General features: G+C 70.5%; 347 protein-coding genes, 2 tRNA genes and 29 pseudogenes. 223 read left to right on the top strand and 155 right to left on the bottom strand.

Annotated elements, in window-relative coordinates; translation table 11 throughout:
- Window positions 1-139: 139 nt before the first annotated feature.
- Window positions 140-271, bottom strand: a complete 132-nt coding sequence (locus KWI83_RS40235; protein ID WP_256362127.1) for an AbfB domain-containing protein — start codon at window positions 269-271, stop codon at window positions 140-142.
- Window positions 272-1,271: 1,000 nt separating this feature from the next.
- Here KWI83_RS40235 and KWI83_RS11455 point away from each other — a divergent pair.
- Complete coding sequence (locus tag KWI83_RS11455) at window positions 1,272-3,326, top strand: M14 family metallopeptidase (RefSeq protein WP_256362075.1); 2,055 nt, start codon at window positions 1,272-1,274, stop codon at window positions 3,324-3,326.
- On the top strand, window positions 3,326-6,805 hold the full coding sequence (locus KWI83_RS11450; RefSeq protein WP_218514182.1) for a S8 family serine peptidase: 3,480 nt from the start codon (window positions 3,326-3,328) through the stop codon (window positions 6,803-6,805). Before KWI83_RS11455 ends, KWI83_RS11450 begins: the two co-directional genes overlap by 1 nt.
- Window positions 6,806-6,986: 181 nt before the next feature.
- On the opposite strand, the gene KWI83_RS11445 is transcribed toward KWI83_RS11450, so the two are convergent.
- The gene (locus KWI83_RS11445; protein ID WP_374106292.1) at window positions 6,987-7,574 is read right to left on the bottom strand and encodes a glycosyltransferase family 2 protein; all 588 of its coding nucleotides are present in this window, start codon (window positions 7,572-7,574) and stop codon (window positions 6,987-6,989) included.
- Between the two features lie 460 nt (window positions 7,575-8,034).
- On the opposite strand from KWI83_RS11445, the gene KWI83_RS11440 reads away from it, so the two are divergent.
- Window positions 8,035-8,220: a hypothetical protein gene (locus KWI83_RS11440; protein WP_256362074.1), complete on the top strand. Its 186-nt coding sequence runs from the start codon at window positions 8,035-8,037 to the stop codon at window positions 8,218-8,220.
- Window positions 8,221-8,800: 580 nt separating this feature from the next.
- On the opposite strand, the gene KWI83_RS11435 is transcribed toward KWI83_RS11440, so the two are convergent.
- On the bottom strand, window positions 8,801-9,499 hold the full coding sequence (locus tag KWI83_RS11435; RefSeq protein ID WP_218514181.1) for a helix-turn-helix domain-containing protein: 699 nt from the start codon (window positions 9,497-9,499) through the stop codon (window positions 8,801-8,803).
- 118 nt (window positions 9,500-9,617) lie between these two features.
- Between KWI83_RS11435 and KWI83_RS11430 the strand changes: the two genes are divergently transcribed.
- Entirely contained in the window at window positions 9,618-10,988 is a 1,371-nt protein-coding gene (locus tag KWI83_RS11430) for an FAD-binding oxidoreductase (RefSeq protein WP_218514180.1), read from the top strand.
- Window positions 10,989-11,396: 408 nt separating this feature from the next.
- Here KWI83_RS11430 and KWI83_RS39940 read toward each other — a convergent pair whose 3' ends face one another.
- The 4 genes and pseudogenes from KWI83_RS39940 to KWI83_RS11415 form a co-directional block, all read right to left on the bottom strand.
- Complete coding sequence (locus tag KWI83_RS39940; protein ID WP_308122026.1) at window positions 11,397-11,813, bottom strand: hypothetical protein; 417 nt, start codon at window positions 11,811-11,813, stop codon at window positions 11,397-11,399.
- 38 nt (window positions 11,814-11,851) lie between these two features.
- Window positions 11,852-11,926: pseudogene (locus KWI83_RS39935) on the bottom strand (hypothetical protein); the annotation flags it as partial.
- 379 nt (window positions 11,927-12,305) lie between these two features.
- Window positions 12,306-13,235 (bottom strand): M48 family metalloprotease, encoded by a 930-nt coding sequence (locus KWI83_RS11420; protein WP_218514179.1) that lies wholly within the window; start codon window positions 13,233-13,235, stop codon window positions 12,306-12,308.
- Window positions 13,232-13,603 (bottom strand): BlaI/MecI/CopY family transcriptional regulator, encoded by a 372-nt coding sequence (locus KWI83_RS11415; protein WP_171109839.1) that lies wholly within the window; start codon window positions 13,601-13,603, stop codon window positions 13,232-13,234. Before KWI83_RS11415 ends, KWI83_RS11420 begins: the two co-directional genes overlap by 4 nt.
- A 115-nt stretch (window positions 13,604-13,718) precedes the next feature.
- Here KWI83_RS11415 and KWI83_RS11410 point away from each other — a divergent pair, with 115 nt between their 5' ends.
- The 4 genes and pseudogenes from KWI83_RS11410 to KWI83_RS38400 form a co-directional block, all read left to right on the top strand.
- Entirely contained in the window at window positions 13,719-14,408 is a 690-nt protein-coding gene (locus KWI83_RS11410) for a DedA family protein (RefSeq protein WP_256362073.1), read from the top strand.
- Window positions 14,409-14,416: 8 nt separating this feature from the next.
- Window positions 14,417-15,031: a phosphatase PAP2 family protein gene (locus KWI83_RS11405; RefSeq protein WP_218514178.1), complete on the top strand. Its 615-nt coding sequence runs from the start codon at window positions 14,417-14,419 to the stop codon at window positions 15,029-15,031.
- Complete coding sequence (locus KWI83_RS11400) at window positions 15,028-15,804, top strand: phosphatase PAP2 family protein (RefSeq protein ID WP_218514177.1); 777 nt, start codon at window positions 15,028-15,030, stop codon at window positions 15,802-15,804. Before KWI83_RS11405 ends, KWI83_RS11400 begins: the two co-directional genes overlap by 4 nt.
- Window positions 15,758-15,959 (top strand): annotated as a pseudogene (locus KWI83_RS38400) (DNA-binding response regulator); the annotation flags it as partial. The gene KWI83_RS11400 and the pseudogene KWI83_RS38400, both read left to right, overlap by 47 nt.
- Window positions 15,960-16,125: 166 nt before the next feature.
- Here KWI83_RS38400 and KWI83_RS38395 read toward each other — a convergent pair.
- The 5 genes from KWI83_RS38395 to KWI83_RS11380 all read right to left on the bottom strand — a co-directional run bounded on the left by KWI83_RS38395 (window position 16,126) and on the right by KWI83_RS11380 (window position 19,408).
- Window positions 16,126-16,527, bottom strand: coding sequence for an alpha/beta fold hydrolase (locus KWI83_RS38395; protein ID WP_256362072.1), 402 nt, complete (start codon window positions 16,525-16,527; stop codon window positions 16,126-16,128).
- Between the two features lie 50 nt (window positions 16,528-16,577).
- Complete coding sequence (locus tag KWI83_RS38390) at window positions 16,578-16,826, bottom strand: alpha/beta fold hydrolase (RefSeq protein ID WP_256362071.1); 249 nt, start codon at window positions 16,824-16,826, stop codon at window positions 16,578-16,580.
- A gap of 469 nt (window positions 16,827-17,295) precedes the next feature.
- Complete coding sequence (locus tag KWI83_RS11390) at window positions 17,296-17,505, bottom strand: hypothetical protein (RefSeq protein WP_218514176.1); 210 nt, start codon at window positions 17,503-17,505, stop codon at window positions 17,296-17,298.
- Between the two features lie 669 nt (window positions 17,506-18,174).
- Window positions 18,175-18,660 carry an MSMEG_6728 family protein gene (locus KWI83_RS11385; protein WP_218514175.1) on the bottom strand — a complete coding sequence of 162 codons (486 nt, stop codon included), beginning with the start codon at window positions 18,658-18,660 and terminating at the stop codon, window positions 18,175-18,177.
- A 64-nt stretch (window positions 18,661-18,724) separates the two neighbouring features.
- The gene (locus KWI83_RS11380; RefSeq protein ID WP_308122025.1) at window positions 18,725-19,408 is read right to left on the bottom strand and encodes a DUF4383 domain-containing protein; all 684 of its coding nucleotides are present in this window, start codon (window positions 19,406-19,408) and stop codon (window positions 18,725-18,727) included.
- A 236-nt stretch (window positions 19,409-19,644) separates the two neighbouring features.
- Here KWI83_RS11380 and KWI83_RS11375 point away from each other — a divergent pair, with 236 nt between their 5' ends.
- On the top strand, window positions 19,645-19,920 hold the full coding sequence (locus tag KWI83_RS11375) for a hypothetical protein (RefSeq protein ID WP_218514174.1): 276 nt from the start codon (window positions 19,645-19,647) through the stop codon (window positions 19,918-19,920).
- A gap of 165 nt (window positions 19,921-20,085) precedes the next feature.
- Here KWI83_RS11375 and KWI83_RS38385 read toward each other — a convergent pair.
- The 3 genes and pseudogenes from KWI83_RS38385 to KWI83_RS11365 form a co-directional block, all read right to left on the bottom strand.
- Window positions 20,086-20,211: pseudogene (locus KWI83_RS38385) on the bottom strand (aspartate ammonia-lyase); the annotation flags it as partial.
- A 217-nt stretch (window positions 20,212-20,428) separates the two neighbouring features.
- The gene (locus KWI83_RS11370) at window positions 20,429-21,313 is read right to left on the bottom strand and encodes an SgcJ/EcaC family oxidoreductase (RefSeq protein ID WP_218514173.1); all 885 of its coding nucleotides are present in this window, start codon (window positions 21,311-21,313) and stop codon (window positions 20,429-20,431) included.
- Window positions 21,314-21,318: 5 nt separating this feature from the next.
- Window positions 21,319-21,909, bottom strand: a complete 591-nt coding sequence (locus tag KWI83_RS11365) for a hypothetical protein (RefSeq protein ID WP_256362070.1) — start codon at window positions 21,907-21,909, stop codon at window positions 21,319-21,321.
- 975 nt (window positions 21,910-22,884) lie between these two features.
- On the opposite strand from KWI83_RS11365, the gene KWI83_RS11360 reads away from it, so the two are divergent.
- Both KWI83_RS11360 and KWI83_RS11355 read left to right on the top strand, forming a co-directional pair.
- Window positions 22,885-25,860: a GH59 galactosidase gene (locus KWI83_RS11360; RefSeq protein WP_218514171.1), complete on the top strand. Its 2,976-nt coding sequence runs from the start codon at window positions 22,885-22,887 to the stop codon at window positions 25,858-25,860.
- A 246-nt stretch (window positions 25,861-26,106) separates the two neighbouring features.
- On the top strand, window positions 26,107-27,606 hold the full coding sequence (locus KWI83_RS11355) for an alginate lyase family protein (protein WP_256362069.1): 1,500 nt from the start codon (window positions 26,107-26,109) through the stop codon (window positions 27,604-27,606).
- Window positions 27,607-27,756: 150 nt separating this feature from the next.
- On the opposite strand, the pseudogene KWI83_RS38380 reads toward KWI83_RS11355, so the two are convergent.
- The 4 genes and pseudogenes from KWI83_RS38380 to KWI83_RS11335 all read right to left on the bottom strand — a co-directional run.
- Window positions 27,757-27,888 (bottom strand): annotated as a pseudogene (locus KWI83_RS38380) (nuclear transport factor 2 family protein); the annotation flags it as partial.
- Window positions 27,869-28,261 (bottom strand): annotated as a pseudogene (locus KWI83_RS11345) (MBL fold metallo-hydrolase); the annotation flags it as partial. The pseudogenes KWI83_RS11345 and KWI83_RS38380, both read right to left, overlap by 20 nt.
- A 27-nt stretch (window positions 28,262-28,288) precedes the next feature.
- Window positions 28,289-28,423, bottom strand: coding sequence for a hypothetical protein (locus KWI83_RS11340; protein WP_256362068.1), 135 nt, complete (start codon window positions 28,421-28,423; stop codon window positions 28,289-28,291).
- A 337-nt stretch (window positions 28,424-28,760) separates the two neighbouring features.
- Window positions 28,761-29,732, bottom strand: a complete 972-nt coding sequence (locus tag KWI83_RS11335; RefSeq protein WP_308122024.1) for an extracellular solute-binding protein — start codon at window positions 29,730-29,732, stop codon at window positions 28,761-28,763.
- 101 nt (window positions 29,733-29,833) lie between these two features.
- On the opposite strand from KWI83_RS11335, the gene KWI83_RS39930 reads away from it, so the two are divergent.
- The 5 genes from KWI83_RS39930 to KWI83_RS11315 all read left to right on the top strand — a co-directional run bounded on the left by KWI83_RS39930 (window position 29,834) and on the right by KWI83_RS11315 (window position 34,307).
- The gene (locus KWI83_RS39930; RefSeq protein WP_308122023.1) at window positions 29,834-30,049 is read left to right on the top strand and encodes a TerD family protein; all 216 of its coding nucleotides are present in this window, start codon (window positions 29,834-29,836) and stop codon (window positions 30,047-30,049) included.
- Between the two features lie 433 nt (window positions 30,050-30,482).
- Window positions 30,483-31,805, top strand: a complete 1,323-nt coding sequence (gene nhaA, locus KWI83_RS11325; protein WP_218514170.1) for a Na+/H+ antiporter NhaA — start codon at window positions 30,483-30,485, stop codon at window positions 31,803-31,805.
- Between the two features lie 38 nt (window positions 31,806-31,843).
- Window positions 31,844-32,119, top strand: coding sequence for a hypothetical protein (locus KWI83_RS38375; protein ID WP_256362066.1), 276 nt, complete (start codon window positions 31,844-31,846; stop codon window positions 32,117-32,119).
- 13 nt (window positions 32,120-32,132) lie between these two features.
- Window positions 32,133-32,291: a hypothetical protein gene (locus KWI83_RS38370; protein ID WP_256362065.1), complete on the top strand. Its 159-nt coding sequence runs from the start codon at window positions 32,133-32,135 to the stop codon at window positions 32,289-32,291.
- A gap of 297 nt (window positions 32,292-32,588) precedes the next feature.
- Entirely contained in the window at window positions 32,589-34,307 is a 1,719-nt protein-coding gene (locus KWI83_RS11315) for a SpoIIE family protein phosphatase (protein WP_218514169.1), read from the top strand.
- A gap of 33 nt (window positions 34,308-34,340) precedes the next feature.
- Here the strand turns inward: KWI83_RS11315 and KWI83_RS11310 are convergent, their stop codons facing one another.
- A complete protein-coding gene (locus KWI83_RS11310) occupies window positions 34,341-35,108 on the bottom strand; it encodes a hypothetical protein (protein WP_256362064.1) in 768 nt (255 codons plus the stop codon).
- A 503-nt stretch (window positions 35,109-35,611) separates the two neighbouring features.
- Between KWI83_RS11310 and KWI83_RS11305 the strand changes: the two genes are divergently transcribed.
- From KWI83_RS11305 to KWI83_RS11285, 6 genes and pseudogenes are all read left to right on the top strand, one after another.
- Entirely contained in the window at window positions 35,612-35,914 is a 303-nt protein-coding gene (locus KWI83_RS11305) for a hypothetical protein (protein WP_218514209.1), read from the top strand.
- 34 nt (window positions 35,915-35,948) lie between these two features.
- Window positions 35,949-36,296, top strand: coding sequence for a hypothetical protein (locus KWI83_RS39925; protein ID WP_308122022.1), 348 nt, complete (start codon window positions 35,949-35,951; stop codon window positions 36,294-36,296).
- Between the two features lie 60 nt (window positions 36,297-36,356).
- Window positions 36,357-36,943, top strand: a pseudogene (locus tag KWI83_RS40230) (DUF5994 family protein).
- A gap of 146 nt (window positions 36,944-37,089) precedes the next feature.
- Window positions 37,090-37,236 (top strand): annotated as a pseudogene (locus tag KWI83_RS38360) (acyl-CoA desaturase); the annotation flags it as partial.
- A 39-nt stretch (window positions 37,237-37,275) separates the two neighbouring features.
- The gene (locus KWI83_RS11290) at window positions 37,276-37,683 is read left to right on the top strand and encodes a DUF5994 family protein (RefSeq protein ID WP_218514167.1); all 408 of its coding nucleotides are present in this window, start codon (window positions 37,276-37,278) and stop codon (window positions 37,681-37,683) included.
- Between the two features lie 53 nt (window positions 37,684-37,736).
- Window positions 37,737-38,258: a DUF5994 family protein gene (locus KWI83_RS11285; protein ID WP_218514166.1), complete on the top strand. Its 522-nt coding sequence runs from the start codon at window positions 37,737-37,739 to the stop codon at window positions 38,256-38,258.
- 667 nt (window positions 38,259-38,925) lie between these two features.
- Here KWI83_RS11285 and KWI83_RS11280 read toward each other — a convergent pair.
- The 4 genes from KWI83_RS11280 to KWI83_RS11265 form a co-directional block, all read right to left on the bottom strand.
- On the bottom strand, window positions 38,926-39,336 hold the full coding sequence (locus tag KWI83_RS11280; protein ID WP_218514165.1) for a PIN domain-containing protein: 411 nt from the start codon (window positions 39,334-39,336) through the stop codon (window positions 38,926-38,928).
- On the bottom strand, window positions 39,333-39,554 hold the full coding sequence (locus KWI83_RS11275; RefSeq protein WP_172629543.1) for a type II toxin-antitoxin system VapB family antitoxin: 222 nt from the start codon (window positions 39,552-39,554) through the stop codon (window positions 39,333-39,335). Before KWI83_RS11275 ends, KWI83_RS11280 begins: the two co-directional genes overlap by 4 nt.
- Before the next feature lie 288 nt (window positions 39,555-39,842).
- The gene (locus KWI83_RS11270) at window positions 39,843-40,013 is read right to left on the bottom strand and encodes a hypothetical protein (protein ID WP_218514164.1); all 171 of its coding nucleotides are present in this window, start codon (window positions 40,011-40,013) and stop codon (window positions 39,843-39,845) included.
- A 382-nt stretch (window positions 40,014-40,395) separates the two neighbouring features.
- Complete coding sequence (locus KWI83_RS11265; protein WP_218514163.1) at window positions 40,396-40,752, bottom strand: hypothetical protein; 357 nt, start codon at window positions 40,750-40,752, stop codon at window positions 40,396-40,398.
- A gap of 865 nt (window positions 40,753-41,617) precedes the next feature.
- Between KWI83_RS11265 and KWI83_RS11260 the strand changes: the two genes are divergently transcribed.
- The 3 genes from KWI83_RS11260 to KWI83_RS11250 all read left to right on the top strand — a co-directional run bounded on the left by KWI83_RS11260 (window position 41,618) and on the right by KWI83_RS11250 (window position 45,952).
- The gene (locus tag KWI83_RS11260) at window positions 41,618-43,654 is read left to right on the top strand and encodes a SpoIIE family protein phosphatase (protein WP_218514207.1); all 2,037 of its coding nucleotides are present in this window, start codon (window positions 41,618-41,620) and stop codon (window positions 43,652-43,654) included.
- Window positions 43,655-43,811: 157 nt separating this feature from the next.
- On the top strand, window positions 43,812-44,924 hold the full coding sequence (locus KWI83_RS11255; RefSeq protein ID WP_218514162.1) for a sugar ABC transporter substrate-binding protein: 1,113 nt from the start codon (window positions 43,812-43,814) through the stop codon (window positions 44,922-44,924).
- A 314-nt stretch (window positions 44,925-45,238) separates the two neighbouring features.
- Window positions 45,239-45,952 carry a hypothetical protein gene (locus KWI83_RS11250; RefSeq protein WP_218514161.1) on the top strand — a complete coding sequence of 238 codons (714 nt, stop codon included), beginning with the start codon at window positions 45,239-45,241 and terminating at the stop codon, window positions 45,950-45,952.
- Here the strand turns inward: KWI83_RS11250 and KWI83_RS38350 are convergent.
- A pseudogene (locus tag KWI83_RS38350) lies at window positions 45,929-46,201 on the bottom strand (TerD family protein); the annotation flags it as partial. The gene KWI83_RS11250 and the pseudogene KWI83_RS38350 overlap by 24 nt on opposite strands.
- Before the next feature lie 128 nt (window positions 46,202-46,329).
- Between KWI83_RS38350 and KWI83_RS38345 the strand changes: the two are divergent.
- Window positions 46,330-46,416 (top strand): annotated as a pseudogene (locus KWI83_RS38345) (VapC toxin family PIN domain ribonuclease); the annotation flags it as partial.
- A gap of 168 nt (window positions 46,417-46,584) precedes the next feature.
- Here the strand turns inward: KWI83_RS38345 and KWI83_RS11245 are convergent.
- Both KWI83_RS11245 and KWI83_RS11240 read right to left on the bottom strand, forming a co-directional pair.
- Entirely contained in the window at window positions 46,585-46,953 is a 369-nt protein-coding gene (locus KWI83_RS11245; protein WP_256362123.1) for a FadR/GntR family transcriptional regulator, read from the bottom strand.
- A 113-nt stretch (window positions 46,954-47,066) separates the two neighbouring features.
- Window positions 47,067-47,867, bottom strand: a pseudogene (locus KWI83_RS11240) (ATP-binding cassette domain-containing protein); the annotation flags it as partial.
- A gap of 762 nt (window positions 47,868-48,629) precedes the next feature.
- On the opposite strand from KWI83_RS11240, the gene KWI83_RS11235 reads away from it, so the two are divergent.
- The 7 genes and pseudogenes from KWI83_RS11235 to KWI83_RS11205 form a co-directional block, all read left to right on the top strand.
- Window positions 48,630-49,481 (top strand): fumarylacetoacetate hydrolase family protein, encoded by an 852-nt coding sequence (locus KWI83_RS11235; protein WP_218514160.1) that lies wholly within the window; start codon window positions 48,630-48,632, stop codon window positions 49,479-49,481.
- Between the two features lie 11 nt (window positions 49,482-49,492).
- Window positions 49,493-50,911 (top strand): L-fuconate dehydratase, encoded by a 1,419-nt coding sequence (locus KWI83_RS11230; RefSeq protein WP_218514159.1) that lies wholly within the window; start codon window positions 49,493-49,495, stop codon window positions 50,909-50,911.
- Window positions 50,908-51,684 carry an SDR family NAD(P)-dependent oxidoreductase gene (locus KWI83_RS11225; RefSeq protein ID WP_218514158.1) on the top strand — a complete coding sequence of 259 codons (777 nt, stop codon included), beginning with the start codon at window positions 50,908-50,910 and terminating at the stop codon, window positions 51,682-51,684. The genes KWI83_RS11230 and KWI83_RS11225 overlap by 4 nt, the downstream gene beginning before the upstream one ends.
- A complete protein-coding gene (locus KWI83_RS11220) occupies window positions 51,681-52,709 on the top strand; it encodes an aldo/keto reductase (RefSeq protein WP_218514157.1) in 1,029 nt (342 codons plus the stop codon). The genes KWI83_RS11225 and KWI83_RS11220 overlap by 4 nt, the downstream gene beginning before the upstream one ends.
- The gene (locus KWI83_RS11215; RefSeq protein ID WP_218514156.1) at window positions 52,706-53,017 is read left to right on the top strand and encodes an L-rhamnose mutarotase; all 312 of its coding nucleotides are present in this window, start codon (window positions 52,706-52,708) and stop codon (window positions 53,015-53,017) included. Before KWI83_RS11220 ends, KWI83_RS11215 begins: the two co-directional genes overlap by 4 nt.
- The gene (locus KWI83_RS11210) at window positions 53,014-53,922 is read left to right on the top strand and encodes an amidohydrolase (protein WP_218514155.1); all 909 of its coding nucleotides are present in this window, start codon (window positions 53,014-53,016) and stop codon (window positions 53,920-53,922) included. The genes KWI83_RS11215 and KWI83_RS11210 overlap by 4 nt, the downstream gene beginning before the upstream one ends.
- Window positions 53,913-54,050 (top strand): annotated as a pseudogene (locus KWI83_RS11205) (heterodisulfide reductase-related iron-sulfur binding cluster); the annotation flags it as partial. The gene KWI83_RS11210 and the pseudogene KWI83_RS11205, both read left to right, overlap by 10 nt.
- On the opposite strand, the pseudogene KWI83_RS11200 reads toward KWI83_RS11205, so the two are convergent.
- The 15 genes and pseudogenes from KWI83_RS11200 to KWI83_RS11130 all read right to left on the bottom strand — a co-directional run.
- Window positions 54,041-54,406 (bottom strand): annotated as a pseudogene (locus KWI83_RS11200) (arabinofuranosidase); the annotation flags it as partial. The pseudogenes KWI83_RS11205 and KWI83_RS11200 overlap by 10 nt on opposite strands.
- A 222-nt stretch (window positions 54,407-54,628) precedes the next feature.
- Entirely contained in the window at window positions 54,629-55,357 is a 729-nt protein-coding gene (gene fabG / locus KWI83_RS11195) for a 3-oxoacyl-ACP reductase FabG (RefSeq protein WP_218514154.1), read from the bottom strand.
- A gap of 1 nt (window position 55,358) precedes the next feature.
- Window positions 55,359-56,918: an MFS transporter gene (locus KWI83_RS11190; protein ID WP_218514153.1), complete on the bottom strand. Its 1,560-nt coding sequence runs from the start codon at window positions 56,916-56,918 to the stop codon at window positions 55,359-55,361.
- Window positions 56,915-58,366, bottom strand: a complete 1,452-nt coding sequence (locus KWI83_RS11185; protein ID WP_218514152.1) for an adenylosuccinate lyase family protein — start codon at window positions 58,364-58,366, stop codon at window positions 56,915-56,917. The genes KWI83_RS11190 and KWI83_RS11185 overlap by 4 nt, the downstream gene beginning before the upstream one ends.
- 281 nt (window positions 58,367-58,647) lie before the next feature.
- A pseudogene (locus KWI83_RS11180) lies at window positions 58,648-59,187 on the bottom strand (FAD/NAD(P)-binding protein); the annotation flags it as partial.
- Complete coding sequence (locus KWI83_RS11175) at window positions 59,184-60,098, bottom strand: NAD(P)-dependent oxidoreductase (protein WP_218514150.1); 915 nt, start codon at window positions 60,096-60,098, stop codon at window positions 59,184-59,186. The gene KWI83_RS11175 and the pseudogene KWI83_RS11180, both read right to left, overlap by 4 nt.
- 3 nt (window positions 60,099-60,101) lie before the next feature.
- A complete protein-coding gene (locus KWI83_RS11170; protein ID WP_218514149.1) occupies window positions 60,102-60,659 on the bottom strand; it encodes a hypothetical protein in 558 nt (185 codons plus the stop codon).
- Window positions 60,656-62,323 (bottom strand): class I adenylate-forming enzyme family protein, encoded by a 1,668-nt coding sequence (locus KWI83_RS11165; RefSeq protein ID WP_218514148.1) that lies wholly within the window; start codon window positions 62,321-62,323, stop codon window positions 60,656-60,658. Before KWI83_RS11165 ends, KWI83_RS11170 begins: the two co-directional genes overlap by 4 nt.
- Complete coding sequence (locus KWI83_RS11160; RefSeq protein WP_218514147.1) at window positions 62,310-63,200, bottom strand: hypothetical protein; 891 nt, start codon at window positions 63,198-63,200, stop codon at window positions 62,310-62,312. The genes KWI83_RS11165 and KWI83_RS11160 overlap by 14 nt, the downstream gene beginning before the upstream one ends.
- Entirely contained in the window at window positions 63,197-64,435 is a 1,239-nt protein-coding gene (locus KWI83_RS11155; RefSeq protein ID WP_218514146.1) for a beta-ketoacyl synthase, read from the bottom strand. The genes KWI83_RS11160 and KWI83_RS11155 overlap by 4 nt, the downstream gene beginning before the upstream one ends.
- Window positions 64,432-64,689 (bottom strand): acyl carrier protein, encoded by a 258-nt coding sequence (locus KWI83_RS11150; RefSeq protein ID WP_218514145.1) that lies wholly within the window; start codon window positions 64,687-64,689, stop codon window positions 64,432-64,434. The genes KWI83_RS11155 and KWI83_RS11150 overlap by 4 nt, the downstream gene beginning before the upstream one ends.
- Window positions 64,686-64,961, bottom strand: a complete 276-nt coding sequence (locus tag KWI83_RS11145; RefSeq protein ID WP_218514144.1) for an acyl carrier protein — start codon at window positions 64,959-64,961, stop codon at window positions 64,686-64,688. The genes KWI83_RS11150 and KWI83_RS11145 overlap by 4 nt, the downstream gene beginning before the upstream one ends.
- 103 nt (window positions 64,962-65,064) lie before the next feature.
- Window positions 65,065-66,495 (bottom strand): class I adenylate-forming enzyme family protein, encoded by a 1,431-nt coding sequence (locus KWI83_RS11140; RefSeq protein WP_218514143.1) that lies wholly within the window; start codon window positions 66,493-66,495, stop codon window positions 65,065-65,067.
- Between the two features lie 5 nt (window positions 66,496-66,500).
- Window positions 66,501-67,694: a 3-dehydroquinate synthase II family protein gene (locus KWI83_RS11135; RefSeq protein ID WP_218514142.1), complete on the bottom strand. Its 1,194-nt coding sequence runs from the start codon at window positions 67,692-67,694 to the stop codon at window positions 66,501-66,503.
- Entirely contained in the window at window positions 67,691-68,527 is an 837-nt protein-coding gene (locus KWI83_RS11130) for a 2-amino-3,7-dideoxy-D-threo-hept-6-ulosonate synthase (RefSeq protein WP_218514141.1), read from the bottom strand. The genes KWI83_RS11135 and KWI83_RS11130 overlap by 4 nt, the downstream gene beginning before the upstream one ends.
- A gap of 423 nt (window positions 68,528-68,950) precedes the next feature.
- On the opposite strand from KWI83_RS11130, the gene KWI83_RS11125 reads away from it, so the two are divergent.
- Window positions 68,951-70,333 (top strand): MFS transporter, encoded by a 1,383-nt coding sequence (locus KWI83_RS11125; RefSeq protein ID WP_218514140.1) that lies wholly within the window; start codon window positions 68,951-68,953, stop codon window positions 70,331-70,333.
- Between the two features lie 31 nt (window positions 70,334-70,364).
- Entirely contained in the window at window positions 70,365-70,553 is a 189-nt protein-coding gene (locus KWI83_RS38340) for a MarR family winged helix-turn-helix transcriptional regulator (protein ID WP_256362062.1), read from the top strand.
- Window positions 70,554-70,762: 209 nt separating this feature from the next.
- Here KWI83_RS38340 and KWI83_RS11115 read toward each other — a convergent pair whose 3' ends face one another.
- Both KWI83_RS11115 and KWI83_RS11110 read right to left on the bottom strand, forming a co-directional pair.
- A complete protein-coding gene (locus KWI83_RS11115) occupies window positions 70,763-71,029 on the bottom strand; it encodes a hypothetical protein (RefSeq protein WP_218514139.1) in 267 nt (88 codons plus the stop codon).
- Window positions 71,026-72,183 carry an NAD(P)-dependent oxidoreductase gene (locus KWI83_RS11110; RefSeq protein WP_218514138.1) on the bottom strand — a complete coding sequence of 386 codons (1,158 nt, stop codon included), beginning with the start codon at window positions 72,181-72,183 and terminating at the stop codon, window positions 71,026-71,028. The genes KWI83_RS11115 and KWI83_RS11110 overlap by 4 nt, the downstream gene beginning before the upstream one ends.
- Before the next feature lie 624 nt (window positions 72,184-72,807).
- On the opposite strand from KWI83_RS11110, the gene KWI83_RS11105 reads away from it, so the two are divergent.
- On the top strand, window positions 72,808-73,995 hold the full coding sequence (locus KWI83_RS11105; RefSeq protein WP_218514137.1) for a type III polyketide synthase: 1,188 nt from the start codon (window positions 72,808-72,810) through the stop codon (window positions 73,993-73,995).
- A 135-nt stretch (window positions 73,996-74,130) separates the two neighbouring features.
- On the opposite strand, the gene KWI83_RS11100 is transcribed toward KWI83_RS11105, so the two are convergent.
- Window positions 74,131-76,293: a SpoIIE family protein phosphatase gene (locus tag KWI83_RS11100; protein WP_218514136.1), complete on the bottom strand. Its 2,163-nt coding sequence runs from the start codon at window positions 76,291-76,293 to the stop codon at window positions 74,131-74,133.
- A gap of 905 nt (window positions 76,294-77,198) precedes the next feature.
- Here KWI83_RS11100 and KWI83_RS11095 point away from each other — a divergent pair.
- Window positions 77,199-77,855 (top strand): DUF1326 domain-containing protein, encoded by a 657-nt coding sequence (locus tag KWI83_RS11095; RefSeq protein ID WP_218514135.1) that lies wholly within the window; start codon window positions 77,199-77,201, stop codon window positions 77,853-77,855.
- 35 nt (window positions 77,856-77,890) lie between these two features.
- Here the strand turns inward: KWI83_RS11095 and KWI83_RS11090 are convergent, their stop codons facing one another.
- A complete protein-coding gene (locus KWI83_RS11090; RefSeq protein ID WP_218514134.1) occupies window positions 77,891-78,727 on the bottom strand; it encodes a DUF2182 domain-containing protein in 837 nt (278 codons plus the stop codon).
- Window positions 78,728-79,278: 551 nt separating this feature from the next.
- On the opposite strand from KWI83_RS11090, the gene KWI83_RS11085 reads away from it, so the two are divergent.
- The 6 genes from KWI83_RS11085 to KWI83_RS11060 all read left to right on the top strand — a co-directional run bounded on the left by KWI83_RS11085 (window position 79,279) and on the right by KWI83_RS11060 (window position 83,015).
- Window positions 79,279-79,629, top strand: coding sequence for a MerR family transcriptional regulator (locus KWI83_RS11085; protein ID WP_218514133.1), 351 nt, complete (start codon window positions 79,279-79,281; stop codon window positions 79,627-79,629).
- A gap of 243 nt (window positions 79,630-79,872) precedes the next feature.
- Window positions 79,873-80,076: a cold-shock protein gene (locus KWI83_RS11080; protein WP_007383480.1), complete on the top strand. Its 204-nt coding sequence runs from the start codon at window positions 79,873-79,875 to the stop codon at window positions 80,074-80,076.
- Window positions 80,077-80,238: 162 nt separating this feature from the next.
- Window positions 80,239-81,732, top strand: coding sequence for a DEAD/DEAH box helicase (locus KWI83_RS11075; RefSeq protein WP_218514132.1), 1,494 nt, complete (start codon window positions 80,239-80,241; stop codon window positions 81,730-81,732).
- Between the two features lie 78 nt (window positions 81,733-81,810).
- The gene (locus KWI83_RS11070; protein ID WP_218514131.1) at window positions 81,811-82,236 is read left to right on the top strand and encodes a CBS domain-containing protein; all 426 of its coding nucleotides are present in this window, start codon (window positions 81,811-81,813) and stop codon (window positions 82,234-82,236) included.
- 56 nt (window positions 82,237-82,292) lie between these two features.
- Window positions 82,293-82,580: an SCO5918 family protein gene (locus KWI83_RS11065; protein ID WP_218514130.1), complete on the top strand. Its 288-nt coding sequence runs from the start codon at window positions 82,293-82,295 to the stop codon at window positions 82,578-82,580.
- A gap of 54 nt (window positions 82,581-82,634) precedes the next feature.
- Window positions 82,635-83,015, top strand: coding sequence for a hypothetical protein (locus KWI83_RS11060; protein ID WP_218514129.1), 381 nt, complete (start codon window positions 82,635-82,637; stop codon window positions 83,013-83,015).
- A 28-nt stretch (window positions 83,016-83,043) separates the two neighbouring features.
- On the opposite strand, the gene KWI83_RS11055 is transcribed toward KWI83_RS11060, so the two are convergent.
- The 4 genes from KWI83_RS11055 to KWI83_RS11040 all read right to left on the bottom strand — a co-directional run bounded on the left by KWI83_RS11055 (window position 83,044) and on the right by KWI83_RS11040 (window position 89,216).
- Complete coding sequence (locus KWI83_RS11055) at window positions 83,044-84,231, bottom strand: NAD(P)/FAD-dependent oxidoreductase (RefSeq protein WP_218514128.1); 1,188 nt, start codon at window positions 84,229-84,231, stop codon at window positions 83,044-83,046.
- Window positions 84,232-84,324: 93 nt separating this feature from the next.
- Window positions 84,325-85,269 carry an RNA polymerase sigma-70 factor gene (locus KWI83_RS11050; protein ID WP_218514127.1) on the bottom strand — a complete coding sequence of 315 codons (945 nt, stop codon included), beginning with the start codon at window positions 85,267-85,269 and terminating at the stop codon, window positions 84,325-84,327.
- A 94-nt stretch (window positions 85,270-85,363) separates the two neighbouring features.
- Complete coding sequence (locus tag KWI83_RS11045; RefSeq protein ID WP_218514126.1) at window positions 85,364-86,740, bottom strand: FAD-binding oxidoreductase; 1,377 nt, start codon at window positions 86,738-86,740, stop codon at window positions 85,364-85,366.
- A 193-nt stretch (window positions 86,741-86,933) separates the two neighbouring features.
- Window positions 86,934-89,216, bottom strand: coding sequence for a (Fe-S)-binding protein (locus KWI83_RS11040; RefSeq protein WP_218514125.1), 2,283 nt, complete (start codon window positions 89,214-89,216; stop codon window positions 86,934-86,936).
- Between the two features lie 206 nt (window positions 89,217-89,422).
- Between KWI83_RS11040 and KWI83_RS11035 the strand changes: the two genes are divergently transcribed.
- From KWI83_RS11035 to KWI83_RS11005, 7 genes are all read left to right on the top strand, one after another.
- The gene (locus KWI83_RS11035) at window positions 89,423-90,451 is read left to right on the top strand and encodes an MraY family glycosyltransferase (RefSeq protein WP_218514124.1); all 1,029 of its coding nucleotides are present in this window, start codon (window positions 89,423-89,425) and stop codon (window positions 90,449-90,451) included.
- A gap of 94 nt (window positions 90,452-90,545) precedes the next feature.
- Window positions 90,546-92,396: a molecular chaperone DnaK gene (gene dnaK / locus KWI83_RS11030; protein WP_218514123.1), complete on the top strand. Its 1,851-nt coding sequence runs from the start codon at window positions 90,546-90,548 to the stop codon at window positions 92,394-92,396.
- Window positions 92,393-93,043, top strand: coding sequence for a nucleotide exchange factor GrpE (gene grpE / locus KWI83_RS11025; RefSeq protein ID WP_218514122.1), 651 nt, complete (start codon window positions 92,393-92,395; stop codon window positions 93,041-93,043). Before dnaK ends, grpE begins: the two co-directional genes overlap by 4 nt.
- A 33-nt stretch (window positions 93,044-93,076) precedes the next feature.
- A complete protein-coding gene (gene dnaJ, locus KWI83_RS11020; RefSeq protein WP_218514121.1) occupies window positions 93,077-94,255 on the top strand; it encodes a molecular chaperone DnaJ in 1,179 nt (392 codons plus the stop codon).
- 8 nt (window positions 94,256-94,263) lie between these two features.
- Window positions 94,264-94,722: a heat shock protein transcriptional repressor HspR gene (locus KWI83_RS11015; protein WP_218514205.1), complete on the top strand. Its 459-nt coding sequence runs from the start codon at window positions 94,264-94,266 to the stop codon at window positions 94,720-94,722.
- Between the two features lie 372 nt (window positions 94,723-95,094).
- Window positions 95,095-96,204: a sugar ABC transporter substrate-binding protein gene (locus KWI83_RS11010; RefSeq protein ID WP_218514120.1), complete on the top strand. Its 1,110-nt coding sequence runs from the start codon at window positions 95,095-95,097 to the stop codon at window positions 96,202-96,204.
- Between the two features lie 270 nt (window positions 96,205-96,474).
- Complete coding sequence (locus KWI83_RS11005; protein WP_218514119.1) at window positions 96,475-97,509, top strand: LuxR C-terminal-related transcriptional regulator; 1,035 nt, start codon at window positions 96,475-96,477, stop codon at window positions 97,507-97,509.
- On the opposite strand, the gene KWI83_RS11000 is transcribed toward KWI83_RS11005, so the two are convergent.
- Both KWI83_RS11000 and KWI83_RS10995 read right to left on the bottom strand, forming a co-directional pair.
- The gene (locus KWI83_RS11000; protein ID WP_374106290.1) at window positions 97,472-98,446 is read right to left on the bottom strand and encodes a LuxR C-terminal-related transcriptional regulator; all 975 of its coding nucleotides are present in this window, start codon (window positions 98,444-98,446) and stop codon (window positions 97,472-97,474) included. The genes KWI83_RS11005 and KWI83_RS11000 overlap by 38 nt on opposite strands.
- A 23-nt stretch (window positions 98,447-98,469) precedes the next feature.
- Window positions 98,470-99,480, bottom strand: coding sequence for a helix-turn-helix transcriptional regulator (locus KWI83_RS10995; RefSeq protein ID WP_218514118.1), 1,011 nt, complete (start codon window positions 99,478-99,480; stop codon window positions 98,470-98,472).
- A gap of 303 nt (window positions 99,481-99,783) precedes the next feature.
- On the opposite strand from KWI83_RS10995, the gene KWI83_RS10990 reads away from it, so the two are divergent.
- The 3 genes from KWI83_RS10990 (at window position 99,784) to KWI83_RS10980 (ending at window position 103,685) form a co-directional block, all read left to right on the top strand.
- On the top strand, window positions 99,784-100,119 hold the full coding sequence (locus tag KWI83_RS10990) for a hypothetical protein (protein ID WP_218514117.1): 336 nt from the start codon (window positions 99,784-99,786) through the stop codon (window positions 100,117-100,119).
- 266 nt (window positions 100,120-100,385) lie between these two features.
- Window positions 100,386-102,986 carry an ATP-dependent chaperone ClpB gene (clpB, locus tag KWI83_RS10985; RefSeq protein WP_218514116.1) on the top strand — a complete coding sequence of 867 codons (2,601 nt, stop codon included), beginning with the start codon at window positions 100,386-100,388 and terminating at the stop codon, window positions 102,984-102,986.
- A gap of 171 nt (window positions 102,987-103,157) precedes the next feature.
- Window positions 103,158-103,685 (top strand): YbjN domain-containing protein, encoded by a 528-nt coding sequence (locus KWI83_RS10980; protein ID WP_218514115.1) that lies wholly within the window; start codon window positions 103,158-103,160, stop codon window positions 103,683-103,685.
- Window positions 103,686-103,796: 111 nt separating this feature from the next.
- On the opposite strand, the gene KWI83_RS10975 is transcribed toward KWI83_RS10980, so the two are convergent.
- Entirely contained in the window at window positions 103,797-104,987 is a 1,191-nt protein-coding gene (locus KWI83_RS10975) for a pyridoxal phosphate-dependent aminotransferase (protein ID WP_218514114.1), read from the bottom strand.
- 130 nt (window positions 104,988-105,117) lie between these two features.
- On the opposite strand from KWI83_RS10975, the gene KWI83_RS10970 reads away from it, so the two are divergent.
- From KWI83_RS10970 to kynU, 11 genes are all read left to right on the top strand, one after another.
- On the top strand, window positions 105,118-105,366 hold the full coding sequence (locus KWI83_RS10970) for a hypothetical protein (RefSeq protein ID WP_218514113.1): 249 nt from the start codon (window positions 105,118-105,120) through the stop codon (window positions 105,364-105,366).
- Window positions 105,367-105,756: 390 nt separating this feature from the next.
- Window positions 105,757-106,305: a DUF2617 family protein gene (locus tag KWI83_RS10965; protein WP_218514112.1), complete on the top strand. Its 549-nt coding sequence runs from the start codon at window positions 105,757-105,759 to the stop codon at window positions 106,303-106,305.
- A 146-nt stretch (window positions 106,306-106,451) separates the two neighbouring features.
- Window positions 106,452-108,029 (top strand): polyamine aminopropyltransferase, encoded by a 1,578-nt coding sequence (locus KWI83_RS10960; protein WP_218514111.1) that lies wholly within the window; start codon window positions 106,452-106,454, stop codon window positions 108,027-108,029.
- A gap of 193 nt (window positions 108,030-108,222) precedes the next feature.
- On the top strand, window positions 108,223-109,023 hold the full coding sequence (locus tag KWI83_RS10955) for an SRPBCC family protein (protein WP_218514110.1): 801 nt from the start codon (window positions 108,223-108,225) through the stop codon (window positions 109,021-109,023).
- A gap of 219 nt (window positions 109,024-109,242) precedes the next feature.
- Window positions 109,243-110,031, top strand: a complete 789-nt coding sequence (locus KWI83_RS10950) for an aldose 1-epimerase (RefSeq protein ID WP_218514109.1) — start codon at window positions 109,243-109,245, stop codon at window positions 110,029-110,031.
- A 10-nt stretch (window positions 110,032-110,041) separates the two neighbouring features.
- On the top strand, window positions 110,042-110,590 hold the full coding sequence (pyrE, locus tag KWI83_RS10945) for an orotate phosphoribosyltransferase (protein WP_218514108.1): 549 nt from the start codon (window positions 110,042-110,044) through the stop codon (window positions 110,588-110,590).
- Between the two features lie 122 nt (window positions 110,591-110,712).
- On the top strand, window positions 110,713-111,744 hold the full coding sequence (gene fbaA / locus KWI83_RS10940) for a class II fructose-bisphosphate aldolase (RefSeq protein WP_218514107.1): 1,032 nt from the start codon (window positions 110,713-110,715) through the stop codon (window positions 111,742-111,744).
- A gap of 92 nt (window positions 111,745-111,836) precedes the next feature.
- Window positions 111,837-113,303 (top strand): MFS transporter, encoded by a 1,467-nt coding sequence (locus KWI83_RS10935; protein WP_218514106.1) that lies wholly within the window; start codon window positions 111,837-111,839, stop codon window positions 113,301-113,303.
- Window positions 113,304-113,414: 111 nt separating this feature from the next.
- Window positions 113,415-113,828 (top strand): DUF3151 domain-containing protein, encoded by a 414-nt coding sequence (locus KWI83_RS10930; RefSeq protein ID WP_218514105.1) that lies wholly within the window; start codon window positions 113,415-113,417, stop codon window positions 113,826-113,828.
- A 145-nt stretch (window positions 113,829-113,973) separates the two neighbouring features.
- Complete coding sequence (locus KWI83_RS10925) at window positions 113,974-114,813, top strand: tryptophan 2,3-dioxygenase family protein (RefSeq protein WP_218514104.1); 840 nt, start codon at window positions 113,974-113,976, stop codon at window positions 114,811-114,813.
- Window positions 114,806-115,993, top strand: a complete 1,188-nt coding sequence (gene kynU, locus KWI83_RS10920) for a kynureninase (protein WP_218514103.1) — start codon at window positions 114,806-114,808, stop codon at window positions 115,991-115,993. Before KWI83_RS10925 ends, kynU begins: the two co-directional genes overlap by 8 nt.
- A gap of 35 nt (window positions 115,994-116,028) precedes the next feature.
- Here kynU and KWI83_RS10915 read toward each other — a convergent pair whose 3' ends face one another.
- A complete protein-coding gene (locus KWI83_RS10915; RefSeq protein WP_218514102.1) occupies window positions 116,029-116,637 on the bottom strand; it encodes a TetR/AcrR family transcriptional regulator in 609 nt (202 codons plus the stop codon).
- Window positions 116,638-116,828: 191 nt separating this feature from the next.
- Between KWI83_RS10915 and KWI83_RS10910 the strand changes: the two genes are divergently transcribed.
- The 5 genes and pseudogenes from KWI83_RS10910 (at window position 116,829) to KWI83_RS10890 (ending at window position 121,323) form a co-directional block, all read left to right on the top strand.
- Complete coding sequence (locus KWI83_RS10910) at window positions 116,829-117,764, top strand: alpha/beta hydrolase (protein WP_218514101.1); 936 nt, start codon at window positions 116,829-116,831, stop codon at window positions 117,762-117,764.
- A gap of 157 nt (window positions 117,765-117,921) precedes the next feature.
- Complete coding sequence (locus tag KWI83_RS10905) at window positions 117,922-118,947, top strand: alpha/beta hydrolase (RefSeq protein WP_218514100.1); 1,026 nt, start codon at window positions 117,922-117,924, stop codon at window positions 118,945-118,947.
- A 17-nt stretch (window positions 118,948-118,964) separates the two neighbouring features.
- Window positions 118,965-119,216 (top strand): annotated as a pseudogene (locus tag KWI83_RS10900) (response regulator transcription factor); the annotation flags it as partial.
- Window positions 119,217-119,311: 95 nt separating this feature from the next.
- Window positions 119,312-120,661, top strand: coding sequence for a histidine kinase (locus KWI83_RS10895; protein ID WP_218514099.1), 1,350 nt, complete (start codon window positions 119,312-119,314; stop codon window positions 120,659-120,661).
- Window positions 120,658-121,323, top strand: coding sequence for a response regulator transcription factor (locus KWI83_RS10890; protein ID WP_218514098.1), 666 nt, complete (start codon window positions 120,658-120,660; stop codon window positions 121,321-121,323). The genes KWI83_RS10895 and KWI83_RS10890 overlap by 4 nt, the downstream gene beginning before the upstream one ends.
- Window positions 121,324-121,450: 127 nt before the next feature.
- Here KWI83_RS10890 and KWI83_RS10885 read toward each other — a convergent pair whose 3' ends face one another.
- From KWI83_RS10885 to KWI83_RS10875, 3 genes are all read right to left on the bottom strand, one after another.
- Window positions 121,451-122,119, bottom strand: a complete 669-nt coding sequence (locus KWI83_RS10885; protein WP_218514097.1) for a class I SAM-dependent methyltransferase — start codon at window positions 122,117-122,119, stop codon at window positions 121,451-121,453.
- A 78-nt stretch (window positions 122,120-122,197) separates the two neighbouring features.
- The gene (locus KWI83_RS10880; protein ID WP_218514096.1) at window positions 122,198-122,662 is read right to left on the bottom strand and encodes a hypothetical protein; all 465 of its coding nucleotides are present in this window, start codon (window positions 122,660-122,662) and stop codon (window positions 122,198-122,200) included.
- A 329-nt stretch (window positions 122,663-122,991) separates the two neighbouring features.
- Window positions 122,992-123,474, bottom strand: a complete 483-nt coding sequence (locus KWI83_RS10875) for a hypothetical protein (protein WP_218514095.1) — start codon at window positions 123,472-123,474, stop codon at window positions 122,992-122,994.
- A gap of 223 nt (window positions 123,475-123,697) precedes the next feature.
- Here KWI83_RS10875 and KWI83_RS10870 point away from each other — a divergent pair.
- The 4 genes and pseudogenes from KWI83_RS10870 to KWI83_RS10855 all read left to right on the top strand — a co-directional run bounded on the left by KWI83_RS10870 (window position 123,698) and on the right by KWI83_RS10855 (window position 127,300).
- Window positions 123,698-124,449 (top strand): annotated as a pseudogene (locus KWI83_RS10870) (DUF6879 family protein).
- 12 nt (window positions 124,450-124,461) lie between these two features.
- Entirely contained in the window at window positions 124,462-125,313 is an 852-nt protein-coding gene (locus KWI83_RS10865; RefSeq protein WP_218514094.1) for a helix-turn-helix transcriptional regulator, read from the top strand.
- 112 nt (window positions 125,314-125,425) lie between these two features.
- On the top strand, window positions 125,426-126,631 hold the full coding sequence (locus KWI83_RS10860; protein WP_218514093.1) for a cytochrome P450: 1,206 nt from the start codon (window positions 125,426-125,428) through the stop codon (window positions 126,629-126,631).
- A gap of 108 nt (window positions 126,632-126,739) precedes the next feature.
- On the top strand, window positions 126,740-127,300 hold the full coding sequence (locus KWI83_RS10855) for a Uma2 family endonuclease (RefSeq protein ID WP_218514092.1): 561 nt from the start codon (window positions 126,740-126,742) through the stop codon (window positions 127,298-127,300).
- Between the two features lie 9 nt (window positions 127,301-127,309).
- Here the strand turns inward: KWI83_RS10855 and KWI83_RS10850 are convergent, their stop codons facing one another.
- Together KWI83_RS10850 and KWI83_RS10845 are read right to left on the bottom strand one after the other, a co-directional pair.
- Window positions 127,310-128,917: an ABC transporter permease gene (locus tag KWI83_RS10850; protein WP_218514091.1), complete on the bottom strand. Its 1,608-nt coding sequence runs from the start codon at window positions 128,915-128,917 to the stop codon at window positions 127,310-127,312.
- A complete protein-coding gene (locus tag KWI83_RS10845; protein WP_218514090.1) occupies window positions 128,914-129,828 on the bottom strand; it encodes an ABC transporter ATP-binding protein in 915 nt (304 codons plus the stop codon). The genes KWI83_RS10850 and KWI83_RS10845 overlap by 4 nt, the downstream gene beginning before the upstream one ends.
- Window positions 129,829-129,931: 103 nt before the next feature.
- Between KWI83_RS10845 and KWI83_RS10840 the strand changes: the two genes are divergently transcribed.
- Window positions 129,932-130,486, top strand: a complete 555-nt coding sequence (locus KWI83_RS10840; protein WP_218514089.1) for a GbsR/MarR family transcriptional regulator — start codon at window positions 129,932-129,934, stop codon at window positions 130,484-130,486.
- Between the two features lie 532 nt (window positions 130,487-131,018).
- On the opposite strand, the gene KWI83_RS10835 is transcribed toward KWI83_RS10840, so the two are convergent.
- Window positions 131,019-131,867: a diacylglycerol kinase gene (locus tag KWI83_RS10835; protein WP_218514088.1), complete on the bottom strand. Its 849-nt coding sequence runs from the start codon at window positions 131,865-131,867 to the stop codon at window positions 131,019-131,021.
- A 186-nt stretch (window positions 131,868-132,053) separates the two neighbouring features.
- Between KWI83_RS10835 and KWI83_RS10830 the strand changes: the two genes are divergently transcribed.
- The 5 genes from KWI83_RS10830 to KWI83_RS10810 all read left to right on the top strand — a co-directional run bounded on the left by KWI83_RS10830 (window position 132,054) and on the right by KWI83_RS10810 (window position 135,427).
- Window positions 132,054-133,337 (top strand): adenylosuccinate synthase, encoded by a 1,284-nt coding sequence (locus KWI83_RS10830; protein ID WP_218514087.1) that lies wholly within the window; start codon window positions 132,054-132,056, stop codon window positions 133,335-133,337.
- A gap of 239 nt (window positions 133,338-133,576) precedes the next feature.
- Window positions 133,577-134,206 carry a hypothetical protein gene (locus tag KWI83_RS10825; protein WP_218514086.1) on the top strand — a complete coding sequence of 210 codons (630 nt, stop codon included), beginning with the start codon at window positions 133,577-133,579 and terminating at the stop codon, window positions 134,204-134,206.
- 115 nt (window positions 134,207-134,321) lie between these two features.
- Window positions 134,322-134,585, top strand: a complete 264-nt coding sequence (locus tag KWI83_RS10820; RefSeq protein WP_256362058.1) for a hypothetical protein — start codon at window positions 134,322-134,324, stop codon at window positions 134,583-134,585.
- Window positions 134,582-134,995, top strand: a complete 414-nt coding sequence (locus KWI83_RS10815) for a hypothetical protein (RefSeq protein ID WP_374106289.1) — start codon at window positions 134,582-134,584, stop codon at window positions 134,993-134,995. Before KWI83_RS10820 ends, KWI83_RS10815 begins: the two co-directional genes overlap by 4 nt.
- Before the next feature lie 141 nt (window positions 134,996-135,136).
- On the top strand, window positions 135,137-135,427 hold the full coding sequence (locus KWI83_RS10810; RefSeq protein WP_218514084.1) for a DUF3303 family protein: 291 nt from the start codon (window positions 135,137-135,139) through the stop codon (window positions 135,425-135,427).
- Between the two features lie 7 nt (window positions 135,428-135,434).
- Here KWI83_RS10810 and KWI83_RS10805 read toward each other — a convergent pair whose 3' ends face one another.
- The 3 genes from KWI83_RS10805 to KWI83_RS10795 form a co-directional block, all read right to left on the bottom strand.
- Window positions 135,435-136,085 carry a hypothetical protein gene (locus KWI83_RS10805; protein WP_218514083.1) on the bottom strand — a complete coding sequence of 217 codons (651 nt, stop codon included), beginning with the start codon at window positions 136,083-136,085 and terminating at the stop codon, window positions 135,435-135,437.
- Between the two features lie 123 nt (window positions 136,086-136,208).
- Complete coding sequence (locus KWI83_RS10800; protein WP_218514082.1) at window positions 136,209-136,919, bottom strand: GntR family transcriptional regulator; 711 nt, start codon at window positions 136,917-136,919, stop codon at window positions 136,209-136,211.
- 105 nt (window positions 136,920-137,024) lie between these two features.
- Window positions 137,025-138,380, bottom strand: a complete 1,356-nt coding sequence (locus tag KWI83_RS10795; protein WP_218514081.1) for an aspartate aminotransferase family protein — start codon at window positions 138,378-138,380, stop codon at window positions 137,025-137,027.
- A gap of 185 nt (window positions 138,381-138,565) precedes the next feature.
- On the opposite strand from KWI83_RS10795, the gene KWI83_RS10790 reads away from it, so the two are divergent.
- The 4 genes from KWI83_RS10790 (at window position 138,566) to KWI83_RS10775 (ending at window position 143,337) form a co-directional block, all read left to right on the top strand.
- Window positions 138,566-139,177, top strand: coding sequence for a type 1 glutamine amidotransferase family protein (locus KWI83_RS10790; protein ID WP_218514080.1), 612 nt, complete (start codon window positions 138,566-138,568; stop codon window positions 139,175-139,177).
- A complete protein-coding gene (locus KWI83_RS10785) occupies window positions 139,174-139,638 on the top strand; it encodes a MarR family winged helix-turn-helix transcriptional regulator (protein WP_218514079.1) in 465 nt (154 codons plus the stop codon). The genes KWI83_RS10790 and KWI83_RS10785 overlap by 4 nt, the downstream gene beginning before the upstream one ends.
- A 116-nt stretch (window positions 139,639-139,754) precedes the next feature.
- The gene (locus KWI83_RS10780) at window positions 139,755-141,662 is read left to right on the top strand and encodes a serine/threonine-protein kinase (protein WP_218514078.1); all 1,908 of its coding nucleotides are present in this window, start codon (window positions 139,755-139,757) and stop codon (window positions 141,660-141,662) included.
- Between the two features lie 145 nt (window positions 141,663-141,807).
- Window positions 141,808-143,337 (top strand): substrate-binding domain-containing protein, encoded by a 1,530-nt coding sequence (locus tag KWI83_RS10775; protein ID WP_308122021.1) that lies wholly within the window; start codon window positions 141,808-141,810, stop codon window positions 143,335-143,337.
- A gap of 313 nt (window positions 143,338-143,650) precedes the next feature.
- On the opposite strand, the gene KWI83_RS10770 is transcribed toward KWI83_RS10775, so the two are convergent.
- Complete coding sequence (locus KWI83_RS10770; RefSeq protein WP_218514077.1) at window positions 143,651-144,400, bottom strand: SLATT domain-containing protein; 750 nt, start codon at window positions 144,398-144,400, stop codon at window positions 143,651-143,653.
- Between the two features lie 311 nt (window positions 144,401-144,711).
- Between KWI83_RS10770 and KWI83_RS10765 the strand changes: the two genes are divergently transcribed.
- The 5 genes from KWI83_RS10765 (at window position 144,712) to KWI83_RS10745 (ending at window position 147,935) form a co-directional block, all read left to right on the top strand.
- Window positions 144,712-145,053: a YbaB/EbfC family nucleoid-associated protein gene (locus tag KWI83_RS10765; RefSeq protein WP_141310988.1), complete on the top strand. Its 342-nt coding sequence runs from the start codon at window positions 144,712-144,714 to the stop codon at window positions 145,051-145,053.
- Window positions 145,054-145,112: 59 nt separating this feature from the next.
- Entirely contained in the window at window positions 145,113-145,712 is a 600-nt protein-coding gene (recR, locus tag KWI83_RS10760; protein ID WP_189695777.1) for a recombination mediator RecR, read from the top strand.
- On the top strand, window positions 145,705-146,361 hold the full coding sequence (locus KWI83_RS10755) for a DUF5063 domain-containing protein (RefSeq protein ID WP_218514076.1): 657 nt from the start codon (window positions 145,705-145,707) through the stop codon (window positions 146,359-146,361). The genes recR and KWI83_RS10755 overlap by 8 nt, the downstream gene beginning before the upstream one ends.
- A 431-nt stretch (window positions 146,362-146,792) precedes the next feature.
- Complete coding sequence (locus KWI83_RS10750) at window positions 146,793-147,236, top strand: hypothetical protein (RefSeq protein ID WP_218514075.1); 444 nt, start codon at window positions 146,793-146,795, stop codon at window positions 147,234-147,236.
- A 195-nt stretch (window positions 147,237-147,431) separates the two neighbouring features.
- The gene (locus tag KWI83_RS10745) at window positions 147,432-147,935 is read left to right on the top strand and encodes an SgcJ/EcaC family oxidoreductase (RefSeq protein ID WP_218514074.1); all 504 of its coding nucleotides are present in this window, start codon (window positions 147,432-147,434) and stop codon (window positions 147,933-147,935) included.
- Here the strand turns inward: KWI83_RS10745 and KWI83_RS10740 are convergent.
- Both KWI83_RS10740 and KWI83_RS10735 read right to left on the bottom strand, forming a co-directional pair.
- Window positions 147,901-149,274 (bottom strand): HAMP domain-containing sensor histidine kinase, encoded by a 1,374-nt coding sequence (locus KWI83_RS10740; protein ID WP_218514073.1) that lies wholly within the window; start codon window positions 149,272-149,274, stop codon window positions 147,901-147,903. The genes KWI83_RS10745 and KWI83_RS10740 overlap by 35 nt on opposite strands.
- Window positions 149,271-150,047: a response regulator transcription factor gene (locus tag KWI83_RS10735; RefSeq protein ID WP_218514072.1), complete on the bottom strand. Its 777-nt coding sequence runs from the start codon at window positions 150,045-150,047 to the stop codon at window positions 149,271-149,273. The genes KWI83_RS10740 and KWI83_RS10735 overlap by 4 nt, the downstream gene beginning before the upstream one ends.
- Window positions 150,048-150,257: 210 nt before the next feature.
- Here KWI83_RS10735 and KWI83_RS10730 point away from each other — a divergent pair, with 210 nt between their 5' ends.
- The 4 genes from KWI83_RS10730 (at window position 150,258) to KWI83_RS10715 (ending at window position 154,746) form a co-directional block, all read left to right on the top strand.
- On the top strand, window positions 150,258-151,535 hold the full coding sequence (locus tag KWI83_RS10730) for an aspartate kinase (protein WP_218514071.1): 1,278 nt from the start codon (window positions 150,258-150,260) through the stop codon (window positions 151,533-151,535).
- Window positions 151,532-152,584 (top strand): aspartate-semialdehyde dehydrogenase, encoded by a 1,053-nt coding sequence (locus tag KWI83_RS10725; RefSeq protein ID WP_218514070.1) that lies wholly within the window; start codon window positions 151,532-151,534, stop codon window positions 152,582-152,584. Before KWI83_RS10730 ends, KWI83_RS10725 begins: the two co-directional genes overlap by 4 nt.
- 399 nt (window positions 152,585-152,983) lie before the next feature.
- Window positions 152,984-153,559 (top strand): SigE family RNA polymerase sigma factor, encoded by a 576-nt coding sequence (locus KWI83_RS10720; RefSeq protein ID WP_218514201.1) that lies wholly within the window; start codon window positions 152,984-152,986, stop codon window positions 153,557-153,559.
- Window positions 153,556-154,746, top strand: coding sequence for a hypothetical protein (locus KWI83_RS10715; RefSeq protein ID WP_256362056.1), 1,191 nt, complete (start codon window positions 153,556-153,558; stop codon window positions 154,744-154,746). The genes KWI83_RS10720 and KWI83_RS10715 overlap by 4 nt, the downstream gene beginning before the upstream one ends.
- Here the strand turns inward: KWI83_RS10715 and KWI83_RS10710 are convergent.
- Entirely contained in the window at window positions 154,716-155,519 is an 804-nt protein-coding gene (locus KWI83_RS10710) for an SURF1 family protein (RefSeq protein WP_308122020.1), read from the bottom strand. The two genes, KWI83_RS10715 and KWI83_RS10710, sit on opposite strands and share 31 nt — an antisense overlap.
- A 70-nt stretch (window positions 155,520-155,589) precedes the next feature.
- On the opposite strand from KWI83_RS10710, the gene KWI83_RS10705 reads away from it, so the two are divergent.
- On the top strand, window positions 155,590-157,425 hold the full coding sequence (locus KWI83_RS10705; protein ID WP_218514068.1) for a prolyl oligopeptidase family serine peptidase: 1,836 nt from the start codon (window positions 155,590-155,592) through the stop codon (window positions 157,423-157,425).
- Window positions 157,426-157,530: 105 nt separating this feature from the next.
- Here KWI83_RS10705 and KWI83_RS10700 read toward each other — a convergent pair whose 3' ends face one another.
- Window positions 157,531-159,462, bottom strand: coding sequence for an NAD-binding protein (locus KWI83_RS10700; RefSeq protein ID WP_218514199.1), 1,932 nt, complete (start codon window positions 159,460-159,462; stop codon window positions 157,531-157,533).
- Window positions 159,463-159,621: 159 nt separating this feature from the next.
- On the opposite strand from KWI83_RS10700, the gene KWI83_RS10695 reads away from it, so the two are divergent.
- From KWI83_RS10695 to KWI83_RS10670, 6 genes are all read left to right on the top strand, one after another.
- Window positions 159,622-160,635, top strand: coding sequence for a permease (locus KWI83_RS10695; RefSeq protein WP_218514067.1), 1,014 nt, complete (start codon window positions 159,622-159,624; stop codon window positions 160,633-160,635).
- The gene (locus KWI83_RS10690) at window positions 160,632-161,333 is read left to right on the top strand and encodes a TIGR03943 family protein (RefSeq protein ID WP_218514066.1); all 702 of its coding nucleotides are present in this window, start codon (window positions 160,632-160,634) and stop codon (window positions 161,331-161,333) included. Before KWI83_RS10695 ends, KWI83_RS10690 begins: the two co-directional genes overlap by 4 nt.
- Before the next feature lie 110 nt (window positions 161,334-161,443).
- Window positions 161,444-161,932, top strand: coding sequence for a hypothetical protein (locus KWI83_RS10685; protein WP_218514065.1), 489 nt, complete (start codon window positions 161,444-161,446; stop codon window positions 161,930-161,932).
- Between the two features lie 84 nt (window positions 161,933-162,016).
- Window positions 162,017-162,205, top strand: coding sequence for a ferredoxin (locus KWI83_RS10680; RefSeq protein WP_218514064.1), 189 nt, complete (start codon window positions 162,017-162,019; stop codon window positions 162,203-162,205).
- An 18-nt stretch (window positions 162,206-162,223) separates the two neighbouring features.
- The gene (locus KWI83_RS10675; RefSeq protein WP_308122019.1) at window positions 162,224-163,156 is read left to right on the top strand and encodes an FkbM family methyltransferase; all 933 of its coding nucleotides are present in this window, start codon (window positions 162,224-162,226) and stop codon (window positions 163,154-163,156) included.
- A 44-nt stretch (window positions 163,157-163,200) separates the two neighbouring features.
- The gene (locus KWI83_RS10670) at window positions 163,201-163,572 is read left to right on the top strand and encodes a VOC family protein (RefSeq protein ID WP_218514063.1); all 372 of its coding nucleotides are present in this window, start codon (window positions 163,201-163,203) and stop codon (window positions 163,570-163,572) included.
- Between the two features lie 43 nt (window positions 163,573-163,615).
- Here KWI83_RS10670 and KWI83_RS10665 read toward each other — a convergent pair whose 3' ends face one another.
- From KWI83_RS10665 to KWI83_RS10655, 3 genes are all read right to left on the bottom strand, one after another.
- Window positions 163,616-164,407 (bottom strand): glycosyltransferase, encoded by a 792-nt coding sequence (locus tag KWI83_RS10665; RefSeq protein WP_218514062.1) that lies wholly within the window; start codon window positions 164,405-164,407, stop codon window positions 163,616-163,618.
- A complete protein-coding gene (locus KWI83_RS10660) occupies window positions 164,389-165,177 on the bottom strand; it encodes a GntR family transcriptional regulator (RefSeq protein WP_218514061.1) in 789 nt (262 codons plus the stop codon). The genes KWI83_RS10665 and KWI83_RS10660 overlap by 19 nt, the downstream gene beginning before the upstream one ends.
- Before the next feature lie 286 nt (window positions 165,178-165,463).
- The gene (locus KWI83_RS10655; protein ID WP_218514060.1) at window positions 165,464-169,429 is read right to left on the bottom strand and encodes an AAA family ATPase; all 3,966 of its coding nucleotides are present in this window, start codon (window positions 169,427-169,429) and stop codon (window positions 165,464-165,466) included.
- A 517-nt stretch (window positions 169,430-169,946) separates the two neighbouring features.
- On the opposite strand from KWI83_RS10655, the gene KWI83_RS10650 reads away from it, so the two are divergent.
- The 6 genes and pseudogenes from KWI83_RS10650 to KWI83_RS10625 all read left to right on the top strand — a co-directional run bounded on the left by KWI83_RS10650 (window position 169,947) and on the right by KWI83_RS10625 (window position 176,101).
- Window positions 169,947-172,673, top strand: coding sequence for a YfhO family protein (locus KWI83_RS10650; RefSeq protein WP_218514059.1), 2,727 nt, complete (start codon window positions 169,947-169,949; stop codon window positions 172,671-172,673).
- Between the two features lie 37 nt (window positions 172,674-172,710).
- On the top strand, window positions 172,711-173,700 hold the full coding sequence (locus tag KWI83_RS10645; RefSeq protein WP_218514058.1) for a glycosyltransferase family 2 protein: 990 nt from the start codon (window positions 172,711-172,713) through the stop codon (window positions 173,698-173,700).
- Window positions 173,700-174,125: a GtrA family protein gene (locus tag KWI83_RS10640; RefSeq protein WP_218514057.1), complete on the top strand. Its 426-nt coding sequence runs from the start codon at window positions 173,700-173,702 to the stop codon at window positions 174,123-174,125. Before KWI83_RS10645 ends, KWI83_RS10640 begins: the two co-directional genes overlap by 1 nt.
- 259 nt (window positions 174,126-174,384) lie before the next feature.
- Entirely contained in the window at window positions 174,385-174,756 is a 372-nt protein-coding gene (locus tag KWI83_RS10635; RefSeq protein ID WP_256362054.1) for an ATP-binding protein, read from the top strand.
- 17 nt (window positions 174,757-174,773) lie between these two features.
- Window positions 174,774-174,955: pseudogene (locus tag KWI83_RS10630) on the top strand (response regulator transcription factor); the annotation flags it as partial.
- A gap of 522 nt (window positions 174,956-175,477) precedes the next feature.
- Window positions 175,478-176,101, top strand: a complete 624-nt coding sequence (locus KWI83_RS10625; RefSeq protein WP_218514056.1) for a superoxide dismutase family protein — start codon at window positions 175,478-175,480, stop codon at window positions 176,099-176,101.
- 120 nt (window positions 176,102-176,221) lie between these two features.
- Here KWI83_RS10625 and KWI83_RS10620 read toward each other — a convergent pair whose 3' ends face one another.
- The 3 genes from KWI83_RS10620 to KWI83_RS10610 all read right to left on the bottom strand — a co-directional run bounded on the left by KWI83_RS10620 (window position 176,222) and on the right by KWI83_RS10610 (window position 177,816).
- Window positions 176,222-177,115: a phosphorothioated DNA-binding restriction endonuclease gene (locus tag KWI83_RS10620; protein WP_218514055.1), complete on the bottom strand. Its 894-nt coding sequence runs from the start codon at window positions 177,113-177,115 to the stop codon at window positions 176,222-176,224.
- Window positions 177,116-177,250: 135 nt separating this feature from the next.
- Window positions 177,251-177,421, bottom strand: coding sequence for a hypothetical protein (locus tag KWI83_RS10615; RefSeq protein ID WP_218514054.1), 171 nt, complete (start codon window positions 177,419-177,421; stop codon window positions 177,251-177,253).
- A gap of 38 nt (window positions 177,422-177,459) precedes the next feature.
- Window positions 177,460-177,816: a PRC-barrel domain-containing protein gene (locus KWI83_RS10610; protein WP_218514053.1), complete on the bottom strand. Its 357-nt coding sequence runs from the start codon at window positions 177,814-177,816 to the stop codon at window positions 177,460-177,462.
- A gap of 221 nt (window positions 177,817-178,037) precedes the next feature.
- On the opposite strand from KWI83_RS10610, the gene KWI83_RS10605 reads away from it, so the two are divergent.
- The 7 genes and pseudogenes from KWI83_RS10605 (at window position 178,038) to KWI83_RS38325 (ending at window position 181,140) form a co-directional block, all read left to right on the top strand.
- Window positions 178,038-178,505 (top strand): hypothetical protein, encoded by a 468-nt coding sequence (locus KWI83_RS10605; RefSeq protein WP_256362053.1) that lies wholly within the window; start codon window positions 178,038-178,040, stop codon window positions 178,503-178,505.
- Window positions 178,506-179,082: 577 nt separating this feature from the next.
- Window positions 179,083-179,370, top strand: coding sequence for a hypothetical protein (locus KWI83_RS10600; protein WP_218514052.1), 288 nt, complete (start codon window positions 179,083-179,085; stop codon window positions 179,368-179,370).
- A gap of 83 nt (window positions 179,371-179,453) precedes the next feature.
- Window positions 179,454-179,663: pseudogene (locus KWI83_RS39920) on the top strand (hypothetical protein); the annotation flags it as partial.
- A 124-nt stretch (window positions 179,664-179,787) separates the two neighbouring features.
- Window positions 179,788-180,143 (top strand): annotated as a pseudogene (locus tag KWI83_RS10590) (PRC-barrel domain-containing protein).
- An 89-nt stretch (window positions 180,144-180,232) separates the two neighbouring features.
- Window positions 180,233-180,544 (top strand): ANTAR domain-containing protein, encoded by a 312-nt coding sequence (locus KWI83_RS10585; RefSeq protein WP_308122027.1) that lies wholly within the window; start codon window positions 180,233-180,235, stop codon window positions 180,542-180,544.
- A gap of 225 nt (window positions 180,545-180,769) precedes the next feature.
- Window positions 180,770-180,919, top strand: a complete 150-nt coding sequence (locus KWI83_RS10580) for a sigma factor-like helix-turn-helix DNA-binding protein (RefSeq protein WP_374106291.1) — start codon at window positions 180,770-180,772, stop codon at window positions 180,917-180,919.
- Window positions 180,920-181,008: 89 nt separating this feature from the next.
- Window positions 181,009-181,140 (top strand): hypothetical protein, encoded by a 132-nt coding sequence (locus tag KWI83_RS38325; RefSeq protein WP_256362052.1) that lies wholly within the window; start codon window positions 181,009-181,011, stop codon window positions 181,138-181,140.
- A 45-nt stretch (window positions 181,141-181,185) separates the two neighbouring features.
- On the opposite strand, the gene KWI83_RS10575 is transcribed toward KWI83_RS38325, so the two are convergent.
- The 9 genes from KWI83_RS10575 to KWI83_RS10535 all read right to left on the bottom strand — a co-directional run bounded on the left by KWI83_RS10575 (window position 181,186) and on the right by KWI83_RS10535 (window position 186,296).
- Window positions 181,186-181,902, bottom strand: a complete 717-nt coding sequence (locus tag KWI83_RS10575; protein ID WP_218514049.1) for a GAF and ANTAR domain-containing protein — start codon at window positions 181,900-181,902, stop codon at window positions 181,186-181,188.
- A 79-nt stretch (window positions 181,903-181,981) separates the two neighbouring features.
- Window positions 181,982-182,671 (bottom strand): ANTAR domain-containing protein, encoded by a 690-nt coding sequence (locus KWI83_RS10570; RefSeq protein ID WP_308122018.1) that lies wholly within the window; start codon window positions 182,669-182,671, stop codon window positions 181,982-181,984.
- Between the two features lie 61 nt (window positions 182,672-182,732).
- Complete coding sequence (locus KWI83_RS10565; protein ID WP_256362051.1) at window positions 182,733-183,404, bottom strand: hypothetical protein; 672 nt, start codon at window positions 183,402-183,404, stop codon at window positions 182,733-182,735.
- Window positions 183,401-183,826 (bottom strand): STAS domain-containing protein, encoded by a 426-nt coding sequence (locus tag KWI83_RS10560; RefSeq protein ID WP_218514047.1) that lies wholly within the window; start codon window positions 183,824-183,826, stop codon window positions 183,401-183,403. Before KWI83_RS10560 ends, KWI83_RS10565 begins: the two co-directional genes overlap by 4 nt.
- A gap of 642 nt (window positions 183,827-184,468) precedes the next feature.
- Entirely contained in the window at window positions 184,469-184,714 is a 246-nt protein-coding gene (locus KWI83_RS10555) for a hypothetical protein (protein ID WP_308122017.1), read from the bottom strand.
- Between the two features lie 43 nt (window positions 184,715-184,757).
- Window positions 184,758-185,006, bottom strand: a complete 249-nt coding sequence (locus KWI83_RS10550; RefSeq protein WP_218514046.1) for a hypothetical protein — start codon at window positions 185,004-185,006, stop codon at window positions 184,758-184,760.
- A gap of 10 nt (window positions 185,007-185,016) precedes the next feature.
- A complete protein-coding gene (locus KWI83_RS10545) occupies window positions 185,017-185,721 on the bottom strand; it encodes a DUF5994 family protein (RefSeq protein ID WP_218514045.1) in 705 nt (234 codons plus the stop codon).
- A gap of 39 nt (window positions 185,722-185,760) precedes the next feature.
- Window positions 185,761-186,108, bottom strand: a complete 348-nt coding sequence (locus tag KWI83_RS10540; RefSeq protein ID WP_218514044.1) for a hypothetical protein — start codon at window positions 186,106-186,108, stop codon at window positions 185,761-185,763.
- Window positions 186,105-186,296 (bottom strand): CsbD family protein, encoded by a 192-nt coding sequence (locus KWI83_RS10535; protein WP_218514043.1) that lies wholly within the window; start codon window positions 186,294-186,296, stop codon window positions 186,105-186,107. Before KWI83_RS10535 ends, KWI83_RS10540 begins: the two co-directional genes overlap by 4 nt.
- 315 nt (window positions 186,297-186,611) lie before the next feature.
- On the opposite strand from KWI83_RS10535, the gene KWI83_RS10530 reads away from it, so the two are divergent.
- Window positions 186,612-187,613 (top strand): acyl-CoA desaturase, encoded by a 1,002-nt coding sequence (locus tag KWI83_RS10530; protein WP_218514042.1) that lies wholly within the window; start codon window positions 186,612-186,614, stop codon window positions 187,611-187,613.
- A gap of 134 nt (window positions 187,614-187,747) precedes the next feature.
- Here the strand turns inward: KWI83_RS10530 and KWI83_RS10525 are convergent.
- The 4 genes and pseudogenes from KWI83_RS10525 to KWI83_RS10515 form a co-directional block, all read right to left on the bottom strand.
- A pseudogene (locus tag KWI83_RS10525) lies at window positions 187,748-188,137 on the bottom strand (Asp23/Gls24 family envelope stress response protein); the annotation flags it as partial.
- A 209-nt stretch (window positions 188,138-188,346) separates the two neighbouring features.
- A complete protein-coding gene (locus tag KWI83_RS10520; protein ID WP_218514041.1) occupies window positions 188,347-188,619 on the bottom strand; it encodes a hypothetical protein in 273 nt (90 codons plus the stop codon).
- An 84-nt stretch (window positions 188,620-188,703) separates the two neighbouring features.
- Window positions 188,704-188,964, bottom strand: a pseudogene (locus KWI83_RS38320) (hypothetical protein).
- A gap of 359 nt (window positions 188,965-189,323) precedes the next feature.
- The gene (locus tag KWI83_RS10515; protein WP_218514196.1) at window positions 189,324-189,884 is read right to left on the bottom strand and encodes a DUF5994 family protein; all 561 of its coding nucleotides are present in this window, start codon (window positions 189,882-189,884) and stop codon (window positions 189,324-189,326) included.
- 279 nt (window positions 189,885-190,163) lie between these two features.
- On the opposite strand from KWI83_RS10515, the pseudogene KWI83_RS38315 reads away from it, so the two are divergent.
- Window positions 190,164-190,692, top strand: a pseudogene (locus tag KWI83_RS38315) (DUF5994 family protein).
- Window positions 190,693-191,154: 462 nt separating this feature from the next.
- Here the strand turns inward: KWI83_RS38315 and KWI83_RS10510 are convergent.
- Genes KWI83_RS10510 through KWI83_RS10500 form a run of 3 tightly spaced genes read right to left on the bottom strand, consistent with a single transcriptional unit; the run spans window position 191,155 to window position 200,125 of the window.
- Window positions 191,155-193,950, bottom strand: a complete 2,796-nt coding sequence (locus KWI83_RS10510) for an ATP-binding protein (protein WP_218514040.1) — start codon at window positions 193,948-193,950, stop codon at window positions 191,155-191,157.
- Window positions 193,951-193,991: 41 nt separating this feature from the next.
- Window positions 193,992-196,676, bottom strand: coding sequence for a DUF1156 domain-containing protein (locus tag KWI83_RS10505; RefSeq protein WP_218514039.1), 2,685 nt, complete (start codon window positions 196,674-196,676; stop codon window positions 193,992-193,994).
- Entirely contained in the window at window positions 196,673-200,125 is a 3,453-nt protein-coding gene (locus KWI83_RS10500; protein ID WP_218514038.1) for a helicase-related protein, read from the bottom strand. The genes KWI83_RS10505 and KWI83_RS10500 overlap by 4 nt, the downstream gene beginning before the upstream one ends.
- Window positions 200,126-200,327: 202 nt before the next feature.
- On the opposite strand from KWI83_RS10500, the gene KWI83_RS10495 reads away from it, so the two are divergent.
- Genes KWI83_RS10495 through KWI83_RS10485 form a run of 3 tightly spaced genes read left to right on the top strand, consistent with a single transcriptional unit; the run spans window position 200,328 to window position 203,030 of the window.
- Window positions 200,328-201,638 (top strand): helix-turn-helix domain-containing protein, encoded by a 1,311-nt coding sequence (locus KWI83_RS10495; protein WP_218514037.1) that lies wholly within the window; start codon window positions 200,328-200,330, stop codon window positions 201,636-201,638.
- Window positions 201,608-201,784: a hypothetical protein gene (locus KWI83_RS10490; protein WP_218514036.1), complete on the top strand. Its 177-nt coding sequence runs from the start codon at window positions 201,608-201,610 to the stop codon at window positions 201,782-201,784. The genes KWI83_RS10495 and KWI83_RS10490 overlap by 31 nt, the downstream gene beginning before the upstream one ends.
- A 52-nt stretch (window positions 201,785-201,836) precedes the next feature.
- On the top strand, window positions 201,837-203,030 hold the full coding sequence (locus KWI83_RS10485; protein WP_218514035.1) for a hypothetical protein: 1,194 nt from the start codon (window positions 201,837-201,839) through the stop codon (window positions 203,028-203,030).
- Window positions 203,031-204,062: 1,032 nt separating this feature from the next.
- Here the strand turns inward: KWI83_RS10485 and KWI83_RS10480 are convergent.
- The gene (locus KWI83_RS10480) at window positions 204,063-204,320 is read right to left on the bottom strand and encodes a DUF397 domain-containing protein (protein WP_308122016.1); all 258 of its coding nucleotides are present in this window, start codon (window positions 204,318-204,320) and stop codon (window positions 204,063-204,065) included.
- Window positions 204,317-205,198, bottom strand: a complete 882-nt coding sequence (locus tag KWI83_RS10475; RefSeq protein ID WP_218514034.1) for a helix-turn-helix transcriptional regulator — start codon at window positions 205,196-205,198, stop codon at window positions 204,317-204,319. The genes KWI83_RS10480 and KWI83_RS10475 overlap by 4 nt, the downstream gene beginning before the upstream one ends.
- 221 nt (window positions 205,199-205,419) lie before the next feature.
- Here KWI83_RS10475 and KWI83_RS10470 point away from each other — a divergent pair, with 221 nt between their 5' ends.
- Both KWI83_RS10470 and KWI83_RS10465 read left to right on the top strand, forming a co-directional pair.
- Window positions 205,420-206,760 (top strand): hypothetical protein, encoded by a 1,341-nt coding sequence (locus tag KWI83_RS10470; RefSeq protein ID WP_218514033.1) that lies wholly within the window; start codon window positions 205,420-205,422, stop codon window positions 206,758-206,760.
- Between the two features lie 55 nt (window positions 206,761-206,815).
- Window positions 206,816-207,520 carry a 2'-5' RNA ligase family protein gene (locus KWI83_RS10465; RefSeq protein WP_218514032.1) on the top strand — a complete coding sequence of 235 codons (705 nt, stop codon included), beginning with the start codon at window positions 206,816-206,818 and terminating at the stop codon, window positions 207,518-207,520.
- Here KWI83_RS10465 and KWI83_RS40225 read toward each other — a convergent pair.
- A complete protein-coding gene (locus KWI83_RS40225; RefSeq protein WP_374106288.1) occupies window positions 207,401-207,961 on the bottom strand; it encodes an ATP-binding protein in 561 nt (186 codons plus the stop codon). The genes KWI83_RS10465 and KWI83_RS40225 overlap by 120 nt on opposite strands.
- 211 nt (window positions 207,962-208,172) lie before the next feature.
- On the opposite strand from KWI83_RS40225, the gene KWI83_RS10460 reads away from it, so the two are divergent.
- The 7 genes and pseudogenes from KWI83_RS10460 (at window position 208,173) to KWI83_RS10440 (ending at window position 212,570) form a co-directional block, all read left to right on the top strand.
- The gene (locus tag KWI83_RS10460) at window positions 208,173-208,580 is read left to right on the top strand and encodes a hypothetical protein (RefSeq protein ID WP_256362049.1); all 408 of its coding nucleotides are present in this window, start codon (window positions 208,173-208,175) and stop codon (window positions 208,578-208,580) included.
- An 8-nt stretch (window positions 208,581-208,588) separates the two neighbouring features.
- Window positions 208,589-208,756 (top strand): hypothetical protein, encoded by a 168-nt coding sequence (locus KWI83_RS10455; RefSeq protein WP_218514214.1) that lies wholly within the window; start codon window positions 208,589-208,591, stop codon window positions 208,754-208,756.
- A 185-nt stretch (window positions 208,757-208,941) separates the two neighbouring features.
- Window positions 208,942-209,145, top strand: a complete 204-nt coding sequence (fxlA, locus tag KWI83_RS10450; protein ID WP_218514031.1) for an FxLD family lanthipeptide — start codon at window positions 208,942-208,944, stop codon at window positions 209,143-209,145.
- Window positions 209,146-209,218: 73 nt separating this feature from the next.
- Window positions 209,219-209,467 (top strand): annotated as a pseudogene (locus KWI83_RS38305) (hypothetical protein); the annotation flags it as partial.
- The gene (locus tag KWI83_RS38300) at window positions 209,370-210,428 is read left to right on the top strand and encodes a lantibiotic dehydratase family protein (RefSeq protein ID WP_308122015.1); all 1,059 of its coding nucleotides are present in this window, start codon (window positions 209,370-209,372) and stop codon (window positions 210,426-210,428) included. The pseudogene KWI83_RS38305 and the gene KWI83_RS38300, both read left to right, overlap by 98 nt.
- Window positions 210,394-212,205, top strand: coding sequence for a lantibiotic dehydratase (locus KWI83_RS38295; protein ID WP_256362048.1), 1,812 nt, complete (start codon window positions 210,394-210,396; stop codon window positions 212,203-212,205). Before KWI83_RS38300 ends, KWI83_RS38295 begins: the two co-directional genes overlap by 35 nt.
- Before the next feature lie 47 nt (window positions 212,206-212,252).
- A complete protein-coding gene (locus KWI83_RS10440; protein WP_218514030.1) occupies window positions 212,253-212,570 on the top strand; it encodes a hypothetical protein in 318 nt (105 codons plus the stop codon).
- A gap of 473 nt (window positions 212,571-213,043) precedes the next feature.
- On the opposite strand, the gene haaN is transcribed toward KWI83_RS10440, so the two are convergent.
- The 7 genes from haaN to KWI83_RS10400 all read right to left on the bottom strand — a co-directional run bounded on the left by haaN (window position 213,044) and on the right by KWI83_RS10400 (window position 221,919).
- Window positions 213,044-213,523 carry a cyclophane-containing RiPP N-acetyltransferase HaaN gene (gene haaN, locus KWI83_RS10435; protein WP_218514029.1) on the bottom strand — a complete coding sequence of 160 codons (480 nt, stop codon included), beginning with the start codon at window positions 213,521-213,523 and terminating at the stop codon, window positions 213,044-213,046.
- A gap of 91 nt (window positions 213,524-213,614) precedes the next feature.
- Window positions 213,615-214,775, bottom strand: coding sequence for an FxsB family cyclophane-forming radical SAM/SPASM peptide maturase (locus tag KWI83_RS10430; RefSeq protein WP_218514028.1), 1,161 nt, complete (start codon window positions 214,773-214,775; stop codon window positions 213,615-213,617).
- Between the two features lie 13 nt (window positions 214,776-214,788).
- The gene (haaA, locus tag KWI83_RS10425) at window positions 214,789-214,992 is read right to left on the bottom strand and encodes a HaaA family cyclophane-containing RiPP peptide (protein WP_218514027.1); all 204 of its coding nucleotides are present in this window, start codon (window positions 214,990-214,992) and stop codon (window positions 214,789-214,791) included.
- Between the two features lie 139 nt (window positions 214,993-215,131).
- Window positions 215,132-217,885 (bottom strand): cyclophane-containing RiPP biosynthesis TPR protein HaaT, encoded by a 2,754-nt coding sequence (haaT, locus tag KWI83_RS10420; protein ID WP_218514026.1) that lies wholly within the window; start codon window positions 217,883-217,885, stop codon window positions 215,132-215,134.
- Window positions 217,886-218,197: 312 nt separating this feature from the next.
- Complete coding sequence (locus KWI83_RS10415; protein WP_218514025.1) at window positions 218,198-219,946, bottom strand: hypothetical protein; 1,749 nt, start codon at window positions 219,944-219,946, stop codon at window positions 218,198-218,200.
- Window positions 219,947-220,126: 180 nt separating this feature from the next.
- The gene (locus tag KWI83_RS38290; RefSeq protein WP_256362102.1) at window positions 220,127-220,981 is read right to left on the bottom strand and encodes a hypothetical protein; all 855 of its coding nucleotides are present in this window, start codon (window positions 220,979-220,981) and stop codon (window positions 220,127-220,129) included.
- Window positions 220,978-221,919, bottom strand: a complete 942-nt coding sequence (locus tag KWI83_RS10400; RefSeq protein ID WP_218514024.1) for a hypothetical protein — start codon at window positions 221,917-221,919, stop codon at window positions 220,978-220,980. The genes KWI83_RS38290 and KWI83_RS10400 overlap by 4 nt, the downstream gene beginning before the upstream one ends.
- 502 nt (window positions 221,920-222,421) lie before the next feature.
- Here KWI83_RS10400 and KWI83_RS38285 point away from each other — a divergent pair.
- The 7 genes and pseudogenes from KWI83_RS38285 to KWI83_RS38270 all read left to right on the top strand — a co-directional run bounded on the left by KWI83_RS38285 (window position 222,422) and on the right by KWI83_RS38270 (window position 227,182).
- A pseudogene (locus KWI83_RS38285) lies at window positions 222,422-222,680 on the top strand (helix-turn-helix domain-containing protein).
- A gap of 74 nt (window positions 222,681-222,754) precedes the next feature.
- Entirely contained in the window at window positions 222,755-223,132 is a 378-nt protein-coding gene (locus tag KWI83_RS38280; protein WP_256362101.1) for a helix-turn-helix domain-containing protein, read from the top strand.
- 39 nt (window positions 223,133-223,171) lie between these two features.
- A pseudogene (locus KWI83_RS10395) lies at window positions 223,172-224,688 on the top strand (LacI family DNA-binding transcriptional regulator).
- 119 nt (window positions 224,689-224,807) lie between these two features.
- On the top strand, window positions 224,808-225,449 hold the full coding sequence (locus tag KWI83_RS10390) for a DUF433 domain-containing protein (RefSeq protein WP_218514023.1): 642 nt from the start codon (window positions 224,808-224,810) through the stop codon (window positions 225,447-225,449).
- Window positions 225,446-225,898 carry a DUF5615 family PIN-like protein gene (locus KWI83_RS10385; protein WP_218514022.1) on the top strand — a complete coding sequence of 151 codons (453 nt, stop codon included), beginning with the start codon at window positions 225,446-225,448 and terminating at the stop codon, window positions 225,896-225,898. The genes KWI83_RS10390 and KWI83_RS10385 overlap by 4 nt, the downstream gene beginning before the upstream one ends.
- A 125-nt stretch (window positions 225,899-226,023) precedes the next feature.
- Entirely contained in the window at window positions 226,024-226,404 is a 381-nt protein-coding gene (locus KWI83_RS38275; protein WP_256362047.1) for a hypothetical protein, read from the top strand.
- A gap of 100 nt (window positions 226,405-226,504) precedes the next feature.
- Entirely contained in the window at window positions 226,505-227,182 is a 678-nt protein-coding gene (locus tag KWI83_RS38270; protein ID WP_256362046.1) for a hypothetical protein, read from the top strand.
- A 286-nt stretch (window positions 227,183-227,468) separates the two neighbouring features.
- Here the strand turns inward: KWI83_RS38270 and KWI83_RS10375 are convergent, their stop codons facing one another.
- From KWI83_RS10375 to KWI83_RS10350, 6 genes are all read right to left on the bottom strand, one after another.
- Window positions 227,469-228,065 (bottom strand): hypothetical protein, encoded by a 597-nt coding sequence (locus KWI83_RS10375; protein ID WP_218514021.1) that lies wholly within the window; start codon window positions 228,063-228,065, stop codon window positions 227,469-227,471.
- A gap of 149 nt (window positions 228,066-228,214) precedes the next feature.
- Complete coding sequence (locus tag KWI83_RS10370; RefSeq protein WP_218514020.1) at window positions 228,215-229,066, bottom strand: hypothetical protein; 852 nt, start codon at window positions 229,064-229,066, stop codon at window positions 228,215-228,217.
- A gap of 207 nt (window positions 229,067-229,273) precedes the next feature.
- The gene (locus KWI83_RS10365) at window positions 229,274-229,780 is read right to left on the bottom strand and encodes a hypothetical protein (protein WP_218514019.1); all 507 of its coding nucleotides are present in this window, start codon (window positions 229,778-229,780) and stop codon (window positions 229,274-229,276) included.
- Window positions 229,781-230,011: 231 nt separating this feature from the next.
- A tRNA-Pro gene (locus KWI83_RS10360) sits at window positions 230,012-230,085 on the bottom strand.
- 32 nt (window positions 230,086-230,117) lie between these two features.
- Entirely contained in the window at window positions 230,118-230,921 is an 804-nt protein-coding gene (locus KWI83_RS10355) for a Pr6Pr family membrane protein (RefSeq protein WP_218514018.1), read from the bottom strand.
- 240 nt (window positions 230,922-231,161) lie between these two features.
- Window positions 231,162-232,088: a metallophosphoesterase gene (locus tag KWI83_RS10350; RefSeq protein ID WP_218514017.1), complete on the bottom strand. Its 927-nt coding sequence runs from the start codon at window positions 232,086-232,088 to the stop codon at window positions 231,162-231,164.
- 125 nt (window positions 232,089-232,213) lie between these two features.
- Here KWI83_RS10350 and KWI83_RS10345 point away from each other — a divergent pair, with 125 nt between their 5' ends.
- Window positions 232,214-232,678 (top strand): GatB/YqeY domain-containing protein, encoded by a 465-nt coding sequence (locus KWI83_RS10345; RefSeq protein WP_218514016.1) that lies wholly within the window; start codon window positions 232,214-232,216, stop codon window positions 232,676-232,678.
- Between the two features lie 199 nt (window positions 232,679-232,877).
- On the opposite strand, the gene KWI83_RS10340 is transcribed toward KWI83_RS10345, so the two are convergent.
- Window positions 232,878-235,178: a transglycosylase domain-containing protein gene (locus KWI83_RS10340; protein ID WP_218514015.1), complete on the bottom strand. Its 2,301-nt coding sequence runs from the start codon at window positions 235,176-235,178 to the stop codon at window positions 232,878-232,880.
- Between the two features lie 418 nt (window positions 235,179-235,596).
- On the opposite strand from KWI83_RS10340, the gene wblA reads away from it, so the two are divergent.
- Entirely contained in the window at window positions 235,597-235,935 is a 339-nt protein-coding gene (gene wblA, locus KWI83_RS10335; protein WP_167529677.1) for a transcriptional regulator WblA, read from the top strand.
- Window positions 235,936-235,967: 32 nt separating this feature from the next.
- Here wblA and KWI83_RS10330 read toward each other — a convergent pair whose 3' ends face one another.
- Both KWI83_RS10330 and KWI83_RS10325 read right to left on the bottom strand, forming a co-directional pair.
- Window positions 235,968-237,350 carry an ArsA family ATPase gene (locus KWI83_RS10330; RefSeq protein ID WP_218514014.1) on the bottom strand — a complete coding sequence of 461 codons (1,383 nt, stop codon included), beginning with the start codon at window positions 237,348-237,350 and terminating at the stop codon, window positions 235,968-235,970.
- On the bottom strand, window positions 237,347-238,324 hold the full coding sequence (locus KWI83_RS10325) for an ArsA-related P-loop ATPase (RefSeq protein WP_218514013.1): 978 nt from the start codon (window positions 238,322-238,324) through the stop codon (window positions 237,347-237,349). Before KWI83_RS10325 ends, KWI83_RS10330 begins: the two co-directional genes overlap by 4 nt.
- Before the next feature lie 107 nt (window positions 238,325-238,431).
- Between KWI83_RS10325 and KWI83_RS10320 the strand changes: the two genes are divergently transcribed.
- The 4 genes from KWI83_RS10320 to KWI83_RS10305 all read left to right on the top strand — a co-directional run bounded on the left by KWI83_RS10320 (window position 238,432) and on the right by KWI83_RS10305 (window position 240,913).
- Window positions 238,432-238,590 carry a DUF4177 domain-containing protein gene (locus KWI83_RS10320; RefSeq protein WP_009189813.1) on the top strand — a complete coding sequence of 53 codons (159 nt, stop codon included), beginning with the start codon at window positions 238,432-238,434 and terminating at the stop codon, window positions 238,588-238,590.
- Window positions 238,587-239,054, top strand: a complete 468-nt coding sequence (locus KWI83_RS10315) for a RidA family protein (protein WP_218514012.1) — start codon at window positions 238,587-238,589, stop codon at window positions 239,052-239,054. Before KWI83_RS10320 ends, KWI83_RS10315 begins: the two co-directional genes overlap by 4 nt.
- A 58-nt stretch (window positions 239,055-239,112) precedes the next feature.
- Entirely contained in the window at window positions 239,113-240,003 is an 891-nt protein-coding gene (locus KWI83_RS10310) for an NUDIX hydrolase (RefSeq protein WP_218514011.1), read from the top strand.
- Window positions 240,004-240,082: 79 nt separating this feature from the next.
- A complete protein-coding gene (locus KWI83_RS10305; protein WP_218514010.1) occupies window positions 240,083-240,913 on the top strand; it encodes an MBL fold metallo-hydrolase in 831 nt (276 codons plus the stop codon).
- A 35-nt stretch (window positions 240,914-240,948) separates the two neighbouring features.
- Here KWI83_RS10305 and KWI83_RS10300 read toward each other — a convergent pair whose 3' ends face one another.
- Window positions 240,949-241,764, bottom strand: a complete 816-nt coding sequence (locus KWI83_RS10300) for a nucleotidyltransferase domain-containing protein (RefSeq protein ID WP_218514009.1) — start codon at window positions 241,762-241,764, stop codon at window positions 240,949-240,951.
- 32 nt (window positions 241,765-241,796) lie between these two features.
- Window positions 241,797-242,471 carry a Crp/Fnr family transcriptional regulator gene (locus KWI83_RS10295; protein WP_029382547.1) on the bottom strand — a complete coding sequence of 225 codons (675 nt, stop codon included), beginning with the start codon at window positions 242,469-242,471 and terminating at the stop codon, window positions 241,797-241,799.
- Window positions 242,472-242,807: 336 nt separating this feature from the next.
- On the opposite strand from KWI83_RS10295, the gene nth reads away from it, so the two are divergent.
- The 3 genes from nth (at window position 242,808) to KWI83_RS10280 (ending at window position 245,922) form a co-directional block, all read left to right on the top strand.
- Complete coding sequence (gene nth, locus KWI83_RS10290) at window positions 242,808-243,866, top strand: endonuclease III (protein ID WP_308122014.1); 1,059 nt, start codon at window positions 242,808-242,810, stop codon at window positions 243,864-243,866.
- A gap of 82 nt (window positions 243,867-243,948) precedes the next feature.
- Window positions 243,949-244,644, top strand: a complete 696-nt coding sequence (locus KWI83_RS10285) for a CoA pyrophosphatase (RefSeq protein ID WP_218514007.1) — start codon at window positions 243,949-243,951, stop codon at window positions 244,642-244,644.
- A 78-nt stretch (window positions 244,645-244,722) separates the two neighbouring features.
- A complete protein-coding gene (locus tag KWI83_RS10280; RefSeq protein ID WP_218514006.1) occupies window positions 244,723-245,922 on the top strand; it encodes a MarP family serine protease in 1,200 nt (399 codons plus the stop codon).
- A gap of 6 nt (window positions 245,923-245,928) precedes the next feature.
- Here KWI83_RS10280 and KWI83_RS38265 read toward each other — a convergent pair whose 3' ends face one another.
- The 6 genes from KWI83_RS38265 to KWI83_RS38260 form a co-directional block, all read right to left on the bottom strand.
- On the bottom strand, window positions 245,929-246,108 hold the full coding sequence (locus KWI83_RS38265) for a hypothetical protein (protein ID WP_256362045.1): 180 nt from the start codon (window positions 246,106-246,108) through the stop codon (window positions 245,929-245,931).
- 179 nt (window positions 246,109-246,287) lie between these two features.
- Window positions 246,288-247,226, bottom strand: a complete 939-nt coding sequence (locus KWI83_RS10275) for an alpha/beta fold hydrolase (protein WP_218514005.1) — start codon at window positions 247,224-247,226, stop codon at window positions 246,288-246,290.
- The gene (locus KWI83_RS10270; RefSeq protein WP_218514004.1) at window positions 247,223-247,729 is read right to left on the bottom strand and encodes a phage holin family protein; all 507 of its coding nucleotides are present in this window, start codon (window positions 247,727-247,729) and stop codon (window positions 247,223-247,225) included. The genes KWI83_RS10275 and KWI83_RS10270 overlap by 4 nt, the downstream gene beginning before the upstream one ends.
- A gap of 78 nt (window positions 247,730-247,807) precedes the next feature.
- On the bottom strand, window positions 247,808-249,229 hold the full coding sequence (gene nhaA, locus KWI83_RS10265) for a Na+/H+ antiporter NhaA (protein WP_218514003.1): 1,422 nt from the start codon (window positions 249,227-249,229) through the stop codon (window positions 247,808-247,810).
- 203 nt (window positions 249,230-249,432) lie between these two features.
- Window positions 249,433-251,388, bottom strand: a complete 1,956-nt coding sequence (gene acs, locus KWI83_RS10260; RefSeq protein ID WP_218514002.1) for an acetate--CoA ligase — start codon at window positions 251,386-251,388, stop codon at window positions 249,433-249,435.
- Window positions 251,389-251,663: 275 nt separating this feature from the next.
- Window positions 251,664-254,816, bottom strand: coding sequence for a SulP family inorganic anion transporter (locus KWI83_RS38260; protein ID WP_256362044.1), 3,153 nt, complete (start codon window positions 254,814-254,816; stop codon window positions 251,664-251,666).
- A gap of 293 nt (window positions 254,817-255,109) precedes the next feature.
- Between KWI83_RS38260 and KWI83_RS10245 the strand changes: the two genes are divergently transcribed.
- Entirely contained in the window at window positions 255,110-256,375 is a 1,266-nt protein-coding gene (locus KWI83_RS10245; protein ID WP_218514001.1) for a hypothetical protein, read from the top strand.
- 6 nt (window positions 256,376-256,381) lie between these two features.
- On the opposite strand, the gene KWI83_RS10240 is transcribed toward KWI83_RS10245, so the two are convergent.
- Window positions 256,382-257,362: an ATP-binding protein gene (locus KWI83_RS10240; protein WP_218514000.1), complete on the bottom strand. Its 981-nt coding sequence runs from the start codon at window positions 257,360-257,362 to the stop codon at window positions 256,382-256,384.
- A gap of 101 nt (window positions 257,363-257,463) precedes the next feature.
- Here KWI83_RS10240 and KWI83_RS10235 point away from each other — a divergent pair, with 101 nt between their 5' ends.
- On the top strand, window positions 257,464-258,288 hold the full coding sequence (locus tag KWI83_RS10235) for a Fic family protein (RefSeq protein WP_218513999.1): 825 nt from the start codon (window positions 257,464-257,466) through the stop codon (window positions 258,286-258,288).
- A gap of 369 nt (window positions 258,289-258,657) precedes the next feature.
- Here KWI83_RS10235 and KWI83_RS10230 read toward each other — a convergent pair whose 3' ends face one another.
- On the bottom strand, window positions 258,658-259,491 hold the full coding sequence (locus KWI83_RS10230; RefSeq protein WP_218513998.1) for an HAD family phosphatase: 834 nt from the start codon (window positions 259,489-259,491) through the stop codon (window positions 258,658-258,660).
- A gap of 588 nt (window positions 259,492-260,079) precedes the next feature.
- Here KWI83_RS10230 and ssd point away from each other — a divergent pair.
- The 7 genes and pseudogenes from ssd to KWI83_RS10195 form a co-directional block, all read left to right on the top strand.
- The gene (gene ssd / locus KWI83_RS10225) at window positions 260,080-261,183 is read left to right on the top strand and encodes a septum site-determining protein Ssd (protein WP_218513997.1); all 1,104 of its coding nucleotides are present in this window, start codon (window positions 260,080-260,082) and stop codon (window positions 261,181-261,183) included.
- A complete protein-coding gene (locus KWI83_RS10220) occupies window positions 261,180-262,397 on the top strand; it encodes a TadA family conjugal transfer-associated ATPase (RefSeq protein WP_218513996.1) in 1,218 nt (405 codons plus the stop codon). The genes ssd and KWI83_RS10220 overlap by 4 nt, the downstream gene beginning before the upstream one ends.
- 5 nt (window positions 262,398-262,402) lie before the next feature.
- Entirely contained in the window at window positions 262,403-263,263 is an 861-nt protein-coding gene (locus tag KWI83_RS10215; protein WP_256362043.1) for a type II secretion system F family protein, read from the top strand.
- Window positions 263,260-264,048 (top strand): type II secretion system F family protein, encoded by a 789-nt coding sequence (locus tag KWI83_RS10210; RefSeq protein ID WP_218513995.1) that lies wholly within the window; start codon window positions 263,260-263,262, stop codon window positions 264,046-264,048. Before KWI83_RS10215 ends, KWI83_RS10210 begins: the two co-directional genes overlap by 4 nt.
- Before the next feature lie 170 nt (window positions 264,049-264,218).
- The gene (locus KWI83_RS10205) at window positions 264,219-264,428 is read left to right on the top strand and encodes a DUF4244 domain-containing protein (protein ID WP_218513994.1); all 210 of its coding nucleotides are present in this window, start codon (window positions 264,219-264,221) and stop codon (window positions 264,426-264,428) included.
- Window positions 264,415-264,774, top strand: a pseudogene (locus tag KWI83_RS10200) (TadE family type IV pilus minor pilin); the annotation flags it as partial. The gene KWI83_RS10205 and the pseudogene KWI83_RS10200, both read left to right, overlap by 14 nt.
- 134 nt (window positions 264,775-264,908) lie before the next feature.
- Window positions 264,909-265,184: pseudogene (locus KWI83_RS10195) on the top strand (Rv3654c family TadE-like protein); the annotation flags it as partial.
- A gap of 34 nt (window positions 265,185-265,218) precedes the next feature.
- Here the strand turns inward: KWI83_RS10195 and KWI83_RS10190 are convergent.
- Window positions 265,219-267,855: a DEAD/DEAH box helicase gene (locus KWI83_RS10190; protein WP_256362042.1), complete on the bottom strand. Its 2,637-nt coding sequence runs from the start codon at window positions 267,853-267,855 to the stop codon at window positions 265,219-265,221.
- 79 nt (window positions 267,856-267,934) lie between these two features.
- Between KWI83_RS10190 and bldG the strand changes: the two genes are divergently transcribed.
- The 11 genes from bldG (at window position 267,935) to KWI83_RS10135 (ending at window position 284,836) form a co-directional block, all read left to right on the top strand.
- Entirely contained in the window at window positions 267,935-268,276 is a 342-nt protein-coding gene (gene bldG / locus KWI83_RS10185) for an anti-sigma factor antagonist BldG (RefSeq protein ID WP_024885807.1), read from the top strand.
- 102 nt (window positions 268,277-268,378) lie between these two features.
- Window positions 268,379-268,819: an ATP-binding protein gene (locus KWI83_RS10180; protein WP_218513991.1), complete on the top strand. Its 441-nt coding sequence runs from the start codon at window positions 268,379-268,381 to the stop codon at window positions 268,817-268,819.
- Between the two features lie 328 nt (window positions 268,820-269,147).
- Window positions 269,148-271,556 (top strand): sodium-translocating pyrophosphatase, encoded by a 2,409-nt coding sequence (locus KWI83_RS10175; RefSeq protein WP_218513990.1) that lies wholly within the window; start codon window positions 269,148-269,150, stop codon window positions 271,554-271,556.
- A 193-nt stretch (window positions 271,557-271,749) separates the two neighbouring features.
- On the top strand, window positions 271,750-272,340 hold the full coding sequence (locus tag KWI83_RS10170; protein WP_218513989.1) for a small secreted protein: 591 nt from the start codon (window positions 271,750-271,752) through the stop codon (window positions 272,338-272,340).
- Between the two features lie 38 nt (window positions 272,341-272,378).
- The gene (locus KWI83_RS10165) at window positions 272,379-273,899 is read left to right on the top strand and encodes a class I SAM-dependent methyltransferase (protein ID WP_218513988.1); all 1,521 of its coding nucleotides are present in this window, start codon (window positions 272,379-272,381) and stop codon (window positions 273,897-273,899) included.
- 776 nt (window positions 273,900-274,675) lie between these two features.
- Window positions 274,676-274,873 (top strand): hypothetical protein, encoded by a 198-nt coding sequence (locus KWI83_RS10160; protein WP_218513987.1) that lies wholly within the window; start codon window positions 274,676-274,678, stop codon window positions 274,871-274,873.
- Window positions 274,874-275,135: 262 nt separating this feature from the next.
- Window positions 275,136-277,973, top strand: coding sequence for a type I DNA topoisomerase (topA, locus tag KWI83_RS10155; protein WP_218513986.1), 2,838 nt, complete (start codon window positions 275,136-275,138; stop codon window positions 277,971-277,973).
- 163 nt (window positions 277,974-278,136) lie between these two features.
- Window positions 278,137-281,454 carry a dTMP kinase gene (gene tmk, locus KWI83_RS10150; protein ID WP_218513985.1) on the top strand — a complete coding sequence of 1,106 codons (3,318 nt, stop codon included), beginning with the start codon at window positions 278,137-278,139 and terminating at the stop codon, window positions 281,452-281,454.
- 97 nt (window positions 281,455-281,551) lie between these two features.
- Window positions 281,552-282,757 (top strand): DNA polymerase III subunit delta', encoded by a 1,206-nt coding sequence (locus KWI83_RS10145; RefSeq protein ID WP_218513984.1) that lies wholly within the window; start codon window positions 281,552-281,554, stop codon window positions 282,755-282,757.
- Between the two features lie 290 nt (window positions 282,758-283,047).
- The gene (locus KWI83_RS10140; protein WP_218513983.1) at window positions 283,048-284,655 is read left to right on the top strand and encodes an alpha/beta hydrolase; all 1,608 of its coding nucleotides are present in this window, start codon (window positions 283,048-283,050) and stop codon (window positions 284,653-284,655) included.
- 107 nt (window positions 284,656-284,762) lie between these two features.
- Window positions 284,763-284,836: transfer RNA gene (locus KWI83_RS10135), tRNA-Thr, on the top strand.
- Between the two features lie 128 nt (window positions 284,837-284,964).
- Here the strand turns inward: KWI83_RS10135 and KWI83_RS10130 are convergent.
- The gene (locus KWI83_RS10130) at window positions 284,965-286,566 is read right to left on the bottom strand and encodes a site-specific integrase (protein ID WP_218513982.1); all 1,602 of its coding nucleotides are present in this window, start codon (window positions 286,564-286,566) and stop codon (window positions 284,965-284,967) included.
- The gene (locus KWI83_RS10125; protein WP_218513981.1) at window positions 286,563-287,243 is read right to left on the bottom strand and encodes a helix-turn-helix domain-containing protein; all 681 of its coding nucleotides are present in this window, start codon (window positions 287,241-287,243) and stop codon (window positions 286,563-286,565) included. Before KWI83_RS10125 ends, KWI83_RS10130 begins: the two co-directional genes overlap by 4 nt.
- A gap of 95 nt (window positions 287,244-287,338) precedes the next feature.
- On the opposite strand from KWI83_RS10125, the gene KWI83_RS10120 reads away from it, so the two are divergent.
- From KWI83_RS10120 to KWI83_RS10100, 5 genes are all read left to right on the top strand, one after another.
- Complete coding sequence (locus KWI83_RS10120) at window positions 287,339-287,569, top strand: hypothetical protein (protein ID WP_189203491.1); 231 nt, start codon at window positions 287,339-287,341, stop codon at window positions 287,567-287,569.
- Window positions 287,570-287,795: 226 nt separating this feature from the next.
- Window positions 287,796-289,079: a DUF3631 domain-containing protein gene (locus tag KWI83_RS10115; protein ID WP_218513980.1), complete on the top strand. Its 1,284-nt coding sequence runs from the start codon at window positions 287,796-287,798 to the stop codon at window positions 289,077-289,079.
- Between the two features lie 449 nt (window positions 289,080-289,528).
- Window positions 289,529-290,332 carry a DUF2637 domain-containing protein gene (locus KWI83_RS10110; protein ID WP_256362041.1) on the top strand — a complete coding sequence of 268 codons (804 nt, stop codon included), beginning with the start codon at window positions 289,529-289,531 and terminating at the stop codon, window positions 290,330-290,332.
- Between the two features lie 335 nt (window positions 290,333-290,667).
- Window positions 290,668-291,204, top strand: a complete 537-nt coding sequence (locus KWI83_RS39915; protein ID WP_218513978.1) for a MobC family plasmid mobilization relaxosome protein — start codon at window positions 290,668-290,670, stop codon at window positions 291,202-291,204.
- A gap of 5 nt (window positions 291,205-291,209) precedes the next feature.
- Window positions 291,210-292,949 carry a relaxase/mobilization nuclease domain-containing protein gene (locus KWI83_RS10100; RefSeq protein WP_218513977.1) on the top strand — a complete coding sequence of 580 codons (1,740 nt, stop codon included), beginning with the start codon at window positions 291,210-291,212 and terminating at the stop codon, window positions 292,947-292,949.
- A gap of 44 nt (window positions 292,950-292,993) precedes the next feature.
- Here KWI83_RS10100 and KWI83_RS10095 read toward each other — a convergent pair whose 3' ends face one another.
- The 3 genes from KWI83_RS10095 to KWI83_RS10085 are packed head-to-tail and all read right to left on the bottom strand — an operon-like array spanning window position 292,994 to window position 295,542.
- A complete protein-coding gene (locus tag KWI83_RS10095) occupies window positions 292,994-293,818 on the bottom strand; it encodes a WbqC family protein (RefSeq protein WP_218513976.1) in 825 nt (274 codons plus the stop codon).
- The gene (locus tag KWI83_RS10090) at window positions 293,760-294,428 is read right to left on the bottom strand and encodes a YdcF family protein (RefSeq protein WP_218513975.1); all 669 of its coding nucleotides are present in this window, start codon (window positions 294,426-294,428) and stop codon (window positions 293,760-293,762) included. The genes KWI83_RS10095 and KWI83_RS10090 overlap by 59 nt, the downstream gene beginning before the upstream one ends.
- Window positions 294,429-294,441: 13 nt before the next feature.
- Window positions 294,442-295,542: a DNA-binding transcriptional regulator gene (locus KWI83_RS10085; protein ID WP_218513974.1), complete on the bottom strand. Its 1,101-nt coding sequence runs from the start codon at window positions 295,540-295,542 to the stop codon at window positions 294,442-294,444.
- 153 nt (window positions 295,543-295,695) lie between these two features.
- Here KWI83_RS10085 and KWI83_RS10080 point away from each other — a divergent pair, with 153 nt between their 5' ends.
- The 8 genes from KWI83_RS10080 to KWI83_RS10045 all read left to right on the top strand — a co-directional run bounded on the left by KWI83_RS10080 (window position 295,696) and on the right by KWI83_RS10045 (window position 304,400).
- A complete protein-coding gene (locus KWI83_RS10080) occupies window positions 295,696-296,121 on the top strand; it encodes a hypothetical protein (protein WP_218513973.1) in 426 nt (141 codons plus the stop codon).
- Between the two features lie 11 nt (window positions 296,122-296,132).
- On the top strand, window positions 296,133-296,534 hold the full coding sequence (locus tag KWI83_RS10075; protein ID WP_218513972.1) for an ATP-binding protein: 402 nt from the start codon (window positions 296,133-296,135) through the stop codon (window positions 296,532-296,534).
- Entirely contained in the window at window positions 296,531-297,109 is a 579-nt protein-coding gene (locus KWI83_RS10070; protein WP_218513971.1) for a hypothetical protein, read from the top strand. The genes KWI83_RS10075 and KWI83_RS10070 overlap by 4 nt, the downstream gene beginning before the upstream one ends.
- A 10-nt stretch (window positions 297,110-297,119) precedes the next feature.
- Window positions 297,120-298,241, top strand: coding sequence for a radical SAM protein (locus KWI83_RS10065; RefSeq protein ID WP_218513970.1), 1,122 nt, complete (start codon window positions 297,120-297,122; stop codon window positions 298,239-298,241).
- 239 nt (window positions 298,242-298,480) lie between these two features.
- Window positions 298,481-299,347: a GNAT family N-acetyltransferase gene (locus KWI83_RS10060; RefSeq protein WP_218513969.1), complete on the top strand. Its 867-nt coding sequence runs from the start codon at window positions 298,481-298,483 to the stop codon at window positions 299,345-299,347.
- 375 nt (window positions 299,348-299,722) lie between these two features.
- Window positions 299,723-301,789, top strand: coding sequence for a helicase HerA domain-containing protein (locus tag KWI83_RS10055; RefSeq protein WP_218513968.1), 2,067 nt, complete (start codon window positions 299,723-299,725; stop codon window positions 301,787-301,789).
- Complete coding sequence (locus KWI83_RS10050; protein ID WP_218513967.1) at window positions 301,789-303,189, top strand: hypothetical protein; 1,401 nt, start codon at window positions 301,789-301,791, stop codon at window positions 303,187-303,189. Before KWI83_RS10055 ends, KWI83_RS10050 begins: the two co-directional genes overlap by 1 nt.
- On the top strand, window positions 303,186-304,400 hold the full coding sequence (locus tag KWI83_RS10045; protein ID WP_218513966.1) for a DNA adenine methylase: 1,215 nt from the start codon (window positions 303,186-303,188) through the stop codon (window positions 304,398-304,400). The genes KWI83_RS10050 and KWI83_RS10045 overlap by 4 nt, the downstream gene beginning before the upstream one ends.
- A gap of 365 nt (window positions 304,401-304,765) precedes the next feature.
- Here the strand turns inward: KWI83_RS10045 and KWI83_RS10040 are convergent.
- Window positions 304,766-305,301 (bottom strand): annotated as a pseudogene (locus tag KWI83_RS10040) (site-specific integrase); the annotation flags it as partial.
- Between the two features lie 135 nt (window positions 305,302-305,436).
- Here KWI83_RS10040 and KWI83_RS10035 point away from each other — a divergent pair.
- Complete coding sequence (locus KWI83_RS10035; protein ID WP_218513965.1) at window positions 305,437-305,976, top strand: hypothetical protein; 540 nt, start codon at window positions 305,437-305,439, stop codon at window positions 305,974-305,976.
- 412 nt (window positions 305,977-306,388) lie between these two features.
- A complete protein-coding gene (locus KWI83_RS10030; protein ID WP_256362040.1) occupies window positions 306,389-306,973 on the top strand; it encodes a hypothetical protein in 585 nt (194 codons plus the stop codon).
- A 161-nt stretch (window positions 306,974-307,134) separates the two neighbouring features.
- Here the strand turns inward: KWI83_RS10030 and KWI83_RS10025 are convergent, their stop codons facing one another.
- Window positions 307,135-308,094, bottom strand: a complete 960-nt coding sequence (locus KWI83_RS10025; protein WP_218513964.1) for a D-2-hydroxyacid dehydrogenase family protein — start codon at window positions 308,092-308,094, stop codon at window positions 307,135-307,137.
- Window positions 308,095-308,676: 582 nt separating this feature from the next.
- On the opposite strand from KWI83_RS10025, the gene KWI83_RS10020 reads away from it, so the two are divergent.
- The gene (locus tag KWI83_RS10020) at window positions 308,677-312,129 is read left to right on the top strand and encodes a BTAD domain-containing putative transcriptional regulator (RefSeq protein ID WP_256362088.1); all 3,453 of its coding nucleotides are present in this window, start codon (window positions 308,677-308,679) and stop codon (window positions 312,127-312,129) included.
- On the opposite strand, the gene KWI83_RS10015 is transcribed toward KWI83_RS10020, so the two are convergent.
- Together KWI83_RS10015 and KWI83_RS10010 are read right to left on the bottom strand one after the other, a co-directional pair.
- Window positions 312,130-313,821 carry a bifunctional 3'-5' exonuclease/DNA polymerase gene (locus KWI83_RS10015; protein ID WP_218513963.1) on the bottom strand — a complete coding sequence of 564 codons (1,692 nt, stop codon included), beginning with the start codon at window positions 313,819-313,821 and terminating at the stop codon, window positions 312,130-312,132.
- A 40-nt stretch (window positions 313,822-313,861) separates the two neighbouring features.
- Window positions 313,862-314,602, bottom strand: coding sequence for a Clp protease N-terminal domain-containing protein (locus tag KWI83_RS10010; RefSeq protein ID WP_218513962.1), 741 nt, complete (start codon window positions 314,600-314,602; stop codon window positions 313,862-313,864).
- A 101-nt stretch (window positions 314,603-314,703) separates the two neighbouring features.
- Between KWI83_RS10010 and KWI83_RS10005 the strand changes: the two are divergent.
- Window positions 314,704-315,857 (top strand): annotated as a pseudogene (locus KWI83_RS10005) (DUF2786 domain-containing protein).
- Window positions 315,858-316,268: 411 nt separating this feature from the next.
- Here the strand turns inward: KWI83_RS10005 and KWI83_RS10000 are convergent.
- Both KWI83_RS10000 and KWI83_RS39910 read right to left on the bottom strand, forming a co-directional pair.
- Window positions 316,269-316,787 carry a DUF4232 domain-containing protein gene (locus KWI83_RS10000; RefSeq protein ID WP_218513961.1) on the bottom strand — a complete coding sequence of 173 codons (519 nt, stop codon included), beginning with the start codon at window positions 316,785-316,787 and terminating at the stop codon, window positions 316,269-316,271.
- An 89-nt stretch (window positions 316,788-316,876) separates the two neighbouring features.
- Complete coding sequence (locus tag KWI83_RS39910) at window positions 316,877-317,077, bottom strand: hypothetical protein (protein WP_308122013.1); 201 nt, start codon at window positions 317,075-317,077, stop codon at window positions 316,877-316,879.
- Window positions 317,078-317,102: 25 nt separating this feature from the next.
- Between KWI83_RS39910 and KWI83_RS39905 the strand changes: the two genes are divergently transcribed.
- Window positions 317,103-317,417, top strand: coding sequence for a hypothetical protein (locus tag KWI83_RS39905; RefSeq protein ID WP_308122012.1), 315 nt, complete (start codon window positions 317,103-317,105; stop codon window positions 317,415-317,417).
- A gap of 361 nt (window positions 317,418-317,778) precedes the next feature.
- On the opposite strand, the gene rpsN is transcribed toward KWI83_RS39905, so the two are convergent.
- Window positions 317,779-318,084 carry a 30S ribosomal protein S14 gene (gene rpsN / locus KWI83_RS09990; protein WP_218513960.1) on the bottom strand — a complete coding sequence of 102 codons (306 nt, stop codon included), beginning with the start codon at window positions 318,082-318,084 and terminating at the stop codon, window positions 317,779-317,781.
- A complete protein-coding gene (gene rpmB / locus KWI83_RS09985) occupies window positions 318,084-318,320 on the bottom strand; it encodes a 50S ribosomal protein L28 (protein WP_218513959.1) in 237 nt (78 codons plus the stop codon). The genes rpsN and rpmB overlap by 1 nt, the downstream gene beginning before the upstream one ends.
- Before the next feature lie 62 nt (window positions 318,321-318,382).
- Here rpmB and rpmG point away from each other — a divergent pair, with 62 nt between their 5' ends.
- The 5 genes from rpmG to KWI83_RS09960 all read left to right on the top strand — a co-directional run bounded on the left by rpmG (window position 318,383) and on the right by KWI83_RS09960 (window position 320,872).
- Complete coding sequence (rpmG, locus tag KWI83_RS09980; RefSeq protein ID WP_003999141.1) at window positions 318,383-318,547, top strand: 50S ribosomal protein L33; 165 nt, start codon at window positions 318,383-318,385, stop codon at window positions 318,545-318,547.
- Between the two features lie 9 nt (window positions 318,548-318,556).
- Window positions 318,557-318,805 (top strand): type B 50S ribosomal protein L31, encoded by a 249-nt coding sequence (locus KWI83_RS09975; protein ID WP_218513958.1) that lies wholly within the window; start codon window positions 318,557-318,559, stop codon window positions 318,803-318,805.
- A 3-nt stretch (window positions 318,806-318,808) separates the two neighbouring features.
- On the top strand, window positions 318,809-320,014 hold the full coding sequence (locus KWI83_RS09970) for a GTP-binding protein (RefSeq protein WP_218513957.1): 1,206 nt from the start codon (window positions 318,809-318,811) through the stop codon (window positions 320,012-320,014).
- A 7-nt stretch (window positions 320,015-320,021) separates the two neighbouring features.
- A complete protein-coding gene (gene rpsR, locus KWI83_RS09965; RefSeq protein ID WP_218513956.1) occupies window positions 320,022-320,255 on the top strand; it encodes a 30S ribosomal protein S18 in 234 nt (77 codons plus the stop codon).
- A gap of 317 nt (window positions 320,256-320,572) precedes the next feature.
- Entirely contained in the window at window positions 320,573-320,872 is a 300-nt protein-coding gene (locus KWI83_RS09960; RefSeq protein WP_218513955.1) for a DUF397 domain-containing protein, read from the top strand.
- A gap of 86 nt (window positions 320,873-320,958) precedes the next feature.
- Here the strand turns inward: KWI83_RS09960 and KWI83_RS09955 are convergent, their stop codons facing one another.
- Entirely contained in the window at window positions 320,959-321,450 is a 492-nt protein-coding gene (locus tag KWI83_RS09955) for an ATP-binding protein (protein WP_256362038.1), read from the bottom strand.
- 364 nt (window positions 321,451-321,814) lie between these two features.
- Between KWI83_RS09955 and KWI83_RS09950 the strand changes: the two genes are divergently transcribed.
- From KWI83_RS09950 to KWI83_RS09910, 9 genes are all read left to right on the top strand, one after another.
- On the top strand, window positions 321,815-322,639 hold the full coding sequence (locus tag KWI83_RS09950) for a helix-turn-helix transcriptional regulator (RefSeq protein ID WP_218514190.1): 825 nt from the start codon (window positions 321,815-321,817) through the stop codon (window positions 322,637-322,639).
- Window positions 322,640-322,752: 113 nt separating this feature from the next.
- Window positions 322,753-324,213 (top strand): aldehyde dehydrogenase family protein, encoded by a 1,461-nt coding sequence (locus KWI83_RS09945; protein WP_218513953.1) that lies wholly within the window; start codon window positions 322,753-322,755, stop codon window positions 324,211-324,213.
- Between the two features lie 54 nt (window positions 324,214-324,267).
- Entirely contained in the window at window positions 324,268-324,531 is a 264-nt protein-coding gene (locus KWI83_RS09940; protein ID WP_218513952.1) for a type II toxin-antitoxin system prevent-host-death family antitoxin, read from the top strand.
- Window positions 324,528-324,779, top strand: coding sequence for a type II toxin-antitoxin system RelE/ParE family toxin (locus KWI83_RS09935; protein WP_218513951.1), 252 nt, complete (start codon window positions 324,528-324,530; stop codon window positions 324,777-324,779). Before KWI83_RS09940 ends, KWI83_RS09935 begins: the two co-directional genes overlap by 4 nt.
- 66 nt (window positions 324,780-324,845) lie before the next feature.
- A complete protein-coding gene (locus tag KWI83_RS09930; protein ID WP_218513950.1) occupies window positions 324,846-325,487 on the top strand; it encodes a PadR family transcriptional regulator in 642 nt (213 codons plus the stop codon).
- A gap of 81 nt (window positions 325,488-325,568) precedes the next feature.
- Complete coding sequence (locus KWI83_RS09925) at window positions 325,569-326,531, top strand: ATP-binding cassette domain-containing protein (protein ID WP_218513949.1); 963 nt, start codon at window positions 325,569-325,571, stop codon at window positions 326,529-326,531.
- Window positions 326,528-327,289, top strand: coding sequence for an ABC transporter permease (locus KWI83_RS09920; protein ID WP_218513948.1), 762 nt, complete (start codon window positions 326,528-326,530; stop codon window positions 327,287-327,289). Before KWI83_RS09925 ends, KWI83_RS09920 begins: the two co-directional genes overlap by 4 nt.
- Before the next feature lie 85 nt (window positions 327,290-327,374).
- Entirely contained in the window at window positions 327,375-328,136 is a 762-nt protein-coding gene (locus KWI83_RS09915; RefSeq protein WP_218513947.1) for a MerR family transcriptional regulator, read from the top strand.
- Between the two features lie 126 nt (window positions 328,137-328,262).
- Window positions 328,263-329,168 (top strand): DedA family protein, encoded by a 906-nt coding sequence (locus KWI83_RS09910; protein WP_218513946.1) that lies wholly within the window; start codon window positions 328,263-328,265, stop codon window positions 329,166-329,168.
- Between the two features lie 31 nt (window positions 329,169-329,199).
- On the opposite strand, the gene KWI83_RS09905 is transcribed toward KWI83_RS09910, so the two are convergent.
- A complete protein-coding gene (locus KWI83_RS09905) occupies window positions 329,200-330,870 on the bottom strand; it encodes a threonine/serine exporter ThrE family protein (protein WP_218513945.1) in 1,671 nt (556 codons plus the stop codon).
- Window positions 330,871-330,984: 114 nt separating this feature from the next.
- Window positions 330,985-331,476 (bottom strand): inorganic diphosphatase, encoded by a 492-nt coding sequence (locus tag KWI83_RS09900; RefSeq protein WP_053756473.1) that lies wholly within the window; start codon window positions 331,474-331,476, stop codon window positions 330,985-330,987.
- A 79-nt stretch (window positions 331,477-331,555) separates the two neighbouring features.
- On the opposite strand from KWI83_RS09900, the gene dacB reads away from it, so the two are divergent.
- The 6 genes from dacB (at window position 331,556) to folE (ending at window position 339,238) form a co-directional block, all read left to right on the top strand.
- Window positions 331,556-333,133 carry a D-alanyl-D-alanine carboxypeptidase/D-alanyl-D-alanine-endopeptidase gene (gene dacB / locus KWI83_RS09895; RefSeq protein WP_218513944.1) on the top strand — a complete coding sequence of 526 codons (1,578 nt, stop codon included), beginning with the start codon at window positions 331,556-331,558 and terminating at the stop codon, window positions 333,131-333,133.
- Between the two features lie 125 nt (window positions 333,134-333,258).
- Window positions 333,259-334,386, top strand: coding sequence for a zinc-dependent metalloprotease (locus KWI83_RS09890; RefSeq protein WP_218513943.1), 1,128 nt, complete (start codon window positions 333,259-333,261; stop codon window positions 334,384-334,386).
- 196 nt (window positions 334,387-334,582) lie between these two features.
- Window positions 334,583-335,611, top strand: coding sequence for a tRNA lysidine(34) synthetase TilS (gene tilS / locus KWI83_RS09885; protein ID WP_218513942.1), 1,029 nt, complete (start codon window positions 334,583-334,585; stop codon window positions 335,609-335,611).
- Window positions 335,612-335,708: 97 nt separating this feature from the next.
- Window positions 335,709-336,269: a hypoxanthine phosphoribosyltransferase gene (hpt, locus tag KWI83_RS09880; protein WP_218514189.1), complete on the top strand. Its 561-nt coding sequence runs from the start codon at window positions 335,709-335,711 to the stop codon at window positions 336,267-336,269.
- 184 nt (window positions 336,270-336,453) lie between these two features.
- Window positions 336,454-338,493: an ATP-dependent zinc metalloprotease FtsH gene (ftsH, locus tag KWI83_RS09875; protein ID WP_218514188.1), complete on the top strand. Its 2,040-nt coding sequence runs from the start codon at window positions 336,454-336,456 to the stop codon at window positions 338,491-338,493.
- Between the two features lie 139 nt (window positions 338,494-338,632).
- A complete protein-coding gene (gene folE / locus KWI83_RS09870; RefSeq protein ID WP_218513941.1) occupies window positions 338,633-339,238 on the top strand; it encodes a GTP cyclohydrolase I FolE in 606 nt (201 codons plus the stop codon).
- A 16-nt stretch (window positions 339,239-339,254) separates the two neighbouring features.
- On the opposite strand, the gene KWI83_RS09865 is transcribed toward folE, so the two are convergent.
- The 6 genes from KWI83_RS09865 to KWI83_RS09840 form a co-directional block, all read right to left on the bottom strand.
- A complete protein-coding gene (locus tag KWI83_RS09865; RefSeq protein ID WP_218513940.1) occupies window positions 339,255-339,743 on the bottom strand; it encodes a DUF3180 domain-containing protein in 489 nt (162 codons plus the stop codon).
- Window positions 339,744-339,798: 55 nt separating this feature from the next.
- Window positions 339,799-340,410 carry a 2-amino-4-hydroxy-6-hydroxymethyldihydropteridine diphosphokinase gene (gene folK, locus KWI83_RS09860; RefSeq protein ID WP_218513939.1) on the bottom strand — a complete coding sequence of 204 codons (612 nt, stop codon included), beginning with the start codon at window positions 340,408-340,410 and terminating at the stop codon, window positions 339,799-339,801.
- Window positions 340,407-340,766, bottom strand: coding sequence for a dihydroneopterin aldolase (gene folB, locus KWI83_RS09855; protein WP_218513938.1), 360 nt, complete (start codon window positions 340,764-340,766; stop codon window positions 340,407-340,409). Before folB ends, folK begins: the two co-directional genes overlap by 4 nt.
- A gap of 298 nt (window positions 340,767-341,064) precedes the next feature.
- Window positions 341,065-341,568, bottom strand: a complete 504-nt coding sequence (locus tag KWI83_RS09850; protein WP_218513937.1) for a nuclear transport factor 2 family protein — start codon at window positions 341,566-341,568, stop codon at window positions 341,065-341,067.
- Window positions 341,565-342,425: a dihydropteroate synthase gene (folP, locus tag KWI83_RS09845; RefSeq protein ID WP_218513936.1), complete on the bottom strand. Its 861-nt coding sequence runs from the start codon at window positions 342,423-342,425 to the stop codon at window positions 341,565-341,567. The genes KWI83_RS09850 and folP overlap by 4 nt, the downstream gene beginning before the upstream one ends.
- 143 nt (window positions 342,426-342,568) lie before the next feature.
- Window positions 342,569-344,356 carry a phosphatidylglycerol lysyltransferase domain-containing protein gene (locus KWI83_RS09840; protein WP_218513935.1) on the bottom strand — a complete coding sequence of 596 codons (1,788 nt, stop codon included), beginning with the start codon at window positions 344,354-344,356 and terminating at the stop codon, window positions 342,569-342,571.
- Between the two features lie 291 nt (window positions 344,357-344,647).
- Here KWI83_RS09840 and KWI83_RS09835 point away from each other — a divergent pair, with 291 nt between their 5' ends.
- On the top strand, window positions 344,648-345,784 hold the full coding sequence (locus tag KWI83_RS09835; RefSeq protein ID WP_218513934.1) for a hypothetical protein: 1,137 nt from the start codon (window positions 344,648-344,650) through the stop codon (window positions 345,782-345,784).
- Between the two features lie 62 nt (window positions 345,785-345,846).
- Here the strand turns inward: KWI83_RS09835 and KWI83_RS09830 are convergent, their stop codons facing one another.
- Both KWI83_RS09830 and KWI83_RS09825 read right to left on the bottom strand, forming a co-directional pair.
- Window positions 345,847-347,217, bottom strand: a complete 1,371-nt coding sequence (locus KWI83_RS09830; protein WP_218513933.1) for a PH domain-containing protein — start codon at window positions 347,215-347,217, stop codon at window positions 345,847-345,849.
- The gene (locus KWI83_RS09825) at window positions 347,214-347,765 is read right to left on the bottom strand and encodes a PH domain-containing protein (RefSeq protein WP_374106286.1); all 552 of its coding nucleotides are present in this window, start codon (window positions 347,763-347,765) and stop codon (window positions 347,214-347,216) included. Before KWI83_RS09825 ends, KWI83_RS09830 begins: the two co-directional genes overlap by 4 nt.
- A 32-nt stretch (window positions 347,766-347,797) precedes the next feature.
- Here KWI83_RS09825 and KWI83_RS09820 point away from each other — a divergent pair, with 32 nt between their 5' ends.
- Complete coding sequence (locus tag KWI83_RS09820) at window positions 347,798-348,949, top strand: NADH-quinone oxidoreductase subunit D (RefSeq protein ID WP_218513932.1); 1,152 nt, start codon at window positions 347,798-347,800, stop codon at window positions 348,947-348,949.
- A gap of 19 nt (window positions 348,950-348,968) precedes the next feature.
- On the opposite strand, the gene KWI83_RS09815 is transcribed toward KWI83_RS09820, so the two are convergent.
- Window positions 348,969-349,916, bottom strand: coding sequence for an SAM-dependent methyltransferase (locus KWI83_RS09815; RefSeq protein ID WP_218514186.1), 948 nt, complete (start codon window positions 349,914-349,916; stop codon window positions 348,969-348,971).
- A 184-nt stretch (window positions 349,917-350,100) separates the two neighbouring features.
- Between KWI83_RS09815 and KWI83_RS09810 the strand changes: the two genes are divergently transcribed.
- The 3 genes from KWI83_RS09810 to KWI83_RS09800 all read left to right on the top strand — a co-directional run bounded on the left by KWI83_RS09810 (window position 350,101) and on the right by KWI83_RS09800 (window position 352,718).
- Complete coding sequence (locus tag KWI83_RS09810) at window positions 350,101-351,303, top strand: sensor histidine kinase (protein WP_218513931.1); 1,203 nt, start codon at window positions 350,101-350,103, stop codon at window positions 351,301-351,303.
- Between the two features lie 77 nt (window positions 351,304-351,380).
- Window positions 351,381-352,052 carry a response regulator transcription factor gene (locus KWI83_RS09805; RefSeq protein ID WP_141315260.1) on the top strand — a complete coding sequence of 224 codons (672 nt, stop codon included), beginning with the start codon at window positions 351,381-351,383 and terminating at the stop codon, window positions 352,050-352,052.
- A gap of 33 nt (window positions 352,053-352,085) precedes the next feature.
- The gene (locus KWI83_RS09800; RefSeq protein ID WP_218513930.1) at window positions 352,086-352,718 is read left to right on the top strand and encodes an AAA family ATPase; all 633 of its coding nucleotides are present in this window, start codon (window positions 352,086-352,088) and stop codon (window positions 352,716-352,718) included.
- 16 nt (window positions 352,719-352,734) lie between these two features.
- Here KWI83_RS09800 and KWI83_RS09795 read toward each other — a convergent pair whose 3' ends face one another.
- Window positions 352,735-353,841, bottom strand: a complete 1,107-nt coding sequence (locus KWI83_RS09795) for a DUF5937 family protein (RefSeq protein ID WP_218513929.1) — start codon at window positions 353,839-353,841, stop codon at window positions 352,735-352,737.
- A 191-nt stretch (window positions 353,842-354,032) separates the two neighbouring features.
- Here KWI83_RS09795 and KWI83_RS09790 point away from each other — a divergent pair, with 191 nt between their 5' ends.
- The gene (locus KWI83_RS09790; protein ID WP_218513928.1) at window positions 354,033-354,248 is read left to right on the top strand and encodes a hypothetical protein; all 216 of its coding nucleotides are present in this window, start codon (window positions 354,033-354,035) and stop codon (window positions 354,246-354,248) included.
- A 69-nt stretch (window positions 354,249-354,317) separates the two neighbouring features.
- Here KWI83_RS09790 and KWI83_RS09785 read toward each other — a convergent pair whose 3' ends face one another.
- A complete protein-coding gene (locus KWI83_RS09785) occupies window positions 354,318-355,493 on the bottom strand; it encodes a low specificity L-threonine aldolase (RefSeq protein WP_218513927.1) in 1,176 nt (391 codons plus the stop codon).
- A gap of 152 nt (window positions 355,494-355,645) precedes the next feature.
- Here KWI83_RS09785 and KWI83_RS09780 point away from each other — a divergent pair, with 152 nt between their 5' ends.
- The 10 genes and pseudogenes from KWI83_RS09780 (at window position 355,646) to KWI83_RS09735 (ending at window position 364,505) form a co-directional block, all read left to right on the top strand.
- Window positions 355,646-356,578, top strand: coding sequence for a Rossmann-like and DUF2520 domain-containing protein (locus KWI83_RS09780; protein ID WP_218513926.1), 933 nt, complete (start codon window positions 355,646-355,648; stop codon window positions 356,576-356,578).
- Window positions 356,575-357,588 (top strand): pantoate--beta-alanine ligase, encoded by a 1,014-nt coding sequence (gene panC, locus KWI83_RS09775; protein ID WP_218513925.1) that lies wholly within the window; start codon window positions 356,575-356,577, stop codon window positions 357,586-357,588. Before KWI83_RS09780 ends, panC begins: the two co-directional genes overlap by 4 nt.
- On the top strand, window positions 357,585-359,315 hold the full coding sequence (locus KWI83_RS09770; protein WP_218513924.1) for an L-aspartate oxidase: 1,731 nt from the start codon (window positions 357,585-357,587) through the stop codon (window positions 359,313-359,315). Before panC ends, KWI83_RS09770 begins: the two co-directional genes overlap by 4 nt.
- A 5-nt stretch (window positions 359,316-359,320) precedes the next feature.
- The gene (gene nadC, locus KWI83_RS09765; RefSeq protein ID WP_218513923.1) at window positions 359,321-360,292 is read left to right on the top strand and encodes a carboxylating nicotinate-nucleotide diphosphorylase; all 972 of its coding nucleotides are present in this window, start codon (window positions 359,321-359,323) and stop codon (window positions 360,290-360,292) included.
- A 15-nt stretch (window positions 360,293-360,307) separates the two neighbouring features.
- Entirely contained in the window at window positions 360,308-361,105 is a 798-nt protein-coding gene (locus KWI83_RS09760) for a type III pantothenate kinase (protein WP_218513922.1), read from the top strand.
- 361 nt (window positions 361,106-361,466) lie between these two features.
- Window positions 361,467-362,126, top strand: a complete 660-nt coding sequence (locus tag KWI83_RS09755; protein WP_218514185.1) for a hypothetical protein — start codon at window positions 361,467-361,469, stop codon at window positions 362,124-362,126.
- A gap of 83 nt (window positions 362,127-362,209) precedes the next feature.
- Complete coding sequence (locus tag KWI83_RS09750; RefSeq protein ID WP_218513921.1) at window positions 362,210-362,392, top strand: hypothetical protein; 183 nt, start codon at window positions 362,210-362,212, stop codon at window positions 362,390-362,392.
- Window positions 362,393-362,550: 158 nt separating this feature from the next.
- Window positions 362,551-362,923 (top strand): annotated as a pseudogene (locus tag KWI83_RS09745) (BlaI/MecI/CopY family transcriptional regulator); the annotation flags it as partial.
- A gap of 467 nt (window positions 362,924-363,390) precedes the next feature.
- Window positions 363,391-363,939 (top strand): amino-acid N-acetyltransferase, encoded by a 549-nt coding sequence (locus KWI83_RS09740; RefSeq protein ID WP_218513920.1) that lies wholly within the window; start codon window positions 363,391-363,393, stop codon window positions 363,937-363,939.
- 230 nt (window positions 363,940-364,169) lie between these two features.
- Window positions 364,170-364,505, top strand: coding sequence for an Lsr2 family protein (locus KWI83_RS09735; RefSeq protein ID WP_218513919.1), 336 nt, complete (start codon window positions 364,170-364,172; stop codon window positions 364,503-364,505).
- On the opposite strand, the gene KWI83_RS09730 is transcribed toward KWI83_RS09735, so the two are convergent.
- Window positions 364,484-365,089: an SCO3374 family protein gene (locus KWI83_RS09730; RefSeq protein ID WP_218513918.1), complete on the bottom strand. Its 606-nt coding sequence runs from the start codon at window positions 365,087-365,089 to the stop codon at window positions 364,484-364,486. The two genes, KWI83_RS09735 and KWI83_RS09730, sit on opposite strands and share 22 nt — an antisense overlap.
- Before the next feature lie 444 nt (window positions 365,090-365,533).
- On the opposite strand from KWI83_RS09730, the gene KWI83_RS09725 reads away from it, so the two are divergent.
- On the top strand, window positions 365,534-368,059 hold the full coding sequence (locus KWI83_RS09725) for an ATP-dependent Clp protease ATP-binding subunit (RefSeq protein WP_218513917.1): 2,526 nt from the start codon (window positions 365,534-365,536) through the stop codon (window positions 368,057-368,059).
- Window positions 368,060-368,153: 94 nt separating this feature from the next.
- On the opposite strand, the gene KWI83_RS09720 is transcribed toward KWI83_RS09725, so the two are convergent.
- A complete protein-coding gene (locus KWI83_RS09720) occupies window positions 368,154-368,795 on the bottom strand; it encodes an HAD family acid phosphatase (protein ID WP_218513916.1) in 642 nt (213 codons plus the stop codon).
- 617 nt (window positions 368,796-369,412) lie between these two features.
- On the opposite strand from KWI83_RS09720, the gene KWI83_RS09715 reads away from it, so the two are divergent.
- Both KWI83_RS09715 and KWI83_RS09710 read left to right on the top strand, forming a co-directional pair.
- The gene (locus KWI83_RS09715; RefSeq protein ID WP_218513915.1) at window positions 369,413-369,646 is read left to right on the top strand and encodes a hypothetical protein; all 234 of its coding nucleotides are present in this window, start codon (window positions 369,413-369,415) and stop codon (window positions 369,644-369,646) included.
- Between the two features lie 333 nt (window positions 369,647-369,979).
- Window positions 369,980-370,672 (top strand): M23 family metallopeptidase, encoded by a 693-nt coding sequence (locus tag KWI83_RS09710; RefSeq protein ID WP_218513914.1) that lies wholly within the window; start codon window positions 369,980-369,982, stop codon window positions 370,670-370,672.
- Between the two features lie 11 nt (window positions 370,673-370,683).
- Here KWI83_RS09710 and KWI83_RS09705 read toward each other — a convergent pair whose 3' ends face one another.
- Complete coding sequence (locus KWI83_RS09705; RefSeq protein ID WP_218513913.1) at window positions 370,684-371,265, bottom strand: TetR/AcrR family transcriptional regulator; 582 nt, start codon at window positions 371,263-371,265, stop codon at window positions 370,684-370,686.
- A 128-nt stretch (window positions 371,266-371,393) separates the two neighbouring features.
- Here KWI83_RS09705 and KWI83_RS09700 point away from each other — a divergent pair, with 128 nt between their 5' ends.
- Genes KWI83_RS09700 through KWI83_RS09690 form a run of 3 tightly spaced genes read left to right on the top strand, consistent with a single transcriptional unit; the run spans window position 371,394 to window position 373,928 of the window.
- On the top strand, window positions 371,394-372,938 hold the full coding sequence (locus tag KWI83_RS09700; protein WP_218513912.1) for an MDR family MFS transporter: 1,545 nt from the start codon (window positions 371,394-371,396) through the stop codon (window positions 372,936-372,938).
- A 58-nt stretch (window positions 372,939-372,996) separates the two neighbouring features.
- Window positions 372,997-373,431: a helix-turn-helix transcriptional regulator gene (locus KWI83_RS09695; RefSeq protein WP_256362037.1), complete on the top strand. Its 435-nt coding sequence runs from the start codon at window positions 372,997-372,999 to the stop codon at window positions 373,429-373,431.
- A gap of 59 nt (window positions 373,432-373,490) precedes the next feature.
- Window positions 373,491-373,928 (top strand): VOC family protein, encoded by a 438-nt coding sequence (locus KWI83_RS09690; RefSeq protein WP_218513911.1) that lies wholly within the window; start codon window positions 373,491-373,493, stop codon window positions 373,926-373,928.
- A 105-nt stretch (window positions 373,929-374,033) separates the two neighbouring features.
- Here the strand turns inward: KWI83_RS09690 and cseC are convergent, their stop codons facing one another.
- The 5 genes from cseC to KWI83_RS09665 all read right to left on the bottom strand — a co-directional run bounded on the left by cseC (window position 374,034) and on the right by KWI83_RS09665 (window position 378,592).
- The gene (gene cseC / locus KWI83_RS09685; protein ID WP_218513910.1) at window positions 374,034-375,380 is read right to left on the bottom strand and encodes a two-component system sensor histidine kinase CseC; all 1,347 of its coding nucleotides are present in this window, start codon (window positions 375,378-375,380) and stop codon (window positions 374,034-374,036) included.
- Between the two features lie 19 nt (window positions 375,381-375,399).
- Window positions 375,400-376,110, bottom strand: a complete 711-nt coding sequence (gene cseB / locus KWI83_RS09680; RefSeq protein ID WP_218513909.1) for a two-component system response regulator CseB — start codon at window positions 376,108-376,110, stop codon at window positions 375,400-375,402.
- 48 nt (window positions 376,111-376,158) lie between these two features.
- On the bottom strand, window positions 376,159-376,851 hold the full coding sequence (locus KWI83_RS09675; RefSeq protein ID WP_218513908.1) for a hypothetical protein: 693 nt from the start codon (window positions 376,849-376,851) through the stop codon (window positions 376,159-376,161).
- The gene (locus KWI83_RS09670) at window positions 376,839-377,387 is read right to left on the bottom strand and encodes a SigE family RNA polymerase sigma factor (RefSeq protein WP_218513907.1); all 549 of its coding nucleotides are present in this window, start codon (window positions 377,385-377,387) and stop codon (window positions 376,839-376,841) included. The genes KWI83_RS09675 and KWI83_RS09670 overlap by 13 nt, the downstream gene beginning before the upstream one ends.
- 257 nt (window positions 377,388-377,644) lie before the next feature.
- Window positions 377,645-378,592, bottom strand: a complete 948-nt coding sequence (locus KWI83_RS09665) for an A/G-specific adenine glycosylase (RefSeq protein WP_218513906.1) — start codon at window positions 378,590-378,592, stop codon at window positions 377,645-377,647.
- Window positions 378,593-378,831: 239 nt separating this feature from the next.
- Between KWI83_RS09665 and KWI83_RS09660 the strand changes: the two genes are divergently transcribed.
- Complete coding sequence (locus tag KWI83_RS09660) at window positions 378,832-379,671, top strand: hypothetical protein (protein WP_218513905.1); 840 nt, start codon at window positions 378,832-378,834, stop codon at window positions 379,669-379,671.
- The last annotated feature ends 132 nt before the right edge of the window (window positions 379,672-379,803 follow it).

The raw sequence follows: 379,803 nt of genomic DNA, 5'->3' as shown, positions 1-379,803 counted from the left end.
GCGAGCCCGGCGGCGAGGACCTGGACGGTTACGCGTCTGGCCCATCTGTGTAGAGCGGTGCGGGACATACGGCTCTCCAAGGGGAGGAACGGGGAACGAACGCTGACCGCGCCAGGGCGATGGGCTTGGGGTGCCGTGGTCAGCCATAGGGCGTCAGTCGACGCTGGAGAAGGCGGCGGTCGGTGGCGGTGGAGATCGGGCCGATGCGCGGGGCGTAGTTCGAGTGCCTGAGGTAACGGGTCGGGAAGTTGAGTGATCGAAGGACGGCCAGGTGTAGTTGACCGACTCAGGCGGGCGGTAACGGCGGTCGGCCAGCTCCGGAGGCCATGCCGAGGAACCGTCGGCGCGACGGCTGGCAGTGCGGCCGGGGACTTGTGCTCACGAACTCTCCAAAGGAGACGTGCGGAAGGGGAGAACGGGCGCTCAGGAGAGAGGGGCCTGAGGGACACACATAGGGGGCCACCGGCGTGCTCGTCCGACCGGCCGAACTGAGTGCGGTGAATCGGTCAGAAAGTAGAGGTGAGACAGGAGCAGGTCAATGGTTTTGTCGTTTCTCGTTGATTTTTGTGTGACTGGGCGAGTCTCCGGATCTGCCTGTCAGCCGTGCCTTCGCAATCCGCCGTTCGGCCGATGTCCCGGCTGCCGGGCCGGTTGCATGGAGGCGTGCACGCGGCGGACCTGGTCCGGGTCGCCGGGGCCGCGCCCACCGGGTGACTCGCGGTCTGCGTGTACGTCCCCGTCTCCACCGAGACCATCCGGTTGCCCTTCTTCACGGCCGCGTACCCACCTGTCCGGGAGCCGGCGGACCGCGCGAGGCCAGTCACTCCGGAGAGCCCGCCGGCGTCGCCTTCACGGCGCCCGTCTTCGCGGAGTCGGCCGCCGGTGGACTGTCACGCCGCTGCCAGAGCCGCGGAACCGAGGGCGGACACCGGCCGTCGTGAAGTTGAGCGAGCACGACAGTCACGGCATCCCTTCCCTGCAGGTCGGCTGTATGGAGACCTCGTACGGCGTTCGGGCCCGACCATGGCGCCTCGGGATTCTGTTCCCCTGTTCCACAAACCTGTGTACGGGCTGTATCCGGAGGGGTAGGTTCTGTCCGCCACCCCCACATGATCGGGCAACGCCCGGTGAACCGGCCGCCCACAAGGCGTGCCAGGGGCAGCCGACGTGCCTGCTGGCGAGTAGGAGTTCATGTGGTTGGTTCATGCCGTCGATCGGATGGTGCATCCCGACGTTCTGGCAGACGCAGGCTGATCGCCTGCGCCGTGGTAATGGCCGCTGTCGTGGCCGGTGGTGGGTCGATGCCCGGTGCCTCGGCGCCGGCCGCCTCGGCGGCGGAGGGCTTCCGCCCGCAACTGGTGACGGTGAGCACCCCGACCCGCGCCGACAAGGACCGCCTCGTCGCACTCGGCCTCGACCTGACCGAGCACGCCGGACACGACTATGTCGAGGTCGTCCTGCACCGTGCGGCCGACGAACTGGCGCTGGCCGGCGCGGGCCTCGACTGGCGGGTCCGCATACCGGACCTGGTGCAACGCGAGTCCGACGTCAACGTCGCGAACCGCGCCTACGCCGCCGCCACCGCGGTCTCGCCCCTGCCCTCGGGACGGGACGCCTACCGCGGACTCGCCGACTACAACGCCGACATGGACCGCCTGGCCGCAGAACATCCGGGGCTGGTACGGAAGTTGACCCTTCCGCGCAAGAGTCTTGAGGGCAAGCCCGTGTATGCGGTGGAGATCGCGCATGACGTGGACGCCCCCGAGGACGGCAGGCCTGTCTTCCTGATGATGGGGCTGCACCACGCCCGTGAATGGCCCTCCGGCGAGCACGCCATCGAGTTCGCCTTCGACCTGGTCCGCCATGACGGCAGGGATGACCGCATCACCTCCCTGCTGAAGAAGGCACGGGTGCTCGTCGTGCCCGTGGTCAACGTCGACGGCTTCGAGAAGTCCTTCAACGACGGGCAGTTGGTCGACCTGCGCGGCATCGACGAGGGCGGTACCGCGTCCATCCTGGCCACGCCCGGAAATGCGTACAAACGCAAGAACTGCCGCATGGCCGACGGCCTGGCCCCGCTCGCCGACGAGTGCGCCCTCGCGAGCAGTCCCGGCGGCTTCGGCGCAGGCGTCGACCTCAACCGCAACTACGGCGGTTTCTGGGGCGGTCCGGGCGCGGCGGCGGAGCCGGTGCAGGCCACCTACCGCGGTGCCGGGCCGTTCTCCGAACCGGAGACGCGGAACATCCGCGACCTGATCAGCAGCCGGCAGGTCACCGGTCTGATCACCAACCACACCTTCTCGAATCTGGTGCTGCGTCCGAACGGCGTCGCGCCCGACACCACCGGACCGGACGGACTGCCCGTCGGCGACGCGCCGGACGAGGCCGCGATGAAGGAACTCGGTGACCGGATGGCGGAGCAGAACGGCTACACCAGCCAGCACAGCTGGCAGCTGTACGACACCACCGGAACCACCGAGGACTGGTCGTACAACGCAACCGGCGGCTACGGCTACACCTTCGAGATCGGGCCCGACGAGTTCCACCCGCCCTTCCCGGAGGTCGTCGACGAATACGTCGGCGCGGGCGAGTACGCGGGCAGGGGGAACCGCGAGGCGTTCCTGCTCGCGCTGGAGAACGCCGTGGACCCGCGGGCGCACGCGGTCATCACGGGCAAGGCGCCCGCCGGAGCCACGCTGCGTCTGAAGAAGACCTTCGCCACGCCCACCTGGTCCGGCACCATCGCGGACACCCTCGACACCACGATGACCGTCGGCGCGGGCGGCGGCTACACCTGGCACGTCAACCCCTCCACCCGGCCCGTCGTCAAGGCCCGCCAGATCCGGGTGGTCGGCTCCGAGCCGCTGAAGCGGCAGACGTACACGGGTACCACGCTGCCCGCGCAGCCCACGGAACGGGAGTTCACCGTCGACCGGGCCGCCGACCTCCTCGAGGTGAAGCTCGACTGGCCCACCCCCGACGATCTCGACCTGTACGTGCTGCGCAGGAACGCCGACGGCACCCTCACCGAGGTCGGACGGTCCACCGGTTCCGTCGGTGAGAAGGAACGCGTGCTCCTCGACTCCCCCGCGCAGGGCGACTACGTGCTGCGGGTGGAGAACTGGGCGTCCGCGGCGCCGAGTTGGTCGCTCACTGCCTCCCTCTACGACGCCACCACCGCAGAGGTCGGCGGACTGGTCGAGAACTGGACGCTCTCCTGTGAGAAGGACGGGAAGATCCTGCAGCAGGTGCCCGTCGTGGTCGACCGCGGCCAGCGCGTCAAGGCCGATCTGAAGACCTGCGCGCAGAAGTGGGGCCGGAGCTGATGAGACGCGCGCGCATGCGCTTCCGGCGCCTCGCCGCCGTCACCTCGCTGGCCCTGTCCCTGTCGCTGCTCCCCGTCACGGGCGCCACCGCGGCGGACGGCCCCGGCGTCATGGTCACGTCCGTCGGCGGTCAGCACGTCACCGCGGACGGCACGGTCAAGCAGCCGGTGAGCGGCACCGTGGACGTGGCCGGCACGGCCCGCACCGGTGCCCCACCACCCGTGGAGACCGTGCCCCTGCACGCGGACGCGGGCGACAGCCCCTTCGCCACCGCGGGTGACAAGGCGCCGCTGCTCGGTAGCGCCTACGGCGGTACCGCTCCCTACACCTGGGCCTGGACCGCCGAGCACGGCAGGCTGACCGGCGCGGACTCGGCGAGCCCTGCCTTCGACACGACAGGGCTGGCTCCAGGGACGTACGAGATCCGGCTCACCGTCACCGATGCCGCGGGCGTCAGCACGAGCGACACCGTCAAGGCCGTCGTGGGCGAGGAGACGAGCAGCGAGCTGCTCGACGAGACAAGGACCGACCCGACACCCGGTGTCTTCCCCGCCGAGCAGAGCGTCGAGTTCCCCTTCGACGTGCCCTCCGGTGTGCGGTCCCTGGACGTCGCCTTGTCCTGGACGACGCCGGAGCAGGACTACGACCTGCGGGTCACCGACCCGTCCGGGAAGGTCGTGGCGCGGTCGGAGTCGGCCGGGCACCCGGAGAAGACGTCCGTGGCCTCCCCGGCCGAGGGCACCTGGAAGGTCGTGGCCGTCAAATGGGCCACTGTCACGGCCGACGTGACCGCGCGGGTCGTGGCCCGCGAGGTCTCCGCCGACCCGCGGCCCGAGGTGAAGGCCGGAGGGCCGTACACGTTCGAGACGGGCACCGAGCAACGGCTCGGCGGCACGGTCACCGGCGGCACGGACCCCGTGGGCGCGGCCTGGGACCTGGACGGCGACGGCCGCTTCGACGACGGCACGGGCACCACCGTCACCCCGGAACTGCCCGACGGCCGCCACCTCGTCACCCTCAAGGCGACCGACGCCCGAGGTCTGGAAAGGCGCGAGACCACCTCTGTGCTCGTCGGCGACGCCGACCGGCTGGACGCGGCGCCGCCGGTCACCGTCATCGGCATCGCCGACACCGGCATCAACCCCTATCACCTCGAGTTCTCCGCCCGCACCTACCCCGACCCGGACGTACTGGCGCTGACGAGGAACTTCACCCGGCACCCCTCGGAGTACATCCCCGGCTACCCGGCCTCCGCCCCCGCGATCCCCGTCACCCTCGGCAACGGCTACCTGCCCGAGGAGGACAAGGACCTGTGGACCGGAGAGCGGGTGAAGGGCGGCCAGCTCCACTGGATCCCCGGCACGAAGATCATCGGGGCGTACTCGTCGAGCATCGACGGCGACCGTCCGGTCCTCGACGACCACGGGCACGGCACCGGCTCCGCCTCCGTCGCGGCCGGCAACCGCTACGGCTACTGCCCGACCTGCCTGCTCGTCATGGTCGAGGGACTCGACGAGACGGTCGCCACCAAGTACCCCTGGGTCGACATCACCTCGCACTCCTTCGGGTACGTCGGTGGCGCCCCCGTCGGCCCCATCCTCAGCGGCGAGGAAGTCACCAAGAAGGCCGCCGAGCGCGGCCAGACCGTCCTGTTCGCCGCGGGCAACGGCGTCGGCAACGCCTTCGACGTCCCCGTCAGCACCTGGCACTCGGACCAGACCGGACCCGACTGGAACATCACCGTCGGCGCGCTGCGCCGCGACGACCAGCGGGCCGTCGTCGGCGACGGGATCCCCGTGCACCTGTCGTCCTGGGGCATCGGAAGCCTTCCCTCCGCCTGCCACACCGGTGTCCTGTGCCAGGATCAGTTCAGCGGCACCTCGGCCGCGACCCCGTACACAGCCGGCGTCTTCGCAACGACGCTTCAGCGGGTACGCGAGGCGATCGGCGACGGTCGGGCCGGGCAGAAGAGCGGCCAGGTCGTCGCCGAGGGCACCGCGCTCGACGGCAGCGTGTACCTGAAGGACGGCAGGCTGACCCGGGGTGAGCTGCGCGAAGCCGTCCTGAAGAACGCCTTCCCGCTCGGTGAGGACAACCTGCCCTCCACGAGCTGGCCGCTCGCCGCACCGCACACGGCGGGCAACGTCCTCTTCGAGGGGTACGGCGCCGCCACGCCCGAGACCGCGCGCCGTGCCACGGACGTCCTGCTCGGCCGAGCCCTGCTGCCCGAACGCCCCGTCGAGGACGACTTCTTCGCCGCCGACCGGGCCGTCCGCGACAGCATCTGGGGCGGCTATGACCGGGACGGGGACGGAACCGAGGACCCCGCACCGCTGCCGAGCGGCGTATCGGCCGGTCTCGACGACGTTGCGACGCTCGACGGCACCCTGGGCGTCCTGCACAGGACCCTCGCCGCCCAGCAGTCCGGCGCGGAACAGGCCGGCAGGGACCAAGAGCCCTACCCGGAGGGATCGTTCAGCTACTACCTGCACCAGGGGCCGGACTGCTCCGGCGAGCGGACCATGGACCGGACCGACCGGGCGGGCGACGCGGACGGCTGCGCGGTCGGCGACACCCTGGCCTCCGTGGCGCCGTATCTGCCGACCGCCGCTCACCCGTCCACCGACGCCCTGGACGAACCGCTCGCCGCGGGATCGCGGGTGCGGGCCGAGCTGTATGTGCGGACCCGGGCCCCGGCGGCCCTTGTGGGCCCGTCCGTCGTCCTGCTCGCCACCGACCGGGAGATCGGCCGCGGCAAGGCCACGACCCAGCCGGTCACCGGCTCCTGGACGAAACTCACCATCGAGTTCGAGACCGCCCGGCGCGCCTTCAACGGAGAGCAGCTGACCGTCCAGCTCCTCTCCGACACCACCGCCTTGCTCGCGGTGGGATACGAGGGCGACCACGCCACGAGGGTCACGGTCGACCCGGCCGCGCTACCGCCCTCCGGCCTCGACTTCGGCGCCACCATCGAGGCACCCGCGGACGGCGGCGAGGTCCGCGAGGGCGAAATCGTCGTGCTCGGCGGCCGGTTCACGTTCCCCGACATCGGCACCGACCCGGAAGGTGTGGGGGGCCGTCCGGAAACCCGCCGCGTGCAGGTGTCCGTCGACGACGACAGCTTCACCTCCCCGATCTCCGCGAAGCTCGACGAGGCCACCGGCACCTGGCGTGCCGATGCCGGGCGCCTCGGCGTGGGCCAACACGTGCTGTACGCCCGTGCGGTGCGGGACGGTACGCCGTCGCAGGTCGCACGGACGAGCTTCCGGGTCGTCCCGGACGCCCGGGTCGAGTGGCAGGTCGTCGGCCGCAACGCTCCCGTGGACCCGGCCGCCTGGCGTCCCGCCGAGGGCCTCGCCGACTGGTCGTTCCGGCTGACCACATCCTCCTACGGCGTCGGCCACCGCACGATCGTCGTACGTCTGGTGGAACGCGGCACCGAGACGGCACGCGACAGCGTGCGAGTCCGTTTCCGCTGACGCGGCACCCTCCTCGGAAGATCCGGGCGGGCCGGGCCCCTTGGGGGGAATCCGGCCCGCCCCCGTGTTGCCGCCGGACCCACGGCCGGACCTGGTGCCGTGGTCGGCTCTCGGGCGGCTACCCGGAACGGGACCTGGATCCTGGCGCTGAAGTTCATCAGCGCGACCATCGCCTTCCTGCTCAGCGGATAGACCAGGAAGCCCAGAGACGCCGAAGCCCATCATGGACTGCTGGAAGAAGTAGCGCCTGGTCACTGGTGTCCAGCCGTAGTCGCGGAGGTTCTCCAGCGCACTCGGTGCCGCCGCCGAGTCGGCCGGATCTGCGTGCGTCCCGGACCTCGCGCAGCACCCGGGCGCGGAACATGGTGCCCGTGCCCGTGAGGACCTGGGCCTTGCCGCCGGTGCGCTCGATCTCCCAGGCGTAGCGATGGAACTCCATGCGCTGCAGCAGCCCGAGCAGGCCCCCGCCCTTCTCCCCGTAGAAGACGCCTCCGACGGCACCGACCTGGCGGTTGAACGTGCCGATCGCTGTCTCGACGAACCGCGGGTTCAGGATCGTGTCGGCATCCTGAACGAGGATCAGGTCGCGGTCGGCAAGGTGCGGAAGCGCCCACTCGATGGCCTGGTTGAGCGCCCCGGCCTTCTTGTGCACGTTGTTGTGGGTGTGGAAGACCTCGGCTCCGTGCTGCCGGGCGATGTCGGCGGTGGCGTCTGTGCAGTTGTCGGCGACGACCACTACATGGTCGGGCTCTCTGGTCTGCCCCCATATGCCCCGGATCGCGTCAGCAATGCGGTCCTGCTCGTTGTGCGCCGGTATGAGGACCAGCAGTCTCGACGCACCTTCGCCGAGGCCTGCAGGCGCCTCATGAGTACGCCGCGGGCTGTTTTTACGCCTGTCTCAGGGCACTTGTGATATCCCGGTTGAATCCCCGCCGTGCGACTGCGCATGCGGCGGCATCACCCTCGAGACCGCCCTCGGCCTGACAGTCGCCTCTCGGCAGTCGCCGTCAGCCCTGGGTCGCGTCCCGCGAAGTGGTGTAGGCGAGCGTAGTTCGCGACTCCGCAGGTCACAGCCGGGGAAGCCCGACACCTCGGCGATGGGCAGCACACCACCGCCGGGAGCAGGCGCGGGACAACTCCCGCGAAGTTCCGGGGCCGTCGACCTCGTGCCAGCCGCGAGCCCCTCGCCCTGCCCCGCGAGGCCGAGGGACTGCTCGCCGGCAGCAGACATGCTGTCGCGGCCGGTCCTGATCGTGCTACTCGAGGCCGGAGACATCGACTACCGCACCGTCGGTACACACCGGCGGATCACTGCGTCATCACTCTCGGAGTACACGGGCAAGGACGACCAGCGTCGCCGCGAAGCCGCCGACGAGTTCGCGCAGCTCGGCCAGGGGATGAGAATGATCCAGTAGATGGCCTTCGCCGCCACCTGCGACGGCGTCCTCTACCCCAAGCACCCTGTGCGACGTCCTCATCCGAGTCGCGCACAGCGGCGGTGACCCGGCCAAGCGGACCGATAAGATCCTCGACGAGATCATTCCGTAACATCCTCAAGGACCGCCCGGACCTCCCACCCGGATGGTGCCGCTGCCGTACTCGCCAAGCTGCGCGTATGGGTCCCGCGGGGTGGTGATGCTCCATGATGGCCGGGGCCTTCGTCTGCGTCGGCACCTGGTGTCCTGGCGGCTTGACGCTCACACAGCACGTGGCAGGTGGGCGTGAGGAGCCCGCAGGCGATCGCCGCCGTCGCCTGGCAACGGTGCGGGACATAGAGACGGGGCGCGACCCGGGCTGCGGACTGTGCCGAAGACATCCTGAGGCTGCCGCGCATGGTTCCGCGATGTGCCCAAGGCCGTGACAGGCCGGAGACGACCGACGCCCCGGCCGCCGACTCCGCCGATGCCGGCTTCGGTGGCACCACGGCGGTGGTGGATGCGGCCGTCGCGATCCAGGCTGCGTGCGGCACCGCATCGGGAGGGTGCGTCGAAGATGTCAGGCTGCCGAGCTCGACGCGATCCGGGAGACCGGCTTGATGTGGGCGAAGGCGCTCCGGGCGTTCCAGGTGGGGAAGGCTCGTACGAGCCACGACGGGCCGTGGAGTTGGATGCGGCGGTCGCGGACGGCTTCCGCCCAGGTTTGGTGGCCGGCGTGCCATTTGACGAAGGCTTCGGCTTCCGCCGTGATGTAGAGGTCCACGTCGAGGCCGGGGTACGTCTTGCAGATCTCGGTGTCTCCGTGTTCGATCAGCAGCCAGTACCGCTCGGGGCGCGGGCGGCCGGTGAAGTCGAAGCGGATGACGACGCGCCGATCCGGGAGCCGGTCTCGGCGGATCATGTTGCACATCGACCACAGCGCAGCAAAGGGATCGAGGTGCTTGGGGGCGATCTCGAGCCAGGCCGCACCCCACTCGCCGAGCGACACGCAGACCTTGAACAGGTCGTGACCCGCGAGTGTGAGCTCGTAGTGGCTTCCGCGCCCGTCGGGCTTGGGTGCCGACCTTACGATGCCGAGCCGTTCGAGCTGCTTCAGCCGCTGCGAGAGCAGGGTGCGGGAGAGCCCGGGGGCGCCCTCCAGGATCTCACTGAAGCTTCCGCAGCCCAGGTACAGGTTACGGATGATCAGCGGCGTCCAGCGCTCCGCGAAGATCTCCGCGCCACGGGCGATCGGGCAGTACTGGCCGTAGCTCCGCACAGTGCCAGTGTGACGCGCCCGCTTTCGGGTGTGAAGTCCAGTTTTTTGACTTTACGGCCGGGGTCCACGGTGGTCCGATGGGCCGTGTGGAGGGGAGGACGGCAAGGAGGTGATCGTCATGGAGATCGACGGGTTCCGGGGCCGGCTGGTCACCGCTGACCACGCCGACTACGACACCGCCCGAGCGGTGTGGAACGGCGCCGTCGACCGGCGCCCCCGACTGATCGCCCGATGCAGCGGGACCGCCGACGTCGCCGCGGCCGTGCGTTTCGCCCGCGACCATGACCTGGAGATCGCCGTTCGGGGCGGGGGCCACAACGTGGCCGGCACCGCGGTGTGCGACGACGGGATCGTCATCGACCTCTCGGCCATGCGGGCCGTGTGGGTCGACCCCGCCGACCGCACGGCCCGGGTGCAGGGTGGTGCACTGTGGGGCGACGTAGACCACGAGACGCAGGCCCACGGTCTGGCCACCACCGGCGGCATCGTGGGCCACACCGGCGTCGCCGGGCTCACCCTCGGCGGCGGCATCGGCTTTCTCATGCGCACACACGGGCTCACTGTCGACAACCTGCTGGCCGCCGAGGTGGTCACCGCCGACGGCAGCATCCTCCGGGCGTCCGCCGACGACCACCCCGATCTGTTCTGGGCGCTGCGAGGCGGCGGCGGCAACTTCGGCGTCGTCACCATGTTCCGGTTCGCGCTGCATCCCGTCGGCCCGACCGTCATGGCCGGACCCGTCTTCTGGGCGGCCGACGACACCACCGACGTACTGCGCTTCTACCGGGACTTCGCCGCCGAAGCACCCGACGAGCTCGGCACCGTCGTCAGGCTCGGCACCGTCCCCCCACTGCCGGTCATCCCCGAGGACCTGCACTGGCGGCCGGCCATCGCCGTCGCCTGCTGCTACGTCGGCGCCGTCGAGAACGACGAGCGTGCCGTGCGGGCCCTCCGACGGTTCAAGACGCCGCTCGTGGACCTGCTCGCACCGAAGCCCTACGTCGCCCACCAGTGCAGCACCGACGACACCGTCCCCCACGGGTGGCACTACTACTGGAAGGCCACGGACCTCCCCGGCCTGTCCGACGACGCCATCGCCGTCATCGCCGATCACGCATACACGGCTGGCTCGCCCCGGTCGTACTCGGTGATGTTCCACATGGGTGGCGCCGTCGCCCGGGTCCCCCACGACACCACCGCCTACGCCGGTCGCGACGTGGCCCACAACATCAACATCGACGCCGTGTGGCTCCCTGACGAGTCCGGCGAGCATGCCGCTGCCGAGACCGCTTGGGCACAGGGGTTCCTCCAAGCTCTCCAACCCCACTGCGCTGCCAGCGTCTACGTCAACTTCCTTGACTCCGACGACGACACCAGCCGCGTCCGAGAGGCCTACGGCGATCGCGTCTACCGGCGACTTGCCGAGGTCAAGGCCAAGTACGACCCCGACAACGCCTTCCATCACAACAAGAACGTCCGCCCCGGTTGAGCGGCCAGAAGGCGAACTCGGGGAGGACGGCGCACCGCCACAGAGGGGAAGTCCGCGAGCCGGGTCGATTGTTGGCCGAGCCAAGCCGGGCCGGCGCGCACCCTTCGCGGGCCGTGCACGCGGCCCGGCGCCTTACCGATCCCTGCTGCACCGCCGAATGATGGCGAGGCCATCCGCATGCGAGCAGCCCTTCTATCGCCGGCAACGCTTACGGGGCTCGGCGCCGCAATGGCGGCGATGCTGCTGCGCTCAGTCACTGCCGGAATCCGGGCGCGCTTTGCGACAGCATGCCGCGATCGGCCGGCCGCACAGCCGTTCACCGTTCAGTCGGCCTCGTCGAGGGCGGCAGGACGATCGGTGTGCCCTCCGCCGACGTGCCGACGGTCCTCCCCATCACAGCGCACCCGGTCAGGCTGCGGCGCAACCACGGCTGTCGCGCTGCGATGCGGCCAGGTAGGCGACGAAGCCCAGGATGGCGAGTGTCCACGCCCGGGTGACCGGCTCCAGCCCCAGAGCGAGGCCGCCGCGGGAGCGGTTCACAGCCATCCAGTCGGCGAGCGAGGCGCCGAGGGGGCGGGTGATGACGTATGCGGACCATAAGGCGGCCACCGCGTTCGAACCGCTGAAGCGGAGGGCCAGAGCGGGCACGCAGATCGCGGCCGTGAAGAGGACGACCGAACCCTGGTAGCCGAGGCCGGCGGTGGCGGTGAGATCGCCCGCGGCGGTGCCGAGAGCGAACGTGGCGAGGACCGCCGCCCAGTAGAAGTCTCGCGCCGGCGGATGTGGATGCTGTGGATGGACAGCGTGCGCTCGCTCGCGTACCACAGGACGAAGACGGTGGCCAGGACGGCGAGGAACGCGGGGGCCGAGACCGTGTAGGGGACGCCGAGACCGACGTGGAGGACGTCGGCCGCCGTCCTGCCGAAGACGCTGACCATGACGAGGGCGGTCCAGTATGCCCAGGCGATGTAGCGACGGACAGTCACTGGACAGCCAGTGAAGACACCAGGGCGAGACCGCCGAGAGCGACCGCCGGTATCGGGCCGAGACACGGGCCAGGAGGTCGGACGCCGTCTCTCCCATGCCGGTGGTCAGCACCTTGGTGATCCAGAGGCAGGCCGTCGCTTCGGGCACCTTGTTCGCCATCGGGCGCAGGGGAAGGCGGGCCGGTCGTCCAGGTCGTCAAGGAGGCGCTGTGTCGTCATGGCCCGCACGACGGCATGGTCAACCGCCCCTGCCCCGGATCGCTTCGCCATGGTTTTGGGTCTCTGATGGAGTTTCCCTTCGGTACCTGAAGTTCTGAATGTGATGGCCTGGTCAGCGTGGCGCCTCGCCCTGTGCCACCTCCACCTCGTGGTGGAAGGTGATCACTCCGGTCACCGCGGCACAGGCCGAGAACGCCGTGCAGGCGGCGAGGAGCAGGGCGATCCAGGAGGTGGTGCGGGGGCGGTGTGCGGGAGGCGCGAGGAGGGCCGCGACGCGCTGAGGGACGGGGCCGCTGGTCGCTGCTGCGGCGAAGTCCGGGCGGGCGGAGGGCGAGGAGTGGGTCGCGAGGGCGGCGCGGGCGATGGCCCGCGCGGTCAGGTGCCGGTCGCCGACGGCGGCGGCAGCGGCCTCGTCCGCGGCGCGTTCCGCGGCGAGCCGGATGGCGTCGCGGACGCGGCGCAGGCCGGGGTGGCAGTGGGACGCGAGTTCCGCGGCGAGCAGGAAGAGGTGGTGGCCGCCCGCGTTGTGGGCCCGCTCGTGGGCGAAGAGGGCCTCGCGCTCGGCGGGGGCGAGGGCGCGCAGCATCGCGGTCGTGACGACGATGCGGTGCGGCCGGCCCGGCAGGGCGTACGCGTCCGGGTGGGGCGAGTCGACCACGCACAGGTCGCCCGCGGTGGGGCTGCGGTCGGTCCGTGCGCGGGCGGTGCGGAAGGCACGGATCTGGCGCAGGCCCGAGCGAAGCAGGGTCCAGGCGCTGACGGTGAGGACACCGGTGGCCGCCGCGGCCGCGGGCAGGGTCAGGATGTCCGGCGGCGTGGGCAGGGGGTGGACGAGCTCGCCGAGCGCGGCGAACAGGGGCAGCTTGAGCAGGCCGGTCAGCACGAGTGCGCCGAGCGCGGACACGGATGCGCCGGCCAGCACGAGCGCGGCGAGGGTGAGCGCCCACAGCGCGGCGAGGGGGTCCAGGCGGTCGAGTGCGCGCCCGGCCAGCGGACGGGCCGCGAACGGCAGCAGGAGCGGGACCAGCAGCACGGCGGTCATCGCTCACCCGATTCCAGCAGTTCCCGCAGGATCCGCTCGTCGTCCGAGCTGAGCCGGGCGACGAAGCGGGCCAGGACCGTCTCACGGTCGGTGTCCCGGTCGAGTTCGCTGTACATGCGGCGGGCGGTGAGGCCGGGGGCGTCCTCGACGGGAAAGTACGCGTAGCCACGCCCCTGCCACTCGCGCCCCACGACACCCTTGTCGTGCAGGCGGGTCAGGATCGTCGTCACCGTGGTGCGGGCCAGGTCCACGGCGAGGTCGGCCTGCACCTGCCCCGGTGTGCGCGGCCCGTCGGCGGTCCACAGGGCGGCCATGACACTGGCCTCGAGCTCGCCCGCCGGTCGGCGTTCGTCCTTCTTTTCGGTCATGGGAACGATCCTCACCTATTCACCGTCTACAGTGCAGTAGACCGTCTACATAATTGTAGTCACTCGGGAGTCGTGTCCGCGTGCTTCCGTCCGTCCAGTATGAGAGGACTCGCCCATGACAGGGCTGACAGGGCTCGCGACCATGGCCGTGCCCGCGGCATCGCAGCCGGCGGTGAATGTCCTCAGCGCCCAGTCGCTGCCGGCCGCCTTCGGCGTGCCGGGCGTCGGTGTGGTGCTGTTCGCCGAGACGGGGCTGTTGGTCGGCTTCTTCCCGCCTGGTGACTCCCTGCTGTGCACAGCCGGTTTGCTGTGCACCGGTACGGCCGGCGGCGTGCGCCTGTCCCTGGTGCCGCTGCTGCTGGTCGCCGCGGCGAGTGCGCTGGCCGGATCGCAGTGCGGCTACCTGATCGGGCGGAGAGCGGGTGGGGCGCTGCTCGCCAGCAGCTGCCCGGCCCGCCTGCACGAGGGAGCCCGGCGTGCGGAGGAGCTACTTGAGCGGTACGGGCACGCCAAGGCGATCGTGCCGGCCCGCTTCGTGCCGGTGGTGCGTACGGTGCTCAATCCCCTGGCGGGCGCGCTGCGGGTGCCGATACGGACGTTCACCGTGTGGCAGGCGGTCGGCGGTCTCGTCTGGAGCCTGGGCCTCGTCCTCGCCGGATACGCCCTCGGCTCGTCCGTCCCGAACATCGACCGCTACCTGCTCCCGATGGTCGCGGTGGTCGTCGCCCTGTCGCTGGCCCCCCTCGGCGCCGAGCTGTACTGCTCCCGCCGGGCGGCCACCGGGCAGAAGGGAGCTCAGGCATGAGGCCGGGGATGACGCTTGCTCACGGGCTCGACGGTGCCGCGCTCGACGGCTCCGCCTACCTCCACGTCGTCGGCCTGGCCCACCGTTCCCCCGCGTGGCTGGACGGCCTGGTGTCCGCCTGGTCGACGTACGGACTGGCGGTGTTCGCCGTGCTCATGGCCGTCGGCTGGTGGCGGGCGCGGCAGGTCGGCGCCGCCCGTACGGCAGTGGTCGCGCTGGCCGTGCCGGTGACCGTCGTCGTGGCGTACGCGGTGAACGACGCGCTGAAGCTGGTGGTCCGCGAGGACCGTCCCTGTCAGAGCCTGCGCGTGACGACACTGGAGGCGTGTCCGGCGCCGGGTGACTGGTCGTTCCCCAGCAACCACGCGGCCATCGCCGGCGCGGCCGCCGTCGCGCTCCTGTTCGTCTCCCAGCGTCTCTGTGCGGTCGCGGCGGTGGCCGCCTTCGCGATGGCCGCATCCCGGGTCTGGGTCGGCGCGCACTACCCCCACGACGTCGTGGCCGGCGTCGCGGTCGGAGCTCTCGTCGCGCTGCTGATGATGTCGGCGGTGCGCCGCCGGCCCGACGCACTGGCGCGGCGGCTTACGGCGACGCGGCTGCGACCGCTGGTGGTGGCGCCGTGAACCGCGGGAAGGTCGCCGACCTGGCCGGCTGCACCGGGCTGGGCGCCCTGACCGCGTTCGGCGTCCTGGCCCTGGTCGTGGTCGGCGGCGACGGCGCCGTACCGTTCACCGACGAGGACCTCCATTCCTGGCCCTTGACGCACCGCCCGGCCGTCGCGGTGGCGCTGGCCCGTGGCCTCACCGCCACCGGTACCGGTGTGATCCCCTACGTGCTGGCCGTCCTGACGGGCGTCGTCGCCGCACGCACCTTACGGAGCCGCCTGATCGCCGTCGCCCTCTGCGTCACCTGCCTCGGGGCCGGACAGGCCGCCCGATACGGCGTGATGCAGCTGATCGCCCGGGCCCGCCCGCCGCACGCGGACTGGGCGACGCACGCCTCGGGGTGGTCGTTCCCCTCCGGCCACGCCACCACCGCCACGGTCACGGCCGGGCTGCTCGTCATCGCGGTGTCCGTGCGCGCCCCGCGCGGCCGAACCCCGCTCGCCGTCGTCATCGGCTGCTGGGGGGCGCTGGTCGGACTGACCCGCCTCTACCTCGGGGTGCACTGGTTCACCGACGTCCTCGCCGGCTGGTTGTTCGGCGTCGGCTGGCTGGGGCTGTGCCTCGGCGCCGTGGCCAGGTGGGCGCCCCAGCAGGTCATCGCCGGTCCGCGCGACACGGCAGGAATCGGTACCAGACCCACGACAGCAACCGGTACGAGGAACACGACGGAGGAGGTGGCGGGCCATGCGCTCCAAGATCCTGATCGTCGAGGACGATCACGCCCTGCGTGACGTACTGCTGCGCGGACTGCGCGACGAGGAGTTCGACCCCGTGCCCGCGCCGGACGGTGTCCACCGGCCTGCGCCTGGCCACCGCCGAGCTCGCCGCGGCCGTACTCGACGTCGGCCTGCCCGACGCGGACGGGCGGACGTGTGCACGCGCGGTGCCCCGCGCTGATCACGCCCCCTGTTCGGCCGCGAAGCGGCGGACCCGGGAACGTCCCGAGCCGGCCGGCGTGCGTCCGGCGTCCTATGCGCGCCCCGTGTGGTGCAGGATCTCGTCGGCCAGGCGGCCGTCCAGTGCCGTGGGCAGGGTGTGGCCCATGCCCTCGATCATGACCAGGCGGGCGCCGGGGACGGCGGCGCGGTGGCTTCGGCGTGCGCGGGCGGAAACATCGGGTCCTCGGTGCCGTGCAGGACCAGAGTCGGCGCGGTGACGGAGGCCAGGTCCGCTGTGCAGCCCGGGCCGGTGGCTCCGGCGAACGTGTGGTTGAGGGCGGCCCGCAGATCGCGCGCCCGCTTGTACACCCGCTGCTCCATGGCGCGGTACTCGTCCTCGTGGAACGGCAGCAGCGGGCCGTGCAGGACCCGCCACAGCGGCAGCCGGGCGGTGAGGTACGCCTCCAGGCCCGCCTCCGGCTCGGGGAAAGCCGAGGCGAGGGCGGCCAGCAGTTCGGGTTTGGGTGGAGGCAGTTCGCCGGGGAGCGGAGGCGCCCCTTCCAGGACACGCTGCACGGCCGCCGCCGTTTCCGTGCCGAGGGGCTGGGACGACAGGCTCGTCAGGGTCAGTACCCGTGTGGGTGTGTGACAGCCAGCCGCTGGGCGATGACGCCGCCGAGGGACGCGCCCACCAGGTGAGCCTGTCCGGCCCCGAACGCGTCCAGGACGGCGAGCGCGTCGGAGGCCATGTCGGCGACGGTGCGGGGGTGGGCGGCGAAGTCGACGGTGGAGGAGCGTCCGGTGTCGCGGTGGTCGTAGCGGATGACCCGGCGGCCCCGGTCGACCGGGCGGCGGACGATGCCGTTGTTCCACAAGGTCAGCTGTTGCAGATGCCCTGTCAGGCCGACACCCCCTCCACAGGGGGCGGGTCCCTCGACCCTCGTGCTCGGGTCGCTCCCTACGGCGCACCACGGATCTGACGTGTTACACCTGAACCGCGCAGGCGGGACATACAGCCATGTGGAGGCGGTTACTGCCTCTCGGGCTGGTCGGCGTCTCGGCCTTGCCTGCTTGTCTCCTGCGGTCTGCGCCAACTGCGCGGCGCAGTACGCGGCGACGCCCTGCTCTCCGCCCGCGACCTCGACGAGCCGCTGCCGGGCCGTCGCGTTCAGCACCCTGCCCCGGCCCGGTGCACAAGCACTCGAAGCCCCTGGCGTCGGCGTGATTTTGGTCAACACTCCGTTGACGCCAGGAGCTTCACCTTCCGTAGCGCCTGTATCCGCCAACTCCCCAACCGCATCATCAGGTTGGCAGGGAGTCACCGACTAGCGGTCGGACTGCAGGTCAGAGGGAGGCGCTGATGCTGACGTGGTTGTACTGGCCGGCGGCGCCCAGGACCTCGTTCTGGGCGGCGTCGAGCTGGGCCAGGACATCCGTGCTGCTGACCGCCGTGGGGCCGACGACGAGGCTGGTGTGCGGGTTCAGGCCGCCGGAGACGTTGTCGAGCTCAGCGTCGGAGATCACAACGGTCTCAACCTGGGGAGCGGAGTTCATGATGAAACTTCCCTTCGTATGGTTGATCCACAAGGGGGGGTCCCGCCGGGGACAGATAGCGGGCCTCGGCCGCAGGCACGCGACACCCGGTTTGGTGACTTTCGCGCGGCCTCCTGCGGTGTAGAGGATCAAAGCACGGAGCACACCGGGCGACCAATCAACCGGGACACACATCCAGGAAGTTGAACCAACAGGCTGCGCATCCGTGCAGGCATGTGCACGACTTGGGGGCGGCTTCTCTACATCCCGCGCGACAGGATGCGACCGATATTGCTACGAGGATTCCGAACCGGACACTCCGCACCAACACGGCGGCATCCGGCATGCCCTTGCACAGATGCCCCGCACTCCGTGAGGCGGTTGCGCATCCGACGTGCAGATTCCCTGAAGCCGGATTGCCACTCTGCCTCGGACGCTGACCGTTTCTATCGGGTGACAGACAGTGGGACCGACTACAGGGCGGGGTAGCGTCCCGCCGCGTGGTGTAGCGATCCGGACTGCTGGAGTCCGGGTGGCTGGCACGAGGTCGACGGCCCCGGAACCTCGCGGGAGTTGTCCCGCGCCTGCTCCCGGCGGTGGTGTGCTGCCCGACGCGCCGGAAGCTTGCGGGGCCATGATCACTCGCGCCAAGCAGCTCCAGCCCAAAGCCGCTCCACCGACCTTCCACTTTCACGCCTCGGAAAGTGGGTCGCTCGAACGGTCCGACGTCGGCCAAACATACGGCAGATCGTTCGGCGCATCGGGGAAGAGTGGGGCGTAGCTGTTCGGGTCCTTGCGCACCAGCGCCGACCGGTGGCTGCGGTGAAAGGCATCGTCGCCGAGCCAAGGAGGCAGTTCCCCGGCGGCCGCGAGTAGCACCTGATGGCGAACTGATGCACCGGGACGAAATGCGAGGAGATCAGCGACCAGTGTGGCCGCACAGCCGTCCTGATGGCCCCGTTCACGCCACACCTTGCAGACTTCCAGGCCATATCGGACCAGCGCTTCCTCGTATCCCGCCCACATCCGCACTGCTGGATGGTGGCGCCACCCGTAACCCGGCACGACGAGGCCACGAAGGACCTGCAATGCCTCGACCCGCTGTTTTCCAAGTCGGCGACGGTCCAGGACCAGGGCCGAGGATCTGAAGTCGGGGTAGGGCAGGAAAGTCTGCATGCCGTCGCCCCTGTCAGGCAGGGACCTCCCTGTAGGGCGAAAAATCCGCTGCCCGGCTCGGCCTTTATCGATCTTCGGTGCCAGGGGTACGTCGGCCGAGGAGGAGCGCAAGACCGACCATGGCGATGCCCAGCACGAAATGGAGCCAGTCATCGGCAGTGTTGAGGGGCACGAAGTTGGCGTCACTGTCCTGGCTGACGGCCAAGCCGTAGATCCACAACGCTAGGTAGATGGCCCCGCCGACCAGCAGATATTTATACGCAGCGGAAGCGGTACGGGCCAGTGCCAGACCGGCAACGCCGAAAGCCAGGTGGATCAGGTTGTGCAGGATGGAAATCTGGAAGATCCCGAACAGCTTGGCACCCGACTCGTGCGTGGCGAATTCCATCGCGCTGTAGCTCGTGGTGATCCCGGGGATGAAGCCCAGTATGCCCACCAACAGGAATACGGCACCCATCAGCCTGGCGGCCTGCTGCACGGGGGTGTGGGCGGTCACGCGGCGTGTATGTGTGGTCATGGTTTGTCGATCCTCACTGTCTTTCGGATGACCAGCAGGAAAAGTCGAGTACCACGCCTGGTGCAGGAACCACCTGGTTGAGACAGGCATCGGCGCGCGCAGCCGGTCCGGTCGAGGCCGGGCGGCATCCGTCCCTTTCCGACCAGCCAAAAGCCCGATCGAGCTGCTCGGCATGTTGAAGCCGCAAACAAAGACGTGGCTGCCGATTCGTCGGAGTGCGGTGTTGCTCAAGAAAATGGGCACTCTGGTGTAGGCAGCGTCTGCTGAGGTTCTGGCCACTGCTGAGATCACGAGCACAATCTCATCGTCATCGCCTCTGCCACTGCCTGGCTCGTGCAGGCGAGAGGACGACGATGGCGACGTGTCTGGGCATTGTCGACGGGCTCAGGCACGCCCCGGCGTAAGACACCCCATAGCCAGACCGCAGGAAACAAACCCCACTACCGGCCTATGAGCGGGAGAACACCATGATCGTCAAAAAAATGCACGAGACGGGCATCCGTAGCGAGCACGCCTACATGGCCGCCTTCACCTCCATCGGCCTGACCGTTGCCGCCTGGATGACCAGCCTCAAAGCCGAACCCGGCACCGGGCTCGCCCGCGCCGACCGGTGGGGCATCTTCGTAGGCGAGTGGGCCCCCACGTTCTTCGGCCTCGGCCTCGCCCTGTCCCACTACGAACAGCACGACGGCACCCTCACGGCCAGCGTCCATGAATTCCGGGAGCGCAAGGCAGCTGGCTGAAAAAGGGCCTCCCCGGTGGTGCCTGCCCGGGCGGGCACCACCGCCCTACCATCAGCCACTCTGGAAGATCATGAACGCTGGCAGCAGAAGAGCGCGCTGCGCTGAGAAGTGGTGTGGCCATCGTCGACGAGGCCAGGCCGCCGGCAAGCCGGACGGCATCGCCCTGGCCTGAACCTCGGGGCGGAGCAGGTCGGCGAGGGCCTCGGCGGCAGCAGCCCCTTCTCCAGACCGAGTCCGGCGACTCCCCGGCCGGTGGCGAGTGCCTCCTTGGCGACCGGTGGCGGCCGTGTAGCGAAGGCCCCACCCCGGCTCCGCCGCTGCCGTCCAGGGCCGTGACAGCGGCGGGGGCCTGGCGTCATACCGTCGTCACGCGTCCGGCAGCCGGGGTGCGAGTGCGGTGCCGACCGGGTCCGGGGCGATCAACGGCGGCACGCGCTGCGCCTCCGCCTTGGTCCGCTGCTACAGCTGTCGCGTGGTTGCGCGGCCCTGCGGAGTGTCTGGCCGGAGTTCAGGACCCGGTGGAGTCGGACGGCGGGCGCGGGCCGCCGAAGCCGTGTTCCGAGAGGTCGAACCAGTTGCCCTCCGGATCCATGGCCCGGTACTCGGCGAAGGGGCGGTTGGTGAAGCGTTCAGCCGGCTTCGGAGTGCCGGCCGCCACCAGGGCCTCGGTGGTGGCCGCCGTGTCCTCGATGTGGAATCCGAAGTGGTTGAAGCCGACCGGGGTCTCACCATCGAGCTGATGCTTGATCAGGGCGAGGGAGAGATAGCCGTCGGAGAGGAAGCAACTGCCGTCCGGATCACGGTGGAAGAGTTCCATGGCGAAGACCGAGGAGTAGAACTCGGCCAGCTTCTCCGGCTCGCGGGCCACGATGGCCAGGTGGCGGAGTCTGGGCCGCGCGGCGGTGGGTTCGTCCACGGTGGAATCCTTCGAGTCCGGGTCCTGCTGCGCCGGGCGGGGCGCGGGGATCATGTTGTGGAAGGCGCTGATCAACCAGTGGCCCTCCGCTGTCCGTTCCACGACGGCCAACGCGTGCGTGGTGGTGAGCGGTTGCCCATCCGGGGCGGTGATGGTCGACTCGGCCTCCACCGTGGCGAGGTCGGGGCGGAGGAATCGGACGGCCAGGACGCGTGTGTCGAGGACGGTTCCGGCGTACGGCCCGTGGAAGAGGGCGTCGTGACCGGCCGCTATGCCGGTCCGGCCGGGTGGCTTGTCGCCTCGTACGGTCGTGAAGTCGCAGTCCTCCGCGAAGCTCGCGGCGAAGAGCGCGGCGTCACCTGCCGCCCAGCCGCGGGCCATCTCGGCCCACAGGGCGCGGATCGTCCGTGCGTCGTCCTGGGTGCCGTTCTCGGTGCCGTCGTGGGCGGGGTCGTTCGTTCCTTCGGGCTGCTTCATCGCTCTCACACCTTCATCAGTGGACTCGTACGGATACGCAGGTCGACCTCGGGGCACTCGGCGCCCTCGGAACCTTCGGCGGGCTGCTGGGGAGGCGGGGCCCACGCGCCCAGGGCGTGGTAGAACTCGCCTTGCCGGCGCTCCAGGTAACAGATGATGTTGAGGGGCCACCCGGTCCGGCCGAAGAGATGACGGTCCATGGGAGTCGGGCGCTCGCTGAGCGTCTGGCCCCGTTCCGACGGCGGGCCCAGGCGGTGCCAGTCCGGGTGCATGTGGATGGAACCGAGCAGGTCCATCCCCAGGGCCTCGGCCTCTCGGGACGCCCGGAGGAGGTCGTGGGAGTCCATCCACCAGCCGCGGTGCTCGTTTTCGTAGGCCGGCCCGAACTTCGGCACGATCGTCTCGCGGAACTCCCGTAGAGCCGCCGGATCACTGGTGCGGGCATTACGGCCGAAGGCGACACGCCGCACGTGGTACGTCGTCGCCTCCGCGCTGCCGAGCAAGAGCGCGAAACAGGGCAACGGGGCCTCGGGGGTGATGAGTTGGTACTCAGCGGCAGCCACGGCGAGGAAGTCCGCGAGTGCCTCGTCGTCCATCAGGACGGTGGGAGGAGAGGGGATGGTACGACCGGTTGTTGAACAGCCGGCCGAGCTGCATCGGGCGTCCGGCGAACCGGACCCGGATGCGTTCGTCACAGCGGACATGGGGTGATCTCCGTCGAAATGGGGGGTGGGGAGGCCGTTGGAGCGGAGTCCGGAGACGTTACTTGAGAGTTCACGCTCACAGGTCGACTGCCGTGAACTGTGGGGATTTCCCTACGGCTTGATAGGAACTTGCGGCCGGACGGTTCGCGACGTCGAGGGGGATGAGCGTCAAACGCGCGACGAGGTGCCGTGTGCAGCTGGCGATTCACATCGACCTTGCTCGCGTCGCCTTGGCACTGCCGGTCAGCCTGGCGTCGAGATCCTGTCCGGCATGGGTCGGGAAGGCGCTGTTGTGTCTGATCGGCGATTCCGGCACCGGCAGGGCTGTGCACTCACAAGCACGCCCGACGTTGACATCCGAACCAGCCGTGCCGTCGCTTCCAAAGCAGACAGCGCGAGTTCGATTCTCGTCACCCCCTCAGCAGGAATCCCAGGTCATGGACTCAAGGGTTCTTTGTCGTCCAGAGACCACGAGCCTCCAGCGGACACCACCGGGGCACCGGCCTGATCATCCCGCACCGCCGCGAACGCGGAGAGGCTGAATCCGCGGCCGGGCCAACTCCCGTCCGTCGTGACGAAGTGCGAGGAGCACCGAGCCCCTGCCCGGCTGGGCCTTGTACCCCTTGCGCGATTCAGGCGTTTTCGTCCCACTCCCCCTGAGTGCGGCAGTGTCCCGCGACGGCCACTCAGCATCCAGGCTTTTTCCAGCCGGTGAGGGCGCCCGGGGAACCTCAATTGGCATGACGTGCACAGGGATTGACGTAGAAATCGCTTACCACCTACGGTCCTTCCGGAATCGCGGACACCTTTCGGAATCTCGAACGTCTGGCGTCGGTACGCCCTACGAGAACAAGGAGTCGAAGCGGAATGGGCCCACAGCGAAGACTCGGCTGGATGTCGCTGGCCGCGGCAACCACCATGGCACTCGCGGCCGGAGTGATCACCGCCCCCGCCGCCCACACCGCGGACGATCCCGTGGAGGTCGTGGTCAACGGGGATGACGTTCGCGCCGACAACGTGAACGGTTTGACCTACAAGGGCCTCGGCGTGCTCAGTTGCAACAGCACGAGCAACCTGCTGATGGACTACAAGGCGGAGCACCCCGGCCGGTACTGGCAGCTCATCCGCGTGCTGTTCGGTGGAAAGAACCCCCTGATCAACCATGTCAAGGTCGAGATGGGTTCGGACACGAACACGTCGACCGGTTCCGATCCGGCGACCATGCGCACAGCGGACGAACTCGCCGACGCGTCGCGCTCCCCGGGCTTCCAACTGGCAGCGGACGCCAAGACGGTCAACCCGAAGCTCAAGGTCTCGATTCTCCGCTGGGTCATGCCCCGATGGGTTCAGAACGAATGGAACAAGGGCACCGGCTCCGACGAGATGTACAAGTGGTACAAGGAGACGATCCTCGACGCCTACGAGAAATACGGGTACATGGTCGACTACGTCGACCCGGACACGAACGAGACGCGGGATCCGGACGAGGCCTTCATCAAGTGGTACAAGAAGGCGATTCTGTCCGACACGGACTTCGCCGACCCCCGCTACGGCATCCCGGCGAAAAAGCGGGAGCAGGCCGAGAAGGCCTACCGCAGCATAAAGATCATCGCCGCTGACGAGAACACCACCCTCAATATCGGGCCGTCCATGCTCAGCGACGCGGAACTCTTCGGCATGGTCGACGCGGTCGGCTACCACTACACCACCGAGGACCGGCACGACGGGCCCGCCGGCAGCGACACCAATCTGCCGTACACCAGGCTGGCGACCGGTGAGAACAAGTACGGCGAGGACAAGGAAGTCTGGTACAGCGAGGGAGTCGGCTCCTTCGGCTACACGGACTACCGCGTCAACAACACCGAGGGTCCGAACGGAACGAGCACCGGTATCGGTGGCGTCCAAAGCGCCCTCGATCTCGCGAACCGCTCCGTCAAGAGCTACGCCAACTCGAAGCGGACGCACTACATCTTCCAGCCGGCGATCGGCTCCTTCTACGAAGGCGCGCAGTACAGCCACAAGGAACTCGTCAGCGCGCGTGACCCGTGGTCGGGCCACCTCCACTACGACGCGGCCTTCTATGTGATGCAGCACTTCACCCAGTTCGCGAAGACCGGCTGGGAGAACGACACGAACACGGCGGGCATCTGGCGCACCGTGCCGGAGGCCAGTTACAGCGGGGTGAGCGGCACCGTCGACCTCGACGGCTCCAACGGGGCCCCCAGTTACATGACGCTCGCGGATCCCCGTAAGAAGGACTTCTCGACGATCGTCGTCAACGACAGCGACCAGCCCAGGACCTACCGGATCAAAGCCGAGAACATGCGACTCGGTTCCGACCCGACCATGGAGATCTGGGAAACCCGCGGACCGGACGCGGGCCGGCCCTACGACGCGAACTTCAAGCGCCTCGTCGACGAGATCCGGCCCGGCGGCGCCGGGTACTACACCTACACGGTCAAGCCGAGGTCGATCGTGACCTTGACGACGCTCGACAAGAGCCACGACAAGGCGACGAAGCAACGCCTGCCCGAGTCCTGGGACCGCACGGTGCTGGACACCGACGCGACCGGCACCAAGCACAACACCCGCGACAAGGTCCTGTACGCCGACGACTTCGGGTACGAGGAGGAGGGCAGGGTCCAGGTCGGCACCGGCAACGGTGCGCACAAGACGTCCCAGCCCTACCTGAGGTCGCGCGGCAACCAGCCTCGCTACATGGTCGACCAGACCGGCGCCTGGGAGGTCGGTGAGGACGCGAGCGGCAACAACGTCCTGTACCAGTACATGGACCAGTCCATGAAGGACACCGGCGCCTGGAACCGCCACACCCCGAACACGACGGTCGGCGACTTCCGCTGGGAGAACTACCGAGCCACGGTCGACGTCTCGTTCCCTGACCCGGACGGCGGACTCGCCGCCCTGGGCGTCCGTCAGCAGAAGGGCATGGCGATCAGCGACGCCGCCTACAACGTGCGCATCGGGCCGACCGGCGCCTGGACGTTCTACGAATACGGCAGGGCCGTCACGTCGGGAACGGTCGCGGCGTCCGACGGCTACCGCCTCGCCATCGAGGCGAAGGGCGCGACGGTCACGACCTACATCGACGGCAAGGCCGTCTCCACGTACCAGGACCCGACTCCGCAGACCGAAGGACGCGTCAAGCTCGGATCCGACTTCCACAAGACGGCGTTCGACAACCTGAAGGTCGAGAAGATCGACGGGTACACGCCCTACGCCCGCGCGCAGCTCGACAACATGGACAGCTCGGTCACCTACGACGGCACGTGGAGCCGGAAGGCCTCCTTCGGCGACCCGATGGACTGGTACCGGTCGACGTCGACCGGCACGACCGCCGGCTCGTCGTTCACCGTCCCGTTCACCGGCACGGGCATCGACGTCATCGGCGGCAACGACGGCACCGCCGTCCTCGACGTCTACGTCGACGGAAGGCTGATCGCACGGGACGCGAAGACGGCCGCGACCGACAAGCGCCTCGCGACGTACGCGCTCCGCGGTCTGCCCGACGGCGCGCACACGGCGAGGTTCGTCCTCAAGTCCGGAAAGATCGTTCTCGACGCGTTCAACGCCATCTCCGGGGACGTGGACGGCGCTGTGGACACGACACCGATCCGGGGCGCCCTGGAGAAGATCGGACGTCCGGCGCAGGCGGACTACACGGCCGACTCCTGGGCCCTGTTCGCCTCCGCGTCGTCGGCGGCGAAGGCTGCCGTGGCGGGACGGCAGAAGGGCCTTGACGCCATCGGCGTCGAGCAGATCACGGACCGGCTCGAAGAGGCTCACGACCGGCTGGTGCGCAAGGACGGCACCGCCGCCCAGTAGGTGCCCTGGGCCTGCGGGCCCCGTGCGTTCGTCGTAAATGATCAAGGGGCCGTATCGGATTCCTCCGATACGGCCCCTTGTATACGGCCCCTTGTATGGGGCGAGTCGCCGTCCGCAGGGCTCGGCGAACCGTGCCCGCGCATACGACACTGCTCGCCCACCGGGCCGCCGGACAGTTTTTGTTATGCACCGGTGCGGCGCGCGTCTCCTTGGTACAGGACCGGAGAAGAACCAGGAGACAGTTCGATGGAGCAGGCCACCACAGACCGTTCGCTCAGCCGTCGCGGGATGCTGAAGCTCGCCGGCGCGGCCAGTGCCGGCGCCGGTGCGATCGGGGCGGCCACGGGGACCGCCTCAGCCGTGCCGACGGCCCCGAAGGGCGGGTTCGCCCACCCGGCGCTGCTGCACACGCAGGCCGACTTCGACCGGATGGCCGAGAAGGTCAAGGCGGGTGCGCAGCCCTGGACGGACGGCTGGAAGCGGCTGCTGAGCAGCCGGGACTCGGCGACCGACTACCGGCCACGGCCCGTCGCGACCGTCATCCGCGGTGGCGAGGGCGCGAACGTCCACCTGCTCTTCCGGGACACCGCCGCGGCCTACCAGAACGCCCTGCGCTGGAAGATCACCGGGGACGCCGGGCACGGGGACAAGGCGCGGGACATCCTCAACGCCTGGTCGGCCACCCTCAAGGAGCTCGGCGGGAACGCCGACCGGTACCTGATGGCGGGCATCCAGGGGTATCAGCTGGCCAACGCCGGCGAGATCATGCGCGACTACGACGGATTCGACCTCGGCCGGTTCCAGTCCATGCTGGTCGACATCTTCTACCCGATGAACGACTACTTCCTGGTCAACCACAACGACGCCGTCCCCAGCAACTACCGGGCCAACTGGGAACTGTGCACCCTGGCGTCCATCATCGCCATCGGCGGGCTCACCGAGGACCAGGCCAAGATCGACCGGGCGGTGGAGTACTTCAAGAACGGCGACGGCAACGGCTGTGTCAAACGGGCCATCCCCGTCCTGCACGAGGAGGCGGACGGCGTCGTCCTCGGGCAGTGGGAGGAGAGCGGCCGGGACCAGGAGCACACCATGGCCGGTGTCGGCTGGATGGGCGCGCTCTGCGAGATGGCCTGGAACCTGGGCGAGGACCTGTACGGGTACGACGACAACCGGTTCATGAAGGGCGCTGAGTACGTCGCCCGCTACAACCTCGGCAAGGACGTTCCCTACACCTCGTACTCACGCCGCATGGGCCGGCGCGTGGCGGGCCAGCTCGGAGCCCTGCACACCGAACCGGAGATCAGCGAGCAGGGCCGGGGCAGCACCCGCCCCATCTGGGCCCTGATCCACAACCACTACGCGGTGCGCCGCGGGCTGGACGTACCGAACATCACGGCCTACAAGGACAAGCTCACGCCCGAGGACGGCGGCGGTCTCCGCGGCGGGGCCGGCTGGAGCTACGACCACCTCGGCTACGGCACGCTGACCTACACCCGGGACCCGGAGGACGTCGGCGCGTCCGCGCCGGGCGCCGCACGCGAAACCAAGACGGCGGACGACGCCTCGGGCAGCGCGGCAGGCGGCGGGACGCGCCCGCAGGGCGGCGCCCCCCACGATCTGGCCGCCACCGGGGCGGACGGCGTCCTTGCCTGGTCCGCCGCCGGGGCCTCGGCCCTCCTCGGGGGTCTCCTCCTGCTCCGCCGTCGCGGGCGCGGAGCGAGCACGCCCGGATCCGACGCGTGATCCGCGGCGCCTGAGCCAGGCGGTGCGAACGGGGGCGGCTGCCGGATCCGCACAGCGGAAGCCGTTCTGCTCGCACAAGGCGATGACGAGCGCCCTGTCGTCGGCAGTGGGCAGAGGGATACCTGTCCCGAGGAAGGTCTGGACGGACGCCTAGCCGTGCATGGCGTCGCGGACGAGGGCGGTGTCGACGAACTGCTCGAAGCGGACGATCAGGCCGCCGCGGACGACGAAGTGGTGGGCGACGCGTACGTCGATCGGCTTGCCGGTGGCCTTGTTGGTCGCCGGTCAGCGGGGTGAGGTCGACCAGGCGGGTGGGCAGGTTCGGGCCGAGGGCCGTCCACGCCTTGAGCTTGCCCTCGTAGGAGTGCTGGATGTGCTCGATGACGAGCGGGGTGGCGACGAAGGTGGCGTCGGGGAAGGCGTCGGCGAGGACCTCGGCGCCGAAGTAGAAGTCGGGGTCGCCGTGGCTGACGAAGACGGTGGTCAGCTTCTTGCCGGAGTCGAGGATCTCGGCGGCGAGGCGGTGGCCGTCGGCGCGGGTGAAGGCGGCGTCGACCAGCAGGGCCTCCTGCTCACCGGTGACGAGCGTGGCGGTCTTGTTCTTGCTGCCGGCCGGGAAGTCGAGGTCGAGGACCTTGAAGGAGAGGGTGCTCATGCGGGGCCTCCTGGAGGGGATGGGAATTCAGTGGGTGGGGGCGGTGGTCAGGGCGGCCAGCCGCCGGTCGATCTCGTCGGCGGTGGCGTGGCCATGGGCCAGGACGGCGACCCGGTCACCGTCGCCGGCGCAGGACGTCCACCGGCCCTGGGAACGCCGCACCGACCCCGCCGCCTCACCCGGCCCCCGCCCGCCGCGGGTTTCGCAACCTCCGCGACGCAACCTCCGCGACGCAACCTCCGCGACGCAACCTCCGCGACGCGACCGCCGCGCGACCGGCGGCCGCACCGAAACCCACACGACCAGGCCCTGGACGGCCTCCCGGCTCGAAGAACAAGCACCGGGCCAAGCGTCACGACGTCGGCAAGACGGTCAATCGCACCGAGTCACTCAAGGAACACCAAGCTCACCGAGGCAAACGTCAAGCTCAGGCGGCCGTGTGGGTGGCCATGGCTTCCACCCCTCTGGTGGGGAGCAGAGGGAAGCGGAAAAGGGCCCGTCAGCCCTGGGTGCCGTCCTGGTTGACGGGGTACAGGCCGAGCACGCCCTGCGGGTCGGAGGGGTTCACGCCCTTGACGTCGCCGACATAGAGGTTGATGCGGGCCTTGTAGCGGTCGAGGGCGGTGCGGTTGCTCATGAACTCGCCGAGACCGAGCGGGTTCATGTTCTCGTAGCCGAAGATGCCCTTGCGGCCCGCCGGCGCGGCGACGTCGGTGCGGGCGCTCCAGGTGTCGATGGAGTTCTGTTGGGCATCCTTGGACAGCAGCCAGCTCAGGTAGAGCTTGGCGGCGGCCTTGTGCGGGGCATCCTTGAGGATGGCACCGGTCTGCGGCCAGGCGACCCACGGCGACTTCTTCGGCAGGGTGGTCTCAGCGGCGCCCGGGACGCCTCCGCTCGTGCCGAAGCTCGCCACGTAGTCACCGGAGCCGACCAGGTCGGCGGAGTCCTGGGTGCCGCGGACGAACGTCGGGTTCTGGGCGAGCAGCTTCTTCAGGTAGTCGAAGCCGTACTTGTCGGTGAGCTGTTTGAAGTAGTAGAGGACGGCGTCGTCGTCGTTCGGGTAGGTGAAGACGAGCTTGTTCTTGAACTCGGGCTTGAGGAAGTCCTTGGCCTCGACGGGCGCGTCGTCGCCGAGCCTGGTGGCCGTGACGTTGGAGAAGGCGAAGAAGAACAGGCCGGTGTAGTAGCCGTCCTTGTCCTTGATCTGGTCGAAGATCTTGTTCCAGCCGACCGGCTTGTACTTCTGCAGCACCCCTTCCTTCTTCCAGCGCGGGAAGTCGTCGACGGTCTGGAGGTGGACGACGTCGGCAACGTTGGAAATCAGGGCCTGCCACCACTGCTCGGCCTCGGCTGCCAACTGCTGCCGTACCTCGTTGAGTCGCGCGGTCTCCGCCGCCAGATATGCGGGAGCGTCCTGCTCCGCCCGCCCTTTGGCCGCCGCCCGCTCGCCCCCGGACCAGCCGTCGCACACCCTGGAAGTGGAACGCCTGGGCCTCGGCGAGCACCCCGGGCAGTCCCAATCTGGGGAGCGTCCGCGATCACGGGCGGACGTGCCGCGGGGAATGACTGCAGATGGACACTGGTCGTCTGCCGCCTCAGTTCTCGGTCGATCGCGGCATCGCGCTCCGCCTCCCTCCCGCAGACCCGGACATCCGCGCCATGGTCGTCGCCGAGTTGTATCGGCACACCATCGATGGTCGACCCGCATGGAAGCTGCGCGCCCTCGGCCAGGGCTGGGCGGACGGTCTCGACGGCCTGGCTCGCGCCCACGGAGTCGACGTCGAATGACAACTGGAGGCAGGCGCCCGTACGCGTCCGCAATCACGCGTCTATGGCTGGGCCCGAAGCGCAGGGATGCGGACACCTCCGAAGGTCCGTCGGCCACTCCCGGACCGCGTACTCCGACGTCGTGCCCACAGCGTGCCCGTACGGGCGGACCATCACGGCGACCGGGAGGACCCTGGACTGTGCGGATCAGTCGTCGGCCAGCTCCTCCCGGGATTCGGCCCGTTCGGGGATGACCCGGGTGCGGACGCGCCGACGACAGCCCCGGTGCCGCCTCGCGCAGTCCCCTGGTGGTCGCACCACGGGCGGCTGTGGGCGGGCTACGGTGGATGGGATGTGACGAATGCGCCATCAGGGCACGATCGCACCGGGACGTCCGGTCGGCGCCGGAGGGCTCGTTCCTATGCCCGTTGCCCGCGGCCCGGAGGTCCTCCCGATGCCTGCTGCCCCGCGCGAGCCTTCGGTCTTCCTCGGACTGCTGCCCTGGCCGGAACGGGTACAGGTGGCCCGGGCCTTGCGCACGGAGACGGTCGGCGGCCTGGTGCTGCTGATCGCCGCCCTGGTGGCGCTGGTGTGGGCGAACACCCCGTGGCGCGGGAGCTACGAGGCGCTGCGCGACGTCCACTTCGGGGTAGCCGCACTCGGGCTGGATCTGTCGGTGCGGCACTGGACCGCCGACGGGCTGCTCACCGTCTTCTTCCTGGTCGCCGGGATCGAGCTCAAACGCGAACTCGTGGCCGGTCAGCTGCGCACCCGGGCCACCGCGGTCCTGCCGGTGGTGGCCGCGGTGTGCGGCATGGTGGTGCCTGCGGCGATCTACCTGGCCACAACCGCTGCCGGTGGCGGCCGTGCCGACGGCTGGGCGGTGCCGATGGCCACCGACATCGCCTTCGCACTCGCGGTCCTCGCTGTGCTCAGCACCCACATGCCGACCGCATTGCGGGCCTTCCTGCTCACCCTGGCGGTCGTCGACGACCTGGGCGCGATCCTGGTCATCGCGCTGTTCTTCACCAGTCGCCTGAACCCGGCAGCCCTCGGAGGGGCTGTCGGCGGGTTGGTCGTCTTCTACCTGCTGCAACGGTTCAGGGTGCGCGGATGGTGGTGGTACGTGCCCTTGGCCATGGTCATCTGGGCGCTGATGTACAACGGCGGGGTGCACGCCACCGTGGCCGGGGTGGCGATGGGACTGATCCTTCGCTGCGCCCGCGACCAGGGTACGGGGGAGGACGCCTCGCCCGGGGAGCGCACCGAGCACCTGCTGCGTCCGGTATCAGCCGGTGTCGCCGTCCCCCTGTTCGCCCTGTTCGCCGCCGGGGTGAGCATCTCCGTTCCCGTGCTGGGCCAGGTGTTCACCCGTCCCGAGCCGCTGGGCGTGGTGCTTGGCCTGGTCGTCGGCAAGGCCGTGGGGATCTTCGGGGGAACCTACCTCGCCGCCCGGTACACCCGGGCCCGGCTCAACCCCGACCTGGCCTGGGCCGACGTCTTCGCCCTCGCGGTTCTCGCCGGAATCGGGTTCACGGTCGCCCTGCTCATCGGCGAGGTGGCCTTCGCCGACCCGGCTGACACCGAGCGGATCAAAGCCGCCGTACTGGTCGCCTCACTGCTCGCCGCCGGCGTGGCCGCGCTGCTGGTCAAACGGCGTAACAGCATCTACCGCAGGCTGTGGGAGGCGGAGCACCTCGACGAGGACGCCGACGGCATCCCCGACATCTACCAGCGCGGTACGGGCAGTCCGTACCGCGCCCGGCGCCGCCGGTGACGGCTCGGACAGTCCGCCGCAGGAGACGGCCACACCCGGTGACCGCAGGCGCACACCGCCACCGGCGTGCGGCCTCCGCCGCGCGGCTGGTGTCGGCCGGGACGGCGATGCTCACCACCGCCGAGGTCCTGGAGAACAGGGAGCTGGACCACAACATCCTGCACGGCCAGTGGGACTGTACGCGCGACCCTGCCGTCCACTCCACCACCTGGGAGTGGGACTTCCGCACCCCGGCCGCCGCCTGGAAGCACACCCACAACGACCTGCACCACACCTGGACCGATGTGGGTGGGCCGCGACCGCGACCTCGGTAACGTGATCATGCGCTTGAGCGAGGACCAGCCCTGGCAAAAGGACTACGTCCTCTTCCCCCTGCCGGCCGGCCCGTCCGCCCTGCCCTGCCTGCTCGGCAACCTCACCGCCGCCCGCGACATCTTGGCGCGCCCCGTCATCTTCTGCGGCCACTTCCCCGCCGGTGCGGAATGATCGGGCAAGTGGACGGCTTCGACGGCCGGAACATGCGGCAGGCCCGTGTGTGCCGAGCGCGAGCGGAAAGCGACCGTTCCCCGCCGCCCGGACACACGCCGGAGCGGTCGTACGCCGAAGGCCGCCGTACGCCGCCGACCGGCTCGACGACGACCACTACCCGTCGTACACCATGGGCAGTAGGCAAGGTCGCCGAGCCGATCGGTGCCAAGCCGGGGGACCATCGGTCCACTGGTGTGTCGGTCCGCCGATGCGCCCGCGGTCTTCGGCGAGGGTTTCCATGACTGGAGGGGCGGCATGGTGGAGGGTGTGGGAGATGAGGGGCGACGGTGGTCGGCGGCCGAGCCGGGTTTCTGGCAGCAGGTCGTCGGGCAGCTGGGCACGGCCCTGATCGTGGTGGACCCCGCCGGCCGGATCCTCGCGGTCAACCCGGCCGCCGAGCGGCTGCTGGGCCGCGCCGCCGCGGCGATGCGCGGGGAGGACGCACACGACCTGCTGCACCGGGATGCGGACGGCGGCAGGATCCCCCGGGAGCAGTGCCCGCTGCTGCGGGCCGCGGCCGAGAGGGCCGAGGCGCGGGGGGCGGGCGACATCTGTCTGCGCGGTGACGGTCGCCTGGTCGCGATGTCCTGGTCCGCTTCTCCCCTGACGGACGACGGCGCCTTCACGGGCATGGCCGTGCTGTTCACCGACGCCGCCGGCGACCGCAGCGCGCGTCGGGCGCGTGCGGCCTATACACGTGCTCTGGAGGACCTCACCGAGCGGCTGACGCTGGTGGCGGAGATCACCGACGTGCTCGGTCAGACGCTGGAGACCGATGAGGCCCTCGCCCGGCTGGGCCGCCTGCTGGTTCCCCGCCTCGCCGACTGGGCGGCGGTGGACCTGCGCGTCGGTTCCGGACAGGTCCACCGTGTGGCGGTGACGGGTCCCAAGGGCCGGGACGCCGTACAGGAGGACTGGCGCGAGCGCCTTCCCGAGGCCGGGGAGGAGGCCCACTCCCCTCTGGTCCAGGTGCTGAACGGCGGTGATCCCGTGCTGCAGCGCGAGGCGGACGTGGCCGCACCGACCGCCTCTGCCCTGGCCGCCGTCCACGGCGGCTTCCTGCGGGCCGTCGGCGCGACGTCCGCCGTCACGGTGCCGCTGGGCTCCCGGCGGCAGATCACCGGCGCCCTGACGCTGGTGCGCACGGACCCGGCGCACCCCTTCGACGCCGACGACCTGAAAGTGGTGAGCGACATCGGCCGCCGGGTCGGCCTGGTCATCGACAACGCCCGCCGCTTCGGCCGCCAGCGCGCCGTCGCCGAGGCCATGCAGCGCAACCTGCTCGCCCCGCTGCCCCAGCCCGGCCGCCTGCGGCTGGCCGCCCGCTACCAGCCCGCCCCGGCCGGCTCCCAGGTCGGCGGCGACTGGTACGACGCGTTCGAGCGGAAGGACGGCACGCTCGCGCTGGTCATCGGCGACGTCGTGGGCCACGACCTGACCGCGGCGGCCGGCATGGCGCAACTGCACGGCATCCTGCGCTCACTGGCCTGGGACCACACCGGACCGCCCGGCGCCGTCGTCGACCGCCTCGACGACGCCATGCCCGCCATCACCACCGTCCCCATGGCCACCCTCGTCCTCGCCCTGCTCGAAGGCAGCCCGCACACCGGCCCGTGGACGCTGCGGTGGACGAACGCCGGGCATCCGCCGCCCCTCCTGCTGACCCAGGACGGACAGGCGCAGTACCTCGAAGCGGGACAGGGACTCCTCCTCGGCGCCCCTCCGGGCACCGGCGGCAGCCGGCCGAACGCCGAGCAGCCCCTGCCGCCGGGTTCCACCCTGCTGCTCTACACCGACGGCCTGATCGAGATTCCCGGCAGCGACCTGGACACCGGCCTCGCCCGTCTGCGCCACCACGCTCTCGCTCTCGCCCACGAACCGCTGGACACGCTGTGCGACCAACTGCCCGCCCGCATGCCGCCCGGCAGCACCGACGACGTGGCCCTCCTCGCCCTGCGCCTGCCGACGCCGTGAGAGCCGTGACGGCCGTGACGCGGGACGTGGTGCTCACGTCTCGAGGACCAGGACGCGGAACGGGCCGCGCGGGGCCGTCCGAGGGGTGTCGCCTTCGATGTACCGCCACCCCCAGGACCGCAGCGCCTCGACGGTCCCGTGGTCGGAGCGGTTCACCAGCGTGACGGCGACGGCGGCACCGTGATCGGTGAGCAGCCGTTTCTGCAGGCGCCGGGCGAGGTTCCAGGCACGGTCCTGGTTCTGCCTGCGTACGGAGGACGGAACGTGGATCCCGGAGATCACGAAGAGGCGTCCGGAGGCGGCGAGGCGGAGCAGCCGCCCCGGAAGGTATCCGTCGAAGCCCTCCCACCGGGGACCGTCGCCGCGTACGGGGAAACCGTAGGCGCATCCGGTCAGCGCGGTGGTCTCCGCGATCAGCAACTCGAATCCCGGTCGCCGTACGTCGGCCGCCAGCCGCCGCAGGAAGGCGCCGCGGGCCTGGTTCCACGCCCACGGGCCGCCGCCGGACGTCTCCGCACACAGATCGCCCAGTTCCTGCAGATGGTCCTCGATCTGACGCCGGGTGAGCGGACGGACGCGTTGCCCCTCTCGGGGCGAGGAGCCTCGCTCCGGCCTTGACGGGCGTGGCTTTCGCGGACTGCGCCGGTCCGGGCCGACGGGCCGCCCAAGGAGTTCTGTGGTCGCCGGCGGAACCGGCACGTTCACGGTCATGAGGTGAGCCCTGCCCCGGGCGCGGGCGAATCCGGCCCGGCGTCGTCGGTCGCCGAGAACGGCACCGATGTCGGAGCCGGTGCGCGACATGCCCTCGATATCTCCACCGTACTCCCAGGGCCCGCGCCCCCCCTTCTGGACCGACGGTGGCCGAGAACTTGTGGACCCACGGTGGCCGAGAACTTGTGGACCCACGGTGGCCGAGAACGCCGAGGCGGGTAGCGCGGTGCCGTCCGCCCCCACCCGACGGAGGCGCGCGGGAGTACGGTGGACGTACCGAGGGCACGTCGCACACCGGCTCCCGCGCCGGTCTCGTCCTCGGCGAGACACTTCGCCGGAACTCCTGCGCAGCGCAGGGGGTTCCGGAGACAGGTCAGCCCGATGGCCTCGGCCTTCGATACGTTCCCCGCCGCCGACGTGTGGCCAGAGCCCGACCCGCGCAGGGCCGTATTGCTGCTCTTCACCACCGGCACCAGTGGCACCACAGCAACAGCACCACCGCACCCCCACAGCACCACGCGCGCCCGTGGGACGGCGGGCCCGCTTCTCTCGAGCGCTTCTCGCGTTCGACCGACCGTCAGGTCGTGACCGCCATGGACATCGCCCTCACCATCGCCGCGTTCCTCGTGCTCATCGCCGGCGGAGCGTACGTGATCCACCGGCTCAACTCCGCACACGACGAAAGGATCGCCTTGCATTCCTACAGCCGCTTCCTTCCCGGCCGCCGGGCCGCCGCCGACCCCGCTGCCGGCACCACCGCGCCGACCCCACCGCACTCCGGCCCGTCAGCCGCGCACGAACGTCGCGACCATCGCGACGGCGGCCGGGGACGCTTCCGACCGCGCCGCCACCGGGACCGGACCACGCACAAGAAGCCGAACGCCGCCGGGCGTTGAGGCCGAGATGCCCAACAGGACAGAGGTGACGTCCATGCACGCGTCGCCCCGCCGCTTCCACGGCACCGGCAGCACACACGGCACAGGCGAAGATCCGCCGGCGTACGAGACCGCGGACGGTGATCCCCACGTGGGGGAACTCGCGGAGGTCCGCATCATCGCCGCCAGCCCCGAATTCGCCCAACGGGTGGCGCAACTGCTGCGCCGGAACTTCCGCTGCGACGAGCCACGCAGCTACCCCGCGGGCGCCGACGGGCAGGGCACCCTGCTCCATCTCACGGTCGACACCGGGCACGTCACCGCAGAGCCCTCCGCCGAGTCGCCCTGGCTGACCACCAGCCACACCCAGGCAGGACGCACCCACACCGACGAGCCGGGCTGACCCCGGCCCACCGCAGCACCGGCCACCGCACGACGGCCGCCCGAGGACAGGAACCGCGACATGAACCCACCCACCGGCACAGGCCCGCCGCCCAGGGCCGCTGACCGCCCCCCGGCACGCCCGGAACGCACCTCCCCACGCCCTGTCCGGCTTTCCCTGCGCCCGCCGACCTTCCCGCCCGGTCCCGTGTGCGGCGCCTGGTGGCCCCGCACCGACGACCTGATGACCGAACTGCCCGCGCTCACCGAGGCGTTCGACGCGTGTCGCGCATGGCGTCCCACCGCGACGCCTGGCCGGCGGCGCCCTGCGACCTGCCCGTGACCGGCCACACGGTGAAGGCCGCGTGGTTCGCGTCCGGTTTCGACCCGCACATGATCCGGCTCTTCTCGTACGGCGTCGGACGCTGGGACCTGCTCGTCGTCCCGCCCCGGACCGAGGCCGCCACGGCGGCGCGGCTCATGGCCGCGGCGGCCGACCCCGCACTCCACCTCGGCGCGAGCGAGCTCCTGGCAGCCGAGCGACGCCTCCACGCCGAGGACGAGGCCGTACGCGAGCAGGGGCGGATGGAGCAGTGGGAAGAAGAGGGCGGCGCGCCGAGGCGCCTCTCGGCCCCGCTCTCTTCCTCCCGCAACTGTTACGGTCCGTAACCCCCTTTTCGCTTCCCGCCAGGTGGGCTGAAGGGACCGAGGGCACGCCGCACACCGGTGACGGACCGGCTTTCGACTCCCGGCGCCCCACGACACCGGGCGGTTCATCGCCCGGACAGGTTCCGCATCATGGCAGCCTTTGCCGCCACGCCGACCCCACCAGCGCCCGGCACGGCGTCGACCGGGGCCAGATCGGCCCGTCGGCCGCCGTCATCCGCATCCTCGAACGCCTCGACTGGGTGTCCGACGTGCGCTGGCCGGCGCCGGACCGCCTCGCCGCCCGCCGCGCCTGACCCGAACCAACCGCTCCACGACCCGGCCAAGGAAACACCATGATCACCACAGCGCCACCCTCACCGCCCTCACCGCCCACCCGCCCTCTCCTCCGCCTGCGCCTCGCGCCCCACAGCGCGCTGCCACGTCGCCTCGACGGCGTGTGGTGGCCACGCTCCTACGACCTCCTGGCAGAGCTTCCGCAACTGCTCGCCGCACTGCCGCGCGCCTGGGGACACATCGCCGGTGTCACGGTGAACGGAGCGGCCTGGTCCGCGGCACCTGGCCGGATGCTCGTCGCCAACCAGGTCGTACGACTGCGGAAGACGGTCGCAGTGCACGCCCCGGACACCGTGGTCCTGCTCGCCCCCGGCCACGGCCGCTGGGACCTGCTGGTCGTGCCGCCCGGCACCACCGAGGAGGCGGCCGAGCCGATCATTGCCGTCGCGCTCAGCGACCGGGCCTGACAGGGCAGGAGTAGCGTGGACGCGAGGGGGCCCCGAACAGGCAGGTGAGCACGATGCCCGATCCCGATCCCCCGCCTCCGGCAGGATTTCTGGCGGACGGTGTACACGAATCCATGCGTCCCGGAACGGCGCTCCTGCGGCTCACCACCACTCACGAACGCCGGAGCATCCTCGACGGTGCGTGGTGGCCCCGTTCCAGGAATCTCACCGCCGAACTGCCCGGCCTGATCAGCGCACTGACCGAGCGCCTCGGGCCGATCACACGGATCGGCCTGGACTCCGCGGCCTGGGACGAAATGCCGACGCGGATGACCATCGAGGACCGTGTGGTGCACATCGACGTCTTCTCCGTGGGCGACGACACCGCGCTCGTGACCCGAGGGGACCAGGACCACTTCTCCCTGCTCGTGGTCCCACCGGACACGCCCCCCGAGGCGGCGCGAGCCGCGATGACCGAAGCGGTCCGTGCCGGCAGCCTCAAGCAGGCCCAGCAGATCCTGATCGACACCGGCGCGGATCAGACCCGTCCGACCGGCCCGACCACTGCGGACGGCCGCCGGTGGGAGGACCGGTGACGGGGAGAGACTCTCCACAGTGCGCGAGGAGTACTTCCGTTCCGCAGCAGGCGCCTTCGACACCAGCTGAGGTGCAGCAGCATCAGCCGGTGATCCGGTCGGCTGGGTCGGGCAGCGGCTCCGGGATCCATTCGCCGGCGTAAGACTCCCGCCGGGCGCGCGCCGCGCCGAGCAGGTTCTGAGGCCCCTGAGCCCTCAGCCGGGAGCCGCACCCTCCATCCCTGGACGATTGGTGTGGCTCCCCCTGTGCCGGCAGCCGCAACGGCGATCTCTGGCCTCTGCCTTTACTCAGCTGCAACCGGCGCCACCATCGGCAGAGCCGGGGCGGCACACCTCATTACCTGCTTCCGTGCCCACCGCGTGCCACGGTCAACAGCGGTGCGATCAGGCCCGCTCGGCGTCACCGGAACGATCTCAGATCTGGAGGCGACGGAAAGGCGCTGCTCAACGCCCCTTGGGAACTGGGCGCCGAAGTCCTCGACTGGTTCGCCTGGAACCCAATCCTGAGAGTGGCTCGTCCATCGCCTCCGGCATGCTGAAGCGCCGCCACAGGACAACATGCGAATCAGCGCCGTCTCACCTCGCGTGTCACCACATTGATCCGAGGCTTCGAGGCCGCGTGCTGGAAGAACGGCCCCGTCCAGAACCTGTCTGGTGACAAAGCGCCTCAGGCGACGTCGTGGATGTTGTGCTCGGTCAGGTCGGACGCGTGCCGGGCGATGGCACGGTAGTCGGCATCGTCGTGGAGGACGGCCAGGCCATGGTGAGCCGCGGTGGCGGCGATGACGAGGTCCACCGCGGAGGCGCTGCGATGCTCGCCGGCCTGCGCCATACGGTGTTGCACCGAGCCGATCCAGCGCCCCGCGTTCTTCGGCACTGACACATCGGGGTAGAGATCACTGAACATCTCCGCGATCTCGTCGTACTCGCGCCCGTTCCGCGCGCTGTGGAGGAACTCGGCGCGCTGCACGTAGCAGGACGCGACGGCCCCGGCATCGATCGCGTCGTACCAGGCCGATTGCAGCTTGGAATCGCGGAGAAGCCGGACCAGGCCGGAGGTGTCGAGCAGGTAGATCACCGGCTGTGCTTCTCCGCCCGGTGCAGGCGCTCGGCGTCCTCGACGGCACCCCACTCACGCGCACGCTCGAAGTGACGGCTGATGCGCGCCGCGCGCTCCTGCTGCTCGGCGTAGAAGTGCAGAGCGAGATTGACGGCCTCCTTCTTGGTCCTGACCTTGGACAGAGCCATGGCGCGTTCCAGGGCGTCATCGTCGATGTCGATCTGGGTCACAGACATGCCGCACCTCCTACACTATGTTGGTGATGTACATAGAAGAATACGTCACCAACATTCGCGGGTCCACGTCTGAGCGTCGGATCCCGGCATGTGCGGTCGAGACGTGCTGGTGGCGCCCGCGCCCTCAGCGTGCCCGTAAGGGCGGACACAGGTCAGGGCTTGACCTGACGTGTGGCGCTTGTCTAGACCAACGCGCCGACGCACCAGTTCGTAATCCGGGCGGCCACCGGCGTATCACCGGTGGCCGCCCGCGTTTGCCGAACCGACAACGCGCCTTCGATCCGGGGTTCAGGCGGCGAGTCGGCCAGGGGCCGGGAGCATGCCGAGACGGACCAGCGCCGCCCTGCTCACCCGGGGCAGGCGTCCGAGAGCCAGGCGCAGCGCCCTGCGAGAGGCCGGCCTGGTGAGACCGAGGGACGTGCCGTAGGCGTCGCGCACCAGCAGGACGTTGCGAGACACCGCTGCGGGAGAAGTAGGTCAGCAGCCGTACCCGCTCGATCCGGGACAGATCCACGGTGCGCTCACCGGTCAGTGTCCGCGAGGTCAGAAGGATTCCGGAGCGGCGCTGGGGCGGCCGCTCCCTGTTCACTTCGGTGAGCAGCAGAAGTCCGGCCGGTCCGGCGGTCATCGCCGGCGCGATCGCCGCCCCTGCGGGAAACAGGCCGACGGCCGTCACGGCGAGCGCGACGAAGGGCGACGAGCGCTCCGGCGAGGGCGGTCCAGCGGCGCGCCCGTCGCCGGGCCGCCGCGGGCGACGTCCACCGGTGCGCGTACTTCGCTTTCACCTGGATCTTCAGCACCGTGGGTCTCCACCGTGGGGTCCTCGCCTTCCGGACGCGGGTCAGTCGAGTTGCCGAGGCTGCGCCCCGGACGGGCTCGTCCATGACTCGGTCCGCCGTCCGAACCAGTCGGAGAGGGCCGCGCCGCCCTGCAGTCCCAGGCTCAGGAACAGCAGGTGGGGTGTGGTCGCGGACTGCAGGATGTCGGCGGCTTCGCGGGACATGCCCGCCAAGCCGGCCACCGCCGGTACCAGGCCACCCACGTACAGCACGAGCGCGGAGACTCCCTGCACCCGGATCCGCGCCGGGGACCACCGTGCGCGGGCCCTCTTCGGTGCCCAGCCGCGGAGCATGGCGAGGCCGAGAGGCAGCAGTACCGCAGTGAACAGGCCGATCCAGCACCATAGGAAAACCGCCATGCCCCACTCCCTTTCCGCGCTTCCTCGGCGCGAAGTCTGCCCCGCGCGCGGTCCGCCGTCACTGCCGGGACCCGGAAGTCTCCAGGCGCCCGGACTGCGCGGGCACCGCAGCCCGCCACCGCGCCGACTCGCCTGGTCATTCGAGGCCCGGGCCCGGCTCGGGGAGGTCTCCTTCAGGACTCCGGCGAAGAGCAGGGAACCCGGCGTCGTCGGCATCCTCGACACCCCGTATCGACGAGGCCCCGGCCTCCGCCGGTCGGAAGGCCGCTCGGAAGGCCGCTCGGAAGGCTGCTCGGAAGGCCGGTCGGAGTCGCCGGTGTTCGAAGTTCACTGCACGACCGGGCAGTCTTTTCGGCTCGGACCTGGTCTTCAGGCGGCGGTCCGGCGGAGGGAGTTGCGTCGGCTCGACTCGGGCGCCCGCAGCGTCGCACCCCGCATCACCTGCCTGCGAGCAGGTTGTGCAGCCGCGTGGCCTCTGTGGCGGTCGTTGTGGCCCATGCCGTACGGCGCGGAAGGGCCGCCGGTGGGAGGGCCGTCGGAGAACACTCTGTGCCTGTCTGAAGGCACGGCGCATCAGCTGGGGCCGAAGAGAGGGCGCCCCGGCCCCGGCAGACCTGTGCACCGCCCTTTCCACCGCCACGGCATCGAGGTGCCGCCGCCATCCCGCGGACGTATCGTCCGTTTATGGATGCCAGGCGTGGCTGGGGTGCTGCCTCGCGGTGGGGACGGGTGACTCTCGCTCCACCGATGCGGAACGCCGTGGACGTCGTCGCCGTCAGGGGGTGAGGGTGTGCGGGACCCCACCCGCTCCGTGGCCGGCCCGGACTCCGGTCCGGAGCTGCTGGAAGCTGCCCTGGTGCAGGGCATGCGGGACACCGGTGCCAGCGTGGGCGCCGTGTATCTGCCGGCCCCGGGCGGGCAGGCACTGAGGCTCGCGGTGTTGAGCGGAGTGCCGTGGGAGATCGCCGTGCCGTGGGCCCGGGTCGCGCTGAGCGCTCCGACTCCGGTTGCCGACGCCTTGCGGGAGCATCGGCTGGTGTGGCTCGGTGGCCAGGAGGAGTTGGCGCGCCGTTATCCGCAACTGGCCCTCGTACTGCCGTACGCCTTCACGCTGGCCGCCGCCCCGATCACGACCGACGGCACGGAGTGGGGCGGACTCGTGCTCCAGTGGCCCGCCTCGCACCCCGCGGAGCTGAGCCCGAAGGAACGCGAGGCGATGGGCGACGTCTGCCACCGTCTGGGCCTGCTCCTGCGGACGGCCGCCGACAGCGGCCACCCCGTGCTGCCCGGCGCCGAACCGCGCCTGGTGCCCCCACCCCAAACCCGCGCGTTTGAACCGTCCGGGGCACAGGCGGCGATGAACTTCGCCGAGCGCCTTCCCGGCGGGTGCTGCGCACTCGACCCCGACGGCCGGATGACCTTCGTCACCACCACCGCCGCCGACCTCCTCGGCGCCGACGTGTCCGACCTGCTGGGGGCCCGGCCCTGGGAGGCGCTGCCGTGGCTCAACGTCCCCGTCGCCCAGGACCCCTACCGAGCCGCGGTGCTCAGCCGCCGCCCCACGTCGTTCACTGCCCTGCGCCCGCCCGACCGATGGCTGTCCTTCCGCCTCTACCCGGACGCCTCGGGCATCAGCGTGCGCATCGCCCCTGTCCCGGCGGCGGGGGCCCCGGACAGTCCGCTGTCGCCGCCCCCCGCCACAGGCCGGGCCGCCGCGGTGTACCACCTGATGCATCTGGCGGCGACCCTCACGGAAGCGGTCGGAGTGCGGGACGTGGTCGACCGGGTCGCCGACCAGGTGCTGTCCGCAACCGAAGCCCAGGCCCTGGCCCTGATGACCGCGGAAGAGGGCCGACTGCGGATCATCGGCTACCGCGGCTACACCGCCGAACTCATGGACCGCTTCGACGCCGCGCCCCTGACCTCGGACACTCCCGCCGTGCACTGCCTGACCACCGGAGTTCCCAGCTTCTTCGCCACGTTCGCCGAACTGAAGCGCGCCTATCACCCCGCGGTTCTCCAGGACGACATGGCCGCCTGGGCCTTCCTGCCACTGATCACCTCCGGACGCCCAGTCGGCTCGCTCGTCCTCGCCTACGACCGTCCCCACACGTTCGCCCCCGAGGAGCGCGCAGTCCTCACCTCCCTCGCCGGCCTGATCGCCCAGGCCCTGGACCGCGCCCGCCTCTACGACGCCAAACACCAACTCGCCCACAGCCTGCAAGCCGGCCTGCTCCCCCACGCCCTGCCCCGCATGTCCGGGCTCGATGTGGCCGCCCGATACCTCCCCGCCGGCCACGGCACCGGAATCGGCGGCGACTTCTACGACCTCATCCGCCTCGACGACACGACCGCCGCCGCCACCATCGGCGACGTCCAGGGCCACAACGTGCAGGCGGCCACTCTGATGGGCCAGGTCCGCACCGCGGTCCACGCCACGGCCGGCGCACCCCCCGAGGAGGTGCTCGCCCGTACCAACCGCCTGCTCACCGACCTCGACCCCGGCCTGTTCACCAGCTGCCTCTACGCCCATCTCGACCTCGCGCACCACCGCGTGCGCCTGGCCTCCGCGGGCCACCCGCCCCCCATCCTGCGTCACCCCGAGGGGCGCACCGAAGTCCTCCGCCTGCCACCCGGACTCCTGCTCGGCATCGACCCCACCGCCGCCTACCCGGCCACCGAGATCGCCCTGTTGCCGGGCGCCGTGCTCGTCCTGTACACCGACGGCCTCGTCGAAGTCCCCGGCGTCGACTTCGACGAGGTCACCGATGCCCTCGCCGACCGACTCGCACGGGCCGACGACCTGAATGCGGAAGCCCTCGCCGACACCCTCGTACACGACACCCAGCAGCGCGCACACCGTAGCGACGACGTCGCCCTGCTCCTCATCCACGCGCGGTGAGCGGCGCTGTCCACCCTCGGTGAGGGACAGCAGCACCCCGATCTCGCGAGCTGCACAAGTGCCGCATGTCAACCGCTTCACACCGCCCGACCTATCCTGACAGTGAGTGGCCGGCGTGGACGGTCAGGGGTTTCTCGGACGATCCAGGGAGCACCCCATGAGTGTGTGTCGGGGCCGTACGGCCATTGCTGCAGCCGCATTGTCGCTGGCCATGGCCGTGTCCCTGGCCGCCTGCGGCGAGGCCGGGGAATCCACCGGCTCGGGTGGGACCGCCCCCGGCAAGGGCGGCTTCACGATCGGCCTGCTGCTCAGCCAGAACGTCCAGACTCGCTGGGATGCGTTCGACAAGCCCCTGATCGAAAAGAAGATCAAGGAGCTGTGCGAAGACTGCACGATGGAGTACGCCAACGCCGGGGGGGACGTGGCCACCCAGAAACAACTGGCGGAGAACTTGATCAACAAGGGTGTCGACGTCCTGATCCTCAGTGCCGTGAACTTCAGATCTCTCCACTCCTCGGTCGAGAGGGCACAGGACGCGGGCGTCCCGGTTGTCGCCTACGACGGGCTCGTCGAGGGCCCGATCTCCGCCTACGTCTCCTTCGACAACGAACAGGTCGGGAAGATTCAGGCCGAGGCGCTCCTCAAGGCCCTGGGAGACAAGGCGGACAGCGGCCAGATCGTCATGATGAACGGTCCTCAGACCTCCCCGACCAACGTCGCCTTCAAGAAGGGCGCACTGTCCGTGCTCAAGGGTGAGGTCAAGATCGGCAAGACGTACGACATCCAGGGCTGGAGCCGGGAGAAGGCCCACACCAACATGGACGGCGCCATCGCCGCCTTGGGTGCCGACAGCATCGACGGCGTCTACGCCGCCAACGACGGTCTCGCCTCCGGCGTCATCTCCGCCCTCAAGGTGGCCGGCGTCGAGCCGCTGCCTCCCGTCACCGGCCAGGACGCCGACCTCGCGGCTGTACAGCGCATCATCAGGGGCGAGCAGTACATGAGCGTCTACAAGCCCTTCAAGGCCGAGGCCGACGCGGCCGCGGAGATGGCAGTCGCCCTGGGCCGCGGCGAGAAACTCGACGCAATCGCCGAGGCCACGGTGGACACGGCCACCACCAAGAACATCCCCGCCGTCCTGCTCGACCCCATCCCGGTGACCGTGGACAACGTCAAGGACACCGTGGTCAAGGACGGCATGTACACGATCGACCAGATCTGCACGCCGAAAGTCGCATCCGCCTGTGAGAAGGCCGGCCTCACCGATTGACAGCTTGATGCACGGTGAGTCCGAGGAGACGTTTGCCAACGCCACTCGTGACGGCCGACCCGCCATCGACACCTGACCGGCGAAGGAAGCGTTGCCGACGCACGGAAGATCTGCCCCACACACCACGCCCGGGCTGAAGGTCGGGGTGATCAGCGAGACGGGGAAGATCAGGCAGGAGACGACACGCCCTGATGCGGTTCGCGGTCGGCAAGCAGGGCGGCACCCAGGGGGTTGAGCGGCCACGGACGGTACGAGGTGCCGACGGAGGACACGTTCGTAGCCGTTCGGTGACGCGGGCTTGTGAAGATCTGGGTATGGCGAGAACAGCGACACCCCAGCGGCGGCGGCATCGTGTGGCCGGTACGGCAATCGTGGTGGCTGTGCTGATGGTCTTCCTGGCCACGGCCTGGTCGTTCGGCTACGTGCGGGTGCCGGGGGTGCCGATGGCCTTGCTGTCGCGGAGTGCTGAGGTCGATACGGCGAGCCGCCAGGCGAAGGCGCGGGCCGAACACCGTCTGCAGGAGGTCGTCGGCGTTCTTCCGGGCGCACCGCGGCCGCTCGGTGCCGCTGCCGCGGACCGCTGCCTGCGCAACCTTCCCTTCGAGGGGGAGCCCTCCGGTCCGCTGAGCTGCCAGTGGCGGCTGGAGCGGTACGTCGTCCTCGACGGCGACCTGCGGACGGTCGGCGACGCATGGGGAGAGGTGCTCGGCGACGGCCGGTGGATCGGTATGCGGGCGCGGCTCCCCTCCGATGAGGGTTCCGCCTCCGAACGGTACGAGTACCGTGACGCGGGGACGCACGACCGTCTCGTCGTCACGCTGGTCCGGGACAGTGAGGCGTTGCGCCTTCTGGATGTCGCGCCCCGTTTCGAGGGCGTCGAGGTGTACGAGCGAGAACGGCGGAGTTTCGCGTCGTGGAAGGCCGCGGGGCGGGCAGTGGCAGAAGGCCGTACTGTTGCCCGCATCTCGTTGGTGCGCGCCTACTACAGCGAGAACGGCAGCGCTCCCTTCGAGCCTCAGTACTGGTGACGGGCCATGGGCCACTTCGGCCCAGGACAGGTGCCAGAGGGCCACCTTGTGCTTACGCCGTCCGTCGATCCTGACGTCGACCAGCGGGCTGCCTTCCAGCGCGACGTCGTTCGACAGGGTGATGACGGCCTCGTAGCCCCGGCGGGCGGCGATGTCCATGTACGCCTGCACCTGTTCGGCTTTGAGGGCGTTCCCGTTGGTCTTGGTCTCGACCAGTGCCGTCCACAGCTTGCTGGCCCGTTCGACCCGCGATCGGTGGCGGTAGGGGGCCCGTTGCATCCGCCTGTTCGTCGCCTGCTGCGCCGTCCAGCGCTTCCTGGGCAGCCGCATCGTCCTCGATGTCGACGCCGAAGTCCGTTGCCGGACCCGCCCAGAAGCTGCTCCACCGCGACCGGGACTTGGAGTGCATCGCCGCCGTCGCCGGCCAGGCGCTTCAGTGGTACGGCCCCGAAGCCGGCAAATGAACCAAGGGCGGGCGCCGGCCGTTCCGAGGAAGCCGCGACCACCGGCCTTGCAGCGTGAAACGGGCTTCACTCAAGCTCTGTGTGGGCGCGGGCGCGAAGACCGGTGGGCAGATCGGTGCGGCTGCCGGGAACCGGCTGCCGCACCGCCGGCAGTGGAGAGACGGGAGGTCAGCCGTCGATCGCTCGCAGTGAGTCGTCGTTCAGGCTGGCCGCGAGCCACTGCTCGACGGCGGCGATGTGGACCGTCGCGGCGGAGGCGGCCAGTTGTGCGTCCCGTGCTTGGAGCGCGCGGAGGATCTCCTCGTGGTCCTGGTGTGCGTTGTCCAGGGCATGACTTGTCCGGCTGCCGCGGACGATGCGTACGCGCTGGGTGCGGGTGGAGAGCACGCGCAGCAGCATGGACAGCACCAGGTTGCCGATGGCTTCGACGATCCGCAGGTGGAAGGCGATGTCATGAGCGACGAACTCGTCGACCGTGGTGGCCGACCTGCACCGGTCGAGGGTCTCACGCAGGTCCTGGAGATCCTCCGGCTGCAGCAGGGCGGCGGCCAGTCCGGTCGCCTGCGGTTCGAGCAGTCGGCGTACCTGGAGCAGTTGCAGGGCGGTTTGTCCCTGGGAGACGTCGGCGGCGAAGGAGAGGCTCTCAAGCAGCCGTTGGTGGGGCGGATGGCCACCAGGACATGGGGGTCGGTGGCCAGGGCGCGGGCGACGACGACCTTCTGCTGGTTGCCGCCGGACAGGGCGGAGACCGGGGTGGCGGCTCCCGGGGTCTTGATGTCGAGATCGCGGATCATGCGCCGGGCGAAGGCCCTGGTGCGGGCCGGCAGCACCGTGCCGAACGGGCCGAGCTGGTCGGTGACGGTCAGCGTCGCGTTCTCCGCCACACTGCGGTTGTTGACCAGCCCCTGGAGATGACGGTCCTCGGGGACCAGGCCGACTCCGGCGGCGAGGGCCGACGGCACACTGCCGGTGCGCACGCTCCTGCCGCCCACCGAGATACCGCCCTCCTCGGCGCGGTGCAGACCGGCGACGGCCTCGCCCACCTGCACGTTGCCACTGGCCGCGGCACCGGCGAGCCCCACCACTTCGCCCGAGCGCACCGAGAGGGAGAGGTCCGCACAGGCGCCGGGCAGCGTCAGGCCCTCGATCGCCAGCAGTTGCGCGGAGTCGGCCCCCACGGCTCGGGCCGTGCTCGCGGCGGCGGTGCCCGTGGCGGCGGACTCGCCGGTCATGGCCTCCACCAGCGCCTGGTGACCGAGCTCGGCCACGGGCGCGGTGAGGATGTGGGCCGCGTCGCGGTAGACCGTGACCGTGCGGCAGAGGTCGTACACCTCTTGCAGGTGATGGGAGATGAAGAGGAAGGCGACGCCCTGCTCCTGGAGGTCGCGGAGCTTGTCGAAGAGGCGGCCGATGCCGCGGGCGTCGAGCTTGGCGGTCGGCTCGGCGAGTACGCCTGCCGGGCAGAGGTCGGTTCCGGCACGGGGCAGGTGCGGACCGCGCCCGATGTGGACGGAAATGAGGGTCAGCCGGTGGCCGAGGTGTCGGAGGTTCGACGGTCGCGCTGCGGGTCGCGCTGAAAAGCGCCGATCATTCCTCCGATGTATCTCGGACGCCAGGACGTTACGACGGCATCGCCGAAGTCGACAAGGGTTCCCCCTGCCTGATGTGCGTGACACCGGTGACCCAGATCTCCGCGGACCGGGCCCGACACGTTGAGACAGCCGTCGCCACCCAGGTCTACCTGTACTTTCTCCACCGTCTCGGGCGAGGCGCGACGAGCCGAAGGAACTCACGATTCGGCAACGGCGCTGCCCCGGTCAGGGCGACCGCAGGGGCGACGGAGTGCCTGCTGACGGGTTGCGGCCTCACTCTGCCCCCGTGGGGAACGCCGCTCATGCCTGCTCCCGGCGGAGAGGCAGACGTATGAGCATGCCTCGGAATTCATCGGAGGGTCAGTTGTGTGACGCCCCTCTGCGCAGGTGAGGGTGCAGGTGGCGGCGGGACCGCAACGTGGAAGTGTCACCGTGCGGGATATACATCCGAGCTATCTCGTTGTCAGTGAGGCGTACCTCCGTCTACAGTCGCGATGCCGCGATACATCCGATGACTGGTCGACGGGCGACAGAAGCCCTCTGCGCGTCCGGCCCGGGCGCACAGGCTGCCGGCTGTGTTTCGGCCGACCACCACCCCGACGAATCACCCGGAGCTGCCCCGTGAAACTGCTGAGAGTCGGCGCCCCCGGCGAGGAGCGGCCCGCCGTCCGCACCGACGACGGCCGGCTGCTGGACCTGTCTCCCGTGGCCCTCGACATCGACGGCGCCTTCCTCGCCACGGGCGGTGTCGAAAGGGCCCGTGCCGCCGCCACGACCGGGGAACTTCCCGAACTGGACGCGGACGGCCTGCGGATCGGCGCACCTGTGGCCCGCCCCGGCAAGGTCGTCTGCATCGGTCTGAACTACCGCGACCACGCCGCCGAGACCGGCGCGGCGATTCCCGAGCGGCCCGTGGTGTTCATGAAGGACCCGGGCACGGTCGTCGGACCGTACGACGAGGTGCTGATTCCCCGTGGCTCGGTGAAGACCGACTGGGAGGTCGAACTGGCGGTCGTCATCGGCCGCCGGGCGCGCTACCTCGACGGACCCGAGGCCGCGCGGGACGTGATCGCCGGGTACGCGGTCAGCCACGACGTCTCGGAGCGGGAGTTCCAGCTGGAGTACTCGCCGCAGTGGGACCTCGGCAAGTCCTGCGAGACCTTCAACCCGCTCGGTCCGTGGCTGGTCACCGCCGACGAGGTCGGCGACCCCCAGAATCTCGGGCTGCACCTGAGCGTCAACGGCGTGAAGCGGCAGGACGGTCACACCAGCGACATGATCTTCCCGGTCGCCCACATCGTGTCGTACCTGAGCCAGTACATGGTTCTGGAGCCGGGCGACGTGATCAACACCGGTACGCCCGCGGGCGTGGCCCTCGGCCTGCCCGGCACCCCCTTCCTCCGTCCCGGCGACACCGTCGAACTCTCCGTCGACGGGCTCGGCGGCCAGCGCCAGACCTTCGCCCCAGCGTGAAAGGCACCCCCTTGACTGCAATCGCCACCCGGATCACAGCCGTCGACACCTACGACATCCGCTTCCCCACCTCGCGGGAGCTGGACGGTTCCGACGCGATGAACCCGGACCCCGACTACTCCGCCGCCTACGTGGTGCTGCGCACGGACGCCGGTGACGGACTGGAAGGCCACGGTTTCACGTTCACCATCGGACGCGGCAACGACGTCCAGGTCGCCGCGATCGACGCACTGCGGCCCCACGTGGTGGGGCGTGACGTGGCGGAGCTGTGCGCCGACCCGGGCTCGCTCAGCCGCGACCTGGTCGGGGACAGCCAGTTGCGCTGGCTCGGCCCCGAGAAGGGCGTGATGCACATGGCGATCGGCGCCGTGGTGAACGCCGTGTGGGACCTGGCCGCCAAACGGGAGGGCAGGCCGCTGTGGCAGCTGCTCGCCCACGCCGAGCCCGAGTGGCTGGTCTCCCAGGTCGACTTCCGCTACATCACCGACGCCCTCACCCCCGAGGACGCCCTGGAGCTGCTGCGCGAGGGCCGCAAGGGGCTCACGGAACGCGAGGCGATCCTGCTGGAGCGCGGCTATCCCGGGTACACCACCTCACCCGGCTGGCTCGGCTACTCCGAGGACAAGCTCACCCGGCTGGCCAAGCAGGCCGTCGCCGACGGCTTCACCCAGATCAAGCTCAAGGTCGGCGCCGACCTGGACGACGACGTCCGGCGGCTGCGCGCTGCCCGGGCCGCCGCCGGCGACGGCATCCGCATCGCCATCGACGCCAACCAGCGGTGGAACGTGGCGGAGGCGATCGAGTGGACCAGGGCGCTCGCCGAGTTCGAGCCGTACTGGATCGAGGAGCCGACCAGCCCCGACGACGTCCTCGGACACGCGGCCGTACGGAAGGCGGTCACCCCCGTGAAGGTGGCCACCGGCGAGCACGTGCAGAACCGCGTCGTCTTCAAGCAGCTCCTCCAGGCCGGCGCCATCGACGTCCTCCAGATCGACGCGACCCGGGTCGGCGGGGTCAACGAGAACCTGGCGATCCTGCTGCTCGCCGCGAAGTTCGGGGTGCCGGTGTGCCCCCACGCCGGCGGAGTGGGGCTGTGCGAGCTGGTGCAGCACCTGTCGATGTTCGACTACCTGGCGCTGTCCGGCACCACCGAGAACCGGGTCATCGAGTACGTCGACCACCTCCATCAGCACTTCACCGCGCCCGTGGTGATGCGTGAAGGCCACTACACGGCGCCGCTCGCCCCCGGCTTCTCCGCCACCATGCGGGAGGACTCCATCGCCGCCTACACCTACCCGGACGGGACGTTCTGGGTCGCCGATCGTGCCGACACCGCCGACGCCGCCGGACAGGCCGACACCGCCGAACGCCCCGACACCGCCGACGCCGCCGGACAGGCCGACGCCGCCGGACAGGAGGACGCGGCATGAGCACCGACCTCTCAGGGCTCCGGGCCGTCGTCACCGGCGGCGCCTCCGGCATCGGCCTCGCCACGGCCCGCGCGCTGGCCGCACAGGGCGCGGCGGTGGCCGTGCTCGACCTCGAACCCGCCGGTGTGCCCGAACCGCTGCTCGGCTTCGTGGCCGACGTCAGCGACGACCCCTCGGTACGCGCTGCCGTGGAGGCCGCTGCCACGCGGCTCGGCGGCATCGACATCCTCGTCAACAACGCGGGCATCGGCGCCGCGGGCACCGTGGAGGACAACCCCGACGAACAGTGGCACCGCGTCCTGGACGTCAACGTCCTCGGCATCGTCCGCACCACCCGGGCCGCCCTGCCCCATCTGCGCCGCGCTGCCACTGCCCGTCCGGGCACCGCGGCCGTCGTCAACACCTGCTCCATCGCCGCCACCGCGGGACTGCCGCAGCGCGCCCTGTACTCCGCCAGCAAGGGCGCCGTGCTGTCCCTCACCCTGGCCATGGCCGCCGACCACGTCCGCGAGGGCATCCGCGTCAACTGCGTCAACCCCGGCACCGCCGACACCCCCTGGGTGACCCGGCTGCTGGACGCCGCCGACGACCCCGAGGCCGAACGCGCCGCCCTCAACGCACGTCAGCCCATGGGCCGGCTGGTCACCGCCGACGAGGTGGCCGCCGCCATCGTCTACCTCGCCGGTCCCGCGGCGGCCAGTGTGACCGGGACCGCACTCGCGGTGGACGGCGGTATGCAGGGGCTGCGGTTGCGTCCGGCGGCCCGGCCGTGAGGACGACGAGGCTGGGCGGCAGCACGGTGCGTGTCTCGGAACTGGCGCTGGGCTGTGCCGGAATCGGAAACCTCTACCACCCGGTCACCGACGCCGCCGCCCTCGCCACCGTGGAAGCGGCCTGGGACGCCGGCATCCGCACCTTCGACACCGCGCCCCACTACGGGCTCGGCCTGTCGGAGCGGCGGCTGGGCGCCGCGCTGCGCGGGCGCCCCCGGGGCACGTACACCGTCTCCACCAAGGTCGGCCGGCTCCTCGTGCCGAACAAGGACGACGGCCACGGCGACGACCTCGCGAACGGCTTCGCCGTCCCCGCCTCCCACCGCCGCGTCTGGGACTTCAGCGCCGACGGAGTGCTGCGCTCCCTCGAAGCAAGCCTGGACCGCCTCGGCCTCGACCGGATCGACGTGGCCCTGCTGCACGACCCGGACGACCACGCCGAGCAGGCCCTGCGCGAGGCGTACCCGGCACTGGAGCGGTTGCGCACCGAAGGAGTGGTGGGCGCGATCGGCGTCGGAATGAACCAGTCCGCGCTGCCCGCCCGCTTCCTGCGCGAGACCGACATCGACGTGGTGCTGCTGGCCGGCCGCTACACCCTGCTGGAACAGGAAGGGCTCGCCCAGCTGCTGCCGGAGGCCGCCGCCCGCGGCCGGAGCGTCGTCATCGGCGGAGTCTTCAATTCCGGCCTGCTCACCGCCCCGAGGCCCGGCGCCACCTACGACTACGCGCCCGCGCCGCAGCCGGTGCTCGACCGGGCGCTGCGCCTGCTGGCGGTCACCGAGCGCCATGGTCTGCCCCTGCGCGCCGCCGCCCTGCGCTTCCCCTTCGGCCATCCCGCCGTCGCGAGCGTGCTGACCGGTGCCCGTTCAGCCGAGGAGGTGCGCGACACCGTGGAACAGCTGCGGCGCCCGATCCCGGACGCCGTATGGGACGACCTGCGCGCCGAGGGCCTGCTGGCCCCGGACACCCCCGTCCCCGCATCCGCCCCGATCGCAGAAGCCACGTCGCCGGAGGAGCCGTCATGAGGGTCGCCCTGCACACCAAGGTCCGCGCCGACCGCGTCGAGGAGTACGAGGCGGCGCACCGGGAGGTCCCCGAGGCGCTGACCGCCGCCATCCGTGCCGCGGGGGTGAGCGAGTGGACGATCTGGCGCAGTGGAACCGACCTGTTCCATGTGCTGGAGGCCGACGACTACCCGGCGGTGATCGCCGAACTCGAGAAGCTGCCGGTCAACATCGCCTGGCAGGCGCGGATGGCGGACCTGCTGGACGTGGTGCACGACTACTCCGCCGAGGGCGCGGACGCCTCACTGCCGGTGGTGTGGCAGCTGTGAGCGCGCCCCTCCCGGAACCGGGCGTCGTCGACGCCCACCACCACGTCTGGGACCTGTCCGTCCGTGACCAGGACTGGATCACCGGCCCTGAACTCGCCCCGCTGCGCCGCGACTTCGGCCTCCACGAACTGGAGCCGGAGGCCCGCGCCGCCGGCGTCACCGCCACCGTACTGGTGCAGACGATCACCGTGCCGGAGGAGACGCCGGAGTTCCTGGACCTCGCCGCCCGAAGCCACCTGGTCGCCGGGGTCGTCGGCTGGACCGACCTGACCGCACCCGATGTCACCGACGCTCTTGCCGGACTGCGTGAGCGCCCCGGTGGGGAGTACCTGGTGGGCATCCGCCACCAGGTGCAGGGTGAACCCGATCCGCGCTGGCTGCTGCGCCCGGACGTCCTGCGTGGTCTGTCCGCGCTCGCCGAGTCAGGGCTCGTCTACGACCTGGTGGTCAAGCCCCATCAACTGGCGGCCGCCGTCCATGCCGCCGAGCGTCTGCCCGGCCTCACGTTCGTCCTCGACCACCTGGGCAAGCCGCCCATCGCCTCCGGTGATCTCGAGCCCTGGGCCGGGCAGGTCCGGCGGCTCGCCCTGCTGCCCAACACCGTCTGCAAACTCTCCGGCATGGTCACCGAAGCCGACTGGGACTTCTGGACCGTCGAGGATTTCACGCCGTACGCCGACACGGTCCTGGACGCCTTCGGCCCGGGGCGAGTGATGTACGGCTCCGACTGGCCCGTCTGCCGGCTCGCCGCCTCCTATGCCGAAGTCATGTCCCTGACGCGTGAGTTGACGGCCCGGCTCACCCGCGCGGAACGCCACGAGGTCTTCACCGGCACCGCCGTGCGGACCTACGGGCTCACCCTCTCCGGATCCCCGGGCCCGCCCCAGGAAGCACCATGCGCATAGCCCTCTTCATCACCTGCTTCAACGACACGATGTTCCCCCGAACCGGCCAGGCGGTGACCGCGCTCCTGGAACGCCTCGGCCACACCGTGGAGTTCCCGCGGGACCAGGCCTGCTGCGGCCAGATGCACTTGGTGTAGGTGATGTAGTAGAGGCCGTCCGTGTGCTTGAGGATGCTGGCGTCACGGATGCGGTTGCTGGGCGGGGTGTACGCGGAGGCCTTGGCGAGCCGGAAGTCGGTGGCGTCGTCGGACTGATACACGTTCACGGTGCCGTCGTTGTCCTTGAGGAACGGCACGATCGTGTAGCGGGTGGCGGACCCGCTCGGCGGCGCGGCGGCCGAGGCGGTGCCCAGCAGGCCCGGCAGCTCGCCGAGCACGAGCGCCGAGGCGGGCAGGGCTCCCAGGGCACGCAGCAGGGTGCGGCGCGACGGCGTGAAGGGGCGGTCGGGTCTGTCCCGGTCGGAAGTCCAGGAATGGCAGATCATCGCCCTGCAGACGGCCATGGGCCGGGGGACCGGTGACGAACCGGACGCTCCAACAGCCGGGCGGCACACATATCCATGTCACCCGCTCATCCCCTCCACCTCACGGCCCCGGATCAGAACAGCGTTGGCGCCGCGGCACACCCGTCCCACCCGTGAGTGATCACCCCTCTCCCTCGAAAACGCAATGGAGGGTGTGCCATGGGCCTCTCCGAGGCCACCGTCTCAGTGGCCCAGTCCAGCGCCTCCGTCGACCGGGATCACGGCGCCCCTCACATAACCGGCACCCGCCAGGAACACCACCGCGTCGGCGACCTCGTCGGGGTGGGCCGGGCGGCCGGCCGGGGTGCGGCCGAGCAGGTGTCGGCGCTGCTCCTCGGTGAGCGCGCGGGTCATGTCCGTTTCGGTCAGGCCGGGCGCCACCACGTTGCAGGTGATGTCACGGGGGCCGAGTTCGTGGGTCAGCGAGCGGGCGAAACCGACCAGCCCCGCCTTCGACGCGGCGTAGCTGGACTGCCCGGCGGCGCCTTGCAGGGCCGCCGTGGAGGAGACCAGCACGATACGGCCGTGACCCTGCGCGAGCATCCCGCGCACCGCGCGGCGGGCGACCCGGAAGGCGCCCGTGAGGTTGGTGTCGATGACGGAGGTGAAGTCCTCCTCACTCATCTGCAGGAGCAGCCGGTCGTGGGTGACGCCCGCGTTCGCGACCAGTACGGTGACCGGGCCGTGGGCTGCCTCGGCCTCCTTGAAGGCCTGGTCCACCTGCCCGTCGTCCGTCACGTCGCACCGCACCGCGAGGAGGTTCTCGTCGGCAGGTGGCCGATCACCGCGCCAGGTCACCGAGACCCGGTCTCCCGCCGCCGCGAAGCGGCGGGCTATGGCCAGCCCGATTCCCCTGTTCCCGCCGGTCACGAAGACCGAGCGGGCGTCGGCCCGTTCTCCCGTTTCCGCCATTTCAGTCCCTTCCTCTCGTGCTCGTGCCGTTCTGTGCGCGCAACCCCACGACGGCCACGACGAACCCGGCGAAGGCCAGTACGGCGGTCCAGAACGTGGCCGCGTACATGGCGTCCAGGAAGGCGCGGTCGGCCGTGGCGGCCAGCTCCGGCAGCCGTAGCGAGCCGGCCAGCGAGCGGGCCGACTCGGCCGAGGTCCGGGCCTGTGCCGCCGTATCCGCCGACAGCCCCTGCGGACCGACGGGCAGGGCGGCGTCCGCCATGCGGTCCCGGTAGACGGCGGAGAGGATCGAGCCCGCCATCGCCACCCCGAGCGTGCCGCCGACCTGCCGTGTGACGCTGTTGACGGCCGATCCGGCGCCCGAGAGCTGCGGCGGCACCCCGCGCATCATCACGGCCGTGACCGGTGTGCCGACCAGGCCCATGCCGAAGCCCTGCACCCACAGCAGGGCGGCGACGACCGCGAGGGGCGTCCGTTCGTCGAACCACAGATAGGCGGCGTACGTGGCAGCCGTGGCCAGGACGCCGGCCGCGATCGTCCAACGGGCCGACAGCAGCCTGCTCATCGCCGGGGACGCCTGGCTGCCCAGGACGATGCCGACCGCGGCGGCGATCATCACCGTTCCGGCCTCGGCGGGGGAGAGTCCGCGGGGGCCCTGGAGGTAGAAGGCCGCGTAGAACAGATGCCCTGCCAGGGCCATGAACGCGATCAGCAGCACCACGCTCCCGGCCGTGAACCCGGGCTGCCGGAAGAGCCGCAGGTCCAGGCTGGGCGCCGGGGATCTGCGCTGACCGGCCACGAAGACGGCGAGCAGGGCGCCGCCCAGGACGAGCGGCAGGAGGACGTGTGCGTCGTACCAGGTCCGTCCGCTGCCGAGCTCGATGATGCCGTAGACCACTCCGCCCAGGCCGAGCACGGACAGGGCGAGGCCGGGCAGGTCGAGCACCCTGCGCCCGGGGCCCTTCAGCGCGGGCACCACGGCCACCACCCCGGCCAGACACAGGGCCACGATCGGCACGTTGGCCAGGAACACCGACCCCCACCAGAAGTGTTCGAGCAGAACCCCGCCCACGACCGGGCCGACCGCCACACCCAGACCGCTGGACGAACTCCAGATCGCGATGGCCCGGGTGCGTTTCTCCTCCGGGGTGCTCTGCACGATGACCGACAGGGTCGCGGGCATCAGCAGCGCGCTGCCCGCGCCCATGAAGGCCCGCGCCACGATCAGCCGGCCCGGGTCCGGTGCGAACGCGCCGGCCGCGGAGGCGGCGCCGAACAGCGCCAGACCGGCGAGGAGGGTGGCCCGGGGGCCGAAGCGGTCCGCGAGCGCGCCGCCCGCGAAGAGGGCACCGGCGAAGACCAGCGTGTAGGCGCTCGCCACCCACTCCAGTTCGGCGGGGGTCGCGCCCAGGCCCTCGGCCGGGTCGGCCAGCGTGGTGACCGCGACGTTGAGGATCGAGGTGTCCAGCCAGATCAGCATCTGGGCGCAGACGACGACCAGGAGGACGGGCCATGAGCGGGTGGGCGACGCCCGCTTCTCGGTCCTGCTGACGGTCGTCATCGCGTGCCTTCCTGGTGGGGGGTGAGGCCGAGGTCCCCGGAGTCAGGGGTGACGTCGACGGCCCCGTATCCGCGCAGCGCCCGGTCGACGAGCGCGTCGGCCGCGCCCGTGTAGCCGGCCGGGTCGAGGAGTTCCGCCAACCGGGCGGGGGTGAACCGGGCCGACAGTTCGGGGTGTTCGGACAGCACCTCGGCGAGCGGGCGCCCGGTGTCGGCCGCCTCGGCCGTGGCGGCGGTCATCAGTGTCTTCGCCCGTGCCTTGCCGAGCGCCGGGGCGAGCGCCACCGTCAGGCGCTCGGCGACGACGGCGCCGCCGGTCAGTTCGAGATTGGCCAGCATCCGCTCCGGATGGACGACCAGCCCTTCCGTGAGCTCCACGGCGGTGTGCGCGGCGCCGCCCGCCAGCCGCAGCGCCTCCCGGAGCGGCTGCCACTCGGCGTGCCACGCCCCGGCCGGCCGCTCGTCCTCGGCGAGCATGCACTGGGCCAGGACGAGGGCCTGCGCGGGGACCTGACGGGCGGCGGACACGATCAGGGTGGCGAGCACGGGGTTGCGCTTCTGCGGCATCGCCGAAGACGCTCCGCGTCCGGCCGCCGCGGGCTCGGAGACCTCGCCGATCTCGGTGCGGGACAGCGTCTGCACATCGAGCGCGAACTTCCCGAGCGCCCCGGTGACCAGCTGGAGCACCGCCCCCAGGTCGGCGACGGGCGTGCGCGCCGTGTGCCAGGGGATCACCGGCTCGGCCAGCCCGAGCGCCCGCGCGAACGGCCGGAGCAACTCCGTACCGCCCTCGTCCTTCCTGCCGTCCAGTACCGCGTACTCTCCGTACGCGGCGAGCGTGCCCGCCGCGCCGCCGAGCTGGGCCGGGAGCGTGGACGCGACGGCCCGTACCCGGGCCAGGGCGTCGGCGACCAACTGGAGCCAGCCCGCCGCCTTGAGGCCGAGAGTGGTGGGTACCGCGTGCTGGGCCAGGGTGCGCCCGGCCAGCACGGTGTGGCGATGGGTGTCGGCCAGCGCGGCGAGGGCGGCGCGGACGCGTTCCAGGTCGGTGGCGATCAGGCCGAGCACCCGGCGGGCGACGAGCATGGCCGCCGAGTCGAGGATGTCCTGGCTGGTCGATCCGCGGTGTACGTACTCGGCCGCGGCCGGGTCCTTGGCGGCGACCAGCTCGGTGAACGCGGTGACCAGCGCGACCACCGGGTTGGCCGTGGCCCGGGCCGCGCGGGCGAGGGCGACCGGGTCCAACTGGTCCGCGCGGGCCGCCGAGGCGATCGCCGCCACCGCGGCGGCGGGCGTGCGGCCGACGGCGTACTGGGCCCGGGCCAGCGCCACCTCCGCGTCCAGCATGGCCTGCAGCCAGGCTTCGTCGGTCACCTCGGCAGCCGCCGGCGTGTCCGCCCAGGTGGGGGCGAGCAGGCCCGCGTCGGTGCCTACGGACGGCGCGTTCACGCTCGTCGTCTCCCTCTCTCGCGTACCTGATGTGTCGTCGAAGAAGTCGAAGAAGTCGAAGAAGTCGAAGAAGGCGAAGAAGGCGGAGAAGTCGGAGAAGTCGGAGAAGTGGCGGGCAAGGGACCTTCGACCTCCGGAAGCAGCAGCGCCGCCCGCGCGATCGCGTCCGAGTCCTCCAACGTCACCGAGCCGACGCCGGGCCGTACGCCGACCGCCGTCACCCAGCGCACCCCCTCCGTCGGCACCCCGAACGCGAACCGGCGCGGGTGCGCCCGGCCCGCCGCGTCCATCCCGGCCAGCCGTCCGCCGTCCGCCAGCGCCACCGTCTGCCGCCCGTCGGGGGTGTCGTCCAGCGCGACCGCGGTCGACCGGTGCGTGTGGACCGTCACCTCCTCGGGCGCGGTGCTCACCAGATGCCGGAGCACCCACTCCAGGTAGTGGCCGTGGAACGCCCGGGTCGGACAGGAGTCCGGACCGAGCCGCCGTGCCTCGTCCAGGACCTGGCGCGGGTGGCCCCCGGTGTCCTGCCCGATCGTGCGCGCCCACGCGTAGAGGCTGGGCCCCGGCGCCGACGGCCCCGCGCAGTCCACGCTGTCGTCGGTGAACAGGGTCACCTGGGAGGCGACCGTGTTCATCAGCAGCTCGCCCGGCTGGCCGGTGCGCCACACCGCCCCCGGACCGGGCGGGTCCGGGTCGACCAGGTGGACCGCGACCGGCCGGGCGGTGCCTTCGGCGTTGGCGCAGATCCGCTCCAGGACGGACAGCCCGCGCGGACCGGCGCCGATCACACAGACGGAGAGGGCGTCGCCGGGTCCGGTCATTCCTCGCCCAGCCCGTCGCGCCAGCTCGGCCGCAGGGGCTTCCAGCCCAGTGCCGTACGGGCCCGGTCGTTCGCCGCGCCTCGTGCCGTGGTCAGCTGGTGGGCCACGAACCAGCCCAGCAGCCGGGGCGCGAGTGCCGCCGGGACGGTGCGCGGGGGCGGGGCGCCGAGCGCACGCGCGTAGTGCGGGAGCCACTGTGCGGCCGGGGCCGGCTCGTCGTCCGTCACATGGAAGCGGCCGGTCGCCTCGGATCCGACGGCCGCGACGGCTGCCTCCACCGCGTCGTCCACGTGCAGGAACGACGTGACTCCGGCGCCGCCCTCCGGCAGCGGGAACTTCCCGCCCAGCACCCGCTGCCCGGTCCCGCCGTCCCGGGCGTACGCGGTCCCGGGGCCGTACAGCGTGCCGTACCGCAGTACCGCCCCCGCGAGGCCGCTCCCCGAGACCAGCCGCTCCAGCTCGGCGACGGCACGCACGGTGGCGGCCCAGCCGGCGTCCGGGGCGTCCACGTACAGCGGCGCGTCCTCGTCGAGGACCGGCGGCCCTGCCGGCGCGGCGGCGAAGGCGATGGACTGCGCGACCAGCCGCCGCGCCCCGGCCGCGCGGGCCGCCTCGACCAGGTTGGCGGTGCCCTCCGTGCGCAGCCGCGCGGTCTGCGCGAAGGCGCCCGGAGGGTCCTCGCGCAGCAGCCGCAGCGCCGACAGCTGGTGCACGACCACCTCGGGCCGGGCGGCCGACACCGCCGCCAGCACGGCCGTGCGGTCGAGGGCGTCGGCGACCACGACCCGGTCCGCCTCCGGGGCCCGCGACTCGTCCCGCACCAGTGCGCTCACCTCGTGGCCCCGCGCCCGCAGCGCGCCCACCAGCGGACGTCCGACCACGCCGGTGGCCCCGGCGACCAGCACGCGCATACGTCAGCCCTCCCCACCGGCGGAGACCGGCGTGGCGACCCGCATCAGCAGACGGCACGCCGTGTCGCCGTCCCGCAGACAGCTCTCGGCCCTGTTCTCCGTGAGGGTCACGCCGAGGCCCTCCGACCAGCCCGCGTGGATGTCCGTGCACGGGCAGCGGTAGCCCTCCAGCGAACCGGCCATCCGCACCATGGTGATGGCGAAGTTCCGCTTCAGGGTGAGCACGATCAGGTCGTCGCCCTCCACCTCGGTGGAGGCGTTGCGCAGCTCCGGCGGGAACATCCGGTCACCGCAGTCGTCGTAGCGGCGGCGCAGTTCCTCCAGGTCCTTGCGGGTGTCACCGGTGCCGGGGAGCGGACCGGCCAGGCGGCCCACGCGCTGTGCGACGTGCAGGGCGATCTTGCGCAGCGCCTCGGCGTTGATCTCGTTCGCGGCCTCCTGCCCGAACCGCGCGGCCACCCCCTGGTACCAGTGGGCGTCGTGCTGCCACCACAGCCGGTAGGCCTCGCTCGCCCGGGCGCGGTGGTTGACGCCGTCGCCGCCGGTCGTGTTCGTGCTCATGCGTGCTGCTCCTCGGCGGCGAACCTGTCGCGCATCACTCGTTTGAGAACCTTGCCGGTGGCGCCCTTGGCCACGTCGTCGGGCTTCATCCGCAGGGCACGGTGCACCGGAGGGAGTCCGGCGGCGGTCAGCACCGAGTTGACGCGCCCGGTCCACGTCTCGTCGCCGCCTTCGCCCGTCTCGTCCGAGAGTTGGAGCAGCGCGTACGCCTCGGCCTCTCCGTCGCCGTCCCAGTCCGCCCGTACCCCGTCCGGGGCGATCCCGACCACCGTGCAGTCGGCCAGCTCGGGCAGCTCGGCGAGCAGGAGTTCCTCGGTGCGGGTGCTGAAGACGATGCCGCCCCGGGTGCGGATGGCATCCGGTGCCCGGTCGAGGTGGTAGAAGTTGCCGTCCTCGTCCTGGTGGGCGAGGTCCCCGGTGAGCCAGTAGCCGCCGAGCCGCATCCGGTTCCAGGTCAGCGAGTCGTTCCAGTAACCGGGCGTGAGTGTCGGCGACTTCAGGCCGAGACGGCCGATCCGCCCCGGCGGCAGCGGGGTGCCGTCCTCGGCGAGCACGGCGGCCTCGGCGAAGCTGATCGGCCTGCCGACGCAGCGCGAGTAGGCCGAGGTGTCCTTGGTGTGCCGGTTGTGGAAGACGGAGTAGCCGGCCTCCGACGAGCCGAGCCCGTCCACGAAGACCGAGCCGTCCACTCGTACGCGGCGCAGGTCCCGGCCGATCTTCTCGTGACTGCCGTGTTCCACCAGGGCACGGATGTGCGCCTCGTGCGCTGCGTCCCCCGTGTTGAACCACACCTGCACGCTGGACAGGTCACGCCTCGTCAGGTCCTCGGCGGCCATCTCGCCGAACGTCCCGGCGAAGGCCAGCACGGTGGTCGGCCGGAACTCCTCGACGGCGTCGAGCACGTCTGCGCCGCGCTGGCTGGACAGGAGCTTGATGTCGGTGCGCAGCAGCAGGCAGTACAGCAGCGTCGCCACCATGGCGTTGTGCGCGCCCGGCAGTCCCACCAGGGTCCGCTCCATGTCGGTCCCGGTGGAGTAGCGCAGCCGGTGCAGCTGCGCGTACATCAGGGTCCGGTGGGTGTGCGGTACGCCCTTGGGCATACCGGTGGTGCCGGAGGAGTGCGAGATGAGCACCGGGTCGGTCGCGTCGTGCCGGTACGGGTACGACGGCGGCAGCGACGCGCGGTGCTCCGGGCGGATGTCGGCGGCGGTGACGTGGAAGCCGAGCCCGAGCGCGGAGTCCGCGAGCACCTCCCGGTGGGCCTCGTCCGTGAACGCGCCGACCGCGCCCTGCCGGAGTACGTACGCGCGTGCCGTCTCCGGGGCGAGATTGCCGTTGACGAACGACGGGATCGCGCCGAGGGACGTCAGCGCCAGGAAGTTCACCGCGAACTCGGCGCTGGAGTGGGAGTGGATGGCGACCGGGTCGCGGGGACGTACACCGTGGGCCGCGTACCAGCCCGCGTACGTCTCGACCGCCTCGCACAGCCGGCCCAGCGTCAGCACCTCGGGGCGGCTGCCGTCGGGCGCCTGCCAGGTGGCGTCCGTCCGCAGTACGGGTTCGTCGAGCGGGCGGCCGTACGCCCTCAGGCGCTCCAGGACGTTGCCGGCGCCCAGTTCGGTGTCGGAGCAGATCCGCGCCCGCTCCTGCCTACTGATGAGCATGGGTCTCCGTATCGTCGGTGGTATCAGCGGTGTCGGCGGTATCGGCGGTGAGGACGAACGCGGCGGGGCCGGGCAGGAGCAGGTTCCCGCCGTCCCGCAGCAGCCGCCGGTGGGCGGCGGCCAGGTCGAACAGGCGCTGGATACCGCCGGGACGGTCGATGGGCCCGGCGTCGGGGCCGGGGGTCTCCGCCGACCGGACCGTCACCGACGCCCCGGCCCCGCAGCGGCCGAGCAGCACCGCGGCCGCCAGACCGGCGGAGGCGGGGAGGCCGGGGGCCGCACCGCTGTCATGGCCCGCGGCCGGTTCCCGGTACCCCGCGGCCAGTTCCCGGTGCATGGCGGCCAGCCGTTCGCTGCCGCCCAGCTCCACGCCCAGCACCAGGACGCGGTCCAGCTCCGGGTCCTCCAGCAGCAGATCCGCCATGGTCAGGAGCTCGGTCACCGGGTCGTCGAAGGTGGAGATGCTGAACATCTGCCCGGTGATCCCGAACTCCCGGCTGATGTGGCCCAGTACGGAGTTGGGCGTGGCCTGCATGAACAGCAGCGGGTTGTGGACCTTGCCGGACACCATGCGCCGGCTGGCCAGGTCGGCGGTGGTGGTGTCGCCCAGCAGACTGGCCAGCGCCACGGCGGTGCGGGAGCCTCCCCCACTCTCGGCTTCGCTCCGGGAGGTGCCCCCACCGGGCCGCTCGGTCAGGCACCGCCTGCTCACCTCGTACGCCAGCGGGCTGAACGCGGACTCCACGAAGCCGGGCAGCCTCGGCAGCGGGATGTCGTCGTCCCGGCCGGTGCCATGGGTGGCGGTGGCGGTGGCGAGGATGCCGAGGGGTGCTCGGAGCACGGTCTTCTCGATCGGAGTCGTCTTCGTCTTCGTCACGGCCGCTCCAGCACGAGTGCGGTGTTGGCGCCGCCGAACGCGGCGTTGACGGTGAGAGCCCGGCGCAGGTCGGCCCGGCGCGGCCGGTTCGGCACGTAGTCGAGGTCGCACTCCGGGTCCGGCGCGGAGAACCCGGCGGTCGGCGGCAGTACGCCGTCCGTCAGGGCCAGCAGGGTGATCACGAACTCCACGACGCCCGCCGCCTCCAGGAGGTGGCCGGTGGTGCTCTTGGTGGAGCTGACCGGAATCGACTCCGCCCGGTCCGGGAAGGCGGCGCGCAGCCCGCGGGTCTCGGCGCCGTCGTTGTACTTGGTGCCGGTGCCATGGGCATTGACGTAGTCGAGAGCCGCCGCGTCCGGATCGCCGGCGAGCCGCAGTGCCTGCCGCGCCGCCCGCGCCAACCCGGCGCCCTCCGGGTGCGGTTGGGCGATGTGGTGGGCGTCCGTGGCCGCGCCCCAGCCCACCACCGAGGCCAGCGGCCGGCCACCCCGGCGCCGGGTGTGCTCGGCGGACTCCAGTACGACGGCCGCGACCCCGTCGCCCAGCAGCAGCCCGCTGCGGTCGGCGCTGAACGGGCGCACCATGCCGTCCCTGGACAGAGCCCGCCCGGAGTCGAACTTCCCGAAGGTCTCCTCCTCCACCAGGTAACCGCCGGCGCACACCGCTACGTCGGTCCGCCCGGAGGAGATCAGCCGGCAGCCGTGGATGATCGCGGCGGCGGAGGCGACACAGGCGTTGGTGAAGGTCAGCCGTGGCCCGGTCAACCCGAGTCGTACGGCGAGCAGTTCGGCGAGCTGGGCGGGCACGGCGTCGGCAGCCCGGACAACGGTGGGGCCCGCGTCCGCGCCCTCGTCGGTGTCCGTGTCCGTGACCGTGTCCGCGTCCGTGTCCGCGTCCGTGTCGGTGTCGGCGGCGGCACGCCAGTACCGCGTGACGCTCGTGTGGTCGCCCGCCACGCCGAGCAGGACCGCCGCCCGGGTGCCCGGGCGCAGCCCCGCCATGTCGAGGGCCTGCGTACCGCACTCGGCGAGCGCGTGGCGCAGTGCCCAGTGCTCGACCGCGTCCGGGCCGTCGGGAGCCGCGGCCGCCATCGGCGTACGGTACGGGCCGGTGTCGAACCTGGTGGTGGGGGCGAAGGCGGGGACTCCCGCGAAGACCCCGCGCCGCAGGGCGTCGGCGCCGGTGCCGAAAGCGGTGCGTACCCCGAATCCGGTCACCGTGACCTCACCGCTCATCGCGGGCCGCCTTCCTCGACGGCACGCAGGTACGCGGTGAGCCGCCGCAGTGAGGTGAGCCCGGAGATCTCCTCGTCACTGGGCTCCACGACCAGGCCGTAGCGTTCCTCGATCACGTGCAGGAGCCACACCAACCCGAGCGAGTCCAGGACCAGTTCGGCGTCCTCGCCCAGGTCGTCGGGCAGTCCCGGGAAGACGTTCCGGTCCGACAGCAGTTCCCGGACGGAGTCGATGGTGAAGGTTGCCGTGCTCATGCCTTCGCACCGCGACGGATCACCTCGGCGACGAGTCCGCCGAGGGTCAGGGTGGCCAGCGGCTCGATCTCGGTGTCCGGTATCTCCACGCCGAACCGCGACTCCAGCCGCATCGACAGCTCGATCAGGCTCAGTGAGTCCACTTCCAGCCCGCCGACGGTCATCGGGCTGTCGTCCGTGATGCCGTCGCGGCTCAGCAGGACGTTCATCTCGTCGATGACCGCGGTCAGGACGAACTCGCGGATCTCGTCTTCCAGGGTCGACGTACTCATGATCGTTTTCTCCACGTGAGGGGTTCGGAACCTGTGAGGGTCGGATTCGGAACGTGAGGGTCGGAAAGGGAGCAGAGGGCAGGAAACCCGCGGCTGCCCGCCGCTACCCGCCGCTGCCCGGCAAGGCCGCCTGCAGTACCGTCGCCTGGCGCAGCAGCTTCCCGTTGGACGTGCGGGGCAGGGACTCCAGCACGCGGATCACCCGCGGCAGCTTGTAGTCGGCCAGTCGCTCGCGGCACCAGCGCAGCAGTTCCGCCTCGGACGGCCGCTCGGCCCCGTCGGCCACCGCGACGTACGCCTCGGTCACGCCCTCGTGGACCAGGACCGCCTGCTGCACCGCCGGATGCTCGCGGAGCACGTTCTCGACCTCCAGGAGGTCCACCTTGAGGCCGCCGATCACGACGAGGGAGTCCGCGCGGCCGTGCACCAGCACCGTCCCGGAGGCGTCCACCGTGGCGCGGTCCCTGGTGTGCAGCCAGCCGTCCGCGTACTGGGTGCCGCCGGAGCCGAAGAGGTACGGCGACTCGTCGAGGGCGACATCCAGTTCGCCCAGGTGTTCCCGTACCACGACGCCCGGTGCGGCCCGGCCGACCGCCGGCCGCAGCGTGCCGTGGGAGTCCATGGCGACCACGCCGGTCTCCGTGGTGCCGTAGGACTCGCCGACCGTGAGCCCGTAGCGTTCCGCGAACCGCGCCGCGACCTGCGGGGGCATCAGCTCACCGCCCGACACCGCGACCCTCAGGTCGGGCAGCGCGGGGGGATCGGAGGCGGCGGCGAGCAGTTCGTAGTGCATGGGCACCCCGAACAAGGCGGTGATCCGGTGCTCCACCGCGGTCCCGAGGATGTCGCGGGCGGAGATCCGGGGGGCGAAGACCACGCAGACCCCGGCCGCGAGCGAGTGCAGCAGCCCGGCGATCAGTCCGAAGCTGTGCGCCGTCGAGCTGAGCAGCAGCAGCCGGTCCCCCGCGCCGGGCATGCCCGCGATGTGGGTGAACCGGTCCACCTCGGCGGCGAGTGACCGTGCGGTTCTGCCGATCACCTTCGGCCGTCCGGTGGAGCCCGAGCTGAACTGGACCAGCCGGTGGCCGGTGCCGGCCGGGCGACCGCCGCCGAGGCGCTCGGTGACGACCTCGTACTCGGACCGGAAACCGAACGTCGCCCGGACGTTGGTGCCCGCGCTGACCATGAACTGCGGTCGGCAGCAGGCGCAGAGCGCGCTGACCTCGGCCGGTTTGAGCCGGAAGTCGAAGAGCAGCACCTGGGCGCCGAGCCCCCACAGCGCGAGCAGCACCTCGACCTGGGTGAAGCTGGGCGGTGTCCGCAGGCCTACGGTGCTGCCCGCCCCGATGCCGTGTCCGGCGAGGACCGCGGCCTGTTTGGCGACGCGGTCCCGCAACTGAGACCGGGTGAGCGTCTCCTGGCGGTGGGACAGGTAGGGGAGTTCCTCGTCGTGCGCGTCGAGGAGACTGCGGACGAGGGACCGCATGCCGTCGTCGTGGTGGTCCGGCGCGACGTTCGCGGCGAGTTCGCCCATGAAGCTCAGACCTCCTTGCAGAACTCGCCGATGGGGAGGCCGACATGGCGCTTGTCCGTGGCCAGGTAGCCGAGCAGTTCGTCGCCCGTCTGCAGTTCGGTGACGTTGAGGACCTTGCCGCCGGGGCCGAGCACCCGTACGTGCCAGTCGTCCTGCACGGTGAGGCTGACCAGCCGTCCGTCCTCGGCGTGGGTGCGGATCTCCAGCAGCGGCCGGGACTCCAGCTTGGCGCGGCCGACCACCACCCGCCGGGTGCGCCCGTCGGCGCCGACCGCCAGCAGGGCGGTGCCGGAGCCGACCTCGCTGAGGTAGTTGGTGCGGTTGTCGGGGCCGAGCGTGTACGAGTGCAGGGCGCCCGCGTTGACCCGGAACGGCCTGGTCGGCATGTACGGCAGCGGGTGGGTCTCGCTGCAGCACAGCACGAACCCGGAGGAGTAGGAGCCGACGAGGATGCCCTCGTCCTCCTCGAAGTGCGAGCAGGTGTCCACACAGACCCGGTCGCCGAGCCCGACGTGCCGGATGCTCTCCACGGTCAGCGTGGACAGCTCCAGTTGGGGTGTGGTGGCCTGAAGCAGCCGGGCCAGGGCGAACACCTCGTCGGCGCTGCGGGGTGTGAACAGGATGCCGTCCGAGCCCCGCTCCAGCACGTCGAAGACGATCGCCGCCTCCTCCAGGCCGTCGACGACGGTCACCAGCTTGCCCTCGGCCGACTCCGCCGCGGCGAGCACGATCTCCAGCGGGATCTTGGTCGGGTCGGCGAAGTGGATGACGGTGTACGGCAGCGCCATGGCGCCCGCGCACGACAGCTGCAGGGTGCGGTCGTCGCGTACGTCGACGAAGCCGGCGACGGGCGTTCCGGTGCCGGGAGTGCCCGGGCCGGCGGCGCGGTTGTCCGCGGCGAGGGCGTCCAGCTCGTCCTGGGTGGTGAACGTCCGCAGGAGGACGTCCCATCCGGTGGGCGGTGTGGCCTGCTTCGCGGTGTCCTTGGCTGCTTTGTCCCGCGCTTCCTTGTCGGCGGTGGCCTTCTTGACGGTCGGGCTCCCGGGCGCCAGCACCCGCGTGACCGTCGGTGGCAGGGATCCGAGCAGCTCCGCGTCGGCGGAAACCACGCCGGTCATCCTGGCGTGCACGGCCGCGTCCACGACGGCTTGGACCTGCTGTGTGGGTACTTCACGGAGATCGATCCAAGCGAACCTCATGCGACACCTGCCACGATCGTCGAGTAGTCGGTGGGGGAGTTCGTGCTCATGTCCGTGGCGCTGCCCGCGTCCTGGGACCGGCCGTGCACGACGGCGGCGAGCCGGGACACCAGCGCACAGGGGGAGGGCGCCGAGAAGATCCGGCGGCCGATGGCCAGCCCCTGGCAGCCGGCGCCCATCACCGCGGTGCCGTACGCGACGAGGTCGGAGCCGTCCGGCGGACCGCCGGCCGCGAGGATCGGGATGGGGCTGTCCGCCACCACCTCGGCCATCCGCTCCAGCGGCAGGGCGACGGAGGTCTTCACCATGTCCGCGCCCAGGTCCGCGGCCACGTTGGCCAGATGCGCGAGAAGGGCCGGGGCGTGCGGGTCCGCGATCCGCGGGCCGCGGGGGTAGACCATCGCGATCAGCGGCATGCCCCACGCGTCGCAGGAACGTGCCACCGCCCCGAGATCGGCCAGCTGCTGGGCCTCGGTGTCCGAGCCGATGTTGACGTGGACGCTCACCGCGTCCGCACCGAGCCGCAGCGCCTCCTCGACGTCGGCGACCAGCACCTTGGCGTGCACGTCGGCGGAGTGGGCGGTGCTGGCGCTCAGGTGCACCACCAGGGCGCAGCTCTTGAGGATGTCCGGGGCGAAGGCGCGGGCACGTCCCTTGTGGACGATGATCCCGTCGGCCCCGCCGTCCACCAGCGCGCGCAACAGGTCGTCCCACTTGTCGGCGGGGACGATCGGTCCGTCCGAAACGCTGTGGTCGAGCGGTACGAGGAGATGCCGGCCGTCTCCGGCCAGCGAAAGTCTTCTCAAGCGAAATAGCTTGCCGTTTTTCAGCATGGGTAATACTTCTTCCCCCTCCGTGGATCCTTCCAATGCCCGGTGTCCGAAATTCGATGGTCGTAGAAGTTTCAACTTCCTTCGGATCTCAGCATTCCGTGTGTGATCAGCCGTTGGCAAGGTGTAGCGAAGGATGAATATTCATGTCGAGTAGTGCATAAATAATGACAGCGAGTTGACAGGTGGCGAGGATTGACAGCCCTGGAGGGTATGCATTGGATTGATCTGTCCGAACTCATGGCCGCATCAGGTGTTTCGTCGCTGGTAACGCGTGTAAATAGAAGACTCCGCCGTCCGGCTTTTCGAACGGCACGGCTTCCCTGTCGAATTCCTTGTCGAAATTGAATTCCCGGGCTTAGGGTGCTTCGCGCTCCCCACCAGAACCCGGACCACACGGGCCGGGCGTATCGGAATGGATTCCCCATGCCCGAATTGCCGTCCCAGGCCACGCCCATGATCGTTACGTCCCCACAGCCGGCCCCCGCGACCGACGGGACCAAGGCGTCGCGGGTCGCCGCCGCGAGCCTGGTCGGCACGACGATCGAGTACTACGACTTCGCGGTGTACGGCACCGCCAGCGCACTCGTCCTCGGACCCGCCTTCTTCCCCTCCGGCAACGCGACCGTCTCCTCCCTGGCCGCGTTCCTCACGTTCGCAGCGGCCTTCCTCGCCCGCCCTCTGGGTGTCGCGCTGTTCGGCACGATCGGTGACCGCCTCGGCCGCCGCCGTGCCCTGGTCGCCTCCCTCTTGCTGATGGGCGTGGCAACGGTCGGCGTAGGACTGCTCCCCACCTACGAGACCGCCGGACTCCTCGCCCCCGTCCTGCTGGTGACGCTCCGTCTGCTGCAGGGCGTGAGCATGGGCGGCGAGTGGGGCGGGGCGGTGCTGCTCGCCGCGGAGCACGCGCCGCCCGGACGCCGCGCGCTGTACGCGTCCATCCCGAACGTCGGCCCCTCGCTCGGCTTCCTGCTGTCCAGCGCGGTCATCCTGCCCACGCTGAACATCGCGGGCCGGGACGGCTTCACCGACTGGGCCTGGCGGATCCCGTTCCTGCTCAGCACCGTGCTCGTCGTGGTCGGCCTCTGGGTGCGTACGGCGGTCTCCGAGTCACCGGTGTTCACGCCGCCGACCGAGGCGTCGGCGCAGGCCCAGCCGGAGGCGCGGACGCAGGCGAAGACACCCGCGCCGACGTCCCGCTTCCCGCTCGGCACGCTTGTCACCCGGCACCCCGGCCGACTGCTGCTCGGCATCGGCGCCGCGCTGGGCGGCTCGGCCGTCTACTACCTGACGATCGTCTACAGCCTCTCGTACGGGCCGAAGTCGCTCGGCATCCCCCAGAACACGATGCTGACCGCCGCGAGCGTCGGCGCGGCGGCCGGAATCGCCGTCACCCTCCCGGCCGCCGGGCTGGCCGACCGGATCGGCCGGCGCCCGGTGATGCTGACCGGAGCGGTGGGCTGCGTGCTGTGGGCGGTGCCCATGTACGCCTCGCTGAGTTCCCGCGACCCCTGGTTGATCACCGGCGCCTACACGGTCGGACTCGCGCTGCTCGCGCTGATGTTCTCCCCGGTGGCGGCCTTCCTCCCCGAACTCTTCCCGGCGCGGCTGCGCTACACCGGCGCCTCCGCGGCCTTCATCCTCGCCAACACCCTGGGTGGCGGCTTCGCCCCGCTGGCCGCCACCTGGCTGAACAGCCACTGGGACTCACCGCTCGTCCTCGGCTTCTACACCGGCGGACTCTGCCTGCTGAGCCTCCTGTGCCTGCTGGCACTGCCGGAGACCCGCGACCACGAGTTCGACGCCTGACGACACAGCGCGACGCCGAGCAGGCACGTCCTTGTCCTTGCTGCTGCGCGTGGAAGGCGCGGACACTGCGGGGATCGCCCCGGCCGGGGCGATGACCGTCCTGGTGGACGGTCTTGAGAAGGAGGGCCTGGTCCGTCGTGTCGGCCATCCGCACGACCGCCGGATCAAGCCGGTGGAGCTCACCCAGGCGGGCAGGCAGGTGGTGGAACAGGAGCTCTGACCCTCGCATGCGGCGGCAGCGGCATTGTTCGACGACTTCACGCCCGAGGAACGAGGCGAGTTGCTCAGGCTGCTGATGAAGGTGGCCGACTCCTTGCGCGCACGCGGGATCGACGTGCCCTCACCTGGCCAAGGTTGATCCTCGAACCCCGCCCGGACCGGCAGCCCTGCGCCGCGATCCAGGGTGCGGTCGGATCACCTCCCGCGGGATCACCGCTTCTTCAACACGCACTCAACGGCAGACGGTGTACGGGCTTGTCCGGGCTGCTGCGGCAGCCGGACGCCCCGGACGAGGCGGCCGTCGAGCCCTCCCCGGGGCTGGACAGGCTGCCCGACCTGCTGGTCCAGCGGCTGCATGCTGCGCTTGGCGCGGCACATGGCGATGACGCCCTCGACGGACGCCACGACGGTGACCCACACCGGACGCCGCCCGCGCGGCGGGCTGCGCCAGCGTGACCGCCGGCCTCGCAGCGTCAAGCGGGCACCCAAGCTCTGTGCACACGAAGGCGTTCCCCGACCGGACGTCCGACCGAGCCCGACCCGACCCCGTGCTCGTCCGAGCACGCACTCTGCCCACCGGTGTCGCACGCTCGGCACGGACCATGTCGTCGAGCCCGGCCGCTACGTCCCTCCGACTTCGAGGCCCCGCTGGACGGCGAGGGAGCCTCCGGCATGACGCCCTGACGCCCTGACGCGGTGACGGCTGTGGCGGAGCGGGAGAGCGTGTCGGTGCGGGCCTCGATGGCCTGGATGACCGACACCATGTCGAGGCGGCCGTTGCCGAGCCCCACGGTTTCGCCGTAGAGGCCGCTGCTGAGGTCGAGCAGGGGTGTGGCGCAGCCCGCCGCGCGGGCGGCGTCCGCGATGAGCCGGGTGTTGGCGTAGCCGTCGGAGGTGGCTGCCTGGACCGAGAAGTCCCGGGCGATGAGCTTGGGGATCTTCACGCGGGTGACGTCGCAGGCCATCGGGCCGGAGTCGATGGCGGCGCGGAAGGTGTCGAGGTCGAGGCCGTTGCGGTCGGCGAAGTGCACGGCTTCGGCCAGGCCGACGAGCATCGTGTCCAGGTACAGGTTGACCGCCAGCTTCATCAGCATCCCCGTGCCGGGCGGACCGCAGAACACCGTCTGACGGCACATCGGGGCGAGCAGCGGGCGGACTTCCGCGACGGTGTCCGGATCGCCGCCCAGCAGCGACACCAGTTCGCCCGCTTCGGCGGGCTTCTTCGAGCCGGACACCGGGGCTTCGACGAAGCGGCCGCCCGCGGCGAGGATGTCCGCCGCGAGCCCGCGCGCGTACTCGGGCGAGGTCGAGCCCATCGACACGACGACGTGGCCGGAGACCAGCTGCGCGAAACCGGGCGTGCCGCGCCCCAGGACCGTGTCCGTCGCCTCCTCGTCGACGAGCATGACGACCACGATGCGGGCGCGCGCGAACACCTCCTCGACGTCCGCCGCCACGGCGGCGCCGGCGGCACGCAGCGGCTCGGTGCGCTCGGCGGTCCTGTTCCAGACGACGAGCCTGGTGCCGGACCTGGCCAGGTTGAGCGCCATGGGCCGGCCCATGACGCCGAGCCCGACGAAGCCGATCTCCTCCTGCGGCCGAGGGGCGCGGTCCGCTGCCGAGTACGTCATGTGGAAACTCCTGATCTCGTGCGGGATGTGATCCGTTCGGCCGGGCCGTGCGTGTGGCCGACCATCGGGGCCGGTCGGGCAGCCTGGTTCAGATGACCGGTCAGGTCCTGACCGCGGTTGTCGAACAGGGAGCGGTGGAAGTGCGCCGCTCTCCCCGGCGGATCCCAGTCTGCTTCTCGGCGAGCCAGTCGTCCGTGTCCGCGATCGTCGCGAAGGTTTCCGGGACGGGACGCAACACGCCGTCAGGTCCCCAACCGCGCGCCTGGTAAGGCCGCCCCACACAGCCCGCCGCGCCCGTACGGCTTCTCGTCCTCGGAGAGGCGACAGCCGGATCCGTGAGCTGCCGCCGTGCACCCACGGACTCCTGGTCCCGACACGGTAGGTCCGCGGCACCGCGCCGGAGCGCCTTGGGCCGCAGCGTGCGCCGTGTCACACACATTGCAAACCGCCCAAGTTGCTCAGGTCACAGCGGAAATGTCCATTTGGCCTCCATGCTCGAAACGGATGCCGACGCCCTAAGTGGGGCGTATTGGTATCGATTTGGACGCGAAGTGCTGAAGTGACCCATGTCACAGCATTCGTGATGTTCCCCTCCCCTTTGTTCCCCGTAGAAAGGTGCCAATTGTGGCCGCTTACCTGTGCCCTCCTGCCGTGATACATGGCAAGCACACCGTGGAGACCAGCCAGATCGTGGCGGAAGTGCGCGGTCGGCACCCGCACGCGGTGTGGGCGCCGCGGATCGACGGCATCGCGGCCAGTACGGGCATAGAAGCCCGCGGGTGGATGCTGCCGCTGGAGACCGCCGTCGCCCCTGGCAACGGGAGCGGCCTGCGGGCTGTCGGCAGCGGGTCGGCCCGGGAGGCGCTGGCCCGCGACGGGTTCACCGAGCAGGACGTGGACCGGGTCATCGCCGCCCTTGAGGCGATACCCGCGCCGCAGACCGTCCAGGAGCGCACCGCGCCGGCCTGGGCGGCCGTGCAGGCCTACGGGGAGCATGCGGCGCGCGGGGCCCTGCAGATCGCCGGGCTGGACGCCGCGGACGTGGACTGCCTGATCACCAGTCACTCCACCACCCCGGCGCTGCCGGGGCTGGACGTCGCCCTGGCCAACAAGCTCCCGCTCCGGGGCGACGTGATGCTGCTGCCGGCCACGCAGTGGGCCTGCATCGCCGGGACCCGTTCCCTGGCGCTGGCGGCGGACCTCGTGGCCGCGGACCCCGACCGGGTGGTCCTGGTCGTGATCGCGGAAGCGCTGAGCACGACCTACCAGCCCGCGGACGACACTCTGGAGTCCTTGATCGTCCGCTTGCTGTTCGCGGACACCGCGGTCGCCGCGGTGGTCACGGGCCGCCCGCGGCCCGAGTCGATACTGCGGCTGGACGCCGCCTGGCACCACACGCTGCCCGGCACCCAGGACCTGCACCGCCTGGAGACACGGGCGGACGGCACCCACTTCGTGATGGACCGGCGCGGGCCGCGCGCCGTACAGGAGACGGTCACCGCGATGTGGGAGTGGTTGCGCGTCCGTTACCAGGACCACCCCGACTCCTGGCATCCCGACGTTCTGCTCGCGCACCCGGGCGGGACCCGGGTGCTGGAGTACATGGAGCAGACGATGCCCGACGGGTGGCCGACGGGGCTGCTGGACTACAGCCGGGACAGCTACACCAGCGGCAACCGCGGAGGCGCCGCCGTGTTCGACATCCTGCGCAGGGCGCACGACGCCAAGCGGCAGGAACCGGGCGATCGTGCCGTCCTGTACGCGGCGGCCCCCGGCCTCACGGCCACCGCCCTGGAAGGGGAGTGGCTGTAGGGCGAGCTTGCGCCACCCGTACCAGCGGACGGCCGCCCGTACCAGCGGTGGCGCCGCCCGTACCGCCCGCACCGCGCGTGGGGCGCGGGTGGCGCCGCCGGGCGAGCGCGCGCACCCGCCCCACCCGCAGCCGCGTTACCTCGCGACGGCCGCCCAGACCACTTTGCCGGTGTCCGTCCACCGCACCCCCCACCGGGTGGTGAGGCTGTGCACCACGTGCAGGCCACGACCCCCGTCGTCGAGGAGCCCGTTGCGGCCCAGCCGCGGCCTGCCGTTGCCGGTGTCGCCCACCTCGCACAGCAGCCCGTGACCGGCCCTGATCAGCCGTACCGTGATGGGTCCGCCGGCGAAGCGGACCGCGTTGGCGACCAGCTCGCTGACCACCTGCACCACGCTGTCCCGGGTGTCATCTCTGGTGCGCCACTGCCCCAGCAGCGCGGAGACCAACGTGCGGGCCCGGGCGGCCGCGTCGTCGCGGGCGGGCAGACGCCAGGTCGCGGTGTCCCCCTTGCGGTAGCCGATCATGCGCGCGAGCAGCAGGGTCACGTCGTCGCGCCGGCGCACAGGCGCCAGCGCGGCGACCACGCGCCGCGCGGCCTCCTCCAGGGCATCCCAGGGGTGCACCGTGGACACGGTGTCCGCCAGCCTGCCGATGCCCTCGTCGATCGACAGGGCGGGATCCTCCACCAGGCCGTCGGTGTAGAGGGCGAGCAGCGAGCCCGGCGGCGTGGCGAACGCGTGCACCTCGAACGGCTCCCGCAGCGCGAACTCGGCGCCCAGGCCGGGGTGAGGGCGGACTGCGAGCGGCCCGGCGGGCCCGTCCGGGGGCACCAGGACCGGGGGGAGATGGCCGGCGCTGGACAGCGCCACGTGCTGGCTGACCGGGTCGTACACGGCGATGCAGCAGGTCGACCCGAGGGCGCTGTAGCCGGCCGCCAGCCCGGACTCCGCGTCGTCCAGCAGCGTCACGGTCTCGTCCAGGTGCTCCAGCACCTCGTCGGGCGCCAGCCCCGCGGACAGCAGCGCGCGGGCCTCCATGCTCAGCTGCCCCATGGTGGCCGCGGCTCCCAGGCCGTGCCCGACGACGTCACCGACCACCAGCGCGGTACGGCCGTCCGACAGCGGAAAACTGTTCACCCAGTCGCCGCCGACGCCCGCGCTGTCGGGGGTGGCGGGCTGGCAGACGCTGGCAGTCTCGACGGTGTCGCCGCCGGCCCGTGGCAGCAGCCGGCGCTGCAACGCCAGCACCTGCGTGTGCTCGCGCTGGTGCTGACGGGCCAGGTCGACGTGATGAGAGGTCCTGGCCACCAGCTCCTGCAGGTCGAACAACTCGTTGTCGTCGAAGGGGCGGTCCGCCCGCCGCCAGACCTCCGCCACGCCGAGAACGACGGGCGGCGCGCCGTCGAGCACCAGCGGTATGCACGCCACACCCGCCGCCCGGTCACCGGGCACCAGGGCACGCACCAGCCGCGGACTGCCGAGTACCCGCTCGATCGCCTTCCGGTCGGGTATGACGATGGCCTGCGCGGCGTCGTCACGCCGTACCGCTTGCGCCAGCAGGCGACTCGCCTCGCTGGGAAGATCGTCGCCCGGAGTCACGTAGCCGTCGGGCCACGCCCGGTCCGGCACCAGGGCCGCCCGCCGCAGCCGGACGCGCCCCTGCGGCCGGTCGGTGACCGCCTCGCCCGTCCACACGGCGAAGTCGAGGTCGACGGCGGCCACGTCTCCCCAGGCCAGCAGAGACTCCGCCAGCGACTGCGCGGTCTCGCCGATGTCCAGCGAGGTGCCGATCGCGGTCTCGGCGGCGTACAGGTGCAGCCTCCTGGCCATGGCGATCAGGGAGACGGTCAGGCCCTCCTGAGGCGCCGCGGCGGCCAGGATGCTCATCGAGACCACCAGCTCCGACCCGTCGCTGCGCCGCAGGCGCTGCACCCGGGCGACGTGCGGCTCACCGGTCTCCAGGACCTGCCGCAGCCGCCGTGTGACCGTCGGTACGTCCCCGGGAGGCAGAAGATCGACGAAAGGGCTCCCGGTCACGGCGTCCACTCCCGCGAAAACGGGGGCGTCCAGATTGCAGCGGGTGATTCTCAGATCCCAGTCGAGGTTGACCGCGCCGAGGATCTGCTCCTGACGGCCGGGTGCCGGGTTGGCGGGCACGTATCGGGGGATGGTGCGCTCGCCCTGAGAGTCGGCACGACCGGCCGCCGCTGCCGCTCCGCCGCGCGGGATGTACTGCCCCAAGGCGCTGCTGACCATGTCGAACGGCGACGAAGACGAGGGGGAGGGTGTGGCGTCCATGCGGCTCTCTCAGCTCGCTCGCCAACCCCGGCTCAGCGCCGGGGCCGTACCAGAGCCCGTGCGACGGGGCCCCGAGACCCCTGACCGCACACCTCATTCAATAACACCCGGGGCCGCTTCGCCCACACCTGCGGGTCGCCCAGTGAACCGGACAGTGATGGAGTGCGACGGTTGGTGACCAATGGTCACGCCGCAGGTCAGCGTGCCACGGCGTCGTCGTGGACAACGGCCGGGCCGCGGTGGCAGCGATCACGAAATCGACCGCCGAGGCAGAAGCCCACCCCCGCCGCCCGGCCCGTGTCCGGTCGGGATGCCGTCGCCTCGGACGACCGTCAGCCGCCGAGCGCGACTCTGCGGCGACGGGCGACGACCACCGCGCCGACGCCGAGCACGAGCGCCGCGCCGCCCGCCAGGGCGGCCTTCGGCAGAACGTCGCTCGAACCGGTCTCGGCGAGCGAGCCGCTGCCGCTGCCGGTGCCGCTGCCGCCGGATCCGTTCGCCGGAGTGGGGGAAGTGCCACCCTGCTCGGTGGTGTTGTCGGTCTTGCCGGGCTTGCCCCTCGGCGTCCTCGACCTGGTCGGGTGGCGGAAGGTGCGAGGGGCATCGCGCTGGCGGAGTGCTCACGCCGTGCGACGCCCCGGCGATCGTATGACCTGCATGATCAAGGCCACAGTCGGTTTCGCGCACCCCCGCCGGAACAGTTTCCGCAGCGTACGAATAGAGGGCACGTACAGGGACAGTTGCCTGCGCAGGCCGCACTTTTTCCGTGAGCCATCTCATCGCGGGACATCGGGTGCAAGCTGGAAGGGAGGCCGCCCGGTCATCCCGGGCGCGCGCTCGGGACACGCGGCGGTCTCGCCACTCGGAGTCAGCTCCCCCGGGCTCGGCAGGAGGAGGGAATCGAGATGACAGACCAAGTCAGCACCGGTACACGCTGGCACCTGGTCGGTGACTGGTTCGACGTGTGCAAGTGCGCCATACCGTGCCCCTGTACGTTCGCCCAGCCCCCGACCTACGGCGACTGCGAAGGCGTGCTCGTCTGGCACATCCGGGAAGGCAGCTTCGGCGACGTGCGGCTCGACGATCTCAACGTCCTGATGCTCGGCTCCTTCGTCGGCAACCCCTGGGCCGGCACGCACACCGATGCGTACGCCGCGCTCTTCCTCGACGAACGAGCCGACGAGCAGCAGCGGGGCGCGCTCGGGGCCATCTTCGGCGGTGAGGCGGGCGGGTGGCCGGCGCAGTTCGGGGAGATGTTCCGCCCCGAGATGCGCGGCATGGACTTCGCCCCCGTCCACGTCGAGATCGACGAGGATCTCGCCACCTGGCGGGCCGAGATTCCCGGCCGGGTCACGGCCACCGCCGAGGCACTGACCGGCCCGACGACGCCGGACGGCGCACGCGTCCAGGTCCACAACGCCCCGGGCGCCGAGGTCGGACCGGGCCAGGTCGCCACCTGGGGACGGGCCACTGCCGACCGTGCCGACGCGTTCGGCTTCTCCTGGGAACGCTCGGGGAAGTCGAGCAAACACTTCCCGTTCGACTGGAGCGGTCCTGACTAGACCCCGTGGGCGCCCTGCTCTCACTCCGTGGTGAGTCACATACCGCCCATCGTCGGCATCGACGCCTGCAGCCCCGGCAGCAACCAGTCCTGGAACGGTGCCAGCACGGCGAGCACGAGAAACGCCACCCCCACGCCCCGGGCGAGCAGCGGACCACGGGACCACAGCTTCTCCACGAAGATCACCACGGCAAGCCCGGCCATCGCCGCCACGTTCATCACACCGAGCGGGATCAGGACGACCATCAGTCCCGCGCAGCAGCCGACGCAGTAGGCGCCGTGATGGACACCCACCCGAAGATCGCGGGCCGACCGCCGGAACCCGGCGTAGCGCACCAGGTGGCTCATGGGGTCGCGGCAGTGCCGCAGACAGACGTTCTTGAACGGGCCGAGCTGATGCAGGCCCGCGAGCAGGAAGGCCGCCGCGCCGATCCAGCGTCCGGCGGTCGGATGGTCGTGCACCAGGCCGCCGGTGAGGGCCAGGGCCGCGTAGACGAGCAGGCCGAAGGCGATCCACACCAGCAGATACCCGCCCACGAACTCGACCGTGCGCACGGTCCGCGTCCAGCCGGAGGACTGCCGACCGATCCCGCGCGCCCACGTGATGGCCACCGGCGCCATGGACGGCAGCATCATGGCCGCCATCATCGTCACCCACATCAACAGGAACAGCGGCAGCGCCATCCCCATCGTGCCGGGTTCGACGCCCATGTCCCGGGCCTGCCCGAGCGTCAGCACCCAGGCGGGCACCGTGATCAGGACGATCAGGAACCAGGCGGCGGCGAGGTCCCGAGTCGACAGCAAGCCCCCGCCCGCTCCGGTCGGCGCGGGAGACCGGGCGGGTACGAAGGTGGAAGTCCGGCTGTGACGCATCGGGGTGTACTCCTGTGGCTGGTTCCAGGACAGCACGCATCCCTCTGCGGCGCGACTGCCCCACATGCACCGTCAGCGCGGCACAGCCACGGTCACATCGGTCCAGCCAGGCCCGACGACACCGTCCTGGTCACCCGAGGCGGTCAGGACCTCTTCTCACTGCTCGTCGTACCGCCGGACACGCCGTCCGGCGCGGAGCGGGCGCGATCCGCGCGGCCGATGTCCGGGAGCGGCGCGGCCCACGGACGAACCGGCCATGGCCACGTGTGCGGCGGCGGACGCGCGGGCCATCTGTCGGCCATCGGTGTGGTGCTCGTCCTGGCCGATGTGACGTTCTTCGCGGTCGTGGGGGCCCGGCCGTTCGTCGGCGTCCGTGCGGTGACCGTTCGCAGCCCGCCTGTCCCGGCAGCGGGAAGTCTGTCACGGCGGGGCAACATATTCCGGCCTGCCGGAGTTAGGGTTGTCGTACGAGGCAGACGGTGCTGGATCTTTCGGAGCACAGGCGCCGCGTACGCCCGGGCCCCTCGCCGCGTCCCCGAAACGAAGGTGCTATGCCCGCTGAGAACACCCCTGTCGCCGGGAACCTCGACGACGACGACTACCCCGCCTACACCATGGGGCGGGCCGCCGACGTCCTCGGCACCACCCCCGCCTTCCTCCGCGCCATCGGCGAAGCCGACCTGATCACCCCCCTGCGTTCGGAGGGCGGCCACCGCCGGTACTCCCGCCGCCAGTTGCGCATGGCCGCCCGCGCCCGTGAACTCGTCGACCAGGGCACCCCCATCGAGGCCGCGTGCCGCATCATCTCCCTCGAGGACCAGCTCGACGACGCCCTCCGCCTGAACCGGGAAATGCGCCGGAAGCTGGACGAGGACGGTGTCGATACCGGCGCGGATACCTAGACCCGCGGATACAGAATTACCCGTCGCGGCGGGGTGAGAATTCCGGACGACCCTGAAGGCGACCCCGGAAACGCATGAGCCCTTCCGCCCGTCCCTGTGTTAACGTGATAGCAGTTGCAGTTTTGGTTGCCGGAGATTTGATTCTTTGCAGAGCTTTCCGGATCTTTCCGGAGGGGTGATCACAGCGGCGACTCGGAATCCGTAAAGTGCGGAGTCCGGCACTGCCCCAAAGGGAGATTCAATATGGCATCTGGCACCGTGAAGTGGTTCAACGCGGAAAAGGGCTTCGGCTTCATCGAGCAGGACGGCGGCGGCGCTGACGTGTTCGCCCACTACTCGAACATCGCCACCAGCGGCTTCCGCGAGCTTCAGGAAGGCCAGAAGGTTACCTTCGACGTCACGCAGGGCCAGAAGGGCCCGCAGGCCGAGAACATCGTTCCCGCCTGACGCTGACGCGCTGACGCGAACCGTTCGACAAAGGCCCGCACTCTAGGGGTGCGGGCCTTTTCGCATTTTCTTCTTTTCTTCGGCTCATTCTTGTGAATCCTCATGCGGCCTCCCGCCGCTGGACGGAATTCCTCGATACGCCGCATCGAGGAAGGTTCCTCCATGAACCGCACCCGTCGTACCGGCGGCAGCTCCGGCCGCTTCCGTGCACACAGCCCTCGCCCGGCCACCGGGCGCCGGAGCGGCCCCGGAGCACGCTCCACGGCGCGCCCACAGGAGTTCACCCTGCCGGTCACCCTCACGGAGCCGCTGCCGGCGGTCGGCACGTTCGCCGAACTGGACATGCCCGACCATCTGCTCGCCGCGCTCGACGCCGAGGGCGTCACCGTGCCCTTCCCGATCCAGGCGGCCACGCTGCCGAACGCGCTGGCCGGACGGGACGTGCTGGGCCGGGGGCGCACGGGCTCGGGCAAGACGCTCGCCTTCGGCCTGCCCGTGCTGGCCCGGCTGAACGGGCAACGGGCCCAGCCCCGACAGCCCCTCGCTCTCGTCCTCGTACCCACCCGGGAACTGGCCCAGCAGGTCACCGACGCGCTCGCCCCCTACGCCCGCGCCCTGCGGCTGCGGCTCACCACCGTGGTGGGTGGCATGTCCATCGGCCGCCAGGCGAGTGCGCTGCGCGGCGGAGCCGAGGTCGTCATCGCGACCCCCGGCCGCCTCAAGGACCTCATCGAACGGGGCGACTGCCGACTGGACCAGGTCGCCGTCACCGTCCTGGACGAAGCCGACCAGATGGCCGACATGGGCTTCATGCCCCAGGTGACCGCGCTGCTCGACCAAGTCGGGCCCGGCGGCCAGCGGCTGCTGTTCTCGGCCACCCTGGACCGCAACATCGACCTCCTGGTACGCCGCTACCTCCACGACCCCGTGGTCCACTCGGTCGACCCGTCCGCGGGTGCCGTCAGCACCATGGAGCACCATCTGCTGCACGTGCACGACGCCGACAAGCACGCCACCGCGACCGAGATCGCCGCCCGCGACGGGCGAGTGATCATGTTCCTGGACACCAAGCACGCGGTCGACCGGCTGGCCAAGCACCTGCTGTCCGTCGGTGTGCGTGCCTCGGCCCTGCACGGCGGCAAGTCCCAGCCGCAGCGCAACCGGACCCTCGCCCACTTCAAGGACGGCCACGTCACGGTCCTGGTGGCCACCAACGTCGCCGCCCGCGGGATCCACGTCGACGACCTCGACCTCGTCGTGAACGTCGACCCTCCCGGCGATCACAAGGACTACCTGCACCGCGGCGGCCGTACCGCCCGCGCCGGCGAGTCCGGCACCGTCGTCACCCTCGTCCTGCCGCACCAGCGTCGCGCGATGGACCGCCTGATGGCCGACGCCGGCATCACGCCGCGATCCGTCCGGATCCGCCCGGGCGAGTCCGAACTGCAACGCATCACCGGCGCCCAGACGCCCTCCGGCGTACCCGTCACCCTCACCTCGCCGGTCGCCGAGCAGAGCGAGCGCACGGGATCCGCCGGTGGTGGCCGGAGGGGGCGCGGCACCGGCCGTGGCGGGAGCGGACGGGGAGCCCCCCGTGGCGCAGGCGGACGTACCACCGCGCGAACCCGCCGCTCCACCCCGAGGAACAACCCGTAAGCCAGGCCCCGGGACGCGCTCCCAGCGGTCGGACGAGCCGTCGCTCGGCCTGCCCGCCCCGACGAAGAGGAGAAGCCCTTGACGCCGATTCCGCCGCGCACACGGCAGGCCCGGAGCGCCGACGGCACCGGTCTGACCGCCGGTGACGCCATGCACGCTCCCGGGCCCCAGGTGGACGACCACATGACCGTCGACGTGGCCCTGTCCGTGCTCATCGGTGCCCGCGTCCCGCACCTGCTCCTCCAGGACGCGGACGGGCGGTGCGCGGGACTGGTCACCCGGGCCCAGCTCTCCGCACACCGCGGCGGCGCGTGGTACAGCGACCGGACACGGCTGCGGGACATCCCGCTCGACCGCGGACCGTTCACCTCGTCCGTGGCCGTGCTCAGCGAGGCGGAAGCCGCCATGCGGGTCCGGACCCTGGACGCGTCCCCCGTGATCGACGAGCACGGCTACGCCCTGGGCGTCCTCGGTCTGGACGGACTGACCGCCCACACGTACTGACCGCCGTGCGCGGTCGGCCCCTCCGGTGTTTCTCCCCCAACCCTGTGGAGGCATCCATGCGCTGTGTCATCGCCCATTTCCCCTTCGACCTGATCAAGAGCGAGGTCGAGCAGTCGATGAGCGGCATCACGCCCGAACCCGTCACCGGCGTCGCCGTGACCATCGGCCGCCGCGTCTACCCCGTGATGCAGGTCGGGGAAGTGATCACCAGGCAGGACCGCCGCGACTTCACCTCGGGTGAGATGCGCCGTGCGCTGACCCGACTCGGCTTCGCCTGCCACGAGGCGCCTGCGGCCACACCGGCCAGGAACACGCGAGTCGACGAAGGTGCGCCGGGCTGGTGACGCGTTGGTCCCTGCCGCACACCGACACCCGTCGACGGGCTAGGCTCCTGAGGCATGAAGCACCCTGACGACCTCCTCGTCGCGATCGCCGCGATGGTGGAGTCGCAGCGCAGCAGCCGGATGTCGCTGACCGTGGTGGTCCCGGGAGCCGTCATCACAGGACGGCTGGCCCCGGAAGCCCTGTGGAAGGAACGGGTGGCCGAGGTCCTGCGGGACTCCGAGCACCTGGGGCAGTTCGCCGCCGCGTTCGCCACGCCCCAGGGCGGCGGCGATCACCAGCCGGAGCGCGGTGACGATCCCACACACCTGCACTTCCACGTCGCCCGGATCCTCCAGGGAAGCTTCGGCATCCCCGACACGGGCGGCATGTACCGCGTCGCGCTGAAGGACGTGAGCGCCTGGACCATCGGGGACATCGGCTACTCGGACCAGTGAGGCCCGGGGCGGGGATGCGCCTGCGCGGTCAGGCCGCTGTCGCGCCCGCCCGGGCCGGTTCCCGTACGACGCGGCGGCGCCGGGTCGGCATCCCGAGGGTCGGGTTGGCGACGCCCCAGGCCGCGCCCTTGCAGACCAGTTCCTTGTAGACGGCGGCGAGTCGGCCGGTCAGGGCCGCGCCGACTGCTCGGTCGTCGGCGGTGACGTACTGGATCAGGCCCTCCTTGCGGCCCAGCGAGATGCACTGGTTGAAGTAGCGGAGCGGCGCGTTCGGGAGCCTGCCGCCGGTCAGGCGCGCCGCGATGGCGTCGGCGCCCTGCCACGCGGTGGGGGTGCCCGAGGCGCACGACATCCGCAGCGGTTTGTCGCCGGGGCCCCTCACCATGGCCGCGTCGCCGATGGCGTACACGTCCGGGTGCGAGAGCGAGCGCATCGTCCCGTCGACCACGATCTGGCCCGTGTCGGTGACCTTCAGGGTGGTGGCCTTCGCGATCGAGTGGACGGCGAAGCCGGTGGTCCACACGGTGACCGCGGCGGGGACCGTCCTGCCGTCGGCGGTGCTGACGCGGTCGGCCTCGACCGCGGTGACGGCGGTGTGCTCGTGCACGGTGATGCCGAGCTTGCCGAAGACCCGCCGGAGATGGCGGCGGCCCTTCGGCGAGAGCCAGTCGCCGAGGCCGCCGCGGGCGGCGAGGGCGACATCGAGGTCCGGGCGGGCCTCGGCGATCTCCGTCGCGGCCTCCAGGCCGGTGAGCCCGCCGCCGACCACCACCACGGGCTGTCCCGCGTCCAGGCCGGCCAGGCGGTCGCGCAGCCGCAGCGCTCCGGGGCGACTGGCGATCTCGTGGGCGTGCTCGGTGGTGCCGGGGACGCCCTGGCTGTTCCAGCCGCTGCCGAGGGCGTACACCAGGGTGTCGTACTCCAGCTCCTCCGTGCCGTTCGCGTCGATGACGGCGACGGCTCCGCGGTCGACGTCGACGCCGGTGACCTGCCCGAGCCGCAGCTGGACGCCGCTGCCCGCGAACATCCCGTCCAGGGGCCTGGGCCTGAGGTCCTGGCCGGTCGCCAGCTGGTGCATCCGGACGCGCTCGACGAAGTCGGGCTCGGCGTTCACGAGGGTGATGGCGGCGTCTTCGCGGCGCAGCCGCTTGGCGAGGCGTCCGGCGGCGACGGCTCCGGTGTATCCGGCTCCGAGGACGACGATGCGGTGCTGCATGTCCGTACTCCTGTCTTGAGCGGGGTCGCCCCTTGAACAGGGCAGCCCGCCGATCCCTGACAGGAACGCGATGTGAAGCAGCTCACATCGCGGTCAGAAGGCGATGAGCAGCGGTTCGCCGTGGTCGGTGGCCGCCCACCGCCGGGTCGCGCGTTCGAGCTTGTCGGGGTTGACCTGGTTGCGGAACGCGGCGATGCCCTCGGCGGTGACCTCCAGGCACATGACGCCGACGACCCGGCCGTCGACGACCGCCACGACGGCGGGGTCACCATTGGCGGTCGTGGCGTAGACCTCGGCCGAGCCGCCCACCAGGTCGCGCTTGGCCTTGCCGGGTTTGAACAGGCCCCGCATGAACTTCGCGACCGCGAGGGCGCCCTCGAACGCCTTGGCGCGGGCCGGGACCTTCCCGCCGCCGTCGCCGATGGAGACGGCGTCCTGGGTGAGCAGCCGCACGAGCGGCTCGGTCCGGCCGGTGGTGGCGGCCGCGAGGAACTCCTCGACGACCCGCCGGGCGGCGGCCTCGTCGATCTCGACGCGGGGCTTTCCGGCCGCGATGTGCTTCTTGGCACGGTGGAGGATCTGCTGACTGGCGGCCTCGGTGATGTCGAGGACCTCGGCGATCTCCCGGTGCGGGTAGTCGAAGGCCTCCCGCAGCACGTACACCGCCCGCTCGGCCGGGGAGAGGCGCTCCAGCAGGGCGAGGACCGCGTACGAGACCGACTCGCGCTGTTCGGCGGTGTCGGCCGGGCCGAGCATCGGGTCCCCGGCGAGCAGCGGCTCGGGGAGCCATTGGCCGACATAGGTCTCGCGCCGGGCGCGGGCCGAGGTGAGCTGGTTGAGGCACAGGTTGGTGAGAACCTTCGTCAGCCAGGCCTCGGGGACCCCGATGCGGTCGACGTCGGCGGCCTGCCAGCGCAGGAACGTCTCCTGCACGGCGTCCTCGGCCTCGCTCGCGGAGCCGAGGAGGCGGTAGGCGATGGCCTCCAGGCGAGGCCTGGAGGCTTCGAACCGGTCCACGTCCTTCACCGTCAGGGCCATGGCCCGGATCCTAGCTGTCGCGGTGCGCGACGAGCGTTTCCGGTCGTGGGCGCCCGCGGTCACCGGCGACGACAGGTCACCCGGCGCCCGCCTGTCAAGCCGGCCTGATGTTCTGGTTGGCGTGGAAGACGTTGTCCGGGTCGTACGTCCGCTTGACCTGCGCGAGACGGTCGTAGTGGTCGCGGTACGTGGCCCGGACGCGCCCCGGGTCCTCGTCCTCGCCGAGGAAGTTCACATAGGAGCCGCCCATGGAGTACGGGTGCATCTCCTCCCAGTAGTCGACACACCACCGCCTGATGGTCCCGGCCTGGGCAGGGTCGGGATCGACACCGGCGAAGACGCCGGACCAGACGGCGTCCCGGTAACCCCAGGCGGTGTCGTCGGGGCCCACTCGGTGGGCGGCACCGTCCACCGGGTACAGGTGCATCAGCGACAGCGGAGTGGGAAGGTTCTCACCGTACTCGGCATGCACGTCGACGGCGGGATCCGGAATGCTGTCGAAGAAGTCGCCGCGCCAGTACCACTGGTACCCGGTGGGGATCAGTTCGTCGAAGGCGGTTTGCAGCACGGGATACGGCATCGGTGACGTGAAGTGGAAGGCAGGAGGCCCCGGCTGCTGCACCGCCGTGAGGTCCTCCTCGAAGCCGCCGAGGTCACCGGTGTGACACCACACGACGCCGCACACCTTCTGGTGGTGGATCTCCTCCGGGAAGGGCGGCGCGGGCGGAATGGTGAAGAGGGCGAAGAAGCCGTAGACGTCCTCCGGTGCCTGCGGAAGGAAGTCGCGGTACCAGGTCAGCACCTCGCGGGCACGGTCGACCGGCCATACGGTCACCCCGAACCCGATCGTGTCCACCGGGTGGAGGCGATAGGTGAACGAGGTCACGACCCCGAAGTTGCCGCCGCCTCCGCGCAGGGCCCAGAAGAGGTCCGGGTGCTCGGTCTCGTTCGCGGTGACGAAGCTGCCGTCGGCCAGCACGACGTCCGCCGCGAGCAGATTGTCCACCGCCAGGCCGTACTTGCGCGTGAGGTAGCCATGGCCGCCGCCCAGCGTCAGGCCCCCGACGCCGGTCATGGAGATGATGCCCGAGGGCGTCGCGAGTCCGAAGGCGTGGGTGGCGTGATCGAGGTCGCCGAGCTGGGCCCCACCGCCGACCTGTGCGGTCCTGGCGGCGGGGTCGACCCGCACCGACCGCATCGGGGACAGGTCGATGGTGACACCGCCGTCCACCAGACACAGACCGGGGCCGCTGTGCCCCCCTCCACGGACGGCCAGTTCCCGCCCCTGCTCGCGGACGAGGCGTATGGCGGCCATGACGTCCCCGGCGTCGACACAGCGGGCGATGGCGGCCGGACGCTTGTCGATCATCGCGTTGTAGATCTTGCGGGCCTGGTCGTAGTCGGGGTCCTGGGGCCCGGTGACCGGCCCGCGCAGGGCGGTCCTCATTGCTTCCAAGGTCGAGGTTTCCATGAGAACTCCGGAAGGAAGTGAAACCGCCCCTGCGGGCTGCCCTGACACAACCAGCGTCCCGCCGACTCGGAGATCCCGCAAAACGATCTACAGCGAAAACGATGAAAACAACGAAAACAGCGAAAACAACGAAAACACCGACGCCCCCCGTCCACCAGGGACAGGGGGCGTCGCAAGTCGCCGTAGGGGCGGGTTACTTCACCGGCTCCGGCTCCGTCTCGCTCTCCGCGTCCGCCGAACCCTCCGGCGTCACGGGCGTCTTGACGGAGTCCAGCAGCAGCTGTGCCACGTCGACGACCTGGATGGACTCCTTGGCCGTCCCCTCGTTCTTCCGCCCGTTGACCGAGTCGGTCAGCATGACGAGGCAGAACGGGCAGGCCGTCGAGACGATGTCGGGGTTCAGCGAAAGAGCCTCGTCGACGCGCTCGTTGTTGATGCGCTTGCCGATCCGCTCCTCCATCCACATCCGCGCGCCACCCGCGCCGCAGCAGAAGCCGCGCTCCTTGTGGCGGTGCATCTCCTCGTTGCGGATGCCCGGGACCTTGCCGATGATCTCGCGCGGCGGCGTGTAGATCTTGTTGTGGCGGCCCAGGTAGCAGGGGTCGTGGTACGTGATGATGCCCTCGACCGGCGTCACCGGGACAAGCTTGCCCTCGTCGACCAGGTGCTGGAGCAGCTGCGTGTGGTGGATGACCTCGTAGTCGCCGCCGAGCTGCGGGTACTCGTTGCCGAGGGTGTTGAGGCAGTGCGGGCAGGTCGCGACGATCTTCTTCGCCGACCTGGGCTTCTTCGACTCGGGCGTCACCTTGCCCTCGTCGTCCATCTCCTCGCCGAACGCCATGTTCAGCGCCATGACGTTCTCCATGCCGAGCTCCTGGAACAGCGGCTCGTTGCCGAGGCGCCGCGCCGAGTCACCCGTGCACTTCTCGTCGCCGCCCATGATCGCGAACTTCACGCCCGCCATGTGCAGCAGCTCCGCGAACGCCTTCGTGGTTTTCTTCGCGCGGTCTTCGAGCGCGCCCGCGCAGCCGACCCAGTACAGGTACTCGACCTCGGACAGGTCCTCGATGTCCTTGCCGACGACCGGGACCTCGAAGTCGACCTCCTTGAGCCACTCCAGGCGCTGCTTCTTGGCCAGGCCCCAGGGGTTGCCCTTCTTCTCCAGGTTCTTGAGCATCGTGCCCGCCTCGGAGGGGAAGGCGCTCTCGATCATCACCTGGTAGCGGCGCATGTCGACGATGTGGTCGACGTGCTCGATGTCCACCGGGCACTGCTCGACGCAGGCACCGCAGGTGGTGCAGGACCACAGGACGTCCGGGTCGATGACGCCGTTGTCCTCCAGCGTGCCCACCAGAGGGCGCTCGGCCTCCGCCAGCGCGGACGCGGGGACATCCTTGAGAGCCTCGGCAGACGCCTTCTCCTCGCCCTCCATCGTCCTGCCCCCACCGGCCAGCAGGTACGGCGCCTTGGCGTGCGCGTGGTCCCGCAGGGACATGATCAGCAGCTTGGGGGAGAGCGGCTTGCCGGTGTTCCAGGCGGGGCACTGCGACTGGCAGCGGCCGCACTCGGTGCAGGTGGAGAAGTCCAGCAGGCCCTTCCAGGAGAAGTGCTCGACCTGGGAGACGCCGAAGACGTCGTCCTCGCCGGGGTCGGTGAAGTCGATCGGCTTGCCGCCGCTCGTCATCGGCTGCAGGGCGCCCAGGGCGGTCTCACCGGTGGCGTTGCGCTTGAACCAGATGTTCGGGAAGGCCAGGAAGCGGTGCCAGGCCACGCCCATGTTCGTGTTGAGCGAGACCGTGATCATCCAGATCATGGTCGTGCCCAGCTTGATCATGGCGAAGAAGTAGACGAGGTTCTGCAGCACGCCCAGGCTCAGGCCCTTGAACGCCAGGACCAGCGGGTACGACGCGAAGTACGCGGCCTCGTAGTGCTCCACGTGGTGCAGCGCGCCCTCCAGACCGCGCAGCACGTAGATCGCCAGGCCGATGGTGAGGATGACGTACTCGACGAAGTACGCCTGGCCCATCTTGGAGCCGGTGAACCGGGACTTGCGGCCGGCCCGGGAGGGCAGACTCAGCAGGCGGATCACCATGAGGACGGCGATGCCCAGCACGGTCATGGCCGAGATGAACTCGATGTACATCTCGTACGGCAGGAAGCCGCCGAGGACCGGGAGCGTCCAGTCGGCCTGGAAGAGCTGGCCGTACGCCGTGACGATGGTCGGCGGCAGGGTCAGAAAGCCGATGGCCACGAACCAGTGGGCGACGCCGACGATGCCCCAGCGGTTCATCCGCGTGTGGCCGAGGAACTCCCTGACCAGCGTCACACTGCGCTGGTAGGGGTTGTCGGTCCGGCTGCCGGCGGGCACGGGCTGGCCGAGCCTGAAGTGCCTGACGAACTGGCCGACGGCGCGTGCGAGCAGCGCAACGCCGACCACGGTCAGGACCAGCGACACGATGATCGCGGCGAGTTGCATTTGGGGGCTCCTCGGGCCTGCGAGGGAGATTACTAAGCGGTAACTTACCCAGTCCGTCCGAGACTACCCGCATCCCTCGCCGCACTGTAGCCAGGCGTGGGGTGATCTGGGTCGCTGAGGGTTGCCTCAGGTGCTGAACGCGTTACCTCGTGAACTGAACGTGTTATTCGTACCAAATTGATAGATTGCCGCCTAATTTAAGACGCGTGCTCTACGGCATCGCCGCGGCCGTCGCGGCCCTCTTCCTCGCCTCGGTGCTCGCGGCCCTGCTCCGCGGCCTCGGCCTGCGCCTCGGTGTCCTCGACCGGCGCCGCCGCAGCCGTTCCGTCCCGCTGCTCGGCGGGGTGGCCGTGGTGCTCACCACCCTCGCCGTCGCGGGCACCGGCGAGTGGACCGGCGTCGCCCCGCTCGGCTCCGGCGTGGGCAGGCTGCTGATCACCGCCGCCGCCGTCGCCGTACTGGGGCTGGTGGCGGATGTGTGGCGGCTGCGGAACCGGGTGCTGCTCTGCGGTACGGCCGTGGCGGCGGCCTGTGTCGTGCCGTACGAGGAGGTCGGCGTGGCCGGTGGGGTGGTGGCCGCCGGGTGGATCGCCGCCGTCGCCGTGGCCTTCCGGGCGCTGGATCACGCGGACGCGCTGGTGGGGACGGTGGGGGTGGTGACCGCCTTCGGCGTGGGGGTGTGCGCGGCGGTCGCGGTGCTGGACGGACTCGCGGTGCTGCTGAGTGTGCTGGCGGCCGCGCTGACCGGGTTCCTGATGCACAACTGGCATCCGGCGCGGATCGCGCTCGGCGCGTGCGGATCGCTGTTCACCGGGTTCGTGCTCGCCGCCGCGGTGGTGCTGACCCGCGCGGGGTACGCGCCCGGGAGTTCCGCGGGCGTGCTGTTCGCGTTCACCGCCGTGGCGAGCGCCGACGTCCTGCTCGTGCTGCTGGCGCGGCGGTTCACCGGGCGGCCCGGGCCGGACCATCTCGCGCACCGGCTGCGGCGGCTGGGGCTCACTCCGCAGGGCGTGACCGTCGTCCTGGGGACCCTCGCCTTCGGCGGCGCGCTCGTCGGCGTCCTGGTGCACGCCGGGTGGGTCGGCGCGGGTGCCGTGCTCGGTGTGGCGGGCGCCGCGCTGATCCTCGTACTCGGACTGCTGAGGGTGAGAACGGGCGGTCGGGTGACGGCAACCTCCGCGCATACTTCTGCGTCTTTGCAGGTCACCGGGCACTTGCGTGTAAGGAACGGATAAGAGTTGAGTCAGTCCGACTCAGGTCTGTTGACCCCGCCCCGGCCGTCATGCACACTTGAGCCTGTTCCACTCAAGTCAGCTGGAGGAATCAACCATGGCACGTGCGGTCGGCATCGACCTGGGCACGACTAACTCCGTCGTCAGCGTTCTGGAGGGCGGCGAGCCCACCGTCATCACCAACGCCGAGGGCGCCAGGACCACGCCGTCCGTCGTCGCCTTCGCCAAGAACGGCGAGGTGCTGGTCGGTGAGGTGGCCAAGCGCCAGGCCGTGACCAACGTCGACAGGACCATCCGGTCGGTCAAGCGCCACATGGGCACCGACTGGAAGATCAACCTCGACGGCAAGGACTTCAACCCGCAGCAGATCAGCGCCTTCGTGCTGCAGAAGCTGAAGCGGGACGCAGAGGCATACCTGGGCGAGAAGGTCACCGACGCGGTCATCACCGTCCCGGCGTACTTCAACGACGCCGAGCGTCAGGCCACCAAGGAGGCCGGTGAGATCGCCGGTCTGAACGTGCTGCGCATCGTCAACGAGCCGACCGCCGCCGCCCTGGCGTACGGCCTCGACAAGGACGACCAGACCATCCTGGTCTTCGACCTCGGTGGCGGTACGTTCGACGTCTCCCTGCTGGAGATCGGCGACGGCGTGGTCGAGGTGAAGGCCACCAACGGTGACAACCACCTCGGTGGTGACGACTGGGACCAGCGCGTCGTCGACTACCTGGTCAAGCAGTTCCAGTCCGGCCACGGCGTGGACCTGAGCAAGGACAAGATGGCGCTGCAGCGCCTGCGCGAGGCCGCCGAGAAGGCGAAGATCGAGCTGTCGTCCTCGACGGAGACCTCGATCAACCTGCCCTACATCACCGCCTCCGCCGAGGGCCCGCTGCACCTGGACGAGAAGCTCACCCGGGCTCAGTTCCAGCAGCTGACGGCCGACCTGCTGGAGCGCTGCAAGACCCCGTTCTTCAACGTCATGAAGGACGCCGGCGTCTCCATCAACGAGATCGACCACGTCGTCCTCGTCGGTGGCTCCACCCGTATGCCCGCCGTCGCCGAGCTCGTCAAGGAGCTGACCGGCGGCAAGGAGGCCAACAAGGGCGTGAACCCGGACGAGGTCGTCGCCATCGGCGCCTCGCTCCAGGCCGGTGTCCTCAAGGGTGAGGTCAAGGACGTCCTGCTGCTCGACGTCACCCCGCTGTCCCTCGGCATCGAGACCAAGGGCGGCATCATGACCAAGCTGATCGAGCGCAACACCACGATCCCGACGAAGCGTTCGGAGATCTTCACCACGGCCGAGGACAACCAGCCGTCGGTGCAGATCCAGGTCTACCAGGGCGAGCGCGAGATCGCGGCCTACAACAAGAAGCTCGGCATGTTCGAGCTGACCGGTCTGCCCCCGGCGCCGCGCGGCGTCCCGCAGATCGAGGTCTCCTTCGACATCGACGCCAACGGCATCATGCACGTCACGGCGAAGGACCTCGGCACCGGCAAGGAGCAGAAGATGACCGTCACCGGCGGCTCCTCGCTCCCGAAGGAAGAGGTCGACCGCATGCGCGAGGAGGCCGAGCGCTACGCGGAGGAGGACCACAAGCGCCGCGAGGCCGCCGAGACCCGCAACCAGGGCGAGCAGCTGGTCTACCAGACCGAGAAGTTCCTCAAGGACAACGAGGACAAGGTCCCCGGCGAGATCAAGACCGAGGTCGAGGCCGCCGTCGCCGAGCTGAAGGAGAAGCTCAAGGGCGAGTCCGCCGAAGGTGACAACACAGCCGAGATCCGCTCCGCCACGGAGAAGGTCGCGGCCGTGTCCCAGAAGCTGGGTCAGGCCATGTACGCCGACGCCCAGGCGTCCCAGGCCGCGGGCGGCGCCTCCGGGCAGCCCAAGGCCGACGACGACGTGGTCGACGCCGAGATCGTTGACGACGAGCGCAAGGACGGTGCCGCGTGACGGAGGAGACCCCGGGCTTCGAGGAGAAGCCCGACGTCCCCTCCGGCGCCACCCCTGACGACGCCGAGCCGCAGGCCGCCCCGGACGAGGCGGCGGCCCCGGCAGGGGACGTGAATCAGAACGCTGCCCTGGTGGCACAGCTGGACCAGGTGCGTACGGCGCTCGGTGAGCGCACGGCGGACCTCCAGCGGCTCCAGGCCGAGTACCAGAACTACCGCCGCCGCGTCGAGCGGGACCGGATCACGGTCAAGGAGATCGCCATCGCGAACCTCCTGACCGAGCTCCTCCCCGTGCTCGACGACATCGGGCGGGCCCGGGAGCACGGCGAGCTGGTCGGCGGCTTCAAGTCCGTCGCCGAGTCGCTGGAGACCGTGGCGGCCAAGATGGGCCTGCAGCAGTTCGGCAAGGAGGGCGAGCCCTTCGACCCGACGATCCACGAGGCCCTGATGCACTCGTACGCGCCGGACGTCACGGAGACCACCTGCGTCGCGATCCTCCAGCCGGGGTATCGCATCGGCGAGCGCACCATCCGCCCCGCGCGGGTGGCCGTCGCCGAGCCCCAGCCGGGCGCGCAGACCGTGAAGCCCGCCGAGGAGAGCGACACGAAGGCCGACGACAAGGAGAACGGTGGCCCGGACGAGGGCTGACGTTGAACGGATGAGGAAGGAGGGACGTCGAGGATGAGCACCAAGGACTTCATCGAGAAGGACTACTACAAGGTCCTCGGCGTCCCCAAGGACGCCACCGAGGCCGAGATCAAGAAGGCGTACCGCAAGCTCGCCCGCGAGTACCACCCGGACGCCAACAAGGGCAACGTCAAGGCCGAGGAACGCTTCAAGGAGATCTCCGAGGCGAACGACGTCCTCGGCGACCCCAAGAAGCGCAAGGAGTACGACGAGGCCCGGGCCCTGTTCGGCAACGGCGGCTTCCGCCCGGGCCCCGGCGCCGGCGGCGGCTCGTTCAACTTCGACCTGGGCGACCTCTTCGGGGGCGCCCCGCAGGGCGGGGGAGCGGGCGGCGGCTTCGGCGGCGGACTCGGTGACGTCTTCGGGGGCCTGTTCAACCGGGGCGGCGCGACCGGCACCCGGACCCAGCCGCGGCGCGGCCAGGACATCGAGTCCGAGGTCACCCTCAGCTTCACCGAGGCGATCGAGGGCGCGACCGTCCCGCTCAGGATGTCCTCGCAGGCGCCGTGCAAGGCCTGCTCCGGCACCGGCGACGCCAACGGCACACCGCGCGTGTGCCCGACGTGCGTCGGCACCGGCCAGGTGGCGCGCGGCTCCGGCGGCGGTTTCTCCCTCACCGACCCGTGCCCGGACTGCAAGGGCCGCGGCCTGATCGCGGAGAACCCCTGCGAGATCTGCAAGGGCAGCGGACGCGCCAAGTCGTCGCGGACGATGCAGGTGCGCATCCCGGCCGGGGTGTCGGACGGCCAGCGGATCCGCCTGCGGGGCAAGGGCGCGCCCGGCGAGCGGGGCGGCCCGGCGGGCGATCTGTACGTGGTCGTGCACGTCAAGGAGCACCCGGTCTTCGGCCGCAAGGGCGACAACCTCACCGTCACCGTCCCGGTGACGTTCGCCGAGGCGGCCCTCGGCGGCGAGGTGAGGGTCCCGACCCTGGGCGGTCCCTCGGTCACTCTGAAGCTGCCACCGGGCACGCCGAACGGCCGTACGATGCGAGCGCGGGGCAAGGGCGCGGTCCGCAAGGACGGCACCCGCGGCGATCTGCTGGTCACCGTCGAGGTGAGTGTCCCGAGGGACCTGACGGGGAAGGCTCGTGACGCGCTTCAGGCGTATCGCGAGGCGACCGCGGGGGAGGACCCGCGGGCGGAGCTGTTCCAGGCCGCGAAGGGAGCATGAGTCAAGCCATGGACACCAACGGCCGTCGACGCAACCCGTATGAACTGACCGAGGAGACCCCGGTCTACGTCATCTCGGTGGCGGCCCAGTTGTCCGGCCTGCACCCGCAGACGCTGCGCCAGTACGACCGCCTGGGGCTGGTGTCTCCGGACCGCACGGCCGGCCGCGGCCGCCGCTACTCCGCCCGCGACATCGAACTGCTCCGCCAGGTGCAGCAGTTGTCGCAGGACGAGGGCATCAACCTGGCCGGCATCAAACGCATCATCGAACTGGAGAACCAGGTCGCGGCGCTGCAGTCCCGCGTCGCGGAGCTTCAGGCCGCGCTGGACGGCGCGGCGGCGGCGATGCAGCAGCGCGAGGCCGCCGTGCACGCCTCCTACCGGCGCGACCTGGTGCCGTACCAGGAGGTGCAGCAGACGAGCGCGCTGGTGGTGTGGCGGCCGAAGCGGCAGCAGTCGCCGGACTGACAGCAGAGCAGCACGCGTGGCAGGGCCCGGAGGTTCACCCGAACCTCCGGGCCCTGCCCTGTCGGGTTGGTGGCACCCCGCGAGCGTCTGGCTGGGTTCATTCGGTCCTCTGTCGGATCGGAACGAGCGAGGCGGGCGCCGGGGATGGGTCGTACGCCTCCGCCTGTGTGCCTCAACTCCCCCTGATGAAAGGGCGGTAAAGGGTTTCGGGAGGGCGTTTCGCCGTGTGTTCACGGACTAAGCGGAACGTGATGTTGCTATCTCGTTAAGTAGTTTCCCTTGACGCTGAGGGGCGCCGACGCGTTGGCTTTTCAGTCATCCGGGCCGCACTGTCGCGGCCGCCTGACGTAAGCAGCAGAAGTGGGCTCCTCCATGCGTCGTCGTATCGCCATATCCGTGGTCGCTTCGTCGTTGATCCTGTCGCTGGCAGGCTGTGGCGTACTGGGGGCGACGGGTGACAGCAGCGAGGCGAGCCCCACCAAGGGCAACGACATCACCGTGGGCCTGCTGCTGCCGGAGAAGGCGAACACGCGGTACGACAAGTTCGACTACCCGATCATCAAGGAGCAGGTGGCCTCGCTCACCCAGAACCAGGGCCAGGTCAAGTACGTCAACGCCGACGCGGACGCGAACAAGCAGGCCAGTCAGTTGCAGCAGATGATCGACGAGCGGGTCGACGTCATCCTGCTGGACGCCGTCGACGCGCACGCCATCGCGGGCGGGGTGAAGAAGGCCAAGGAGGCGGGCATCCCGGTCATCGCCTACGACCGGCTCGCCGAGGGTCCCATCGACGGGTACATCTCCTTCGACAACGAACTCGTCGGCGAGGTGCAGGGCCGCTCCCTCATCGAGGCGCTGGGCAGCGGCATCGACACCTCCGACAAGATCGTCATGATGAACGGCTCGCCCACCGACCCGAACGCCAAGCAGTTCAAGCAGGGCGCGCTGTCCGAGCTGAACGGCAAGGTGACGATCGCTCAGTCCTTCGACACCAAGGACTGGAAGCCGGAGAACGCCGAGGCCAACATGGCCCAGGCGATCCAGCTGATCGGCAAGGACAACATCGCGGCCGTCTACTCCGCCAACGACGGCATGGCCGGCGGCGTCATCAAGGCCCTGCGGGCGGCCGGGGTGACCAAGCTGCCGCCGGTCACCGGGCAGGACGCCGAACTCGCGGCGGTGCAGCGGATCGTCGCCGGTGAGCAGTACATGAGCGTCTACAAGTCCTACCCGCAGGAGGCCGAGGCCGCCGCCAAGATGGCCGTGGCCAAGGTGCAGGGCAAGGACATCCAGTTCGACGCCCTCGCCCGCGACCGGGTCGACAGCCCGACCGACAAGGGCATCCCGGCCCAGCTGGTGCCGGTGGTGGCGCTGACCCGCGAGAACATCAAGGAGACGGTGGTCGCGGACGGCATCTACAAGGTCTCGGAGATCTGCACGGCCGAGTACAAGGACGCCTGCGCGGCGATCGGGCTCGCGTAGCGGCGGCCGGTTCCCGGCACGGGTGAAGGGGTGGTGCGCGCTCGGTGCGCGCCGCCCCTTCGGTCATTCTTCCGGTCATTCTTCCGGGCGCGCGTTCCAGGGGCCCGCACCACCGTCAGCTTGCTGCAATGTGACGGGCGGGGGCAGGGGGGAATCCGGCCATACCGGTGGTTTCCCGCGGTCACCCGGGAGCGAGCCGTGTTGCGGAGCAGGTCCCGTCCGCGCATAGTTGCGCTGCGGAAGAGGCTGGAACCGGGGGTGGAATGGGCCATGGCCGGGCACGGGACGGACGAGCATCCGCATGGTGCTGACCGACTGTGCGAGGCCGGGGATCGTGTGTATTCCCGGGCCGTACGGCGGGGCCGTGTGCCGCGCCGCGACGCGGAACCGGTGCCCTGTCTGCTGGAACTCGCCCTGCTGCACCCCGACCCCGACGACATGGACTGGCTGGTGCCGACCTCCCCGCAGGAGGTCATGACCCGGCTGCTGCGCGGGGTGTACGACGAGATCAGTGCCAGCCAGCGGCGGGTGGGCTCGGCGGTGGCGGCCTTCGAGTGGTACGCCGGTCTGGGCGGCCGGGCGGCCGCGTCCTCCGAGGGCATGGCCATCCGGGTGCTGGACGGCCCCTCGCGCATCCAGGCGGCGCTGGACGAGGCGACGGCGGCGTGCACGACCGAGGTGCTCACCGTGCAGCCCGGGGGCATCCGGCGCGAGCACGAACTGTCGGAGGGCCTGCACCGGGCGCTGGCGCTGCGCGGCCGGGGCGTGCGGATGCGCGACCTGTACAACCATGTGGCCCGGCACGGCCAGGGGTTGCTGAACTACCTGGAGCTGATGGGCGACGCGGTCGAGGCCCGGACCCTGGACGAGGTCATCGACCGCCTGATCCTCTTCGACCGCACGGTCGCCTTCATCCCCGCCAACGCCGACCGCACGATGGCCCTGGAGCTGCGTCACCCGGGGCTGGTGGAGTACCTGGTGACGGTCTTCGAACGCCTGTGGCGGCTGGCGATCCCGCTCACCGCGCCGCTTCCCGACACGGGCATCGAGGGCATCTCCCACCGGGAGCAGTCGATCGCGGCGCTGCTGGCGGAGGGGCACCAGGACGCGGTGATCGCGGAACGCCTCGGCATCAGCGTCCGCACCTGCCGGGCCCATATCGCCCGCCTCTCCGAGACGCTCGGGGCGGCGAGCCGCACGCAGTTGGGCGTACGGATAGCCCAGGTCGGGCTCGACGGCCCCGCCCGTCCCCTCTCCGCCGCCGAACTCACCCTTCCTGATCAAGGATCCCCGACTGCCCGATGAGGTAGCCGAGCTGAGCCCTGCTCTCACTGCCGAGGGTGGCGGCGAGTTTGGCGATGTGGACACGGGCGGTGCGGATGTTCATGCCGAGGCGGTCGGCTATGACGGCGTCGGTGTGGCCTTCGACGAGGAGCCGGGCGATGGCGCGTTGGCGGGGGGTGACGCCGTTCAGGGAGGGCTGCTGGACGGCCCGGGGGTGCATGGGGGTGGCCAGGGACCAGAGGCGTTCGAAGGTGGTGACGAAGTAGGAGACGAGCGCCGGGTGGCGGACCTCCAGGGCGAGGGTGCGGTCCTTGCTGGCGGGGATGAACGCCACCGAGCGGTCGACGACGATGAGGCGCTCGGTGACCTCGTCCAGGGTCCGGGCCTCGACGTCGCCGTTCAGCCGTTCGTAGCGGGTGTGGATGACGGGGGAGTGGCGGTACGGGTGCTGGTACAGGGTCCGGATGCGGCCGCCGCGGTCGAGCAGGGCCTGGTCGCGGTCCAGGGCGCGGCCGAGCGTCGCGGTACCGGGGCCGCTGGCGGGCTGGATGGCGAGCAGTTCGCCGGACGCCACGGCCATGGCCTCCTCGATCGCCCGGTTGATCCGTTCGAACCCACTGAGCATGCTGATGACCGGTGTGTCCGTCGACGCGGTGCGACGGCCGTCGATGCGCATCAGCGGCTCGAACATCTCGGCCAGCGAGGCCTCGTGGCGCCGTTCGGCGGCGATCCGTTCCGCCGAGGTGCGCAGCAGTCGGTGGAGGGCGACGACCGGCGGGACGGGCTCCAGGCGGCTCACGTCGGTCAGGGCGGGCTGCAGCAGACCGCAGTCGACCAGGCAGGGCGCCGCTTCGGCGTCCGCGGCGGTCACGCTTCCCTCGCGCAGGGCACGCCCGTAGACGGCCATGCCCTCCTCGCACGGTACGTCCGTGGGGTGACCGTGCCTTCCGGGGCTCACCTCGGGCCTTCCTCGGTCGCCATTCAGTCCCGCTCCAGAAGTCCCGACTGTGCTATGAGGTAGCCGAGCTGGGCGCGGCTGCCGCTGCCCAGGGCGGCCGCCAGCTTGGCGATGTGGGCGCGGCAGGTGCGGACGTTCATGCCCAGCCGGCGGGCTATCGCTTCGTCGACGTGGCCCTCGATGAGGAGTTTCGCTATGGAGCGCTGCACGCCCGTGATGCCGTCGGAGGAGACGTCGTTGGGCAGTTCCTCGGTCAGCGGGACCGCGCGCTGCCACAGCTGCTCGAAGACCTTGCGCATGTAGGTGACCAGCCCGGGGTGCCGCAGCTCCAGGGCGACGCTCCGGTCGTCGCTGGCGGGTATGAACGCCACGGTGGTGTCGAAGACGATGAGGCGCTCCACGAGCTCTTCGAGCGTGCGCACCTGGACGTTGCCGCGGGGCATCCGCTCGACGTACGCGAGGGTTCCCTGACTGTGCCGGGCGGTGTGCTGGTACAGGGTGCGGAAGATGACCCCCCGGTCGGTCAGGGGGCGGTCCCGCTTGAGTGCCTGGGCCAGGGCGTCCACGGGACGGCCGCCGCCGGGCTGGATCGTCAGCACCTCGCGCTCGCAGTCCGCCGTGGCGGAGTCGAGTGCCGCGTTGATGCGGTCGAACCCCTCCAGCACGGTGATCGCATGAATGCTGCCCGGATTCTGGGTGCTGATCGCGATGAACGGGTCGAAGGAATCGGTCAGTTCGATGGCCTGGCGCCGACGGTCCTGGATCTCCCGTTCCAGCGGCTGCAGCCGCTGCGCGAGGGCGACGGACGGCGGTACGGGGCGGAGCCAGTTCGCGTCGTCCGGATCCGGGTGCAGCAGAGCGAATTCCAGCAGACATGGTGCCGCGGGTTCGACGTCCATCCGATTTACGCGCCCGGAGCGCAAAGCGGTCGCGTAGAGCCGTGCCCCTTCGTCACACAGGGCGGTGAGCGTGTGGGGATGTGTCGGTTGTGTGTCTTTTGTGGGCAAAGCTCCACCCCCCAGGGTCCTGAACATGCAGGAACATGATGCACCGCTCCTGTGGCATTGACGTGCCTGAATGAGCCATCGTCTTGTGTCGCGGGGGAGATGAAACCATCGAGTGAGGACGAAGCCGACTATGCGAGCGAGATTGCTTGGCTCAGTGCTTGCCGCGGTCTTCTCCGCCGTAGCGACCTTCGGTGCCCTTGAGGCGGGACACGCTGAGGCCGCTCCGCTGGACACGGGCTGGACCAGCGTTCGTGCGGACACCGGCTGGACCAGTGCGCCTGCGGTCGCTGGCGACAGTGGGCTGACGGGTGCCGTGGAGGAGGGTGGGGCATGAGTACTCCACCCGACGACCGCTCCTTCCGCAGGGAAATGGCCACCGCCTACCGCTCCGGCTGGCACTTCATCGACCTGGCCACCGCCATCCCCCACAGCGGTGACTCGTTGATGGTGACCGTCTTCGGTGAGCCCGTCGTCGTCACCCGCGACGAGGACGACGACGTGCGGGCGTACCGGTGTCTGCGGCGGCCTCGGGGGGCGCCGCAGCCCGTGCGGTGTGCCATCCGGTACGGAATGATCTTTGTGAACCTGGACCAGCGCGACCACCGGCTGGTGGAGCCGGAGACCTCCGACCCCATGACCATCCCGGCCACCCCCCGCAGTGCCTGACGCGATTCCCCCGTCGTAACAGATCGCTCAGGTGCTTCCCCCCGCAGCGGCGTCACCGTGACCTGAACACGGTGACGCCGCTGCAGTTTTTTGCGCGTTCGAGTGTGGCCGAAAAGGGTCGCTCGCCGTCGTTGGCGCGTTCAGGGCTTCCTCCGGGTACTACACAGAGACCCCGGGTCGCCGCCACTTCCACCCTTGAGTGGAATAGACTCAACTTTATGGACGTTGGCTGAGTCAGTGGCTCATGCAAGGAGGAGAACGGACACGTGGACGCCGAGCTGACCAACCGGAGCCGGGACGCGATCAACGCGGCCGGCAACCGGGCCGTGACCGGGGGGCACCCCGACCTCACCCCCGCGCACCTGCTCCTCGCTCTGCTCCAGGGGCAGGACAACGAGAACATCACCGACCTGCTGGCCGCGGTCGACGCCGATCAGGCGGTCGTACGCGCCGGTGCGGAGAAGGTCCTCGCCCAGCTGCCCAGCGTGACCGGCTCCACCGTCGCGCCCCCGCAGCCGAACCGCGAGCTGCTCGCCGTGCTCGCCGACGCCCAGGCCAGGGCCCAGGACCTCGGGGACGAGTACGTCTCCACCGAGCACCTGCTGATCGGCATCGCCGCGAAGGGCGGCGCGGCCGGCGAGGTGCTGACCCGGCAGGGCGCCGACGCGAAGAAGCTGCTGGAGGCCTTCCGCAAGGTGCGCGGCGGACGCCGGGTCACGACCGCCGATCCCGAGGGGTCGTACAAGGCCCTGGAGAAGTTCGGGACCGACTTCACCGCCGCGGCCCGCGAGGGCAAGCTCGACCCCGTCATCGGGCGGGACCAGGAGATCCGGCGGGTGGTGCAGGTGCTCTCCCGGCGGACCAAGAACAACCCCGTACTGATCGGTGAGCCCGGTGTCGGCAAGACCGCCGTCGTCGAGGGGCTCGCCCAGCGGATCGTCAAGGGCGACGTGCCCGAGTCCCTGCGCAACAAGCGGCTCGTCGCGCTCGACATCAGCGCCATGGTCGCCGGGGCGAAGTACCGCGGTGAGTTCGAGGAGCGGCTGAAGACCGTGCTCGCCGAGATCAGGGACTCCGACGGGCAGATCATCACCTTCATCGACGAGCTGCACACCGTCGTGGGCGCCGGCGCCGGCGGCGATTCGGCCATGGACGCGGGCAACATGCTCAAGCCCATGCTCGCCCGCGGTGAGCTGCGCATGGTCGGTGCCACCACTCTCGACGAGTACCGCGAGCGGATCGAGAAGGACCCGGCGCTGGAGCGGCGGTTCCAGCAGGTGCTGGTCGCCGAGCCCAGCGTCGAGGACACCATCGCCATCCTGCGCGGACTCAAGGGGCGCTACGAGGCCCACCACAAGGTGCAGATCGCGGACAGCGCGCTGGTCGCGGCCGCGACCCTGTCCGACCGGTACATCACCTCCCGCTTCCTGCCCGACAAGGCCATCGACCTCGTCGACGAGGCCGCCTCCCGGCTCCGTATGGAGATCGACTCCTCGCCCGTCGAGATCGACGAGCTCCAGCGTGCCGTCGACCGGTTGAAGATGGAGGAGCTGGCCCTCAGCAAGGAGACCGACGCCGCCTCCCGCGAGCGGCTGGAGAAGCTGCGCCGCGACCTCGCCGACAAGGAGGAGGAGCTGCGCGGCCTGACCGCCCGCTGGGAGAAGGAGAAGCAGTCCCTCAACCGGGTCGGTGAGCTGAAGGAGAAGCTCGACGACCTGCGCGGCCAGGCCGAACGCGCCCAGCGCGACGGCGACTTCGACACCGCCTCCAAGCTGCTGTACGGCGAGATCCCGGCCGTGGAGCGGGACCTTCAGGCCGCCTCCGCCGCCGAGGAGGAGGTTGCCAGGGACACCATGGTCAAGGAGGAGGTCGGCTCCGACGACATCGCGGACGTCGTCGCCTCCTGGACCGGCATCCCGGCCGGCCGGCTGCTGGAGGGCGAGACGCAGAAGCTGCTGCGGATGGAGGAGGAGATCGGCAAGCGGCTCATCGGGCAGAGCGAGGCCGTGCGGGCGGTGTCGGACGCCGTACGACGCTCCCGCGCCGGCATCGCCGACCCGGACCGGCCCACCGGCTCCTTCCTCTTCCTCGGCCCCACCGGCGTCGGCAAGACGGAGCTCGCCAAGGCGCTCGCCGACTTCCTCTTCGACGACGAGCGGGCCATGGTCCGCATCGACATGAGCGAGTACAGCGAGAAGCACAGCGTCGCCCGGCTCGTCGGCGCCCCGCCCGGGTACGTCGGCTACGAGGAGGGCGGCCAGCTGACGGAGGCGGTGCGGCGCCGCCCGTACAGCGTCGTCCTGCTGGACGAGGTCGAGAAGGCGCACCCGGAGGTCTTCGACATCCTGCTCCAGGTGCTGGACGACGGACGGCTCACCGACGGTCAGGGGCGGACGGTCGACTTCCGCAACACCATCCTGGTGCTGACCTCCAACCTGGGCAGCCAGTTTCTGGTCGACCCGATCTCCAGCGAGGAGGAGAAGAAGGAGCAGGTGCTGGAGGTGGTCCGGGCGTCGTTCAAGCCGGAGTTCCTCAACCGGCTCGACGACCTGGTCGTCTTCTCCGCGCTGACCAAGGAAGAGCTGAGCCGGATCGCCCGGCTGCAGATCGACCGGCTGGCCCAGCGCCTCGCGGAACGCCGCCTGACCCTGGAGATCACCGACGAGGCCCTGGCCTGGCTCGCCGACGAGGGCATGGACCCGGCGTACGGCGCCCGCCCGCTGCGCCGCCTCGTCCAGACCGCGATCGGCGACCGCCTCGCCAAGGAGATCCTCTCCGGTGAGATCAAGGACGGCGACACGGTCCGGGTGGACACCTTCGGCGAGGGGCTGATCGTGGGCCCGGCGACGACCGGCAAGACGCTGTAGGGGCCGCCGCCCAGGAAGTCCGTCCCGTCGTTCATGAGCCCCACCTCCTGTACGGGTCTTCCCCGACCGGCCCGATCACGTCAGCCGATCGCCGACAAGGCCCCTCGGGACTTGCCACCCCCCTCCCCGCATGGGGGAGGATGGCGGAATCCGTACGAAGGGAAATTCACGGTGACCATCGACCCGTCCTCGATTCCGAACTTCGGGGGCAAGCCCCAGCCGCAGCCCCAAGGACCGGCGGGCCCCGTCGTCCCGGATCAGGACCTTGTGAAGCAGCTCCTCGACCAGATGGAGCTGAAGTACGTCGTCGACGAAGAGGGTGACCTCGCGGCGCCGTGGGAGCAGTTCCGTACGTACTTCATGTTCCGCGGCGAGGGTGACCAGCAGGTCTTCTCGGTGCGGACGTTCTACGACCGCCCCCACCCGATCGACGAGAAGCCGCAGCTGCTGGAGTCCATCGACGACTGGAACCGGCGGACCCTGTGGCCGAAGGTCTACAGCCACACCCACGACGACGGCACCGTCCGCCTCATCGGCGAGGCCCAGATGCTGGTCGGCACCGGCGTCAACCTGGAGTTCTTCGTCTCCTCGACGGTCAGCTGGGTGCGCGCGGCCATCGAGTTCGACCGCTGGCTGGTCGAGCAGCTCGGCCTGGAGAAGGAGATCAACGACGCGGACAAGCCCGAGGACGAGGAGTAGTCGGGCCGCACGAGAGCCCGGCCAGGGCACCGACCCCCGCGGTCGGGTGCTCCGGCCGGGCTCTCGCCGTACCCGGGCCCTTGCCCTCATCCCCTTCCGCCTCACCCGGCCTCACCCGGCGAGCGTCTTCAGCCGCTTCACCGCCTCCTGAAGCACCGCCCGCTGCTTGCAGAACGCGAACCGCACGAAGGGCGCGCCCGCCTCCCGGTGGTCGTAGAAGACGGCGTTCGGGATGGCGACGACGCCCGCGCGCTCCGGCAGGGCCCGGCAGAAGGCGATGCCGTCGCTCTCGCCGAGGGGCCGGATGTCGGTGGTGATGAAGTAGGTCCCCGCCGGTTTGAAGACCCTGAAACCCGCCTCCGCCAGGCCCGCCGCCAGCAGATCACGCTTGGCCAGCAGGTCGTCGCGGAACGCGGTGAAGTACGACTCCGGCAGCGCGAGGGCCTCCGCGACCGCGTACTGGAACGGCCCCGACGCCACATACGTCAGGTACTGCTTCGCCGACCGCACCGCCGTCACCAGCCCCGGCGCGGAGGTGACCCACCCGACCTTCCAGCCGGTGAACGAGAACGTCTTGCCGGCCGACCCGATCGTCACCGTCCGCTCCCGCATGCCCGGGAAGGTGGCCAGCGGCACATGCTCGGCGTCGTCGAAGACCAGATGCTCGTACACCTCGTCGGTCACCACCAGCAGATCCCGCTCGACGGCCAGCTCGGCGATCGCGGTCAGCTCCGCGCGCGTGAGCACCGTGCCGGTCGGGTTGTGCGGGGTGTTGATCAGCAGCAGACGGGTGCGGTCGGTGACGGCGGCACGCAGCTCGTCGAGGTCGAGGCGGAACGAACCCTCGTGCGGGCGCAGGGTGACCGGCACCCGGGTGCCGCCCGCCATCGCGATGCAGGCGGCGTACGAGTCGTAGTACGGCTCGAAGGCGACCACCTCGTCCCCGGGCTCGACCAGCGCCAGCAGCGCGGCGGCGATCGCCTCGGTGGCGCCCGCGGTGACCAGGACCTCGGTGCCGGGGTCGTAGGACAGCCCGTAGCGGCGCTGCTGGTGCGCGGCGACGGCGGTGCGCAGCTCGGGGATGCCCGGCCCGGGCGGGTACTGGTTGCCACGCCCCTCGCGCAGGGCCCGTACGGCTGCCTCCCGGACCTCCTCGGGGCCGTCGGTGTCGGGGAAACCCTGGCCCAGGTTGATCGAGCCCGTGCTCAGGGCCAGCGCGGACATCTCCGCGAAGATCGTCGTCCCGAACTCGGCGAGGCGACGGTTGAGGAAGGGGCGCTCGGTGGAGGTCATGGCGGTCATCCTGCGCTCAAGCTCTGGACTTCCTCAACTCTGCTTTGGCCCGCGCGGCAGCCGGGCATCCCCTCGGCACGCAAGCGAACGAGGCGCCCACGGGGGGCCGCTTCGGGGGAAACGGAAGGAGGGTGACGCCATGGTCTTCGGCATCATCCTGGCGCTCTTCATCGCCTTCGTCGTAGGGACCGTCGCGGCCGTGGTCCGCGCCGGCAGGAGCACGGTGCGGCCCGGGACGCGCAGGGCAAGCCGTTCGCACGGCGGTGATGGCGGCGGCAGCTGGTGGGCCGGTGGGGGAGACGGCGCCTCGGGCGACTCCGGGGGCGGGCACTCCTGCGGGGGCGGCTCGTCCTGCGGGGGCGGCGGTGGATGCGGGGGAGGCAGCTGACACGGGGCAGCTGAGCTCCTGAAGGGGGAACCGCATCCCGCCGAGCGGCGCCCGCCGGGGCTTTGGCTCCGGGCGGGCGCCGTCTGCGCGCCGGTCGCCCGCCGTTCGCGCTCGCTCCGGCGTACGCCAACGTCGCTCAGGCGTACGCCTTGTGTGAACAGTTGAGCTGATAAGCCCTCTGAAGGATGGAAACCCAACGAAGTTGGGTAAAAACGCTGTGGCGTTGCCACAGTTCATGATTCCCTCTACACCACCAACGCGGCCCTCGGACGTCGTGCGGCCCCAGCCACCGACCGGGCTCCTGACGGGGCCGCCGAGCCGAACTCCCGGTGTCGACCGGGGCGCGCCGACCCACACCGCCATTTCTTTGCGTGCTAGCGGAGCCGATCCATGCTCACGACCCTGAACACCTCCTACACCGACACGCGCGCGGCCGACCTCGCCTGGGCGCTGGGCCGTGAACCACTGCCCGCCCTCGCCACCCTGGACCTCGAACTGGCCGGTGCCAAGCTCCAGTTGCGCCTGCTCGGGGCGTCCCACCAGGTGCTCCTGGAGGAAGAGCGGAGCAGCTGCTCGGAGACGGTGGCGTGCATTCCGGGCAGCAGCACACCCCTGCCGCTCGGCGTCGCCAAGCGGGTGGGTGACTGGGAGTACGAGTTCGCCGCGCGCGTCGAGGCCCTGTCGCCCGGCTCTTTCGCGGGCCGCGCCCAGGAGTTGCTGGCCCTCGTCTCCGACCATCCCAACGGCCTCGCCGGTGTCTTCCCCGGCAGCCCGCACGCCTTCACGGCCCTGCTCGCCCAGCGCCACGAGGGCCAGGTGCACTGGCGCACGTGGCACGCGTACCCGCAGGACGGCCAGTTGGTCGCGACGCGGACGCGGGTCAGAGGGCCGGTGAGCCGGCAACGCCCGGCATCCTCCATAAGCCCGTCCGGCGATTGAGAGCCAGGCCCGTTCAGTGCCGAAGCGAGGGGCCGGGGGCGGCAGCCCTGAGCAGGTCCGACTCAAACGTCCCGAGCCTCCACAACACGCGGTTCCACACGTGTGGGTGACGAATACCTCCGTATCCGTGACGTAACGTCGCAGTCGTGATCGACCCGCACGCGCCAGCCCCGCCCGGCCCCCCGCCCCCCTGGCGCGGCCCCGCGCGGATCCCCGTGCGGCAGGCAACCGGACGGTTCCTGGTCCTCGCGGGCGTCTTCGTCTGCGCGGCCTGCGGACTGGTGTACGAACTCGAACTCGTGGCCCTCGCCTCGTACTTGATCGGCGACTCGGTCACCCAGACATCCGTCGTGCTGTCCGTCATGGTCTTCGCGATGGGCATCGGCTCGCTCGCCGCCAAGCGGCTGCGCCACCACGCCGCCGCCGGTTTCGGCGCCGTCGAGGCGACCCTCGCCCTGTTCGGCGGCTGCAGCGCGATGGCCCTGTACGCCGTGTTCGCCTGGACCGGCGACTGGGGCGGCCTGTGGGCCGACGGCCCGCGCTGGCTGCTGGTCGCCTTCTCCCTCGCCATCGGGCTGCTGATCGGCGCGGAGATCCCGCTGCTGATGGAGCTGATCCAGCGCATCCGCCGCCAGGACGCGGGCGGCGCGGTGGCCGACCTGTTCGCGGCGGACTACGTCGGCGCCCTGGTCGGCGGCCTCGCCTTCCCCTTCCTGCTGCTGCCGTTCTTCGGCCAGTTGACCGGCGCCCTGCTCACCGGCGCCGTCAACGTCGTCGCCGGTGGCTGCCTGGTGCTCGGCCTGTTCCGGCGCGACCTGACGTGCCGCGCCCGCTGGCTGCTGCTCATCGCCAACGCCGCCGTCCTGGCCGTCCTCGCCGCGGCCGCCGTCCACGTCGACGACTTCGAACGCGCCGCCCGCCACGCCGTCTACGGCAGGGACGTACGCGTGGCCCTGCAGACGGACGTCCAGGAGATCGTCCTGACCGGCGGCACCGACGGGCGCCCCCTCGACCTCTTCATCGACGGCCGGCTCCGCGTCAGCGGCCACGACGAACGCCGGTACCACGAAGCGCTGGTGCGCCCCGCGATGAACGGCACGCACGCGCGCGTGCTCATCCTCGGCGGCGGGGACGGCCTCGCCGCGCGCGAGGTGCTGCGGCACCCCGGCGTACGCCACGTCGACATCGTCGAACTCGACCCGGCGGTCGTGGAGTTGGCGGGCCGGGACCCCGCGCTGGCCGACCTCAACGACCACGCCTACGACGACCCGCGCGTCCACGTCACCACGGCGGACGCCTTCCGCTGGCTGCGGAGCGCGCCGGAAGCGGCGTACGACGTGGTGATCGCCGACCTGCCCGACCCGGGCATCACCGCCAGCACCAAGCTGTACTCCCAGGAGTTCTACGGCCTCGCGCGGCGCGTCCTGGCGGACAGCGGCCGTCTGTCCGTGCACGCCGGTCCGGTCCACTCGCGCCCGCACGTCTTCTGGACGGTCGAGACGACGATCCGCGCGGCCGGGCTGCACACGGCACCGCACCGGGTGTCCGGCCACGGCTCCACGTCCACCGCCGACCGCGCCCCCGGGCCGGTCCTTACCCCCCGCGACTGGGGCTTCGTCCTGGCCGCCCCGGACACGAGGCCACCCCTGGACGCGGCCCGTCACGCCCTGAGACCACGGATGACGGGGTTGCCGCCGTCGACGCTGGTGCACCCGAGGTATTGAGCGAGGGCGAGGAGACGGCGGCCCTTTGTCGCGCCGGAGGGCATATCCAGCCCGTCCGGCGTTTGGGGACAAGGCCGTCCAGGCCGAAGCGGGGGTCCGGGGGCGGCAGCCCCCAGAGGGCGGGCCGCAACGCCGGGCGAGTTTCTGTCGAGGGGAGCGTGCTTCCGGCCACCCACGGGTAGGCTCCGTCGGCATGGAGCATGAGGTGTTCGTTCCGGTTCCCCCCGACCGGCTGGGCGCGGCGCTGGCCGACCCCGCGCGGGTCGCCCGGGCGGTTCCCGGGCTCCAGCAGGAGGCGGGGGCCGAGCCCGTCGCCGGGCGGCTCAAGGTGCGGGTCGGCAGTCACTCCATCACCTACCGCGGCACCCTGCGCATCGCCGCGCAGGACGACGGTTCGTACGCCGTCGAGGGCGACGCCACCGAGACCCGCGGCACCGGCTCGGTCAAGCTGGCGCTCACCGTCCGCCTCCGTGACACCGACGGCGGCACCACGCTCACCGTCCAGGGCACCGCCTCGGCCGACGGCCGTATCACCGACCAGCCCGCCGAAGCGGTCCACTCGGCCTTGATCCGCCTGCTCACCCGCACGGCGCAGAACCTGGCCACCGGCGCCGAGGAGCCCACGACGCCTCCGCCGCCCCCGCCGCACCCCGAAGAACACCCCTCCGTCGTCGACACCGAGGTCCCACCCCCCGCCCTCGACGCCACCGCCGACGAATCCGGCCACGCCGACGCCGCCGAAGAAGAACCCCCCGCCGCCCGGGACTTCGCCGAGGCCGCCGAGCCCCCGGCCGAAGCCGCGCACGCGCGCCGCACGATGATCGGCCGCAGCGCGGAGGAGGTCGACCACGCCCCGCCCCGCGGCCGCTACGCCCCCGTCCCCGCCCCGCAGACCGTCGCGCAGAACCCCACCCTCCGCTGGGCTGCCCCCGCGGCCGCGCTGGTCGTGGCGACCGCCATCATCCTGGGCCGGGCCCTGCGCCGCCGCCGGTAGGGTTTGGCTGACAATTCCCGGCGCCCCGCGCGACCCGCTTGCCACGCACCCCCCACTCTCGGCTTCGCTCAAGCGGGAGGACCCCCGTGTCGCGTTGCCGAAACGCCCACGTGGCCCCTCCCCACGGGCCCGCCCTCCGGGCGGACGACGGGAATTCGTCAGACAGGCCGTCCACCGCGACCGGACAGGCCCTCTTGATCCCCCCAGTAGGGTCGTCCCGTGAGTAACGAACCCATCACGCTGACCGCGGGCGACGCGGAAGTGACCGTGCGGCCGGACCACGGCGGCCGCATCGCGGGGCTCCGCGTCGGCGGCACCGAACTCCTCCGCCAGGGCGACCGCTTCGGCTGTTTCCCGATGGTCCCCTGGTGCGGCCGGATGCGCGAGGGCCGGTTCCGCAACGGCGCCGTCCAGCACCAGCTGCCGCTCAACGCCCCGCCGCACGCCATCCACGGCACCGCCCGGGACGGCGCCTGGAACACCGCCCGCCTCAGGGCCGACGAGGCGGTCCTGACGTACGACCTGGCGGACCCCTGGCCCTACTCCGGCCGCGTCACCCAGGTGATCGGCCTCGCGCCGGACGCCCTGACGCTGACCATGGCCGTCGAGACGTACGACGACTCCTTCCCGGCGCAGATCGGCTGGCATCCGTGGTTCAACCGCAACCTCGGCCGGGCCGACGTACTGATCGACTTCAGCCCCGCCTGGCAGGAGGAGCGCGGCGACGACCACCTCCCCACCGGCAACCGCCTCGACCCCAAGCCCGGCCCCTGGGACGACTGCTTCGGCATGCCCGGTGGCGTCGACGTCACCCTCACCTGGCCGGGGCAGCTGGAGCTGAGGGTCACCAGCCCCGAGGAGTGGGTCGTGGTCTACGACGAGCAGGCGGCCGCCGTCTGCGTGGAGCCGCAGACCGGGCCGCCCGACGGGCTGAACACCCTCCCGCGCCTGGTCACGCCGCTGCAGCCGCTGGAGGCCACGACCACCTGGCACTGGAGGCGGCTCTAAGCTGGTCGGCATGACGGATGTACGTGGCGCGCTGCTGCAGCAGATCAAGGACAAGGCCGTGGTGCACGGCAAGGTGACCCTCTCCTCGGGTCTGGAGGCGGACTACTACGTCGACCTGCGCCGCGTCACCCTCGACGGCGAGGCCGCCCCGCTGGTCGGCCAGGTGCTGCTGGACCTGACCGCCGACCTGGACTTCGACGCCGTCGGCGGCCTCACCATGGGCGCCGACCCGGTCGCCGCCGCGATGCTGCACGCCGCCGCCGCGCGGGGCCGCAGGCTGGACGCGTTCGTCGTGCGCAAGGCCGCGAAGGCGCACGGCCTGCAGCGGCGGGTCGAGGGCCCGGCCATCGCGGGCCGCCGGGTGCTGGTCGTCGAGGACACCTCCACCACCGGCGGCTCCCCGCTCACCGCCGTCGAGGCGGTGCGCGAGGCGGGCGGCGAGGTGGTGGCCGTCGCGACCATCGTCGACCGGGCGACCGGCGCCGCCGAGAAGATCCAGGAGGGCGCCGGGGTGCCGTACCTGTACGCGTACGCGAAGGACGAGCTCGGTCTGGACTGAGCGCCTCTTAGAGCATCCCGGTCCGTCTGGGAAGATGGGCCCGACGATGACGTCGCACCCAAGGTCTAGGTCAGGGCCGTAAGCACGCAGAACGCCAACCCGCACATACAAGGAGCGGACAGATGCCCATCGCAACCCCCGAGGTCTACAACGAGATGCTCGACCGGGCGAAGGCAGGCAAGTTCGCCTACCCGGCCATCAACGTCACCTCGTCCCAGACCCTGCACGCGGCTCTGCGCGGCTTCGCCGAGGCCGAGAGCGACGGCATCATCCAGATCTCGACGGGCGGCGCCGAGTTCCTGGGCGGCCAGCACAACAAGGACATGGTCACCGGCGCGGTCGCCCTCGCCGAGTTCGCGCACATCGTTGCCAAGAAGTACGACGTGACGATCGCCCTGCACACCGACCACTGCCCGAAGGACAAGCTCGACGGCTACGTCCGTCCGCTGCTCGCGGTCTCCGAGGAGCGCGTCGCCCGCGGCGAGAACCCGCTCTTCCAGTCCCACATGTGGGACGGCTCCGCCGAGACCCTGGCCGACAACCTGGCCATCGGCCAGGAACTGCTCGCCCGCGCCGCCGCCGCGAAGATCATCCTCGAGGTGGAGATCACGCCGACCGGTGGCGAGGAGGACGGCGTCACGCACGAGATCAACGACAAGCTGTACACCACGGTCGACGACGCGGTCCGCACCGCCGAGGCGCTGGGCCTGGGCGAGAAGGGCCGCTACCTGCTGGCCGCCTCCTTCGGCAACGTGCACGGCGTGTACAAGCCGGGCAACGTCGTCCTGCGTCCCGAGCTGCTGAAGGAGCTCAACGAGGGCGTCGCCGCCAAGTACGGCCGCCCGGCCGACAGCAAGCCGTTCGACTTCGTCTTCCACGGCGGCTCCGGCTCCACGGCGGAGGAGATCCTCACCGCGCTGGAGAACGGCGTCGTCAAGATGAACATCGACACGGACACGCAGTACGCCTTCACGCGTCCGGTCGCCGACCACATGTTCAAGAACTACGACGGCGTCCTGAAGGTCGACGGCGAGGTCGGCTCCAAGAAGACCTACGACCCGCGGACCTGGGGCAAGCTGGCCGAGGCGTCGATGGCGAAGCGGGTCGTCGAGGCCTGCCAGCACCTGCGGTCGGCCGGTACGAAGCTGAAGTAGTACGCGGTAGTAGTACGCGGTGCTGAGATGGCACCCGTTTTCATCGGCTGGGCCCGGCGCGGCAGCGCCGGGCCCGCTGTATACCTGAGGACATGCCCGATGTCCGGCTGGCCTCGTCCCAGGGCAAGTGGATCCTGTTCACCACGGTGCTCGGCTCCAGCATGGCCATGCTGGACTCGACCGTCGTCAATGTCGCCCTGCCCCGCATCGGCCGCGACCTGGACGCCGAGCTGGCGGCCCTGCAGTGGACGGTCAACGCGTACCTGCTCACGCTGGCCGGGCTGATCCTGCTCGGCGGCTCGCTGGGCGACACCTACGGCCGCCGGAAGATCTTCGTCGTGGGCGTGGTGTGGTTCGCGGCGGCCTCCCTGCTGTGCGGGCTCGCGCCGAACGCCGGGGTGCTGGTCGCCGCGCGGGCGCTTCAGGGGATCGGCGGCGCGCTGCTCACGCCGGGGTCGCTGGCGTTGATCCAGGCCTCCTTCCATGCCGACGACCGGGGGAGGGCGGTCGGCCTGTGGTCGGGGTTCGGCGGCATCGGGGCGGCGGTGGGGCCGTTCGTCGGCGGCTGGCTGGTGGACGGCCCCGGCTGGCGCTGGGTCTTCCTGCTCAACGTCCCGCTCGCCCTGGTGTGCCTCCCGGTGGCCCTGCGGCACGTCCCCGAGTCCGCCGACGGACGTCAGCACGGCCGCTTCGACGTGCTCGGCGCCGTCCTGGGCGCCCTCGCGCTGGCCCTGGTGACGTACGCCCTGATCGAGGCCACCGGGGGATCTCTCGTGGTCGCCCTGACGGCGATCGCGGGCGTGGCGGCGGGCATCGCCTTCGTCTACGTCGAGAAGCGCCGCCCGGACCCGATGATGCCGCTGGACGTCTTCGCCTCCCGCCAGTTCACGGCGGTCAACGTGGTCACCCTGTGCGTGTACGCGGCCTTCGGCGGCTTCTTCTTCCTCGCCGTGATCCAGCTCCAGGTGGTCTCCGGCTACTCGGCCCTGGCCGCCGGTACGGCCCTGCTGCCGACCACGGTCCTGATGCTGCTGTTCTCCGCCCGCTCCGGCGAACTGGGCGAACGGATCGGCCCCCGCATCCCGCTCACCGTCGGCCCGCTGCTGTGCGGGGTGGGCATGCTGCTGATGCTGCGGGTGGGGCCGGACGCCTCGTACCTGGGGGACGTCCTTCCGGCCCTGCTGGTGCTGGGCCTGGGCATGGTCACCCTGGTGGCCCCGCTCACCGCCACCGTCCTGGCCTCCGTGGACACCGCCCGGGCCGGTCTGGCGAGCGGCATCAACAACGCGGCGGCGCGGGCGGCGGGCCTGGTGGCGGTCGCCGGGCTGCCCCTGCTGGCCGGGATGGGCCCGGAGGCGTACCGCAGGCCGGACGCCTTCGACGCGGCGTTCGGCCGGGCGATGGTGGTGTGCGCGGTCGTCCTGGCGGCCGGGGCGGCGCTGGCCTACGCGTTCGTACGCCGGCCGACTCCGGGCTGTGAGCGTCCCGAGTGCCGTACGCACGGGAACGTGACCGCACCGCCGCTGGAGCGACCGGCGGAGGGGGCGGCGGGGGCGTAGGCGGGGGGGGCGGGCGGGGGTTGCGGGGCCTGTGGGGCTGACGCGCGGGTGGCGGTGCTGTGGGTGGTCGTCACTGCTCTCGTTCCGCCGCGATGCACCAGACTGGGACCCATGACGATTCACGAGAACCTCCTGGGGGGACCGCCCCCGACCCACCTCCCCGACGACCCCGAGCCGCGTGAGCTGCTCGCGAACGGGTCCGCGCCCGCCGAGGTCGCGGCTCAGTACCCGACGTCCTCGCTGGCCTGGGCCCAGCTGGCCGACGAGGCGTTCGAACGGGGCAGCGTCGTGGAGTCGTACGCCTACGCCCGTACGGGCTACCACCGCGGCCTGGACGCCCTGCGCCGCAACGGCTGGAAGGGCCACGGTCCCGTGCCCTGGGAGCACGAGCCGAACCGCGGCTTCCTGCGCGCCCTGCACGCCCTCGCCCGCGCGGCGGGTGCGATCGGTGAGCAGGAGGAGTACGAGCGCTGCACCCAGTTCCTGAAGGACTCCTCGCCGACGGCGGCGCAGACGCTGGGTTAGTCCGGTTTCTTCGCAGGCCCGTCTGTGATCAGGCGGGTCTTGCGATGTTCCGGGGCATACCTGAGGATGCGGGGTGGGGACCGGGGCCCCCGTGTCGGTAACGGCAGGGGCGGACCGCTACCCGGAGTTACAGCAGGAGACAGCGATGTCCCAAGAGGCTCAACTGACGCACGAGCCCGAGACCCCGCATCTCGACTTCGACGGCACGACTCCGTACGAGGACTACGTCAAGGCGGACGTGCTCACCCACCTCCAGCACACCCTCTCCGACGATCCCGGAGAGATGGTCTTCCTGGTCACGACCCAGGTGATGGAGCTGTGGTTCACCGTGATCGTCCATGAGTGGGAGACCGCCGCGAAGGCGCTCCGCGAGGACGACGTGCCCGTGGCGGTGGCGGCGCTGAAGCGTTCCGTCCGCGAGCTGGAGGCGCTCAACGCCTCCTGGAAGCCGCTCGGGCAGCTGACGCCGGCCCAGTTCAACTCGTATCGCTCCGCCCTCGGTGAGGGCTCCGGATTCCAGTCGGCGATGTACCGGCGGATGGAGTTCCTGCTCGGCGAGAAGTCCGCGTCGATGCTGGTGCCGCACCGGGGCGCCCCGCGGGCGCACGCCGAGCTGGAGAAGGCGCTGCACGAGCCGAGCCTGTACGACGAGGTGCTGCGGCTGCTCGCGCGGCGCGGGCACGCCGTACCGGAGTCCGTGCTGCGGCGTGACGTGTCGCAGCGGTACGAGGCGTCGGACGAGGTGGAGGCGGTGTGGGCCGCCGTCTACGCCGGTGACCAGGACGCCGAACTCGTCCGCGTGGGCGAGGCGTTGACCGATGTGGCTGAGCTGGTGTGGCGCTGGCGCAACGACCACCTGGTCGCCACCCGCCGCGCGATGGGCGCCAAGCCCGGCACGGGCGGCTCGGCCGGGGTGGCCTGGCTGGAGAAGCGGGCCCGGAAGAACGTGTTCCCCGAGCTGTGGACGGCGCGGTCCCATGTCTGATCTCCGGGACGCGGCTGAGAAGTTGGACGCCGAGGATGTGCTCGCCGGGAAGCGGTCGGCGTTCGTCCTCGACGACGTGGTGTACCTGGACGGGAACTCGCTGGGCGCGCTGCCGGTCGGCGTGCCGGGCCGGGTCGAGGACGTCGTCCGCCGTCAGTGGGGTGAGCTGCGGATCCGTTCCTGGGAGGAGAGCGGCTGGTGGACCGCGCCCGAGCGGATCGGCGACCGGATCGCTCCGCTGGTGGGGGCGGCGCCCGGGCAGATCGTCGTCGGCGACTCGACCAGCGTGAACGTCTTCAAGGCGGTCGTGGCGGCGGTGCGGATGGCCGGTGAGGGGCGGGACGAGATCCTCGTCGACGCCACCACCTTCCCCACGGACGGGTACATCGCCGAGTCGGCGGCACGGATGACGGGGCGCACGCTGCGGGCGGTGCCGCCGGGTGAGGTACGCGCTGCCCTGTCCGGGCGTACGGCCGCGGTGCTGCTGAACCACGTCGACTACCGGACGGGCCGGTTGCACCACCTGCCCGGACTGACGGCTGCGGTGCACGCGGCGGGTGCGGTGGCGGTGTGGGACCTGTGCCACAGCGCGGGCGCGCTGCCGGTGGGGCTGGACGAGCACGGGGTGGATCTGGCGGTCGGCTGCACGTACAAGTACCTGAACGGGGGGCCGGGTTCACCGGCGTACCTGTATGTGCGGGCCGGTCTGCAGGAGCGCTTCGACTCGCCGCTGCCGGGGTGGAACTCGCACGTGGAGCCCTTCGGCATGCGGACCGACTTCGAACCGGCGGCGGGCGCGGTACGCGGGCGGGTCGGCACGCCGGACATCCTCTCGATGCTGGCCCTGGAGGCGGCGCTGGAGGTGTGGGACGGCGTCTCGATCGAGGCGGTGCGGGCCAAGTCCCTCGCGCTGACGGACTTCTTCCTGGAGTGCGTGGCGGAGTACGTGCCCCGGGGGCGCGTGGAGTCGGTGACTCCGGACGCCCATGCGGAGCGCGGCAGCCAGGTGGCGCTGCGGTGCGAGGACGCGGGGGAGGCCATGAAGCGGCTCATCGAGCGAGGGGTCGTAGGCGACTTCCGGCATCCCGATGTGCTGCGGTTCGGCTTCACGCCGCTGTATGTGGGGTTCGCGGAGGTGGAGCGGGCGGCGCGGGTGCTGGGGGAGGTGCTGGCCCCCTAGGAGGGTGCTGGGGGAGGTGCTGGCCCCCTAGGTTGTCATCCCCCGGTGACGTACACCCCCGCCGCGGCAGCCGCGTACGCGGCCCGCGCGGCGCGCTCCGCGGCGGGGGCGTCCGGGACCACCCCGGTCGTCAGCAACCCGTAGTACAGCGGCGCCGACACCGCGCGTACCACCGCCCCCGCATCCGTCCCCTCGGGCAACTCCCCCCGGGTCACCCCCTGTTCCACACACGGCGCCCACTCCGCGACCCGCACCTCGTAGAACCGCCGCAGCGCCTTCGCCGTCCGCTCGTCGCACGTGGCCGCCGCGATCACCGCCCGGAACAGCGCCCCCTGCTGGGGATCCGCCAACGTCCGCTGCACCAGCCGCGCGTTGGCCCGCAGATCCCCCAGTACGGACCCGGTCTCCTCCCGCGGCAGCGACTGCTCGGCCATGTCCACGAGCAGATCGGCGACCAGACCGGTCACCGAACCCCACCGCCGGTACACGGTCGTCTTCCCCACCTCCGCCCGCCGCGCGACATCCGCGAGATCGAGATGAGCGAACCCCTGTTCGGCCAGAACGTCCCCCGCCGCCCGCAGAACGGCCGCACGCACGCGTGCGGTACGCCCGCCGGGGCGTACGGTGCCGGGTTCGGCGGTCATGGGGACCTCCTCGATCCGTGTGCGTGATGCGCCCTGACTCATCAGCGTAAACGAAACAACAGAACCGTTAACTCACTCCTCACCGAGCGTGACATCCCCATGCAGCCCCACGTCACCGGCCTGATACCGTCCCCGCCAACGGCCGATTCCCCTGGTCCGCCAAACCCGTTACGTCGCTGAGAGGTTGGAGCATGCCGGACGACGCCGCAGCAGCCCGGGCCGCCGCCGAGGAGGAGTCCGCCTTCTCGCATCCGGCCGTCGCCCCCGACGTCACGGCCGCGTACGGCGACCACCCCGACCAGGTGATCGACTTCTACGCCCCGCGCGGCACGGAACCCGCCGGGCCCACCTCCCTCGCCCCGCTCGTCGTGGTGCTGCACGGGGGCGCGTGGCGGGCGCCGTACGACCGACGGCACGTCAGCCCGTTCGCGGACTTCCTGGCCCGACGGGGGTTCGCCGTGGCGAGCGTGGAGTACCGGCGGGGCGCCGAGAGAGCGGGCGGGGGCGCTGGATCGGGTGCCGGGTCGGGTGCCGTGGCGGGTGCCGTGGCGGGCGTCGTGCCGGTGGCCGGTCGCTGGCCGGAGACCTTCGACGACGTCGCCGCCGCGCTGGACGTGCTCCCCGCGCTCGTACGGGAAGCCGTGCCGCAGGCCGACCCCCGCCGCATGGTGATCACCGGGCACTCGGCGGGCGGGCAGCTGGCGCTGTGGGCGGCCGCCCGGCACGTACTCCCGGCGGACGCGCCCTGGCGCACGGACCGGCCCGCGCCGCTGCGGGGCGTGGTGGCGCTGGCCCCGATCGCGGACTTCGCGGTCGCCGACAAGCTCGATGTGTGCGGGGGTGCGGTACGGCAACTCCTGGGCGGCGAGGAGCACTTCGCGGAGCGGCAGCCGTATGCCGACCCGGCGCTCCTGCTGCCGACCGGCATCGCGACGACGCTCGTCCAGGGGCGCACGGACGTGGACGTTCCGCAGGCCGTCGCCGAGTCGTACGCGGAGGCGGCGGCCAAGGCGGGAGAGGTGGTGGGGCTGACCCTGCTGGAGGACGTCGGTCACTTTCCGCTGATCGATCCGGCCGCGGACGCGTGTGCGGTGGTGGCGGAGGAGATCGGGCAGTTGGCTTGGTGAGCACCTGACCACGTCGGCCGGTGGCCCCCCATACCCGTAATACCTGAGAGCTACCTGCCGGAAGAGTTCCCTGGCGTGACGCGGGCGACGAGCCCGGATCCGTAATTTCCCCACCAGACAGGCCCGATGGGCGGGCGGACTGGGAGGGGAGACGGCCATGGGCCTGGGGTTCGGCTTTCGGGTCGGGGCGAGAGCGGTCGGAGGGCGAGCCGGTGACCGTCCTGCTGCCTTCCGGCGCCTACGCCGCTCCCTCCTCGCCCTCCTCATCACCGCCGCCGTCGTACTCCCCCTCTCCGCCGCCTCCCAACCCCGCATCCCGGCCCCGGCCCCCGCCGTACTGGCCCCGCTCACCGCAGCCACCCTGGAGGAGGCGTACGCCGCCAACCGAGCCAACGCCGCGGAAGCGTCCCGTATGGCCGAGGCGCACGGCGATCGTCGCCGCGCCGCCGTGGACCGCGCCCTGGCCGCCCCGTCCCGCACACTCCTCGCCTTCGACGGCCGTGGCTCCGGCCGGGCGACCGAGGTGTTCGGAGACCTGGCCCACGCCGACCGCATAGCGGTCCTGGTCCTGGGCTCCGACACCACCCTCGACACGTACGCCCGCTTCCGCGCGACGGCCACAGCCCTGTACGGCCAGCTGGCCCGGGACGCCCCGAAGGGCACCCGCCCGGCGGTCGTCGCCTGGCTGGGCTACGAGACCCCGGCCACGATCAGCACCACGGTCCTCACCCCCACCCGCGCAGACCAAGCCGCGCCGAAGCTGCGCGAGTTCATACGACAGCTGCACGGCATCACCGCCCGCCAGGCCCACGTCACGCTGCTCTGCCACTCCTACGGCACTGTGGTGTGCGCCCGCGCCGCCGCCGGACCCCGCGTCGACGACATCGCGCTCATCGGCAGCCCCGGCACGGGCGTGGACTCGGCGGCGGCGCTGCACACGTCCGCCCGCGTCTGGGCGGCCCGCGGCGGCGGCGACTGGATCGCCGAGGTCCCGCACGTTCGAGCCGACCTCTTCGGCACCAGCGTCGGCTTCGGCACCGACCCGGTGTCACCGGCCTTCGGCGCCCGCGTCTTCGCGGCCGGCGACGGCGGCCACAGCGACTACTTCACCCCGGGCTCGGTCTCGCTGGCCAACCTCGCCCGGATCGTCCTCGGCGACACCTCGGAGGTGACCCGTGCGTGACGTACGCGACGTACGCGTCCCGGCTGGAGGGCCCGCCCCGCGCCCCGCTCAAGGAGCGCGTCGGTGATCTGACCGAGCGGGAGACGGAGGTGCTCGCCCTCATCGCCCGGGGCCTGTCGAACGCGGAGATCGCCCAGCACCTGGTGGTGGCCGAACAGACGGTGAAGACTCACGTCGGCCGCATCCTGGTCAAACTGGGCCTCCGCGACCGCACGCAGGCGGCGGTCTTCGCGTACGAGTCGGGCCTGGTCCGGCCCTCGCGCTACTGAGGGTGGGGGCGGACCCGTAGTACCTGAGAGGGACCCCGAAGGACCCCTCTCACTGGTGACGACCCGGACCCCCACCCGGCCGTACCGTTTTGAACGTGACCGAGACGACCCAGACGCACAGGACCCCGACACCGCCGGGCGGTGCCACGGCGCGCAGCCCCGAGTTCCGGCTGGCCCTGGACGCCCTGCGGGGCCTGCGCCAGGACCTGTTCCACGACGCTTTCGCCTACCGCCCGCTGCCCCGCATGAGCGTCGACGGCCCCATAACCCGCCGGCTGAAGGGCCGACTGCGGCAGTACGCGGCGTGGACCCCGCACGCGGTGGTGGTGTCGGCGGGCCTGCTGGCGATGCTCGTCGGGACCGAGTCGAGCCGCGGCGAGGCCCTCAACCTGTTCGTCGGTGTGCTCGCACTGGCCCCGGTCCTGCTGACCCTCGTCCGCCCGGTCGGCGCCTTCTGGGTCTCCCTGGTCGCGGCACCGCTCTCCGGCATGTTCTACAGCGGGTGGTACGAGCCGTGGCCGTGGCCCCCCGGCAGCTTCGTGACGCACCTGACGGTGCTGACGGTCGTCGCCGTGCGCACCCGGCCTCGTACGGCCGCATGGATGTGGGTGCTGACCCTGGCCTACGGACTCCTCGCGGACACCCTCCTCGGCTCGGGCTACTACGACACCAACACCGGCCCGATGCTGGTCCTGTCGGCGATCATCCTGCTGTTCGTCGCCGTGCTGCACATACGCCGGGAGGCCAGGCAGGAGGTGACCGCCCAGCAGACGGTCACCGAGCACGAGCGTTCCCGCCGCACGCTGCTGGAGGAGCGCACGACGATCGCCCGCGAGCTGCACGACGTCGTCGCCCACCACATGTCGGTGGTCGCCATCCAGGCGGAGGCCGCCCCCTACCGGGTGGAGAACCCGCCGCCGGAGCTGGAGCGCGCCTTCGCCACCATCCGGGAGAACGCGGTCGCGGCCCTCACCGAGCTCCGCCGCGTCCTGGGCGTCGTGCGCGCCGAGGACTACGAGGCACCCGAGGCCCCGCAGCCCACGCTCGCCGACCTGGACGCGCTGCTCGCCAACGTGCGCGACGCCGGCCTGACCGTCGACAAGACGGTGACCGGAGCGGTGCGCGAACTCCCGCAGGGCGTGGAGCTCTCGGCCTACCGCATAGTCCAGGAAGCGCTGAGCAACACCCTGCGGCACGCACCCGGCGCGACCGCCCGCGTCGAGATCGGCTATGTCCTCGGCGGCCTGGGCCTGCGCATAGTCAACGGCCCGCCGCCGCACCCGGCCCTGGTGAAGCCCTCGCCCGGCGCCGGGCACGGCATCACCGGCATGCGCGAGCGTGTCACCATGCTGAACGGCGAGATGACGGCGGGTCCCACGGACGAGGGTGGCTACGAGGTGGCGGTGTTCCTGCCGGTCGCCACGGTGAGCGAAGGTGAGGCATGACCATCCGCGTCCTGATCGCGGACGACCAGATGATGGTTCGCGAGGGCTTCTCGGTCCTGCTGAACGCGATGCCGGACATCGAGGTGGTCGGCGAGGCGGTCAACGGCCGGGAGGCGGTTGAGAAGGTCCGCGAGCTCGCCCCGGACGTCGTGCTGATGGACATCCGGATGCCCGAGCTCAACGGCATCGAGGCGACCCGGGAGATCATCGCTGCGGACGGCACGGCGAAGGTGCTGGTGCTGACCACGTTCGACCTCGACGAGTACGTGTACCAGGCGCTGCGGGCGGGAGCCTCCGGCTTCCTCCTCAAGGACGCCTCGGCACGGCAGCTCGCCGACGGCGTCCGGGTGGTGGCGTCCGGCGAGGCCCTGCTGGCCCCGTCCGTCACCAAGCGCCTGATCACGGAGTTCTCGAAGCTGTCGGAGGCCCCGGGCATACCCGCCACCGCCCAGGCGGCCTACGGCGACCTCACCGAACGGGAGACGGAGGTACTGGTCCTGATCGCCCAGGGCCTGTCGAACTCGGAGATAGCCGGGCGGCTGGTGGTGGCCGAGTCGACGATCAAGACCCACGTCAGCCGCATCCTGGTGAAATTGGGCCTCAGGGACCGCACCCAGGCGGCGGTGTTCGCGTACGAGGCGCGGTTGGTGACGCCGGGCTGAACGACGGCGCTGTCCTCACGCTGCGGCGAGTTCGCGATCCGCCTCTCACGGGCATGGCCCGCCCGCCCCCGCCTCACAAGGACGGGAGTGCAGACGACAGTCGGACGTCTGTACGGCGGCGATGTGCTCAGGCGCGGGTCTGGACGATCAGCGTGCCGATCGTGCGCGGCCCGGGCGGTGCGGGGAGCACCACCGCGCGCACGTCCGTGAAACCATGCTCGACGAGCAGCTGCTCCCATACCTCCGGCCCGTAGTCCCACCGCTTCACCACGAGCGGGTCCTCCTCGTCGCCGCGCGGGATGTACGAGGCCTGGCAGCCGTAGCAGCCCTCCACGGGCGGCCGCTGCGAGAACACGAGTCGACCGCCGGGACGCATCCGCTCACGCACGGCGGGCAGCAGCCGGGCGGGGTCGGTGAACCACACGGCGCCATACACCGAGTACACCGCGTCGTACACCCCGCCGGGCTCCTGCATGAATCCTATGGCCTCCGCTTGGTGCAGCTCCAGGCCGGAAAGGTGTCCCCACCGCTCGCGGGCGGCGCGCAGCTGCTCGGCCGAGACGTCGACGCCGACGGCCCGCATGCCCAGGACGGTCAGGTGAGCGGCGTTCGCGCCCTTACCGCAGCCGAGGCCGAGGACCCGGGCGCCGGCCGCAACCTCAAGCAGTTCGGCGCCGGGGCCGTGGTCGGGGTACTGCGTCCAGTTGAACCAGGTTGTCTCGCCGCGGGCGTTCGTCAGCCGGCGCTCGGGGCGCTGCCGCGCGTAGGCGTCCCAGGCGATCGCCGTGTCGGTCACGCCATGCTCCGCTCATAGGGCCGGCCGCCCGGCGGTGACACCGGACGGCTGGAGTGTCGTACAGGTGGTGCTGGATTGTCAGCCGCGCTTCGGGCTGTCGTGGCATCCGTTGTGGCACCGGGTGCAGTCAGCTGCGGTGTCCCACAGTTCGGTGTCCACGGTGTATCCGGCGGCGCGGATCGCAGCCAGGGTCCGCTCCCGAGTGGCTCGTGGGACGCCCGGCAGTTGCTCGTTCATGTCGGTCGGGACGTGGTGGACGAAATGGCCGACGACCCGGTCACAGAAGGCGGCGTAGTCGACGGTGTGCAGGATGAACGCGTGCCCGCCGTAGTCGACCAGCTCGCTCGGCACGAGAGACTGCCCGGGCTGCCGGCCGGAGGCGGCGATGAACGCGGCTGCCTGGCCGACGATGCTGCGCGCGGTCGCCTCGTCGATGCCCCGGTGGTCGGTGGTGATGCGGCGGGCGAGTCGGTCGGTCACCTCGGGGTCGACCAGGGTGATCGGGTCGGTGGTGCCCATGGGACGTTCTAACGCGATCGTCACGTGATTCCTCCTGTTGTGGACGTGTGCCTCTGGCGGGAGGCGATGGACCCCACGCCCTCTCGCCGAAAGGGCCGGGGTGCAGAAGGCGGGAGGGGTTCGTGCGGCGGCCGTCGGCGCCGCTGCCAGTACTCACTGCTGCCTCGGGCGCTGACGGTCGGCATGGTGGTTGCGGATCTCCACGTTGCAGTCCGAAACGTGGGACTGGTCGTTCCGAGCCGCTGCCGCGGCACGTTGGCGCGCCAGCGCCCGGCACACTCCGCAGTCCGCCTGGGGCTCAGGCCACTCCAGCGGGAGGCCGAGCCTGGGCGCCTCTTCCATGGTGGTCGATTTCATCCGAGTGCCCCCGAGGGGCGCAGGTGCCGGCCGGGCCCGAACGCCGCGGCAAGTACGGCGGGATCGGTGAGATGCCCCGTTCCATCCGGACGCCAGAGCCACCAACGCCCCGCCACCTGCCGCCCGCTCGGCGGGCAGTTCAGCGTCCAGCCCGCCGGCTGCATGGTCACCTGCCGTACGTCAGCCAGTGCCTCGACGGCATCGATCGGCACGAGCCACCACAACGTGTCGAGGTCCGGGTCAGCGAGCACGGGCCCTCGCTGTTCCTCGTGGATGCGCACGGCGGCGGCCATGCCGGTGACGAGACGGGATTCGGCGACGATCCAGTGCTCGCCGGAGGTTAGGGGCGCGAGCTCCTCCGCGTCCCAGGCGTGGCGTACGAGGTCCGGGTGCGCGGAGCAGTCGGCGAGCCATGCGTCCCCGGCCTCGTACAACGCCGCGAGTGTGGCCGCACGCGTCGCGGTCGGCTTCGTGTTCATGCCGCGCGGTCCTCTCGCTGGAGGGCGGTTGATGTCTGTGACTGCGTCCATGAACAGGACAGTAGGAAGGGCCTGTTGACAGGCGCTATGTGATGTTCTCGAATGTTCTCGCAGGCTGGCCGAATGTTCTCGCCTGGTCTCACGAAGGGGCGTGTGTCCTGTAGTACGGCACACCGCACGTGGTGATGCTGAAGGGGAGACCGGCACCGGCAGGGGAGGAACCATGGCACGACGCCTGCGTTTCAACGGCACAGACAGCAAGAACGGCGGCTGCCCAGCTATCCACGAAGACCTGGACAGCGGCGAAGTCGTCGTCCAGGGGCGACCGCTCACCGACCCGGACGACATCGCGCAGCTCCAGCACTTCGGCCCGGGCGACGCTGCGGTGGTCGTGCCGCGCGAGTTGCTCGTCAACCACGGCCCGAAGGAGATGGAACGCGTGTCCAAGCTCATCGGCCTGGAGGAGTTCGGCCGACTGTTCAAGACGTTCGAGCACTCGGCCTGGCACCTGGAGACCCGGCGCGGCTACGCCTCCGACCGCGAGGACCCGGCCTTCGCTGAGTTTCTGGAGACCGGCGAGGCGCCGATGGACCCGACAGCGACTGGTGCCGGACCATCAGTCGGCAGACGGCCGCGGGAAAGTACGTTGGCCGGGTCCGCATCGTCGACAACCCGCCGACCGAGGGGCAGTTGTTCCTGCTGTCCTACGCGCGGTGCAACGCGGCCACTGGGGAGGACGTGCGGAACCTGTGGCGGGAGGACGCCGAGCGGGCGCACCTGCCCGCAGAGGATTTCTGGCTCTTCGACAGCCGCTTGGTGGCCATCCTCCGCTTCAACGACCAGGACGCATTCCACGACGTGGAGATCGTCACCGAGCCCGCAGAGGTGCTCCGGTACTGCCAGGTCCGGGATGCGGCCGTGCACGCGTCCGTACCGTATGACGAGTTCGCGGCACAGCTCGGCGCGAAGGGGTAGTGAGCGGTACCGGTGAGCACGGACTACCAGCAGGCACGGGAGGCCCTCGGCGCACGTCTGAGAGAGCTGCGCTTCTCCGCCCCTGGTGGCAGGCTCACCGGTACGCAGCTCGCGCAGCGGCTCGGCTGGCCGCACTCGAAGGTGTACAAGCTGGAGGGCGGCCGGCAGACCGCTACGGCGGCAGACTTGCGGGCGTGGGCTGATGCTGTCGGCCAGTCCGACACCTTCGAGGAACTGAACGCGAGGCTACGCGGCTTCGAGTCCCACATCCGGTCCTGGCGCCGCCAGCTCGCCGCCGGTCACCGGCCCGTGCAGGACAGCTGGAACGTGGCCGTGGATCAGGCTCGCGTCATCCACGCCTGGGAGGAAGCCGTCATTCCGGGCATGCTCCAGACCGCGGACTACGCACGGCACATCTTCCTGCGGTACGCCGACCTGCAGGGCACCCTGCGGGACACGGACGCCGCGGTTCTCTCCAGGATGGAGCGGCAGAAGTGGCTTTACCAAGGCGGCCGCCGGTTCCATGCTCTGGTGTGGGAGGCGGCGCTGCGCACTCTCGTGTGCCCGCCGTCGGTGCTCGTCGGCCAGCTTGACCGGATCGCGGGACAGATCGGGATGGACACCGTAGAGCTGGGTGTCGTCCCTCTGGGTGCGTCGCTACGTGTCCCGGCCGCGAATGGATTCTGGGTCCTGGACGAGCGACTCGTCATCACTGAGGACTGGCACGCAGAGCTGTGGCTCGACGATGCCGAGACGGTGGCCTTGTACCTGCGGATCTGGCGCACCCTGCGCGAATCCGCGGTCTACGGCGCTGACGCGCAGAACGTGATCAACCGGGCCCGGCGGGCGCTGAACAAAGGGTGACCCCGGCATTCGGGGCAGTAGCCCATCCGGCTGCCCGCGCGGGTGCCGCATCTACCGCGAGCCGCAACAACACCCCTGTTCAGCGACCGTCCCCCCGCGTTAGCGTCCGCTCATGGCACCCTTCGACCCCTGGGACCCCGCGTTCCTCTCCGACCCGTACCCCGCCTACGCCGAGCTGCGTGCCCAGGGGCGCGTGATCCGTTACGAGCCCACCGACCAGTGGCTCGTCCCGCACCACGCGGACGTCTCGGCGCTGCTGCGCGACCGGCGGCTCGGCCGGACCTACCAGCACCGGTTCACGCACGAGGAGTTTGATCGGACCCCGCCCCCGCCGGAGCACGAGCCGTTCCACACGCTGAACGATCACGGGATGCTCGACCTGGAGCCGCCGGACCACACGCGGATCCGGCGCCTGGTGTCGAAGGCGTTCACCCCGCGCACGGTGGAGCGGCTGAAGCCGTACGTCGACGGGCTGGCCGGTGATCTCGTCTCGGCGCTGGTCGAGGCGGGCGGCGGGGACCTGCTGACCGACGTGGCGGAACCCCTCCCGGTCGCCGTGATCGCCGAGATGCTCGGCATCCCCGAGTCGGACCGGGCCCCGCTGCGGCCCTGGTCGGCGGACATCTGCGGGATGTACGAGCTGAACCCGTCGGAGGAGACGGCGGCGAGGGCGGTGCGGGCGTCGGTCGAGTTCTCGGAGTATCTGCGGGAGTTGATCGCGCGGCGGCGCAAGGAGCCCGGTGAGGATCTCATCTCCGGTCTGATCGCCGCGCACGACGAGGGCGACCGGCTGACCGAGCAGGAGATGATCTCGACGGCCGTGCTGCTGCTGAACGCGGGCCACGAGGCCACGGTGAACGCCACCGTCAACGGCTGGTGGGCGCTGTTCCGCAACCCGGACCAGCTGGCGGCCCTCCGCGCCGACCACTCCCTCGTCCCCTCGGCCGTCGAGGAGCTGATGCGCTACGACACCCCGCTCCAGCTCTTCGAACGCTGGGTGCTGGACGAGATCGAGATCGACGGCACGGTGATCCCCAGGGGCGCGGAGATCGCGATGCTCTTCGGCTCCGCCAACCATGACCCGGCGGTCTTCACCGACCCCGGCCGCCTCGACCTCACCCGCCAGGACAACCCCCACATCTCCTTCAGCGCCGGTATCCACTACTGCATCGGCGCCCCGCTGGCCCGTATGGAACTGGCCGCGTCGATGAGGGCGCTGCTGGAGAAGGCACCGACGCTCACCCTGTCATCGGAGCCGGAGCGGAAGCCGAACTTTGTGATCCGGGGATTGAAGGGGCTGAACGTAGAGGTGGGGTGATCACCCGTTCGGCTGAGCAACGGGGAGATCCGGCCCCGGATCATTGGCGGATCGACAAGCTGGTGCGGCCTGTGAAGGGAGATCGCGGTGATGGGCGGGTCGTGCCACATGCTGGTGGAGGAGTTCGAGGAGATCGCGGCATTCGCCGAGCGTGAGATCGAGACCGTCGGGTTGGAATTCGTCGAGGGCCGGATCGGGGCCAGAAAGGCGACGAACGGCAACCACGGGACGGTCGTGGCATGGCCGCTCCGCGAGTGGATGTCGGTTCGGCCAGGGCTGGGCCTCTACCCGGGCGCCGGTTTGAAGGTGGGGCCGCAGCGCACGGGACGGGTCGTGCCCGACGGCGCACTGGCGCCGATCGGGCACTTCTCCGGCCAGGGCGACTGGGCGGAGCCGGACGGTGTGCTGATGACCGTAGAAGTCACGTCGCACGACTCGGACACGTACCACCGCGATCGCGTCGAGAAGCCCTTGGCCTACGCCACGGCGAACATTCCCGCCTATCTGCTGATCGACCGCGTCAACACCACTGTCACCCTGCACAGCGACCCGCATCCGGAGATTGGTTACCGCACCATCCGGAGGGAACCCTTCGGCGCCAAACTCTCGCTGCCCGACCCCGTCGGCATCGAACTCGACACCGAGAGGCTCAAGCAGTACGTCGACTGACCCCCACCGTCAGCCGCTGATCACGTCCCGCCGCCGCAACCCCGCCACCCCCACCCCCACCAGCACCACCGCAACGCCGGTCAGCACCAGCACCGGCCCCCACTCCATCTCCCCACCCGGCAGCTTCGGCAGATGCCCGAACGGCGACACATCCAGCACCGCCTGCGGGACATCCAGCGCCGGGCCGACCCACCCGATCAGCAGGACCGCCCCGGCGACGCCCCACGCCGCCGTCGCCACCCGCGGCGACACCCCGTGCAGCAGTACCGCCACCCCGCCGATCACCCAGATCGCCGGGAGCTGCACCAGGCAGGCGGCCAGGATCGGGCCCGCCGACTTGCCGTAGCCGAGCGCGAGGCCCAGCCCCGCCAGCAGCATGAGCAGCACCGAGCCGCCGAAGGCGACGATCAGGTGGCCCGCCGCCCAGCGCAGCCGCCCCACCGCGTTCGCGAGGACCGGCTCCGCCCGTCCCGACGTCTCCTCGCCGTGCAGCCGCAGCACCGACGCCACGACGTAGAGGGCGGCGACGAGCCCGAGCATCCCCACCATCGCCGCGAGGAACGCGTCCGTCAGGCCGGACTGGCCGCCCATCCGCTGGAAGATCTCCCGGGCGTTGTCGTTGTCGCCGACCAGGTCGGCCGCGCCCTCGGTCATCCCGCCGTACACCACCCCGGCGAGGAGGAAGCCGATGCTCCAGCCGAGCACGCTGCCCCGCTGCAACCGCCAGGCCAGTGCACCGGCCGTACCCAGCCGCCCCTCGGCGGGGCCCGGTCGGCTGGGCAGGAAGCTCATGCCGACGTCCCGCCGCCCGGCGAGCTCGTACGCCACCGCGCCCTGCACCACCGCCGCCCCGGCGAACAGCAGCAGCACCCACCACCGTTCGTCCGCGAACGCCCGCAGGTTCTCCAGCCAGCCGATCGGCGACACCCACGTCAGCACCGACGAACCGTCGTCCGTCGCCGAGTCGCCCGCCGCGCGCAGCACGAAGGCCGCGCCGAGCAGTCCGGCCGTCAGCCCGCGCGCCAGCCGCGCGCTCTCCGTGAACTGGGCGACGATCGCCGCCATCGTCGCGAAGACCATGCCGACGCCCGCGATCCCCAGCCCGAAGGCCAGCGCCCCACCGGCACCCTGACCGGCCAGGCCCCCGGCGATCAGCAGCGCCAGCACCGCGTTGGCGACCGCCGCCGTCAGCAGCGCCGCCGTCAGCGGGGCCCGGCGGCCCACCATCCCGGCCGAGATCATCTCCTGCCGGCCGCTCTCCTCCTCGTCACGCGTGTGCCGTACGACGATGAGCAGGCTCATCACGGCGGCGAGCGCACCGGCGTAGACGCCCGCCCGCCAGGCCGTCAGCGCGCCGAGCGAGTCGTCGAAGACCGGGCCGATCATGGCGCGCAGGGAGGCGTTGGTCTCCATCTGGCGGACCAGGTCGGCCCGTTCGGCGGCGGTGCCGTACAGGCCCTTGAGGGTGTTCGGCATGGACAGCACCATCAGGGCGTTCACGCCCACCCAGATCGGGATCATGGCCCGGTCGCGGCGCAGCGCGAAGCGCACCAGCGTGCCGGTACCGGCCAGTTGACGGGACCCGGTGCCCCGGAGAGCGAAGGCCGTGGCGGTCATCGCGCGGCCACCTCGCTGAGCGCGCCGGTCTCGTCCTGGTAGTGCCGCATGAACAGCTCCTCCAGGGTGGGCGGCGTCGAGGTCAGGGACCGTACGCCGGAGTCGCTGAGGGACTTCAGTACGTCGTTCAGCTTGTCGGTGTCGACCTGGAGGCGGACCCTGTGCCCCTGTACGTCGAGGTCGTGCACGCCGGGCAGGTGGGACAGCCCGTTGGGCGGACCGGCCAGTTCGGCGGTCACGCTGGTGCGGGTCAGGTGGCGCAGGTCGGCGAGCGAGCCCGTCTCCACCGTCCGGCCCTTGCGGATGATGCTGACCCGGTCGCACAGCTCCTCGACCTCGCTCAGGATGTGGGAGGAGAGCAGGATCGTCCGGCCGCGTTCGCGCTCCTCGGCGACGCAGCGCTGGAAGACCTCCTCCATCAGCGGGTCCAGGCCCGAGGTGGGCTCGTCCAGGATCAGCAGGTCGACGTCCGAGGCGAAGGCGGCGACGAGGGCGACCTTCTGCCGGTTGCCTTTCGAATACGTCCGCCCCTTCTTGGCCGGGTCCAGCTCGAACCGCTCGACCAGTTCCGCGCGGCGCCGCTTGTCGAGGCCGCCGCGCAGCCGGCCGTACAGGTCGATGACCTCCCCGCCGGAGAGGTTGCGCCACAGGGTCACGTCGCCGGGGACGTACGCGATCCGGCGATGGAGTTCGACCGCGTCCGCCCAGGGGTCGCGGCCCAGCACCTGCGCGGCGCCGGAGTCGGCGCGCAGCAGGCCGAGCAGGACGCGGATGGTGGTGGACTTCCCCGCGCCGTTCGGGCCGAGGAAGCCGTGTACCTCACCGGACTCGACGTCCAGGTCGAGGCCGTCGAGCGCACGGGTCCGGCCGAACGACTTGTGCAGGCCGGAGACGGTGATTGCCTTGGTCATGGTTCAGAACGTACGCGGGCTTCAGAAAATTGTGAAGTTAAGGAAGTGTATAAATGGTCGGTAGACTCGGGGGCGGGCGCTGAGCAGGGGAGATGATGCGGGGATGACCGGACCGAGCGAGAGTGCGGGCGAGAGTGTGAGCGCGCAGGCGGGCGTGCGGGCGGGCGGGCGCGAGGCGGAGGGGCGGGATCCGGAGGCGATCTCCCGTTTCGTCGAGCACTTCGCGGCGCAGCTCGTCGAGGCCGGCATGCCGAGGATGCCCTCCCGCGTCTTCGCGGCCCTGCTCGTCTCCGACGCCGGTGCCCTGACCTCCGCCGAGCTGGGCGAACAGCTGCGGATCTCGCCCGCCGCGGTCTCCGGCGCGGTGCGCTACCTGGCCCAGGTCCACATGGTCTCGCGCGAGCGGGAGCCCGGTTCGCGCCGGGAGCGGTACCGGGTGCACGGCGACCAGTGGTACGAGGCGCTCACCAACCGCGAGGCCGTGCTGAAACGCTGGGAGGACGCCCTGCGCGAGGGCGTCGAGAGCCTGGGCCGCGACACCCCGGCCGGCCGCCGCCTCGCCGAGACCCTCGCCTTCTTCGAGTACCTGGAGGGGGAACTGGCGGCACTGATGGAACGCTGGCGCGCGCACCGGGAGCAGATCTTCGGCCGCGGCTGACACCGCGTGCCCCGGCGCCTCGCGGTATACGCCCACATTCTGCGTCGGGCACCCGGCGCCCTGTGGCTCGCGCTCGCACGCTGCGTCGGGCACCCGGCGCCCCGCGGCTCGCACCCGCACTCAGCAGCGGGCGCCGCGCCCCGTGTCTCCCACCCCGCACCCTGCTGAAGCGGCTCGCGAGACGTGCGCGGGACGCGGCGGGTGCGCCGCGGTCGCATCACGTCGGGCGCGCGCTCCGTCGTAGGGGTGTACCTGGCCGTACTCCATGGCCGTCACCGCTTCCACCCCGCCACGCTGCGTCCTGGTCACCGGGGGTATCGCTTTGGCGACATCCAGTGAGGAGAGGTCCACCATGAGGCGAATCCTTGCGCCCGGGCCCCGGTGATCCGGACAGGACCCCTGACCGGGCCTCGCTCCGCGACCGACACCGCCACCCCGCCCGCGGAGCGAGTCCCTTCACCTGCTCCGCAGCGTCGGCACGCACACTCCCCGTCCCGCACCCGCCACGCCCACGCCCGCCACGCGAGTCCCTTCACCCGCCCGGCAACGTCAACCCCCACGCCCCCTCCCACGCCCGCCACGTCCGTGTCCGCACCGGCCCGCTCACCCCCGCGTCCGACCGGTACCGGAAGTCCGCTCCCGAGACGGTCACCGTGCGTCCCTCCGCCCGTACCGGCGTGGCCTCCGCGCCCACCGACAGCGGGCGCACCTCGACCTCCGCCGCGCCCGAGCCGCCCGGGGCGAGGGACACGGCCTCGACCGGCTGGTCCAGATCCACCAGCGTCGACCCGTCGACCTCGACCCGCAGCCGCGCGGGCCCCGGCGCGGACACCGACGGGGCCCGCGCCGGGCGGGCCGCCACCAGGGTGCGTACGAGGGACTGGCAGGTCCGCAGCCAGGGCGCCCGCGCCGACGCCGCGCCCTCCCCGCTCGGCGGCACCGGCGGGATCCGCAGCGCCCCCAGCACCACGCCGTCGCTGTCGTCGACGAGCAGATCCAGCCGCCGTTCGACGCCCTCCAGTACGGCCCGCGCCGCCGACACCGCGCTCACCGGCACCCCCAGTGCTGCCGTGAGCCCCAGGGCGGACCCCACGGGGACGACCGACAGCACACTTCCGGCCAGCTCCCGCTGTCGGTGCAGCAGGGACACCGCCCGCACCAGGGCGCGGTCGTCGCCGATCAGCACCGGCCGCCGCGACCCCCTGCGCTGAAGCGCCCGGGCGAACTCCTCCGGTCCGTCCGGCAGGCACACCTTGGTGGCCGCACCCGCGCTGAGCACGTCTTTCGCGATGCGGACGGACTCCCCGTCCGTCCTCCGAGCGACCGGATCGATGATCACCAGCAGCTGATCGGACATCGCGGAAGTCGCCACCTCGGTCATGCCTCGCTTCCTCGGGTAGCATCTTTGTGCAAGAGCCCCTTGCGCTATTGCGCCAGGGGCTTCGTCTATTCCGGGGCACCCGGTCCGACGGTCGCGGCCAACGACGGCCGCGGGGCACGCGACGGCACGACCCGCCGCGTACGCCCCTGACCTTGGACATGCCCCGCCCGGAAGGGGTGTACGCGCGTGCCCGCACTTGTGCTGCTCGGTGCTCAGTGGGGTGACGAAGGCAAGGGAAAGGCGACGGACCTGCTAGGCGGGTCGGTCGACTACGTAGTGCGCTACCAGGGCGGCAACAACGCCGGCCACACCGTCGTCGTCGGCGACCAGAAGTACGCACTGCATCTGCTCCCTTCCGGAATCCTGTCCCCCGGCTGCACGCCGGTCATCGGCAACGGCGTCGTCGTCGACCCGTCTGTCCTGCTCTCCGAGCTGAGCGGGCTGAACGAGCGTGGCGTCGACACGTCCAAGCTCCTGATCAGCGGCAACGCGCACATCATCACGTCGTACAACGTGACGGTCGACAAGGTGACGGAGCGTTTCCTCGGAAAGCGCAAGATCGGCACGACGGGCCGCGGCATCGGTCCGACGTACGCCGACAAGATCAACCGCGTCGGGATCCGCGTCCAGGACCTGTACGACGAGTCGATCCTGACCCAGAAGGTCGAGGCGGCGCTCGACGTCAAGAACCAGATCCTCACCAAGCTCTACAACCGCCGCGCCATCGCGGTCGAGCAGGTCGTCGAGGAGCTGCTGGGTTACGCCGACCAGATCCGCCCGTACGTCGCCGACACGGTGCTGGTCCTGAACAAGGCGCTGGATGACGACAAGGTGGTGTTGTTCGAGGGCGGCCAGGGCACGCTGCTGGACATCGATCACGGCACGTACCCGTTCGTGACGTCGAGCAACCCCACCGCCGGTGGTGCCTGCACGGGCGCCGGTGTCGGCCCCACGAAGATCAGCCGCGTGATCGGCATCCTCAAGGCCTACACGACCCGCGTCGGCGCGGGCCCGTTCCCGACGGAGCTCTTCGACGAGGACGGCGAGGCGCTGCGCCGGATCGGCGGCGAGCGGGGGGTGACCACGGGCCGTGACCGGCGCTGCGGCTGGTTCGACGCGGTGATCGCCCGCTACGCGACCCGCGTGAACGGCCTGACGGACTTCTTCCTCACCAAGCTCGACGTCCTCACCGGCTGGGAGCAGATCCCGGTCTGCGTGGCGTACGAGATCGACGGCGAGCGCGTCGAGGAGCTGCCGTACTCCCAGACGGACTTCCACCACGCGAAGCCCGTCTACGAGATGCTGCCCGGCTGGTCGGAGGACATCAGCAAGGCGAAGACCTTCGCCGACCTGCCGAAGAACGCGCAGGCCTACGTCAAGGCCCTGGAGGAGATGTCCGGCGCCCCGGTCTCCGCGATCGGCGTGGGGCCGGGCCGGGACGAGACGATCGAGATCAACTCGTTCCTGTGACCCCGCCCCTCTGACCTCCGGTCGCTCACCACGCATCCCCAACTGCTCGTACGCACGAGCAGTTGGGGATGTTCGTTTGCACTCCCACGAGTGAATCAAGCGAACTTCCGCCTGGGAAAAGGCGGTTCCGGCTTGCGCTCGTCGCTCTGCGTGCCCTTAGAGTCACGCCAACGGATCAAAGAAACGCCCCCGCGGTGCTGCAACACCCGGGGGCTCGACACCAGGAGCTAACCCTCCAGATGCGCATTCATCGTACGGCGCCCGTGCGCGCCTTTTCAGCCCTCTCTCACACTCTTCTCTCCGACCGGAGCATCTCCTGGTGCGCGGTGGGCGTACTGGCGTACCTATTGAGCCTCCCGGACGCGACTCGCGTCACCGTCCGTGCGCTCGCCGAGCAGCGCAGGGAAGGCCTGGGGCGGATCGCTCGGGCCCTGCGTGAGCTGGAGGAATCGCGGTATCTGCGGAGGGTGCTGCGCGGGGACCGGGAGACGGGGCAACTCGTCGCCGTCTACGAGGTGTTCGACAGTCCGTACGAAGACGAGTCACGTGCGGGTGAACCTGAAAAAGTTCGGAACCTGACCTGCGGCGAGTCCGCCTCGTCGGTCCATCAGCGCACGGTGCTCGCCGCGAGGCTGCTCGGCTCGCTCGGCATCACGCATCCCTGCCTCATGCTCGGCGCATCCCAGGTGTGGCGGCTCGCGCCGCTGGTGGTGGAGTGGTGGGACGCGGGGGTGAGCAGTGCGCAGGTGCGGGCGGCGCTGACCGAGGGGCTGCCGAGGCGCGTGTACTCACCCGCCGCCCTCGTCGAGAACCGGCTCCGGCACAAGCGCCCGGCACACCCGGCGGTGGGGTCGGCCGCGGCCGCGTAGGCCTGAAAAGACTCCCGACCGCGTGTCCGCGCGGTGAGGTACCTGGGAAGAAGGGAAACCGATGACCGCAGTACTTGAGCGGACCGAGGCGGTATACCGAAGGTATACTGCCGCCATGGCTGACACCACCGTCAAGGTCGATCCCGCTGTCCGTGACCGCCTCATGGTGCTCGCCCGTGAGCGCGGGATGACCATGCGCGACCTGATCGCCGAGCTGGCGGGGGCCACGCCCACGCAGGAGGAGTTGCGCAGGCGGTACGAGGAGACGAAGGCGTACTGCGAAACGCACTTCGGCGTGACGCTCACCGACGAGGATCACGACCGCGTGGAGAAGGTCTGGCAGGACCTGGAGGCCGGTCGGCCCGTGGACAGCCTGTGAGCGCGATGAGGGCCGGGTCGACCGGCGTCGTCTTCGACGAGTCGGCCTTGCTGGCGCTGACCTCGGGTAACTCGCTGGCCTCGCAGTTCGTGTCGAACACCGAGCATGGGCCCACCCGGCACGTGTACGTTCCCGCGTTGTGTCTGGCCGCGGCGGACGGGATGCGCAAGGGGCTTGCCGAGCACGTCGGAGCCCTGCCCGCCGTCGAGATCGTCGAGCTGGACCTCGCGGGCGCGGCCACCGTGGGCGCGCTGCTGCGTGACGGAGTGGAGTGGCGGCTGGGCCAGGCGGTCCACCTGTCCCGCCCGACGCCGGACTGGCCGGACGGACGGCACGTCCTGACCGTCGAGCCCGAGCGGTATGCGGACATGCCCCTCGTTCGCACCCTCAGGTTGCCGCGCCAGCGGTGACCCTCGGTCGGGGAGGGTGCCGGCTCCCGCGTCCTCCCCGCCAGGACCCCGCCAGGAAAACCCTCGTAAACCGGGCATATCCTGAGGTTGTACGTGCCCTCTGCCGGAAGAACCGGAAGAACCGGAAGAAGGTGACGAGCGATGCGCGTCATGCTCAAGGCCACGCTCGACACGGACAAGGCGAACGAGGCTCTCCGCAGTGGCAAGCTGCTCGAGTTTCTGAAGGAGGCCGTCGAGCCGCTGAAGCCGGAGGCCGCCTACTTCGGACCGGCGGGCGGCCGCCGTACCTGCTTCATCGTGTTCGACCTTCAGGACAGTTCCGAACTGCCGCGCACACTGGAGCCGTTCTTCACCCAGTTCAACGCCCGGACCGAGGTCTTCCCGGTGATGACCGGCGAGGACCTGCAGAAGGGGCTCGCGCAGCCCCGCTGAGCGGGCCTCAGCTGAACACGATCATCGAGCCCTGCGCGAGGCTGCGCGTCGCCGCCGCGTGCAGCCCCAGCCACACATGCCGTTCGCGGGCGAACGGGCTCGGGTCGTACGGGGCGGGTACGGCGGGTTCCTCCAACTCCGTGGGGGCCGACGGCGGTTGGGGCGGCGCCGGAGGGTTGGCCGGGTCGATGCCGATCGACGGCGCCACGAACTCCAACTCGCGCAACAGGGCCTGCGTGGAGCCCAGCGGGCCGCCGCCCGCGAGGAGTTCCTCGTCCGACAACGGGTGCGGAAAGTCGACAGGGACGTACGCTCCCGCGTGGTCGTAGTGCCAGACCAGGTGCGACTGCTGGGCCGTCGTCTCGAACATCTCCAGCAGCTGCTCGTAGTCGCCGCCCAGTTCGTCGACCGGCGTCACCGGCAGGCCGCAGACCTGGAGCAGATACACGCGGCGCAGGAAGTGCAGCGCGTCGTAGTCGAAACCGGCCACCGGGGCGACGTCGCCGGACAGTCCCGGCATGTACTGGTACACCGGCACCGGCGGCAGCCCGGCCTCGGCGAGCACCTTGTTGTATTGCGCGAGTTCCTCGGCGAACGGGTTGTCGGGCGTGTGGCACAACACGTCGACGAGCGGTACCAGCCACAGGTCACAGGCCAAAAGAGGGCTCCTCATAACGCGGGCGGCGCGGGTGATGACGCGGGCAGCGCATAGCACAGTGGTCAAAGAAGGGTAATCCGTGTGGTGCGGGGCGGAGCCCCGTGTGCAGGTCCCATACCCACGTCAGCCGGTGGCCAGCCGCTCGATCAGAGCCAGCGCGTGCGCGTTGTGCGCGGCGACGATGGAGCGCGCGGCGTCGGTGTCGCGCCGGGAGAGCGCGTCGATCAGTTCGGTGTGGCCGGCCCACAGGTGACCCCGCAGATCGGTGACCCGGCGCAGATGCTGCACCCCGCACACCCAGGACTGCACACGCAGCCGGTGCAGGAAGTCCACCAGGTAGGGGTTGCCGAACAGGCTGCTCAGCTCGCGCCAGAAGCGCAGGTCGTAGCCGATCAGCACGGTCAGGTCCCCGGCGCAGGCGGCGCGCTGCGCCTCCTCGCCGCGCCGCCGCACGCCCGCGAGCGCGGCGGCCGTGTACGGGTCGTCGGGATCCTGGAAGTGCGGCGGGCCGCCCCGGCCGCGGTCGAGGGCGTGGAACATGCCGTCGATGACCAGGCTGCGCGCCTCGACCAGCCCGCGGAAGTCGGCGAAGGAGTACTCACGGACCCGGAAGCCCCGGTGCTGGAGCGCCTCCAGCAGGCCCTGCGCGGACAGGTCGACCAGCGCCTCGCGCACCGGCGTCGCGGAGACGCCGTACTGCTCGGCGATCTCCTTGACCGTGAACTCCTGCCCCGGCTGCAGCCGCCCGGCCAGCACCTCGTCGCGTAGCGCGTCCGCGATCTGCTGCCGCAGGGTGCTGCGGGTCACAGCGCCGTTGCCGCCGGTGCCGGGCATGGTCGGGGGTCTCCTCATCGCGTGCGGGTGGCGTGCTCGTGGTGGGTTCCCCGTGGTGGGGGTCCACGAGCACGCCACCTTACGCGCTCGGATGCCGGACCGTGATTACTCGGTGTGCTCGTCGGCCACCGACAGGGCCGCGTCCAGCGCCGCCAGCCCCTCCTTCAGCTCGGCCTCGGTCACATTGCACGGCGGCACGATGTGCGTCCGGTTCATGTTCACGAACGGCCACACTCCGCCCGCCTTCGCCGCCGCCGCGAAGGCGGCCATCGGCGCGTTGGCCTCACCGGCCGCGTTGTACGGCACCAGCGGCTCGCGCGTCTCCTTGTTCCGCACCAGCTCTAGCGCCCAGAACATGCCGACGCCGCGCACCTCGCCCACGCAGGCGTGCCGCTCGGCCAGCTCCCGCAGCGCGGGCTCCACGACCTCGGCGCCCAGCCGGGCGGCGTTCTCGACCACGCCCTCCTCGGCCATCACGTTGATCGTCGCGACGGCGGCGGCACAGGCGAGGGGATGGCCGGAGTACGTCAGTCCGCCCGGGTACGGCCGCCTGCCGAAGGTCGACGCGATCTCCCCGGAGACGGCGACCCCGCCGAGCGGCACGTATCCGGAGTTCACGCCCTTCGCGAAGGTCATCAGGTCCGGTACGACGTCGAACAGGTCCGCCGCGAACCACTCACCGGTCCGCCCGAACCCCGCCATCACCTCGTCGAGGACGAAGACGATCCCGTACGTGTCGCAGAGCTCGCGGACCCCCGCCAGATACCCCGGCGGCGGCACCATGATCCCCGCGGTCCCGGGGATCGTCTCCAGGACGATCGCGGCGATGGTCGCCGGGCCCTCGAAGGCGATCGTCGTCTCCAGGTGCTCCAGCGCCCGGGCGCACTCCTGCTCCTCGGTCTCGGCGTAGAAGCGGGAGCGGTACAGGAAGGGCGCCCAGAAGTGCACGACCCCGGCCGTGCCGCTGTCGTTGGCCCAGCGGCGCGGGTCGCCGGTGATGTTCACGGCCTGCTGGGTGCCGCCGTGGTACGAGCGGTACGCCGACAGCACCTTCGGGCGGCCGGTGTGCAGCCGGGCCATGCGCACGGCGTGCTCGACGGCGTCGGCGCCACCGTTGGTGAAGAAGATCTTGTCCAGATCACCCGGCGTCCGCTCGGCGATCAGCCGCGCCGCCTCGGAGCGGGCCTCGACGGCGAAGGCGGGCGCGAAGGTGGACAGGGTCGCGGCCTGTTCCTGGATCGCGGCGACGACCTTCGGGTGCTGGTAGCCGATGTTCGTGTAGACGAGGCCGCTGGTGAAGTCGAGGTAGCGGTTGCCGTCGTAGTCCCAGAAGTACGACCCCTCCGCACCGGCGACGGCGAGCGGGTCGATGAGTTCCTGCGCGGACCAGGAGTGGAACACGTGCGCACGGTCCACGGCCTTCACGGCTGCACCGGCGGCGGGATGGGGCTGAGGGGTCATGCCGCCGAGGGTAAATGTCCGGGATGCGGACGCGACATCGGCGTCCTGTATGGGGTCTCGCGCATTCCGCGACAGAGTGTCGACGCGCACCTCCCCGGAAAGCATGGACAGGATGCATTGACAGGATGCTGTCGAATGTGACAGTATCCTGTCATAGGCATTCGCCGCATGACCCAGGAGACGTCATGAACAGCAGCCGCAAGCCCGTCCATCTGGCCGTCTACGACACCCTCGCCGACTGGGAGACGGGCCACGCGACGGCGTATCTTGCCCGGGCCGGCTACGAGATCCGCACCGTCGGCCCCTCCACCGCCCCGGTCACCAGCATCGGCGGCCTGGGCATCCAGCCCGACCTGGCCCTGGACGACGTACGGCCCGAGGACAGCTCGCTGCTGATCCTCCCGGGCGCCGACCTCTGGGACACGAGCGACGACCTCGCGCCCGTCGCCCGCAAGGCGCGCGAGTTCCTGGCCGCCGGGGTGCCCGTCGCCGCGATCTGCGGGGCCACCGCCGGGCTCGCCCGCGAGGGCCTGCTCGACGACCGGGACCACACCAGCGCGGTCTCCTTCTATCTCGCCGCGACCGGCTACCAGGGCGGCGAACGGTACGTCGACGCCGACGCGGTCACCGACGGCGGACTGATCACCGCCGGGCCGACCGAGCCGGTCGCCTTCGCGCGGGAGGTCTTCCGGCTGCTCGGGGTGTACGACAGCGAGGTGCTGGACGCCTGGTACCGGCTGTTCCACGACTCCGACGCCGAGGCGTACGCCGTCCTCGAACAGGCGGGTGCGAGGTGAGCCGACGGCGGCAGGACCTGCTCAGCCGTGGGGCGCTCGGCGTCTTCCGGCTGAACGGCCAGTTGCTCGCGGTGGCGGAGGAGCTGGCCCGCCCGGCCGGGCTCACCGCGGCCTGGTGGCAGGTCCTGGGCGCGGTGCTGCCCGAGCCGCTGCCCGTCGCCGGGATCGCCCGGGAGATGGGCATCACCCGGCAGAGCGTCCAGCGCGTCGCCGATCTGCTGGTCGAACGGGGCCTGGCCGAATACCGCCCCAACCCCGCCCACCGCCGCGCCAAGCTCCTGGCCCCCACTCAGGCGGGCCTTGCGGCGGTACGCCGTATCGACCCCGGCTACGCGGACTTCGCGGACCGGCTGGCTCGGGCGCTGGGGGAGGAGGGATTCGAGGAGACGGTACGGGTGCTGGAGCGGCTGTCGCGGGTGCTCGACGAGGTGGGGACGCCGACGGCCGCGGTGGAGCCGTAGGGACGGGCGCCTCGCTTCCGTTACGGAACCGTAGAAAGCGGCCCGGCCGTCTCCCCGTATCGCCGGATTATTCTTCGGTCATCGCACAGGGGCGGATGGGGGGAGGCGGGTTCGCTGTGGACAGACTGGGGCCTGGGGATCCACCGCGGATCGGTGCCTACCGGCTGCTGGCGCGGCTCGGCGCCGGCGGGATGGGGCATGTGTATCTGGCGCGGTCGGACCGGGGGCGGACCGTCGCGGTCAAGCTGGTGCGCAAGGAACTGGCCGCGCGGGAGGAGTTCCGCGCGCGGTTCCGGCAGGAGGTGCAGGCCGCCCGGCAGGTCGGCGGCCACTGGACCGCGCCCGTGCTCGACGCCGACACCGAGGCGGCCGTGCCGTGGGTGGCCACCGGGTATGTCGCCGGGCCGAGCCTGCAGCAGGTCGTCGGCCGGGACCACGGGGCACTGCCCGAGCGTTCGGTACGGATCCTGGCGGCCGGGCTCGCGCACGCGCTGAAGGACATCCACGCCGCCGGGATCGTGCACCGGGACCTCAAGCCGTCCAACGTACTCGTCACCATCGACGGGCCCCGCGTCATCGACTTCGGGATCGCGCGGGCGATGGAGACGGTGACCGACGGGGGCCTGACCCGGACCGGCGCGCTCGTCGGCTCGCCCGGCTTCATGGCGCCCGAGCAGGTGCGCGGCGACCGCGTCACGGCCGCCTGCGACGTCTTCTGCCTCGGCTCCGTCCTCGCCTACGCCGCCACCGGCAACCTGCCCTTCGGCGGCGCCGACAGCGGGGTGCACGCCCTGATGTTCCGCATCGCCCAGGAGGAACCCGACCTGGACGGCGTGCCCGAGGGCGTCGCCGATCTCGTACGCCACTGCCTGCGCAAGGACCCGGCCGCCCGGCCGACGCTGGACGACATCCTTCGGCGCACGGGCGCCGAGGACACCGTCACCGGCGGGCGGTCCCGGGAACCCTGGCTGCCGGGCGCACTGGTGGCCCAACTCGGGCGGCACGCCGTGCAGTTGCTGGATACGGAGGACCCGGAGGGGGCCGGGGCCGCCGACGCCGACCGGGACGCCTCACCCGAGCACGCGTCCGCCGCCGACGAGGCGGCACCGGCGGCCGCGGGTCAGCAGCCCGGAGCGCAGCCCCTGGACCGGATGCCCACGGCGGCCGCCGCCCAGGGCGCCGCACCACCGGCCCCACCGCACCCGGCGTACGGCTCGCCCCCGCAGGGGCAGGGCCACCCCCAGCAGCCCCAGGGGCAGGGCGCCGCGCAGGCCGCGGCGCCGCCACCGCCGTACGTCCCGGTGTACGGGCCGCACAACGGAGGCGCGCCGGTCGGTGGCGCGTACAACAACGGGCCGTACGCCGCCGCTTCGCACGCCTACGGCCCCTACGGCGGTCTCGGCCCCACCCCTCCCTACGGCCCGCCCGCCGTGGTGACCTCCGAGGAGCCACCCCGCAGAAGCGTCCGCGCCACCGTCGCGCTCGTCGCCATGGCGCTGGTCGTCGCGCTCGCCGCCGGTGGGACGGTGTACGCGCTGATGGACGGCAGCGAGAGCCCGCAGTCCGGCCCGACCGCCGCCGCGCCCGCCGGCTCCTCCGCCCCGGCCACCCCCGAGGCGTCCACCACCGCGCCGGAGCCCTCGCCGTCGGCCTCGTCCACGCCCGCCGGGGCGATACCCGACGGCTACCTCGGCACCTGGACGACCACGATCGACAACGCCGGCGGGCAGCACACCCGGCGGCTGACCCTTCAGCAGGGCGAGGTCGGCGACACGGTCCTGTCCCTCGTCGCGGACGGGCCCGCGGAGGGCGGCGGCAGCTATCACTGCGTGTTCCAGGCGGAGCTGGCGGCAGCGCCGGGTGCGGACGGCCCGGTGCGGGTCGGCCCGTCCACGGTGACGGTCGGCGAACCGCCCACCGCCTGCACACCGGGCGCGGCCACCGAGATCACCCTGCTGCCGGACGGCAGCCTGCAGCGCGTGAACGGGACCACCGGGGAGAAACTGATCTACCGGCGCCCGTGACGCGTGCCGGGCCACGGGCGAAGTCCCGTTCCCCGTGAGAAAGTTGAACGTACAGCGAACTTTGACGGCCGGGCCCTGACGGCCCGTTCGGACAGACGTACGGTGACCCCACCATCTGAGCTCTGGGAGTGGCGGGGGACCACCAGTGTTGGAGTGGCTGAACAACGAGAGCATCATCGCCGTCGGCACGTCCGTCCTCGGTGTCGTCGCGGCCCTCGCGACGTTCCTGTACGACCGCTGGGTGCCGCGTCGCAAGCTGATCGGCTACCGCGTACAGATGGACACCCCCATAGGCGACGGTGTGTCGTCCAACCCGCGCCTCGGGGACTTCGACGTACCGAACATGGCCCGCGCGTCCCTCGTCCTGCTGCGGATCGAGAACGACGGAGCACGGAGCATCGATCAGGGCGACTACACCGCGTCCGAACTCCACGGCCTGACCGCCGAGTTCACCGGACGCACCGTCCAGGCCGTCGCGGTCACCCAGCCGTCCGGCATCGACCATCTCAACAGCCACTTCAGGCGCGAGAACGGCTTCAACCACCACGACAACAAGGTGACCATCCCGCCTGTCCCGCTCGAACCCGGCGACCACTTCAAGCTGCTCGTGCTGCTCTCCGGCGGTCAGGTGGAGGGCGAGGTCAAGGTGATCGGTGGCATCCGGGAGGGCCGGGTCCACCAGAACAGCTCTCCCACGCCGGACGAGAAGCAGCGCCTGTTCAGCCTCCCCGCCCGGGTGGTCAGCGGCGCGCTCATCCTCGCCGTGCTGGGCCTCGCCGGCATCATCCTCACGCGCGACGGCAACCCGATCGAGTGCGAGCGGGGCGAGCTGACCGTGATCGGCTCGACCGCGTTCGAGCCCGTCGTCCGGACGCTCGCCAAGCAGTACGAGAACAAGTGCGAGGACGCCGACATCTCCGTCGAGGCGCGGGGCAGCGAGGCCGGGGTGACCGAACTCGCGCAGCTGGCCCGGCAGTCGAAGGACGACGCCCGGTCGGTGATCGCCTTCTCGGACGGGCCGCTGGGGGAGAGTCTGAACCTGGAGGGGGAGAAGGTCGCGGTGTCCGTCTTCACCGTCGTCGTGCACAGGGACATCGACCTCGGTCCGCACGGTCTGTCCCTGCAGGAGGTGCGGGACATCTACGCGGGCAGGTACCAGCGCTGGGGCCAGGTCGTGCCCGGCGTCGAGAAGATCGCCGACCTGCCGATCGTCCTGGTCAGCCGGGGTGACGAGTCGGGTACGCGGCAGGTCTTCCAGGAGCGGGTGCTGAAAGCGTGGGAGGGGGCGCCGAGCACGTCACTGGACTGCGAGGTCCCCGAGGAGGCCGGTGACATCGTCACGCGCTGCGAACTCCCCGGCACCAGGGCTGTGTTGGACAAGGTCGAGGAACAGCCCGGCGCCATCGGCTACAGCGAACTCTCCCTCGCCGAGGAGCGGGGTGACGCCCTGCGCAGGGTGCCCCTGGACGGTGACCGGCCCGACGACGAGCAGATCGAGCTGGGCGGCAGCCGCTATCCGTACAAGGACATCGAGTACGCCTACACCTACGGTGCCCCCCGCCCCGGTTCCCTCGCAGCCAGCTTCCTCGCCTACCTGGAGGAGCCCACCAGCCAGAAGGTGATCCGGGACGAGGGACATCTTCCGTGCCTGCGGACGCCGGAGCAGTGCCAGTGACGCGCCGTGGGGCGCAGCCGCCGGGGTGGGGCGGGTGGCGGTGGGGGCACAGTCGCCGGGGTGGGGCGGGTAGCCGTGGGGGGGCGCAGCCTCCAGGGCGGGACGGGCAGCTGTGGGGGGCGCAGCCCCTAGGGCGGGGCGGGGAGCCGTGGGGGGGGGCAGCCCCTAGGGCAGGAGGGTAGCTGTGGGGGCCGTAGCCCCTAGGGCGGGACGGTAGCCGTGGGGCCGTAGCCTCCAGGGCGGGACGGTAGCCGTGGGGGGCGCAGTCCCAGGACGTGACGGGTAAAGCCCGACCGCGCGGCCTGCACGTCGGTCAGCGCGGCTCCGGCGGACGCTGCCGCGGCATATTGGGCCGGGCCCCCGCCCCCGGCGGCAACGGAAACCTCCCCTGCCCGCCCGTGCCCTCCGGCCGCCCCCCGGACGCCACCGCCGACTGGATCCCGAGCGGTGCGGACCCGGTCCGGAACTCCACCATCCAGTCCGCCGTCTCCGTCCGCACCAGCTCCGTCACGTCCTCCGAGAATCTCCGCAGCACCCCGAGGCACCGCTCAGCCGCCTCCCCGGCCGTCCCCTCGGTGGGCCCCAGCACCTCCCGCACACTCTCCGACGCCCAGTCGAACTGCAACGCCTGCAACCTCCGCTGCACGGCCTGCGCGGTCGCCACGTCCCTTATCCACCCGGACGTCACCCCGAAATACCGGTCCACCGCCACACAGGACACCGCCAGCAACAGCGCCAGATACCCCCAGGGCGCCACCCCGCCCACCACACCGGTCAGGTCGAGGAACGGCAGCGCGGCCCCGGTCACCGCCCCCGCCGCCGCCCCGCACCGCAGCGCCCGGGCACCCCGCCGTTTCCACACCCGGTCGGCGAGATACCAGGCCGCCGTCTCCAGCGCCCCCCGCTCCACCCACCGGTACAGCTCCTCCAGCCGCACCGCGGGCTCCGTCCAGTCCCCGAGCGGAAACGCCCGCCCGGCCAGATCGCCCGGCCGCAGCCCGGCCGCGCCCTCGCCCCGCCCGTCCTGAGGCGGCCCCTCGGGCTGCATCTCCGGCTGACCCACCCGGCACTCCCTATCGACCACAGCTGATCACGGTGCGTGACACGTCGTGTCGTACAGCTCGTACAGCGCACGCGTCGTCACGACGTCCCGCCTGATGGTGACGCCGATGCGCCAGGACCCTTCCTACCGCCCAATGGGTGGCGAAGGCCCCGCTTTCCCCTGTTTTCCGCCCGGAAGGGGGCCTTGATCAGGTATAGGACACGGACTCCTCTCACTCGAAAGAGTGCTGGAGCGACGGCCGCGTGGACCACGTAGGCTCGTGCTGAGCGGAAAATCCCCGTGCCTCATGAGCCCCGGAAGAGGAGCTGATCGTGATCCCCGGTGGTGGCCAGCCCAACATGCAGCAGCTGCTGCAGCAGGCCCAGAAGATGCAGCAGGACCTGGCGAAGGCCCAGGAGGAACTGGCGCAGACCGAGGTCGACGGCCAGGCGGGCGGCGGCCTGGTGCAGGCCACGGTCACCGGCGCCGGTGAGCTGCGCGCCCTGCGGATCGACCCGAAGGCGGTGGACCCGGAGGACACCGAGACCCTCGCCGACCTGATCGTGGCGGCCGTGCACGCGGCCAACGAGAACGCGCAGACGCTCCAGCAGCAGAAGCTGGGCCCGCTGGCCCAGGGCCTGGGCGGCGGCGGTATCCCCGGACTGCCCTTCTAAGACGGGCCGCGGGAAACTACCGTACGTACTGAACGAGACCCAGGAAGGGCGGCAGTCCGTTGTACGAAGGCGTGGTCCAGGACCTCATCGACGAACTGGGGCGGCTGCCCGGCGTCGGTCCCAAGAGCGCCCAGCGGATCGCCTTCCATGTGCTGCAGGCGGAGCCGACGGACGTCCGTCGGCTCGCGCACGCCCTTCTGGAGGTCAAGGCGAAGGTCCGCTTCTGCGCCACCTGCGGCAATGTCGCCCAGGAGGAGCTGTGCGGGATCTGCCGCGACAGCCGCCGCGACCCGGCGGTGATCTGTGTGGTCGAGGAACCCAAGGACGTCGTCGCCATCGAGCGCACGCGTGAGTTCCGCGGCCGCTACCACGTGCTGGGCGGCGCGATCAGCCCGATCGAGGGCGTGGGCCCGGACGACCTGCGTATACGAGAGCTTCTCGCCAGGTTGGCCGACGGGACGGTCACGGAACTCATCCTGGCCACGGACCCGAATCTGGAGGGCGAGGCCACGGCGACGTACCTCGCCCGCATGATCAAGCCCATGGGCCTGAAGGTCACCCGCCTGGCCAGCGGCCTCCCGGTGGGTGGCGACCTGGAATACGCGGACGAGGTGACCCTCGGCCGCGCCTTCGAGGGGAGACGACTCCTAGATGTCTGACGCCACGCTGCACTCCACGACGCAGGACCCGGACGACTTCGCGGTCCAGATCGCGGACCAGGTAGAGAGCTTCCTGGTAGCCGTCACCGAGGTGGCCAGGGGCGCCGAGCCGGACTCGGCCGTCCCCTTCCTCCTCCTGGAGGTCTCCCAACTCCTCCTGGCCGGCGGCCGCCTGGGCGCCCACGAGGACATCGTCCCCGAGGAGCGCTACGAACCCGACTCGGGCCCCGAGCCCGACGTCGACGAACTCCGTGAGAACCTCGCCCGGTTGCTGGAGCCGATCGACGTCTACTCGGAGGTCTTCGACCCCTACGAGCCGAGCAGGGCTCGCGTCCCGGCCCGTATCTCCGACGACATCGCCGACGTCATCACCGACCTGCGCCACGGCATGGCCCACTACCGCGCGGGCCGCACCACGGAGGCGCTGTGGTGGTGGCAGTTCTCCTACTTCTCCAACTGGGGCTCCACGGCCTCCGCGACCCTGCGCGCGCTGCAGTCGGTCGTCGCCCACGTCCGCCTCAACCAGCCCCTGGAGGAACTGGACGGCCTGGACACGGACCAGGGGATGGGCGACGACACCCTGGAGATCGAAGCCGGAAGGGTCATGCAGCAGGAGATCGCGAGGCCGCTGGGGCTGCGGGTGAAGTAGCCGACGCGGCCTCCGGCGTGTCTCAAGCGACACCTCGGCGTTGCCGTTCCGAAGCAGGCGCCCCCCTACTGTGACGGGACCTTGATCCAGCCGAAGCGGACAAACGGGGGGCGACCGACACAGTGGCACGCGTACGGAGAAGACCTACGAGGGCGACGGCAACGGCACCGGCGGCCCTGACCCTGGCCGCACTGCTCACGGGTTGCGGTCCGACGGACGCGGACGCCGACGGGGGAACGCGCCCTGCGGGACCAGCGTCCACGACCACGGCGCCGGCATCACCGCCGGAACCGACGACAGCGACGCCCACCCCCACATCGACCGCGTCTCCGTCCCCGACGCGCACCACACCCGCGCCGAGGCCGACCCCGAAGCCGTCCACGGCGCCCCCGACGCGGTCGCCCCGACCGGCCGCTCCCACCGTCATCGGCATGTACGCCTCCACGGCGGGCGGCCGGATCGCCCTCGAACGGGGCGGTGCGGGACAGGAGTTCACGGTCTCCGTCCACAACGGCAACACGCGCGCGTACGCCCACGTCCGCGTCGCCTTCCAGATGGAAATGATGACGGACACGGAGGCCGCCGCGGACTCCAACGGCCTGGTCCTGGAACGCCGCGACCCCTCCACCGGCACCTGGCAGCGCGCCGACCTGCGCGTGGCCAACGACGTCTACCCGCACTACCTGTATCCGGACGGCACCCGGCTGCCCCGCGAGGCCTCCCGAGTCGACCGCTACCGCCTACGGGCCCTGCCCGAGGGCCCGACCGGCTCCACCCCCCTCCTCATCCGCCTCGTCGACACCAGTGCCCCCGAAACCGCCCCCGACAGCCAAGGCGTACCCTGCCGCACCTCACTGATGGTCACCGTGAGCTGACAGGAACCTCTCCGGTGAACAGCGTGAAGTCCACGCAGGCGTTACGGACCCCTGACGCTCCGTGATTTGGCGAGGTCCTTGATCCGCCCTGCACGCCCGCTGGACGGCCCCTAACCAGTGCAAGGCGAGTCTTGAGTCACTCCCGCAGCGCGAGTCGCTGAAGGAGCAACTCCTCTCACCTGCACTGGAGATGCGATGAACCGCAAGACCCGTATACGCGCCGCCGTCGTCACCGCCACCGCGCTCGTCGCCACCGCCACCGTCACCGCCGGCGTCGGTGTCGCCGAACCGTGGTGGGGTGGGAACAACAAGGCCACCAAGGCGGAGATCGCCGGTCTCTTCGACGACTGGAACGCCGCCCTGCAGACCGGCGACCCGCAGAAGGTCGCGGACCTGTACGCCAAGGACGCCGTGCTGCTGCCCACCGTGTCCAACAAGGTCCGTACCGACCGGGCCGGTATCGTCGACTACTTCGAGCACTTCCTGCAGAACAAGCCGGTCGGCACCAAGGTCCAGACGATCGTCAAGGTCCTGGACTCCAACTCCGCCCTCGACACCGGCGTGTACCAGTTCGCTCTCACCGACCACGAGACCGGTGAGAAGCGCACGGTCACCGCCCGCTACACCTACGAGTACGAGAAGCTCGGCGGCCAGTGGAAGATCGTCAACCACCACTCCTCTGCGATGCCCGAAGGCTGATCGAGACGCAGAGCCCGCCACCGGGAGCGTCCGTGAGAGTGACGGTGCCGCCGTCGTCGGTGACCAACTGCTTGACGACGGCGAGGCCGAGGCCGGAGCCGGACCTGCCGGTCAGGCCCTTGCCCCGCCAGAAACGGTCGAAGGCCCGGGACTTGTCGGCGTCCGACATGCCGGGTCCCTCGTCCAGCACGGAGACCGTCACCTCGTAGCCCCGGTGCTCCACCCGGACGGTGATCGTCCCGCCGTCCGGTGACACCTCCAGGGCGTTGGAGAGCACGTTGTCCAGCACCTGGTCCAGGTGACCGGGGCTGGCCAGCACAAGCGGCCGGCCGTCGGCACTCCCCCTGAGCGCGATGGTGACTCCGCGCTCGTCGGCGGCCGGTCTCCACACCCCGAGCCGCTCCCGCACGATGTCCGTCAGCGGCAGCGGCTCGGCGGCCGTCACCTTCGCCTCGGCCCGTGCCAGCACCAGCAGACCGTTGACCAGGCGGCTCATCCGGACCACCTCGGCCGTCGCCTGCTCCACGTCCTCCCGGACGAAGTCGTCGTCCACGCCGTCCGCGATGTTGTCCAGGGACAGCCGCAACGCCGTCAACGGGGTCCGCAGCTGGTGCGACGCGTCCGCCACGAAGATGCGCTGCGCCGCGATCAGGGTGTCGAGGCGTTCCGCGCCCTGGTTGAGGGTGCGGGCCAGGGTCTGGGTCTCGGGCGGGCCCGTCACGGGGGAGCGGGCGGTCAGATCGCCGTCGCTGAACCTGCTCGCCATGTCGTTGAGCTGGCGCAGCGGGCGGGTGATGCGGCGGGCGACCGCGACGCCGATCAGGGCGGCGACGCCCAGGACGGCCACCGCGAGGCCGGCCCGGAAGCCCCAGATGGTCCACAGGCGGTGGGTCATCTGGGCGGTCGAGAACTTGATGCGTACGGCGCCGACGACCTTGCCGTCGTCGCGCGCGTGGGCGGGAACCGTGACCACCAGCTCCGGCCCCCAGACGAACGAGGAGCCCCAGTCGGTGGTGACCCGCTCCTCATCGAGGGCCCTGTTCAGGGCCGCGTCCTGGTCCGGGCGGGGCAGGGGCGGCGCGCACTCCTGGGTGGCGGTCGTCTGGACCGCGCGCGTCTCGCCGTCGTCGTCGTACGCCCGGGCCATCCGCTCCAGGGCCAGGCACGAGGCCGGGTCGCCGTTGCCCAGCAGCACCGCCATGGTCGCGGCCTTGCGCTGCACGGAGTCACTGGTGTCGTCCCGCAACTGCTTGGTGAGCGAGAACGCCACCGGCACGGTGAACAGGGCGATGGCGATCGCGACGAGCAGGATGTAACTGCGGACGAGCTGGCGGATCATCGGCCGCTGCCGCCTTTTCCGCCGTTGCTGCCGCTGCCGCTGCCGCCTTTTCCGCCGTTGCTGCCGCTGCCGCTGCCGCCTTTTCCGCCGTTGCTTCCGCCGCCGTTCTCGGCGATGTCCAGCCGGAAGCCCACCCCCCGCACCGCCTCGATCGTGATCGCCCCCGCCAGCTTCCGCCGCAGCGCCGCCACATGGACGTCCAGGGTCTTGGTCGGCCCGAACCAGTTCGCGTCCCAGACGGCCTCCATGATCTGCTCGCGCGACATCAGCGCCCCCGGCTCCTCGGTGAGGAAGGCCAGCAGGTCGTACTCCTTGGGCGCGAGCGCGACCTCCTCGCCGTCGAGGCGGACGCGGGCCGCCTTGCGGTCGATCGTCAGGCGCGGGCCGTACTCGTCGGGGCCGGACTCGGCGGGCGTACGGGGCTTCAGGCGCCGCATCACCGCCCGTATCCGCGCGATGACCTCCCGTACCCCGAACGGCTTGGACACATAGTCGTCGGCGCCCAGCTCCAGGCCGACCACCCGGTCCGTCTCGTCGCTGCGGGCGCTGATCACGATGATCGGGACGTCGCCGCGCTCGCGCAGCGCCTTGCAGACGTCGAGGCCGTCGGTGTCGGGCAGGCCGAGATCGAGGAGTACGACGTCGTACGGCCCCTGGTGCGCGAGGGCGGCACGGCCCGTCGTCACCCACTCCACCTCGAAGCCGTACCGGATCAGCCCGCGTCGCAGTGACTCCGCGACCGGCTCGTCGTCCTCCACCAGAAGTACGCGCACAGGCCGCACCCTAATGCTTGAAATTTAATTGACAGCACCCGGGTGGGTGTTCTCTGTGATGCGGGGCACTTTCCGAGTGGTCCGGTGCCCCTGCGGGCATGTGCCTCTCCGGGACGGGCGGCGGGACATCTCACCATGCGATATCGCGAAGGTGATTTTCGGCCGCTCGTTAGACTGAGCCGACACACCAGGACTGAGCGAGGAGCGCACGTGGGCCTTGTCGTGCAGAAGTACGGAGGCTCCTCCGTAGCCGATGCCGAAGGCATCAAGCGCGTCGCCAAGCGAATCGTGGAAGCCAAGAAGAACGGTCACCAGGTGGTGGCGGTGGTTTCCGCGATGGGCGACACGACGGACGAGCTGATCGATCTCGCCGAGCAGGTTTCCCCGATTCCTGCCGGGCGCGAGCTCGACATGCTGCTGACCGCCGGAGAGCGGATCTCCATGGCCCTGCTGGCCATGGCGATCAAAAACCTGGGCCACTCGGCCCAGTCCTTCACCGGCAGCCAGGCAGGTGTCATCACCGACTCGGTCCACAACAAAGCCCGGATCATCGATGTCACGCCGGGCCGGATCCGGGACTCGCTGAACGAGGGCAACATCGCCATCGTGGCCGGTTTCCAGGGTGTCAGCCAGGACACCAAGGACATCACCACGCTGGGGCGCGGTGGCTCCGACACCACGGCGGTCGCGCTGGCCGCGGCGCTCGACGCCGAGGTCTGTGAGATCTACACGGACGTCGACGGGGTGTTCACCGCCGACCCGCGCGTGGTGAAGAAGGCCCGGAAGATCGACTGGATCTCGTTCGAGGACATGCTGGAGCTGGCCTCGTCCGGGTCGAAGGTGCTGCTCCACCGCTGTGTGGAGTACGCCCGCCGCTACAACATCCCGATCCACGTCCGGTCGTCCTTCAGCGGACTGCAGGGCACCTGGGTCAGCAGCGAGCCGATCGAGCAAGGGGAAAAGCAGGTGGAGCAGGCCATCATCTCCGGTGTCGCGCACGACACCTCCGAGGCCAAGATCACGGTCGTCGGCGTGCCGGACAAGCCGGGCGAGGCCGCCGCGATCTTCCGCACGATCGCCGACGCCGAGATCAACATCGACATGGTCGTGCAGAACGTGTCCGCCGCCTCCACGGGCCTGACGGACATCTCCTTCACGCTGCCGAAGACCGAGGGCCGCAAGGCCATGGACGCGCTGGAGAAGAACAAGGGCGGCATCGGCTTCGACTCGCTGCGCTACGACGACCAGATCGGCAAGATCTCGCTCGTGGGCGCCGGGATGAAGACCAACCCGGGCGTCACGGCGGCCTTCTTCGAGGCGCTGAGCGGCGCCAGCGTGAACATCGAGCTGATCTCGACCTCCGAGATCCGTATCTCGGTCGTCACCCGCGCCGACGACGTGTCCGAGGCCGTGCGCGCCGTGCACACCGCCTTCGGCCTCGACTCCGACAGCGACGAGGCCGTCGTCTATGGAGGCACCGGGCGATGACCGTACGACCGACGCTCGCGGTCGTGGGAGCGACCGGAGCCGTCGGCATGGTCATGCTCCAGATCCTGTCCCAGCACGCGGACATCTGGGGCGAGATCCGGCTCGTCGCCTCGCCGCGCTCCGCCGGCCGCAAGCTGGCCGTGCGCGGCGAGGAGGTCGAGGTGGTGGCCCTGTCCGAGGAGGTCTTCGACGGGGTCGACGTCGCCATGTTCGACGTGCCCGACGAGGTCGCCGCGCACTGGGCTCCGATCGCCGCGGCCAAGGGCGCGGTGGTCGTGGACAACTCGGGCGCCTTCCGGATGGATCCCGACGTGCCGCTGGTCGTGCCGGAGGTCAATCCGCACACGGCGCGGGTCCGGCCGCGCGGCATCATCGCCAACCCGAACTGCACCACGCTGTCGATGATCGTCGCCCTGGGCGCGCTGCACGCCGAGTTCGGGCTGCGCGAGCTGGTCGTCTCGTCGTACCAGGCGGTGAGCGGTGCCGGGCGGGCGGGCGTGCAGACACTGCGCCAGCAGCTGTCCCTGGTGGCCGGTACGGAGTTGGGGACCAGCCCCGGTGACGTACGGCGGGCCGTGGGGGACAACACCGGGCCGTTCCCGGAGCCGGTCGCGCTGAACGTCGTACCGTGGGCCGGGTCGCTGCGGGAGGACGGCTGGTCGTCGGAGGAGATGAAGGTGCGGGACGAGTCCCGCAAGATCCTCGGCCTGCCGAAACTGCCCGTCGCCGTGACCTGCGTCCGGGTGCCGGTGGTGACCGCGCACTCGCTGACCCTGCACGCCCGCTTCGAGGGCGAGGTGACGGTGGACCGGGCGCGGGAGATCCTCGCCACGGCGCCGGGTGTCGTCCTGTGCGACGATCCGGCGGCCGGGGAGTTCCCGACGCCCGCCGACGTGGTGGGCACCGATCCGACCTGGGTCGGGCGGGTGCGGCGGGCGCTGGACGACCCGACGGCGCTCGAACTCTTCGTGTGCGGGGACAATCTGCGCAAGGGTGCCGCGCTGAACACGGCTCAGATCGCGGAGCTGGTGGCGGCCGAGATGTCCTGAGCGAAAATTGCCCCTGGCGAGGCCCGGATCTGTTTGTAGGATCAACGTAAGGATTTCCTCCCCGTCATCCGCAACCACGCGGAGGGCGGGGAGCGTCTATGCGGTCGCCCTTCCGGGGTGTGGGACGCGTTGATCCAAGGCGTGGGGACGCCGATGAACGAGCGTGGGGACGCCCGTTCATATGCGATTTAGGGGAAGAGCGGGACGCATGAGGGCATATGAGGCACCGTCAGTCGTGCTGCCTGACGCGCGAACGAGAGCGACGTCCGGCACGTACAACCCTGACGGGGTCAGACGTGTCCAACTGGCGTGGCAGAGGTACTCGACTTCCCCGCGGTGGCCCGCGGCCCGGCCCTACGGCCCCCCCGGCGGCCCGTCCGCACCCGCATGCCCGGCGGCATGCCGGTGATCGCGCCGATGCCCGCAGCGCGGCCCGCCCGCATCCCCAGCCCGCGTGACGGCGCCGATGACGCCGTGGCCGCCGGCACCAGCGTCGACCACCTCACCGAGACCTACCGCACCCACTACCGCTCGCTGCTCGGTCTCGCCGCGCTCCTCCTCGACGACACCGCCTCCTGCGAGGACGTCGTCCAGGAGGCCTTCATCCGCGTCCACTCGGCCCGCAAACGCGTCCGCGACCCGGAGAAGACCCTCGCCTATCTGCGCCAGACGGTCGTCAACCTCTCCCGCTCCGCGCTGCGCCGCCGCATTCTCGGACTGAAGCTGCTGTCCAAGCCGATGCCGGACATGGCGAGCGCCGAGGAGGGGGCGTACGACCAGCTGGAGCGGGACTCCCTGATCAAGGCGATGAAGGGCTTGCAGCGCCGGCAGCGCGAGGTCCTGGTGCTGCGCTACTTCGCGGACATGACCGAGGCCCAGGTCGCCGAGACGCTCGGCATATCGCTGGGTTCGGTGAAGGCGTACGGCTCCCGCGGCATCGCCGCGCTCCGTCTCGCCATGGAGGCACCGGCATGACGAACGGCACGTCGCACGAGCCGTACGAATGGCGCGAGCCGACCGAGGGGCGCGAGCCCGATGTCCTGCGTGAGCCGACCGAGGCGCACGATCAGGAGCCGAAGCATCAGCACACTGGGAACGGAACCGTGAACGACCGCCTCGACGACCAGAGCTCCGAGGGGCTCGACTCGGACGAGCTGGCACTGCGCAACATGCTGCACCAGGCGGTGCAGGACATCGAACCGCGCGAGGGCACGCTGGAGCACCTGCGGCGGGCGGTGCCCGCACGCCGGGCGCGCAAGCGGCAGGCCGCCGTCGGCATGGCGGCCGCGGCGCTCTTCGTCTGCACCGCCGTACCCGCCCTCGTGCACGTCTCCAACTCCACCGGCCCCGACGCCAACCCCTCCATCGCGGGCCACGGCGCGCAGACGCAGGGCGGCGCGGGCGAGGGCAGGACCACCGACGGCACGGGCGGCACCTCGGGCGCCTCCACCGGCAAGTCGGAGGACAAGGGCAAGGGCGGCCCGACGCAGGCCGAGACGGGCCCCGGCTCCACCCCGAGCAGCGGTGTCGTCGACGACACCACCGACGAGGTCTACCCCTCGGCGACCCATGCGGTCGCCGCCCCCGTGTGTACGGCGGCCCAGCTGGGCTCGGCCACCGCGACCGCCGACGTCCCCGACGCCGCGGACACGGTGTACGGCACGTTCCGGATTACCAACGTCTCCACCGCCGGCTGTACCGTCGGCGGCGCCGGCACGGTGACCCCGCTCGCGCAGGGCGCGGCGGACGCCACCAGGATCAGCGTCGTCGCGCACACGGCGGGCGACGCGGCGACCGGCCTGCCCGATCCGGCCGAGGAAGTCCCGCAGCTGGTACTGCAGCCGGGCGCGGCGTACGAGGTGAGGTTCGCCTGGGTGCCCTCGGAGGCCTGCCCCACCGACAGCTCCGGCGACACCGGCGGCGGCCCCGGTGACCCCTCGCCCGGCCCGACACCCAGCACCGACGCGGGCACGGGCACCGACGGCAGCTCCACGGGCGGCGACACGGGCACGTCGACGCAGCTGATGACGGAGGAGGGCACGGCGGACGGAAGCGTCGTCGTCTCGTACACGGCGGAGCCGGGAGCGCCGACGGTGTCGGCGACGGTGTCGAACGCGTGTGCGGGAACGGTCTACCGGACGGGCGTGCTGTCGGCCTCGTAGGCGGTGCCCGCGTCCGCTGCGAGGAGGCCCATCTCGGCGTCCCGTACGAACTCCACCTCACGGCGGAACAACCGGAACCACATAAACACGACAAACCCGGCGAAGACGAACCATTCCCCGGTGTACCCCAGGTTCTGGAAGGCCTTCAGGTCGAGCCCGGTGTCCGGTGCCGCGCTCACCGGCACGGCCGTCATCCCGGAGTCGCCCTTGTTGAGCGTGACCCAGGCGTCGTAGACGTCGTACGGCACGAGGTTCACCAGCGAGGCCGCGCTGATCGCCGCCGTCTGGCCCTTCGGCAGTCCGCTGCGCGCGCTGACGCCGTTCTCACCGGGGTTCTCTGAGGCCTGCAGCGCGCCGGTGACGGTCACTTCACCGCGGGGCGGGGCAGGCACCTTCGCGGCGTCCGGCTCACCGGGCAGCCAGCCCCGTACGACGGGCAGGGCCTTGCCGTCGTCGGTGTGCAGCAGGGTCAGCACGTAGTAGCCCCGCTCGCCGTCCAGTTCCCGGTCCGGCACGAGCAACTGCTCGCCGTACCGCCCGCTGATCCTCGTCTGGTCGCCGACCGTCTCCTTGTCCACGGGCAGCAGCTCGGCCAGCGGCCGGGCGGCGCCCTTCTTGTCCGAGGCGGCCTGCTCCTGCGCGCTGCGATGGTCCTCGACCCGCGCCTCGAACCGGCTCAGCTGCCAGGACCCCATGAAGACGCAGAAGGGGATGGCGAGCAGCACGAAGACGTTGATCCCCCACCATCGGGGCGTCAGCAGAAACCGGTACACGCCATCAAAGGTACGGGGGGCCGGGGGAGGGGTGGGGTGCGGGGTCGGTGCGGGCGGGCAGTATGGGGTCATGACTGAGAGCAACGGGTCCCCCTCGCCCGAGCGGCGCGAGGACATGCCGGACTGGGAGAAGCGCTTCCGGGCGCCTCGGGTGTCACTGCCCGACTGGGCGGAGGACGCCCCCGACCGCTCCTTGTTCGTGTCGAACGCGACGGGGACGTACGAGCTGTACGCCTGGGATCGCGCGACGGGCGAGCAGCGCCAGGTGACGAACCGGCCGAACGGCACGACGGACGGTGTGCTCTCCCCGGACGGCGAGTGGATCTGGTGGTTCGACGACAAGGACGGCGACGAGTTCGGCGTGTGGCGGCGGCAGCCCTTCACGGGAGGCGAGGACGAGCTCGCCGTGCCGGGGCTGGATCCGTCGTATCCGGCGGGCCTCGCGCTCGGGCGGGACGGGCGTACGGCGGTGGTGGGGCGGTCCACCGACGAGGACGGTACGACGATCCATCTCGCGCGCGCGGGCGAGGCGCCGGTGGAGATCTACCGCCACCGTGAGTCGGCGGGCGTCGGCGATCTGTCCCACGACGGCTCGCTGATCGCCGTCGAGCACACCGAGCACGGCGACGCCATGCACTCGGCGCTGCGCGTGCTGCGCCCCGACGGCACGCCGGTCGCGGAGCTCGACGACACCAAGGGCGGCACGGTGGAGCTGGGCCTGGAGGTGCTCGGCTTCGCGCCGGTCCACGGGGACACGCGGCTGCTGATCGGGCACCAGCGGCGCGGCCGCTGGGAGCCGCTGGTGTGGGACGTCGCCACGGGGGAGGAGACGGACCTGGCGCTGGAGCTGCCGGGTGATGTGAGCGCCGAGTGGTATCCGGACGGCTCGGGGCTGCTGATCGGGCACAGCTACGAGGCGCGCGGGGAGCTGTTCCGCTACGACCTGCGCACGCGCGAGCTGGTGAAGGTCCCGACCCCGACCGGCACGGTGTCGGGGGCGACGGCCCGGCCGGACGGCAGCGTGGAGTACCTGTGGTCGTCGGCGGCCGAGCCGTCGTCCGTGCGCTCGACGGCGGGTGGCGTGGTGCTCGACCCTCCGGGCCTGAAGTCGCCGGGCTCGGTGCCGGTGGAGGACGTGTGGGTGGAGGGGCCCGGGGGGCGTATCCACGCGCTGGTGCAGAAGCCGGTGGGGGCCACCGGTCCGCTGCCGACCGTCTTCGACATCCACGGCGGCCCGACCTGGCACGACAGCGACTCGTTCGCGGCGGGCCCGGCGGCCTGGGTCGACCACGGGTACGCGGTGGTCCGGGTCAACTACCGAGGCTCCACGGGCTACGGCCGGGCCTGGACGGACGCGCTGAAGCACCGGGTCGGCCTGATCGAGCTGGAGGACATCGCGGCGGTCCGCGAGTGGGCGATCGGCTCGGGGCTGGCGGACCCGGACCGGCTGATCCTGACCGGCGGTTCCTGGGGCGGCTACCTCACGCTCCTCGGCCTCGGCACCCAGCCCGACGCGTGGACGCTGGGCATCGCCGCGGTCCCGGTGGCCGACTACGTCACCGCGTACCACGACGAGATGGAAGCCCTGAAGGCCATGGACCGCACGCTGCTCGGCGGCACCCCGGAGGAGGTCCCGGAGCGCTTCGAGGCGTCGTCCCCGCTGACATACGTCGACCAGGTCAAGGCGCCGGTGTACATCTCCGCGGGCGTCAACGACCCGCGCTGCCCGATCCGCCAGATCGAGAACTACGTCAAGCGCCTTCAGGCGCGCGGCGCGGTCCACGAGGTCTACCGCTACGACGCGGGGCACGGCTCCCTGGTCGTCGACGAGCGGATCAAGCAGGTGCGGCTGGAACTGGACTTCGCGGAGCGGCACCTCAAGGGCAGGGGCAGCAGGGGGAACTGACCGGCCTCACTGGTTGCTCTGTGTGGGGGCTGCGGGGCTGCGGGGCGTCGTGGGCCGTCGCGCAGTTCCCCGCGCCCCTTTGGCGGCGTGCAGCCCCCGGGTGTGTCACGTTCCCGCCCGCTCCCGTCGCCTCCGGCCCAGTAGTTCCGCGAGGCCGCGTCGGGTTGCCGCCAGCACCACCCGGTCCTCGGCGCGCAGTACGTAGGTGGGCGGGAGGTCCCACACCAGGTCCGAGGGCGGTGCGGTCGCGCCCCGGCCCGCGGGCGCCGGGCTCGCCGCCAGGTCCGGCCGGCGTTCCCCCGGGGCCGCCGTGTCCAGGGCCAGCACCCGCCAGGAACCGGCGCGGAACGCCTCGGCCACCGTCTTCCCCTCCAACTGCCGGATGCCCCGCACCTCCACGGCCGCGAACAACAGCACCCGCCGCTCGACGGGGATCGCCCCCAGCACCTGCCGCCCCATCATCGCCCCGGCGAACGAGGGCGCCGCGAGATGCGTGACGCTGCGGCTGCGGGTGAGCGCCCGGGGGTGCGCGGCGCGCAGGGTGCGGTAGACGGCGGCGGCGAAGTCGTCGTCGTAGAGGCGGAGTACGACCCGCAGGTCGGGCCGGACCGAGCGGGCGTAGAGGACGGCCTCCAGGTTGGTCGTGTCGACGCTGGTCAGCGCGAGCAGCGTGCTCGCGCGGTGGATCTTGGCGGCCTCCAGGACACCCTCCTGCGTGACGTCCCCGAGCACCACCGGCACCCGCAGCCGCCGGGCCGTCGCCATGCCCCGCGCCTCGGGGTCGGCCTCGACGCACACCACGGGGATGTCCAGTTCGCGCAGCCGGGTCAGCACACGCGTGCCGATCTTGCCGAGGCCGAGCAGCACGACATGCCCGCTGAGCCCGCGCGGCGGCCGGCGCAGCGCGGACACGCTCCGGAACGTGCCGAGGGCCTCCAGCACGGCGGCCAGCAGCACCGGCAGCAGCAGTAACCCGACGACGGCGGAGAGGAGTTGGAGGACCTGCCGGCCCACGGAGGCGCCGATCGCCGGGTCGTCGATGCCGAGGATGTCGAGCAGCGTGAGATAGGTGGCGTGCAGCGGATGGTCGCCGGTGACGACGGTCAGCGCGATCGCCAGCGCCACCACGGCACCCACCAGACCGGCGAGCGACCAGCGCAGCCGCCGGGAGAACAGGGACGCGATCGGCGGTACGACACCGACCGCGCGTCCGCCGGACCGGGGTGAACCGGCGTACGACACCTGTTCCAGGACGACCGTCCCCCGCCCGGTGGCCGCCGCGACCTCCTCCGCGTCCGGCAGCAGCCGGGGCCCGCCCTCCCCGCTGCCCTCCGACCCGTCGGCACCGGCCGGATCGCTGCTGGTCGCCGACAGCAGCGCCAGCGTGCACAGCCCCGGACCGGCGACCTGACCCGGCGCCGGGGGCGTCCGCTCCACGGCGCGCAGCAGCAGCCCGTCGGTCTGGACGACCTTGCTGGTGCCGACGACGGCGGTCGCGGCCAGCGCGGGCGCGGCGGTGTCGGCGTCGGACAGCACGGTCGTGGAGGCGTCGAAGCCGCTGCTCGTCCCGTACGGGTCGCCGGTCGCCAACGCGGCCGCCTGGTCGAGGAGTTCCTCGATGTGCTGGCCCAGCCGCCGGTTGTACAGGCGCAGCACGATCCGCAGCGTGGGGTTGAGGCGGCGGGCGGTGAGGGCGGCGCGGATGTTGGTCTCGTCGTCGTCGTACACGAGGGCCAGCGCGGTCGCACGGTCCACGCCCGCGTCGGCGAGCACGGCCTCGGTCGGCTCGGCGGCCTCCACGAGCCGCACGGTGCCGACGCTCTCGCCGTTCACCAGGAAGCCGTTGCCCGCCGCCCGGCCCGCCGCGTTCACCATCCGGTCCAGCAGCGCCGCCGACGCGGCCCGGGCCCGGCCGACCACCGGCCGGCGCACCCGGCGCTCGGAGGGCGGCACGACGAGGGTCACCTGCTCCTCGTACACGCCCCTGAGTTCGGCCGCGAGCCGGTGCGCGAGCCCGTCGTCGCCGCACACCACCATGTGTGCGGGCGCGTCGCCCGGCCGGCCCTGATTCGGAACGCTCGCCACGAGGGGAAAGACTGCCCCAATCAGAAGCACAGTTCCAGCAGTTGATTGAACGTCTGTTCCGGATCGGCCGTATCGAAGGGGAGGCACCCCGCGCAACGGAGGACTCCGCCCGTGGCCGTCACCGTCCCCACGTCACCGCCCCCGCCGCCACCTCCCTCCCGTGAGAAGGACGACGGCTGGCACCTCAGCTCCCCCCTGGTCCTCACCGTCACCCTGCTCCTGCTGCTGCTCGCCCAGGCCCCGATCCGCCGCGCGCTGTCCGCGCCGGTGATGCAGAGCTGGACGACGGTGTTCGTCGCGGTGGTCGTGCAGGCGCTGCCGTTCCTGGTGCTCGGGGTGCTGCTGTCGGCGGCCGTCGCCGTGTTGGTACCGGCGTCCGTCTTCGCCCGGGCGCTGCCGACCCGGCCCGCCGCGGCGGTACCGGTCGCGGGGCTGGCCGGAGCGGTGGTCCCCGGCTGCGAGTGCGCGTCGGTGCCGGTGGCGGGGGCGCTGATGCGCCGGGGAGTCACTCCGGCGGCCGCGCTGGCGTTCCTGCTCGCCGCGCCCGCGATCAACCCGATCGTGCTGACGGCGACGGCGGTCGCGTTCCCGGGCCAACCCGAGATGGTCCTGGCCCGTTTCGTCGCGAGCCTGGCCGTGGCGTGCGCGATGGGCTGGCTGTGGCAGCGGCTCGGCCGCGCCGACTGGCTGCGTCCGCCCGCTCGTCCGTCGTCCGTGGGGCAGGGCAGGGGAGCGGTGTTCTGGGGTTCGGTGCGGCACGACGTGATGCACGCGGGCGGGTTCCTGGTGATCGGCGCGATGGCGGCCGCGACGCTGAAGGCGGTGGTGCCCGAGCAGTGGCTGCGGGCGGCGGCGGACAACCCGGTGGTGGCGGTGCTCGCCCTCGCCGTACTGGCGGTGCTGCTGTCGATCTGCTCGGAGGCGGACGCCTTCGTGGCGGCGTCGCTGACGCAGTTCTCGCCGACGGCCCGGCTGGCGTTCCTGGTGGTGGGCCCGGTGGTCGACCTGAAGCTGTTCGCGATGCAGGCGGGCACGTTCGGCCGCGGCTTCGCCCTCCGCTTCGCACCGGTGACCTTCGCCGTCGCGGTCGGCGTGTCCGCCCTGACCGGGGCGGTGCTGCTGTGAACCGGCACGCGCAGGCGGCGGTGCTGTGCCTGCTCGGCGCCTCCCTGCTGCACGCGGGCGCCACCGACCTGTCCCTGCGCTACGTCAAGCCGGGGCTGCGGCCGTTGCTGCTGGTGGCGGGGGTGGTGCTGGTCGCGGCGGCGGTGGCGACGGTGTGGTACGAGCGCCGGTCCCCGGCGTCCGGTCACCACCACGAACCCCGCGTCTCCTGGCTGCTGTTGCTGCCCGTCCTGGCGCTCGTGCTCATCGCCCCACCGGCGCTCGGCTCCTACAGCGCGATGCGCGCCGGTACGGCCGTTCAGGAGCCCCCGGCCTACTCGCCGCTGCCCGCCGGTGACCCCGTCCGCCTCGGCCTGGCCGACTACGCGGCCCGGGCGGCGTACGACCATGGGCGCACGCTGCGCGACCGCGAGGTCAGGATCACGGGCTTCGTCGCGCTGGACCGGGCGGGAAACGCCTACCTGGTCCGCATCGCCCTCAGCTGCTGTGCCGCCGACGGCCGGCCGGTCAAGGTCGGCCTGACGGGCGGCGTGCCGCCGGTGCTCCAGCCGGACACCTGGCTGGAGGTCACCGGCACGTACACCCCGCGCCGGACGCGGGACCCGGTCAACGCCGGGCCCATCCCGTTCATCGAGGTGACCGCCGCCAGGCCGGTCGAGGCGCCGAGCGATCCGTACGACGAGAGCTGGAACAGCTGAGCGTCCCCTGCACGGCAGGCGGCTCAATGTTTGAGGCGCCTGCCCTGGTTATCTGACGTACTGTCAGATACCGTCGTCCGGCCCGCCGCTTCCCGAAGGGATGATGTCCCGTGCCGTCACGTCCCCAGAGCCCGCAGCCGCCCGGCACGCCACGCTGGGTCGCGATGTTCTACGAGCCGTCCTCCGCGTCCTGGCGGGTCGGCGCGGAGTCGTCGTACCGGGTGCCCGTGCTGTACGCCCTCGGTGAGATGACCCAGACCCTGCGGGCCCGCGGCGAGGATCCGGCCGTGACGCTGTGGGGGCCGAAGGACGGCGGTTGGCAGCGGATGGATGGCGCCGCCGCTGTTGGGGCCGCCCCCGCCACCGCACCCGAGCCACCCACCGGCGCCCCCGCCCAGCCCACCAAGCTCGCCGAACGCATGACCGACCGCCGCCACCAGGTGCTCGTCGCCGCGCTGAACCGTGCCGGGCTGTACGACCTCGCCCCGGACGACCAGGCGGCCGTCGAGGCGGTCGTCGACCAGCTCGACGAGACCACCGTCCGCAGGGTCGCCCACTGGCTCACACGCGCCGCCGGGGAAGCGCCACCGGTTGGGTGAAGCGCCCGACGGGCAGGGAAAGGGACGTAGGTCTCGGTTCCGATCGGCCCGTTGTCCCACGGGCTCAAGGCGACTGGAGTGGGGATGAAGCTCTCCGTTGACCCCGAGCGCTGCTACGGCTCCGGCGACTGCGCGTACCGGGTTCCGTCCGTCTTCACGGTGGTGGACGGATTCGGCGCGGTCAGGCCGGGACGGGAGGATGCCGCAGACGACCCCCAGGTCCGGGAAGCGGTCGAGGGGTGCCCGTCCCAGGCCATCACGGTCGCCGAATGACGCCGGGCGCGCGGACCGGTGAGGCATCCCCGCACAGCGGCCACGGAAGCCCTGGTCACCCTCGGCAGCCGGTACGTACGGCACGCCCCCGGCAGCCTCGGCAAGGCGGCCCTCGCCGCGCGCCTGCTCAACCCGTACCTGCGGGACCACCCCCGCAGGCGGGTCGTCGAGACCCGGTCGGGCGCCCGTTTCGCGGTCGACACCCAGGACCTGATCCAGCGCTACCTCTACCTCTTCGGCGTCTGGGAGCCCCATCTGACCGGCTGGCTCTCCAGCCGCCTCAGGCCCGGTGACGGCTTCGTCGACGTCGGCGCCAACATCGGCGTCTTCAGCGTCCTGGCCTCGCAACTCGTCGGGGACGCGGGCCGGGTCGTGGCCGTCGAGGCGTCCCCCGACCTGCACCGGCGGCTGGAGCGGCACGCCCGGCTCAACGGCTGCCGCACCGTCCGAGCCGTCCACGCCGCCGTGTCCGACAGCCGCGGAAGGCTCACCTTCACGCTCGCCAGTTCGCGCAACATGGGCGCGAACAGCATCGTCCCCTACGACGGCCCGGCCGAGGCCGTCTTCGAGGTCGAGGCGGCTCCGCTCCCCGACCTGCTGGAGCCGGGCGAGATGGAGAACGCCCGGGTGATCAAGATAGACGTGGAGGGGGCGGAGGGGAGCGCCGTGCGGGGGCTCGCGCCCGTGCTGGGCCGGTTGCGGCCCGATGCCGAGATCACCGTGGAGGTGACGCCCGAGCGCATGGCCACACTCGGCGACCGTGTGGAGGAGTTGCTGGCGACCATGTCCGGGGCGGGCTTTCACGTCTACCGGCTGGTCAACGACTACGCCCCCGCGAGCTATCCGCCCGCGCTCAGCGGTCCCCGCCGGGTGCCCCTGCGGTGGCGGGGGCCGGTCGTCGGGGAGAGCGACCTGGTCTTTTCGCGCACGGACGCCGAGGCGCTCCCCTGACCTCCGAGGACATCCGACGAGCACTCAGTAAGGTGCGAAAGCGGATGAAAGGGGTTCCCATCGTGGCCATCAACACCGTCTACGCCGTCATGCCCGTCGCCGACTTCGAGGCGGCACGCACCTGGTACGAACGCCTCTGGGGCCGCCCGGCCGACCGCGACCCCATGGAGGGCCTGGCGGAATGGGAGGTCATCCGAGGCGGCGCGATCCAGCTGCTGCGCGAACCCCACCGCGCGGGCGCCGCCATGGTGACGCTGGCCGTCGACGACGTCGCCGCCGAGGTCCGGCTCGCCGCGGACCGAGGGCTGGACCTGGGGGTCGTCCAGGACACCCCCGGCGGCTTCCGCGTCGCCGCCGTCACCGACCCGGCCGGGAACGTCATCACCTTCGCCCAGGACATCGGCGGGGCGCAGTGAAGGGCGCAGCCTCTCTCAGCCGACCTGATCCACACGACAGGGCCTACGAGTCCCCACCCGCCGGATACCGCCAGCCCAACTCCGCCAGCGCCCGCGCCCGCGCCTCCACCACCGCCGTCCGTGCCTCCCGCTCGCCGGGATCGACGTGTGAGGCCTGGCCCGTCACCTGGCCCTCCCACTTGCGGTAAAGGAGCCCCACCTCCGCCGAGAACCAGCCCCGGCTCACGGAGTTCAGCGCCAGCAGCAGCCCCGTGTCCTCGGACGCGGGCAGCGCCATCCAGCCGCCGAGCGCCACCAGCAGATCGCGTCGTACGCAGAGCGAGGCCGGGTGGACCTGGGCGCGGAAGCCGTTCGCCTTCCAATGGTCGAGCACCGCGCCCCGCTCGATCGGCCCGTCCTGCGGATCGCCCGGGAAACCGGCCGTCGAGCCGTCCGGCAGCAGATCCAGCACCCGGGACGTCACCCACCCCACGCCCGGCTCGGCCGTCAGCACCGCCAGATCGCGGGCCAGCACACCCGGTGTCAGCTGGTCGTCGGCGTCCAGGACCTTCAGGTACTCGCCCTCCGCGTGCGCCAGCGCGATCGTACGCGCCACCCCCGGCCCCCCGCGCCGACCCTGACGGAACGTCACCCGCACGTCGTCGGGCACATACGGGCGGACGTCCTCCGACTCCCCGTCCTCCTGGATCACCCACCGCCACTCCCAGCCCTGGGGAAGCCGCTGCTCGCGCAGCGACGTGTAGGCGTCGGGCAGAAAGCGGGCCGACGGCGGGTGCACGGCGGTGACGACGGTGACGTGCCGGGTCACGGCAGCGCTCACCACCTTTCCAGGCATGTGGTGAAGACCAGTTCGGTGCGGTCGCCCGGCAGTGTGACGTCGGTGACGTCCACCACGCGGCCGTCGACGTCGTACGACGTCTTGTGCAGCAGGATCACCGAGGTGCCCGGCGGAAGCTCCAGTTCCGCGGCCTCCTCCGGGGCCGGCGGGCGGGCGGTGAGGCGTTCCTCGATGCGGTCCACCTCGATGCCGACGGTGTGGAGCTGGTGCTGGGTGCCGCCGGGCCAGGGCTCGTTGGCCTCGTCCAGGAGGGCGGGGTTCGCGGCGATCATGTCGCGGACCAGGCAGGACGTCACGAGGCTGAAGGGGGCGGTCTCCGTCGCGCACCTGGTCCGGTACCCGCGCTCCAGCAGGACCGTGCCCTCGGGGACGCCGAACGCCTCCGCCAGCTCCCTGGGCGCCCTGATCTCGCGGTATCGCGCGTGGAAGACCAGGTCCTGGAGTTCGAGGCCGGTGTCGTGTTCCGTCGCCCCGGTCGCGGCCCGCTCGGACAACGGCCGGCGGGCGCGGTCCTTCTCCCACTGGTGCCGTCCGCTGTCGCGGACGGCGAGCACGCGGGGGCGGCGGACGAAGGTGCCGAGGCCGTGCCGTTTGTGGATCAGGCCCTCCTCGCTCAGCAGCCGCAGCGCGTTCTGGACCGTCGGCACACTGCGCCGGTACCGCCGGGCCAGCTCCGTCTCGGGCGGCAGCCGGTCGCCGGGCCCGCGTTCGCCCTCGCGGATGGATCGGCGAATGTCGTCCGCGATCACTTCGTACGCCTTCGGCATATGAGTCAGCCTACGACTCCTAAAGAGGTCTTGCCGACCGGGCTCGGCTGCGGGGAAATAGAGAGGGAGACTTTGTCAAATGGGAGCGCGATCGCACCGCAATACGTCCACCCGTGTCGCCCGTCGAAGAATGTCTCGCCCTTTCATCGGGGGTGCCGGTGAACGCAAAAGGCCCGATCGCTGGCGACGGGGGATGCACCAGCGATCGGGCTGTGGCCAAGCCTAACAAGGTGGATGGCGGCGCGGGACCCGACTGATGAGGTGCGTCAGGGTGCTGTGACGCGGATCACTCTCGACAGGGCGGCTCGTAGGACAACCGCGGCAGATACTCGTGCCATTTCTCCGGCGTCAGCACACCCCGGGTGGTCGAACAGATATGGCGCACCGCCTCGTCGACGTTCAGGTCCCACAGCCGTACCGTCCCGGCGCCGCTCGACACCCCGAGCAGGCGGCTGTTGGGGCTGAAGGAGAGGAAGTTGCCGGTCTTGGCGTTGGGGCTGAGCGACTGCCCGATGGGCTCGGCGGTGGACGGACGGCTGACGTCCCAGAGGCGGACCGTGTCGTCGTTGCCGCCGCTGGCCAGCGTGTGACCGTCCCGGCGGAACGTCAGGGACACGACCGCCTCGGTGTGGCCGGTGAGGTGGGGGCCGAGCCGGGACGCCTTGAGCGGGTCGGCGACCCCCCAGAGCCCGACCGTGTTGTCGTCGCTGCCGCTGGCGAGGGTGTGGCCCTCGGGGCTGTAGGCGAGCGCGTTGACGGGGCCGCGGTGGCCGCGGAGCGGGGCGCCGAGCCGGGTGGCGTGACGCGGGTCGGACACGTTCCACAGGCGGATCGTGGTGTCGGCGCTGCCGCTGGCCAGGGTGCGGCCGTCGGGACTGAAGACCAGGGCGAGGACATAGCCGGTGTGGCCGGTGAGTGGTGCGCCCAGTCGGCGGGGGCGCGACGGGTCGTCGACGTTCCACAGCTGGATCGTGCGGTCGTCGTAGGCGGTGGCCAGGGTGTGCCCGTCCGGGCTGTACGCCAGCGCGTCGGGGCCGGCGTAGCGGGTGCGCAGTTCCATGGGCGGGCCGTAGGCGACCGGCCGGGACAGATCGGTGACGTTCCACAGCTGCACCGCGCGGCTGCCGGTCAGCACCGCGAGGGTGCGCCCGTCGGGTGAGAACACCACCGCACGGACGTCACCTTCGGCGGGCAGGAACGGCCTGCTCAGCAGCAGCGGCCGCCTGGGCACCCGGACGTCCCACAACCGGATCCGCTGGTCGCGCGCGGCCGTGGCGAGCACCCGCCCGTCCGGGCGGAACGCCCCGATCCGGCCGACCATGTCCGACGTCGGTAACGACCACAGCCGGACCTTGTTGTCGCCGGTGCCGGTGGCCAGCGTACGGCCGTCGGGGCTGAAGCCGAGGGCGTACATCTCGCCACTGCTGCCCGCGAGCGGCTCGCCGACCTGGGACGGGAACGCCGGGTTGCTGACGTTCCACAGGCTCGCCGTGCTGTCCGCGCTGGCGACGGCGAGCAGCTTGCCGTTGGGGCTGAAGGCCACCGACCAGACGGGCCCGGTGTGCCCGGTGAGCGGCCGGCCGAGCGGGTCCGGCTCCCGTACGTCGGTCACGTCCCAGAGCTGGACGGTGTCGTCGGCGCTGCCGCTGGCGAGGGTGCGGCCGTCGGGGCTGAAGGCGACGGAGTGGATCAGGGCCCGGTGGCCGCTCAGCGGGCCGCCGAGGGGCTCGGGGTGACGCGGGTCGCCCATGTCCCACAGCCGGACCGTGGAGTCGTCGCCGCCCGACGCCAGGGTCCGCCCGTCGGGGCTGAAGGCGACCGAGCGTACGGCGGCGGTGTGGCCGGTGAGCGCGCCGAGCCGGGTCGGCCGGGCCGGGTCGGCCACGTTCCACAGCCGTACCACACGGTCCTCGGTGGCGGCGGCGAGCGTACGGCCGTCCGGGCTGAAGACCAGCAGGTAGATCGTGCCGTCACCGCCGGTCAGCGGCGCGCCGAGCGGGCGGGGGTGACGGGGGTCCCGGACGTCCCACAGCCGGACCGTGCCGTCGTCCGAGGCGCTGGCGAGGGTCGTGCCGTCCGGGCTGAAGACGGCGGTGCTCACCCAGCTGGTGTGTGCGGTGAGGGGCTTGCCGAGGGGCTTGGGGCGCCGCGGGTCCGCCACGTCCCACAGGCGGACCGTGCGGTCGTAGCTGGCGGTGGCCAGGAGATCCCCGTCCGGGCTGAACGTCGTGAGGTAGACGGCGCCGGTGTGGCCGAGCAGCGGGGTGGCCAGCGGGGCGTTGACGATCGACACCAGCCGGTTGTTCGTGCCCTCGTCGTCGGGACGCAGGCGGTGGGCGACCAGGTCGAGCTGGGCGGACAGCGACGGGTCCGAGTACTGGACGCGGTCCGCCTCGGCGAGCACCTGCTCGAACACCGCGTCGTCCCGCTGCTGCCAGGCGACCACCGCCGACCCGGCCGCCAGCACCGCCAGCACGACCAGTGCCGCCACCGCGCTCCGGCTGATCCACACCGTGCGCCGGCGCAGCCGGACCGAGGCGGCCAGGAAGTCGGCCGCGCTGCGGGTCAGGAAGGTGTCACCGGCGGACCGCGCCCAGGTGTGCGCCTGTTCCAGCCGGGAACCCCGGTACAGCAGGGACGTGTCGCGGCCCGTCGCCTCCCAGGCCCGGCTGTCCTCCTCCAGCCGCTGGCGCAGCAGGTTGCCGCCGCGGTCCTCGTCGATCCAGTCGCGCAGCCGGGGCCAGGCGTGCAGCAGCGCCTCGTGGGTGATCTCCACGGTCTCCGCGTCGAGCGTCACCAGCCGGGCGCGCACCAGCTCTTCGAGGGACTCCTCCGTCTTGCCCGGGTCCGCCGACTCCTGCGCCAGCTGCCGCCGCGTGCCCCGGCGCCGGGTCGCCTGGGTGTCCTCGCCCAGCCGGACCAGCCGGAGCAGCAGCAGCCGCGCGGCCGTCCGCGCCGCCGGGTCCAGCCTGGACCAGGCCCGTTCGGCGGTCGCCGCCACCGCCCCCTGGATGCCGCCCGCCGCGCGGTACCCGGCCAGCGTCAGCCTGCCCCCCTTGCGCCGCTGCCAGGTGGCGAGCAGGGCGTGCGACAGCAGCGGCAGCACGCCCGCGTCGTGCGCCCCGCGCGGTCCGTCGGAGCTCACCTCCCGGACGATCAGCTCCGCCAGCCCCGGTTCCAGCTCCAGCCCCACGGCCTTGGCGGGGCCGGTCACCGCCTCGCGCAGCTCCGCGGTGGTGAGCGGCCCGAGCACCATGTGCCGGTGCTGCAGGGCGTCGGCCAGCTCCGGATATCCCAGGCACTGCTCGTAGAAGTCGGCGCGGATCCCGAGGACGACGAGCAGGGGGGCCGGTGCGTCGGGACCGGCGGGGGAGGCCGCGGCGTGCAGCAGCTGGATGAACGTACGCCGGTCGGCCTCGTCGGCGCAGAGGGTGAAGGCCTCCTCGAACTGGTCGACGATGACGACCGGCCGCCTCCCGCCCCGCGCCCACGCCCTGACGGCCTCCCGTACGGCGTCCGCGAACTCGGGGGTGCCGGGCTCCACCTCCGTGACGACCGGCGCCAGTTCGGGGATACGGCGGGTCAGCTCCGCCAGTGGGTCGGCCCCCGGCACCAGTTGCACCACCTCCCGGCCCTGAGCGCCGCGCAGGGCGGGCACCAGACCGGCGTTCAGCAGCGAGGACTTCCCCGCCCCGGAGGCCCCGACGAGCATGACCAGCCCGCCCGTCCGCTCCGCCGCCCGCAGTTGGGCGACCAGGGCGTCCGTACTGCGCTCCCGCCCGAAGAACCACCGCGCGTCCTGCCGGCGATAGGAGGACAGCCCCCGATACGGGCACACCCCGCCCGGAACGGCCGGGCCGCCCTCGGCCGGAGGCCGTTCCTCCTCTTCCGGGTCCGCCGCCCGGTCGCCGATCGGATCGGCGACCGCACGCTCCCACAGACGCTGCCACTGGCCCATGTCGTACAGCCCGGCGGACACCGGCACGGGCCGGGCCCGCCGGGCCTGGGGGATGAGGACGTGCAGCACGGCCGCGAGCGCGGTGAAGTGAGCCGGTACGTTCTTGGCGCGGCGCCAGTCGCTGATCCGCTGCGCGGAGACCCGTACGGGACGCCCCCGTTCGTCCACCCGCCTCAGTCGTACGACGGCCTCGGACACGCTCTTGAGGGGAGGGTTGCCGGCCTCCTTGTACAGCAGTGCGAGGCGTTCCGCGAAGGCCGTGCGTGCCCCTGAGTCCGAACCCAAGGTCTCCACCCCTTACTTCCGCCGCACCTGGACATCCGGACCGGAAAACCCACTTTATACGTCTGACCTGCGGATTAGCGGTCGTTCGAACGCCGGAACCTCCTCGTCACGAGCACCGGATGGCAGGATCGCGACCCGGACGGGCGCATCGGTCTCGACCGGTGAGCCCGAGTCCCCCTGCGCGCGTCGTTCGGCACCGGTCTCCACGTGGGGAGGGACCGGTGCCGAACGACGTTGCTCAAGATCATGTCCGGCTCCTACCCAAGCCGCTCCGGGAGAACGCCTCCGGGGCGGCTTGCGTTGCTGGAATGACGCCTTTGGTTCACCTGGCGATAACCAATTTCGCCGGAATGTGGTCCAGAACCGGAATGCCTTCCTACGTATTCGGTTTCTCGCCCGGTAATTCCGTCCAGGGCACAACCAATCGGAACCGGCGGCCATCTAAGTCGGCGAACGAGAACGCGCTTTCGGCCGCACACCGGCGAAATGCCGTGCGTTCCCATTCCTCAAAGGACAGGGACAGGGTGTGAAACCGACGACCCCGAACGGCCCCGGGCCGAGGCTCGCGGCCGCCCTCGGCGCCCTCCGGCCCAGGCCGGCCGCCGCCCTGCTCGCCGCGGTCCTCACCATCACCGCGTTCTGCGCCGCCGACGCCGTCGCCCGCACCTACCCCTTCGGCCCCCGCACCCGGAACGTCAACGACCTCGGCAACCAGTACGTCCCGTTCCACGCCCACCTCTGGGACCTGCTGCACGGCAGGGCCGACGGCGGACTCCTCGTCAACTGGCAGTCCGGCTACGGCTCCAGCTTCCTGCCCGACCTCGGCACGTACGTCAGCAGCCCGTTCGCCCTGCTGGTCGCGGTGTTCCCACGGGACGAGATCGACCTCGCGGTGTACGTCATCACCGTGCTCAAGGTGGCGTCGGCCGCCGCCGCGATGGCCTGGCTGCTGCTCACCCTGCGCCCCGGCCGCTGGTGGGCGGCGGGCCTGCTCGGCGCGTCGTACGCCCTGTGCGGCTGGACGCTGGCGAGCGCCTCGTACAACACGATGTGGCTCGACGGCCTCCTCGCCCTGCCGCTGCTGTGCCTGGTCGGCGAGTGGACGCTGCGGGGCGGGGGCCAGGAGCGGGAGCGGGGCCGCCGGTTGCGTCAGGTGCTCGGTGTGCTGATCGTGGCGGTCGCCTGGATCGCCAACTTCTACACGGCGTACATGGCCACCCTCGCCGCCGGTCTGGTGCTGCTGCTGCGGCTGTCGCTCACCGACGGCACGCTGCGGCACAAGCTCCGCGCGGCGGGCCGCGCGGTGCTGACCGTCGGCCTCGGAGTGGGGCTGGCCGCGCCGCTGGTGACGGTCGTGTACTTCGGCACCACGCACGCCTATCCCGGCCGCGTCCGGGACTTCGTGCCGGTGCCGACGGAGGACGTGCTGGCGCGGCTGCTGCCGGCGACGTACGGCTTCGGCTCCCCGGCCGTGTACGTCGGCACCACCGCGCTGCTGCTGGCCCTCGCCCTGCCCTTCCACCGGGCGGTGCCCCGGCGGGTGCGCCACGGCTGGACGCTGCTGGTGGCCGCCGTCGCACTGTCGCTGCAGTGGGGCCCTACGCATCTGCTGTGGCACGCCTTCGCGACGCCGCAGGGCAGTGCGTACCGGCAGACGTTCGTGCTGTGCGCGCTGCTGGTCATCGCGGCGTGGCATGCGCTGGCGTACGGGGTGCCCGGATGGCGGGCGCTGAGTGCCGCGGGCGGGCTGCTGGCGCTCATCGCGATCGTGGCGAGCGGGAGTTATCTGATACGGCCGTTCGCCTGGCCGGTGTTCTTCACGGCCGTGGCGGGGGCGGTGGCCGGGCTGGCGCTGCTCGCCGTCCGGCGGGCCCGGGGGCCTCGCCTGAGCGCCCGGGGCCGTGTCGTGCTGCCCGCCCTGGCCGCGACGCTGCTCGTCGGTACGCAGCTCGGCGAGGCCACCGCGACGTCCGCCGTGGCCAGTCGGCTGCGCCTCGGGCACATGGACGACTACGCGCCCTGGGGAGCGCGGCAGGAACGGCAGGCGGAGGCGATCGCGCAGGCCGACGGCTGGCCCCGGTACCGCACCGACCCGGGCCGGGAGCAGACCGTCGGCAACGACCCGCTGATGGTCGGCGGGCAGGGCGCCCAGTACTACAGCAGCCTCACCTCCGACGTCCTCAGCCGCACCCTCACCGCCCTCGGCGACGGCTGGACCTCGCGCGGCCGCAACGTCCAGAGCCTCGACAACGCCGTCACGGACGTGCTCTTCTCCGTCGGCGCACGGGTGCACTCACCGCCGGACCCGCACCAGAGGTGGTTCCGGCACGAGGGCGGCACGCTGAGCGTGTCCCGGCAGGAGGTTCCGCCGCTGGTCACGGTACGGCCGCCGGACGCGCGCGGGACGGTCGCCGACTTCGGCCCGTCGCCGTACCGCAACCAGGAACTCATGCTGGGCACCCGCGTCTACACCGTCCCGCGCATCACCGTGCGCACGGCGGACGGCGCCCTGCCGCGGCGCAGCGCGGACGACCGGCCGGGCGTCCTCATATCCGCCCGCGGCGCTGCCGAAGGGAACCGGCCGACGATCACGGCCCACTGCCCCGCGGGTGACGAGGTCTACCTGTGGGCGCCGCACTTCTCGGGCACCGCGCGCCTCACCGGCGACACGGCCGACGGCCTGACGGGCCGCTTCCGAGCGGACCACCCCGTCACCAAGATCGCCGCCCTGCAGCGACTCGGCACGGTCCCGGCGTCCGGCCGCCTCCGCGTCGAACTGTCCCCCGACCGCGAGGGCGTCGTCCCCGACGGCGCGGTCGGCTGCCTGGACACCGCGCGCCTGCGCACGGCAGCCGAACAGCTCACGGCCACCGGCGCCACCAGGGTGACGGTCTCCGACGGCGGCGAGATCCGCGCCGAACTCCCGCCCGGCAGCAGGGGAACGGCCGTGGTCGCCGCCCCCCGGATCGCCGGGTGGCGCTGCGCGACGGGGGACGCTCCGGCCGTACCCGCGCAGCAGTACTACGGCCTGATCGCCGTACCCCTGAACGGCTCCGCCGCGACCCTCACCTGCACGTTCCATCCACCCGGTCTGCGGCTGGGCGCGGCGGTCGGCGGGGCGTCGCTGCTGACCCTGTTCGCGCTGGCCGCCCTGACCGCCGTACGGGACCGCCGCCTGCGGCGACGTACCCCGCCCCACGTTCCCGCACCACCCCGACCGACGACTCCATTACCCGAGCGCGCGGGCGCGTGACCGGCCACCCGCGCCCGCCGAAGACCTGGGGGAAACCATGCTGATATCGATCGTCGCGCCCTGTTTCAACGAGGAAGACGTCATCGAACGCTTCCACGAGACGGTCCAGAAGGTCGCGGAGGAACTCCTTCCACTGGGCCATGACATGGAGTTCGTGTACGTCGACGACGGCAGCCGCGACCGTACGCTGCTTCTGCTGAAGCACCTGGCCGAACTGGACGCGCGCGTGCGCTATGTCTCCTTCAGCCGCAACTTCGGCAAGGAGGCGGCCCTCCTCGCCGGCCTGCGCCACGCCTCCGGAGACGCCGTGATCATCATGGACGCGGACCTCCAGCACCCGCCGGAACTGATCCGCCGCATGGTGGGCCTGCACGAAGAGGGCCACGACCAGGTCATCGCGAAGCGCACGCGAACCGGCGACGGGATGCTCCGCACACTGACGGCACGCCTCTACTACCGCCTCGTCAACCGTCTCGTGGACGTGGAACTGATGGACGGCGTGGGCGACTTCCGCCTGCTGTCCCGCCGGGTGGTGGACGCGGTCCTGGACCTCACGGAGTACAACCGCTTCTCCAAGGGCCTGTTCGCGTGGGTGGGCTTTCCGAGCACGACCTTCGAGTACGAGAACGCCGTACGCGAGCACGGCCGCAGCTCCTGGACGCTGCGGGGCCTGCTCAACTACGGCCTGGACGGCCTGATCTCGTTCAACAACAGACCGCTGCGGGCGGCCCTCTACCTCGGCATGGGGCTGCTGCTCTGCACGGGCCTGTACACGGCGTGGATCGTGATCGCCGCACTGGTCAACGGCGTGGACACGCCCGGCTACGTCACGATCATCACCGCCGTCACGGCGGCGGCCGGCATGCAGATGATCATGCTGGGGATCATCGGTGAGTACACGGGCCGGATCTACTACGAGGTGAAGGGCCGCCCGCACTTCCTGGTGAAGGCGACGAATGTGAAAGGAACGCCGGAACGCAGGACGGGCGGCAGTACGGGCGGCAGGACGAAGGACCTCATTCCCTGATGAGCACGCCAGCGACTACGCGCCCTGCGGAGGCGGGTCCGATCACGGGGCAGGTCCTGACCTTCGCCGTGATCGGTGTCATCAACACCGGGACGTACTACGGCTTCTATCTCCTGTTCCTGCCCCACCTGCCGTACCTGGCCGCACATGTCGTCGCGACGGCCCTGAGCATGACGGGATCCTTCTTCCTCAACACGTACTTCACCTACCGAACCCGCCCGACGTGGCGGAAGTTTCTTCTCTTTCCCCTGACGAACGCCACGAGCTTCGTGGTCACCACGGCGGGCGTGTACGTGATCGTCGACATCCTGCACGCCGGGAACCGCCTCGCTCCGCTGATCGCCTCGCTGGCGGCGGTGCCGGTGACGTTTGTGGTGGCTCGGCTGATCATGCTGCCGAAGAAGGCGGTGGGGGAGGAGGGCTGAGGGGGGCTGGTCGGCTGGGGGCTGGTGGGCTGGAGGGGCTGGTCGGTTGGGGGCCTGTCGTGTCCTGATCCGGTGCCGGGGCGCAACGTGTGCCCGGAGACGGCGACGACCCTGCCCTGTTCCGGCGCGGTCTCCTTGCCGCCCGACCGAGCCACGTCCATGCCCTGCTTGGCGGCGCACGCAAGCCGGGCTGTTCGGTGCCCTCGCCCACGGAAACGGCACCGAAGCGGCGCTGGACGTCGCGCCCGAGGTGCGCGGGGTGCGGCTGGCGCCCGAGGTGGAGACGACCGTGCACCGCGTGGTGCAGGAGGCGCTGACGAACGTACGGCGCCACGCCCACGGTGCGGACGTCGCCGTCCGCCTGGAGTTCGATCCCCGAGGTCACCTGCGGGTGGAGACCCGCAACACCGCCCCGACCGTGCGCGCCACCGCGCCGACCGGCGGCCGGGGCGGCTTCGGCCTCGTCGGGCTGCGCGAACGCGTGGAGGCCGTGGAAGGGGGCGCTGACCAGCGGCCGGACAGCGGACGGCGGCTGGTGCGTGAGTGCCGCCTCCCCCGTCCTGGGGGCTGTGGAAGGATCACCGGTATGAGCGGCGGCAGTGACCGGAACGCCCACGGACGCGGGTACTGATCGCCGACGACCGGGAGATGGTCCGCACCGGCTTCCGGTTGATCCTGGGCACCAGCCCGACCTGGAGGCCGTTGGCGAGGCCGCCGACGGCGCCGCCTGCGTCGAGCTCGCCCGCCGACTGCGCCCGGACGTGTGCCTCGTCGACATCCGCATGCCGCAGCCGGACGGCCTGGAGGTCACCCGCGCCCTGGCCGGGCCGGTGGGCGGTCGACGGGAAGATCGTCGAGAGCCGGATCGCGTTCGACAACTTCACCCTCCAGGGGGCGGGCGCCATCGCGAAGGTCTCGTAATGCCCTTGGCGCGACGTCGTGCTCTTCGTCGCAGTTCGAGCGGGAGGTAGGCCCACCGAGCCGGTCAGGCCCCGGTGGAGGATCGCCTTCACGATCGCGCACCTCGCATGGGCGCGTGCTGGTGGCCGCTCACCGAGCGGTGCGGTCGTTCCGCGCGGTGATCACCGGCTCCATCGATGACCACTGCTCGTAGCGGCCCGGTGAGGACCACCGGTGCCGCGGGGGCCGGTGAAGCGGGGCGAGTTCTTACCGAACGCTGACGCAGCCCTCCAAGACCACCACCACAAGCACCACGGAGGTCACCATGGTTCCGGCCTGGTCGATCCGCGGATGCCCACGGATGACTCCGACAGGTCGGACAGCCGGACAGTCCGGACAGCTCTCCTCGACCACGGCTGCCGACAAATCTCGCCACCCACTGGAGCATTGCCATGTCCAAGCACAAGCTCACCACCCAACACAAGGGCCTCCTGGCCGTCGTGGCCGGCGTCGGTGCCGTTGCCTTAGGCGTCGGCGTGATGGCGACCGCTGGGGCCACCGAGTCGAGGGGCGCCAAGCCTCCGGTGCGCAAGGTCGTCGTCAAGACGGCGTTCTCCCCGGCGAGCACCGCGCCCAAGGCGGAAGCGGTGACCTACAACAGCGAGTTGGTACCGGTGTCCGGCCGGGTCCAGGTCAAGGAGGAGCTGCGCCGCAACGGTGGTACGCGGATCGAACTGCGGCTGAGGGACCTGGTCCCGAACCGCGTCTACGGCGCCCATGTGCACACCAAGCCGTGTGGCGCGCTGCCCGCGGACTCCGGGCCGCACTACCAGAACAGGGTGGACCCGGTGCAGCCTTCGGTGGACCCCGACTTCGCCAACCCGCGCAATGAGGTGTGGCTGGATCTGACCACCAACAAGGACGGCTCGGACCGCTCCATAGCCATCGTCGACTGGCGGTTCCGCGAGGGTGGCGCCCGCTCGGTAGTGCTGCACGAGATGGCCACCTCGACGCACGAGGGCCACGCCGGAACGGCCGGGGCCCGCCTGGCCTGCATAAACGTGCCGTTCGAGTAGCCCCCTTCGCCGGGCCCGGGGGCTGCCGACTCCGGGCCCGGCGACCGTTGCGATGCCCAGTCCTGACCTGTGCGGTCGTGCTGTCGGTGGGACCGAAGAGCCAGGTTCGTCGACAGCCCGTCAGGGGGCGGTGGCGGGGCGGGGTGTGCCGTGGAAGACCTGGCTGGTGTGCCAGGCGAGGTGGTCGGCCGCGACAGGGCGTGCGCCTGGCTGTGGGCCCACCAGGGGACGGCCCGCGAGTGCTATGACGTGCTCGCGGGAGGCGGGGCTGTGGCCGACGAAGCGTTGGGAGACCAGGATGCGGTGGCCGTCGTCGACGCCGAGGACGCCCTTGTCGAAGAGCTTGTGGTGCAGGGAGCACAGGCACAGTCCGTTGTCGACGTCGTCGGGGCCGTCGAACGCCCACCACCGCACGTGAGCGGCCTCCAGCCCGACCGGCACCGCGCCGATCCGGCCGTCATAGCCGCAGAAGGCGCACTGGTACTCGTACGCGGTCAGCACCAGCTCGCGCATCCGCCGGTCTCGCTGCCTCCGGGCGACGGAGAGCTGGTCGGTCTCCGCCGGCTTCAAGTCCAGGCCGACGGTTTCGCACAACTCGCTGTGGAGCGAGGGAGCGAAGTGCAGGTCGAGCAGCGACCGCGCTATTCGGTGCAGCAGTTGCGGTTCGCGCCGCAGAGCCGCTCTGAGTTCCGGCGCGAGTCGTCCGGTGGCACCCGACTCCCGGAGCTCCCGCAGGCCACTTCCTGGACTGCCGGGACCACTGTCGGTATGCACTTCCCATACGCCGTCGCTGACCAGGTGGTGGAACGGGTAGGCCGGCGTCGTCTTGTTGGGAGGGCCGTACTCGGTCAGCAGCTGCTGCAGGTCCTCCTCCACCGCGCTGTACCGCAGCTCGCTGTCAGCGTCCTCCTGGAACCGGGCAAGGGCGTATATGAGCAGGAGAGGTTTGTGCGGCGCGCGCGTCCCGCTTCTGGTCCACTGCCTCAACTTCGCGGTGCGTTCGAGCCAGTCCATGGCCAGTGATCGTAACGACGTTCTGCCGGTCGTGGACAGGGCCGCAAGCGGTGGTGTTGGGAGGGATCGGAGAGCGGGTCGGCTCCCAAACGGCTCCCAGCGGCTGGGCTTCCACGGAGTGCAGGGTGTCGCTCGCTATCGGAGGGGGCGGCGACCGGTTCGCTGGGACCAGCGGACGGCCATGAGGACCAGCGCAGCCACAAGGACCGCGATGCCGATGATCAACAAGTAGCCCAACCCTTCTGCGACCACTCCGATGATTCCCAGCACGACGGCGACCAGAACGAGAAACAGCAAAAGGGCCATGGCGGGTACGTCTCCCTTGGGGGGCTGAGCGCGGGCGATCAGCGGCGCGCGAGTTGCCGCTCGCCGCCTGCGCCTGCCTGGTAGGGCATGTCGTAGTGCTGGAAGATCGCTTCCTCTGACTCGGCGGGCAGGATGTCGTCCATGCCGACCGAGGGCGCCTTCTTCACCAGTGCCTTGGTGTAGGAGACCTTGACGTAGTCCGGCCCGAGGGTCGCCTCTTCGAGGGGTACGAAGGCCAGCTTGTGGCGGGTGGGGAGTCCGGTGCGGACCGTGGCCATGGCCGGTTCGTCGGTGGTGGTGTCGACGTAGACCGCTTCGAGTACGCCGATCTTGTGGCCCTTCGGGTCGACGACGCTGCGGTTGCGCCACTCGCGGATATCAGCTGAATGGATCATGGCCTGCCTCCTGAGCCGTTGATCCGGGCCGGTACGAGCTGCCCCCTGCGGGCAGTCACAGCCCGCTGAGCCCGGTAGCCCATCGTTCTTCCAGGCTATCCGGGAATCTCTGCGTCGCGCCCTCGCGCGGCAAGGGTTTCGACCGTGGTAAGTCGACAGGCATGCCGATGAAGCCTGCCGGTGCCGCGGACCGTTCATCTTGGTTCGGGCGACTGCGCCACGTGATCAGCCGTGCGCCAGTCGGGCGCGGGTGGTGGCGGAGCAGGGATATTGAGCTGTGGTCTCGTTCGCTGGGCTTCGCGGCGCTGGGGTTGCTCACGCTGGTGCCGCTGCTGATCATCGTCTCCTCTGCCGATCCCGAGCACGGGCGGGGGTTCGCGCAGTGGCTGGGGGAAGGGCCCGGCGTGTCGACGGCCTCCAGGCGGCAGGTCGAGCAGTTGTTCACCCGGCCCGGCCAGGCCCTGCGGACCACGACCGCGTTCGGTATTGCCGCCCTTGCCGTGTTCGGCCCGGCCTTCGGTGCAGTGGTGCAGACCGGCTACGAAAAGGTCCGGGACCTGCCGTCGGCCCGCTGGTGGGCCAGGTGGCGGCTTGTGGTGTGGCTCTGCGTCCTCACCGGATACCTCTACGTCTCCCCACCACCACGCTGCGGCGTGAACCCCTGGCAGGCGGGGCCGTCGCGTCGCTGAGCGCCGTGCTGTTCCTCTGGTGGTCGCAGCACCTGCTGCTCGGCGGGCGGATCCGCTGGCGTGAACGGAGCCTCGGCGGGGGCTTCGGCGGGCTCGGTCGGCGGCGCCGGCAAGATGTGGTCCTCCCACCAGGACAGGGCCATCACGGTGGCGAGCAGGACGAAGGGAGTTGAAGCGGGAAGGAACAGCGCGTACATGTGTACCGCCTGGTGTGGGATGCGTGCGACGTGCGGGCAGCAGATCGGTGCCTGCTCGGGACGCATCAGGGCGCGACCGGGATGCGTGACGATGGGCTCGTACGGGAACGGCCTCGCTCGTGACGCGGCGGGTTCGGCACCGATGCGCAGGATGCGCCCTCTGGGGAGCGCGCTGGCGGTGCGACGCTGCCGGGGGCAGGGGCGGCATGTCGCACGCCAGACCTCGCCGCAGCTCCCCGACAGGTGTCAAGTAGCCATCCATGCCGGGCAGGACGCGCTCACGTCGCACGGTATCCACAACCCTCGGACAGGGCTACGCTGTGCGGTGAGGCCCCAGTCCCCGGTATCGATGCTGTGTCCCGCTCCCGGGGAGGCCCACCGTGTTCGTCCTGCTCCTCATCCTCATCGCGGTCCTGTTCGGCTTCGGATTCCTCCATCCCATCTGGTGGGTGGCCGCGGCGGTGCTGGTCTACGCCGTCACCCAACACAGCCGCGATCGTGGCGGAGGCCGGATCCCTGGAGGCAGTTCCGATCTCGGGGACTACCGGGACTACCGGGACTACCAGGGGCGCCGGAATCGTCAGGACCGCTGGGACCGCCGCTACCGCCGTCAGAACCGGGCACGCTGGCGGCGCGAGGACCGCCGGGACCGCGAACACCGCAGGTGAAGCGTGACGTGGCCCGGTAGCCGGGGGTTCCGGGACGGCTACAGCCAGGCCGGACGCGTCGAGACCGTTGAGAGGTGTATGCCATGCAGCGCACAAGCGTGATCCAAGAGGAGTGGCGGGATCTGCGGGCCGAGGCCACGTGGGGGAACGCGTCGGCGGGACAGGATGTCGTCGCACTCCGCGCCGAGAACGATCAGCTGCGGCGGGCACCGGCCGGGCGTGCGGTCATCGACCAGGCCCGCGGCATGCTGATGGTCCTGACTCCCTGCCGCCGCGGGGCGGCCAGTGGCCTGCTGGTGGATGTCTCTCGGCAGTGCGACGTCAAACTCCCGGAGGCGGCCGCGGCCCTGGTCGCACGCGGAGAACCAGGGGTGCGACTCACGACCGCCAGGCGGGTCGTCCAGGTAGGGAGAAGTCATGATTCACGCAGCCGACGTCCGAGAATGGCGCAACCGCGATGTCGTCGACACCGAGTCGCACAAGATCGGTGTCCTGGAGGCGGTCTATGTGGACACCACTACCGACGATCCGCCCATGGCCACGGTACGGACCGGACTGCCCACCCGGCGCCGTCTGGTCTTCGTCCCTCGTGAGGACGCGATCGCCGGGCCGGGCCGTCTCAGGTCGGCCATGTCAGAACGCTGGTGAAGCAGGCCCCTTCGATCGGCACCGACGACGTCCTGCCCGCCGAGCAGGAGGAAGCGATCTTCGAGCACTACGGACTGCCCTACAAGCCCGGTGCGGCCGGCGAACGGCAACTGGCGCGCCGCTGACCACCTACGGACGGGATGACTGCCCTGTGAGGTACGGACCTTGCCCCCAGGTGACCCCGCCCCGTGAAGAACAGCGGCTGTTGACGGCTGTGCCTTCGGCGGGGGACGCGGCTCTGCTGGCTGAGATCGTCGAACTGCGCACCAGAAACGAGCAGTTGGGGCAGGCCCTGGCGAGCCGTGCGGTGATCGACCAGGCACGCGGCATGGTGATGGCCCTGGCCCCGTGTTCCAGCGAGAGGGCCTGGGACCTGCTGGTGGACGTGTCGCAGCACTGCAATATAAAGCTCCGGGACGTGGCCGCCGCCCTGGTCGCCACGACGAAGGACCAGACTCTCCCGGAACCGATACAGGGTGAGCTGCGCCGAGCACTGAGGCGACTCCATGCGGCGGACCGGAGGTGATGGCGTGCGCGCCCAACGGACGGCACCGGGAGCTGTGAGCTCGACTCTCCGGTGCCTTCGCCCAGCACGACCGTCGGACGCCTCTGCTGTCAGCCCGCTTCGTGGATCTCACACACCGGTCGTGCGGTTCCTCGTCCGTTCTGCCCGATCACTGCTTCGCTGTCGACAGGTCGCCCGAAGGCATGACAGGCTCACCGGCCCTCCACGCTCTCCGCTCCGCATCGCCTGCGGTTCTGCTGCGAGATGACGCAGGACCGCATCGTCCTGCAGCTCGGTCTCTCGCAGATGCACGTCTCCCGGCTGATCATCCACACCTGTGCGCGCCTGCGCGACCAGGTGATGGCCGAAGCCCACGATCGCGGCAGGACAGTGTGACGACGTCCCGTGTGCACGGGCGGCGCCGGACTGCCAGGGGCCGGTGTGGGCCGTTCCCTGTTGCCGGCGGTGCCCTGCGGACAGGGGCGATGCCGTTCGTCTTCATCCGGGCGATCGCCATCGCGCTGCGGATGCTGTTCATCGAGCAGGAGTTGGACCAAGAGCAACACCGAGCTGACGCGAGTGATCCACGTCATGACCGGAACTCCACCGCCGCCTGAACGAGGACGGTGCAGAGCAGTAGCGGGCCCCGGCAAGGGCGCGGGTCAGGACCCCAGACCGGCGAGGGGTTCGGAGCTGTCGATGAGGGCGCGGGCCACATCGGCCAGGCGCCGGTTGTGGGAGCGGGCGTAGCCGCGCAGCGCGGTGAACGCCTGCTCCATGTCGATGCCCTGGCGTTCGGCGAGCTTCCCTTTGGCCTGTTCGATCAGCACCCGGCTGTTCAGCGCTGTCTGCAGTTGTTCGTTCAGCACCGTGCTGCGCTGAGCGGTGCGTTGTTGCAGCAGGCTGATGGTGGCGACGTCGGCCAGGGCCTGGGCGAGGGGTGTGGCGGCCGGGTCGAAGGGGCCGGGGGTGGTGCGGAAGAGGTTCAGGGCGCCGACGATCTCGTCCCGCAAACGCATGGGCAGGGCCTGGACTGCCCCGAACCCGCTGCGCTGGGCCGCCACCGCGAAGTGCGGCCAGCGGGCGGTCACCGTACCGAGGTCGGGGACGATCACCGGTGCGCCGGTGCGGAAGCACTCCAGGCAGGGGCCTTCGTCGTTCTGGAGCTGGAAGAGCTCCAGCAGGCGTACCTGTTCGTCGGAGGCGGCCATGACACGTAGTCTGCCGTCCCGGTCGGCGAGCAACACCCCGGCGGCGCTCGCATCGAGCATGCCGACGCAGCGGTCGGTCAGCAGGCGCAGGAAGTCGATGATGTCGAAGTCGGCGACCAGGTTGTCGGCCAGCTCGACGAAGGTCTTGGCCAGAAGCTGTTGATCCATCGTGGGCACCCTCGATTGAGACTAGTCCCTGCCCGAAGGGGCGGGAAGTACGGCACGTTCCTCGGTCGGCACCGATGCGTCAGGTTTCCTCCTCGGCCTGATCCGGCTCCGCGTCCGGGGAGAAACGAAGCCGTCGGGCCACCACGTCGGCGGCCACGTCCGCGAGCCGGCGTCCCTGCACAAAGGCGTAGGCGCGGAGCCGGACGAAGGCTTCTTCGATGCCGACTCCGAGCTGAACCGTGAGCATCCCGCTGGCCTGGTCGATCTCCGCTCGGTATGCGCCCAGGTCCTCGAAGCCGCGGTCCGGCATCGGCCCGCCGGCCGGCGCGCCCGCCTCGTCGATCCTTGTGTCGAGCAGGAGCAGCGTCGCGAGATCGGCGAACGCCAGTGCGTCGGCAAGTTCCTCCGTGTCCAGTACGGTCGGAATGTTGGCGTACAGGTCCAGAACCCCCGGGCTGATCGCCCCCTTCTGCAGGGGGAGCGAGAACACCGCGCGGGCTCCGGCTTCCAGGGCAGCGTCGGCGAAGACCGCCCAGCGATCCTGGAGTTCAGTGGTGAGGAGATCGGGTGTCAGGACGGCCGAGCCGCGTGCAAAGGCGTCCACGCAGGGCCCCTCACCCAGCGTGAGCTGGAGCTCTTCCAGTTGCTCGCTGATGTCGTCGGTGCTGCACAACGGATGGCTCGCCGCGGTCTTGGACATCGCCGACAGCCCCGCCCCGCCGACCGGCAGCGCGGCCACGGCCGCGGTGCATACGTCCACCACACTCACCGGGGCACCTCGTCGGGCCGCCTGCTCGGCCACCAGCATCTGAATGCGGGTCGACCGCCTGTCAGGCCCCACTGGGGCCACCGCCTCCAGGCATCGTGACAAGGCCCTCCAGCCTCGCCGTGGTGCGTTCCCCGAGGGGGAGCACCAGCGCGCGGAGCGTGGTGGCACCCGCCGGCCTGCGAAGCTCTCCGATGTCCAGCCACCCCCAGGAGCGGAGCGCAGTGAGGGTTGGATGATCGGCCCGGTCCACCAGGGTGGCGCCGAGCGATGCCTGATGGTCGGTCAGCAGCCGCTCCTGCACACGACGGGCGAGTTCCCGGTCCTGCGGATGCGGCCGGATCAGGATGTCGGCGAACGCGAAGACGTTGCCGGACGCTGTGAGCTGCTCGATGCTGCGCGGCAGTACTCCGTCGAAGCCGAGCCACCAGGAGCCGTCGCCGCGTACCGGGAATCCGAAGGCGCATCCCCTCAGGCTGTCCGTCTCGGCGATCACCATGGCGAATCCCGGTCGGCGCATGTCCACGGTGAGACGGTTCAGGAAGTTCTGGCGGCCGGGACGGCGGTATGGATCACCCGGCGCCGTTGCACGGGACTCCACATACAGCCCCGCCAGAGCCTCACGCAGGCCCTCCACCAGCCAACGGTTCAGCCGACGCAACCGCACCGGAGCCACGGCGGACGGCTCGCCGTCCCCCGGCTTCCATGACTGTCCCCGCCCGGGTTCGGCCGTCATCGCACATCGCCCGGGAGAACAGGAGCAAGCGGGGCAGACCGGGGTGGCGGGGCCGGAAGGGGCGCGGCCGGGGTGTCGCCGAGAGGAGGTGGCAGGTGGCCGAACGGAAGGCCGAGGAGCAGGAACCCGCAGCCGGTGAGGTCGAGAATCCGAGCCAGCGTCGTCGGCGGATGGTGCAGTCGCAGCGTCCCACCGGCCACGGTGGTCTGCTGCGCAGCGTGGAGGAAGGCGTTGACTCCGCTGCAGTCGCAGAAGGTGACGGGGGTGAGGTCGACGTCGATGGTGCGGATACCGTCCCGCAGGCACCGCTCCAGGGACACGCGCACCAACGGCGCGGATTCGAGGTCGATCTCACCGGCCAGGGTGATCAGCGCCCGTGTCCTTCGGTCATGGCGGTAGACGGTGAGCTGTGGCAGGGGCATGACGCCTCGGTTCGGAAGACCATCCGGCAGCGGCACGGTGGGCCGGAGTTCCGGCCCCTGGGCGCGCTCCCGGTAGGGGCGTATTTTCGGCGGAGGCAGAGCAACGGCCGGTCCGACAGCCTGCGCAGCAGGACAGAGGACCCACCCAGTTCTCTCCAGGGATGCGCCGGGTGACGGACGAGGAGTCCGCACCCCGCAGCCATCTGTGTTGAGCAACAGCGTGCCGCCGGGGTCTGGGACGTCTGCTCAGTACAGTGTAGTCCTCGCGTCGTGTGACGGACGGTCCGAAGCAGCCCAGTCCCAGGATATGGACGGTGCAAAAAGCGCGGTGGCTCGCGCATGTCCGAGGCATCGCTACGGCAGTCGGACAGAAAGCACTCAGGACGGCCGCCCGACCACGGCACCCCCGTGCACCGCCCCACGAGGTGGCTCGCATGACGGAGTCGAACAGTGCGACTACGCGGAATCCGGTCACGTGATTCCCCAGGGCTGGAAGGGGCGCACCGGCGGACAGCCAGGGGCGAGTGCGCACCGAGGTTGCCAGGCAGCGGGTCCCTGTGGCGCCGGCCCTGTCTTCGGCCGTGCGGTTGTCGGCTCACTCCAGGAGCGTGAGGTGGTCGGCGGTGCCCCCTCGCCATTCGATCAGGAAAGGGGCGTGTCGTCGGTGGTGCCGCCGCCCCGTTGCTGCTTCCGGGCGTGGGGGAGCGAGCGCACCACCGCTCGTACTCCCTTCTCCGTGTGTTCGACGCGGTTGACCCAGTGGATGAGTTGTTCTTCGCCGGCTTCGTGCTCCTCGATCAGGCGGTGGGTGAAGCACAGCACTCGGTCGCCGCGTTGGAGCATCTGCCCGCTGATCCGGGGCTCTTCACCGCCGAAGCCGACGGGCAAGGTGGCCGGACTCCCAGTTGCCGGACGGCCTAGTGGTCACGGATCAGCGGCGGTGCGGGGTGGCGGCGCGGCGGGAAGCGGCATGGTCCCGCCGTTCGCCGGTGGTCGGCGACTCGGACCGGCCCGGTCCCACCGGGGGCTGCGGCGTGCCGCGGCCGCGGCGGCCGGGCAGGGGGGTGCTGTACCGGTGCACGGCGATTCTGTCGGCGTTCTGGATGTTGAGCCGGTGGATCACGTACGCCGCCGCTGCGATGAGAACCACGAAGGCGGCGGCGGTCAGGAAGGCGTTCATGGCGGCCACCTCACATACCGGTGGTCAGGCGGCTGGCCCGACCGGGCGGACCGGTCTGTTCCGGAACGGCCGCGGACATCGCGGAGGCGCCGCCTTCGTACTCCCATGCCTCGTCCGAGTCCAGTGGCTCGCCGGTCGCGGAGACGCCGTGCCGGGCCTCGTCCGCGGCGATGAGCGCGCTCGCGGTCAGTGGCGGGCCGTCGTAGTCGGACGCGGCAGCCATCAGCCGGGCCGCCGACGCCGCGCCGGTTTCGGGCGGGATGACCAGCAGGTCCCAGCGGCCGGTGCCGTAGGAGAGCAGCAGCAGCTTGTGCGGGTCGATTTCCGGGGTGAACCAGCCGACCCTGACGATGTGGCCCTCCACGGGAACCTTGCGGGGGATGACCGGCCAGTGCTCCGGGTTGACGGCGATGCGGGTGATGCGGCCCCACAAGGGGGCCAACACGCCGGTCAGTGCCGGCAGTTCGCTCAGCAGATCCCGGGAGCGGGGCCACCAGGCACCGTCCAGGAGTCCGCGGGAGCTGCCGTCGGTCTTCAGGGTGAGACGCGCGGCCGGGGCTGCGGCGGGCTCGTGGTGCGGCAGGGTTGGGTGCAAGGTCGCCGACATGATGCGGACCCGTCTCCGGGCCGCCTCTGCGGCGGCCCGGGTTTCATCGTTCGCCGAGAACGACCCGGCGTGGAAGCCGGTGTGCGAGATGCCCTCGGTGCTGTCCACACTACTCCGCGCTCCGCCGCAGCGCGGATTGGTGGCCGCCTAGATGTGGAGCAGTCGCTGGGTGATCTCCCGGTACTGCCTCAGCGCGAGCCGGAGTTCGTCGGACTGCGTCTCGGGATCCCGGTCCTGCCATCCGGCGCGCAGGACACGTCGCCGTTCCGCGAGGGCGTTCACGAGCTGGGCGGTGGCTTCGTCATAGGCGCTCTCGGCCTCTTCCAGCGCCTCGCGCGGGGTGTCGGCGAAGGTGTTGAGGGCGTGCCGGAGGCGCAGGACGATCTTGTCCTGTTCGTCCGACGGGAGCAGCGGTTCCGGGCGCGGGCTGCGGCGCTCGGCGGGGCGCCGGGTCTGGCCCGCGGGCTGCTGGGCGCGTGTCTGGTCGTACATCATCGGGGGCCGCTTCCGTTCCGCCTGAAGGCGTCCTTGGTCTTCTCGACGGCCTGTTTGAGGCTTCCGGAAACCCGGTCGGTCCTGCCCCGGCGCTGCAGTCGCCTGTTGCGGGTGACCCGGCCGAGCTCGTCCGCGATCCTGCCCTTCATCGTCTGCGCCTGGTTCCTGATGGTCCGTGAAACGGTCATGGCCGGCCTCGCTGTTGTCCGGTAGATGGATTCCCGCGGGGTCTGGGCGAGGCGGGAAGGCGGAATGCTTCGCCGTGTGTTCCGGAGTTGCATGGCCCTGCACCGTGCCGCCAGTCAACGCCCGGCAACGGTCCGTGTCAACGCGGTGGCCACGCGATCCGGCCCGCCCCGTCTCGGAGCGTGCGGGAGTACGGTGGAGGAACCGAGGGCTCTTCGTATGCCGGTGTCCGAACCGGCCCCGTCCTCGCGACCCCCATCACATGGGCAGCCCGTGACCCCGGCCGCGCCATCCGCACTCAGGCCGAGGAGCCACGTATGCCACTCAGTCCCACCACGTCCACGACGGTCACACCGCCGGATCCCGCCCCGCCGTCCCAGGGCTACGACGGGACGTCCCCCTTCCCGCCCGACGGCCCGGCGCCCGTGCGCAGCGGCAGTGGGCGGCTGTATGTCACAGTGACCGCGGTGATCGTGGTTCTGCCGTTCGTGGCGATCGGTCTCGCCGGCTGGCTGCTGTGGGGGAGGCTCATCCACCCCGCCGACATCGTGCTCGCCCTCGTCCTCTACACGATCACGGGTCTCGGTGTCACGGTCGGCTTCCACCGCGGTCTCACCCACGGCGGCTATCGGGCCGTCCGCCCCGTGCGGATCGCGCTCGCGGTGGCCGGTTCGATGAGTTTCCAGGGCGACGTCATCGGCTGGGTCGCCACCCATCGCCGCCACCATGCGTTCACCGACCGGCCGGGGGACCCGCACTCCCCGTACCGCTACGGCACGCATCTGCGCGGCCAGTTGCGTGGGCTGTTGCACGCGCACGTCGGCTGGCTGTTCCGCAACGACCGCACACCCGCCGACCGGTATGCCCCCGACCTGCTGGCCGACCGCGACATCCGTGCCGTCGCCCGTGCCTTCCCGGCGCTGTGCGTCCTCACGCTCGCCCTGCCGTTCGTAGTGGGCTGGGCCATCGGCGGCACGTGGCTGTACGGCGTGACCGCCCTGCTGTGGGCGGGACTTGTGCGCATCGCGCTGCTCCACCACGTCACCTGGAGCGTGAACTCCCTCTGTCACATGATCGGTGAGCGCCCGTTCCGCACCCGGCGCCACGACCGGGCCACCAACCTGTGGCCGCTGGCCCTGCTGTCGTTCGGCGAGAGCTGGCACAACCTCCACCACGCCGACCCCACCAGCGCCCGCCACGGCGTCGACCGCGGACAGCTCGACCCCTCCGCCGCCGTCATCCGCCTCCTCGAACGCCTCGGCTGGGTGCACGACGTGCGCTGGCCGACGGAGGAGCGGGTCGCGGCCCGTCGCGCCTGACGCCGGCCTTCCACACCCGCGAGCACGACAACCGGCGGCGGTGCCCCGTGGCGCCGTCCCACCCCGCTGCTCCGGCAGCGATTGCTCGAGCCGCCGCTCTGGTTGTTCCTCGTCCCCGTCGAACAAAGGCAGAACAAAGGCACATCGCCGACCGCGATGTTGACCTCGACAACTTCCAGACCGGTCATCCGCTCGATGGCAGCGATCACGTTCTCTCTGACGTCGCCCGCGACATCGATGATGGAGACGCCGTACTCAACGACGATCTCCAGGCCGGCCGCGGTCTGTAATCCCGCCGACCTCGACCTTCACCCCGCTGGTGACGGACTTCCCGCACCCCGCTGGTGACGGACTTCCCGCCGGCACGGGGCATACGTTCACGCATGGCCCCCATGCCACGGGCGAACCCATCGCCCATCGAATGGACGCCCGGCACATCCCGGGCCGCCATCCCGGCGATCTTCGCCACCACACCGTCGGCGATCGTTGTATGGCCGCGACCCCGGATCGCTTCCGTGCGGCACCCCCGCACTGTTCCCGCCGCGCTCGCCCGATGATCCCGCGCTAGGGGTCTCGGGCCGGTTCGGTAGTCCGGTATCCGTCGTCTTCGGTCACCACTCTCCGCACAGGCGGCCTGTCGCGCCTCCTTCCTTCACGCTAACGGCAAGGGCCCTACGTCGTTCAGGCAAGTGGCATGTGACCGGCCCGAGCCCTGAGGGCGGCGTGTGCCGTGTCAGTCACTGTCCTTCTCCTCGGTCTCCATGAGCTGGATCCCCTTGTGTGTCAGTGCGACCATCGCGGGTGTGTTTCCTCGCGCCCAGTCGACCTGGATCAGTCCCTCGGCCGCCAAGTACGTGCAGGCGGCGGCCAGGTCTTCCTCCGGCATGGCGAGGCCCTCGCGCAGTTGTGCCCCGGTGAGGCCGAGGAGGCGATTGCCTTCGACGGCCTCGTACAGGGTCTTCATGATCGCCTCGCGGTAGTGCTTCCGCTCGTGCAGTGTCGCCATGGTCGCCTGCCTCTCGTGCCGGCATCGACGGAAACCCGTACGTCTTGGGGCGGAATCCTCCTTCCCCTACTGAGGGGCATCTCCTCAGATTTCGTCCGGCTGTGTCTGATCGTCCCGGGAGGACTGGCTGGTCAACAGCCAGGAGCGGACCGGCTCCGCCATGCGCGTGGTGTCCACGGTGAGGTGGAGGCGTGTTCCTCCGTCGCCCCCTGCGGGTTAGCTGCGCGCTTCGGCGGCGGCAAAGCAACGGCGGAGAATCTCCGCGACATGGCGAGCCGCCTCCGGGTCCGCGGCAACGATACGAACCTCCGCGTGCCCGGCCGGCGGCAGTTCCGGTGACTTCATGGGTGACCCCTTTGCCCATTCAGGACGACGTGTTTGCTCATGCAGGACGACGTGCATCAGGGGCGACGTGCATCAGGGGCGACGTGTCGGTCGGTGTGTCGGCCGTCGCCCCACACCCACCTCTGGCTGGATGCAGGTCTGCGTCATCAGCGGCTCCCCTCTTGATGCTCACGGCATGTGGCGTCGGCAGGACCCTTCGGCACGGTGGCACGTGGGCTCTTATGTGTCCGCCGACCGATTCCCGGTAGGGCATCGCTGTAGTGGAACGCCCCGGTCCTTTCGTCATGCTGCGCGTTGAGCCGGTGGATCAGGAACATTCCCGCGATGTCACGGCGACAGTGACGGCTGTCTCCCCGTCCTCACCTCCTGAGGGCGCAACTCAAGATCCAGATCGCGGCTCCTGCCGCCGAAGAGGCTCCGCCATCGGTCTCCCATTCCTCTTCCCGGCTCCGAGCCTCCGCCGCGTCGTGGCTCATGGCCTCGTCGGCCATCAGACCGCTGGCGGTGCGGATACCTCCCGGAACGGTTGCTGCTGCCATCAGCCGGGCGGCGGCGGCCGGCTCCGTCTCCGGAGGGATCACCAGCAGGTCCAGGCGGCCCACCGTGTAGGAGAGGAGGATCACTTTGTTCGGGTCCTGCTCGTCGGCGAACCAGCCGACATGCACCGTGTGCCCCGTGACGGGGACCTTGCGCGGGATGACGGGCCAGTGGGCCGGGTTCACGGTGACGCGGGTGATCCGGCCCCAGCACGCGTCCAGCACGTCCGTCAGAGTGGGGATCTCCCGGAGGAGATCACGGGAGCGGGGCCACCAGGCACCGTCCAGGAGACCTGAAACCGAGCCGGTCGGGGCCAGAGACAGCCGGGCCGACGCCGAAGGCAGGGGCTCTTTGATGATCGTAGCTTCGACGGTCGCGGTCATGACGCGGACCTGTCCCCGGTCCTCCTCTTGGAGGCCGGTGTTGTTGATCGCAGGGAACGACACCGACATGGCGGCCGGTGTGCGAAGTACTCCCGGTGCTTTCACTCTACGCCGCTCCGGGGCCCCGGGACGTGCGCGTGAGCAGGCATTTCACAGAGAGGGCAACGAGTCCGGAACCGCCGGCGAGCGCAGCCGGTGCGGCGGCGCACGACCTACGGTGAGAGGACGAGGTCCCGCGTTCGGCGGCGACAGCGAATCCCGCAGACAGACGGACGCACCATGACCGAATCCGACATCCCTCGCGCCCCTGGGCTCCTGCCGGACGCGATCCACCGGACCGCGAAACCCGGGACAGTTCTCCTGCGGCTGGAGACGACGCAATCCCGGGAAGGACAACCCCGACGGCGCATGGTGGCCGCGTTCCCGCGACATCAGTGCGGAGTTGCCCGACCTCATCCACATGCTGACGAGGCACGTCGGCCTCATCACGCGCGTCGGCCTGGACGCAGGCATGGGATGAACTTCCCACGCGCCTGGTCATCGACGACCAGGTCGTCCATATCGACTCCTTCCCGGTCGGTAACGACACTGTCCTGATCACTCGGGGCGGCCAGGACCACTTCTCCCTTCTCGTGGTCCCGCCGCACGCGACACCCGACGCCGCCCGTGCCGCGATGGCCAGGGCCGTCCGGGCCGACAACGTCACCCTGCCGAACAGATCCTCATTGACACCGGCACCCATCAGGCACACCCGATCCCCGCGGAGGACCCCCGGACCGCCGAGGAACGCCACGAGCCCCAGGAATGACGTCGGGAGACCCGGGCGCCCGTAGGGCTGTCTTCGCTGGGCGCCGCCGACTTCAAGGCGATCGAGGCGGTGCCGCCCGTCGGTGGTGGTGTCCGCGGGGCCGTACAGCACATCAGGCCCGGCGCTGATCTCTCAGCACCGGGCCTGACCTGGTGTTTCTCTGTCGGGGTGGCGGGATTTGAACCCACGACCCCTTCGTCCCGAATGAGGTTCGGTCAAGATCCCTACCTGCTCGGGGTGCTGTTTGTGCAGGTCAGGGGGGTTGGCCTCGGTTGGTCTGGAATGGCCCGACAGGGGTTCTGGGAGAAGATCTTCTCCCAGTTTTCTCCCAGGCGGTGGACCAGCGGTGCGATAGCCGTGGTAGTGCGTCACGTTGCACGAGCAAGCTTGCGCGAGCGCGCCGTCACTTGGCATTCCGAGGCCACGCCGTTCCCTTTGCTGCGGCATCGAGGACGTCGCTGCCTATTGTTCGTGCGTCTCAGCCCGGAGACCAAGCTGGCCGAGACCCTCCTCAACGACCAAGTCAATGACATGCGGGGGTATCGGCTTCGAGGATCGAACGGAGACGTCCAGTTCTACGCGGACCTCGGCGCCCTGTGCGGCGAAAGGCAGCACCGCCACTTTTACGACATCGCGAACTTTGTCGGCCGGGACGTCTGTAATACGCAGTCGCAGACCGGTGGGCCCTGCTGAGGGCGGCCTTGGTACTGGTTCCTCTGAGGCCGTCGGCTCTCTGGTCCCGGGGCCGACAGACGTCCCTGTCCGCGTGCTACTGGTGCCAGAAGGATGCGAGGGAGGTGCCTCAGGGCCGCGTAGGGCCTGGGCGCGGGCGGCCCTTACCAGCCAGGTGCCCGGCTGGAAGTCGATCTCATCCGGTGAGATCTCCTCCCCGATGCGGACCACTGCGTCGGCCGCCTGCCAGGTGGCGCCCGAAATGAGGCCGAAGACTCCACGCCTTACCCCCTCTGTGAGACAGTCGCGCAGCACCTCGGCAGAGGCGAGTTTCGGTAGCCTCGGGAAGCGACGGAATGCCTTGAGCAGGTCCTCTATCTCGACAGCCTCCACGTCTGCCGGAAGCAGGTTGAAGCGGTCTGACAACAACGCTGCCGGAGCGAGCCTGTCCAGTAGACCGTCACCCGAGCGCAGTCGTTCCGTAACCCGGGAGGTGACGGTCTCGCTGGCGCGGGCGGCCCCGAGGTCGAGGTGCTGTGTGGTGGGCGGGGATCCGCCCGTGCCGTTGGCCAGCAAGAACACATGGCGGTAGGCCATGGTGAGCAGCGCAGGGAGTCGATCCTCAGCGCGTGCGACCCTCTCTCGCAGGTCGGCCTGCTGTTCCTGATTGAACCGCTTCAGTCGGTGTACGTCGTCTCGCAGTTCGCGCATCGCCGCCAGGGTCCGTGCCAGTGCACGGGCACGGCCGAGGGTGCCGGTGTCGGGAGCGACCACGACCAGTGCGTTCTTGTTGGTACGGCCGGACTGGTCGTATTCGCTCAGGATCCGGTGGGCTGCGTCCCCAACGGTGCCTGGTTCGGAAGGCTCGACCCGGTGCTCGGGATCGAGCAGAGCGAGTGTCAGACGAGGTTCGTCACGGACGTCCGCAGAGCTCAGGACGCCGGTCTGCGTGCGCCAGGGGGACTTGGCCGGAGCCACACTCTTGGTGGCCTCTTCCAACAGCTCGGCGATCGTGTCCTCGGGTACAGCGCTCTCGCGCTCCACGATGACCTTGTTCAGGTTGGGTTCGGTGGTGAAACGGTAGCGGCCGCCCTCGTAGCGCATGTACCAGGCGACATTCTTGACGGTGTCCCGGACATCCTCGAGGGCGCCGCGAGACAGCCCCGGTCGGCCCACACCGACGGTCATCTGGGCGTCGGATGCACCCAGGACCCTGTCGGAGCCGAAGGAGTTGACGAAGGCTGTCGTGGCGAGCTTGGTCGCGAGTCGCAACTTCTCGATCTCGCCGCCGCGGCGCTGGTCCTCGATGCGGGCTCGCGAGTCCTCGCGAATGATGTCGGCGTTCAGAGCCGACAGGTAGGAACCACCGGTGATCTTCAAAATCTCGGCCCGCACCCCAGGGTCATGAAGAGGGATGTCCCCCGGGTGAATGAGTGGGGAGACACGCCCCTCCGCATGGAGAGCCTTAATGCTGTGCGCGAGGGTGCGCAGTGCACCGCGCGTGCGCTGGAAGCCGGACAGCGAGCCCCAGCGATGGGTGAGCAGGTCGATCAGCTCGGGGTGGAAGGGGTAAGCGGCCTCGATGCGGTCGCGGTAGACAGGATCACGGTAAACAGCTGGGAGAGCGTCACCGAACTGCTCGGCGTAGTAGTCGCCGTAAGCGTCCGCGACCGTACGGCGCTGGGCAGGAGTCCCAGTGCTCTGGAACAGCCGGGTATGCAGGACAGGAAAGATGTCATCGCCCTCGACAGGCGTGATGACGTTCTCCGTCCGGCCGAATATCTTCGCCAAGCGCTCCAGCAGATCCTCGTGGTTGATACCTGTGAAGTCTTCGAGGTGGGAAGCGGTGAGGGTCGCGACCAGGCAGGCGCCGGGAGTATTGGCGACCGCGGTGGTCAACTCCTTTATGAAGACGAGCGTGTTGGTGGTCAGCGCGCCCTGGTCGCCATCGGCAGTGATGGTCTTCGCCAGGTACTCGAGAGTCTCGTCCATAAGGATGAGGCAGGGCGTGTAGCGCTTGAGCAGGGCCACGAGATGAGCGGTGGAGGTCGCTTGGCGGGCCTCGTCCTCCGTTCGAACGTCCTCATACGCCTCTTGCCCGCCAAGTTGAAAGGCGAGATGACCGAGCAGGGTACGGCCCGGGGAACGGTTCTCCTTGGCACGATCCGGGCTCAGACCGGAGCCATCGAGGACTACGACAGTGGCCTGCGGAAGGCGGCCATCCATGAGGGAGGGGGCGAGCTGGCGGGCGAGCCGGGTACGCGACAGAGCGCGGGCGTTGCCAAAGAGATGATAGGCGGACAGCAGGGTGTGGGTCTTTCCACCACCGAATTCCGTCTGCATTCTATGGACTGCCTTGGCGGCGGGGTCGCCGGCCAGTCGATTCCCAATCTCGACAAGAGCTGTGCGCAGATTGTCCGTCAAATAAGTCTTCTGTACAAAAAGTTGGGCGTCACGGTAATCCTGTGGGCCTTCTCCTTTACTGACCAGGCCCAGGTCCGCGGCGAACAGCGCCTCGTCGAACGAGCCGTTGACAATGTCCTGGTGCGGAGGGGCTATCTCGTTCCAACTCTTGAGGCCGGCCACGGGATGGACGTTCCTTTCAGTGCGTGGGTGCTGGAGTGGCATCAGGGCTGCGTGCCAAACAGAGTGAGCTCCTCGAAGTCCGGGGAGTACTTGGCAGCCCGTTCCGCCAGGTCGTCACGGCTGCCGCCGAGACCGAGCAAGAGCGTGCGCTCCCGAGAGCCTTCTGGCAGGAGCTGGGTGACGGCGGCGACCAGCGCCCAAAAGGCAGGCTCGGTGCCCGCACCACTGGCGCCGAGCAGCGCGTCGAGTTCCTGGCGGCGGCCGTCGTCATAGAGCAGGCAGGCGGAGTGCATCACATCCACCCAGGAGGGACGCTGGCCAAGCGTGATGCCGCGGCGCTCGTGAGGTCCAAGCAGCTTGTAGTCGGAGCCGGACTTACGTATCAGCCCTCCCCGTACGGTGAGGGCGTCCAGATGAAGATCGAACGCGCGGCACAGCATGTATGCCTCGTCTGCGGGAATCGCCAGACCGTCGTATGCCCAGCGCCAAGTGAGATAGAAGAGCGCACGACTGTCCAGGCGCTCCAGAGACTCGCCTCCAGTGAGCGACTTGGTGGCGTGTCGGGCCACAGCTTGACGAGCCAGCACCATCAGCTCGTCGACCCCCACCTCGTCTCCCGACAGGCGTAGGACACGGGAGTAGCGGGCGAAGACTTCGAAGGCGGGGCCGATGGCCGAGACGAAGTAGTCGGCGCCGGACAGTTTCATGTCATCGAAGACAGCAAGGCGTTCGGCGATCCGGGCATCCAGGTCGCGGACCACGTCGTCGTAGAAGCCGTCGGTGGCATCGCCCACCTTGCGGCAGACCAGCACCACCGAGGAAGCCAATACCGAGCCGACGTTGTCGGTGGTGCGTCCTGCCCGTTCGGACTGCATCGGCCATGAGGTTGTGACCTTCAGGCCGGCCTGACGCAGGGCGCGCAGCAGGTGTTCCCAGGCGGCGTTGTCAGTGTGGGCGAAGACCAATGAAACGATGCCGTCGTCCGTGACCACCCGGGCAACCTCGTCCAGGGCACGCTGAAGGCGGGCCTCGAATTCGTCGCGGGATATGTACTCGGCGGAGTCGCGCTGGGCCCGATTCTGGATTACCTCGGCACGCTTGGGGGTCAGTGCGGTGGCGAAGAGCTCGGGGTAGAGGTGTCCGATGGACCTCTTGAGCCAGACGTAGAAGAAATCGGAGAGGTCGCCGTACTGAAAGGCGTCGTAGTAGGGCGGGTCGATGATGACCGCGTCGAACTCACCGTCAGCAAAGGGGAGATGCTGGGCGTTAGCGCGCTGGACTTGGGAGGGATTGCCTTCGGTGGCGGCAGCACAATGGCGCAGAGACTGGGTGATCCACCGAATGGCGCCGTCCCAGTTGCCGGGGCCTTGGGCCAACGGATCGATCTCGCTGAAGTCCCAGGCCATGCGGATGGATTGCTGCGGAAAGGTGTGCGTCGGGAATTCGCCGGATGGGACCCACGCGACGAAGGACGAGTTGTAATCCGCTATCCGGTCCACTGCCAGCCCCAGATACGTGGCCAAGGCATCCGCCCGCGCTGGTTCATTGCCGCGTGCCAGCATCTCCGCATGAGCAGCCCGAACGGTCTGGGCCAGCACGCCGAGGACCAACTGCTGGCGGGGGGTAAACATGCCCGCCCACGTGTCGATGCCGTAAGTCAAGTTGGGGTAGCGCCGGTATTGGGAACGCGTCACCAGCTCGTCCGGGATGGCGCTGGTCCCATCCGGATAGTCCTCCAGGCTCTCCGCCATGATTTCGGCCTGCTCAACCGCGGCGTGATCGGCAGCCGTGGGCTCACGGTAGGTACGTTTCCCGCCGGGACCGATGTCGAGGACGGCATAAAGGTAGTGACCAAAGCCGTGCTCGCGTGCGTAGCTCCGCAGTTCCTGGTCCGGCCGGGCGGTGCCGCAGACCGGGCAAGTAACGGTCACCTGGGAGCCGCGACTCGTCTTGGTGCCAAGCTTCCAGTCGCTGCCGTCGGCAGGCGGGCCTTCGGCGAGGCGCAGTTCGATCCGGTCCCGTTGTATGTCGTAGTCGAGACGAATCCGGTGTCGGGCAGAGTCGGCGAGTTTGCGCGAGGAGATCAGCGGAACTGTCCGGCCACAGTGCGGGTCTGCGCACGGCACGGTGCGGGCCCAGAAGTACACGGCGGGCCTGGTACCGTCCTCACCGCGCGGAAGGGCCTCGGTAAGCCGAGCGTCCGCCGTCTCGCGTACCCACTGGCCCCATTGGGCCAACTCGTCGACGAACGGCCGCCCGCCGTCCTCGCCCACACCGCCAAAGCGAGCGGGGTACTCCAGGACGCAGCGCTGGATGAGATGGGCGACGGGGTTGATGTCGACAGCGGTGGTGTCGCACCCGAGGCGCGCGGCCTCCAGCGGGATCGCGCCCCCTCCGGCGAAGCAGTCAAGGACCTTGGGGGGACGCTCGGGCCAAGCGGTGGCGAGGGCAGTGCGCAGCGGGGCCAGATAGGCAGGTCGGGAAGAAGCTTCGAAAGGAGCGGCCTGGCTGATGTCGTTGAGCAGCCTTTCGCGGGCGTGTGGGCTGCCGGGTCCAGGGTCGGGGACCAGACTGGCGAGCACCACGCTCCGGGCCATGGCGAGGGGTCTACGAGCCCACCACAGGTGCATGGTGGAGATGTGGCCGTGTCGCAGGTGCTTTTCGCGACCGGAAGCGGCATTGACGGGGGCTAGCGGGAGCTTCTCCTCGATGAGCGCACGTCTCACAGTGTGTCTCCTCCCGCGGCTTGCGCTGCGTCGATGACGGGTCCAGGGGCGACGCTGTAGCGCACCTCATGCGTGGGCCGGAAGTTCCCGGCAAGGGCAACGGCCGGATCCTGGATGCGGTAGAGCCGGGGATGATCGGTGGCACAGTCGAGCACCACGTAAAGCCAGTAGGCAGGCCCGAATTTGCCGGCGGCGATGTACTCGGACCAGGTGAGTTCGACGGACCCCACCCCGGCGCGTCCCTTCACCTCGATATATCGGGTGGTTTCGGCTCGCTGGGAGACAAGGTCGAAGCCCAGGTTGTCGGCTTCGACGGACCTGAGGTCTTCGGAACCATGTGCGTATTCGTGGTCCATGCTGACTTGCACGGCTATCCGTTCGATCTCCGGATCGCTGAGTCCGCGCCCGTTCCCCGCATTCTCGGCCCAGGCATCGACAGGACTGGACGACGCGGGCGGAGGCAAGAGCAGTGCCTGTGCGAGGACGGTGACAGGCCCGCGGTCCACTTGCCGCGTGCGAGCCGTGTCCGCGATACGCCTGTCACGGCGTTCGAGCACTGTGCGTCGAATGAGCTCCGTCCTGCGATGACGGCCCTCGGCACCGGCTCTTCCTTCCTCCAACTCCTCGTCAAGATCGAGTAGTTCAGCGTCGTACCGAGCCAGCAAGGTCCGGAATGAGGCGGTCAGGAACTCCTCTTGAATGTCGGCGGTGCGTGCACGGCGCTCTCGGACCTCGCGCAGTCGAGCCTCGTAGACATTGCCTCGCGCCCACGCGATGAGCTGGGATTCCGGACGGGAGGGCGTTAACCCTTCTCTAGTCGGCTGCGCGGGTCTCCCAGGCAGCAGGTCGTACAGTGCGCCGCTCGTGGGAAGGAACTCGCCAGCGGCCTCGATGACGGAAGCCATGCTGCGATGGACTGTCGAGCGATGACCGTCGGTAACTTCGCCTTCCAGGATGTGCAGCAGTGCGGGAGCGCTGAGTCCGGGATCGTAGAAGACGGCGCCGCGCTGCAGAGCGCTCGCTGTCTGCTCGATGACCAGGTCCAAGATCGCCTCGAACAAAGGGTGTCCGGGACCGCAGAGTTCAGCTCGGGGCGCCCCGGACTCAGCGTCGTGAGCCAGCCGCTGCACAGCGACACTCTTGTCGAAGGTGACTCGCTCATAGGTGGGTTGAAGCTGGCGAAGCGTACCCAGATCACGGTCGCGGGCGATCAGGATGTCGGGAGTCCGGGTGACCCTGATACTGGCGTGGTCCAGCCGTTCGCGGGCCTGGCCGTCCAGATGGTCGACGGCGTCGAGGAAGAAGCGTTTGAGATGTTCCGGAGGCAGCCGCCGTTCCTCAGCCCGGGTCGTCTCCTGGCGCTGTATCCGCCAGTCGATGTGCCCCGTCACCAGGGCTTTCTCCGACAGTTCGCGCATGCGCGCGATGAGCTGCTCGTCGAACTCCTCGTCGTGGGACCCGAATTGGGCTGCCGCCTCCTCGGACGTCCTCTCGCCTGATACGACGGCCTCTAGCAGTTCGGGGAGGCGGTAGCCGGAAAGTATCTCGCCTATGACGTCGAAGACTTGATCTCCCAGAGCTTCGTTCTGGCGCATAGTCTCGATCTTTCCGAGTACCGTGGCCAGTACGTGCCCCTCCTTGGTGTTGGCCGCGACAAGATTGAAAATATGAACGTTCTCGGTCTGGCCGATGCGGTGCACTCGTCCCATGCGCTGTTCAAGGCGGTTGGGGTTCCACGGGATGTCGTAGTTGACCATGAGGTGGCAAAATTGGAGGTTGATACCTTCGCCTGCCGCCTCGGTGGCAACCATGATCTGCGCATGTTCCCGGAAGTCACGCTCCGCCTGTACCCGTTCCGCAGGACGCAGGCCACCGTGGATGACAGCCACGTCGAAGTGCGGGGACAGCTCGTGGACCAGGAAGTCCAGGGTGTCCTTGTGCTCGGTGAAGACCAGGAGCTTCTTCGAGGCGTCGTCGCCGACTCCGTACTGATCCAGGATCTTCCATAACTCCTGCAGCTTGATCTCGCCGCCCAGAAGCGCTGTCTCCTCGGCTTGTGCAAGCAGCGGGCGGAGAAGGGCGAGTTCAGCCTCGATCTCCTCCGGGTCTCTGAAGAGGGAGAGCTGTTCGAGAGCCTGCTCCTCGAGCGCCCAGCGCTCGTCCTCGGGACGGTCACCATTGGTGTTCTTGTCCAGCAAGGTCGAGGCGACGTCCGTGGCTGTCGCTGTCGGCTGCTCCAGTTCCCGCTCCAGACGCTCCACCCTGCGGTGCAGGGTCCGGCAGATGGCCCGTACAGACGACGCCAGCCGCCGCTGCATGGTCGTCAGGGCGAAGCCGGACACGGACGCGCGGCCGCCGTCGGTACGCTCGCGACGGATCTCGGCGAGACCTTGGGTGATGAACTGGGACACCCGGTTGTACAGGTCGAGCTCGGCGCCGTCGAGGGCATAGGCAACCGTGTGCGCGAAGCGTGGCCGGAAGAGGGACTGGCCGCGCAGGTCCACCATCTGCTCCTTGGTGGTCCTGGAGTAGTGATGCGGCATGATCTCTACGCGGTCAGGGCAACGGTCGCCGTATGCGTCGCGGTCCAGCAGCCGCATCAGCCCCCACAGGGACTCTTCGCGGCCCGAGTGTGGAGTGGCCGTGAGGAGCAACAGTCGTTCAGCGTGACGCGCCACGCGCTCGGCGGCCTTGTACCGGCCTGTGCGGTTGTCGATCGCCCCACGCTTATTGACCTTCAGGGTGTAGCCGTGGGCCTCGTCGAGGACCGCCAGGTCCCAAGGGCGTTGTGCGGCGGCGAAGGACGCGAGGACTGCCTCCGTCTTCAGCAGATCGCGGGAGACGATGAAAACGCCGTCGGACTCCCAGGGGTTGGCCATGGGGTCCGCGTCCAGGGTGTCCCTGGTGATGCGGCGGGCCGCGATCCGGAAGCGCTCGTCGAGTTCGCGCTGCCACTGGAAGCCGAGGTTGGCAGGGGCGACGATCAGCACTCGGTCGGCCGCACCGCGGAGTTGGAGCTCCTTGATGTAGAGCCCGGCCATGATGGTCTTGCCGGCCCCAGGGTCATCAGCGAGCAGGAAGCGCAGCCGGGGCTCCTCCAGGAACCTGCCGTACACCGCCTCGAGTTGGTGCGGCAGCGGCTCGATGCTGGAGACGGAAAGAGCCCCCATGTCGTTCTGGAAGCGTGTACGGATCCTGCGGGCTTCCACGCCAAGCCGGAAGACTCGCGCGTCCGAGTCGTACGGGCGCTCACCGCCGGCGTCGACCACCTCGATTCCCGGGAGTTCGTCCTCGGGCAGACTGACACTCCGGTAGTCCCCGGCGTCGCCTTTGAGGAGAAACTCCCAGTAGGCACCTGGTTGGACCTGGATCACGGTGACAGGCTCGGTGTGTCCCGGCAGCCGTAATCTTGCGCCCGCGATCAGCTTCTGCGGATCGAAAAGTGACATCTACGCCCCTCCCCCGACAAGCCGCCGCGCCTGAGCTGCGCCTCGACCACTCGTAGATTCGGAGAGCGTACACACCGTCGACAGGGAGTCACCCTTCAGGGTACGCCTCAACGGGCAGTACCCATCGCAGGGTTGAGGCTTCCGTTGCGCCTTTTGGGCGTAACCTGCGCAGGTGACGGTGAGGATCCCTAGACTTGCTCAGTTGCTCGGCGCGGACTTCGACGGCCTAGATCGAAGCCATCTGGTCGAGCTTTGCGACCAGCATGCAGCCGAAGACGTGGACTTGGACTTCAAGCAGGACAACGCGTACACCAAGGACGCCGATGGACTGGACGAATTCGCCAAGGACGTGTCAGCCATGGCCAACGCGCGAGGTGGCCTGATCGTCGTCGGCATCACCGAGAACGACCAGGGCAACGCGGAGCGTCTGAACCCCATCACGATCAGCGACAAACTGCACAACCAGCTCGTCCAGGGCCTACGCAGTCGTGTCTTCCCCTTCCTGCCCCCGGACTTCCGCATACGCATGATCGCTGACAGTCCCACCACTCCGGAGTGCGGCTACATCCTGATCGGGGTTCCGCGTAGTCCGGTCGCCCCGCACGCTGTTCGCCCCACCGGAGGCAAGGGGCAGCAGCGGTACGGGTACGCGCGTCGGCTGGGCCGGACCACTGCCTGGCTGGACGAATCAGAGATCGCGGCCCTCTATCGCGACCGTTTCAAGCTGGCAGAAGACCACTCTCATCGGGTAATCGCACAGTTCGAGGACGACTGCGCGTGGTTGGCGGCCCGCGTTGATGGCAGCATCAGACTTGACATTTCTCTGGTCCCAACGGGACGAGCAGAACGCCGCATAGACCGCACATTCCTCCAGGATGTGCGAGGGTTCCTCGGTGCATTAGCACGTCCCGGGGGTGCACCGTCAGCCGCTCTGTCCCGCGGCCTGCTGGGCCACGCTCCGGTGATCCGCCGGGGCCGCATGCGGATCTGCGGACCTGGCGTCCACGCCGTCTGGCACTCCGACGGCAGCGCTCACCTTCAGGTCGATCTGGCTTCGGAACCTGCACCCACGGCAGAGGATGCAGCCGCCCCCGTGCTGAACCTCACCCGTCTGGAAGCCAGCGTGCTCTACGGTCTTCATCTCGCGTGCGCCTATGCGGAGTGGGCCGGAGCCTATGGAGATGCCGATGTGCTCGCCGGCACTTCGTCTCCTGCACAGGTGCTCCTGGACCGCACGCCGCTCAATGGAACCGCCCGCTTCGTGCCGGGAGTGCCGGTGTCGAGTGATACGGGAAGTCCGTGCCATCGCATCGGGTATCTGGAAGCCCTGTGCAATGGAAGCATGCAGCTGTGCACGATGGCCCATGCCATCTCGTCCGATCTGCTCGCTGACTACGGTGTGTACGAACCGACTCTGCTGAGGCCAGACGCCACCGTGCGGTCGCAGCGCCTCGCACAGCGTGAGCGTGCCGAGATGGAAGCGTGGATCGCCTCCACGTCGGACTCGAACTGAAACGATCCCGGATCGTTTCAGTGGGCATGGTCGGCCTGTCGGTGGACCGCCCGAACTCGCCGCGCTGGAAGGCAAGTTGGAGCCAGGTGGCCGATCCCGGCGGGGCGGTGGAGTCGCTGCTTTTGGTGGCTTTCGGTATCCAGTGATTCGGAAGCGATCAGTGAACACGATCGCGAGACGACAAGGTTGGGGCAGCAAGTGACTGATCAGCCGGTATTCGTCCTGGGCCGCGATCTGCAGGCCCTGGAGCCGGCCGCGTTCGAGAACGAAGAAGAGTTTCAGGAGCTCCTCGCGCGCCATCCGCGGGTGCTGGATTTCGGCTCGCTGGCCGAAGGGCAGCCGTTACGGCTGGTGTTGGTGGCGCGGGAGATGGGCGTTCCGACGAACGCCGAGAGCGGTCCGGCGTACTGGCTGGACCATCTCTTCGTCGACGCCGACGGGGTGCCCACGCTGGTGGAGGTCAAGCGGGCGAGCGATACGCGTATCCGCCGTGAGGTGGCGGGCCAGATGCTGGACTACGCGGCGAACGGAGCGCGGTACTGGCCTGGAGCGTTGCTCCAACGCTCCTTCGAGGAGACCTGCGTCGCGGACGGCCGATCGATGGAAGAGGCGTACGGGGAACTGCTGCTCGGTGACCGTTCCGCGGAAGAGTTCTGGTCGATGGTCGAGGAACGGCTGGCCGCCGGGCAGATGCGGCTGCTGTTCGTCGCGGACCGGATCCCGCTGGAGCTGAGGGCAATCGTCGAGTTCTTGAACCGGCAGATGCGGCAGACAGACGTGTATGCGGTCGAGTTGACCCAGTACCGAGGCGACGGAGAGCTTCGCGTCCTGGTCCCGCGCATCCACGGGGAAGTCGCCACGGCGGCGAAGTCTCCTTCCGGCCGCCGCGCCACGCAGAGGGCCACGCGGGCCGACATGGACACGGTGATCCGGACTCGCCTCGCCTCGGGAACGAGGAGTATCGCGACCGCACTGCTCGATCACGCGGCAGCTACGGGACGGTTGGAGGGCGGTACAGCCAAGTACCCGAGCATGTCCGTCTACTACCCCGTCGCGGGCCGGCAGGTGCCGATCTGGACGCTGTCCCTGTACGACAACCCCGCCAAGGAGGAGCTCGCCTTCAGCTTAGGGTCGATCACCCATCACCTCGGCCTCGACGGGGCGGCCGCGTTCGCGGAGTCACTGCCGACTGTTCCCGAGCTGGCGAAGAAGCTGGAGGTGCAACGGGAGAAGGGCTACAAGGGCTGGCCGTCGGTCTCTCTGTCCGCCATCGCAGCCGAACCCGGTGCGAGGGAGGGGATCCTGGCCACGATTCAACAGCTCATGGATGGCCAGGAAGCTTCGCCTGATCGGCTTGACAGGGCTGTCGGTCCCCAGGCAGGGCGACCGTAGGCACCGTGTCCCCTGGAAGGAGGCATACGAGTAGGACGCGTTGCCTACCACGGTGAGGAAGGACTGAGCCAGGGCCCGAGGCCCTCACTGGATCAGGTGGCCGCAGGCTTCTTCCGCCACAAGGGCCTGGCCGGGCTCGTAGCGTCGGCATCGTGACGAACAATTACGAAAGCCACGGCACACCACTGGCCGATTATCGGCTCACACGAACTGATCATCGCTTCCAGGAGGAGAGAGAACGGAGGGCTGAGTACATTCGTCGCGTGGTGGACAGTGCACCACCGTTGTCTGCTGAGACTGCCAGTAGGATTCGGGAGCTTTTGAGGCCCGTTCAGCCTCCGTCTCCGTCGGATTACATGCGCTGGCGGGTACGCCTCTACTGCGGTCATATCCAGGAGGTCGTGTGTCTCCTGAGCGAGACCAGGCCGCATAGCGCGGCGCGCTGCAGGGAATGTGGGAAAGATCCTTCGGTGATCGTGGTGTTCGAGTCCGTCGGTCCCTTCGAGGAGCTTCCCAGCGCAGCGCCCGCTGGCCGCCGGAACACACGCCCTCGGCGCGCTCCAGCGAGCCGCCGTACCAAGGCAGAGCTGGAAGAGGAGAACGCCGCGCTGCGAGCCGAGGTGGAATCGCTCCGCAGGCGAGTGGCCGGCGAACCCTCGCCGGAGTAACTGTGGCTGGCGGCGCGGAGGAGGTCCCCCTCACAGCCTCGACGCGCGACCTCCCGGGCGCGCCCCCCGACAGGGCTACGCCTCCGCCGCGCTCACCAGGCGAACACCGGTCGCGTCGTTCTCGGCGGGCCTCCGGAAGACGGCGAGCGACGTGAGGCTCCACGCCCGGATCTTCGCCCAGGGCTCGACAAGGTATGGCCCCCATCGCGCCGGCGGCGAGGGATGTGCGTCCCGGGGATCTCCTCGGCCACGAGTCGCACGGAGAACCCGGCTTCCAACAGCGCCACGCCCGTCGTGAGACTGGAGACTCCTGCGCCCGCCACGACGACCATCACGGCTCCCTCCTCACGCCCCAGCTCTCTTCTCAGCCCCAGCGCTCGCCGATTGGCCCGTGGGCGATCCCGCTGACCAGAGCGTGCATCGCGGCCTTCGAGAACAGCAACGGCCGACGGCCGATGTCCTTGGAGTCGCGCACTGCGGCGTGTTCGCTCAGTTCCGCCACTTCCACGCAGTCGTTTGCACCCCCGCTGTACGAGCTCTTCTGCCACCGCGCGTGCGTCAGATCGACGTCGTGGGGAGTTGTCGTGACGTCGTGAGGGGCGGCCATGCGGGGCGTGCTCACTCTTCGAGCTCCTTGCTGATGCGTGCGATGCGAGTGCGGGTCTCCGACGGGTCGAGGGCGGTGTTCCTCAACTGGTCGAAGATGTCCGTGTAGTTCTCCACATCCTGCGGGGACTCGAGATACACGGAGTTCTTGGGATTCTCCAGCCACACCAGGTCCGGCGTGGGGTGCGGGAACGTCAGGATGACGAACGGGCCGTACAGCCCCGGATGCGCGCCGAGCGAGAACGGCAGGAGCTGCACGGTGACGTTCGGCCGCTCGCTCGCCTCCGCCAGCTTCCGCATCTGGTCGCGCATCACCTCAACGGAGCCAACCGTCCTGCGCAGCACGGCTTCGTCGAGGATCGCCCAGAGCCTGGCAGGGGCCTCACCGCCCAGGCGGCTGTTCTGCCGCTCCATGCGGACCCTGACCAGGGACTCGACCTGCGGCGGGGACAGGTCCTTCCTCATCTGGGAGATCACGGCACGCGCGTAGTCCTCGGTCTGGAGCAGCCCCGGCACGAGCATCGGCTGGTAGCTGGCGAGGTGCGTCGCGCCGGCCTCCAGCGCGAGGTACCCGTCGTAGCGCGTCGGGGTGAGCACCGTCGAGTACTTCCGCCACCAGGGCTTCTGCTGTTCCTTGTCCGCCCGTACGAGGTCGAGCACGTCAGCGCGCCGGTCGTCGTCGACGACGCCGTACAGGTCCAGCAGTGCCCGGACGAGGACCGGCGTCGTACCGCGTTCGCCGTTCTCGATCCGGCTCAGCGACCCCTGATTGACCTCCAGTTGGTCGGCGACCTCGGTGAGGGTGAGCCCGGTCGCGTCACGCAGTTCCTTCAGCCGTGCCGCGAGCTGTCGCCGGTACACCGACTGCGGGACCAGGCTTCTCTTCAAGGCCATGCCGGAAGTCTCTCCGTACCGGCGACACCTCTACAACCCATACGGGTCAACATTACCAGACATATTGCCTAGTTGGTGGTTGCGTCGGCATGCTGTCAGGAGTCGCGGCGCGCCTTGGTACGGGCGTGCGCCGCGGCCGACCGATGGGCGAGCAGGCCACGACCTCGCTACCGGCACGCGCCTTCGCGTCGGTCCTGCACGCCGTACCAGGAGGGTGGGCCATGCCACGGACAACGCTGCTTCGGCAGCTGCTCCAGCAACGGCACCTGACGACGCACGAGGCTTTCGCCGCCCAGTACGAGCGGGCCGCCGCCCGGCTGGCAGAGCTCGACCGAGACCCCCGCCTGGCGTCCCTCCAGGTCTCTCCACGCCAGTTCGACCGCTGGTACGGCGGGGAGTTGCTGACTCTGCCCCGTCCTGACGCCTGCCGGGTTCTGGAGCACATGCTGGGCAGACCCGTGTCCGAGCTGTTCTCCACGGCGTACGACGGCGACTCCGCGCACGGCCGCGACGAGGAGTCGAGCACGGGCCAGCAGGCGACGAGTGCGCCTCCGCCACGCGAGGACGACGAGAACCCACTGGACATCGTCACCCGGACCCGGCAGCTCACGGCCAGCAACGCCGACGACGCGACGCTTGCCTTTCTCGACTCCTCGCTGGAGGGCATCGCCAGCCGGTACGAACAGGACGGGCCGTACGTCCTCCGCCCCCAGGCCCGTCAGGTGCGGCAGCTCGCCCACACCCTCCTCGACGGCCGCCAACCCCCACGCACGCGCCGGGAACTCTTCCGCGTCGCCGCCCGCGCCTCCGGCCTGCTCGGCTACATGGCGGTGAACACTGGCGACTTCGCGCTCTCGGAGGCGTACTGCACCGAAGCCCGGGAACTCAGCCGTGAGATCGGCGACCTGGACACCGACCTCTGGGCGTGCGGCACCCTCTCCTTCAGCCTCTACTACGCTGGCAGGTACGACGAAGCGGACGCCTGCGCCGCCGCGGCCGTCGATCGAGCCCCGCGCCACGCCCAGTCCATCCGCCTGCTCGCCAACGGCCGGGCACGGGCCCTCGGCAAGACCGGCGACCGGCGTGCCGTCGAGCAGACCATCGGGCAGGCATTCCGCCTCTCCGACCTCCACGAGGTACCCGTCGGGCTGACCTCCTGCATCTCCTTCGAGCCGTACGGACGGGCCAGGACGCTGGCCAACGCCGTCACGTCACACGTGGCGCTGCGCAACACGGCCCAGGTACTGCGCGACGCCGAACACATCGACGACCTGGTGGAGCACTCGACCTCCTCCTGGAGCCGTTCGCTCGTACGCCTCGACGTCGCCACCGCGCTGCTGCAGCAGCGCACGCCCGACATCGACCACGCGATGGCGCTGGGCCGTGAGGCCCTGCGGCTGTGCGGAGACACACCGATCAGCTCCGTCTACCAACGCTCGCGTGACCTGCATGAGCAGGCCGGGCCGTGGCGTGATCACCCGGCGGTACGCGATTATGGCGACGAGTTCCGGACCTGGAGCTCGCAGCCAGCGGCCCTGGCCATGGCGTCATCCGCGTCGTAGGCGCCGTCGGTGTCGTCGTACTCCGGGGCAGTGTGAAGCCGAAGGAGTACGCCGGGTGCCCCTACTCAGCGCCGATCCCGCCGCGTTCCCCGCCGAGCCCCCCGCCGACACGCACGACCCGGCGGTCACCGCCGCCCACGACTGGGCGGCGTTCAGCGCACTCGACGAGATGACCGACCACTGGGCACGCCCCGGCTGGTCGGACGGCAGCCGCGCGTACTACTGGATGCTGACCTTCCCGGATGATCAGCGGCTAGCCGCTCTCGCCGGGCACTGCCAGAAGGAGCTGGCACCCCTCGGCCTCGACCCGGTGCCGACGGACGGATTGCACATCACCCTCGCCCGAGTCGGAACGCCTGGCGTCGTCACCCCGGGCCAGCTGGACAGCCTGGCACGGGACGCCGAGGCGCTGCTGCCCTCCGCGTTCTCCGTACGCGCCATGCCGCTGGCCGGCTCCCGCGGCGCCGTCCGGCTGTCCCTCGGTCCCTGGGAACCCCTGCTCCGGCTGCACCACGCGCTAGCCAAGGCAGGTGGTAGCGTCGGTCTGGCCCCGAGGAAGCCGACGTCGGCATTCCGGCCGCACCTGAGCCTCGCGTACAACAACCGTCGGCGCCCCGCCGCGCCGGTCGTGGAAGCGGTCTCAAGCCTCCGAGCTCTCCCTGCCGTCGAACTGTCCGTGTCCGCCGTCCAGTTGGTGGTACTCCGCCGTGAGGGACGGACATACCGCTGGGATGTGCGGAGGAACGTCGCGCTCGGGTAGCCCGCTGGCGTCCAGGGCGAGAATTACGACCACTTCCTTGCCGATCGCGGTCGGCCGGACGGACCACGCGGAGGCCAACTCGCCGACGAGCAGCAGTCCAAGACCACTGCCCGTCAACTCATCCACCGACTCCTCCGCAGAGCGTGCCCGGACCCTGGAGACATCCCGTCCCGCGTCATGGACGCGCAGTACCGCCACGTCCCGGTAGACCTCCACACACATGCAGTCCGGTCCGCCGGCTGTGTGCCTGAGCGCGTTGCCCACGAGCTCCGAGGCGATCAGAACGGCGTCGTCGACCCGCTCCGACGCGGCACGCCCGTCGAGGAACTCTCGTACGTGTCTGCGCGCGAGGCCCGAAGGCTCGGTGCAATCGGCCAGCTTCACCCAATGACGCCGTACTGGCGTCCGCCTGCAGAGGCGCTCTTCGTCCACCGCGTCCATCGCCGCTTCTCGTTTCCGCTTGGCACTGGACCGATCAGCCTCGCTACGCCTGAGCCGCGGCGGTACGCCGCGGCTCCGCCTCCTCGCGCGCCGCCGGACGGCGGACAAACGGCGTGCTGACGGCGTACCGCCGCCGACTGCCCCCGGCGAGGCTTTTCGTCGAGGCGCCGGTCCTTGGCGTCTCGGCTCACCTGGCTGGAGGTAACGCGGAATGAGCGGCAGTGCGAGGCAGACCGCACCACACGAGGTGCCCCCGGGCACGCGCCTCGTGTTGTACGCCTGTCTGCCCGCGTCACTCGGTGAGGCCGCCGACCACAGCGTGGCCAGCGCACGGCGGTACGTGGCCGATGCCGGCTGGGAGGCGGTCGAGACGTACGTCGACCGGGCGGCACCGTTCGAGAGCCGCGCCCTGTGCGAGGGCTGGCACAACGCTTTGGCCGCGGTCGAGCAGGGGAAGGCGGCCGGGATCGTCACCCCTCTGCTCGTGATGCTGGGGCATCTGGAGGAGGACAGGGCGAACCTCGCTGCCTGGCAGGCTCGGACCGGAGCGCTGATCACGACCCCGTGGGCGGTCGTCGATGCCGCAGGCGCCACGGTCGCACGGCGGTCGGCGGCGTGATGGCCCGGATGCGGCAACGGTTACTCCTGCAGCTGCTCGGCCAGGTCGGATGGGTGCTGCGGCATCCGGCTACGTACGTCGGTCGGTTCGGCTTCGGCACCTTCCAGGTGCTGTTCCTGCCCGTCCTGGTGACCGGCACAACCTTGACCACGCTCTACGCGGGCCAGTCCCGGTAGCCCCGGCCCGTGTCCTCGACCCCCCTCTCCGGATGCTCCGAATCCATGCCCCCCACGGAATCCGATCAACCGGAGAGGGGCCGCACCCAAGGTGCGAACGCAGAAACCCGGCCCTGCGGCAATCCATACGCAGGCCGGGCGGCACGACGAACCGTTCGGAACCTTCCGACAGAAGAGGAAGTGCGATGACCGCAACCATGCTCAGCCCGATCATGACGGCCACCATCGGGGCGTCCGCTGCGACGGCCGCCCCCGAGGCGCCCGCCGACCCGTTCGACGTCGACCTGACCATCGTCACGGAGATCGGCGCCGACCTGCTCCCCAAGGCGTGCGGCACCGGTGACGGGTGCGCGGCCTCCTGCGCCTCGTCCTGCGCCAGCGCCGTCTGACGACGGCCCGTGCACGGGGTCGGGGGCGCTGCCGCCCCCGACCCCGCTCGTTCACAGCACTGACGGCGGAGGCATGGGGATGGGAAGCGACGGAAAGCTCTACCAGCACACAGGCGCGGCGCTGCTCCGGGCCGCCGCGATGCCGCTGACGGGTCTGCCGACAAGGTGGCCTGACCCGTCCGACACGGAGGCGTGCGGCAGGTGGCTGAGGCAGGTGTGGGCCGATGCGCGGTTCGCCGACGCCGTCCGGCAGGCGAGCGGCGATCTCGCCACGCGGGTCGACGCGATCTGCGCCGGGCAGCCGACACGCTCCAAACAGGTCCGGCGCGCCGCCATGGCCACCGTCCGCTACTTGTTGCGCGCCACCCGGGCGACCGACCCCGTTCGGCCTCTTCGCGGGAGTCACCGCGGCCAGCGTGGGTTCGACGCCACACGTGAGGTGGGAGGACGCACACCAGGCCGTGGCGCGGGTGGATACCGAGTGGCTAGACGACGTCATCGTCCACCTGGAGGCGTGCCCGATCCTGCTGGAGCGCCTGGATGTCGTCCGCAACAACCTGGCGGCGCGCCGCGGCGGGCGGCTGCATGTCCCGCACGGTGGACCGATGGGGGCCACCGTCCGGCGCACCAGCGCGGTCCGCGTGATCGAGGCCCTGGCACGCAGGCCGGTCCGCTTCGCCGCCCTCGCCGAGCAGTTAGCCGCCTCCTTCTCCCGAACCGAGCCGCAGACCATCGGTGCACTGCTCGGCGCGCTGGTGCGCGAGAAGTTCCTGATCACCGGTTTGCGCGCGCCGATGACCGACACTGATCCGCTCTCCCGCCTGATCGAGCGACTGCACGGCGTGGACGCGGGCACGGTGCCTCAGGCCGCGGAGGCCCTGCACGAGTTGGAAGCAGTGCAACGCGCCGTGCACGAGCACAACCGGCGCCCGGCGAGCGCGCAAGGGCTGGCTCGGGAGGAACGCACGGGTCGACTGCGTGGGCTCTCCGACGCGGGTCGAAGCCCGTTGGCCGTCGACCTGCGGCTGGATGCCGAGGTGCGGATCCCCGAGGCCGTCGCGCAGGAGATGGAGAGGGCGGCCGACGTGCTGCTGCGGCTGACGCGCCGACCGGCAGGCCAGGGTGTTTGGAAGGAGTACCAGGTCGCGTTCTGGGAACGGTACGGCACCGGCACGCTCGTGCCGGTGAAGGAGGTCGTCGACCCGGCCGTCCGGGCTCGGCTACCCGGCCGAGTACCCCGGGAGCCGCATGACCGCACCGGCACCGGCAGTTTCCGAGCGTGACGAGCGGCTGCTGGCCGTGGCCTGGCAGGCGCTGGCCGACGGCAGCAGGGAGATCGTCCTCACCGGCGACCTGATCGACGGTCTGGCCGGCGAGGCGCCGACCGGGCAGGAGGCACCGCCCCACGTGGAGATGTGCGCGCGCCTGCACGCCGACAGCCTGTCCGCCCTGGAGCGCGGGGACTTCACGCTCACGGTGACACCGGCCCGCGCCGCGGGCACGCTCACTTCCCGGTTCACTCCGGTCGCCACCGGCACCGGACTTGAGGAGGTCTACCGCCAAGTTCCCACGGGCGTCGAGAACGCGCTGACCGCGCAGCTGTCCTTCCCGCCGCTGTACCCGCATACAGAGAACGTCGCCCGCATCCCCGTTTATCTCCCGCACGTGATCCCGTTGGGCGAGCACCGCAACTCCAACGACACCGCGCCGACGCTCATCGATGTCGACGACCTCGCGGTCACGGCCACGCACACCCGGCTGTACCTGGTCAGCATCTCCCGCCGCCGCGTGGTGGACCCGCAGGTCTTCCACGCCATGGCCCTGGACAAGCAACCCCCGCCCCTGGCCCGGTTCCTGGCGCACCTGACCCGCGCCTTCGGCCCTGCCTGGACCGGCTTCGACTGGGGGCCGCTGGGCGCCCGGCTGCCGTACCTGCCGCGTGTCCGCTACGGGCGCGTGATCCTCTCTCCCAGGCGCTGGAACGTGACCGCCGATGCCCTTCCAAGCCGCGGCGCGGAGATGCGGGAGTGGGTGGACGCCCTCGGCCGGTGGCGGAAGTTGTGGCACTGCCACGGTGCCGTGGAGCTGCGGGAGGACGAGCGGACGCGGCGGCTCCAACTCGACGTGCCCGCCCACGCCACCGTCCTGCGGACCCACCTGGACCGGGAAGGTCATGCCGTGCTGACGGAGGCGCCGGCCGAGGAGAGCTACGGCTGGATCGGCGGCCACGTCCACGAGATCGCCCTGCCGATGATCAGCGTCCGCCCGTCGGCCCCCGACCCGCTTTCCGGCTTCCTTCCTGTGCTCACCAACAGCACCCTCGGGCCCGTACCGGGGGCGGTGCAGGCACCCTGGCTGAACGCCAGGATCTACAGCCATCCCGAACAGTTCGAGGAGCTGATCGGCACTCACCTCGCGCGGCTCGTGGCCCAACTCCCAGGTACACCCGAGTGGTGGTTCATCCGCTACTGCACCCCGAACGACCTCGACCACCTTCGCTTGCGCCTTCGCACCCGCAGCCCCGGACAGTACGCCGCCTGCGCTGAGCTGGTCGCCCAATGGGGCGCCGGGCTGCGCCGCGAGGGGCTCAGCAGCGGGCTCATGTTCGACACGTACACCCCGGAGATCGGCCGCTACGGCCCAGGCGCCGCCCTGCGCTGTGCCGAGGCGGTGTTCACGGCCGACTCGGCCTACGCCCTCGCCGCCCTGCAGGGCCCCGGAGCCGACGGCGTCGACGGACGCGCGCTGGCCGCGGTCGGCATGGTGGACATCGCCTGCGGCTTGCTCGGCCCCGACGAGGGCACGCGGTGGCTGGCGCACCATCCCGCGCCTTCGGCTCGCGTCGAGCGAGGCGTCAGCGACCAGGCCATCGCGCTCGTTCGCCGTATCACGCCCCGGGCCCGGGGCTGGGGCGAAGCGCTCGCCCAAGCGTGGCACCGTCGCGCCGTGGCCCTGGCGCTGTATCGCGAGGGCCTCGCCGAGAGCATGGACCTCGGCTCCGTCCTGGAATCCTTGCTGCACATGCACCACAACCGTTCGACGGCGTCTGGCTGCGGTTGAGCGCCACCGAGCGAGTGACCTGCCGCATCACCGCGAAGCCCGCAGCGATGGAAGCCGGCCTCCACCGCCCCGCCTCACCCGCCCTGAGCCCAGCCCTCGTCGAGGGGGACTCCATCGCGTACCTCACCCTGGAGCGCACCGCCGAAGACCCGGCTGCTGAACCCCGGTTCCGGCTGGGAGCCGTCGGCTACGGCCTGGCCGGCGCCGACCTCGCCGAGCGGATCTGCGCGCAGATCCGCGCCTGGGGCCCGGCCCGGATCGCGGAACCCGTGGTCACGGCCTACCCCGCGGACACACCGGACAGTGACCTCGCCGACGGAGCCGTGATCGACCGGCCCTCCGTGCGGCTCGTCATCAGCTACTGATCCTGACGCAGGCGGACGCGGCCGTTGACGGGTGAGGCCGCGCCCACCGAAGCGAGAACAGAGCGATGTCGCAGCACGGTGGTCAGCCCTGCGCGAGGTTCGCCTCACAGGTGGTGCACCGTCGCACGGCCCGCCGCCTCGGATTGCCCGCGGTGGCGGTCGCCGGAGAAGCACTGCTCAACCGCTCCCAGAGCCCGGGAGGAGGGTTCGGGATCCACCCCCAGCGCGGCGGCTGTACGTCGTCCTCGGTCATGTGGTCGCACCATCCCGGCCTGTGCGCGCACTGGGCAGGGGAGATCAGGATTGTGTCCTCCGGATGAGTACGCCACTCCGTCCTCACGAACGTACTCACCGAACGCGGGGTCGCCGACGCCGACGCGGACGAACCCGGCGGACACTCGCATCCGAGCCCGATGACGATCTTGCCGCCGCACTCGTCGCAGCGCTCCACTTCCACTGGCCTCGTACCACCCTCACGCCGTGCCGGAGCCGACCCGGTAGACGATCTTCCCATCGAACTCGGCAAACCCGAGTGACTTGTAGAAGGCCCGTGCCCCCGGGTTGTCACTGTCGGTCATCCATTCCACGCGGCTGCACCCGGGGCGCGCTGCGGCGATGGCACGGAGTTCGTCCATGAGGCGGGCACCGATGCCCTGCCGTCGGAGCGTGCCACGGACGTACAGCTCCTTGAGGAACAGGGAGTGCGAGGAGCCGGCGGCCGGCCAGAGGAACGAGTAGGCGGCGAGTCCGATGATGTCACCGGTCTCATCCTCGACGAGCAGCGCGGAGGCCAGCGGCGGCGAGCCGAACAGCGCCGCCTCGACCTGGGTGCGGCGTTCCTCCAGTGGCTGGATGCCGGTGTCGGTCGCGCCGTAAAACCGCTCGATCTCCTCGATCAGCTCGGCCACGGCCGGGACGTCCCGCTTCTCCGCAGGGCGGATCGTCACGCTCATCGGCGCCTCCTGTCGTTCCTCGGTAGCTTCGGTCGCTGCTGCACTCGTTCGTTCCATCGCGTGATCCCCCGTGGTGGTACGGCACACGCGTCTACGGCGACGAGGCGGCCTGCGCGTAGGGGTCCCAGCCGTGCTGCCGCAGGGAGCTCTGGACGTGTCGGATGAGGTACTCCAGGTCCGCGCAGTAGACAGACGGGTTCCGATAGCCCTGGGCTTCGCTGAAGCGGTGCGGGAGGTAGCCACCGCCACACACGTCCACGAGCGGGCAGGCGCGGCACTGCTCGGCGAGCGCATCCTTGCCATGCTGCCGGTGCAACAGCTTCGGATGAAACAGCGCTTCGTCGAAGGAGTGACGGAGGACGTCGAGCCCGAGCCAGGTGGCACCCTCCTCGACCGACCGCAGGGTGTCCACGGCCTCGATTGAGCCGTCGGACTCGATCACGATGCTCGTCGGCGGGGCCAGGCCGAGCGTCTCCACCGAACCGCGCACGCCAGAGTTGAGGGCCACGATGTCCTCCAGCATCCGGACGCTGTGCTCGTACTCGGGCCGGGCGAGCCAGGCGTCGTACACCCTGCCCATCCACAGCCCGTACTCGGGCACGCTCGGGTCGGCGCGGTGCGGCGGGTCATCGTGGGTCGCGTGCGGCAGGCCGAAGTCGATCACGGGCGGTTCGAACGCCGCCAGGTAGTCGTGGACCTCCACGGGGTCGTTGGCCAGGTCCACGACGGCGAGCAGCCCCGCGAACAGGTGTGGCCGCGACCGCAGGAGTTCGATGCCGCGCACGGCGGAGGCGGCGCTCGACCGCCCGGCGTGGGTCAGCCGGTGCCGGTCATTCGCAGGTGGCGGCCCGTCGAGGCTGACGCCGACCGCGACCTCGTACCGCTCGAAGAGGTCCAGCCAGGCACCGGACAGAAGAGTCCCGTTGGTCTGGAGCTCGAAGAGGACCCGGGTCCCGGCCGGCGCAGCGTCCCGGACGGTCTCCAGCAGACCGGTCATGTGCCCAGCGCCGACGAGAAGCGGCTCCCCGCCGTGCAGTACGACGTGGATGGTCCGAAGGCGGTGTGCGGAGGCGTGTTCACCAATCCGCCGGGCCGCAGCCCGCACCACAGCGAGGTCCATTCGGGCGGGCAGGCGCCGCGCCGCCTGGTCCTTGGAGTTGAAGACGAAGCAGTAGTCGCAGTCGATATTGCAGCGGTTGGCGACCTTGAGGATGAACGTCCGGAAAGGAACGGGGCCTTCGGGTTCTGTCATCGAGCGGACGTGCTCACAGTGGCCAGGGCCAGATGAGCGAGGCCGCGTGGGCACCGTCGCCGACCCGGGCCGTCGCGCCCTCCTCTGCCTCCAGCCGTTGCCGGACGCGGGCGGCCACGCGGTCCAGGACGGCGGTGCCGGCCGCCGTCGGCTCCGTGGACACCGGGCCGGCGGGCGTGATGGTGCGTGGCTCGGTGACGGACGTGGGTGACGGCATCCAACGCTCCTCGTGAGGTACGTGCCGGAGGTGGCACGGTGCGACGGGGTTGAAGCGACAGATCAGCCGGAAACGTAGCATCCTCAACCACCCACCTGGCACGGGAAATTCGGCCACATGGTCGGCGTCAGCCGGACCGCTACACCAGCAACCGTTCGATGTCGTCCACGGACGCGCTCACCCCCAACCGCCGGTACACGGTCACGGCGGCTCGCAGCGAGTCCACGCCGTGACCAGGCCCGTCAACCGTCGAGTCGCAGCGGCCGATGCCCTCCAGTGCCCGCGCCTCCTCCAGCGGGCAGCGGATGTCCCGCGCGAGCGTGAGCGCCTGACCAAAGTGCCGACGGGCGGCTGTCGGTTCATCGGAGGTGAGCAGCAGCATCCCCCAGTGGTTCAGTGCCTCCGCCTCGCCGCACCGGTCGCCCAGGCCCCTCAGGATCTCCAAACCGCGTTGGAACGCCTCGATCGCGCCGTCGCGCTCACGGACGATGCCGCGCGCGACGCCCAGCTCACTCAGCGAGGCGGCCTCACCCCCTCGACTGCCGAGCTCGCGGTAGGCGCCCAGGGCCTCCTCCAGAAGCCGGATCGCCTCTGCCGCATCCCCGGTCACACGCTCCACGACGCCAAGGTGACGGATGCTGTTCGCGCGGCCGAACCGTTCACCGAGCTCGGTGAAGTGCGTCAGGGCCTGGCTGTGTGCCGTCCGCGCTGCCTCGATGTCTCCGGTAAGCCGTCGGACGACGCCCAACTCGTTCAGTGCGTAAGCCTGGTGCACACGGTCGTCCAGCTCCAGGTAGATGTCGAACGCTTCCTGGTGATGCCGGGCGGCCAGGTCGTACGTGCCCATGAGGCTGTGCACGACACCCAGGTCCCGCAGGGAGTTCGCCTCCCCGTATCGGTCACCGAGTTCTCGGTAGATCGCCAGGGCCTCGGTCTGGGCCTCCACCGCGGCGTCGAACCGGCTCATCTGCCGGTGTGTCATGCCGAGATCCGCGAGCGCGTTCGCCTGCCCGAGCCGGTACCCCAGCTCTCGATAGAGGGCGAGGGCCTCGGTCTGGGCGCGGGCCGCGTCCTCGTTGTCCGCGGTCAGGTACCAGACGATGCCGAGCTGATTCAGTGCCTCGGCCTTGCCACGCCGGTCGTCGACCGCTTCGTACGCCGTCACGGCGTCGTTGAGGGCCTCGATCGCCTGTGGGTAGGCGGCCATGAAACGGCGTACGACACCCAGCTCGGCGAGGGCATCACCCCGCGCCCGCTGATCACCGGTATGGCGGGCGGCCTCGGCGGCGGTCCGATGGAGCGCGACGGCCTGGTCCCAGGGGCCGGCCTGGCGCAGGAAGGGCGCCATGGCCGCGGCGAGTCGGACCACGAGGTCGTACAGGGCGAGGCCGTTCGCCCGACGGACGCAGGCCAGGATGTTGGCCCGCTCGGTCTCCAGCCAGCTCAGGGCATCCGCCCGCGACTCCAGGACCGGGGTCTCCACCCGCGAGGTGTCGTCCGGCGCCGGTGGCACCGCGGCTCCGCTGCGCACAGTTTGCCCGTTCGCGACGGCAAGAGCGGCCAGGTAGTAGGTGCACACGCGCTGGACGGCCTGTACGTGGTCCATGCTGTCTCCCTCGGCGGCGAGACCGCGAGCGTAGTCGCGCAAGAGATCGTGCAGCCGGTAGCGACTCCCCGGTTGCTCGTCGATCAGGTGGTCGTCGTAGAGCGCCTCAAGGTGCCGACGGGCCACCACGACGGAGACCTCAGCAAGAGCCGCACCGACGTGCGGGTCGAGATCGGTGCCGGGGAAGACCCCGAGCTGTCGGAAGAAGTGCTGCCGCTCCGGTGCGAGATCCCGATAGGAGAGATCGAACGTAGCGGTGACGGCACGTTCCCCGGCACGCAGCTCTCCCAGCCGGTCCCGCGCCGCCACCAGCCGCCCGCGCAGGTCCTCGGCGCTCCAGGACGGATGGTGCCGCAGCCGTGCCGCGAGAAGCGACACCCCCAGCGGCAGACACCCGCACAGCCGCACCAACTCGTCCACCACATCCCGGCCGAGAGCGTCGGCCGGTCGCCCACTGAGCCGTACGAAGAGTTCGACCGCGTGATCCGGCGGCAGTGCGTCCACCGACATGACCACCTCCTCGTTCGCCACCAGCCGCTTGCGACTGGTCACCAACACCAGACACCCGCTCCCACCGGGGAGCAGTGGTTCCAACTGTCGGTAGCTGGCCGCGTTGTCGAGAATCAGCAGCGCCTTCTTGCCCGCGAGCCTGCTCCGCCACATGGCGGCCCGAGCCTCGGTGACCGCTCCGACGTCGTCACCGACGGGAATCTGCTGAGTCGGCACGCCGGCGGCCGCGAGAAGCGAGGCAAGAGCCTCGCTGGCCTGCACCGGAGTACGCCCCGGCGTGTGCCCGTTGAGGTTCACGAAGAGCTGTCCGTCGGGGAACCGCTCGGAGAGCAGGTGGCCTGCGTGCACGGCGAAGGTGGTCTTCCCGACACCGGGCATGCCGTCGATCACGTGAACGGGCAGCCCCTCGCCACGCTCCTGTGAGGCCCGCACCGAGCCCACCAGCCGCTCCAGCTCCGCGGCACGGTCGGTGAACGCGGCGGTGTCGCGCGGCAACGAACGCAGCACCTGGGCGGCCCCTGGCCCTGCTCCATCCTCCGGTCGGCCCGGAGGGGTGGGAGGCCGCGTCTCGGAGAGCCCGGCGAGCAGGGCCGTCAGCCCCGCCATCGTCACGCCCAACACGACGAACGAGAACCAGGCGTGCTCCTGTAACCACCCCAGCCAGCCCGGCCACCGCGACTCATCGGACACGGCGTTCGTGACGAGCCCAACCAGCATGGTGGTCACAGCGCCGCCTCCGGCGACGACGGCGATCGCGATCCCGCGCCGGAGTCTCATACGGAGGCCCCAGCAGCAGCCAGGGGAGCGGCCGGTTCCCCCCTGGTGCCGCTGATGAGACACCACGCACTGCCAGCCGACCTGGTCACGAAGGCAACCCCCGAGTAGAACGCCCCAACTTCCCTAACGGAACAATCCTTGTAGACCTTGGTCAAGGGCGCGTCTGAGCCAGGGGGTGCACCAGCTGCCGCAAGGCGCGCTGGCCCACGGCCACCGCACCATCTTCAGAAGTCCACGCAACCTCTGATGATCACGCGGTGGCTGCTTCCCTATCGGCCCCAACAGCTACGAACTGGTCAATCGGCTTGGGACCTATTCGGCATCGCAGGTCGTGGCCTCGGATCCAGTCGGTTCGGTAGACCTCGTGCCCGTACTCTCGCCTTTCTCGCCCGCCTCGATGGGGGCGTAGCGCCGCCGCTGCAGCTCATCGCGTTCAACGTCCGGGATCGTCATCGACTCGGCAAGCACGGCGGCGAGCGCGCCCACTTGAGTGTTGTCTACGTCAGCGTGGAAGAGCCACCGGATGTTCTCGTCGCGCGTGATGAGGTCGATCGCCAAGCGCGCGCTTCTGTCCTGTGTGGTCGTTGCTCGGACGTATCGCACTTGGTCAATCGGGATGTCCTGACGGATCTCGGCTTGCTCGAGGAATGCGTTCGTCTTGGCCGTGATGATGCGGCGATCCGTGACGGCGACCAGTGTCTTTGCCGCAGCCTTGTCCCTCGCTGCCGCCAACTTCTCCTTCGCTCCGCCGACGATCGCAGAAATTGGACCGAGGGCATCGAGCTGGTCGGGGAAGCCGAGGACACGTAGGGTCTCACCGTCCTCGAGGAGCCATCGCAGGATGCGAAGGTACGGCTCGAGATCCAGCGATTTGGGTGTACAGACGACGCCCGGAGCCTCAAGCGGAGGAGCCGGCGGATGGAGAGCATCGGCTAGAGGCTCGAGCGCCTCCAGAAGACGGGCGGAGGTTTCGCGGGCCGCCTTCACGTCCTTCCGCTTCCCTGGCAGCGGCCATGCGTCGAGTCCGGGGAGCTCGGCAGTGATCCGCAGCTCCCGCGTCAGCGCGTCGACGAGGCTCGTCGTCTCGGCGAGAGCGGAGTCGAACTCCGCGCGGGTGTCGCGCGCGATGACCTCGGCGTACTGCGCCTCGGCGGCGTCTTCGCGTCCAGCGGCTCTCGCCCTCGCGGCGCGCAGCGCGTGATACCCGGTCCATGCCTTGAGGGAGGACAGGAGGGCGTAGGCATCGAAGGCGATCGCCTCGGCGTTCGTCTGCAGGTACTCACGGTGGCTGCGTGCGTCGGCCCGACCGATCCGCCTGACGTGGTCGCGGACGTTCCCCTGGTAGAGCTCAAGCTGCTTCTGCAGCAGCGCTCCACTGCCTGCGACGTCCTCCCACAAGGACGTCGGGACCGACTCGATCTCTCGCGCCTGGTCGACCGCGCGATCGATGGCGGCGACGAGCCCCGTCAGTTCGGCCCACTGATCCTTGCGGATGGTGGTGAGGACCTGACTTGTCACCGCGAGGTTGGTCCTGACGAGGCCCGAGACCTCACTCAGCATCATCTGAAGGGCGACCATGGCCAGCGCCGGCCCGACCGAGGCTGCGGTCTGCGCCTTGCTCACCGCATTCACGGAGTAGAAGCGGGCCTGATGCAGGATGCGGCCGGGAACCATCACCGCTCCGAGGTGCCCGCCGTCCTTGACGGCGAGCGTCGCGCCGCTGTTCAGCAGGGCCTGTGCCGTGTCGCCGATCCTGTAGAGCCCCTGCACGCCGGCGAACGCGTTTCCGAGATTGCCGACCACGGTCGCCGCGTTCCCGATCGAGGCGAGGATCGCTGAGATCTGCTTGCGGTCGGCAGCCGGCACGATCCCGAAGTCGATCAGATCGGGCTTCAGCTCCGGCGGGACCTCACCGGCGACGACAGCCACCCCTGGGAGCACCTCCACCAGGACCGTCGACGCCGTCGTCGAGTCGATGTCCGAGTTGGACGTCGGATCGTCCACAACAGGTGAGTCAGCCGTATTGCTCCGGCCGTTCTCCTCAGGCTCGGCGATCTCCATCGAGTCCGAAGGGTCCTGTTCCGATCTCCTCCCCCGCGGGCGCGCGCAACGGCCGGACCTCGTCGGCGTTGACTGCCGAAGTCTACGGCTCAACGCCCTGCGGTTCAGCCCGAATCCGCCGGGCTGATTCCGCACTGGCTGGTGGCAGCTGAGCTCTCCAGGGCTCCCCGGATGAGTGGATCAGCGCAGTCCGGCGAAGAGATCGTTCTCGGGTACGGCCTCGCCGGTGGCGTCCTGGACACGTACGAAGGTCTCCATGCCCATCAACTCGCCGAACCTCTCCTTGCCCATCTTGAGGAAGAAGATGTTCTCGCCCTGACTGGCGTGCGCGGCCAGCGCGTCGAACTTCTGGCCGCTGAACGCGGTGGTGTCCACCCACGTGGTGATCTCATCGTCGGGGAGGCCGATCTCGGCCAACGCGGCGGCCTCGGCAGGATCCGGCTCCGGCATGTCCGGATGAAACTCGCGCATGATCTCGCCGAACCGCTGCATCATCGAGCGGGGCATCGTGGTCCAGTACACCTTCGGTGTCAGCGCGGTCATCTCCAGCGCCGCCATCGTGATGCGGTGGGCCTGGATGTGGTCGGGGTGGCCGTAGAAGCCGTTCTCGTCGTAGGTGACGACCACATCGGGTCGGTAGTGCCGCAGGTCGGCGGTGGTGGTCGCTTCCCAGCGCAGGCGGACGCCACGGCTGAGGAGGCCACGGATGGCGCCGTACGCCTGGTACGTCTTGCCGGTGCCGGTGGGGCCGGCGATCAGCAGCGACGGGCCTTCGGCGATACCGGGTCCGCCGGGGCCGGGGCGTCCAGCGCGGGCGATTTCGTCAGCCCAGGCGGTGACCTGCGGCTGGTCGGCCATGGCCCGACGGTAGCGGGCGGGGATACAGGCGTCCGCCAGCTCCAGGGCCGTGACAGGCTCCGCGGGCGGTTCCTCTGCTGTGATACCGGGGTCAATGCCGCGGCTGGCCAAGATGCCGTTGAGTCGGTCGGCGAGCGGGCCGACCTGGTTAGGCTCGCGGGTGAGGGTGGCGGTCAGAGGCCACCTCCGAAGGCTGCTTCAACGTCGGTGGGGTTTGTCCACGCCCTGTGGACAGTCGGCGCGGTTGGCGTGGCAGGGGTCGCGTTCATGGCCTCGTGGACGAGGCTCGGCAGGGTGCTGGGGTGCAGTCCCTTGGTGCGGTGCCGTTCGAGTCCGGCCCGGATGTGGGTGGGGGCGATGCCCTCGTCGACGAGCTTGCGTACCTCCCGGCCGAGGTGGCCCAGGACGTCCTTGGGCGGACGGTGGGCGCAGGCGGCGGCGTACTCTGCGATGAGCTGCTGGGCCGAGACGGTGCCGGGCGCGGGGGCGCTCGCGCCCCCCGAAGGGATATCTCCTAGATCCATGATCCTAGGTCCTAGATCCGGACAGTGAGGCGTCACTGCTGCCTCACGGAGTCCTCCCTGCTTCCTCACGGAAGGCTCTGTGATAGCGATCTGACCTGCGGTTTCGTCATCGGCGCCGGGATTCACCGCAGGCTCGCGCACCTGTCCGGAGCTTTCACGGAGGGTTCCGTGAGGCTGCGGTGCGGGCTCCGTGATGCTGGCCCGCGCAGTCGGCGCGACGACGCCTGGCGCGGTGCCGACCGGTGTGTCGTGGTGAGGGCAGGCGGGGAGGCGGCTCTTGCTGGGCCGGTTGATCTTCTGGTGCTGGTGCCAGGTGACGATGTGCAGGTACCGCTTATCGTCCGGTCCCTTGTAACGGCAGATCAGCCCGGCGTCGGCGAGCTGGGCGAGGTCCGTCTCGACATCGGGTGGGGTGTGCTCCGGGCGCAGGACCCACAACTGGCCCGCGATGATCGCGGCGTGGTCGCGATGGCGGCCCTGGTCGTCGGCTTGGGTGAGCAGGCCGAGGAAGGTGCGTTCCGCGGTCAGGGAGATGGTGGCCAGGGAGTCGGAGACGAAGGCTTCGGGCTTGATGGTGCGGATTCGTGCCAAGAGCGGGGCGGTCCTAACTCGGCGGCCTGTGGGCGGACACCACGGCTCACCGTCGGTCGGGGTGGGATTCGAACAGAGGGGCGTGATGTTGGCGCGGCGTGCGCCGCGAACCGACTGCGTTTTCCGGGGGTGTCGTCAACATAGCCACACCCGGGTCGCGCAAGTCCAGCCTGATCCGGCCAATCTCTCACGGCAGAAAGGCCGCAGGAAATCAGGCTGGTAGCGGGCGGGACCAAAACCGTAGGGCACGATCGCCGGTTGACCAAATAGTTGCCCTGCCGACCGAGCCAGAAGCATCACATGGGGAAGCCGTTGACGCGCTGGCGACGGCGAAGCTACAACACAACACCCCACGTCAGAAGCGCTTCGAGGTGTCTGTGCGAGGTCGCGCGACATCAGAGCGGGGGACTGGAATTTCCCCCTGTTCGCTGACCAAGCGAGCGCAACATAGCCGACGATCGCCGGTTAACCAAACCGGGGAATGCACGCTACAACTGGAGCTATGGCAGCACGTTCTCTGGAAATGGGTCCGGCAGGAATACGGACCGCCCACACCATCGAAATCCTCCGCACCGAACGCGGTCTCGCCCAGCGTCAGTTGGCCGACCGCGTCACGGCCCTCGGCCGTCCGATGTCCAACACGATGCTGTCCCGAATCGAACGTGCCCAGCGGCGTTGCGACGTCGACGACCTCGTTCGCAATAGCCGACGCACTCCTCGTCTCACCCCTCGTGCTGCTGGAGGGACCGAGCACCACCTGAGACGGGCCACCCACCGCCGCTGATCGAGCATCCTCCACCGGGTAAGGACCCCACCCCTCTTGCCGCACCCCCCAATGCCCCCTGCCCTCGGACGCCTTCCGCATCGAACGGATGGTGAAGCCGCCCTGCCCCGTCTCTACCGCCCCGAGGAGATTGCCGAGACCCTTGGCTGCTCGGCCTGGTGGGTCAAGGACCGCGCACGCCGGCGCCTGATACCGCACACAAGAGTCGGCCGCGCCTACCGCTTCACCGCGGACCACCTCGCCGAGATCATCCGCATCCACGAGGAGCCGGCGCCACAGCGAGCCCAGAGGACGCCGTCACCGGCCAGTCCGCCGGAGCCGGCTATGACGCCGTCGCGTCCGACTCGGCAGACGCGGCCCTCCACGTCCTCCGCCCCACGTCTCAGGGCTCGACCGCCCCGCAGGTCCCAGTACGGCACTGCTGCGTAGCTGTACCCGGCACATCCGAGAAAGGAGGGGATGCGAGGCGTGGGCTTCGCCGAGAAACGCGGCAGTTACTGGCGCGGCAGGTACAAGGTCAGCGAAGGCAAGTACGGCACCGTCGTCGACCCGACGGGCGCGGTGGTCAAGTTCGCCACCAAGCGGGAGGCCAAGCAGGCCGCGGACGAGGAAGAGGCCAAGGTCCGGCGCGGCACCTGGCGCGACCCGGCGGCCGGACAGGAGACCTTCGGCGAGTACGCCAGCCGCTGGTACGACGCCCAGGACCTGGCTGCGTCCACCATGCAGAACTACCGGCGCCACATCGAGGAGCACCTGCTCCCTGAGTTCGAGGACAAGGCCCTGCCGGCATCCTCCGCATGGACGTGGACACCTGGGAGAAGCGGGAGAAGGCCGTCTACGCGGCATCCAGTGTCAAGACGTGGCGCTCGACGCTCCACCTCATACTGGAAGACGCCGTGGACGAGGGCCTCATCGCGTCCAACCCCGCAGCGAAGCGGCGCGGACGCGGCAAACGCGCCGGCCGCTCCCACGACCGCGGGCCCGAGAAGGTGATCACCGACCCGCTCGGTCTGCTCCTCATCGCCGAACGCGCAGCCCTGCTGTCCGGCCGCGACGACGAGTTCGTCGCCGTGATCCTCAAGGGCTACACAGGGATGCGGTGGGGCGAAATCGTCGGGCTGGAGACCGAGTTCGCCCGACCCGGCGCCATACGCGTAGAGCACCAGCTGTACGAACTGGACTCGGGCGAGCTGATCCGCTGCCCGCCCAAGGACGACAGCTACCGCACCATCGACGCGACGGACTGGCTGTCGGCCCTGGTCGCTGACCACATCGCCCGTACGAAACCGACGCCGTGCCCCTGCCACGGCAAGCGCTACGTCTTCCACGGCCAGGGCACTGCCCGCACCGGCGGGCACACCGGTGCCAAGCTGGTGGACGTCGCCCGACGCGCGGGCGTTTCCACCGGCACCGTGTCCAACGTCCTCAACCACCCGGAACGCGTACGAGAGCACACCCGCGCCTGCGTCGAACTCGCCATCGCCGAGCTGAACTTTGTCCGCGGCGGCATCCCGACGGAGAACGCCGCTCATTGGCGCCGCAACGGCTTCGCCACCTGGCTGTTCGCGCCTGCCACCTCCGGGTGGTACCCGAAGAAGGCACCTCAGGAGACCCGCCCGGTCCCGCTGCTCGGCGAGCCCTGGCCCGGCATCCCGGTCCGTGGCCGCAACGCCCAAGGCCGGGCCGACGCCTGCTGGCTGCCCATCGCGAGAGGGCTCACCCCGCATGGCCTGCGCCACTCCCACCGCACGCACATGGAGGACCTTGGCACCGAGAAGGTGCTGATGGACGAGCGCATGGGCCACATCGACGGCTCGGTCTCGGCGCGCTACGCCCACGTGACTCCTGGCATGCGTGAGCGTCTCAAGGTCGGCCTGACCGTGCAGTGGGAAGCCGCGCTCGACGTCCGTCGGAACCTGCGTCCGCGCTCGCCGGTCGCCGTACTCGATCGGCTGCTGCGCGCTCGTGCCACGACGATGGCCTGATGGTCGGGAGACGGGCTCCGATTACCTCGAACGGAGCCCGTCTTTTCCGATCTCGGCGGAAGGCACGAGAATGGAGTACGGTCACCAAAGATCCGATGGGGGCGGAGAGGAGGAACGCGGTGTCGTATGAGCCCAAGCTCGCCGCGGCCCTTTCCGGCGCCACGCTGCGGCAGCTTTCCCACTGGCGCCGCGCTTCCGGCACGAAGGGCGCGCTCCTCGTTCCGGAGATCTCCGACTCACGCCCGATCCTGTACTCCTTCCGCGACGTGGTCGCTCTGCGGGCCTGCGTGAAGCTTCGCAAGGAGACGTCGCTGCAGAAGATCCGCAGGGCGGTGGACACGCTCCGAGAAGACCTGGGCGAGCGTAAACACCTGTCCTCCTACGTGCTCGTCGCGGGACCGGACACGATCTACCTTGCGGAGCCCGAGCAGGCGGTCGATCTGATCAGGGGCGGGAACGTGGTCATCCACCAGTTGGTGGATGTGCTTGCTCCCTTCTACAAGGACGGCCGGCACATCCCTGACCTGCTGAAGCCACGCGACCACGTCGCCGTCGACTCCGCTGTGCGTGGCGGTGAGCCGGTCATCGAAGGAACCCGGATTCCCGCCGCAGAGGTAGCGGCCTTGGTCAGGGACGGTGTACCCCCGGACCGGGTCAGCGACTTCTACCCAGGGGTCAGCGCGGCAGCCGCACGCGACGCGGTCGATTTCAGCGACTACGTGGATAGCTACGTCGATGGCTCTCGGCAGGTTGTCGCTTGAAGCTGCTGCTCGACGAGAACGTCCCCAGGCCCATGGTCGAGATCGTGCGCATTCTTCTGACCGCGCACGACGTGGTGCACGTCCACGAGCTGGACGGTTGGGCCGGCACGAAGGACATCGAGCTGTACGCGAAGGCCAGGTCGGAGGGCTTCCAGGCGATCATCACCAATGACGCCAAGCAACTGAACCGGCCCATGGAGGTCGAGGCGATCGCGCGGTCGGGACTCCATCGCATCCAGTACCGCCAGAACAACAAGCATGGCGGCTTGGTCGGCCTTGGCACCGCCATCGCCACCGTCTGTGCGGCGCTTCCTCACGCCTTGGCCGAGCTGGAGGAGGCGGACGGCCAGCGACTCGTCTCTCTCACGGCCGTCGATCCCTCCCGACGCAGCCGATTGCAGGTCACGGACCCTGCTGTGGAACCGCCGAAGCACTGGCCAGGTCGCTGAACACGACGTCTACGACGGCTGTGCCGCCGACATCAGCCGGGCCGACTGCCTGGCGCGATGCGTAGTGCGCGTGATTGAGCGGATTCCTCCCCGTCGCCTGGGATATCCCTGCCAGGATCGGACGCGTGACATACGTAGTGACTGTGGACGCCCACATCCCGGAGGGCACTCCGGAGATGGACCCACTTCAGCGCGCTGGCGCCGTGGCGCTCATTGAGGATGGCTTCGACTCGGTCGAGGCCATCGAGGGCCCCGACGGCATGGAAGTCGACCTCCTCGACAGCATCGTGGCCGTCTACCCGGGCGGAGCGCTTCTGAAGGTGTTCGTGGATGCTCCGGCTCTCGAATTCGCCGAGGAGGCTGTGCGGTCGGTCGTGGGTGAACTGCTGGAACGGTCTGAGCTGTTGGCTGACTGGCAGATCGAGCGATGCGAGGTCGAACTGCACCCGGATCCCGCCCAGGAGAGTATCGCCGCCGCCGACGGTCCCGATGCCCCCGCCCGATGATCCGGCTGACCGTAAGGCCCGGCATGCCGAGCGTCCCACGGTTGAGGACGACAGCGAAGGCTATGACGCCAAGGCGGAAGCTGAGGCCGTACGCGGTCAGATGCTGGCACTGGCAGACGAGCTGCGCTCCTTCCCGCCCGTGATGTTCGGCGTCCTGGACGACGAAGACGACGAGGAAGAAGACCGTGACATCGAGTTCGCCGTCTCGCCGGAGGACGCCAAACTCGCCGCCGGTGCCCTGGTGTACGCGACGGAAATCTTGGTGGACGAGCTGTTCCAAGACGTGCAGACCCTGACGGAGGAGGACACCACTGCAGCGGAATGCGACGGCCCTTTGTGGCATTTCGAAGATCTTCCCGAGCGATACGCCCTCCAGTACGACGCCCGCTTCGCCCGCCGCTTCCTGGTGACGGTGATCGCCATGACCACCCGCTTCACGGACGGCAGTTTCCAGCGGTTGAGCTGCGTCGCCGAGGAACTCGCCTTGAGGTTGCTGCTGAATGAGACCAACGTGACCCTGGAGACCTTCGGGCTGCTCGACGACGGCGTCTCGGCCGCTCTCGACGCGTTCGCTGACAACGTCTACGAGGACATGGATCACGAGTGGCTCTACGACGATTCCATGGACGGTATAGACGAGAGCGCCGTCGGAGCGGCTCTCGGCGTCGCACCGATGGCGTTCAAGGCGTGGTTCACTCCGTTCAACGAGGGCAGGTACGTCCACCCGTCCGCGGCGGACGAACCCGAGGGGGCGGCGCACACCGGAGGCCACGCGTAGGTACGCCGCGATCAGCTCGGCGGTCGACGCCATCAGCAGGACCCCCGGGCCGGACGCCGAGATCCCCCAAACAACGCTTGACGACGCGGTGGCAGCTGCTCAGAGCGTCCGGCCCAGCACGTAGTGCAGGAGACGGGGTAAGGCCGTACGTGGCTTCGCCAGCCGTCGCCCCGTGCGGTTGTGACCGACTCTGCTCGGCGGAGATCGACAGAGGCACCCACCGGAAGATCACCGCAATCAGTCAGGGGTTCGATCCGCCTATGGTTCGGGCCCCTGACTCAGCAACTCAGTCCGACTCTGGCGCGGTCTGCCTGGCAAAGAACGCTGCAGCGACGGCGAGTACGGCCGCGGTGTCCTTCCGGTCGAGATCAGAGGGCGCACCAGCGATGACGGACACCCGATTCTGCAGCGTTGCGCCACCCCAAGCCCTGGCAAATTCGGCAGCGGAATCCAGAAGCGATGGGTCCTCCTGTACGAGCTCCTCCAGCGAGGGTGCCATGCGGTCGAGGAAAGAGCCGAGCAGTTCCCCTCCACTTCCACCGTCCAAGATGGCGACGAGCTCGCGGCCGTGCTCGGGATCCTGTGCCGCCGTCATCACTTCCCTAGCCAGGAAGTTGGTCCGAAGGATCTCCATGTTGTCCTCGAAATCTGGGAACTCGCCGCCGGCCTGTTCCACGTAGCGAGCGATCGCTGCATCCCACTCAGCGGCATCGCGCTCGGTCAGAAACGTGCCGTCGAGGCGCGGCAGCAACCCCTTGGTCTCGCGGTAGGCAAAGATCCAGGCCACGGACAGGCCGATGGTCTCCAGCAGTTCGACACCGTGGGTCTCGACGCTGCTCAGGGAGGGTAGCTGGGGTGTTTCCGCGTCGGGATCGAAGAACACGGGATCGTCAGGGCCGGGAGGCTGGCCGAATTTCTCCTCGAACCGACGGAGCTGCGCCTTGAAGGAGGCAACCGCGGTGTCGTCGATGCGAACGACCTTGCCGTTACGGGTGATGACCTGGGAGAAGCCTCGCTCGAACGCGAGATCGATCAGCGCGCAGCCAGGGGAGCTGGTCCATCGCCTGTCCGCGCTGCTGACGGGCTCCCCGAGGTTGGGGAGGGAGAAGAGCCGAGCGAGTATCTCGTTCTGCTCAGGCCATGAGCAGGTCCCAAGAGGAGGACGTCAGTGACCGGAATCAGCGAAGATCCCGGAGGCAGGGCGTACGCCCAGGCCACTGCCCGCTTCCCCGCATCGCTGATCTCTTCACCGTCCTTCGCCACCAGGGCGAGATAGAGGGCGGGGAGGAGCGCCATTGGGTCGTCGTCCAGGCGCAGGCCCATTTGGGTGAGCAGGTAGACCCCATGTCGCAGTGCGTCAAGGGGCGTTCCGTCGTGGGGGAGCTCGATCTGAGTGCCCTCCCAGAAACGAGCGATCCTCTCGTTTGCGTCGGTCGGAGGTTCCGGCAGCACCTGATCGGAGGGAGGTCCTTCGATCGGCCGGGTCCCGACCAGTGCTGACCCCGGCAGGCAGTTGGCGGGCAACTTGCGCTGATCGAGGCCAAGCGCCTCCAACCGGCCCGTGAGCCTCAGCATCAACTCCCCTTCATCCACGGGGAGGTCGTATTCCTCGCTTGCGGTAACGACCTCGCGGACAAAGCTCTCGATGCCCTTCCAGTGCACGGTGCCACGAAGAATCCGGAGCCATCCGTCACGTGCGTTGGCGAATTCGAACTCGTCCCTGAACTTCTGCGGCCACGCGGTGCCTAAGAACAGGGCATCCAAGGGGTCGATGTCATGGAACCAGGGTTGGTCGTCCCCCTCCAACTGCGCCATTCCCAGAGCTCCGTACCCGAAGGCGTACGCTCCTGCCAGGCTGACCTTGCCTGGGGAGTTGGTGCGCATCAGCCGCTCCAGAGCGGCTTCGCCTTCGGCGCGCGGATCTGTAGGTGTTGGCACAGCCGCCCGTGCCTGCCTGCGCTGTCCTGCTGACCGCTGCTCACGCTTTTTTCGAGATGCCCGTCCCATATGTACCCTCCTTGCGGTCAGCCTGCCGTAGGGATGAGGCCCGTGGACGGTTTTTTGGAAGGTTGCTGCGCTTGCTGCAGGCGTTCAGATGCCCAGACTCTTCCGTCGCACGCGCAGGGAGTAAGACGTACCTTCGGGGCCACTGCTGCTGCCCCACCCAACGCTGGTCGCGATGGCCCAACCCTGCTGCTCCCGCATCTGGCTCGCGAAGGTGCCCAAGTCGCGGATCTCGCATCCGCATGTCAGCTTGAGTCGGATGCTGATGTACGGACTCCGGGGATTGGGGTTGCGGCCCGCCGCCTCGGTCCACTCCACGTCGTGAACGTGTTCCTCCAGTCCGGTCCGGTTCTGGTCGTGCTGGATCCCATGAGCTTTGGCGTACTCGTCGAGGTCGTCGATCACGAAGAGGTGGCTCGACCACTCGCCGGGCCAGACGGCGAACAGCCGCGACTTTCCGGCGACGGCGCGCTCGTACGCGGCCCGATCGTCGCCATGAGTGACTCTGCCGTCCTCATGAACCTCGATATAGCAGGTGGTACGCGCGGTGTACGGAAAGTCTCTTCCCACTGCTGCTGCACTTCTCGGCTCCACTGGCCCCCCTGGTTGGCCCGGTTCCCAACCGCGCCGGTCGTGTGGGTCCACCGATTCACGAACGTGCATACGGCGGTCCCTGCTAGGCACCTCACCGTAAGGGAGGAGAGCAGATGCCGCTGGGAGAACCCGACCAAGATCTTCTCCCAGATTTCTCCCAAACGATCTCCAGGAACCCGTCAGGGGCCTGATCCACTCACTGGATCAGGCCCCTGACCTGGTACTTTACTGTCGGGGTGGCGGGATTTGAACCCACGACCTCTTCGTCCCGAACGAAGCGCGCTGCCAAGCTGCGCTACACCCCGATGTCGCTGCTGTCGCGGCGACGTCGTTTACTTTAGCCCACTGGTGGCTGGAGACGAAATCCGGTTTTCGCGCGGTGGCGGACCGGGTTCGGGCGGGCGTGGTCGAGGGCGACCAGGAGGACGGCCAGGGCGTAGATGGAGAGGCCGAGGAGGAGGGCGTTGCCGAGGACGCTCTTGTAGCCGTGCTGGGCGACGTCGAGGAAGGGGTAGAGGTAGCGGCCCGGCGTGTCGGGGCGCAGGTACTCCAGATACTCGCCCCGGGCGAAGGAGAAGATCAGGTAGGCCAGGGGGTACAGGAGCCACGTGCTGGCCTGGCGCAGGTGCAGGCGGCCGGGGGATGTGAGGAGCAACCAGTCGAGTACGGCCGCGATCGGGACCGCCGTGTGCAGGACGTGGTCGGCGATCGAGTGCAGCAGCGTGGGCTGCGCGTCGCCGGTCAGCGTCGTCGTCATCGCGAACGGGCTCGACGCGTTCGCCAGGAGCAGGTGGTGGACGAGGGCCGCGATCACCACGTAGAGGAGTGCCGCGCCCGTCACGGCCGACGGCAGGGGGCGGCGGGCCGTCCGGGCTCGGCGGGCCGAGACCGTGAGGACGAGGGCCAGCAGGATGCTGCTCTGGATCGTGAAGTGGCTCAGCACCCGCAGCGGGCTGCCGAGGATCAGGAAGATCGTGACTCCGGACGCCGCCGTCAGTGCGGTCAGGAGGCGGAAGACGGCGGTCAGGGGGCGGCGTACGGGGGGTACCACCGCCGTGGCGGGAACCGGGGAGGGCCGCAGCGCGGGCATGCCCGGGATCGCGGGGAGGTCCGGGATGTCCCTGGGTATCGGGGCGGTCATGCCCTCACGCTAAGCAGATCGGGCAAATGGGGCATGGCGGGTGGGCTGTGTGGGTTACGCCGGTGCCTTTCCTGGTTCGTGCGGCGGCTCGTCCCTGGTGATCTGGGTTCTCTCCAGCCCAGGGCAGGTGGACCCGGCGGCCTCGCCGACCCCGGGCGGCAACCCAGATGGACTGCCAATGGGCTGCCAGATGGATTGTCCGGCGCCGCCCACCCTCCGGCCCTACTCCCGATTCGGGCCCTACTCCCGCCCCACCAACGTCAACAACGTAGCCTCCGGCGGACAAGCGAACCGCACCGGTGTGTACCGGTTCGTCCCGCACCCCGCCGATACATGCAGGTAGGACGTGTTGCCCTCGGAAGTGTGCGTCGACAGGCCCTTCACCCGGTCCGTGTCCAGGTCGCAGTTGGTGACCAGGGCGCCGTAGAAGGGGACGCAGAGCTGGCCGCCGTGGGTGTGGCCGGCCAGGATCAGGGGGTAGCCGTCGGCCGTGAAGGCGTCCAGGCTGCGCAGGTACGGGGCGTGCACCACGCCCATCGAAAAGTCCGCCGACGCCGACGGGCCGCCCGCCACCGACGCGTAGCGGTCCCGCTTGATGTGCGGGTCGTCCACGCCCGTCATCTCCACCGCGACGCCGTCGATCTTCAGCATGCCCCGCGTGTTCGTGAGGTTCAGCCAGCCCGCCGCGTCGAAACCGTCCCGCAGGTCCTCCCACGGGTTGTGGACGACGCCGACCGCGGGCGCGTTGCCGTTCAGGCCGTGGCGGCCCTGGGCCTTCTCGATCAGATAGCGGGCGGGGTTGCGCAGCTTGGGGCCGTAGTAGTCGTTGGAGCCGAAGACGTAGGCGCCCGGGAACTCCATCAGGGGGCCCAGCGCGTCCAGCACCTCCGGTACGCCCTCCGGGTCGGAGAGGTTGTCGCCGGTGTTGATCACGAAGTCCGGGCGCAGGCCGGCCAGCGAGCGCAGCCAGCGCTGCTTCTTGCGCTGGCCGCTGACCATGTGGATGTCGGAGACGTGCAGCACGCGCAGCGGGCGCATGCCCGAGGGCAGAACAGGGATGGTCACCCGTCGCAGACGGAAGGAACGGGCCTCGAACCCGGCCGAGTAGAGGAGACCGGCGGCCGCGACCGCCGTGATGCCGAGGGGTACTCCGTATCGCGCGCGCATGCGCCCATCGTGTCAGACCCCGTCGCGCTCCCACGCCCGACCGCCCCTTGAACCAACGGGCGTCCGGCCCCCAAACCAATAAACCAACAGGCGTCCAGCCGTGCACACCTGCGACAATCAACCCCATGACCACGCTCAAGTCGAAGCTGCAGGAAGACCTCAACGCCGCGATCAAGGAGCGCGACGAGCTCCGCTCCTCGACGCTCCGGCTGACGCTCGCCGCGATCACCAAGGAGGAGGTCGCGGGCAAGGAGAAGCGCGAGCTCTCCGACGACGAGGTCCTGAAGGTGATCACCAAGGAGGCGAAGAAGCGGCGGGAGGCCGCGGAGGCCTTCGCGCAGGGTGGTCGCGCCGAGTCGGCCGAGCGGGAGAAGGCGGAGGGCGAGGTGCTCGCCGCGTACCTGCCCAAGCAGCTGTCCGACGAGGAGCTGAACGCGATCGTCTCCCAGGCCGTCGAGGAGGCCAAGGCGGCGGGCGCGGAGGGGCCGCGGGCCATGGGCGCGGTCATGAAGATCGTGAACCCGAAGGTTGCGGGCCAGGCGGAGGGCGGCCGCGTCGCCGCCGCGGTGAAGAGGCTCCTCGCGGGCTGAGTCCGCACTCGGCGGTCACCGCGACAAGCGGCTGTACGCCGACGGGGCGCCCCTCTCCACGAGGGGCGCCCCGTCTCCGGTACGCCAGCCCAGTCTCCGATACGCCAATGGGGGCGCCCCTCCTCAAGAAGGGCGCCCCCATCGCCGTACCACCGACCGACTCCGGCTACCGACTACCGGCTGTCGACTGAACCGACCCTCACGGCCAGTTCCCCCCGTTGCCGTTGCCGTTACCGTTGCCGTTGTTCCCGCCGTTGCCGCCCCCCTGGATCCAGCCCTCGGGAATCGAGAACGTGGGGTTCGGGAACGTCCCCCCGTCCGTACCCCCGTTGGTCAGCCCCTGGATCAGCCCGCCCCTGTCGTCGCCGTTGCGGTTGTCGTTGTCGCCGCGCTCACCACGGTCACCCCCGCTGTCGCGGTCGCCGCCGTCCGGGATGTGGACGATGTTGAAGGAGGCCGGCTCCTTGCCCGCGAGGGCGCCGGTCATGGCGTCGCGCCAGATCGGGCCGGGCACGCGGCCGCCGTAGACCTTGTCGTGCCAGACGCCGCCGATGGAGATGTTCTCCATCTCCACCTGCTGGGTCGCGCTGCCGACCCAGACGGCGCCGGCCAGGTTGGGCGTGTAGCCCACGAACCAGGCGTTCCTGCGCTCGTCCGTCGTACCCGTCTTACCGGCGCTGTCGCGGTCGCTGAGGCCCGCCTCCTGGCCCGTACCGGAGTCGACCACACCGCGCAGGAGGGTGTTGATGGTGTCGGCGGTCTGCTCGGACATGGCCCGTGAGCAGGTGGACTTCGGCACCTGAAGCGACCTCTGCTCGTTGCCGATCTTCTGCTTGATCGACTCGATCGCGATCGGCGTGCAGTACATACCGCGCGCGGCGAAGGCGGCGTACGCGGTCGCCATGGTCAGCGGGGAGATGCCCTTGGCGCCGAGGGCGATGGAGGGCACTTCGGGCAGCTTGTCGCCGTTGCCCTGCACGACGTGCAGGTTGTCGGTCATCTTCATGACCGGGCAGAGGCCGATGTCGGAGATCATCTGCACGTAGTAGGTGTTGACCGACTTGGCCGTCGCCTCCTCCAGCCGGTACGGCCCCACCTCGGACTCGTCCTCGTTCTCGACGGTCTCCTTCTTCGGGCCGATGTTCACCCACGGCTTGCCGGAGCACGTCTGGACCGGGCTCGGGTACTCCATCTCGTACGGCGACGAGTACTCCTGCGTGGGCGGCCGCCCCTCTTCCAGCGCGGCCGCCGCGACGAACGGCTTGAACGTCGAACCGGTCGGGAAGCCGTAGTTGGAGCCGCCCATGGAGGAGTCGACCGAGTAGTTGTACTCGGTCTCGTTCTTGTTGTAGCCGTACGGCTTCGACTGGCCCATGCCGAGGATCTTGCCGGTGCCGGGCTCGACCAGGGTGGTCGCCGCGGCGACCTGGTCGTCCTTGTTGACGTGCTCCTTGAGCGAGGCCTGGACCGACTCCTGGGCCTGCGGGTCGAGGGTGGTCTGGATGGTCAGACCGCCCTGGTTCCAGAGCTTCGCCCGCTCCTCCTTGGTCTTGCCGAAGACCGGGTCGTTGAGGAACACCTTCTCGACGTACTTGCAGAAGAAACTGGCGCCCTTGACGGCGGTGATGCATCCGTTCTGCGGCCGGCTGACCTTCAGCTCCAGCGGCTGCCGCATGGCCCTGTCGGCGTCCGCCTGGGAGATGTCGCCGACCTCGGCCATGCGCTGCAGGACGACGTTGCGCCGCTTGGTGGCCTCCGCCTCGTCGTTGACCGGGTCGTACCGGCTGGGCGACTGGACGATGCCCGCGAGGAGCGCCGCCTCCTGGAGGTTGAGGTCCTTGGCGTGCTTGGAGAAGTAGCGCTGGGAGGCGGCCTCGACGCCGTACGCCTGCTGGCCGAAGAAGGTGATGTTCAGGTAGTTCTCAAGGATCTTCTTCTTGCCGAGCTCCTCCTCGACCTGGATCGCGAACTTCAGTTCGCGGATCTTGCGGCCGAGGGTCTGCTGGGTGGCCTGCGCGACCTTCGTCGGGTCGTCGCCGGCCTCCTCCACGAAGACGTTCTTCACGTACTGCTGGGTGAGCGTGGACGCGCCCTCGGCAACCTCGCCGCTCTGCGCGTTGCGGTTCAGGGCGCGCAGCACGCCCTTGAGGTCGACCGCGCCGTGCTGGTAGAAGCGCGAGTCCTCGATCGCGACGATCGCCTTCTGCATGTACGGCGAGATGTCCTTGAGCTCGACCACCGTGCGGTCGCGCGAGTAGACCGTCGCGATGTGGTCGCCGCGGGAGTCGAGGATGGTGGTCCGCTGACTGAGTGGCGGGGTCTTCATATTGGCCGGGAGCTCGTCGAAGCTCTCCACCGAGCCCTTCGCCGCCAGGCCCAGCGCGCCGACGGCGGGCAGCGCGATGCCGGCCATGACGGCTCCCGCGAGCACACTGACACCGAGGAACTTGGCGGCCTGCTGCGTTGGCGACAGACCACCGCCCGAGCGCTTCTTTGGCATGAGGGCAGCCTACGTTCTCATTCGCCGGACACGCGTATATGCCTTGGCCTAAGCTGCTCTCAACTGTCACAGCAGTAGGGCCACGTATCAATACGTCCGGCGACCCCGAATCGTTCCGGATCCTCTCGGTCTTTTTTGCGGAGGGGTGTTGGGTGCGTGCCCGAATCCGCCTTGTGTGTCACCGGGCGTCCGTTGTGGCGCAGTAGAACCGTCCCGAATTGCCGGGATTGACGCGCATGTCGCGGGCTCACTCCCCCGGGTGATCTGCCGCTGACGCATAGTCCGTTCGGGCCATTCAAGATTGGGCCCGCTGGGGGTGTTGCACTGTGCCCACCTTCCGTAACGTCCTCAACTGGCGGCGGTGAATATGCCGCTGCCGCCGTGGGGGAGCCTCGATTCGGGAGAGGACGGCGCCGGTATGGGCTGGGTAACCGACTGGAGTGCGCAGGCGGCCTGCCGCACTACCGATCCGGATGAACTGTTCGTTCAGGGAGCAGCGCAGAACAGGGCCAAGGCGGTGTGCACCGGATGTCCGGTACGCACGGAGTGCCTGGCCGACGCGCTGGACAACCGCGTCGAGTTCGGCGTGTGGGGAGGAATGACCGAGCGGGAACGCCGCGCACTGCTGCGCAGGCGCCCGACCGTCACCTCCTGGCGCCGGCTGCTGGAGACCGCGCGGACGGAGTACGAGCGGGGGGCCGGCCTGGTGCCCCTCGACGACGACGAGGTGTACGAGAACTACGCGGCGGTGAGCTGAAGGCTGCGGGCGTCCCCTCAGGGGGCCCGCCTTCAGGCGTCGTCGACGGACAGCTCGGGCCGGTGGGCCGCGAGCCGGTCCCCGATGTCCCGCAACCCCGCGAGGTCATGCACATCGCCGGGCAGCGCGGCCACTTCGACCACCGCCACCTCGGGGTGCAGCGCGGTGAAGCGGTCACGCGTGCGCTGCTCGCGGGAGAGCAGTTGCATACGTTCCGCGTGCAGCCTCAGCAGGCCTGCGGTGAGCTGGTCGACGGTGCGCTGCGAGGTGTGCTCGTCCGTGACGACGGGGGAGTCGTCCTCGTCCGTGACGATGGGGGAGTGGTCCTCGTCCGCGGCGGCGGGGGAGCCTCCGTCGGGTGCCGGTGCCTCGGAAGCGGGTGCATCTGAACTGCCGTACGTGTCGGGAGAGTTACGAAGTCCAGCTTTCCCTCCCCCCTGATCCACAATGCGGGGCTCCTCAAGATTTTCCGCGGCGGCGAGCGCCCGCTCGGCCGACAGCCGGTCGGCGCCGCTGCCGTGGACGCGGTTGAGCACCAGCCCGGCCAGCGGCATGTCCTCGGCGGCCAACCGCTGCACGAAGTACGCGGCCTCGCGCAGCGCGTCCCGCTCCGGCGCCGCCACGACCAGGAACGCCGTCCCGGGCGCCTGGAGCAGCTTGTAGGTGGCGTCCGCGCGCGTGCGGAAGCCGCCGAAGGTCGTGTCCATCGCCGCCACGAACGTCTGGACGTCCTTCAGCAGCTGACCGCCCAGCAGCTTGCCGAGGGTGCCGGTCATCATCGACATGCCGACGTTCAGGAACTTCATCCCCGCCCGGCCGCCCAGCTTCGCCGGGGCCGTCAGCAGCCGGATCAGCCGCCCGTCCAGGAACGACCCGAGCCGCTTGGGCGCGTCCAGGAAGTCCAGCGCGGAGCGCGAGGGCGGCGTGTCGACGACGATCAGGTCCCACTCGTCCCGGGCCCGCAGCTGGCCCAGCTTCTCCATCGCCATGTACTCCTGCGTGCCCGCGAAGCCCGCCGAGAGCGACTGGTAGAAGGGGTTCGACAGGATCGCGGCCGCCCGCTGCGGATCCGCGTGCGCCTCGACGATCTCGTCGAAGGTGCGCTTCATGTCGAGCATCATCGCGTGCAGTTCGCCGTCGCCGTCGACGCCCTTCACCCGGCGCGGGGTGTTGTCAAGCGAGTCGATGCCCATGGACTGCGCCAGCCGGCGCGCCGGGTCGATGGTCAGTACGACCACCTTGCGGCCGCGCTCGGCGGCCCTGAGGCCCAGCGCCGCCGCCGTGGTGGTCTTGCCGACCCCGCCCGAGCCGCAGCACACCACGATGCGGGTCTTCGGGTCGTCGAGCAGCGGATCGACGTCGAGCACACGCGCGGGGTACAGGTGGTGGTGCGTCGATGGGGACTCCGGACTCATGAGATGCCCTGCTTCCGCAGCTCGGTGGCCAGTTCGTACAGGCCCGCCAGATCCATGCCCTCGGCGAGCAGCGGCAGTTCGTGCAGCGGCAGGCCCAGCTCGGCGAGGACGGCCCGCTGTTCGTGCTCCAGCAGATACCGCTCGGCGTACTCCTCGGCCTGCGCCAGCAGCGGGTCCACCAGCTTCTCGGCGTTCTGCCCGCGGCGCGCCCCGCCGAGCCCGGCGGCCGACAGCGACCGGGCCAGATCGGCGCGCGGCACCGTCCGTACGAGTTCCAGGTCGGCCGCGTCCAGCACCTCGGGCCGCACCATGTTCACCATCACCCGCCCGACCGGCAGGTTCGCCGCCCGCAGCTCGGCGATGCCGTCCGCGGTCTCCTGGACGGGCATCTCCTCCAGAAGGGTCACCAGGTGGACGGCCGTCTCGCGGGACTTCAGCACCCGCATCACGGCCTGTGCCTGATTGTGTATCGGGCCGATCTTCGCCAGCCCGGCGACCTCGTCGTTGACGTTCAGGAACCGCGTGATCCGGCCCGTGGGCGGCGCGTCCATGACGACGTAGTCGTACACGAACCGTCCGGCCCTGTCCTTGCGCCGGACCGCCTCGCACGCCTTGCCGGTCAGCAGTACGTCCCGCAGGCCGGGCGCGATGGTGGTGGCGAAGTCGATCGCGCCGAGCTTCTTCAGGGCCCGTCCGGCGCTCCCCAGCTTGTAGAACATCTGGAGGTAGTCCAGAAGGGCCAGTTCGGGATCGATGGCGAGGGCGAACACCTCTCCGCCGCCCGGGGCGACGGCGATCTTCCGTTCCTCGTAGGGCAGCGCCTCCGTTTCGAAGAGCTGTGCGATGCCCTGTCGGCCCTCGACCTCGACGAGAAGCGTCCGCTTCCCCTCCGTGGCCAGAGCCAACGCGAGGGCGGCGGCGACCGTCGTCTTGCCGGTCCCGCCCTTGCCGCTGACGACCTGGAGCCTGCTCACGTCTTCGAGCGTAACCAGTTCGCGCGGGAACCAACCGGCGCCCTGTGGACAACTCTCACTCCGGCCGCCCGCGAAGACCGCCGCCGCCAGCGGATACAGTCGGCCTCATGACCAAGTGGGAATACGCAACCGTGCCGCTGCTCGTCCATGCCACGAAGCAGATTCTGGACACCTGGGGCGAGGACGGCTGGGAGCTCGTCCAGGTCGTGCCCGGGCCGAACCCCGAGCAGCTGGTGGCCTACCTGAAGCGGGAGAAGCAGGCGTGAGCGCGGTCGAGGCGAAGCTGGCCGAGCTGGGCCTGTCGCTGCCGGAGGTCGTCCCGCCGCTGGCCGCCTACCAACCGGCCGTGCAGAGCGGGCCCTACGTCTACACCGCCGGTCAGCTCCCGATGGTGGACGGCAAGCTCCCGCTCACCGGCAAGGTCGGCGGGGAGGTCACGCCGGAGGAGGCGAAGGACCTCGCCCGCGTCTGCGCCCTGAACGCGCTGGCCGCCGTCAAGTCCGTCACCGGCGACCTGGACCGCATCGCGCGCGTGGTGAAGGTCGTGGGGTTCGTCGCCTCCGCGGCGGACTTCACGGGTCAGCCGGCGGTGCTGAACGGCGCGAGCGAGCTGCTGGGAGAGGTCCTCGGCGACAAGGGCGTGCACGCGCGCAGCGCGGTGGGCGTGGCGGTACTGCCGCTGGACGCGCCGGTGGAGGTCGAGATCCAGGTGGAGCTCACCCAGCCGTAGCCCCCGAGGTGATCATCGCCTCTCGAACATCCGCTCACCACGGGATAGCCTCGCGCCCATGGCGAACGGTCAGTGGTACCCCCCGGAGTGGCCGGACCGGATCCGCGCGCTGGCGGCGGGCACCCTCACGCCGGTGACCCCCAGGCGCGCGGCCACGGTCATGCTGCTCAAGGACACCGGCACCGGCCCCGTCGTCCACATGCTGCGCCGCCGCGCATCCATGGCCTTCGCGGCGGGCGCCTACGCGTACCCGGGCGGCGGCGTCGATCCGCGGGACGACGACCGTCAGGTCGGCTGGGCGGGCCCCACGCGCGCGTGGTGGGCGAACCGGCTCGGCGTCGACGGGTCGGCCGCCCAGGCGATCGTCTGCGCGGCCGTGCGGGAGACGTACGAGGAGGCGGGCGTCCTCCTGGCCGGGCCCACCCCCGACTCGGTCGTCGGCGACACGACCGGCCCCGGCTGGGAGGCCGACCGCGCCGCCCTGGTCGCGCGCGACCTCTCCTTCGCGGAGTTCCTGGACCGCCGCGGCCTGGTGCTGCGCTCCGACCTGCTGGGCGCCTGGACGCGCTGGATCACCCCGGAGTTCGAGGCCCGCCGCTACGACACCTGGTTCTTCGTCGCCGCCCTCCCCGAGGGGCAGCGCACCCGCAACGCGTCCACGGAGGCGGACCGCACGGTGTGGATCCGGCCGGCCGAGGCGGCGGCGTCGTACGACAAGGGCGAGCTGCTGATGATGCCGCCCACGATCGCGACGCTGCGGCAGCTGACGGCCTACGAGACGGCCGCCGAGGCGCTCGCGGCGGCTCCGGGCCGCGACCTGACGCCCGTCCTGGCACAGGCCCGTCTGGAGGGCGAGGAGATCGTGCTCTCCTGGCCGGGCCACGACGAGTTCACCAAGGTTCTTCCGCGGGTGTCCCGGCGATCACCCCACGACGATTCCGGGACTTAGTTGTTCTGTCCATGGAGGTGGGTGACAGGTCTCGGCCGAGGAGTTGACCAAGCACATCCCGACGGGGAGGCTCGGCGGCATGACCGACGCAGCCGCCCTCCCCGGCCAGCCGCGTGGCGGGGCCCTCTCGGGCCCGGCCACCCCGCGGGCCGTCAACGTCCTCGCGCCCAATCCGTCCGCGATGACCCTGGACGGCACGAACACCTGGATCCTGTCCGAGCCCGACTCCCCGGTGGCCGTCGTGGTCGACCCGGGCCCCCTGGACGAGGGCCACCTGCGCAACGTCGTCGACACCGCCGAGCGGTCCGGCAAGCGCGTCGCCCTGACCCTGCTGACCCACGGTCACCCCGACCACGCCGCCGGTGCCGCCCGCTTCGCCGAGCTGACCGGCACCAAGGTGCGGGCGCTGGACCCGGCGCTGCGGCTGGGCGACGAAGGGCTGACCGCCGGGGGCGTGGTCCGGGTCGGCGGGCTGGAGCTGCGGGTCGTGCCGACGCCCGGCCACACCGCGGACTCGCTCAGCTTCCATCTCCCGGCCGACCGGGCGGTGCTGACGGGCGACACCGTCCTGGGCCGCGGTACGACGGTCGTGGCGCACCCCGACGGCCGTCTGGGCGACTATCTGGACTCCCTGCGGCGTCTGAGGTCCCTCACCGTCGACGACGGCGTCCACGTCGTCCTCCCGGGCCACGGGCCGGTCCTGGACGACGCCCAGGGCGCCGTGGAGTACTACCTCGCCCACCGCGCCCACCGCCTCGCCCAGATCGAGACGGCCGTCGAGGACGGCTACCGGACGCCGTCCCAGATCGTCGCCCATGTGTACGCCGACGTGGACCGCTCCCTGTGGCCGGCGGCGGAGCTTTCGGTACGGGCCCAGCTGGACTACCTGGAGGAGCACGGGCTCATCTAGTGCCTGTCTCAAGGTCCGGGTCGGCGTCGGCCCGTTCAGTCGGGCCTTGGCGCCTTGACGCCGTGCACGCGCGCGTACTCCTCGGCGAGCCAGGGGCCGAAGTCGTCGACGTACGCCTTCAGGACGGCACGCTCGCCGGTGGGCTCGTACCCCAAGGCGGCCGCCGCGCGCACCTGCTCCGCGCGCTGGGGGTAGTACGCGCCGAAGATCCCGGCCATCTCCACCAGGTCGCTGGTCCAGCCGCCCCAGCGGGGCATCACGAGCGTGAACCCGGTGCGGACGAGATGCCGGGACATGAACCGGACGAGCGGCCGCCGGGCCACGTCCGTGTCCTCGACGCCCGCGATGCGTTCACGCCAGCGCGGCAGCAGCAGGGCGAGGTCGCCGTTGGTCTCGCGCGCGAGGAGGCTGTCGGGGCGGTAGCGAGGCAGCTGCTCGGCGAGGTCCGCCCCGAGCAGCGGCGTACACAGACAGGCGACGAACCACCCCAGGTCGTACGTCTCCAGCTCACTCAGCAGCCGCGCGCGGCCGTACAGCAGCGTCCCGACCCCGTCGATCTCGGGGAACTCCCTGTCCAGCGCCTCGCCCAGGGCACGGGCGGCGGCGCGGTCCGCGTCACCGGGCTCCTCCCGGAGCGCGACCAGCAGATCCAGATCACTGCGCCCCACGCGCGCGGTGCCGCGCGGAATCGACCCGTAGAGGTACGCGCTGTGCAGCCGCGCGCCGAAGACGTCCGGCAGCCGGTCGCGGGCTGCGGCGACGACCGGACGGAACGGGGCCTGCACGCGCGCGAGGGAGCCCTCTCGCGCGAGGCAGCCCTCGGAGTCGAGGCCCTTGGGGGGCGGCTTCACCGCGGTGCCGGTCCCTCGGCCCCCAGCGGCCGTTACCGCGAGCGCTTCGCGAGGCGCTCCACGTCCAGCAGGATCACCGCGCGTGCCTCCAGCCGCAGCCACCCGCGCTGGGCGAAGTCGGCCAGCGCCTTGTTGACCGTCTCGCGGGACGCGCCGACCAGCTGGGCCAGCTCCTCCTGCGTGAGGTCGTGGACGACGTGGATGCCCTCCTCGGACTGCACGCCGAACCGGCGGGACAGGTCCAGCAGGGCGCGCGCGACACGGCCGGGGACGTCCGAGAAGACGAGGTCGGACATCGCGTCGTTGGTCTTGCGCAGTCGCCGGGCCACGGCACGCAGCAGCGCGGCGGCGACCTCGGGGCGGGCGTTCAGCCAGGGCTGGAGGTCGCCGTGGCCGAGGCCGAGCAGCTTGACCTCGGTCAGCGCGGTGGCGGTCGCCGTACGCGGGCCCGGGTCGAAGAGCGACAGCTCACCGATGAGCTCGCCGGGGCCGACCACGGCCAGCATGTTCTCGCGGCCGTCGGGTGAGGTGCGGTGCAGCTTCACCTTGCCCTCGGTGACCACGTAGAGCCGGTCGCCCGGGTCGCCCTCGTGGAAGAGGGAGTCACCCCGCGCGAGGGTCACCTCACTCATGGAGGCGCGCAGCTCCGCGGCCTGCTCGTCGTCGAGCGCCGCGAAGAGCGGATTGCGCCGCAGAACGTCGTCCACGAGTTCTCTCCTTGTCGACCTGCTCAGGGGATGTTGTTCCCCCGGTGTACCAAGGCACCCTGGTGCCCATTTTGCCGGACGGTCCAAACAGTGTGATCTGTCACAAGGATGCCGCACCGCTGTGCCGTGGTAAGCGGCAGGGGTCCAATTGGGCGCTGATCTTCGGGGTCCGGGGCGGATGTCGGTGCCGGGGCTTAGGCTGGCCGGGTGTCCAAAACGCCGGTGAGAGCACAGGCCTAGGGGGCTGCGCGGGTGGTTGTACGTCGAGATTCCGCTGTGGGCGAACAGGATTCCGGCGGCGGAGAAAAAGCGGCAAAGGCGGCAAAGCGGACGGATGTGAAGAAGGTCGTTCCTGCTGAGAAAGCCGCCACCAGGAAAGCCGCCCCTGCAAAGTCGGCGGCGGCAAAGAAGGCTGCGGCAAAGACGGCTGCGGCAAAGACGGCTCCCGCCAAGAAGGCTCCCGCCAAGAAGACTCCGGCCCGGAAAGCCACCGCCAAGAGCGCCGGTCCCGTCAAGAAGGCCACGCTCGCCCGCAAGAAGCCCACCGTCGCCCCCAAGAAGGCCTCCGCCCCCGTGAAGAAGGCCGCCCCCGCGAAGACCGTCACCCCGAAGCCGCCGAGCGGCGAGTCCCGTACCGCCCTGGTCCGCCGGGCCCGCCGGATCAACCGCGAACTCGCCGAGGTCTACCCGTACGCCCACCCGGAGCTCGACTTCGAGAACCCCTTCCAGCTCCTGGTCGCCACGGTCCTGTCCGCCCAGACCACCGACCTGCGCGTCAACCAGACGACCCCGGCCCTGTTCGCGAAGTACCCGACCCCGGAGGACCTGGCCGCCGCCAACCCGGAGGAAGTCGAGGAGATCCTCCGGCCGTGCGGCTTCTTCCGGGCCAAGACCAAGTCGGTGACAGGGCTGTCCAAGGCCCTCACGGAGGACTTCGGCGGTGAGGTCCCGGACCGGCTCGAAGACCTCGTCAAGCTGCCCGGCGTAGGCCGCAAGACCGCCTTCGTCGTGCTCGGCAACGCCTTCGGCCGCCCGGGCATCACCGTCGACACGCACTTCCAGCGGCTGGTGCGGCGCTGGCGGTGGACCGACGAGACGGACCCCGACAAGATCGAGGCCGCCGTCGGCGCGCTCTTCCCCAAGAGTGACTGGACGGACCTCTCCCACCACGTGATCTGGCACGGCCGCCGCATCTGCCACGCCCGCAAGCCCGCCTGCGGCGCCTGCCCCATCGCCCCGCTCTGCCCGGCCTACGGCGAGGGCGAGACGGACGCGGAGAAGGCGAAGAAGCTGCTCAAGTACGAGAAGGGCGGCTTCCCGGGTCAGCGTCTGAAACCCCCACAGGCGTATCTGGACGCGGGCGGCAAACCGGCCCCGCCGCTGGGGGCCGGATGAGGAAAGCAGCGACGCGTTCGCCCCGACCGGAACGATCTCGGTGCCGTTCCGCGTTGGATGCATCAGGACGACGGGGGTGGCGATGACACATGCGAGCGAGACACAGGGCGGCCCGGTGGTGCTCAGCACGGAGGGGCTGCCCGACTGGCTGGACCCGGTCGTGCGCGCCGCGGAGACGGTCGAGGCCCTCCATCTGAGCCGTTTCCTGCCCCCGAAGGACGGCGCCGGCCGCCAGTCCGCCGTACTCATCCTGTTCGGCGAGGGCGAGCGCGGCCCCGAGCTGCTGCTGATGGAGCGGGCGAGCTCGCTGCGCTCGCACGCCGGACAGCCGTCCTTCCCCGGCGGCGCCCTCGACCCCGAGGACGGCGACCCGCAGGGCGACGGGCCGCTGCGGGCCGCGCTGCGCGAGGCGGAGGAGGAGACCGGCCTGGACCCGTCCGGGGTGCAGCTGTTCGGCGTGCTGCCCAAGCTCTACATCCCGGTCAGCGGCTTCGTTGTGACGCCGGTGCTGGGCTGGTGGCGGGAGCCGACCCCGGTGGGAGTGGTGGACCCGAATGAGACGGCCCGGGTCTTCACCGTCCCCGTGGCGGATCTCACGGACCCCGCCAACCGCGCCACCACCGTCCACCCCAGCGGCCACCGAGGTCCGGCATTTCTGGTCGAATCCGCCCTTGTCTGGGGCTTCACGGCCGGAATCATCGACCGCCTGCTGCACTACGCGGGCTGGGAGAGACCGTGGGACCGCGACAAGCAGGTCCCGCTCGACTGGCGGTCATGACAGGGTGGCCCTCGTGCTGTGGCCGGGCCCCCGGCCGACCAGGAGTGATCGCGAAGTGATGAGGCGAGGCTTGAAGCGGTGAACGTGCTGGACATCCTGTTGCTGGTCGCCGCCGTCTGGTTCGCGATCGTGGGCTACCGCCAGGGCTTCGTCGTCGGCATCCTGTCGGTGATCGGCTTCCTGGGCGGCGGCCTCGTCGCCGTCTACACGCTGCCCGTCATCTGGGACGCGCTGACCGACAGCTCGGAGGTGAGCACGACCGCCGCCGTCGTCGCGGTCGTCGTCGTGATCGTCTGCGCCTCGGTCGGCCAGGCCCTGACGACCCACCTCGGCAACAAGCTGCGCCGGTACATCACCTGGTCCCCGGCCCGCGCCCTGGACGCCACCGGCGGCGCCCTCGTCAACGTCGTCGCCATGCTGCTGGTGGCGTGGCTGCTCGGCTCTCTGCTGGCCCAGACGACGATACCGACCATCGGCAAGGAGGTGCGCAACTCCAAGGTGCTGTTCGGCGTGGACCAGGTGCTGCCCGGGCAGGCCGACACGTGGTTCACCGACTTCTCCTCGGTGCTCAAGCAGAACGGTTTCCCGCAGGTCTTCAGCCCGTTCGCCAACGAGCCCATCACCGAGGTGCAGCCGCCCGACCCGGCCCTGGCCAACAGTCCCGTCGCCGCGCGCGCCCAGCGCTCCATCGTCAAGGTGATGGGCACCGCCCAGAGCTGCGGCAAGGTCCTGGAAGGCACCGGCTTCGTCTTCGGCGAGCGCCGCGTGATGACCAACGCGCACGTGGTGGGCGGCGTCGACGAACCCACCGTCCAGATAGGCGGGGAGGGCCGGCGGTACGACGCGACGGTCGTCCTGTACGACTGGCAGCGCGACATCGCCGTACTCGACGTACCCGACCTGGACGCGCCCGCCCTGAAGTTCGCCGCCGACGACGCGGCGAGGGGGGACAGCGCGATCGTCGCGGGCTTCCCGGAGAACGGCGCGTACGACGTGCGCTCCGCGCGCGTGCGGGGGCGCATCGAGGCCAGCGGCCCGGACATCTACCACCGGGGCACCGTCAGCCGCGATGTCTACTCGCTGTACGCGACCGTCCGCCAGGGCAACTCCGGCGGTCCGCTGCTGACGCCCGAGGGCGAGGTCTACGGTGTCGTCTTCGCGAAGTCCCGCGACGACGCCGAGACGGGGTACGCGCTGACCGTGGACGAGATCCGCGAGGACATCACCAAGGGCCGTACAGCGAGCCAGCAGGTGGACAGCGACAGCTGCGCGCTCTAGCGAGCGTCACCCGCGAGGGTGACGCAGCCGTACCGAGACCCAGCGGGCCCGGCGGCGCAGAATGCGCGGGATGCCCACCCTCGGGTCGGTGCCCGCCAGTTGCGGGGTGCCCCGGCGGTGGGTGCCCGGGCCGTTGCCCGAGCGGCGAGTGCGTGCTGCGTCACTGTAGTCGTGCGTCCAGCCCATACCCCGACGTGTGCCCCCGCCCCAAGGTCCATAACCGCCTCCGAGGCGGCCAATTGGCCTATGCGCCAGGCATTTGGCAGTTCGTAGGACAGGCGTACCGCTCCGCATGCGGGCGCATCGGCTCGCCGACCGGACGGGGCGCGGGCTTTCGGCCGGACGGCCCGGTTCGGCGGCTCGGTTCAGCGGTCCGGTTCGGGGTCCTTCAGCCAGCTGATCAGCTCGTTGGAGAACGCGGCAGGGTCCTCTTCGTGCGGGAAGTGGCCGAGGCCGTCGAACAGGCGCCAGCGGTACGGGGCTTCGACGTACTCGCCGGACCCGGCCGCGCTGCGGGTGCGCATCACCGGATCGAGGGAGCCGTGCAGATGCAGGGTCGGCACGCGGACGGGGCGTTTCATCCGGCGGTTGAACTGGATGCCGTCGGGGCGGGCCAGGGAGCGGACCAGCCAGCGGTACGGCTCGATCGAGCAGTGCGCCGTCGACGGGATGCACATCGCGCGGCGGTACGTCGCCACCGCGTCGTCCTCCGGCAGCCGCGGCCCGGACCAGTCCCGGATCAGCCGCCCGACCAGCGCCCCCTCGTCCGCGACGAGCTGCCGCTCCGGGACCCACGGCCGCTGGAACCCCCAGATGTACGAACTCGCCGCCGTCTGCCGCACGTCGGAGAGCATCGCCGATCGCCAGCGCCGGGGGTGCGGCATCGACGCCACCACCAGACGGCGTACCAGCTTCGGCCGCATCACGGCCGCCGTCCACGCCAGATAGCCGCCGAGGTCGTGCCCGACCAGCGCCGCGTCCGGCTCGCCGAGCGAGCGGACCACGCCGGTGATGTCGAGGGCGAGGTTGGCCGGGTCGTACCCCCGGGGCGTGCGGTCGCTGCCGCCGACACCCCTGAGGTCCATGGCGACGGCCCGGAACCCGGCGTCGGCGAGCGCGACCAGTTGGTGCCGCCAGGCCCACCAGAACTGCGGAAAGCCGTGCACCAGCATCACCAGCGGTCCGTCGCCCAGCTCCGCGATGTGGAAGCGCGCGCCGTTCGCCGCCACATCCCGGTGCGTCCAGGGGCCTTCGGGCCGGATGACCGAGCCGGGCTGCGCCGAAGGGGTGTCGGGTTCCGTCATGACGACGAGCGTGCCACAGCCTCGATGGCCTCGGGCGCGCGGTCCCGGGGCAGCTCGGGCAGCTCCGGCCGCGCGGGGCGCGGATGCGGCTTGGCCTTCTGCAGTACGCCCGCCGTCTCCTTCACCGACGCGGCCACCTTCTGCGGGCCCTTGCCCTTCTTGGCCTTCTTGGCGAACACCACGCCGATCAGGGCCAGGACGAGGGCGATCAGGACGTTCGCCGCGAAGGACAGCAGGAAGCAGAGCGCGAGGTTCCAGTCGGTCCAGGTGTGGATGCCGTAGGCCAGGGCGAAGTTGAGCATCGGGAGGGAGAACAGGAGCAGCACACCGGCCGCGATGAACGCGCCGCCACTCGTCGCACCGCGCTTGACGTCCCGCCTCAGCTGGGCCTTGGCCAGCGCGATCTCGTCGTGCACCAGCGCCGACATCTCGGCCGTCGCGGAGGCGAACAGCTGGCCGATACTGCGTTCGGCGCCGACCGGGCTGCCGTCGGGTGCGCTCATCGCGGTCTCCCTCTTCTGCGTACGGGTCCGTCTGTGACTGACTGTGCACGGTCCCGTCTTTTGTACCGTCCCGTCAGATCATGCCGGACCGTCGCCCTCATCGCCTGCCCCGCCGCCCACTTCGGCAAGCTCGGTCGCCCTGACTTTGGCGAGCCGACGGTGTTCGGCGGCCTTACGGTCGTAGATCTCCGCCATCCGCAGGTGGTACGCCGGGTCGTGCTCCTCGTAGATGTCCGGGATGCCGTCGAGGTCCTCGTCGCGCTCCTCGGCCTCGCACAGCCTGCGGTACTTGGTGTTCCGTATCTTCAGCATCACCGTCGCGACCAGCGCCGCTATCAGTGAACCGGTCAGTACGGCGGCCTTGATCTCTTCGGTCAGCACCGCGTCGCCCTCGAAGGCCAGTTCGCCGATGAGCAGCGAGACGGTGAAGCCGATGCCGGCGAGCGAGGCGACGGCGAAGACGTCCGGCCAGGCGAGGTCCTCGCTGAGCGAGGCCCGGGTGAAGCGGGCGGTCAGCCAGGTGCCGCCGAAGATGCCGAGCGTCTTGCCGACGACGAGGCCGAGGACCACACCCAGCGTCTCCGGCTTGGTGAACACGTCCCCCAGGAGGCCGCCGGAGACCGAGACGCCCGCGCTGAACAGGGCGAACAGCGGTACGGCGAGGCCCGCGGACACGGGGCGCACAAGGTGCTCGATGTGCTCGCCGGGGGAGTGCTTCTCACCCTTGTGGGTGGTGCAGCGCAGCATCAGGCCCATGGCGACGCCCGCGATGGTGGCGTGCACGCCGCTGTTGTACATCAGCGCCCAGATCACCAGCGCCAGCGGGACGTACAGGTACCAGCCGCGGACGCCCTTGCGCAGCAGCAGCCAGAAGACGCCGAGGCCCACAACGGCGCCGCCGAGGGCGGCGAAGTTGATCGAGCTGGTGAAGAAGACCGCGATGATCATGATCGCGAACAGGTCGTCCACGACGGCGAGCGTCAGCAGGAAGGCGCGCAGGGCGCTCGGCAGCGACGTACCGATGACCGCGAGCACGGCGAGCGCGAAGGCGATGTCCGTGGCGGTGGGCACCGCCCAGCCCGCCAGGGAACCGCCGCCGAGGCCGGCGGTGAGGCTGTAGACCAGCGCCGGTACGGCCATGCCGCACAGCGCGGCGACCACCGGCAGGACGGCCGCCTTGGGGTCGCGCAGATCGCCGGCGACCAGCTCACGCTTGAGCTCGATACCGGCGACGAAGAAGAAGATCGCGAGCAGACCGTCGGCGGCCCAGTGCGCGATGGAGAGGTCGAGGCCGAGGGCGGCCGGGCCTATGTGGAAGTGGGAGACGGTCTCGTAGCTGTCCTGCAGGATGGGTATGTTCGCCCAGATCAGCGCGATGACCGCGGCTATCAGCAGCAGCACACCGCCGACCGTCTCGGTGCGCAACGCGTCCGCGACGAAGGTCCGCTCGGGCAGGGACAGGCGTGCGAAGGCCTTACGTGCGGGGTTGGGCGCGGTCAAGGGAAGACCTCCGGTCGGTGGGCAGCACAAATGACATGCCGACCAGACTTCCCGGCGCACCTTTGGAGCATTATGGCATTGTTGACGCGTTCCTTACCTTACCTAAGATGCGGCGGGCCGGTCAGGTGATCTTCACGTTACGCGCAAAAGGGGCCCCCGGCGCGCCTGTCGCGTCCTTCGCCGGGTGCCCCTTCCAGCCGGGCTCAGTCCTCGCTGGGCGCCGCCGGGAGCTTCGCCTGGATGAGGTCCATGACCGTGGAGTCGGTGAGCGTGGTCACGTCACCCAGCTGGCGGTTCTCCGCGACGTCCCGCAGCAGGCGGCGCATGATCTTGCCGGAGCGGGTCTTCGGCAGCTCCGCCACCGGCAGGATCCGCTTCGGCTTGGCGATCGGGCCCAGCGCGGCGCCGACGTGGCTCCGGAGCTCGCCGACCAGGTCCTCGGTCTCCGCCGCCGTACCGCGCAGGATCACGAAGGCGACGATCGCCTGCCCGGTCGTCTCGTCCGCCGCGCCCACCACGGCCGCCTCGGCGACGGAGGGGTGGGAGACGAGGGCGGACTCGACCTCGGTGGTGGAGATGTTGTGGCCGGAGACGAGCATGACGTCGTCGACGCGGCCGAGCAGCCAGATGTCGCCGTCGTCGTCCTTCTTGGCGCCGTCACCGGCGAAGTACTTGCCCTCGAACCGCGACCAGTACGTGTCGATGAACCGCTGGTCGTCGCCCCAGATCGTGCGCAGCATCGACGGCCACGGCTCGGTGAGGACCAGGTAGCCACCGCCGCCGTTGGGCACCTCGTTCGCCTCGTCGTCGACGACCGTCGCGGAGATGCCGGGCAGCGGCGTCTGCGCCGAGCCGGGCTTGGTCTCGGTGACGCCGGGCAGCGGAGAGATCATCATCGCGCCGGTCTCGGTCTGCCACCAGGTGTCCACGATGGGGGTGCGGTCGGAGCCGATGTGCTTGCGGTACCAGATCCAGGCCTCGGGGTTGATCGGCTCACCGACCGAGCCCAGGATGCGCAGGCTGGAGAGGTCGAACTTCGCGGGGATGTCGTCGCCCCACTTCATGAACGTACGAATCGCGGTGGGCGCGGTGTAGAGAATCGTGATCTTGTACTTCTGCACGATCTCCCAGAAGCGGCCCTGGTGCGGGGTGTCCGGGGTGCCCTCGTACATCACCTGGGTGGCGCCGTTGGCGAGCGGCCCGTAGACGATGTAGGAGTGCCCGGTCACCCAGCCGACGTCGGCCGTGCACCAGTACACATCGGTCTCCGGCTTCAGGTCGAACACCGCGTGGTGGGTGTACGACGCCTGGGTGAGGTAGCCGCCGGAGGTGTGCAGGATGCCCTTCGGCTTGCCCGTCGTACCGGAGGTGTAGAGGATGAACAGCGGGTGCTCCGCCTCGAACGCCTCCGGCGTGTGCTCGGCGGACTGCCGGTCCACGAGGTCGTGCCACCACACGTCCCGGCCCTCGGTCCAGGCGACGTCCTGGCCGGTGCGGCGGACGACGAGGACGTGCTCGACGTTGCCCGCCTTCTCCACCGCCTCGTCCACGGCCGGTTTGAGGGCGGAGGGCTTGCCCCGCCGGTAGCCGCCGTCGGAGGTGATGACGACGCGTGCGTCGGCGTCCTGGATGCGGGTCGCCAGCGCGTCCGCCGAGAAGCCGCCGAAGACCACGGAGTGCGCGGCGCCGATCCGGGCGCAGGCCAGCATCGCGACCGCGGCCTCCGGGATCATCGGCATGTAGACGGCGACCCGGTCGCCCTTCCGGACTCCCAGCTCCAGCAGGGCGTTGGCGGCCTTGGAGACCTCGTCCTTGAGCTCGGCGTAGGTGATGGCGCGGCTGTCGCCGGGCTCGCCCTCGAAGTGGATGGCCACGCGGTCGCCGTGTCCGGCCTCGACATGCCGGTCCACGCAGTTGTACGCGACGTTGAGCTCGCCGTCCTTGAACCACTTGGCGAACGGCGGGTTCGACCAGTCCAGCGTCTCGGTCGGCTCCTTGGCCCAGGTCAGCCGCCGGGCCTGCTCGGCCCAGAAGCCGAGCCTGTCAGCCTTGGCCTGTTCATACGCCTCCGCCGTGACATTGGCGTTGGCGGCCAGGTCGGCGGGGGGCGCGAACCTGCGCTCTTCTTTGAGCAGGTTGGCCAGGCTCTCGTTGCTCACGACATCTCCCTCTCGAAGGGTGTCCGTTGTGTCCCAGGCCACAGCTCATCAGACCGGGTGGCCCGATGACAAGGGTCGACGGGATATTGGTTTAGACCTGTTGAGGGGCATGGTCACGGCATGCCCCTGGCGTGGCCAGGCCGACCCCGACCGCTTCCGACGCCTGGTCATTCCTTCCCACGGACGGCGCCGGAAGCCGGTTCAGCCCTGTTACGCCCCTCACACCCCGGGCTGGTTTCCCGGGGCCGAGGCAACGGTGGGCGACTGGGTGCCGCTCACGCGGACAGGTCCGCCGCACGGACGGTGTCGAACACGTGCTCGTCATCACTCTCCGTGAGGAGATACGACTGTGCCTCCCCGACGTGGAAGTACATCCCGTGCAGCTCCAACGCGCCCTCGCGCAGCGCCCGGGACACCGACTCGTGAGCGCGCAGGTGCTCCAGTTGCTGCACGACGTTGGTCAGGCACAGCTGCTCGACCACGTCGGCGGGCGGCCGCCCGGCCAGCCGGGGCCAGGGCCGGTTGTCGTCGGCCATGCGCTCCAGGCTGGGCAGCGCGTGCCGCAGCCACCGCCTGAGCGGGGTGCGCGCGCTGCCCGGCTCGGAGTTGAGCAGCGCCTGCATGGCTCCGCACCCGGAGTGACCGCACACCGTGATGGACCGCACCTTCAGTACGTCCACCGCGTACTCGATCGCCGCCGCCACCGAGTCGTCGCCGCTCTCCTCGCCGGGGCGTGGCACCAGGTTGCCGACGTTGCGCACCACGAACAGGTCGCCCGGACCACTGGAGGTGATCATCGAGGTGACCAGCCGGGAGTCGGCGCACGTGAGGAACAGCTGGACGGGACGCTGTCCCTCGCGGGCCAGGCGTGCGAGTTCGCCTCGGACCAGGGGGGCCGTGTTGCGCTGGAAGGCGCTGATGCCTCGGGCCAGTTGGTGGCTGGCTGGGGTGTTGATGGCGGTGGGGGGATTCGCGGGGTTGCGGGGGGAGCCGGTGGGGTTGTGGGGGGTGTCGGTGGGGTTCAGGTTGGGGTTGGGGCTGGCGATGGTGTCGGGGTTGTTGGGTTTGGGTTTGTTGGGGCTGCCAGTGCTGTTGGGGTTGTGGAAGCGGTGGGGGTTGTAGGAGCTGGCGGGATCGGGGGAGCCGGCGTCTGAGTCGTCGGCGGGGTGCCAGTTGGCGGAGTGGGGGGAGCCGTTGGGGCTGTGAGCGTTGCCCGAGTCGCCGGAGCTGTGCGGGCTGCCGGGAGTGGGCATGCCACGGGGGGTGCCGGGGCTGTCGGGCGTGCCGGGGGTGGGCATGCCGCCGGGGGTGCCGGGGCCGTCGGGCGTGCCGGGGGTGCCGATGCTGCCGGGGGTGCCGGGGCCGTCGGGCGTGCCGGGGGTGCCGATGCTGCCGGGGCTGCCGGAGCCGTCGGACGTGCCGGAGGTGGGCATGCCGCCGGACGTGCCCGAGTCGGTGGAGCCGTCCGGGCCGACAGGCCTGTACGAGCCCTGCGACCTTGCCGAGCCTTCGGGGTGCGGGGAGCCCTGGGAGCTTGCTGAACCCTCCGAGTGCGGGGAGCCCTGCGACCCTGCCGAGCCCCCCGAGTGCGGGGAGCCCTTCGAGGTCACCGTGCCCTTCGAGCCCGGCGAACTCTTCGCGTCCACCGCGCCCACCGCGACCTTCGAGCTCGCCGAATCCGTCGAGCCCTCGGCGCCGCCGGAACCGCCCGAATCCCCGCGCTGCCCCGCCGCACTCCCCGGCGTGGCGAACAGTGGCTGCTGCACCTCGCACTGGTGGTTGCGCCATGGCGTCCACGGGCTGCAGCGGCAACCGGCCGAGGCGTCCGGCTCGTTGACCCCGGTCTCCCCCTCGCGGCCGGGGAAGTCCATGGGCTCGGCGATGCGGACCCCGGCGCGGCGGCCGGTCAGCTCTACGGTGCCGCCCGTCGCGGTGTGCGTGTTCTGCCAGTCCTGCAGGGTCTCGTACGCCGCGTGGTCCATGAACGAGCCGTCCAACTCGACGACCACGTCGGCCCCTTGGGGGACGAGGTGCAGGGCACGGCTGAGCCGTGGCACCGCGAGGAACGTCAACTGTCCTCTTACCTGTACGTGATGGACTCCTTCCGTCACTTCATGGGTGATGCGGGTGCGGGTGAGGCGGTGCAGGGCGACGCCGACGGCCACGGCGATGCCCAGTGCCACGCCCTCCAGGACGCCGAGCAACACCACGCCGAGGGTGGTGACCACGTACACCAGCACCTCGCGGTGGCGGGTCACCGTGCGGATGTGGTTCAGGGACACCATCTGGATGCCGACGGCCATCACCAGGGCGGCGAGCGAGGCGAGCGGGATGAGCTCCAGGAACGGAACCATCAGCAGCGTGGCGATCACTACGAAAACGCCGTGCAGCATCGTGGAGTTCCGGCTCACGGCGCCCGCTTGCACATTCGCGGAACTGCGCACGGCCACACCCGCGACCGGCAGCCCGCCGAGTCCGCCGGAGACGATGTTGGCGGCGCCCTGCCCGAGCAGTTCGCGGTCCAGGTCGGAGCGGGGGACGCGGCCGGCGAGGTCGGGTCGGCCGGCGGCCAGTTTGTCGACGGCGACCGCGCCGAGCAGCGACTGCACGCTGCACACCAGCGTGGTGCTGAGCACGGCGGCGACGAGGCCCAGCACCGGGCCCTCGGGCAGTCCGGCCAGGGCGTGGCTGCTCCAGTTGGGCAGCTCGACCTTGGGCAGGGTGAGCCCGGCCAGCGAGGCGGCCGCGGTGGCCCCGGCGACGGCGACGAGCGCGGCCGGCGCCTTGCGCAGCAGGCGGCCCGCCCGGCCGGGCAGCCGGGGCCAGGCCAGCAGCAGGGCAAGCGTGAGCGCGCTCGTCGTGACGGCGGCCGGATGCAGGTCGGCGAGCTGGGCGGGCAGCGCGCGCAGATTGTCCAGGACGACGCTCTGCGGGGTGCCGCCGAGCACGATGTGCAACTGGGCGACGGCGATGGTGACGCCGATACCGGCCAGCATGCCGTGCACGATCGCCGGGCTGACGGCGAGCGCGGAGCGGGCCACGCGCAGACAGCCCAGGCCGAGTTGGGCGAGTCCGGCGAGGACGGTGATGGCGCATGTCGTACGCCATCCGTAGCGGTGGATGAGGTCGGCGGTGACGACCGTGAGGCCGGCCGCCGGGCCGCTCACCTGGAGCGGGGAGCCGCCGAGCCGCCCGACGACCAGGCCGCCCACCGCCGCGGCGACGAGCCCGGCCTGGAGCGGCGCGCCGGTGGCGAGGGCGATGCCCAGGGACAGCGGCAGCGCGATCAGGAAGACAGAGATGGAGGCCGACACATCGGCACCGGCGATATGGAACCGGCGACGCCGGGCCGGCGGCGGGCTGTGGGGTGGGTGGACCCGCTTCGGTCGATGCGGGTCGGGGGCTCGGGTAGGGACGCAGGCTGACATGTTTCCCGTCTCCTCCGGGGCAGCGCGGTCGCGGAACAAGTGGTTCCCCCGCCGTGGCGGGGTCGGGTCGCGGCCGTGGGTCACGGCGTGCAGCGGCGGGATCAGCAACTTTCAGTAAACGAATCGTAATGCAGAGTAAAGGCCAAGCATGGATTTTCCCGGCAAATGGGTTAATCAATCACTCCAGTGAGTGAAGTGCCCATTTCATCGGCTTGTCGTACTAATTCCTTCTCTGTCCCATGCGACCTTGGCGGCGCTGCCGACTCGTCGACTGGAGAAGGAAGGTGGGCGGAATGGCCGCCACCCAGAGGATCGCCGCGGGCGCCATGGGCGCCGCGGTCTGTGCCGTATCACTCGCCGGCTGCGGGACCGGCTCCGACAGTTCGGAGGGAGGGTCCTCCGGTCCGCAGGGTGCGCCGGCGCCGCCCAAGAGCGCGGTCCGGTTGATCGGGGACGGCTCCACCGCGTTCACCGGTGCGCAGCCTCATCTGCCCCGCCCCGAGCGGTTGAAGCCCGGTCAGCGACCGCCCCAGTTCGTGGTGTTCTCCTGGGACGGTGCCGGCGAGGACAGCCAGCGGCTGTTCTCCCATTTCCGCGAGGTGGCCAAGGCCAACAACGCCACCATGACGTACTTCCTCAGTGGCGTGTACCTGCTGCCTGAGGACAAACGCGGCCTGTACAAGCCGCCGCAGCACTCACCGGGCCGCTCCGACATCGGCTTCAACGACCGGCAGGGCATCGCCGACACCGTGAAGCAACTGCGGCTGGCGTGGCTGGAGGGCAACGAGATCGGCACCCACTTCAACGGCCACTTCTGCGGCAGCGGCGGTGGTGTCGGCGAGTGGTCGGTGGAGGAGTGGAAGGACGAGATCGCCCAGGCCAAGCAGTTCGTGAAGTCCTGGAAGACCAACAGCGGCCTGACGAACGCCGCCCCGCTGCCCTTCGACTACGACCGGGAACTGATCGGCGCCCGTACCCCCTGCCTGGAGGGCCAGGCCAACTTCCGCAAGGCCGCCCGGGAGCTGGGCTTCCGCTATGACACCAGTGGCGTGAACAACCAGGTCTGGCCCGGCAAGAAGGAGGGGCTGTGGGATCTGTCCATGCAGCTGGTGCCGTTCCCGGGGCACAACTACGAGCAGCTGACCATGGACTACAACTTCATGGTCAACCAGTCGGGCACCACCACCCAGGGTGACCCCAGCAAGTACGAGTACTGGGGCAACCAGATGCGCGACGGCCTGCTCCAGGGCTTCCGGCGGGCGTACGACGGCAACCGCGCACCCCTGATCATCGGTAACCACTTCGAGTCCTGGAACGGCGGCACCTACATGCGCGCCGTCGAGGAGGTCATCGAGCAGGTGTGCACCAAGCCCGAGGTGCGCTGCGTGTCCTTCCGCCAGCTCGTCGACTGGCTGGACGCCCAGGACCCGAAGATCCTCGCCAAGCTGCGCACCCTCAAGGTCGGCGAGGCCCCGAAGCAGGGCTGGGCATCCTTCCTGTCGGCCCGCCCCGCCCCGGCCCCCAAGGGCGCGCCCGGGGTTCCGGCGGACCGGCTGTAGGCGTCCTCAGGCGGGTTCGACGACGCCCTCGCGGAGTACGAAGTCGGGGTCGACCTGGGCGGCCAGGTCGGCCCCGTGCCGCTCGTTGGCCCAGGACTGGGCGTTCTTCAGGTGGAAGTGCACCATCTGGCGGGTGTAGCGCTCCCAGTCGCGTCGTTCGTACGTCGCGTCGGCGGTCGTCCGCAGCGTGTCCAGGGCGCGCCGGTTGACGTTCTCCAACTGGTCGAACCGGGGCGGCCGGCCCTTCTCCATGGCACGCACCCAGTCGGAGTGCCTGACCGTCACGAGCAGGTCGTCGCCGACTTCGGCGCGGAGGAAGTCGAGGTCGTCCTGGCCCTGCACCTTGTTGCCGACGACCTTCAGCTCGACGCCGAAGTCGCGGGCGTACTCCTTGTACTGGCGATAGACGGAGACCCCCTTCCGGGTCGGCTCGGCGACGAGGAACGTGATGTCGAAGCGGGTGAACATGCCCGAGGCGAAGGAGTCCGAGCCCGCCGTCATGTCCACCACGACGTACTCGTCGGGCCCGTCCACCAGATGGTTCAGGCACAGCTCCACCGCTCCGGTCTTGGAGTGGTAGCAGGCGACCCCGAGATCCGCGTCCGTGAAGGGGCCGGTGACCATCAAACGGACGGCCCCGCCGTCGAGTTCCACCGGCCGGGCGCAGGCGTCGTAGACCGGGTTGTCCTCGCGCACCCGCAGCAGCCGTGAGCCCTCGCCGGGCGGCGTCGTCTTGATCATCGACTCGGCGGAGCCGATGCGCGGGTTGGTGCCGCGCAGGTAGTCCTTGATCAGTGCCAGCCGGTCACCCATCGCGGGCAGCCCGGCGGCCTCCGCCTCGTCGAGGCCGAGCGCGGCTCCGAGGTGCTGGTTGATGTCCGCGTCGATCGCGATGACCGGGGCCCCGGCGGCCGCCAGATGGCGGATGAACAAAGAGGACAGGGTGGTCTTTCCACTGCCGCCCTTGCCAACGAAAGCAATTTTCATGTTCATCAAGCGTAGTGGCGCGTCGGGCATGTGGAGCGGTGATGCGTGAAGAAGACCACTCCTTAGTGGGGTTTCCTCGGGGGGTGCGTAGTGTCGTACTCATGAGTACGACAGGCGCGACCGCCGATCCGCTCGCCGCCCTGGGCTCGCTGCCCGGTGTGGCCGACTCCGTGGAGTCCGTACGCAAGGCCGTGGACCGGGTCTACGGGCACCGGATCATGCGTCGGCGCAGCAACGAGATCACGTCCGAGGCGGCGCTGCGCGGAGCCCGTGGCTCCGGCGCGCTGGCCGGTGCGGACTGGGCCCTCGAAGAGGTGCGCCGGCGTACCGACTTCCGTGGCGACGACGAGGCCCGGGTGATGGGCGCGGCGCTGCGGCTGACCGCCGAGGCGGGGCAACTGCTGTCCATCTGGCGGCAGTCGCCGCTACGGGTGCTGGCCCGGCTGCACCTGGTGGCGGCCGCGGACAAGGCCGATCAGGTGGGACGGCCCCGGCAGCAGGGTGAGCCGGTCGACGAGCCGCTGGTCGAACAGCCGCTGCCGAGCGCGGCCGAGGTGTCCGGGCGCCTGGAGGGGCTGTCCGAGCTGATCATCGCGGGGAGTTCGGCGCCCGCGCTGGTCACGGCCGCCGTCGTGCACGGTGAGCTGCTCGCGCTGCGCCCCTTCGTCTCGCACAACGGTTTGGTCGCACGCACGGCCGAGAGGATCGTCCTGGTCGGCAGCGGCCTTGATCCGAAGTCGGTCTGCCCGGCTGAGGTGGGACACGCCGAGCTGGGCCGCGCGGCCTATCTGGCGGCGTTCGAGGGCTATCTCTCCGGCAGTCCCGAGGGCATGGCCGCGTGGATCGCGCACTGCGGCCGGGCGGTCGAACTGGGTGCGCGCGAGTCGACGGCGGTGTGCGAGGCGCTCCAGCGCGGGGCGGCGTAAAGGGTCCCCGAACAGGGTTGCGGCGGTACGAGTTCTCGTACCGCCGCTGGCATGCCCACCGGGTTACCAAGCGTCCTCGATATGTCGCCCATCAGGTCGGGATCTTTGCCCGTCACCTGGTGCGGCTGGCCCGTAATCGACGGGTCGACGTCGCGTGGGTGCCCGGTGTTCATGCTCGGTCCGTGGGGCCAATTGCGTTTAAAAGGTGATCCTCTCGGATGTCCTTGGTCTCGCGGGCCGTTGTCTCCTTTGTACTCCAGGTGAGGGGCAAGCGGAAGTGCTCGCCCCGCTTCTTTACTTTTGCCTTCAAAGGTGTATTGGACGGGCGCGGGGATCCCGCAGCCGCTCGGGCGGGGACGAAGCGGCAGGTCAGGCGGTGGCCGTCCGGCGTCGGCTGGCGTACCAGACCAGGCCGGCCGTGGCCGCCGCGGCACCTATGGCGGCCGCCGCGACCAGAGCTGGACGCGGCGGTACGGAGAACGCGGGCAGTCGCTGCTTGAGTCTGACCGGGCGGTGGAAATCGAGAATCGGCCACCCGCGCGCGAGTGCCTCGCGGCGCAGTGCGCGGTCGGGATTCACCGCGTGCGGATTTCCCACCGACTCCAGCATCGGAAGGTCCGTCGCCGAGTCGCTGTAGGCGTAGCAGAGTGAAAGGTCGTATCCCTCGGACTCGGCCAGCTCCCGGATCGCCTCCGCCTTCGTGGGGCCGTAGGCGTAGTACTCCACCTCGCCCGTGTAGCAGCCGTCGTCGCCCACGACCATCCGGGTGGCGACCACGCGGTCGGCGCCGAGCAGCTCGCCGATCGGCTCGACCACCTCGGCGCCCGACGTGGACACGATCACCACATCGCGTCCGGCGGTGTGGTGCTCCTCGATGAGGGAGGCGGCCTCGTCGTAGATGATCGGGTCGATGATGTCGTGCAGCGTCTCGGCGACGATCTCCTTGACCTGCTGGACGTTCCAGCCGCGCACGAGCCTGGACAGGTACGCGCGCGTGCGCTCCATCTGGTCGTGGTCCATGCCGCCCACGAGGAAGACGAACTGGGCATATGCGGTACGCAAGGCGGCCCGGCGGTTGATCAGACCGCCCTGATAGAACGACTTGCTGAAGGTGAGCGTGCTCGACTTCGCAATGACCGTCTTGTCCAGGTCAAAGAAGGCGGCTGTGCGGGGCAACGAGTGGTTTTCCACGACCCTGAGCATAGGGGCAGCCCATTCGGCGTAAGGTGGGGCGCGTGGGTTTGCCTGAGAGGGCTCTCGGGTACACCATGGAAGTCACGGATCGTTCGCGACCGTGCTAACCCGGTCCGACTCCTCCCCCCCCGAGTCGGCCGTGGGGACGACCCCCGCTCTCCCCCCCGGCGGGGGTCGTCGCATGTCCAGGTGGGTTTTCCCCTTCTCCCCGCGGCCACGGAGCCGCATCGAGGCGGCTGCGGCCGCCTCTTTCGCACGCCCGCGGTCCGTCACCGAGCGTAGTCGTCGGACTGCTCTGCGGAAGTCGCACAGGAGGTGGTGCAGGGGTCACCGGTATGGGTGACGGCGATATTCACAACCATCGAGTTGTCCACAGTTATCGACCAAGATCCACACGTTTTTCGGGATCGCTGCACCGTGATTCCTGCGCGGCCCGCTCGCGGCGAGTTCCTGGCCGGTTGCGATTGACGGGCGCGCATGGCCGGAATCCGTCGGCCGCTCATATGGAGGCCGGTTGCCGGTTCTTCACATGGGTGCGAATCGCGGGGCCGTAGGGGCTGCGCGAGCGCAGCGGACAAGCGAAGGGGGAAGCAAACCGTGGCCGGAACCGTCACACACGATCCGCCGTCCGCCGCCGGAGGGCGGCAGAGCCGACCGCTGATCGTCACCGAGGACGCCGAACTGCTCGACGACCTGCTGCGCCTGTGCGCGGCAGCCGGAGCCACACCGGAGGTCCACCCCAGCGTGCCGGACCGCAGCGGAGGCTGGGAGGCCGCGCCGCTGGTCCTGGTCGGGGACGACGCCGCGCGACGCGTCCGCGGGGCCGCGCGCAGACGAGGGGTGGTGCTGGTCGGCCGGGACCAGGACGACCCCGGGATGTGGAAGCGAGCCGTCCAGATCGGCGCCGACCACGTCCTGATGCTGCCGGACGGCGAGCAGTGGCTGGTCGACCGGATCGCCGATGTCGCCGAGGGCGTCGGCCGGCCCGCGCTCACCGTCGGCGTGATCGGCGGCCGGGGCGGCGCGGGAGCGTCCACGCTGGCCTGCGCGCTCGCCGTCACTTCCGCGCGCGAGGGGCTGCGCACCCTGCTGGTGGACGCCGATCCGCTGGGCGGCGGTCTCGACGTCCTCCTCGGCGGCGAAAGTGCCGAGGGCCTGCGCTGGCCCGCCTTCGCCGCGTCACGCGGCCGGGTCGGCAGCGGTGCCCTGGAGGAGTCCCTGCCCCAGCTGCACTCCCTGCGGGTGCTCAGCTGGGACCGCGGCGACTGCGTCGCCATCCCGCCGCAGGCCGTACGGGCGGTACTGGCCGCGGCCCGGCGCCGGGGCGGCACGGTCGTGGTCGACCTGCCGCGCCGGATCGACGACGGGACCGCCGAGGCCCTCGCCCAGCTGGACATCGGGCTCCTCGTGGTCCCCGCCGAGCTGCGCGCGGTCGCGGCGGCCGGGCGGGTGGCGTCCGCGGTCGGCATGGTCCTGCGCGATCTGCGGCTGGCGGTACGCGGGCCGTACGCGCCCGGCCTCGACGACCGCGAGGTGGCCCGGCTGCTCGGCCTGCCGCTGGCCGGTGAGGTACCCGTCGAGGCCGGTCTGCTGCGCCCGGCCGAGGGCAAGGCACCGCCCGGTGCGGGCGCGCGGGGTCCACTGGCCCGGTTCTGCAAGGAGTTCTGGGAGCGGGCGCTGGTCGAGGCGGGTGCGGCATGAACACCATCGCGGGGCCCCTGCTGGACGGCGTGCGGCAGTGGCTGGCCGAGAGCGGCGCCGAGCCCACACCCGCGCGCGTGGCCCAGGCACTGCGGGAGCAGGGGCGGGTGCTGGGTGACGCCGAAGTCCTGCGCACGGCCGAGCGGTTGCGGTCCGAGCTGGTCGGCAGCGGCCCCCTGGAGCCGCTGCTCGCCGATCCGTCGGTGACCGACGTGCTGGTCTCGGCGCCGGACCGGGTGTGGGTGGACCGGGGCGGCGGACTGGAGCTGACGTCCGTGTCCTTCCCGGACGCGGCGGCCGTACGACGTCTCGCGCAGCGCCTGGCCGCGGTGGCCGGGCGGCGCCTGGACGACGCCCGGCCATGGGTCGACGCCCGGCTGCCGGACGGGACGCGACTGCACGCGGTGCTGCCGCCGGTCGCCGTCGGGTGTACGTGCCTGTCGCTTCGAGTGGTCCGCCCGCGCGCGTTCACCCTCGACGAGCTCGTGGCGGCCGGCACGGTGCCGCCGGGCGGGGACCGGGTGCTGCGCGCGCTGCTGCGGGCGCGGTTGTCCTTCCTGATCAGCGGGGGCACGGGCACCGGCAAGACGACGTTGCTGAGCGCGCTGCTCGGGTTGGTCGGGCCGGACGAGCGGATCGTGCTCGCGGAGGACTCGGCGGAGCTGCGGCCCGACCATCCGCATGTGGTGCGCCTGGAGGCCCGGCCCGCCAACCAGGAGGGCGCCGGGCTCGTGACGCTGGAGGACCTGGTCCGGCAGGCGCTGCGGATGCGGCCCGACCGGCTGGTGGTCGGTGAGGTCCGCGGGGCCGAAGTGGTGTACCTGCTGGCCGCGTTGAACACCGGCCACGAGGGCGGCTGCGGGACCGTCCACGCCAACGCCGCCGCGGACGTCCCCGCCCGCCTGGAGGCCCTCGGCACCGCGGCCGGGCTCGACCGGGCCGCCCTGCACAGCCAGTTGGCGGCGGCGCTGTCGGTCGTCCTGCACCTGGTGCGGGACCGGAACGGGCGGCGGCGGATCGCGGAGGTGCATGTGCTGGAGCGGGACGCCTCGGGGCTGGTGCGGACGGTGCCCGCCCTGCGGTGGGACACGGAGGCGTTTGCGCGAGAGCGGGGGTGGGGGCGGTTGCGGGGGCTGCTCTGTGGTGGGGGCGGGCCCGGGCCCGCGGAGGACGAGGGCCGACTGCGGCGTGGCAGGAACGAGAGCGAGTGGTGAGCGGCATGGGTGAGATGGCGATGAGCGCGGCCCTGGTGTGCGCCGAGGCGGCCGCGTGGCTGATGGGCGGGTGGCACTCGGGAGCGCGGCGGGCGCAACTGCTGCTGGCCGGAGGCGGGGTGGTGGGCAGTGGGCCTCCCGTGTGGCGGCGGTGGGCCGGTTGGCTGCGGTGGATCCGTGGGCGGCTGCGGGTCGAGTGGTGGGCGCCGGTCGCCGGGCTGGTGCTCGGGGTGATGGGGGCGTCGGTGCTGCCGGTCGTCGCGGGGGCGGCCGGGGTGCCGGTGCTGCGGCGGGTGCGGCTGGCCGGGGAGGCGCGGCGGACGGGGGAGCGGCGAGGCGACGCGGTGATCGCGCTGTGCTCGGCGCTCGCCGGGGAAGTGCGGGCCGGACGGCAGCCGGGCGAGGCCCTGCTGCGGGCCGCGCTGGACTCCGGAGGGCTCGGTGACGCGCAGGCGCCGGTGCTGGCGGCGGCGCGGTTCGGCGGGGACGTGCCGGGGGCGCTCGCGGTGGCGGCACGGCAGCCGGGGGCCGACGGGCTGCTGGGGCTCGCGGCGTGCTGGCGGGTCGCGGTCGACCGGGGCGCGGGTCTCGCGGCCGGGCTCGACCGGCTGGAGGCCGCCCTGCGGGCGGAGCGGGACCAACGTGCCGAGTTCCGGGCCCAGTTGGCCGGCTCTCGCTCCACGGCCGTGATGCTCGCCGCACTGCCGGCCCTCGGCGTCCTCCTCGGCACCGCGTTCGGCGCCGACCCGCTGCACGTGCTGCTGCACACCGGCGCGGGACTGGGCTGCCTGCTGGCGGGCGCGGTGCTGGAGGGCGTGGGGCTGTGGTGGGCGCTGCGGATCGTGAGGGGAGCCGAGGCGGCATGAGCGCGGAAGTTTTCCACAGGCTGGGGGTGGCCCTGGGGGTTGTGCTCGCCCTGGCGTGGGTCATGCGGTGGGCGGTGGGCGTACGGCGGGAACGCCAGGTGCGGAGGCGGCTGGCCGCGTTGCTGGACCGTGAAGCCGACGCCAAGCCGCCCCGCTTCGAGGCCGCGGGCGTCGTACGGCGGTGGTGGCCGACGGTCGCCGTGGTCGGCGCCGGTTGGGTGCTGGTCGGCGGAGTCCTGGGTGTCGTCGTGGGCGTGATCGCCGCGGCCGGGGTGTGGCGGTGGCGTCAGCGGCAGACGGCGGCGGTCGCCGAGGGTGACGCCTTCGACCCGCGCGAGGCGGCCCGGCAGCTGCCGCTCGCCGCCGATCTCGTAGCCGCCTGCATCACGGCGGGTGCCGGTCCGGTGATCGCCGCGCAGGCCGTGGGCGAGGCGCTCGGTGGCCCGGTCGGGGCGGCGCTGGCGCGCGGGGCCGCGGAGGTGCGGCTCGGCGGCGAACCGGCGGAGGCCTGGCGCGGGTTGGCCGCGACACCGGGCGCCGATGCCCTGGCCCGGCTGCTGGAGCGGGCCGACGTGTCCGGGCTCCCCGCGGCCGCACCGGTCGCGCGGATCGCCGCGGACGCCCGCGCCGACTGGGCCCGCAGCGCGACGGCACGGGCACGGCGAGCGGCCGTCCTGGTCACCGCGCCGGTGGGCCTGTGCTTCCTGCCTGCCTTCATCGCGGTCGGGGTGCTGCCCGTGGTGATCGGTCTGGCGGGTGGGGTGTTGGGAGGGGGTGGCGGATGAGGGGCGGGTGAGCATGCGTGCGAGAGCAACTGGCGTACGGCAAACGGTCTTTGGTGAACGGCCTCTGATCGGCAAACAGCTCTTGATTCGAGAAACAGATTTTGATCGACGAACAGCGTTGATCACGGAACGGCTCTGGATCGAAGGAACGGAACCTCACGGGGGTTGAGATGTGCAAGGCGGTACGAGCACGCGCGCGTGCTCTGGTGTGGCGGATGCGCGGCATGCGGAGGGAGGCCGGGATGGTCACCTCCGAGTACGCGGTGGGGATCGTCGCGGCGGCGGCCTTCGCGGTGCTGCTCTACAAGGTCGTGACGAGCGGGCAGGTCAGCGCGGAGCTGCAGAGCATCGTCAAGGAGGCCCTCAATGCGCGGATGTGAGTGGCGAGGGCGGGGCGCGGACGGGGGGTTCGTGACGGCGGAGGCGGCGCTGGTGCTGCCCGTGCTGGTGATGTTCGCGATGGGGCTGGTCTGGGGGCTGCTCGTGGTCGCCGCGCAGATCCAGTGTGTGGACGCGGCCCGGACGGGCGCCCGCGCGGCGGCCCGGCAGGACCCGCACGACGCGGTCGTCGCGGTGACCCGCGAGGTGGCACCACGCGGGGCGAAGGTCACCATCAGCCGGGAGGGCGGCCGGGTCCGGGTCGTGGTCGTCGCCAAGGCGCCGGGGGTGGGTCGGCTGTCGTACGAGCTGCGGGAGGAGGCCGTCGCGGTCGCGGAGGAGACGGTGGCGGACAGGACGGTGGCGGACGGGACGGTGGCGGAAGGGAGGACGGTCGGCGAGCAGGCGGTGGCGGACGGGACGGCCGCCGAGGAGACGGTGGCGAAGGGGACGGCCGGTCAGGAGACAGCGGAGGTGCGCAGATGAGGGGCGGTGACAGGGACCGGGGGTCCGCCACCGTCTGGAGCGTCGGTGTGATCGCCGTCCTGTGTGCCGTGTTCGGCGTCCTGCTCGCCCTGGGGCAGGCCGCCGTGACCCGGCACCGCGCGGCCGGCGCCGCGGACCTCGCGGCGCTCGCTGCGGCGGACCACTGGGCGGAGGGCACCGAGGCGGCCTGCGCCCGGGCCGAACGGGTGGCGCGGGCCCAGGACACGCGGCTTGTGCGGTGCGCGATGGTGGGCGAGATCTCCGACGTGACAGCGGCGTCGAGAACGGGGCCGTTCACGGTGGAGGTCAGGTCGCGGGCGGGCCCTGCGGAGGCGGTGGCGCCGGTTCCTCCTGCGGCTCCTCCGGTTCCGTCGGTGCCGGTTCCTTCCGCGGCTCCACCGGGTCCGCCTGGGGCGCCGGTTCCTCCCGCGGCCCCACCGGATCCGCCTGGGGCGCCGGTTCCTCCCGAGGCCCCACCGGGGCCACCGGCTTCTCCTCCGGCGCCCCCCGCAGCAGCACCGTAAGGAGCCGCACAGCCCCCCGCTTGTGCAGCGGATCGTTGCCGTTGCCGCACTTGGGGGACTGGATGCAGGACGGGCAGCCGCTGTCGCACTCGCAGGAGGCGATGGCCTGGCGGGTGGCGGTGAGCCAGGCGTGGGCGGTGTGGAAGGCACGTTCCGCGAAGCCCGCGCCGCCGGGGTGGCCGTCGTAGACGAAGACCGTCGGGAGCAGCGTGTCGGGATGCAGCGGGATCGACACGCCGCCGATGTCCCAGCGGTCGCAGGTGGCGAAGAGGGGCAGCATGCCGATCGACGCGTGCTCGGCGGCGTGCAGGGCGCCGCCGAGGATCTCCGGGCTGATGCGGGCCTCGTCCAGCTGGTCCTCGGTGACCGTCCACCACACCGCGCGCGTGCGGAGCGTTCGAGGAGGGAGGTCGAGTTTGGTCTCGCCCAGCACCTCGCCGGTGATGAGGCGGCGGCGGAGGAAGGAGACGACCTGGTTGGTCACCTCGACGGAGCCGTAGCAGAGGCGGCCCCGGCCCCAGGGGACCTCGATGTCCGTCTCCAGGACGGAGATCGTCGTGGTGTCGCGGGCCACCGTGGAGTACGGCGGGTTCGCCTCCTCGACCAGGGCGACCGAGTCGTCCAGGTCGAGGGAGCGCACGAGGTACGTGCGGCCCTGGTGGAGATGGACCGCGCCCTCGTGGACGCTCGTGTGCGCGGCGCCCGCGTCGACCGTGCCCAGCAGGCGGCCGGTGCCGGCCTCGACGATCTGGACCGGCCTGCCGCCCGCGCCCCGGATGTCGGCCAGGTCGGCGGCCCGCTCCCGGCGCGTCCAGTGCCAGGCCTTCGTACGGCGGCGCAGCAGCTTCGCGGCCTCCAGCTGCGGGAGCAGCTCCGCGGACGCCGGGCCGAACAGCTCCAGGTCGTCCTCGACCAGCGGAAGTTCCTCGGCCGCCGCGCACAGGTGGGGCGCGAGGACGTACGGGTTGTCGGGGTCGAGGACGGTGGATTCCACCGGTTGGTCGAACAGGGCCTCCGGATGGTGCACCAGGAAGGTGTCCAGCGGATCGTCGCGGGCCACCAGGACGGCCAGCGCGCCCTGCCCGGAGCGACCGGCCCGGCCCGCCTGCTGCCACAGGGACGCACGCGTGCCCGGGTATCCGGAGATCACGACCGCGTCCAGGCCGGAGACGTCGACGCCGAGCTCCAGGGCGGTGGTGGCGGCCAGCGCGAGCAGCTCGCCGGAGTGGAGGGCGCGTTCCAGGGCGCGGCGCTCCTCGGGGAGGTAGCCGCCCCGGTAGGCCGCGACACGCCGGGACAGCGAGCGGTCGATCTCCGCGAGCCGCTCCTGGGCGATCACGGAGATCAGCTCGGCGCCGCGCCGGGAGCGCACGAAGGCGACCGAGCGGACGCCTTGGAGGGTGAGGTCGGTGAGCAGGTCGGCGGTCTCGGCGGTGGCGGTACGGCGGACCGGGGCGCCCTTCTCGCCCCGCAGCTCGGTGAGCGGGGGCTCCCAGAGGGCGAAGACCAGCTCCCCGCGCGGTGAGGCGTCGTCGGCGACCTCCACGACCGGCAGGCCGGTGAGGCGGCGCGCGGCCACGGCCGGCTCGGCGGCGGTCGCGGAGGCCAGCAGGAAGACCGGGGAGGAGCCGTAGCGGGCGCACAGGCGGCGCAGGCGGCGCAGTACCTGGGCGACGTGCGAGCCGAAGACGCCGCGGTAGGTGTGGCACTCGTCGATGACGACGTACTTCAGCGCCTTCAGGAAGGAGGCCCAGCGGGGGTGGGACGGCAATATGCCGCGGTGCAGCATGTCGGGGTTTGTCAAGACGTACGTGGCGTACTGGCGGATCCACTCGCGTTCCTCGAACGGGGTGTCGCCGTCGTACACGGCCGGCCGTACCGCGTGGCCCAGGGGATGTGAAAGTTCCTTCACGGCTCGGCACTGGTCGGCTGCAAGGGCCTTGGTGGGGGCCAGGTACAGGGCGGTGGCGCCGCGGCCGTTGGGGGCCTCGGCGCCGTCCAGGAGCGTGGAGAAGACCGGAACCAGGTACGCCAGGGACTTGCCGGACGCCGTGCCCGTGGCGACGACCACCGACTGACCGTCCAGGGCGTGTTCGGCGGCTCGCGCCTGGTGGGCCCAGGGGTGTTCGATGCCCGCGGCCCGCACCGCGGCGATGACCTCGGATCGGATCCGGTGCGGCCAGACTGCATGCCGACCCGCGCGCGGGGGCAAGTGCTCCGTATGAGTGATGCGCGAAGCCCTGTTCGGTCCCGCGGTGAGCCGGTCCAGGACCGTGCCCGGCGCGGGGCGGGATGCGGTGTCCGTCGGGGATCGATCGGATCGGTGATTCTTGGCCATCGGCACCGAGTGTGTCACTGGCGTGACGGACAATGGGTCCAAGGCGTCGTGCACGCCTGCCGGTAAGTGATTGAATGCCATCGCGGCTGGCGAACCGTCCAGGGGGATCTGCCGAGATGTCCCAAGGACGACCGCTCGATAGCAAGGTGCTGGAGGATCCGTGGACCTGTCCCTGTCGACCGAGACCATCGGCGATCGCACGATCGTCAGGGTCGGTGGCGAAATCGACGTATATACCGCGCCCAAGCTGCGCGAGCAGCTGGTCGAGCTGGTGAACGACGGCAGTTTCCACCTCGTCGTCGACATGGAGGGCGTGGACTTCCTCGACTCCACCGGGCTCGGCGTGCTGGTCGGCGGCCTGAAGCGGGTGCGTGCCCATGAGGGCTCGCTCCGCCTGGTCTGCAACCAGGAGCGCATTCTGAAGATCTTCCGTATCACCGGCCTCACCAAGGTGTTCCCCATTCACACCTCGGTCGAGGAAGCGGTGGCGGCCACCGACTGATCACCGGCCCGGGCCGAGGGCCCGGGGCGGCAGATTCGAAGACGGGGGCTGGGCCTTCGGCGGCCTGGCCCCCGAGCACGCCCGTAGCTCCGAGGGGGATGCATGGCCACCGTCGAACTCCGCTTCAGCGCGCTGCCCGAGCACGTCAGGACCGCCCGACTGGTGGCGGCCGCGGTGGCACGCAGGGCCGGGGTGGACGAGGCCGTCCTCGACGAGGTCCGGCTCGCCGTGGGCGAGGCCTGCTCCCGTGCCGTGGGACTGCACCAGATCAGTGGGATCACGGCGCCGGTGAAGGTGGCGCTGATCGAGGAGGAGAAACAGTTCTCCATCGAGGTCGGCGACGAGGCGCCGCACGCCCCGACCGGGGTCCGGACGGCCGGCGAGGCCGTCGAGGACCCCGACGCGGAGGCCGAGGAGGACGAGATGGGCCTCGCGGTCATCAGCGGCCTGGTCGATGACGTCGAGGTCACCGCGGGGGAGGAGGGCGGGCTGATCCGTATGACCTGGCCGACCACGCCGCCGCCGACCGCGGTGCTCCCCTGACCGCCGTCACTCCACTGGAGTAATCGCTGCGAGGGCCCTGCTGAGCAGGGCCCTCGTTGTTTTGCGCGGGAAGCGGGGCCGGAATTCGTGAAGGAATTCACGATCAGTGGTGGAGCAATGGGCTGATCAGCGGCCCCGGAATTCGATCAAGCATCCACACGGCTGGGGCATTACCACTTTCGGGTTCGATGGCTTCCTGCGATCATTTGCGGTGAAGCAGGTGAAGCAAGGGACGACGAATTCCGTTTGCCGCGCCCTGTTTTGATCAGGACCGGCTCCCTACAATCCGTCCACATCTTGAGCTCAGCCCAAGCGTCAAGGAGGACGAATGGCGGGGCTTTCTACCCCTCGGTTGGACCATCCGGACCACTCCACAACCTTCGCGGCCGCAGTGCTGACCGACGACAACCGCGTCATGGTGATGGTCATTGCGGCCGTCGCTCTGGCTGCGCTCGTGGTCGCCGGCGTGCTGCTGCGCCAGGTGCTCGCGGCGGGCGAGGGCACCGACAGCATGAAGAAGATCGCGGCGGCCATCCAGGAAGGCGCGAACGCCTATCTGACCCGGCAGCTGCGCACGCTCGGCATATTCGCCGTCGTCGTGTTCTTCCTGCTCATGATGCTGCCCGCGGACGACTGGAATCAGCGCGCCGGGCGCTCGGTGTTCTTCCTGATCGGCGCGGCGTTCTCGGCGGCCACCGGCTATATCGGCATGTGGCTCGCGGTCCGCAGCAATGTGCGGGTCGCCGCGGCCGCCCGGGAAGCGACTCCGGCGGCGGGTGAGCCGGAAAAGGATCTCACCCTTGTCTCGCACAAAGCCATGAAGATCGCTTTCCGTACGGGCGGCGTCGTCGGCATGTTCACGGTGGGGCTCGGTCTGCTGGGCGCCTCCTGTGTGGTGCTGGTCTACACGGCCGACGCGCCGAAGGTGCTGGAGGGCTTCGGCCTCGGGGCGGCCCTCATCGCGATGTTCATGAGGGTGGGCGGCGGCATCTTCACCAAGGCCGCCGACGTCGGCGCCGACCTGGTCGGCAAGGTCGAGCAGGGCATTCCGGAGGACGATCCGCGCAATGCCGCGACCATCGCCGACAACGTGGGCGACAACGTCGGCGACTGCGCGGGCATGGCGGCCGACCTGTTCGAGTCCTACGCCGTGACCCTGGTCGCCGCGCTGATCCTGGGCACAGCGGCCTTCGGCAACTCCGGGCTGGCGTTCCCGCTGCTGGTCCCCGCGATCGGCGTGATCACCGCGATGATCGGCATCTTCGCCGTGGCCCCGCGGCGCGCCGACCGCAGCGGGATGAGCGCGATCAACCGCGGCTTCTTCATCTCCGCGGTGATCTCGCTGGTCCTGGTGGCGATCGCCGCCTTCACCTACCTGCCGTCGTCGTACGCCGAGCTCGACGGCGTCACCGATGCCGCGATCCAGGCCAAGGACGGCGACCCGCGGATCTTCGCGCTCGTCGCGGTGGCCATCGGCATCCTGCTCGCCGCCGTGATCCAGCAGCTCACCGGTTACTTCACCGAGACCAACCGGCGCCCGGTGAAGGACATCGGCAAGACCTCGCTCACCGGCCCCGCCACCGTCGTCCTCGCCGGTATCTCCGTCGGCCTCGAATCGGCCGTCTACACCGCCCTGTTGATCGGCCTCAGCGTCTATGGGGCCTTCCTGCTCGGCGGTACGTCGATCATGCTGGCGCTGTTCGCCGTCGCGCTGGCCGGTACCGGTCTGCTCACCACGGTCGGTGTGATCGTCGCCATGGACACCTTCGGGCCGGTCTCCGACAACGCGCAGGGCATCGCCGAGATGTCCGGCGACGTCGAGGGCGCGGGCGCGCAGGTGCTCACCAACCTGGACGCCGTGGGCAACACCACCAAGGCCATCACCAAGGGCATCGCCATCGCCACGGCCGTCCTCGCGGCGGCGGCGCTCTTCGGGTCGTACCGTGACGCGATCACCACCGGCGCACGGGACGTGGGTGAGCAGCTCACCGGTGAGGGCGCGCCTCTGACGTTGGCGATGGACATCTCGCAGCCCAACAACCTCGTCGGCCTCATCGCGGGCGCGGCGGTCGTCTTCCTCTTCTCCGGACTGGCGATCAACGCCGTGTCGCGGTCGGCGGGTTCGGTGGTGTTCGAGGTGCGGCGGCAGTTCCGCGAGCGGCCCGGGATCATGGACTACACCGAGAAACCGGAGTACGGCAAGGTCGTCGACATCTGTACGAGGGACGCGCTCCGGGAGCTGGCCACACCCGGTCTGCTCGCCGTCATGGCGCCGATCTTCATCGGGTTCACGCTCGGCGTCGGCGCGCTCGGCGCCTATCTGGCGGGCGCGATCGGGGCCGGCACGCTGATGGCGGTGTTCCTCGCCAACTCCGGCGGCGCCTGGGACAACGCCAAGAAGCTCGTCGAGGACGGCCACCACGGCGGCAAGGGCAGCGAGGCGCACGCCGCCACGGTGATCGGCGACACGGTCGGCGACCCCTTCAAGGACACCGCAGGACCGGCGATCAACCCGCTGCTGAAGGTGATGAACCTGGTCGCGCTGCTCATCGCGCCCGCCGTGATCAAGTTCAGCTACGGCGACGACGCGCATCTCGGCGTACGGATCCTGATCGCCGTACTCGCCCTGGTCGTGATCGTCGGGGCGGTGTACGTCTCCAAGCGGCGCGGCATCGCCATGGGCGACGACAACGCCGAGCCGAGCGCCAAGTCGGCTGACCGGGCAGTGGTTTCGTAGCTCGTCGCACCCGGCTCGACCCAAGGGGCGGGCGGGGGGCGCGCATTGGCGCGTCACCCGCCCGCCCTGTTGTGTGCACGCCCGCGCCGTGAGCCTTCTCTCTCCTGGTGCAAATGCCTGCAATGCGGTGAATATCGGACGTTAGTCATACGTTTGCCGTCCGCTTGGCGTGTATGTTCCGGGGCCGAGAGCCATGGAAGGGACCAATCCGGTGAACAAGAAGCTCGCGGCCGCACTGTCCGGCGGTGCGGTACTGGTACTGGCGCTGTCGGGATGCAGCGGCGACGACAGCAACGAGAAGCTGGATGCCTGGGCCAAGCAGGTCTGCGACGCCGTACAGCCGCAGGCCAGGAAGATCGCGGCGGCCAATTCCGCGATCCAGAAGGAGACCTCGGACAGCAGTACACCGGAAGAGGTCCAGAAGACCGACGCACAGGCCTTCCAGGACATGTCCGACGCCTACAAGGCGATCGGCGCCGCCGTGAACAAGGCCGGGGCGCCCGACGTCGAGAACGGCGAGAAGAAACTGCAGGACGCGGTCAAGGAACTCAACGGCATCTCCTCCTCCTACGCCTCCCTGAAGAAGCAGGTCGACGACCTCGACACCAAGGACCAGGCGAAGTTCGCGGACGGCCTCAAGGACATCGCCACCGAGCTGGACAAGCTCAGCCAGAGCGGCAGCGACGCGCTGACCACCCTGGAGGAGGGCGAGGTCGGCCAGGCGATGGCCCGGCAGGAGAGCTGCAAGAGCGCGTCGTCCTCGCCGTCGGCCACCCAGGGCTGACGTTCGCGGCGACCGGGCCGCACGGTCACAATGGGGGCGTGAGCAACGCCAGCCTCTCCGCCCCGCCCGCCACCGACCGTCCCGACGTCACCGCGCGGCTGCGGGAGGCCCTCCTGGGGGCCGCCTTCACCGCCGACGGACTGCTCGAACTGCTCGGCGCCCCCGCGTACGCGGCGCTGGCGCGCAGCGAGATCGTTCCCGCGCTGCGGGCGACACGCGGCGACACGCCGCTGGAGATGCTCGTACGACTGTTCCTGTTGCAGCAGCCCGTGCCGCACGCGCGCGTAGAGGGCGTTCTGCCCGTCGCCGCGTGCCTGGAGAGCGGGTGGCTGACGAGCGTCGGCGGCGACGAGGTCGCGGCCACCGTCGACGTACGGCCGTACGGCGGGCTCGACGGCGAGGACTGGTTCATCGTGTCCGACCTCGGCTGCGCGGTCGGCGGTGCCGGGGGCATCGGGCGCCGGGAGGAGGGTGTCGTCCTGGGCGTCGGCGGCGCGTCGACCACTCTCGCCGGGATCACGGTCCGTACGCCCGTCTCCTCGGCCCTGGACCTGGGCACCGGGTCCGGCATCCAGGCGCTGCACGCCGCACAGCACACCACGCGCGTGACGGCGACCGACGTCAACCCGCGCGCGTTGCACATCGCCGCGCTCACCCTCGCACTGTCCGGCGCCCCGGCCGCGGACCTGCGCGAGGGCTCGCTCTTCGAGCCGCTGTCGGACGACGAGAAGTTCGACCTGATCGTGTCGAACCCGCCCTTCGTGATCTCTCCCGGCACCCGGCTGACGTACCGCGACGGCGGCATGGGCGGGGACGATCTGTGCCGCACGCTCGTTCAACGGGCGGGGGAGCGGCTGAACGAGGGCGGGTTCGCGCAGTTCCTGGCCAACTGGCAGCACGTGGAGGGGGAGGACTGGCAGGAGCGGCTGCGGTCGTGGGTGCCGCACGGGTGCGACGCGTGGATCGTGCAGCGCGAGGTGCAGGACGTCACGCAGTACGCCGAGCTGTGGCTGCGCGACGCCGGCGACCACCGGGGTGACGTGGCCGAGTACCAGGCGCGGTACGACGCCTGGCTGGACGAGTTCGAGGCGCGCAAGGTGCGGGCGGTCGGGTTCGGGTGGATCACCCTGCGCAAGCGGGGAGCCGCGGTGCCCTCGATCACCGTGGAGGAGTGGCCGCATCCGGTCGAACAGCCGCTCGGCGCCACGGTCCGGGCGCACTTCGAACGGCTCGACTACCTGCGGTCGCGGGACGACGCGGCCCTGCTGGAGGAGCGCTTCCGGCTGGCCGCCGAAGTGGTGCAGGAACAGGTCGGGCTGCCCGGCGCGGAGGACCCCGAGCACGTCGTACTGCGGCAGAACCGGGGGATGCGGCGGGCCACCAAGGTGGACACGGTGGGCGCTGGGTTCGCGGGCGTGTGTGACGGGTCGCTGACCGCGGGGCGCATCCTGGACGCCATCGCCCAACTGGTGGGTGAGGATCCGGTGTTGCTGCGCGATCGGACCCCGGCGCAGATCCGGTTGCTGGTGGAGCAGGGCTTCTTGGAGCCGGCGGGGTGAGGTGAGTGGGGGCGCGCGGGGGTGGGCTGTGCGCCGTGAAGGGGGCGCTCGCGATGCGGGGGGCGACCGTGCACGACGTGGTGGTGCACGAGGGGGCTGCCGTGGATCGTCATGGAGTAGGTGCCCGAGGCGGTCGATCTCCGGGCGGCCGCACGGTCGCACGGTCGTGCGTTGTGCGATCGTACGGAGTCCGGGGCGCTGCCGTCCGCAGAGGTGCCCGCATCGGCCTCGCTGTACTCGACGCGATCACCGCGGGCGCCGGATCGGCATCCTCCACAGGGACGTGAAACCGGCCAACATCCGTCGGCGTCCGACGCTTCCGGCGCACCGTACGCGCGCGTGCTGCTCACCGACTACGGCGGCGCCCTCCAGCCCGGATCCCGCGACCCCCGCATCACCGCGGCTGCCGCATCACCGCGACTTCGGGCATCCCCGGTGAGAGGAGCCGGAGAGCTGCACGGAGGCGGGCGGTGCCGCGACGTGCCTGGTGTTCGGGCGGCATGCTGCGACAGACGGCGAGGTCGGGACGCGGCACGGCGCCGGGTGCGCTCCGAGCGGCCCGATCATGGTCTGAGCATGGCTGAAGACAGGCTGCTGAGGAACGGCTGCTGAAAAAACTTTCGAAGACCCGGCGGGACGGATCCAGGCCGTGGCCGAAAGCAGACGCACCGCCCCGTCGATCTCCCGTTCACGTCAGGTTCGCCTGGACGCAGCCCGTGCGTGTCAACCTCCCGGGCAGTGGACACACGCCGACGGGAAGAGGGGCACGGGGAGCCATGGAGAGCGGACCGGCGATCTTCGCGGGAGTGGTGTTCGCCCTGTTCGGAAGCGGCCTGCTGGTGTGGACGGCGGCCCGGGTGCGCCGCCGCGAGCCCGTCGCCCTCGGTGTGAGCCCCGTCGCATCGGCGACCCTCGCGAGCATCGCCGCGGTGCTCGCGCTGACCCTCGGAGCCTGGTGCTTCACCCAGGTCTGAAACCGAGGACGCGTTCCACCTGGGGTAATCGGTAGCACACGCTCCGGATAGACCCGATCGGATCGGTGGACACGCCGGGCGGCAGGAAGGGCGGTAGTCGGGTTACCGTTCGAGTGGCCGTTGCGGGCTTTTCCCGTTTGACACGGGGGCGGGATGTACCGTCACACTCCGCAGCGTCACCAGCGAGTGAGCCAAGAAGGTGCCCTGACCCCGGGAGCAAGGCCTGGGGAGGCCCCAGCGTCGACCGGAGAGAAGAGCGAAGTTGTCCCCGACCAGCGAGACCGCACAGGGCGGCCGCCGACTCGTCATCGTCGAGTCGCCTGCCAAGGCGAAGACGATCAAGGGCTACCTCGGCCCCGGCTACGTCGTCGAAGCGAGCGTCGGGCACATCCGCGACCTCCCCAACGGCGCCGCGGAGGTGCCCGAGAAGTACACCGGCGAGGTCCGCCGCCTCGGCGTGGACGTCGAACACGACTTCCAGCCCATTTATGTGATCAACGCGGACAAGAAGGCGCAGGTCAAGAAGCTCAAGGACCTGCTGAAGGAGTCCGACGAACTCTTCCTCGCCACCGATGAGGACCGGGAGGGCGAGGCGATCGCCTGGCACCTCCAGGAGGTTCTCAAGCCGAAGATCCCGGTCAAGCGCATGGTGTTCCACGAGATCACCAAGGACGCGATCCGGGAGGCCGTGGCCAACCCGCGCCAGCTCAACCAGAAGCTCGTCGACGCCCAGGAGACCCGCCGCATCCTCGACCGTCTCTACGGCTACGAGGTCTCGCCGGTGCTGTGGAAGAAGGTCATGCCGCGGCTGTCGGCGGGCCGCGTCCAGTCGGTCGCCACCCGGCTCGTGGTCGAGCGGGAACGCGAGCGCATCGCGTTTCGTTCTGCTGAGTACTGGGACCTGACGGGCACTTTCGCGACCGGCCGCGCGGGGGATTCGTCGGACCCGTCGTCGCTGGTCGCCCGCCTGCAGACCGTCGACGGCAGGCGGGTCGCGCAGGGCCGCGACTTCGACTCCCTGGGACAACTCAAGAGCGCGAACACCCTCCACCTCGACGAGGCGAACGCCCGCGCCCTCGCCGCCGCCCTGGAGGACACCCGGTTCTCCGTCCGGTCGGTCGAGTCCAAGCCGTACCGCCGCTCGCCGTACGCCCCGTTCCGCACGACGACGCTGCAGCAGGAGGCCAGCCGCAAGCTCGGCTTCGGCGCGAAGGCGACCATGCAGATCGCGCAGAAGCTGTACGAGAACGGCTACATCACGTACATGCGTACGGACTCCACGACCCTGAGCGACACGGCGGTCGCCGCCGCCCGCTCGCAGGTCACGCAGCTGTACGGCGCCGACTACCTGCCCCCGCAGCCACGGACGTACGCCGCGAAGGTCAAGAACGCGCAGGAGGCGCACGAGGCGATCCGACCCTCGGGTGATCGTTTCCGCACGCCCGCCGAAACGGGTCTGACCGGCGACCAGTTCAGGCTCTACGAGCTGATCTGGAAGCGGACGGTCGCCTCCCAGATGAAGGACGCGACCGGCAACAGCGTGACCGTGAAGATCGGCGGCACCGCGGCCGACGGGCGGGACGTCGAGTTCAGCGCGTCCGGCAAGACGATCACGTTCCACGGCTTCCTGAAGGCCTACGTCGAGGGCGCCGACGACCCGAACGCCGAGCTGGACGACCGCGAGCGCAGGCTGCCGCAGGTCAGCGAGGGCGACCCGCTGACCGCCGAGGAGATCACCGCCGACGGGCACGCGACCAAGCCGCCGGCCCGCTACACCGAGGCGTCGCTGGTCAAGGAGCTCGAAGAGCGCGAGATCGGCCGTCCGTCGACGTACGCGTCGATCATCGGGACGATCCTCGACCGCGGCTATGTGTTCAAGAAGGGCACGGCACTCGTCCCGTCCTTCCTGAGCTTCGCCGTGGTCAACCTCCTGGAGAAGCACTTCGGGCGGCTCGTCGACTACGACTTCACCGCCAAGATGGAGGACGACCTCGACCGCATCGCGCGCGGTGAGGCGCAGGCGGTGCCGTGGCTGAAGCGGTTCTACTTCGGTGAAGGCACGGGCGGGGGCGGCGCCGCGGACGCCGGCAACGGCGACGGGGACCACCTCGGCGGCCTCAAGGAGCTGGTCACCGACCTGGGCGCGATCGACGCGCGCGAGGTGTCGTCGTTCCCGGTGGGCAACGACATCGTGCTCCGCGTCGGCCGCTACGGCCCGTACATCGAGCGCGGCGAGAAGGACTCCGAGCAGCACCAGCGGGCCGACATCCCCTCCGACCTGGCGCCGGACGAGCTGACCGTCGAGCTCGCGGAGGAACTGCTCGCCAAGCCGAGCGGCGACTTCGAGCTGGGCACGGACCCGGCGACCGGCCACACGATCGTCGCCAAGGACGGCCGCTACGGCCCGTACGTCACCGAGGTGCTGCCCGAGGGCACGCCGAAGACCGGCAAGAACGCCGTGAAGCCGCGTACGGCCTCGCTGTTCAAGTCGATGTCGCTGGACACGGTGACGCTGGAGGACGCCCTCAAGCTCATGTCGCTGCCGCGGGTCGTCGGCACGGATTCGGACGGCGTCGAGATCACCGCACAGAACGGGCGCTACGGGCCGTACCTGAAGAAGGGGACGGACTCCCGGTCGCTGCAGTCCGAGGACCAGATCTTCACGATCACGCTGGAGGAGGCGCAGGCGATCTACGCCCAGCCCAAGCAGCGTGGCCGCGCGGCCGCCAAGCCGCCGCTGAAGGAACTCGGCGAGGACCCGGTCAGCGGCAAGCCGGTGGTCGTCAAGGACGGTCGCTTCGGTCCGTACGTCACCGACGGCGAGACCAACGCGACCCTGCGCTCCGGCGACAGCGTCGAGACGATCACTCCGGAGCGCGGCTTCGAACTGCTCGCCGAGAAGCGCGCGAAGGGGCCGGCCAAGAAGACGGCGAAGAAGGCCGCCGCCAAGAAGGCTCCGGCGAAGAAGGCGACGACCGCGAAGAAGACCGCCGCCAAGAAGACCACAGCGGCGAAGACGACGACGGCGAAGAAGACAGCGACCGCGAAGAAGACGGCCGCGAAGAAGGCGACGGCTGCCAAGACGACGTCGGAGGACTGAGTCAGGAGCGCCGGTGCACCGGGCCGGTCCGCCTCGTTCGGCAACGGCCCTTCCTCCACCACGTGTTCGCGAAACGTACGCCCCGGCATCACATCGGTGTCGGGGCGTGCGGACGTTCGGGCGGCCGCACTGGAGTGTCGGTGCGGCCCGATAGGCTGAAAGCATGACGCGAGCCGAGCAGCCAACGGCCCATCACCCGGCCCCCGACGACGCCCTGGTCGCGGACTCCCGCGAGCGTGCCGTGCGCGCGCTGCTGCGCCGCCCACAGCTGAAGCGGCTGTGGAGCGCGCAGTTCGTCAGCGGCATCGGTGACGTGCTCGCGCTCCTGGTGCTGGTCGTCCTCGTCCTCCAGGCGGCGATCGCCGAGGGGTCCTTCGGCGGTGGGTACCGGGGCGTGGCGTTCGCGGTGGCGACCGTCTTCGGGGTGCGCATCCTCGCGACGCTGCTCTTCGGTGCCGTACTCCTGGGCCCGCTCTCCTCGCTCACCTCGCAGGACGGTCCGCTCGACCGCCGCTGGACCATGGTCGGCGTGGACGGGCTGCGGGCCGCGCTGCTGATCGTCGCGCCGCTGTGGATCGACTGGACTCCGGACGACGCGCTCGCCGTGCTGCTGGTGACCGTGTTCGTCACCGGTGTCGCCGAGCGGTTCTGGACGGTGTGCCGCGAGAGCGCCGCGCCCGCGCTGCTGCCCGCGCCGCCGCCGGAGGGCGCGACGGTACGGCCGCTGCCGGACCACATGGACGCGCTGCGCCGCCTGTCCCTGCGTACGAGCTTCGTGGCCGTCCCCCTCGCGGGTGCCGCGCTGGTCGTCGCGGGATTGTTCAACAATCTGCTCGGTGCCGGGATCGACTGGTTCGCCCAGCACCAGGCGGCCCTCGCCTCGTACGTCGCGGCGGGTCTGTTCGCCGCGTCCTTGTCCGTGCTGACCTTCCTGGAGGTGCCCGGCACGCGCACCCCGCGCGCGCGGTCCCCGCTGGAGGGGCTGCGCCGCCCCCGGACGGCCGCGGGTGCCGACAAGGGCCGTACGGGCGCGATGCCGCTGCTGGTGCTCTCCTGCGCGGCCGTCGCCGGCGCGGTGGCCGCCGTCGTCGCGGTGTCCGTGCTGCACGCCAAGGACCTGGGTGGCGGCCCGGTGACGTACGGGCTGCTGGTGTGCCTGCTCACCGGCGGTGTCGTCGCCGGTGTCCGTACGGCACCGAAGGTGCTGGTGTCGCTGTCGCGGCGCCGCCTGCTCGCGCTGGCGATCGCCTTCACCGGCGTCGCCTTGCTGGCCGCCGGGCTCGTCCCGGACGTCGCCACCGTGCTGCTGATCGTCGCGCTGGCCGGTGTCGGCGCGGGCGTGGCCGCCAACACCGGGCACACGCTGCTCGACCAGGAGGCCGAGGACTTCCGGCGGGCCCGCACGACCGAGCACCTGCACGCGGTGGTGCGGGTCTTCGTGGCGCTCGGCGCGCTGATCGCACCCATGGTGGCGGCGCTGATCGGGCCGCACCGGCTGGAGAGCGGCAAGTTCGTCTTCGCGCACGGTGGGGCGGCGTTCACGCTGATGCTGGTCGGGGCGCTGCTGCTGCCGGTCGCCGCGCTGGTGCTGGCCAAGCTCGACGACCGCTCCGGGGTGCCGCTGCGCCAGGACCTGCGCCATGCGCTGCTCGGCGGCGACGACCCGGAGCCGACGCCCGCCGCCTCCGGGTTCTTCATCGCCCTGGAGGGCGGCGACGGCGCCGGGAAGTCCACCCAGGCCGAGGCGCTCGCCGAGTGGATCAGGGCCAAGGGCCACGAGGTCGTGCTCACCCGCGAGCCGGGGGCGACGCCGGTGGGCAAGCGGCTGCGGTCGATCCTGCTGGACGTCTCCAGCGCAGGCCTCTCGCACCGCGCGGAGGCGCTGCTGTACGCGGCGGACCGCGCCGAGCACGTGGACACCGTGGTCCGGCCCGCGCTGGAGCGGGGTGCCGTCGTGATCTCCGACCGGTACATCGACTCGTCGGTGGCCTACCAGGGGGCGGGCCGTGACCTGTCCCCGGCCGAGATCGCCCGCATCAACCGCTGGGCGACCCATGGTCTCGTCCCCCACCTGACGGTCCTGCTGGACGTCTCGCCGGAGACCGCGCGGGAGCGGTTCACGGAGGCACCGGACCGGCTGGAGTCGGAGCCGGCCGAGTTCCACGCGCGCGTGCGGTCCGGCTTCCTGACGCTGGCCGCGGCCGACCCCGGGCGGTACCTGGTGGTGGACGCCGGGCAGGAGCCCGAGACCGTCACGACCGTCATCCGGCACCGGCTCGACCAGATGCTGCCGCTGTCCGAGGCCGAGGTGAAGGCCCAGGAGGAGGCGCGCCGCAAGGCCGAGGAGGAGGCCCGCCGCAAGGCCGAGGAAGAGGCCGCCCGCAAGGCCGAGGAGGAGCGCCTGGAGCGGGAGCGCCAGGAGCAGCTCGCCCGGCTGCGTGCCGAGGAGGAGGAGCGCAAGCGGCGCGAGCTGGAGGAGGCGCAGCGGCGCGAGGCCGAACGACAGGCGGAGGAGGCCCGGCAGCGCGCCGAGGAAGCACGCCGCCGCGCCGAGGAGGAACGGGCCCGGCTCCTCGCCGAGGAACAGGCGCGGGCCGAGGAGGAGGCCCGCCGCAAGGCCGAGGAGGAGCGGCGCCGCCGGCAGGCCGAGGAGGAGGCCCGGATTCGGGCCGAGGCCGAGGCACGCCGCCTGGAGAAGCAGCGCAAGGCCGAGGAGGCGCTGCTGCGGGCCGAGGAGGCACGCCGGGCGGCCGAGCAGGCCGCGGCGGCGGCAGCGGCGGGGCCCCTGCCGCCGACGGCCCTGGCCACGCCGGCGGTGCCGCCGGACGCGGCGACTGTGCCCACGCCGGTGGTGACGCCGACGAACGCGTCGGGCGGGCCCGTGGAGGACACGGCCGTGCTGCGGCCGGTACGGCCCGGGGCCGAGGGCCCGGACGCCGGGGCCGACGCGGGGGCTGCTGCCGGGGGTCCTGATGGCGAGGTGACCGCGGAGTTGCCGCAGCCGGGGGCGGCTGCGGGGACGGGGGACGAGACGGCTGTGCCGCCGCCTGTCGGGCCGTCGGGCGCGGCGGACGAGACTGCCGTACTGCCGCCGGTGGGGCGCCCTGGGGCAGGGGAGAACGCGCCGAGCGAGCCCCCGCACGCCGCCGACGAGACCGCCGTACTGCCGCCGGTCGTGCCCGGTGCGGCGGACGAGACCACGGTGCTGCCACCCGTGCGGGGTGAGGATCCTTCCGATCGGGTGCCGCCCGGGTTCTTCCGGGACGAGCGGCCGGGGGCGGGTCCGGACGGGACCGAGGACCGTACGCGCGAGCTGCCGCAGGTCGACGCCGACGGCAGGCCGCAGCGGCGGCCGCGGCCGGACTGGGCCGAGGAGACCCCGCTGGACGATCTGCCGTCGCTGGCGGACGAGCTGCTCGGGCCGCACGAGGAGGAGTACGACGACGAGCAGGACCGGCGGGGCAAGGGGCGCGGGCGCTGACGTACCCCGGCGGGGCCGGAGCGAGCCGCCCGTTGTCAGTGGTGGCCCGCACAATGGAGGGCGTACCGCGCAGTGTGACGGAAGGGCGGCGTGACCCATGAGCGTGTGGGACGACCTCGTCGGGCAGGAGAGGGTGAGCGAGCAGCTCACCGCCGCTGCCCGGGATGCCGACGCGCTGGTCACCGCGGCCGCGGTTGACGCCCCGCTGCCCGAGGCGTCCAAGATGACGCACGCGTGGCTGTTCACGGGCCCGCCGGGGTCGGGGCGGACGCAGACCGCGCGGGCGTTCGCGGCGGCGCTGCAGTGCGTGAGCCCGGACCGCGCGCTGGGCGGCGCACCGGGGTGCGGGTTCTGCGACGGGTGCCATACGGCCCTGGTCGGCACGCACGCCGACGTCACCACGGTCGTCGCGATCGGCGCGCAGATCCTCGTGGACGACATGCGGGACACGGTCCGCAAGTCGTTCACCTCGCCGGCGAACGGCCGCTGGCAGATCATCCTGGTCGAGGACGCCGAGCGGCTGAACGAGAAGTCCGCCAACGCCGTCCTCAAGGCGGTCGAGGAGCCGGCCCCGCGCACGGTCTGGCTGCTGTGCGCCCCGTCCATCGAAGACGTCCTGCCCACCATCCGCTCCCGCTGCCGCCACCTGAACCTGCGCACGCCCTCGGTGGAGGCCGTCGCCGACATGCTCGTACGACGCGAGGGCGTCGAACCCGACGTGGCCGCCGCCGCTGCCCGCGCCACACAGGGGCACGTCGACCACGCCCGCCGCCTGGCCACCGACCCGGCGGCGCGAGCACGCCGGGCGGCCGTGCTGAAGCTGCCGCTGCGCGTCGACGACATCGGCGGCTGCCTCAAGGCCGCCCAGGAGCTGGTCGACGCGGCCGCGGAGGATGCCAAGCAGCTCGCCGCGGAGATCGACGCCAAGGAGACCGAGGAGCTGAAGGCGGCGCTGGGTGCGGCGCAGGGGGGCCGGATGCCACGGGGTACGGCGGGTGTGATCAAGGAGCTGGAGGACAAGCAGAAGCGCCGGCGCACGCGGACGCAGCGCGACAGCCTCGACCTCGCCCTCACCGACCTCACGGCCTTCTACCGCGACGTCCTCGCCCTCCAGCTCGGCTCCCGGATCGCGCTGGCCAACACGGACGCCGAGGACGCGCTGGAGCGGCTCGCCCGCAGCAGCTCACCCGAATCCACCCTGCGCCGCATCGAGGCGATCGCCGCGTGCCGGGACGCGCTCGACCGGAATGTGGCGCCGTTGCTGGCCGTGGAGGCGATGACGATGGCACTCAGAGCAGGCTGAGCAGGGGCAGCGGCCCTCGGCTGATGATCGGCGGCGGCTGTCACCCCCGTCTCCCGGAGCCTGACGGCGCCGCCCGTCACCCCCGTTTCCCGGAGCCTGACGGCGCCCTTCACCCCGTCTCCCGGAGCCCGACGGCGCCCGTCACCCCCGTCCTCCGGAGCCTGATGGCGCCCGTCACCCCCGGCACAGCCCGTTGACGGTATCCCTCATCCGTGGGACAGCCCCCACTCGTCCGAGGCACAAGCCGCACGCACCGCATCCGAGTCATCGCCCAGCGTTACGCTCGCTGGATGCACACAAGGCGCACCCACCGCAGGCCCAGGATCATGTTCAGCACCAGATCCCGCACCGGAGCCACGCTCCTCGCCCTCGCGGCGCTGGTCGTCTCCGCCTGCTCCTCCGGAAGCTCGACGAGTTCCGCCAGCTCGCCGGCGGCCCAGACGGCGGCGCTCGCGGCGCTGCCCCAGGAGACCCCCTCCGCCCTGACGCCGTACTACCGGCAGAAGCTCAGCTGGCGCTCCTGCGGTGTCCCCGGCTTCGAGTGCGCCACGCTGCGGGCACCCCTCGACTACGCCAGGACCGACGCCGGCGACGTACGGCTCGCCGTGGCCCGCAAGAAGGCCACGGGGCCGGGCAAGCGGCTGGGTTCGCTGCTGGTGAACCCGGGCGGGCCGGGTGGCTCGGCGGTCGGCTACCTGCAGTCGTACGCCGCGATCGGCTACCCGGCGCAGGTGCGCGCCCAGTACGACATGGTCGCGGTCGATCCGCGCGGAGTCGCCCGCAGCGAGCCCGTCGAGTGTCTCGACGGGCGGGAGATGGACGCGTACACGCAGACGGACGTCACGCCCGACGACCGGCGGGAGGTCGACGGGCTGGTGGACGCGTACAAGGGCTTCGCCGAGGGATGCGGGGCCGACGCGCCCGAGCTGCTGCGGCATGTCTCGACGGTCGAGGCGGCCCGGGACATGGACATCCTGCGGGCGGCGCTGGGGGACCGGAAGCTGACCTATGTGGGGGCGTCGTACGGGACGTTCCTCGGTGCGACGTACGCCGGGCTCTTCCCGAAGCGGGTGGGACGGCTGGTCCTGGACGGCGCGATGGACCCGACGTTGTCGGCCCGCCGGCTGAACCTGGAGCAGACGGCCGGGTTCGACACGGCGTTCCAGGCGTTCGCGAAGGACTGCGTACGGCACGCGGACTGCCCGCTCGGGGGCCGTGGGGCGCGGCCGGAGCAGGTGGGCCGGAACCTCAAGGCGTTCTTCGACAAGCTGGACGCGAAGCCGCTGCCCACGGGCGACGCGAGCGGCCGCAGGCTCACCGAGTCCCTCGCCACCACCGGCGTGATCGCGGCGATGTACGACGAGGCGGCCTGGGAGCAGCTGCGCGAGGCGCTGACCGCGGCGATGAAGAAGAACGACGGCGCGGGTCTGCTCGTCCTGTCCGACGGCTACTACGAGCGGGACGCCGACGGCCGCTACGCGAACCTGATGTACGCCAACGCCGCCGTGAACTGCCTGGACCTCCCGCCCTCCTTCAACACCCCGGACGACGTACGCAAATCGCTGCCCGCCTTCGAGAAGGCGTCCCCCGTCTTCGGCGAAGCCCTCGCCTGGGCCGCGCTGAACTGCGCGTACTGGCCGGTCGCGCCCACGGGCGAGCCGCACCGGATCGAGGCGAAGGGCGCGGCGCCGATCGTCGTGGTGGGCACCACCCGCGACCCGGCGACCCCGTACCGCTGGGCCCAGTCCCTGTCCCGCCAGCTCTCCTCCGGCCGCCTCCTCACCTACGACGGCGACGGCCACACGGCGTACGGCCGCGGCAGCGCGTGCATCGACCGTACGATCAACACGTACCTCCTCCGCGGCACCCCGCCCACGGACGGAAAGCGCTGCTCCTAGCGCCTCGCCCGGCCTCGGAGCCCCGCGCTCCGGGGCTGGTACGGAGCACCTCTGGAAACTGTGTAGACTTACCGACGTTGCTGATCGCACCATAGTGCGGACGGCGCGCCGCCTTAGCTCAGATGGCCAGAGCAACGCACTCGTAATGCGTAGGTCTCGGGTTCGAATCCCGAAGGCGGCTCCGAGAAACCCCAGGACAGATAGCCGCTGACCTGGGGTTTTCTGCTACTCGGGGCATGACGCGTCACACGGCCGGAGTGCCGCGAGATGGCTTGCGTGAGCGATGCGTGAGCGGAGCGGTCCGGTGCCCTACTTCTTGGGCTTCTTCCGCTTGCCCTTCCTCTTGGCCCTGGCCTCGGCTTTCGCCTTGTCCTTGGCCTTCTTGGCGGCCTTGCGGGCCTCCTCTGCCTCGGTCTTCCGTTGAAGCGGGACGAGCTTGGCGGTGGCCTCGGCGGCGTTCTTGCCGACCTGTGGAAGGACGCTCTGGTAAATGTCCCGCGTGATCCGGGTGTCGCTGTGCCCGAGCGTGTCCGACACGATCTTCACGTCGATGCCGGCGGCGAGCATGAGCGTGGCCGCCCCGTGCCGGAGGTCGTGCAGCCGGATTGGCGGGAGCCCGGAGGCGGCGACGAGCCGCTCGAAGAGGTCGGTTACCTTCCCGGGATGGAGCCAGGAGCCGTCTTCTTGGGTGAAGACCATGCCGGTGTCCACCCAGGCTGTTCCCCACTCCTCGCGGTCCGCGTCCTGCTGTTCGCGGTGCCGCTTCAGGACGCTGACGGTGTCGTCGTCGAGCGCGACCACGCGGAAGCCGCTGTCCGTCTTGGGCGCGGAGGTCTCGACCTCCCACCCGTCCTGGACGAGCTGGGCGGAGACGGTCAGGGAGTGGTCATCGAGGTTGGTCTCCGACCAGGGTTGCGCGCATGCCTCGCCCCGCCGCAGGCCGCGGAAGGCGATCAGGTGCCACATCGCGTACAGCCGGTCCTCCACGACGAAGTCGAGGAACGCGCCGGTCTGTTCGGGTGTCCAGACCATCACGGGCGAGGGTTTCTCGCCCGTCTGCTCCCACTTGGCGACCCGCGCGTCCGTCCACACCAGAGCCTTCGGCTTGCGCACGGGGTCGAGTTCCACGTGGGCGGCCGGGTTGAAGGTGAGGATCTGCTGGCCGATCGCGTCGTTCAGCGCGGCCCGTAGCGTGGCCTTGATGCGCTGCCGGGTGGCCGGGCCGGTCACGCGCCGGAACGGGGGCATGGCGTCAATCGCCGTCTTCATCGCCTTGCGACGGGCGCGGTTGTCCGTGCCCTTCCACGGCACGGTGGCCAATTCCTCCACCGCGGCACGGCGCTGGGCGTTCTGCTCCAGGATCTCGGCGTTGGCATCGGAGATGGCCGTGAACATGTCGCTGAGATGGCTCACGCGCAGGCGGTCGAGGCGGTGGTGGCCGATCCGGGGCTTCAAGTGGAAGCGGATATCGGTCTCGTAGCGGCTGAGTCCCGACTTGCGGATGCGCTTGCCGTCGAGCCATCGGTCGAACCACTCGCTGACGGTCAGGCGGCCGATCAGGTCCTGACCGGACTTCAGGCGTCGGCGGGTCTCCTCGACATCCGGCAGTGGCGACTTCTCGTCGCCGACCTCTTCCAGCATGGCAGCGATGAGCGCCATGCCCTCGGGGTCGTCGGTGTCGGCGAGGCCGAGCAGGGCGCGGACGTGGTCGAGGTCGGCCTGGGCCGCCTTCAGGGAGTCGTAGCCGGCGCGGCTGAAGGAGCGGCGGGTGCCGTCCTCGCGGGGCGGGAGCTCCTGGCGTATGGAGTACGAGCCGTGCTTACGGTTGGAGAGCTTCGGGCACTTCTTGCCGAGCGGCTTACCGTTGTGAGGGTCGCGGCAGTAGCAGCGGCGGTGGGTGGAACCCTTCAAAGATCATTCTCCTCATCGGTGTTGCCGACGGGTGGGTCGACGTCGGCGAGTTCTGGTGGCAGGTGCGGTGGTGTGCCGCCGTCTTCGCGGATGAAGGCGCGGGCGCTGCGGAGCCGGTACTTGGCTTCCAACACCCTTTCGGCGTAGTCGGCTTGGGCGAGTACGGCTTCCTCGCGTTCGGCCTGGTTGGGTGCCGTCTCGGCTTTCCAGCGCTCGTGCTTCTCGCCTTTCAGGGCGGCCAGGGCGGCGCGCTGGTAGCGGACGTGGGCGCGGAAGTTGCGGAGCATGTCGTCTTCCATGCCGAAGTCCTCGCTGTCGCCGGTGAACCAGTGCATGGCATCCCATGTGGGGTCGGAGTGCTGCAGGGGAAGGCGCTGGACTCGGTCGACGTAGCCGACGGGGTAGAGCAGGCAGATGGGGTAGGTCCGTAGGGCTTCGGCGAGGACGAGGACGTCGACCAGGGGCAGGTTGGCGCGGCGGCCGGATTCCATGTTGGCGATCACATTGCGCGGGATCGGATGGCCGATCTCCTCGCAACGGTCGGCCAGGTCCTGGGCGCTCATGCGCAGCTCCTTCCTTCGTCTACGGACCTCGGCGGCCACCGTGGCCATCACCTGATCCACCCACTCCGGGACGTCGTCCTCGTCATCTCCAGGATCAAAACCGCGTTGTGTCATGGAGACACATTAGCTTCCCGATGATGGTTAGTGATCGCCTGGAGCCGGACGTGATGCCGCGTTCGCCGAGGGCTCACTCATGAACGGAGCACTGCATGCGCAACAACGACACCGCCGAGCACCCCAAGGGCATGACACGAGAAGAGCTGCTGGCCCTGCCCGCCGCCGTTGACCTCGACACCGGCAACCGGGCGCTGGGGCTGGGCCGGAGCAAGGGCTACGAGCTGGCCAAGCGCGGCCAGTACCCGTGCAAGGTCCTGCGGCTGGGCAAGGCGTACCGCGTCGTGACCGCCGACCTGTTGAACCTGCTCGGCCTGGCCGCATGACGATCCGAGCCCATAGCAGACGCTTCTGCGCTGAGCTGACACAGAAACGCTGGACTGTGGCCCGGCGCGGACGTACTGTCCGTGTTCCCTCGCCCGGCCAAGGAAGCGAGAAAGCCCCCGGCGCGCCAACGCCGGAGGCTCCGCACACTCCACTGCCCGCATTCCAACGAACGACCTGCGTGAGCCGGGCCTGCATGCCCGACGCCACCGGATAAGGAGCTGCCCTGTGCAACCTACGACACCCGAGCCGCATTCCGCACCCGGCAAAGCCGCATGGCCGACGGTCGCCGTGCCCGGCCGGCCCGGCCACGCGCCCGAAGCCGCCCCGGCGGCCGACGAGCGGGCGCCGGATACGGTCCCGGTGGACCAGCCCGCCGAAGAGGCGGTGCCGGACCCGGAGCCGACGTACGGCTCCGAGGTGCTGAACGAACTGCGTGCCCAGATAGCCCAGTTCGTGATCCTGCCCTCCCCGCAGGCGCTGGACGCAGTCACGCTGTGGGTGGCGGCGACGCACCTGCAGCCCGCGTGGCAGCACGCCCCACGCCTGGCCGTGGTCGGACCGGCGAAGCGGTGCGGCAAGTCACGGCTCCTGGACGTGCTGACCGAGACGGTCCACGAGCCGATGCTCACCATCAACACCACACCGGCGGCCATCTTCCGCTCCATCACCGACGAACCGCCCACCCTGCTGGTGGACGAGGCCGACACCATCTTCGGCACGCCGAAGCAGGCGGAGAAGAACGAGGAGATGCGCGGCCTGCTCAACGCCGGCCACCAACGCAACCGCTACGTCACCCGCGTCGTCGGCAACGACCACACGCCCCACCGGTTCGCCACCTTCGCCATGGCTGCACTCGCGGGCATCGGCGACCTCCCCGACACGATCATGGACCGGTCCGTGGTCATCCGCATGCGCCGCAGGGCCGAGGGCGAGAGCGTCAAGCCCTTCCGCTCCCGCCGCGACACCCCAGCCCTCCACGACCTGCGCGACCGCATCGCCGCATGGGCCCGCCCGATGCTCGACGAGGCCGCCGACATGGAACCGGCGATGCCGGTGGAGGACCGCGCCGCCGACACCTGGGAGCCCTTGGTGATCGTCGCCGACCTCGCCTCCGGACACTGGCCCCGCCTCGCCCGCGTGGCGTGCGCGCAGATGGCCACCGACGAGACGCAGGCCGAGGAGGACCATCCCAGCTCAGCGCGGATCCTGGCCGACATCCGCCGGGTCTTCGTCGCCCAGCGCGAGGTCGACAGCCTCTGCACGGACGAGCTCCTCCACCACCTGCGCCAGGACCCGGAAAGCCCCTGGGCGGAGTGGGGGCGCAGCGGGCTGAGCCCGCGTGACCTGGCCGGGATGCTGGGCGGCTTCGGCATCAAGTCCGGCAACGTCCGCCTTATCGACGGAACCCAGCGCAAGGGCTACACGCGCAACAAGTTCCTCGACGCGTGGCGCCGCTACTGCCCGACCATCCATCCGGTCGACGCCGAGCCCGCCCGCAGCGAGGGCTGACACATCGCCCCGCCCCCGGTTGCCGTCCTTGCCGTCCCTGCCGTAACTCCGCAGGTCAAACGGCATACAGGCAAGACGGCAGCCGGGGCCAAGACGGCAACACGATCATGACCGCCGCGATGCCCACCGGGACGTTGCCCGCATTCGTCTTGTGCCGTCCCGGGCGTCCCCGCCGTATCACCGCAGGTCACAGCGCATGCGACCGGGACGGCAAGACGGATCCGATCCGTCCACGGCCACCAAACCGCAGCCTCACCGCCTGCGCCTGCCCCAAGACGCGCCGGCGCCGCCAGGACGGAACACCGAACCCTGTGCCGTACCGGCCCTGACCTGCGCTTGCAACGGCCAAGACGGCAAAGACGGACCACGCCACCACCCCAGGAGAACCCCGCTTGACCACCCGCTCCACACCCACCCACCGAGACCATCGCCCTGACGAAGGGCGGCCGATGACGACCAAGCAAGCCGCCGAGCGGTACGCGCTCATCGCGGCTGGAATCGTCATCGTGGCCCTCACCGCCGGCGGGTTCTGGCTGTCCTACGCACACCTCGCAGAGGTCGCCGGACAGCACGGCCTCAAGAACTCCCCGATCCGCCAGTGGGCCTGGCCGGCCACCCTGGACGCCTTCATCGTCGCGGGCGAACTCCTCATGCTCCGCGCGGGACTGCGCCGGGTGACCGACTGGTGGGCGATCACCCTCACCGCCATCGGATCGGTCGGCTCTATCGCGCTTAACGTGGCTGGGGTCAGCGGCACAGGCAACGCCAGCGCCGTGCCCCTGCTCGACTACGTGGTCGCCGCGGTCCCCCCGACCGCCGCGCTGCTGGCCTTCGGCGTTCTGATGCGGCAGATTCACCAGCTCGTCGACCAACCCGCCGACCACTTCGACGCCGCACCCGTCCAGGCGCCGGAACCGCCGGTCACCGCGCCCGCCAAGCCCGCTGAGTCACTGGCCGAGCTGGTCCGGCCCGCTGAGCCTCCGGCCGCCGGTTCCGTCCAGCCGACGGAACCACCGCCCGAGGTTTCGGAGAGCAAGCCGCGCCGTGGCCGCCCGCCCAAGGCCACGCTCGCAGAACTCGTGGAGATCGGCCGGGTCGCCCTCGCTGAGCACGGCACACTCAGCCGGTCCCTTCTCCGGAAGGCAGTCAAGGACAAGGACCTGACGATCAGCAGTCGGCGGCAGACCGAGGTGATGGAGATCTTCCGGCCCGAAATGGAAGCCGCCGCCGAGACCAGTCCGAACAGCGGCTGACCGGAATCCCTGCGGGGTGACCGGAACCCCTTCCGGTCACCCCGGCCAGCGCCCCGTTCGCCGCCCGCTTATCCACATCTGTGGATGGCGTGCTGACTACCAGCACTGAGCCAGTTCTTCCCCGCCGACCTGCCTCCCCCGCCTCTTCAGGAGAACCGCCCGTGACGCACGACCCGCACCGTCCCGACCACACTCCCGACGAGCCGCTGCCGCTGACGAAGTCCCCTACGCTGATGGGGCGTTTGCGCCGCGCGTTCGGACGGGCTGCCCCTGGCGGAGCCAGTAGTACCCCGAGTCCGACTCAAGGCCGGTCTTCGGGGATCTCCGCCCCGGGGGTGGCGGAGACGGCCCAGCGCCAGGGGGCGCCGGGCGAGGAGGTCGGAGCCGAGGGCGGCCCCGACGGGGACACGCTCCACGCCGTACAGCACGAGATTCTGCGCCCCGTCCGTGCCGCCGAGCCTCCCGCGCACAGTGTCCAGCCGACCATCCGCCGATTCACCGGAGACAAACGCACGGAGCGTATCGGCCCTCTGCGTTTCACCACCGGTCAGCTCGCTCAGCTTGAGGAAGCCACCGCCGAGCATGGCTACAAGGGCGCGGGCGGCTTCGCCGCCGATGTCGTCGTCGCCTTCATCACCGGCCGGTTCACCGCCAACCTGCCGCTGTCCGAAGACCGCCGCCGCACCCATATGTTCCGGGCCCAGGTACTGCGCGAACTCAACCGGATCGGTGTCAACGTCAACCAGATCGCCCGCGCCCTCAACAGCGACCTCACCCCACCCGACGTACGCCACCGCCTCGAAGAACTCCACGAGCTGCTGGAGCTGATCGCCGAGGCTCTGCGCGCTCCCGTCGACACGATGGAGGTCTGACCGGAATGATCGCCGCCATCAAGCCCGCCGGATCCAGGACCCGCGGACTGCTCGCCTACCTTTACGGTCCCGGCCGGCACGACGAGCACTTCGACCCGCACATCGTGGCCGCCTTCACGATGCTCGGTATGCCTGACCCCGGCCGTGACGAGAACGCGACGCTCACCGAACTCGCCCGCCACCTCGATGAGCCGGTACAGCTGCGCAACAGCGAATTCGGCAAGCCGGTCACCGACCATGTATGGCACTGCGCCGTCCGTGCGGCACCCGAGGATCGGCAGCTCTCGGATGCTGAGTGGGGAGAGATCGCAGGTCACATCGTGCACGCGGCCGGCATCGCACCCGAAGGCGACGACCTGGCCTGTCGCTGGATCGCAGTCCGCCACGCGGACGATCACATCCACGTCCTCGCCACCACCGTCCGCGAAGACGGCCGTCGCCCCAAACTCCACAACAATGGCATCCGCGTCGGCGACGCATGCCGCGAGATCGAAAAGGACTACGGGCTACGCCAGTTGAAGAAGGGCGATGGAACCGGCAGCCGCCGCCCCACCCAGGCCGAGATGCACAAGGCCGACCGCCTCGGCTGGGAGCAGACCAGCCAGCAGTGGCTGGAAGACCGTATCCGAGCCGCCATCCCGCACGTCACCGACACCGAGGAACTGCTCACGTACCTCGACGCTGACGGCGTCGAGGTCAAGCCCCGCCGCGGCCCTTCCGGAGACCTCCTCGGCTACGCAGTCGGCCGCCCCGGCGACGAGAACGACAAGGGGGAGCAGATCTATCGAGCTGGCGGAAAGATCGCTCCCGACCTCAGCCTCCCCAAACTGCGGGCCCGCCTGGAGGCAGCAACATTCGAGGAGCACCCCACCGCGCGGCGCACCCGGCACACCACCCCCTGGCACCAGGCCACCGACGCCCTCGACACCCTTCACGCCGAGCTCGCCGGCGCCACCGGTGACGAATCCGGCAGGGATGAGCGAGCCCAGGCCCACATCGCCGCGCTCGGTGAACTGATCGAGGCCACCGCACAGCACGCCCCCGCGAACCTGCGCATCGAACTCCAATCAGCATCACGGGTGTTCGCCCGCGCCCAACGCTCCCAGATCCGTGCCGAAGGCCGAGCCGCCGACACCGTACGCCTCGCAGCCCGCGACATCATCCACACCGCCACCGGATCGGACGGCAGCGCGCTCGCGGCCCTGCTCGCCGCCATGGTCTGGGCGGCGGTCCTCGCGCAGCGCTGGCACGAGGCGAAGAATCACGCCCACCAGTCCGACGCCGCCCGCCGGGCCCTTGGCCACCTCCAGACCGCCGCCGACCAGGCCCTCGCCCCCGTGCTCGCCGATCTGGATCGCCGTCTGCCGCGCGAACAGGCTCGCCGCACTCTGGCCCGCGACGTTCGCGCCGCCGTCCCCGACCATGCCGAACGCATCCTCGCCGACGAGAACTGGCCTGCTCTTGCCGCAGTCCTCGCGGATGCGGAGGCCGGTGGCCACAAACCGCACCAGCTCCTCAAGGAGGCCGCCGAGCAACGCGAACTCGACACGGCCCGCCGCCCGGCGCGGGTTTTGATCACGCGCATCCAGCACACCGGCCGCAACCCCGTACGTATCAGCCAAGCCGAAGCCGCACGCATCCGCTCGACGCGGTCGATATCAGCGGCCAGCACTACAGCCTCGGTCCAGCAGCGTCCACCGGAGCCAGTTACCGCTCCGGAGCGAGGGAGCCGCCCTCGGCGGTAGCGATTGCAGGGGGCAGCCATTCGTCGCTCCGGACTGCTGTCACTTCAGACAGACGTTGCCGATGATCGCAGTTCAGGCGCGGCGGCCCCGAGTGCGGCATGGTCGTCGGCAACGGCACGGAGACGAGAAGCCAGAGTGTCTGGGCCGAGCGACGCCAGTGCCCACAGGGCACTGAGCCGGCGTGCGGTCGACCAGATGCCGGTAGTCGGGGGCCAGAAGGCAGCCACGGTGATGTTCCTGGCAGCGAACGGGACGGGGTCGAGATAGGACATGCCGCCGGTCCCGCACAGGTACGCGCGAGCACCCGTCGCGGCGGCCAGGTCGGCGAGTCGGAGGGAGCGGCCCGGTCTGGCGGACAGGAGGCTGCTACTGAGGATCCGGCCACGCCAGCCGAGCAGGTCGAGCAGCACGCGGGTGGAGGTCTCCGCGATCGCCGCGGTCCGCCCTGTGGCGAAGGAATCCAACACCGGGTCCAGGGCCTGGGCGAGGGAGGGCCAGTGTGGGCTGGTTCCGAAGGTCTGCCGCAGCATTCCAGCGGTTCTTCGGCAGGCGAGTTCGACGTCGTCAATCAGCGCGTCTCGGATGAGGGTGGATCGCCCGCTCGGGAGGTGGGTGGGGATGGAGAGCCACTGCTGGCGGTCTGGTTCGTCGATGGCGGCGAGGCGCGCTCGGTGCTGGTAGTCGCGGCGGGTGAACTGCACATCGTCCAGGACGATCCAGTAGTCCGCCGCGAACAGCTTGGCCAGCGTCGTCAGCCTCGGGAACAGATTGGGCTGGTGGATCGCGCACAGCCCGCCGGGAGCAGGCTGCTCACGAGGAGATGAGGCGGCTGGTGAAGCCGGAGCGAATGAGAGATTCGTACGCTGCATGTACGTCCTCGGGGACTTCCTGCTCGATGGCGAATCCGAGCTTCGGATACTCGATGACCCGCTGGAGGTCGCCGGCGAGCATGTCCAGAACGAGCTTCTCGTCCCCGATGCTCTTCAGATAGTCGTCGAACTCCAGCGGCTCCGACGCGCAGAGAAACTCGATGTCGGGCCACAGCTTGCGGGCGGTCGCGAACGATCGCCGTTCCATGTACGGCTTGGAGACCAGCAGCACCGTCGTCGGATGGATGCCGGAGGCGGCGAGGACCTCACGGGAGAGCGTGATGTTCTGTCCGGTGTTTGCCGCGTGGGGCTCCAGCAGAATGGCGTCGGCGGGGACACCGAGGTCGATGGCGTGCTCACGGAAGTGGACTGCCTCCCCGCGAGGGAAGACCTTGGCGGTGGTGGGGCTGTTGCCGCCGGTGAACACCAGGGTCTGGAACAGCCCGGCGCGGTACAGCTCGGCGGAGCGGGTTGCGACGCCGAGGTCGTGGCTGCCCAGTCCGATTGCCACGTCGACGGGGCGCAGCTCGTGCTGCATCTGGTGGTAGTCCCAGATCAGCTTGGCCTGGTGCCACTGGTTCTCGGTGATGCCCTGATGGTCGTTGCGCACGCGTTCTCCCTGGTCACCGTTGCCGGGGGCCGGTCAGCCCCTCGCTCATGGCCTTGACGCCCTCGATGCTGCGCAGTTGGTGCACGAGTCCATACTGCGCGGCCACCTTGGCGGCCTGGTCGAGGACGAGGATTCCATCATCCTGGGTCGCTGTATCGGAGAGCAGGATGTGGCCGTGAGCGGTGTCCAGACGTACGCGTTGCATTGGTGAGTCGGTCGTTCCGCTGCTTCGGGCGATGTCGATGAAGTGCAGGGCTTGAGAGAGATCGCCGGCGCCGCGGCGGGCCAGAGCGAGCTTCTGGTGGGCCACCGACCAGTCGTCCGGTTCGGTGAGGTCCTCGAACTCGCGGGTCGCTGCCTGCATGACGCGGGTCGCGTAGTCGTGCTCGCCGTCCTTGCTCAGCGCCGTCCCCACCCACAGCCTTGCGCGAGCCCGGTCGCGGCGAGAGAGCCGGTCGTCGACGGCGAGGCTCTCGTAGTTGCGGGCGGCGACTTCCAGCTTGCCGGACATCTCGGTGACGACTGCGAGCGACAGATCGAGCTGGGCGACGCGGCGAGGGATGTCGAGCTGGGTGAAGACCGTCCGGGCACCGGCGTAGGAATGCTGGGCCGAGAGCGGGCCCAGGACAACGCCTTGGTCGCGTTTGAGGTCACCAAGTAAGGCCGTGGAGCGGGCAAAGAGGTACAGGCCCTTCTCGTCCAGTTCATGGGCCTTGAACCGGCCCAGCCACCGAGTGAGAAGGCTGTCGGCGAAGGCGAAGTTCTGCCGGGACAGGGAGACCACGACCCGGTCGAGGTCATCGGCCCATGACTCGTACTCCCACGCTCTGGGGCCGGACGAGGCGACACGTCTGCCGATGGTCGCGACGCTGCCGGCCATTTCTGACAGGAGCGTCTCGAAGCGCAGGTGGACTGCGGCGTCCGCTCGTCCGAGGGCGGTGTCGAGGATGGCCTGGGTATCGGGTCTCGGCTCGGTGGCGGCGAGCTTGCTCTCCCACTTGGACACGGTCGCGACCGCCAGGCCCAGACGCTCGGCGTAGGCCCGCACGCTCAGCCGCAGGGCGAGCCGCAATGCCTTGGCCTCAAGCCCGGTCCAGTGGTGCACGGTTGCCACGCGTCACTCCCTTCCACCAGCCATCGAAGCAGACGCGACGACGCGGCGGGACGGAAGTGGAACGGAAGTAGAACAGGCGGTGATTTGCAGCGAGTTGGTCCGCCGACATGCTCGAAGCGTCACCACGTGTCGAGCCATTGGACGGTCCTGAGCATGGAACCCCTCACGGAACATCGCCTGGTCAGCGGCCCGGTCGTCTACGGTTTCCTGCGGCTGGTACGCGTGCCCCGAGCACGGCAGGACGCGCTGGTCGCCTCGCTGGCCGAGTACTGCCGCAGCCACGAGCTGCAACTGTCCGGCCTCTTCACCGACCGTGTCGCTGCCGGGTCCTCCTCGGCGGCATTCACCGGTCTCCTTGACGTGCTCGCGCTGCCGGACGTCTACGGCGTCGTCGCCCCCGCCATGTCCCACCTGGGCCCGAAGACCATAGCGGCCGAACGCGGGCGACAGATCGAATCGGCCGGTGCCCGGCTGCTGCTGGTCCGGTGCCCGCGCCCCAAACCCTCAACCGTCTCTCGACGCGCCCCCGTCCACCGCACACGCTCCGGCACCACCCGTGTCGTGGACGCCGAGTCGTGAGGACTATCGCGATGACCAAGACGATCCAGAAGTTCTTCGAGTCCCGGCCCGAATCGGTCAGCGAGGCGCGGGCCTTCACCACCGAGGCCCTGACCATCTGGGGTGTGCTGGACCGAGGCGACGACGTCCGACTCTGCGTCTCCGAACTCGCCACCAACGCCGTGCTCCACGGGACTGATCCCGGCCGCGGCTTTCTCGTCAGACTCGACGCCGATGACGAGGTCGTACGCCTGGAAGTACACGACAGCCGCCGCCAGCACCCCCACCCCCGTCGTCCCGGCGACACGGACACCGCCGGCCGCGGGCTGCTCCTGGTGACCGCACTTGCCGACGGCTGGGGCGTGGAGGACCGCACCCCGTTCGGGAAGATCGTCTGGTCGTGCTTCAAAGCCCCGAGAGGGACGACAACATGAGTGTCGCTCTCACCCCGCCCGGCCCTGATCTGCGCCTACTGGTGTCGCTCGCCGCTTGGACCTGGCAGGGCGCCGGACCGGACGGCCGCGAGATCGCGCACATCCTGATCACGCACACCCCGGCCCTGACTGACGGCGGCACCGCCGTGCCGGCCGAGGACCGAATGCGGCGACTGTCCGTGTGTCTCGGTGGCCTGACCGGAGCCCGTGAAGTCATCCCGGATCCGGAGCGCCGCCTACAGCTCGTCGGCGACCGCGTGCTGCTGCATATTCCCGAGGCTTCCCGGCGACTGCAGCTACCCACTCGCCGTTCCTGGACCGAACTGGTCACCCGCACCGGCGAGGCGATTCTCCTCCTCGGTCTTGATCCGCTGCCACAGTCTGCAGACGCTCTTCGCCTCGATGCCTACCTGGACTCCGCCCTCGCAGCCGACCGACTGCTGTTCGGGCGCGTCCAGTTCCCGCCGCCAGGCCCGCGCGCTGATGTCTGCTCGATCTGCGGCGGCAGCGGCACGGACCCGATCTCGGGCCGCGCATGCCCGGACTGTTCCCTGCACTGCCGACTCGAACCGTGAAAGGCACGCCATGCACCAGCTCATCGCTGCCCCTTTCCTTGACGGCCACCTTCTGCTGCGTCCCGGAGCGCGATCCGGAGCCCGCATCCCGGCCACCCACTACGAGCAACTGCGAGCCGCCGACGGCGCGCAGACCCTGCCTGGCTGGACGGTCGACCTGGCAGCCGAAGCCTGGGGCCTCGATGTCGCCAGCGCCCCGACGACGGACACGGTCCTGATCCGCGAGCCGTCTGCGTACGGATACTGTCGGGCCTCCTGGGAGATCAACCTCGGATGTAATTTCGCCTGCAAGCACTGCTATCTGGGCGAACGGCCCTTCTCCGGCCTCACCTGGGAGAACAAGGTCAAGCTCCTGGACATCATGCGCAAGGCCGGCGTCATCTGGCTCCAGATCACTGGCGGTGAACCGACCATGGACCCGCACTTCCAGAACGCCTACCGGTACGCCTGGCTGGCCGGAATGATGCTCACGATCTCCACCAACGGCTCCCTGCTGTTCCGCCCCGACCTGCTCCAGCTCTTCAGGGAGTGCCCGCCGTACCGCCTCGTCGTCAGCATGTACGGCGCGAGCGAGGAGTCCTTCGACGCGCTCACTCAGCGGCGCGGAGCCTGGAAGGCGTTCCGGCGGGGCATGGACGCCGCCCGCGCCGCAGGGCTGCCACTGCGCATCAACATCGTCGTCACCGAGGACAACGCGAGCGAGGCAGACGCGATGGCCGCGCTCGCCAAGGAGTGGGGCGTGGAACACCACGCGTACACCAACATGACCCCGACGATCTACGGCGGTGGCGAACCCCTCCTCGCCCAGTCCGCAGACCACCTGCGCCAGCGCAAGCCGTTCGCTGGATGCAACGCCGGCCACACGTTCTTCCACGCCGACCCGCACGCCAGGGTCTCGATCTGCAAGGTCGGCCGCGACGACCAGATCGACCTCATGGCCGAAGGCATCGAAGGACTGCGACGGCTCGGCACGATCGCCGACCGCCTGATGCTTCGCACCGGAGGGTGCGAGGGCTGCGCCCTGTCCGGTACCTGCCGGGTCTGCCGTCCCCTGGCCAAGCATTACCAGGAGGCGAAGGCGCCGCTGCACAGCTACTGCCAGCACGGAGACAAGGAGAAGGTGACCTCATGACCGGACCCGTACCGGTGCAGATCCTGACAGGCTCGCCACCCAGTGCGCGCCGCGCAGCGCCCCCAGTGGCCTCGGCCGCCGTGACGCTCGTCGCGGACTTGGACGACGTCGTCGAGAGCGCCGAGTGCTCCTGCGACGCCGGCGACGATAACCCCCACTAATTCCGGCCCGACCGATGTGCTCCGGCCCGTCCCACCGACGGGCCGGAGCACTCTCACGTACAGCGCTAAGGTGCCCGCATGTTCTTCCGCTGGGACTGGCTCCGCCCCGTGCTCACCGCACCGGTCGTGCCCACCCTCGGCCCCGTCCACCCGCACGCCCTGACGGCGGACCTCTTCGAAGCCACCCTCCTCGTGGCCGCCGACCGGCGCTTCCTGCCGTACGACAAGGACCGCCGCTGGGGCAACGAGAAGCAGGAGGTCGTCCTTCCTGGCGACGTGGTCCACCACCCTGACCACACACTCATCCCGACTCTGCTGACGCGCGGCCGACGAGCGGTGAAGGTCTTCGCCTACGGTCACCGGAGCGACGTCCTGTACCAGGCCGCCGAACTCGCAGCGAAGCTCGCGGCCCTTCACGGAGCAGCCTCTGCTCGTGTTATCCGGCCACTGGGCCCGGAGACGACCCATACACATGGCGTCCGCATCCAGCTCAAGGACTTTACGGCGCGGTACTGTCCCCCCTCCGCCGGCCCCGTCCGTCGGCTCGAAGACTGGCCCCTCCCCATCCGCGGCACCTTTACCGCCTTCGCCCAGACGATGGCGGCCGACGGCTTCGCCTTCCTCGACCGTCAGATGAAGACCAAGGGATGCGGCCCGGTCCTCGTGGCCGTGGTGGAGGACCGTGTTGTCGGTGCCATCGGCCCCATGGAGATCTGTCCCGACCCCACGGGTGCAGACCAGCTCATGCCGCAATACTTCGCCGTGCACCCAGAGGCTCGCGGGCACGGACTCGGCCGGCACCTGTGGCGGGCGGCCATGCACTGGGGCCAGACTTACGGCGCGGTGTACCAGCTCCTCCAGACCGAAGTCCGGGGAGCCTCGGATCACCTCTGTCGCAGCGAAGGGCTCGCCACGCTGGGTTTTCTCTACGACAGGAGGGTCTGACGCAAGCTTGGCACGTTCCTGCTAACGATCAGGCCGCCAGGTGTCAGTGGGACGCGCTAGCCTGCTCGCGTGATTGCAGGTGCTCTGCCCAGGCTGCACGAGTTAGGCCACGGAGCATGGGCAGCCAAGTGAAGCTACGAGTCTGCTCTCCGACCCGCCGCTGCTGGTCGGCCTACGCGAGCAATACCCCGAAGGCGGTCTTGCTGTCTGCCAGGGTTCGGACCAACTCGGCACCTGGCGACCTCACTTGGCACTAGGCTGATCCATCAGTCAGCAGCGCTGCGTGCGTCTTGTGACACTCAGCGCGCTACGGGATTATTGATCTCGGTCAGATGAGCGGGGGTTTCTGGTGGGTGCGTTCGGAGCGGGTGGACAGTGACGGAATTCATTCCCGGCGTTGGCGCCGGGTCTTTGCTGCGGTCTGAGCTGCTTGCCGATGGTCGGTCGACCCGGATAGGTGCGATTCACCAGATCGACTACGGCCAGGCCGTCGTGCTGACTCACGATCGCTGGAAGTTCGACGCCGGTGGCATTCCGCAGTTCTCGTTCCTCCTCGCGACCGCGCAGGACGTCAACGAGCCACACGTCGACGATGACGAGGTGCTGCTTCTGCGTGTCGAGGGCACGTCGCCGCTGTCGCTTGAGCGCGACCTGCACGCCGTGCGCGAGGAGTCCCTGCGAACGGCTCTGTCTAACAACCAGGACCCATCGCCATCCGCCGTGCTCGATGCGGAGCTCGACCCGTTCACCAAGAACCGCGTGTCGTTCACTGGCGTACGATGCAAGATCCTCGGCACCTTCTACGAAGACGACGTGGATGGGCAGAAGGTGCTGGAGTTCGGTGCCGACGTGGACAACTTCTACGCCACGTCCACGTACCGAGTCCTGAAGCCTATCGGTGACGGCCTCGCGACGATCGCCTCCTACCTCAAACCGACCGGACGCCTGGTGGAACGCGTACGCATCGGCGCGGTGCGGTACTCCGCGACGCGGCGGCGAGCCAAGACCTCTAAGCAAGCCGACGCCGCCGTCGAGGTCAACATTCGGGACTTCATCGGCAATAAGACAGCTCTGCTCGGTATGACCCGAATGGGCAAGTCGAACACGGCGAAAATCATTATCGCGCGCACGTTCGCGGTCTCCGAGCGGCAGCGTGCCACAGGGGGTAATCCCATCGGTCAGCTGATCTTTGACCCGCAGGGAGAGTACGCCAACCCGAACACTCAGGATGGCACTGAGATCGCAGCGATTGGCGCGAGCCACGTCCGCATCTTCAAGTTTGGTGCTGACGGATCACAGCCCCACGTTAAGCCGCTCAGTATCAACTTTTTTGCAGAGAACCAGATCGATGCCGTCCAGGGACTCATTGCCCACCAATTGAGTGGCGAGGACTCTGGATATGTAAAGGATTTCGCCGGCGCATCGTATGCCGATGATCCCGCCAATAAGTTCAACCCCCATCCAGGTCGTGCCCGGATGGTTCTCTATGGCGCCTTGATCCGTGCAGGCTTCCCTGTACCTTCGAATTTCGCCGCGCGTACCAACATCAGTGCGGCGTTGCAGCTGAAGGTCGAGCAAGGTATCCAAGGGCAGAAGCCAGTGGTGGGCCTCGGTCGAAAGCCGTTCACGCAAGCTGGCAAATCTGCCAACCTGGTGACCGTAACTGCCGATGAGATTGAGGCAGTTGTGGACAAGATTGTCCAATTGCGTGAGGCCGGCGATACCGACGCGATCGACTTCACAAAAGACGTGCGTTGGAAGAGCGTTGAGCCGATCTTCACCACGAAGAGCGACAAGCGCAACGTCCGAGGTTGGAAGAACCTGAACCCGTTGCGCCCCTTCCATAGCCCGTTGACACAGCAAGATCCTGCTCTGGAGATCTACAACGAGCTCGTCGAGGGTCGAATAGTCATCGTCGATCTTCACGTTGGTGCCGAGGCGATCACCAAGGTGCTTAGCGAGTCCATTACCCGGCGTCTGCTTTTTAGGCAGACAGAGGTCTTTACGTCCGGGAAGGAGCCTCCGCATATTCAGGTAATGCTTGAGGAGGCGCACAATCTATTTTCGTCCGACCGCTATAAGGACGAGCTCGATGTATGGGTTAAGCTCGCCAAAGAGGCGAGCAAGCTCAATCTCGGAATGACCTACGCAACGCAAGAGGTCTCGGGGGTGGCGCATCAGGTCAAGGCGAATACTGCCAACTGGGTTGTCGCCCATTTGAACAACACGACAGAGGTGCGGGAACTGGCCAAGTTCTACGACTTCGGGGCGTTCTCAGATGCGATCATCGCCTCCGAGGATCGTGGGTACGTGCGGCTCAAGACACTGTCCTCGCCGTACATTGTTCCTGTCCAGATCGATCGGTACGACATCGCGCTCGTCAACGAAGCACGAGCAGCGGCTGGTGACCCGCCGTTGACGCTGAACGGTACGGCACTCTGATGCCGTACGAGACCGTCGGCGGGGCTCACGAGATCGCATCGCGGCTGGGGCATTCGGCGGCCGCCATCCGGGCGATCGCGGACCAACGCACCTTCCATGTCCCGGCTGAGGCGATCCAGGACCTGGATTCGATCCGCAAGCGAATCCGTCCGCGGAGCGACTTCGCTGCCCCGCCTGCGCCAGACCGACTCACTGCTGCGCTGGCGATCGATGGGTCACACGTCGTTGAGCAGGTTCGTGACGGCCTGCCATCGGTCCTGTACGGGTTTGCACAGGCCGCCGCAGCGTACGTGGACCTCGGAGTTTTGGAATCGCAGCGGGCCGAGCGATTTGTCGACCCGTACAAGATTGAGCGTGCGGTCAACACCGCCATCGTGACGCTGGATCTGCCTGTCTCCGGCGCGTACACGCGTGCCGACGCCGACATCGTGACCTCGTGGCGAGAGGTCATCAATGAGCTGTTTCGGCAGAAGAAGATCGACGTCAATCGCCTCGACCAGCCGCTGCTGGACCTGCTCTTCCTTCTCCACGGCGTTCCCGGGGCGCCAGCGGCTACGGTGCCGGTTAACTGTCCGACGCAGGACTGCAAGAAGGACATTCCTGTGCCGCCCGCTGGTGCCGACTGCGATGCGTGCGGCGTGCACCTTTTCCCCACCGACGTGCTCCGTATCCACGAGGAGGTTGGCGAGGAGGGGACGAACCAGTCCGCTCTCGGGCGGCTCATGTCGGTGATCGAGCTGTTGGTGCTGGTCGGGCTGGCGACGCTGCTGTGGGAGCAGTCTCGCCAGAAGGCTCTTCCCACGACGCTGTTCATCGTCGATGGCCCACTGGCCGTGTTCGGCACACCAGCAAAGCTGCGCGGGCGAGCCCTTGAATACTTCCAAGCGATGGGCAGGGCTACTCCGGGCAACGCGCCATACGTCTGTGGGATTGAGAAGTCCGGAGTTCTGGTCGACTACGCGCGCCAACTGGCCCGGCATGACATTCTCGAACCGGGTGACCTGTTGGTATGCGACGAACAGATCATTGCGCGAGTCGTAAACGCCAACAACGCCCGCGCCTACGGTAAGGAGACATACTGGGGCCGCAAGTTCGTGTATCGCGCGCTTGACGGGCGAGTTGTCGTCCCGACCGTGCCACCACCGATGGGTGCACCGTATGATGCCAACGGCGGCCAAGCCGACCCGGCGGCCTACCCGACGTTGCCTGCAATCCTCGACGTGATCGACCGCACTGGTTCCTCGATGTACGTCGACGGCATCATCCCGGTGGCGGCCGCGCACGGGAAGGCCGCGTTCCCGATCGGCGTGGGCACCGATGTGCTCCGCCTCGTAGCCACCAAACGTCTCGGTCTCGACTCGTCTGGTGGACAAGCGGCTCCGGTACGGTTTACCCCATGATCGAGAATGTGGTTGTGCTGCCGGCCGCCCCCCTCTGTGATGCTCACGCTGCGCATTTTGCTGCGCCTGCAATCCCGACGCACATTCTCGACAACCCCCGCCCACTCGTTTCACCCCTCGGCATCGTTGATCACGCGCTCATGACGAGCAGGTACCAGTCACCCCTGCGCTATCCAGGAGCAAAGTCGTCCCTCGCGCCGGTGATCGCCCGAATCTTGGATGCCGCCAAGGGTTCGAGGGCCGTTCCGGAAATCAACCTCCTGGTCGAGCCTTTCGCCGGCGGAGCGTCGGCGTCCTTGCGACTAGTTGGCCAAGGGCTCGTCGACCGAGTGCTGCTCGCTGACGTGGATCCGTTGGTGACTGCCTTCTGGCAGACCGCGGCCGCCGATACTGAGGCGCTGATCGACCGTATGCATGACGAGTGGACCCGATACGTCAAGCCGGGTGGAGTAACCGCTGTCGATCGGTGGGACTATTGGCGTTCCTGGGCGCCCACTCGGAAAGCGAAGCCTGCCACGGTCCGACTGGAGTTGGCGACACAGTGCCTATTTCTAAACCGCACAACGTTTTCTGGAATCCTTCATGGTAAGGCAGGCCCGATCGGTGGACGCAAGCAAGCAAGCCCGTACGGCATCGGATGCCGGTGGAATCCGGAAGCCATAGAGGAACGACTTCGATATGTCGGTCACCTTTACGACACCGGCCGAATCGTCGATGTCTGGCATAAGGACTGGCAACAGACGCTCGATGACGTGCCCAGTTATTACCCGCAGTTGATCCCGTCTCGCGTTGTTGCTTACCTCGACCCGCCCTACATCGAAAAAGCCTCGCACTTGTACCGAACCTCTTTCGACCCCAGAGGTGGATACGGTGGCAACAGGGCTGGCAAGGCGGGATCAGATGACCACATGCTCCACATGCAGCTCGCCGGATATCTGCGTACCAAGGCGCAGTTCCGCTGGCTGCTCAGCTACGACAACAACCCAATGTTGACCGAAAGCACTTGGCTCTATGCGCACACTCGCATGGCGCCTAGCCGCGTGGACCGAGAGATGCTCGGCGTACGCTCGTGGCCCTTGACTAAACGGTTGGTGAAGACGCGCTACAGCGCTAGTGGTAAGACGGGCAAGCGCGATGCCGATGAACTCCTCATCACGACCCTTCCGCCATCCACTGTCCCCGTAGATCACCAGCTGCGCGAGCTGCCTTGATTGCGCCGCTGGGTTGACGGTTGTCACGCGCGGCTTTGGCGGGCTCGAAGCGGTCACGAGTGGCCAGCCTGCGTGAGCGATGCGTGAGCGGATGGGGCGGCACCGTCTGGATTAGGCATCACACCGATCGGGGTTGCACGTCTCTGACCTGGTAAGACGGGATTCGGCGGCACCGCGCGGTAGTAGCCGGGACGACCATGCAGGCCCTCGTAATGCGTAGGTCTCGGGTTCGAATCCCGAAGGCGGCTCCACGAAACCCCAGGTCGGATAGCCGCTGACTTGGGGTTTTCTGTTGCTCGGGGCCTGGCGCGTCACATGGCCGGGGTGCCGCGCGATGGCTTGCGTGAGCGGAGCGGTCCGGGGTCCTACTTCTTGGGCTTCTTCCGCTTGCCCTTGTTCTTGGCCCTGGCCTCGGCTTTCGCCTTGGCCGCCGCCTTCTTGGCGGCCTTACGGGCCTCCTCCGCCTCGGTCTTCCGCTGAAGCGGGACCAGCTTGGCGGTGGCCTCGGCGGCGTTCTTGCCGACTTGGGGGAGAGGACGCTCTGGTAGATGTCCCGCGTGATCCGGGTGTCGCTGTGGCCGAGCGTGTCGGAGACGATCTTTCATGCCGGTGTCCACCCAGGCTGATCCCCTCCTCCCGGTCGGCGTCCCCCTGTTCGCGGTGTCGCTTCAGGACGTCGACGGTGTCGTCGCCGAGTGCGACCACGCGGAAGCCGCTGTCCGTCTTGGGCTCGGAGGTCTCGACCTCCCACCCGTCCTGGACGAGCTGGGCGGATACGGTCAGGGAGTGGTCATCGAGGTTGGTCTCCGACCAGGGCTGACCGCATGCCTCGCCCCGCCGCAGGCCGCGGAAGGCGATCAGGTGCCCACATCGCGTACAGCCGGTCCTCCGCGACGAAGTCGCCTGCTCCCACTTGAATGGACAGCGTGCTGCGGCACGATCAGCGCCTGGCCGAGGTCTGACCCGACGCCCCCCGTCCAACAAGGCAGTGACATGCCGGGACCGGTCCCGGGCGACATCCCCTACCGTCCCGGCCATGAACATCCTGCGCAGGCCGAAGTTCTGGGTGCGACTCGTGTCGGTTGCCGCGCTCCTGGGGGCCGGATGGCTGCTCCTGGTCCCCCGCACGGCCGCGTACTTCGTGGACGACGAAGGCCACCCGTACGACATGAGCGTCCTGTACTCCTGGGACACGAGCGACCAGGCCATGGTCCTGCCGGGTGGCCTCTTTGAAGATGACGACAGCGGCGGGCAGGACGGCCTCGTGTCAATGGTCAGACTTGACTGCGGGACCGCGTTCACGGCTGGTGAAAACGAGGACTGGCGGCCCGGCGACGGGGAAGAGGCGTGCTCCGAAGTGGAGACACCGAGGCGTTTCTTCGGCGTCTGCCTCATCCTGCTCGGCTCCTCCGGACTGTGGGCCGCGCCCAGGCTGTCTCACCTGCGGTCCCGCATGCCCTGGGCTACACGGGGCAGTGAGGGCGACGAGGGACGCCATCTCTCCGGGGGCCCCGGACTTCCCGGCTCGCCCAACGTCTCACCAGCTCACCCCGAACAAGAGCCGGACCAGGGATGAGAAGGGCATCCACCAGTGGCTGGCCAGCCACTGACCAACCGGAACAAGACCCGGCCCCGCCTGAGGAAAGCAGGCGGGTCCCTGGTACCCACGCGCGAACGACGCCGGGCAACGGTGTGTACCAGGCCATGCTCGGCATCGCTCGGCTACACAACCTGGCCCTCGGCACATGACTCGCGCCCCGTACAAAAGCATCTCCAGGATGCCGCCCAGAACCACACAACGGCCCATGGCCGCAACGACGGGGGCAGGGAAGGGGACGTCCGGCACGCACAGCCCGCTGGAGGAACCAGCGGGACCGGTCGTAGGGGGGAGGAAAGTCGTGGTACGGGAGTGCTGGTTCTGCGGGAATGCCACATCAGCGTCGTGGCACGACCGCGTCCTTGGGCTGCACCAGGACACCGACACCACCATGACCCCATGGATCGTTGTCCTGCGCACCACGTGGCGCCAAGAAACCGTGCATGTGCCACGCTGTGCCCGCTGCCACACCGGACATCAGATCGAGCAGGCCGCGGCGATGCTCTCCCTGGCCGCGTTGATCGCCTACGCTGCCAGCGGCCAGCTGGACCGACTCCTCGGCATTCTGCCGACTTCGGCCGGAGGGCGGACGGTCGCAACAATCTGGGCGGCAGTGGCCTGCCTGCCGGCACTCACCTGGATCGCCATCAGGCATGGTTGGCTGCCGTGGCGGCGCCTGGCACCCCACCGCCTGGGCTACGCCCGCCACCACCCGGAGTTTCTGCGGCTCCAGGACGAGGGCTGGAAACCCAGGCCGGGCCCTTTTCCCTACTGGGGAAACCCGCCGAACCCCCACCCTCCGCCACCGAGCAGGTCCCGGCGACTGATCGGAGGCGTCATAGACCTGGTCGGAACAGCCTGCGCCATCGCCGTACCCGTCTCCTATTTCCAGGGCTACGAAGAACTGGCGGGAGGTTTCATCGCGGCGACGGCAGGGCTGTTCTTCCTGTCTTCGAAGGTCAAAACCGAGAACTGAACGCCGTCTTCGAAGCACTTCTCGGCCATCCGGCTGACGAGATCGTCGGCTGCGACTGCTTGCGGCAGGTCGGTGAGGATTGCAGGTCGTCATGGACGCCCTTTTTCGCAGTGGCCGGCTGCCGCTCCCCAGGAAAGGCACTGGGGTTTTGTGTGCCTGGGTCAGCCGAGGAGGCGGATTGGGGTGCCGTTCAGGTACGCCTGGATGTTCTCGATCGCCTGGCCGTAGTAGCGCTCGTAATTCGCGCGCGAGACGTAGCCGAGGTGCGGGGTGGCCAGGAGGCGGGGGGCCGTGCGTAGGGGGTGGTCGGTGGGGAGGGGTTCTGTGTCGAAGACGTCCACCGCCGCGCCGGCGATGCGGCCTTCGTGGAGGGCCGCGAGCAGGGCCTCCTGGTTGATGATCGCCGCGCGAGAGGTGTTGATCAGGTAGGCCGTGGGCTTGAGGAGGGACAGTTCGGCCGGGCCCAGGAGGGAGCGGGTGCGGTCGCTCAGGGCCAGGTGGACCGAGACGAAGTCGCTCGCGGTGAGGAGATCTTCCTTCGTGGGGGAGAGGTGGACTCCGAGGTCGTCCGTGCGCTCCTTGGTGAGGTTCTGGCTCCAGGCCGTGACCTCCATACCGAAGGCCAGGCCGATCCGGGCCACGCGGCTGCCGATCTTGCCGAGGCCGAGCAGGCCCAGGCGGCGGCCGTGCAGGTCCGCGCCGACGGTGGACTGCCAGGGGCCGCCGGTGCGCAGGGCGGTGTTCTCCTGGACGATGCCGCGGGCCAGGCCCAGGATCAGGGCCCAGGTGAGTTCGACCGGGGGAGTGGGGGAGCTCTCGGTGCCGCAGACGGTGACGTCGTTCGCCTGGGCGGCGGCGTAGTCGATCACCGAGTTGCGCATGCCGGACGCGACGAGGAGCTTGAGGCGGGGGAGGCGGTCGAGGAGCGAGGCGGGGAAGGGGACGCGTTCGCGCAGGGTGACCGCGAAGTCGAAGTCGGCGAGGGCCGCGGCCAGTTCGTCCTCGGTGGGGAAGTGGTCGGGGAAGGTGACGACCTCCACCCGGTCGCCGAGCGGGGTCCAGTCGGCGATCGTGGTCGCGACGCCTTGGTAGTCGTCCAGTACGGCGCAGCGGTATCGCATGTCTCGTCCTCCCGGGGGGTCGGTGTCTCCCCCAAGGGTGGCGGTCGCGCCTCGCGGTGCGGACGCGGGCCCCCGTCGTTCACCTCTGCCGACCGGGGCCCACTGGCGTCCCGGATCCGGCCACGGCGGCGACACTCCCCCGAGCTGCGCGTCGTACGCGCGCACCGTCGGGCCAGATCCGATGATGTGATCACATCAGGCCGCACCAACGGATCGCTAACATGTGGCCAGCGGTTTTCCGTGGTGTTGTCCCGGGGTTGGCGTGAAGCCGCCGGGTCGCCGCGGGAAACGCCGTAACGGTGGTGGATTCGGGCGCCGGAACTGTGGCGGGTTCTGGTCGTAGTCGTAGTCGTAGTCGTGCGGGTGCGGGTGGCGGAAAAGCGCCGGGCGGGGCGGAATCCGCCAGGAGCCAGGAGCCAGGAGCCAGGAGCCAGGAGCCAGGAGCCAGGAGCCAGGAGCCAGGAGCCAGGAGCCAGGAGCCAGGAGCCAGGAGCCAGAGGCCAGGAGTAAATGTGGTCCGTCGAGGCGGCGGAGCGTGCCCGGGACCGGGCGTGGGCGCGTGGGAAGGCTGTGGACGGTGTGATGCGGTGCGAGCCCCGGTTCGGACTGCGATTCGGTCTGTTGGGGCCGCCCGTTCTGTACGAGCCGTGTGAGGGGCAGGGGCGCGAGCCCACCGACGGGCCCGGCGGATCGTACGACGTCGGGGGCGCGGGCGCCGGGCGGGCGGGGCTTGCCGTGCGGGCCGTCGGCAGTCCCAAGGTGAGTGTTCTGCTGGCCGCGTTGCTGCTTGAGGCCGGGCGGGTCGTGTCCGTCGCGTCGCTCAAGGACGCCCTGTGGGGTGGCGCGCCGCCGGCCTCCGCGCACGCCTCCCTGCACAACCACGTCGCCCGGCTGCGCCGCATGCTCGACGACCCCGGACGGCTGCGTGCCGTGCCGCCGGGGTATCTGCTGCGGGTCGAACAGGGCGAGTTGGACGTCCACGTCTTCGAGAACCATGTCGCCGCCGCGCGCGCCGCGCACGCCGGGCGTGAGTGGGAGCGGGTTGTGCGCGAGTGTGCGCGGGCGCTCGCGTTGTGGCGGGGTGCGCCCTTGAGCGGGCTGCCGGCCGAGGTGGGCGGGTACGCGTTTGTGCAACGGCTGGCCGAGGCGCGGCTGCTGGTACTGGAGTGGCGGTACGACGCCGAGCTCGCGCTTGCGGAACATGCGGAAGCCGGGGGCGACCGACTTGCCGGGCTTGTACCGGAGTTGGCCGCGCTCGCCGCCGAGTATCCGCTCCGCGAGGCGTACCACCGCCAGCTCATGCTCGCCCTGCACCGCACCGGCCGCCGCGCCGAGGCGCTCGCCGTCCATCGTGATCTGCGGGCCCGGCTCGTGGAGGAGTTGGGGGTCGAGCCGGGGACCGGGGTGCGCGAGGCTCATGTGGAGGTGTTGCGGGAAGGTGCGCAGGGGGGTGATGGAGAGGGGCGGGAGGGAGCGTCGGGCGAGGCGGTGCCCGACGGGAGCGCGGTGCGGGCGGCCGTGAACGGCCCGGGGGCACCCGCACCGGCGCCCGCGCCCCGGCCATCCCAACTCCCCCCACCACCCGCCCACTTCACCGGCCGCACCGCCGTACGCGACGCTCTCCTCGGGACCCTCACCCAGCCCGCCGCCCTCGCCGTCGTCAGCGGCATGGCCGGAGTCGGTAAGAGCGCGCTGGCCCTGTATGTCGCACATGCTCTGGCGGAACGTTTCTCCGATGGTCAGCTGTACGTCAATCTGCACGGCGCCACCCCCGGCATGACCCCCCTCACCCCGGGCCAGGCACTCACCGCGCTCCTCCGCGACCTCGGTGTGGAGCCCTGCCGTATCCCCGAACACCCGGACGCCGCCGCCGCGCTGCTGCGCTCACTGCTCGCGCCGACGCGCACCCTCATGGTGCTGGACGACGCCGCGAACGCCGCGCAGGTACGGCCGCTGCTGCCGGCCGGCGCCGGGTGCGCGGTGATCGTCACCAGCCGTTCGCCGCTGACCGCCCTCGACGGCGCCCGCCGCTTCCCGCTCACGCCGCTGAGCAGTGCGGAGAGCGCGGCGCTGCTGCGCGCGGTGTCCGGGCGGGACGGGCTCGACGCCGGTCATCCGCTCGTCGAACTCACCGGCCGGCTCCCGCTCGCGCTGCGGGTCGTCGCGGCACGGCTCGCCGCGCGCCGGGCGCTCACGCCGGACGTACTCGCCGGTCAACTGGCAGCCACCGAGAGGCGGCTGCACCATCTGGAGTACGACGACCTGAGCGTACGGCGCTCCCTCGCCGTCGCCCATGACGCGCTCGCCGCATCCGACCGCGAGGCCGACCGGGACGCCGCCCTCGCGCTGTGCCGTGTCGGCGCGCTCGACCTGCCCTCGTATGGCGCACCTCTGATCGCCCGCCTCACCGGCACCGACGAGCGCCGCGCCGAGGCCGCGCTGGACCGGCTGGTCGATGTGGCCCTCCTGGAGGAGACGGCGTACGCCCGCTACGCACCCCACGACCTGGTCCGCGACTTCGCCCGCGAGCTGGCCGCGGGCGCGCACAGCGGCGCCGACGCCAGGGAAGGCCACCGCGCGTGCGAGTCGGCCGCCGTGAAGGGGCGCTGCGACGGGATCATCGAGACGGCCTCTGCCTGCAGCGCCGCCATGGCGAAGGGGCGCTGCGACGGGATCATCGAGACGGCCTGTGCCTGCAGCGCCGCCGCGGCGAAACGGCATCGCGACGAGATCATCGAGACGGCCCACGCCCGCACCGCCGCCGCGGTGAAGGGGCACCGCGACGAGATCACCGACACGGCCCACACCCGCACCGCCGCCCCGGCTGACCCGCACAGCGCGGTCGGCGTCACCCATGTCGCTCGCCCCCGCACCCCGGCCCACCCGCACCCCGTCGACGACCTCGTCGACACCGCCCTGCGCTGGTACGCCACCACCGCCGAACGCGCCCTCACCGCCGTCGTCGAACCCGGCCTCGACCGTGACGACCGCTGTCGCCCCTCCGCCGCGCAGCCGCCGGAGCACGCCGCGTATGTCACGACGGTCGCCGCCTTCGACGGGGCCGAGGCGGCGTTCGCCTGGGGTGACGGTGAGCTGGGCAATGTCGTCGCGCTGGTCGAGGCGTATGCCGACGACGCCTGCGAGCGCCGCGCCGCCTACCTGTCCACCCTCCTGCGGCTGCTCTTCCCCTACCTCCACCGCAGCGGCCGTATCCCCGAGATGGAGCTGCTCGGGCGGGCCGGGCTCGGGTTGGCGCGGCGGCTCGGGGACGCGGCGGCCGAGGCGTACGCGCTGGGCGACCTCGCCGGGATGCACTTCCTCACCGGGCGGCAGAGCGAGGCGCTCGCGCTCAACGACCGGGCGCTGGCGATCTGGCGGCGGCTCGGGGCCGTGTCCTGGATCCGGCGCTGTCTCAACAACCGCGGGCTGCTGCTGGAAGGGCTGCAACGGTACGCCGAGGCCGAGGACGCGCTGCGGCAGAGCCTCGGGTACTCGAGTCGGCTGAACGATCCGTACGGCGAGGCCGTGACGTACAGTCATCTCGGCAACCTGTACGAGCACACCGACCCCCGCGCCGCCATCGAGCACCACCGCCGCTCGCTCGCCCTCGGCGTCGGGATCGGCGCCGTCATCGTGCAGCACTCCGCGCACTGCAACATCGGCTACGCCCACCTGGCCCTCGGCGAATCGGCCGCCGCCGTCGAGCACTTCGAGGAGAGCCTGCGCGTCCTGGGCGGCCACGGCGACTGGCACGGCGAGTCCCAGACCCGGCTCGGCCTGGTCCGCGCGCTGCGGCTGCTGGGCCGCGCCGAACGGGCCGAGCGCGAGTGCGCGGAGCTGCTGCGCCGTGCCGATGCCCGCTCCGACCGGTACACCGGGGGCCTCGGCCGTCACCAGTACGGTCTGCTGCTGCGTGACCAGGGGCGCGAGGACGACGCGCACCAGGCGTGGCGCACCGCCCTCGCCGATCTGGACGGGACGGACGAGCGCGCGGTCGTCGCGGAACTCCGGTCCCTCACAGCCGCTGTCCGCTGATCACTTCGCGTCCGCATAGCACTCCACCACCGCCGTCGTGAACGGAAACCGCACCGGCGTCTCGCCGAACGTCAGCCGGGCCGCCAGCGCCGCCGCCTCCCGGATCGCCGCCACGACCGCCTCCGCCTCCTCCTCGGGGCAGTGCACGATCACCTCGTCGTGCTGGAAGAAGACCAGCTCGGCCGCCAGGTCCGCGCAGGCCCGGCGCAGTGCGGCGAGCAGCAGCAGGGTCCAGTCGGCCGCGCTGCCCTGCACGACGAAGTTGCGGGCGAAGCGGCCGCGGGCGCGGGCGTTGGTGGAGGCGTAACCGGGGACCCATTCCTGACCGCCGACGGGTTCGACGGACTCGTCCTGCGGGAGTCCCGCCTCCTCCGCCGCGTCCTCGCCCGCCCCGGCGGCCGGTGGGCAGGTCCGGCCCAGCCACGTCCGCACCAGCCGCCCCTCCTCACCCGCGCGCGCCGCCTCGTCGACGTATGCCACCGCCTTGGGGAAGCGGCGTCTGAGCGCGGCGAGGTTCTTCAGGCCGTCGCCGGAGGTCTGGCCGTAGATCGCGCCGAGCACGGCGAGTTTGGCCTGGGCACGGTCGCCGGAGAAGGCGCGGTCGGAGACGGACTGGTACAGGTCGCTCTCCCGGCCCGCCACCTCCATCAGGCCGGGGTCGCGGGAGATCGCCGCGAGCACGCGCGGCTCCATCTGGTCGGCGTCGGCGACCACCAGCCGCCAGCCGGGGTCGGCGACCACGGCACGCCGGATCACCTTGGGGATCTGCAGGGCGCCCCCGCCGTTGGTCACCCAGCGGCCGGTGACCGTGCCGCCCGCCAGGAACTCCGGGCGGAACCGCCCGTCGCGCACCCAGTCCTGCAGCCAGGACCAGCCGTGGGCGACCCAGATGCGGTACAGCTTCTTGTACTCCACCAGCGGCTTCACCGCCGGATGGTCGAGGGACTCGATCTCCCAGCGGCGTGTGGAACTCACCTTGATCCCGGCCTGCGCGAAGGCCTTGATCACGTCGGCGGGCAGATCGGGCCGCACCCGGCGGCCGAACGCGGCGGACACCTCGTCCGCCAGCTCGGCCAGGCGGCGCGGCTCGCCACCGCCCGTGTACCGCTCGCCGAGCAGGTCGTGCAGCACCTCGCGGTGCACCTGCGCGCTCCAGGGCACCCCCGCGCGGTTCATCTCCGCCGCCACCAGCATCCCCGCCGACTCGGCGGCTGTCAGCAGCCGCATCCGGTCGGGGTGCGCGGTCCGGTCGTGCCGTCGCTGCTGTTCGGCGTAGACCGCCAGGAGGTCGTCCAGGGGCAGGTGGACGCCCTGGGGCTCGAACAGCGGGGACTGCGCGCCCGGTTCGGCGGCCCGCTGGGGCGGGTCGGGCGGCACGGGGCCGCCGCGCAGGCGGGCGAGCGCGGCGGCGGCCGAGCGGGGTTCGCCGTACCGCCCCTCGTGGCCGAGGAGGAGGGTCTCGGCGTCCTCGATGTCGTAGCACCGCTCCACTCGCACCCCCGTGGCGAGCAGCCGCGGATAGACCTCGGCGGTGGACCGCCACACCCACCGCGTGACGTACGGCCGACCGCGCACCGCCTCCGCCAGGTCCTCTTCCCGCCGCACCGGCCCTGCGGGCAGCCCGTCAGGACCGAGGGGGGCGACCTCCACGCCACCGTCCTCGGCCGGAGCGAGCGCCCATCGGTCGGCCATGCATGCGAGTGTCGCAGCCGGGTCTGACAACGGGCCCGCGTCAGCCCTGCTCGCCTTCCTTCGCCTGCTGCGCGAACTGGGCGAGTGCCTCCGCGACGTACTCCTCCACTCCCTGCTTGGTGATGCCGAGGCCGGACAGGACGCCTCGGCCGTTCTCGAACTCCAGCAGCGCGAGGAGGATGTGCTCGGTGCCGATGTAGTTGTGGCCGAGGCGGAGGGCCTCGCGGAAGGTGAGCTCCAGGACCTTCTTGGAATCCGACCCGTAGGGGACGAGCTCGGGAGCCTCCTCGGCGGACGGCGGCAGTACCGCCTCGGCCGCCTCGCGCACCGCCTCCAGGGTGACTCCCTGGGCCGTGATCGCCTTGGCGCCCAGGCCTTCGGGGTCCGCCAGCAGTCCCAGGACCAGGTGCTCGGGCAGCCCCTCGGCGTGCCGCGCGTGCTTCGCCTCGCTGTGCGACGCCACGACCGCCGCGCGCGCCCGCGGGGTGTAGCGGCTGAAGCCCTGGCTGGGGTCCAGGTCCATGGACTCCTTCGGTACGAAGCGCTTCTGCGCGGCCTGCCGGGTGACGCCCATGCTCTTGCCGATGTCCGTCCAGGACGCGCCGGAACGCCGGGCCTGGTCCACGAAGTGGCCGATCAGGTGGTCGGCCACGTCGCCCAGGTGCTCCCCGGCGAGTACGGCGTCCTGGAGCTGGTCGAGGGGTTCGTCGTGGACCTTCTTGATGGCCGCGATGAGGTCGTCGAGACGGATGGATGACGTGAGGTCGGGGTTCGTCGCCATGTGTCAACCGTAGGTTGACGCTTCGGAGGGTGTCAACTCTGAGTTGACACCGCCCTCCGGTCGCCGCCGTGGGTTCCCGGAACGCATGACACGATCCCCACGTGGACACCAGCACCGTCGACCGCGCCTTCCGCGCCGCCCTCTACGCCCCCCCCCCGGCGACCACACCGCCCTCGACGCCGGCGCGTCCCTGCTCGCGGCCGACCCGGCTGCGGACGTGGAACTCGCCCGGCGTGGGCTGGAGTTCGTCGCCGGGGCCTGGCGGCGCGGCTGGCAGCCCGCCGACGTCGTACGGATCGTCCGCCGCGAACTGGACGACGTACACGAACGCCTCGTATCGGAGCTGATCCTCGAACAGGCAGCGCACGACCGCCCGCGCGGCCCCCGCTGGGCGGCGCAGCTCGCCCAGCTCGCCGAAGAGACCTCCCCCGGCCCTCCCCGCACCGACCGCTTCACGCACGCCACCGCCGTCCTGGAGCTGTACCGCCTCCTGCTCCGCCTGCCCACCCTCGAAACCCTCGGCGAACCGCTGACGCAGTCGCACGCACGTGCGGAACGTGCGAAGTCCGAGTCCCGCATGCTGACCCGTATCCGCGCCCTGCTCGCGAAGGCCGAGGCGACCGGGTTCCCGGACGAGGCGGAGGCGCTCAGTGCGAAGGCGCAGGAGCTGATGGCGCGGCACAGCATCGACGAGGCGCTGCTCGCGGGCCCGGAGCAGGGCGGTCGCGGGCCGACGGCCTGGCGGATCGGCGTCGACCAGCCGTACGAGCAGGCCAAGGCCGTGCTGCTGGACGCGGTCGCCGCCGCCAACCACTGCCGCGCGGTGTGGAACGAACCCCTCGGCTTCTCCACCGTCGTCGGCTTCGAACCCGACCTGGAGGTGGTCGAACTCCTCTACACCTCACTCCTCGTCCAGGCCACGACCGCGCTGACGAAGGCAGAGGCCGCTCAGCGCGCGGGCGGGCGCAGGCGTACGAAGACGTTCCGGCAGTCCTTCCTCGCCGCGTACGCCCACCGCATCGGCACCCGTCTCGCCACCGCCGCCGAGCAGGCTGCCGAAGAGGCGGCCACCGAGGCGGGCGGCCTGCTCCCCGTCCTGGCCTCCCGCGAGGTCGCGGTCACCGAGCGCATGGAGAGCATGTTCCCGGACACGACCACGACCCGGCTGCGCGGAGTGACCGACGCGGCGGGCTGGACGGAGGGGTCACGCGCGGCAGACCGGGCGGAGGTCAGGTCCCGGCCCCGCCTCGACTGACTGGCTCCGCGCCGCGGAGTCCGACTGTCTGCCTGGCCGTGGCTGGTTGGTTCCGGTCGTGTCTTGTGTGGCTGTGTGCCTGGCTTCGATGGACTGGTTCCGCCCGGGCTCGACTGGGGCTGGTTCCGTGTGTGCCTCGGCGGACTTGATCCGCCTGGCCGTGGCTGGTTGGTTCCGGTCGTGTCTTGTGTGGCTGTGTGCCTGGCTTCGATGGACTGGTTCCGCCCGGGCTCGACTGGGGCTGGTTCTGTGCGTGCCTCGGCGGACTTGATCCGCCTGGCCGTGGCTGGTTGGTTCCGGTCGTGTCTTGTGTGGCTGTGTGCCTGGCTTCGATGGACTGGTTCCGCCCGGCCTCGACTGGCTGGTCCGGCCCCGCCTCGACCGACTGGTCCCGCCCCGCCCGCCCGACGCTCAGTCGCCCGCCTGCAGAAACGCGCCCACCGACGCGTCCGGCGCGCCACCCGAGACGAGCGCGACCGCACCGTACGGCCACTCGAAGCTCTGCGTCGCCGACGCCCCCGGCAGGCCGACCTTCACCGTCTTGGCGTCGAGGCTGCCCTCGCTGCCCGCCCCACCCCGTACGTACGTGATCGTGAACGTCGCCGCCGTGTCCTTGGCCAGCGTCAGCTTCTGCGCCTTCGCCGCCTTGTCCGCCGGTACGGTCACGGAGGTGCCGTCGGCCTGCAGGTCGACGGCGGGGAAGCCGTCCAGGGTGCACTCGGCGCCGTGGTTGGTGACGGTCACGGGGATGTTGCCGGTGTCCCCGGCGACGGGCGCGGCGTTGGCGGGGCCGACCTCCACGCCGACCTCGTCGAGGGCGCACGCGGACGTGTCCTGGCCGCCGCCGTCGCCTTCACCGCCCCCGCAGGCGGTCAGCAGCAGGGCGGCGGCGAGGGCGGCGGAGCCGACGGTGAGCGAAGTGGCACGCATGAGGGATCCCCTGGGTTCGTGACGATGCCCCTGGATCATCACGTACGCCCGCGCGACCCGATCACCCGGCCCGGGCCGTCCGAGTCACGTCACGAGCCCAGGCCCGCCGTGGGCAACCCCGACGGCAGCTTCCCGCCCTCGGCCTTGGTGTACGTCTCCTCGCCGAGACCACCGTCCCAGGTGACCTTCAGGCTCGTGGCGCTGACGGAGTCGACCGTGCCGGTGCCGCGCTTGTCCTTGCCCTGCGTGCAGGTGAGCCGGATCGTCTGCCGACCCGACGCCTCGCCCACGCGCCCACTGCACATGGTCCCGCCGGTGGCGAACAGCCCGGCTTTCTCACCGGTGACCACCAAGGCCACCGCCTGCCCCTCGCTGGTGGCGAGCCAGCTGCCCTCCAGCTCCCCGACGACCGCGGACGGCGAACCGCCACCACCACCAGTACCGGCCGACGACGTACCAGGGCTGGGGCTGGGGCTGGGACTCGCCGCAGCCCCGCCCGACTCCGACTCCGAGTCCGGGTTCGAGTTCGAGCCTCCGCCCCCACTGCAGGCAGTCAACACGACCGCCCCCACCACACCCGCGGCCACGGCCGCGATCCGCCACCGCCCGCGCACCACACCGCGCGCGTAGGCCGCCGAAGTCCTCGCGGAAGTCACTGCATGCCCCCAGGGGTGAGCCGGTAGCCGGAGCCGGTCGGCCGTATGAGCCGTGCCGCCGTACAGCCGCATTGCGGTACAGCCGTACAGCCATACAGCCGTACGACCACACAGCCGAATGACCATACGGCCCTATGACCACAAACCGTACGACCACACGTCCCTACGACCACACGTCCCTACGACCACACAGCCCTACGACCGGATCGAGGTACAACCGCATAGCCGCACGACCTCATTGCCGCACAACCACACAGCCGCACGACCACAAAGCCATACGGCCATACGGCCATACAGCCCTACGACCGCAGCAAGCTACCAGCCCGTAACGGCGCCTACCAGGAAGACTTCCGCACCCCCGGCAGATACCCCGCATGCGCCTGCTCCCGCAGACTCACCCGGGACAGCCCGAACGCCCGGAAGTACCCGCGCGGCCGCCCGTCCACCTGATCCCGGTTGCGTACGCGCGTGCCGCTCGCGTCCCGCGGCTGCTTGCGCAGCTCCCGCTGCGCGGCGAGCCGTTCCGCGTCCGTCGACGACGGCCGCCGGATGATCTCCTTCAGCTCGGCCCGCCGGGCGGCGTACCGCGCGACGATCTCCTGCCGCTTCTCGTTCTTCGCGATCTTGCTCTTCTTGGCCATCAGACCTTCACTCCTCGGGCACGGATGCGGGCCACCGCCGCCTCGACGCCGATCGTGTCGACCGTCTTGATCCCCTTGGCGCTCAGCCGCAGCCGTACGTACCGGCCCTCGCTGGGCAGCCAGTAGCGCTTGCTCTGGATGTTCGGGTCGAAGCGGCGTGAGGTGCGCCGGTGGGAGTGGGAGATGCGGTTGCCGAAGCCGGGCTGGGCGCCGGTCAGCATGCAGTGGGCGGACATGGGTGACGTACCTCTCCGTGGACGCTGTCGTAAATGGAATTCATTTTCAGTAAGATAGCAGCATGGCACGCAACGAACTCCGCCCGGTCATCAAGCTCCGGTCCACCGCCGGTACGGGCTACACGTACGTCACCCGCAAGAACCGCCGCAACGACCCGGACCGTATGACCCTGCGCAAGTACGACCCGGTCGTCGGCCGCCACGTCGACTTCCGAGAGGAGCGCTGAGCCACCGCCATGCGCAAGGGAATCCACCCGGAGTACGGTCCCGTCGTCTTCCGTGACCGTGCCGCGAACTACGCCTTCCTCACCCGGTCCACCATGACCAGCGAGAAGACCATCGAGTGGGAGGACGGCAACACCTACCCGGTCGTCGACGTCGAGATCTCCAACGTCAGCCACCCCTTCTACACCGGCACCGCCCGCGTCCTGGACACCGCCGGACGCGTCGAGCGCTTCGAACGCCGGTACGGGAAGCAGGGCTAGCCCATGCCCGAGCTCTCCGTCGTGATCGTCGGCGGGCTGCATGCCGACGCCCGCAAGGCCACCGTCGAGCAGCTGCTCGCCGACGTGCCCGGCAGTGTCGTACTCCACCACGACCTGGCGACCGCCGCGGCCGGGACGGTCGTACGGACCGTCCGCGACGCGAACGGCATCCGGGACGCCGGTGAGGCGCCGCTCGTCAACGACTGCGCGTGCTGTGCCCTGCGCGAGGACCTCGTCCCGGAGCTGGAGCGGCTCGCGGACGCCGGTGACACGCCGCTCGCGGTCGTCGAGCTGTGGGACTCCGTCGAGCCGAAGGCCATGGCCGAGGTGGTCACGTCCGGCGGGCTCACGGTCACCGGCGTGATCACCGCCGTCGACCCGGCGCTGCTGCTGCCGTACCTCGGCAACGGCGACGACCTCGCCGAGGGCGGCCTCGCCGCGGCCGCCACCGACCAGCGCACCGTCGCCGACACCTTCGCGCGGCAGCTGGAGTACGCCCCCGTCCTCGCCGTCCTGGACTCCCCGGAGGCCGACGACGAGGACCGTGAGCTGCTGGCCCAGCTGCACCCGACGGCCCGTCAGGTCCCGATCGGCCACGGTGACCTGACGGGCGCCCCGGGCACCCGGGGGGCGCGTGGGGTACGCGGCGCGCGGGGTGTGTACGGCGCGCACTCCCCGCTCGCGCACGCCGCCCTTGCCGGATTCGACGTGGAGGCGGCCGCCGCGGCCCAGCACCCCGCCTGCGCGCTCCTGCCCACCGAGGCCGACGCGCACGGGGTGTCCACCCTCGTCTGGCACCGGCGCCGCCCCTTCCATCCCGAGCGGCTCTACCAGGCGCTGGAGGACCTGACCTGCGCCGCCGCGCGCAGCCGGGGCCGGTTCTGGCTCGCCGACCGGCCCGACACGCTGCTGCACTGGGACGCCGCCGGCGGTGCCCTGTGCGTGGAGAGCGCGGGCCCGTGGCTCGCCTCGCTGCCCGACGCGGCCTGGGAGATGGTGCCGCCGGTGCGCCGCGCCGCCGCCGCGCTGGACTGGCACCCGGAGCACGGCGACTGCTGCCAGCACCTGGTCTTCACGTCCCCCGGCCTCGACCGCGAGGGACTCGCGCACCTGCTGGAGTCCTGCCTGCTCACCGACGCCGAGTACGCCGCCGGGCGCGACGCCTGGAAGCGGTTGCCGCCCGCCTTCGACACCCTCCTGGAGGTCTGACCCCGCCATGCCCCGCAAGACCGACCGCAAGCCCGCCAAGAACCGCCCCAACCCGCTGGACCAGGCCGGGATCACGTACATCGACTACAAGGACACCGACCTGCTGCGGAAGTTCGTCTCCGACCGGGGCAAGATCCGCAGCCGCCGGGTCACCCGTGTCTCGGCCCAGCAGCAGCGGCTGCTGGCGCGTGCGATCAAGAACGCGCGGGAGATGGCCCTGCTGCCCTACTCCAGCCGCTGACGTCCGTCCGCCGCCGAGGCCCGCGGCGGCGGACGGATCACGGGTGGGAGATCCCCTACGGTTGACTCGTAGGGGATTTCCTCTTTGTCGTCATGTCGACTGAACCATCACGTGGACCCTGGAACAGGAAGGGCGCGGAACGCGTCTGTTCCTCTGAAACGGCTTCGGTAAAGCGGTCGTCAAAGCTGTAACCGCAGGAACACCGCCCGTGCACGTGCATCTGCCCATGCATCCGCACATGAACAGGGCTATGATCCGCCTCAGTTGACCACTGCATCCATGGCCATACCAGCCAGTGCACCACCGGGGAGCGACCTGTGGATCACGACGTGTACGACGGTGACGCGTACGACGGTCATGTGCGCCACGGCGCCGGCGCGTCCGGCGCGTACAACGGCATGGCCGCCACGAAGCTGCGCGGGGTGGCCTGGCAGAAGAGCCGGCACAGCAACTCGCAGGGATCGTGTGTGGAGTTCGCGCGGCTGCCGGGCGGGAGAGTGGCGGTGCGCAACTCGAACTTCCCGGACGGGCCGGCGCTCGTCTACACGCGCGCGGAGATCGAGGCGATGCTCCTCGGTGTGAAGGACGGCGAGTTCGATCATCTGATCGCGGGCTGACGCGGCGGGGAAGCGGCCGAGGGTGATCGGCCGCTGACCCGCCGTAACGCGCGTAGAGCCTCGGCACAGGAGAGTGCCGAGGCGTCTCACGCCTCCGGCTGCAGCCGGAACATCGCCCAGACCACCTTGCCGCTCAGCGTCCCGGCCAGCGGGTGCCAGCCCCAGCTGTCGCAGAAGGAGTCGACGAGGAACAGCCCGCGACCGGACTCCGCGGAGAAGTCGTCGGCCTCGCGCGCGACCGGACTGTCGTTGCTGGGGTCCCGTACCGCGCACACCATCCGCTCGGTCCAGCGCATCAGGTGCAGCCGCACCTGCGGCGGCTCGTGCTCACCGGCCCGGTCCGCCGGGCGCGGGGCGACCGTCGGCAGGGCGTGCCGCAGAGCGTTGGTGACCAGTTCGGAGACCACCAGGCAGACGTCGTCGAAGCGGTGGCCCACGTCCCACTGGTCGAGTGTTCTGCGGGTGAAGTGCCGTGCCTCGCGCACCGCTTCGTAGCGGGCGGGCAGGGCGCAGGAGGCGGCGCTGGACACGGCGGTGGGATCCAGCGGTGGAACGCCCTGCCGTAAAGGCTCGAGCATGGTCGATCCATTCGTCCCCATGCGAGGCACTCCCCCGGGAATTCGCGGTCGTGGCGATACAGCGGTGGCGCGGGACCATGGTTTCGGATGCGTACAGCAGATGCAAGGGCAGATGCACGTGCACGCGACCGAAATGGACCTTCCCGTACCACTTCTTTGCCATTTTTTCCGCCATCTTCACGCCGTCCGCTTGCCTTCCCCTTCCCCCGGGCGCACGCGACGGAGCCGGAATCTTTGGCTTCTTTCCGTCTGTGTAACCGGACGAGTACAGCTCGGAGTGTTTTAGTGGCAGACTGCGGGCCCTGAAGACGGTTGGGGAGGCTGGAACGTGAGCGCGGGAGAGCCCGGATCGGTGGTGCGGCGCATGCTGCTCGGCTCGCAACTCAGGCGACTGCGAGAGGCGCGCGGCATCACGCGCGAGGCGGCGGGATACCACATCCGCGCCTCCGAGTCGAAGATCAGCCGGATGGAGCTGGGCCGGGTGAGCTTCAAGACGAGGGACGTCGAGGACCTGCTGACGCTGTACGGAATCGTGGACGAGACAGAGCGGACCTCACTGGTCTCCCTCGCCCGGGAAGCCAATGTCGCGGGCTGGTGGCACAGCTACTCGGACGTCCTGCCGAGCTGGTTCCCCACCTATGTCGGCCTGGAGGGCGCGGCGTCCCTGATCCGCGTGTACGAGGTCCAGTTCGTGCACGGGCTGCTGCAGACCGAGGCGTACGCGCGTGCCGTCGTCCGGCGCGGCATGAAGGGCGCGAGCGAGGCCGATGTGGAGAAGCGCGTGGCGCTGCGCCTGGAGCGGCAGAAGCACCTCGTCGCCGAGAACGCCCCCGACCTCCACATCGTCCTCGACGAGGCCGCCCTGCGCCGCCCGTACGGTGACCGCGAGGTGATGCGCGGCCAGCTCCAGCACCTGATCGAGTTCTCCGAGCGGCCCAACGTACGGCTGCAGATCATGCCGTTCAGCTTCGGCGGCCACTCCGGCGAGTCCGGCGCCTTCACCATCCTCAGCTTCCCGGAGTCCGACCTGTCGGACGTGGTGTACCTGGAGCAGCTCACCAGCGCGCTGTACCTGGACAAGGCGGAGGACGTCGCCCAGTACGAGAAGGCGCTGAAGGAGCTGCAGCGGGACAGCCCCGGGCCGGCCGAGAGCCGGGACCTGCTCAGGGGGTTGCTCCAGCTGTCCTGAAAGGTTCTCGGCTCTCCTGAGAGGTTCCCGGAGAGTTACTCCAACTCTGTTGCATCACCAGTACGATGACGCGTGATCAGGCACTGCTTCACCGGCAGGGATTGAGGGATCACATGTCGTCCTACTTCACCGACCTGGCTCAGCAGTACATCGACGGCGAGTGGCGTCCGGGCACCGGTTCCTGGGACATCATCGACTTCAACCCGTACGACGGTGAGAAGCTGGCCGCGATCACCATAGCCACGGTCGCCGAGATAGATCAGGCCTACCGTGCCGCCGCCCGCGCCCAGCCGCAGTGGGCCGAGGCCGGGCCGCACGCCCGCCGCGCCGTGCTGGAGAAGGTGCTGCGGCTGGTCGAGGAGCGCGAGCAGGAGCTCACCGAGGCGATCATCGCCGAGCTGGGCGGCACGCGCGTGAAGGCCGGCTTCGAGCTGCACCTCGCCAAGGAGTTCCTGCGTGAGGCGGCGAGCCTGGCGATGCGCGGCGAGCACCGCCTGATCCCCTCCCCGGACCCCGGCAAGGAGAACCGCCTCTACCGCGTCCCGGTCGGCGTGGTCGGCGTCATCAGCCCCTTCAACTTCCCGTTCCTGCTGTCCCTGAAGTCGGTCGCCCCGGCCCTCGCCCTGGGCAACGCCGTCGTCCTCAAGCCCCACCAGGACACCCCGGTCGTCGGCGGCACCGTCATCGCCAAGCTGTTCGAGGACGCGGGACTGCCCGCCGGTCTGCTCAACGTCGTCGTCACCGACGTCGCGGAGATCAACGACGCCTTCCTGGAGCACCCGGTCCCCAAGGTCATCTCCTTCACCGGCTCCGACAAGGTCGGCCGGCACGTCGGCACCGTCTGCGCCCGGCACTTCAAGCGAGCGATCCTCGAACTCGGCGGCAACAGCGCGTTGGTGGTCCTCGACGACGCCGAGCTCGACTACGCCGTCGACGCGGCCGTCTTCAGCCGGTACGTCCATCAGGGCCAGGTCTGCATGGCCGCCAACCGCGTCCTGGTGGACCGCTCGGTCGTCGACGCGTTCACCGAGAGGTTCGTCGCCAAGGTGAGCGGCCTGAAGGCCGGTGACCCGAGCGACCCCGAGACGGTCATCGGCCCGCTGATCAACTCCTCGCAGTCGGAGGCGATCACGTCCGTCGTCGAGCAGGCGGTCGCCGAGGGCGCCACCGCGCTGGTACGCGGCTCCACGCGCGGCAACCTGGTCGAGCCGTCGGTCCTGACGGACGTACCGACCGACTCGGCGCTGCTCCGCCAGGAGATCTTCGGTCCGGTCGCCCTCCTCGTCCCCTTCGACGGGGAGGAGGAGGCCGTACGCCTCGTCAACGACACCCCGTTCGGCCTGAGCGGTGCCGTGCACACCGCCGACGTCGAACGCGGCGTGCGCTTCGCCCAGCGCATCGACACCGGCATGTTTCACGTCAACGACGGCACCGTGCACGACGAGCCGCTCGTCCCGTTCGGCGGCGAGAAACACTCCGGCCTGGGCCGCCTGAACGGCGAGACGACGCTGGAGGCGTTCACGACGCTGAAGTGGATCTCGGTGCAGCGGGGGCGGAGCGCGTTTCCGTTCTGAGGTTCACTCGCAAAGACAATGCGGCAGACATGCATCCAGGTGTACACCAGATGCATGTCTGCTACCTATCCCATCGCGGAGGCACGCGGCAAGCTCGGTGAGCTCGCCCGGCGAGCAGCCCAGCACGAGCACATCACGCTGACCGACCGCGGCGTCCCCGCGGCCGTCCTCATCTCACCTGCCGAACTGGAGGACTTGGAGGACGCACTGGCGCTGGCCCGCCTGGAGCGCGACCGTGCCCTTGGGCGCACCGAGGCTCCGATACCGCACGACGAGGCTCGCCGAGCGCTGCTCGACGCTGCCGGGAGGGGCGAGTGACCTGGACGGTTCTGTGGGAGCCGGCCGCGCTCAACGCCGCCACGGGGCACCTCAAGGAGGACCCGCAGGGTGTCGACTCCCTCTTGCGGGCCACTGACCAGCTCGCCGACAACGAGCGCCCCGAGGGCTCCCGCGCCTGGGGTACCGACCATCGCCGCCTCCATCACGGCGCCCGGCGCATCCTGTACCGGGTCGACCCGGAGGCGCTCACTATCCACATCGAACACATCGGCCGCACGGTCGCGTGACCGGGCCGCGAGCGGCTGACGGGGTGGGCCTCGGGCGGCCCGGCGCGGCGGCCTAACCTGGACGGCATGTCAGCGATCCGTCTCCTGGTGCTGGGCGCCGTCCGCCAGCACGGGCGGGCCCACGGGTACCAGGTGCGCAACGACCTGGAGTACTGGGGCGCGCACGAGTGGTCCAACGCCAAGCCAGGCTCGATCTACCACGCCCTGAAGCAGATGGCCAAGCAGGGCCTGCTGCACGCGCACGAGATCGCGCCGTCCACCGCGGGCGGCCCCCCGCGCACCGAGTACGAGATCACGCCGGAGGGCGACCGGGAGTACTTCGCCCTCCTGCGCGACGCGCTGACCTCGTACGACCAGAAGGTCGACGTCAAGTCGGCGGCCATCGGCTTCATGGTCGACCTGCCGAGGGCCGAGGCGGTCGCGCTGCTCACGGAGCGCATCCGGCGCATCCAGGAGTGGCGCGACGCCGTCACGGACCACTACGTCCCCGAGGAGGGACCCGAGCAGCTGGGCCACATCGGCGAGATCATGAACCTCTGGATCCACACCGCCGACGCCGAGGCCGAGTGGGCCAGAGGCGTCATCAGCCGCATCGAGGGCGGCGCCTACACCTTCGCCGGTGAGGGCGAGCCGTTCGTCGGCGTGCTCGCCGAGGGCGAGGAGAACCCGTACGCGACGGGGGAGCGGCATCCGGAGGACACCCACTAATCAAGTTTGACCAATGGAGGTCCGGGCGTTACGGTCGGGGCGGTAATCAAGTTTGACTAGGTGGAGTGAGGGAGTGGCTCAGTGGCCGACACGGCGATCACCGTCGTAGGAGCACGCAAGACATACGGCAACGGAAAAGACGTCAGGCACGCACTCGACGGACTCGACCTCACGGTCGCGCGCGGCGCGGTGCACGGAGTGCTCGGGCCGAACGGCGCCGGCAAGACCACCCTGGTCCGCATCCTGTCCACACTGCTGCGCGCCGACGCGGGCCGGGTCGAGGTGGCCGGGCACGACGTCGTGCGGGAGGCGTACGAGGTGCGGCGGCGCATCGGGCTGCTCGGCCAGCACGCGGCCGTGGACGAGGAGCTGAGCGGCTTCCAGAACCTGGAGATGTTCGGCCGCCTGTACCACCTGGGCGCCCGGCACGCGCGCGTGCGGGCCGGTGAGCTCCTGGAGCGCTTCGGGCTCGCCGACACCGGCCGCAAGGCCGTCAAGCAGTACAGCGGCGGCATGCGGCGCCGCCTGGACCTCGCCGCGTCCCTGATCACCGACCCGGAGGTGCTGTACCTGGACGAACCGACCACCGGCCTCGACCCCCGCGGCCGCGCCGAGGTGTGGGCGTCGGTCCGCTCCCTGGCCGGCGGTGGTACGACGGTGCTGCTCACCACGCAGTACCTGGAGGAGGCCGATCAGCTCGCCGACCGCATCTCCGTCGTCGACCGGGGCCGGGTCGTCGCCGAGGGCACGGCGGACGAGCTGAAGGCGCTGACCGGCGGCGACCGGATCGACGTCGTCCTGCGCGACGCGGGCCAGTTGGGCAGCGCCGTCGCGCTGCTCCCCGTACCGAAGGACGACATCACCGTCGACGCCGACCGGCGGCTGCTCAGCGCGCCCGTCACCGACCGGATGGCGGCGCTCGCCGGGATCGTACGCGCCCTTGAGGAGGCCGGGATCGAGGCCGAGGACGTGGCCCTGCGCCGCCCCACCCTGGACGAGGTGTTCCTGCACGTCACCGCCGACCGCGCGAAGGAGGCCGTATGACCGCGCACGCACTGACCGACTCCTGGACCATGACCCGCCGTGAACTCGCCCACTGGGCACGGCAACCGGTCCAGGTCGCCGTCAACGTCGCCTTCCCCGTGATGCTGCTGGTGATGTTCGGCTACCTCATCGGCGGCGGCCGGGCCGTCACCGGCGACTACATCGACTACCTGCTGCCCGGGATGCTCGCGCTCACCATGGCCTTCGGCCTGGAGGGCACGATGATCGCCGTCACCGAGGACCTCAACAAGGGCGTCATCGACCGCTTCCGGTCGATGCCCATGACCAACGGCGCGGTCCTGGTGGGCCGTTCGGTCGCGGACATGCTCCAGTCGGCGCTCGCCCTCGCCGTCCTCATCGGCGTCGGCCTCGCCCTGGGCTGGCGCGCGCACGGCGGACCGGTCGCCTTCCTCGGTGCCGTCGGGCTGCTGCTCCTGTTCCGCTTCGCCATGCTGTGGATCGGCATCCACCTGGCGATGGTCGCCGGGAAACCGGAACTGGTGCAGGCCGTGCAGATCCTGGTCTGGCCGGTCGGCTTCCTGTCCAACGCCATCGCCACCCCGGAGGCCATGCCCGGCTGGCTCGGTACCGTCGTCCAGTGGAACCCGATGTCCCAGACGGCGACGGCCGTGCGCGACCTGTTCGGCAACCCCGGCGGCGAGAGCGGACACGTGTGGGCGGCGGTCCTATGGCCGCTGGCGCTGCTCGTGGTCTTCTTCCCGCTGGCGGTACGGCGTTTCGCGCGCCTGAGCCGATGAGGACGCGATGACACCGCCGATTCCGGCTTGCACCTGACGTGGCGTGAGGGCTCAGCGTGGAGGGCGTACCGAGAAGGGAGCGGAAGTGAGCTACTCCGTGGGACAGGTCGCCGGGTACGCCGGGGTCACGGTGCGCACCCTGCACCACTACGACGACATCGGCCTGCTCGTGCCCAGCGAGCGCAGCCACGCGGGCCACCGGCGTTACAGCGACGCCGACCTCGACCGGCTGCAGCAGATCCTGTTCTACCGAGAGCTCGGCTTCCCGCTCGAAGAGGTCGCCGCCCTGCTCGACGACCCGGACGCGGACCCGCGCGAACACCTGCGCCGCCAGCACGAACTGCTGACCGCCCGGATCGAGAAGCTGCAGAAGATGGCGGCGGCCGTGGAGCACGCCATGGAGGCACGCACGATGGGCATCAACCTCACGCCTGAGGAGAAGTTCGAGGTGTTCGGGGACATCGACCCGGACCAGTACGCGGACGAGGTGGGGCAGCGCTGGGGCCACTCCGAGGCCTACCGGCAGTCGCAGCAGCGGACGGCCTCCTACACCAAGGAGGACTGGCTGCGGATCCAGCGCGAGGCCGAGGAGATCAACGGCCGCTTCGTCGCGCTCATGGAGGCGGGAGAGCCGGCGGACTCCGAGGCGGCCATGGACGCCGCCGAGGAACACCGTCAGTGGATCTCCAGCAGTCACTACGACTGCGGGCACGAGATGCACACCTGCCTCGGCGAGATGTACGTGTCCGACCCGCGGTTCACGGAGACGTACGACACGATCCGCCCCGGCCTCGCGGTCTATCTGCGCGACGCGATCAAGGCCAACGCGGCCCGGCACACCTCCTGACCCCCTGGCCCGGGGCCCCGCTCCCGGGCCAGGACCACCGGGGAACCAGGGGCGGACACCTTGCGTTGATAGCTTTGTCCGGCCGTATTCGACGCCGTACTTCCCGACCCTCAGGAGCCCGGAACCGTGACGACGCTTGCCCTCGGACCGAGCTGGCTGGATCCGAACTATCTGCTGAACACCTTCGGTATCTGGGGCCTGCTCCTCATCGTCTTCGCGGAATCGGGCCTGCTCATCGGGTTCTTCCTGCCGGGCGACTCGCTGCTGTTCACGGCCGGACTGCTGATCGCGTCCAAGCAGCTGGACTTCCCGCTGTGGGCGGCCATCGTGCTGATCTGCATCGCCGCGATCCTCGGCGACCAGGCGGGCTACATGTTCGGCAAGAAGGTCGGCCCGGCGCTCTTCACCCGCCCCGACTCCCGCTTCTTCAAGCAGGAGAACGTCACCAAGGCCCACGAGTTCTTCGAGAAGTACGGCCCGAAGTCCCTGGTCCTGGCCCGCTTCGTGCCCATCGTGCGCACGTTCACGCCGATCATCGCGGGCGTCAGCGGCATGCGGTACCGCTCGTTCCTGATCTTCAACATCGTCGGCGGCATCCTGTGGGGCGCGGGCGTGACCCTGCTCGGCGCCTGGCTGGGCAACATCGGCTTCGTCAAGGCCAACATCGAAGCGATCCTGATCCTGATCGTCTTCCTCTCGGTCCTCCCGATCATCATCGAGTTGTGGCGAGCCCGCTCGAAGAACAAGAAGAACCCGCCCCAGCAGCCCCAGTACCAGCCTCCGGCCCAGCAGCCCCTGATGGACGACGCCACCACCCAGCTGCGCCGCATCGAGCCGAACCACCAGAACGACCAGGGGTACGGCCAGCAGGGATACGGCGACCAGGGATACGGCGACCAGGGGTACGGCAACCAGGGCTACCAGCAGCCGTACCCGCAGCAGCAGCCGTACGCCCAGCCGTACCCGCAGCAGCCGTACGGCTACCAGCAGGGCCAGCAGCAGTACCCGTACGACCCTCACCGGCAGAACTGAGACGCCCCCAAGGGCCCGTAGGCGCCCGGCGTCAGAACCCTCGCGTCCGCTTCGCGGCCCGCCGCCCCCCGGCGGAGCCGCCCGGCAGCCGCAGGAACAACCGAGAGATCTCCGACCCCAGGTTGACCCCGATCGCAATGGCCATCGCCAACGCCGCGGCCTTGGTCAGCGACCCCAACCCCGAGTCCACCTCGTTCTGCGCGATCGACAACAGCCCGAAGTACGTCGCGGACCCCGGCAGCAACGGCCCGATCGCGGCCGTCGTGTACGGCAGCGCGGACGCGTACCGGTACCGCGACAGCAGCTGCCCGAACAGCCCCACCAACCCCGCGGCCACCGCCGTGGAGGCAACCGGCGAGATGTCCCCGGCGTAGCGCATCGCCCCGTACACGATCCACGCGACACCCCCGTTGAGCGTCACCGCGAGCACGGTGGACCGTTCCTGCTGCAACAGCACGGCGAACGTCAGTGACAGCAGCATCGACGCGGCGATCTGCACCCAGGGCCGCTCGGCGATGTGCACGGCCGCGTCGGGGGTGAGCTGGGCCCCGAGCTGAACGCCGAAGTACAGCACGACCAGCACGCCCACGACGATGCCCACGAAGAAGTACATGACCTCCAGCAGGCGCGCCGCCGCGGTGATGTAGAAGCCGGTCAGCCCGTCCTGCACGCCCGCCACCAGCGCCCGCCCGGGCAGCAGCGCGAACAGCCCACCGGTGATGACGGCCGACGCCTTCACATCGACGTGCAGCAGCGTGAGCGCGACCCCCATCGCGGCCGGCGGCATCGCGGCCACGGTGAACTGGTAGAACTCCGGCAGCCCGCGCCCCGCGCACAGCCAGGCCAGCCGGTCGCCGAGCATCGCGCCCAGCGCGGCCGCGACGAACACGATCAGGTCACCGCCGACGAGCACGGAGGCCGCACCGGCGAGCAGCCCGCTCGCCGAGGTGAGCACCCAGGTGGGGTACGGGTGCCGGTTGCGGCGGATCTCCGCGAGGCGCCGGTAGGCCTCCTCCAGGGAGATGTGGGTCTCGGGGTCGCTGAGGTCGTCGACGAGCCGGAAGACGGCCGCCAGGCGCGTGTAGTCGGTGCCCCGGCGGCGTACCGTCCGGGACGCCGAGACGGGGTCGTCGACGAGGGACGGCTGGTACGAGACCGACAGCAGCGTGAAGGTGACGTTCGGCTCGCAGCGGTCCAGGCCGTAGGAGCGGCAGACCGCGAACATCGCCGCCTCCACGTCCTCGGCGCCCTCACCACCGGCCAGCAGCAGCTCGCCGATACGCAGGGTCAGGTCGAGGACGCGCGGGACGGCCGGGCCGTCCTCCTCCTCGCTCTTGTGCACCGGCTCCGGCGCGGGCCGCTCCGTGACCGGCAGCCGCAGCATGGTGCGCATCCGGTCCTGCCAGGGCACGTCCTTGGTGAGCCGGACCGCGGGGATCCCGCTCGGGGGCGTGAACGCGGCCGGCGCGCTGCGCGAGCTGTAGGTCTTCGGCGGGCTGAACGCCGACCCCTCGGGCTCGGCGACGGGCGGCGACGGGACGTCGAGGCCGTCCGGCACGGCGAACTCGGACGTCGTCTCCGACTCGCCTGCCGTCTTCGGAACGTCCAGCCCGTCGGGGATCGCGAACTCGGACGTGACCTCGGAGTCGAACGTGGTCCTGGCCTCGTCCGACTGCGGCTTGCGGTCCTCCGCCTCCGTCACCTTGAGCAGTGCTCCCTGTCCGTGTACGACACACCCGATCGCCCAGTATGCGCACAGACACGCGGACGGGCCGCACGCGTGCGCGTGCGGCCCGTTTACCCGGGATGCGGGCGCTCAGTGACCGCCCTGCTCCTTGAAGCGCTTGTACGACCGCTCGATCTCGGCCTCGGCCTCGGTCCGGCCCACCCAGTTGGCGCCCTCGACGGACTTGCCCGGCTCCAGGTCCTTGTAGACCTCGAAGAAGTGCTGGATCTCCAGGCGGTCGAACTCGGACACGTGGTGAATGTCGCGCAGGTGCTCCACGCGCGGGTCGTGGGCCGGAACGCACAGCAGCTTGTCGTCGCCGCCGGCCTCGTCGGTCATCCGGAACATGCCGATCGCACGGCACTGGATGAGGCAGCCGGGGAACGTCGGCTCGTCCAGGATGACCAGCGCGTCCAGCGGGTCGCCGTCCTCGCCGAGGGTGTTCTCGACGAAGCCGTAGTCGGCCGGGTAGCTGGTCGACGTGAACAGGCGGCGGTCCAGGCGGATACGACCGGTCTCGTGGTCCACCTCGTACTTGTTCCGCGAACCCTTCGGAATCTCGATCGTGACGTCGAACTCCACCGGTGGCTCCTCCATGATCAGCACGCAGTTCTGGTGGTTAAGTGTCCCTCACGCAGCTGTGTGATCGCGAAAGGGGCTGGTGGTCGTGCCCGAGCTGAGGCCTTGGCGGGCCGCGAGACCGCATGTGGCGCGGATCGCGAACGCCGTACGTCCCCGTCTCGCCCGGACCCGCGCGGCCACCGCGCCCCGGCTCGCCCGGTGGGCGTCGGCCGCGAAACCGCAGGTCGGGAAGGTGATGGGGGCGAATCCGTGGCCGTACACCGCGGTCGCCGCCACCGCAGGCCTCGTGCTGGCCGCCGGTGTGGTGACCGCCGCGGGGCCCTGGGACTCCTCAGGTCAGCGTACGGCGGAGCGGGACCGGGCCGCCGTCCAGGGGGGCACGGGTGGCACAGATCACGGCGGCGACCCCGGCATGGCCGGCGCGCCCAAGCCCGCACCCAGCGCCGCCTCGGTCCTGACCGGCCTCGGCGGCGCCGCGAACACCGTCAAGTCGGCACCGAACGGCAGGGCCCTGGCCGGTGTCCTGGACCCGCTGCTGGCCGATCCGGCGCTCGGCAGCCGCCGTACCGCCGTGGTCGTCGACCTGACCACCGGCAAGCGGCTCTACGGCAGCGGCGCCGACGAGGCGCTCACCCCCGCCTCCACCACGAAGATCGCCACCGCGGTCGCCGCCCTGTCCGCCCTGGGCGCCGACCACCGCCTCACCACGCGCACCGCCTATGAGCCCGACACGAAGGAACTCATCCTCGTCGGCGGCGGCGACCCCACCCTCACGGCCCACGAGGACAGCGCGGGCCAGGCGAGCCTGCGCACCCTGGCCGCCAGGACGGCGGCCGCCCTGAAGGAGCGCGAGCTGCGCGAGGTGACGCTGTCGTACGACACCACCCTGTACGCCGGGCCCGAACTTCATCCCATCGGTGTCAACGACAACATCGCCGCCGTCAGCCCGCTGATGGTCGACGAGGCCCGCACCGACGGCTCGACCAGCGGGCCCGCGCCGCGCGTGCCGGACCCGGCGGCGGACGCCACCCGGCAGTTCGCGGAGCTCCTGAACCAGCACGGCATCCGGACGACGTCCCCCGGCCCGTCCAAGGCGACCGAGCGCGCCCAGACCCTCGCCGAGGTCCAGTCGCCGCCGCTGTCGGCCCTGGTCGAGCGGATGATGACCAACAGCGACAACGACATCGCCGAGGCCCTCGCCCGCCACACCGCCCTCGCGACCGGCGAACGCGCCGACTTCGACGGGGCCGGACGCGCGATCCACGCCCAGCTGAAGAAGCTCGGCCTGCCGCTGAAGGGCGCCCGCTTCAAGGACGGCAGCGGCCTCGACCGCGACGGCCGCCTCACCGCGAACCTGCTGTCGCGGCTGCTCCTGAAGGCCGCCGACCCTTCCCGACCCGAACTGCGCCCCACCCTCACCGGCCTGCCGGTGGCCGGCTTCACGGGCACGCTGAGCGGCCGGTACGCCGACGGCGCGGCCGGCGTCGTACGCGCCAAGACCGGCACCCTCACCGGTGTGAACACCCTGGCCGGGACGGCCGTCACCCGGGACGGTCGTGTCCTGGGCTTCGCCTTCCTGGCGTCGGAGACGACCGACGCGACGGCGGCCCAGACGGCCCTGGACCGGGCGGCGACGGCGCTGACGACCTCCCGCTGAACCGGGTGCGGGGCTCCCTGGAGCACTCACCGCCGCCGGTGCCCGGGGAGGTGGCGGCGAACCGCCCGGCCCCCGCCGACCGCCACGCCCTGCCCGAAGTGGGACCGCTCACGTACGGTTGACGCATGACGAGCATCGGTGCTTCTTCGGGGATGGTCGACTGGAACCTCGCGGTGGCGACCGCGACCCGGCTCGTGCGGCCGGGCCCAGAAGTGAGCCGCGACGAGGCCCGGGCCGTCGTCGCGGAGCTTCGCCGGCACGCCAAGGCCTCGGAGGGGCACGTCCGGGGCTTCACCCGGATGGGCACCGAGGAGACCCACGACACCCCGGTCCTCGTGGTCGACCGCCCCGGCTGGATCCGGGCCAACGTCGCGGGCTTCCGGGAACTGCTCAAGCCGCTGCTCGGCAAGATGCAGGAGCGGCGCGGCAACACCCCGGGCGGCGCGGTCCTCGGCGCCGTCGGCGGCAAGGTCACCGGCGTGGAACTGGGCATGCTGCTGTCCTTCCTCGCCTCCCGCGTCCTCGGCCAGTACGAGACCTTCGCCCCGGCCACCCGCGACCTCCCCGCCGGCGAGAACGGCGGCGGCCGGCTGCTGCTCGTCGCCCCGAACATCGTGCACGTCGAACGCGAACTCGACGTCGAGCCGCATGACTTCCGCCTGTGGGTGTGCCTGCACGAGGAGACCCACCGCACGCAGTTCTCCGCCGTGCCGTGGCTGCGGGATCACCTGGAGGGCGAAATCCAGTCGTTCTTGGCGGAGACCGACGTCGACCCCATGACCGTCCTCGAACGCATCCGCGAGGCCGCCCAGACGCTCGCCGGGGGCCGACCCGAGGGCGAGGAGGACGACGGCGGCCGGTCCCTGGTGGAACTGGTGCAGACCCCGGCCCAGCGCGAGATCCTCGGCCGGCTCACCGCCGTGATGTCGCTGCTGGAGGGCCACGCCGACTTCGTGATGGACGGCGTCGGCCCGGACGTCGTACGGACCGTCGCCGAGATCCGCGAGAAGTTCCAGCAGCGGCGTGCCAAGGGCGCCTCCCGGCTGGACCTGGCCCTGCGCAAGCTGCTCGGTCTGGACGCCAAACTCAGGCAGTACCGGGACGGCGAACGCTTCGTACGCGCTGTCGTCGACGAGGTCGGCACGAACGGCTTCAACCGTGTGTGGACCTCCCCGAACACCCTCCCCACCAAGTCGGAGATCGCCAAACCGGCGGACTGGATCGCACGGGTGCATCGCAGGAGTGAGACGTGAGTGCGGGGTGAGAGGTGGTGAACCGGATCCGGCCGACGGCAGGCGAACGCCCCTCCAATCACCCGTCCGAGGGACCGTGAGGCATGGGTAGGCGTGCAATGCTCGGGGAACGGCCCGGTTCTGTCACCATCTACACACTCTGAGTGACCGAACTCGGGCTCACCCCCCGAAAAAACTTCATGAAGGGAACCGGACAATGGGTCCCCATCCTGCGGTCGCGGCGATACGCCTGGCGGTCCGCCGCGTCCTCCACGACATCCTCACCGAGCACACCTCCACCCCCCACACCGTCGGCCCCCACGAGCGCCCCCCGTCGCCGCTCGTGCTCGTGGCCTGCTCCGGCGGCGCCGACTCCATGGCGCTGGCCTCAGCGGTCGCCTTCGAAGCCCCCAAACTCGGCATCCGCGCGGGCGGCATCACCGTCGACCACGGCCTGCAGCCCGGCTCCGACCTGCGCGCCGAGGAGGTCGTGCAGCGGCTGCGCGAGCTCGGCCTGGACCCGGCCGAGTCCGTCGCCGTGCGCGTCGGTCGCGACGGAGGTCCCGAAGCCGCCGCCCGGGACGCCCGGTACGCCGCCCTGGACGCCGCCGCCGTACGCCACCGAGCCGCCGCCGTCCTGCTCGGTCACACCCGCGACGACCAAGCCGAAACCGTCCTGCTCGGCCTCGCCCGCGGCTCCGGCATCCGCTCCCTGTCCGGCATGGCCGCGGTCTCGGGGGCCGGCGGCCGTTACCGGCGCCCCTTCCTCCAGCTCGACCGGCAGACCGCTCGTAAGGCCTGCATGGTCCAGTCCCTGCCGGTGTGGGACGACCCACACAACGCGGATCCGGCATACACCAGGTCGCGGCTGCGGCACGAGGGACTGCCCGCCCTGGAGAAGGCGCTCGGCAAGGGCGTCGTCGGGGCGCTCGCCCGCACGGCCCAGCTCTCCCGGGACGACGCCGACGCCCTCGACACCTGGGCCAGCCAGGCCGAGGCCTCCGTCCGCGACGCCGCCGGCGGCCTGGAGTGCGCCAAGCTGTACGCCCTGCCGCCCGCGGTACGCCGCCGGATCCTGCGCCGGGCCGCCATCGAGGCCGGTGCGCCGGCCGGTTCGTTGTTCGCCCGTCACATCGAGGAAGTCGACCGCCTGATCACCGGCTGGCGCGGTCAGGGAGCCATCAATCTCCCCGGCAAAGTCGTCGCCCGGCGCCAGGGTGGCAGACTGGTGATTCGGCAAGGCTGAATCCGGACCCTCCCACCGGACCGTGCGTACGGCCCCACGAGGGCCGCTCACGCGGTCGAGGGCGTTTCGGAGACGGCCGGTGGGACGACCGAAAGTGATGCGGGTGGACGCGAAAGACATGGGTGCCGACCTCAAGCAGGTACTCATCACCAAGGAAGAGATCGACGCGAAGCTGGCCGAGCTGGCCGCGAAGATCGACGCGGAGTACGCGGGCAAGGACCTGCTGATCGTCGGCGTCCTCAAGGGCGCGGTGATGGTCATGGCGGACCTCGCCCGGGCGCTGTCCACCTCGCTCACCATGGACTGGATGGCGGTGTCGTCCTACGGCGCGGGCACCCAGTCCTCCGGTGTCGTGCGGATCCTCAAGGACCTCGACACCGACATCAAGGGCAAGCACGTCCTCATCGTCGAGGACATCATCGACTCCGGCCTGACCCTGTCCTGGCTGATCTCCAACCTCGGCTCCCGCGAGCCCGCCTCCCTGAAGGTGTGCACGCTGCTGCGCAAGCCGGAGGCCGCGAAGGTCGCCATCGACGTGGAATGGGTCGGCTTCGACATCCCCAACGAGTTCGTCGTGGGCTACGGCCTCGACTATGCCGAGAAGTACCGCAACCTCCCGTTCGTCGGTACGCTCGCGCCCCACGTCTACGGCGGCTGAGCCGGACGGCTGCGGCCTTGTAGGGAGATCGGGAACCCCGGCGGGTCTCGCGCCGTTGGAGCATGCAGACGGGTTCGCCAGCCGTCCCGTGCGGCTTCGGGCACCATTGCTGGGGTACCGTCAGAAGAACTGTCTTATCAAACTCACTATGGCAGGAGGGACGGGGCGGCACCGCTCCGTATGGATGGACGTGAAGCGATACTTCCGTGGGCCGGTCATGTGGATCGTGCTGGCCGTCCTTGCCGTGGTCGTGTTGATGCAGGTCGTCGGCTCGTCCGGGGGCTACAAGACGGTGGACACCGGCCAGGTCGTCCAGGCGATCAGTGACAACAGGGTCGAAGCGGCCAAGCTGACCACCGGCGACGAGCAGACCATCAAGGTCACGCTCAAGGACGGCGAAAAGATCGAGGGCAGCTCCAAGATCCAGGCGAGCTACATCGGCGACCAGGGCGCCAACCTCGCCTCCACGCTGCAGGACAAGTACCAGAACAAGCAGATTCCGGACGGTTACACGGTCACACCGACCAAGCAGAACGCGTTCGTCAGCATCCTGCTGTCTCTGCTGCCCTTCGTCCTCATCGTGGTCGTGTTCCTGTTCCTGATGAACCAGATGCAGGGCGGCGGCTCCCGAGTGATGAACTTCGGGAAGTCGAAGGCCAAGCTCATCACCAAGGACACCCCCAAGACGACGTTCGTGGACGTCGCGGGTGCCGACGAGGCCGTCGAGGAGCTCCAGGAGATCAAGGAGTTCCTGCAGGAGCCGGCCAAGTTCCAGGCCGTCGGCGCCAAGATCCCCAAGGGCGTGCTGCTGTACGGCCCGCCCGGCACCGGCAAGACGCTGCTCGCGCGTGCCGTGGCCGGCGAGGCGGGCGTGCCCTTCTACTCGATCTCCGGTTCCGACTTCGTCGAGATGTTCGTCGGCGTCGGTGCCTCCCGGGTCCGTGACCTGTTCGAGCAGGCCAAGGCGAACGCCCCGGCGATCGTCTTCGTCGACGAGATCGACGCGGTCGGCCGCCACCGCGGCGCCGGCCTCGGCGGCGGTCACGACGAGCGCGAGCAGACCCTGAACCAGCTGCTCGTCGAGATGGACGGCTTCGACGTCAAGGGCGGTGTGATTCTCATCGCCGCGACCAACCGGCCCGACATCCTCGACCCGGCGCTGCTGCGCCCCGGCCGCTTCGACCGGCAGATCGCCGTCGACCGCCCGGACATGCAGGGCCGTCTGGAGATCCTCAAGGTCCACCAGAAGGGCAAGCCGGTCGCGCCCGACGTCGACCTGTCGGCGGTCGCCCGCCGCACGCCCGGCATGACCGGCGCCGACCTGGCGAACGTGCTGAACGAGGCCGCCCTGCTGACGGCCCGCAGCGACAAGAAGCTGGTCGACAACAAGATGCTCGACGAGGCCATCGACCGCGTCGTGGCGGGCCCGCAGAAGCGGACCCGGATCATGTCGGACAAGGAGAAGAAGATCACCGCGTACCACGAGGGCGGTCACGCCCTGGTCGCGGCGGCCTCGCCGAACTCCGACCCGGTCCACAAGATCACGATCCTGTCCCGCGGCCGCGCCCTCGGCTACACGATGGTGCTGCCCGACGAGGACAAGTACTCGACCACGCGCAACGAGATGCTCGACCAGCTGGCCTACATGCTGGGCGGCCGCGCGGCCGAGGAGCTGGTCTTCCACGACCCGACCACCGGTGCCGCCAACGACATCGAGAAGGCCACCAACCTGGCCCGCGCGATGGTCACCCAGTACGGCATGACGGAGCGCCTGGGCGCGATCAAGTTCGGCGGTGACAACAGCGAGCCGTTCCTCGGACGTGAGATGGCTCACCAGCGCGACTACTCCGAGGAGGTCGCGGCGCTCGTCGACGAAGAGGTCAAGAAGCTCATCGAGACCGCGCACAACGAGGCGTGGGAGATCCTGGTCGAGAACCGCGACGTCCTCGACAACCTGGTCCTGGCACTCCTGGAGAAGGAGACCCTGGGCAAGGAGGAGATCGCCGAGATCTTCGCGCCGATCGTCAAGCGGCCGCCGCGTCCCGCGTGGACCGGTTCCTCCCGCCGTACGCCGTCCACCCGTCCGCCGGTGCTCTCCCCGAAGGAGCTCGCACTGACGAACGGCGCCAACGGCGCGACGGCGGCGATCACCGCGAAGAGCTCGGCGACGGAGCCCGCCCCGGCAGCCGAACCGGCCGCCCCGGAGGACCGTCCCGAAGCCTGAGCCCCGGGCCGCCCTGCGGCCCACCAGGCCCGGAATGGATGCCGCGCCCCCCTGGTTCTAGCCTGGGGGCGCGGCATCGACGTATGCGCACAGATGGGACGCGTCTCAGCACGCGTCAGGCACAGGAACGAGGCACCACATGACCGACCCCGTGACGCTGGACGGCGAGGGCACGATCGGCGAGTTCGACGAGAAGCGCGCCGAGAACGCCGTACGCGAACTGCTGATCGCGGTCGGCGAGGACCCCGATCGCGAGGGGCTCCGGGAGACGCCGGCGCGGGTGGCGCGGGCTTACAAGGAGATATTCGCGGGGTTGTGGCAGAAGCCCGAGGACGTGCTGACGACGACGTTCGACATCGGGCACGACGAGATGGTGCTCGTGAAGGACATCGAGGTGTACTCGACGTGTGAGCACCACCTGGTGCCGTTCCGGGGCGTCGCCCACGTGGGATACATCCCGTCCACCTCCGGCAAGATCACCGGGCTGTCCAAGCTGGCCCGCCTGGTGGACGTCTATGCCCGCCGGCCGCAGGTGCAGGAACGACTCACCACGCAGATCGCGGACTCCCTGATGGAGATCCTGGAGCCGCGCGGCGTCATCGTGGTCGTGGAGTGCGAGCACATGTGCATGTCGATGCGGGGCATTCGCAAGCCCGGTGCGCAGACCATCACGTCGGCGGTGCGGGGCCAGCTGCGGGACGCGGCGACGCGGAACGAGGCGATGAGCCTGATCATGGCTCGCTGAGGCACGTGCCGCGGTTTCACGCCGCCGGAGCGGCCCCCGCGCCGTTGTGCTCGTCGTCCTCCGGGAGCTTGCAGACGTGCTCCAGGAAGATCGCGGCGGCGATGACGGCGATGCCCGCCACCACCGAGCAGCCGGCGTAGATGGCCTGGTCGCGGCGGACCGGGATGTCGAGGGACTCCAGCAGGAAGACGCCCGTGCCGCCGTACATCCCGGCGACGAGGGCGGCGACCAGGGCGCTGGCCTGGCCGAAGACGACCGCGCGGGCCGCCATCAGCGGGTCGACGCCCTTGGCCTCGGGACGGCGTTCGCGCTGGGCCCTGAGCCGGGCGCGGATCGAGAGCGCCGTGGCGAGCAGCACCGCGGCGATCAGGGCCAGCACGATGGGGGCGGCCAGGGGGACGCTCGGGAGCGTACCGATCGAGTTCCAGAGGCGGGCGCCCGCCCAGGACAGGATCCCGGCGACGACGAAGACGCCGGCCAGCACCCTGATGCGCAGCTCTCTCACGGTGTCCCTTCGGTTCCCCGGATGCCCCGGACTGTGGCCGTCTCGACCTTAACGACTACTCGGGCAGCTGGAGTTCCAGGTCGGCGCGGGGAGCGACACCGTTGCGGGTGACCGCGCCGAGCAGGTCGGCGACGGCGCCGCGGCCGGGCACTTGGGCGTCGGGGTCCACGTCGTGCCAGGGGGCGAGGACGAAGGCGCGTTCGTGGGCGCGCGGGTGGGGGAGGGTGAGCGTCGGGTCGTCGGAGACGACGTCGGCGTACGACACGATGTCGACGTCGAGCGTGCGCGGGCCCCAGTGCTCGTCGCGGACCCGGTGGAAGGCCTCCTCGACCGCGTGCGCCCGCTCCAGGAGGGAGGAGGGGGGCAGGGTGGTCTTCAGGACCACGACCGCGTTGAAGTACGACGGCTGGCTGCCCGGCTCGACGCCCCACGGCTCCGTCTCGTACACCGGGGACACGGCCTTGATGCGGACACCCGGGGTGTCCTCCAGGGCGTCGATGGCGCCCTGCAGGGTCTCCAGGCGGTTGCCGAGGTTGGAGCCGATGGAGATCACGGCCCGTTTGGGGTTGTGCAGGGTGGTGTCGGCGGCGTCGACCTTCTCGACGACGGAGGCGGGTACCGGCTGTACGGTCGGGTCGCTGTGACCCTCGGTGAAGAACGCGGTCATACTCGGCTCCGGGTGATGGTGACGGTCACGTCGTCGAAGGGGACCGTGATCGGTGCGTCCGGTTTGTGGACGGTGACCTCGATCTCCTGAACCCCTTCGTGCTTCAGACAGGCCTGGGCGATGCGCTCGGCGAGCGTCTCGATGAGGTTGACGGGCTCGCCCTCGACGACGGCCACGACCTCCTCCGCCACGATGCCGTAGTGCACGGTCTTCGCCAGGTCGTCGTCGGCCGCGGCCGGGCGGGTGTCCAGGCCGAGGACGAGGTCCACGATGAAGGTCTGGCCCTCCTCGCGCTCCCTGGGGAACACACCGTGGTGCCCGCGGGCCTTCAGGCCGCGCAGCGCGACACGATCCACGCGAATCACTCCTGCAATCGTCGGGTGCGACCGGTCCGTACCGTGTGCGGGCGGCACACCGGCCTCGAACGAATCTACCTGCGGACACCGACAACCCCGGGCCACGGGGGCGCGGGCCCGGCGAGGGCCGGGAGGTTTCATCGCGTGTTTCCCCTGGGGAATCCGGCGGCTCACGGGCTGGTAGCCGCCCATACCCCCGGGTTCGTGATTCCAACCACTTCTTGGTCCCTTCGAGCCCCGCTCGGTCCCTTCCGGCGCTGTTGGGTCCCTTCCGGCCCCTTGTGGTGCGCCTACCCACTCAGGCGGTCGACTCGTCGTCCTCGTCCTCGGCGCTTTCGGTCAGAACCGGGGAGGCGTGGTGCGACCAGAGCTTCCACCCGGCGGGTGTGCGCCGGAACACATTCGTGGCCACCACCAGCTGCCCGACCAGCGGGCCCGGCCCCTCGCCGTCCTCGGGCGCGGGGCCGCCGCTGAGGATGTTCTCCGTGCAGCTCACCAGGGCGGTGTCGCCGGTGACCGAGACATGCACGTCGGTCAGGAAGAACTGGATGTAGTCGGTGTTCGCCATGATCAGGGCGTACGACCGGAGCACCTCGCCGCGGCCGGTGAGCACCGGCCAGCCGGGGTGCACGCAGGAGATCACGCCGGTGTCCGCCGGGTCGTGGTACGTCTCGTCGACGCCCAGGTCGGACGGGGTGAGCCAGAGCGTGGACAGCTCCTCGAAGTCGCCCCGCTCCAGTGCCTCGTAGAAGGCGGTGTTGGCGAGTTCGACCTGCTCGACGTCGGTGTGGGGAGCGCTCACCGGGCTCCTTCCACGGCGCGTGCGACCCGTACCGCGTCCGCGGTGGCACGCACCTCGTGCACGCGCACCGCCCACGCGCCGGCGTGCGCCGCCAGCGCCGAGACGGCGGCCGTGGCCGCGTCGCGCTCCCGGGCCGGGGGCGGGGAGCCCTCCGGGCCCGCCAGCACGCGGCCGAGGAAGCGCTTGCGGGAGGCGGCGACGAGCAGGGGGTGCCCGAGGGCGCGCAGGCGGTCCAGGTGGGCGAGGAGGGTGAGGTCGTGCTCGGCCTCCTTGGAGAAGCCGAGACCGGGGTCGATCACGATCCGGTCGGGGGCGACGCCGCCCTCCAGAACGGCCTCCACGCGCGCGTGCAGCTCGTCGACGACCTCGGTGACGACGTCGTCGTACACGCCCCTGACGTTGCCGCCCTCCAGGAAGCCGCGCCAGTGCATGACGACGAAGGGGGCGCCGGTCCGCGCGACGACCGGGATCATCGCGGGGTCGGCGAGGCCGCCGCTGACGTCGTTGACGAGGGCGGCGCCTGCGGCGAGGGCCTGTTCGGCGACGGACGCGCGCATGGTGTCGACGGAGATGACGACGCCCTCGGAGGCGAGGCCGCGGACGACCGGGATGACGCGGCGCAGTTCCTCGGCCTCGTCGACCCGGGTGGCGCCGGGGCGGGTGGACTCGCCGCCGACGTCCACGAGGTCGGCGCCCTCGGTGACGAGGTCGAGGCCGTGCTTCACGGCGGCGGTCGTGTCGAACCAGCGGCCGCCGTCGGAGAAGGAGTCGGGGGTGACGTTCACGACTCCCATGACCGCGCAGCGGTCCCATTCCGGAAGGCCCGCGATCCGCCCGCGTCCGCTGTGGTTGTTCATACGTTCAGCGTAGGCCCAGGGTGGGGCCGGGCTCCTCACCTGGGCGGCCCGGCCGGGCGGGGGACCGGCAGGGGATGGCGCGGCCCGAGCGGCGGGCCCCAGGGCTGGAGGGGGCGGGGCTGCCGCTCGGGCCTGTCTCCGGGTCAGGCCGCGCGCACGTCCCGTTCCGCGACGGCGTGCGCGCAGGGGCGCGCGGTGGCCTCCCGGCGCCGCAGGGGGCGCGGCAGGGCGCGGCCGAGGTTGAGGAAGCCCTCCGCCTGCAGGGCGGCCAGGCCGATGCGCGGCAGGTCGCCGGAGGCTCGGTAGACGACGAAACGGGGCTCCCAGCGCGGCTGGAACTTGGCGTTGAACCGGTACAGGGACTCGATCTGGAACCAGCGCGAGAGAAACACCAGAAGGCCGCGCCAGGCGCGCAGCACCGGGCCCGCGCCGATCTTCTCGCCACGCGCCAGCGCGGAGCGGAACATCGCGAAGTTGAGCGACACGCGCGCGATGCCGAACTTCGGCGCCGCCTTCAGCGCGGCGACGATCAGCAGTTCGTTCATGCCGGGGTCCGCCGTGCGGTCCCGGCGCATCAGGTCCAGCGAGACCCCGTCCGTCCCCCAGGGCACGAAGTGCAGGATCGCCTTCAGATCGCCGTACGGACCCGGCTCGGCGCCGACCTGGTGGGCGGTGGCCACGAGGCAGTCGCCGTCGGCGGCATCGCCGATGCGGCCCAGCGCCATGGAGAAGCCCCGTTCGCTGTCGGTGCCGCGCCAGTCGTCGGCGGCGCGGCGGATCCGGTCCAGCTCGGTCTCGCCGATGTCACGGACGCGTCGTACCCGGGTCTCGTAACCGGCTCGCTCGATGCGCTTGACCATCTGACGCACGTTGCGCATCGCGCGGCCGGTGAGGGAGAAATCCGCGACGTCCACCACCGCCTCGTCGCCCAGTTCGAGGGCGTCGAGACCGGTCTCGCGGCTCCACACCTCGCCGCCCGTCTCGGAGCAGCCCATGACGGCGGGCGTCCAGGAGTGCGCGCGTGCCTCGTCCATGAACCGTTCGATGGCGCCGGGCCAGGCCTCCACGTCGCCTATGGGGTCCCCGCTGGCGAGCATCACCCCGGAGACCACCCGGTACGTCACCGCCGCCTTGCCGCTGGGGGAGAAGACGACGGCCTTGTCGCGGCGCAGCGCGAAGTGGCCGAGGGAGTCACGGCCGCCGTGCCGCTCCAGCAGGGCGCGCAGCCGGACCTCGTCGTCCTCGGTGAGCCGCGCTGCCGGGTGTTCGGGACGCAGGGCGAGGTAGATCGTGGTGACGGCGGTGAGCAGGCCGAGCGCGCCCAGGGAGACGCCGACCGTCCATGAGGTGGTGCCCTCGTAGCCGACCGGGCCCTCGAAACCGAACAGGCCGTACAGGACGTGGGCGATGCGGTCCGCCAGGGACGGGTCGCCGATCATGCTGTGCGGGTGCGCGCTCACGATGACCAGCCCCAGGACGAGCGAACCGGCGCCCATGAGCACGAAGTTGGCCAGCGCGCGCCACCGGCTGCGCGGGTCGGGCAGGGACGCGAACTGGTCGCGGTGGCGCACCAGCGCCGCGAGCAGCGCCAGCGAGATGATCACGCCGAGCAGGGAGTGCCGGTAGGTGAACTGCGCGACGGCCCCGGCCGGCAGCAGCGCCACGGCGGCCCGCCAGGCCCGGCGCTTGCCGCGCTTGAGGCCGTGGGCGAGCAGCAGCAACAGCACACCGACGCTGAGCGAGAGCGCCGCCGCGAACGGTCCGAGCGCGCCGGGCAGCACCTCGGCGAGCGCGTGCATACGGCTGTGCCGGAAGCGCGGAAAGACGCCGGCGGCGATGTCCACGAGGCCCACGAGGGCACAGGCCCTGCCGACGAGGACGGGAACGGACTCGGGGCGCGGACCGCGCAGTGGCCGGCGGAGCCGCCTCATTTTCCCTTCTTCCCTGACAGACATCGCATCCCGTAGTTCTGCGCGAGAGTTGGCCTCCGGTGCCGATTCGGGCATCCGGCGACATTGCGCCCTCTAGGACGGTGGGACGGAGGGCGAGGTTCACCTCCGGTTCGCAAAGCCCGTTCAAAGGCCGGTCCATGGTTCTGTTTCACGGCCATGTGCCGGCCCTGTTCCACGGGCACGCGCCGATCCTGTTCCAAGGCCCCGCGATGGCTGTGTTTTTACCGCCTGGGGCACCACGATTCGCCTACGCGCGGTAAGTTTCTGGCCATGCCACGTGGACGTCATCGCCATTCACCGCCCTTGCACAGGCTGCTGCCTCCCTCGGCGATCGCAGGCGTCTCGCTCGTCTGCGCCCTCGGCCCATGGGTGTTCACGGAGCCGATGGTGCTCAGGGGGCTGGCGGCGGCCGCCGCGGTGACGGCCGTCGCCGGCGCGGTCGTCATGCGCCGCTGGGACATCCAGGCCGGCAAGCAGGTGGCCGACCTCACGCGCGCGCGTGCGAGCGACGAGTGGCGGCACGAGGAGCGCGTCGCCGAACTGGAGAGCGACCTGGAGGAGTCCCGCGAACTGCGCGGCAAGCTCGAACAGCGCCTCCGGGCCAAGCGCGCCGAACTGGCCGGGCTGCGCAACGAGCACGCGGCACTGCTGCGCCGGTACGCCACCGCCGAGACCGAGCGCGCGAGCGCCCTGGAGGGCCGCCGCCTGCTGGAGATCGAGGCCGCCGCTCCCGCGCGTGCGCTGCCTCCCGTACCGGACGCGGAGGACGCCGCCGAGGTCGGCGAGGCCGCGGTCGAGGACACCGCCGTCGAGGACCAACCGGTGACGCCGGGGCTGTTCTCCCCGGAGGGATCCCGGCTGTTCCTGCGGGCGCAGGCCGCGCTGGTCCGCTTCGACGCCGAACTGAGGGCCGAGGCCGAGAAGGACACGGCTGCGGAGGCCGAGGCGTCCGCCAAGGAGGCCGTTCCGGCCGACGCCGACCGTGGTGCCGGGGCGGAGGCCGCACAGGAGGACGAAGCACGGGGGAAGACCGAGGCGGCCGACGGGCACCAGCACGCGGCCGCCACCACCCCGGCGCACATCCAGCAGCACTCCGGGCACTACACCGTGCCGACCGCCGTGGCGGTCGTACCGACGTCCGCGCCGGTACGGCGTCCCGCTGCCGAGGGCGGGTTCGACTTCTTCGGTACGAAGGCGAAGGGCGCGGCGTCCGCCGCCCTGGAGGCCGTGCAGAACGAGGACCTCGCCGACGTGGTCGGACAGGAGGCGCTCGATCTGCACAAGGCGGAGGCGGAGTTCAAGCCCCCGACCGCGGACTCGCGCGGTGTCGGCCAGGTGATCGACCTGACGGCGCACGACGAGACGGAGCAGATCGACGTCCACGGGCTGCGCAGCGCGGCCTCCTGAAAGCCCGCGCAACGGCAGGCCCGTTCAAACAGGCCCGTTCAAACGCCGCTTACTGGACGACTTCACGCCATCCACCGGTCGGGCCGCGCGTCCCTGCGTCCTGTCCGTGACCGCTCGGCCTGGGCCCGCAGCAGCCGCGCGGCCTCCTCGGCATCCCTCAGGCGGGCTGTCACGGTCTTGTTGGCGCCGGTGTCCACATGGACGTGCGCGAGCCGCCAGCGCCGCATCCAGGGGCCCTGCTCCTGCCGGACGCTCTGCACCTTGGCGTGCGGGACGAGTGCGAGGCTGCGCCGGAGCAGTCCGTGCCGGGCCACGAAGACCGTGTCCGTGACGGTGAGGCCGTGTCCCCGCCACCACAGCGGCATGCACCGTCCCGCCCGTCGCGGCGGGCGCGACAGGGACGCGGCGGGCGGTACGGTCACGCCGGGCAGTACGCGCGCGATGAGGCGTTCCGCGACCTCGCGCGGGGCCACCGGCAGCAGCACGGAGTTGGACGACCCGGCCACGTCCAGCTCCACCCGCACCCAGCCTCCCCCACTCTCGGCTCCGCTCGACCGGGAGGACCCCCATCGCCGCCACAGCAGCGGCTCCACGATCCGCACCGTCTGCACCCGCCCCGGCGGCACCGTCTCGTGCGCCCGGTCGAGCAGCCCGCGGTCGATCCGGATGCCGTCCGGCGACTCGGCCACCGTCCAGTCGTACTCGGCGACGAATCTGCCCACACTGCTGGCGCCCGCCGCGCCGAGCAGCGGCACGGCGGTCGCGACCACCGTCCACAGGTTGTGGGTGAAGAACCACAGCACGGGCGGCACGACGAGGGCGGCGGCCAGCGTGGCCCAGGTCGCGCCGGTCAGCAGCAGGGAGACGGCGAGTACGCCCGCCGGCACGTGCAGCAGCCGCTGCTCCGGCGCCTCGCCGACCTCGTGCGCGGTCTCGGGGGCGAAACCGGCCGCCCGCGCGAGAAGTTCGGCCCGCAGCGTGCGTGCGTCGGCCTCGCCCAGGTAGGCGAGCTCGTCCTTCTTGTCGGTCCCTATGACGTCGAGTCTGAGTTTCGCGACGCCCGCCACGCGCGCGAGGAGCGGTCTCGTGACGTCGACGGCCTGGATCCGCTCCAGGCGGATGTGCGCGGTGCGCCGGAACAGCAGGCCGGTGCGGATGCGCAGTTCCGTCCCGGTCACCGCGAAGTGCGTGAACCACCAGCTGAGAAAGCCGTACAGCGCGGCGGCCGGGATGACCACCGCGAGGGCTATGAGGATCGTGGTCGTCGTCAGCCGGGTCAGCTGGCGGTGCGCCCCGTCCGGGTCGTGCAGCGCCCACCCGATGAGCACGGCGACCGGCGCCCACGCCCGCCTGAACGGCGTGACCGGGTGCAGCCGCCGCTCGGTCGCGGTCACCTCGCGGCGTACCTCGTCGTCGGTGCCCGGCCTCGTCACAGCCCCGCCGATCGTGCCTCGCCCAGCTCGGTGAGCCGGTCGCGCAGTCGTTCGGCCTCGGCCGGGTCGAGGCCGGGGATGGTCGCGTCGGTCGCGGCGGCGGCCGTGTGCAGCTGGACGCTGGCCAGGCCGAAGTGCCGCTCGACGGGGCCGGAGGTCACCTCGACCAGCTGCATGCGGCCGTACGGCACCACCGTCACGGTGTGCCACAGCACGCCCCGGCTGATCAGCAGGTCGTCGGCGCGCTCGGCGTACCGCCAGGAGCGCCAGTTGCGGCCGATCAGCACCCAGCCCCACACCATCAGCGCCAGCGGCACCAGCGCGAACGCCGCCCACGCGGGACCGGCCAGCAGCCCCGGCAGCAGACCTGCGGCCAGGGTGAGCGACCCCAGCCACACCACCAGCAACAGCCGTCGCATGCGCAGCAGGCCGGGCGGCAGCCCGGTCCACGTCGGTTCGGTCTCGGCCGTCACCACACGCTCCGGACCCGCCGGCCCGCCGCCCTCCGCGCCCACCGTCCTGCCGCCCTCCGGGCTCCCGGTCTCCATACGGCCAGCCTACGTAGGACAGACTGTGTTCCATGACTCCTACGACGGAGACCACGGTCGGAATCGGCGGCGCCGCGGAGAGTACCGACATGGTGCTCAACATCGGCCCTCAGCATCCGTCCACGCACGGCGTGCTGCGCCTGCGGCTGCTCCTGGACGGTGAGCGCGTCACGCGCGCGGAGCCGGTGGTCGGCTATATGCACCGCGGCGCGGAGAAGCTGTTCGAGGCGCGTGACTACCGCCAGATCATCATGCTCGCCAACCGCCACGACTGGCTGTCGGCCTTCTCCAACGAGCTGGGCGTCGTCCTCGCCGTGGAGCGCATGCTCGGCATGGAGGTGCCCGAGCGCGCGGTGTGGACGCGCACGCTGCTCGCGGAGCTCAACCGGGTGCTCAACCACCTGATGTTCCTCGGCTCGTACCCGCTGGAGCTGGGCGGCATCACGCCGGTCTTCTACGCGTTCCGGGAGCGCGAGGTCCTCCAGAACGTCATGGAGGAGGTCTCCGGCGGGCGCATGCACTACATGTTCAACCGGGTCGGCGGCCTCAAGGAGGACCTGCCTGCCGGGTGGACGGCACGCGCGCGTGCCGCGGTCGCGGGGGTGCGCTCGCGCATGGACCGGTTCGACGACCTGGTGATCGGCAACGAGATCTTCCGGGGGCGCACGCGGGGCGTGGGGTACCTCGCGCCGGAGACCGTGCACGCGTACGGCGTGAGCGGGCCGCTCGCGCGCGCCTCGGGCGTCGACTTCGACCTGCGCCGCGACGAGCCGTATCTGGCCTACGGGGAGCTGCAGGACACCCTCAAGGTCGTCACGCGCCCCGAGGGCGACTGTCTCGCCCGGTTCGAGTGCCTGCTGGAGCAGACGCACAACGCGCTCGACCTCGCCGACGCCTGTCTCGACCGCATCGCCGAGCTGCCGCCGGGGCCGATCAACCAGCGGCTCCCCAAGGTGCTGAAGGCGCCCGAGGGGCACACGTACGCGTGGACCGAGAATCCGCTCGGGATCAACGGCTACTACCTCGTCAGCAAGGGCGACAAGACGCCGTACCGGCTCAAGCTGCGCTCGGCCTCCTACAACAACATCCAGGCGCTGACCGAGCTGCTGCCGGGAACCCTGGTGGCGGACATGGTGGCGATTCTGGGGTCGATGTTCTTCGTGGTGGGGGACATCGACAAGTAGGTGGCGGGGAGGCGGGGGGTCAGTCGCCCAGCGGGTTGGGCATTCCAACCGGCTGCACCAGCCACCCGAAGTCCCCCAGCCCGCCCGGCGCCGTCAGCTCGGCGGCCTCCCCGGCGCTCGCGAGGGCGCGCACGTAGCCCGCGGGGTCGGTGGTGGCGAGTGCGAGTGGGGGGCGTGCGCCTGCGACCCCCAAGGCGTGCAGGGCGTCGCGCTGGGCCAACGTGCGCCCCCCGGGGAGCGCGCACGCGTCCAGCGCCACATGCGCCGTGATGTCGCACGACCCGTCCGGCACGGGCGCCGTCTCGCGTCCCTCCCGGAAGCCGGTGAGCGTCCCGAAGGGCGGGCGGGCGTCCGCGGTGTGCGCGTAGTCAACGGCGACCGCCAGCCCCCGCTCGACACGCGCGACGACCGACGCCCACGCCGTGTCCCTGGGCAGCCCGATCTCCGCCCGCTGCCCGTCCTCGGCCGGCCTCGGCCACCACCGGGTAAGCCACTCGGCCGCCGCCCCGGACACCGGCTCCCCGAGCCGTTCCGTCCCGTCCTCCCGTACGAGCACCAGCCGCCACACCCCCGAGGCGTCCACCTCGGCGACCTCCACGGGCACGTTGTCCAGCCACTCGTTGGCGAACAGCAGCCCCGTGACGCCCTCCGGGCACTGGGCGAGCCACTCGATGCGGTGATCCAGGCCGGCCGGGCGGTCGGCGATCTCGACGGCGTACGCGCGCGTGCGGGCGGCCAGATCGGCGGGCAGCGCGGTGAGCACGCCGGTGACCAGTTCCCCCCGCCCCGCCGCCATGTCGACGAAGTCGAGGGACGCCGGGCGGCCCAGCGCCTCGTCGACCCGGCGCAGCAGCCCCGCCACCGCTTCGGCGAACAGCGGCGACGCGTGCACGGACGTACGGAAGTGCCCGGCGGGGCCCTCGGGCCTGCGGTAGAAGCCGCCGGGGCCGTACAGCGCCGCCTCCATGGCCGCGCGCCAGCCACGCCAGCCACATCCGTCGCGCCGCCCGCCGTCCGTCGCTCCCCTTGTCACAGGGCAAGGCTAGGCGCACAGGACAACGTGGCCTCCACCTTGCGGAGTACACGTGTCGCATCCGGATCGGCCCTCCGGTTGACCCCCGCACGCATCACGCTTCCCTACTCTGGGTTACGTGCAGCGCCTCTACGACTTCCTCCGCCGACACCCGACATGGGTCGACGGCTTCTGGGCCCTCGTCCTGTTCGGGATCTCGGTCGTCGGCGGGGTGGCCACCCAGGAGGACACCGGGACCGATCTCCCGGCCCTCGTGGTGCCGGTCACGGTCCTGCTGTGCGTGGCGCTGACGCTGCGCCGGCGGATGCCGGAGAAGATGCTGCTCCTGGCGGCCCTGGTGGGCGTGGCACAGCTGGCGCTCGACGTGGCGCCGATACCCGCCAATTTCGCGATGCTGGTGATCGTCTACACCGTGGCCGCGGTCGGGGCGCGCTGGGCCTCCCGGTTCGCGCTGGTCGGCGGCCTGTGCGCGGCGCCGATGGCACAGATCCGCTGGCCGGAGTTCCAGACGAGCGTCGCGGGCAACATCGCGCTGGCGATCTTCCAGACGGTGCCGTTCGCCCTCGCCTGGGTGCTCGGCGACTCCATCCGCACCCGCCGCGCCTACTTCGCGCAGCTGGAGGAGCGCGCCGCCCGGCTGGAGAAGGAGCGCGAGGCGCAGTCCAAGGTCGCGGTCGCCGCCGAACGCGCCCGGATCGCGCGCGAACTGCACGATGTCGTCGCGCACAACGTCTCCGTGATGGTGGTGCAGGCCGACGGCGCCGCCTACGTCCTCGACTCCGCGCCCGACCAGGCCAAGAAGGCCCTGGAGACCATCTCCTCCACCGGCCGCCAGGCCCTCGCCGAGATGCGCCGCCTGCTCGGCGTACTGCGCACCGGCGAGCACCAGGAGACCGGCGAGTACGTCCCGCAGCCCGACGTCCGGCAGATCGAGGATCTCGTCGAGCAGTGCCGGGTCTCCGGACTGCCCGTCGACTTCAGGATCGAGGGGACACCGCGCCCCCTGCCCAGCGGCGTCGAACTCACCGCGTACCGCATCGTGCAGGAGGCGCTCACCAACACCCGCAAGCACGGCGGGCCCCACGCGGGCGCGAGCGTGCGCCTGGTCTACTTCGACGACGGCCTCGGCCTGCTCGTCGAGGACGACGGCAAGGGTGCCCCGCAGGAGCTGTACGAGGAGGGCGGCCCCGACGGCCAGGGGCATGGTCTGATCGGCATGCGCGAGCGGGTCGGCATGGTCGGCGGCACCCTGGACGCGGGTCCCCGCCCCGGCGGAGGATTCCGGATCAGTGCCCTGTTGCCGCTCAAACCAGCGCACTGACGTATACGCACGCCTCCTGCTGACACCTGTAACAACCCTCTGCAACGACCTTCTGAACGCACATGGAAGAGGCCCCCATGACGATCCGCGTGATGCTCGTCGACGACCAGGTGCTGCTGCGCACCGGGTTCCGGATGGTCCTCGCCGCGCAACCGGACATGGAGGTCGTGGCCGAGGCGGGCGACGGCGTCGAGGCCCTGCAGGTGCTGCGCTCGACCGAGGTCGACGTGGTGCTGATGGACGTCCGCATGCCCAAGCTGGACGGGGTGGAGGCCACCCGCCGGATCTGTGCGGACCCGAACCCGCCGAAGGTGCTGATCCTGACCACCTTCGACCTCGACGAATACGCCTTCTCCGCGCTCAAGGCGGGCGCCTCCGGCTTCATGCTCAAGGACGTGCCGCCCGGCGAACTCCTCGCGGCCATCCGTTCCGTGCACAGCGGCGACGCCGTGGTGGCCCCGTCGACGACCCGGCGCCTCCTCGACCGGTTCGCGCCGATGCTGCCCAGCGCGGGCAAGGAGCCCCAGCACAAGGAACTGGAGCGGCTCACCGACCGGGAGCGCGAGGTCATGGTGCTGGTCGCCCAGGGCCTGTCCAACGGGGAGATCGCGGCCCGGCTGGTGCTGTCCGAGGCGACGGTGAAGACCCACGTGGGCCGCATCCTGACCAAGCTCGGGCTGCGGGACCGGGTGCAGGTGGTGGTCCTGGCGTACGAGACGGGGCTCGTGCGGGCCGGGGGTCACGGCTGACGGGCCGCGCTCTGGCGTCGGTAGGGTCGGCGCATGCTCCTGTGGATCAACGGCCCCTTCGGGGGCGGCAAGACACAGACCGCGCATGAGATACAGCGCCGGCTGCCCGGCAGCGTCATCTGCGACCCGGAGCACGCGGGCTTCGGCCTGCGCCGCATGCTCCCGCCCGCACTGCGGGACAACTTCCAGGACCTGGTCTCCTGGCGGCAGGGCGTCGTCGAGGTCCTCGACCTCGCCCTCACCCAGCACGACGGCGTCGTCATCGCGCCGATGACGGTCACCGACTCGGGCTACTTCGAGGAGACCGTCGGCCGGCTGCGTGAACTCGGCCACGACGTACGGCACTTCACCCTCCTCGCGGAACGCGAGACCGTCCTGGAACGGCTGCGTGAGCGGAGTCTGGGGCACCTCCTTCAGCACGTCGGCGGGAAGAACGCCGGGCTGCGCAGGGAGAGTTGGGCCGTGCGGCAGCTCGACCACTGTCTGGAGCGGTTGCGCGAGCCGGAGTTCGCCGAGCATCTGTGGACCGACCACTCGACGGTGCCGAAGACGGCGGACCGGATCGCCGTGCTCGCCGGGCTGACCCTCCGGCCGAACAACGAGGGGGCGCTGCGGACGCGCATCAGGCAGGCTCGGGTGGGGATCAGGCACATGCGGTTCGACTGATGCCCCCGGACCTCGGTCAGCGCAGGATCCCCTCCAGGAAGTCGCTGCCCAGCCGGGCCACCACCGTCACGTCCAGCTGGTGCAGCACGTACCGCCCGCGGCGGCGCGTGATGATCAGGCCCGCCTTCTTCAGCACGCTCAGGTGCCGGGATATCTCCGGCGCCGTCACGCCGTGGGCCGTGGCGAGCTCGCTGGTGGTGAACGAGCTGCGGGCCAGATGGCGGCAGATACGCATCCGCAGGGGGTGGGACAGGGCCGTCATCCGCAGGGTGAGCTGCTCGACCGACGGCGGCGAGGCCAGCTCCTGGGAGCTCACCGGGTAGTGCAGGACCGGCTGCCAGCCGTACCGGTGCAGCACCATCAGGTGGGGCCAGCCGAGGCTCGTCGGTATGAGCAGCAGACCGCCGTCAGCGGTCGTCGTACGCCCCTGGGCCAGCTTGTCCACGGTGATCCGGGTGCCGTCCCCGTCCAGCGTCACGGCGGACGACACGGAGGCCAGCGCCTCGCCGAGGCCCTTGCGCCGCAGAAGCTCCGTCTTGTGCCGCGCGTCCGCGGCGAGGGGGTGGCGCACCCTGGCCCAGACGTCGCTGAAGAAGGCCTCGTCGCAGTCCTGCAGGAACTGCCGCAGCCAGGCACGCACGCGTGGCGGATCGGCGAGCAGCCGCTTGGTGAACCGCACCTGGCGTGGTCCCCGCGACGCCGCCAGGTCGAGGGCGCGGCGGCGCAGGCCCGGGTCGGCGAGGACGCCGCTGCCCGGCAGGTCGTAGTCGGGCGCGCAGGTGAACTCCAGCGCCGAGTCCGCGAACTGCTCGTCCGACAGCTTGTCCAGCAGATCCATGTCCTCGGCGAGCGTCGCCCCGGGCAGGGTGCTGCGGCCCGGGATGCCCGCGAACGGCATGAAGAGGTCCGAGAACGTCGTCCGCCACAGGAAGTCGGCCTCGCACATGCGGTCGGCCAGATGCGAGTCGAGGCGGGCGGTCACGCCGGTCACCCAGCCCTGCAGGCCGGGATGGTGCCCCGGCTCGGACAGCGCGTGCAGCGCCATGCCGAGCTCGGTGAGGGGCGAGGGCACGACGGCGACCCTCTCCGGCCGCAGCCCCGCGATGTCGATGCTCACGCTCATGACGCCATGGTGCGCCCCGCCACTGACAACGCCGCCCCCGATTGACGCCGGACGTCAATCCACGCGCGCCGCCCGCCGGGGCGACGCAGCCTGGGGTCACCGGGGCAGCCGCGGAGCCTTCCGGATTTCCGACTCCTGCTTCTCGACCACGTCCGCTGTTCTCGACCACGTTCCGAAGAAGGCGAACCGCCATGAGCATCACCCAGCAGCACCTCCTCGACGCCTACCGCGCCCAGCACCTCGGCGAACCCGCCCCGCCCGCCCCCGGCGCCCAGGACTGGCAGGTCGTGCGCGAGTGGCGCGACCGGCGTGAGTTCCGCGCGGTGCTCGCCGATCGCCCGGCCCATGGGCGGCTACGACAGTCCCTGGGCCGGTGGCTCGATCCAGGGCGACGGGCAACGAGCTGATCCTTACGGCAGCCGGGCCGCAGGCGGGCCTGATTCTTCCGGCAGCCGGGCCGCAGGCGGGCCTGATCCTTACGGCAGCCGCGAGACGAACTCCGCGACCGCCGCCTTCACATCCTCCGCCGTCCACTCCAGGCCCGCGGCCCGTACGTCGATCTCCGTGACGGCGAGGCCCGGCCCCGGGGCGTCCCAAGGGCGGGCGAAGAGCAGGGTTCCGGTCTCCTCCGCCTGCCGGACCGCCGCCTCGGCGACCGCGTCGGCGTCGTACGGCAGCCAGACCTGGAACTCGTTGGTGTGCGGTTCCTCGGGGTGGACGCGCGCCCAGGGCACGCCGGCCGCCGCGAAGCCCTCGCGCAGCGCGGCGGCCACCACGCGCGCGTGCCGCACGTAGTCGGGGAGCCGGGGCAGCTCCCGCTCCAGCCCGGCGAGTGCGGAGAGCACGGTCGGGAACTGCTGGAACACCTGACCGCCGTACCGGTGCCGCCAGGTCTTCGCCTCCTCCACCAGCGTCCTCGGTCCGGCGAGCGCCGCGCCGCCGAAGCCGTTGAGGGACTTGTAGAACGACACGTACACGCTGTCCGCGAGGGCCGCGATCTCGTGCAGGGGGCGGCCGAAATGGACGGTGGTCTCCCACAGGCGCGCGCCGTCGAAATGCACCACCGCGTCGCGCTCCCGCGCCGCCTCCACCACCTCGGTGAGCTCCTTCCAGGAGGGCAGGACGAACCCGGCGTCCCGGAGCGGCAGTTCCAGCATCAGCGCACCGAACGGCTCCTCGAAGTCCCGGATCTCGGCGGCGGTCGGCAGCCGTGGCTCGCTGCTCAGACGTACCGGGCGCAGGCCACTGACCTGCGTGAACGCGTGGCGTTCATGCACTTCGGGGTGGGCGAGCGGATGCAGGGCGACCGTCGGGTTGCCGGTGCGGCCCGCCCAGCAGCGCAGCGCCACCTGCTGGGCCATCGTGCCGGTCGGGAAGAACGCCGCGGCCTCGGTGCCGAGCAGTCCGGCGGCCTTCGTCTCCAGGGCCTCCACGATGCCGTTGCCGTACAGGTCCGCCGTCTCGTCCAGGTCGTACAGCTCCTCGGCGGTCTGCAGCACCGCCAGGCGCTCCCGGAGCGTCCCGATGCTGGAGCGCGCGAGCACCCGCCGCGCGCCCCGATACGCCGCCTTGCGCCGCTCGAAGCGTTGCTTGCGCTGCTCCTCGACCGACGCCACCGGTTCCCGCGCGTCCTGCTCCACCGTCTCAGCCATGCCTGGATCATGCCGGGCGCGTGGCGCGCTGCCTACCGGATTTCACCACCCACAGCCTGTGGACAACCGAACGCCCCCAGAACCAATCGCGTTAACATGACGAGAAATCGTCCGGTACCCCGAGCGGACTGGAACGGGAAGGCCGCCGTCGCGTGAGTACAAGCCAACAGCCAGATCCCAGGGACCGCCCCGCGCGGCTCACCGTCGGCGTCGTCGGCGCCGGTCGGGTGGGCCCCGCCCTCGCCGCGTCCCTCCAGCTCGCCGGACACCGCCCGGTGGCCGTCTCCGCCGTCTCCGACGCCTCCCGGAGGCGGGCCGCGCTGCTGCTGCCGGACGTGCCGGTCGTCCCGCCCGCCGAGGTGCTCCAGCGCGCCGACCTGGTCCTGCTGACCGTCCCGGACGACACCCTGCCCGGCCTCGTCGAGGGCCTCGCCACCACCGGGGCCGTACGGCCGGGGCAACTGCTGGTGCACACCTCCGGCCGCTACGGGGCGAACGTCCTGGAGCCCGCCCTGCGCGCCGGCGGACTGCCGCTGGCGCTGCACCCCGCGATGACGTTCACCGGGACCCCGGTGGACGTCCAGCGCCTCGCAGGGTGCTCCTTCGGAGTCACCGCCCCCGAGGAGCTGCGGCTGGCCGCCGAGGCACTCGTCATCGAGATGGGCGGCGAGCCCGAGTGGATCGCCGAGGAGAACCGCCCGCTCTACCACGCGGCGCTCGCCCTGGGTGCCAACCACCTGGTGACGCTGGTCGCCCAGTCCATGGAGCTGCTGCGCACGGCCGGCGTCGAGGCCCCCGACCGGATGCTCGGCCCGCTGCTCGGCGCCGCCCTCGACAACGCGCTGCGCTCCGGCGACGCGGCCCTGACCGGCCCCGTCGCGCGCGGGGACGCCGGTACGGTCGCCGCGCACGTCACGGAGCTGCGCCGGCACGCCCCGCAGGCCGTCGCCGGCTATCTGGCGATGGCGCGCGCGACCGCCGACCGGGCGCTCGCCCACGGGCTGCTGAAGCCCGAACTCGCCGAGGACCTGCTGGGGGTACTCGCCGCCGACACGACTCTGCCCGAGAACGGGGAAGACCGATGAGCCGCCGCAGCTTCGAACTCGTCCCCACCCCGGCCGACCTGACGTTCGTGCGCGAACACCACGCCGTACCCGGCCGCACCGCCGTGGTGATGACGATGGGCGCCCTGCACGACGGCCACGCCACCCTCATCCGCGCCGCGCGCGGGCATGTCGGACGGGACGGCTTCGTCGTCGTCACGGTCTTCGTCAACCCGCTGCAGTTCGGCAAGGGCGAGGACCTCGACCGCTACCCGCGCACCCTGGAGGCCGACCTCAAGATCGCCGAGCAGGCCGGCGCGGACGTCGTCTTCGCCCCGGCCGTGGACGAGGTCTACCCGGGCGGCGAGCCCCAGGTGCGCATCACCGCGGGTCCCATGGGGGAGCGCCTGGAGGGCGCCTCCCGCCCCGGCCACTTCGACGGCGTGCTCACGGTCGTCGCCAAGCTGCTCCACCTCACCCGCCCCGACGTGGCCTTCTTCGGGCAGAAGGACGCCCAGCAGCTCGCCCTGATCCGCCGCATGGTGCGGGACCTGAACTTCGGCGTCGAGATCGTCGGCGTACCGACCGTACGGGAGGACGACGGCCTGGCCCTGTCCAGCCGCAACCGCTACCTCTCGCCCCAGGAGCGACGCACGGCGCTCGCGCTGTCCCGCGCGCTGTTCGCGGGCCGCGACCGGCACGCCGCGCTGGAGGCACTGCGCGCGCGGGCGCGTGAGGTGCCCTCCACACGCGCGCGTGCCGAGGCGCTGAGCGCCATCGGCGAGTCCCGCGCCGCCGCCGACGCGCACGCCGTCGCCAAGGCGGTCCCCGGCGGCCCGTCCGCCGTCCGCGCCGCCGCCCGCCTGGTCCTCGACGAGGCCGCCCGCCTCGCCCCGCCCCTGGTGCTGGACTACCTGGCCCTGGTGGACCCCGACGACTTCACCGAGATCGACGACGACTTCGCGGGAGAGGCCGTCCTCGCCGTCGCCGCCAAGGTCGGCACGACCCGGCTGATCGACAACATCCCCCTCACCTTCGGAGCCGCCTCGTGACCAGCACAGGCATACGACTGCACGCCCCCGCCCCGGGCTGGTCCATCGCCGCGGACGTGGTGGTCGTCGGCTCCGGCGTCGCCGGTCTCACCGCCGCGCTGCGCTGCGAGGCCGCTGGCCTGCGGACGGTCGTCGTCACCAAGGCGCGCCTCGACGACGGCTCCACCCGCTGGGCGCAGGGCGGCATCGCCGCGGCCCTGGGCGAGGGCGACAGCCCCGAACAGCACCTGGACGACACCCTGGTCGCCGGGGCCGGTCTGTGCGACGTGGAGGCGGTACGGATCCTCGTCACGGAGGGCCCCGACGCCGTACGCCGCCTGATCGAGACCGGCGCGCACTTCGACGAGTCCACCGAGGGCGAACTGGCGCTCACCCGTGAGGGCGGCCACCACCGCCGCCGTATCGCCCACGCCGGCGGCGACGCGACCGGCGCGGAGATCTCCCGCGCCCTCGTGGAGGCGGTACGCGCGCGTGGCCTGCGCACGATCGAGAACGCCCTGGTCCTGGACCTCCTCACGGACGCCGACGGCCGCACGGCGGGCGTCACCCTGCACGTCATGGGCGAGGGCCAGCACGACGGGGTGGGTGCGGTGCACGCCCCCGCGGTGGTCCTCGCGACCGGCGGCATGGGCCAGGTCTTCTCGGCGACGACCAACCCCTCGGTCTCCACGGGCGACGGCGTGGCCCTCGCCCTGCGCGCGGGTGCCGAGGTCAGCGACCTCGAATTCGTCCAGTTCCACCCGACGGTGCTGTTCCTCGGCCCGGACGCGGAGGGCCAGCAGCCCCTGGTCTCCGAGGCCGTACGAGGTGAGGGCGCCCACCTGGTGGACGCCGACGGTGTGCGCTTCATGCAGGGGCAGCACGAGCTCGCCGAACTGGCCCCCCGGGACATCGTCGCCAAGGGCATCATGCGGCGCATGCAGGAGCAGGACGCCGAGCACATGTTCCTCGACGCCCGGCACTTCGGCGCGGACATGTGGGAGCACCGCTTCCCGACGATCCTCGCCGCCTGCCGCGCGCACGGCATCGACCCCGTCCACGAACCGATCCCGATCGCCCCGGCGGCCCACTACGCCTCCGGCGGCGTCCGCACGGACTCCCACGGCCGTACCACCGTCCCCGGCCTGTACGCGTGCGGGGAGGTCGCCTGCAGCGGCGTGCACGGCGCCAACCGGCTCGCCTCCAACAGCCTCCTCGAAGGCCTGGTCTACGCCGAGCGCATCGCCCACGACATCGCCGTGACCCACCGCCACAGCGGCCTCCACGCGCGCGTGCCCGCCCCGGTCGCGCACCCCGAGCAGCCCGCGCACCCCCTCCTCGCCCCCGAGGACCGCTTCACCATCCAGCGGATCATGACCGAGGGCGCCGGAGTCCTGCGCTCAGCCGACTCCCTCACCAAGGCCGCAGAACAACTCCACCAACTGCACGCCGACGCCCGCGACGCCCTGCACGAGAACGGCAAGACGGCCGAGCCCGGCGTCGACACCTGGGAGACCACGAACCTCCTGTGCGTGGCCCGCGTCCTGGTCGCGGCGGCTCAGCTCCGCGACGAGACCCGCGGCTGCCACTGGCGCGAGGACCACCCCGACCGCGACGACGCCGCATGGCGCCGCCACATCGTCGTACGGCTGAATCCGGACCGCACACTCGCCGTGCGCACCACCGATACCGCAGACTTCCCCCCAACCCGGCAGCACCACCCGGCGCACCGTCCCCAGGAGCAGTGACAGCAGTGAGCACCCCCGACCTTCCCCTCGCCCCGTCCGACGGCTGCGGTGACGGCTGCGCCTGCGGCGCCGACGAGGCATACCTGGAGTGCGGCCTCGACCCCGCACTCGCCCAGCTCCTGGCCGACGCCGGACTCGACCCCGTGGAGGTCGAGGACATCGCCAACCTGGCCATTCAGGAGGATCTCGCGGGCGGCGTGGACGTGACGACGGTCGCGACCATCCCCGAGGACGCGGTGGCGACGGCCGACTTCGTGGCCCGCGAGGCGGGCGTCGTGGCGGGCCTCAGGGTCGCCGAAGCGGTCATGTCGATCGTCTGCGCAGACGAATTCGAAGTCGAACGACACGTAGAGGACGGCGACCGCGTCACCGAGGGCCAAAAACTCCTCTCCATCACCACCCGCACCCGGGACCTCCTCACCGCCGAACGCAGCGCACTCAACCTCCTCTGCCGCCTCTCGGGCATCGCGACGGCCACGCGCGCGTGGGCGGAACTCCTGGAAGGCACGAAGGCAAAGGTCCGCGACACCCGCAAGACGACCCCGGGCCTGCGCTCGCTCGAAAAATTCGCGGTCCGCTGCGGCGGCGGCCTCAACCACCGCATGTCCCTCTCCGACGCGGCCCTGGTCAAGGACAACCACGTGGTGGCGGCAGGCGGCGTCGCCCAGGCCTTCAAGGCCGTACGAGAGGCCTTCCCGGACGTACCGATCGAGGTCGAGGCCGACACCCTGCACCAGCTCCGCGAGGCCGTGGACGCGGGTGCCGACCTGATCCTCCTGGACAACTTCACGCCGGGCGAGTGCGAGGAAGCGGTGGCCCTGGTCCACGGCCGAGCGGCGCTGGAGGCCAGCGGCCGCCTGACCCTCGCCAACGCCAGGGCATACGCCGAGACGGGCGTCGACTACCTGGCCGTTGGCGCCCTGACGCACTCCTCCCCGATCCTGGACATCGGCCTGGATCTGCGAGCGGCGGAGTAGGGAGCGGGAACCGGCATGCTGCTGACGATCGACGTAGGCAACACCCACACCGTCCTCGGCCTCTTCGACGGCGACGACATCGTCGAACACTGGCGCATCTCCACGGACGCCCGCCGCACGGCCGACGAGCTGGCGGTACTCCTCCAGGGCCTGATGGGGATGCACCCCCTCCTCGGCGACGACCTGGGCGACGGCATCGACGGCATCGCGATCTGCGCGACGGTCCCCTCCGTCCTCCACGAACTCCGCGAGGTGACCCGCCGCTACTACGGCGACGTCCCCGCCGTCCTGGTCGAACCCGGCGTCAAGACGGGCGTCCCGATCCTCACCGACAACCCCAAGGAAGTGGGCGCCGACCGCATCATCAACGCGGTGGCGGCGGTCGAGCTGTTCGGCGGCCCGGCGATCGTCGTCGACTTCGGCACGGCGACGACGTTCGACGCGGTGAGCGCGCGCGGGGAGTACGTCGGCGGTGTCATCGCCCCCGGCATCGAGATCTCGGTGGAGGCCCTCGGCGTCAAGGGCGCCCAACTCCGCAAGATCGAGGTGGCCCGCCCGCGCAGCGTGATCGGCAAGAACACCGTCGAGGCCATGCAGTCAGGCATCGTCTACGGCTTCGCAGGCCAGGTCGACGGAGTCGTCAACCGCATGGCCCGGGAACTGGCCGCCGACCCCGACGCCGTCACCGTGATCGCAACCGGCGGCCTGGCCCCCATGGTCCTCGGCGAATCCTCGGTCATCGACGAACACGAGCCGTGGCTGACCCTGATCGGCCTACGACTGGTGTACGAGCGCAACGTCTCCCGCATGTGACGAACCCCAGCACAACGGGGTGCCGCCGCGCCCGCCACCACGGCGATGGCGGCACTCGCGTACGCACGGAAGGGGACGTGTCGGGGGGTGTCCGCCCGCAGCGGTTGGCGCGTCAACACGGGCAAGTTGGTAAGAGACCGATTCCGCGCCGTTCCGAGGACGGACACCCCCCGGCGCGGCCCCGACCCACCACCCGGCACCAGGCGCTACCGCAACCACGCACTCACCCGCACAGGCCGCCGCAGGCATCCCACCGCCCACCCGAGTGCACCCCACGCCACACCCGCCCCCTATCTCCTGGTTTTGTCTGATTAGCGCGTATCGTCACCCCATGCCCACGCCATACGGATCCCGCGGCGGCATGGCGTTCGGTGTGGCGGAGCTGCGTGTGCTCCGCCGCGCTCTCGCCCTCGCCCTCCACCCCGGCCAGGCCTCGGCCGAGGACGTCCAGGACTGCCACCGCCTGGCCGAGTCGCTCGACGAGGCGATGCGTGAGGGCGCCCGCCTGCGGGCCTTCCTCGTGGCCGACCTCGCCCGCTACCGCGCCGCCCTCCCCGGCAGCACAACCGGCTACCTCACGCTCCTGGACGAGGCGCTGCGCGCCGGATACCGCCCCCACCCCGACGATCTGGCCGCCCTCCGGGCCCTCCGCGGCAACCCCACCGCCGCCCCCCTCCTCGACCGCTGCCAGATCCTCGCCGAAGAGGACGTACGCACCCGCCTGGCCTGCAGCGCCACCACCGCACCCCGCGCCGCAACCCTCGCCCCCGTCGTCCCGGCCTCCCGCACCCACCTCCTCGCCCTCCCCGGCGGCCGCACCCACTCCGCGGAGGACCCCGCCGCGAAACCGGACCCCAAACCCGAGAAGCAGCCGTCCGAAAAGCCGACCCCCGCCCCCGCCCCCACGCCCGCCGCCCCGAAGCCCACCCGCCGCCCCATCCCCACCCCGGGCGAGGTCTTCCCCCGCCGCAAACCACCCCAGCCCCCCGCAAACCCCCCACGGCACCTCGCGGCCGTCTGACCCCAGCCCCCCGCCTCCCGCCAGGCTTCAGTGAGGCGCAGCCCCGAACAAACCCCCCAACCCCTCACCACTACCCTGGACTCATGGACTACGTCTCCGCGCTTCTCCCCCCGGTCGTCATGGCCGTGCTCTTCATCGCCGTCATCCGGGTGATCGTGAAGTCCCAGGGCGGCGCCAACAAGGCCAAGGAGGACGCGGCCGTCGACGCCGCCCTCACTCGCGCGGAGGGCACCCGCCCGCCCTCCGTGACCACTCCCGACGCCTGACAAGGCGCTTCAGGAGCCCCAGCGGCCCCAGAGCCCACAGCGGACTCAGCATCGGCGTACGACTCCCCCTGGGTCGTACGCCCTTTTTGTTCCTGCTTGCCAAGAAAAATGCCCGCCTGGCAGGCCATAACCCAGATCTCCCACTATTGTGCTGAACTGTGCCTCGCCCATTGGGAGAACTCGAAGACGCGGTCATGACGCGGGTGTGGAAGTGGAACCGCCCGGTGACCGTTCGAGAAGTTCTGGAAGATCTTCAACAGGAACGGTCCATCGCCTACACCACGGTGATGACCGTTTTGGACAATCTCCACCAGAAGGGCTGGGTGCGCCGCGAGGCGGAAGGCCGGGCCTATCGATATGAGGCCGTCTCCACCCGGGCCGCCTACGCCGCAGCCCTGATGAACGATGCCTGGTCACAGAGCGACAACCCCGCCGCCGCCCTCGTCGCCTTCTTCGGCATGATGAGCGAGGAACAGCGCCAGGCCCTGCGGGACGCGGCACGCATCGTAGGCATCCCGGAATCCCCCGAACCCGAAGCGCCGCCCCGCAGCCACCCTGCCGAGCGGGCCGAGCCCGTCAAGAGCGCCGAACGAGCCGAACGAGCCGAACGCGCCGAACCGACCCAAGCCGAACCCCCGAATACCCGCCCGGATACCCACGGCGAGAACCCCACCGACAACGCACCCGACAACGCACCCGACAACCCCGCCCGCACTCCCACGGACAACCCCGCCGAGAACCCAGCCCGCACTCCCACGGACAACCCCGCCGAGAACCCAGCCCGCACTCCCACGGACAACCCCGCCGAGAACCCAGCCCGCACTCCCACGGACAACCCCGCCGAGAACCCCGCCCGCACTCCCACGGACAACCCCGCCGAGAACCCAGCCCGCACTCCCACGGACAACCCCGCCGAGAACCCAGCCCGCACTCCCACGGACAACCCCGCCGACAACCCCGGCTCCGCCCCGGAGGCCCCCGGGCGATAGCGTCCGCTCATGTCCGCAGCGACCCCCTCCGCCGAGAACCCCGAAGTCACCGCTAAAGCCATCACTGTCCGCCGGGCCCGGACCAGCGATGTCCCCGCCGTCCGTCGACTGCTGGACGCCTACGTCCGCGACGGCATCCTGCTCGACAAAGCGACGGTGACGCTTTACGAGGACATCCAGGAGTTCTGGGTCGCGGAACGTGACGACAACGCCGAGGTCGTCGGCTGCGGCGCACTGCACGTGATGTGGGAAGACCTCGCGGAAGTCCGCACTCTCGCCGTGAAGCCCGGCCTCAAGGGCGCCGGCGTCGGCCATCAGTTGCTGGAGAAGTTGCTGCAGACCGCACGCTGGCTGGGTGTTCGCCGGGTTTTCTGTCTGACCTTCGAAGTCGACTTCTTCGGCAGGCACGGCTTCGTGGAGATCGGTGAGACACCGGTCGACACCGATGTCTACGCGGAGCTGCTGCGTTCCTATGACGAGGGCGTCGCGGAGTTCCTGGGTCTCGAACGAGTGAAACCGAACACCTTGGGTAACAGCCGGATGCTTCTGCATCTGTGATCGGGGGTGCCCGAGTATTCCGCCCGAGCCCGCTGCCCAGGTTCCCTATGTCCGAAACGCGCATGTTTCCGGGCGGGGACCCGTCTGTCGGCCTCTCCCGGGGGTTTGTGTTTTTCCGGCAAAAGCGGTTTGCTTTCCGACGTACTGCAGTACTGCATATAACAGGGGGCGGCGAAACGGCGGACGCCGCAGACCCCCGGCCCTCAACGTTATCGATGAAAGGAAATCCGGTGGCACAGAAGGTTCAGGTCCTTCTTGTCGACGACCTCGACGGCGGCGAGGCGGACGAGACGGTGACGTTCGCGCTGGACGGCAAGACGTACGAGATCGATCTCACGACCGCCAATGCGGACAAGTTGCGCAGCCTTCTTGAGCCCTATGTGAAGGGCGGTCGGCGTACCGGTGGCCGTGCTTCCGGTGGGCGTGGAAAGGCGCGTGCCGCGTCCGGCGGCAGCCAGGACACCGCTGCGATCCGTGCGTGGGCGAAGGAGAACGGTTACGAGGTCAACGACCGTGGCCGTGTTCCCGCGTCCATTCGTGAGGCCTACGAGAAGGCCAACGCCTGAGCGCACGCGCGTCGCAGCCGGATTCGGTGGCAGTGAGTCGCCACCGTGTCCACCAGCCGTACGAGATCGGGGGCGCCCCCAACGCCCCCCATGGCCGACAACGTCGGCAGCGAGGCCTCGACCTCGCACCCCGGTTCGGGGGGCCGCAGCCACACGGCGGCCCCCTGAAGAGAGCCGCTCTCTGCGGATGCCCAGGCCCAGCCGACCGCGGCATCCCCCGGCGGCATGGGAGCCTCCATCGCCCCGCTCCCGCCATCCTCGCCCGTCCCGCCGATGACCCGCAGATCCAGCGGCAGGCCGCCCCACTCCAGCCAGTCCAGCACTCCCGGCAACTCCTCCGCGCTCCCCGGCGCCACCAGCAGCCGCATCCGGTCACCCTGGACGGCCACCGGAGAGCCCGTCACAAGATGCCGCAGGCCCGCGAGGCCCGCCTCGGCCGGTACGTCCAGGACATCGAAGCGGGCGCCCACCGACAGGTGGAGCGGGGTGCCCGGCACGGTCGGCCAGCCCAGTTCGTGCTCGTACCACCGCCTGACCCGATCGTCCGGATCGAGGGGGCGCCGTGGGAGCGGGACCGAGGGCATTGCGCCAACCATGCCAAGCGCAACCGTCACAACGGCGTTCGAGTTACGCTGGGTGTTCCTGCTGATGCGCAGAGTGGCGAAAGAGGGGGCGTGTGGGGGTACGGGGTGGCGCAAGGTTGTTCGCCCGTAGCGGAGGGAATGGGGGCGCACGGCATGGACTGTCCGTGTCGGCGGGTAAGACATCCCTAGTGAGAGGGGGCGAACCGCAGGGAAGGGCGTCTCACGTTCGCCATCGGCGTACTGATGGTGGGGGTAACTACCTGGCCTGCGGGAACATCGTCTCGCACCATCGGGTTGGAGCAGATGTCGGCGTTAGCGGGGTCAGGAGGCCATCGACGGTGTCGGCAGTTGGAATGAGCGGTCCCCGCTTGCGGGACTAAGCTGCGGAAGGACAGGGAGGGGAAGTTCCCCCCACTGCCTGACCGCTCTGAGGAGCGATTAACGATGTTCGAGAGGTTCACCGACCGCGCGCGGCGGGTTGTCGTCCTGGCTCAGGAAGAAGCCCGGATGCTCAACCACAACTACATCGGCACCGAGCACATCCTCCTGGGCCTGATCCACGAGGGTGAGGGTGTCGCCGCCAAGGCCCTTGAGAGCCTCGGGATTTCGCTCGAGGCGGTCCGCCAGCAGGTGGAGGAGATCATCGGGCAGGGCCAGCAGGCCCCGTCGGGTCACATCCCCTTCACCCCCCGTGCCAAGAAGGTGCTGGAGCTGTCGCTCCGCGAGGCGCTTCAGCTGGGCCACAACTACATCGGCACGGAGCACATCCTGCTCGGCCTGATCCGCGAGGGCGAGGGCGTCGCCGCCCAGGTCCTGGTCAAGCTGGGCGCAGATCTGAACCGCGTGCGGCAGCAGGTGATCCAGCTGCTCTCCGGTTACCAGGGCAAGGAGACCGCCACCGCCGGCGGGCCTGCCGAGGGCACGCCCTCGACGTCCCTGGTCCTCGACCAGTTCGGCCGGAACCTCACCCAGGCCGCTCGGGAGTCCAAGCTCGACCCGGTCATCGGGCGCGAGAAGGAGATCGAGCGGGTCATGCAGGTGCTGTCCCGCCGTACGAAGAACAACCCGGTGCTGATCGGTGAGCCCGGCGTCGGCAAGACCGCCGTCGTCGAGGGCCTCGCCCAGGCCATCGTCAAGGGCGAGGTGCCCGAGACGCTGAAGGACAAGCACCTCTACACGCTGGACCTCGGCGCCCTGGTCGCCGGCTCCCGCTACCGCGGTGACTTCGAGGAGCGCCTGAAGAAGGTGCTCAAGGAGATCCGCACCCGCGGCGACATCATCCTGTTCATCGACGAGCTGCACACGCTGGTCGGTGCGGGTGCCGCCGAGGGCGCCATCGACGCGGCGAGCATCCTGAAGCCGATGCTGGCCCGCGGTGAGCTGCAGACCATCGGTGCGACCACGCTGGACGAGTACCGCAAGCACCTGGAGAAGGACGCGGCCCTGGAGCGCCGCTTCCAGCCGATCCAGGTCGCGGAGCCGTCCCTGCCGCACACGATCGAGATCCTCAAGGGCCTGCGCGACCGGTACGAGGCGCACCACCGCGTCTCGATCACCGACGAGGCGCTGGTCCAGGCCGCCACCCTGGCCGACCGGTACATCTCGGACCGCTTCCTCCCCGACAAGGCGATCGACCTGATCGACGAGGCCGGATCGAGGATGCGTATCCGCCGGATGACCGCGCCGCCGGACCTGCGCGAGTTCGACGAGAAGATCGCCGGTGTCCGCCGGGACAAGGAGTCCGCGATCGACTCGCAGGACTTCGAGAAGGCCGCCTCTCTCCGCGACAAGGAGAAGCAGCTCCTGGCCGCCAAGGCCAAGCGGGAGAAGGAGTGGAAGGCCGGCGACATGGACGTCGTCGCCGAGGTCGACGGCGAGCTGATCGCCGAGGTCCTCGCCACGGCCACCGGCATCCCGGTCTTCAAGCTGACCGAGGAGGAGTCCAGCCGTCTGCTCCGCATGGAGGACGAGCTGCACAAGCGGGTCATCGGCCAGGACGACGCCGTCAAGGCGCTGTCGAAGGCGATCCGCCGTACGCGCGCCGGTCTGAAGGACCCGAAGCGTCCGGGTGGTTCGTTCATCTTCGCGGGCCCGTCCGGTGTCGGTAAGACCGAGCTGTCCAAGGCGCTCGCCGAGTTCCTGTTCGGTGACGAGGACGCGCTGATCTCCCTCGACATGTCGGAGTTCAGCGAGAAGCACACGGTGTCGCGTCTGTTCGGTTCGCCCCCCGGCTACGTGGGCTACGAGGAGGGCGGCCAGCTGACGGAGAAGGTGCGCCGCAAGCCGTTCTCGGTCGTCCTCTTCGACGAGGTCGAGAAGGCCCACCCGGACATCTTCAACTCGCTGCTGCAGATCCTGGAGGACGGTCGTCTGACCGACTCCCAGGGCCGGGTCGTGGACTTCAAGAACACGGTCATCATCATGACGACCAACCTCGGCACCCGGGACATCTCCAAGGGCTTCAACCTCGGCTTCGCCGCCGCGGGCGACACGAAGACCAACTACGAGCGCATGAAGAACAAGGTCTCGGACGAGCTCAAGCAGCACTTCCGGCCCGAGTTCCTCAACCGCGTCGACGACGTGGTGGTCTTCCCGCAGCTGACCCAGGCCGACATCCTGCGGATCGTCGACCTGATGATCAGCAAGGTGGACGAGCGGCTGAAGGACCGGGACATGGGCATCGAGCTCTCCCAGTCCGCGAAGGAGCTGCTGTCCCAGAAGGGTTACGACCCCGTGCTGGGCGCCCGGCCGCTGCGCCGGACCATCCAGCGCGAGATCGAGGACTCCCTGTCGGAGAAGATCCTCTTCGGCGAGCTGCGCCCCGGCCACATCGTGGTCGTGGACACCGAGGGCGAGGGCGAGACCAAGACCTTCACCTTCCGCGGTGAGGAGAAGTCGGCCCTGCCGGACGTCCCGCCGATCGAGCAGGCGGCCGGTGGAGCGGGTCCGAACCTGAGCAAGGACGCGTAGCCGCTGCGCTCGGCTTGAACAGCTCAGCTTGAACAAAGGGGCTGCCCCGGGACCAGGTCCCGGGGCAGCCCCTTTTGCTGATGGCCTGATCGGCTCAGGACAACTGCCCGTCGTAGTCCGGCAGCTTGTACGTCTTCTCGGCGTGGCCGCCCGACAGGTCGGTGGTGTTGTTGCCGATGTTGGCGATGATCGTGTAGCCCTTGGACTCGATGTTCACGCGCTGGGCCGTCTTGTAGGCGGCGACGTCCTTGAAGAGGTCGAAGAAGCCGCGGAGGTAGAGGCCGTCGACCTCGTAGCCGACCTTCTCCAGGTTGTACTCGGTGGGCGCGTGGATGATGCCCGGGCGGGCGGTGACGAAGAAGATGTCGACGCCGCGCTGCTGGGCGTACTCGGCGACCTCCAGGACCGGCTTGTTGGCGGGCTGCGGGTAGCTGAAGCCGAAGTCGGTCTCCAGGGTGGTGTTGTCGATGTCGAAGACGATCGCCTGCTTCTCGCCCGGCTCGGCCTGGGCGATCCGCTGCTTCAGGTACGGCAGCGCCTGGTCCATCACGGCCTGGCAGTCCTTCTGCCAGGTGTCGTAGTCGACGTCCGCGGCGGCGGAGGTGGTGGCCGCGGTGCTCGCGGTGGCCGTGGCGGTGCTGGTCGCGGCCTCGGCGGGGGCGGCGATGGCCACGAGGGCGGCCGCGGCGACGGCGGTTGCGGCGGTGCGGCTCGCCCAGGGGCGTCGTCTCGTCATCTGGGGTCCCTTCACGTCCGTACGGGTCCGTACGGTGACCGGCATGTCGTGTGCATGTTCGTGCGTGAGGGTGGCGCGAGAGGAACCGTAGGGTTACTGGAGGGTAGGTGCATAGAGGCGTGCGTCACATCGGGGCGCGCGTCCTCTTGGTCACGGGCGGGACCGGGAGCAGGGTCCTCCGAAAGGCCCTCGACGACCCCCCAGTTGAACCGCCTGGTCGGGAACCGGTACCAGGTCCAGGCGAGTTGGGCGCGGACGGGCAGGGCGGCGTCCGTGCCGATGACCGACGCGATGCCACCAACTCCCGCAGCAGTCCGCCCGTTCCCGCGGCCGGGCATGCGCCACCGCCATCCGGATCACATCCGCCCACTGCTCGTCCGCCGCGCCCCGCACCAGCAGCCCGAAGTCCCCGTCCTCCACCGCCGCTGTCGCGCCCAGGTGGCCCTGGAAGGGGCGGTGGACGAACTCCACGGTGCCGAGGGACGGGTCGCGCAGCAGGCCGCTGCGGACCAGCAGGTGCCGGAGGATCGACGGGGCGGGGCCGTGGCAAGCCGCGGCGGGGGGAAGGGGAGGACCTCGGCGATGAGGCGTTCGGCCCGCTCGCGGTCCACCTCCGAATGGTTGTTGGGGATCAGCCGCTGGGCAAGCCGCTGGAGCAGCTGGAACTGGGGGAGTTCGGTGAGGTGGACGCCGTCGGGGAGGCCGAAGGGGATGCGGCCGCCGCGCTCGCCGCGGGGCGCGGCGACCGCCAGCCACTGGACCAGCGATCGGAGGAGTCGACTCGGCTGCCGATGACCGACGGCTCCACCCGGCCTTCCCCTGACCCCTGTTGGCAGGAAGCGGCAGCGTAGCGTCGGTCACATTCCGGGGCGGTTGGATCTTGCCCGCCGGTGATATGCCGCACAGGCGATTTGTCCGGTACTAGCCGGAATAGTGGAAAGGCCGCTTCGGGCAAAAACGGACTTTTTTCTCGTAACTCAGGTGTCGGATTCGCCGACTTAGGCGGAATAAGCCTGGATGGGGCCTCTGTCAAGACTCCTGGAGTTTTGTGGTGAGCTACTAGATTCCATCGTAGATCACATGTTTTGGGCTTTATGGGTCCGCCGGGTACCAAGGGATGGCCCACCCGGCAGGCGCCTTTCGCGCCGAGTGGTTTCTCTGTCCCCGCCCCCATGAGGTTCCGCATGTCCACGCGTGTCACGTCCCGTTCTTCCCGTACGTTCCAGCTCCGCACCCGCGCGGCCGTGCTGGCTGCCGGTCTCGGCGCCTCGGTCGTGCTGGGGACCGGGGTCGCGGCCGCCGCCAACAGCACCACGGCCACTGCCACGACCGCCACCACCGGTGTCGCGCAGGCCGTCGAGGCGCAGGCCGCGGCTCAGGCCAAGGCGGCCGAGGTCGCCGCGGCCAAGAAGGCGAATGCCAAGGTGGTTGCCAAGTCGGCCGCCGCCAAGAAGGCCGCCTCCTGGGTCAGCCCGGTGAAGGGCTACCGGCTCAGCGCCAGCTACGCCCAGGCCGGCGGTATGTGGCAGTCCACCCACAGCGGGCAGGACTTCGCCGTGGCCACCGGCACCAAGGTCGTGGCCGCGCACGGCGGTACGGTCGTCAAGGCCGGCGGCAACGGCGCCGGTGACGGCCCCGCGTACGGCAACGCCGTCGTCATCAAGCACGGCAACGGGACCTTCTCGCAGTACGCCCACCTGTCCCGCGTCGACGTGAAGGTCGGCCAGGTCGTCGCGACCGGCCAGCGCATCGCCCTGTCCGGCAACACCGGCAACTCCAGCGGTCCGCACCTGCACTTCGAGATCCGCACCACCGCCAACTACGGCACCGCGATAGACCCGGTCGCCTTCCTGCGGACCAAGGGCGTCAGGCTCTGAGGGAGTGTGACCTAGCTCGCACCCTTGTGCGCCTGCGTCACCATGTCGACGGCGACTTCGAGGATGGCCTCGCGCTTGTCCTCGGGGTCGCCTTCGAGTTCCTGCATCACGAAGACCATCCCGGCGTGCAGCGTGAAGATGGCGCTCACGCAGCGGACCTGGTCGGCCAGGGTGGCGTCCCGGTCGATGATGATGTGGCGCAGGCCCTTCATCCGTTCCTTGAACAGGTCGCCGATGCGCAACTCCCGTACCGTCGCCTGGTTCTCGTGCATGAAGCGGAACAACGGCGCGGCGTCGGCGAGGTGTTCGCTGTAGCGCCGTACGATCTGCTGCTTCGTCTCCAGGGTGTGCGGCTGACGGCGGCCCCACTCGATCAACTCGTCGATCGGCTGCATCAGGTCGTCGAAGATGCTGACCAGGATCTCTTCCTTGGTCTTGAAGTGGTAGTAGAGCGCCGCCTTGGTGACATTCAGGTGTTCGGCGATCTCGCGCAGGGATGTCTTCTCGTAGCCCTGTTCGGCGAAGAGGTCCAGGGCCACGTCCTGGATGCGCCGACGGGTGTCCCCGCGTCGTCGCTGCTTGGTGCCGTCCATCGTGCCGCCTGTCCGTCCTCGTGCTTCCTGGCAACTGCCTGGCAAAGAAAAACTTACTTGACGCCCGGCTAGTTCGCGAGCTACGTTCGCGCTGGAACTAGCCGGGCGGCAAGTAAGTTGGGGGAGCGGTGCAAGACGGGAAGCAGCCGAGGAGCGTGCGGGTCGTCCTGCTCGCCCTGATGATCGCGATGATGCTCGCGATGCTCGACAACATGATCATCGGCACGGCGATGCCGACGATCGTCGGCGATCTGGGCGGTCTGGAACACCTGTCGTGGGTGGTGACGTCGTACACCCTGGCGACCGCGGCCTCCACCCCGATCTGGGGCAAGCTCGGCGACCTGTACGGGCGCAAGGGCGTCTTCCTCAGCTCGATCGTGCTCTTCCTCATCGGCTCCGTGCTCAGCGGCATGGCTCAGGACATGGGGCAGCTGATCGCGTTCCGGGCCGTGCAGGGACTGGGCGCCGGCGGGCTGATGGTCGGCGTGATGGCGATCATCGGTGACCTGATACCGCCCCGGGAGCGCGGCAGGTACCAGGGCATGATGGCCGGTGTCATGGCGCTGGCGATGATCGGCGGCCCGCTGGTCGGCGGCACCATCACCGACCACTGGGGCTGGCGCTGGACCTTCTACATCAACCTGCCGCTCGGCGCCATCGCGCTGGTCGCCATCAGCGCCGTACTGCATCTGCCGAAGAAGCGCTCCGAAGCCCGGATCGACTACCTGGGCGCCGCGCTGCTGACCGTCGGCATCACCGCCATCGTGCTGGTCACCACCTGGGGTGGTACGGAGTACGCCTGGACCTCCGCGGTGATCATGGAGCTGATCGGGATCGGTGTCGCCGCGCTGGTCGGGTTCGTGTTCTGGCAGGCCCGCGCCGCCGAGCCGATCCTGCCGCTGCACATCTTCCGCAGCCTCAACTTCACGCTGATGTCCGTGATCGGATTCATCGTCGGCTTCGTGATGTTCGGCGCGACCCTGTTCCTGCCGCTGTACCAGCAGTCGGTGCAGGGCGCCTCCGCGACCAACTCCGGGCTGCTGCTCCTGCCGATGCTCGGCGCGATGCTCGTCACGTCGATGGTGGCCGGACGGGTGACCACGCAGACCGGGCGGTACAAGGTGTTCCCGCTGCTGGGCGGTGCGCTGCTGGTCGTCGGGCTGTATCTGCTGTCCCTGATGGACACGGAGACCTCGCGGCTGACCTCCGGTGTGTACATGGCGGTGGTCGGGCTCGGCATGGGCTGCCTGATGCAGATCACCATGCTGGTCGCGCAGAACAGTGTGGAGATGAAGGACATGGGCGTCGCGTCCTCCTCCACCACCCTCTTCCGCACCCTCGGCTCCTCCTTCGGCGTCGCGATCATGGGCGCGCTCTTCAACCACCGGGTCCAGGACGTCATGGCCGAGCGGGCCGGCGCGCTGGGCTCGAAGGTGACCGAACAGTCCGCCCAGCTGGACGCCGCGAGCCTGGCCAAGCTGCCGGCGGCGGCCCGGGAGGCGTACCAGCACGCGGTGTCCGCGGGGACGCACGGGGCGTTTCTGCTGGGCGCGGCGGTGGCCGTGGTGGCGCTGGTCGCGGCGGTGTTCGTGAAGGAGGTGCCGCTGAAGGGGGCGGCGCCGAAGACGGAGGAGGCGGCTGCGGCTCCGGCGCAGGTGAGCGAGGCGGTCTGAGCCGGGCGGACGCAAGGCGCCGAGGCCGATGTCAGTGCCCCGTGTCACGATCGGGCGCATGGACAAGATGCGCCGGCTGCGGCTGGCGAAGGACGCGATGGACCGCGACTGGGCCGACCCCGCACTCGACCTGGACGCGGTCGCCGCACACGCCGGGTACTCGCGGTACCACTTCGTCCGCGCCTTCAAGGAGGCATACGGCGAGACACCCGGCCAGTACCTCACGCACCGCCGGATCGAGCGGGCGGAGGAACTGCTGCGCGCCGCCGACCTCACCGTCACGGAGATCTGCCACCTGGTCGGCTTCAGCAGCCTCGGCACCTTCTCGACCCGCTTCAAGGCGCGCACCGGTCTGACGCCCAGCGAGTACCGGACGAAGCACGTCGGCAGCGGGGCGGCCCTGATACCCGGGTGCTACGCGATGCTGTGGGCCGGCGGTTTCCCACGGCGCGCGCTCCCCGATCAGGACCGCAATTCTGGAGAAGCGCCCTGAGCCGTGCCCTGCCTACGGTGACGAACACAAGCCGTTACCCGACGCAGGAGAGCAGAGCCATGATCACCGGCCTGGGCATCACCACCGTGTGGACCTTCGACCAGCAGCGCACCAAGGCCTTCTTCACCGAGAAGCTCGGCTTCGAGGTGCGCAGCGAGGTCCCGATGGGCGACATGCGGTGGGTCACCGTCGGCGCCAAGGAGCAGCCGGACGTGGAGCTGGCCCTGATGAGCCTGGACGGGCCCGGTCTCGACGCCGAGTCCTCCGAGGCGCTGAAGAAGCTGGTCAGCAAGGGGGTCATCGGCGCGGGCGCGTTCCGTACGGACGACTGCCGGGGTGACTACGAGACGTTCCGGGCGCGCGGGGTGGAGTTCCTGCAGGAGCCGCAGGAGCGGCCGTACGGGGTGGAGGCGATCTTCCGCGACGACAACGGCAACTGGTACTCGCTGACGGAGCGCAGCGAGGAGCTGGACTTCTCGAAGGACTTCGGCGTCTGAGCCGACCCCTGTCGTGGACCAGCCACGACCTGCCACGACCAGTCACGGCGTGCCACGAGCAGCCTTCAGACGATCGGCGGCCGATCGCGGCTTCCCGCGGAGCGCTCAGTCGGCCGGCATCGGATAACTCCCCGTGTTCGTCGGCGCGTGTTCCGGCAGCCACAGGACGGCGACCGCGCCCTCGGCCGGTCTGTGGTCGGCGGCCCCCGGTGGGCGGACGTTGCGGAAGGTCAGGCGGGCGCCCAGCACCCTCGCCTGACCGGCCGCGATGGTCAGGCCCAGGCCGTGACCGACCCCGGCGCGGTCCTTGCTGCCGGTACGGAACCGGCTCGGGCCCTCGGCCAGCAGGTCCTCGGGGAAGCCCGGCCCATGGTCGCGGACGCGGATGACCCGGCCCTCGACGGTGACCTCTATGGGCGGCCTGCCGTGCCGGGCGGCGTTGGCGAGCAGATTGAACAGCACGCGTTCCAGGCGGCGCGGATCGGTCGTCACCTCCGACTCGTGCACCACCTGCACGCCGATCTCCGCGTCCTTCGCCGCCACCCGCCGGGCGACGAACTCGCCCAGCATGATGTCCTGCAGCTCGGCCCGCTCGGAGGCCCCGTCGAGGCGGGCCACCTCCAGCACGTCCTCGACGAGCGTGCGCATGGCCTTCGCCCGGTCCAGCACCAGCTCGGTCGGGCGGCCCGGCGGCAGCAGCTCGGCGGCGGTCAGCAGCCCCGTCACCGGCGTGCGCAGCTCGTGCGCGATGTCGGCGGTGACCCGGCGCTCCGCCTCCAGCCGCTGCTGAAGCGTGTCCGCCATCGCGTCCACGGCCCGCGCGAGGTCGTCGGTCTCGTCCCGCACGACCCCGCCGATGGCCTCGCGCACCCGCACGTCCGGCTCGCCCCTGGCGACCTGGTTCGCGGCGGACGCCGCCTTGCGCAGCCGGCGCGACAGCTGCCCGCCGATGAGCACGCCGAGCGCGCTGCCGCCGAGAACCACCGCGATGGAGCCGATGACCAGGGCCTGGTCGAGGTCCTTGAGGATGTCCGTGCTGCGGTCGGTGAACCCGGTGTGCAGGGACAGCACACGCCCGTCCTTGAGCGGCACGGCCGCCCAGATGCCCGGCCCGCCACCGGGCCGGTCGGTCACGTAGGTCGCCCGCCGCCCGGCCTCGACCTTCGCCCGCAGCGCGGACGGCAGGTCCGGGTCGTCGATCTTGATGTCGGGGAAGTTGGGCCGCCCGGACAGCTCGTAGTTGCGCTGGGCGATCCGCACCCGCTCGTCGGCGAGGTCGCGGGCGTTGTCCAGCATCGAGACCCGGGCGGCGTTGTGCACGACCAGGCTGAGCACGATCGCGACCAGCGCGCCGACCAGCGTGATCGCCGCGCTGAGCTTCCACTTGAGTCCCGTACGGATACCCGTACACCGCACACGCGCCCCGACCAGGCGTCGGGTGATCCCCCGCATCGACGTGTCCCGCCCCGCCTCAGGGCTTCAGCTTGTAGCCGAAGCCGCGGACCGTCTCGATCCGGTCCTGACCGATCTTCGTACGCAGCCGCTGCACATGGACGTCGACGACGCGGGTGTCCCCGCCCCAGCCGTAGTCCCACACGCGCTCCAGCAGCTTGTCCCGGGACAGCACCGTGCCCGGCGCGGAGGAGAACTCCAGCAGCAGCCGCATCTCGGTCGGTGTGAGCGCCACCGGGCGGCCGGCCTTGCGCACCTCCATGCCCTCGGTGTCGACCTCCAGATCCCCGAAGGTCAGCACCCCGCCGCCGGCCGAGGAGTCCGCCCCCTCCGGCCGACCCGCCGCGCCGCCACTCGCGTGCCCGAACCGGCGCAGCACCGCCCGGATCCGGGCGACCAGCACGGCACCGTCGAACGGCTTGGTCACGTAGTCGTCGGCGCCCGCCTCCAGGCCGAGGACCACGTCGATCGAGTCGGCCCGCGCCGACAGCATGATCACTGGCACGGTCGACTCGTCGCGGATACGGCGGCACAGACTGACCCCGTCGAGGCCCGGCACCATGACGTCCAGCAGAGCGATGTCCGGCCGGTTCGCCCGGAACGCCTCCAGCCCCGACAGGCCGTCGGGCATCGCGGTGACCGCGAAGCCGTCCCGCTCCAGGGCGAGCTGGGTGGCCTCGCGGATGACGTCGTCGTCCTCGACGAACAGGACGTGGGTCTGGTCTGCCATCCGTGCTCTCAGTCCGTATCCGTTGGGGTCCGTTGGGTCGGTGCTCGGTCAGTTGCTCTCGGGCGCCACGGTCGGCTCGGCCCCGACGACCGTGCTGTAGTCGTTGCGCGTGCGGTACTCCTCGGTGAAGCGTCCCGCGCTCCAGCGGTACGTGATCACGTTCTCGCCGGACGGGCTGGACACCGGGTCGCCCTTCTCGTACACCTGTTTGGTGATCACCAGGTCACCGCGGTCTATCTCGGCATAGACCGGCGGCTCTTCCGCCTTGAAGACATTCTGGTAGGAACCGCCCTCCTCGCGATACACGTACGAGCCGATGCCGACGACGTCGCTGCAGGTCACGACGTTGACGACGACGTCCTCGACATCCCCGCCGGTCAGATCGCCGTACGACAGGTCGACCGGGTACTCGTCGGCGACGCACGGCTTCAGGTCGCGTTTGACCGCCGCCGAGACATGCGGATCCGACAGCAGCAGCCTGACCGCCGCGGCCCGGGACAGCGTCCTGGACTCGGGCACCGCGGAGGCGTGGGCGGCCGGAGTCGTCGCCGTGTCCGCCACCGAGTCGTCGTGCGCCGGACCCTCGTCCCGGGCACCGGTGCCGCCCGTGGCACAGGCGGACAGTAAAAGGCTCAGGGCGGTGAGCACGGTCACCGCCGTGATCACCGCCTGCAAGGTGCCTCGGGCCGGGGTGGGCCCGGGGCCGGTGTCGACACCGGCCCTGCCGGTCAGGCCGCGCAACGCTCCCGCTCCTCACGCTCCAGCGCGCGTGCGTCCAGATCGCGGGCCTCCAGCTCCTCCCGGAGCCGGGCGAGCGCCCGGTGCAGCGTGCTCTTGACCGTTCCGGCCGACATGCCGAGGGCTGCGGCCGTCTCCTCCGTGGACATCTGTTCCCAGTGTCGCAGCACGACCACACTGCGCTGCTTGGGGGCCAGCACCCTCATGACGTCCATCAGCAGGGCACGGTCCGCGTGCTGCTCCGAGGAGTCGTCCACGCATGCCTCCGGGAGCTGCTCGGTGGGCACCTCCTCCAGCTTGCGGGCCCGCCACCACTCGGTCCGCGTGTTGATCATGACCCGGCGCAGATAGGCGTCCGCCAGTCGCTTGTCGGCTATGCCGTCCCAGCGGCCGTACGTCCGGGCCAGTGCCGTCTGGAGCAGGTCCTGGGCGTCGACCGGGTCCGGGACCAGCCGACGGGCGCTGCGCAACAGCGCGTCCTGCCGGGTGCGGACGTACTCCTCGAACTCGAGCACTTCGCCCACGCCACCCTGCTCCATGATCAACCGCCTCCATCCCCGTTTTTCTGTCCCTGCGCCCCACTGCCGGGCGCAGAAATGAAGCTACGGAGGCGTTGTCACGGGGCTGTCCGAAGCAGCCTGCGGCGAACGCTCGGCTGTCCGTCAGTTGTGTAACGGAAGTAGGAAATGGTTAAAAGTGCAGCTCAGATGGGGTTGGTTTGGGGTGATTTGGGGGCCGGAAGGGGTGGCCTGCGCTGGGACGCGACGGTGCGCCCGGGCTGTGATCCTTCTGTACGTCAGCTCAGCGGCAGCCGGTACAAGCCGCCCGGCAGCGGCTCCACCAGACCGTCGGAGACCAGGCCGTCCAGGGCGCGGGCGCGCTGGACCGGCTCGTGCCACACCCGGTCGAGGAGCGCCTGCGGGACGGGTGCGTGCGCCTCGCGCAGCACGGCGAGCAGCTTGCCGCGCACCTGACGGTCCGTACCGGCGTACGTCTGCCCGCGCCGCGGCGGACCCTCGTGCTCCGGCTTGCCCGCCAGCCGCCAGGCGCACTGCGCGGCGATCGGGCAGCGGTGGCAGCCCTCGTTCTTGGCCGTGCACACCAGCGCGCCCAGTTCCATCGAGGCGGCGGCCCAGCGGGCGGCGATCCGCTCGTCGTCCGGGAGCAGGGCCCGCGCCAGCCTGCGCTCGGCGGCCGTCGTCGCGTTCGGCGGGTACTGCACGCCGGTGACCGCGCGGGCGAACACCCGGCGGACGTTGGTGTCGAGCACGGCATGCCGCTGTCCGTAGGCGAACGACGCCACGGCCGCCGCCGTGTACTCGCCGATGCCGGGCAGCGCGAGGAGCTGGGCGTGGTCGGTGGGTACGTCGCCGCCGTGCCGTTCCGTTATGGCGACGGCGGCGCCGTGCAGGCGCAGGGCGCGGCGCGGGTAGCCGAGTCGGCCCCAGGCGCGGACGGCCTCGCCGGGGGCCTCCTTGGCGAGGTCGGCGGGGCGGGGCCAGCGGGCCAGCCACTGCTCGTAGACGGGCAGCACGCGGTTGACCGGGGTCTGCTGGAGCATGAACTCGCTGACCATCACGCCCCACGCGCCGGCCTCCGGCCGCCGCCAGGGCAGGTCGCGCGCGTGCTCGTCGAACCAGGAGATGACGGGGGAGTGGAGGTGCTCTCCGCGGATCTCTCCGCGCGGGGAGCCGGGGAGGGCCTCGGTGGGGCTGGCCTGCGGGGGCTTTGTGGGAGCAGTCATGGCAGTTCCGATCCTGCCATGTCGGGGCGGATCGACCGTGCTGCTGCGGAGCGTTTCGCGGGGCGGCAGACCACGGCCGAAGGTGCGAACGGCGCGGCCCCGCGGGCTCGCCGCTGTGCCCGGCGCACCCAACTGTCGTAGCTCCGCAGGACGTTTCCGGGATGATGATCCGTAAAAGTTGTGGCTCCGGGCGGCGGGTGGGGCCAGTGACGGCACCGATCTCTCGTACAGTTTGCGCCGTGGGATCTCTGCGCAATCCGGTCGGGCCGCTTCCCTCCTCCATCTACTGGCGACGGAGGGTCGTCCTGCTGTCCGTGGTCGCCCTGCTGGCCCTGCTGATCACCTGGGTCGTGACGTCCGGCGGCGGCGGAAGCGGCACTGGCGCGAACGGCTCCGACGGCAAGAATCCCGCGCCCTCCATCACGCCGGGGCCGTCCGGTTCCGGGCCCGCGATCTCCGAAGCGCCGGGCGGGCGCGACGAGTCGGGCGACGAGGACTCCGGCGGGACCGGTGCCGGGGACGGGTCCGGCGACGGCACGGGCGACAGTTCCGGTGCGGGTTCGGGCGACGCCGGTGGGTCCGACGCCTCGGGCGGGGCTGGTTCCGGCGGTACGGCTGAGGGTGCCTCCGGCGGTGGTGTCGGTACGGGCGACACGCTGCCGGCCGGGTCCTCGCTGCCCACGTGCACCGCGAACGCGGTGACGTTGACCCTGCGCAGCGTGCGCAACGCGTACTCGCCCGACGAGACGCCCGCGTTCCGGCTGACCGCGAAGAACACCTCCGGCAGTGACTGCAAGGTCGACCTCGGGCCGCGGAGTGCGGTGCTGACGGTGACTCAGGCGGGGAGCGACGACACGTACTGGTCGTCGGCCGACTGTCCCCAGGGTGCCGGGAGCCTGCTGTACCGGGTGCCGGCGGGGAGCAGCATCACGTACACCGTGCAGTGGGACCGCAAGCCGAGCGCCCCGGAGTGCGGGACGCCTCCGGCGGGGGTGGCCGGGGCGGGGACGTATCTGCTGGAGGGGAAGACGGCGGGGTTCGGGACGTTGCGGACGTCGTTCGTGCTGGACGCGGACTAGCCGTTCCGCGGGCAGGGCGGGTGCGTGGTGGTCGTGTGCGGCGCCGTTGTGGCTGGTCGCGCCCACGCGGCGGAGCCGCATATCGATGCAGCCCCGCGCCCCTTTGGGCGCTGCCCAGCCGTCGGCTGCTAG

The organism is Streptomyces sp. TRM70350 (genome assembly GCF_019219825.1).
Classification (GTDB): Bacteria; Actinomycetota; Actinomycetes; order Streptomycetales; family Streptomycetaceae; genus Streptomyces.
The sequence above is the reverse complement of the archived record's forward strand: the minus strand, read 5'-3'. Positions and strand labels throughout refer to the sequence as shown.

What these genes read in the sequence shown, in the direction of transcription:
- KWI83_RS11285 (WP_218514166.1), top strand. Translation starts at nt 37,737, where the DNA reads ATGCCCGATCCCGATCCCCCGCCTCCGGCAGGATTTCTGGCGGACGGT.
- KWI83_RS11310 (WP_256362064.1), bottom strand. Translation starts at nt 35,108, where the DNA reads ATGTCGCGCACCGGCTCCGACATCGGTGCCGTTCTCGGCGACCGACGA.
- KWI83_RS11260 (WP_218514207.1), top strand. Translation starts at nt 41,618, where the DNA reads ATGCGGGACACCGGTGCCAGCGTGGGCGCCGTGTATCTGCCGGCCCCG.
- KWI83_RS09820 (WP_218513932.1), top strand. Translation starts at nt 347,798, where the DNA reads ATGACTCCTACGACGGAGACCACGGTCGGAATCGGCGGCGCCGCGGAG.
- KWI83_RS10305 (WP_218514010.1), top strand. Translation starts at nt 240,083, where the DNA reads ATGACCGACGCAGCCGCCCTCCCCGGCCAGCCGCGTGGCGGGGCCCTC.
- KWI83_RS10515 (WP_218514196.1), bottom strand. Translation starts at nt 189,884, where the DNA reads ATGACCGCGACCGTCGAAGCTACGATCATCAAAGAGCCCCTGCCTTCG.
- KWI83_RS09945 (WP_218513953.1), top strand. Translation starts at nt 322,753, where the DNA reads ATGTCGTCCTACTTCACCGACCTGGCTCAGCAGTACATCGACGGCGAG.
- fxlA (WP_218514031.1), top strand. Translation starts at nt 208,942, where the DNA reads ATGACCGCAACCATGCTCAGCCCGATCATGACGGCCACCATCGGGGCG.
- KWI83_RS09840 (WP_218513935.1), bottom strand. Translation starts at nt 344,356, where the DNA reads ATGAGGCGGCTCCGCCGGCCACTGCGCGGTCCGCGCCCCGAGTCCGTT.
- folK (WP_218513939.1), bottom strand. Translation starts at nt 340,410, where the DNA reads ATGACCGCGTTCTTCACCGAGGGTCACAGCGACCCGACCGTACAGCCG.
- KWI83_RS38270 (WP_256362046.1), top strand. Translation starts at nt 226,505, where the DNA reads ATGCTGGCACTGGCAGACGAGCTGCGCTCCTTCCCGCCCGTGATGTTC.
- nhaA (WP_218514170.1), top strand. Translation starts at nt 30,483, where the DNA reads ATGCCTGCTGCCCCGCGCGAGCCTTCGGTCTTCCTCGGACTGCTGCCC.
- KWI83_RS09890 (WP_218513943.1), top strand. Translation starts at nt 333,259, where the DNA reads ATGACGAGCATCGGTGCTTCTTCGGGGATGGTCGACTGGAACCTCGCG.
- KWI83_RS10925 (WP_218514104.1), top strand. Translation starts at nt 113,974, where the DNA reads ATGTCCCAAGAGGCTCAACTGACGCACGAGCCCGAGACCCCGCATCTC.
- KWI83_RS09800 (WP_218513930.1), top strand. Translation starts at nt 352,086, where the DNA reads ATGCTCCTGTGGATCAACGGCCCCTTCGGGGGCGGCAAGACACAGACC.
- KWI83_RS11080 (WP_007383480.1), top strand. Translation starts at nt 79,873, where the DNA reads ATGGCATCTGGCACCGTGAAGTGGTTCAACGCGGAAAAGGGCTTCGGC.
- KWI83_RS10705 (WP_218514068.1), top strand. Translation starts at nt 155,590, where the DNA reads ATGACTGAGAGCAACGGGTCCCCCTCGCCCGAGCGGCGCGAGGACATG.
- KWI83_RS11055 (WP_218514128.1), bottom strand. Translation starts at nt 84,231, where the DNA reads ATGCAGCACCGCATCGTCGTCCTCGGAGCCGGATACACCGGAGCCGTC.
- KWI83_RS09720 (WP_218513916.1), bottom strand. Translation starts at nt 368,795, where the DNA reads ATGACGAGACGACGCCCCTGGGCGAGCCGCACCGCCGCAACCGCCGTC.
- KWI83_RS11450 (WP_218514182.1), top strand. Translation starts at nt 3,326, where the DNA reads ATGAGACGCGCGCGCATGCGCTTCCGGCGCCTCGCCGCCGTCACCTCG.
- KWI83_RS10330 (WP_218514014.1), bottom strand. Translation starts at nt 237,350, where the DNA reads ATGAGTCCGGAGTCCCCATCGACGCACCACCACCTGTACCCCGCGCGT.
- KWI83_RS10345 (WP_218514016.1), top strand. Translation starts at nt 232,214, where the DNA reads ATGACCACGCTCAAGTCGAAGCTGCAGGAAGACCTCAACGCCGCGATC.
- KWI83_RS10370 (WP_218514020.1), bottom strand. Translation starts at nt 229,066, where the DNA reads ATGCGCACCAACTCCCCAGGCAAGGTCAGCCTGGCAGGAGCGTACGCC.
- KWI83_RS10820 (WP_256362058.1), top strand. Translation starts at nt 134,322, where the DNA reads ATGGCTGACACCACCGTCAAGGTCGATCCCGCTGTCCGTGACCGCCTC.
- KWI83_RS10700 (WP_218514199.1), bottom strand. Translation starts at nt 159,462, where the DNA reads ATGGTGGTGTGCGGCGACGACGGGCTCGCGCACCGGCTCGCGGCCGAA.
- KWI83_RS10275 (WP_218514005.1), bottom strand. Translation starts at nt 247,226, where the DNA reads ATGACGGAACCCGACACCCCTTCGGCGCAGCCCGGCTCGGTCATCCGG.
- KWI83_RS10625 (WP_218514056.1), top strand. Translation starts at nt 175,478, where the DNA reads ATGTCCAAGCACAAGCTCACCACCCAACACAAGGGCCTCCTGGCCGTC.
- KWI83_RS11255 (WP_218514162.1), top strand. Translation starts at nt 43,812, where the DNA reads ATGAGTGTGTGTCGGGGCCGTACGGCCATTGCTGCAGCCGCATTGTCG.
- KWI83_RS11420 (WP_218514179.1), bottom strand. Translation starts at nt 13,235, where the DNA reads ATGACCGCCGTGCTGCTGGTCCCGCTCCTGCTGCCGTTCGCGGCCCGT.
- KWI83_RS11170 (WP_218514149.1), bottom strand. Translation starts at nt 60,659, where the DNA reads ATGAGCACGAACACGACCGGCGGCGACGGCGTCAACCACCGCGCCCGG.
- KWI83_RS10720 (WP_218514201.1), top strand. Translation starts at nt 152,984, where the DNA reads ATGCCGGTGATCGCGCCGATGCCCGCAGCGCGGCCCGCCCGCATCCCC.
- kynU (WP_218514103.1), top strand. Translation starts at nt 114,806, where the DNA reads ATGTCTGATCTCCGGGACGCGGCTGAGAAGTTGGACGCCGAGGATGTG.
- KWI83_RS11040 (WP_218514125.1), bottom strand. Translation starts at nt 89,216, where the DNA reads ATGCAACTCGCCGCGATCATCGTGTCGCTGGTCCTGACCGTGGTCGGC.
- KWI83_RS10050 (WP_218513967.1), top strand. Translation starts at nt 301,789, where the DNA reads ATGCCGTACGAGACCGTCGGCGGGGCTCACGAGATCGCATCGCGGCTG.
- haaA (WP_218514027.1), bottom strand. Translation starts at nt 214,992, where the DNA reads ATGCCGTCACCCACGTCCGTCACCGAGCCACGCACCATCACGCCCGCC.
- KWI83_RS10190 (WP_256362042.1), bottom strand. Translation starts at nt 267,855, where the DNA reads ATGGCATTCAATCACTTACCGGCAGGCGTGCACGACGCCTTGGACCCA.
- cseC (WP_218513910.1), bottom strand. Translation starts at nt 375,380, where the DNA reads ATGCGGGGGATCACCCGACGCCTGGTCGGGGCGCGTGTGCGGTGTACG.
- KWI83_RS09750 (WP_218513921.1), top strand. Translation starts at nt 362,210, where the DNA reads ATGGACTACGTCTCCGCGCTTCTCCCCCCGGTCGTCATGGCCGTGCTC.
- KWI83_RS10140 (WP_218513983.1), top strand. Translation starts at nt 283,048, where the DNA reads ATGCACACAAGGCGCACCCACCGCAGGCCCAGGATCATGTTCAGCACC.
- KWI83_RS10855 (WP_218514092.1), top strand. Translation starts at nt 126,740, where the DNA reads ATGCTGGTGGAGGAGTTCGAGGAGATCGCGGCATTCGCCGAGCGTGAG.
- KWI83_RS11155 (WP_218514146.1), bottom strand. Translation starts at nt 64,435, where the DNA reads ATGAGCGGTGAGGTCACGGTGACCGGATTCGGGGTACGCACCGCTTTC.
- KWI83_RS10060 (WP_218513969.1), top strand. Translation starts at nt 298,481, where the DNA reads ATGTTCTTCCGCTGGGACTGGCTCCGCCCCGTGCTCACCGCACCGGTC.
- KWI83_RS11065 (WP_218514130.1), top strand. Translation starts at nt 82,293, where the DNA reads ATGCGCTGTGTCATCGCCCATTTCCCCTTCGACCTGATCAAGAGCGAG.
- pyrE (WP_218514108.1), top strand. Translation starts at nt 110,042, where the DNA reads ATGACGGATGTACGTGGCGCGCTGCTGCAGCAGATCAAGGACAAGGCC.
- KWI83_RS10845 (WP_218514090.1), bottom strand. Translation starts at nt 129,828, where the DNA reads ATGACCAAGGCAATCACCGTCTCCGGCCTGCACAAGTCGTTCGGCCGG.
- KWI83_RS10755 (WP_218514076.1), top strand. Translation starts at nt 145,705, where the DNA reads ATGTCTGACGCCACGCTGCACTCCACGACGCAGGACCCGGACGACTTC.
- KWI83_RS10800 (WP_218514082.1), bottom strand. Translation starts at nt 136,919, where the DNA reads ATGCCCGGCACCGGCGGCAACGGCGCTGTGACCCGCAGCACCCTGCGG.
- KWI83_RS10965 (WP_218514112.1), top strand. Translation starts at nt 105,757, where the DNA reads ATGCTCACGACCCTGAACACCTCCTACACCGACACGCGCGCGGCCGAC.
- KWI83_RS10000 (WP_218513961.1), bottom strand. Translation starts at nt 316,787, where the DNA reads ATGCGTGCCACTTCGCTCACCGTCGGCTCCGCCGCCCTCGCCGCCGCC.
- KWI83_RS10725 (WP_218514070.1), top strand. Translation starts at nt 151,532, where the DNA reads ATGACCGTACGACCGACGCTCGCGGTCGTGGGAGCGACCGGAGCCGTC.
- KWI83_RS10100 (WP_218513977.1), top strand. Translation starts at nt 291,210, where the DNA reads ATGATCGCCGCCATCAAGCCCGCCGGATCCAGGACCCGCGGACTGCTC.
- KWI83_RS10530 (WP_218514042.1), top strand. Translation starts at nt 186,612, where the DNA reads ATGCCACTCAGTCCCACCACGTCCACGACGGTCACACCGCCGGATCCC.
- KWI83_RS11085 (WP_218514133.1), top strand. Translation starts at nt 79,279, where the DNA reads ATGCCCGCTGAGAACACCCCTGTCGCCGGGAACCTCGACGACGACGAC.
- KWI83_RS10740 (WP_218514073.1), bottom strand. Translation starts at nt 149,274, where the DNA reads ATGATCCGCCAGCTCGTCCGCAGTTACATCCTGCTCGTCGCGATCGCC.
- KWI83_RS11015 (WP_218514205.1), top strand. Translation starts at nt 94,264, where the DNA reads ATGGACACCAACGGCCGTCGACGCAACCCGTATGAACTGACCGAGGAG.
- KWI83_RS11275 (WP_172629543.1), bottom strand. Translation starts at nt 39,554, where the DNA reads ATGTCTGTGACCCAGATCGACATCGACGATGACGCCCTGGAACGCGCC.
- KWI83_RS38300 (WP_308122015.1), top strand. Translation starts at nt 209,370, where the DNA reads ATGCGCGGTTCGCCGACGCCGTCCGGCAGGCGAGCGGCGATCTCGCCA.
- KWI83_RS38325 (WP_256362052.1), top strand. Translation starts at nt 181,009, where the DNA reads ATGCCGTTCGTCTTCATCCGGGCGATCGCCATCGCGCTGCGGATGCTG.
- KWI83_RS11410 (WP_256362073.1), top strand. Translation starts at nt 13,719, where the DNA reads ATGACAGGGCTGACAGGGCTCGCGACCATGGCCGTGCCCGCGGCATCG.
- KWI83_RS11090 (WP_218514134.1), bottom strand. Translation starts at nt 78,727, where the DNA reads ATGCGTCACAGCCGGACTTCCACCTTCGTACCCGCCCGGTCTCCCGCG.
- KWI83_RS11150 (WP_218514145.1), bottom strand. Translation starts at nt 64,689, where the DNA reads ATGAGCACGGCAACCTTCACCATCGACTCCGTCCGGGAACTGCTGTCG.
- KWI83_RS10145 (WP_218513984.1), top strand. Translation starts at nt 281,552, where the DNA reads ATGAGCGTGTGGGACGACCTCGTCGGGCAGGAGAGGGTGAGCGAGCAG.
- KWI83_RS09785 (WP_218513927.1), bottom strand. Translation starts at nt 355,493, where the DNA reads ATGGCTGAGACGGTGGAGCAGGACGCGCGGGAACCGGTGGCGTCGGTC.
- KWI83_RS10680 (WP_218514064.1), top strand. Translation starts at nt 162,017, where the DNA reads ATGAAGCTCTCCGTTGACCCCGAGCGCTGCTACGGCTCCGGCGACTGC.
- KWI83_RS09795 (WP_218513929.1), bottom strand. Translation starts at nt 353,841, where the DNA reads ATGAGCGTGAGCATCGACATCGCGGGGCTGCGGCCGGAGAGGGTCGCC.
- KWI83_RS09725 (WP_218513917.1), top strand. Translation starts at nt 365,534, where the DNA reads ATGTTCGAGAGGTTCACCGACCGCGCGCGGCGGGTTGTCGTCCTGGCT.
- KWI83_RS10430 (WP_218514028.1), bottom strand. Translation starts at nt 214,775, where the DNA reads ATGACAGAACCCGAAGGCCCCGTTCCTTTCCGGACGTTCATCCTCAAG.
- KWI83_RS10230 (WP_218513998.1), bottom strand. Translation starts at nt 259,491, where the DNA reads ATGCTCAGGGTCGTGGAAAACCACTCGTTGCCCCGCACAGCCGCCTTC.
- KWI83_RS10010 (WP_218513962.1), bottom strand. Translation starts at nt 314,602, where the DNA reads ATGGCGACGAACCCCGACCTCACGTCATCCATCCGTCTCGACGACCTC.
- fbaA (WP_218514107.1), top strand. Translation starts at nt 110,713, where the DNA reads ATGCCCATCGCAACCCCCGAGGTCTACAACGAGATGCTCGACCGGGCG.
- KWI83_RS11010 (WP_218514120.1), top strand. Translation starts at nt 95,095, where the DNA reads ATGCGTCGTCGTATCGCCATATCCGTGGTCGCTTCGTCGTTGATCCTG.
- KWI83_RS09755 (WP_218514185.1), top strand. Translation starts at nt 361,467, where the DNA reads ATGGCGTTCGGTGTGGCGGAGCTGCGTGTGCTCCGCCGCGCTCTCGCC.
- ftsH (WP_218514188.1), top strand. Translation starts at nt 336,454, where the DNA reads ATGGACGTGAAGCGATACTTCCGTGGGCCGGTCATGTGGATCGTGCTG.
- KWI83_RS11365 (WP_256362070.1), bottom strand. Translation starts at nt 21,909, where the DNA reads ATGGACGACGAGGCACTCGCGGACTTCCTCGCCGTGGCTGCCGCTGAG.
- KWI83_RS10975 (WP_218514114.1), bottom strand. Translation starts at nt 104,987, where the DNA reads ATGACCGCCATGACCTCCACCGAGCGCCCCTTCCTCAACCGTCGCCTC.
- KWI83_RS10015 (WP_218513963.1), bottom strand. Translation starts at nt 313,821, where the DNA reads ATGGCCGACCGATGGGCGCTCGCTCCGGCCGAGGACGGTGGCGTGGAG.
- KWI83_RS09920 (WP_218513948.1), top strand. Translation starts at nt 326,528, where the DNA reads ATGACCGCGCACGCACTGACCGACTCCTGGACCATGACCCGCCGTGAA.
- cseB (WP_218513909.1), bottom strand. Translation starts at nt 376,110, where the DNA reads ATGGCAGACCAGACCCACGTCCTGTTCGTCGAGGACGACGACGTCATC.
- KWI83_RS10170 (WP_218513989.1), top strand. Translation starts at nt 271,750, where the DNA reads ATGGAAGGGACCAATCCGGTGAACAAGAAGCTCGCGGCCGCACTGTCC.
- KWI83_RS09950 (WP_218514190.1), top strand. Translation starts at nt 321,815, where the DNA reads ATGCTGCTCGGCTCGCAACTCAGGCGACTGCGAGAGGCGCGCGGCATC.
- KWI83_RS11005 (WP_218514119.1), top strand. Translation starts at nt 96,475, where the DNA reads ATGGCCGGGCACGGGACGGACGAGCATCCGCATGGTGCTGACCGACTG.
- KWI83_RS10285 (WP_218514007.1), top strand. Translation starts at nt 243,949, where the DNA reads ATGACACATGCGAGCGAGACACAGGGCGGCCCGGTGGTGCTCAGCACG.
- KWI83_RS11215 (WP_218514156.1), top strand. Translation starts at nt 52,706, where the DNA reads ATGAGGGTCGCCCTGCACACCAAGGTCCGCGCCGACCGCGTCGAGGAG.
- KWI83_RS10180 (WP_218513991.1), top strand. Translation starts at nt 268,379, where the DNA reads ATGGCCACCGTCGAACTCCGCTTCAGCGCGCTGCCCGAGCACGTCAGG.
- KWI83_RS10035 (WP_218513965.1), top strand. Translation starts at nt 305,437, where the DNA reads ATGAACATCCTGCGCAGGCCGAAGTTCTGGGTGCGACTCGTGTCGGTT.
- KWI83_RS11110 (WP_218514138.1), bottom strand. Translation starts at nt 72,183, where the DNA reads ATGACGTACTCGGCAGCGGACCGCGCCCCTCGGCCGCAGGAGGAGATC.
- KWI83_RS09695 (WP_256362037.1), top strand. Translation starts at nt 372,997, where the DNA reads ATGGACAAGATGCGCCGGCTGCGGCTGGCGAAGGACGCGATGGACCGC.
- KWI83_RS09690 (WP_218513911.1), top strand. Translation starts at nt 373,491, where the DNA reads ATGATCACCGGCCTGGGCATCACCACCGTGTGGACCTTCGACCAGCAG.
- KWI83_RS09940 (WP_218513952.1), top strand. Translation starts at nt 324,268, where the DNA reads ATGTCTGCTACCTATCCCATCGCGGAGGCACGCGGCAAGCTCGGTGAG.
- KWI83_RS10535 (WP_218514043.1), bottom strand. Translation starts at nt 186,296, where the DNA reads ATGACCGTTTCACGGACCATCAGGAACCAGGCGCAGACGATGAAGGGC.
- fabG (WP_218514154.1), bottom strand. Translation starts at nt 55,357, where the DNA reads ATGGCGGAAACGGGAGAACGGGCCGACGCCCGCTCGGTCTTCGTGACC.
- KWI83_RS10970 (WP_218514113.1), top strand. Translation starts at nt 105,118, where the DNA reads ATGGTCTTCGGCATCATCCTGGCGCTCTTCATCGCCTTCGTCGTAGGG.
- KWI83_RS39930 (WP_308122023.1), top strand. Translation starts at nt 29,834, where the DNA reads ATGGACACTGGTCGTCTGCCGCCTCAGTTCTCGGTCGATCGCGGCATC.
- KWI83_RS11135 (WP_218514142.1), bottom strand. Translation starts at nt 67,694, where the DNA reads ATGAGGTTCGCTTGGATCGATCTCCGTGAAGTACCCACACAGCAGGTC.
- KWI83_RS10520 (WP_218514041.1), bottom strand. Translation starts at nt 188,619, where the DNA reads ATGGCGACACTGCACGAGCGGAAGCACTACCGCGAGGCGATCATGAAG.
- KWI83_RS10440 (WP_218514030.1), top strand. Translation starts at nt 212,253, where the DNA reads ATGGAAGCCGGCCTCCACCGCCCCGCCTCACCCGCCCTGAGCCCAGCC.
- KWI83_RS11355 (WP_256362069.1), top strand. Translation starts at nt 26,107, where the DNA reads ATGGAGCAGGCCACCACAGACCGTTCGCTCAGCCGTCGCGGGATGCTG.
- KWI83_RS09825 (WP_374106286.1), bottom strand. Translation starts at nt 347,765, where the DNA reads ATGGAGACCGGGAGCCCGGAGGGCGGCAGGACGGTGGGCGCGGAGGGC.
- KWI83_RS10110 (WP_256362041.1), top strand. Translation starts at nt 289,529, where the DNA reads ATGACGACCAAGCAAGCCGCCGAGCGGTACGCGCTCATCGCGGCTGGA.
- KWI83_RS10915 (WP_218514102.1), bottom strand. Translation starts at nt 116,637, where the DNA reads ATGACCGCCGAACCCGGCACCGTACGCCCCGGCGGGCGTACCGCACGC.
- KWI83_RS40225 (WP_374106288.1), bottom strand. Translation starts at nt 207,961, where the DNA reads ATGGACGCGGTGGACGAAGAGCGCCTCTGCAGGCGGACGCCAGTACGG.
- KWI83_RS09970 (WP_218513957.1), top strand. Translation starts at nt 318,809, where the DNA reads ATGCCCGAGCTCTCCGTCGTGATCGTCGGCGGGCTGCATGCCGACGCC.
- KWI83_RS10095 (WP_218513976.1), bottom strand. Translation starts at nt 293,818, where the DNA reads ATGCAGCGTACGAATCTCTCATTCGCTCCGGCTTCACCAGCCGCCTCA.
- KWI83_RS38280 (WP_256362101.1), top strand. Translation starts at nt 222,755, where the DNA reads ATGCCCCCTGCCCTCGGACGCCTTCCGCATCGAACGGATGGTGAAGCC.
- KWI83_RS10270 (WP_218514004.1), bottom strand. Translation starts at nt 247,729, where the DNA reads ATGAGCGCACCCGACGGCAGCCCGGTCGGCGCCGAACGCAGTATCGGC.
- KWI83_RS10470 (WP_218514033.1), top strand. Translation starts at nt 205,420, where the DNA reads ATGCCACGGACAACGCTGCTTCGGCAGCTGCTCCAGCAACGGCACCTG.
- KWI83_RS10235 (WP_218513999.1), top strand. Translation starts at nt 257,464, where the DNA reads ATGAGTACGACAGGCGCGACCGCCGATCCGCTCGCCGCCCTGGGCTCG.
- KWI83_RS11190 (WP_218514153.1), bottom strand. Translation starts at nt 56,918, where the DNA reads ATGACGACCGTCAGCAGGACCGAGAAGCGGGCGTCGCCCACCCGCTCA.
- KWI83_RS11390 (WP_218514176.1), bottom strand. Translation starts at nt 17,505, where the DNA reads ATGAACTCCGCTCCCCAGGTTGAGACCGTTGTGATCTCCGACGCTGAG.
- KWI83_RS10500 (WP_218514038.1), bottom strand. Translation starts at nt 200,125, where the DNA reads ATGTCACTTTTCGATCCGCAGAAGCTGATCGCGGGCGCAAGATTACGG.
- KWI83_RS11385 (WP_218514175.1), bottom strand. Translation starts at nt 18,660, where the DNA reads ATGCAGACTTTCCTGCCCTACCCCGACTTCAGATCCTCGGCCCTGGTC.
- KWI83_RS11095 (WP_218514135.1), top strand. Translation starts at nt 77,199, where the DNA reads ATGACAGACCAAGTCAGCACCGGTACACGCTGGCACCTGGTCGGTGAC.
- KWI83_RS10455 (WP_218514214.1), top strand. Translation starts at nt 208,589, where the DNA reads ATGCGGCAACGGTTACTCCTGCAGCTGCTCGGCCAGGTCGGATGGGTG.
- KWI83_RS10080 (WP_218513973.1), top strand. Translation starts at nt 295,696, where the DNA reads ATGGAACCCCTCACGGAACATCGCCTGGTCAGCGGCCCGGTCGTCTAC.
- KWI83_RS10790 (WP_218514080.1), top strand. Translation starts at nt 138,566, where the DNA reads ATGAACAGCAGCCGCAAGCCCGTCCATCTGGCCGTCTACGACACCCTC.
- KWI83_RS10565 (WP_256362051.1), bottom strand. Translation starts at nt 183,404, where the DNA reads ATGACGGCCGAACCCGGGCGGGGACAGTCATGGAAGCCGGGGGACGGC.
- KWI83_RS38260 (WP_256362044.1), bottom strand. Translation starts at nt 254,816, where the DNA reads ATGTCAGCCTGCGTCCCTACCCGAGCCCCCGACCCGCATCGACCGAAG.
- KWI83_RS10065 (WP_218513970.1), top strand. Translation starts at nt 297,120, where the DNA reads ATGCACCAGCTCATCGCTGCCCCTTTCCTTGACGGCCACCTTCTGCTG.
- KWI83_RS10070 (WP_218513971.1), top strand. Translation starts at nt 296,531, where the DNA reads ATGAGTGTCGCTCTCACCCCGCCCGGCCCTGATCTGCGCCTACTGGTG.
- KWI83_RS11290 (WP_218514167.1), top strand. Translation starts at nt 37,276, where the DNA reads ATGATCACCACAGCGCCACCCTCACCGCCCTCACCGCCCACCCGCCCT.
- hpt (WP_218514189.1), top strand. Translation starts at nt 335,709, where the DNA reads ATGCGGGTGGACGCGAAAGACATGGGTGCCGACCTCAAGCAGGTACTC.
- KWI83_RS10175 (WP_218513990.1), top strand. Translation starts at nt 269,148, where the DNA reads ATGGCGGGGCTTTCTACCCCTCGGTTGGACCATCCGGACCACTCCACA.
- KWI83_RS10640 (WP_218514057.1), top strand. Translation starts at nt 173,700, where the DNA reads ATGAGCACGCCAGCGACTACGCGCCCTGCGGAGGCGGGTCCGATCACG.
- rpmB (WP_218513959.1), bottom strand. Translation starts at nt 318,320, where the DNA reads ATGTCCGCCCACTGCATGCTGACCGGCGCCCAGCCCGGCTTCGGCAAC.
- KWI83_RS09790 (WP_218513928.1), top strand. Translation starts at nt 354,033, where the DNA reads ATGAGCATCACCCAGCAGCACCTCCTCGACGCCTACCGCGCCCAGCAC.
- KWI83_RS11060 (WP_218514129.1), top strand. Translation starts at nt 82,635, where the DNA reads ATGAAGCACCCTGACGACCTCCTCGTCGCGATCGCCGCGATGGTGGAG.
- KWI83_RS09705 (WP_218513913.1), bottom strand. Translation starts at nt 371,265, where the DNA reads ATGGACGGCACCAAGCAGCGACGACGCGGGGACACCCGTCGGCGCATC.
- KWI83_RS11405 (WP_218514178.1), top strand. Translation starts at nt 14,417, where the DNA reads ATGACGCTTGCTCACGGGCTCGACGGTGCCGCGCTCGACGGCTCCGCC.
- KWI83_RS10795 (WP_218514081.1), bottom strand. Translation starts at nt 138,380, where the DNA reads ATGACCCCTCAGCCCCATCCCGCCGCCGGTGCAGCCGTGAAGGCCGTG.
- KWI83_RS10665 (WP_218514062.1), bottom strand. Translation starts at nt 164,407, where the DNA reads ATGCCTGGAAAGGTGGTGAGCGCTGCCGTGACCCGGCACGTCACCGTC.
- KWI83_RS10850 (WP_218514091.1), bottom strand. Translation starts at nt 128,917, where the DNA reads ATGACCGCCACGGCCTTCGCTCTCCGGGGCACCGGGTCCCGTCAACTG.
- KWI83_RS10120 (WP_189203491.1), top strand. Translation starts at nt 287,339, where the DNA reads ATGCGCAACAACGACACCGCCGAGCACCCCAAGGGCATGACACGAGAA.
- KWI83_RS10245 (WP_218514001.1), top strand. Translation starts at nt 255,110, where the DNA reads ATGGCCGCCACCCAGAGGATCGCCGCGGGCGCCATGGGCGCCGCGGTC.
- KWI83_RS10075 (WP_218513972.1), top strand. Translation starts at nt 296,133, where the DNA reads ATGACCAAGACGATCCAGAAGTTCTTCGAGTCCCGGCCCGAATCGGTC.
- KWI83_RS10125 (WP_218513981.1), bottom strand. Translation starts at nt 287,243, where the DNA reads ATGACACAACGCGGTTTTGATCCTGGAGATGACGAGGACGACGTCCCG.
- KWI83_RS09835 (WP_218513934.1), top strand. Translation starts at nt 344,648, where the DNA reads ATGCCACGTGGACGTCATCGCCATTCACCGCCCTTGCACAGGCTGCTG.
- KWI83_RS11225 (WP_218514158.1), top strand. Translation starts at nt 50,908, where the DNA reads ATGAGCACCGACCTCTCAGGGCTCCGGGCCGTCGTCACCGGCGGCGCC.
- tmk (WP_218513985.1), top strand. Translation starts at nt 278,137, where the DNA reads ATGACGCGAGCCGAGCAGCCAACGGCCCATCACCCGGCCCCCGACGAC.
- KWI83_RS10875 (WP_218514095.1), bottom strand. Translation starts at nt 123,474, where the DNA reads ATGAACACGAAGCCGACCGCGACGCGTGCGGCCACACTCGCGGCGTTG.
- KWI83_RS39925 (WP_308122022.1), top strand. Translation starts at nt 35,949, where the DNA reads ATGCACGCGTCGCCCCGCCGCTTCCACGGCACCGGCAGCACACACGGC.
- tilS (WP_218513942.1), top strand. Translation starts at nt 334,583, where the DNA reads ATGGGTCCCCATCCTGCGGTCGCGGCGATACGCCTGGCGGTCCGCCGC.
- dnaJ (WP_218514121.1), top strand. Translation starts at nt 93,077, where the DNA reads ATGAGCACCAAGGACTTCATCGAGAAGGACTACTACAAGGTCCTCGGC.
- KWI83_RS10340 (WP_218514015.1), bottom strand. Translation starts at nt 235,178, where the DNA reads ATGCCAAAGAAGCGCTCGGGCGGTGGTCTGTCGCCAACGCAGCAGGCC.
- KWI83_RS11100 (WP_218514136.1), bottom strand. Translation starts at nt 76,293, where the DNA reads ATGGACGCCACACCCTCCCCCTCGTCTTCGTCGCCGTTCGACATGGTC.
- KWI83_RS11130 (WP_218514141.1), bottom strand. Translation starts at nt 68,527, where the DNA reads ATGCTGAAAAACGGCAAGCTATTTCGCTTGAGAAGACTTTCGCTGGCC.
- KWI83_RS11165 (WP_218514148.1), bottom strand. Translation starts at nt 62,323, where the DNA reads ATGCTCATCAGTAGGCAGGAGCGGGCGCGGATCTGCTCCGACACCGAA.
- KWI83_RS10355 (WP_218514018.1), bottom strand. Translation starts at nt 230,921, where the DNA reads ATGACCGCCCCGATACCCAGGGACATCCCGGACCTCCCCGCGATCCCG.
- KWI83_RS10810 (WP_218514084.1), top strand. Translation starts at nt 135,137, where the DNA reads ATGCGCGTCATGCTCAAGGCCACGCTCGACACGGACAAGGCGAACGAG.
- KWI83_RS11265 (WP_218514163.1), bottom strand. Translation starts at nt 40,752, where the DNA reads ATGGCGGTTTTCCTATGGTGCTGGATCGGCCTGTTCACTGCGGTACTG.
- KWI83_RS10415 (WP_218514025.1), bottom strand. Translation starts at nt 219,946, where the DNA reads ATGGAGATCGCCGAGCCTGAGGAGAACGGCCGGAGCAATACGGCTGAC.
- KWI83_RS38295 (WP_256362048.1), top strand. Translation starts at nt 210,394, where the DNA reads ATGACCGCACCGGCACCGGCAGTTTCCGAGCGTGACGAGCGGCTGCTG.
- KWI83_RS10615 (WP_218514054.1), bottom strand. Translation starts at nt 177,421, where the DNA reads ATGGCCCTTTTGCTGTTTCTCGTTCTGGTCGCCGTCGTGCTGGGAATC.
- KWI83_RS09715 (WP_218513915.1), top strand. Translation starts at nt 369,413, where the DNA reads ATGGTTGTTGGGGATCAGCCGCTGGGCAAGCCGCTGGAGCAGCTGGAA.
- folP (WP_218513936.1), bottom strand. Translation starts at nt 342,425, where the DNA reads ATGAACAACCACAGCGGACGCGGGCGGATCGCGGGCCTTCCGGAATGG.
- KWI83_RS10660 (WP_218514061.1), bottom strand. Translation starts at nt 165,177, where the DNA reads ATGCCGAAGGCGTACGAAGTGATCGCGGACGACATTCGCCGATCCATC.
- KWI83_RS10840 (WP_218514089.1), top strand. Translation starts at nt 129,932, where the DNA reads ATGACCGGACCGAGCGAGAGTGCGGGCGAGAGTGTGAGCGCGCAGGCG.
- KWI83_RS10575 (WP_218514049.1), bottom strand. Translation starts at nt 181,902, where the DNA reads ATGGATCAACAGCTTCTGGCCAAGACCTTCGTCGAGCTGGCCGACAAC.
- KWI83_RS10030 (WP_256362040.1), top strand. Translation starts at nt 306,389, where the DNA reads ATGACCCCATGGATCGTTGTCCTGCGCACCACGTGGCGCCAAGAAACC.
- KWI83_RS10540 (WP_218514044.1), bottom strand. Translation starts at nt 186,108, where the DNA reads ATGATGTACGACCAGACACGCGCCCAGCAGCCCGCGGGCCAGACCCGG.
- KWI83_RS11050 (WP_218514127.1), bottom strand. Translation starts at nt 85,269, where the DNA reads ATGGCCCTGACGGTGAAGGACGTGGACCGGTTCGAAGCCTCCAGGCCT.
- KWI83_RS10670 (WP_218514063.1), top strand. Translation starts at nt 163,201, where the DNA reads ATGAAAGGGGTTCCCATCGTGGCCATCAACACCGTCTACGCCGTCATG.
- KWI83_RS09730 (WP_218513918.1), bottom strand. Translation starts at nt 365,089, where the DNA reads ATGCCCTCGGTCCCGCTCCCACGGCGCCCCCTCGATCCGGACGATCGG.
- KWI83_RS10210 (WP_218513995.1), top strand. Translation starts at nt 263,260, where the DNA reads ATGAGCGCGGAAGTTTTCCACAGGCTGGGGGTGGCCCTGGGGGTTGTG.
- wblA (WP_167529677.1), top strand. Translation starts at nt 235,597, where the DNA reads ATGGGCTGGGTAACCGACTGGAGTGCGCAGGCGGCCTGCCGCACTACC.
- KWI83_RS11315 (WP_218514169.1), top strand. Translation starts at nt 32,589, where the DNA reads ATGGTGGAGGGTGTGGGAGATGAGGGGCGACGGTGGTCGGCGGCCGAG.
- KWI83_RS10350 (WP_218514017.1), bottom strand. Translation starts at nt 232,088, where the DNA reads ATGCGCGCGCGATACGGAGTACCCCTCGGCATCACGGCGGTCGCGGCC.
- KWI83_RS09665 (WP_218513906.1), bottom strand. Translation starts at nt 378,592, where the DNA reads ATGACTGCTCCCACAAAGCCCCCGCAGGCCAGCCCCACCGAGGCCCTC.
- KWI83_RS10215 (WP_256362043.1), top strand. Translation starts at nt 262,403, where the DNA reads ATGGGTGAGATGGCGATGAGCGCGGCCCTGGTGTGCGCCGAGGCGGCC.
- panC (WP_218513925.1), top strand. Translation starts at nt 356,575, where the DNA reads ATGAGCCGCCGCAGCTTCGAACTCGTCCCCACCCCGGCCGACCTGACG.
- KWI83_RS09710 (WP_218513914.1), top strand. Translation starts at nt 369,980, where the DNA reads ATGTCCACGCGTGTCACGTCCCGTTCTTCCCGTACGTTCCAGCTCCGC.
- KWI83_RS10320 (WP_009189813.1), top strand. Translation starts at nt 238,432, where the DNA reads ATGACCAAGTGGGAATACGCAACCGTGCCGCTGCTCGTCCATGCCACG.
- KWI83_RS10645 (WP_218514058.1), top strand. Translation starts at nt 172,711, where the DNA reads ATGCTGATATCGATCGTCGCGCCCTGTTTCAACGAGGAAGACGTCATC.
- KWI83_RS10560 (WP_218514047.1), bottom strand. Translation starts at nt 183,826, where the DNA reads ATGCCCCTGCCACAGCTCACCGTCTACCGCCATGACCGAAGGACACGG.
- KWI83_RS10955 (WP_218514110.1), top strand. Translation starts at nt 108,223, where the DNA reads ATGGAGCATGAGGTGTTCGTTCCGGTTCCCCCCGACCGGCTGGGCGCG.
- KWI83_RS09930 (WP_218513950.1), top strand. Translation starts at nt 324,846, where the DNA reads ATGTCAGCGATCCGTCTCCTGGTGCTGGGCGCCGTCCGCCAGCACGGG.
- KWI83_RS09975 (WP_218513958.1), top strand. Translation starts at nt 318,557, where the DNA reads ATGCGCAAGGGAATCCACCCGGAGTACGGTCCCGTCGTCTTCCGTGAC.
- KWI83_RS10930 (WP_218514105.1), top strand. Translation starts at nt 113,415, where the DNA reads ATGACGATTCACGAGAACCTCCTGGGGGGACCGCCCCCGACCCACCTC.
- KWI83_RS10910 (WP_218514101.1), top strand. Translation starts at nt 116,829, where the DNA reads ATGCCGGACGACGCCGCAGCAGCCCGGGCCGCCGCCGAGGAGGAGTCC.
- KWI83_RS10995 (WP_218514118.1), bottom strand. Translation starts at nt 99,480, where the DNA reads ATGTTCAGGACCCTGGGGGGTGGAGCTTTGCCCACAAAAGACACACAA.
- KWI83_RS10310 (WP_218514011.1), top strand. Translation starts at nt 239,113, where the DNA reads ATGGCGAACGGTCAGTGGTACCCCCCGGAGTGGCCGGACCGGATCCGC.
- KWI83_RS11075 (WP_218514132.1), top strand. Translation starts at nt 80,239, where the DNA reads ATGAACCGCACCCGTCGTACCGGCGGCAGCTCCGGCCGCTTCCGTGCA.
- KWI83_RS10240 (WP_218514000.1), bottom strand. Translation starts at nt 257,362, where the DNA reads ATGAAAATTGCTTTCGTTGGCAAGGGCGGCAGTGGAAAGACCACCCTG.
- KWI83_RS11140 (WP_218514143.1), bottom strand. Translation starts at nt 66,495, where the DNA reads ATGGGCGAACTCGCCGCGAACGTCGCGCCGGACCACCACGACGACGGC.
- KWI83_RS11145 (WP_218514144.1), bottom strand. Translation starts at nt 64,961, where the DNA reads ATGAGTACGTCGACCCTGGAAGACGAGATCCGCGAGTTCGTCCTGACC.
- rpsR (WP_218513956.1), top strand. Translation starts at nt 320,022, where the DNA reads ATGCCCCGCAAGACCGACCGCAAGCCCGCCAAGAACCGCCCCAACCCG.
- KWI83_RS10475 (WP_218514034.1), bottom strand. Translation starts at nt 205,198, where the DNA reads ATGGCCTTGAAGAGAAGCCTGGTCCCGCAGTCGGTGTACCGGCGACAG.
- haaN (WP_218514029.1), bottom strand. Translation starts at nt 213,523, where the DNA reads ATGAGCGTGACGATCCGCCCTGCGGAGAAGCGGGACGTCCCGGCCGTG.
- KWI83_RS10715 (WP_256362056.1), top strand. Translation starts at nt 153,556, where the DNA reads ATGACGAACGGCACGTCGCACGAGCCGTACGAATGGCGCGAGCCGACC.
- KWI83_RS09815 (WP_218514186.1), bottom strand. Translation starts at nt 349,916, where the DNA reads ATGGAGGCGGCGCTGTACGGCCCCGGCGGCTTCTACCGCAGGCCCGAG.
- rpsN (WP_218513960.1), bottom strand. Translation starts at nt 318,084, where the DNA reads ATGGCCAAGAAGAGCAAGATCGCGAAGAACGAGAAGCGGCAGGAGATC.
- KWI83_RS11455 (WP_256362075.1), top strand. Translation starts at nt 1,272, where the DNA reads ATGGCCGCTGTCGTGGCCGGTGGTGGGTCGATGCCCGGTGCCTCGGCG.
- KWI83_RS11250 (WP_218514161.1), top strand. Translation starts at nt 45,239, where the DNA reads ATGGCGAGAACAGCGACACCCCAGCGGCGGCGGCATCGTGTGGCCGGT.
- KWI83_RS11430 (WP_218514180.1), top strand. Translation starts at nt 9,618, where the DNA reads ATGGAGATCGACGGGTTCCGGGGCCGGCTGGTCACCGCTGACCACGCC.
- KWI83_RS11305 (WP_218514209.1), top strand. Translation starts at nt 35,612, where the DNA reads ATGGACATCGCCCTCACCATCGCCGCGTTCCTCGTGCTCATCGCCGGC.
- KWI83_RS10835 (WP_218514088.1), bottom strand. Translation starts at nt 131,867, where the DNA reads ATGACCGAGGTGGCGACTTCCGCGATGTCCGATCAGCTGCTGGTGATC.
- KWI83_RS11375 (WP_218514174.1), top strand. Translation starts at nt 19,645, where the DNA reads ATGATCGTCAAAAAAATGCACGAGACGGGCATCCGTAGCGAGCACGCC.
- KWI83_RS10860 (WP_218514093.1), top strand. Translation starts at nt 125,426, where the DNA reads ATGGCACCCTTCGACCCCTGGGACCCCGCGTTCCTCTCCGACCCGTAC.
- KWI83_RS10935 (WP_218514106.1), top strand. Translation starts at nt 111,837, where the DNA reads ATGCCCGATGTCCGGCTGGCCTCGTCCCAGGGCAAGTGGATCCTGTTC.
- KWI83_RS38265 (WP_256362045.1), bottom strand. Translation starts at nt 246,108, where the DNA reads ATGGGCTGGACGCACGACTACAGTGACGCAGCACGCACTCGCCGCTCG.
- KWI83_RS09760 (WP_218513922.1), top strand. Translation starts at nt 360,308, where the DNA reads ATGCTGCTGACGATCGACGTAGGCAACACCCACACCGTCCTCGGCCTC.
- KWI83_RS10745 (WP_218514074.1), top strand. Translation starts at nt 147,432, where the DNA reads ATGAACCGCAAGACCCGTATACGCGCCGCCGTCGTCACCGCCACCGCG.
- haaT (WP_218514026.1), bottom strand. Translation starts at nt 217,885, where the DNA reads ATGAGACTCCGGCGCGGGATCGCGATCGCCGTCGTCGCCGGAGGCGGC.
- KWI83_RS10220 (WP_218513996.1), top strand. Translation starts at nt 261,180, where the DNA reads ATGAACACCATCGCGGGGCCCCTGCTGGACGGCGTGCGGCAGTGGCTG.
- KWI83_RS10020 (WP_256362088.1), top strand. Translation starts at nt 308,677, where the DNA reads ATGCGGTGCGAGCCCCGGTTCGGACTGCGATTCGGTCTGTTGGGGCCG.
- KWI83_RS10045 (WP_218513966.1), top strand. Translation starts at nt 303,186, where the DNA reads ATGATCGAGAATGTGGTTGTGCTGCCGGCCGCCCCCCTCTGTGATGCT.
- KWI83_RS09805 (WP_141315260.1), top strand. Translation starts at nt 351,381, where the DNA reads ATGACGATCCGCGTGATGCTCGTCGACGACCAGGTGCTGCTGCGCACC.
- KWI83_RS10620 (WP_218514055.1), bottom strand. Translation starts at nt 177,115, where the DNA reads ATGGACTGGCTCGAACGCACCGCGAAGTTGAGGCAGTGGACCAGAAGC.
- KWI83_RS09670 (WP_218513907.1), bottom strand. Translation starts at nt 377,387, where the DNA reads ATGGAGCAGGGTGGCGTGGGCGAAGTGCTCGAGTTCGAGGAGTACGTC.
- KWI83_RS10610 (WP_218514053.1), bottom strand. Translation starts at nt 177,816, where the DNA reads ATGATCCATTCAGCTGATATCCGCGAGTGGCGCAACCGCAGCGTCGTC.
- KWI83_RS10460 (WP_256362049.1), top strand. Translation starts at nt 208,173, where the DNA reads ATGAGCGGCAGTGCGAGGCAGACCGCACCACACGAGGTGCCCCCGGGC.
- KWI83_RS11360 (WP_218514171.1), top strand. Translation starts at nt 22,885, where the DNA reads ATGGGCCCACAGCGAAGACTCGGCTGGATGTCGCTGGCCGCGGCAACC.
- KWI83_RS10890 (WP_218514098.1), top strand. Translation starts at nt 120,658, where the DNA reads ATGACCATCCGCGTCCTGATCGCGGACGACCAGATGATGGTTCGCGAG.
- KWI83_RS10905 (WP_218514100.1), top strand. Translation starts at nt 117,922, where the DNA reads ATGGGCCTGGGGTTCGGCTTTCGGGTCGGGGCGAGAGCGGTCGGAGGG.
- KWI83_RS10205 (WP_218513994.1), top strand. Translation starts at nt 264,219, where the DNA reads ATGTGCAAGGCGGTACGAGCACGCGCGCGTGCTCTGGTGTGGCGGATG.
- KWI83_RS11125 (WP_218514140.1), top strand. Translation starts at nt 68,951, where the DNA reads ATGCCCGAATTGCCGTCCCAGGCCACGCCCATGATCGTTACGTCCCCA.
- KWI83_RS11440 (WP_256362074.1), top strand. Translation starts at nt 8,035, where the DNA reads ATGCTGTCGCGGCCGGTCCTGATCGTGCTACTCGAGGCCGGAGACATC.
- KWI83_RS10550 (WP_218514046.1), bottom strand. Translation starts at nt 185,006, where the DNA reads ATGAACGCCTTCCTGACCGCCGCCGCCTTCGTGGTTCTCATCGCAGCG.
- KWI83_RS11175 (WP_218514150.1), bottom strand. Translation starts at nt 60,098, where the DNA reads ATGCGCGTGCTGGTCGCCGGGGCCACCGGCGTGGTCGGACGTCCGCTG.
- KWI83_RS10025 (WP_218513964.1), bottom strand. Translation starts at nt 308,094, where the DNA reads ATGCGATACCGCTGCGCCGTACTGGACGACTACCAAGGCGTCGCGACC.
- KWI83_RS09955 (WP_256362038.1), bottom strand. Translation starts at nt 321,450, where the DNA reads ATGCTCGAGCCTTTACGGCAGGGCGTTCCACCGCTGGATCCCACCGCC.
- dnaK (WP_218514123.1), top strand. Translation starts at nt 90,546, where the DNA reads ATGGCACGTGCGGTCGGCATCGACCTGGGCACGACTAACTCCGTCGTC.
- folE (WP_218513941.1), top strand. Translation starts at nt 338,633, where the DNA reads ATGACCGACCCCGTGACGCTGGACGGCGAGGGCACGATCGGCGAGTTC.
- KWI83_RS10825 (WP_218514086.1), top strand. Translation starts at nt 133,577, where the DNA reads ATGCGCATTCATCGTACGGCGCCCGTGCGCGCCTTTTCAGCCCTCTCT.
- KWI83_RS11370 (WP_218514173.1), bottom strand. Translation starts at nt 21,313, where the DNA reads ATGAAGCAGCCCGAAGGAACGAACGACCCCGCCCACGACGGCACCGAG.
- KWI83_RS10750 (WP_218514075.1), top strand. Translation starts at nt 146,793, where the DNA reads ATGTACGCCTCCACGGCGGGCGGCCGGATCGCCCTCGAACGGGGCGGT.
- KWI83_RS09740 (WP_218513920.1), top strand. Translation starts at nt 363,391, where the DNA reads ATGTCCGCAGCGACCCCCTCCGCCGAGAACCCCGAAGTCACCGCTAAA.
- KWI83_RS11045 (WP_218514126.1), bottom strand. Translation starts at nt 86,740, where the DNA reads ATGGAAACCTCGACCTTGGAAGCAATGAGGACCGCCCTGCGCGGGCCG.
- KWI83_RS10990 (WP_218514117.1), top strand. Translation starts at nt 99,784, where the DNA reads ATGAGTACTCCACCCGACGACCGCTCCTTCCGCAGGGAAATGGCCACC.
- KWI83_RS10160 (WP_218513987.1), top strand. Translation starts at nt 274,676, where the DNA reads ATGGAGAGCGGACCGGCGATCTTCGCGGGAGTGGTGTTCGCCCTGTTC.
- rpmG (WP_003999141.1), top strand. Translation starts at nt 318,383, where the DNA reads ATGGCACGCAACGAACTCCGCCCGGTCATCAAGCTCCGGTCCACCGCC.
- KWI83_RS11415 (WP_171109839.1), bottom strand. Translation starts at nt 13,603, where the DNA reads ATGACCGAAAAGAAGGACGAACGCCGACCGGCGGGCGAGCTCGAGGCC.